At 58.4% G+C, this 451,716-nt stretch carries 473 protein-coding genes, 4 tRNA genes, 1 other RNA gene, 1 pseudogene and 1 riboswitch (2 of these 480 running past the window's edge); of the genes and pseudogenes, 199 read left to right on the top strand and 280 right to left on the bottom strand.

Translation table 11 applies throughout. The annotated features are described in order from the left end of the window. From TRL7639_RS03500 to TRL7639_RS03455, 10 genes are all read left to right on the top strand, one after another. Window positions 1–235, top strand: the 3' portion of a protein-coding gene (locus TRL7639_RS03500) for a GFA family protein (RefSeq protein ID WP_085794391.1). 176 nt of this gene lie to the left of the window's left edge; only the last 235 of its 411 coding nucleotides appear in the window; its start codon lies off the left edge, out of view; it ends in the stop codon at window positions 233–235. A gap of 175 nt (window positions 236–410) precedes the next feature. Then, window positions 411–803 carry a carboxymuconolactone decarboxylase family protein gene (locus TRL7639_RS03495; protein WP_085794390.1) on the top strand — a complete coding sequence of 131 codons (393 nt, stop codon included), beginning with the start codon at window positions 411–413 and terminating at the stop codon, window positions 801–803. 71 nt (window positions 804–874) lie between these two features. Then, the gene (locus tag TRL7639_RS03490) at window positions 875–2,314 is read left to right on the top strand and encodes an arylsulfatase (RefSeq protein WP_085794389.1); all 1,440 of its coding nucleotides are present in this window, start codon (window positions 875–877) and stop codon (window positions 2,312–2,314) included. A gap of 254 nt (window positions 2,315–2,568) precedes the next feature. After that, on the top strand, window positions 2,569–3,771 hold the full coding sequence (gene pcaF / locus TRL7639_RS03485) for a 3-oxoadipyl-CoA thiolase (RefSeq protein ID WP_085794388.1): 1,203 nt from the start codon (window positions 2,569–2,571) through the stop codon (window positions 3,769–3,771). Window positions 3,772–3,784: 13 nt separating this feature from the next. Beyond that, window positions 3,785–4,762, top strand: coding sequence for a 1,2-phenylacetyl-CoA epoxidase subunit PaaA (gene paaA / locus TRL7639_RS03480; RefSeq protein WP_085794387.1), 978 nt, complete (start codon window positions 3,785–3,787; stop codon window positions 4,760–4,762). An 86-nt stretch (window positions 4,763–4,848) separates the two neighbouring features. Beyond that, a complete protein-coding gene (paaB, locus tag TRL7639_RS03475) occupies window positions 4,849–5,133 on the top strand; it encodes a 1,2-phenylacetyl-CoA epoxidase subunit PaaB (protein ID WP_085794386.1) in 285 nt (94 codons plus the stop codon). After that, window positions 5,133–5,894 carry a 1,2-phenylacetyl-CoA epoxidase subunit PaaC gene (paaC, locus tag TRL7639_RS03470; RefSeq protein WP_085794385.1) on the top strand — a complete coding sequence of 254 codons (762 nt, stop codon included), beginning with the start codon at window positions 5,133–5,135 and terminating at the stop codon, window positions 5,892–5,894. The genes paaB and paaC overlap by 1 nt, the downstream gene beginning before the upstream one ends. Before the next feature lie 6 nt (window positions 5,895–5,900). Then, window positions 5,901–6,362: a 1,2-phenylacetyl-CoA epoxidase subunit PaaD gene (paaD, locus tag TRL7639_RS03465; protein ID WP_085794384.1), complete on the top strand. Its 462-nt coding sequence runs from the start codon at window positions 5,901–5,903 to the stop codon at window positions 6,360–6,362. A 24-nt stretch (window positions 6,363–6,386) separates the two neighbouring features. Further along, entirely contained in the window at window positions 6,387–7,460 is a 1,074-nt protein-coding gene (gene paaE, locus TRL7639_RS03460) for a 1,2-phenylacetyl-CoA epoxidase subunit PaaE (RefSeq protein ID WP_085794383.1), read from the top strand. Between the two features lie 11 nt (window positions 7,461–7,471). Further along, a complete protein-coding gene (locus tag TRL7639_RS03455) occupies window positions 7,472–8,230 on the top strand; it encodes a Phenylacetic acid catabolic protein (protein WP_085794382.1) in 759 nt (252 codons plus the stop codon). Between the two features lie 125 nt (window positions 8,231–8,355). On the opposite strand, the gene TRL7639_RS03450 is transcribed toward TRL7639_RS03455, so the two are convergent. Genes TRL7639_RS03450 through paaG form a run of 4 tightly spaced genes read right to left on the bottom strand, consistent with a single transcriptional unit; the run spans window position 8,356 to window position 11,498 of the window. Further along, window positions 8,356–8,952, bottom strand: coding sequence for a TetR/AcrR family transcriptional regulator (locus TRL7639_RS03450; protein WP_085794381.1), 597 nt, complete (start codon window positions 8,950–8,952; stop codon window positions 8,356–8,358). A 3-nt stretch (window positions 8,953–8,955) separates the two neighbouring features. Continuing rightward, a complete protein-coding gene (gene paaK / locus TRL7639_RS03445) occupies window positions 8,956–10,266 on the bottom strand; it encodes a phenylacetate--CoA ligase PaaK (RefSeq protein WP_085794380.1) in 1,311 nt (436 codons plus the stop codon). 15 nt (window positions 10,267–10,281) lie between these two features. Further along, a complete protein-coding gene (paaI, locus tag TRL7639_RS03440; RefSeq protein ID WP_085794379.1) occupies window positions 10,282–10,710 on the bottom strand; it encodes a hydroxyphenylacetyl-CoA thioesterase PaaI in 429 nt (142 codons plus the stop codon). 2 nt (window positions 10,711–10,712) lie between these two features. Further along, complete coding sequence (gene paaG / locus TRL7639_RS03435) at window positions 10,713–11,498, bottom strand: 2-(1,2-epoxy-1,2-dihydrophenyl)acetyl-CoA isomerase PaaG (protein WP_085794378.1); 786 nt, start codon at window positions 11,496–11,498, stop codon at window positions 10,713–10,715. A 106-nt stretch (window positions 11,499–11,604) separates the two neighbouring features. On the opposite strand from paaG, the gene TRL7639_RS03430 reads away from it, so the two are divergent. The 5 genes from TRL7639_RS03430 to paaZ all read left to right on the top strand — a co-directional run bounded on the left by TRL7639_RS03430 (window position 11,605) and on the right by paaZ (window position 18,914). Continuing rightward, a complete protein-coding gene (locus TRL7639_RS03430; protein WP_085794377.1) occupies window positions 11,605–13,569 on the top strand; it encodes an FAD-dependent oxidoreductase in 1,965 nt (654 codons plus the stop codon). Between the two features lie 150 nt (window positions 13,570–13,719). Further along, on the top strand, window positions 13,720–14,742 hold the full coding sequence (locus TRL7639_RS03425; RefSeq protein ID WP_085794376.1) for a TRAP transporter substrate-binding protein: 1,023 nt from the start codon (window positions 13,720–13,722) through the stop codon (window positions 14,740–14,742). 139 nt (window positions 14,743–14,881) lie between these two features. Next, a complete protein-coding gene (locus tag TRL7639_RS03420; protein ID WP_085794375.1) occupies window positions 14,882–15,388 on the top strand; it encodes a TRAP transporter small permease in 507 nt (168 codons plus the stop codon). Continuing rightward, window positions 15,385–16,737 (top strand): TRAP transporter large permease, encoded by a 1,353-nt coding sequence (locus TRL7639_RS03415; RefSeq protein ID WP_085794374.1) that lies wholly within the window; start codon window positions 15,385–15,387, stop codon window positions 16,735–16,737. Before TRL7639_RS03420 ends, TRL7639_RS03415 begins: the two co-directional genes overlap by 4 nt. Before the next feature lie 146 nt (window positions 16,738–16,883). Further along, a complete protein-coding gene (gene paaZ / locus TRL7639_RS03410; protein ID WP_085794373.1) occupies window positions 16,884–18,914 on the top strand; it encodes a phenylacetic acid degradation bifunctional protein PaaZ in 2,031 nt (676 codons plus the stop codon). A gap of 37 nt (window positions 18,915–18,951) precedes the next feature. Here the strand turns inward: paaZ and TRL7639_RS03405 are convergent, their stop codons facing one another. Continuing rightward, window positions 18,952–19,347 carry a RidA family protein gene (locus tag TRL7639_RS03405; protein WP_085794372.1) on the bottom strand — a complete coding sequence of 132 codons (396 nt, stop codon included), beginning with the start codon at window positions 19,345–19,347 and terminating at the stop codon, window positions 18,952–18,954. A gap of 88 nt (window positions 19,348–19,435) precedes the next feature. On the opposite strand from TRL7639_RS03405, the gene TRL7639_RS03400 reads away from it, so the two are divergent. The 3 genes from TRL7639_RS03400 (at window position 19,436) to TRL7639_RS03390 (ending at window position 22,096) form a co-directional block, all read left to right on the top strand. Then, the gene (locus tag TRL7639_RS03400) at window positions 19,436–20,155 is read left to right on the top strand and encodes a helix-turn-helix transcriptional regulator (RefSeq protein WP_085794371.1); all 720 of its coding nucleotides are present in this window, start codon (window positions 19,436–19,438) and stop codon (window positions 20,153–20,155) included. A 58-nt stretch (window positions 20,156–20,213) separates the two neighbouring features. After that, the gene (locus tag TRL7639_RS03395) at window positions 20,214–21,008 is read left to right on the top strand and encodes a PaaX family transcriptional regulator C-terminal domain-containing protein (protein ID WP_085794370.1); all 795 of its coding nucleotides are present in this window, start codon (window positions 20,214–20,216) and stop codon (window positions 21,006–21,008) included. Between the two features lie 110 nt (window positions 21,009–21,118). Beyond that, on the top strand, window positions 21,119–22,096 hold the full coding sequence (locus TRL7639_RS03390) for an alpha/beta fold hydrolase (protein ID WP_085794369.1): 978 nt from the start codon (window positions 21,119–21,121) through the stop codon (window positions 22,094–22,096). Here the strand turns inward: TRL7639_RS03390 and TRL7639_RS03385 are convergent, their stop codons facing one another. Next, window positions 22,097–22,678, bottom strand: coding sequence for a VOC family protein (locus TRL7639_RS03385; RefSeq protein ID WP_085794368.1), 582 nt, complete (start codon window positions 22,676–22,678; stop codon window positions 22,097–22,099). Window positions 22,679–22,744: 66 nt separating this feature from the next. After that, the gene (locus TRL7639_RS03380; protein ID WP_085794367.1) at window positions 22,745–23,452 is read right to left on the bottom strand and encodes a lysophospholipid acyltransferase family protein; all 708 of its coding nucleotides are present in this window, start codon (window positions 23,450–23,452) and stop codon (window positions 22,745–22,747) included. A gap of 145 nt (window positions 23,453–23,597) precedes the next feature. Between TRL7639_RS03380 and TRL7639_RS03375 the strand changes: the two genes are divergently transcribed. Beyond that, window positions 23,598–23,673: transfer RNA gene (locus TRL7639_RS03375), tRNA-Trp, on the top strand. 288 nt (window positions 23,674–23,961) lie between these two features. Here TRL7639_RS03375 and TRL7639_RS03370 read toward each other — a convergent pair. From TRL7639_RS03370 to dctP, 3 genes are all read right to left on the bottom strand, one after another. Then, the gene (locus tag TRL7639_RS03370) at window positions 23,962–25,233 is read right to left on the bottom strand and encodes a TRAP transporter large permease (RefSeq protein WP_085794366.1); all 1,272 of its coding nucleotides are present in this window, start codon (window positions 25,231–25,233) and stop codon (window positions 23,962–23,964) included. 3 nt (window positions 25,234–25,236) lie between these two features. Further along, window positions 25,237–25,755 carry a TRAP transporter small permease gene (locus tag TRL7639_RS03365; RefSeq protein WP_235820243.1) on the bottom strand — a complete coding sequence of 173 codons (519 nt, stop codon included), beginning with the start codon at window positions 25,753–25,755 and terminating at the stop codon, window positions 25,237–25,239. A gap of 77 nt (window positions 25,756–25,832) precedes the next feature. After that, window positions 25,833–26,822: a TRAP transporter substrate-binding protein DctP gene (gene dctP / locus TRL7639_RS03360; protein WP_085794365.1), complete on the bottom strand. Its 990-nt coding sequence runs from the start codon at window positions 26,820–26,822 to the stop codon at window positions 25,833–25,835. Window positions 26,823–27,242: 420 nt separating this feature from the next. On the opposite strand from dctP, the gene TRL7639_RS03355 reads away from it, so the two are divergent. The 3 genes from TRL7639_RS03355 to TRL7639_RS03345 all read left to right on the top strand — a co-directional run bounded on the left by TRL7639_RS03355 (window position 27,243) and on the right by TRL7639_RS03345 (window position 30,243). After that, window positions 27,243–28,154 carry an MBL fold metallo-hydrolase gene (locus TRL7639_RS03355; RefSeq protein WP_085794364.1) on the top strand — a complete coding sequence of 304 codons (912 nt, stop codon included), beginning with the start codon at window positions 27,243–27,245 and terminating at the stop codon, window positions 28,152–28,154. Between the two features lie 3 nt (window positions 28,155–28,157). Continuing rightward, on the top strand, window positions 28,158–29,105 hold the full coding sequence (locus TRL7639_RS03350) for an MBL fold metallo-hydrolase (protein WP_085794363.1): 948 nt from the start codon (window positions 28,158–28,160) through the stop codon (window positions 29,103–29,105). A 76-nt stretch (window positions 29,106–29,181) separates the two neighbouring features. Next, a complete protein-coding gene (locus TRL7639_RS03345) occupies window positions 29,182–30,243 on the top strand; it encodes a YeeE/YedE family protein (protein WP_085794362.1) in 1,062 nt (353 codons plus the stop codon). On the opposite strand, the gene hemA is transcribed toward TRL7639_RS03345, so the two are convergent. The 13 genes from hemA to TRL7639_RS03280 form a co-directional block, all read right to left on the bottom strand. Then, entirely contained in the window at window positions 30,244–31,461 is a 1,218-nt protein-coding gene (hemA, locus tag TRL7639_RS03340; RefSeq protein WP_085794361.1) for a 5-aminolevulinate synthase, read from the bottom strand. Then, on the bottom strand, window positions 31,461–31,889 hold the full coding sequence (locus TRL7639_RS03335; protein WP_085794360.1) for a DUF302 domain-containing protein: 429 nt from the start codon (window positions 31,887–31,889) through the stop codon (window positions 31,461–31,463). The genes hemA and TRL7639_RS03335 overlap by 1 nt, the downstream gene beginning before the upstream one ends. Window positions 31,890–31,980: 91 nt before the next feature. Beyond that, window positions 31,981–33,246, bottom strand: coding sequence for an NAD(P)/FAD-dependent oxidoreductase (locus tag TRL7639_RS03330; RefSeq protein WP_085794359.1), 1,266 nt, complete (start codon window positions 33,244–33,246; stop codon window positions 31,981–31,983). A 25-nt stretch (window positions 33,247–33,271) separates the two neighbouring features. Next, window positions 33,272–33,979, bottom strand: a complete 708-nt coding sequence (locus TRL7639_RS03325; RefSeq protein WP_085794358.1) for a c-type cytochrome — start codon at window positions 33,977–33,979, stop codon at window positions 33,272–33,274. Between the two features lie 3 nt (window positions 33,980–33,982). Next, the gene (locus tag TRL7639_RS03320; RefSeq protein WP_085794357.1) at window positions 33,983–35,287 is read right to left on the bottom strand and encodes a c-type cytochrome; all 1,305 of its coding nucleotides are present in this window, start codon (window positions 35,285–35,287) and stop codon (window positions 33,983–33,985) included. Then, the gene (gene soxC, locus TRL7639_RS03315; RefSeq protein ID WP_085794356.1) at window positions 35,271–36,545 is read right to left on the bottom strand and encodes a sulfite dehydrogenase; all 1,275 of its coding nucleotides are present in this window, start codon (window positions 36,543–36,545) and stop codon (window positions 35,271–35,273) included. Before soxC ends, TRL7639_RS03320 begins: the two co-directional genes overlap by 17 nt. 18 nt (window positions 36,546–36,563) lie before the next feature. Further along, window positions 36,564–38,261 (bottom strand): thiosulfohydrolase SoxB, encoded by a 1,698-nt coding sequence (gene soxB / locus TRL7639_RS03310; RefSeq protein ID WP_085794355.1) that lies wholly within the window; start codon window positions 38,259–38,261, stop codon window positions 36,564–36,566. A gap of 88 nt (window positions 38,262–38,349) precedes the next feature. Beyond that, window positions 38,350–39,180: a sulfur oxidation c-type cytochrome SoxA gene (gene soxA / locus TRL7639_RS03305; RefSeq protein WP_085794354.1), complete on the bottom strand. Its 831-nt coding sequence runs from the start codon at window positions 39,178–39,180 to the stop codon at window positions 38,350–38,352. A 37-nt stretch (window positions 39,181–39,217) separates the two neighbouring features. Then, window positions 39,218–39,547, bottom strand: a complete 330-nt coding sequence (gene soxZ, locus TRL7639_RS03300; protein WP_085794353.1) for a thiosulfate oxidation carrier complex protein SoxZ — start codon at window positions 39,545–39,547, stop codon at window positions 39,218–39,220. 23 nt (window positions 39,548–39,570) lie between these two features. After that, window positions 39,571–39,993 carry a thiosulfate oxidation carrier protein SoxY gene (gene soxY, locus TRL7639_RS03295; protein WP_085794352.1) on the bottom strand — a complete coding sequence of 141 codons (423 nt, stop codon included), beginning with the start codon at window positions 39,991–39,993 and terminating at the stop codon, window positions 39,571–39,573. Between the two features lie 24 nt (window positions 39,994–40,017). Then, complete coding sequence (gene soxX / locus TRL7639_RS03290; RefSeq protein WP_085794351.1) at window positions 40,018–40,473, bottom strand: sulfur oxidation c-type cytochrome SoxX; 456 nt, start codon at window positions 40,471–40,473, stop codon at window positions 40,018–40,020. Window positions 40,474–40,625: 152 nt separating this feature from the next. Continuing rightward, a complete protein-coding gene (locus TRL7639_RS03285) occupies window positions 40,626–41,186 on the bottom strand; it encodes a thioredoxin family protein (protein WP_085794350.1) in 561 nt (186 codons plus the stop codon). Between the two features lie 18 nt (window positions 41,187–41,204). After that, on the bottom strand, window positions 41,205–41,945 hold the full coding sequence (locus TRL7639_RS03280; RefSeq protein WP_085796239.1) for a cytochrome c biogenesis CcdA family protein: 741 nt from the start codon (window positions 41,943–41,945) through the stop codon (window positions 41,205–41,207). Window positions 41,946–42,003: 58 nt separating this feature from the next. Between TRL7639_RS03280 and TRL7639_RS03275 the strand changes: the two genes are divergently transcribed. The 4 genes from TRL7639_RS03275 to TRL7639_RS03260 are packed head-to-tail and all read left to right on the top strand — an operon-like array spanning window position 42,004 to window position 44,444. Continuing rightward, window positions 42,004–42,396, top strand: a complete 393-nt coding sequence (locus TRL7639_RS03275; RefSeq protein ID WP_085794349.1) for a thioredoxin fold domain-containing protein — start codon at window positions 42,004–42,006, stop codon at window positions 42,394–42,396. Between the two features lie 5 nt (window positions 42,397–42,401). After that, on the top strand, window positions 42,402–42,767 hold the full coding sequence (locus TRL7639_RS03270) for an ArsR/SmtB family transcription factor (RefSeq protein ID WP_085796240.1): 366 nt from the start codon (window positions 42,402–42,404) through the stop codon (window positions 42,765–42,767). 54 nt (window positions 42,768–42,821) lie between these two features. Continuing rightward, entirely contained in the window at window positions 42,822–43,877 is a 1,056-nt protein-coding gene (locus tag TRL7639_RS03265; RefSeq protein ID WP_085796238.1) for a YeeE/YedE family protein, read from the top strand. Between the two features lie 18 nt (window positions 43,878–43,895). Then, complete coding sequence (locus TRL7639_RS03260; RefSeq protein ID WP_306456274.1) at window positions 43,896–44,444, top strand: sugar O-acetyltransferase; 549 nt, start codon at window positions 43,896–43,898, stop codon at window positions 44,442–44,444. A gap of 241 nt (window positions 44,445–44,685) precedes the next feature. Here TRL7639_RS03260 and tuf (TRL7639_RS03255) read toward each other — a convergent pair whose 3' ends face one another. The 3 genes from tuf (TRL7639_RS03255) to parC form a co-directional block, all read right to left on the bottom strand. Next, on the bottom strand, window positions 44,686–45,861 hold the full coding sequence (gene tuf, locus TRL7639_RS03255; RefSeq protein ID WP_085794062.1) for an elongation factor Tu: 1,176 nt from the start codon (window positions 45,859–45,861) through the stop codon (window positions 44,686–44,688). Window positions 45,862–46,001: 140 nt separating this feature from the next. After that, window positions 46,002–46,565 carry a hypothetical protein gene (locus TRL7639_RS03250; protein ID WP_085794348.1) on the bottom strand — a complete coding sequence of 188 codons (564 nt, stop codon included), beginning with the start codon at window positions 46,563–46,565 and terminating at the stop codon, window positions 46,002–46,004. 101 nt (window positions 46,566–46,666) lie between these two features. Next, window positions 46,667–49,018 (bottom strand): DNA topoisomerase IV subunit A, encoded by a 2,352-nt coding sequence (gene parC / locus TRL7639_RS03245; RefSeq protein WP_085794347.1) that lies wholly within the window; start codon window positions 49,016–49,018, stop codon window positions 46,667–46,669. A 222-nt stretch (window positions 49,019–49,240) separates the two neighbouring features. On the opposite strand from parC, the gene TRL7639_RS03240 reads away from it, so the two are divergent. The 6 genes from TRL7639_RS03240 to TRL7639_RS03215 all read left to right on the top strand — a co-directional run bounded on the left by TRL7639_RS03240 (window position 49,241) and on the right by TRL7639_RS03215 (window position 53,558). Next, the gene (locus TRL7639_RS03240) at window positions 49,241–49,870 is read left to right on the top strand and encodes an SH3 domain-containing protein (protein ID WP_085794346.1); all 630 of its coding nucleotides are present in this window, start codon (window positions 49,241–49,243) and stop codon (window positions 49,868–49,870) included. Window positions 49,871–49,938: 68 nt separating this feature from the next. Then, window positions 49,939–50,769: an SDR family NAD(P)-dependent oxidoreductase gene (locus TRL7639_RS03235; RefSeq protein WP_085794345.1), complete on the top strand. Its 831-nt coding sequence runs from the start codon at window positions 49,939–49,941 to the stop codon at window positions 50,767–50,769. A gap of 81 nt (window positions 50,770–50,850) precedes the next feature. Beyond that, window positions 50,851–51,057 (top strand): twin transmembrane helix small protein, encoded by a 207-nt coding sequence (locus TRL7639_RS03230; RefSeq protein WP_085794344.1) that lies wholly within the window; start codon window positions 50,851–50,853, stop codon window positions 51,055–51,057. After that, entirely contained in the window at window positions 51,058–51,630 is a 573-nt protein-coding gene (locus TRL7639_RS03225; RefSeq protein ID WP_085794343.1) for a cob(I)yrinic acid a,c-diamide adenosyltransferase, read from the top strand. Window positions 51,631–51,870: 240 nt separating this feature from the next. Then, window positions 51,871–52,629: an electron transfer flavoprotein subunit beta/FixA family protein gene (locus TRL7639_RS03220; RefSeq protein WP_085794342.1), complete on the top strand. Its 759-nt coding sequence runs from the start codon at window positions 51,871–51,873 to the stop codon at window positions 52,627–52,629. After that, window positions 52,629–53,558: an electron transfer flavoprotein subunit alpha/FixB family protein gene (locus TRL7639_RS03215; protein WP_085794341.1), complete on the top strand. Its 930-nt coding sequence runs from the start codon at window positions 52,629–52,631 to the stop codon at window positions 53,556–53,558. Before TRL7639_RS03220 ends, TRL7639_RS03215 begins: the two co-directional genes overlap by 1 nt. A 57-nt stretch (window positions 53,559–53,615) precedes the next feature. Here the strand turns inward: TRL7639_RS03215 and TRL7639_RS03210 are convergent, their stop codons facing one another. After that, window positions 53,616–54,425, bottom strand: coding sequence for a DUF6473 family protein (locus TRL7639_RS03210; protein ID WP_235820336.1), 810 nt, complete (start codon window positions 54,423–54,425; stop codon window positions 53,616–53,618). A 178-nt stretch (window positions 54,426–54,603) separates the two neighbouring features. Here TRL7639_RS03210 and TRL7639_RS03205 point away from each other — a divergent pair, with 178 nt between their 5' ends. Further along, entirely contained in the window at window positions 54,604–55,479 is an 876-nt protein-coding gene (locus TRL7639_RS03205) for a 3-hydroxybutyryl-CoA dehydrogenase (protein WP_085794339.1), read from the top strand. 12 nt (window positions 55,480–55,491) lie between these two features. Here the strand turns inward: TRL7639_RS03205 and TRL7639_RS03200 are convergent, their stop codons facing one another. From TRL7639_RS03200 to TRL7639_RS03170, 7 genes are read right to left on the bottom strand one after another with little or no spacing between them, the layout of a single operon-like run. Continuing rightward, window positions 55,492–56,382, bottom strand: a complete 891-nt coding sequence (locus TRL7639_RS03200; protein WP_085796236.1) for a lysophospholipid acyltransferase family protein — start codon at window positions 56,380–56,382, stop codon at window positions 55,492–55,494. A gap of 42 nt (window positions 56,383–56,424) precedes the next feature. Continuing rightward, window positions 56,425–56,694: an HPr family phosphocarrier protein gene (locus tag TRL7639_RS03195; RefSeq protein ID WP_085794338.1), complete on the bottom strand. Its 270-nt coding sequence runs from the start codon at window positions 56,692–56,694 to the stop codon at window positions 56,425–56,427. 15 nt (window positions 56,695–56,709) lie between these two features. Beyond that, window positions 56,710–57,102: a PTS sugar transporter subunit IIA gene (locus TRL7639_RS03190; RefSeq protein ID WP_085794337.1), complete on the bottom strand. Its 393-nt coding sequence runs from the start codon at window positions 57,100–57,102 to the stop codon at window positions 56,710–56,712. Between the two features lie 9 nt (window positions 57,103–57,111). After that, window positions 57,112–57,993 (bottom strand): RNase adapter RapZ, encoded by an 882-nt coding sequence (gene rapZ, locus TRL7639_RS03185; RefSeq protein ID WP_085794336.1) that lies wholly within the window; start codon window positions 57,991–57,993, stop codon window positions 57,112–57,114. Continuing rightward, a complete protein-coding gene (locus TRL7639_RS03180; protein ID WP_306456273.1) occupies window positions 57,990–58,400 on the bottom strand; it encodes an HPr kinase/phosphorylase in 411 nt (136 codons plus the stop codon). The genes rapZ and TRL7639_RS03180 overlap by 4 nt, the downstream gene beginning before the upstream one ends. Before the next feature lie 45 nt (window positions 58,401–58,445). Next, window positions 58,446–60,155, bottom strand: a complete 1,710-nt coding sequence (locus TRL7639_RS03175; protein WP_085794334.1) for a sensor histidine kinase — start codon at window positions 60,153–60,155, stop codon at window positions 58,446–58,448. A gap of 33 nt (window positions 60,156–60,188) precedes the next feature. Continuing rightward, window positions 60,189–60,893, bottom strand: a complete 705-nt coding sequence (locus TRL7639_RS03170; protein WP_085794333.1) for a response regulator transcription factor — start codon at window positions 60,891–60,893, stop codon at window positions 60,189–60,191. A 338-nt stretch (window positions 60,894–61,231) separates the two neighbouring features. Here TRL7639_RS03170 and TRL7639_RS03165 point away from each other — a divergent pair, with 338 nt between their 5' ends. The 4 genes from TRL7639_RS03165 (at window position 61,232) to TRL7639_RS03150 (ending at window position 65,688) form a co-directional block, all read left to right on the top strand. Next, complete coding sequence (locus TRL7639_RS03165) at window positions 61,232–62,830, top strand: phosphoenolpyruvate carboxykinase (RefSeq protein ID WP_085794332.1); 1,599 nt, start codon at window positions 61,232–61,234, stop codon at window positions 62,828–62,830. 348 nt (window positions 62,831–63,178) lie between these two features. After that, a complete protein-coding gene (locus TRL7639_RS03160; protein ID WP_085794331.1) occupies window positions 63,179–63,472 on the top strand; it encodes a helix-turn-helix domain-containing protein in 294 nt (97 codons plus the stop codon). Between the two features lie 29 nt (window positions 63,473–63,501). Continuing rightward, a complete protein-coding gene (locus tag TRL7639_RS03155) occupies window positions 63,502–64,044 on the top strand; it encodes a hypothetical protein (RefSeq protein ID WP_235820240.1) in 543 nt (180 codons plus the stop codon). Between the two features lie 120 nt (window positions 64,045–64,164). After that, entirely contained in the window at window positions 64,165–65,688 is a 1,524-nt protein-coding gene (locus TRL7639_RS03150) for a trimethylamine methyltransferase family protein (protein WP_085794330.1), read from the top strand. 4 nt (window positions 65,689–65,692) lie between these two features. On the opposite strand, the gene TRL7639_RS03145 is transcribed toward TRL7639_RS03150, so the two are convergent. Further along, a complete protein-coding gene (locus tag TRL7639_RS03145; protein ID WP_085794329.1) occupies window positions 65,693–66,460 on the bottom strand; it encodes a sulfite exporter TauE/SafE family protein in 768 nt (255 codons plus the stop codon). Window positions 66,461–66,603: 143 nt separating this feature from the next. Between TRL7639_RS03145 and TRL7639_RS03140 the strand changes: the two genes are divergently transcribed. Both TRL7639_RS03140 and TRL7639_RS03135 read left to right on the top strand, forming a co-directional pair. Then, window positions 66,604–68,295, top strand: coding sequence for an acyl-CoA dehydrogenase family protein (locus TRL7639_RS03140; protein ID WP_085794328.1), 1,692 nt, complete (start codon window positions 66,604–66,606; stop codon window positions 68,293–68,295). A 289-nt stretch (window positions 68,296–68,584) separates the two neighbouring features. After that, complete coding sequence (locus TRL7639_RS03135; protein WP_085794327.1) at window positions 68,585–68,974, top strand: META domain-containing protein; 390 nt, start codon at window positions 68,585–68,587, stop codon at window positions 68,972–68,974. Here the strand turns inward: TRL7639_RS03135 and recO are convergent. Next, window positions 68,958–69,683 carry a DNA repair protein RecO gene (gene recO / locus TRL7639_RS03130; protein ID WP_085796234.1) on the bottom strand — a complete coding sequence of 242 codons (726 nt, stop codon included), beginning with the start codon at window positions 69,681–69,683 and terminating at the stop codon, window positions 68,958–68,960. The two genes, TRL7639_RS03135 and recO, sit on opposite strands and share 17 nt — an antisense overlap. A gap of 121 nt (window positions 69,684–69,804) precedes the next feature. On the opposite strand from recO, the gene TRL7639_RS03125 reads away from it, so the two are divergent. Beyond that, window positions 69,805–70,110: a hypothetical protein gene (locus TRL7639_RS03125; RefSeq protein ID WP_085794326.1), complete on the top strand. Its 306-nt coding sequence runs from the start codon at window positions 69,805–69,807 to the stop codon at window positions 70,108–70,110. A 5-nt stretch (window positions 70,111–70,115) separates the two neighbouring features. Here the strand turns inward: TRL7639_RS03125 and TRL7639_RS03120 are convergent, their stop codons facing one another. The 11 genes from TRL7639_RS03120 to folK all read right to left on the bottom strand — a co-directional run bounded on the left by TRL7639_RS03120 (window position 70,116) and on the right by folK (window position 78,673). After that, entirely contained in the window at window positions 70,116–70,445 is a 330-nt protein-coding gene (locus tag TRL7639_RS03120; RefSeq protein ID WP_085794325.1) for a DUF1491 family protein, read from the bottom strand. Continuing rightward, window positions 70,442–71,350 (bottom strand): GTPase Era, encoded by a 909-nt coding sequence (gene era, locus TRL7639_RS03115; protein ID WP_085794324.1) that lies wholly within the window; start codon window positions 71,348–71,350, stop codon window positions 70,442–70,444. The genes TRL7639_RS03120 and era overlap by 4 nt, the downstream gene beginning before the upstream one ends. A 78-nt stretch (window positions 71,351–71,428) precedes the next feature. Further along, on the bottom strand, window positions 71,429–72,112 hold the full coding sequence (gene rnc / locus TRL7639_RS03110) for a ribonuclease III (protein ID WP_085794323.1): 684 nt from the start codon (window positions 72,110–72,112) through the stop codon (window positions 71,429–71,431). Then, window positions 72,109–72,924, bottom strand: coding sequence for a signal peptidase I (lepB, locus tag TRL7639_RS03105; protein WP_085794322.1), 816 nt, complete (start codon window positions 72,922–72,924; stop codon window positions 72,109–72,111). Before lepB ends, rnc begins: the two co-directional genes overlap by 4 nt. Window positions 72,925–72,964: 40 nt before the next feature. Continuing rightward, window positions 72,965–73,411: a holo-ACP synthase gene (acpS, locus tag TRL7639_RS03100; RefSeq protein ID WP_085794321.1), complete on the bottom strand. Its 447-nt coding sequence runs from the start codon at window positions 73,409–73,411 to the stop codon at window positions 72,965–72,967. Then, window positions 73,408–74,031 carry a LysE family translocator gene (locus TRL7639_RS03095; RefSeq protein ID WP_085794320.1) on the bottom strand — a complete coding sequence of 208 codons (624 nt, stop codon included), beginning with the start codon at window positions 74,029–74,031 and terminating at the stop codon, window positions 73,408–73,410. Before TRL7639_RS03095 ends, acpS begins: the two co-directional genes overlap by 4 nt. Beyond that, window positions 74,028–74,774, bottom strand: a complete 747-nt coding sequence (locus TRL7639_RS03090) for a pyridoxine 5'-phosphate synthase (protein WP_085794319.1) — start codon at window positions 74,772–74,774, stop codon at window positions 74,028–74,030. Before TRL7639_RS03090 ends, TRL7639_RS03095 begins: the two co-directional genes overlap by 4 nt. Before the next feature lie 33 nt (window positions 74,775–74,807). Next, window positions 74,808–75,461, bottom strand: a complete 654-nt coding sequence (locus TRL7639_RS03085) for a DUF2062 domain-containing protein (RefSeq protein WP_085794318.1) — start codon at window positions 75,459–75,461, stop codon at window positions 74,808–74,810. A 30-nt stretch (window positions 75,462–75,491) separates the two neighbouring features. Next, entirely contained in the window at window positions 75,492–77,624 is a 2,133-nt protein-coding gene (locus TRL7639_RS03080) for a RelA/SpoT family protein (RefSeq protein ID WP_085794317.1), read from the bottom strand. A 28-nt stretch (window positions 77,625–77,652) separates the two neighbouring features. Next, window positions 77,653–78,006, bottom strand: a complete 354-nt coding sequence (gene rpoZ, locus TRL7639_RS03075; protein ID WP_085794316.1) for a DNA-directed RNA polymerase subunit omega — start codon at window positions 78,004–78,006, stop codon at window positions 77,653–77,655. Window positions 78,007–78,100: 94 nt separating this feature from the next. Then, entirely contained in the window at window positions 78,101–78,673 is a 573-nt protein-coding gene (folK, locus tag TRL7639_RS03070) for a 2-amino-4-hydroxy-6-hydroxymethyldihydropteridine diphosphokinase (RefSeq protein ID WP_207559630.1), read from the bottom strand. Window positions 78,674–78,804: 131 nt separating this feature from the next. Here folK and TRL7639_RS03065 point away from each other — a divergent pair, with 131 nt between their 5' ends. The 5 genes from TRL7639_RS03065 (at window position 78,805) to TRL7639_RS03045 (ending at window position 82,281) form a co-directional block, all read left to right on the top strand. Further along, window positions 78,805–79,380 carry a LabA-like NYN domain-containing protein gene (locus tag TRL7639_RS03065; protein WP_085794315.1) on the top strand — a complete coding sequence of 192 codons (576 nt, stop codon included), beginning with the start codon at window positions 78,805–78,807 and terminating at the stop codon, window positions 79,378–79,380. A gap of 268 nt (window positions 79,381–79,648) precedes the next feature. Continuing rightward, window positions 79,649–80,599, top strand: coding sequence for a 4-hydroxy-3-methylbut-2-enyl diphosphate reductase (ispH, locus tag TRL7639_RS03060; protein ID WP_085794314.1), 951 nt, complete (start codon window positions 79,649–79,651; stop codon window positions 80,597–80,599). Continuing rightward, a complete protein-coding gene (locus TRL7639_RS03055; protein WP_085794313.1) occupies window positions 80,596–81,195 on the top strand; it encodes a class I SAM-dependent methyltransferase in 600 nt (199 codons plus the stop codon). The genes ispH and TRL7639_RS03055 overlap by 4 nt, the downstream gene beginning before the upstream one ends. Beyond that, the gene (gene rnhA / locus TRL7639_RS03050) at window positions 81,188–81,655 is read left to right on the top strand and encodes a ribonuclease HI (RefSeq protein ID WP_085794312.1); all 468 of its coding nucleotides are present in this window, start codon (window positions 81,188–81,190) and stop codon (window positions 81,653–81,655) included. Before TRL7639_RS03055 ends, rnhA begins: the two co-directional genes overlap by 8 nt. Further along, window positions 81,652–82,281 carry a trimeric intracellular cation channel family protein gene (locus tag TRL7639_RS03045; protein ID WP_085794311.1) on the top strand — a complete coding sequence of 210 codons (630 nt, stop codon included), beginning with the start codon at window positions 81,652–81,654 and terminating at the stop codon, window positions 82,279–82,281. The genes rnhA and TRL7639_RS03045 overlap by 4 nt, the downstream gene beginning before the upstream one ends. Before the next feature lie 141 nt (window positions 82,282–82,422). Here TRL7639_RS03045 and speB (TRL7639_RS03040) read toward each other — a convergent pair whose 3' ends face one another. From speB (TRL7639_RS03040) to def (TRL7639_RS03010), 7 genes are all read right to left on the bottom strand, one after another. Continuing rightward, window positions 82,423–83,256: an agmatinase gene (gene speB / locus TRL7639_RS03040; RefSeq protein ID WP_085794310.1), complete on the bottom strand. Its 834-nt coding sequence runs from the start codon at window positions 83,254–83,256 to the stop codon at window positions 82,423–82,425. Between the two features lie 66 nt (window positions 83,257–83,322). Then, window positions 83,323–83,562, bottom strand: a complete 240-nt coding sequence (locus TRL7639_RS03035; protein ID WP_085794309.1) for a GlsB/YeaQ/YmgE family stress response membrane protein — start codon at window positions 83,560–83,562, stop codon at window positions 83,323–83,325. Window position 83,563: 1 nt separating this feature from the next. Continuing rightward, window positions 83,564–83,800 (bottom strand): hypothetical protein, encoded by a 237-nt coding sequence (locus TRL7639_RS03030; RefSeq protein WP_085794308.1) that lies wholly within the window; start codon window positions 83,798–83,800, stop codon window positions 83,564–83,566. Between the two features lie 13 nt (window positions 83,801–83,813). Further along, entirely contained in the window at window positions 83,814–84,719 is a 906-nt protein-coding gene (gene fmt / locus TRL7639_RS03025) for a methionyl-tRNA formyltransferase (protein WP_085794307.1), read from the bottom strand. A gap of 8 nt (window positions 84,720–84,727) precedes the next feature. Next, window positions 84,728–85,225, bottom strand: a complete 498-nt coding sequence (gene def / locus TRL7639_RS03020) for a peptide deformylase (RefSeq protein WP_085794306.1) — start codon at window positions 85,223–85,225, stop codon at window positions 84,728–84,730. Then, a complete protein-coding gene (gene def / locus TRL7639_RS03015; RefSeq protein WP_085794305.1) occupies window positions 85,222–85,716 on the bottom strand; it encodes a peptide deformylase in 495 nt (164 codons plus the stop codon). The genes def (TRL7639_RS03020) and def (TRL7639_RS03015) overlap by 4 nt, the downstream gene beginning before the upstream one ends. Beyond that, entirely contained in the window at window positions 85,717–86,235 is a 519-nt protein-coding gene (gene def / locus TRL7639_RS03010) for a peptide deformylase (RefSeq protein WP_085794304.1), read from the bottom strand. It lies immediately after the preceding gene. A 98-nt stretch (window positions 86,236–86,333) separates the two neighbouring features. Between def (TRL7639_RS03010) and TRL7639_RS03005 the strand changes: the two genes are divergently transcribed. Both TRL7639_RS03005 and TRL7639_RS03000 read left to right on the top strand, forming a co-directional pair. Beyond that, window positions 86,334–87,506, top strand: coding sequence for a MalY/PatB family protein (locus tag TRL7639_RS03005; RefSeq protein WP_085794303.1), 1,173 nt, complete (start codon window positions 86,334–86,336; stop codon window positions 87,504–87,506). A 2-nt stretch (window positions 87,507–87,508) separates the two neighbouring features. Then, window positions 87,509–88,042 carry a L,D-transpeptidase family protein gene (locus tag TRL7639_RS03000; RefSeq protein WP_165759736.1) on the top strand — a complete coding sequence of 178 codons (534 nt, stop codon included), beginning with the start codon at window positions 87,509–87,511 and terminating at the stop codon, window positions 88,040–88,042. A gap of 241 nt (window positions 88,043–88,283) precedes the next feature. Here TRL7639_RS03000 and TRL7639_RS02995 read toward each other — a convergent pair whose 3' ends face one another. Then, on the bottom strand, window positions 88,284–88,637 hold the full coding sequence (locus TRL7639_RS02995) for a hypothetical protein (protein ID WP_085794302.1): 354 nt from the start codon (window positions 88,635–88,637) through the stop codon (window positions 88,284–88,286). Between the two features lie 215 nt (window positions 88,638–88,852). Here TRL7639_RS02995 and TRL7639_RS02990 point away from each other — a divergent pair, with 215 nt between their 5' ends. After that, the gene (locus tag TRL7639_RS02990; protein WP_085794301.1) at window positions 88,853–89,842 is read left to right on the top strand and encodes a glutathione S-transferase family protein; all 990 of its coding nucleotides are present in this window, start codon (window positions 88,853–88,855) and stop codon (window positions 89,840–89,842) included. Here TRL7639_RS02990 and TRL7639_RS02985 read toward each other — a convergent pair. Further along, on the bottom strand, window positions 89,824–90,186 hold the full coding sequence (locus TRL7639_RS02985) for a response regulator transcription factor (RefSeq protein ID WP_085796231.1): 363 nt from the start codon (window positions 90,184–90,186) through the stop codon (window positions 89,824–89,826). The two genes, TRL7639_RS02990 and TRL7639_RS02985, sit on opposite strands and share 19 nt — an antisense overlap. Window positions 90,187–90,377: 191 nt before the next feature. Here TRL7639_RS02985 and cobD point away from each other — a divergent pair, with 191 nt between their 5' ends. The 3 genes from cobD to TRL7639_RS02970 are packed head-to-tail and all read left to right on the top strand — an operon-like array spanning window position 90,378 to window position 93,450. Next, window positions 90,378–91,343, top strand: coding sequence for a threonine-phosphate decarboxylase CobD (gene cobD / locus TRL7639_RS02980; RefSeq protein WP_085794300.1), 966 nt, complete (start codon window positions 90,378–90,380; stop codon window positions 91,341–91,343). Further along, on the top strand, window positions 91,340–92,257 hold the full coding sequence (cbiB, locus tag TRL7639_RS02975; RefSeq protein WP_085794299.1) for an adenosylcobinamide-phosphate synthase CbiB: 918 nt from the start codon (window positions 91,340–91,342) through the stop codon (window positions 92,255–92,257). The genes cobD and cbiB overlap by 4 nt, the downstream gene beginning before the upstream one ends. A gap of 29 nt (window positions 92,258–92,286) precedes the next feature. Then, a complete protein-coding gene (locus tag TRL7639_RS02970) occupies window positions 92,287–93,450 on the top strand; it encodes a lytic murein transglycosylase (RefSeq protein WP_085794298.1) in 1,164 nt (387 codons plus the stop codon). A 148-nt stretch (window positions 93,451–93,598) separates the two neighbouring features. Here the strand turns inward: TRL7639_RS02970 and TRL7639_RS02965 are convergent, their stop codons facing one another. From TRL7639_RS02965 to TRL7639_RS02945, 5 genes are all read right to left on the bottom strand, one after another. Next, a complete protein-coding gene (locus TRL7639_RS02965) occupies window positions 93,599–93,964 on the bottom strand; it encodes a hypothetical protein (RefSeq protein WP_085796230.1) in 366 nt (121 codons plus the stop codon). 55 nt (window positions 93,965–94,019) lie between these two features. After that, window positions 94,020–94,397, bottom strand: a complete 378-nt coding sequence (locus tag TRL7639_RS02960) for a hypothetical protein (RefSeq protein WP_133057600.1) — start codon at window positions 94,395–94,397, stop codon at window positions 94,020–94,022. A 46-nt stretch (window positions 94,398–94,443) separates the two neighbouring features. Further along, the gene (locus TRL7639_RS02955; RefSeq protein WP_085796229.1) at window positions 94,444–97,899 is read right to left on the bottom strand and encodes a chromosome segregation SMC family protein; all 3,456 of its coding nucleotides are present in this window, start codon (window positions 97,897–97,899) and stop codon (window positions 94,444–94,446) included. Between the two features lie 114 nt (window positions 97,900–98,013). Next, the gene (locus TRL7639_RS02950; RefSeq protein ID WP_085794296.1) at window positions 98,014–98,577 is read right to left on the bottom strand and encodes a hypothetical protein; all 564 of its coding nucleotides are present in this window, start codon (window positions 98,575–98,577) and stop codon (window positions 98,014–98,016) included. 34 nt (window positions 98,578–98,611) lie between these two features. Beyond that, a complete protein-coding gene (locus TRL7639_RS02945; RefSeq protein ID WP_085794295.1) occupies window positions 98,612–99,829 on the bottom strand; it encodes an aminotransferase-like domain-containing protein in 1,218 nt (405 codons plus the stop codon). A gap of 174 nt (window positions 99,830–100,003) precedes the next feature. Between TRL7639_RS02945 and TRL7639_RS02940 the strand changes: the two genes are divergently transcribed. Further along, complete coding sequence (locus TRL7639_RS02940) at window positions 100,004–100,774, top strand: FadR/GntR family transcriptional regulator (protein ID WP_085794294.1); 771 nt, start codon at window positions 100,004–100,006, stop codon at window positions 100,772–100,774. 307 nt (window positions 100,775–101,081) lie between these two features. Here TRL7639_RS02940 and TRL7639_RS02935 read toward each other — a convergent pair whose 3' ends face one another. The 6 genes from TRL7639_RS02935 to TRL7639_RS02910 form a co-directional block, all read right to left on the bottom strand. Further along, entirely contained in the window at window positions 101,082–101,642 is a 561-nt protein-coding gene (locus TRL7639_RS02935) for a F0F1 ATP synthase subunit B (protein ID WP_085794293.1), read from the bottom strand. 5 nt (window positions 101,643–101,647) lie between these two features. Beyond that, a complete protein-coding gene (locus TRL7639_RS02930; protein WP_085794292.1) occupies window positions 101,648–102,193 on the bottom strand; it encodes a F0F1 ATP synthase subunit B' in 546 nt (181 codons plus the stop codon). 86 nt (window positions 102,194–102,279) lie between these two features. Then, window positions 102,280–102,504, bottom strand: coding sequence for a F0F1 ATP synthase subunit C (locus tag TRL7639_RS02925; RefSeq protein WP_011048925.1), 225 nt, complete (start codon window positions 102,502–102,504; stop codon window positions 102,280–102,282). A gap of 48 nt (window positions 102,505–102,552) precedes the next feature. Then, complete coding sequence (locus tag TRL7639_RS02920) at window positions 102,553–103,308, bottom strand: F0F1 ATP synthase subunit A (protein WP_085794291.1); 756 nt, start codon at window positions 103,306–103,308, stop codon at window positions 102,553–102,555. A gap of 3 nt (window positions 103,309–103,311) precedes the next feature. Beyond that, complete coding sequence (locus tag TRL7639_RS02915) at window positions 103,312–103,653, bottom strand: AtpZ/AtpI family protein (protein ID WP_085794290.1); 342 nt, start codon at window positions 103,651–103,653, stop codon at window positions 103,312–103,314. A 392-nt stretch (window positions 103,654–104,045) separates the two neighbouring features. Continuing rightward, on the bottom strand, window positions 104,046–104,996 hold the full coding sequence (locus TRL7639_RS02910; protein ID WP_085794289.1) for an SDR family oxidoreductase: 951 nt from the start codon (window positions 104,994–104,996) through the stop codon (window positions 104,046–104,048). Window positions 104,997–105,166: 170 nt separating this feature from the next. On the opposite strand from TRL7639_RS02910, the gene TRL7639_RS02905 reads away from it, so the two are divergent. Beyond that, window positions 105,167–106,060 (top strand): AraC family transcriptional regulator, encoded by an 894-nt coding sequence (locus TRL7639_RS02905; protein WP_085794288.1) that lies wholly within the window; start codon window positions 105,167–105,169, stop codon window positions 106,058–106,060. A gap of 2 nt (window positions 106,061–106,062) precedes the next feature. On the opposite strand, the gene TRL7639_RS02900 is transcribed toward TRL7639_RS02905, so the two are convergent. Beyond that, the gene (locus TRL7639_RS02900) at window positions 106,063–106,968 is read right to left on the bottom strand and encodes a LysR substrate-binding domain-containing protein (RefSeq protein WP_085794287.1); all 906 of its coding nucleotides are present in this window, start codon (window positions 106,966–106,968) and stop codon (window positions 106,063–106,065) included. A gap of 353 nt (window positions 106,969–107,321) precedes the next feature. On the opposite strand from TRL7639_RS02900, the gene TRL7639_RS02895 reads away from it, so the two are divergent. Then, the gene (locus TRL7639_RS02895; RefSeq protein ID WP_085794286.1) at window positions 107,322–107,663 is read left to right on the top strand and encodes an ArsR/SmtB family transcription factor; all 342 of its coding nucleotides are present in this window, start codon (window positions 107,322–107,324) and stop codon (window positions 107,661–107,663) included. A 264-nt stretch (window positions 107,664–107,927) separates the two neighbouring features. Here TRL7639_RS02895 and TRL7639_RS22865 read toward each other — a convergent pair whose 3' ends face one another. The 4 genes from TRL7639_RS22865 to TRL7639_RS02880 are packed head-to-tail and all read right to left on the bottom strand — an operon-like array spanning window position 107,928 to window position 110,429. Beyond that, window positions 107,928–108,143, bottom strand: a complete 216-nt coding sequence (locus TRL7639_RS22865; protein ID WP_133057599.1) for a hypothetical protein — start codon at window positions 108,141–108,143, stop codon at window positions 107,928–107,930. Window positions 108,144–108,188: 45 nt separating this feature from the next. Further along, window positions 108,189–108,644 carry a GNAT family N-acetyltransferase gene (locus tag TRL7639_RS02890; RefSeq protein WP_085794285.1) on the bottom strand — a complete coding sequence of 152 codons (456 nt, stop codon included), beginning with the start codon at window positions 108,642–108,644 and terminating at the stop codon, window positions 108,189–108,191. Beyond that, window positions 108,637–109,554, bottom strand: coding sequence for a DMT family transporter (locus tag TRL7639_RS02885; RefSeq protein ID WP_110647135.1), 918 nt, complete (start codon window positions 109,552–109,554; stop codon window positions 108,637–108,639). Before TRL7639_RS02885 ends, TRL7639_RS02890 begins: the two co-directional genes overlap by 8 nt. After that, window positions 109,551–110,429 carry a LysR family transcriptional regulator gene (locus tag TRL7639_RS02880; protein WP_085796228.1) on the bottom strand — a complete coding sequence of 293 codons (879 nt, stop codon included), beginning with the start codon at window positions 110,427–110,429 and terminating at the stop codon, window positions 109,551–109,553. The genes TRL7639_RS02885 and TRL7639_RS02880 overlap by 4 nt, the downstream gene beginning before the upstream one ends. Window positions 110,430–110,563: 134 nt before the next feature. On the opposite strand from TRL7639_RS02880, the gene TRL7639_RS02875 reads away from it, so the two are divergent. Together TRL7639_RS02875 and TRL7639_RS02870 are read left to right on the top strand one after the other, a co-directional pair. Next, a complete protein-coding gene (locus TRL7639_RS02875) occupies window positions 110,564–111,145 on the top strand; it encodes an FMN-dependent NADH-azoreductase (RefSeq protein WP_085796226.1) in 582 nt (193 codons plus the stop codon). A 215-nt stretch (window positions 111,146–111,360) separates the two neighbouring features. Further along, window positions 111,361–113,103, top strand: coding sequence for an adenylate/guanylate cyclase domain-containing protein (locus TRL7639_RS02870; protein WP_085794284.1), 1,743 nt, complete (start codon window positions 111,361–111,363; stop codon window positions 113,101–113,103). Between the two features lie 103 nt (window positions 113,104–113,206). Here the strand turns inward: TRL7639_RS02870 and TRL7639_RS02865 are convergent, their stop codons facing one another. Continuing rightward, window positions 113,207–113,734: a prolyl-tRNA synthetase associated domain-containing protein gene (locus TRL7639_RS02865; protein WP_085794283.1), complete on the bottom strand. Its 528-nt coding sequence runs from the start codon at window positions 113,732–113,734 to the stop codon at window positions 113,207–113,209. A gap of 174 nt (window positions 113,735–113,908) precedes the next feature. Between TRL7639_RS02865 and TRL7639_RS02860 the strand changes: the two genes are divergently transcribed. Continuing rightward, window positions 113,909–114,793 (top strand): DMT family transporter, encoded by an 885-nt coding sequence (locus TRL7639_RS02860; protein ID WP_085794282.1) that lies wholly within the window; start codon window positions 113,909–113,911, stop codon window positions 114,791–114,793. A gap of 5 nt (window positions 114,794–114,798) precedes the next feature. Here TRL7639_RS02860 and TRL7639_RS02855 read toward each other — a convergent pair whose 3' ends face one another. Together TRL7639_RS02855 and TRL7639_RS02850 are read right to left on the bottom strand one after the other, a co-directional pair. Further along, window positions 114,799–115,398 carry a TetR/AcrR family transcriptional regulator gene (locus TRL7639_RS02855; RefSeq protein ID WP_085794281.1) on the bottom strand — a complete coding sequence of 200 codons (600 nt, stop codon included), beginning with the start codon at window positions 115,396–115,398 and terminating at the stop codon, window positions 114,799–114,801. Window positions 115,399–115,476: 78 nt separating this feature from the next. Further along, entirely contained in the window at window positions 115,477–116,208 is a 732-nt protein-coding gene (locus TRL7639_RS02850; protein WP_133057598.1) for a hypothetical protein, read from the bottom strand. 193 nt (window positions 116,209–116,401) lie between these two features. On the opposite strand from TRL7639_RS02850, the gene ffh reads away from it, so the two are divergent. The 14 genes from ffh (at window position 116,402) to TRL7639_RS02780 (ending at window position 127,404) form a co-directional block, all read left to right on the top strand. Beyond that, window positions 116,402–117,916, top strand: coding sequence for a signal recognition particle protein (gene ffh, locus TRL7639_RS02845; protein WP_085794279.1), 1,515 nt, complete (start codon window positions 116,402–116,404; stop codon window positions 117,914–117,916). A 1-nt stretch (window position 117,917) separates the two neighbouring features. Continuing rightward, on the top strand, window positions 117,918–118,460 hold the full coding sequence (locus TRL7639_RS02840; RefSeq protein ID WP_085794278.1) for a GNAT family N-acetyltransferase: 543 nt from the start codon (window positions 117,918–117,920) through the stop codon (window positions 118,458–118,460). Continuing rightward, window positions 118,457–118,984 carry a GNAT family N-acetyltransferase gene (locus tag TRL7639_RS02835; RefSeq protein WP_085794277.1) on the top strand — a complete coding sequence of 176 codons (528 nt, stop codon included), beginning with the start codon at window positions 118,457–118,459 and terminating at the stop codon, window positions 118,982–118,984. Before TRL7639_RS02840 ends, TRL7639_RS02835 begins: the two co-directional genes overlap by 4 nt. Then, window positions 118,981–119,583 carry a GNAT family N-acetyltransferase gene (locus tag TRL7639_RS02830; protein ID WP_085794276.1) on the top strand — a complete coding sequence of 201 codons (603 nt, stop codon included), beginning with the start codon at window positions 118,981–118,983 and terminating at the stop codon, window positions 119,581–119,583. The genes TRL7639_RS02835 and TRL7639_RS02830 overlap by 4 nt, the downstream gene beginning before the upstream one ends. Window positions 119,584–119,709: 126 nt before the next feature. Next, complete coding sequence (locus TRL7639_RS02825) at window positions 119,710–120,006, top strand: chorismate mutase (protein WP_085794275.1); 297 nt, start codon at window positions 119,710–119,712, stop codon at window positions 120,004–120,006. A 41-nt stretch (window positions 120,007–120,047) separates the two neighbouring features. Further along, the gene (gene rpsP, locus TRL7639_RS02820) at window positions 120,048–120,407 is read left to right on the top strand and encodes a 30S ribosomal protein S16 (protein ID WP_085794274.1); all 360 of its coding nucleotides are present in this window, start codon (window positions 120,048–120,050) and stop codon (window positions 120,405–120,407) included. 14 nt (window positions 120,408–120,421) lie between these two features. Next, window positions 120,422–121,057: a 5,6-dimethylbenzimidazole synthase gene (bluB, locus tag TRL7639_RS02815; protein ID WP_207559629.1), complete on the top strand. Its 636-nt coding sequence runs from the start codon at window positions 120,422–120,424 to the stop codon at window positions 121,055–121,057. 6 nt (window positions 121,058–121,063) lie between these two features. Next, the gene (gene rimM, locus TRL7639_RS02810) at window positions 121,064–121,582 is read left to right on the top strand and encodes a ribosome maturation factor RimM (protein ID WP_085794272.1); all 519 of its coding nucleotides are present in this window, start codon (window positions 121,064–121,066) and stop codon (window positions 121,580–121,582) included. 142 nt (window positions 121,583–121,724) lie between these two features. Next, complete coding sequence (trmD, locus tag TRL7639_RS02805) at window positions 121,725–122,525, top strand: tRNA (guanosine(37)-N1)-methyltransferase TrmD (protein ID WP_085794271.1); 801 nt, start codon at window positions 121,725–121,727, stop codon at window positions 122,523–122,525. 68 nt (window positions 122,526–122,593) lie between these two features. Then, the gene (locus TRL7639_RS02800) at window positions 122,594–123,349 is read left to right on the top strand and encodes a TylF/MycF/NovP-related O-methyltransferase (protein WP_085794270.1); all 756 of its coding nucleotides are present in this window, start codon (window positions 122,594–122,596) and stop codon (window positions 123,347–123,349) included. Between the two features lie 270 nt (window positions 123,350–123,619). After that, complete coding sequence (gene rplS / locus TRL7639_RS02795) at window positions 123,620–124,003, top strand: 50S ribosomal protein L19 (protein WP_085794269.1); 384 nt, start codon at window positions 123,620–123,622, stop codon at window positions 124,001–124,003. Between the two features lie 11 nt (window positions 124,004–124,014). Continuing rightward, entirely contained in the window at window positions 124,015–124,236 is a 222-nt protein-coding gene (gene rpmE, locus TRL7639_RS02790; RefSeq protein WP_085794268.1) for a 50S ribosomal protein L31, read from the top strand. 113 nt (window positions 124,237–124,349) lie between these two features. Next, the gene (locus tag TRL7639_RS02785; RefSeq protein WP_085794267.1) at window positions 124,350–126,458 is read left to right on the top strand and encodes a DEAD/DEAH box helicase; all 2,109 of its coding nucleotides are present in this window, start codon (window positions 124,350–124,352) and stop codon (window positions 126,456–126,458) included. Window positions 126,459–126,594: 136 nt separating this feature from the next. After that, complete coding sequence (locus TRL7639_RS02780) at window positions 126,595–127,404, top strand: division plane positioning ATPase MipZ (RefSeq protein WP_085796225.1); 810 nt, start codon at window positions 126,595–126,597, stop codon at window positions 127,402–127,404. Between the two features lie 149 nt (window positions 127,405–127,553). Here the strand turns inward: TRL7639_RS02780 and TRL7639_RS02775 are convergent, their stop codons facing one another. Beyond that, on the bottom strand, window positions 127,554–128,801 hold the full coding sequence (locus tag TRL7639_RS02775) for an adenylate/guanylate cyclase domain-containing protein (protein ID WP_085794266.1): 1,248 nt from the start codon (window positions 128,799–128,801) through the stop codon (window positions 127,554–127,556). Window positions 128,802–128,880: 79 nt separating this feature from the next. Beyond that, complete coding sequence (locus TRL7639_RS02770) at window positions 128,881–129,318, bottom strand: MarR family winged helix-turn-helix transcriptional regulator (protein WP_085794265.1); 438 nt, start codon at window positions 129,316–129,318, stop codon at window positions 128,881–128,883. 71 nt (window positions 129,319–129,389) lie between these two features. On the opposite strand from TRL7639_RS02770, the gene hmgA reads away from it, so the two are divergent. The 9 genes from hmgA to speB (TRL7639_RS02725) all read left to right on the top strand — a co-directional run bounded on the left by hmgA (window position 129,390) and on the right by speB (TRL7639_RS02725) (window position 138,509). Further along, window positions 129,390–130,745 (top strand): homogentisate 1,2-dioxygenase, encoded by a 1,356-nt coding sequence (gene hmgA / locus TRL7639_RS02765; RefSeq protein ID WP_085794264.1) that lies wholly within the window; start codon window positions 129,390–129,392, stop codon window positions 130,743–130,745. A gap of 111 nt (window positions 130,746–130,856) precedes the next feature. Continuing rightward, complete coding sequence (gene fahA, locus TRL7639_RS02760) at window positions 130,857–132,116, top strand: fumarylacetoacetase (protein WP_085796224.1); 1,260 nt, start codon at window positions 130,857–130,859, stop codon at window positions 132,114–132,116. A gap of 12 nt (window positions 132,117–132,128) precedes the next feature. Further along, window positions 132,129–133,079, top strand: a complete 951-nt coding sequence (locus tag TRL7639_RS02755; protein WP_085794263.1) for an MBL fold metallo-hydrolase — start codon at window positions 132,129–132,131, stop codon at window positions 133,077–133,079. 138 nt (window positions 133,080–133,217) lie between these two features. Continuing rightward, window positions 133,218–134,828 carry an FAD-dependent oxidoreductase gene (locus TRL7639_RS02750; RefSeq protein WP_085794262.1) on the top strand — a complete coding sequence of 537 codons (1,611 nt, stop codon included), beginning with the start codon at window positions 133,218–133,220 and terminating at the stop codon, window positions 134,826–134,828. A 5-nt stretch (window positions 134,829–134,833) separates the two neighbouring features. Then, window positions 134,834–135,034, top strand: a complete 201-nt coding sequence (locus TRL7639_RS02745) for a DUF2783 domain-containing protein (RefSeq protein ID WP_085794261.1) — start codon at window positions 134,834–134,836, stop codon at window positions 135,032–135,034. Window positions 135,035–135,037: 3 nt separating this feature from the next. Next, window positions 135,038–135,580: a VOC family protein gene (locus tag TRL7639_RS02740; protein WP_085794260.1), complete on the top strand. Its 543-nt coding sequence runs from the start codon at window positions 135,038–135,040 to the stop codon at window positions 135,578–135,580. A gap of 147 nt (window positions 135,581–135,727) precedes the next feature. Further along, on the top strand, window positions 135,728–136,372 hold the full coding sequence (gene maiA, locus TRL7639_RS02735) for a maleylacetoacetate isomerase (protein WP_085796223.1): 645 nt from the start codon (window positions 135,728–135,730) through the stop codon (window positions 136,370–136,372). A gap of 117 nt (window positions 136,373–136,489) precedes the next feature. Continuing rightward, window positions 136,490–137,434 (top strand): cyclase family protein, encoded by a 945-nt coding sequence (locus TRL7639_RS02730; protein ID WP_235820239.1) that lies wholly within the window; start codon window positions 136,490–136,492, stop codon window positions 137,432–137,434. 115 nt (window positions 137,435–137,549) lie between these two features. Next, window positions 137,550–138,509, top strand: coding sequence for an agmatinase (gene speB, locus TRL7639_RS02725; protein ID WP_085794258.1), 960 nt, complete (start codon window positions 137,550–137,552; stop codon window positions 138,507–138,509). On the opposite strand, the gene TRL7639_RS02720 is transcribed toward speB (TRL7639_RS02725), so the two are convergent. Next, the gene (locus TRL7639_RS02720) at window positions 138,494–138,853 is read right to left on the bottom strand and encodes an O-linked N-acetylglucosamine transferase family protein (protein ID WP_235820238.1); all 360 of its coding nucleotides are present in this window, start codon (window positions 138,851–138,853) and stop codon (window positions 138,494–138,496) included. The genes speB (TRL7639_RS02725) and TRL7639_RS02720 overlap by 16 nt on opposite strands. Further along, window positions 138,825–139,313 (bottom strand): tetratricopeptide repeat protein, encoded by a 489-nt coding sequence (locus TRL7639_RS23260; protein WP_165759734.1) that lies wholly within the window; start codon window positions 139,311–139,313, stop codon window positions 138,825–138,827. The genes TRL7639_RS02720 and TRL7639_RS23260 overlap by 29 nt, the downstream gene beginning before the upstream one ends. 249 nt (window positions 139,314–139,562) lie before the next feature. On the opposite strand from TRL7639_RS23260, the gene TRL7639_RS02710 reads away from it, so the two are divergent. Next, window positions 139,563–139,892 (top strand): DOPA 4,5-dioxygenase family protein, encoded by a 330-nt coding sequence (locus tag TRL7639_RS02710; RefSeq protein ID WP_085794255.1) that lies wholly within the window; start codon window positions 139,563–139,565, stop codon window positions 139,890–139,892. On the opposite strand, the gene TRL7639_RS02705 is transcribed toward TRL7639_RS02710, so the two are convergent. The 5 genes from TRL7639_RS02705 to TRL7639_RS02685 all read right to left on the bottom strand — a co-directional run bounded on the left by TRL7639_RS02705 (window position 139,889) and on the right by TRL7639_RS02685 (window position 146,570). Further along, window positions 139,889–141,517 carry an acyl-CoA synthetase gene (locus TRL7639_RS02705; protein WP_085794254.1) on the bottom strand — a complete coding sequence of 543 codons (1,629 nt, stop codon included), beginning with the start codon at window positions 141,515–141,517 and terminating at the stop codon, window positions 139,889–139,891. The genes TRL7639_RS02710 and TRL7639_RS02705 overlap by 4 nt on opposite strands. Window positions 141,518–141,639: 122 nt before the next feature. After that, window positions 141,640–143,370, bottom strand: a complete 1,731-nt coding sequence (locus TRL7639_RS02700) for a metallophosphoesterase family protein (RefSeq protein WP_165759733.1) — start codon at window positions 143,368–143,370, stop codon at window positions 141,640–141,642. Beyond that, window positions 143,367–144,857 carry a tripartite tricarboxylate transporter permease gene (locus tag TRL7639_RS02695; RefSeq protein ID WP_085794252.1) on the bottom strand — a complete coding sequence of 497 codons (1,491 nt, stop codon included), beginning with the start codon at window positions 144,855–144,857 and terminating at the stop codon, window positions 143,367–143,369. The genes TRL7639_RS02700 and TRL7639_RS02695 overlap by 4 nt, the downstream gene beginning before the upstream one ends. Window positions 144,858–144,861: 4 nt before the next feature. After that, a complete protein-coding gene (locus tag TRL7639_RS02690) occupies window positions 144,862–145,344 on the bottom strand; it encodes a tripartite tricarboxylate transporter TctB family protein (protein ID WP_085794251.1) in 483 nt (160 codons plus the stop codon). Window positions 145,345–145,364: 20 nt separating this feature from the next. Next, complete coding sequence (locus tag TRL7639_RS02685; protein ID WP_085794250.1) at window positions 145,365–146,570, bottom strand: ROK family protein; 1,206 nt, start codon at window positions 146,568–146,570, stop codon at window positions 145,365–145,367. Between the two features lie 118 nt (window positions 146,571–146,688). Between TRL7639_RS02685 and TRL7639_RS02680 the strand changes: the two genes are divergently transcribed. The 3 genes from TRL7639_RS02680 (at window position 146,689) to TRL7639_RS02670 (ending at window position 150,916) form a co-directional block, all read left to right on the top strand. Then, a complete protein-coding gene (locus TRL7639_RS02680) occupies window positions 146,689–147,669 on the top strand; it encodes a Bug family tripartite tricarboxylate transporter substrate binding protein (protein WP_085794249.1) in 981 nt (326 codons plus the stop codon). A 76-nt stretch (window positions 147,670–147,745) separates the two neighbouring features. Next, on the top strand, window positions 147,746–149,284 hold the full coding sequence (gene betC / locus TRL7639_RS02675) for a choline-sulfatase (protein ID WP_085794248.1): 1,539 nt from the start codon (window positions 147,746–147,748) through the stop codon (window positions 149,282–149,284). 3 nt (window positions 149,285–149,287) lie between these two features. Next, window positions 149,288–150,916: a GMC family oxidoreductase gene (locus tag TRL7639_RS02670; protein ID WP_085794247.1), complete on the top strand. Its 1,629-nt coding sequence runs from the start codon at window positions 149,288–149,290 to the stop codon at window positions 150,914–150,916. 241 nt (window positions 150,917–151,157) lie between these two features. Here TRL7639_RS02670 and TRL7639_RS02665 read toward each other — a convergent pair whose 3' ends face one another. The 5 genes from TRL7639_RS02665 to TRL7639_RS02645 all read right to left on the bottom strand — a co-directional run bounded on the left by TRL7639_RS02665 (window position 151,158) and on the right by TRL7639_RS02645 (window position 155,469). Next, window positions 151,158–151,697, bottom strand: a complete 540-nt coding sequence (locus tag TRL7639_RS02665) for a DUF4166 domain-containing protein (RefSeq protein WP_085794246.1) — start codon at window positions 151,695–151,697, stop codon at window positions 151,158–151,160. Further along, on the bottom strand, window positions 151,694–152,146 hold the full coding sequence (locus TRL7639_RS02660; protein ID WP_235820237.1) for a thiol-disulfide oxidoreductase DCC family protein: 453 nt from the start codon (window positions 152,144–152,146) through the stop codon (window positions 151,694–151,696). The genes TRL7639_RS02665 and TRL7639_RS02660 overlap by 4 nt, the downstream gene beginning before the upstream one ends. 122 nt (window positions 152,147–152,268) lie before the next feature. Then, on the bottom strand, window positions 152,269–153,570 hold the full coding sequence (locus TRL7639_RS02655; protein ID WP_085796221.1) for an ABC transporter permease subunit: 1,302 nt from the start codon (window positions 153,568–153,570) through the stop codon (window positions 152,269–152,271). 5 nt (window positions 153,571–153,575) lie between these two features. Then, entirely contained in the window at window positions 153,576–154,382 is an 807-nt protein-coding gene (locus tag TRL7639_RS02650; protein WP_085794245.1) for a taurine ABC transporter ATP-binding protein, read from the bottom strand. 97 nt (window positions 154,383–154,479) lie between these two features. Next, a complete protein-coding gene (locus TRL7639_RS02645) occupies window positions 154,480–155,469 on the bottom strand; it encodes a taurine ABC transporter substrate-binding protein (RefSeq protein WP_085794244.1) in 990 nt (329 codons plus the stop codon). Between the two features lie 410 nt (window positions 155,470–155,879). Here TRL7639_RS02645 and TRL7639_RS02640 point away from each other — a divergent pair, with 410 nt between their 5' ends. From TRL7639_RS02640 to TRL7639_RS02630, 3 genes are all read left to right on the top strand, one after another. Beyond that, window positions 155,880–157,277, top strand: a complete 1,398-nt coding sequence (locus tag TRL7639_RS02640; RefSeq protein ID WP_085794243.1) for an aminotransferase family protein — start codon at window positions 155,880–155,882, stop codon at window positions 157,275–157,277. 185 nt (window positions 157,278–157,462) lie between these two features. After that, window positions 157,463–158,053, top strand: coding sequence for a GNAT family N-acetyltransferase (locus TRL7639_RS02635; RefSeq protein WP_085794242.1), 591 nt, complete (start codon window positions 157,463–157,465; stop codon window positions 158,051–158,053). Window positions 158,054–158,192: 139 nt separating this feature from the next. Next, the gene (locus tag TRL7639_RS02630; protein WP_085796220.1) at window positions 158,193–159,050 is read left to right on the top strand and encodes a DUF2189 domain-containing protein; all 858 of its coding nucleotides are present in this window, start codon (window positions 158,193–158,195) and stop codon (window positions 159,048–159,050) included. A gap of 40 nt (window positions 159,051–159,090) precedes the next feature. Here the strand turns inward: TRL7639_RS02630 and TRL7639_RS02625 are convergent, their stop codons facing one another. Then, complete coding sequence (locus TRL7639_RS02625; RefSeq protein ID WP_085794241.1) at window positions 159,091–160,077, bottom strand: NAD(P)H-quinone oxidoreductase; 987 nt, start codon at window positions 160,075–160,077, stop codon at window positions 159,091–159,093. A gap of 38 nt (window positions 160,078–160,115) precedes the next feature. Then, on the bottom strand, window positions 160,116–160,805 hold the full coding sequence (locus TRL7639_RS02620; protein WP_085794240.1) for a COQ9 family protein: 690 nt from the start codon (window positions 160,803–160,805) through the stop codon (window positions 160,116–160,118). Window positions 160,806–160,915: 110 nt separating this feature from the next. Between TRL7639_RS02620 and rpsU the strand changes: the two genes are divergently transcribed. After that, complete coding sequence (gene rpsU / locus TRL7639_RS02615; RefSeq protein WP_005614280.1) at window positions 160,916–161,122, top strand: 30S ribosomal protein S21; 207 nt, start codon at window positions 160,916–160,918, stop codon at window positions 161,120–161,122. A gap of 359 nt (window positions 161,123–161,481) precedes the next feature. Next, complete coding sequence (locus TRL7639_RS02610) at window positions 161,482–162,342, top strand: CAP domain-containing protein (protein WP_268875830.1); 861 nt, start codon at window positions 161,482–161,484, stop codon at window positions 162,340–162,342. Window positions 162,343–162,388: 46 nt separating this feature from the next. Here TRL7639_RS02610 and TRL7639_RS02605 read toward each other — a convergent pair whose 3' ends face one another. Beyond that, window positions 162,389–163,201, bottom strand: coding sequence for an amidohydrolase family protein (locus tag TRL7639_RS02605; protein ID WP_207559628.1), 813 nt, complete (start codon window positions 163,199–163,201; stop codon window positions 162,389–162,391). A gap of 75 nt (window positions 163,202–163,276) precedes the next feature. Between TRL7639_RS02605 and TRL7639_RS02600 the strand changes: the two genes are divergently transcribed. Beyond that, window positions 163,277–163,858 (top strand): TetR/AcrR family transcriptional regulator, encoded by a 582-nt coding sequence (locus TRL7639_RS02600; RefSeq protein WP_085794237.1) that lies wholly within the window; start codon window positions 163,277–163,279, stop codon window positions 163,856–163,858. Here the strand turns inward: TRL7639_RS02600 and ppk2 are convergent. Then, a complete protein-coding gene (gene ppk2, locus TRL7639_RS02595) occupies window positions 163,852–164,742 on the bottom strand; it encodes a polyphosphate kinase 2 (RefSeq protein WP_370808933.1) in 891 nt (296 codons plus the stop codon). The genes TRL7639_RS02600 and ppk2 overlap by 7 nt on opposite strands. Before the next feature lie 265 nt (window positions 164,743–165,007). Between ppk2 and TRL7639_RS02590 the strand changes: the two genes are divergently transcribed. Then, the gene (locus TRL7639_RS02590; RefSeq protein WP_085794236.1) at window positions 165,008–165,847 is read left to right on the top strand and encodes a CPBP family intramembrane glutamic endopeptidase; all 840 of its coding nucleotides are present in this window, start codon (window positions 165,008–165,010) and stop codon (window positions 165,845–165,847) included. On the opposite strand, the gene TRL7639_RS02585 is transcribed toward TRL7639_RS02590, so the two are convergent. After that, window positions 165,844–166,302, bottom strand: a complete 459-nt coding sequence (locus TRL7639_RS02585) for an Lrp/AsnC family transcriptional regulator (protein WP_085794235.1) — start codon at window positions 166,300–166,302, stop codon at window positions 165,844–165,846. The genes TRL7639_RS02590 and TRL7639_RS02585 overlap by 4 nt on opposite strands. 138 nt (window positions 166,303–166,440) lie before the next feature. On the opposite strand from TRL7639_RS02585, the gene ald reads away from it, so the two are divergent. After that, the gene (ald, locus tag TRL7639_RS02580; protein ID WP_085794234.1) at window positions 166,441–167,556 is read left to right on the top strand and encodes an alanine dehydrogenase; all 1,116 of its coding nucleotides are present in this window, start codon (window positions 166,441–166,443) and stop codon (window positions 167,554–167,556) included. A gap of 137 nt (window positions 167,557–167,693) precedes the next feature. On the opposite strand, the gene TRL7639_RS02575 is transcribed toward ald, so the two are convergent. Together TRL7639_RS02575 and TRL7639_RS02570 are read right to left on the bottom strand one after the other, a co-directional pair. Next, window positions 167,694–167,770, bottom strand: a tRNA-Met gene (locus tag TRL7639_RS02575). Between the two features lie 83 nt (window positions 167,771–167,853). Then, complete coding sequence (locus TRL7639_RS02570) at window positions 167,854–168,660, bottom strand: mechanosensitive ion channel family protein (RefSeq protein WP_085796218.1); 807 nt, start codon at window positions 168,658–168,660, stop codon at window positions 167,854–167,856. Window positions 168,661–168,884: 224 nt separating this feature from the next. Between TRL7639_RS02570 and TRL7639_RS02565 the strand changes: the two genes are divergently transcribed. Next, entirely contained in the window at window positions 168,885–169,583 is a 699-nt protein-coding gene (locus TRL7639_RS02565) for a glutathione S-transferase N-terminal domain-containing protein (RefSeq protein WP_085794233.1), read from the top strand. Here the strand turns inward: TRL7639_RS02565 and TRL7639_RS02560 are convergent, their stop codons facing one another. The 3 genes from TRL7639_RS02560 to pheT all read right to left on the bottom strand — a co-directional run bounded on the left by TRL7639_RS02560 (window position 169,584) and on the right by pheT (window position 174,106). Then, complete coding sequence (locus TRL7639_RS02560) at window positions 169,584–170,990, bottom strand: tetratricopeptide repeat protein (RefSeq protein ID WP_165759732.1); 1,407 nt, start codon at window positions 170,988–170,990, stop codon at window positions 169,584–169,586. 199 nt (window positions 170,991–171,189) lie between these two features. Continuing rightward, window positions 171,190–171,636 (bottom strand): YtoQ family protein, encoded by a 447-nt coding sequence (locus TRL7639_RS02555; protein WP_085794231.1) that lies wholly within the window; start codon window positions 171,634–171,636, stop codon window positions 171,190–171,192. A 73-nt stretch (window positions 171,637–171,709) separates the two neighbouring features. After that, entirely contained in the window at window positions 171,710–174,106 is a 2,397-nt protein-coding gene (gene pheT / locus TRL7639_RS02550; RefSeq protein WP_085794230.1) for a phenylalanine--tRNA ligase subunit beta, read from the bottom strand. A 191-nt stretch (window positions 174,107–174,297) separates the two neighbouring features. Here pheT and TRL7639_RS02545 point away from each other — a divergent pair, with 191 nt between their 5' ends. Continuing rightward, entirely contained in the window at window positions 174,298–175,470 is a 1,173-nt protein-coding gene (locus TRL7639_RS02545) for a DUF2652 domain-containing protein (protein WP_165759731.1), read from the top strand. Here the strand turns inward: TRL7639_RS02545 and TRL7639_RS02540 are convergent. The 4 genes from TRL7639_RS02540 to TRL7639_RS02525 all read right to left on the bottom strand — a co-directional run bounded on the left by TRL7639_RS02540 (window position 175,461) and on the right by TRL7639_RS02525 (window position 179,004). Further along, the gene (locus TRL7639_RS02540) at window positions 175,461–176,267 is read right to left on the bottom strand and encodes a CE1 family esterase (protein WP_085794228.1); all 807 of its coding nucleotides are present in this window, start codon (window positions 176,265–176,267) and stop codon (window positions 175,461–175,463) included. The two genes, TRL7639_RS02545 and TRL7639_RS02540, sit on opposite strands and share 10 nt — an antisense overlap. A gap of 232 nt (window positions 176,268–176,499) precedes the next feature. Beyond that, a complete protein-coding gene (locus TRL7639_RS02535; RefSeq protein ID WP_165759730.1) occupies window positions 176,500–176,775 on the bottom strand; it encodes a hypothetical protein in 276 nt (91 codons plus the stop codon). Window positions 176,776–176,796: 21 nt separating this feature from the next. Beyond that, window positions 176,797–177,870 carry a phenylalanine--tRNA ligase subunit alpha gene (pheS, locus tag TRL7639_RS02530; protein ID WP_085794226.1) on the bottom strand — a complete coding sequence of 358 codons (1,074 nt, stop codon included), beginning with the start codon at window positions 177,868–177,870 and terminating at the stop codon, window positions 176,797–176,799. Between the two features lie 66 nt (window positions 177,871–177,936). Further along, window positions 177,937–179,004, bottom strand: a complete 1,068-nt coding sequence (locus TRL7639_RS02525) for a Hint domain-containing protein (protein ID WP_085794225.1) — start codon at window positions 179,002–179,004, stop codon at window positions 177,937–177,939. Between the two features lie 166 nt (window positions 179,005–179,170). Here TRL7639_RS02525 and TRL7639_RS02520 point away from each other — a divergent pair, with 166 nt between their 5' ends. Beyond that, window positions 179,171–180,367, top strand: a complete 1,197-nt coding sequence (locus TRL7639_RS02520) for a YbfB/YjiJ family MFS transporter (RefSeq protein WP_085794224.1) — start codon at window positions 179,171–179,173, stop codon at window positions 180,365–180,367. Window positions 180,368–180,712: 345 nt separating this feature from the next. Here TRL7639_RS02520 and rplT read toward each other — a convergent pair whose 3' ends face one another. From rplT to pyk, 4 genes are all read right to left on the bottom strand, one after another. Further along, window positions 180,713–181,078 carry a 50S ribosomal protein L20 gene (gene rplT / locus TRL7639_RS02515; RefSeq protein ID WP_085794223.1) on the bottom strand — a complete coding sequence of 122 codons (366 nt, stop codon included), beginning with the start codon at window positions 181,076–181,078 and terminating at the stop codon, window positions 180,713–180,715. A gap of 15 nt (window positions 181,079–181,093) precedes the next feature. Beyond that, window positions 181,094–181,294, bottom strand: coding sequence for a 50S ribosomal protein L35 (gene rpmI / locus TRL7639_RS02510; protein WP_010443552.1), 201 nt, complete (start codon window positions 181,292–181,294; stop codon window positions 181,094–181,096). Window positions 181,295–181,406: 112 nt separating this feature from the next. Then, a complete protein-coding gene (locus TRL7639_RS02505) occupies window positions 181,407–181,631 on the bottom strand; it encodes a hypothetical protein (RefSeq protein WP_085794222.1) in 225 nt (74 codons plus the stop codon). Between the two features lie 28 nt (window positions 181,632–181,659). Next, window positions 181,660–183,105: a pyruvate kinase gene (gene pyk / locus TRL7639_RS02500; protein ID WP_085794221.1), complete on the bottom strand. Its 1,446-nt coding sequence runs from the start codon at window positions 183,103–183,105 to the stop codon at window positions 181,660–181,662. Between the two features lie 114 nt (window positions 183,106–183,219). Here pyk and TRL7639_RS02495 point away from each other — a divergent pair, with 114 nt between their 5' ends. The 3 genes from TRL7639_RS02495 to TRL7639_RS02485 all read left to right on the top strand — a co-directional run bounded on the left by TRL7639_RS02495 (window position 183,220) and on the right by TRL7639_RS02485 (window position 184,756). After that, window positions 183,220–183,957: an N-formylglutamate amidohydrolase gene (locus TRL7639_RS02495; protein ID WP_085794220.1), complete on the top strand. Its 738-nt coding sequence runs from the start codon at window positions 183,220–183,222 to the stop codon at window positions 183,955–183,957. Window positions 183,958–184,079: 122 nt separating this feature from the next. After that, a complete protein-coding gene (locus tag TRL7639_RS02490) occupies window positions 184,080–184,319 on the top strand; it encodes a DUF6868 family protein (RefSeq protein ID WP_085794219.1) in 240 nt (79 codons plus the stop codon). A 122-nt stretch (window positions 184,320–184,441) separates the two neighbouring features. Next, complete coding sequence (locus tag TRL7639_RS02485) at window positions 184,442–184,756, top strand: DUF1244 domain-containing protein (RefSeq protein WP_085794218.1); 315 nt, start codon at window positions 184,442–184,444, stop codon at window positions 184,754–184,756. Here TRL7639_RS02485 and TRL7639_RS02480 read toward each other — a convergent pair. From TRL7639_RS02480 to dgcN, 4 genes are all read right to left on the bottom strand, one after another. Continuing rightward, complete coding sequence (locus TRL7639_RS02480) at window positions 184,743–185,933, bottom strand: CaiB/BaiF CoA transferase family protein (RefSeq protein ID WP_085794217.1); 1,191 nt, start codon at window positions 185,931–185,933, stop codon at window positions 184,743–184,745. The two genes, TRL7639_RS02485 and TRL7639_RS02480, sit on opposite strands and share 14 nt — an antisense overlap. 84 nt (window positions 185,934–186,017) lie before the next feature. Then, window positions 186,018–186,878: a D-amino-acid transaminase gene (locus tag TRL7639_RS02475; RefSeq protein WP_085794216.1), complete on the bottom strand. Its 861-nt coding sequence runs from the start codon at window positions 186,876–186,878 to the stop codon at window positions 186,018–186,020. A 10-nt stretch (window positions 186,879–186,888) separates the two neighbouring features. Next, a complete protein-coding gene (dgcA, locus tag TRL7639_RS02470; protein ID WP_085796217.1) occupies window positions 186,889–187,854 on the bottom strand; it encodes an N-acetyl-D-Glu racemase DgcA in 966 nt (321 codons plus the stop codon). A gap of 75 nt (window positions 187,855–187,929) precedes the next feature. Next, window positions 187,930–188,931 carry an N-acetyltransferase DgcN gene (gene dgcN / locus TRL7639_RS02465; protein WP_085794215.1) on the bottom strand — a complete coding sequence of 334 codons (1,002 nt, stop codon included), beginning with the start codon at window positions 188,929–188,931 and terminating at the stop codon, window positions 187,930–187,932. A gap of 301 nt (window positions 188,932–189,232) precedes the next feature. On the opposite strand from dgcN, the gene TRL7639_RS02460 reads away from it, so the two are divergent. Together TRL7639_RS02460 and TRL7639_RS02455 are read left to right on the top strand one after the other, a co-directional pair. Beyond that, window positions 189,233–190,192, top strand: a complete 960-nt coding sequence (locus TRL7639_RS02460; protein ID WP_085794214.1) for an L-malyl-CoA/beta-methylmalyl-CoA lyase — start codon at window positions 189,233–189,235, stop codon at window positions 190,190–190,192. A 69-nt stretch (window positions 190,193–190,261) separates the two neighbouring features. Then, window positions 190,262–190,885 carry a hypothetical protein gene (locus TRL7639_RS02455; RefSeq protein ID WP_085794213.1) on the top strand — a complete coding sequence of 208 codons (624 nt, stop codon included), beginning with the start codon at window positions 190,262–190,264 and terminating at the stop codon, window positions 190,883–190,885. Between the two features lie 4 nt (window positions 190,886–190,889). Here the strand turns inward: TRL7639_RS02455 and TRL7639_RS02450 are convergent, their stop codons facing one another. From TRL7639_RS02450 to TRL7639_RS02440, 3 genes are all read right to left on the bottom strand, one after another. Next, on the bottom strand, window positions 190,890–191,861 hold the full coding sequence (locus TRL7639_RS02450; RefSeq protein ID WP_207559627.1) for a sterol desaturase family protein: 972 nt from the start codon (window positions 191,859–191,861) through the stop codon (window positions 190,890–190,892). A 294-nt stretch (window positions 191,862–192,155) separates the two neighbouring features. After that, window positions 192,156–192,737 (bottom strand): PA14 domain-containing protein, encoded by a 582-nt coding sequence (locus tag TRL7639_RS02445; RefSeq protein WP_085794211.1) that lies wholly within the window; start codon window positions 192,735–192,737, stop codon window positions 192,156–192,158. A gap of 147 nt (window positions 192,738–192,884) precedes the next feature. Beyond that, window positions 192,885–193,337 (bottom strand): Lrp/AsnC family transcriptional regulator, encoded by a 453-nt coding sequence (locus tag TRL7639_RS02440; RefSeq protein WP_085794210.1) that lies wholly within the window; start codon window positions 193,335–193,337, stop codon window positions 192,885–192,887. 73 nt (window positions 193,338–193,410) lie between these two features. On the opposite strand from TRL7639_RS02440, the gene TRL7639_RS02435 reads away from it, so the two are divergent. Next, window positions 193,411–194,004, top strand: a complete 594-nt coding sequence (locus tag TRL7639_RS02435) for a LysE family translocator (RefSeq protein ID WP_085794209.1) — start codon at window positions 193,411–193,413, stop codon at window positions 194,002–194,004. Between the two features lie 6 nt (window positions 194,005–194,010). On the opposite strand, the gene TRL7639_RS02430 is transcribed toward TRL7639_RS02435, so the two are convergent. Beyond that, entirely contained in the window at window positions 194,011–194,844 is an 834-nt protein-coding gene (locus TRL7639_RS02430; protein WP_085794208.1) for an AraC family transcriptional regulator, read from the bottom strand. Window positions 194,845–194,969: 125 nt separating this feature from the next. On the opposite strand from TRL7639_RS02430, the gene TRL7639_RS02425 reads away from it, so the two are divergent. Then, on the top strand, window positions 194,970–195,932 hold the full coding sequence (locus TRL7639_RS02425; RefSeq protein ID WP_085794207.1) for an acetyl-CoA carboxylase carboxyltransferase subunit alpha: 963 nt from the start codon (window positions 194,970–194,972) through the stop codon (window positions 195,930–195,932). Window positions 195,933–196,172: 240 nt separating this feature from the next. On the opposite strand, the gene TRL7639_RS02420 is transcribed toward TRL7639_RS02425, so the two are convergent. Beyond that, window positions 196,173–197,435 (bottom strand): 2-methylserine hydroxymethyltransferase, encoded by a 1,263-nt coding sequence (locus TRL7639_RS02420; RefSeq protein ID WP_085794206.1) that lies wholly within the window; start codon window positions 197,433–197,435, stop codon window positions 196,173–196,175. Window positions 197,436–197,549: 114 nt separating this feature from the next. Here TRL7639_RS02420 and TRL7639_RS02415 point away from each other — a divergent pair, with 114 nt between their 5' ends. Further along, entirely contained in the window at window positions 197,550–198,434 is an 885-nt protein-coding gene (locus TRL7639_RS02415; protein ID WP_085794205.1) for a LysR substrate-binding domain-containing protein, read from the top strand. Between the two features lie 68 nt (window positions 198,435–198,502). Here the strand turns inward: TRL7639_RS02415 and TRL7639_RS02410 are convergent, their stop codons facing one another. The 6 genes from TRL7639_RS02410 to TRL7639_RS02385 all read right to left on the bottom strand — a co-directional run bounded on the left by TRL7639_RS02410 (window position 198,503) and on the right by TRL7639_RS02385 (window position 203,695). Next, window positions 198,503–199,642: a lytic murein transglycosylase gene (locus TRL7639_RS02410; RefSeq protein ID WP_085794204.1), complete on the bottom strand. Its 1,140-nt coding sequence runs from the start codon at window positions 199,640–199,642 to the stop codon at window positions 198,503–198,505. 42 nt (window positions 199,643–199,684) lie between these two features. Further along, window positions 199,685–200,473: an ABC transporter permease gene (locus TRL7639_RS02405; RefSeq protein ID WP_085794203.1), complete on the bottom strand. Its 789-nt coding sequence runs from the start codon at window positions 200,471–200,473 to the stop codon at window positions 199,685–199,687. Continuing rightward, window positions 200,466–201,233, bottom strand: coding sequence for an ABC transporter ATP-binding protein (locus tag TRL7639_RS02400; RefSeq protein ID WP_085794202.1), 768 nt, complete (start codon window positions 201,231–201,233; stop codon window positions 200,466–200,468). Before TRL7639_RS02400 ends, TRL7639_RS02405 begins: the two co-directional genes overlap by 8 nt. Window positions 201,234–201,240: 7 nt before the next feature. After that, entirely contained in the window at window positions 201,241–202,254 is a 1,014-nt protein-coding gene (locus TRL7639_RS02395) for an ABC transporter substrate-binding protein (protein ID WP_085794201.1), read from the bottom strand. Window positions 202,255–202,327: 73 nt separating this feature from the next. Continuing rightward, window positions 202,328–202,972, bottom strand: a complete 645-nt coding sequence (locus TRL7639_RS02390; protein WP_370808930.1) for a GntR family transcriptional regulator — start codon at window positions 202,970–202,972, stop codon at window positions 202,328–202,330. Window positions 202,973–203,008: 36 nt separating this feature from the next. After that, window positions 203,009–203,695, bottom strand: coding sequence for a M48 family metallopeptidase (locus TRL7639_RS02385; RefSeq protein WP_085796215.1), 687 nt, complete (start codon window positions 203,693–203,695; stop codon window positions 203,009–203,011). 97 nt (window positions 203,696–203,792) lie between these two features. Between TRL7639_RS02385 and TRL7639_RS02380 the strand changes: the two genes are divergently transcribed. Both TRL7639_RS02380 and TRL7639_RS02375 read left to right on the top strand, forming a co-directional pair. After that, window positions 203,793–204,119: a TIGR02300 family protein gene (locus TRL7639_RS02380; RefSeq protein ID WP_085794200.1), complete on the top strand. Its 327-nt coding sequence runs from the start codon at window positions 203,793–203,795 to the stop codon at window positions 204,117–204,119. Between the two features lie 161 nt (window positions 204,120–204,280). Beyond that, window positions 204,281–204,356, top strand: a tRNA-Ala gene (locus tag TRL7639_RS02375). Window positions 204,357–204,528: 172 nt separating this feature from the next. On the opposite strand, the gene TRL7639_RS02370 is transcribed toward TRL7639_RS02375, so the two are convergent. The 5 genes from TRL7639_RS02370 to TRL7639_RS02350 form a co-directional block, all read right to left on the bottom strand. Further along, a complete protein-coding gene (locus TRL7639_RS02370; RefSeq protein ID WP_085794199.1) occupies window positions 204,529–204,711 on the bottom strand; it encodes a hypothetical protein in 183 nt (60 codons plus the stop codon). 93 nt (window positions 204,712–204,804) lie between these two features. Continuing rightward, window positions 204,805–205,263: a hypothetical protein gene (locus TRL7639_RS02365; protein WP_085794198.1), complete on the bottom strand. Its 459-nt coding sequence runs from the start codon at window positions 205,261–205,263 to the stop codon at window positions 204,805–204,807. Then, window positions 205,260–205,634: a hypothetical protein gene (locus tag TRL7639_RS22990; RefSeq protein WP_085794197.1), complete on the bottom strand. Its 375-nt coding sequence runs from the start codon at window positions 205,632–205,634 to the stop codon at window positions 205,260–205,262. The genes TRL7639_RS02365 and TRL7639_RS22990 overlap by 4 nt, the downstream gene beginning before the upstream one ends. A 381-nt stretch (window positions 205,635–206,015) precedes the next feature. Then, entirely contained in the window at window positions 206,016–206,276 is a 261-nt protein-coding gene (locus TRL7639_RS02355; RefSeq protein ID WP_085794196.1) for a SemiSWEET family sugar transporter, read from the bottom strand. 95 nt (window positions 206,277–206,371) lie between these two features. Further along, entirely contained in the window at window positions 206,372–207,361 is a 990-nt protein-coding gene (locus tag TRL7639_RS02350; RefSeq protein ID WP_133057597.1) for a helix-turn-helix transcriptional regulator, read from the bottom strand. A gap of 131 nt (window positions 207,362–207,492) precedes the next feature. Here TRL7639_RS02350 and TRL7639_RS02345 point away from each other — a divergent pair, with 131 nt between their 5' ends. Together TRL7639_RS02345 and TRL7639_RS02340 are read left to right on the top strand one after the other, a co-directional pair. Next, window positions 207,493–208,728: an agmatinase family protein gene (locus TRL7639_RS02345; RefSeq protein ID WP_085796214.1), complete on the top strand. Its 1,236-nt coding sequence runs from the start codon at window positions 207,493–207,495 to the stop codon at window positions 208,726–208,728. A gap of 99 nt (window positions 208,729–208,827) precedes the next feature. After that, entirely contained in the window at window positions 208,828–210,138 is a 1,311-nt protein-coding gene (locus tag TRL7639_RS02340; RefSeq protein ID WP_085794194.1) for a serine hydrolase domain-containing protein, read from the top strand. A 37-nt stretch (window positions 210,139–210,175) separates the two neighbouring features. Here TRL7639_RS02340 and TRL7639_RS02335 read toward each other — a convergent pair whose 3' ends face one another. After that, complete coding sequence (locus TRL7639_RS02335) at window positions 210,176–210,862, bottom strand: hypothetical protein (RefSeq protein ID WP_133057596.1); 687 nt, start codon at window positions 210,860–210,862, stop codon at window positions 210,176–210,178. Window positions 210,863–211,134: 272 nt separating this feature from the next. After that, entirely contained in the window at window positions 211,135–211,815 is a 681-nt protein-coding gene (locus tag TRL7639_RS02330; RefSeq protein ID WP_085794192.1) for a DUF3299 domain-containing protein, read from the bottom strand. A 389-nt stretch (window positions 211,816–212,204) separates the two neighbouring features. Between TRL7639_RS02330 and TRL7639_RS02325 the strand changes: the two genes are divergently transcribed. The 3 genes from TRL7639_RS02325 (at window position 212,205) to TRL7639_RS02310 (ending at window position 214,459) form a co-directional block, all read left to right on the top strand. After that, entirely contained in the window at window positions 212,205–212,864 is a 660-nt protein-coding gene (locus tag TRL7639_RS02325) for an outer membrane protein (RefSeq protein WP_207559626.1), read from the top strand. A gap of 95 nt (window positions 212,865–212,959) precedes the next feature. Further along, window positions 212,960–213,610: a sulfotransferase family 2 domain-containing protein gene (locus TRL7639_RS02320; RefSeq protein WP_085794190.1), complete on the top strand. Its 651-nt coding sequence runs from the start codon at window positions 212,960–212,962 to the stop codon at window positions 213,608–213,610. A 165-nt stretch (window positions 213,611–213,775) separates the two neighbouring features. Beyond that, on the top strand, window positions 213,776–214,459 hold the full coding sequence (locus TRL7639_RS02310) for a YrbL family protein (RefSeq protein WP_165759728.1): 684 nt from the start codon (window positions 213,776–213,778) through the stop codon (window positions 214,457–214,459). A gap of 241 nt (window positions 214,460–214,700) precedes the next feature. On the opposite strand, the gene TRL7639_RS02305 is transcribed toward TRL7639_RS02310, so the two are convergent. Continuing rightward, on the bottom strand, window positions 214,701–216,476 hold the full coding sequence (locus TRL7639_RS02305; RefSeq protein WP_085794187.1) for an amidohydrolase: 1,776 nt from the start codon (window positions 216,474–216,476) through the stop codon (window positions 214,701–214,703). 102 nt (window positions 216,477–216,578) lie between these two features. Between TRL7639_RS02305 and TRL7639_RS23430 the strand changes: the two genes are divergently transcribed. Next, a complete protein-coding gene (locus TRL7639_RS23430; RefSeq protein ID WP_268875829.1) occupies window positions 216,579–216,707 on the top strand; it encodes a hypothetical protein in 129 nt (42 codons plus the stop codon). Window positions 216,708–217,299: 592 nt separating this feature from the next. Here the strand turns inward: TRL7639_RS23430 and TRL7639_RS02295 are convergent. The 7 genes and pseudogenes from TRL7639_RS02295 to TRL7639_RS02270 all read right to left on the bottom strand — a co-directional run bounded on the left by TRL7639_RS02295 (window position 217,300) and on the right by TRL7639_RS02270 (window position 220,848). Then, window positions 217,300–217,497, bottom strand: coding sequence for a helix-turn-helix transcriptional regulator (locus TRL7639_RS02295; RefSeq protein ID WP_085794185.1), 198 nt, complete (start codon window positions 217,495–217,497; stop codon window positions 217,300–217,302). A 111-nt stretch (window positions 217,498–217,608) separates the two neighbouring features. After that, on the bottom strand, window positions 217,609–218,220 hold the full coding sequence (locus TRL7639_RS02290) for a tyrosine-type recombinase/integrase (protein ID WP_268875840.1): 612 nt from the start codon (window positions 218,218–218,220) through the stop codon (window positions 217,609–217,611). Further along, the gene (locus tag TRL7639_RS23530) at window positions 218,169–218,492 is read right to left on the bottom strand and encodes a phage integrase central domain-containing protein (protein WP_370808704.1); all 324 of its coding nucleotides are present in this window, start codon (window positions 218,490–218,492) and stop codon (window positions 218,169–218,171) included. Before TRL7639_RS23530 ends, TRL7639_RS02290 begins: the two co-directional genes overlap by 52 nt. Then, the gene (locus TRL7639_RS02285) at window positions 218,459–218,887 is read right to left on the bottom strand and encodes an Arm DNA-binding domain-containing protein (protein WP_085794183.1); all 429 of its coding nucleotides are present in this window, start codon (window positions 218,885–218,887) and stop codon (window positions 218,459–218,461) included. The genes TRL7639_RS23530 and TRL7639_RS02285 overlap by 34 nt, the downstream gene beginning before the upstream one ends. 168 nt (window positions 218,888–219,055) lie before the next feature. Further along, window positions 219,056–219,487, bottom strand: a pseudogene (locus tag TRL7639_RS23525) (hypothetical protein); the annotation flags it as partial. Window positions 219,488–219,710: 223 nt separating this feature from the next. Next, window positions 219,711–220,412, bottom strand: a complete 702-nt coding sequence (locus tag TRL7639_RS02275) for a maleate cis-trans isomerase family protein (protein WP_085794182.1) — start codon at window positions 220,410–220,412, stop codon at window positions 219,711–219,713. Beyond that, a complete protein-coding gene (locus tag TRL7639_RS02270) occupies window positions 220,405–220,848 on the bottom strand; it encodes an SRPBCC family protein (protein WP_085794181.1) in 444 nt (147 codons plus the stop codon). Before TRL7639_RS02270 ends, TRL7639_RS02275 begins: the two co-directional genes overlap by 8 nt. Window positions 220,849–220,924: 76 nt before the next feature. Here TRL7639_RS02270 and TRL7639_RS02265 point away from each other — a divergent pair, with 76 nt between their 5' ends. Both TRL7639_RS02265 and TRL7639_RS02260 read left to right on the top strand, forming a co-directional pair. Then, on the top strand, window positions 220,925–222,493 hold the full coding sequence (locus TRL7639_RS02265) for a trimethylamine methyltransferase family protein (protein WP_085794180.1): 1,569 nt from the start codon (window positions 220,925–220,927) through the stop codon (window positions 222,491–222,493). Further along, complete coding sequence (locus TRL7639_RS02260) at window positions 222,490–224,910, top strand: GcvT family protein (RefSeq protein ID WP_085794179.1); 2,421 nt, start codon at window positions 222,490–222,492, stop codon at window positions 224,908–224,910. Before TRL7639_RS02265 ends, TRL7639_RS02260 begins: the two co-directional genes overlap by 4 nt. Here the strand turns inward: TRL7639_RS02260 and TRL7639_RS02255 are convergent, their stop codons facing one another. Then, entirely contained in the window at window positions 224,911–225,693 is a 783-nt protein-coding gene (locus TRL7639_RS02255; protein ID WP_085794178.1) for a pyridoxine 5'-phosphate synthase, read from the bottom strand. A 238-nt stretch (window positions 225,694–225,931) separates the two neighbouring features. Here TRL7639_RS02255 and TRL7639_RS02250 point away from each other — a divergent pair, with 238 nt between their 5' ends. Continuing rightward, a complete protein-coding gene (locus TRL7639_RS02250; protein ID WP_085794177.1) occupies window positions 225,932–226,318 on the top strand; it encodes a hypothetical protein in 387 nt (128 codons plus the stop codon). A gap of 6 nt (window positions 226,319–226,324) precedes the next feature. Here the strand turns inward: TRL7639_RS02250 and TRL7639_RS02245 are convergent, their stop codons facing one another. From TRL7639_RS02245 to TRL7639_RS02200, 10 genes are all read right to left on the bottom strand, one after another. Beyond that, a complete protein-coding gene (locus TRL7639_RS02245) occupies window positions 226,325–227,206 on the bottom strand; it encodes an amidohydrolase family protein (protein ID WP_085794176.1) in 882 nt (293 codons plus the stop codon). After that, the gene (locus tag TRL7639_RS02240) at window positions 227,203–228,660 is read right to left on the bottom strand and encodes a sulfatase family protein (RefSeq protein WP_085794175.1); all 1,458 of its coding nucleotides are present in this window, start codon (window positions 228,658–228,660) and stop codon (window positions 227,203–227,205) included. Before TRL7639_RS02240 ends, TRL7639_RS02245 begins: the two co-directional genes overlap by 4 nt. A gap of 10 nt (window positions 228,661–228,670) precedes the next feature. Then, window positions 228,671–231,550: an FAD-binding and (Fe-S)-binding domain-containing protein gene (locus TRL7639_RS02235; protein WP_085794174.1), complete on the bottom strand. Its 2,880-nt coding sequence runs from the start codon at window positions 231,548–231,550 to the stop codon at window positions 228,671–228,673. Window positions 231,551–231,602: 52 nt separating this feature from the next. Further along, window positions 231,603–233,114, bottom strand: a complete 1,512-nt coding sequence (locus tag TRL7639_RS02230; protein WP_085794173.1) for a tripartite tricarboxylate transporter permease — start codon at window positions 233,112–233,114, stop codon at window positions 231,603–231,605. A gap of 10 nt (window positions 233,115–233,124) precedes the next feature. Then, a complete protein-coding gene (locus TRL7639_RS02225) occupies window positions 233,125–233,646 on the bottom strand; it encodes a tripartite tricarboxylate transporter TctB family protein (RefSeq protein WP_085794172.1) in 522 nt (173 codons plus the stop codon). Then, the gene (locus TRL7639_RS02220) at window positions 233,643–234,599 is read right to left on the bottom strand and encodes a tripartite tricarboxylate transporter substrate binding protein (protein ID WP_085794171.1); all 957 of its coding nucleotides are present in this window, start codon (window positions 234,597–234,599) and stop codon (window positions 233,643–233,645) included. Before TRL7639_RS02220 ends, TRL7639_RS02225 begins: the two co-directional genes overlap by 4 nt. 134 nt (window positions 234,600–234,733) lie before the next feature. After that, window positions 234,734–235,939, bottom strand: a complete 1,206-nt coding sequence (gene pcaF / locus TRL7639_RS02215) for a 3-oxoadipyl-CoA thiolase (RefSeq protein WP_085794170.1) — start codon at window positions 235,937–235,939, stop codon at window positions 234,734–234,736. Continuing rightward, window positions 235,939–237,111, bottom strand: a complete 1,173-nt coding sequence (locus TRL7639_RS02210; protein ID WP_085794169.1) for a CaiB/BaiF CoA transferase family protein — start codon at window positions 237,109–237,111, stop codon at window positions 235,939–235,941. The genes pcaF (TRL7639_RS02215) and TRL7639_RS02210 overlap by 1 nt, the downstream gene beginning before the upstream one ends. Then, entirely contained in the window at window positions 237,108–238,325 is a 1,218-nt protein-coding gene (locus TRL7639_RS02205; protein ID WP_085794168.1) for an acyl-CoA dehydrogenase family protein, read from the bottom strand. The genes TRL7639_RS02210 and TRL7639_RS02205 overlap by 4 nt, the downstream gene beginning before the upstream one ends. Before the next feature lie 2 nt (window positions 238,326–238,327). Then, window positions 238,328–239,869: a class I adenylate-forming enzyme family protein gene (locus tag TRL7639_RS02200; RefSeq protein WP_085796213.1), complete on the bottom strand. Its 1,542-nt coding sequence runs from the start codon at window positions 239,867–239,869 to the stop codon at window positions 238,328–238,330. Between the two features lie 258 nt (window positions 239,870–240,127). On the opposite strand from TRL7639_RS02200, the gene TRL7639_RS02195 reads away from it, so the two are divergent. Further along, window positions 240,128–242,083, top strand: a complete 1,956-nt coding sequence (locus TRL7639_RS02195) for a 3-hydroxyacyl-CoA dehydrogenase NAD-binding domain-containing protein (protein WP_085794167.1) — start codon at window positions 240,128–240,130, stop codon at window positions 242,081–242,083. 171 nt (window positions 242,084–242,254) lie between these two features. Continuing rightward, a complete protein-coding gene (gene gap, locus TRL7639_RS02190; protein WP_085794166.1) occupies window positions 242,255–243,286 on the top strand; it encodes a type I glyceraldehyde-3-phosphate dehydrogenase in 1,032 nt (343 codons plus the stop codon). Window positions 243,287–243,292: 6 nt separating this feature from the next. On the opposite strand, the gene TRL7639_RS02185 is transcribed toward gap, so the two are convergent. After that, the gene (locus TRL7639_RS02185) at window positions 243,293–244,231 is read right to left on the bottom strand and encodes a LysR family transcriptional regulator (RefSeq protein WP_085794165.1); all 939 of its coding nucleotides are present in this window, start codon (window positions 244,229–244,231) and stop codon (window positions 243,293–243,295) included. Between the two features lie 158 nt (window positions 244,232–244,389). Between TRL7639_RS02185 and TRL7639_RS02180 the strand changes: the two genes are divergently transcribed. From TRL7639_RS02180 to TRL7639_RS02150, 7 genes are all read left to right on the top strand, one after another. Beyond that, a complete protein-coding gene (locus TRL7639_RS02180) occupies window positions 244,390–245,397 on the top strand; it encodes a TRAP transporter substrate-binding protein (RefSeq protein WP_085794164.1) in 1,008 nt (335 codons plus the stop codon). A gap of 71 nt (window positions 245,398–245,468) precedes the next feature. Beyond that, window positions 245,469–246,005 (top strand): TRAP transporter small permease, encoded by a 537-nt coding sequence (locus tag TRL7639_RS02175; RefSeq protein WP_085794163.1) that lies wholly within the window; start codon window positions 245,469–245,471, stop codon window positions 246,003–246,005. Window positions 246,006–246,021: 16 nt separating this feature from the next. Then, complete coding sequence (locus TRL7639_RS02170; protein WP_085794162.1) at window positions 246,022–247,362, top strand: TRAP transporter large permease; 1,341 nt, start codon at window positions 246,022–246,024, stop codon at window positions 247,360–247,362. Between the two features lie 17 nt (window positions 247,363–247,379). Continuing rightward, entirely contained in the window at window positions 247,380–247,874 is a 495-nt protein-coding gene (locus TRL7639_RS02165; protein ID WP_085794161.1) for a universal stress protein, read from the top strand. A 140-nt stretch (window positions 247,875–248,014) separates the two neighbouring features. After that, entirely contained in the window at window positions 248,015–248,401 is a 387-nt protein-coding gene (locus TRL7639_RS02160; RefSeq protein WP_085794160.1) for a nuclear transport factor 2 family protein, read from the top strand. A gap of 30 nt (window positions 248,402–248,431) precedes the next feature. Continuing rightward, window positions 248,432–249,835: an NAD(P)/FAD-dependent oxidoreductase gene (locus TRL7639_RS02155; RefSeq protein ID WP_085794159.1), complete on the top strand. Its 1,404-nt coding sequence runs from the start codon at window positions 248,432–248,434 to the stop codon at window positions 249,833–249,835. 58 nt (window positions 249,836–249,893) lie between these two features. Further along, entirely contained in the window at window positions 249,894–250,256 is a 363-nt protein-coding gene (locus TRL7639_RS02150; RefSeq protein ID WP_085794158.1) for a cupin domain-containing protein, read from the top strand. Window positions 250,257–250,332: 76 nt separating this feature from the next. Here the strand turns inward: TRL7639_RS02150 and TRL7639_RS02145 are convergent, their stop codons facing one another. The 3 genes from TRL7639_RS02145 to TRL7639_RS02135 form a co-directional block, all read right to left on the bottom strand. Further along, the gene (locus TRL7639_RS02145; RefSeq protein ID WP_085794157.1) at window positions 250,333–250,833 is read right to left on the bottom strand and encodes a hypothetical protein; all 501 of its coding nucleotides are present in this window, start codon (window positions 250,831–250,833) and stop codon (window positions 250,333–250,335) included. A gap of 260 nt (window positions 250,834–251,093) precedes the next feature. Then, window positions 251,094–254,087 (bottom strand): di-heme-cytochrome C peroxidase, encoded by a 2,994-nt coding sequence (locus TRL7639_RS02140; RefSeq protein WP_085794156.1) that lies wholly within the window; start codon window positions 254,085–254,087, stop codon window positions 251,094–251,096. 42 nt (window positions 254,088–254,129) lie between these two features. After that, window positions 254,130–255,209, bottom strand: coding sequence for a trypsin-like serine peptidase (locus TRL7639_RS02135; RefSeq protein ID WP_085794155.1), 1,080 nt, complete (start codon window positions 255,207–255,209; stop codon window positions 254,130–254,132). Between TRL7639_RS02135 and TRL7639_RS02130 the strand changes: the two genes are divergently transcribed. The 5 genes from TRL7639_RS02130 to TRL7639_RS02115 all read left to right on the top strand — a co-directional run bounded on the left by TRL7639_RS02130 (window position 255,210) and on the right by TRL7639_RS02115 (window position 259,639). Further along, window positions 255,210–256,316, top strand: coding sequence for a hypothetical protein (locus tag TRL7639_RS02130; protein ID WP_133057595.1), 1,107 nt, complete (start codon window positions 255,210–255,212; stop codon window positions 256,314–256,316). A gap of 179 nt (window positions 256,317–256,495) precedes the next feature. Further along, window positions 256,496–256,666 (top strand): hypothetical protein, encoded by a 171-nt coding sequence (locus tag TRL7639_RS22975; RefSeq protein WP_165759726.1) that lies wholly within the window; start codon window positions 256,496–256,498, stop codon window positions 256,664–256,666. Window positions 256,667–256,823: 157 nt separating this feature from the next. Then, complete coding sequence (locus TRL7639_RS02125) at window positions 256,824–257,696, top strand: alpha/beta fold hydrolase (RefSeq protein ID WP_085794153.1); 873 nt, start codon at window positions 256,824–256,826, stop codon at window positions 257,694–257,696. Between the two features lie 153 nt (window positions 257,697–257,849). Further along, window positions 257,850–258,800 carry an alpha/beta hydrolase gene (locus tag TRL7639_RS02120; protein WP_085794152.1) on the top strand — a complete coding sequence of 317 codons (951 nt, stop codon included), beginning with the start codon at window positions 257,850–257,852 and terminating at the stop codon, window positions 258,798–258,800. A 95-nt stretch (window positions 258,801–258,895) separates the two neighbouring features. Continuing rightward, complete coding sequence (locus TRL7639_RS02115) at window positions 258,896–259,639, top strand: dienelactone hydrolase family protein (protein ID WP_085794151.1); 744 nt, start codon at window positions 258,896–258,898, stop codon at window positions 259,637–259,639. Window positions 259,640–259,758: 119 nt separating this feature from the next. On the opposite strand, the gene TRL7639_RS02110 is transcribed toward TRL7639_RS02115, so the two are convergent. Further along, window positions 259,759–262,749, bottom strand: a complete 2,991-nt coding sequence (locus TRL7639_RS02110) for a calcium-binding protein (protein WP_165759724.1) — start codon at window positions 262,747–262,749, stop codon at window positions 259,759–259,761. 46 nt (window positions 262,750–262,795) lie between these two features. Between TRL7639_RS02110 and TRL7639_RS22970 the strand changes: the two genes are divergently transcribed. Beyond that, complete coding sequence (locus TRL7639_RS22970) at window positions 262,796–263,116, top strand: hypothetical protein (RefSeq protein WP_165759723.1); 321 nt, start codon at window positions 262,796–262,798, stop codon at window positions 263,114–263,116. A 377-nt stretch (window positions 263,117–263,493) separates the two neighbouring features. Here TRL7639_RS22970 and TRL7639_RS02100 read toward each other — a convergent pair whose 3' ends face one another. From TRL7639_RS02100 to TRL7639_RS02085, 4 genes are all read right to left on the bottom strand, one after another. After that, window positions 263,494–265,518 carry a S8 family serine peptidase gene (locus TRL7639_RS02100; protein ID WP_085794148.1) on the bottom strand — a complete coding sequence of 675 codons (2,025 nt, stop codon included), beginning with the start codon at window positions 265,516–265,518 and terminating at the stop codon, window positions 263,494–263,496. Between the two features lie 11 nt (window positions 265,519–265,529). Then, window positions 265,530–266,723 (bottom strand): phosphatase PAP2 family protein, encoded by a 1,194-nt coding sequence (locus TRL7639_RS02095; RefSeq protein WP_085794147.1) that lies wholly within the window; start codon window positions 266,721–266,723, stop codon window positions 265,530–265,532. Window positions 266,724–266,741: 18 nt separating this feature from the next. Then, on the bottom strand, window positions 266,742–268,724 hold the full coding sequence (locus TRL7639_RS02090) for a winged helix-turn-helix domain-containing tetratricopeptide repeat protein (RefSeq protein ID WP_165759722.1): 1,983 nt from the start codon (window positions 268,722–268,724) through the stop codon (window positions 266,742–266,744). Window positions 268,725–268,927: 203 nt separating this feature from the next. Then, window positions 268,928–269,554, bottom strand: coding sequence for a hypothetical protein (locus TRL7639_RS02085; RefSeq protein ID WP_085794145.1), 627 nt, complete (start codon window positions 269,552–269,554; stop codon window positions 268,928–268,930). Window positions 269,555–269,915: 361 nt separating this feature from the next. On the opposite strand from TRL7639_RS02085, the gene TRL7639_RS02080 reads away from it, so the two are divergent. Continuing rightward, entirely contained in the window at window positions 269,916–270,269 is a 354-nt protein-coding gene (locus TRL7639_RS02080) for a hypothetical protein (protein ID WP_085794144.1), read from the top strand. Window positions 270,270–270,400: 131 nt separating this feature from the next. Then, on the top strand, window positions 270,401–271,657 hold the full coding sequence (locus TRL7639_RS02075; RefSeq protein ID WP_085794143.1) for a hypothetical protein: 1,257 nt from the start codon (window positions 270,401–270,403) through the stop codon (window positions 271,655–271,657). A gap of 249 nt (window positions 271,658–271,906) precedes the next feature. Here TRL7639_RS02075 and TRL7639_RS02070 read toward each other — a convergent pair whose 3' ends face one another. The 3 genes from TRL7639_RS02070 to TRL7639_RS02060 form a co-directional block, all read right to left on the bottom strand. After that, window positions 271,907–273,976 carry an oxidoreductase gene (locus TRL7639_RS02070; protein ID WP_085794142.1) on the bottom strand — a complete coding sequence of 690 codons (2,070 nt, stop codon included), beginning with the start codon at window positions 273,974–273,976 and terminating at the stop codon, window positions 271,907–271,909. Window positions 273,977–274,053: 77 nt separating this feature from the next. Beyond that, a complete protein-coding gene (locus TRL7639_RS02065) occupies window positions 274,054–274,722 on the bottom strand; it encodes a TetR family transcriptional regulator C-terminal domain-containing protein (RefSeq protein ID WP_085794141.1) in 669 nt (222 codons plus the stop codon). Between the two features lie 175 nt (window positions 274,723–274,897). After that, window positions 274,898–275,227: a hypothetical protein gene (locus TRL7639_RS02060; RefSeq protein WP_085794140.1), complete on the bottom strand. Its 330-nt coding sequence runs from the start codon at window positions 275,225–275,227 to the stop codon at window positions 274,898–274,900. 80 nt (window positions 275,228–275,307) lie between these two features. On the opposite strand from TRL7639_RS02060, the gene TRL7639_RS02055 reads away from it, so the two are divergent. After that, entirely contained in the window at window positions 275,308–276,600 is a 1,293-nt protein-coding gene (locus TRL7639_RS02055) for an NAD(P)/FAD-dependent oxidoreductase (protein ID WP_085794139.1), read from the top strand. Between the two features lie 17 nt (window positions 276,601–276,617). On the opposite strand, the gene TRL7639_RS02050 is transcribed toward TRL7639_RS02055, so the two are convergent. Both TRL7639_RS02050 and TRL7639_RS02045 read right to left on the bottom strand, forming a co-directional pair. Beyond that, window positions 276,618–277,967 (bottom strand): MATE family efflux transporter, encoded by a 1,350-nt coding sequence (locus TRL7639_RS02050; RefSeq protein WP_085794138.1) that lies wholly within the window; start codon window positions 277,965–277,967, stop codon window positions 276,618–276,620. A gap of 27 nt (window positions 277,968–277,994) precedes the next feature. Beyond that, on the bottom strand, window positions 277,995–278,633 hold the full coding sequence (locus TRL7639_RS02045) for a TetR family transcriptional regulator C-terminal domain-containing protein (RefSeq protein ID WP_085794137.1): 639 nt from the start codon (window positions 278,631–278,633) through the stop codon (window positions 277,995–277,997). Window positions 278,634–278,770: 137 nt separating this feature from the next. On the opposite strand from TRL7639_RS02045, the gene TRL7639_RS02040 reads away from it, so the two are divergent. The 4 genes from TRL7639_RS02040 to TRL7639_RS02025 are packed head-to-tail and all read left to right on the top strand — an operon-like array spanning window position 278,771 to window position 284,505. Continuing rightward, entirely contained in the window at window positions 278,771–280,408 is a 1,638-nt protein-coding gene (locus tag TRL7639_RS02040) for a phytoene desaturase family protein (RefSeq protein ID WP_085794136.1), read from the top strand. After that, window positions 280,405–281,937, top strand: a complete 1,533-nt coding sequence (locus TRL7639_RS02035) for a phytoene desaturase family protein (RefSeq protein WP_085794135.1) — start codon at window positions 280,405–280,407, stop codon at window positions 281,935–281,937. Before TRL7639_RS02040 ends, TRL7639_RS02035 begins: the two co-directional genes overlap by 4 nt. Next, entirely contained in the window at window positions 281,934–283,109 is a 1,176-nt protein-coding gene (locus TRL7639_RS02030; protein ID WP_085794134.1) for an aminomethyl transferase family protein, read from the top strand. The genes TRL7639_RS02035 and TRL7639_RS02030 overlap by 4 nt, the downstream gene beginning before the upstream one ends. A gap of 13 nt (window positions 283,110–283,122) precedes the next feature. Continuing rightward, entirely contained in the window at window positions 283,123–284,505 is a 1,383-nt protein-coding gene (locus TRL7639_RS02025) for an aminotransferase (RefSeq protein ID WP_085794133.1), read from the top strand. A 14-nt stretch (window positions 284,506–284,519) separates the two neighbouring features. Here TRL7639_RS02025 and TRL7639_RS02020 read toward each other — a convergent pair whose 3' ends face one another. Continuing rightward, the gene (locus TRL7639_RS02020; protein ID WP_235820233.1) at window positions 284,520–285,419 is read right to left on the bottom strand and encodes a class I SAM-dependent methyltransferase; all 900 of its coding nucleotides are present in this window, start codon (window positions 285,417–285,419) and stop codon (window positions 284,520–284,522) included. Window positions 285,420–285,487: 68 nt separating this feature from the next. Between TRL7639_RS02020 and TRL7639_RS02015 the strand changes: the two genes are divergently transcribed. Further along, the gene (locus tag TRL7639_RS02015; RefSeq protein ID WP_085794131.1) at window positions 285,488–287,947 is read left to right on the top strand and encodes a GcvT family protein; all 2,460 of its coding nucleotides are present in this window, start codon (window positions 285,488–285,490) and stop codon (window positions 287,945–287,947) included. Between the two features lie 13 nt (window positions 287,948–287,960). On the opposite strand, the gene TRL7639_RS02010 is transcribed toward TRL7639_RS02015, so the two are convergent. The 5 genes from TRL7639_RS02010 to TRL7639_RS01990 all read right to left on the bottom strand — a co-directional run bounded on the left by TRL7639_RS02010 (window position 287,961) and on the right by TRL7639_RS01990 (window position 292,727). Continuing rightward, complete coding sequence (locus TRL7639_RS02010; protein WP_085794130.1) at window positions 287,961–288,593, bottom strand: TetR/AcrR family transcriptional regulator; 633 nt, start codon at window positions 288,591–288,593, stop codon at window positions 287,961–287,963. Window position 288,594: 1 nt separating this feature from the next. Beyond that, window positions 288,595–289,437: an ABC transporter permease subunit gene (locus TRL7639_RS02005; protein ID WP_085794129.1), complete on the bottom strand. Its 843-nt coding sequence runs from the start codon at window positions 289,435–289,437 to the stop codon at window positions 288,595–288,597. Then, entirely contained in the window at window positions 289,438–290,391 is a 954-nt protein-coding gene (locus TRL7639_RS02000; RefSeq protein ID WP_085794128.1) for an ABC transporter permease subunit, read from the bottom strand. It abuts the gene before it with no gap. Further along, window positions 290,388–291,530, bottom strand: coding sequence for an ABC transporter ATP-binding protein (locus TRL7639_RS01995; RefSeq protein ID WP_085794127.1), 1,143 nt, complete (start codon window positions 291,528–291,530; stop codon window positions 290,388–290,390). Before TRL7639_RS01995 ends, TRL7639_RS02000 begins: the two co-directional genes overlap by 4 nt. Before the next feature lie 87 nt (window positions 291,531–291,617). Beyond that, window positions 291,618–292,727 carry an extracellular solute-binding protein gene (locus tag TRL7639_RS01990; protein WP_085794126.1) on the bottom strand — a complete coding sequence of 370 codons (1,110 nt, stop codon included), beginning with the start codon at window positions 292,725–292,727 and terminating at the stop codon, window positions 291,618–291,620. 460 nt (window positions 292,728–293,187) lie between these two features. On the opposite strand from TRL7639_RS01990, the gene TRL7639_RS01985 reads away from it, so the two are divergent. From TRL7639_RS01985 to TRL7639_RS01975, 3 genes are all read left to right on the top strand, one after another. Then, a complete protein-coding gene (locus tag TRL7639_RS01985; RefSeq protein WP_085794125.1) occupies window positions 293,188–294,393 on the top strand; it encodes an aromatic ring-hydroxylating oxygenase subunit alpha in 1,206 nt (401 codons plus the stop codon). Between the two features lie 50 nt (window positions 294,394–294,443). Beyond that, window positions 294,444–294,638, top strand: a complete 195-nt coding sequence (locus TRL7639_RS01980) for a hypothetical protein (RefSeq protein ID WP_235820231.1) — start codon at window positions 294,444–294,446, stop codon at window positions 294,636–294,638. 65 nt (window positions 294,639–294,703) lie between these two features. Further along, entirely contained in the window at window positions 294,704–295,978 is a 1,275-nt protein-coding gene (locus TRL7639_RS01975) for a flavin monoamine oxidase family protein (RefSeq protein WP_085794124.1), read from the top strand. Between the two features lie 162 nt (window positions 295,979–296,140). On the opposite strand, the gene TRL7639_RS01970 is transcribed toward TRL7639_RS01975, so the two are convergent. The 4 genes from TRL7639_RS01970 to TRL7639_RS01955 form a co-directional block, all read right to left on the bottom strand. Continuing rightward, window positions 296,141–296,217, bottom strand: a tRNA-Arg gene (locus tag TRL7639_RS01970). Window positions 296,218–296,281: 64 nt separating this feature from the next. Then, on the bottom strand, window positions 296,282–297,667 hold the full coding sequence (locus tag TRL7639_RS01965) for a sensor histidine kinase (protein ID WP_085794123.1): 1,386 nt from the start codon (window positions 297,665–297,667) through the stop codon (window positions 296,282–296,284). 16 nt (window positions 297,668–297,683) lie between these two features. After that, entirely contained in the window at window positions 297,684–299,102 is a 1,419-nt protein-coding gene (locus TRL7639_RS01960) for a dihydrolipoyl dehydrogenase family protein (RefSeq protein WP_085794122.1), read from the bottom strand. A 3-nt stretch (window positions 299,103–299,105) separates the two neighbouring features. Beyond that, window positions 299,106–299,837, bottom strand: a complete 732-nt coding sequence (locus tag TRL7639_RS01955; RefSeq protein ID WP_085796211.1) for a TVP38/TMEM64 family protein — start codon at window positions 299,835–299,837, stop codon at window positions 299,106–299,108. 315 nt (window positions 299,838–300,152) lie between these two features. Here TRL7639_RS01955 and rpmH point away from each other — a divergent pair, with 315 nt between their 5' ends. From rpmH to TRL7639_RS23250, 3 genes are all read left to right on the top strand, one after another. Next, window positions 300,153–300,287 (top strand): 50S ribosomal protein L34, encoded by a 135-nt coding sequence (gene rpmH, locus TRL7639_RS01950; RefSeq protein WP_005980833.1) that lies wholly within the window; start codon window positions 300,153–300,155, stop codon window positions 300,285–300,287. A gap of 25 nt (window positions 300,288–300,312) precedes the next feature. Next, entirely contained in the window at window positions 300,313–300,735 is a 423-nt protein-coding gene (gene rnpA, locus TRL7639_RS01945) for a ribonuclease P protein component (protein ID WP_085794121.1), read from the top strand. Window positions 300,736–301,054: 319 nt separating this feature from the next. Continuing rightward, on the top strand, window positions 301,055–302,656 hold the full coding sequence (locus tag TRL7639_RS23250) for a YARHG domain-containing protein (RefSeq protein ID WP_085794120.1): 1,602 nt from the start codon (window positions 301,055–301,057) through the stop codon (window positions 302,654–302,656). 36 nt (window positions 302,657–302,692) lie between these two features. Here the strand turns inward: TRL7639_RS23250 and TRL7639_RS01935 are convergent, their stop codons facing one another. Both TRL7639_RS01935 and TRL7639_RS01930 read right to left on the bottom strand, forming a co-directional pair. Continuing rightward, window positions 302,693–304,096 (bottom strand): MATE family efflux transporter, encoded by a 1,404-nt coding sequence (locus TRL7639_RS01935; RefSeq protein WP_235820229.1) that lies wholly within the window; start codon window positions 304,094–304,096, stop codon window positions 302,693–302,695. 214 nt (window positions 304,097–304,310) lie between these two features. After that, entirely contained in the window at window positions 304,311–304,751 is a 441-nt protein-coding gene (locus TRL7639_RS01930) for a hypothetical protein (RefSeq protein ID WP_165759721.1), read from the bottom strand. Window positions 304,752–304,811: 60 nt separating this feature from the next. Between TRL7639_RS01930 and TRL7639_RS01925 the strand changes: the two genes are divergently transcribed. The 13 genes from TRL7639_RS01925 (at window position 304,812) to TRL7639_RS01860 (ending at window position 315,431) form a co-directional block, all read left to right on the top strand. Further along, entirely contained in the window at window positions 304,812–305,297 is a 486-nt protein-coding gene (locus TRL7639_RS01925; protein WP_207559623.1) for a MarR family winged helix-turn-helix transcriptional regulator, read from the top strand. Between the two features lie 186 nt (window positions 305,298–305,483). Then, complete coding sequence (yidD, locus tag TRL7639_RS01920) at window positions 305,484–305,753, top strand: membrane protein insertion efficiency factor YidD (RefSeq protein ID WP_085796209.1); 270 nt, start codon at window positions 305,484–305,486, stop codon at window positions 305,751–305,753. 160 nt (window positions 305,754–305,913) lie between these two features. Beyond that, the gene (gene ttcA / locus TRL7639_RS01915; protein ID WP_085794117.1) at window positions 305,914–306,783 is read left to right on the top strand and encodes a tRNA 2-thiocytidine(32) synthetase TtcA; all 870 of its coding nucleotides are present in this window, start codon (window positions 305,914–305,916) and stop codon (window positions 306,781–306,783) included. A 75-nt stretch (window positions 306,784–306,858) separates the two neighbouring features. After that, window positions 306,859–308,400: a putative bifunctional diguanylate cyclase/phosphodiesterase gene (locus tag TRL7639_RS01910; RefSeq protein ID WP_085794116.1), complete on the top strand. Its 1,542-nt coding sequence runs from the start codon at window positions 306,859–306,861 to the stop codon at window positions 308,398–308,400. 126 nt (window positions 308,401–308,526) lie between these two features. Then, window positions 308,527–310,347 (top strand): membrane protein insertase YidC, encoded by a 1,821-nt coding sequence (gene yidC, locus TRL7639_RS01905; protein ID WP_085794115.1) that lies wholly within the window; start codon window positions 308,527–308,529, stop codon window positions 310,345–310,347. Beyond that, window positions 310,344–311,084 carry an MOSC domain-containing protein gene (locus TRL7639_RS01900; RefSeq protein WP_085794114.1) on the top strand — a complete coding sequence of 247 codons (741 nt, stop codon included), beginning with the start codon at window positions 310,344–310,346 and terminating at the stop codon, window positions 311,082–311,084. The genes yidC and TRL7639_RS01900 overlap by 4 nt, the downstream gene beginning before the upstream one ends. After that, complete coding sequence (gene yihA / locus TRL7639_RS01895) at window positions 311,081–311,734, top strand: ribosome biogenesis GTP-binding protein YihA/YsxC (protein WP_085794113.1); 654 nt, start codon at window positions 311,081–311,083, stop codon at window positions 311,732–311,734. The genes TRL7639_RS01900 and yihA overlap by 4 nt, the downstream gene beginning before the upstream one ends. Before the next feature lie 234 nt (window positions 311,735–311,968). Beyond that, the gene (locus TRL7639_RS01885; RefSeq protein WP_085794112.1) at window positions 311,969–312,181 is read left to right on the top strand and encodes a hypothetical protein; all 213 of its coding nucleotides are present in this window, start codon (window positions 311,969–311,971) and stop codon (window positions 312,179–312,181) included. A 63-nt stretch (window positions 312,182–312,244) separates the two neighbouring features. Then, the gene (locus tag TRL7639_RS01880) at window positions 312,245–312,457 is read left to right on the top strand and encodes a hypothetical protein (protein ID WP_085794111.1); all 213 of its coding nucleotides are present in this window, start codon (window positions 312,245–312,247) and stop codon (window positions 312,455–312,457) included. 114 nt (window positions 312,458–312,571) lie between these two features. Beyond that, window positions 312,572–313,435, top strand: coding sequence for an acetylglutamate kinase (argB, locus tag TRL7639_RS01875; RefSeq protein ID WP_085794110.1), 864 nt, complete (start codon window positions 312,572–312,574; stop codon window positions 313,433–313,435). A 57-nt stretch (window positions 313,436–313,492) separates the two neighbouring features. Continuing rightward, window positions 313,493–314,287 (top strand): sterol desaturase family protein, encoded by a 795-nt coding sequence (locus tag TRL7639_RS01870; RefSeq protein WP_085794109.1) that lies wholly within the window; start codon window positions 313,493–313,495, stop codon window positions 314,285–314,287. Further along, the gene (locus tag TRL7639_RS01865; protein ID WP_085794108.1) at window positions 314,254–314,937 is read left to right on the top strand and encodes a ferredoxin; all 684 of its coding nucleotides are present in this window, start codon (window positions 314,254–314,256) and stop codon (window positions 314,935–314,937) included. Before TRL7639_RS01870 ends, TRL7639_RS01865 begins: the two co-directional genes overlap by 34 nt. Next, on the top strand, window positions 314,934–315,431 hold the full coding sequence (locus tag TRL7639_RS01860) for a SixA phosphatase family protein (protein ID WP_085794107.1): 498 nt from the start codon (window positions 314,934–314,936) through the stop codon (window positions 315,429–315,431). Before TRL7639_RS01865 ends, TRL7639_RS01860 begins: the two co-directional genes overlap by 4 nt. A gap of 48 nt (window positions 315,432–315,479) precedes the next feature. Here TRL7639_RS01860 and TRL7639_RS01855 read toward each other — a convergent pair whose 3' ends face one another. The 33 genes from TRL7639_RS01855 to rpmC all read right to left on the bottom strand — a co-directional run bounded on the left by TRL7639_RS01855 (window position 315,480) and on the right by rpmC (window position 337,909). Beyond that, window positions 315,480–316,271 carry an amino acid ABC transporter ATP-binding protein gene (locus TRL7639_RS01855; protein ID WP_085794106.1) on the bottom strand — a complete coding sequence of 264 codons (792 nt, stop codon included), beginning with the start codon at window positions 316,269–316,271 and terminating at the stop codon, window positions 315,480–315,482. A gap of 12 nt (window positions 316,272–316,283) precedes the next feature. Further along, the gene (locus TRL7639_RS01850) at window positions 316,284–317,582 is read right to left on the bottom strand and encodes an amino acid ABC transporter permease (protein ID WP_085794105.1); all 1,299 of its coding nucleotides are present in this window, start codon (window positions 317,580–317,582) and stop codon (window positions 316,284–316,286) included. Window positions 317,583–317,585: 3 nt separating this feature from the next. Continuing rightward, window positions 317,586–318,818 (bottom strand): amino acid ABC transporter permease, encoded by a 1,233-nt coding sequence (locus tag TRL7639_RS01845; RefSeq protein ID WP_085794104.1) that lies wholly within the window; start codon window positions 318,816–318,818, stop codon window positions 317,586–317,588. A 129-nt stretch (window positions 318,819–318,947) separates the two neighbouring features. Beyond that, window positions 318,948–319,964, bottom strand: coding sequence for an amino acid ABC transporter substrate-binding protein (locus TRL7639_RS01840; protein ID WP_085796208.1), 1,017 nt, complete (start codon window positions 319,962–319,964; stop codon window positions 318,948–318,950). A 210-nt stretch (window positions 319,965–320,174) separates the two neighbouring features. After that, on the bottom strand, window positions 320,175–320,882 hold the full coding sequence (locus tag TRL7639_RS01835; RefSeq protein ID WP_085794103.1) for an ATP12 family chaperone protein: 708 nt from the start codon (window positions 320,880–320,882) through the stop codon (window positions 320,175–320,177). 3 nt (window positions 320,883–320,885) lie between these two features. Continuing rightward, entirely contained in the window at window positions 320,886–321,557 is a 672-nt protein-coding gene (locus TRL7639_RS01830) for an HAD-IA family hydrolase (protein WP_085794102.1), read from the bottom strand. Next, a complete protein-coding gene (locus TRL7639_RS01825; protein ID WP_085796207.1) occupies window positions 321,554–322,597 on the bottom strand; it encodes an RluA family pseudouridine synthase in 1,044 nt (347 codons plus the stop codon). Before TRL7639_RS01825 ends, TRL7639_RS01830 begins: the two co-directional genes overlap by 4 nt. Further along, window positions 322,594–322,974, bottom strand: coding sequence for a fluoride efflux transporter CrcB (crcB, locus tag TRL7639_RS01820; RefSeq protein ID WP_085794101.1), 381 nt, complete (start codon window positions 322,972–322,974; stop codon window positions 322,594–322,596). The genes TRL7639_RS01825 and crcB overlap by 4 nt, the downstream gene beginning before the upstream one ends. A 47-nt stretch (window positions 322,975–323,021) precedes the next feature. Continuing rightward, complete coding sequence (locus TRL7639_RS01815; RefSeq protein ID WP_085794100.1) at window positions 323,022–324,350, bottom strand: replication-associated recombination protein A; 1,329 nt, start codon at window positions 324,348–324,350, stop codon at window positions 323,022–323,024. Between the two features lie 3 nt (window positions 324,351–324,353). After that, window positions 324,354–325,736 carry a trypsin-like peptidase domain-containing protein gene (locus TRL7639_RS01810; RefSeq protein ID WP_085794099.1) on the bottom strand — a complete coding sequence of 461 codons (1,383 nt, stop codon included), beginning with the start codon at window positions 325,734–325,736 and terminating at the stop codon, window positions 324,354–324,356. 76 nt (window positions 325,737–325,812) lie between these two features. Further along, window positions 325,813–326,193: a YybH family protein gene (locus TRL7639_RS01805; RefSeq protein WP_085794098.1), complete on the bottom strand. Its 381-nt coding sequence runs from the start codon at window positions 326,191–326,193 to the stop codon at window positions 325,813–325,815. Between the two features lie 109 nt (window positions 326,194–326,302). Next, complete coding sequence (rplQ, locus tag TRL7639_RS01800) at window positions 326,303–326,722, bottom strand: 50S ribosomal protein L17 (protein ID WP_085794097.1); 420 nt, start codon at window positions 326,720–326,722, stop codon at window positions 326,303–326,305. A 136-nt stretch (window positions 326,723–326,858) separates the two neighbouring features. Beyond that, on the bottom strand, window positions 326,859–327,875 hold the full coding sequence (locus TRL7639_RS01795; protein ID WP_085794096.1) for a DNA-directed RNA polymerase subunit alpha: 1,017 nt from the start codon (window positions 327,873–327,875) through the stop codon (window positions 326,859–326,861). Window positions 327,876–327,993: 118 nt separating this feature from the next. Further along, on the bottom strand, window positions 327,994–328,383 hold the full coding sequence (gene rpsK / locus TRL7639_RS01790; protein ID WP_085794095.1) for a 30S ribosomal protein S11: 390 nt from the start codon (window positions 328,381–328,383) through the stop codon (window positions 327,994–327,996). Window positions 328,384–328,398: 15 nt separating this feature from the next. Then, the gene (rpsM, locus tag TRL7639_RS01785; protein ID WP_085794094.1) at window positions 328,399–328,767 is read right to left on the bottom strand and encodes a 30S ribosomal protein S13; all 369 of its coding nucleotides are present in this window, start codon (window positions 328,765–328,767) and stop codon (window positions 328,399–328,401) included. Window positions 328,768–328,989: 222 nt separating this feature from the next. Then, window positions 328,990–329,256 (bottom strand): hypothetical protein, encoded by a 267-nt coding sequence (locus TRL7639_RS01780; protein WP_133057592.1) that lies wholly within the window; start codon window positions 329,254–329,256, stop codon window positions 328,990–328,992. A gap of 20 nt (window positions 329,257–329,276) precedes the next feature. Beyond that, complete coding sequence (locus TRL7639_RS01775) at window positions 329,277–329,855, bottom strand: adenylate kinase (RefSeq protein WP_085794092.1); 579 nt, start codon at window positions 329,853–329,855, stop codon at window positions 329,277–329,279. Continuing rightward, on the bottom strand, window positions 329,852–331,216 hold the full coding sequence (gene secY / locus TRL7639_RS01770) for a preprotein translocase subunit SecY (RefSeq protein WP_085794091.1): 1,365 nt from the start codon (window positions 331,214–331,216) through the stop codon (window positions 329,852–329,854). The genes TRL7639_RS01775 and secY overlap by 4 nt, the downstream gene beginning before the upstream one ends. Window positions 331,217–331,324: 108 nt before the next feature. Next, the gene (gene rplO, locus TRL7639_RS01765) at window positions 331,325–331,798 is read right to left on the bottom strand and encodes a 50S ribosomal protein L15 (protein ID WP_085794090.1); all 474 of its coding nucleotides are present in this window, start codon (window positions 331,796–331,798) and stop codon (window positions 331,325–331,327) included. A 142-nt stretch (window positions 331,799–331,940) separates the two neighbouring features. Then, window positions 331,941–332,579 carry a 2-hydroxychromene-2-carboxylate isomerase gene (locus TRL7639_RS01760; protein WP_085794089.1) on the bottom strand — a complete coding sequence of 213 codons (639 nt, stop codon included), beginning with the start codon at window positions 332,577–332,579 and terminating at the stop codon, window positions 331,941–331,943. Between the two features lie 61 nt (window positions 332,580–332,640). Next, window positions 332,641–332,871 (bottom strand): DUF1127 domain-containing protein, encoded by a 231-nt coding sequence (locus TRL7639_RS01755; protein WP_085794088.1) that lies wholly within the window; start codon window positions 332,869–332,871, stop codon window positions 332,641–332,643. A 201-nt stretch (window positions 332,872–333,072) separates the two neighbouring features. Continuing rightward, complete coding sequence (locus tag TRL7639_RS01750; protein ID WP_085794087.1) at window positions 333,073–333,453, bottom strand: ectoine synthase; 381 nt, start codon at window positions 333,451–333,453, stop codon at window positions 333,073–333,075. Window positions 333,454–333,606: 153 nt separating this feature from the next. Next, the gene (gene rpmD / locus TRL7639_RS01745; protein ID WP_008559881.1) at window positions 333,607–333,795 is read right to left on the bottom strand and encodes a 50S ribosomal protein L30; all 189 of its coding nucleotides are present in this window, start codon (window positions 333,793–333,795) and stop codon (window positions 333,607–333,609) included. Between the two features lie 12 nt (window positions 333,796–333,807). After that, complete coding sequence (gene rpsE / locus TRL7639_RS01740) at window positions 333,808–334,377, bottom strand: 30S ribosomal protein S5 (protein WP_085794086.1); 570 nt, start codon at window positions 334,375–334,377, stop codon at window positions 333,808–333,810. Window positions 334,378–334,491: 114 nt separating this feature from the next. Continuing rightward, window positions 334,492–334,851, bottom strand: coding sequence for a 50S ribosomal protein L18 (rplR, locus tag TRL7639_RS01735; RefSeq protein WP_058283506.1), 360 nt, complete (start codon window positions 334,849–334,851; stop codon window positions 334,492–334,494). Window positions 334,852–334,862: 11 nt separating this feature from the next. Then, window positions 334,863–335,396, bottom strand: a complete 534-nt coding sequence (gene rplF / locus TRL7639_RS01730) for a 50S ribosomal protein L6 (RefSeq protein ID WP_085794085.1) — start codon at window positions 335,394–335,396, stop codon at window positions 334,863–334,865. An 11-nt stretch (window positions 335,397–335,407) separates the two neighbouring features. Next, window positions 335,408–335,800 (bottom strand): 30S ribosomal protein S8, encoded by a 393-nt coding sequence (rpsH, locus tag TRL7639_RS01725; RefSeq protein WP_085794084.1) that lies wholly within the window; start codon window positions 335,798–335,800, stop codon window positions 335,408–335,410. Between the two features lie 13 nt (window positions 335,801–335,813). Beyond that, complete coding sequence (gene rpsN / locus TRL7639_RS01720; RefSeq protein ID WP_085794083.1) at window positions 335,814–336,119, bottom strand: 30S ribosomal protein S14; 306 nt, start codon at window positions 336,117–336,119, stop codon at window positions 335,814–335,816. Between the two features lie 18 nt (window positions 336,120–336,137). Continuing rightward, window positions 336,138–336,698, bottom strand: a complete 561-nt coding sequence (rplE, locus tag TRL7639_RS01715) for a 50S ribosomal protein L5 (protein ID WP_085794082.1) — start codon at window positions 336,696–336,698, stop codon at window positions 336,138–336,140. Beyond that, entirely contained in the window at window positions 336,691–337,002 is a 312-nt protein-coding gene (gene rplX / locus TRL7639_RS01710) for a 50S ribosomal protein L24 (RefSeq protein ID WP_085794081.1), read from the bottom strand. Before rplX ends, rplE begins: the two co-directional genes overlap by 8 nt. A gap of 2 nt (window positions 337,003–337,004) precedes the next feature. After that, window positions 337,005–337,373 carry a 50S ribosomal protein L14 gene (gene rplN / locus TRL7639_RS01705; RefSeq protein ID WP_005621870.1) on the bottom strand — a complete coding sequence of 123 codons (369 nt, stop codon included), beginning with the start codon at window positions 337,371–337,373 and terminating at the stop codon, window positions 337,005–337,007. An 86-nt stretch (window positions 337,374–337,459) separates the two neighbouring features. Then, on the bottom strand, window positions 337,460–337,690 hold the full coding sequence (gene rpsQ / locus TRL7639_RS01700; RefSeq protein ID WP_085794080.1) for a 30S ribosomal protein S17: 231 nt from the start codon (window positions 337,688–337,690) through the stop codon (window positions 337,460–337,462). A 12-nt stretch (window positions 337,691–337,702) separates the two neighbouring features. After that, window positions 337,703–337,909: a 50S ribosomal protein L29 gene (gene rpmC, locus TRL7639_RS01695; RefSeq protein ID WP_085794079.1), complete on the bottom strand. Its 207-nt coding sequence runs from the start codon at window positions 337,907–337,909 to the stop codon at window positions 337,703–337,705. A 328-nt stretch (window positions 337,910–338,237) separates the two neighbouring features. Between rpmC and TRL7639_RS01690 the strand changes: the two genes are divergently transcribed. Together TRL7639_RS01690 and TRL7639_RS01685 are read left to right on the top strand one after the other, a co-directional pair. Continuing rightward, complete coding sequence (locus TRL7639_RS01690; protein ID WP_133057591.1) at window positions 338,238–338,621, top strand: hypothetical protein; 384 nt, start codon at window positions 338,238–338,240, stop codon at window positions 338,619–338,621. A 27-nt stretch (window positions 338,622–338,648) separates the two neighbouring features. After that, complete coding sequence (locus TRL7639_RS01685; protein ID WP_085794077.1) at window positions 338,649–338,990, top strand: DUF6122 family protein; 342 nt, start codon at window positions 338,649–338,651, stop codon at window positions 338,988–338,990. Window positions 338,991–339,029: 39 nt separating this feature from the next. Here TRL7639_RS01685 and TRL7639_RS01680 read toward each other — a convergent pair whose 3' ends face one another. The 11 genes from TRL7639_RS01680 to TRL7639_RS22965 form a co-directional block, all read right to left on the bottom strand. Next, a complete protein-coding gene (locus TRL7639_RS01680) occupies window positions 339,030–339,293 on the bottom strand; it encodes a hypothetical protein (RefSeq protein ID WP_133057590.1) in 264 nt (87 codons plus the stop codon). After that, window positions 339,265–339,885 carry a 2OG-Fe(II) oxygenase family protein gene (locus tag TRL7639_RS01675; RefSeq protein WP_085794075.1) on the bottom strand — a complete coding sequence of 207 codons (621 nt, stop codon included), beginning with the start codon at window positions 339,883–339,885 and terminating at the stop codon, window positions 339,265–339,267. Before TRL7639_RS01675 ends, TRL7639_RS01680 begins: the two co-directional genes overlap by 29 nt. 107 nt (window positions 339,886–339,992) lie before the next feature. Beyond that, window positions 339,993–340,178 (bottom strand): hypothetical protein, encoded by a 186-nt coding sequence (locus TRL7639_RS01670; RefSeq protein ID WP_235820228.1) that lies wholly within the window; start codon window positions 340,176–340,178, stop codon window positions 339,993–339,995. A gap of 204 nt (window positions 340,179–340,382) precedes the next feature. Continuing rightward, window positions 340,383–341,426 carry a hypothetical protein gene (locus tag TRL7639_RS01665; protein ID WP_133057589.1) on the bottom strand — a complete coding sequence of 348 codons (1,044 nt, stop codon included), beginning with the start codon at window positions 341,424–341,426 and terminating at the stop codon, window positions 340,383–340,385. Window positions 341,427–341,578: 152 nt separating this feature from the next. Further along, entirely contained in the window at window positions 341,579–342,562 is a 984-nt protein-coding gene (locus TRL7639_RS01660; protein ID WP_085794072.1) for an SDR family oxidoreductase, read from the bottom strand. A gap of 192 nt (window positions 342,563–342,754) precedes the next feature. Further along, entirely contained in the window at window positions 342,755–343,168 is a 414-nt protein-coding gene (gene rplP, locus TRL7639_RS01655; RefSeq protein ID WP_085794071.1) for a 50S ribosomal protein L16, read from the bottom strand. Between the two features lie 14 nt (window positions 343,169–343,182). Next, complete coding sequence (gene rpsC / locus TRL7639_RS01650; protein ID WP_085794070.1) at window positions 343,183–343,890, bottom strand: 30S ribosomal protein S3; 708 nt, start codon at window positions 343,888–343,890, stop codon at window positions 343,183–343,185. Then, window positions 343,890–344,270 carry a 50S ribosomal protein L22 gene (rplV, locus tag TRL7639_RS01645; RefSeq protein ID WP_085794069.1) on the bottom strand — a complete coding sequence of 127 codons (381 nt, stop codon included), beginning with the start codon at window positions 344,268–344,270 and terminating at the stop codon, window positions 343,890–343,892. The genes rpsC and rplV overlap by 1 nt, the downstream gene beginning before the upstream one ends. A 3-nt stretch (window positions 344,271–344,273) precedes the next feature. Continuing rightward, window positions 344,274–344,552 (bottom strand): 30S ribosomal protein S19, encoded by a 279-nt coding sequence (gene rpsS / locus TRL7639_RS01640; RefSeq protein WP_005980699.1) that lies wholly within the window; start codon window positions 344,550–344,552, stop codon window positions 344,274–344,276. A 3-nt stretch (window positions 344,553–344,555) separates the two neighbouring features. Further along, window positions 344,556–345,398 (bottom strand): 50S ribosomal protein L2, encoded by an 843-nt coding sequence (gene rplB, locus TRL7639_RS01635; protein WP_085794068.1) that lies wholly within the window; start codon window positions 345,396–345,398, stop codon window positions 344,556–344,558. Window positions 345,399–345,680: 282 nt separating this feature from the next. After that, window positions 345,681–345,857 (bottom strand): hypothetical protein, encoded by a 177-nt coding sequence (locus TRL7639_RS22965; RefSeq protein ID WP_165759720.1) that lies wholly within the window; start codon window positions 345,855–345,857, stop codon window positions 345,681–345,683. 307 nt (window positions 345,858–346,164) lie between these two features. Here TRL7639_RS22965 and TRL7639_RS01630 point away from each other — a divergent pair, with 307 nt between their 5' ends. Beyond that, window positions 346,165–346,713, top strand: a complete 549-nt coding sequence (locus TRL7639_RS01630) for a hypothetical protein (protein ID WP_133057588.1) — start codon at window positions 346,165–346,167, stop codon at window positions 346,711–346,713. Between the two features lie 55 nt (window positions 346,714–346,768). Here the strand turns inward: TRL7639_RS01630 and TRL7639_RS01625 are convergent, their stop codons facing one another. The 9 genes from TRL7639_RS01625 to rpsL form a co-directional block, all read right to left on the bottom strand. After that, complete coding sequence (locus TRL7639_RS01625; RefSeq protein ID WP_085794066.1) at window positions 346,769–347,065, bottom strand: 50S ribosomal protein L23; 297 nt, start codon at window positions 347,063–347,065, stop codon at window positions 346,769–346,771. Beyond that, on the bottom strand, window positions 347,062–347,679 hold the full coding sequence (rplD, locus tag TRL7639_RS01620; RefSeq protein ID WP_085794065.1) for a 50S ribosomal protein L4: 618 nt from the start codon (window positions 347,677–347,679) through the stop codon (window positions 347,062–347,064). Before rplD ends, TRL7639_RS01625 begins: the two co-directional genes overlap by 4 nt. Next, a complete protein-coding gene (gene rplC / locus TRL7639_RS01615) occupies window positions 347,676–348,401 on the bottom strand; it encodes a 50S ribosomal protein L3 (RefSeq protein ID WP_085794064.1) in 726 nt (241 codons plus the stop codon). The genes rplD and rplC overlap by 4 nt, the downstream gene beginning before the upstream one ends. 18 nt (window positions 348,402–348,419) lie before the next feature. Continuing rightward, complete coding sequence (rpsJ, locus tag TRL7639_RS01610; RefSeq protein ID WP_008756422.1) at window positions 348,420–348,734, bottom strand: 30S ribosomal protein S10; 315 nt, start codon at window positions 348,732–348,734, stop codon at window positions 348,420–348,422. Between the two features lie 223 nt (window positions 348,735–348,957). Further along, window positions 348,958–349,497 (bottom strand): hypothetical protein, encoded by a 540-nt coding sequence (locus tag TRL7639_RS01605; RefSeq protein WP_085794063.1) that lies wholly within the window; start codon window positions 349,495–349,497, stop codon window positions 348,958–348,960. A 313-nt stretch (window positions 349,498–349,810) separates the two neighbouring features. Then, entirely contained in the window at window positions 349,811–350,986 is a 1,176-nt protein-coding gene (gene tuf, locus TRL7639_RS01600; protein ID WP_085794062.1) for an elongation factor Tu, read from the bottom strand. A 63-nt stretch (window positions 350,987–351,049) separates the two neighbouring features. Beyond that, window positions 351,050–353,167, bottom strand: a complete 2,118-nt coding sequence (fusA, locus tag TRL7639_RS01595) for an elongation factor G (protein ID WP_085794061.1) — start codon at window positions 353,165–353,167, stop codon at window positions 351,050–351,052. A 21-nt stretch (window positions 353,168–353,188) separates the two neighbouring features. Further along, the gene (rpsG, locus tag TRL7639_RS01590; protein ID WP_085794060.1) at window positions 353,189–353,659 is read right to left on the bottom strand and encodes a 30S ribosomal protein S7; all 471 of its coding nucleotides are present in this window, start codon (window positions 353,657–353,659) and stop codon (window positions 353,189–353,191) included. A gap of 15 nt (window positions 353,660–353,674) precedes the next feature. Then, window positions 353,675–354,046, bottom strand: coding sequence for a 30S ribosomal protein S12 (gene rpsL, locus TRL7639_RS01585; RefSeq protein ID WP_005621086.1), 372 nt, complete (start codon window positions 354,044–354,046; stop codon window positions 353,675–353,677). Window positions 354,047–354,380: 334 nt separating this feature from the next. Between rpsL and TRL7639_RS01580 the strand changes: the two genes are divergently transcribed. Beyond that, the gene (locus TRL7639_RS01580; protein WP_085794059.1) at window positions 354,381–355,190 is read left to right on the top strand and encodes a putative rhamnosyl transferase; all 810 of its coding nucleotides are present in this window, start codon (window positions 354,381–354,383) and stop codon (window positions 355,188–355,190) included. On the opposite strand, the gene TRL7639_RS01575 is transcribed toward TRL7639_RS01580, so the two are convergent. The 20 genes from TRL7639_RS01575 to TRL7639_RS01480 all read right to left on the bottom strand — a co-directional run bounded on the left by TRL7639_RS01575 (window position 355,179) and on the right by TRL7639_RS01480 (window position 379,214). Next, window positions 355,179–356,045 carry a DMT family transporter gene (locus TRL7639_RS01575; protein ID WP_085794058.1) on the bottom strand — a complete coding sequence of 289 codons (867 nt, stop codon included), beginning with the start codon at window positions 356,043–356,045 and terminating at the stop codon, window positions 355,179–355,181. The genes TRL7639_RS01580 and TRL7639_RS01575 overlap by 12 nt on opposite strands. A gap of 2 nt (window positions 356,046–356,047) precedes the next feature. Beyond that, window positions 356,048–356,851 carry a glycosyltransferase gene (locus TRL7639_RS01570; RefSeq protein ID WP_085794057.1) on the bottom strand — a complete coding sequence of 268 codons (804 nt, stop codon included), beginning with the start codon at window positions 356,849–356,851 and terminating at the stop codon, window positions 356,048–356,050. 125 nt (window positions 356,852–356,976) lie between these two features. Next, on the bottom strand, window positions 356,977–357,417 hold the full coding sequence (rpiB, locus tag TRL7639_RS01565) for a ribose 5-phosphate isomerase B (protein ID WP_085794056.1): 441 nt from the start codon (window positions 357,415–357,417) through the stop codon (window positions 356,977–356,979). Window positions 357,418–357,538: 121 nt separating this feature from the next. Next, a complete protein-coding gene (gene rpoC / locus TRL7639_RS01560) occupies window positions 357,539–361,783 on the bottom strand; it encodes a DNA-directed RNA polymerase subunit beta' (RefSeq protein ID WP_085794055.1) in 4,245 nt (1,414 codons plus the stop codon). 49 nt (window positions 361,784–361,832) lie between these two features. Next, window positions 361,833–365,966, bottom strand: coding sequence for a DNA-directed RNA polymerase subunit beta (gene rpoB, locus TRL7639_RS01555; RefSeq protein ID WP_085794054.1), 4,134 nt, complete (start codon window positions 365,964–365,966; stop codon window positions 361,833–361,835). 250 nt (window positions 365,967–366,216) lie between these two features. Next, on the bottom strand, window positions 366,217–366,591 hold the full coding sequence (gene rplL / locus TRL7639_RS01550; protein ID WP_085794053.1) for a 50S ribosomal protein L7/L12: 375 nt from the start codon (window positions 366,589–366,591) through the stop codon (window positions 366,217–366,219). Window positions 366,592–366,672: 81 nt separating this feature from the next. Further along, window positions 366,673–367,191: a 50S ribosomal protein L10 gene (gene rplJ, locus TRL7639_RS01545; protein WP_085794052.1), complete on the bottom strand. Its 519-nt coding sequence runs from the start codon at window positions 367,189–367,191 to the stop codon at window positions 366,673–366,675. A 292-nt stretch (window positions 367,192–367,483) separates the two neighbouring features. Beyond that, window positions 367,484–368,404, bottom strand: a complete 921-nt coding sequence (locus TRL7639_RS01540; protein WP_085794051.1) for a glycosyltransferase family protein — start codon at window positions 368,402–368,404, stop codon at window positions 367,484–367,486. 14 nt (window positions 368,405–368,418) lie between these two features. Further along, on the bottom strand, window positions 368,419–369,117 hold the full coding sequence (gene rplA / locus TRL7639_RS01535) for a 50S ribosomal protein L1 (protein ID WP_085794050.1): 699 nt from the start codon (window positions 369,115–369,117) through the stop codon (window positions 368,419–368,421). A gap of 1 nt (window position 369,118) precedes the next feature. Further along, window positions 369,119–369,544, bottom strand: a complete 426-nt coding sequence (rplK, locus tag TRL7639_RS01530; RefSeq protein WP_085794049.1) for a 50S ribosomal protein L11 — start codon at window positions 369,542–369,544, stop codon at window positions 369,119–369,121. Window positions 369,545–369,708: 164 nt separating this feature from the next. Further along, window positions 369,709–371,094 carry a DUF3179 domain-containing (seleno)protein gene (locus TRL7639_RS01525; RefSeq protein ID WP_085794048.1) on the bottom strand — a complete coding sequence of 462 codons (1,386 nt, stop codon included), beginning with the start codon at window positions 371,092–371,094 and terminating at the stop codon, window positions 369,709–369,711. Between the two features lie 173 nt (window positions 371,095–371,267). Then, window positions 371,268–371,801 carry a transcription termination/antitermination protein NusG gene (gene nusG, locus TRL7639_RS01520; RefSeq protein ID WP_085796206.1) on the bottom strand — a complete coding sequence of 178 codons (534 nt, stop codon included), beginning with the start codon at window positions 371,799–371,801 and terminating at the stop codon, window positions 371,268–371,270. 207 nt (window positions 371,802–372,008) lie between these two features. Then, entirely contained in the window at window positions 372,009–372,206 is a 198-nt protein-coding gene (gene secE / locus TRL7639_RS01515) for a preprotein translocase subunit SecE (protein ID WP_085794047.1), read from the bottom strand. A 92-nt stretch (window positions 372,207–372,298) separates the two neighbouring features. Continuing rightward, window positions 372,299–373,372: a hypothetical protein gene (locus TRL7639_RS01510; protein ID WP_085794046.1), complete on the bottom strand. Its 1,074-nt coding sequence runs from the start codon at window positions 373,370–373,372 to the stop codon at window positions 372,299–372,301. Between the two features lie 94 nt (window positions 373,373–373,466). After that, window positions 373,467–373,871 carry a (R)-mandelonitrile lyase gene (locus TRL7639_RS01505; protein WP_085794045.1) on the bottom strand — a complete coding sequence of 135 codons (405 nt, stop codon included), beginning with the start codon at window positions 373,869–373,871 and terminating at the stop codon, window positions 373,467–373,469. A 20-nt stretch (window positions 373,872–373,891) separates the two neighbouring features. Beyond that, window positions 373,892–374,050, bottom strand: coding sequence for a cbb3-type cytochrome oxidase assembly protein CcoS (gene ccoS / locus TRL7639_RS01500; protein WP_085794044.1), 159 nt, complete (start codon window positions 374,048–374,050; stop codon window positions 373,892–373,894). A gap of 4 nt (window positions 374,051–374,054) precedes the next feature. Further along, a complete protein-coding gene (locus TRL7639_RS01495; protein WP_085794043.1) occupies window positions 374,055–376,238 on the bottom strand; it encodes a heavy metal translocating P-type ATPase in 2,184 nt (727 codons plus the stop codon). Between the two features lie 4 nt (window positions 376,239–376,242). After that, entirely contained in the window at window positions 376,243–376,701 is a 459-nt protein-coding gene (locus TRL7639_RS01490) for a FixH family protein (RefSeq protein WP_085794042.1), read from the bottom strand. 2 nt (window positions 376,702–376,703) lie between these two features. Continuing rightward, window positions 376,704–378,131, bottom strand: coding sequence for a cytochrome c oxidase accessory protein CcoG (gene ccoG / locus TRL7639_RS01485; protein ID WP_085794041.1), 1,428 nt, complete (start codon window positions 378,129–378,131; stop codon window positions 376,704–376,706). 213 nt (window positions 378,132–378,344) lie between these two features. Beyond that, a complete protein-coding gene (locus tag TRL7639_RS01480; RefSeq protein WP_085794040.1) occupies window positions 378,345–379,214 on the bottom strand; it encodes a LysR family transcriptional regulator in 870 nt (289 codons plus the stop codon). A gap of 99 nt (window positions 379,215–379,313) precedes the next feature. Between TRL7639_RS01480 and TRL7639_RS22960 the strand changes: the two genes are divergently transcribed. Further along, on the top strand, window positions 379,314–379,469 hold the full coding sequence (locus tag TRL7639_RS22960; protein ID WP_165759719.1) for a hypothetical protein: 156 nt from the start codon (window positions 379,314–379,316) through the stop codon (window positions 379,467–379,469). A 151-nt stretch (window positions 379,470–379,620) separates the two neighbouring features. On the opposite strand, the gene ccoP is transcribed toward TRL7639_RS22960, so the two are convergent. From ccoP to ccoN, 4 genes are read right to left on the bottom strand one after another with little or no spacing between them, the layout of a single operon-like run. Beyond that, window positions 379,621–380,496, bottom strand: a complete 876-nt coding sequence (ccoP, locus tag TRL7639_RS01475; RefSeq protein WP_085794039.1) for a cytochrome-c oxidase, cbb3-type subunit III — start codon at window positions 380,494–380,496, stop codon at window positions 379,621–379,623. Further along, the gene (locus TRL7639_RS01470; RefSeq protein WP_085794038.1) at window positions 380,493–380,678 is read right to left on the bottom strand and encodes a cbb3-type cytochrome c oxidase subunit 3; all 186 of its coding nucleotides are present in this window, start codon (window positions 380,676–380,678) and stop codon (window positions 380,493–380,495) included. The genes ccoP and TRL7639_RS01470 overlap by 4 nt, the downstream gene beginning before the upstream one ends. Window positions 380,679–380,689: 11 nt before the next feature. Continuing rightward, window positions 380,690–381,418: a cytochrome-c oxidase, cbb3-type subunit II gene (gene ccoO / locus TRL7639_RS01465; protein ID WP_085794037.1), complete on the bottom strand. Its 729-nt coding sequence runs from the start codon at window positions 381,416–381,418 to the stop codon at window positions 380,690–380,692. A gap of 14 nt (window positions 381,419–381,432) precedes the next feature. Then, window positions 381,433–383,040 carry a cytochrome-c oxidase, cbb3-type subunit I gene (gene ccoN / locus TRL7639_RS01460; protein WP_085794036.1) on the bottom strand — a complete coding sequence of 536 codons (1,608 nt, stop codon included), beginning with the start codon at window positions 383,038–383,040 and terminating at the stop codon, window positions 381,433–381,435. Window positions 383,041–383,237: 197 nt separating this feature from the next. Here ccoN and TRL7639_RS01455 point away from each other — a divergent pair, with 197 nt between their 5' ends. Then, window positions 383,238–384,077 (top strand): universal stress protein, encoded by an 840-nt coding sequence (locus tag TRL7639_RS01455; RefSeq protein WP_085794035.1) that lies wholly within the window; start codon window positions 383,238–383,240, stop codon window positions 384,075–384,077. 566 nt (window positions 384,078–384,643) lie between these two features. Here the strand turns inward: TRL7639_RS01455 and TRL7639_RS01450 are convergent. Beyond that, entirely contained in the window at window positions 384,644–385,084 is a 441-nt protein-coding gene (locus TRL7639_RS01450; RefSeq protein ID WP_085794034.1) for an Lrp/AsnC family transcriptional regulator, read from the bottom strand. 193 nt (window positions 385,085–385,277) lie between these two features. Here TRL7639_RS01450 and TRL7639_RS01445 point away from each other — a divergent pair, with 193 nt between their 5' ends. The 6 genes from TRL7639_RS01445 (at window position 385,278) to TRL7639_RS01420 (ending at window position 391,960) form a co-directional block, all read left to right on the top strand. Beyond that, entirely contained in the window at window positions 385,278–385,670 is a 393-nt protein-coding gene (locus tag TRL7639_RS01445) for a RidA family protein (protein WP_085794033.1), read from the top strand. A gap of 16 nt (window positions 385,671–385,686) precedes the next feature. Then, a complete protein-coding gene (locus TRL7639_RS01440; protein WP_085794032.1) occupies window positions 385,687–386,820 on the top strand; it encodes an alanine racemase in 1,134 nt (377 codons plus the stop codon). Then, window positions 386,817–388,013: a threonine synthase gene (locus tag TRL7639_RS01435; RefSeq protein WP_207559622.1), complete on the top strand. Its 1,197-nt coding sequence runs from the start codon at window positions 386,817–386,819 to the stop codon at window positions 388,011–388,013. Before TRL7639_RS01440 ends, TRL7639_RS01435 begins: the two co-directional genes overlap by 4 nt. Before the next feature lie 200 nt (window positions 388,014–388,213). Then, entirely contained in the window at window positions 388,214–389,509 is a 1,296-nt protein-coding gene (locus TRL7639_RS01430) for a dicarboxylate/amino acid:cation symporter (protein ID WP_085794030.1), read from the top strand. Window positions 389,510–389,598: 89 nt separating this feature from the next. Further along, the gene (locus TRL7639_RS01425; RefSeq protein ID WP_085794029.1) at window positions 389,599–390,525 is read left to right on the top strand and encodes an ornithine cyclodeaminase family protein; all 927 of its coding nucleotides are present in this window, start codon (window positions 389,599–389,601) and stop codon (window positions 390,523–390,525) included. 406 nt (window positions 390,526–390,931) lie between these two features. Next, on the top strand, window positions 390,932–391,960 hold the full coding sequence (locus TRL7639_RS01420) for an amino acid ABC transporter substrate-binding protein (protein ID WP_085794028.1): 1,029 nt from the start codon (window positions 390,932–390,934) through the stop codon (window positions 391,958–391,960). 364 nt (window positions 391,961–392,324) lie between these two features. On the opposite strand, the gene TRL7639_RS01415 is transcribed toward TRL7639_RS01420, so the two are convergent. Together TRL7639_RS01415 and fnrL are read right to left on the bottom strand one after the other, a co-directional pair. Beyond that, window positions 392,325–392,579, bottom strand: a complete 255-nt coding sequence (locus TRL7639_RS01415; protein ID WP_085794027.1) for a GlsB/YeaQ/YmgE family stress response membrane protein — start codon at window positions 392,577–392,579, stop codon at window positions 392,325–392,327. A gap of 70 nt (window positions 392,580–392,649) precedes the next feature. Next, entirely contained in the window at window positions 392,650–393,393 is a 744-nt protein-coding gene (fnrL, locus tag TRL7639_RS01410; RefSeq protein ID WP_207559621.1) for a transcriptional regulator FnrL, read from the bottom strand. Between the two features lie 61 nt (window positions 393,394–393,454). On the opposite strand from fnrL, the gene hemN reads away from it, so the two are divergent. Continuing rightward, the gene (gene hemN, locus TRL7639_RS01405) at window positions 393,455–394,810 is read left to right on the top strand and encodes an oxygen-independent coproporphyrinogen III oxidase (protein ID WP_085794026.1); all 1,356 of its coding nucleotides are present in this window, start codon (window positions 393,455–393,457) and stop codon (window positions 394,808–394,810) included. 242 nt (window positions 394,811–395,052) lie between these two features. Further along, a complete protein-coding gene (locus TRL7639_RS01400) occupies window positions 395,053–396,972 on the top strand; it encodes an elongation factor G (RefSeq protein WP_085794025.1) in 1,920 nt (639 codons plus the stop codon). Between the two features lie 264 nt (window positions 396,973–397,236). Here the strand turns inward: TRL7639_RS01400 and TRL7639_RS01395 are convergent, their stop codons facing one another. The 5 genes from TRL7639_RS01395 to TRL7639_RS01375 form a co-directional block, all read right to left on the bottom strand. Further along, on the bottom strand, window positions 397,237–398,814 hold the full coding sequence (locus tag TRL7639_RS01395; protein WP_085794024.1) for an ABC transporter ATP-binding protein: 1,578 nt from the start codon (window positions 398,812–398,814) through the stop codon (window positions 397,237–397,239). Continuing rightward, window positions 398,811–399,917 carry an ABC transporter permease gene (locus TRL7639_RS01390; RefSeq protein ID WP_085794023.1) on the bottom strand — a complete coding sequence of 369 codons (1,107 nt, stop codon included), beginning with the start codon at window positions 399,915–399,917 and terminating at the stop codon, window positions 398,811–398,813. Before TRL7639_RS01390 ends, TRL7639_RS01395 begins: the two co-directional genes overlap by 4 nt. 3 nt (window positions 399,918–399,920) lie before the next feature. Beyond that, window positions 399,921–401,006 carry a microcin C ABC transporter permease YejB gene (locus TRL7639_RS01385; protein WP_085794022.1) on the bottom strand — a complete coding sequence of 362 codons (1,086 nt, stop codon included), beginning with the start codon at window positions 401,004–401,006 and terminating at the stop codon, window positions 399,921–399,923. A 9-nt stretch (window positions 401,007–401,015) separates the two neighbouring features. Continuing rightward, entirely contained in the window at window positions 401,016–402,953 is a 1,938-nt protein-coding gene (locus TRL7639_RS01380; protein WP_085794021.1) for an extracellular solute-binding protein, read from the bottom strand. Between the two features lie 221 nt (window positions 402,954–403,174). Next, window positions 403,175–403,681, bottom strand: coding sequence for a c-type cytochrome (locus TRL7639_RS01375; RefSeq protein WP_085794020.1), 507 nt, complete (start codon window positions 403,679–403,681; stop codon window positions 403,175–403,177). 120 nt (window positions 403,682–403,801) lie between these two features. Here TRL7639_RS01375 and TRL7639_RS01370 point away from each other — a divergent pair, with 120 nt between their 5' ends. Further along, window positions 403,802–404,635, top strand: coding sequence for a prephenate dehydratase (locus TRL7639_RS01370; protein ID WP_085794019.1), 834 nt, complete (start codon window positions 403,802–403,804; stop codon window positions 404,633–404,635). Between the two features lie 304 nt (window positions 404,636–404,939). On the opposite strand, the gene TRL7639_RS01365 is transcribed toward TRL7639_RS01370, so the two are convergent. Together TRL7639_RS01365 and nudC are read right to left on the bottom strand one after the other, a co-directional pair. Beyond that, complete coding sequence (locus tag TRL7639_RS01365; RefSeq protein ID WP_085794018.1) at window positions 404,940–405,407, bottom strand: SRPBCC family protein; 468 nt, start codon at window positions 405,405–405,407, stop codon at window positions 404,940–404,942. Window positions 405,408–405,442: 35 nt separating this feature from the next. Then, the gene (gene nudC / locus TRL7639_RS01360) at window positions 405,443–406,426 is read right to left on the bottom strand and encodes an NAD(+) diphosphatase (RefSeq protein ID WP_085794017.1); all 984 of its coding nucleotides are present in this window, start codon (window positions 406,424–406,426) and stop codon (window positions 405,443–405,445) included. Between the two features lie 215 nt (window positions 406,427–406,641). Between nudC and TRL7639_RS01355 the strand changes: the two genes are divergently transcribed. The 3 genes from TRL7639_RS01355 to rsgA all read left to right on the top strand — a co-directional run bounded on the left by TRL7639_RS01355 (window position 406,642) and on the right by rsgA (window position 409,899). After that, window positions 406,642–408,549 carry a bifunctional 2',3'-cyclic-nucleotide 2'-phosphodiesterase/3'-nucleotidase gene (locus TRL7639_RS01355; RefSeq protein ID WP_085794016.1) on the top strand — a complete coding sequence of 636 codons (1,908 nt, stop codon included), beginning with the start codon at window positions 406,642–406,644 and terminating at the stop codon, window positions 408,547–408,549. Between the two features lie 42 nt (window positions 408,550–408,591). Continuing rightward, window positions 408,592–408,690, top strand: an RNA gene (gene ffs / locus TRL7639_RS01350) — signal recognition particle sRNA small type. A gap of 177 nt (window positions 408,691–408,867) precedes the next feature. Beyond that, on the top strand, window positions 408,868–409,899 hold the full coding sequence (gene rsgA / locus TRL7639_RS01345) for a ribosome small subunit-dependent GTPase A (protein WP_085794015.1): 1,032 nt from the start codon (window positions 408,868–408,870) through the stop codon (window positions 409,897–409,899). Window positions 409,900–409,935: 36 nt separating this feature from the next. On the opposite strand, the gene TRL7639_RS01340 is transcribed toward rsgA, so the two are convergent. Further along, window positions 409,936–410,799, bottom strand: coding sequence for an alpha/beta hydrolase family protein (locus TRL7639_RS01340; protein WP_085794014.1), 864 nt, complete (start codon window positions 410,797–410,799; stop codon window positions 409,936–409,938). A gap of 93 nt (window positions 410,800–410,892) precedes the next feature. On the opposite strand from TRL7639_RS01340, the gene TRL7639_RS01335 reads away from it, so the two are divergent. Together TRL7639_RS01335 and TRL7639_RS01330 are read left to right on the top strand one after the other, a co-directional pair. Next, window positions 410,893–411,456 (top strand): TetR/AcrR family transcriptional regulator, encoded by a 564-nt coding sequence (locus TRL7639_RS01335; protein ID WP_085794013.1) that lies wholly within the window; start codon window positions 410,893–410,895, stop codon window positions 411,454–411,456. A 17-nt stretch (window positions 411,457–411,473) separates the two neighbouring features. After that, window positions 411,474–411,683, top strand: a riboswitch (cobalamin riboswitch). A gap of 88 nt (window positions 411,684–411,771) precedes the next feature. Further along, complete coding sequence (locus TRL7639_RS01330; RefSeq protein WP_085794012.1) at window positions 411,772–412,170, top strand: hypothetical protein; 399 nt, start codon at window positions 411,772–411,774, stop codon at window positions 412,168–412,170. A 249-nt stretch (window positions 412,171–412,419) separates the two neighbouring features. Here the strand turns inward: TRL7639_RS01330 and TRL7639_RS01325 are convergent, their stop codons facing one another. Continuing rightward, window positions 412,420–412,923: a protein-tyrosine phosphatase family protein gene (locus TRL7639_RS01325; protein ID WP_085794011.1), complete on the bottom strand. Its 504-nt coding sequence runs from the start codon at window positions 412,921–412,923 to the stop codon at window positions 412,420–412,422. 119 nt (window positions 412,924–413,042) lie between these two features. Between TRL7639_RS01325 and TRL7639_RS01320 the strand changes: the two genes are divergently transcribed. The 3 genes from TRL7639_RS01320 to recR all read left to right on the top strand — a co-directional run bounded on the left by TRL7639_RS01320 (window position 413,043) and on the right by recR (window position 416,128). Continuing rightward, on the top strand, window positions 413,043–414,845 hold the full coding sequence (locus tag TRL7639_RS01320; protein ID WP_268875828.1) for a DNA polymerase III subunit gamma/tau: 1,803 nt from the start codon (window positions 413,043–413,045) through the stop codon (window positions 414,843–414,845). 260 nt (window positions 414,846–415,105) lie between these two features. Then, window positions 415,106–415,450, top strand: coding sequence for a YbaB/EbfC family nucleoid-associated protein (locus tag TRL7639_RS01315; RefSeq protein ID WP_085794009.1), 345 nt, complete (start codon window positions 415,106–415,108; stop codon window positions 415,448–415,450). Window positions 415,451–415,537: 87 nt separating this feature from the next. Next, the gene (recR, locus tag TRL7639_RS01310) at window positions 415,538–416,128 is read left to right on the top strand and encodes a recombination mediator RecR (protein WP_085796204.1); all 591 of its coding nucleotides are present in this window, start codon (window positions 415,538–415,540) and stop codon (window positions 416,126–416,128) included. Here the strand turns inward: recR and TRL7639_RS01305 are convergent. Further along, a complete protein-coding gene (locus TRL7639_RS01305; RefSeq protein ID WP_085794008.1) occupies window positions 416,125–416,970 on the bottom strand; it encodes a DMT family transporter in 846 nt (281 codons plus the stop codon). The two genes, recR and TRL7639_RS01305, sit on opposite strands and share 4 nt — an antisense overlap. 128 nt (window positions 416,971–417,098) lie before the next feature. Here TRL7639_RS01305 and TRL7639_RS01300 point away from each other — a divergent pair, with 128 nt between their 5' ends. Further along, window positions 417,099–417,545 carry a GNAT family N-acetyltransferase gene (locus tag TRL7639_RS01300; RefSeq protein ID WP_085796203.1) on the top strand — a complete coding sequence of 149 codons (447 nt, stop codon included), beginning with the start codon at window positions 417,099–417,101 and terminating at the stop codon, window positions 417,543–417,545. Between the two features lie 88 nt (window positions 417,546–417,633). Here the strand turns inward: TRL7639_RS01300 and TRL7639_RS01295 are convergent, their stop codons facing one another. Further along, the gene (locus TRL7639_RS01295; RefSeq protein WP_085794007.1) at window positions 417,634–418,407 is read right to left on the bottom strand and encodes a DUF1013 domain-containing protein; all 774 of its coding nucleotides are present in this window, start codon (window positions 418,405–418,407) and stop codon (window positions 417,634–417,636) included. Window positions 418,408–418,535: 128 nt separating this feature from the next. Between TRL7639_RS01295 and TRL7639_RS01290 the strand changes: the two genes are divergently transcribed. Continuing rightward, window positions 418,536–419,165: a ribonuclease T2 family protein gene (locus tag TRL7639_RS01290; RefSeq protein ID WP_085794006.1), complete on the top strand. Its 630-nt coding sequence runs from the start codon at window positions 418,536–418,538 to the stop codon at window positions 419,163–419,165. 36 nt (window positions 419,166–419,201) lie between these two features. Here TRL7639_RS01290 and TRL7639_RS01285 read toward each other — a convergent pair whose 3' ends face one another. Further along, window positions 419,202–419,702 (bottom strand): hypothetical protein, encoded by a 501-nt coding sequence (locus TRL7639_RS01285; protein ID WP_085796202.1) that lies wholly within the window; start codon window positions 419,700–419,702, stop codon window positions 419,202–419,204. Between the two features lie 121 nt (window positions 419,703–419,823). Continuing rightward, entirely contained in the window at window positions 419,824–420,330 is a 507-nt protein-coding gene (locus TRL7639_RS01280; protein WP_085794005.1) for a hypothetical protein, read from the bottom strand. 128 nt (window positions 420,331–420,458) lie between these two features. Here TRL7639_RS01280 and TRL7639_RS01275 point away from each other — a divergent pair, with 128 nt between their 5' ends. Continuing rightward, window positions 420,459–420,842 carry a hypothetical protein gene (locus TRL7639_RS01275; RefSeq protein ID WP_085794004.1) on the top strand — a complete coding sequence of 128 codons (384 nt, stop codon included), beginning with the start codon at window positions 420,459–420,461 and terminating at the stop codon, window positions 420,840–420,842. Between the two features lie 49 nt (window positions 420,843–420,891). Here TRL7639_RS01275 and TRL7639_RS01270 read toward each other — a convergent pair whose 3' ends face one another. Next, on the bottom strand, window positions 420,892–421,920 hold the full coding sequence (locus tag TRL7639_RS01270; RefSeq protein WP_085794003.1) for a permease: 1,029 nt from the start codon (window positions 421,918–421,920) through the stop codon (window positions 420,892–420,894). Further along, entirely contained in the window at window positions 421,913–422,221 is a 309-nt protein-coding gene (locus TRL7639_RS01265; RefSeq protein WP_085794002.1) for an ArsR/SmtB family transcription factor, read from the bottom strand. Before TRL7639_RS01265 ends, TRL7639_RS01270 begins: the two co-directional genes overlap by 8 nt. Window positions 422,222–422,476: 255 nt before the next feature. Between TRL7639_RS01265 and pdxR the strand changes: the two genes are divergently transcribed. The 8 genes from pdxR (at window position 422,477) to TRL7639_RS01225 (ending at window position 432,871) form a co-directional block, all read left to right on the top strand. Beyond that, window positions 422,477–423,940 (top strand): MocR-like pyridoxine biosynthesis transcription factor PdxR, encoded by a 1,464-nt coding sequence (gene pdxR / locus TRL7639_RS01260; protein ID WP_085794001.1) that lies wholly within the window; start codon window positions 422,477–422,479, stop codon window positions 423,938–423,940. 128 nt (window positions 423,941–424,068) lie between these two features. Beyond that, a complete protein-coding gene (xsc, locus tag TRL7639_RS01255; protein WP_085794000.1) occupies window positions 424,069–425,841 on the top strand; it encodes a sulfoacetaldehyde acetyltransferase in 1,773 nt (590 codons plus the stop codon). A 26-nt stretch (window positions 425,842–425,867) separates the two neighbouring features. Then, entirely contained in the window at window positions 425,868–426,878 is a 1,011-nt protein-coding gene (gene pta / locus TRL7639_RS01250; RefSeq protein WP_085793999.1) for a phosphate acetyltransferase, read from the top strand. 87 nt (window positions 426,879–426,965) lie between these two features. After that, complete coding sequence (locus TRL7639_RS01245) at window positions 426,966–429,788, top strand: molybdopterin oxidoreductase family protein (RefSeq protein ID WP_085793998.1); 2,823 nt, start codon at window positions 426,966–426,968, stop codon at window positions 429,786–429,788. Further along, a complete protein-coding gene (locus TRL7639_RS01240) occupies window positions 429,788–430,552 on the top strand; it encodes a 4Fe-4S dicluster domain-containing protein (RefSeq protein ID WP_085793997.1) in 765 nt (254 codons plus the stop codon). Before TRL7639_RS01245 ends, TRL7639_RS01240 begins: the two co-directional genes overlap by 1 nt. Then, entirely contained in the window at window positions 430,552–431,424 is an 873-nt protein-coding gene (locus TRL7639_RS01235; protein WP_085793996.1) for a dimethyl sulfoxide reductase anchor subunit family protein, read from the top strand. Before TRL7639_RS01240 ends, TRL7639_RS01235 begins: the two co-directional genes overlap by 1 nt. Window positions 431,425–431,531: 107 nt before the next feature. Continuing rightward, window positions 431,532–431,993 (top strand): carboxymuconolactone decarboxylase family protein, encoded by a 462-nt coding sequence (locus TRL7639_RS01230; RefSeq protein ID WP_085793995.1) that lies wholly within the window; start codon window positions 431,532–431,534, stop codon window positions 431,991–431,993. Then, window positions 431,990–432,871 carry a sigma-70 family RNA polymerase sigma factor gene (locus TRL7639_RS01225; RefSeq protein ID WP_110647090.1) on the top strand — a complete coding sequence of 294 codons (882 nt, stop codon included), beginning with the start codon at window positions 431,990–431,992 and terminating at the stop codon, window positions 432,869–432,871. Before TRL7639_RS01230 ends, TRL7639_RS01225 begins: the two co-directional genes overlap by 4 nt. 34 nt (window positions 432,872–432,905) lie before the next feature. Here TRL7639_RS01225 and dapA read toward each other — a convergent pair whose 3' ends face one another. Beyond that, the gene (gene dapA / locus TRL7639_RS01220) at window positions 432,906–433,778 is read right to left on the bottom strand and encodes a 4-hydroxy-tetrahydrodipicolinate synthase (protein WP_085793994.1); all 873 of its coding nucleotides are present in this window, start codon (window positions 433,776–433,778) and stop codon (window positions 432,906–432,908) included. A gap of 133 nt (window positions 433,779–433,911) precedes the next feature. Here dapA and TRL7639_RS01215 point away from each other — a divergent pair, with 133 nt between their 5' ends. Next, window positions 433,912–435,894: a lytic transglycosylase domain-containing protein gene (locus TRL7639_RS01215; RefSeq protein WP_085793993.1), complete on the top strand. Its 1,983-nt coding sequence runs from the start codon at window positions 433,912–433,914 to the stop codon at window positions 435,892–435,894. Here the strand turns inward: TRL7639_RS01215 and TRL7639_RS01210 are convergent. Next, complete coding sequence (locus tag TRL7639_RS01210; RefSeq protein ID WP_085796199.1) at window positions 435,853–436,689, bottom strand: DMT family transporter; 837 nt, start codon at window positions 436,687–436,689, stop codon at window positions 435,853–435,855. The two genes, TRL7639_RS01215 and TRL7639_RS01210, sit on opposite strands and share 42 nt — an antisense overlap. Before the next feature lie 35 nt (window positions 436,690–436,724). After that, window positions 436,725–437,390 (bottom strand): tRNA (5-methylaminomethyl-2-thiouridine)(34)-methyltransferase MnmC2, encoded by a 666-nt coding sequence (gene mnmC2, locus TRL7639_RS01205; RefSeq protein ID WP_085796200.1) that lies wholly within the window; start codon window positions 437,388–437,390, stop codon window positions 436,725–436,727. A gap of 62 nt (window positions 437,391–437,452) precedes the next feature. Here mnmC2 and TRL7639_RS01200 point away from each other — a divergent pair, with 62 nt between their 5' ends. Continuing rightward, complete coding sequence (locus TRL7639_RS01200) at window positions 437,453–438,487, top strand: NAD(P)/FAD-dependent oxidoreductase (RefSeq protein WP_085793992.1); 1,035 nt, start codon at window positions 437,453–437,455, stop codon at window positions 438,485–438,487. A gap of 203 nt (window positions 438,488–438,690) precedes the next feature. Here TRL7639_RS01200 and TRL7639_RS01195 read toward each other — a convergent pair whose 3' ends face one another. Then, the gene (locus TRL7639_RS01195; RefSeq protein ID WP_085793991.1) at window positions 438,691–439,512 is read right to left on the bottom strand and encodes an HTD2 family dehydratase; all 822 of its coding nucleotides are present in this window, start codon (window positions 439,510–439,512) and stop codon (window positions 438,691–438,693) included. Window positions 439,513–439,550: 38 nt separating this feature from the next. Here TRL7639_RS01195 and TRL7639_RS01190 point away from each other — a divergent pair, with 38 nt between their 5' ends. Then, window positions 439,551–439,946, top strand: a complete 396-nt coding sequence (locus TRL7639_RS01190) for a VOC family protein (protein WP_085793990.1) — start codon at window positions 439,551–439,553, stop codon at window positions 439,944–439,946. On the opposite strand, the gene TRL7639_RS01185 is transcribed toward TRL7639_RS01190, so the two are convergent. Further along, window positions 439,943–440,485 (bottom strand): NADPH-dependent FMN reductase, encoded by a 543-nt coding sequence (locus TRL7639_RS01185; protein WP_085793989.1) that lies wholly within the window; start codon window positions 440,483–440,485, stop codon window positions 439,943–439,945. The genes TRL7639_RS01190 and TRL7639_RS01185 overlap by 4 nt on opposite strands. 461 nt (window positions 440,486–440,946) lie before the next feature. On the opposite strand from TRL7639_RS01185, the gene TRL7639_RS01180 reads away from it, so the two are divergent. Then, window positions 440,947–441,897 (top strand): hypothetical protein, encoded by a 951-nt coding sequence (locus tag TRL7639_RS01180; RefSeq protein ID WP_085793988.1) that lies wholly within the window; start codon window positions 440,947–440,949, stop codon window positions 441,895–441,897. A gap of 258 nt (window positions 441,898–442,155) precedes the next feature. Here the strand turns inward: TRL7639_RS01180 and TRL7639_RS01175 are convergent, their stop codons facing one another. From TRL7639_RS01175 to TRL7639_RS01165, 3 genes are all read right to left on the bottom strand, one after another. Beyond that, window positions 442,156–442,818 carry a YiaD family glycine zipper/OmpA-like lipoprotein gene (locus TRL7639_RS01175; RefSeq protein ID WP_085793987.1) on the bottom strand — a complete coding sequence of 221 codons (663 nt, stop codon included), beginning with the start codon at window positions 442,816–442,818 and terminating at the stop codon, window positions 442,156–442,158. An 89-nt stretch (window positions 442,819–442,907) separates the two neighbouring features. Further along, window positions 442,908–443,639: a helix-turn-helix transcriptional regulator gene (locus TRL7639_RS01170; RefSeq protein ID WP_085793986.1), complete on the bottom strand. Its 732-nt coding sequence runs from the start codon at window positions 443,637–443,639 to the stop codon at window positions 442,908–442,910. A gap of 258 nt (window positions 443,640–443,897) precedes the next feature. After that, window positions 443,898–444,749, bottom strand: coding sequence for a methylated-DNA--[protein]-cysteine S-methyltransferase (locus TRL7639_RS01165; protein ID WP_085793985.1), 852 nt, complete (start codon window positions 444,747–444,749; stop codon window positions 443,898–443,900). A 134-nt stretch (window positions 444,750–444,883) separates the two neighbouring features. Between TRL7639_RS01165 and TRL7639_RS01160 the strand changes: the two genes are divergently transcribed. From TRL7639_RS01160 to TRL7639_RS01150, 3 genes are read left to right on the top strand one after another with little or no spacing between them, the layout of a single operon-like run. Beyond that, the gene (locus TRL7639_RS01160) at window positions 444,884–445,678 is read left to right on the top strand and encodes a class I SAM-dependent methyltransferase (protein ID WP_133057587.1); all 795 of its coding nucleotides are present in this window, start codon (window positions 444,884–444,886) and stop codon (window positions 445,676–445,678) included. Window positions 445,679–445,719: 41 nt separating this feature from the next. After that, the gene (gene nth, locus TRL7639_RS01155; protein ID WP_085796198.1) at window positions 445,720–446,364 is read left to right on the top strand and encodes an endonuclease III; all 645 of its coding nucleotides are present in this window, start codon (window positions 445,720–445,722) and stop codon (window positions 446,362–446,364) included. After that, complete coding sequence (locus TRL7639_RS01150; protein WP_085793983.1) at window positions 446,361–447,350, top strand: adenosine kinase; 990 nt, start codon at window positions 446,361–446,363, stop codon at window positions 447,348–447,350. Before nth ends, TRL7639_RS01150 begins: the two co-directional genes overlap by 4 nt. Before the next feature lie 106 nt (window positions 447,351–447,456). Here TRL7639_RS01150 and TRL7639_RS01145 read toward each other — a convergent pair whose 3' ends face one another. Further along, window positions 447,457–448,305 (bottom strand): DUF547 domain-containing protein, encoded by an 849-nt coding sequence (locus TRL7639_RS01145; protein ID WP_235820227.1) that lies wholly within the window; start codon window positions 448,303–448,305, stop codon window positions 447,457–447,459. Beyond that, entirely contained in the window at window positions 448,302–449,660 is a 1,359-nt protein-coding gene (locus TRL7639_RS01140) for a radical SAM protein (RefSeq protein WP_165759717.1), read from the bottom strand. Before TRL7639_RS01140 ends, TRL7639_RS01145 begins: the two co-directional genes overlap by 4 nt. A gap of 158 nt (window positions 449,661–449,818) precedes the next feature. Here TRL7639_RS01140 and TRL7639_RS01135 point away from each other — a divergent pair, with 158 nt between their 5' ends. Then, window positions 449,819–450,604: an ATP-grasp domain-containing protein gene (locus TRL7639_RS01135; protein ID WP_085793980.1), complete on the top strand. Its 786-nt coding sequence runs from the start codon at window positions 449,819–449,821 to the stop codon at window positions 450,602–450,604. Between the two features lie 6 nt (window positions 450,605–450,610). On the opposite strand, the gene TRL7639_RS01130 is transcribed toward TRL7639_RS01135, so the two are convergent. Continuing rightward, window positions 450,611–451,096: an RNA pyrophosphohydrolase gene (locus TRL7639_RS01130; RefSeq protein WP_085793979.1), complete on the bottom strand. Its 486-nt coding sequence runs from the start codon at window positions 451,094–451,096 to the stop codon at window positions 450,611–450,613. Between the two features lie 256 nt (window positions 451,097–451,352). Here TRL7639_RS01130 and TRL7639_RS01125 point away from each other — a divergent pair, with 256 nt between their 5' ends. Next, on the top strand, window positions 451,353–451,716 hold the beginning of the coding sequence (locus TRL7639_RS01125; protein WP_085793978.1) for an NADPH-dependent 2,4-dienoyl-CoA reductase. Its footprint extends 1,664 nt past the window's final position; 364 of the gene's 2,028 nt are visible here — the first part of the coding sequence; the start codon lies at window positions 451,353–451,355; its stop codon lies beyond the right edge, outside the window.

Here is a 451,716-nt window from a genome sequence, read left to right as displayed (position 1 = left end):
TCGGCAGTCTTCGGACGGCGTCCACCGAGGGTTTTGCGCAAGCTGTGGCTCGCAGCTTTACTATCAGGCCGATGTTTGGCCGGATGAGACGCATCTGTTTGCAGCGACCCTGGACGATCACAAGCTGTTCGAACCCCAAGCGCACTACCACTGGGCCGAGCGGGTTTCATGGATGAAGCTTGCCGATGACTTGCCAAAATACGCGGGCTCGGCTGATGGCCATGATCCATTGTAGCGGCGGGACATTGGAATGACGGATTTGCCAGGAAACCACTGCCACTGGGTCATCCCGCAACCCGCTTGCGCGGCACATGCCCGACGACACACCGAAACACCAAAGCTTTCAAGCGGCAGCCAATCGCAGACCACCTGAGAGCTGACCAAACGCCAAGACCGACACGGAGATACACATGGCCGATTTGTTCAACGAAGATCTGTTCCTCAAAGGCCTGGAGCAACGCAAGGGCACTCTGGGTGCCGAATACGTCGAAAAGAACCTGGCCGCGGCCGATGACTTCACCCGCCCCTTTCAAGAGGCGATGACCGCCTGGTGCTGGGGCTTTGGCTGGGGCGATGACGTGATCGAGCCCAAGACACGTTCGATGATGAACCTGGCGATGATCGGCGCCCTCGGAAAGATGCATGAGTGGGAGATTCACTGCCGCGGTGCACTGAATAACGGTGTCAGCAAAGAGGAAATCCGCGCCATCATCCACGTGATCGGCATTTACTGCGGGGTGCCGCAGTCGTTGGAGTGCTTCCGCGTGGCCCGCAAGGTGCTGGAAGAAGCCGGACAGCTGTGACCCCCCAAAACAGTTGACTAGGGTTCGAATTCAAACGTTAGAATACCTCCAGTTGATCTGGAGGTACTTTCATGAAGATATTTCGCAGTCTACTGATCGCGGCCGGTCTGACGTGTTCTTTGTCGTCCATGGCCGCAGCCCAAGACAAACCCAACATCGTCTTCATCTTTCTGGACAATTTCGGCTGGGGTGAACCCGGGTTTAATGGCGGTGGCATTGTCCGCGGAACCGAGACACCTTCAATGGATGCGCTGGCCGCAGAAGGTCTGCGGTTGACCAATTTCAATGTCGAAAGCCAGTGCACCCCATCGCGCGCGGCCACGATGACGGGCCGATACGGCATCCGCAGCGGCAATCACACTGTGCCACTTGGTGGCGGCGTCTACGGTTTGGTGCAGTGGGAAATCACGATGGCCGAGATGCTGAAAGAGGCCGGGTATGACACCGCAATGCTCGGCAAGTGGCATCTGGGCTGGACTGAAGGGCGTTTCCCAACAAGTCAGGGTTTCGACGAGTTTTATGGCGTCGAAACAACGGATGTCACGGTGTGGCGCACACTTAGTGGATTTGCCGAGGCCGACATGGAAGCCCCCGTTGTCATGCAAGGCGTGGCCGGGCAGCCAGCCACCGTGGCCCGAGATTATGATATCGAGTACCGAGGCCTAATTGACGGGGACCTGACCCAAAAAGCCGTCGATTTCATCAACCGCAAAAGCCAAACCGAAGATCCGTTCTTTCTGTATCTGGCTTACACAAACACGCATTATCCAAACATCCCCCATCCAGAGTTTGAAGGCGCAACCGGCAATGGTGTTTGGGCGGATATATTGTTGCAGACCGATACCTATATCGGGCAGGTCGTGCAGGCGTTGGAAGACGCTGGAGTCGGCGATGAAACGGTGGTGATCTTCACTGCGGACAACGGCCCCGAAGCCTTGCCTGTCGGCAGCTCCAATGTTTCCCCCACTCCGGCAGTTCAAGGCACGTCCGGCCCGTTCCGTGGCACCTTGTTCACCAGTCTCGAGGGCAGCATGCGGGTTCCTTTTGCGATCAAGTGGCCCGGCAGGATTCCGGCTGGATCGGCGAGCAATGAAGTGGTGCATTCCATGGATCTGTTCCCCACACTTGCAGCCTTTGCTGGCGGCTCAGTCCCACAAGATCGCGCATTTGACGGGATCGATCAGTCCGCGTTTTTTCTGGGCGAACAGAAGAACTCGAACCGAGATGGCGTGATCGTCTACATGGGAGAGCAGATTTACGGCGTGAAATGGCAGGATTGGAAAGTCCTGTTCAAAGAGAACGCTACGATTTTCAGCCCCACAGAGTCCTTTGATACGCCCCGGGTCTATAATCTGTTGAACGATCCCGGTGAACGCGACAACGTGCTGTTCCCTTACACTTGGGTTGCCGCGAAGGCTTTGCCGCAGCTGGGTGAGCATTTGGCGTCTTTCGAAAAGTATCCCCGCATAGCTCCGGGAACACCTGATCCGTACTCTCCGCCTGCAAACTAACGCAGGCAGAAGATCACTGCGACACAGCGGCTCAACCAACGAGAGAGACCAGGAACTCTCCATTTCAGGTCTCTCCCCTTCACAGAGACAGAAATCTTTATTGAATATTTACAATCACATAAATGATACGTGTTACCGTATTTTGATAACACCATCATTCTTGTTACATTTTTCTTGCCTCGAATCGCTTTTCGACAATATAACCGACCAAGCGGTCACCTTATGGTGCAGCCAACAATTGGAGACTATTCTGAATGGACGCCTTCATCTGCGACGCACAACGCACCCCAATCGGACGCTACGGCGGGGCCCTGTCCGGGGTTCGCACCGACGATCTGGCTGCGCTGCCAATAGCCGCCCTGATGGAACGCAACCCCGATGTGGACTGGGCCAGTGTTGACGACGTGATCTTTGGCGACGCCAATCAGGCCGGCGAAAGCAACCGCAACGTGGCTCGGATGGCCGGGCTGCTGGCCGGTCTGCCGATCGATGTTCCGGGCACCACGGTGAACCGGCTGTGCGCCAGCGGCATGGACGCTGTTGGCATGGCCTCGCGCGGGATCAAGGCTGGTGACTATGACATGGTCATCGCCGGAGGTGTCGAAAGCATGAGCCGGGCGCCATTTGTGATGCCCAAGGCCACCAGCGCCTTTAGCCGCGCAAACAATGTCTATGACACCACCATCGGCTGGCGCTTCGTGAACAAGAAGATGCATCAGATGTATGGCACCGACACCATGCCGCAGACCGCTGACAACGTGGCGGATGACTATGGCGTCAGCCGGGCGGACCAGGATGCCTTTGCCGCGCGCAGCCAGGCGCGTTGGGCTGCGGCTGATGCGGCTGGCGTGTTCAAGGACGAAATCGCCCCTGTGACACTGCCGCAGCGCAAGGGCGATCCGATTGTGTTCGACACCGACGAACACCCCCGCCCCGGCTCGACTGCCGAAAAGCTGGCAGGGCTCAAGGGCATCAATGGCCCGGACAAGACCGTGACCGCAGGCAACGCCTCGGGCGTCAATGACGGTGCTGCGGCGATCCTGATGGCAAACGAAGCGGCCGCAGCCAAGAACAATCTCAAGCCGATGGCCCGCGTGGTGGGCATGTCGGTCGCAGGTGTGGCCCCCCGCGTCATGGGCATCGGGCCGGTTCCGGCCTGCCGCAAGGTTTTGGCCCGTGCGGGTCTGACCATCGAGCAGATGGATGTGATAGAATTGAACGAAGCTTTTGCCAGCCAGGGTCTTGCCACCCTGCGCGAACTTGGCGTGGCCGATGATGCACCCCATGTTAACCCCAACGGTGGTGCCATCTCGATCGGGCACCCGTTGGGTATGTCGGGCGCGCGTCTGGTGCTGACGGCGGCCTATCAATTGCAACGCACGGGCGGGCGCTATGCGCTGTGCACCATGTGCGTCGGAGTCGGACAGGGTGCTGCCCTGATCCTGGAACGAGTTTAAGGAGGGAACTGCCATGTATGCACAGATGGTCAAATCCGAAGCGTCACAGGAAGATCCTGAAAAGCTGGCAGCCTTTCAGGCCCGCATTGACGCAGGCGAAAAGATCGAACCCAAGGACTGGATGCCTCAGGGCTATCGCAAGACACTGATCCGTCAGATCGGTCAGCACGCCCATTCCGAGATCGTCGGCACCCTGCCCGAAGGCAATTGGGTCACCCGCGCCCCCACGTTGGAGCGCAAGGCGATCCTGCTGGCCAAGGTGCAGGACGAGGCCGGCCATGGTCTTTATCTTTACTGCGCGGCCGAGACCTTGGGCGTCAGCCGGGACGAGATGACCGAGATGCTGCTCGATGGCCGCATGAAGTACTCGTCAATCTTCAACTACCCCTCGCTGAACTGGGCCGATATCGGCGCGATCGGCTGGCTGGTGGATGGCGCGGCGATCATGAACCAGGTGCCTTTGCAGCGGACCTCTTACGGCCCGTATTCCCGCGCGATGATCCGCATCTGCAAGGAAGAGAGCTTTCACCAGCGTCAGGGCTATGACGCTATCCGCGCCTGTGCCGAGGGCACACCCGCGCAAAAGAAGATGGCTCAGGATGCGCTGAACCGCTTCTGGTATCCGTCGCTGATGATGTTCGGCCCGCCGGACGGGGACTCGGTGCATTCGGAACAGTCGATGGCGTGGAAGATCAAAATCAACACCAACGATGAACTGCGCCAGAAATTCGTGGACCAGACCGTGCCGCAGGCCGAATTCCTGGGTCTGACCGTTCCGGATGAAAACCTGAAATGGAACGAAGAGCGTGGTCATTATGACTTCAGCCAGCCCGACTGGTCCGAATTCTTTGACGTGATCAAAGGCAATGGCCCTTGCAACGTCGACCGTCTGGCCGACCGCAACAAGGCCTGGGACGATGGCGCCTGGGTGCGCGAAGGCATGTTGGCCCACGCCCGCAAGAAAGCCGCCGCCAAAGTCGCGGCAGAGTAACAAACGAAGACACATCCGCTGCGCGAGGGACCCGGTTTTAGCCACCGGTTTCTGCCCTCGTGCCCAGCCAGGAGGAGACCCAAGCTATGAACAACGAATGGCCCCTGTGGGAAGTTTTCATCCGCGGCCAGCACGGCATGAGCCACCGCCACGTTGGCAGCCTGCATGCCCCCGACGCCGAAATGGCGATCAAGAACGCCCGCGACGTCTATACCCGTCGTAACGAAGGCGTATCGATCTGGGTGGTCGAGGCCGTGAACATTTCCGCCTCGTCCCCGTCGGACAAAGGCCCGCTTTATGAACCCAGCGAAAGCAAGGTTTACCGTCACCCGACCTTCTTTGACATACCTGACGAAGTGGGGGCCATGTGATGACTCGCAACGAGGCTCTGTTTGAGTTCCTCCAGCGTATGGGGGACAACACCCTGATCCTGGGACACCGGATCAGTGAATGGTGCGGGATGGCCCCGGTTCTGGAAGAGGACATCGCGCTGTCGAACACCGCGCTGGATTTCATTGGTCAGACCCAGTTCTGGCTGGGTTATGCGGGCGAGGTTGAAGGCGAAGGCCGTGATGCGGACCGTCTGGCGTTTCACCGTGATGCCTGGGATTTCCGCAACGTGCTGCTGGTTGAAATGCCCAATGGCGATTTTGGCCAGACCATCATGCGCCAGTTCCTGTTCGATGCCTGGCACTCGATCTACATCGCGCGCCTGATCAAGAGCAGCGACGCCCGCGTGGCCGAGATTGCCGAAAAGGCCAGCAAGGAAATCGCCTATCACCTGGAACGCTCGGCCGATACAGTTGTCGCCCTGGGTGACGGGACGGAAGAAAGCCACGCGCGCATGCAAAAGGCGCTGGATTATCTCTATCCCTACGTGGGTGAGATGTTCCTTTCCGACGAAGTCGATGCCGAGATGATTGCGGCGGGTATTGCTCCGGATCCCAGCACCCTGCGCGACGAATATGACGCGCTGGTGCAAAAGGTGATGGACGAGGCCACGCTGAGCATCCCCGGCAATCGCTTTGCCCAAAAGGGCGGCAAGACCGGCACCATGCACACCGAGCATCTGGGCCACCTGCTGTGCTCGATGCAGTGGCTGCAACGGGCCTATCCGGACGGAAACTGGTAAAGCACCATGGAACAGCCAAGCGTCAAACAGGTTTGGGAATGGCTGGATGCCGTTCCCGACCCCGAGATCCCTGTGATCTCGCTCGTGGATCTTGGCATCATCCGGGACGTCGCGTGGCAAGACGACACGCTGACTGTCACGGTGACGCCGACCTACTCTGGGTGCCCCGCCACATCCGTGATCAACATGGACATCGAGACAGCCCTGCGGGACCAAGGCATCGAAAAGCTGCAACTCAAACAGCAGCTTAGCCCGGCCTGGACCACCGATTGGCTGACCGAGCGCGGCAAGGCCCGACTGGAAGATTATGGGATCGCCCCTCCGCAACCCGCGGGCGGCCCAGAGCGGTGCCCAAACTGTGGCAGCGGCAATGTGCAGAAGGTCAGCCAGTTCGGCTCGACCCCCTGCAAGGCGCATTGGCGCTGCACCGACTGCCTGGAACCGTTCGACTATTTCAAATGCATCTGAGCCCCAGATAAGAGGAGACGCCCCATGGCGCGCTTTCACGATCTGACCGTCACAGACGTTCACAAGACCATCCGCGACGCTGTCGTGGTCACGCTGCAACCGGTTAACGGCGCAGCCGAAGAATTCGATTTCACCCAAGGCCAATACCTGACCTTCCGCCGCGATTTCGACGGCGAAGAGCTGCGCCGGTCCTACTCGATCTGTGCGGGCAAGGACGACGGCATCCTGCAGGTCGGCATCAAACGCGTCGACGGCGGTGCCTTTTCGACCTGGGCCAATGAAGAGCTGAAGGTGGGCGACACCATCCAGGCCATGCCACCCATGGGGGGCTTCTTCACGGCACTCGATGCGAATGCGGATAAGCATTATCTTGGCTTTGCCGGCGGTTCGGGCGTGACCCCGGTTCTGTCGATCCTGAAAACCACCCTGGCACGCGAGCCCAAGGCGCGGTTCACGCTGGTCTACGCCAACAAGGGCGTGAACACGATCATGTTCCGCGAGGAGCTGGAAGACCTCAAGAACCTCTACATGGGTCGCCTGAACGTGATCCACATCCTGGAAAGCGACGCGCAGGACATTGACCTGTTCACCGGTCTGGTGACGCAGGAAAAATGCGCCGAGCTGTTCAAGCACTGGATCGACGTCAAGACCGTGGACACCGCATTCATCTGCGGGCCAGAGCCGATGATGCTGGGCATTGCTGCTGCTCTACGCGATCACGGGCTGGACGACGCCCAGATCAAGTTTGAGCTTTTTGCCAGCGCCCAGCCGGGTCGTGCCAAGCGCAAGACCGCTTCGGGTGATGCTGCGAGCAGTGCAAACCAGACCAAGGCGGCCATCACGATGGACGGCTCGACCCAGACGATCACCCTGCCCAAGGACATGTCGATCCTTGATGGTGCGCTCGAAAACGCGATGGACGCACCTTATGCCTGCAAGGCAGGAGTTTGTTCAACATGTCGCTGTAAGGTGCTCGAGGGCGAGGTCGAAATGGTCGCGAACCACGCGCTGGAGGACTATGAAGTCGAGAAAGGCTATGTCCTGTCCTGCCAGGCCTTCCCGCTGACGGATTCCGTCACAGTCGACTTTGATCAGTAAGGAGAGGGATCATGGCAGAAGATATGACAATCGAAAGCTACCTGGCCGCCGGCGGGGTGCTGACCAATCCCACCAATGTGCCGCCGCGCTATCGCGCCGAGCTGATGAAACTGATGGCGACCTTTGTCGACAGTGAGCTGGCTGGTGCTGCGGGCTTTGCAGATGTGATCAACGCAGGCCCCGGCATCAAGGAGCGCATTGCCGCCGCCAAGATCGTGCTGGAAAAGACCGACAATGCTGACCGCGTGTTACGTGTCATGGCCGAGTTTGGTGTGGACGCCGATCGCTATGCCTCACACCACCCCTGGACTGCGCGCCTCGAGCGTGATGCCGACATTGGCATGTCCCGCAGCGATCATGACATGCGATTGGCGGTATTCAACTACCCGCTCGATGGCTGGGTCGACTCGGTGGTGATGAACGTACTGATGAGCCGCGCCGTGGTGATTCAGCTGACCGAGTTCTCTCTGATCTCGTACCAACCGCTCGCCGAAGCCTTCCGCGCAATCTTGCCAGTGGAAACACGCCACTCGGAACTGGCGGTTGAAGGCGCGCTCAAGCTGGCGCAGGAGGGCGCGACATCGGACATGCAGAAGTCTGCCGGTTACTGGTGGCCGCGTGTCGCCGCAAGCTTTGGATCGGGTGCTTCGAACAAAGCGGCCACTCTCAAAGAGATGGGCCTGCGCCGCACCACAAACTCCGAGCTGAAGACGCGTTGGGAGGTGGAGGCCTCTACCGTTCTCGAAAGCCTCGGTCTCAAGCGTCCTTAATTCGGGGATACTCCCGCCCGTCGGTGATGCCCCTTGCGGGGCATCGCCTACCGTTGGGCCAGGCTCACGCCGTCCGCAGGCCTAGCAATTTCTTGGCCCGGTGTCCCAAAAGTGTTTTTCAAGCTTTAGATTTTGGTCAGACCACCAAGCGTCAGGTTTGACACGACTGACGCGTAATCCTCGCGCGCTTTGGTTCCCGCACCAGTGTTCCACATGTAATACCAGTTCAGCATCCCGAACACGGACATGGTGGCCGAGCGGAGCTTTTCACCGTCATTTGCAACCTGTTGCGGTGCGTTTTCGGCGATGATGCTGCTGACAAACTCGACCATATCACGCTGATATCGACGCAGCACCTTTTGCTGCTCTTCCGGCAGGGCAGACATACCGCTGGTCTGCACCCGGTGCTCATCATCTACGCCCTGATAGGCCAACAGGATCTCTGCCACCACCCTGTGCAGGCGTTCTTCGCTTGAGAGCCCTTCGAGTTCGATTCCGCAAATCAAGTCGCGCAGCTCACGCAGATAGGTTTCAAGGATGTCATACAAGATGGCATCCTTGCTGTCGTAGTAGTGATAGATATTCGCCTTTGATATCCCGCATTCCCGCGCCAATTGGGTCATTGACGCGCGGTCAAACCCCTCGCGCGCGAAGACGCGCGCGGCGGATTTCAGGATCTGAGCCCGTTTCTGATCATGGTCTTTTGCAATCGTGCGGGCCAAATTCTATTCCTTGTCTCGGTTGTCGACGACGCGCTTGGCTTTGCCTTCGGAGCGCGCCACCTCTCCGGGATCGCCCACGATGATTTCTGTTGAAACGCCCACGATGTCCTTGATCCGCTTGCTCAGCATCCGCGCAGCGGCGGTCTTGCTCAGCTCGTCAGCCGCATCGGGGTTGGCTTCGACAAAGACCCGCATAGCATCCATGCGCCCGGATTTGTAGAGTTCGATCTGGAAATGCGGGGCCAGCCCGCCGGTGGCCATCAGCTGTTCTTCGATCTGTGTCGGGAAGACATTCACACCGCGCAGGATGATCATGTCATCCGAACGGCCGGTGATCTTCTCCATCCGTCGCAGCGAACGCGCCGTACCCGGCAGCAGTCGCGTCAGGTCGCGCGTGCGATAACGGATCATCGGCAGGCCCTCTTTGGTGAGCGTGGTAAACACCAGCTCTCCCATCTCGCCATCAGGCAGCACTTCGCCGGTTTCTGGGTCGATCACCTCGGGGTAGAAGTGGTCTTCCCACACATGCAGGCCATCCTTGGTCTCGACGCACTCGTTTGCGACGCCCGGCCCCATGATCTCGGACAGGCCATATATGTCGACTGCATGCATGTCGAACGCCTGCTCGACCTCCAGCCGCATGGCGTTGGTCCAGGGTTCGGCACCAAAGACACCCACCGACAACGAGCTTTCGCGGGGGTCCAGGCCCATCTTGTGGAACTGTTCAAGAATGTTGAGCATATAGGACGGCGTCACCATGATGCCGTCGGGCTTGAAGTCGTTGATCAGGCCAACCTGTTTCTCGGTCTGGCCGCCACCCATGGGAACCACAGTCGCGCCCAGACGTTCGATGCCATAATGCGCGCCCAGACCGCCTGTGAACAGGCCATAGCCATAGGCGTTGTGCACCATATCGCCCTTGCGCAGGCCCGAAGCCCGCAGCGAGCGCGCCAGCAAATCGGCCCAATTGTTGATGTCATTGGCGGTATAGCCCACAACCGTCGCCTTGCCGGTGGTGCCGGACGAAGCATGCAGGCGGATGATCTGTTCGCGCGGGACGGCAAACAGGCCAAATGGATAGTTGTCGCGCAGGTCATTTTTGTATGTGAACGGGAACTTGGCCAGATCGGCCAATGTCTGCAGATCGTCGGGGTGCACGCCCGCCTCGTCGAACCGCTGCTTGTACATCGGCACGTTGTCATAGGCGTGGCGCAGCGACCACTTCATCCGCTCCAGCTGTTTGGCGCGGATCTCGTCGATCGAGGCAATCTCGATCGGGTCCAGGTCGGCTTTGTTCGGGGTCAGGTCCTTCATGGCGTCCTCCACACCTTAATCTTCATCAAACAGGGTGCCCTTGATCGCCCGGGAAAACCCCCGGAATTCAGCGATCTTTTGGCCATCCTGATTGGTCACAGTTACATCATAAATCCCGCTGCGCCCGGTCAGGCTCAGCTCGGTTGCGGTGGCGATCAGCCGGTCGCCCAATTGTCCGGGCGCGATGAAGCTGATCACATTGTGTTGGGCAACAGTCGACTGGTTGCGACTGTTGCAAGCAAAGGCAAAGGCGCTGTCGGCCAGCATGAAGGTCACGCCGCCGTGACAAATACCATGCCCGTTACAGTGATGCGCCTCAACGGTCATCTCAAGTGTCGCGGTCGCCTCATCAATATGGGTGATTTCCATACCGGCCCATTTCGAGGCCTGATCCCCATCCCACATGGCCTGGGCGGCGCGTTCTGCTCGGGTCTTTGGCGTCATTGTCACTTGCCTTGAAACTTGGGGCTTCGTTTTTCCAGAAACGCGGTGACACCTTCGGCGTAATCCGCGCTTTCGCCGCAGGTTTTCATGGCATCGGCTTCCATTTCAAGGTGCTCGATCAGATCGTCGGTTGCCGCAGCCTGAATACACTGTTTGGTCAGCCCCATGCCCAATGTCGGGCCATTGGCGAACTGCTCGGCCATCGCGCGGGCCTCGGCCATCAATTCGTCATCCGGAAGGGCTTTCCAGATTAGCCCCCAATCCTCGGCCTGTTTGGCGGGCAAGGGCTGCGCCGTGAACGCCAACCCTTTGGCCCGCGCCTCGCCCAGCAGGCGCGGCAGATGCCACGAACCGCCGGTGTCCGGGATCAAGCCCACCTTGGAAAAGGACTGAATGAATTTGGCGCTTTCGCCGGCCAGCACCATGTCGCAGGCCAAGGCGATGTTGGCCCCTGCCCCGGCTGCAACGCCGTTGACGGCGCAGATGACGGGGAAGTTCAGCGACCGAATGAGTGTGACCAATGGCGCATAGAATGTCCGCACCGTGTTGCCCAGATCAGGGGGGCCGTCCATCTTTGACGGGTCGCGATCGCCCAGATCCTGACCCGCACAAAACCCACGACCAGCCCCAGTCAGCAGCACCGCACGAGCACCAGAATCGCGAGCATTTTCAAGCGCTGCACGCAGCGCATAGTGCATTTCGTCGTTGAAACTGTTCAGGCGATCAGGGCGGTTCAGGGTGATTTCAACCCAATTTCCATGATCTTGCGCAAGAATCGTATCACTCATGTCAGGCCCGCTTTGCAGATGTTTCTACAAAACAGTTGCATTAACCGAACGGTTGGTCAATAAATTTTTCGAATATGTTGATTCTCCGATCTTGAGGACAAGGCACATGACGGACAGCACTGTTGTTACGGTCACGCATGAGGGTGACATCGCCTGGGTTGAGATTGACAATCCCCCGGTGAACGCAACCTCGACCGCTGTTCGTGAGGGCCTTGCTGCGGCGGTGCAACAGGTCCAAGGCGCACGCATTGCCATTCTGATCTGTGCCGGTCGCACCTTTGTGGCAGGTGGTGACATGTCCGAATTTGACCGTGCGCCTGAGGAGCCGCACCTGCCAGACGTGGTGCAGATGATCGAGGACAGCGAAACACCCTTTATCGCGGCGATGCACGGTAATGTTCTGGGTGGAGGGTTCGAGATCGCCATGGGCTGCGCCTGGCGGATCGCTGCGCCCGGCACCAGATTTGGCCTGCCTGAAGTGAATGTGGGTCTGGTCCCCGGTGCAGGCGGCACGCAACGCGCGCCGCGCCTGATCGGGATGAAGGCAGCCATCGACATGGCTTGCTCGGGTAAGATCCTGTTCGCCGAGCAGCTGCTGGACCTGGGCGGGGTGGATCAGATTGCGCAGGGCGACCTGAAAGAGGTTGCCCGGGCCTTTGCACAGAACCTGCCAGAGCGCCCAGAAAAAGTGCGTGACCGCACCGTCGCCGCATTGCCGTTGGAAGAATATGCAGCGACCGAAGCTGCATTGAAAATACGCGCCAAAGGCCAGCAATCGCCAATCCTGAACCTCGAGGCGTTGCAATGGGCTGCGTTGCCGTTTGAACAGGGTCAGCCGGTCGAGCGCACCTTGCACCTGAAACTGCGTCACTCGATCGAAAGCCGCGCCCTGCGCTATGCGTTCTTTGCCGAACGCGCCGTCAGCAAACCCAAGCTGATCGACGGGGTTGAGCCACGCCCACTGAACCAGATCGCCATCGTGGGCGGCGGCCTGATGGGCGCCGGAATTGCCATGGCCTGCCTGAGCGGTGGTCTGTCGGTTACACTGATCGAACGAGATGCAACCGCCGCTCATGCCGCGCGATCACGCGTGGATGGGCTCATCGACGGTGGTGTGAAACGCGGCAAGTTCTCGCCCGATCAACATGCCGATATGATGGAGCGCTTGGCGACAACAGACCGCTATGCAGACGCCGCCGACGCGGACCTGGCGATCGAGGCGGTGTTCGAGGATCTGGGCGTCAAACGTGACGTATTCCGCCAGCTATCCACCGTCATGGGGCCGGATGCGATCCTTGCGACCAATACTTCCTACCTGGATCCTACCTTGATCTTTGAAGGCATCCCCAACCTGACGCGCTGCCTCGGCCTGCACTTCTTCAGCCCAGCACACGTCATGAAATTGCTCGAGATCGTAAAGACGCCGGATACCGATCCGCAGGTGATCGCCACCGGATTTGCCCTGGGCAAACGGCTGCGCAAGGTCTCGGTCCTGTCGGGCATTTGCGATGGGTTCATCGGCAACCGGATGCTGGCGGCCTATCGGCGCGAGGCGGAATACCTGCTGGCCGACGGGGCCTTGCCGTATCAGGTCGACGCGGCCATGCGCGAGGCGGGTCTGCCGATGGGACCGTTCGAATTGCAGGACCTGACGGGGCTGCAGATCGCCTGGGCCAACCGCAAACGTCAGGCCACAACACGTGACCCGAACGAAAGGTACGAGCGCATCGCCGACACGCTCTGCGAAATGGACCGCCTGGGCCAGCGCAGCGGCAAGGGCTGGTATCGCTACGAAAAGGGATCGCGCACCCCGATCCGCGACGCAGAGGTCGAAAAACTGATCGTCGCCTACTCCAAAAACAACGGTTTGACCCGCCACATTTTCACAGCCGAAGAGATCTCGGACCGGCTGTTGAACGTGCTGGCCGACGAGGGTCAGCAGATCGTAAACGAGGGAATCGCCGAGCGTGCCGAAGATGTGGATGTGGTGAAACTTTTTGGCTACGGTTTTCCGCGCTGGCGCGGTGGGCCGATGTTCCTGGCCTCATCCAAGCAGGAAAAAGCTGCATGAAATCTGCATCTTAACGAAATCCAAAATACCTCAGACACACCCCAAATCGGAAAAATGAACCGATCATAAGACCACCCACAATGCGTTGATGGTTACAAAAACAACCATTATCCGCGTTCATCAACACCATTCTGCGAGGGAGGAAACCCAATGGTAAAATTCACGAAACTAGGCACTCTGCTGGCCTCGGCGGCCTTGGCCGTATCGGGCGCAGCGGCGTTTGCAGCTGATTACACGCTGACGATTTCCAGCTGGGCACCGCCAACCCATGGCATCAACGCCAAGATGTGGCCCAAGTTCGTCGAGATGGTTGAAGAAGCCACCGACGGCAAGGTCACAGCCGAGCTGAAACTGGGCATCGCCCCGCCGCCCGCGCAGATGGACCTGATCCAGGACGGCGCCGCTGATGCTTCGATCATCTTCCACGGCTATCAGCCCGGCCGCTTTGTCACCACCAAGCTGATCGAACTGCCCGGCTACGAAGGCTCGGCCGAGGCCGCTTCGGTGGCTTATTGGCGCGCTTACGAAAACTATCTGTCCAAGGCCAACGAGCACCGCGGCGTCAAGCTGATCGCGCTGCACACTCACGGCCCGGCACAGCTGCACTCGAACGCTGCTGTCACCGACATGAGCCAGATTTCGGGCCTAAAGGTGCGGATCCCCGGCGGTGTGGGCGGCGACGTGGGCGCGGCCCTGGGTGCCACCGGCATCAAGGTTCCCGCGCCGAAAGTGTACGAAACCCTGGCGTCGAACGCGGCCGACGGTGTTGTCATGCCGTTCGAATCCCGCAAGGGTTTCAAGCTGACCGAAGTTGCCAAGAACGTCTATGAGGTTCCCGGCGGCCTGTATCGTGGCTCGTTTGCCTTCATCATGAACGAAGACACCTTTGCCGACCTGCCCGCCGACATCCAGGCCGCGCTGGACGAGAAGGTCTTTGGTGAACCGCTGAGCCGTGAGATCGGCAAGATCTGGGACGAGATCGACGGTATCGGCCGCGAAGCAACCCAATCGACCGATGGCAACGCGATCAACGCGGCTTCGGACGCGGATCTGGAGAAGTTCAACGCCATCGCCGAAGAGGTGCGCGCCAAAGTTCTCGCCGAAGTCGCTGAGGCTGGCATCGATGCGCAAGCCGCATACGACCAGATCAAATCGGACATGGCTGCAAACTAAAGCGGTTCGATGTTGGCCCGGCGCCTTTGGTGCCGGGCTTGTTGCCAGTTTTCCTGTTTGACCCGAAATCGCTCAACGCCAGTCCTTGGGGCGGCGGGTTCTGCCGCCCCACCCTTCGGACCCCTGCAAAGGAGCCCACATGTCTCCCCTTCTCAAGCTCGCCCGCAGTGCAAGCATCCTACCCGTCGTAGTGGCCTGCATTGCCCTGTTCATCCTGATGATCATGACCTTTGCCGATGTCATCCTGCGGTCGATGTTCAATTCACCGATCGAGGCTGCAACCGAACTGACCCGCATACTGATGGCGGTTCTGGTCTTCTCCGTCCTGCCCATCATCTCGGTTCAGAACGGGCACATCGCCGTTGACCTAACCGACGGTCTGTTCAACCGCTTTCGCCTCAGCCGTCTGCGCGACGGACTGCTGAACGTCATTTGCGGCGCGCTGCTGTATTGGCCCGTTCAACGTGTCTGGATCCTGGCGGAACGTGCGCGCGACTATGGGGATGTGACCGAATATCTGGCGATCCCCGTCTTCTACGTAGGCTGGTTCATCACCCTCACCGTTGCCATTTCGGCCATCGCGATGATCATCAATGGCCTGATCCTTCTCTTTGCCCCCAACCTTCTTGCGGAGCCGACCCAATGACCGCCGCCCTGATCGGATTCTTCCTTGTCCTGGTGCTCGTGCTTGTGCGGATGCCAATCGTTTTTGCCATGGGCCTTGTTGGTACATTTGGCTTTGCTTACGAGCGTGGTGGCTCGATCTTTGACGAACGCGGCCTGAAGGCCGCGATGTCGATGGTGGGCCGTCAGATCACCGACACCGCGCAGGACTATGGCCTGTCGGTTGTTCCGCTGTTCATCCTGATGGGTCTGTTTGTGAACAAAGGTGGCATGGCGCGCGAGCTTTATGCCGTGTCCAACGCTTTCTTGGGTCACATGCGCGGCGGGATCGCCATGGCAACCGTGGCCGCCTGTGGCGGTTTTTCCGCCATCTGTGGCTCCTCGCTGGCGACTGCTGCCACCATGTCCAAAGTCGCGATGCCGGAAATGCGCCGCTATGGCTACTCCGATGAGTTGTCGACAGCGTCGATCGCGGCGGGCGGTACGCTTGGCATCCTGATCCCGCCGTCCGTGATCCTGGTGATCTACGGCCTGCTGACCGAGACCTCGATCGGCAAGCTGTTCATGGCCGGGATCATCCCGGGTATCCTGGGCATCCTGTTCTACCTGTTTGCTGTCCGTTGGACTGTCTGGCGGAACCCGAACTCGGGCCCGGCAGGCGAGCGCGCAAGCTGGGGTGAGCGTTTCAAGGCGCTCGGCTCGGTTTGGGCTGTGCTCTTGCTGTTCTTCCTGGTGATCGGCGGGCTTTACGGTGCGTTTGATTTCGAGCCGTTGAACCTGACCTTCTCGCCAACCGAAGCGGCCGGCATGGGCGCTGCAGGGGCGTTCCTGATCGCCCTGTTCCGGGGTGGCCTGACTATCGGATCGACCTTTGAGGTTCTGAAAGAAACCACCTTTACGGCTGCGGCGCTGTTCGCGGTTCTGATCGGGGCGCAGATCTTTTCGAACTTCATCAACCTGGCAGGCCTGCCCGAAGCCTTGATCGCCATGGTCACGGCTTATGACGTCGCGCCCTTTGTGGTCATCCTGATGATCCTGGGCATCTACATCATCCTGGGCTGCGTGTTTGAATCGCTCTCGATGCTGTTGCTAACGGTGCCGATCTTCTTCCCGCTGGTGACATCGCTTGGCTACGATCCGATCTGGTTCGGAATCGTCGTGGTTGTGGTGACTGAGATCTCGCTGATCACCCCGCCCGTGGGATTGAACGTCTTCATCCTGAAAGGGGTTGTTGGCGATGTGTCCACCGGCACGATCTTTCGCGGGGTCACGCCCTTTTGGATCGCGGACATCTTCCGCCTTGCCCTGATCGTTCTGGTTCCCATCGTGGTACTCTATCTGCCTCAACAAATGGGCGCTTTGGGCCACTGATAAAATTTGGCCGGATGCCATCGCGTCCGGCCTATTCCCGCTTCGGCGGATTTTTTTGACTCAATTAATTGACCGATCATTCGGTTAATCATAACATGAGAAAAACCGGGCGCGACTCTGCCTGATCGACACCAAGGAGACTTCCGATGAGTTTGCAGCAGATTTCCAGCTTTGCCGCCGGTGAATGGATCTCGCCGGGAACCGGTGCCCGCACCATCGCCTCGGCCATCACGGGTGAAGCGTTTGCCAGCGCGGGCAACAGCGCGCTCGACGTCCAAGGCATGCTGGACTACGCCCGCACCGTGGGCGGGCCTGCCCTGCGCAAGATGGGATTCCACGACCGTGCCAAGATGCTCAAGGCCCTGGCCGGTGCACTCGGCGCGCGCAAACAAGAGCTGTATGACCTCAGCTTCAACACAGGCGCCACCCAAAGCGACCACATGGTCGACATCGATGGCGGCATTGGCACGATGTTTGTCTTTGCCTCCAAAGGTCGCCGCGAAATGCCCGATGGGCAGGTCTATCTGGACGGTGATGTCGAACAGCTTAGCCGCAATGGCACCTTTCTGGGGCAACACATCTGCACCCCGCTGCACGGCGTCGCAGTCCACATCAACGCCTTCAACTTCCCCGTCTGGGGCATGTTGGAAAAACTGGCCCCCACCCTGCTGGCCGGTGTCCCCGCAATCGTGAAACCGGCAACCAACAGCTGCTATGTCACCGAACTGGCGGTCAAGATCATGCTCGACAGCGGCATTCTACCCGCAGGCGCCCTGCAGCTGGTGTCTGGTGGCCTGGGCGACATGCTGGACCGTCTGGGCATGCAGGATGTGGTCAGCTTTACCGGTTCTGCCGACACCGCCCTCAAACTGCGCCAGACGCCCGCCATCGTGAACAATGCGGTGCGGTTCGTGTCGGAACAGGACAGCCTGAACGCCTCGATCCTTGGGCCGGACGCCGAACCCGGCACGCCCGAATTTGATCTTTTCGTCAAAGAGGTCAGCCGCGAGATGACCGCCAAGGCGGGTCAGAAATGTACCGCCATCCGCCGCATCATTGCACCGGAAACATCAGTGCAGGCGGTGATCGAAGCCCTGTCTGCGCGCCTGTCCAAAACCCTGATCGGCGATCCGCGTCTGGAAACCACCCGCATGGGTGCGCTGGTGTCGAACGGCCAGAAACAAGACGTGCTGGAAAAGGCCGCCATCATCGGCCAAGAGGCCGAGCGCGTCTTTGGCGATCCCGAAAACTTCACCGTCGAAGGGGCCGACAAGGACAAAGGCGCGTTCCTGCCGCCGATGCTGTTCCACTGCCCCGACGCGGACAAGGCAGAACGCATTCACGACACCGAAGCCTTTGGCCCCGTGTCCACCATCATGGGCTACCGCGATCTGGACCACGCGATCAACATTGCCAACCGCGGCCAAGGCTCGCTGGTGACATCCGTGATCACCAACGACGCGGCTGTTGCACGTGGCGTGGTGTTGGGATCGGCGGCCTACAACGGCCGGATCTACATCAACAACCGAACCTCGATGAAGGAATCGACCGGCCACGGCTCTCCCCTGCCGCACATGGTCCACGGTGGCCCCGGCCGGGCTGGCGGCGGCGAAGAGATGGGCGGCGTGCGCGGCGTGAAACATTACATGCAGCGGACCGCCATCCAGGGCTCACCCGAGATGCTCAGCGCCATTGGCGGCACCTGGGTACCCGGTGCTCCGGAAGTCGAAGGGCCCGCACACCCCTTCACCCGCAAGTTCGGCGAGCTGTCGATTGGCGAGACGCTGCACACTGCGTCGCGCACCGTGACGATGGACGATATCGAGCTGTTTGCGAACTTCACCGGCGACACCTTCTATGCCCACATGGATGATGACGCTGCCAAACGGAACCCGTTCTTCCCCGGTCGCGTAGCGCATGGTTATCTGCTGCTCAGCTTTGCGGCTGGTCTGTTTGTCGAACCGAACGAAGGCCCGGTTCTGGCGAACACCGGTCTGGACAACCTGCGGTTCATGAAACCGGTCAGCGCCGGTGACAGCATCAAGGTGCGCCTGAGCGTCAAGAAAAAGACCCGCCGCACCGATGACTACGGCGAAGTACGCTGGCACGTGACACTGACCAATCAGGATGATGAAATGGTCGCGGAATATGAACTGCTGACCATGAACGCCTACTAAAACAAAAGGCGCGCGGTTTGACCCCGCGCGCCTTTTTTCAAGCCATGGCCGTGGCCTCGATCTCGAACAACAGACCGGGGATGGCCAGCCGCGTGACACCCAGCAGTGTCATTGGAGGCGCAACCTGATGCGGACCAAACCGCATCCCCATCAAATCAAAATTTTTCAGGGCCTCATCCACATCCGTGGCGTAGATACCCAATCGAGTGACGTTGCTCAGGTCCATCTCGGCGTCTGACAAAACAGCCTCCAGATTATCCAGCGCCAGGCTGATCTGAGCGCGCATGTCATACGGATGCTGGGGTGCGCCAGTCTCATCCACCGCAGTCTGGCCCGCGCAGATCAACTGGCGCATGCCACCTTGGATCATTTCGGCCTGATTGTAGCCCAGCTTGAGCGACCAATCCCACGGGTTTACGGGCGTACGTTTCATCGTTCGATGCTCCTTGTTTCGCGTTACTGAAACCCGGATAAATCCAAATAGTGCCAAAAAATGTCACCATTAATGCTATGGTTGCCAAATGAATATTCGCACCCGCCATGATGCCATCGTGCGCAGCCTGCGCCGCAACGGGACAACCACGGTTGATGACCTGGCTGGCGAGGTTGGCGTTTCACGCCGCACTGTCCTGCGCGATATCAATGCGCTGCGGAATGAAGGGTTTGTCATCCACTCCGACGTGGGGCGCGGCGGCGGCCTGCAGCTTGATCCGCAGTCCATGCAGACCACCGCACGGTTGTCCGTGCCCGAGGTCTTTGCCCTGTTGATCAGCGCCGCGGCGATGCGAGCAGCGGGAAACCTGCCCTTCTTTGACCTGGCCGACGCCGGATTGGCCAAGATCGAAAGGGCGCTGCCGTCTGACAAGGTAAAAGAGCTGCGGGCGTTTCTGGACCGTTTGTACATTGGGCAACTCTCGCCGCTGCAGGATCTGTCTGACATGGGCGTGATGGATCCGGACCTGTTGCCCGTGTTTCAAAGCGGCTTCCTGGATCGGCACCTGATCTGGTTCGACTACCGTGACGCCCAAGGCCGTAAAACCGAGCGACACGTCGAGCCGCAAGCCATGTTGATCCTGCCGCCGCTTTGGTACCTGGTGGCATGGGATCCAAATCGCTCGGACTTCCGACATTTTCGCATGGACCGGATCAGCACCCCACGAACCGTCGAGGGCACCACCTTCAGGCACCGCCATGTTCCATTCGAAAAAGACGTTTGCCCGTTCCGCGAATTGGGCCCTTAAAGACCCCGAGGACCCTTTTTACGTGGTCTTGCCGCAGCTTGCGTCGTAAACTGACGCTATGACAGCTCAAGACCAATGGTTCGACAGCGCGATCACGCGCCTGGCGGATCCCCAGAACCAGCGCGTGTGGTCGATTATCGTTTCCCTGTTCGGTGATCTTGCGCAAGGCCCCGACGACCGGATCAGTGGAGCCGCCCTGACCCGCATCATTCAGCCGATGCATGTCAAACCCGAAGCCATCCGCGTGGCGTTGCACCGACTGCGCAAGGATGGGTGGATTGACAGCGCTCGGTCTGGTCGCTCGAGCGAGCACCACTTGACCGAGTTTGGCCGGGTGCAATCGGCGGCCGTTACCCCCCGGATCTATGACCGAGCCCCAAAGGTTCCGCAGAACTGGCATCTGTTGATGTCCGAAGGCGGTGGTTCGCTTGAAGACCTTTTGCTGACAGAAAGCTACATTAGTATCGGACGCAGCGCAGCTCTTGGTTCGGGCAACGTTCCATCAAATTGCGACGACATGGTTGTTTTTGATGTCAACGCCCGCAATGTCCCGGACTGGCTGAAGTCCCGCCTGTGTCCAAGCGACCTGATCGCCGCCTGCTGCTGTTTGGCAGATGCGGTGAAAGAGGTCCGGAGCACCAAGCCGGGCGAGGTTGACTTGACCGCCGCACAAATAGCGACCCTCCGCACGCTGATAGTACACAGGTGGCGGCGCGTGGTACTGCGTAATCCCGATCTGCCACCGATGTTTTTCCCGGATGATTGGCGAGGTCCAGATTGCCGGGACGCTGTTTTTGCTCTTTTGGACATTTTGCCCAAACCGGACTTGGGCGCGCTGAACGCCCCCATTTGACCTTTGCGCGAACTGCAACGGAAATTTGAAATTCCGCTTCAAGACCGCCCCAGGGCTTGCACTGACTGAGCCCCTGCCTGAAAGATGGCGCACGCTAGGAGTTTGACCCAATGTCCCTACTTGCTGCGATCTTTCTGTTGGTTCTGATCCTTGCGGTCGGGCTGCCGGTCTTTTTGTACATCTGGACCCAAAGGCTGGCCCGCATGGGTGAAAACCTTGTGCCCCAGGCAGGCGAGGTCATCCCCGTTCGTGGCGGCGGCATTCATTATGTCGAGATGGGCAATCCCCGCAAGCAGACCCTGGTCATGATCCACGGGCTGTCAGGGCAATTGCAGCATTTCACCTATGCGCTGGCTCAAGACCTGGCGCGGGACCATCACGTGATCGCGCTAGATCGTCCTGGCTGTGGCTACTCGCCCCGCGATCACGATGCGCTGGCGGATTTGCCTGAACAAGCACGTATGATCGGAGAGTTTCTGGACAAGAAAGGCATCACGGATGCTGTCCTGGTCGGGCATTCCTTGGGGGGCGCTGTGTCGTTGGCAATTGCGCTGCAACGGCCCCGAGAGATCGCAGCGCTCGCACTCATCTGCCCGCTCACCCATCCGATGGACAGCGCCGCACCTGCGTTCAAACCGTTGGAGATCCGCTCGCCGCGTGTGCGCCGCTGGATCGGTAATACGCTTGCGGTTCCGATGGGCAAACGCAATGCGGCCGAAACATTGCAGATGGTCTTCGCCCCTGAAAGCTGTCCAGAGGATTTCCTGGAAAAGGCTGGCGGTGCATTGGGATTGCGCCCGCAGGCCTTTGTCACGGCCTCGGCTGATCTAGTCTGGGCCGAGCAATCGATCCGAGACCAAGCCAGCCAGTATGCGCACCTCAGCACCCCCGGTGGTATTCTGTTCGGGGCTCAAGACCCAATCGTTTCAGCACACGACCACGGTGCGTCGATGAAGAAGTATGGGCTGAGCCATCAGGTCCTCGAGGGACGCGGCCATATGATCCCGATCACCGACCCCGAAGCCTGCTCGGAGTTTATTCGCAGCATTTCCGTGATGGCTCGTATTCCAGCCACCTTGGTAAAGTGATCAATAGGGGTTCTTTGGCCCCCGGTCAGATGACAGGCTGTCCTGCCGCCGCTCTACCAGCATCTCAATCGCATCCGCCAGATGGATACGCCCAATGTTATGATCGCCACGCGCCACCCGCAGTCGGTGCGCTTCGATCAGAACGTCTGCGTGACTGCAGCCCATGGGCGGCTCAAACACATAACTGGCCAGTTCAATCAGCAATCCCATTGGCTCGGTGAAGTAGATCGAGTTCATGAAGCCGCGGTCTTTCACCCCAGAATGAGAAATCCCGCGCTCGTCCAGCCGTTCCACTGCCTGCTCAAATGTCGCCTGGCTGACGGCAAAGGCCAAATGATGGACGCATCCCGGATCGGTCGGCGTGCGATCATGAACCGCTCGGCGCGTTTCATTGGTAAAGATTGTGATCAGCCGACCGTCGCCGGGATCGAAATACAGATGCCCCTCGTCCGGGTTATCCAGATTGGGTTGATCAAAAATGAAGGGCATGCCAAGCACGCCCTCCCAGAAGTCGAGCGATGTCTGACGGTCCGCGCCTGTCAACGTAATGTGATGAACCCCCTGAACCTGTAACTTACGCATCGTCCCCTCCACCTGCTGCTGTCCGTCCAAGGTAACGCAAACGGGGGTAAGGCAAAACCCAAGCCCTTACTTGGCCCGTGGCTCCCACGGCGCCCGGCCAACCATTCGGTCCGCTTCTGCCGTCAGGTCGTTCATCGCGACCTCCAACGACAGGCGCAGTTCCTCAGTTTGTTCTTCCGTTGCCTTTCGTGGCACTTGATGAGGCCACTCTTTACAAAGGAACACCCCTTCGTTTCCCCAAACACGTGGCAGAAGCATCCGGTCCCAACTGCTGGCCTCGCGTCCATGCTTGACCGAATAGGTCATGCAAAACACCCGCTTTCCTGTGGTACGGGCCCAGATCAAAGGCACAGTCGACAGTACTCGTTCCGGACCACGCGGGCCGTCGGCTGCAATCCCGATCGAAACGCCCTGTTTGGTCATCGCCAATACCTCACGCGACAGGGCCACGTGGCGTTTGTGGCTGGACATGGCAATCGTATCCATCCCAAGCAGATGTTGAACACGCCCCACCATGCTGCCTGCTCGCGCCGCAGATGTGATTGTGCAAATGCGTCCCTTGTCCAGCGGATAAAGGAACGGCGACATCACTAGGCGTTGATGCCATAGGACCACGACAACCGGTTCGCCCGCATCGGCCAGCCGGTCGAGCTCTTCGAACCCGACCCGTTGCCATTTGGTGTTGCGATACACCCGACGAGCATAGCCCGCGATGCGCCGCGCCACCCAGTTCAATACGGCCTCACTGTCTGCGATTTTCTTGCGCAGGCTCACTTTGAATTCTCCGGTTAGGCTCCCATGGTGATACTGCAACCACCCATCGGTGCAACTCGTTTCTGTTGCGGACGCAGTTTCGGCGCGGAAATGAAAAAAGCCTCTTGAGTCCCGCGCCCGGCTGGCATATCTCCATCGCCACGATAGGGGTATAGCTCAGTTGGTAGAGCGACGGTCTCCAAAACCGTAGGTCCCGGGTTCGAGCCCTGGTGCCCCTGCCATCTCCCAAAATTGATTGTACGCAAGCTTGCCCGCATCGCCCCAATGGCGACGCCTATAGAAACCGCACGCGAACTGAAATCTGTTCAAAGTCGTTGGGAAATTGGATGCGCGGAACTCTTTGCATCAAGCTCGTCAGTCGTGCCCAGAAACCGGGTACTAGATCACTGCGCAAAACTTAGGTTCCAAGCTGATAAAATCGGCTTGTTTGGTGAACCCAAACCTTCTGTTGTAGCGCACGTTTTCGACTGGCCATCACATAACGAAAATGCCCGAGAACCTTGTTCAGTTTAGAACAATCTGTAGGGAACGTAGAGAGCCAAATCTTGCCAGAACCACAGCAAAATGGCGGTTGAAAGCATGATCAAGGCAAACGGGATAGCTCCTTGAACGACCTCTTCCAGCTTTGCTTTTCCAACCGCTTGAATCACAAATAGGTTCAGCCCGACCGGAGGGGTGATCAGCGCCGTTTCTATCAGCACCACAAAGAAGATACCGAACCAAATCGGGTCTATGCCCATGACCTCCAAGGCCGGATACAACACAGGTACCATGATCAGCATCATCGAGAGCGCTTCGAGGAAGAAGCCAATAATCAGCAACACCAATCCAACGGCAAAGATGAATATGGTTGGGCTGGTGATGTTCTCGGTAAGAAAACTGCTGATAGACTGTGGGATAAGGTAAAGCGTGATCGCATATGAGAACACCTTTGCACCTGCGACAATGATAAAAATCATCGCCGTCGTAATAAGGGAATCATGTACCGCTTCTCGAAGCTTAGCGAACGTCATGCGACCCATCACTATGGTCATCAACATGGCCATCACAAAACCAACGCCCGCGCTTTCCGAAGGCGTCGCAATCCCGGCATAGATCGATCCAATGATCGCTACTGCCAGCAGAACCGTTGGCAAGGCATAAAGTGTCAACCGCAACCGCGCGCGCATCGGCAGGCGATCAACTTTCAAACTGTCCTTCCCGCGTGAATAAAGGACGGCATAGATGACAAAGAGCGTAGCAAGGAACAGTCCTGGACCGATACCGGCCAGAAACAGAGTCGGGATCGAAGTTTCGGTGATAACTCCGTAAATGATCAGTGGGATCGAAGGAGGGATAAGGATACCGAGTGTTCCGCCAGCCGCGAGTTGCCCCATGATGAACGGTCGGTCGTAACCGCGTTTCTCCATTTCCGGGATCGCAACGGTTCCGATCGTAGCAGCCGTGGCCACGGACGAGCCGGAAATGGCGGAAAACAACGTGCAGCTTTTGATGGTAGTAACCCCCAGACCGCCAGGCCAATGTCCAACCCACGCCTGAACACTGGCAAAGAGGTCTCGACCAACGCCGCCCTTCAAAAGGACATTCGACATCAGCAAGAACAGGGGAACGGCCAAGAGTTCAAAACTGTCCATGGAGCCAAAGAGCCGTTGGGGAACAGCAATGAGTGAAAATCCCTTGAGCCACAGCAGCACAACACCAAGCGCCCCCATCGCGAACGCAACGGGAACCCGCAAAAGCAAAAGACCCAAGAGGGCACTGATGATCAGGATCGTCTCCATGGATCAATGCTCCCCGGAATCTGAGTGTTGCGGGTTGGTTTGCCCTGCCCAAACCTGGTAGATTTCGACAAGTGCTTGCAGGGCCAACAGGCCAAACCCAACCCAGATCGCTGACTGCGTGAACATCTTTGGCACAGCCAGATAGCTGTCGGTCGTGTGTCCCGCCAGCGTGGATTTCAACCAAATGTCCCAACCATACTTCGCAGCAACGCACCCAAAAAACACAACAACCAACAACGAGAACGTTTCCACAAGCCGTCGACCCAGCGTGTCCGGGTTGCGAAATGACAGATCGATAATGATGTGTTGGCGGTGTTTGAGGACATAGGCCGTTGCCGCAAATGTCCCCCAAACCTGAAAGATCCGTGCGATTTCATCCACCCATACCGTTGGGCTGGTCAGCGCATATCGCATGAAGACTTCGTAGGCCACAAAGAGCCCAACTGCGAAAAACATCCATCCGGCGATGATACCGAAAGTTTCGGACACCCCGTCTACGACTTTGGCAATGGTTTGTAACATCACGATTTTCCGCTCTTGACGCAAATACAAAGCCGGGCCAAGTCAGGCCCGGTTTGTCTTGGCTGCATTCCACGTCGTTACATGCCCGAAACGGCAGAGACGACCTGAGCTGCCGTTTCTCCGGCATCGTTCACAAAGCGTTGGGCAACACTCGACGTTGCATCTACCCATTGCTGACGCTCTTCTTCGGTAAGCTCAATGACTGTCATCCGACTGCGCATCTCTTCGACAATCGAGTCCTCTTCGGCATAGATTGCGTCTCGCAACTGTTGTTCAACGGTTGCTGCGGCATCCAGAACGATCTGCTGATGGTCAGAAGACAGGCTTTCAAAGAATTCATTGTTCATGACAGCCACAAATTCGATGGCGCTGTCGTAAGACAGCGTCATGTGATCCATGACTTCGTGCAATTTGCGAGATTTCACAGCAGAGGCACCGGTCATGCCCACATCGACAGCGCCCTGTTGATATGCCAGAAACTGCTTTGACCCCGACATAAGCGTTGGTGCACCGCCAAGCGCCTCAACAGTCCAGCCGAGTACCTTGCCATAAGTTCGCACCTTTTGATTGCTAAGGTCTGCAGGCGTACGGATCGCTGTGCCGTTGGACAGATAGACATTTCGTCCAAAGGCCTGCCACCAAAGAACTTTGGCCCCAGTCTCTTTGAGAACGGCGGCATCAAGGACATTGCGCATTGGCGAACCTGTCGCGACAGCGGCCCTCAAATGTGCTTCATCCCGGAAAAAGAACGGCAGGTTCACAACATCCACAGCAGGGACGGCCCCGGTGAAACGGCCCAAGAACGCTGATCCCGCCTCAACAGCGCCCGAGCCAACAGCTCCCGGGACCTCTTTGTCCTTGAAAAGCTGCGCGGAAGGGAACAATTGCACGGTCAGCTCACCGCTGGATTTCTCTTCGATGATCTCCTTGAATGCGTTCCAATTTTGTCCGAGGGAATGAGTTTCCGGCAGTTGCAATGTGACCCGGATTGTTGTCTCGGCCCGCGCCAACATTGGCGACACTGCGATGACAGCTGCCGCCAACATAGCTTTGAAATGATGTTTCATTTCCTTCTCCCACTTCATTTCTTTGAACTGACATGAAAGCTTTACCGGGCGCTCATCATCACGACAAATCAATTGGTAAACCTCAACCCCGGTCGTTGAATTCTGTCGTCCAGTGAGGGATGAGCGCATCTCAACCACTCAAAACACCCCACCACGCAGTGCTTGTGACAGGAGACGTAGCAGCATTGCCAGTGCGTGCTGCCGGCGCAAGATTTGGTCGCACGTGGTATAGCCCCCCCAAAAAAATCCAGACCGCGCCTAAACCCTATTTACCGCAATCGTTTACCATTGGCTGACGCCCAACGGCAGGAAACCCGCTGTGACCGAGCCTTCTGTCTGCCATGCCATCACCCTCACAAATGTCTTGCTGCGCGCAAACAATAAATCATATTCTAATGTGAGAATTATTGGGAATCGAAAATGCGTTTCACAAGACGACAACTCTTCCGCGCCGGTGCAGGTGCCGCCGCCTTGGGCCTGGTTTCCCCGCGTGTCTGGGCAGAGCTTGCAATCGGAGACAGCCGCGTGTCGACGGTCAGCGACGGCTCGTTGATGCTGCCGGGCGATTTCATCTTTCAGCATATGCCCCAAGAAGAACTCGCCACCCTGCTGCACCAAGCCAATGTTCCGCGCGACCGGTTGCAGCCGGAATGCAACGTGACCCTCTATCAAGGGGGCGGCAATACGGTGTTATTCGATGTCGGCTCTGGCCCTGATTTCATGCCATCCGCTGGCAGCGTCGTCGAAAACCTCGACGCCATCGGGGTTGCCCCGGACGATGTGACCCATGTGGTGTTCACCCACGCCCATCCGGATCACATCTGGGGGCTGCTGGATGATTTCGACGATCCAGTCTTTGCCAATGCAACCTATATGATCGGTCGGGATGAGTGGGATTATTGGTGGGACCCCGACACCGTAAACACCATCGGAGAGGCACGCGCGGCCTTTGCAGTGGGGGCCAAACGACGGCTCGAGGCCATCGAGGAACAGATCGAACGCTTTGACGACGGGCAGGAAATCTTGCCGGGTATCGCGGCGGTCGCCTCCTACGGGCATACTCCGGGCCACATGAGCTTTGAGGTGCGTGATGGTAGCACAGCGGCTCTGATCGCAGGCGATGCGATCGGCAATCACCACGTGGCCTTTCGCAGGCCCAACTGGCCGAGTGGCTCGGACCAAGATGCAGCGCTCGCGGCACAGACCCGCCAAGCTCTGTTCGACCGGATGCTTGCCGACGAACTCTCGCTCATCGGGTTTCATCTACCGAATGGGGGCATCGGGCGGGCCGAGAAAGCTTCGGACGGATACCGTTTCATACAGGACATTTAATAAATGAGAACACTTGCTTTTTTGCTGGCCGCCAGTATCGCCATGCCCTCGTGGGCGGACGAGGATATCGCGGATCAATACCCCGGCTCGATGCTCTATTCAAAGCCTGTCGAAGTGATCCCCAATGTCTGGTCCGCCATCGGGGCCACCGCCCCGCCGACTTATGAAAATGCAGGCCACAACAACAACCTGAGCTTTGTGGTCACGGGCGATGGTGTCGTGGTGATCAATGGCGGTGCTGCGCATGGGTTGGCCAAGGCCCTGCATGACGAGATCAAGATGATCACCGATCAGCCAGTGAAAATCGTGGTCAATGAAAACGGTCAAGGCCATGCAATGCTCGGAAATTCGTATTGGTCGGAACAGGGCGTCCCGATCGTGGCCCACACGGATGCCGCCCACGAGTTCGAGGAGTATGGCGCGCAGATCCTGCAAGGCATGCAGCGCTACAACCAGGACAAGGCCGAAGGGACGTTTCTGGCCGGACCGACCGAGACCTTTGACGATGAATACATCATCGAGATGGGCGATTACCGACTTGAGGTGCGCTATCTTGGCCCGGCACACAGCCCCGGTGACGTGTCCGTCTGGCTGCCTGAACAAAGCCTGGTGATTGCCGGTGACATGGCATTTCACGAGCGGATGCTGCCGATCTTTGGCGACACGATGACGGCCGACTGGCTGGACACCTGGGACGCCGAGTTTGAGCCCCTGAACGCCACCTATGTCATCCCCGGTCACGGCCATCCGACAAACATGGATCAGGTGCGCCGCTACACCAAGGACTACCTGGTCTATCTGCGCGCCCAGATCCGCGAGCACATCGACAACGGCGGCGAACTGGCCGACGCTTACTACGTCGATCAGACCCCCTACAAGCATCTCGATACTTACGACGAACTGGCGACCAAGAATGCGGGCCGCGTCTATGAGCAGATGGAGTTTGAATAGCGCCAATTGAGCCACATCAAAGCCCGTTGGGCTGCGCTGTGGCATCCCTGCCGGAACGGGAAGAGGTCGCGAATTCATGCTGGAAACCCTGATCGACCAATACGGAGAAGGCTGGCTTTTGCTGGCCGCAGGCGCGATCATCGGTCTGATCTTTGGGGCCGCCGCGTACCAGTCCCGCTTTTGTCTGCGCGCCGCTTGCGCCGAGGTCGCCGACGGCGTCTTGGGCCCCAAACTGGCGATCTGGCTGACCGCGTTCTTTGCCGCTCTGGCCTCGGTTCAACTGGCGATCTTGGCGGGTGTCCTGGATGTTTCCAACGCCCGGCAGATCGCAGCCACAGGCAGCCTGTCAGGTGCGATCCTGGGCGGGTTGGTGTTCGGAACGGGCATGATCCTGGCGCGAGGCTGCGCAAGTCGCCTGCTGGTTCTGTCAGCCTCGGGCAACCTGCGCGCCATTGTGACAGGCCTGGTTCTGACGCTGACAGCACAGGCATCGCTGCGAGGAATCCTGTCCCCTTTGCGAGAGGACCTGAGCACACTCTGGACCATTCCTGGCGGTCCTGACCGGGTGCTGTTTGACCCGCACGAACCAATGTTCTTTGCCGTGGTGGCCCTTGCCACGCTTGCCTTTCTGACGGCCCTTTGGTTTGGGCGCCAGCGCGGATTGACACCTTTGGAACTGGGGGCCGCAACCATTGTCGGTCTCGCCGTATGCGGCGGATGGGTAATGACCTATGCGATCGCCAGTGCCTCGTTCGAGGTCGTGGCCGTGCAATCGGTGACCTTCACCGGCCCCTCCGCCGACACGCTCATGGCGCTAATCAACGAAAGCTCGATCCCTTTGACCTTTGGGCTGGGTCTGGTGCCCGGCGTCTTTCTTGGCGCAATGACCATCGCACTCATCAAGGGCGAGGCCCGCATTCAGAGGTTCGAGGCGGACCTGCCGATGGAGCGGTATCTGATCGGTGGGGTTCTGATGGGGTTTGGCAGCATGTTGGCTGGAGGGTGCGCCGTGGGTGCAGGCATGACCGGTGGCGCGATTTTCGCGCTCACCGCATGGGTCGCGGTGTTTTCCATGTGGGTTGGCGCCGTCACCACCCATACCGCGCTGAACCTTGCGGCCAGGCGTCGAAGCGCCTGACTACTGTGCCGCCAGCGGCTGACGGGCCAGTTCGCACTGCGCCCAAAGGGCCTCCAACGCGTCGATCAACACATCGATGTCCGCGTCCGAATGCACCGGCGATGGCGTGATCCTGAGGCGTTCGGTTCCCTTTGGCACGGTTGGATAGTTGATCGGCTGGATGTAGATCCCGTAATCACGCAGCAGAATATCCGAGATGTATTTGCACTTTATCGGATCGCCCACCATCACCGGAATGATGTGACTGGGGTTCTCCAGATGCGGCAAGCCGATGGCATCAAGCCGCTGCCGCACCTGCGCCACGCGGGACTGATGTGCCTGCCGCTCGACACAGCTTTGCTTGAGGTGCCTAACCGAGGCCGCGGCACCCGCCGCAATCGCAGGTGGCAACGCAGTGGTGAAGATGAAGCCAGACGCAAAGGAGCGAACGAAATCGCAGAGCTCGGTCGAGGCCGCGATATAGCCACCCACGACGCCAAAGGCCTTGCCAAGGGTGCCCTCGATCACCGTCAAACGATGCGACAGCCCCTCACGCTCGGCAATCCCACCGCCGCGTGGCCCATACAGGCCAACGGCGTGCACCTCATCGAGATAGGTCATCGCACCATAGCGATCCGCCAGATCACATATCTGCGCGATGGGGGCGATATCGCCATCCATGGAATAGACGCTTTCAAAGGCAATCAGCTTGGGGCAATTGGCAGGCAAGGCGGCCAGTTTCGCCTCAAGGTCAGCAACATCATTGTGTTTCCAGATCACCTTTTGCGCGCGGCTATGGCGGATGCCTTCGATCATCGAGGCGTGGTTCTTTTCATCCGACAGCACGACGCATCCAGGAATACGCGCCGCCAAAGTGCCCAGCGCGGCCCAATTCGATACGTAGCCCGAGGTAAAAAGAAGCGCAGCCTCTTTCCCGTGCAGGTCGGCCAACTCGGCCTCGAGCTCGACATGGGCATGGGTGGTGCCGGAAATATTCCGCGTCCCCCCGGCCCCGGCACCGCTGCGATCAATGGCATCGTGCATGGCGGCCAGAACCTTGGGGTGCTGGCCCATGCCGAGGTAATCGTTCGAGCACCAAACCGTCACATCACGGTTCAGGTCGTGGCTTTTGGCACGGGGAAAGGCGCCTCGTTGCCGCTCGAGATCGGCAAACTGGCGATAGTTGCCTTCGTCGCGCAACTGGTCCAGCTCAGCCCGAAAGAACCCGTCGAAATCCATCACTGATCGGCCGCCTCGGCGACGATCTTGGCGAGCAGACCCTCGACCTTTTTCATCGGCCCCTCAGGGTAGGGTCGATAACCGATCATCACTTCGCCCTCACGCTCGGCCACGAAGATGCCATAGGGGCAGTGCATGATGTTCATCGGATCCGCCTCCATCATCTCGCGCGACAAGACCGCCGAGCAGAACAGGAAAACATCAGCCGCCGCAAAGATCTGTGCATCGCTGCCAACATCGGCGCCGGTGCGGTTCAGCATCTCGCCGACGTGGCTGACATAGTCGATCACCAGCCCCTCGCCCACGATGGCGCTTTCGACCGCAAATGTCGCGTCGTCAAAGGAGCCGTCAAAGGGGACGGTTACCGGCCCTTCGGCCCAGGCCGCCGAGGCCAACCCCATCAACAGTGCAAAACTCAACGCTTTCATGTTCTTTCCTCCTGTTCCGTCGCCACACTTTGGCATCCCTTGTCGCCCCAGTCCTTGAGCCATGTCAGAGACCGGGACGACAGGGGGGAGATCACCCAAGCATGTCGGCTGTGATGCCCGAATACCAACCCTCAGATTCCTGATAGGTTGCCTTGCGCACATCCGCGCTTTCGCCGGTTTGTGAGATGAACCCGTCCACCTTGGCAATCTTGTCCGGCGTGGCCTCATAGGTGGCGCCTACCTTGACCCCATCATCAGCAGCGATCAGCGACCAGCAGGTGTTCGAGAACTTGGCCGGGAACACCTTTGACCCCGTCAATGCACCGCGCACGGCATTGGCGCACACCTTGGCCTGGCTGTTGGCCGAAAAGCCCGATTTCGGCATGTCGCCCTGTTGCGATGCATCGCCCAGAACGTAGACATCTGGATCCGCCTTGGTGGACATGTCGGCAGCATTCACCGGCGCCCAGTTGCCATCGGTGACACCGGCGATATCGGCAATGCGGCCTGCCTTCATGGCTGGGATGACATTGCAGACGTCGACCTTGGTTTCTTCACCATCAATGGTCACGGTCATGGCGCTGGCGTCCACGCTGACGTTGTCACCGCCAAAGTCCTGACCAATCCAATCGACCATCCCCTCGTAGTGGTTGGCCCAGCCTTCCTGGAACAGCGCCATTTTCGAGAATTTGGGCTTGGGGTCGGCCACGATGATCTTGGCCGTCGGATTGTTGGCCTTGAGGTAATGCGCCACCATCGAGATCCGCTCATACGGACCCGGCGGGCAGCGGTAGGGGTTCGGGGGCGCCACCATGGCAAAGACCCCGCCTTCGGGCATCGCCATCAGCTGCGCCTTGAGCAGTTCGGTTTGCGATCCGGCCTTATAGGCATGCGGCATCGCGTTTTGCGTGGTAACGTCCCAACCCGGCACGGACATGTCGACAAAGTCGATACCGGGGCTGAGGATCAGCTTGTCGTATTTGATCTGCGCACCACCCGCCAGCGTCACAGTCTTGGTATCACGATCAACACCCACGGCCCAATCGTGCACAACGTTCACACCGCTGGCCGCCAAGCCACCATAACTGTGACCCAGATCGCTCATCTCTTTGAACCCGCCCAGATAGAGGTTCGAGAAAAAGCAAGTGTAATAGGTCCGCGTCGGTTCGATCAGGGTCACGTCAACCGCGCCCTTGCTGTCTTTCGCGATGTAGCGAGCTGCTGTTGCGCCGCCTGCTCCGCCACCGATCACGACGACGCGGGGTTTGCCGTGTCCATCGCCTAACACCATCGGGGCCGCCAACGTGGCCGATGCGGCAACCGTTGTTCCCAGGAACGTACGTCTGTTCAGTTTCATGTCGCGTTCTCCTCCCACTGGAACCTCAGTTATCGAGGTTCTTGAAGTATGCCGCCAAGGCGGCGATCTCTTCGTCGTTCAACCGCCCCGCGATCATCTGCATGACCGGGTGCTGGCGTTGCTTGTTCTTGTAGGCATGCATGGCCACGACAAACTCGTCCTCGGGCCAATAGACGATCGACGGGATGCCATCATCGCCGCCACTGGCCTGATGACAGGTCGTGCATTCGCTGCTCAGGTATTCGCCGTATTCCGGATCGCCCTGGATCGCCAGGATCGCCGGGTCGATGTCGTGATCCGTTGGGGTTGCCGTTGGATCAGCCTCGGGGATGTTGGCCGGATCATCCGAAAACGCCCGCAAGTAGGCGATCACATTCTTCCGGTCGGTCTCATCTTTCAGCCCACGATAGCTCATCCGAGTGCCGGATGCGTATGAGCGGGGGTTTTCCAGAAAGGCATCCAGCGTTTCGGCATGCCATTCCAGCCCGCTGGCACCGGCTCGCTGGAAGCTTTTGGAGTATTTGAAGTCCTCAAGCCCTGCGGCAGCACGGCCAAAAAGCCCGTTCAGATGCGGACCGATGCGATGGTTCGCCCCGGCACCGACCTGATGACATCCCTTGCATTGGGAATAGACCTTGGCGCCAGCCTCGGGGTCACCGAATTCATCGGCATTTGCCGGGGCCCCGATCAGAGCCGCCGCAACCGTTGAGAGCACCCAAGAGCACCGCGTCATGGGTCAGTTCCCGAACGTTGCCAGATAGGCGTTGATCGCTTGCAGGTCGCTGTCCTTTTTCAGGCCCGAGAACGACATTTTGGTGCCTTTCATGTAAGCCTTTGGCTTGGACAGGAACTCGGCGAGCGATGCCTCATCCCACACGCGGCCTTCTTCCAGCGCAGTTTTGAACGTGTTGGAGTATTTGAACCCATCGACCGAACCAAAGGTGCGCCCAAACAAGTCGTTCAGATGCGGGCCCGTCTTGTTCTTGGCCCCGTCGCCAACCTGGTGGCAGGCCTTGCACTTCTTGAAGACCTTTTTACCCGCTTCGATCAAAGCGTCGCCATCATCAGCCTTGGCAGGCTCTGGTGCGGGCTCAACCGCAGCTTTGACCGGTTTCGGCGCAGCCTCGGGGATAAACGACGGGCCATCTGCCGAGAAGCTTGGGAGCCCTTCGACCTTGGCCGGGTTCATCATGGAATTGGTGCCACCCTCGGGCGGGGTCTCTACCAAAAAGACCGAGCGCATGGTGATCTCAACGGCGTCCTTGCAGTTCTCCATGCACGGCTCGGCCCGCCAGGTCGCGTATTCAAGATCAGGCCGGTCGTCGACGACAAAACCGTCCTTGTTGTGCATGTCAAAGTCGGCCAAGTTTTCGTTGCTCAACTCGAATTCATCATCAATCAGATCGTTGGAATACAGGATGTAAGCGACGATCGCATAGGTCTCGTCCGGGGTCAGAGTACCCGCTTCACCAAAGGGCATCGACCGATAAACATAGTCATAGACTGTCGAAAGATGCGGCCAGTACGAGCCTACGGTCTTGACCGGATCTTCGTCTGCCAGCGTGTCGAAACCACCGGCCAGAACCGGCCAATTGTCGACACCTTCGGCGAAATCCCCGTGGCACGAGGCGCATTTGTCGGCAAAGACCTCTTCCCCATCAAAGGCGTTTCCACTGCCCACCGGCAGGCCCCGCCCGTCGGGCAGCACGTCCACGTCCCAGGCTGCGATCTCTTCGGCCATGGCCACGCGGCCCAAGCCATAGGTCCCGTCCATCTGGGGTGCGGGTGACGTCAGGTTGGTGCCCTTGGCGGCCTGCTCCTGCGCCTCGACCACGGCGAGTTCCAGCGCCGTGATGCGCTCGGCTTCGGCCTTGGCCTTGTCGCTGGCAGTTGACACGCGCGCCTCCGCCTTTTCGACGCGATCTTCGAGCAGCGCGATGGTGTCGGCGCCATAGTTGCGGGACGAAAACCCGTAGGCGGCCCCAAGCATCAGGGCGATCCCGCCGATTGCGGGGAGCACAAGGTTAGGAGACTTCGACATTCTCAGCGATCCCTTCTGCGTTCACGTACCAGGTTTGGATACAGTTGTTGTGATAGACAGAGTTTTCCCCGCGCTGATCGCGCAGTTGGTCCTTGGTTGGCTGGACATAGCCTGTTTCATCCATCGCACGCGATTGCAGCAGCATCGGCGCGCCGTCCCAATCGGTGTCCAGATAAAAGCGGGTCAGCGCCTTGGTGTCGCCCTGCTTGCCCAAACGCGCGGTTTCCCAAGTGATCCCACCGTCCTTGGAGACATCCACACGGGTGATCTGACCATGCCCGGACCACGCCAAGCCGGAAATCACCATCGGCCCCTTGCCGTGGGTGATCGGCATCTGCGGGCTGGGAGAGGTGATGACCGATTTGGCATCCATCACCCAAGTCCATTTGCGCGCGGTCCCGTCCTCATAAACGTCAGTGTATTTCGAGGTCTCTTCGCGGCTTTCGACGGCGGCATCGGTCACTTCGACCCGACGCAGCCATTTGACCCACATGTTGCCTTCCCAACCGGGCACAACCAGGCGCACGGGATAGCCGTGCTCCATCCGCAGCGCCTCGCCATTGGCTTTGAAGGCCACCAGCACATCGTCCAGCGCCTTTTCCATCGGGATTGAGCGACCGTTCGACGACGCATCAGCGCCTTCGACGTAGACCCATTTGTCTTTGAAATCGCCCGCAGCGCCAAGCCCGGCTTCGTTCAACAGCGCGCGCAGCGGAACGCCGGTGTATTCCATGTTGTGGATCATACCGTGGGTGAACTGCACGCCATTCAGCTGAGCGCCCGCCCATTCCATACCTGTGTTGGCTGCGCATTCGCAGAAATAGACATGGTTTTCGCGCGGGAACCGTTCCAGATCCTCATAGGTGAACACCAGGGGCCGGTCGACCAAACCGTTGATCATCAGACGATAGTCGCCTTTGGTCAGCTCGATGGCACCTGAATGGTGCCGCTCGAACGCGCAGCCCTGGGGTGTGATCGTGCCATCCAGCGCGTGAATGGGGGTAAAGTTGATCGACGAAATGGGTGAGGCGGTCAGCCATTCCACATTGCGCCGGATGACGTCAGCCTCAAACCGGATCGGCAGGCCGTAGGGGGTTTCGTCCACGCCCGCGCCTGTGATCGAAGCCCAATCCTGCAATTCGGTGATCAGCGGGTCGGGGGTACCAGCAGCCGCCGCACCAGCGACCGAGCCCACCGCGGCGGCTGCCGTGCCTTTCAGAAAGGCGCGGCGAGAGGTTGATTTCACGGGTTCATCCATCTCTCATCTTCTCCATCGTCAAACGCCGATAACTTCGACGCTGTTGTTGTCTTCGACCCGGACGGTGCCCAGCTTGCGCACGTGGTTTTCCACCACATCCCAGATCTGAGGCCCTTCGGTGCCCTCATTGACCGAGGCCCAACCGGCCACGACGTAGGACCGTGCCGGATCAATCGGCTCGCCGGTTTTCAGCAAGGTCATGTTGGAAATACGCGAGCCCTGCGGCTGCCCCACATCGACGCGGTAGCCAAGACCACCTGTGCGCACCATGTCACCGCCCTGCTGGTAGTAGGGATCGGGGTTGAAAATGTTGTCGGCCACGTCTTCGAGCACGACCTTGAGGAACTCGCCGGTCATTTCGGTCCGGTACGCCTCGCCATAACTCATGGATGTGACGTTCCAGATATCTTCACGCGTGATGTCCTGACCGGGTACCAGCGACGGCCCCCAGCGCACACCCGGGCTGAGCGCGATCTCGGCCTCACGCTCGGACAAGAGCGCGTCACAGATCAGGTCATCCCAGGTGCCGTTGAAGTTGCCACGGCGGTACAGCAGGCTGTCGGTCTGACCGATCACCTCGGTCATCTGATCCAGATAAGGCGCGCGTTGTTCGTCGATCAGGGCCGTCATTTCAGCGTCTGGCGTGATCACGTCCGAGAAGATCGGGATCAACTTGTGGCGATAACCCATCATCCGGCCATCGCGCACATCCAGATCAACCCGTGACACGAACTTGCCGTTCGAGCCTGACGGAACAATGATCGTATTCCCGACCACGGCCGGTTCGGGCAACGCATCGTGGGTATGGCCCGACAGGATCACATCAATGCCCGGCACCACGCTGGCCATCTGCTTGTCGACGTCAAAGCCATTGTGGCTTAGGACAACAACGCAATCGGCACCTGCTGCGCGCACCTCTGCAACCATCGCGGCCATGTTCTCGTCGCGGATGCCAAACGAGTATTCCGGGAACATCCAACGCGGGTTTGCGATCGGCATATAGGGGAAGGCTTGCCCGATGACGGCAATCTTGGAGCCGCCGCGTTCAAACATCTTGTAGGGCGGGAACAGATCAGTGGGTTCGTCCCATTCAGCATCAAAGATGTTCTGGCCAAGGGCAGCAAACGGCAGGCTTTCGACCAGTTCGTTCACCCGCTCCGATCCCAGCGTGAACTCCCAATGGAAGGTCATGGCATCGGGGTTCAGGGCGTTCATGACATTGACCATGTCCTGCCCTTGGGTGTGATAGCAGGTGTAAGAGCCGTGCCAGGTGTCACCACCGTCCAGCAGAATGGCGTCGGGCCGATCCGCGCGGATCGCCTTGACCACAGTTGCTACCCGATCCAATCCGCCAACGCGGCCATACATGTCCGCCAGCGCCGAAAAGTCGCCCGAGCTGAGCGCATAATGGCTGGGCGAGCCATCCGCGATACCATAAAGCTTGCGGAAGTCGGCACCGGTCACATGGGGCACCGCGCCCTTGTTGCCGCCAACGCCCAGATTGACCGAGGGTTCGCGGAAATAGATCGGCTTGAGCTGCGCGTGAATGTCGGTGATGTGGATCAGCGAGACATTCCCGAAGGTATCAAACTCCAGCAACTGATCCTGTGTCAGCTTCTGCTGCGCCGCCAACCTGGCCCAGTTGCCAAAACCCGACGCCCCGACAATGGCCGAAGCCGCCATGCCAACCTGTAGGAAATCCCGCCGCGAAATCATGTGCACCTCTTTCATTACATATGCGCATGTATGAATTTAATATGTGGAAAAGAGCCCCGCACCCAAAAGGCACGGGGCCACAGTCAGGTCAGTTACGTACCGACGGGGTTTCGACAGACAGGCCCTGCCCGCGCGATGCAAGGTAGAGCTCGAGCGCCTTGAACTCATCGCCGCCCTCCTTGAACGGGGTTGCGCGGATGTTCTTCATGCAGCCCTTGAAACGACCATGGATCGAGTTCAGCTTGGCATTTTTCAGACGATAGGTCGGGAATCCGTTGACCTGCCCCTGGCTCAGATGGTCCGCACGGATCATCATGCCATAGTTGTCTTCGTGGCAGTTCGAACAGGCCATATCCAGCTGACCAACACGGGTGTAATAGAGCTCTTTACCCTTTTCCCAGAACGGTGCCGCATCGCCGTCGATGGCCACGTTCATCGGCATGCCACGGGATTGAACCCCGATCAGTGCCGTCATTGCGGTCATATTGCCCTTGGACCACTTCCAAGGCTCGGCTTCCATACGCTCGGTCCGGCATTCGTTGATCAGATTTTCCATCGTGACCAACTCGCCATCGTCAACGCGTGGCAGTTGCGTGCGCAGGCCCGCGAAATCCGCGACATCCTCGTGGCAGGACGAACACGCCTTGCCAGCCGCTCCGTCCACCTTGTCCCACAGGTCCTCGGCCTGCTCGACAAAGACAAACGCGGGGTTGTCGAAGTCATCCATCTCCAGCGCCTGCGTTTCGGCAGAACGGAAACGCCAACCCGAATAGATCGTATCGACGTTTTCCATATGCGCCGGTGCGGCAACTTCGGTCACCATTGCCTCTCCGTCGATGGACAAAGAGTTGCTGTCCTGTGCGGCGGCAGATGTGCCTAGGCTTATGAGTGCAAATGTAGCCCACAGTTTCTTGGTCATTTCGGTCCCTCCTCCCTGGCGAGATCGTCCGTTTTTGTTACTGGACTTTGATCTTCTTGCTTGTGTCGTAGACCGAGCCGTCGTCGTCATACCAAGTGAACTTGAACTCACCGGATTCAGGCACGGTTGCCTCGAACTGGAAATAGGGGTTTGTCGAGATCGCCGGTTCCAGCGTTACGTCGATCACGCTCTCGCCGTTGAACTCGGCCGTGAAGCGGTTGATGATCGAGCGCGGGATGACGTTGCCATCATCGTCCTTGCGCTGACCGCTTTCCATCTTGTGGCTGATCAGGGTCTTGATGGTGATCGCTTCGCCAGCAGCAGCCGACTTGGGGACTTTGACGCGGGGTTTTACACCAGATGCCATGTTGTTTCTCCTCGTGTTCCGGGTCAGCCGCCGCAGCCGCCGATGGTTACCTTGACGTTGGCCGATGCCTTCTGGAACGAGCCGTCTTCCATCTTGGCGATCGCCACAACGTTCTGTGTCGACGCCAGACGAATGCGGGTCGACGCGCTGCGCGACGCGGCCAGGGGACCAAAGTTAAAGGTCGCAACGTTGGGAACCGGGTTGCCATCCGCAAAGAGCGTGATCGCGACCGCGCCGGGTGCGCTTACCTCAATCGGTACGGTGTTTCCGTTTTCCGCGATTTCAGGGGCCGTGATGGTGATTGCACCCTCACCCAATTCTGCACCGCCGGTCAGCTTGGCGATTTCATCGTCTGTCAGCGAGGCGAATGCAGGCAGCGACCCCATGGCCGTGGCCGCAACACCGGCCGAGCTCAGGATCAGCAGATTGCGCCGAGTTAGTTTCATGATGTTCTCCTAGGTTCGGGGGCGTCAGCTGTCTTTCAACGTCATCAGATAGGCGATGATGTCTTCGACCTGCTGCGCCGAAAGAATGCTTTGGCCTGCGAATTTATCCAGCGGACGTTCATAGCCGCTGTCGATGTAGAAGGCCGGCATGATCGTGCCCTCAAAAACCATCTTGGAATTGGATACGATGCCGCGCAGTTCCGCCTCGGTCCAGCGTTCACCGACGCCGTCCATCATGGGGCCAACTTCGCCGTGGAACCCCTCTTCCGGCATGTCAGAGTTTGCGTGGCATGCCAGGCAGTTCCCTTGCTTGCGATTTGCAAAGACCTTTCGACCGTTGGCCGCATCGCCCGCCTGTCCTGTCAACGAGGCGTTCACCACCCCGTCTTCATAAACAACGTCTGCAGGCTTTACCTCGCCGGCTGCAACCGCAGTCGCGCCAAAAGCGGTGCAAAGCGTCAAGATGAGTGCGCGTTTCATGTATCCTCCCTCAGACGATTCTTATCCGTCGTTCGTTGCACACTAATGCACACTGTGGCGTTATCGCAATATCAAATTCAACTACATGAATTTTTATATCTGTTCGCACATGCAGAAACTGGCGAACATTTCTTTCGCGCCCGCAGAAAGGCTCAACCTTTCTGCTCTTCCAGCTTGCGGGCGTGGTACTTTTGGAAAGGTTCGCTTTCTTCGTACCCCTTTTCAACCACCCAATTCAACATGTTGAATGTTGTCCCCTTGCCAAAGGCGCCCGGCATGTTGGCCACTGCTGCCTGCGCGGCGGTCAGGGTGTCGGGCACCTCTTGCGGCAGGAAATAGATGTTGGGTGTGAACAAGGCGCCCCAGCGTTTCACCATGTCCTTTTCCGGCAGTGCGGTGCCATCAAAATCCGTCACCTCGACATCACCGAACATGTTGATCTGCACCACAAAATAATTGGCCTCAATGTAGTCGGCGATCTTGTCGACGACAAAGACTTCTTCGTGCATCTTCTTGCAATAGATGCACCCTCGTTGCTCGATGATCAGCATCAGGCGTTTGCCTTCGGCGTTGGCCTCATCCAGGTCCTCGCGCAGATCCTTGAAGGTGTCGCGCATCCAAGGGGCTTTGTGCAGGCCGTCATCTCCAATCTCGGCGGCGGCCAATGGCATTGCAATCAGGGCCGTAAGGGCCAGAACAAAGGCTCGAAACATGGTCTTCCTCCCACTATGTCAGCCAATGGCGCTGAACCACGGAACGTGCTCCAGCATCCATTGCGCGATCAGATTGATTGAATTGGTTGCGATCAGAACACCGAACAGAACCAGCATCCCGCCCATGATTTTCTCGACCGTGCCCAGATGGCGGCGGAACCGGGACATCCAGGACATGAACGGCCCGATGAACAGCGCCGCAACCACAAACGGCAAGGTCATCCCCAACCCGTACACAAACAAAAGCGTCGCCCCCTGCGCCGCCGAATCCTGCCCCGCAGCCGTAAACAGAATCGCGGCCAACACAGGGCCGACGCAAGGCGTCCAGCCAAAGGCAAAGGCCAACCCGATCACATAGGCCCCGATATACCCAACGTTGCTCGTGTCCCCCGCATCGGCGCGAAACTGGCGATACAGAAACCCGATGCGGACGACGCCCAGAAAATGCAGACCCATCGCAATGATCAGAGCAGCAGCGGCCCACCGCAGAATGTCGAAGTACTCGCGTACCATCTGGCCAAAGGCGCTGGCCGTGGCGCCCAAGCCCATGAAAATCGTGATCACCCCAAGCGCAAAGCAGCACGCCGCCAGAAAGGCCCGTCGCCGGACGTCCGATGTGATCGCGGCATCGGCCGAGATCTGGTTCATGCCGACGCCTGCCAGATAGCTCAGATAGAATGGCACGATCGGCAGAATGCACGGCGACAGAAAGGACAGCAGCCCCGCAACCAAAGCCCCAAAATACGTGACGTCGAACATGGTGCCCCTCAAATCGCAAAGCTTGTAATATTCAAACATAGGATTATGATGTAATGCAATGACTCGTCAATTGGGGAAGCACGTGAAACTGCTGGGCACTTTTCTGATCGCAACCTTGGGTTGGCTGCCTTTGGCCGCCACCGCCGAGACCTATCTGCTAATGGCAGAAGAGGACGGCTGCTATTGGTGTGCCAAATGGAACGAAGAGATTGCCCATATCTACCCCAAGACGGTCGAAGGCAAGACAGCGCCGCTGAGGCGTTACGACCTGCACAGTGAAACGCCCGACGTCTCCTTTGTGCGCCGCGTCCACTTTACCCCGACCTTCATCCTTGTTCAGGATGGGGCCGAGGTGGGCCGCGTCGAAGGATACCCGGGCGAAGACTTCTTTTGGGGCCTACTCAATCAGATGTTTGAACAGGCAAGGATCCCCCTGGACACAACAGGATGAGTGCCATGACACCTGAACCCCGCCCCGACACTGCATCGCGCCTGCCCGTTTTTGACCCCAACATGTGCGCCGAAGATATGGAGCGCATGATGCAGAATGCACAGCAGGCGTCGAATTTCCTCAAGGCAATCAGCCACGAGGGGCGCTTGATGATTCTGTGTCACCTAGCCACCGGAGAAAAATCGGTCACCGAGCTCGAAGAGCTGTTGTCCGCCCGCCAAGCAGCCGTGTCCCAACAGCTGTCGCGCTTGCGGCTCGAAGGGCTCGTTACCCCCCGACGCGATGGCAAGACGATCTACTATTCCTTGACAGACGACCGCCCCAAACAAATCATGGAAGTGGTCTATGACCTCTTTTGCAGGCAAGACTGATCCAAGACCATCGCTGGTCTGCCTTTGGGGAGGAGGCCGCACATGCTTGAACAGCTGCTCGAAAATATGGGAGAGGCCAATACCGCGGCCCTGATCGGCTTGATCGGGGGCGTCGCTTTGGGATTGGCGGCCCGCATTGGCCGCTTTTGCACCTTGGGCGCGATCGAAGATGTTCTTTACGGCGCCGACGACCGTCGCCTGCGCATGTGGGGCATCGCCATTGGCGTCGCCATCATTGGGGTGCATCTTGCGATGTATCATGGCGCGATGGATGTGGCACAGACCACCTATCTGGATCGCGTCTGGAGCCCTATGGGCACAATCATCGGCGGGCTGATGTTCGGCTATGGCATGGCGCTCAGCGGCAATTGCGGCTATGGCGCTTTGGCTCGGCTGGGGGGCGGCGACTTGCGCGCCTTTGTGATCGTGATTGTCATGGGTCTGTCAGCCTATTTCGTCATGTCCGGCCCCCTTGCGCACACACGAGTCATGATTTTTCCGGTCGAATTCAACGCCGAAACGCCCCAAGGTATCAGCGCCTATGCCCAGAAATTCTGGGGCATCCCGCCCCTTGTCACCGGGCTGAGCATTGGCGGGGCCATCCTTGCCTTTACCCTGTCCAGCGCCGCGCTGCGCGCCTCGCCCAAACACATCTTCTGGGGCACCGTGGTGGGGTTGGCCGTGGTCTCGGGATGGGTTGGAACCTATTGGGTCGCCCACACCGGGTTTGACGCCGAACCGATCGAAACCCACAGTTTCGTCGCCCCAATTGGCGACACCATCTACTACGGTATGACTGCCTCGGGGAACACGCTGTCATTCAGCGTCGGTTCGGTTGTGGGCGTCATCCTGGGCGCCTGTCTGGGATCATTCTCCAAGGGTCATTTCCGATGGGAAGCCTGCGAAGACCCTCGCGAGCTGCGCCGTCAGATCCTGGGCGCCGTCATCATGGGACCGGGAGCGATCCTCGCCGTTGGATGCAGCCTGGGCCAAGGCGTCTCGGCCTTTTCGGTGCTGGCCTACAGCGCGCCAGTAGCGTTTGTGGCGATCTTCGCAGGCGCCGCCATTGGTCTGAAGCAACTGATCACCGGCTTTGCTCCGGCTGAGTAGAACACCCCAAGGCCGCCTGTGACCGACACATTCGACACCCGCACAGATCAAATCATGGCGCGCCACACCAAAGCGCGCCGCCTGCTCAAGGTGTACAATGCATCGGATGCCGAAGAGCGGGAAACACGCACGCAGATTCTGTCCGACCTGCTCGGCACCTGCGGCCCAGGTGCTTGGATCGAACCGCCGTTCTTTTGCGACTATGGCGACAACATTCACGTGGATGCGGGCGTGTTTATCAACTTCAACTGCACCCTGCTGGACGGCGATCAAATTCACATCGGCGAAGGCACCCTCTTGGGTCCGTCGGTGCAGATCTACGCCACCACCCACCCGATCCGGGCCGAGGACCGCATCTATACCCAAGATGGCCTGCCGAAATATCGCACATCCGCCCAGCCTGTGACGGTCGGCAAACATGTCTGGATCGGAGGGGGTGCGATTATCCTGCCCGGGGTTGAGATCGGCGACGGCACCACAGTTGGCGCGGGATCGGTTGTGACACAGTCCTTGCCTGAGCGAGTCTTTGCGGCGGGGAACCCATGTCGGATTGTGCGAGAGCTCTAAGCACTACAAAAAGGCCGCTCCGGTTGGAGCGGCCTTTCTGTTTCTTCTCACCGGTGTGGCTTTCGGGAGCTTTTCCTTGCGGCAAAAGCCCCTGTCGCCACTGGCCAGAGTTTCCTGGGGAAACTCGACCTTACTCAGTGATTTTCGACGCACTATGTTCGCGCGTCTCGGGATCACCAAATCCAAAAGAAAAGGGCGCCCCGAGGGACGCCCTTTCCGTCTGATCATTCGCTAAAGCGAATTATTCGGTGATCTTCGACACGACGCCGGCGCCGACGGTGCGGCCGCCTTCGCGGATCGCGAAGCGCAGGCCCTGCTCCATCGCGATCGGCGCGATCAGTTCAACGTCGAACTTCAGGTTGTCGCCAGGCATGACCATTTCGGTGCCTTCGGGCAGGTTCACGGTGCCGGTGACGTCAGTTGTACGGAAGTAGAACTGAGGACGGTAGTTGGCGAAGAACGGCGTGTGACGGCCACCCTCTTCCTTGGTCAGGATATAGGCTTCGGCTTCGAACTTGGTGTGCGGCTTGACCGAACCCGGCTTACACAGAACCTGGCCACGCTCAACGCCGTCACGGTCAACACCACGCAGCAGGGCGCCGATGTTGTCGCCTGCTTCACCACGGTCCAGCAGCTTGCGGAACATTTCAACGCCGGTGCAGGTGGTTTTGCTGGTGTCGCGGATGCCGACGATTTCGATTTCGTCGCCAACGTTGATCACGCCACGCTCGACACGCCCCGTAACAACGGTACCACGGCCCGAGATCGAGAACACGTCTTCGATCGGCATCAGGAACGGCTGGTCAACAGCGCGCTCAGGGGTGTCGATGTAGTCGTCAACAGCCGCCATCAGTTCCTTGATTTTCTCTTCGCCGATTTCAGGCTTGTTGCCTTCCATCGCGGCCAGAGCCGAACCTGCAACGATCGGAATGTCGTCGCCCGGGTAGTCGTACGAAGACAGCAGCTCGCGGATTTCCATTTCCACCAGTTCCAGCAGCTCTTCGTCGTCGACCTGGTCAACTTTGTTCATGAAGACGACCATCTTCGGGATGCCAACCTGGCGGCCCAGCAGGATGTGCTCGCGGGTCTGCGGCATCGGGCCGTCAGCTGCGTTCACAACCAGGATCGCGCCGTCCATCTGCGCCGCACCGGTGATCATGTTCTTCACATAGTCAGCGTGGCCGGGGCAGTCGACGTGTGCGTAGTGGCGGTTTTCGGTCTCATACTCGACGTGTGCGGTCGAGATGGTGATGCCGCGGGCTTTTTCTTCAGGTGCGCCGTCGATCTGGTCGTAGGCTTTGAAGTCGCCAAAATATTTGGTGATTGCTGCGGTCAGCGTGGTCTTGCCGTGGTCAACGTGGCCGATCGTGCCGATGTTGACGTGCGGTTTTGTACGCTCAAACTTTTCCTTTGCCATTCCTCAGGCGCCCTTTTGCGATTTGGGGGACCCTCGGTCCCGGTTTGCATCTGCGCGCGCGGGATATTTGGTTCCAGAGGGAAAATCAAGAGCATCCTGCACTCTGGATCGCCCTTGAGCAGGTTTTACCGCCTCTGATGTTATTCAGATGCCACCGCTGGCGCAGCCCGCTTGTTGAACCAGCCGTTTTCAGCGTGTTGCTTGGCCATCCACTCTTCGATCGTGTCGGCAATATTCAGCGACAAACCCGCGATCTGCTCCTCTTTGGTGCGCGTGTGCCCAGACCCCAGAATCACACTCTGACCAGTGGTGTCCTCAAAGATTTCCATCTGCTCTTTCTTGGCCAGGAATGTTTCGTTGGCGACGTCGTAAACAAAGACGTTTACGACCGCCACGCTTTTGGGATTGACCAGAACAGGAACACCGGGAGGGGCCAGCATGTACCCCTCAAGCGAGACGGCCACATCGTACTCTTGCCCACCATCATAGCGACGCAGGCGGGTCTCCATGGCGTTTTCCATCTGAGCGTTCCATTCCGAAGGCTCAGCACTACGCGACAGTGGCCATTGCTTGGCCTTGTCCGTATAGACGTGAATGACTCGAGCGCTGAAAGCTCCCATATCTTCAGGCGCTTCGTTCAGCTGCGTAGAGCCACAAGCGGCCAAGAAGGACACGCAGGCCAGGGAAATCAGAATTCGGATCATGGATCAGGTCTCGATATGCCTATGTTTGGGACGGTGTATCGCAGTGCAGTTGTCGATGCCAAGCAGCATCGGCGCTTTTCCTCGCACCTGCATTCTAACCGTCATGAAAACTTGTAACTGCGTGGGAAACCATAGGGCGGACGCTTGCCGACGCCAGCCCGTTTGGCCAGCCATTGCGACATATCGGGCTCGTGCCGGGTCTTCTCGCCGCCCATGGGCCAACTTAGCCCATCGTCCCAGTTGAACGTGGTAATGTCCGACAACCCGCCGTCCAATTCCAGCGCCCCCTGCTTGCCGCGCGCCATGTTGTATTTCTGCAGACGCACGCCCTTGCCACGTCCCATCTCGGGCAACTCGGCAGTTGGAAACACGAGCAGCTTGCCGTTCTGCGACACCACGGCCACGTGGTCTCCTTCGATCGGTTTACAGATCAACGCGTGTTCGTCTTCGCCTTTGACGTTCAGCACCTGCTTGCCGGTGCGGGTCTGGGCCACGACGTCCGGTTCCGGCACAACAAACCCATTGCCCGCATTTGACGCCACCAACAGTTTGCGTTCCGGGTTGTGGATCAGGATGTCGACGATCTCGGCCTCGTTGGGCAAATCGACCATCAAGCGCAAGGGCTCACCCATGCCCCGCCCACCAGGCAGGTTCGCGGCACTGACGGTATAGAAGCGACCATTGGTGCCAAAGACCAGCAAACGGTCGGTTGTTTCGGCGTGGAAGATAAAGCGCGGCCCGTCGCCGTCCTTGAACTTCAACTCGCGTTTCAGGTCGATGTGGCCGGTCATCGCCCGGATCCAGCCCATCTGCGAGCAGACCACGGTGATCGGCTCGCGGTCGATCATCGCCTCAAGTGGCACCTCCTCGATGGTGCCTGCTTCGGCAAAGACCGAGCGGCGCGCGCCGCCTTCATAGTCCTTGCCAAAGGTCTTCTTGGTCTCTTTGAGTTGCTCGGCAATCTTGGCCCACTGCAGGGCAGGATCAGCAATCAGATCCTCAAGGTTCGCGCGCTCCTCCATCAGGGCATCGCGTTCGCGCACCAGCTCCATCTCTTCGAGGCGACGCAGGCTGCGAAGGCGCATGTTCAGGATCGCATCAACCTGCACTTCGCTCAATTCACCCTCGCCCGGCAGCGGCGAGACATAGCTGGCCTCGTCCATGGCACGGACATGTTTGATGCCCCAATCCTCGCGCATCAGCGCGGCTTTGGGGTCGTCATCATAACGGATGATATCAATCACGCGGTCGAGGTTGAGGAAGGCGACGATAAAGCCCTCCAAGACCTCCAAACGGTGGTCGATCTTGGCCATGCGGTGGCGCGAGCGGCGCAGCAGCACATCTTGCTTGTGATCCAGGAATGCGCGCAGCACCTCTTTGAGCGAGCAGACCTTGGGCGTCACGCCGTCGATCAACACGTTCATGTTCAGGCTGAACCGCACTTCCAAATCCGAGTTGCGGTAGAGCATGTTCATCAACACGTCCGGGTCGACGTTTTTCGATCGCGGCTCTAGCACCACCCGAATGTCGTCCGCCGATTCGTCGCGCACATCGGCCAGAATCGGGATCTTCTTGGTCTGGATCAGCTCGGCGATCTTTTCGATCAGCTTGGATTTCTGCACCTGATAGGGGATCTCGGTGACAACGATCTGCCATTGCCCCCGGCCGAGATCCTCAACCTCATACTTGCAACGCAGGCGGAACCCACCGCGCCCGGTGCGATAGGCCTTGGCGATGTCTTCTTGCGGCTCGACAATCACGCCCCCGGTCGGGAAATCCGGCCCCGGAACATAATTCAGCAACGTGTCGTCGCGCACATCCGGCACTTTGATCATGTGCAGGCAGGCGTCGCACAGCTCGGCGATGTTGTGCGGCGGAATGTTGGTCGCCATGCCCACCGCGATGCCGCTGGCCCCATTGGCCAACAGATTCGGAAACTCGGCCGGCAGAACCACCGGCTCGGTCAGACGACCATCATAGTTGTCACGAAAATCAACGGCATCTTCATCAAGGCCCTGCAACAACGCCTCGGCCACGAATGTCATCCGCGCTTCGGTGTATCGGCTGGCGGCCGGGTTGTCGCCGTCGATGTTGCCGAAATTGCCCTGCCCATCGACCAGCGGATAGCGGACGTTGAAGTCCTGCGCCAAGCGCGCCATTGCGTCATAGATCGCTGCGTCACCGTGGGGGTGGAAGTCCCCCATCGTGTCGCCCGAGATCTTGGCAGACTTCAGAAACTTGCCGTTCGACGCCAGCCGCAAGCGGTTCATTGCATAAAGGATTCGCCGGTGAACCGGCTTCAACCCGTCGCGCGCGTCCGGAAGGGCACGGTGCATGATCGTGCTCAGAGCATAAGTCAGATAGCGCTCGCCAATGGCACGGCGTAGCGGCTCTGCCACCTCTCCGGCACCTTCGGGGGACTTCATGTTGGGGTCGTCGATAGTATCCGTCATAGATGATGTGATACGCCGCCGAGGGGCGCGGGTAAAGCAAGCAAGGGCCATTTTGCTGGGGACAACTTGGTAAATGCGCCACAACACCCGGTTTGGGGGGAGCGTTTCGCCCCCCTTCCCCCAGATTTCGACTCTTCGGTCACGGTATGGTAATCTGTGTCGATAAGTCTGCTATCGATTTCTGAAAGTCATTCACCATTTGCCTTCGGGGGGAGGCACGCGATGCGATTTGTATTGATCTCTTTCGCCTTTTTGGGCTTTGCGTTTTACGAGCTCAGCGGAGGCGCCGATTTTGAGCCGCGCGGCGTGCGCCCGGCCCAACCTGAAAAATTGGCCTACACTCCGGCACCAAAGCCAAAACCAGTGGCCGAGCCGGTGACGGCTGTTGCTTTGGTGGCAAAACCTGCGCTGACGCCACGCAAGGCCAAGACAGTTGAGCCCGAGCCAGTGGCAGCGCCCGAGCTTACTTCGGATGAAGCCGCGCAGAAACTCGCCCAATTGGCACCGGGGTTTCAAGCAGGCCTTAACGGATTCGGCGAAAATGTCGGCGCTGGCCTGACACTCGCATCCCTGCAACAGGGCGCAACATCTCTCCAACGAAACACCGAAGTTACAGAGCCTCAAGTCGCAGAGCCAGAACAGCCCAAGGCGGACATCCGCGAGATTCTGGGCACCCGCGTGAACATGCGCGACGGCCCCGGCACCATCTATCCAGTTGTTGGTCGCCTGAACATCGGTCACCAGGTCGAGGTACTGGGCGAATCCGGCACCGGCTGGCTGCGCCTGCGTGTCCTGCCCGAACAGCAGATGGGGTGGATTGCAGCCTCACTGGTCAGCAAAAAGACACCCTGATCCCTACCTTGCATTGATTCGCCGGTCACAATCGGCATAGCTCCCTGCAAACGCAGGCGAGGGACGATATGCAAAAAACCATTCTGATCACGGGCTGCTCATCCGGCATTGGTTATGACGCGGCCTTGGGCATGCGCGACCAAGGATGGCGCGTGTTTGCCTCTTGCCGCAAGCAAACCGATTGTGAGCGCCTGCGTGAAGAGGGTTTTGACAGCCCACTGATCGACTACACCAATGCAGCGTCCATCACCTCTGGCCTGCAAGAGGTTCTGGACGCCACTGGTGGCACGCTTGACGTTTTGTTCAACAACGGCGCGCATGGGTTTCCCGGAGCGGTTGAAGACATCCCCACAGACGGGTTGCGGCACATTTTCGAGACCAATTTCTTTGGCTGGCACGAGTTGACCCGTCAGGTCATCCCAGTGATGCGAAAACAAGGGGCCGGCAGGATCGTTCAATGCTCTTCGATACTTGGCTTGGTCGCCTTTCCTTGGCGCGGCGCCTATGTGGCAACGAAATATGCCCTCGAAGGGCTCACCGATACCCTGCGGCTGGAACTGCATGGCTCTGGCATCGAAGTGTCGCTTATCGAACCTGGTCCCGTCACATCTAAGCTTCGGGAAAAGGCAATTCCGATTTTTGAGCGCTACATCGATTGGGAAAACTCGGCCCTACGCGACAAATATGAAAGCTCACTGCTCAAGCGCCTCTATCACAGCTCGGGACACCCAGACACCTTTGAGCTCCCCCCCTCTTTCGTGACCAAGCGTCTTGTGCACGCGGCCACAGCCGCCCGACCGCGCCCACGCTATTACGTCACGACCCCCACTTACATCGGTGGTTTCCTGCGGCGCGTCCTGTCCACTCGGGCCACTGACCGCATCCTGACGCGGCTCTGAGACAAAAAAACCTGTTCGCTTTTGTCCCATCCGCCGCTAGATGACCGGCAAGTGTTCACCTTTTTTGCTGTGAGGCCGCAAATGGAAAACCTGGTTTTTGTCGTCATGCTCGGGGCCATGTTTGCCGTCGTGCTGGTCTTGGCCATCGGCATCGGAGGATTTGGTGCAGGCGGCAAGTTCAACGCCAAATACGCCAATAAGATGATGCGCCTGCGCATCCTGTTTCAGGCCATCGCTGTGATCCTGATCGTTCTTTACGTCTATCTACGCGGTCAAGGAGGTCAGTAAATGGTCGTCCTCAACAAGATCTACACCCGTACCGGCGACAAGGGCGACACCGCCCTGGGCAATGGCGACCGCGTGGCCAAATACTCGGACCGCGTGACCGCCTATGGCACCACTGACGAGCTGAACTCTTTTGTCGGCGTTGCACGGCTGGTGGCCGAAGGTGAGATGGACGCAGCCCTGTCGCGCATCCAAAACGACCTGTTTGATCTTGGCGCGGACCTGTGCCGCCCCGACATGGACAACGACGCCGAGGCCGAATACCCGCCACTGCGCGTCACGCCCGAACAGGTGGATCGGCTCGAAGGTGAGATCGACACGATGAACGGCAGCCTTGATCCGCTGCGCAGCTTCATCCTGCCCGGTGGCACTGCCTTGGCCGCACATCTGCACGTTTGCCGTACCGTGGCACGGCGCGCCGAGCGTCTGTCGGTTGAGCTGAGTGCGCATGAGGCAGTGAACCCGTCGGTGGTGAAATACCTCAACCGTCTGAGCGATTGGTTCTTTGTCGCAGCGCGTGCTTCCAACAATGGCGGCAAGGATGATGTGCTTTGGGTTCCTGGCGCGAACCGCTGAAACCTGCATTCCAGTTGCGACAAATTGGCCCTGCCCGCACCTGACCGACTCGGGCTTCAGCCGCGCATGGGCGAAATTTTCTTGCGTTTAGCGCTCGCAAAATATCGAAACGCGACGTCGATAGGCACTGACGTGACGATTTTGCCCTGTTGCGAGGTGGCCCAAGACGCTATCTAGCCCGAGAGAGCATTGGTGGAGTCGCCCTGCGGCTTGCCGTTTTTGTAAGGAGCAAACGCAAAAATGAAGGTACTTGTGCCTGTCAAGCGCGTGATTGACTACAATGTGAAGGTTCGCGTTAACGCGGATGGTAGCGGTGTCGATCTCGCCAATGTCAAAATGTCGATGAACCCCTTCGACGAGATTGCAGTGGAAGAGGCGATCCGCCTGAAAGAAGCCGGCAAGGCCGACGAGATCGTCGTCGTGTCCATCGGCGTCGCGAAAGCTCAGGAAACCCTGCGCACCGCGTTGGCCATGGGCGCGGACCGCGCCATCCTGGTCGAAGCTGCTGACGATGTTCACACCGACATCGAGCCGCTGGCTGTTGCCAAGATCCTGGCGAAAGTTGTCGAAGAAGAGCAGCCCGGTGTTGTTCTGGCCGGCAAGCAGGCCATCGACAACGACATGAACGCCACCGGTCAGATGCTGTCGGCCCTGCTGGGTTGGTCGCAAGGTACGTTCGCGTCCGAGCTGGACATCGAAGGCGACACCGCCAAGGTGACCCGCGAGGTCGACGGCGGCCTGCAGACCATCAACGTGAAGATGCCCGCCATCATCACCGTTGACCTGCGCCTGAACGAGCCGCGCTATGCCTCGTTGCCCAACATCATGAAGGCCAAGAAAAAGCCGCTGGATACCAAGACTGCCGCTGACTATGGCGTCGACGTTTCCCCGCGTCTGGAAATCGTCAAGACCGAAGAGCCACCCGCACGTGCCGCAGGCATCGTCGTTGGCTCGGTTGACGAGCTGGTCGAGAAACTCAAAGAAGCGGGGGCTGTGTAATGGCTGTTCTTCTTCTCGCCGAAGTAAACAATGGTGAACTGGCGCTGGACGCCACCGCCAAGGCTGTCACCGCCGCCAAGGCACTGGGTGACGTGACCGTACTGGCCGCCGGTGGTTCTGCCGCCGCAGCTGGCGAAGCGGCTGCCAAGATCGACGGTGTCGCCAAGGTTCTGGTCGCCGAAGACGAAACCTTGGGCCACCGCCTGGCGGAATCGACCGCAGCGCTGATCGTGTCGCTGGCTGGCGATTTCGAGCACATCGTTGCACCGGCCACCACCGACGCCAAGAACGTGATGCCCCGCGTTGCGGCTCTGCTCGACGTGATGGTGATCTCGGACGCGACCGAAGTGGTTGACGGCGCGACCTTTGTGCGCCCGATCTACGCTGGCAACGCCATGCAGACCGTCAAATCGTCGGACGCCAAGAAGGTCATCACCTTCCGCACCTCGACCTTTGACGCCGCTGGCGAAGGCGGCTCGGCCGCTGTCGAAACCGTATCGGCTGCTGCTGATCCTGGCCTGTCGTCTTGGGTCGAAGATAAGGTTGCCGAAAGCGACCGCCCCGAGCTGACCTCGGCTGGCGTTGTCGTTTCGGGTGGCCGTGGCGTTGGCTCGGAAGAGGACTTCAAACTGATCGAAGGTCTGGCAGACAAGCTGGGCGCTGCTGTTGGTGCCTCGCGCGCCGCGGTCGACTCGGGCTATGCCCCGAACGACTGGCAGGTTGGTCAGACCGGTAAGGTTGTTGCACCCGAGCTGTATGTCGCTGTCGGCATCTCGGGCGCAATCCAGCACCTGGCCGGTATGAAAGATTCCAAGATCATCGTCGCAATCAATAAAGACGAAGAAGCACCGATCTTCCAAGTTGCCGACTATGGCCTGGTTGCAGACCTGTTCGCCGCCGTTCCCGAGCTGACTGAGAAACTCGGCTAAGCCGGAAGTGCTGGCTTGAAATTTGAAAGGCCCGCCAGATTTGGCGGGCCTTTTTCGTCAATCCAGATCCCGCAAATTCCGGTATACGCGATCTGCAATGATCTGATGCGTGGCCGGGCCAATCATATGCTCGGCTGCTGGTTCCTGCATGGTGCCAAAGATCATATCGCCCAGCTCATCGGATTCTCCGGCCATCTTCACCGGCAGCTCAATGATCGATGCCACGGCCCCTCTCAGGCTGTTCACCATATCAGACGTCACCATCAACGGCTCTGGACCCAAGGGCACCTCTCCCTCTTCAGGCGGCGCATAGCGCAGCCATAGCAGCAAAACCTGCCCGTCAATCGCCTCAACCAATGACCGCATTCGAGCCATCCAGGCTTGCCGCAACTCTTCGCGTACGATTTCAAACCGGCCCTGAGACAATTCCAAAAGTCGCGTCAACAAATGCTTGTTGAAATGAAACTCGGTAAAATCCACTTCATCATAAAGCGCCGTCAAAAGCTTGGATGCCTCAAGAAACCGGTCGTTGCGCCGCGGATGAACCCGGTAGAGCCGGTTCGACAGATTCTGCGCGCCCGGTAGTTGCACGATGCAAGCTTCGGCCCCGCTTGCAAGCCGCATCAGCTCAGGGTCATTAAGGATCGAATCAAGCCCGCTGTTGATACTGCCAAAGTTCACACAGGCCCCGCCCAGACGCCGCTCCAGCAATGCGGGGAAAGGATCGGACACAAAGCGCCCATATGTTTCTGTCCCCCCGATACAGGCCACATATGGCGCCTCTAGCGACCGTTTCGGTCCGCGAAAGTACAGCCTTGATACCCCATATCGACAAGTCAAATGATCGGGCGCATGCGCGCCCTGCATTTCATAACTCATGTCACCCACCAAAGTGTTTTGTCACCCGATGTCAGTTTTCGGTCCCAAGCGTTGCGATTCCCCTAATGTGCGGATTTGAAGCAATTTGTTCACACCCCCGCCTCTTGCCGCCGCCCCCGCCCTGCGCATAAGGTCGCCTTAGCGCGGAGAAAAAGGCACAAGTCATATGAGCATCCAAAAGGTTGGCGTCGTCGGAGCAGGTCAAATGGGCAACGGCATCGCCCACGTCTTGGCCCTGTCAGGATATGATGTGTTGCTGAGCGACATCAGCCAGGACGCGCTTGATGCCGCCCTTGATACAATCGGCGGAAACCTGTCGCGCCAAGCATCGCGGGGCAAGATTGCCGATCAGGACGTCAAGGCCGCAATGGGCCGCATCCAGACCACCCTGCACCTGCCGGAACTGGGACAGACCGATCTGGTAATCGAAGCCGCAACCGAACGAGAAGACATCAAGCAAGCAATATTTGACGAGATTCAGCCGCACTTGCTCCCGCATACGATCCTGACGTCTAACACGTCTTCGATCTCGATCACGCGCCTAGCCAGCCGCACTGACCGGCCCGAACGGTTCATGGGGTTCCACTTCATGAACCCCGTACCGCTGATGCAATTGGTAGAGCTGATCCGGGGCATCGCTACCGACGAAGAAACCTATGCAGCCTGCAAAGGCGTCGTGGATCGACTGGGCAAAACCGCAGCCAGCGCCGAAGATTTCCCGGCCTTCATCGTGAACCGCATCCTGATGCCCATGATCAACGAAGCGGTCTATACCCTCTACGAAGGCGTCGGGAACGTGCGGTCTATCGACCAGTCCATGATACTGGGCGCGAACCATCCTATGGGGCCACTTGAACTGGCGGACTTTATCGGGCTGGACACGTGTCTCGCGATCATGAACGTTCTGCACGATGGACTGGCAGATACCAAATATCGCCCCTGCCCGCTGCTAACCAAATATGTCGAAGCCGGCTGGTTGGGCCGCAAGACCCAACGTGGCTTTTATGACTACCGTGGAGACGCACCAGTCCCGACCCGTTGAAGCAGACCGAGACTACTTTCTGCCCAAGTTCATCGTGTGCTCGCGCAACCAGGCCATAAACCCGCGCGGATTGGTTTCCAGCAGTTTCATATCTTCGTCCGAGATCGGTTTGCCAACAACCGGCGCCTGCGGCTTGTTGCAAGACCGCACGATCTCGTGCAGCAGCAAACCCTGACGCAGGATCGCCGAGAACCGGTTGGCCATCAGATACCAACGCGAGTTGTGGCCGGGGAAGAAGATTGGCACCACTTTGGCGCCCGAACGGCGGATCATCTTGGCGGTGAACACGTTCCACTCCCGCTCGATCGCGGGGCCGAACATCGTATCCGAAGACATCACGACACCTGACGGGAACAGCGCTACAACACCACCATCTTTCAGATGCCCCATTGCCTTGGCGCGCATCTCGACCATCTTGGCCTGGGCATCTGGATCATGAGGGAATGGAACCGGGATCATAAAAGAGGTCGCCGCCTCGTCGAGCCCGGTCAGGACCGAACGAGTCAAAATGCGATAGTCTTGGCGCACGTTGCCGATCAGATCAGCCAGGATCATCCCATCTACCATCCCGTGGGGATGGTTGGCCACCACCACCACAGGCCCGCTATCTGGAATGTTTTCCAGCTGCTCCTGTGGGGTTTGCAGATCGATTCCCATGATGTTCAGCGCGCCGCGCCAAAACTTCTGTCCGCGATAGTTCTCGTTTTGCTTTTCGAACCGATTGACCATCCGCAAAATGGTGATCTTGCCCGTCATCCATTCGATCGCTTTGATCGCGGTTGACGTCCACGCATCATCAAACGAATTGGCGTAGGTCAAAGTGCGACGATCATAGATCTCGCCAACGGCGTCATCCAGTTCGGATACCGCACCCGTTTTGTTGCTTTGGGTGGTCTCGGCCACGTGCACGTCTTTCTGTTCCGGTGTCTCCCCCGACAAAGACCCTTAGAACCCTTCGCCAAACTTATCAGCGACCAGAGTTTCCAGAGCATCTGCCAACGCCTCAGCATCCGGGCCAGACGTCTCGACGTCAATAGTTGTTCCGCGGGACGCTGCCAACATCAAAAGACCCATAATACTGTCACCCGAGGCCGACAGGCCATCTTTGGACACCTCTGCCGAAGCGTCAAAGCCTTCGACCACCTCGACCAGTTTCGCCGAGGCGCGGGCGTGCAGACCCTTTTCGTTTTCGATTTTGAGCGTTCGATTAATCATATGAAACCAAAGTTGTCATTCAGGCGCGACATTGCGCATGTTGATGTATTTCTTGCCTGCTTCCATGGCCCCACGCACCGCCTCCGCTATTGGCAGATGGCGACTCTTGGCCAGCTTGATGAGCATGGGAAGGTTGGCACCATATAGGATCCGGCGATCTGACGGCGTGCAGGCTCGCAAACTCAAGTTGGATGGCGAGCCACCAAAAAGGTCGGTGACCATGATAACCCCGTCGCCGCAATCCACAGCATCTGCTGCGGCGCAGATTTCTTGCTGCTTTTCCTCTCGATCATGATCCGCCTCGATCGAGATGGCGCGCATACCTGCTTGCTGTCCGACCACATGTTCCATGGCGGCCAGATACTCCTTGGCCAGCCCCCCATGTGCCACGATCACTATTCCGATCAATCCCGCCTCTCAATCGCCCTTGCGGCGTTCCAGTTCGCGGTGCCTAATTGACACTTGCATGCCCTGCTCTGCAAGAGCCTTTGCCGTGGTTTCCGCAAGCAATACCGAACGATGCTGCCCACCCGTGCATCCAAACGCGATCGACAGATGTGTCTTTCCCTCAGCCTGATAGGCCGGAATCAAAAACTGGATCAGATCCATGGCCCGCTTAAAAAACGGTTCAAACCGTTCGTCCTTGTTCACGTGTTCAGCGACCCCCGCGTGCCGTCCATCCATCGCGCGCAATGCGGGGTCCCAATAGGGGTTGGATAAGAACCGACAATCCAGAACCATATCAACGCCTGTGGGCAACCCACGCTTATAAGAAAATGACTGCACGGAAACGGCCAACTGCCGCCCCCCTTCAGGTGCGAACCATCTCTCGACCTCATCTCTCAGCTGATGGACATTCAGATCCGAAGTATCGATCAAGAAATCGGCGACATCCCTGACTGCGCTAAGCAAATCCATCTCTCTGCGAATGCCCACTTCGGGCCGATCCTCAGGCGCCATCGGATGCCTCCGCCGCGTCTCGGAAAACCGCTGCAACAGAACCTTTACGCGACAATCCAGATACAGCGTCGTCGCCTCGGTATCGGGGAATTCGCGTAAATGCTCTACAAGGTCCAAAAATCCAGCCGTGGTGAAATCGCGATTGCGGGTATCAATGCCAAGCGCCAAAGGGCGCTCCGCAGTCGATGCCTTGACCAGACGCGTCACCATCCCCATCGGAAGATTGTCGATGGCTTCGAACTCCAGATCCTCAAGCACACGGATCGCTGTTGTTCGGCCAGCCCCTGAGGGCCCGGTCACCAGAACGATCTGTTTCGATTTTTCCGCGATCTCAGTCATTCCGGGTCATACCAACCGTATTTCATCATCTGAGCCAGTGCGGCTGCGAAATGTGGGCCTTCGACCCTAAGAAACAAGGGGAGGTCCTGTCCAAGCAGCGACCATTTTCGCGCTGGAGGCAAGCGGTCTGTTTCAAGAGTATTCATATCAACAACTGCACAAAGTCTTGCCGGTTCACATATCACCGACCGGAGCAAACCGATACCCCGTGCCTCGATCAATTTGGGTAGACTGGGAGGAGCTTCTGCTGTCAGACCGTCTGCACCAACTGAAACAGAGACCCTATCATCCGCGACCAGATCGCAACCAAATGCCAATAGCTGCAAAGCCAAAGCAGATTTTCCGCTGCCCGAATCCCCAACGATCAACAGGGCCTGGCCGGACATCGAGACGCAGCTGGCATGCATTATTGTCGTCATTGTCGGTTGATCAGCAGGACCACCCGGCATGGATCAAACCGGAAGCCCCACAACAAAGCGAGCGCCCAATGGATCAGAGGTTACATCCGCTTCGGTGGGCCGAATGTTTTCTGCCCAGATCACACCACCATGAGCCTCGACAATCTGTTTTGAAATCGCAAGCCCAAGGCCCGAGTTGTTGCCAAAGTGCTCTTCCGGGCGTTGGGAATAAAAGCGCTTGAAGATCTTGCTCAGAGCCTGATCAGGAATTCCCGGCCCCGTATCTTCGACCACAATCAGAACCCGATTGGATCTTTTGCGTGCCCAAACCCGGATTGCGTCACCATCCTCGCAGAACGAGATTGCATTGGTAATAAGGTTAACAAAAACCTGCGCCAAACGTGCCTCGAGTCCATGAAGAACGATGGGCTCGGGCGGCAGGTCGGTAATGTAATCGATACCCTTACTGCGCGCATCCTCTCCCAGATACTGGTTCAGATTGCCAAGCATCGCCAAAAGATCGAAGGGGGTTTCGTCTTCTTTGACCAATTCAGCATCCAGCCTCGAGGCGTTGGAGATGTCACTGACCAGGCGATCAAGGCGTCGCACGTCGTGTTCGATCACCTCCATCAGCTTTTCACGCTGATCATCGCGCTTGACCATCCGAAGCGTACCAACAGCAGACTGCAGGCTCGCCAGCGGGTTCTTGATTTCATGAGCCACGTCTGCCGCAAACTGCTCATTGCCATCAATACGCGTATAGAGCGCCGAGACCATCCCACGGAGCGCTCGACTCAGCCGCCCGATCTCATCTGGGCGTGCCGAAAGGTCGGGGATACGAATGCGGCCGGGGTTCATCCTGCGCGCGTTACGATCGCGACCCAACTCGGCGGCTTCCGCAAGGTCCGCCAAGGGATTTGCGATCGTCGACGCCAAGACCAAGCTGAGCCCCACAGACACCAAAAGTGCGACAATGAACATCTGATACACTCGTTCACGCTCGCGCTTGGCAAGCATGTCAATCTCACCCGAGGGGCTTGCCATCGCAACAACACCCACCGGGTTGCCGTTTTGCACGATCGGTGTCGCGGTTGCAAAAACACGCCCGCCTGCCACATTCTGCAGGACTTCAACTTGGGTGCCGTCAGACAGGGCCAACGGCACGAGTTTCTGCAACTCGGTTTCAAGATCGGCTGCGGTTTGTTGCACTGGCGTTGAAAACGGGCTGGAAACAGCCCCCCAAAGAGCCGCCAACGTATCACTGATGAATGTCGTCCCGTCGTTCTTGTCCGCCTGGCTAGACAATGATCCGGGGCCTTCATTGCCAGTCCCGTGTGCAATCAATGTGTTGGCACTGTCATAGACGTAAACTTCGACACCAGCACGCAGGCTTAACCCGTTCAGCGTTTCGGCTGCGTCGATACCGTCTCCGGTTGCCAGATTGACCGGGCTGCCTTCGGGCATCTGTGCTTCGAAAACGTCTGCAACCAACCGGGTCTCGCCAACCAGCGCCCCGGCTCTTTGAGTGATCAGGCTATCACGTGAGTCACTGAGGTACAGAATTCCCGCAACCAGAATGATGAGAGCAATCAGGTTGAACGTGATGATCTTACGTGTCAGCGGCGAACCTTTGAGCGAAAACAAGCTGCGCCGGGCCCGCTTGACCCGCAGCTCTTTCGAAACGGTGCTTTGCGGGGCGACCCAATCGTCGCCCAACACTACGTCACCGCTGCCGTCGCCTTGAGATGTGCCGGTATCGCGCACGACATCCCTTTCGGATTGAACCGGTTCGGTCCGTTACTCTTCGTTATATCTGTAGCCGATCCCGTACAGCGTCTCAATCGCCGCGAAATCCTCATCCGCGCTGCGCATCTTCTTGCGCAGGCGTTTGATGTGGCTGTCGATGGTCCGATCGTCAACATAGACCTGATCGTCATAGGCGACATCCATCAGCTGATCGCGGCTTTTGACAAAGCCGGGACGCTGCGCCAACGCCTGCAGCAGCAGGAATTCGGTCACAGTCAGCGAGACATCCTTGCCCTTCCAGCTCACGGCGTGGCGCAGCGGATCCATCCGAAGGTGTCCGCGTTCCATAACCTTGGTCTCGCCCGTGGTGGTTCCGGCGGCATCGCCCGCCACCGTTTCCTGACGCCGCAACAACGCCCGGATGCGTTCCACCAACAGACGCTGCGAGAACGGCTTCTTGACGTAATCGTCCGCCCCCATCCGCAGTCCGAGAACTTCATCAATCTCATCGTCCTTGGACGTCAGAAAGATAACCGGCATCTGGGTTTTCTGACGCAGACGCTGCAACAGATCCATGCCATCCATGCGCGGCATCTTGATATCCAGCACAGCCATATCCGGCAGCTTCTTGTTAAATGCATCAAGCGCGGCTTGGCCGTCATTATATGTTTCGACTTCGAATCCTTCGGCTTCGAGAGTCATGGAAACCGACGTCAGGATATTCCTGTCGTCGTCCACCAAAGCAATTTTTGACATCTGAATGTGCCCCTATGCTGCTCAATTCTGCCTTATTTTTTCCCATTCATCGCTCTTTTGAGGGGGCGAATCAATCCATAACTGCGTTTCGATCGCCTCTTTCCCCGGTATTGAGACAAAAAAACCTTACTGAGGACTGAATAAGTGCCTACGGAAACAGCTGAAAAATGATGATTGCGCTAAACATTGCCTTGGTTGCGCTAACTGCGCCAAAGCGTCCTGTTCATGTCCCAAACCGTCATGTTAAGACCCGCCTCACCGGCATCAGGCCGGACCAAAAGCCCCAACGGTGATAGATCGGTTTCAAGCGCCGCACGCCGACACAGGAGAATTAAAGCATGACATCTGGACGGGTTAACCCGCAATTCCGCCTCGAAGATCAGGGCATCGAGGGTCTGGGCAATGTCTATTACAACTTCATGGAACCGGCGCTGATCGAAGCAGCCCTCAAGCGCGACGAAGGTACGCTGGGCAATGGCGGCGCGTTTCTGGTCACCACCGGCAAATTCACTGGCCGCTCGCCCAAGGACAAGCACGTCGTCAAGACCGAGAGCGTCAAGGACACCATCTGGTGGGACAACAACGCCGCCATGAGCCCCGAAGGGTTCGATGCGCTTTATGCCGACATGCTCGAGCACATGAAGGGCAAGGACTACTTTGTGCAGGATCTGGTTGGCGGATCTGACCCGGCCTATTCGATCAACGTACGCATGGTAACCGAGCTGGCGTGGCACAACCTGTTCATTCGTCACCTGCTGCGCCGTCCATCGCGTGAGGATCTGGACGAATTCGTTTCGGATTTCACCGTAATCAACTGCCCCAGCTTCAAAGCGGACCCGGCCAAGCACAACTGCAACTCGGAAACCGTGATCGCGCTGAACTTTGACAAAAAGGTCATCCTGATCGGCGGCACCGAGTATGCGGGTGAAAACAAAAAGTCGGTCTTTACCCTGCTGAATTACATGCTGCCCGAAAAAGGCGTCATGCCAATGCACTGCTCGGCCAACCACGCCATCGGCAACCCGGTCGACGCGGCCGTGTTCTTTGGCCTGTCGGGCACCGGCAAAACCACCCTGTCGGCAGACCCCTCGCGCACTCTGATCGGTGACGACGAGCACGGTTGGTCGGACCGCGGCACCTTCAATTTCGAAGGCGGCTGTTATGCCAAGACCATCAACCTGAGCGCCGAGGCCGAGCCCGAGATCTATGCGACCACGACCAAGTTTGGCACCGTGATCGAAAACATGATCTTTGACGAAGAGACCAAGGAACTGGACTTCGACGATGACAGCCTGACCGCAAACATGCGCTGCGCTTACCCGCTCGAGTACATCTCGAACGCGTCCGCCTCGGCCATGGGTGGTCACCCCAAGAACATCATCATGCTGACCTGTGATGCATTTGGCGTTCTGCCTCCGATCGCGCGCCTGACACCCGCGCAGGCGATGTATCACTTCCTGTCGGGCTTCACCTCCAAGGTGGCCGGCACCGAACGTGGCGTGACCGAGCCGCAGCCGACCTTCTCGACCTGCTTTGGCGCTCCCTTCATGCCGCGTCGGCCTGAGGTTTATGGCAACCTGCTGCGCGAAAAGATCGCCCAGCACGGTGCAACCTGCTGGTTGGTCAACACCGGCTGGACCGGCGGTGCCCACGGCGTGGGTTCGCGCATGCCAATCCGTGCGACCCGCGCGCTGCTGACTGCAGCTCTGGACGGATCGCTGGCCGAGGCTGAATTCCGCAAGGACGCAAACTTTGGCTTTGATGTACCGGTTGCCGTGCCTGGCGTGGCCGAGGTTCTGCTGGATCCCCGCCGCACCTGGGACGATCAGGAAGCATTTGACAAACAAGCCGCGAAACTGGTGCAGATGTTCGCTGACAACTTTGAGCAGTACATCCCGTACATCGACGAGGACGTCAAAGCCGTTGCAATCGGCTGACGCGAAACAGCTGCAATATCTGAATAAGACTAAGGCCCCATCACAAAATATGGGGCCTTATTTCATTGGGTTGCACAAATTGTGATCCATTATTGATTGCCGGATCAATCAAACTTCGTTACAGTTTTGTGTCAGAAAAAACCCGGCACCTGACGGCACCGGGCAACGCAATGAAAGGATCTTATTGGCTGCCACCACTCACAAAAAAGCAGCCTAACATCATGTAGCTTACGCCATTGATTTCATGTGTCAATATGATACTTAATGAAATCAGTAACTTTTGGCTGCGACACTGTCGCGACTACGTGCCATTGAGATCAACAAGTCACTGAACAGGCAACTGAAATTATGTGTGAACTTTCGAAACTGGCGGAACTTAGAAAACTCATGCTCAGCATGGAGCGTTCGCTGGGATTACAAGACCTTACACCGGTTGAACGTGACATCTACTATGCCGCCAACGAGCTGTCAGAAAATGGAAACGGGGTTCGAACCGTAGGTTTGATCGAACATACCCTACTCGAAACCGTTTCTCGCCCTACGTTTTTTCGTGCGCTGAAATCCCTGGTCAACAAAGGGTACTTGTCGCACTGCAATACGGTGAACAGAGGGCAATATACGGTTAATGGACCGGGAATCTAATACGACAGCAACGCCCGGCGGACTCGTACGTGCATTCGCTGGTTAAAGAAACACTTATTGCTTCGGGCCTCTATCTCGCAGCCTTTTTGCTTGTATTCGAGGTGATTACCCCGTTGCAAAGCATGTTCTTTCCCGAGTTTCCAAGCCGGGCAAGTTTGCTATTCTTGCCGCACGGAATCCGCGTTCTAACCGCGTGGCTGCTTGGATGGCGTGCCATTCCCGCGCTTTTACCAGGTGTTTTCCTCGTCTTTCTTTATGTCGGCGGCATGGACGTCTTCATGCCGAGCAGGCTCGCAGCAATTGCAATCGCCGTAACCGTGGCGCCTGCGGTTTTCATGCTACTTGCACTGGTTGGACAGGACATTCGCCCGCAACCCGGGAAAACGCCGTGTTGGCCTTGTGTCATGGGTGTCGGGATTGTCACCTCGATCTTGACCGCCTTGCTCACCAATATGGCATTTGGCAGTGCAACCGTCGAATACGTGGCCTACCTGATCGGTGACATATTTGGCCTGTTCTTCTTGATGCTGGGTCTGCTCTACGTCTTCCGCTACATGCGCGGCCGCTCTTGATCCAGGGACTTTCCAAGTTCTGAAAACTTGATTTACGGATACCGCAACCAAGCCGAGGAGCTTGAGCCGTGTCCCCTTGCTCGTGTCTAGTTTTGTCATGAATGAAACGAGGCTGCAGACGTGACATCGCGAGACAAACACCGTGCCCGGAGATCTGGACGCAAGGAACGCCACGCACAACGTGCAGCTCCACCCAAAGTAAATCCCTGCCCCCCGGGACAGATCGGTGGGCAATACAAGCCTTTGTCCGATGGCGATCTAGTCGCGATCTTCGAAACAGCGCTTCGCTTGTTGGCCAACCTCGGAATGGGAGAAACTCCAGACAAGCTCGCACATGCCTTGATCAAGGCCGGGGCAGTCCAAGCCGGAGATCGCTTGCTGCTGCCTGAAACCTTGGTGCGCAGCGCAGTTGCCACGGCCCCGAGCAAGTTCACGCTGCATGGTCGCGATCCCGGTCGCAGCATCGAGGTCGGCGGACAACATGTGCATTTCGGAACCGGAGGAGCCGCAGTTCAGACCTTGGACCTCAACAACGGTCAATACCGCCCGTCTACACTGCAGGATTTGTGTGATTTCACCCGCCTCCAGGATCGGTTGACCAACATCAGCTGGTTCACGCGCTGCTGCATCGCCACAGACGTCGAGGATACGTTCCAGCTGGATGTGAACACCGCATATTCCCTGATTAGACACACAACCAAACCCGTTGCCACCGCATTCACCCTTGCGGAACACGTCAGCCCCATCGTCGACATGCTCGACATCGCTGCTGGCGATCCAGGGGCCTTTGCACAACGCCCCTTTCTAAAGGCGCACATTTCACCGGTGATCTCTCCGATGCGCTATGCTGAAGACGCCGTTGACGTCACCTTTGCCTGCCTCAAACACAACATCCCTGTTTCTTGCATCACCGCTGCCCAAGCCGGAGCCACCGCCCCCGCCACCCTCGCTGGTTTCCTGGCACAGTCGCTGGCAGAAACACTCGCCAGCCTTGTCATGGTTCAGGTTATCAAGCCCGGCCATCCCATGGTGTTCTCTAACTGGCCACTGGTCATCGACCTGCGCACCGGGGCCTTTGCAGGCGGCGGCGGAGAGATCGCCGTCCTCAACGCGGCTTCGGCTCAATTGTCCAACTGGCTGGGCCTGCCCTCGGGCGTCGCGGCTTCGATGACCGACGCCAAAGCCTTGGACGCGCAATACGGGGTTGAAAAAGCCATGACCTCTCTCGCGGCGGCCTTGGCCGGAGGCAACCTGATTTACGAAAGTTCGGGTATGACCGCCTCGCTTCTGGGAGCCAGCTTCGAGGCCTTTGTGTTGGACAACGAAATGCACGCGCACACTTACCGAGCGCTACGCGGCGTCGAAGTGACGCCCGAGAACCTGGGCTTTGATGCAATATGCGAAGCCATATTGGGCGAGGGCCATTTCCTGGGCGGAGCACACACGCTTTCAGCCATGGAAAGGGATTACTTCTACCCCCAGATCGCTGATCGCGACACGCCGAAGACCTGGGAAGACAAAGGCGCCCCCGATGCCTGGTCGGTGGCTCGAAAGACGGCGCAAACCATCTTGGCGGAACACCACCCCAACTATCTGACGCCAGAGCAAGACCGCGAAATCACGGCCCGCTTGCCGATCCTCTGATCGCTTAACCCATCAGCGCGCGGCGTAGCAAGTTCAGCGCCGCTACCAGCAGCACAATCAGGGTGATGCGGCGGAATGCAGCTTGATCGATCCGATCCTGCAGCTGCCCCCCTGCCCACATCCCAAGAACCCCAGGCACGACCAAAGCAAGCGAGAAGATCACCGTCTCGCCGCGCAGGATGCCAGATGCGAGATGCGCACCAACCAGCGCCACGGCTCCCAGCCCGTAGATCACCCCCTGCACTCGCATCTGATCTGCCTTGGGCGTATTGAGTGCCGTCAGATAAGCCACCGTAGGCGGCCCCCAGACGCCCGCCATGCCGCCCACGAACCCTGCGACCGCCCCGGTCGCGGCTTCGATCCGCGGCGAAGGGGCTGACAGCGAAAAGCGCAGGCCCAAAAGCTGCATCACCGCAAAAAGCGCAACCGGAATGGCGATCATCAACAGAAAGGTGTCCGCATCCACCCGTGTCACCAGTTGCGAACTGATCAGCAAAAAAATCAATCCAACGATCAGAAACACGCGGAACCGTTTGACCGATGTCACCGCCGCGCGTGCGCCCTGCCCCAAGGCCTGCATCCCATTGGTCACAAGTGTCGGAATGATCAGCCCCGCCAAGGCCCAATCAGGGGGCAGCACCATGCTCAGCCCGGCAATTGAGATCATTGGCATGGCAAAACCCACCATGCCTTTGATCAGTCCAGCAATGAACAAGACACCAAAGGCCAAAGCCCATTCAAAGGGGCTGAGGATCGAAAACAGAGTCGTCATGCCCCACCAATATCACCCCTGGCGCACGCTGCACTGCAAAAATGATGACGCAACAAATGAACCAAACGTGGGGTTTCTGCGTATTTATGTTGCGCTGCATGTGCAAAATGATATGACCAAGCCAAGAACAGAGGAATTGATTCATGGCCCATGACGGACAGGATATGACGACGATGACGAACCCCGTGATTTTGCCCGACCTTCTGACATTGACCGGCGCGGCGATTGCCCCGGTCGACGCCGTGTTCGACGCCGCCCGTGCTTCGGTCCGCGACATGGTGAGCACCGATGGCAAGATCTCGGGCGCATTGATCGAGGCCAACCAGACTGCCGCACATGGCCTGGCGTGGCTGGCAACCTATCAGAACTCGCTGCAACAAATGCAGCGTTGGGCAGAAGCGCTGCAAGCCGACGGCAACTTTGGCGAGATGGAGCAGTTGCTGCACCAAATCGCGTTCGGTGAGTACCTCCACCAGATCGCAGGTGGCATCCCGATGAACCAGACCGAGGTCGTGCGCCTGCAGGACATGGGGCTGGGTTGGGACGCGCTGTCGGGTTTCCAATGCGCTGAAGTGCAGTCACTGATGTCCTCTGCCAACAGCCAGGCCGCCCGTTCGCGCCTGGTTGAGCTGATGGAAGAGCAAGCAGGCGCGACCATGTTCGGGGCATCCGGCCTGGACGAAGAGCTAGAGATGATCCGCGATCAGTTCCGTCGTTACGCGCAAGAAAAAGTCGAGCCCGAAGCGCACGAATGGCACCTCAAGGATGAGCTGATCCCGCTCGAGATCATCAATGAATTGGCGGAAATGGGCGTCTTTGGCCTGACCATCCCCGAAGAGTTCGGCGGCTTTGGCTTGTCCAAGGCCTCCATGTGCGTCGTATCGGAAGAGCTGTCGCGCGGCTACATCGGCGTGGGTTCTCTGGGCACGCGTTCGGAAATTGCGGCCGAGCTGATCATGGCAGGCGGCACCGACGAGCAGAAAGCCAACTGGCTACCCAAGATCGCCAGCGCGGAAATCCTGCCCACGGCTGTCTTCACCGAACCCAACACCGGCTCGGACCTGGGCTCCTTGCGCACCCGTGCAGTCAAGAATGCTGATGGCGACTACGAGGTCACCGGCAACAAGACCTGGATCACCCACGCGGCCCGTACCCACGTGATGACCCTGCTGGCACGCACCGATCCCAACACCACCGACCACCGCGGTCTGTCAATGTTCCTGGCGGAAAAGACACCCGGAACGGACGAGAACCCCTTCCCTACCCCCGGCATGACCGGCGGCGAGATCGAGGTGCTGGGTTATCGCGGCATGAAAGAATACGAACTGGGATTCGACGGCTTCAAAGTGAAGGGTGAGAACCTGCTGGGCGGCGAAGAGGGCAAAGGCTTCAAACAGCTGATGCAAACGTTCGAGTCGGCTCGCATTCAGACTGCCGCCCGCGCAATCGGCGTGGCACAATGTGCGCTGGATATCGCGATGCAATATGCACAGGATCGCAAACAGTTCGGCAAGTCGCTGATCAACTTCCCCCGTGTGTCGGGCAAACTGGCGATGATGGCGGTCGAGATCATGGTAGCGCGTCAGTTGACCTATTTCTCGGCCTGGGAAAAAGACCACGACCGTCGCTGCGACCTTGAGGCGGGGATGGCGAAGCTCTTGGGCGCGCGCGTGGCCTGGGCTGCGGCGGACAATGGCCTGCAGATTCACGGCGGCAACGGCTTTGCGCTCGAATACAAGATCTCTCGCGTTTTGTGTGACGCGCGTATCCTTAACATCTTTGAAGGCGCCGCAGAAATCCAGGCGCAGGTCATCGCCCGCCGTTTGCTGGGCTAAGCTTCAACATCAGAACATTCCCCGACTGGGCCCGGTTTCAAACACCGGGCCTTTTCTTTTCCGGCACGCCGGTTCCTCTGACAATCCCCTGCCACAATCTGCGCGGCCTTTGGCCTTGCGTCCTGCGGACGGCAGGGGGGCCAGGCTCATGCGGGCAAAGCCTGCATGAGCCTGGCCCAACGGGAGGAGATGTCCCGTCAGGGACATTGACGACGGGCGGGAGCGCTCCGCCATTGCAGAGCACCGGGCATCTCAGTTACCAACGGCGCAACCCATCCGGAGAGCCGCAATGCGAACCTTGCTCATTTTGCCCTTTCTTGCCCTGTTGCAGTGCAGCTCAGACGAGACCATCGCCGCCTATGGTGCTGCGGGGCTGAGCTGGGAATTGCAAAGCATCGACGCAGATCGCTTCTCTGTTCCCGTCACTCTGACGTTCCCCGAAACTGGCCGAATAGCGGGGCAAGCACCGTGCAACGCCTATCGCGCGGCCCTTGATGCACCCTACCCCTGGTTCGAACTCAAAGCATTCGGCGCCGATACCGCTGAATGCCCCCACCTAGTCGAAGAAGGCACCTATTTCGCCGCCCTTCTATCGATGACTCAATCCGAAGTCTCTGGGAATACCCTGATCCTGCGCAATGATGCGGGCAATGAAATGGTGTTCACAGCCGCCGAGTGAAGGCGTCAACGAACCGACCACGCGCTTCCGGCAGGGGCCGAGATCCCAAGGCAGGCGCCAATCGATGTTCCAGAAAATACCCGGTGGTGCGCAAAGCTCGAGCCACCTCGCCATCCGAGGCGCCTCCCTGGCCCAGCATCACCGGAGGCAGGTCCAGCAACCGGTCGACCCATTGCCCTGCCCCCGCACGCGAGACGGCGCGCCCCGATTTGGGCGAAACGTAAGCCAGATCCTGATCCGAGCCGGTTACCGCACAGGCAGACAGATCCATTCCAAATCCCAGCTCATCCAGCAGGGCCATTTCCCACTGCAAATACGCCAGCGGCCAGATCTCGTCCTGCCCCAACAAGTCCAAAAGCTGTTCTGACCGTCGGTATAGGTCCGAATGCGGCTCCCGTTCGGGCAAGGCAAATGCCAGCAGGCTTGTCACCGCATTCAGCCCCGACAGCGGCAACCGCCCCGACAGCGCCACAGCCGCCCGGCTGCGCAGGGGCTCGACCTGATAGCTGCCCAGGTGATCCTCAAGCCGCGCGCGCCACAGCAGGTCCAGTTGCGCACCGGGCTGCAGGATCGGGGCAACCTTGCGACTGGTGCCCCCACGAACAACACCCGCATGACGGCCGTGCCCTTCGGTGAACACGTCGATGATCGCCGCGGTTTCCCCGTGGCGCCTGACCGTCAGCAAAATTCCATGATCGCGCCAGTCCAAGAAACGGCCCCTCAAAACATCCAAGGCCAACAGAACGCAACCTGCGAGACGCTGCAAGCCCACTTGACTCCCCGCGCGTCGCCACCATTATTTAACGTAAATGTTAAAAAGGAGTGACCCCATGCGCGCAATCACCATCACCTACGCCTATAGCGGCGACGAAACAGTCTGGCGAACTGCCATCGACGCCTTTGTTTCGGCATTGGATGCGGACGAGAAGTTGGACGGTCGTTTTTCGTACCAAGTTGCAGTTGCCGATGACAAAGAAACTCGCATCCATTGGGGTCGCTGGGACACTGCTGAAACCTTGGCTCACGTGCAATCCCAGCCCTACTTCAAGGACTTTGCCGACAAAATTAGAGAGTTCGCAGGTGGAGCACCGACTGCGACTGGCCATGACATCGTCACCAAAACCGGAAATTGGTGAGGGTACTACTCCAGCCCCTCATCTCGCAGCAGATGCCGTCCCTGGCGGTCTTCGACCTCGATCACCCATAGATCCGGGTCAAACCCGCGTTGGCGCGCAATGGCGGCGTCTACATCCATCTCGGCACCTGATGCCAACTCGGACCACGCCCGTTCGCCCGTCATCAGATTGTATTCCCGCTGATACGCCACCGCCTGCCCGTCCAGCGTGTTCAGTTTGACCAGAACGGCACCGGCGGTGTCATCGCCATGGGCCACGACAAAGGCAGGAATTTCCTGAAACCTGAGCCGCGCCAGATAGGCCTGAACCCAAAACTCGGCCGTCAGCCGGGTCATGCGTTTCCGTCTTTGAAATCAAGACCCATCTCGGAATAGCGCTCGGCTTCGTCCAGCCAATTGGGCCGCACCTTGACCTGCAGGAAGAGGTGAATCTTGCGGTCCAGAAACTCTTCCAACTCGGCCCGTGCCGCCTGGCTCACCGCCTTGATGGTCTCGCCGCGCTTGCCCAGAACGATCCCCTTGTGCCCGTCGCGGACCACATAGATCACCTGATCGATCTTGGCCGAGCCGTCTTTGCGCTCTTCCCAGTTTTCGGTCTCGACCGTCAACTGATACGGCAGTTCCTGATGCAGGCGCAGGGTCAGCTTTTCGCGCGTCATCTCGGCCGCGATCATGCGCACTGGCAGATCCGCGATCTGATCTTCGGGATAGAGCCACGGGCTTTCCGGCAGCTTGCCCGCCAGCCAGCCGCGCAGGTCGTCGACACCATAGCCGCGCTCAGCCGAAATCATGAAGGTTTCCGCGAATGCGTACCGCTCGTTCAAATCCTGGGTCAGGCCCAGCAGGACCTCGGACTGCACCTTGTCGATCTTGTTGATCGCCAGTGCCACCGTGCGGCCTTGCCCGATCTCCTCCAGCCCCTCCAGGATACGCTCCACACCTTCGGTGATGCCGCGATGCGCCTCGACCATCAGAACGATGACATCGGCGTCCGCCGCCCCACCCCAGGCGGCTGCGACCATGGCACGGTCCAGCCTGCGCCGTGGTTGGAACAGGCCGGGTGTGTCGACAAACACCAACTGGCTGTCACCTTCCATCGCGACGCCGCGAATGCGGGCGCGGGTGGTCTGCACCTTGTGGGTCACGATCGACACTTTTGCGCCGACCATGCGGTTGAGCAACGTGGACTTACCCGCGTTGGGTTCACCGATCAGAGCGACAAATCCGGCACGTGTGGTCATGGACAACCTCATTTTTTCGAAGGTGCGGTATCTAACCGAGTTTCACCGAAAGGACCAGAGCCTGCAAATCTTTGTGGCTTACGCCTTGGTTAACGCCTCAAGCAGCGCCTTGGCCGCAGCCTGTTCCGCCTGCCGCTTGGCCCCTGCGGTGGCCTTGGCCTCGGTCCCGTCCTGTAGGCGTGCCACGATGGTAAAGACCGGTGCGTGATCCGGGCCTGACCGCGACACCTGCTCGTACACGGGCGGTTTCTGGCCTCGGGCCTGCGCCCATTCCTGAAGCGAGGTCTTGGCGTCGCGCGCGTCCGCCTCAACGGTCGTCACGCGGTTGCCCCACAACCGCAGGATCATCGCCTGCGCCGCGTCAAAGCCTCCGTCCTTGTAAACGGCAGCGATCACCGCCTCCATCGCATCGCCCAGCAGGGCCTGCTTGCGGCGACCACCCGACATCATCTCGGACCGACCAAGTTTCAGCACCACGCCCAGATCAATCTGACGCGCGACATCGGCGCAGGCCTCTTTGCGCACCAAGGCATTGAAGCGCGGCGCCAGTTGGCCCTCGGTCGCCTTCTTGTCGTGATCCAGCAGAGCAGTTGCCATCACCAGCCCCAGCACCCGGTCGCCCAGGAACTCCAACCGCTGGTTGTCGCCCCGCGTCGGCGACGAGATCGAGCCGTGGGTCAGCGCGCGCACCAGCAGCTCGGGCCGGGCAAACTCATGCCCGATCCGCTCTTGGAACTCTTTCAATTCGGCTGAAAGTTTCACTCGACCCCCTTGAAGAAACGATCACTCCGCCAGGTCCAGAAGAACAGCATCGACCGCCCAGCAGACGAGAACATGATGCGATCCGCGCGACCGATCAGGTTTTCATAGGGCACAAAACCAACGCCCCCAGCCGACTGCGGCAAACGGCTGTCGCTGGAGTTGTCGCGGTTGTCACCCATGAAGAAGTAATGACCCTCGGGCACCGTGTAGATGCCGGTGTGGTCCGACGCTTGATTGCCAATGTTCAAGATTGCGTGGCTGACCCCATTAGGCAGCGTTTCGATCTGGCGCGACTTTTCGCAGATGCCACCCTCGCCCACGGGGCCGTTTTCACAGCGTGGGCGCAGGCGCTGCGGGCCTTGCTCGGCATAGACCTCTTCGAACACACCATCGTCCTGGACCTTGACCGCGGTGCCATTCAGGTAAAGCTGCCCATCCTTGATCTGGACCTTGTCGCCCGGCAGGCCGATCAGGCGCTTGATGTAATCCCGACCCGACACCGGGTGGCGGAACACCACCACATCGCCACGCTCGGGCTCACCGCCCCAAATACGCGTGTTGTCGCCCTTGGCCCAGCCACAGATATCCTCGGCATCAACGATCAGGCTGGGACAGGAAGCATAGGAGTAGCCATAGGCCATTTTATTCACAAACAGGAAATCACCGATCAGCAGCGTTTCCTTCATCGAACCTGACGGAATCCAGAACGGTTGAAAAAACAGCGTGCGAAAGACACCAGCAATCAGCAGGGCATAGACGATGGTCTTGACCGTCTCCAAGATGGCGTTTCCTGATTTGGCTTTGGTGGCCATTCGGTTCTCCGATCCAATCGATCCAATAAAGTGTTTGAGGCTACATGCGGGCGGGGTCAGGGTAAGTCAAGGCATCCGCCCCGGCATCGCCCACGGGGCGCGCCTCGATCACCACAAAGGCCTGAGCCCAAGGGTGATCATCGGTCAAAGTCACGTGAATGATGGCCTCGTGCCCTTCGGGCGTCATCTCTTTCAAACGCTCAGCGGCCCAACCGGTCACATGCATCACCGGCTGCCCGGTGCGCAGATTGGTAACCGCCATGTCTTTCCACGCGATCCCCATACGCAAGCCAGTGCCAAGCGCCTTGGAGCAGGCCTCTTTCGCGGCCCAGCGTTTGGCATAGGTTCCGGCGGTGTCATGGCGCCGTTCAGCCTTGCGCTGTTCGATATCTGTGAACACACGGTTGCGAAACCGATCGCCGAACCGATCCAGTGTGCCCTGGATACGCTCGATGTTTGCCAGATCTGTGCCGATGCCCAGGATCATGACAACCGGACCGTCAGGATTTTGTAGCTCGCCACCCCGAAGAACCCGGCAAAGGCCAGATCAAACCAGCGCCGTGCGCGGCGATAGCCGTTGACCATGCGCGCGGACGAGAACAGAAATGCATAGCCAATGAAGATCAGCAGCGATCCCGCATATAGCATTCCGAAGTACCCCAGAAGCATGGCAAGGCTCGCGTCATTGGGGGCCACGATGGCATAGATTGATCCCCAGCTCAGGATCGCTTTGGGGTTGGTCAGGTGGATCGCCGCGCCTTTGGCAAAGATCGTGCCAAGCGAGCCTTTCACCGGATTGCCAAGTGCAACCTCATCTGACCGCAACGCCCGCAGTAACGCCTTGATTGCCAACCAACCCAGGTAGGCAACACCGACATAGCGGATCACCTCGAACACCCAGACATTGGCCAGCATGATCGCCGACAACCCAAGTGCTGCCGCAATGCCCCACGCCGCCGATCCCGCGCAGATGCCAAGCGCAAAAGCCAAACCAGCCCGGCGGCCTTCGGTCATCGCGGTCCCGGCAATGCCCATGGTGGCGGGACCGGGTGAACCGCCCGCCAGCAACCAGGCAATCCAGATCGCGATGAAGCCGGGCGTGATCATGCGCGCGCCTCATCCATCAGGCGGCGCATTTCTTCAATGGCCGGGGGCAGCCCCCGAAAGATGGACTCACCAATCAGGAAATGCCCGATGTTGAGTTCCATGACCTCGGGAAACGCAGCAATCGGCTTTACCGTGTCATAGGTCAGCCCGTGGCCTGCATGAACCTCCAACCCCAAGGACGCCGCAAAGGCCGACATCTCGCGCAGGCTTTCCAGCTCACGGTCACGTTCTTCAAAACGCCCCTCCGCGTGGGCATCGCAATAGGCGCCGGTGTGCAGCTCGATAACTTCGGCCCCGATCCGGTGCGCCGCTTCGATCTGGGCGCGGTCTGCGGCGATGAAGATCGACACCCGGCAGCCCGCCTCGCGCAGCGGTGCGATGTAATGGGCCAGTCGGTTTTCCTCGCGCGCGACTTCCAGCCCGCCCTCGGTGGTACGTTCCTCGCGCTTTTCGGGCACGATGCAAACCGCATGCGGTTTGTGGCGCAGCGCGATCTTTTGCATCTCTTCGGTCGCGGCCATCTCGAAATTCAAAGGCACTGACAGAACCTCCATCAGCCCGTCAATGTCAGCGTCCGAGATATGGCGACGATCTTCGCGCAGATGCGCAGTGATACCATCAGCGCCGGCCTCTTCGGCCAGCTTGGCCGCACGCAGCGGGTCAGGATAGGCCCCACCCCGTGCATTGCGCACTGTGGCGACGTGGTCGATGTTCACACCAAGGCGCAGTTTGTTGCCCGACATCGTTCGATTCCTCTTGTTCAGTTCCCGGCGAACCTAGTCCGCTTTGGCCAGCGGGTCAGCCTCGACTTCGGCTTTTTTACGGATGGCATCAAACTTGGCTTTGATCTTTTTCCGGCGACGCAGCTGATAGGCCCGGATCAAGGGCAGACTGAGCATATACATGATCGTGGCCGTGATGATCCCAGGCAGAATGCCCCCAACCAGATAAGGCAGAAACACCTCATGATAGAAAACTGACAAGCCATGCCAGTCGGCGACATCTGAGGTGAAAATCGACTTGAGATTGTGCCACAAATCCGCCCCAGCCTGTTTGAACTTGAGCCCCAGCGAAGCGTCATGCTTTTCAAACTCGGTCCCCAGCATGAAATGCCCGGTTCGCAAAGATACGGCGGCGATGATGATAAAGGTCAGCGGGTTGCCAAAAAACGTGCTCATCAAAGAGGCCAGAATGTTGCCCCGCACCACATAAGCCACAAAAGCTGCCACAAGAAAATGCAAACCAAAGAGCGGCGTAAAGCTGGTGAACACACCGGCCCAGATCCCGCGCGCAATTCGCTCTGGTGAATCTGGCAAGCGGCGGACGCGGTGCTTCACGTAATGAAAGGCCCGGGTCCAACCACCGCGTGGATACACCAATTCCGAGGCGATCTGCACTGGCGTGCGTCGGTCTCGGCGTTTGAATACCACCCGCGTGTTCCTTTCCGTGCCAAAACGGCTTTAGCTAGCCCCGGATTTCCCCGGGTTCTTCTCGCGATACCGTTCAACAGCGGCCACGTCACTTTCAGCTTCAAGCATCAACATCAAAGAATGAAGTTGTTCAATATCCCGCAGCTCTGCGTTGACCATCAATCGGTAAAAGTCCGGTTTCCTGTCCACGATTTCCAAGTTCGAGATATTGGCCTTTTTCTCGCCAATCAATGTGCAAATGCGTCCCAGGACACCCGCGTCGTTGCCAATCGTCAAATCAAGCGTCGTGCCATAAACGGCGGGGTGGGTCCCTGCATGCCAATGCAAGTCGACCCAGCGTTCGGTCTGATCCTCGAACTCGCTCAGCCGGTCGCAATCGATGGAGTGCACCACAACGCCCTTGCCACGATAGGTGATGCCCAGAATGCGCTCGCCCGGCAGCGGCTGACAACATGGCGCGCGCTCAAAGCTCTGGCCCGGTTCCAGACCAATCACCGCCCGGCGCAATGGGATCGCGTCACCCTCATCCGGTGCCAATTCCGGATAGACTGCCTGAACCACGTCATGCGCAGTCAGCTCAGCGCTACCCAAACGCGCCAGCAACTCATCGCGATTTTTCAGGCGCAGATTCTTGGCCGCGGTATCCAGCGCCTTGTCTGTCGATTTGCGCTGTACATGTTCGAAGGCCGAGCGCGCCAGCTCTTGCCCCAGCTTGATGAACCGCTCGCGATCCACCTCGCGCAACGCGCGGCGAATGGCGGTGCGGGCTTTGCCGGTCACCGCGATGTCCAACCATGTCACCTGCGGTGTCTGACCTTCGGCGGTGATGATCTCGACCGATTGCCCGTTCTTCAGCCGCGTCCACAGTGGAACACGAATACCGTCCACCTTCGCCCCAACGCAGGCGTGCCCGATCCGTGTGTGGATGGCATAGGCATAGTCCAGCGGCGTTGCCCCGCGCGGCAGCTTGACCACGTCACCCTTGGGCGAAAAGCAGAACACCTGGTCCGAATACATCTCAAGCTTGACGGCTTCGAGGAAATCCTCGTGATCCTCTTCGCTGTCAAACTGCTCTGTCAGGTTCGCGATCCACTTGGCCGGATCCACGGCAAAGGGGTTCTGGGTGCGTACGCCGTCCCGGTACGACCAGTGCGCTGCAACGCCCGTTTCGGCCACGTCGTGCATCTGGCGGGTCCGGATCTGCACCTCGACCCGTTTGCCATCGCGCCCCGAGACCGTGGTGTGGATCGACCGATAGCCGTTCGACTTGGGCTGGCTGATGTAATCCTTGAACCGTCCCGGAACAGCGCGCCATCGCTGATGGATTGCACCAAGGGTTCGGTAACAGTCCTCTTCGGACTGCGTGATGATACGAAACCCGTAGATGTCGGAAAGGCGCGAGAACCCCTGCTCTTTCTCCTGCATCTTGCGCCAGATCGAATAGGGTTTCTTGGCGCGACCAAACACCTCGGCCTCGATCCCTGCCTTTTCCAACTCATACCGCATATCGCCGGTGATGCGGTGGATCACATCGCCGGTTTCGCGCTGCAAGGTGATGAAGCGGCGGATGATCGATTGGCGACCTTCGGGGTTCAGGACGCGGAACGCCAGATCTTCAAGCTCTTCGCGCATCCATTGCATGCCCATGCGGCCGGCAAGCGGCGCATAGATGTCCATGGTTTCTCGCGCCTTGACCACCTGCTTTTCCGGGCGCATCGCCTTGATCGTGCGCATGTTGTGCAGACGGTCAGCCAGTTTGACCAAGATAACCCGCAAGTCCTTGGACATGGCCATGAACAGCTTGCGAAAGTTTTCTGCTTGCTTGGTTTCGCGGCTCGACAGCTGCAGATTGGTCAGCTTGGTGACCCCATCCACCAACATCGCCACTTCGTCGCCATAGCGCTTGGCCACTTCGCCATAGGACGCTTTGGTATCCTCGATCGTGTCGTGCAGCAGGGCTGTGATAATGGTCGCATCGTCAAGCCGTTGCTCGGTCAGTATGGCAGCAACAGCGACAGGATGTGTAAAATAGGGCTCGCCGGAATGGCGGAACTGCCCTTCGTGCATTTCCTCGCCAAAGTCATAGGCATCAGCGAGGCGTTCAGCATTTGTTTTTGGATTGTAGTTGCGGACCAGCGCAATCAGATCTTCAGCTGCAATCATGTCCGGTCCGCATTCCCATCAGGGCGGTTCAGCCCTGCCCTTGAGCTTCCATCAGCGCGCGCAGCAGTTTTTCTTCGGACATGTCGTCCTCGGCCGGCTTGTCGGAATCGGCGCCCATCAGCAGTGCCATCTGATCTTCTTCGGGCTCGTCGACCTCAATCTGGGTCTGGTTGCTCTCGATCAGACGCTCGCGCAGATCTGCGGCGCTTTGGGTCTCGTCCGCGATTTCGCGCAGCGACACGACAGGATTCTTGTCGTTGTCGCGATCAACGGTGATGGCTGCACCTGCAGAAATCTCGCGCGCACGATGGGCGGCAAGCATAACCAGTTCAAACCGGTTCGGTACTTTGTCTACGCAGTCTTCAACCGTCACGCGGGCCATTGGGCAATCTCCAAAGTGAAACCTTGTCCAGAAGGGGTGTATGTAAGCGCGAATCCCCTGCTTGACAAGCAGGAAACGACATCTTCGCAGCAGTTCAAAGCGCCACCACCTCGGCCAGCGCATCTGCAGGCAAATCCGCAGTCAACTCTCGGATGGTCTTGCCGCTCACCGGATGGCGCCAATCGGGTGCCACATCGCATGCCGGAACCAAAGCAAAGGCCCTGTCCTGCAGCCGCGGATGCGGTAAGATCAGCTGTTCCGGCGTCGCGCGCACCTGTTCGTCGAGGGGCAGGCTATGCCATTGATCGAATGTTTTCCGATCAGGTAAAATCAAATCCTCGAACAGCAGCACATCCAGATCCAGAGTTCGCATGCCCCACCGCTGTTCGCGGGCCCGTCCGAACTCGTGTTCAATGTCATGCAACACCTGCAGAAGACCTGCGGGGGGCAATTCGGTCTCGACCCGAATCGCGGCATTGACATAGTCGGGGCCCGCGCCCGCTGGGAAGCAAGGGGTTCGGTAAAATTGGCTGATTCCGCGAATCACCAACCCCATTTCCGACCCACGTTCAATGGCCTTCCGCAAGGTCAATTTGGGATCAGCCCCTTGAAAAGGTAGGTTTCCGCCCAACGCGATAACCGCATTTGACCGATATTGTGTCAACATTGACCCCTGTTCATAAAGATATCATACTTGCGATACACGCGAATTCTCCTAAGTTAATGGCACCATTTCGCCGATTTAAGCACTCACTCACGGACAACAGGGCGAATGGATTATACCGGAAGGACATATTTATGTTTTACAAGGACGAACGGCTAGCGCTGTTCATCGACGGTTCGAATCTTTACGCCGCCGCCAAAGCACTGGGCTTCGATATCGACTACAAACTGCTGCGCCAAGAGTTCATGCGCCGCGGAAAGATGCTTCGTGCTTTTTACTACACAGCGCTCCTGGAAAATGACGAATACTCGCCGATCCGACCCCTGGTCGATTGGCTGCACTACAACGGCTTCACCATGGTGACGAAACCCGCGAAAGAATACACCGACAGCATGGGCCGCCGTAAGGTCAAGGGAAACATGGACATCGAACTGACGGTCGACGCCATGGAGCTTGCGCCCCGTGTCGACCACATCGTGCTCTTCTCCGGCGACGGCGACTTCCGCCCGCTGGTGGCCAGCCTGCAGCGTCAGGGTGTGCGCGTCTCGGTTGTTTCGACCATCCGCAGCCAGCCACCGATGATATCGGACGAGCTGCGCCGCCAGGCCGACAATTTTATCGAGCTCGAAGAACTGCGCGATGTCATCGGACGCCCGCCGCGCGAGATGCCGATGGAACCGCGCAGCGTTGCTGCGGCTGCCGGACAATAACAGCGACCGCCTATGCTGCTTGGGCAAGCCGGACGGTGCCCCCAAGCGCCATCAGAATAAAGACCCCGATCCATGCGGATCGGGGTCTTTTCAAATCTATACATCACTCCCCCACTTGACCGAAATAAGCCCAGTAAGGTCGCTGATCTATGCCCAGGTCACTTAATGCCTTCTTGATACAAGGCGCCCGTGTCAGATTCGTGACAACATCCCGCACTGGACCTGACGTCGGCAAAGCCTTACCTGTCCCCCGCAAGGAGACGCCAACATGACCAAACAGCCCCTCACTTTGTACCTGGCCGCCCCCCGCGGGTTTTGTGCCGGTGTTGATCGCGCCATCAAGATCGTGGAAATGGCACTCGAGAAATGGGGCGCGCCGGTCTATGTCCGCCACGAAATCGTGCACAACAAATTTGTGGTCGACGGACTGCGTGACAAAGGCGCGGTCTTTGTCGAAGAGCTGGACGATTGCCCTGACGATCGACCGGTGATCTTTTCCGCCCATGGCGTCGCGAAATCCGTCCCGGCCGAGGCCACCCGCCGCAACATGGTCTATGTCGATGCCACCTGCCCCCTGGTCAGCAAGGTGCATGTCGAGGCGCAGCGCCACTCGGACGCAGGGCTCCAGATGATCATGATCGGTCACAAGGGCCACCCAGAAACCATCGGTACGATGGGTCAACTGCCCGAGGGTGAGGTTTTGCTGGTTGAAACCGTTGATGACGTCGCCACAGTTCCGGTCCGCAATCCCGAGAGCATCGCCTATGTCACGCAAACCACGCTGAGCGTCGATGACACCAAAGACATCGTCGCAGCACTACAGGCCCGGTTCCCAAAGATCGTCGGCCCCCACAAAGAAGACATCTGCTACGCCACCACCAATCGGCAAGAGGCCGTCAAAGCCATCGCGCCCAAAGTGGACGCAATGCTGGTGGTGGGCGCACCGAACTCCTCCAATTCGCGCCGGTTGGTCGAGGTGGGATCGAAGGCAGGTTGCAATTATGCCCAACTGGTCATGCGCGCCGAAAACATCGACTGGCGCGCGCTGGAAGGCGTTGCCTCTGTCGGCATCACTGCCGGCGCGTCTGCACCCGAGCTGCTGGTCAACGAGGTGATCGATGCCTTCCGCGCCCGTTTTGATGTGACTGTCGAAACAGTTGAAACAGCTGTCGAAAATGTCGAGTTCAAAGTCCCGCGCGTTCTACGGGTGCCCGCATGAGCGACAAGCAGACACTCGACGTCTATGCCGAAGCTGCGCAGCAATACGCGGACGGCTATGCCCGCGCCAAGGACGCCGACCAGAAATCAGACCTGCGCGGCTTTCTGGAATTGATCCCAGAAGGCGGGTATGTGCTGGACCTGGGTTGCGGCCCCGGCCATTGGGCCGCCCGGTTCAAGGCCGAAGGGCTGCAGGTCGACGCTACAGACGCCTCGCCCGCAATGGTGGCGCTGGCCAAGTCCGATTTTGGCGTCGATGCGCGGGTGGAAAGTTTTGACCAGATGGCAGCCGTTGGAATCTACGATGGCATCTGGGCCAACTTCAGCCTGCTGCACGCCCCACGAGAAGATTTCCCCACCCATCTGGCCCGCATCCACCGCGCCCTGAAACCGGGTGGTGCGTTTCACATCGGCATGAAACTGGGCAGCGACCAGGGTCGCGACAGCCTGGGCCGTTTCTATTCCTATTTCAGCGAGGATGAATTGCGCGAGCATCTAAAGACCGCAGGCTTCACCGTGACCCGCTCGAAACGCGGCAACGGTGAGGGGCTGGCTGGCGGCGTCGAAACTTTTGTTACGATGACCACCCATGCCTGAGCTTTTTGCCTATACCGATGGAGCTTGTTCGGGCAATCCCGGCCCCGGGGGTTGGGGCGCATTGCTGCGCGCGATGGACGGCGAGACAGTTGTGAAAGAACGCGAACTGAAGGGTGGCGAGGCTGAAACCACCAACAACCGCATGGAATTGCTGGCTGCGATCAACGCGCTCGAGGCGCTGGAACGGCCCACGAAGATCACCGTCGTCACCGACAGCGCTTATGTCAAAAATGGCGTCACAGGGTGGATCTTTGGCTGGAAGAAGAACGGCTGGAAGACAGCGTCGAAAAAGCCGGTAAAGAACGTCGACCTGTGGCAACGCATTGATGAGGCGCAACAACGCCATGACGTGACATGGGAATGGGTCAAAGGCCACGCGGGCCACCCCGAAAACGAACGGGCTGACGAGTTGGCACGCGCGGGTATGGCCCCATTCAAACCCAAGAAAGCCAAAGCGTGAGCGCGCTTGCGCTGCTCGATTATGCCTCCGTCCTGGTCTTTGCCCTGACCGGAGCGCTGGTCGCCAGCCGGGCGCAATTGGATCTGGTGGGGTTTGCGTTTGTGGCTTGTCTGACGGCGGTGGGTGGCGGCACGGTCCGTGACCTATTGCTGGATCGGAACCCTGTGTTTTGGATTGGGGAACCCAGCTATGTCCTCATCGCTTCGGCTGCGGCCCTGCTGGTGTTCTTTACCGCACATCTGGTCGAGAGCCGGTACAACTGGCTGATCTGGCTTGACAGTTTTGCCCTGGCCATAGCAGTGGCCGCCGGCACTGGCGTTGCGCTGACGATGCAACAACCGCCGGTCATCGTGGTGCTTATGGGCATGACGACAGGGTGCCTGGGTGGGCTGATGCGCGATGTGGTTTGTAACGAAATCCCTCTGGTTCTGAAGCAGGGCGAGCTTTATGTGACCTGCGCCCTAACAGGTGCCCTGGTGGCGCTGATCTCGGATACGCAAGGTTTACCGCAACTCACAACCTTGGGATTGGCAGCCTTGACATGCTGGGGCCTGCGAGCCGGTTCGCTGATCTTTGGCTGGCGTTTGCCCGTCTACAAAAGCCGCCCACCGCGCGATCACGGTTAAGGGGGCACTCCCGCCCGTCGTCAATGTTTCTGGCGAAACATCTCCTCCCGTTGAGCCAGGCTCACGCGGGCTTTGCCCGCGTGAGCCTGGCCCCCTGCCGTCCGCAGGACGCAAGGCCGACAGGCCGCGCAGGTGGCAACGTTAGCGCAGGAACCGTGCTCCGATCTCTTTGACGAATTTCGCAGCCACCATCGCCGTGATGCCATAGGGATCGCGGTGCGGGTTCAACTCGACAATATCGGCACCCACCAATTGTCCTTTGAACCGCGCGATCAGGTCGATCACCTCGCGAGTGCTGAGCCCACCCGGTTCATGATGCGACACCCCTGGCGCAAAAGCCGGATCAAGCCCGTCCAGATCCAGCGACAGATACACCGGCCCGTCAAACTCTGGCGTAAGATCCGCCCGCCAGCCGTGCATATCCACAACCTCGACCCCGAAGCGCTCAGCCTGCTCGCGCTGATGCGCGTTCATCGTGCGGATGCCCACCTGCATCAGCCGTTTGACCTGCCCCGTTTCCATCACCCGCGCGAAGGGACAGCCATGCCCCAAGGGGCCGATGTCCTGTTGATCATAAAGGTCCGGGTGGGCGTCGATGTGCAACACGTTCAGCCCGTCATGGCGATCCGCATGGGCCTTGATCAGCGGGAAAGACACCGAGTGATCGCCGCCCAAAGACAAGAGCCGCGCGCCGGTGTCCAACCGCGAGCCCGCGCCTGCCTCGATTGCGGCAATCGGCTCGGGTCCCCGCTGTTCAAACACATCCACATCACCGGTGTCTTTGACACGGTCCGTCATCCCCAGATCTGTGCCATCCTCGGCCGTCAGGTTGGCCGCCCCTGAATGCAACGCCTCGCGGATTCGGGTGGGGGCAAAGGCGGGGCCCTGCAGGAACGAGCTGTGCAGATCCAGCGGCACCCCCATAAGGGCCAGATCGTCTGGCCCCAAATCCTCGACCTGCGCATGCGTGATCATGAAACCCTCTCCTGGAATAGCTTTTCCAGCAGTTGGCGACCAAAGACATCAAGCGTCAAGCCTCTGTCAGGGTTTGCGAATATAGGTCTTCCAGATCCAGATCACCAACAGCGCACCAAGCACCGCGCCGACAAAGCCCGACAGAACCCCCATCACGCTGGACAGAAAGCGCAGGACAAAACCACCCACAAGCGCGCCGATGATGCCGATGAACATGGTGGTGGGAATGTCGGCCTCGATCCGCATCAGCCGCGTGGCCAGAAATCCGGCCGCGGCCCCTATCACGATAAGCGCAACAACCGTCATGTCAGCGCCTCCAATGGAACGGCACGATGATCAGTGCACCAATGCTCGACACAATGGCGTTCATGCCCGGAGAAGCAAAGCCGATCCCGAACATGATGCGAATGAAATAGAACAGAAACGCGCCACCGATGCAGATGATCATGGATTGCAGGATGCCATTGTGGGTCCAGCCCGTGCGTTCCGAGGCATAGCCAATGATTCCGGCGATCACCACGGTCCCCATCAGCGTCATGAACATCGCGTCATCCTCTTCAGAGCTGCGCGCCCTTGGCCACCGGCATACCGCGCAGGAATACATCCCTATCCTGCGCACCCTTGCCCGCCCGTTGCAAGCGCAAGAGGGACACGGCGCCATCGCCACAGGCCACCGTCAGCGCGTCGTTCAACACCTTACCCGCAGCACCCGTGCCATCGGCAAGCCGCGACGCCAGCAGTTTCACCCGCTGCCCGTCAATCTCGGTCCAGGCACCGGGAAATGGCGACAGGCCCCGGATCTGCCGATCCACCTCTAACGCTGGTTTGGTCCAATCAACCCGCGCCTCGGCCTTGTCGATCTTCTGCGCATAGGTCACGCCCTCGTCTGGCTGCACTTTGGGCGTCAAATCGGGCAGCTGTGCCAAAGCATCTACGATAGCCCGTGCACCCATGCCCGACAGGCGGTCATGCAGCTGGGCCGTGGTCTCTTCGGTCTCAATCGGCGTAGCCACCCGCAAGAGCACAGGACCCGTGTCCAACCCGGCCTCCATCTGCATGATGCAGACACCGGTTTCCGCATCGCCTGCCATGATCGCGCGATGGATGGGCGCGGCCCCGCGCCAGCGTGGCAAAAGGCTGGCGTGAATGTTCAGGCATCCCTTTGCGGGCGCGTCCAGCACCGCCTGCGGCAGGATCATACCATAAGCCACAACCACGGCCACTTCCGCGTTCAGCGCAGCGAACTCGGTCTGTTGCTCAGCCCCTTTCAAAGAAACGGGATGGCGCACTTCCAGCCCCAGCTCCACCGCCCGGGCATGCACTGGCGTGGGGCGCTCTTTCTTGCCACGGCCTGCAGGGCGCGGCGGCTGGCAATAAACAGCCGCAATCTCATGCCCTGCCCCCACCAGAGCATCCAGCACCGGCACCGAAAACTCAGGCGTTCCCATGAAGATGATGCGCATGATTTGCCTCAGCCGTTCAGTTTCTTTGCCTTGCGCAACAGCATGTCGCGTTTGACCTTGCTGAGGCGGTCGAAATACATCTTGCCGTTCAGATGGTCGATCTGGTGCTGCACGCTTGTCGCCTCGATCCCGACAAAGTCGCGCCGGTCCACCGCGCCGTCCTCATTCAGGAACCGCACCGTGACCGCACGCGGGCGTTTGATCTTGGCCGACATGCCCGGCAGGTTCGGGCTCGCCTCGTCATGCTCGCGCAGTTCGATTGACGAATGCAGGATCTCGGGATTGGCCAAGCGCACTGCACGGCCCCGTTCGGTCGACCCATCGACGACGGCCAACCGCAGCATCACGCCGATCTGATTGCCCGCAAGGCCCACACCGGGCATCGCCTCCATCGTGTCGATCATGTCGGTCCAGATTTCACGGATCTCGTCGGTGATCTCGCTGACTGGTGCGGCCTTGGTGCGCAGGCGCTTGTCGGGCCACGGCAAACATTTTCGGACGGTCATGTGTTCATTTCCTTGTAGTGCGCCTCGGCTGTACGGCGGGCGATCTCATCAAGACGGTCAAAGGTGACCATGCCGTTGAGATGATCAAACTCGTGCTGGATGCAGCGCGCCTCGAACCCGTCGAAATCGGCCATGTGGATGTCGCCCTCGGGCGCGGTCCATTGCACAGTGACAGCACGGGGGCGCGAGACCGAGACCATGATGCCGGGGATCGACAGACAGCCCTCGGGACCGATCTCTTCGGCGCGCTCGGCCGCCATGATGAAGGGGTTGATCATCGCCAAGGGGGTCGGCTCCCCCTCTTTCCAACCGCAATCCATGACAAAGACGCGCTTGAGCACACCAATCTGCGGCGCGGCCAAACCGCGCCCCTGTGCCGCATACATCGTATCGAACATATCCGCGATCAGCGCGTCCTCTGGACCTGTCACCGGCGCACATTGCGTCGCAAGCCGGTCGTCAGGCCAGGTCAGGATCGGCCGCACCGCCATTCAGGCGCGCGCCCGCTCACGCTTGAGCTTTTGCATCTTGCGCGTGATCATCTGACGCTTCAGCGGCTTGAGGTAATCGATAAAGAGCTTGCCATCCAAATGGTCGATCTCATGCTGTACGCAAGTGGCCCAAAGACCATCGAACACCTCTTGGCGGGCATTGCCGTTCTGGTCCATCCACGCGACCTCGACCTCGCGCGGGCGGGTGACTTCGGCGTATTGATCCGGGATCGACAAGCATCCCTCTTCATAAACGTTTAGGTCGTCCGAGGAGGACACCACTTCGGGGTTGAACATCATCAACGGACGTGGAGTCTCGCCCTCTTCTTTGGTGCAGTCCAAAACAATCAACCGGTTCAGCACACCGATCTGCGGCGCGGCCAAACCAATGCCCGGCGCGTCATACATCGTCTCAAGCATGTCATCGGCCAGCTTGCGCAAATCGTCCGAAAGATCGGCCACAGGATCACACAGCTTTTTCAGGCGTGGGTCGGGATGGATCAGAATGCTACGTTTCATGCCGGTGATTTAGGGCATAGACGGCCCATCCGCAACGCCCCCCTTGCGCCCACCGCATTTCCAGCTAGCCTGCCGCGCGACTAGCGAAGGAGAGCGTGATGAATTTCGACGACCTGATCGACCGCCGTGGAACCCACAGCACCAAGTGGGACATGATGGAAGATCTTTATGGTGTATCTCCGGAAACCGGTCTGTCGATGTGGGTCGCCGATACCGAGTTTCGCGCTCCAGACGCGGTACTGACCCAAATTCACGCGCTGGCTGATCAAGGCACGCTTGGGTACAGCACCATCGACGGCCCCTATCGCGAAGCCATCCAGTGGTGGATGCAGACCCGCCACAATTGGCAGATCGAGCGCGAGGCGATCTTTACCACGACCGGCCTGGTGAATGGCGTGGGCATGTGCCTGGACACGTTTACCCAACCGGGTGACGGGATCGTCCTTTTCACTCCCGTGTACCACGCCTTCGCCAAGGTCATCCGTGCGGCGGGCCGAACGGTTGTCGAATGCCCTCTGGTCAACAAAAACGGCCGTTATGAGATGGATTTTGCGGCCTATGACGAAATGATGACCGGGGCGGAAAAGATGGTGATCTTGTGCTCGCCCCATAATCCTGGTGGCCGGGTCTGGACGCAAGAGGAGCTGCAAGGCGTCGCCGATTTCGCAAAACGCCACGACCTGATACTGCTGTCGGACGAAGTGCACCACGATCTGGTTTATGCCGGGCACAAACACATCGCCATGCAAAACGCCGACCCGTCGATCACCGACCGGCTGCTGATGCTGACGGCACCGTCCAAGACCTTCAACATCGCCGGTCTGCACACAGGCCAAGTGATCATCCCCGATCCCGACCTGCGCGCGCGCTTTGCGGCCCGCATGGCAGCGCTCAGCCTTGCGCCAAACTCGGTCGGACAATTCGCAACAGCGGCGGCCTATTCGCCCGAAGGGGCCGAATGGGTCGAAGCTCAGGTGGCATACCTGGACCGGAACCGGCAGATCTTTGACGCGGCCATCGCCAATATCCCGGGGCTGTCCTCGATGAAGCTCGAATCCACCTATCTGGCCTGGATCGATTTCGCCGACACCGGCATGCCGCGCGAGGAGTTCACGAACCGCGTCGAGCAAGACGCCCAGATCGCGGCCAACCATGGCACCACTTTTGGTTTGGGCGGCGAAAGCTTCCTGCGGTTCAATCTGGGCACGCAACGCTCGCGCATCGAAGAGGCCTGCAACCGCCTGGCCCGCGCCTTCGGTGATCTGCAGTAACCATGTTGCGGCGGGTCCTCTGGACCATTCTGGCGCTGGTTTTGGTGACCGGCGTCAGTGTCATGCTGTGGGACCGCTTTGCGCCGCGTCCGCCACCACCGCCCCTGGCATTGGATGTTGATCGGATCGACCATATCCTGATTGAGAAGTCGGAGCGGCGTCTGACCGCTATGGTCGACGGCCAGGTGGTCATGCAGGTGCCGGTGGCGCTCGGGTTCGCGCCTGAAGGGGACAAGGTGCAGGAAGGCGACGGCAAGACGCCTCTGGGTGATTTCATCATCGACCGTCGAAACCCCAACAGCGCGTTTCATCTGTCCCTTGGTCTGAACTACCCGCGACCACAGGACATCACGCGGGCCAAGGCAGACGGCGTGGACCCCGGCAGCGACATCTTTATCCACGGCCAACCCAACGGCATCGTCGGCATTGCGCTGCCGGGCGACTGGACCGCAGGCTGCATCGCCATCGGTAACGCCCAGATGGCACGGCTCTGGTCCGTCACCCCCATCGGCACCTCGGTGGAAATCCGCCCCTAAATCGTAACCCTCCCGCCCGTCGATCAGGCATCAAAGATGCCCTCCTCCCGTTGGGCCGGGCCTCGCTTCGCTCGGCAGTTGGCACTCTGTGCTACCTGGTTCGCTCAAGGTCGAAACATCGACCACAAGCGATGACGCGCCGAGCCGGTAGGCGAGGCGCCCGGCCCAAGGCCGTTAGCGGGGCTGACGCAGTCAGGTCTGCTCGGGCGCGGGAGCCCCCCCCGCCCAACCAAATCACAGGTCAGCCGTCCTTGCCCAGCAAGGCAATCGGCGCATCCGGCTCGCGGTAGAAATCCAGCGGGGCCTTGTCTGCAGCCACCGTGTTGCGCTTGAACTCATAGCGCATTTCGCCCGCCTCATCCTCGGAGGCGATAATCAAACACTGATAGAGGTGATTGGCCCCGTCATACAAATCGACCAGCCCGCGCAGCCGCGGCGTGGTCTCGGCCTCGACCGCGAACCCATCTTTCCACAGACGCAGGACCTTGAAATACTCCTGCCCCATCTCAACCCGAAGACGGCTGGCCTTTTTCAAGCTGGCAATCCGGGCCGCATTCAGGCCATCGCTGATCTCTTTCGACACATAAGTGCTCATGCCGTTCCCTCCAGACGAACAACACCCAGCCTCGCCGGTATGGTGTCAAAATCAAGATAAGTTTTTATGACTTTGTGATTCCAGTTTCAGCGTTGCCGCGAATCCTCAGCCCCCTCCACTGTGCAGCGATGCAGAGATGTTGCGCGCTCAAACCCATGTGCGTCTGCGACCTCGAGCACTAACATGGAGGTAAGCAATCAATTCGGAGAACACTCATGGGCCTGCTCATTGACGGCACTTGGCATGACCAGTGGTATGACACCAAATCTCACGACGGCGCATTCAAACGCAGCGCAGCGCAGTTCCGCAACTGGATCACCGCCGATGGCGCGTCAGGCCCTTCAGGGACTGCAGGGTTTTCCGCGGAAACCGGACGCTACCACCTGTATGTCAGCTATGCCTGTCCGTGGGCCCATCGCACACTGATCTTTCGGCAGCTCAAGGGCCTTGCCAATCACATCTCGGTCTCGGCCGTGCACCCGGACATGCTGAACCAGGGCTGGAGCTTTGAGGCTGACGATCACGGCGCAACCGGTGATGACCTCTATGGTCTGACCCACGCGCATCAGATCTATACCAAGGCTGATCCCACCTATTCAGGTCGCGTCACGGTGCCGATCCTGTGGGATAAGGACCGCGAAACCATCGTGTCGAACGAAAGCTCGGAAATCATACGCATGTTCAATTCGGCCTTTGACGGGCTGACCGGCAATTCCGACGACTATTGGCCCGCCCCCATGCGCGATGCCATCGAAGAGGTCAACGCCCGCATCTATGACACGCTCAACAACGGGGTTTACAAGTCCGGCTTTGCCACAAGCCAAGCAGCCTATGACGCCGCCGTGCATCCCCTGTTCGACACGCTCGACTGGCTCGAAGAGCGCCTGTCTATTAACCGCTACCTGATGGGCGACACGCTCACCGAAGCCGATTGGCGGCTGTTCACGACGCTGATCCGGTTTGATCCGGTCTATCACCTGCATTTCAAATGCAACCGCAATCGGATCGTCGATTATCCAAACCTCTGGGCCTATACCCGCGAACTCTACCAGTGGCCGGGCGTGTCAGAAACGATAAACATGGAGCACATCGTGCGTCACTATCACTACAGCCACAACAGCGTGAACCCGCATCGCATCGTGCCGATCAACCCGGTGATCGACTACCTCGAGCCGCACGGCCGCGATCAGCGCACCGCTGCGTAGTGTTCGACCATCGCCGCCAGATCCTCTGGCGGCGTGCTGCTCTGCACATAGGCGCAGGCGTTCGGACTGTGGGCAAAGATTGACCCATCCGAGAAAAAACTGGTGTTGGTCACAAAGATGACCCGCGCGTCAGGGCGGCGGTAACTGGCAAAATCTGCAACGGCCAAGGCACTGCCGCCATCCAGCACCAGATCCAGCACGATGATTTCGAAATCTGTTCCGTATAATGCCAGAATCGCCTGTTCTTGCGAGTTCACCAGCGTGACCTCGGCCCCTTGCCGTTCAAGATGGCGTTTCCACAGCACTCCCAGATCTGGGTTGCCTTCAACAATCAGAACATTCATCGCAGACATCAGGCACGTTCTTTATGCAGATTTTGTGCCTCTCCCCTTTCCAACCGTGATCTTTCTTTTCCCTTAACAAACTCTTAACACAATGCGATGCGAGTGCAGGAATATGCTCCGCGCTTGTGTATCCGGCAAAATTCCGCTTGAACCGAATCTGACCCATCATACCGCAAAATCGGACCCGTGGCATGGCTGACCCTATCGACATCAACCCTCGCGCCAAACGCGACCACGGCGGTGGTCTGGCTGCGGCGCGCGCGCAGTTCGGCGGCAAGCCTCAGGACTGGATCGACCTGTCGACAGGTATCAATCCTGCGCCCTATCCGGTCGAAGGTCTGACCGCGCAGGACTGGGCCGCCCTGCCCGATCATGATGCATTTGAACGGCTGGTCCAGGCCGCCCGCTCGTTTTGGCAGGTGCCCGATGGGGCCGCCATCTTGCCGGCCCCTGGCGCCTCAGCCCTGATTGCCCGACTCCCCATGCTGTCACCCGCTGCCCGGATCGAGATCACGCCACCCACCTACAACGAACACGCTGCCGCATTTGCCGCTCAGGGCTGGCAGGTTTCTGATCAAGCCCCCGCCGAGGCCCGCGTTCTGGTGCACCCAAACAACCCGGACGGGCGGCTCTGGTCCCAGGAAGATGCCAAGGGCCACAAACTGACGGTCATCGACGAGAGTTTTTGCGACGTCACGCCCGAGTCGAGCTTGATCCATCTGGCCGAGGCAGAAAACACCATCATCCTGAAAAGCTTTGGCAAGTTCTGGGGGCTGGCCGGTCTACGTCTTGGTTTCGCCATCGCCCGGCCCGAAATCATCTCGCGGCTCAACGACATGACCGGACCCTGGGCGGTGTCGGGGCCCGCGCTGCGCGTCGGGACCCAAGCCCTGCAGGATTGGGCTTGGGCTGAAGAGACTCGCGTGGCCCTTGCGTGCGAAGCAGACCGGTTGGACGCCCTGGTAACAGCCAAGGGTGCAAAGGTTGCTGGCGGCACCTCGCTCTTTCGCCTCTACCACGTGGACAACGCCAAGGCCTGGCAAGACCGGCTGGCAGAAAAGCACATCTGGAGTCGCATCTTCCCCTATTCCGACACTTTCCTGCGCCTGGGCCTTCCGCCTGCTGACCGCTGGGACCAGTTGGAGAACGCCCTATGACGCCTTTTGTCCTTGCCTCGGCCATGTTGCTGGATGCCGCCTTGGGAGAGCCCGATTGGCTCTGGTCGCGGCTACGTCACCCTGCTGTGCTGATGGGGGACTGCGTCGGCTGGCTTGAACAGCGTCTGAACAAGGGCGACAATCGCCGCATCAAAGGTGCGGCGGCTGTTGTTGTCCTGACGCTTGGGGCTTGGGGGCTGGGACTGTTGCTTTCGGCCCTTGGTCCGGTGGTCGAAATCCTGTGTTGTGCGATCCTGTTGGCGCATCGCTCGCTGGTTGGTCACGTTCAGGACGTCGCTGATGCCCTGCGCCTGTCGGTCAGCGACGCCCGCCACATGGTCGCCCGTATCGTCAGCCGAGATACCCAGGACATGACCGGCCCGCAGGTGGCGCGCTCTGCCATCGAAAGCGCATCTGAAAACCTCAGCGATGGGGTAGTGGCACCCGCTTTCTGGTTCCTGATCGCGGGCCTGCCGGGGTTGTTGATGTACAAGGTGATCAACACCGCCGACAGCATGGTAGGCTACCGCAACGATCGGTTCCTGCACTACGGTTGGGCTTCGGCCCGCTTTGATGATCTGCTCAACCTGATTCCCGCCCGTCTGACCGGTCTGCTGATCGTCGTCCTGTCCAACCAATGGTCCAAAACAGCAGAGATCATCGAGGACGCGCAACGCCACATTTCGCCCAACGCCGGTTGGCCCGAGGCCGCCATGGCCCGTGCCTTGAATGTGGCGCTGGCTGGCCCACGCAGCTATCACGGCCAGATCCGCCACCTCGCCTGGGTCAACGAAGGCGCGCGTGAAGACATCGGCGCGCGCGAGGTCGAGCGCGCCGTGAACATGCTCTGGCAGGTCTGGGCGCTGTGCCTGGGTCTGGTGATTGCCTGCCTCGTGGTGATGCTGATAGTGTGATCCAAACAACCATTGGACACACTGATTTCATGAAACTTTCCCACCTTCTGGCCGCCCTGATCCTGCTGCCCGGCGCAACCTTTGCGCAATGCGGCGGCTCTTTTTCCAGCTTCATTTCCGGCCTCAAGTCCGAAGCACAGGCACAGGGATTTGACGCAGCAACCACCGACCGCTTCTTTCAGGGCGTAAGCCAGGACCAAAAGGTACTACGCGCAGACCGGGCACAGGGCGTGTTTCAGAAACCCTTCATCGAATTTTCCCGCCGCCTGATCTCGCAAAACCGGATCGACCGGGGCCGTGCAATGGGTAAGAAGTACGATGCCGTATTCGACCGCATCGAAGCGCAATACGGCATCTCTCGCGGGGTGCTGCTGGCGTTCTGGGCGTTCGAGACCGATTACGGCTCTTTCCAAGGGGATTTCAACACCCGTAACGCCCTCGTCACGCTCGCTCATGACTGCCGCAGGCCCGAGCTGTTCCGGCCCCAGATCTTTGCCGCGCTGGAACTCTACGCCAAGGGAAATTTCGATCCCGCCCGCACCACAGGCGCCTGGGCCGGTGAAATCGGAATGGTGCAGATGCTGCCCCGTGACATTCTGGAGAACGGTGTAGATGCGGACGGCGATGGCGTCGTTTCGTTGAAGACATCCGCCCCTGACGCGCTGACCTCGGGTGGTAAAATGCTGTCTCATCTGGGTTGGGCAGCTGGCCAGCCCTGGCTGCAAGAAGTCACAGTGCCCGCCAGTATGGACTGGTCGCTGAGCGGACCTAAGAAACCACGCGCCCTCTCCGAATGGCGGGCAATGGGTATTCAGGCGCGCTCAGGGTCGCTTGCGGACCTTCCCGCCTCGCTGATCCTGCCGCAGGGGCACAAAGGCCCAGCCTTCTTGGCCTATCCGAACTTTGACGTCTATTTCGAGTGGAACCAAAGCTTTGTCTACGTGCTTACAGCGGCCTATTTCGCCACCCGGTTGGAAGGCGCGCAGATCTATGAAGCAGGCAATCCCGATCAGGGGCTGGACGGCGCACAAATGAAGCAACTGCAACGCAAATTGCAAGCACGCGGCCACGACGTGGGCAAAGTCGACGGTATCCTGGGCGCGGGCACCCGTGCCGCCGTCCAGGCCGAGCAGGCCCGCCTTGGCCTGCCTGCTGACGCCTGGCCGACCCCTGCGTTGCTAGCGAAGCTCTGAAAATGACCGGCAGTCTCTGACTCCGGGGAGGCTCCCTCCCGTTGGGCCGGGCCGAAGGCGAGGCGCCCGGCCCAAGTCCGCCAGCAGAGCTGACGCAGTCAGGTTTGCTCGGACGCGGGAGCCCTACGAGTCTGCTGAAGCGCCGAGACTACTTCCCGGCTTCCGGGCGCACCGGATACCGCTCGCCTTTTTCGGTGATCAGAACCAACCGCCCCTTGCTGTGAACAAACAGATCACAGCGGTTGAACCCGTTGCGAAAGGCGGTGCAGATGCTGCCATCTTCGACCACCTCAAACGTGCCAAAAGCCGTGCCCCCGCCATTTTCGGCGGAATAGGTATAGGAGTACGCTCCACCGGCTGAATACCGTGATTGCCCATCGTCGTAGAATGTCAAAACCCGCCCTTCGAGCGCGCTCACTTCGGTTCGTGTCAAAGGCACATCCCCCTGGCGCAAACGCCATTCAGCTGCCGATGCAGCGCCAGAGAGAAGAAGAAAGATCAATAGATATCGCATGGTCCGATCTTGCCGCGCCATGCTCCACCTTTGGAATCACGTTCGGGTGAACGGCTCAGGGGCGGATGCCGAACTCGAAAATCAGGGGCAAGCGGCCTTTGTTCTGCCGCCGCACCAGCTTGACCTCATCCTTGTCGATCTGAATGTCACATTCCCCCGGCTGGCTGGGCAGGTTGACGCAGATATGCCCTTTCCAATGCAGCTTGACATTCCCGCTCACGGACACGCCATCCCCGAACCGATCAGCAAGTTCACCGCCGCTCAAGCCGCCCTCTTCCGGCTCATACTGCATCTGTTGCAAACCGGACACTGTGCCGCTTTCGGTTGCAAAATCCGTTCCGAAACGAGAGGCCCCGATGCGCCATAACGCCAATTCATCCGCAAGAGCGGGAAACGCCAAAACCATGATAACAAAGGCATAAACGATACGCATGTCGCCAGCGTAACAGACAGTTGCCGCTTTTTCTACCAAAGCGTGATCAAGCGACCAGAGATTCCGCTTTCTTCAAATCGACAGACACCAACTGGCTCACACCCTGCTCCTGCATGGTCACCCCGAACAGGCGGTCCATCCGTGCCATCGTCACCGCGTGGTGGGTGATGATCAAGAACCGTGTATCGGTCTGGCGGCACATCTCGTCCAGCAGATCACAGAACCGCGTGACATTGGCATCGTCCAACGGAGCGTCGACCTCATCGAGCACGCAGATCGGCGCCGGGTTCGCCAGGAACACCGCAAAGATCAACGCCATCGCCGTCAGTGTCTGCTCGCCGCCAGACAACAGCGACAATGTCGACAACTTCTTGCCCGGCGGCTGGCACATGATTTCCAGCCCTGCATCCAGCGGGTCCTCGCTTTCGACCATCACCAAATTGGCCTCGCCGCCACCAAAGAGGTGTTTGAACAGCATCGCAAAGTTCGAATTCACCTGCTCAAAGGCGGTCAGCAGGCGCTCACGCCCCTCGCGGTTCAGGCTGGCAATGCCGTTGCGCAGGGTCTTGATCGCTTCTTCCAGATCCGACTTTTCGGCCAGCAAAGTGTCGTGCTCTTCCTGCACCTCGCGTGCGTCCTCTTCAGCGCGCAAGTTCACCGCGCCCATGGCGTCGCGCTGCCGCTTGTGGCGGTTGACCTCGGCCTCAAGTGTTTCGGCATTGGGCATCTTGTCGGGATCCACGTCCAACTCATTGAGAAGCTGGTTCGGCGTCAGCTGCTGATCCTCGGCAATCCGCTCGGCTGCCGCCACAACGGTTTCGCGCGCTGCCTCGGCCCGAGCTTCTGCCGCAGCCCGCGCCTCGCGCGCCTCGGACGCCAGCCGCTCGGCCTCGCGTTCGGCCAACATTGCCTCGCGATGGGTCGCCTCACCCACGGCCAAGGCGTCGGCGGCCAGCTTGCGGCGTTCCTCGGCGACCTCGGATTGTTCTGCCAGCTCTTCTCGCGCTTCGGCAATCTCGCTCGGGACCGACATCGCCTCGGCCAGATCTTCCTCGGATGTTGCCTTACGCTCGACCAATTCCGCGATCCGCTTTTCCGCCGTATCCAAACGGTGCCGCCAACCGCTGATGTCCTTGGTCACCTCTTGCGAACGTTTGGTGCGCGCATCCCCCTCGCGCCGCAGCTCATCATGCGCAGACCGATGCGTCAGCATGGTAATCCGGGCTGCCTCGACCGTCTGTTTGATGTCCTCGACCTGCTGACGCGCTGTATCCAGATCCCCCAGCTCGGACAAAGCCTTTTCGGCCTCTCGCATCTGCACCCGCGCAGACATGGCATCCTCTTTGTGCCGGTCCACGGCCAATCCCAAAGTCTCAAGCCGCCCCTGCGCCAGGTTGCGATCAGCTTCGGATTTCGACAGTGCCCGCGCGGCTTCGGCCACGCGCTGATCGGCAGCGCGGCGCGCCTCGCGTGCGCGGCGGTCTGCCTCGGTCACATCCGCCAATTGCTGCGACAGCGACTCATGTGCAGCCTTTGCGCCCTCGGCCCGTGCCGTCACGCGCTCCAATTCCTGTTTGAGCGCCTCGAGCCGGTTCAGCTGTTCCAACCGCATCGCCGCGGCGCTTGGCGCATCCTCGGCCCAGGCGCGGAACCCGTCCCACCGCCACAGATCCCCCTCGCGCGAGACCAGCCGCTGCCCCGGTTTCAACGCCGCTTGCAACCGCACGCCTTCATCACCGCGCACAATCCCGATCTGTGCAATTCGACGGCTCAGGCGGTCCGGCCCCGACACATGCAGCGCGAGCGGTTCTGCGCCCTCGGGCAACGCTTGATCCCCGTCATATCCAGGCACCTGCACCCAGCCAGACGGACCCTCATCCTCGACCAAGGGCGCGCGCAAGTCATCCGACAGCGCCGCACCAAGGGCCTTTTCATATCCCGGTGCCACGCGCAGCAGGTCCATCACCTGCCCGCCTTCGGCCGTGTCCCGCGCCACCAGCTTGGCCAGCGCCGTGGTCTCGGCCCGGATCGCGCCAACCTCGCCCTCGGCCTCGGACCGCTGCGCGCGGGCCTCGGACTCGCGCGCTTGCGTCTCGGTGCGCAGCTCGTCCGCGGCTGCCAGAGCTTCCTCGGCCGCCTCCGCTGCCTCGGTTGCCTCTTCCTCGGCGTCCAGAGCCTCGCCATAGGCATCCACCGCCTGCTCCAAAGCCATCTCGGCCTCGCTCACGGCATCGCGGGCCCGGGCCTCTTCGCCTTCGGACCGCTCCAGTGTTTTCCGGCTGTCATCCACGAGACGCTGAGCCGACTGATGGCGCGCGGCCAGACGGGCGACATCCTCGGTCATCTGAGACAGGTGATCCTCGCGCTCTTGCAGTACGCTTGCCGCCTCGCGCGACACTTCGGCGGCCTCGGCCAGCTTGTCGGCCTGGCCTTCGCTGGCTTTGGCAAGCTCGCGCGCCTCCCACTCCAACCGTTCGATGGTGTCGCCGGCGTCGCGGTTCAAACCCGTCTCGCGTTCGATATCCTGGCCCAGTTGGTTGATCCGCGCTGTCAGCGTCTCAATCGTCTGGCGGGCACGGACCTCTTGGTCGCTCAGCGCATCACGCTGCACCTGCATCCGCTGCAGCACGGCTGCGGCAATCGCCTCTTCCTCGCGCAGGGGTGGCAGGGCCTCCTCGGCAACTCCGCGCGCCTTGGCTGCGGCCCGCGCCATTGCCTCGGCCTGCGCGGCTTCGGTCGTGCGCCCACGCAGCACTTCTTCGGCGCTCAGCCGCGCCTCATCCGCCTCTTTCCAGCGGCGATAGAGCAGCATCCCCTCGGCCTGCCGCAGCAATGATCCAATCTCGCGATACCGCGCCGCCTGCCGGGCCTGCCGCGCCAATTGGCCTAGCTGCGCCGCCAATTGCTCCAACACGTCATCCACACGGGTCAGGTTGGTCTCGGCGCCCTTCAGCTTCAACTCGGCCTCATGCCGCCGTTGATACAGGCCAGAGATCCCCGCCGCCTCTTCCAGGATACGCCGCCGCGCCTTGGGTTTGGCGTTGATCAGCTCCGAGATCTGCCCCTGCCTCACCAGCGCCGGCGAATGCGCCCCGGTAGAGGCATCAGCAAACAGCATCTGAACGTCGCGCGCCCGCACGTCCTTGCCGTTCGTCTTATAGGCACTCCCTACGTCACGGGTGATCCGGCGAATGATCTCCAGCTGGTCGCTGTCATTGAACCCCGAAGGCGCCAAGCGTTCGGAGTTGTCCATCAACAGCGACACTTCGGCAAAGTTGCGCGCGGGCCGAGTCGCGGCGCCTGCAAAGATCACATCTTCCATCCCGCCGCCGCGCATGGCCTTGGGACGGTTTTCCCCCATCACCCAACGCAAAGCTTCCAGCAGATTGGACTTGCCGCAGCCGTTTGGCCCGACGACTCCGGTCAGCCCGTCGGCGATCACCAGATCGGTCGGGTCGACAAAGCTTTTAAAGCCGGTCAATCGGAGTTTGGTAAAGCGCAAACGGCAGGCCTTTGGTGATTCCTTATCCCAACCAGCCTGCGCAGCCATTTGCGACCTGTCAACGCTGACGCCACCCTATCTAGACCGGCGATCCGTGTTATCCACAAGATATTGCTACTGTGGGTCGCAAGTCATATCCGTTCGACCGTCTCCTGACGCGGTGATCCACGTGACCTGCTCACACTCCAAAGAGGGGTACTTGAACTTGGGATCGCCGCCATAAGGCTCACAGGTGATGTTCGTCCAAATCTCGGACCCGTTTGAGAATGAGGTCGAGTTCCACTCGTGACATTCATACTGTGGCTTGCCCGAGTTGGAGGCATTTTTCTGCGCCTCTCCGGCCACGATCTTGTCGGCCTCGGCAATGAACGCCTGCGCCTGCGCCGGATTGCAGCCTTTGACGCCCCAAGTCACAAAGCGGCTGACGCGGTACACCTTGGCAATGGGACAACCCGACAGCTTTCCCATCATCTGCTCAAGCGCCACGTAATAGGCATCCGCGTCGTGCAGGTCCGACACCCGACGACGCGCCTTGACCACATCATCATTGATCTGCAGTTCAACAGCATAGCCACCGACATTCAGTTTTTGCACCGGCTCACCATCCGTGAACCCCGCCTCGGGCGGGGCGCAGGCGACAGCCAGACAAAGGGTGGCAAAAGCAAGGAACCGGATCATGCTGCCACCCTCGGCAGGAATGGTTAACAATTCCTTAGTCAGACAGAGCCCGACGCAGAACCGCGCCCAATCTGGACACCCCTTCGACAATCGCCGCCTCTCCTGAGTTGGAAAAGCTCAACCGGATCGTGTTGATGCCTGATCCATCGGCAAAGAACGCTCCACCGGGCACAAAGGCCACTCGTTCCTCGCGGATCGCACGGTCCAGCAGCGCGGCCCCGTCCATGCCCTTGGGCAGGGTAATCCAGACAAACATGCCACCTTCGGGCTTTGTCCATTCGACGCCTTCTGGCATATGATCGGCCAAGGCGGCCAGCATCGCATCCCGCCGCGCGCTGTAGGCTGCACGCAAGTTGCTGACATGCCGGTCAAAACAGGCTTCGGCCACACCATGGATGGCCAACTGGTTGATGGTCGGCGAATGCAGATCCGCCGCCTGTTTCATCAGCACTAGTTTCGCGATCACAGGCTTGGCCGCCACGATCCAGCCCACGCGCAACCCAGGCGAAAGGGTCTTGGAGAACGACCCGCAATAGATCGTCCGGCACGCCTCCAGATCGCCCTTCTGAGCCAGTTCCATCGCCAGGATCGGCTGGATCGCCTCGCCGTCATAACGTAATGCCTGATAAGCTCCATCCTCGATGATCGCACAATCCAGCGTCTCGGCCATGTCCAGCAGGCGCGCGCGCCCCGCCGCATCCACCGTCTCGCCCGTTGGGTTCGAGAAATCAGCCGACAGGTAGGCGAACTTGACCCGCCCGCCCGCAGCCTCGGCCCGCTCAGCATAGTCGGACACACCATGATTGACGCCCAGATCCAGCCGATCAAATCGCGGCTCGTAAGCGTTGAACGCCGCCAAGGCCCCCAGATACGTCGGCCAGTTGACCAGAGCCGTGTCCCCCGGCGACAACATCAGCTTGCCCAGGTAATCCAACGCCTGCTGCGAACCGGATGTGATGAGGATGTTGTCCACATCACAAGGCACCCCAATGCCCGCCATGTGCTCCGCCAGCCATTCCCGCAACGGCAGATATCCTTCGCTCACCGAATACTGCAACGCCTTGGCCTGATGCTCGGCATCCAGCGCCTGTGCATAGGCGGCCTGAAACGCCTGCGCCGGGAACAACGCCGGATCCGGAATGCCCCCCGCAAACGAGATGATGTCGGGCTGGTCCAGCAGTTTCAGCAACTCGCGGATTTCCGACGCCTTGAGCCGGTCGGCGCGGGTTGCGAACATCTCCTCTAGCTTCATTTGTCTCTCTCCTCCAAAACTGCGGGCCAGCCTAGGCAGACGTTGGGTTAAGTCAAACATGCTGACCTTTGTTACATCAATTGTGATCAGTCAGCCTCTCTGACCTTTCCCCGCTTGCAGCCACGCTACAGCCGTGGTCATATGTTTTGACCAATTTGAACGAAGGCCCCGGTCATGCCCTTTCAGAAAGTCCAGCCCGAGAAACTGTCGACCTCGGTGGTGCGTCAGATTGAACTGCTGATCCTGCGCGGTATCCTGCGCCCGGGCGAACGTCTGCCATCGGAACGCGAACTGGCCGACAGGTTGGGCGTCTCGCGCCCCTCGCTGCGTGATGCCATTGCCGAGCTACAGGAGCAAGGACTGCTGACCGCCAAGGCAGGCTCGGGCGTTTTTGTGGCCGAGGTTCTGGGCAACGCCTTTTCGCCCGCGCTCACGCGGCTGTTTGGCGCCCATGACGAGGCGATGTTCGACTACCTCTCGTTCCGGCGCGACATTGAAAGTCTGGCGGCCGAACGTGCGGCGCGACTGGGGTCGGACAGCGACCTCAAGGTGATTCAGGCGATCTTTGACAAGATGGTCGTGGCCCACGGCTCTCCGGGATCCGACGAGGAAGCTCGGCTGGACGCCGAGTTCCACATGGCCATCCTTGAGGCGAGCCACAACGTCGTGATGCTGCACATGATGCGGTCCATGTTCGATCTGCTGCGCGCGGGTGTCTTCTACAACCGACGCATCATGTTTCACCAACAACACACCCGCGCCTCAATCCTGGACCAGCACCGCGCCATCAACGACGCCCTGCAGGCCCGCGATCCCGTCGGCGCCAGGGCCGCGGTTGAGGCACATCTGAATTTCGTCAAACAATGCCTGTCCGACCAGCAGATCGCCGAACGCAACGAAGCCATCGCCCGGCAAAGGTTGGAACACGAAACCGGGCAAGGTTAACCCCGCACCCAATGTGGATCAAAGAATCGGGGGCGCTCCCGCACCCGAGCGATCCTGGCTGCGCCAGCCCCGCTAACGGCCTTGGGCCGAGCGCCGGGCAAAGCCCGGCGCGGTTTCGCTTGGGGCATCTGGTTCGCCACACGCGCCACACGCCGAGCGCAGCGAGGCCCGGCCCAACGGGAGGAGGTTTTTCGCCAGAAAAATTGACGACGGGCGGGAGCCCCCCCCCCTTTCTTGCCCAAACGGCAGCCACAAAAAAACCCGGCCTCAAGGCCGGGTTCTTTCAAATCATTCAGGCGCGGTCTGCTTAGTGCAGCTTTGCGTCCACTTCGGCGATGGCCGCGTCGATCAGCTTGTTGCCTTGCGCTGCGGTCATCTGCTTGGCGATCACCTCGTTTGCCGCCGAAACGGCGATGGTGATGGCCTGGTCGCGGACCTCTTTCACAGCCGAGGCCTCAGCCGATGCAATCTGGTCCTGCGCAGCGGCCAGACGGCGTGCAATCGATACTTCCAGATCGGCCTTGGCCTGCTCTGCTGCCAGAGAGGCGTCTTCTTTTGCAGCAGCCACAATAGCAGCGGCCTGGTCCTGCACCTCTTTCTGCTTGCGCTCATACGAGGCCAGCAGGGCTTGGGCTTCATCACGCAGCGCGCGGGCTTCATCAAGCTCGGACTGAATGCCCTGAGCGCGATTGTCCAGCGCACCGCCGATCATGCCGGGCACCTTGAAGTAGAACAGCACCCCGATGAACACCAGAAAGCCCAGTGTCACCACAAAGTCGGTGTTGCCCAGCGACACGAACGGACCGCTTGCGGCAAGCGCGGGGCTTGCGACGCCAGCTGTCAGGATAAGGGCGAGAGTGTTACGCATGGCTCTTATCCTTTCATCCGGGCGTCGATCGCACCTGCGATACCAGCCTCATCCGCCTGACCGCCCAGTGCGGTCACGATCTCGCCTGCGGTGTCCTTGGCAACGGCCTGAATGCTGTCCAGAGCACCGGCACGGATCTCGGCAATTGCCGCTTCCGATTCAGCTGCCTTGGCGGCAATCTCGGCATCCGCCTTGGCGATGGCCACATCCAGGTCAGCCTGGATTTCGGCGCGTGCCTCGGCTGCGATGGCCTGTGCTTGCGCACGGGCATCTGCCAGAGCCTTGTTATAGGCTTCTTCCGCTTCAACCGCTTTGGCTTTCAGGTCCTCGGCGGCAGCAATGTCGTTTGTGATGGTGCCCTGACGTTCAGCCAGGATAGCACCGATGCGCGGCAGAGCCACACGCGACAGGATCAGAAAGATCACGACCAGCGTAATGACGAGCCAGAAGATCTGGTTGCCCATCCACTCTCCGCAGAGCTGGGGCATGCCGACCGCGCTGCCGTACGAGTCGACGCAGGCGCTGACGAAATCTGTTGTCTCAGTTGCCATGTCGGTCTCCTTGGAAACTTAGCTTACATTGGGCAGCGCGAACGTGTCGAACTGCCCAACCGTAAGGATGTCGGTTCCCGAAGGTCTTAGACGGCAAACATCAGCAGCAGAGCGACCAGGAATGCGAAGATGCCCAGAGCTTCTGCGAACGCGATACCGATGAACAGGGTCGCGGTTTGCGATGCGGCGGCCGAAGGGTTGCGCAGAGCGCCGGCCAGGAAGTTGCCAGCCACGTTACCAACACCGATAGCGGCTGCGCCGGAACCGATTGCTGCCAGGCCTGCGCCGATGTGTGCGAGATCGCCTTCCATGAGAATTCTCCTTACGATTGGAAGTTTCGATTTTAGGGGTTCAGAACCTTAGTGCGACGGATGCAGCGCATCCTTCAGATACACACAGGTCAGAATTGTGAATACGTAAGCCTGGATAAAGGCCACGAGGATTTCCAGGCCGTACATGGCCGTGATCGCCAGAACGGAGACCGGAGAGATGACGGTGATTGCGGCAAAGCCAGCAAACACCTTGATCACCGCGTGACCCGCCATAACGTTACCAGCAAGACGGATCGAGTGGCTGACGGGGCGCACAAAGTACGAGATCAGCTCGATCACGGCCAGGATGGGACGCAATGCCAGCGGCGCGCTCGACACCCAGAACAGGCCCAGGAAACCGGCACCGTTGATGACGAAACCCAGAATGGTCACGGTCAGGAACACGGCCAGAGCCAGCACGGCGGTTACGGCAAAGTGCGACGTCGTGGTGAAGGACATCGGCAAAAGGCCAAGGAAGTTGGCGCTGACGATGAACATGAAAAGCGTCATGATGTAGGGGAAGAACTTCAGGCCGTCCTTGCCGCAAACGTCCTCGACCATCTTGTAGATGAAGCCATAGGTCAGTTCCGCGATCGACTGGCCGCGGCCGGGGACAATGGCACGCTTCGACGTCGGCAGAACCAGCAGGGCAATCACGGCCACAATGGCCAGGGCCAGCCACAGGGTCACGTTGGTGATGGTGAACATGCCAACTGCGCCGTCGCCAAACAAGGGTTTGACGATGAACTGATCCATCGGGTGGAAAACCAGGCTGCTGCCTTCTGCGGTCGAATCGCTTGCCACGATCTAATCCCTCTCGTTCTTCTCGGCGCCGGTGTCTTGCTCGGCGGCCAATGCCTTGTCCTGAACCTCTTTCGCGCTGCGCATCATCGTCTTGATGCCGGCGGCAAGGCCCAACAGTGTAAACAGCACCAGGAATATCGGGATGGTCCCGAACAGGTAATCCAACCCGTACCCAATGCCAAAGCCGATCCCGATGCCGGCCGTCATTTCGATGACCATCCGCCAGGCAAGCTCGCCATGGGAAAAGCCCCGATCTACACGCTCGGTCGGCTCGTTCGCCTTTTTCACCGTCGCGATCCGCGCCTCCAGCTGCGACAGGCGCTGCTTTTGGTCTTCTTCGGTCACGGGTGAACCCCTCACGTTGTCTTGGGGTAGGTGCTAAGGCCGAGGGGGTTCAGAGTCAACGACAGTTATGCCGCAGCCAATACCGCATTAAGGCGTTGTTTTTATTTTATAAAAAACACACCCTAGAGTCTTGCTGCGTGGGCCTTCAACCGCAAAACCCCCTGAATTCACCCGATTTCCATATTCAACCAAAAGGTTGATTAACGCATATCCAACCGAAGTTTGCCCCGCGTCCGCAAGTTGCAGACACAGGCTCATCACCATTTGGTCGCCCCAGACGCTCATTTACCGACAGGGGGATAACCGCCCCCGTCAAACGGGCATTCCAATTTTCTCGCCCACAAACAAGACCAGCGAGTAACTGCTTACTGCTGCGCCGCTTTAGGGGCGGCTCACAGACCCCACGTGAACCCTGTTTCCGTTTCGGTCAGGTCCCAAAGCCTGACCATGACTGCCTTTTCATAGGCTTGTGGGTGCAGAGTCCCCCTGCCAACTGGACCAACGAATTCCATTCGGCCAGTTGGACCATAGAGCGCTCGCTGCTCCAATCCTTTTTCAGTGGCGCACATGACTTCGGGCCACGACCCTCTTTCTGCCGATTGCACCATGGGCGACAGAGACATCAGGCCAAACAGGATCCGTGTCATCAGATTGCCGCTGGTGGAGATCAGGGATGTTCGCGAAGAGCCAGGATGGCAGACGTAAACCTCCACGTCAGTTTTGCCCGCAGCCGCCATCCGATCCTGCAATTCAAACGCAAACATCATCTGCGCCAGCTTACTTTGTGAATAGGTCTTGTTCTGGTGATAATTCTTGTCCCAGTTCATGTCGTCGAACTGGATTGTCTTGATGCCCATGTTGTAACCAAGACTGCTCACGACGACGATCCGGCCCTGCGACCCTTCGATCCGATCGAAAAGCAGACCGCATAGCAGGAAGTGGCCGTAGTGGTTCGTGCCGAGCATGCTTTCATGCCCGTCTTCAGTGAATTTCTGGGTTGGCACCTGCGCTATGGCGGCGTTGCAGATAAGCACATCGATCCGTGGAACGGTTTTCAGCACCTCCGATGATGCCGCGCGGACGCTCGCAAAGGACGCAAGGTTCATGTGAACAAAACTCACCTCTGTCTCCTCGCCAAACTCAGTCTTCAGCTCCGCAATGGCGGCTTGCGATTTCTCTACCGAGCGGTTCAGCATCACCACCTTCGCCCCCTTGTTCAGCAGCGTACGCGCCGCCTGAAACCCCGCGCCCGCATTGGCCCCGGTGATAAGATAAGTCTGTCCAGTGAGGTCACCAAGGCGATCTGGCGTCCAACCGTTTGGCCCGTATGTGGTGTCCGGCATTGTCGTGCTCCATCTTTGCGTCAGGGTCGGAACCGCGCGACGTGTGGCCCCAATCTGAGTATGCAGATAACTCTCGCAGGCCCTATCAAATAGGCGAGATCGTCGCGATTTCTTGCCTGATTGTATCAAGGCGGTTGTGAAGGTTCATCGCACCCCCTTACAAAGCTCATATGAGCAAGGATCGGATCAGACAGCTAATCGCTGACCAAACCGACCGGGACGGATTAACCGAAACGGGCATAGAGGGCGTGCGTCTGTTTCGAGCCACGCAAGCCATTCCTTGCGTCCCGGCCGTATATGATCCCTGCGTCGTGGCCATTGTCAGTGGTGCAAAGGAAGCGGTTCTGGATGGGCAGAGATTCCTCTATGACGAGCGTCACTATCTGTGTTGCCCAATGTCGTTACCGGTCAAGGCCGGCACGCCGTCCGCTACAACAAAAGACCCGCTTTACGGCGTTCTTGTTTCACTAAATCAGCGTGTAATGACCGAAATCACTTTGGAAATGGCGTACGCCCAAAGCGCCCTGCCTTCGGCCAAGGGTGAACTGCGCGCACAAGGAATCAAGCTGGCGAAGTGGGACGTGGCATTTTCCGAAGCGTTGCTGCGGCTGCTGCAACTTGACGCCAACGAAACCGATAAGGCCGTCCTCGGGCAGGCGCGCTTGCGAGAACTGCTCTACGCCATTTTGAAAGGCGAGGCTGGTTACTTCGCCCGCCAGGCTTTTGGCGCAGGAAATGCCATCGCGCGTTCTATCGCGCATGTGTCGTCCAATTTGGACGTACAGACCTCGATTGATGACATGGCAAGCCGAGCAGGCATGAGCCGGGCTGTTTTTCATCGGAAGTTCAAACAGGCCACGACGATGACTCCTATCCAGTTCGTGAAGTCGATGCGCTTGAGCAACGCCGCTATGAAGATCGCGGGCGGCATGACGGTCAATCAAGCAGCGATGGACGTCGGCTATGTGAGCCCGTCACAATTCAGCAGAGAGTTCAAACGCATGTACGGTCAGTCTCCAAGGCAATGGAGCGATGCTCAAATCCTACCGATGGGAGCCTCCTAGGGTCAGGCATTATAACCGGAACAGGGCCATCCTCGCAGGTCCGCCGTCTCCTCCAGAAGCCATTCTCGAAAAGCGCGCGCGGCCTTGTGTCGGCGGGCTTTCGTGCTTTGCACAAGCCGCATGGCACCATCGCGAAACCCCACGTCAAAGCAGCGGATCAACCGTCCGGCGGCGAGATGCCCAGCGACGCAGTCCCCAGCCCCCAGATAGACACCCAGACCTTGCAGCGCCGCCTCGAACGCCAGCTCGGTTTCCAGATGTTTGCGCGGATCGGGCACCTCGCCCGGCGCCAATCCCGCCAACTGCCCCCACCGATCCCAGATGCCCGCCCCGCGATCCTTGAACCGGCGATATTGCAGCACTTCGCGCGGATCGCGCCACCCCTCGGGCCGCAGATCCGGCGCGGCATAGACATGGAGCGGCGTGTCACTGATCAGGTCGGACGGCGCGTCCAGCACACCCCGAAAGGCGAACCGCAAAGCAATGTCCGCCTCATAGCGGTCCACATCCGCCAACGCATTGGTCGCCTCGACATGTACCTCGACATCCGGAAAGACAGCATAAAACCGTTTCAACCGCGGCATCAGCACCTTGAGCGCGAAGAGCGGCTCGCTGCTGACGGTGATCCGGCCTTCAGGGGCCTCGCCCAGATCCTCGGTTGCGTCCGAGATCAGATCAAGCGCGACAGTCACCCGCGACAGGTAGTTGCGCCCCTCGGCCGTCAGCTCCAACCCGCGCGGCAGATCCCGAAACAAGGCAACGCCCAATCGGTGCTCGAGCCCCCGCACATGCCGACTGATCGCCGAATGGCTGACATTCAGTTCTTCGGCGGCACGGCTAAAGTTCTCGTGGCGACCAGCAGCTTCAAAGGCGCGCAGGGCATTCAGGGGCGGTAAGGGGCGGCTCATGCCTGATTTGTGAGTTTTTTGCACATAAGATGTCAAGCAATTGAAATTGTGAAACGTCGATCAGACGCCCATATCCGTAATACAGTAAGGACAAGAGGTGCCCCATGACCGCAATAGACGCAATCCGCCCCGCAAAACCAACCATCAATTTTTGGCACACAGTATCCCTGTGGCCCTTTGCCATGCGGCAGGCACCTTCGTGCCCGATGCCGCCAAGCGACAGGTTGGCACGCGATGCCGGGCTCTCGCCGACTGAACGCGAGCTCTTGACGTTGCAATGGCCGTCGCAGACGACACGCCATCCGATGCTCTGAACCCTTTCCGGGCGGCAATTCTCAGGCTATGACCAAGGCATGAGCGACCAACTTGATGCCGTCTTTGCCGCCCTGGCCGATCCCACCCGCCGCACGATCCTGTCGATGCTGCTCGAGGATGACATGGCGGTGACGGATGTGGCCGAACCCTTCGAGATGTCGCTGGCCGCCATCTCGAAACACCTGACCATCCTGACCCGCGCCGGACTAATTGCCCAAGAAAAGCGCGGACGCGTGAAATGGTGCAAACTGGAGCCGGATGCGATGCGGGCGACCAGTGTCTGGATGCAGGGGTTCGGTCAATTCGAACCGGTCAACCTGGATGCGTTTGAGCGGTTTCTTGAAGAAGAGCTTTCCGACCAGGATGCCCCCCCAACCTGACCCGCCCGCATCCCCGCCCTGCGCTGACGCACCCTGCTCGCCCCAGGCGCCACCGCGCCGGGCGCAGCCCGGCGCCCGGCCCAACGGGAGGACGTTTTACGGCAGAAAAATTGACGACGGGCGGGAGCACCCCGCCGACACCGAACCGCAACCACAGGAATCGGAGCACTCCCGCCCCCGTTTCATGCCCTGCCGGGCCCTCACGGCGTTGGGCCGGGCGCCTCGCTGACGCGAGGCGCGTCACCGCAGAACGTCAGGCCTGCATCAGGTCGCAAACGGGTCGCAACGTCCCGCCAGCCAATCCCCCAGCACCTCTGCCTGGCATTCCACAGCATAAAACGGTGCTGGCAGGCCCGTTTCCTCCTCAAGGCAACAGGCCAGCCCTTCGGTCACCGGGTGTCCACTGCAGGTCTCGGAATGGCTGGTTCCGCGCGCGATGGCCCGCGCGCAAGGGTGCAACTCATACCCCAGGACCGTCAATGCACACTCACACAGCAATCAAATCCCGGACCACACGGCCAGAACTCAAAGAACCCGCCGCAACCGCGGCCCGACCTCTTCGAACCCTTCGCGCCGATAAAACGCCAAGGTCCGCGACCAGCCGGGCTGTGGCGGCGCGCCGACCTCCAACCGTTTCCAGCCGCGCTCTTGTCCAAAACCCTGTGCTACCTGCACCAGCAGCCGGGCCACCCCGGCAGAACGCCACTCAGGCGCGACATACAGCTCGGAAATCTCGCCGAATACGCCACCTGCGTAAATGGCCGCGCATTCGTTGAGCACCAGCACACCAACGGCCTCATCCCCAACAAACGCCAAAAATGCCGTCACCGAAGGCAGCGCCAGCACCGTTTCGGCACTCTTGCCAACAGCAACAGGATCAACCGGCGCCCCATCCAGCTCGGACAACAGCGCCGCAATCAGCCGCGCCACAACCGATCCCTCGTCCGACCGGGCCACTCGGACCAAAGGCGTTTCACACATCATCCGACCCTTTCGCAACCGTCGCCGGTGCTTTGCCCACATCCAGCAACATCCACAACGCCACAACTGTCAACGCCACCCCGCCCAGGACCAGACCGGTGGGCGCGCCATGGCCCAGCGCGATCTCCCATACGATGACCCAACTGGGCGTCAGATAGGTATAGGCCATGACCTTTGCCGCGGGCAGGTGCAGCGTCGCAAATTGCAGCAGAACAAAAGTCGCGGCACTGGCAAAAATCGCCACGTAGAAGATCGTGATCCAGACCAGAGGCCGCAATGCCGCCCAATCGGTAGCCCGAATGTCATCCCATCCGTAAATCCACAACAACACGCCGCCCGCCAGCAACATCCCAAAGGTAAAGACCACCGCAGGCTCTCCCCGGTTCAGCTTGCGCACCATCGGCGTGTAAATCGCATGTGCGGCACAGCCCCAGAAATAGATCACCTCGCCCTGGCCGATCTCAAACGCGCGCAATGCCGTCAGATCGGCGCGAAAAATCACCCACAGCGCCCCAGCGCCCCCCACGGCCAAAGCCAGCGCCATCCAGGGCGTCGTCACCTGCCTCAGCAGCACCCAACCTGCCACTGCCGCCATCACCGGTGTCAGGGTGAACACCGCCGCCGCACTCACCGGTGGTGCAGTCTTGAGCCCCTCGAACATCAGCACGAAATAGGTAGCAAAAAGCCCGCCCAGCACCAGATACCGCCAGGGCGCCTGCGCGGCGCTGCGTGGAATGCCGGTTGTGGCCAGGGCCGCCACCCCGATCACCACCGCTGCGATCACAAAGCGCACCGCGTTCAGGGCCGTTGGCGCAATCTCGTTGGCAACCAAGCCGCCCAGCGAAAAGCTCCCCGCGACCAGAGCCGAGAAACACAGCATCGCCAGATGCCCCCGCAGGGGCAGTGTCAGATTTCCCACGACTTGGATCGCTCTTTGAGGAACTTCAGGAACGCCTGCACCTTGGTGGTGCGATGCAAATCCACATGCGTCACAAGCCACAGCTTGCCCGACCACTCGGGCATCGGATCTGCCACCTGCACCAGGTCGGGGTGCTGTGCTGCAACCCAACGCGACATAAAGCCGATCCCCGCGCCCGCCCGAATGGCGGCATGACCTGAAAAGATATCTGTGCAGCGAAAGGTAATCTGATCCTCGGACACCTGGTTGCGCAGCCACCGGTAGAACGGCGCGCGGCTGCTTTCGCTGTCGTGCCCAACAAAAACATGCCCGTCAAAATCATCGACCCCGGACGGCAACCCATGGCGCTCGACATACGATCTGCTGGCATAAAGCCCCATGGTGTCAGACACAAACGGCTGCACCACATTATCGGGCTGATCCGGTGCCGCACCGGCACGGATGGCAACATGCGCCTCGCCGTATTCCAGACGGAACACCCGATCCCCGGTCAAATAGCGCACCACCAATTCCGGATGCATTTCCTGAAACGCCGCCAGCTCTGGCACCAACAAAGGCCCCACAGCGGCCAACGAGGTCACCACCAACTCGCCCGAGACATCGTCACCTTGCCCCTTGAGCCGCCCGACCAGTTGATTGAACTGATCCTCGGTCGCCTGCGCCACCCGCAGCAGGTCCGATCCGGCCTCGGTCGGCGTATAGCCACGGGCATGACGCTGAAACAGCTTGATCCCCAAACGCGCCTCGATCGAGTCGATATGACGGATCACGGTCGCATGGTGTACGCCCAACACTTCGGCCGCACCACTGACAGTCCCCATCCGGGCCACTTGAAACGCTGTGCGCACCTCATCCCAATTGTCCATGACACCTCCGCTGACACTGCCCACCAATGTGCAAAAACAAACAAAACTTGTTCAACTATGGCAATTGCGTTCGAATTTGCAACGTCTATGTCCAATGGAACAGTTCCCGCAACCGCCTTCAAGGACAAACGCTCATGACCTCCACTGTTCTGCACATCGACACATCGGCCCGCCGCCAGGGCTCGGCCACCCGCGAACTGACCGACCAGATCGTCAAACAGATCGCACCTGCCCGCATCATCCGCCGTGACCTGGCCACGCCGCTGCCCCTGATCACCGAGGACTGGGTCAACGCCAACTTCACCCCCGCCGACGCGCGCAACGCCGAGCAGCAAGAGCTGCTGTCACTGTCCGATCAATTGGTGGCCGAGATCAAGGATGCCGACACCATCGTCATCGGCCTGCCCATGTACAATTTCGGCGCCCCGGCCAGCTTCAAGGTTTGGGTCGATCTGATCGCCCGTGCCGGTCTGACGTTCCAATACACCGCCGAAGGCCCCAAAGGCCTGCTGAGCGGTAAACGCGTCATCGTGGCCGTGGCCACAGGCGGCGTGCCGCTGGGTTCGCCGGTTGATCACCTGTCGGGCTACATCCGCCAGATCATGGGCTTCATCGGCCTGACTGAAGTGGAATTCGTCGCCGCCGAGGGCATGTCCACCGACCCCGAAACCGCCCTGCAAGCCGCCCGCGATGCGGTGGCCAAGCTGGCGGCCTAATCTGAACTTCAGGCACCGATCCGTCGCCTCTTTCGCCCGAACCGGCACCAAATCAGCGCCCCAAAAAACAATGCGCCGCCGCCCTGACCTGCGGGGGCGCAACTGTTTATGCGTGCGATCCCGCTGAACCTGATTGCCAGCAACCAGATTGAGCGCTCAAAATTCTCTTGGTCGTTTCGTTCCTCGAAAGCTATTCAGGAAACAGGAGGAAAACCTTGGAGCGAAAGCTGGCCGCAATTCTCGTCGCCGATATGGTCGGCTATACCGCTCGAATGGAGCGGGACGAAGCCAGCACGTTCGAAGGTCTTTCGGTCTACATGACCGAGTTTGCCATTCCACTTGTCGAGCGAAACCACGGCAAGGTCATTAAACTGCTTGGCGATGGTCTTTTGGCCCGCTTTGAAAGCGCCACAGATGCCGTAACCTGCGCGTTTGAATGGCAAAAGAAACCATCTGACGGGTCAGATCCAATGCGCTTTCGCATCGGCGTCAATCTTGGCGACATCATTCTGCGTGACGGGGATGTCTTTGGCGCAGGCGTCAATCTGGCGTCACGTCTGGAAAAACTCGCTCCGCCGGGTGGGGTACTTGTGTCTGATGCGGTGTATCGCGCTGCCCGCAATCGGCTACCAGTTTCCTGGGAAGACGCCGGGACACTAACGGTCAAAAACGTCACCGATCCCGTACAGGCTTGGCGGTTTGGCGGGGTGACGACCAAAAACAGCCAACAGCCCAAACCAGTCGAGAAATTCAAACCCACAATCGCCGTCTTGCCATTTCACAACATGAGCGATGATCCGGAACAGCTTTTCTTCACCGACGGCATAGCAGAAGACATCATCACAGGCCTGTCGCGTTTTCGCACGCTACAGCTGGTCTCAAGAAACGCCTCGTTCCGGTTCCGGGACCAGAACGCCGACTCGGCCGAAATCGCCGCGGCTCTGGGCGCGGATTACCTGATCGAAGGGAGTGTACGCAAAGCGGGCAGCCGGGTCAGGGTTTCGGTACAACTTGTCGACGCGAATTCGGGGTCACAATTGTGGTCGGATCGGTACGACCGAGAGCTGGAGGACGTTCTCGAGGTTCAGGACGACGTGACGCGAAGCATCGTGGCCGTCCTGCCCGGACGCGTCCAGCACGATGTCGCGGACCGTTCAGCGCAAAAACCCGACGACGAGATGAGGGCGCACGAACTGATGCTGAAGGGCAAAGCCCTTCGCGACGGCCTGAATGCGCGTGATACGGCAAAGGCCCGGGCGCTTCTGGAACGCGCGATTGCGCTCGACCCGTCGATCGCTCGATCGTTCATGTACCTGTCAGACACCTATGTCATTGATCTTTGGCTGGGATTGGCGGACTCCGAAGCAACCGGCCATGTCTTGCACATTGCTCGCAAAGGCGCGGCACTGGACAACCGGGATGTCTATATCCAGGACCAGCTCGGCTTTGCTTACTTGTGCGCGGGTCTGTGGCACGAGGCCGAGGCGCAGTTTGAAAAAACGCTGTCCCTGATCGAAAACGAAGCCGAATCCATGGCCTGGTGCGGGTACGCCTTTCTCTTGCTGGGGCAGCACCAAAAGGCGCGTGACATTGTGTCAGAGGCGATGAAACTGGACCCCCTGCACCCCCCGGCCATCGCTTGGATCATGGGGCAGATAGAATTCTTCTGCGGAGACTTCGAAGCCGCACTGGGTTTGTTGATGGGAGAGGCCCGGCTCAATTCGCTGGCGACCGCTTTCGTGGCGGCGTCTTACGCAAAGCTCGGTCGTCAGACCGAAGCCGAAGCAGCCCTCGTTGAATTCATTGCCGAACGCCGCGACGAACTCTTGAGTCGAAATATCAAAGTGGACGAAGAAACCGTCTCCAACCTCGCGCGGGGATATCAGACCATGTGGCGGCAACCAGATGATTTTGAACACCTCGCGGCGGGCCTGCACAAAGCCGGTTTATCCAATTAAGGCACCCCGTTCGCGCCTGGCTTTCGACGCCTTCCAGTTCGCACCATCGCAGCCTGAACGTTGATGCATGCAGGCACCCATACCCGCGGTGCGCAATCCGCAATCAGATCCAGTTCACCTCACACTCGATCCGCTCAAAGAACGCCATGACATCCGTCCGCGCCATGACCACGGTGCGGTCGTTCACCAGCGGGTGCATGTTGATCACATCCGCCTCTTGTGCGGCGGCATCCATGAAAAACGTCACCCCGTTTTCGACCCCGTTGATCATCGCCAACGGGCTGACCGCACCCGGACGGATGCCAAGGTTCTGCAGCAACCGGTCTGCGGACCCAAACGACAGGTTGCCCACGCCCAGCTCTGCGCCCAGCGCTTTCAGATCAATCTCGCGGTTCTGTTCCAGCGTCACCAGATAGTTCCGCTTTTTGCGGTCCCGCAGGTACAGGTTCTTGACCCGCAGCACCGTCTCTCCGGCCACCGCGAACTGATCCTCAACCGACATCGCATCCTCGACCGTGCGCAGCGGCACGTGAGAGTGCAGCCGATAGCCCAGCCCCCAATCGTCCAGCTGCCGAAGAAGCGCGTCCGAGCTGAGCGGAAGGGTGTCCTGATAAGCGGATGAGGCGTCCATGGCGAAGCTCCGTGCCAGTTTTCAAACGTGCCTCCGCCTACCACGCAGCCTGTAAAACGCAATGCCTTCAAATCATACTAATAGGTATGATTTTCTTGACTCATCCGATCAAAACTGAAATCACACCGGAAAGTATGAAAATCGATTCACTGCCATCACTGAAAGACACACCCCATGACCGACACCTCTCACACCAACACCCCGCACACCCTCCGCCTCAAGGGCATTGGCATCGCCCTGATCGGCGCCGCCCTTATGAGCCTTGATCCCGTCTTCATCCGGTTTTCCGGCGTGGACGAACTTGAAACCTCGTTCCTGTTCGGTCTGTTCACCGCGATCTCGATGGCGACGGTTATTCAGCTCAGCGACAAGCGCGGCGTCATCCAGGTTCTGCGCCACAGTGGCTGGCCGCTTCTGGGTGCGGGCCTGTTGATGTTGGGCAGCGCAAGCGGGCTGGTCTTTGCCATCAAGAACACCTCGATCGCCAACACCTTCCTGATCCTCAGCGCCACACCGGCCATTGCCGCGATCTTCAGCTGGGTGTTCCTGCGCGAAGTTGCGTCAAGGCAGACCTTGCTGGCCATCGCAGGCGTCATCGCCGGTATCGCCATCGTCGTCTCAGGCTCCACCGGGTCCGGCAACTGGGTTGGGGACCTGCTGGCCGTTTTTGCGGTGTCCTGCCTTGCCCTGATGATGACGCTGTTGCGCAAATTCCCGGACGTCAGCCGCATGGGCGCAGTCGGGACCGGTGGCTTCCTGCTCGCCGCAACCATGTTCTTTGTCACCGAACCGTCGCAGTTCAGCACAGATACATGGCTGATCATGGGCGCCATGGGACTGCTCACCGCCCCCTTTGGCCGGGTCCTGTCCATGGTTGCCACGCGCTATGCCACCGCGACCGAGGTTTCGATGACCCTGATGCTGGAAACCGTTCTGGCACCGATCTGGGCCTATATCTTTTTTACCGAAGTGCCCGCAGTTGCCAGCCTTGCAGGCGGGGCAGTCATCCTGATCACCATCGCGGCATACACGTTGCACTTGGCCAAAGCTGACAGTTAGAACCCTCAACTGGTTGAGCGGACGCCCAAATCAGCCAGTACAATGCGTACCGCCATCTCGGCATGCCGGGCAATCTCATGATCGTCCGGCCGCCCCCGCCCCAACAGGGCGTCATCGCGATGCGCCAAAAGAATAGAGGTCAAAAGGCGCACGTGCGCCTCAGGCTCGGTCACGCCCAACCGTTGCGCGAAGAATGTAGCCAAAGCCGCGTTGGTCTCATCCGGCGCGACCGAGAAAAAGGTGCGAACGATCTCGGGCGACCTTGCACTTTCCGCAATCAACAGGCGGAACACGCACAAAGACTCCTCCTCCAGATGCCAGCGCACGAACCCCTGGGCAAACTGAACCAGGGCCGCCTTGGGGTCCGGCCCCTCTAGATGATGTGTGAAATCCGCGCCACTCGATTGCCCGATATAACGGATCGTGGCCTCAAACAGGTCGATCTTGGACGGGAAGTAGCGATAGACCGTCTGCTTGGTGACCTCAGCCGCCGCCGCGATACGGTCCATGTTGGCGGCCTCGAATCCGACAGACAGGAACTCATCTCGCGCCGCCGCCAAAATGGCGCGCCGCTTGGCCTCACGCTTTGCTTCCATCTTGCCCATGGATCGCCCCCAGACTTATCATCCCAACCAGTATGCTTTCCGCCAGAGCGGTTCAAGCTACCTTCCCGGCGCGGCCTGTCATCCGATAAAGCTGCAATACTCCTGCACGTAGCGGATGTAAGCCTTGGTGAACATCTCGGCTTTTTCGATCACTCCCGGTCCAACATGCATTATGATCACGTCCGTCTGCCGCTCAATAAAATGAGTGTCCCCACCATTTCTTTGCGAGGAAACGAACTCCCCCTTTGGCTTACGCAAGACGGACTTTTCATGAGCAAAATCTGTCCCCTCCTTGGCCTTCAGATTGATGACCGCAACCGGCATCTCGCCATCGGCCGCAAAAAAGTGTCGAAATCCATCCTTGGTCTTGGATTCGGCCAGATCCACCAACAGCATCGGAATTTTGAACGAGGTCCAGAGCACCCAACCCTCGCCCTCAACCTTCTTCCAGAAATAGGTTGTAAGTTGACATTCATCGACCTCAACCGCATGGCGTCGATCTTCGTGCTCATTCTGACCGCCCGCCTCGATCTGCGCGATCAACGCCGCCCTGTCCGACGCGTATGCCACCTGCCCAACCAGCGCCATTACCAAAACTGCAACCAAAACCCGCACGACATCCTCACTTCTTGCCTCACCAAGACCTAGGAAAATCAACCACAGACTGCAAGCGCCTCGCCCCATGCTCCTTCTTGTTGAAAATACGACGGCGGAGTCGCGCAGCGACTGGGGCAGCGCCCCCCAAACCCCTCCGCATCCGCCTGTGCTACTTGACTTCACGCCCCATCCGGCATAATTCCCGCGCAACATCCGGAAGCTTTACCCCTTCCGGTCCCTTGAGTCGTTCAGGGATCGCCCCCCACCAGCGTGTTACGCCCGTGGGGGTAATCTTGTATGGCTCGCCCCGATCCGCATTGCGCCACATCGGCACAATTGGAAACGACCCCGCCGCTCCCTAGATTGGGGGCACCTGCATGAACCGGCAAAGGAGCCACGACGCGTTATGTTTGAAAATCTATCCGAACGCCTCTCTGGGGTCTTTGATCGCCTCACCAAACAGGGCGCCCTGTCCGAGGAAGACGTCAAAACCGCCCTGCGCGAGGTGCGCGTTGCCCTGCTTGAGGCAGACGTTTCCCTCCCCGTCGCTCGCACCTTCATCAAGAAGGTGCAGGATCAGGCCACCGGTCAGGCGGTCACCAAATCGATCACCCCCGGTCAGCAGGTCGTCAAGATCGTGCACGACGCGCTCGTCGATACCCTGCGCGGCGAAGAAGACCCCGGCAAGCTCAAGATCGACAACCCGCCCGCGCCGATCCTGATGGTTGGCCTGCAGGGCGGTGGTAAGACCACCACCACCGGTAAGCTCGCCAAACGCCTGAAAGACAAAGAGGGCAAAAAGGTCCTCATGGCCTCGCTTGACGTCTACCGTCCTGCGGCGATGGACCAGCTCAAGGTGCTGGGCGCCCAGATCGGCGTCGACACCCTGCCCATCGTGCCCGGCCAGACCCCCGTCGACATCGCCAAACGCGCCAAACAGCAGGCCGCTCTGGGTGGCTATGACGTCTACATGCTGGACACCGCTGGTCGTTTGCAGATCGACGAAGTGCTGATGAAAGAGGTCGAGGACGTCCGCGACGTCGTCTCCCCGCGCGAAACGCTTTTGGTGGTCGACGGCCTGACCGGTCAGGTCGCGGTTGAGGTCGCAGAAGAGTTCGACGCCAAGATCGGCATCTCAGGCGTGGTCCTGACCCGAATGGACGGCGACGGCCGCGGCGGTGCGGCGCTGTCGATGCGCGCGGTCACCGGCAAGCCGATCCGTTTTGTGGGTCTTGGCGAAAAGATGGACGCGCTCGAAACGTTCGAGCCCGACCGGATCGCGGGTCGCATCCTGGGCATGGGCGACATCGTGGCGCTGGTCGAAAAGGCGCAAGAAACCATCGAGGCCGAGCAGGCCGAAAAGATGATGAAGCGCATGATGAAGGGTCATTTCAACATGAATGACCTGAAAATGCAGCTCGAACAGATGCAGCAGATGGGCGGCATGCAGGGCATGATGGGCATGATGCCCGGCATGGGCAAAATGGCCAAACAGGTCGAAGAAGCAGGCTTTGACGACAAGATCATCAAACGCCAGGTCGCCCTGATCCAGTCCATGACCAAGAAAGAGCGCGCCAACCCCGCCCTGCTGCAAGCCTCGCGCAAAAAGCGGATCGCGGCGGGTGCCGGGATGGAGGTTTCCGACCTCAACAAGCTGCTCAAAATGCACCGGCAGATGTCGGACATGATGAAGAAGATGGGCAAGATGGGCAAAGGCGGCATGCTGAAACAGGCCATGAAAGGCATGTTCGGCAAAGGCGGCCCCAGCCCTGAACAGATGGCCCAAGGCATGGACCCCAAAGCGCTCGAAGCCGCGGCCAAGGCCATGGGCGGCAAGGGTGGAATGCCCGGCGGCCTGCCCGGTCTGGGCGGCGGCATGGGCTTGCCCTCGGGCCTCAGCGGTTTCGGCAAAAAGAAATAACGTGATCCAGATCCCCACCATATCGACCCCGCGCCTGACGCTGCGCCCGATGGAAGCCCGCGATTTCGCGAGCTTTACGGCGTTCTTTGCGTCCGAGCGGTCGAAATTTGTGGGCGGCCCGATGACGGCTGAACAAAGCTGGCGCGCGCTGGCCACCGAGCTTGGCCACTGGCAACTGCGCGGCTTTGGCCGGTGGGCGGTCGAAGAAACCGAAACGGGCGAGCTTGCCGGCATCATCGGCCCCTGGTTCCCCCACGGCTGGCCCGAACCCGAATTGGGTTGGGACCTGATGAACGGGTTCGAAGGCAAAGGATACGCGACCGAGGCTGCACTGGCGTCGCGCGAATACGCCTATGACACGCTGGGTTGGACAACCGCGATCAGCCTTGTTGCCCCGGAAAACCACGGCTCGCGCAATGTCGCCAAACGCATGGGCGCGACACACGAGGGCATCTACGAGCACGAGCGTCACGGCGCATTGGAAATCTGGCGTCACCCGTCGCCGCAAGACCTCGCCGCAGGCGGGATGGAGGCCTACGCATGACCGCGCTCGACCTCGACATCCCAACCATCGAAACACAGCGTCTGATCCTGCGTGCCCCCCACGCAGACGACCTGCCGCGCATGACCGCGTTTTTCGAAACCGCGCGCAGCCACATGGTCGGCGGGCCCAAGACCGCGGCCGAAAGCTGGGAATCGCTGGTGAAACGTCTGGGCCACTGGACGCTGAACGGCTTTGGTCTGTGGCACCTGACCGACAAGGCAACAGACACTTTTGTCGGCTGGACCGGCATGATCTTTGCCCCCGGCTGGGACGAACCCGAACTGGGTTGGACCGTGATGGAAGAGGCCGAGGGCAAGGGCTACGCCTTCGAGGCTGCTCATGCCGCCCGCGACTTTGCCGCCCGCCACCAGGGCCTGGATGGCGTTATGAGCTACATCGCCCACGCCAACGACCGCTCCATGACGCTCGCAACCCGTCTTGGCGCCACATTCGAACGTGACGGCGAACTGCTGGGCAAGCAATGCCAGGTCTGGCGTCACCCCAAGGTTGGAGGCGATCAATGACCGTTTCGATCCCCACCTTGGAAACCAAACGCCTGATCCTGCGCGGCCCGGAACCGGATGATTACCCGGACTTCAAGGCGACCTTCACCAGCTACCGTGCCCGTTTCATGGGCGGGCCACTGAATGCATATGAATCGTGGATGCTCTATGCCGCCGAAATCGGCCACTGGCAGATCCGTGGTTACGGCATGTGGATGATCCACGACAAAGCCACGGATGAGACCTATGGCATGGCCGGCGGCTGGAAGCCCGCAAAATGGCCCGAGCAGGAACTGGCCTGGGTGATCTGGCCCGATGCCGCTGGTAAGGGTTATGCGCTTGAGGCCGTCGATGCCGCGCGCCGCTATTTCTACAGCCAGCTCGGATGGGACGGCGCCGTCAGCTACATCGACCCCAAGAACCTGGACTCGATCCGCCTGGCCGAGCGTTTGGGCGCGGTCAAGGACAAGAGCGCGCAGACCATCGACGGCAACGACGCGGTATATCGCCACCCCTCGCCCGCGCAGCTCGATGGCTCGCAGTTGGCACATGGCATCGAGATGGAGATCGGCCACTATGCCGATCCGCTGTTCAAACCGAAAGGATGGGCGCTTGACTAAGGCACATCTTTTCCCCCGGTTCGCCGGTTCCGATGCTGTGTCTGGGCGGTGCACGGGTAGTGCACGCTTGGTGCACGCATTGTGCATCCCGAATTTCACCCAAATTGCTGCAACTCAGAGGACCTCATGACTGATCCCGTGACACGCGCAGCCGAGCTGCTGAAAGACCACCGCGACAGCATCGACCGCCTTGATGCGATCCTTGTCTATACCCTGGGCGAGCGGTTCAAGCACACCCAGGCGGTGGGGCAACTGAAAGCAACTCACGACCTTCCCCCGTCCGATCCGGCCCGCGAAGCGACGCAGATCGAGCGGCTCGAAGACCTGGCGAAAAAGGCCGATCTGGACCCCGATTTTGCCAAGGCTTTCCTGAACTTCATCATTCAGGAAGTCATCCGACACCACAAGAAACATCAAGAATAACAGGCTCTTGCCTGCTAACGCCATCTAAAGGAGATAACCCCATGGCTATGAAAATTCGTCTCGCCCGCGGCGGCTCGAAAAAGCGTCCCTTCTACCGCATCGTGGCTGCTGACAGCCGCATGCCGCGCGATGGTCGCTTCATCGAAAAGCTGGGCACCTACAACCCGCTGCTGCCCAAAGACAGCGAAGAGCGCGTGAAAATGAACATGGAGCGCGTGCAGTACTGGCTGGACCAGGGCGCTCAGCCCACCGACCGTATCGCTCGTATGCTCGAAGCTGCTGGCGTCCGCGAAAAGGCCGAGCGCAGCAACCCCAAGAAAGGCGCCCCCGGCAAGAAAGCCCAAGAGCGCGCAGAAGAGAAAGCCGCCAAGGCAGCAGAAGCCGCTGAAGCGACTGAATAATAGGGATAATCTGCGTGCAGGATCAGCCTTTCACAGACGAATTCCGCACGCAGCTTGACCTGTTGATGCGGCTCCGGCGCGACGTGCGCCGGTTCCGCATCGACCCGGTGGACGAGGCGGCGCTGGCGCGGTGCCTCGACGCCTTTTCCATGGCCCCCTCGGTGGGGTTGTCGGAACCCTGGCGCATCCTGCGCATCAAAAGCGAGGCCGCCCGCGCCGCCGCTTTGGAGAATTTCCGCACCGCCAACACCGAGGCCCTGTCAGGCTATTCCGGCGCACAGGCCGAAAGCTACAGCAAGCTCAAACTTTCAGGCATGCAAGAGGCCCCGGTGCAGCTTGCCATCTACTGCGATGACGCCACCCCCAAAGGCCACGGCCTGGGTGCGCGCACCATGCCCGAAATGCGCCGCTATTCTGTCGTGGCCGCCACCACCCTCTTCTGGCTGCGCCTGCGCGCCGAAGGGCTGGGATTGGGCTGGGTGTCTGTGCTGGACCCCAAGCAACTGGCCATCGACCTGAATGCGGACCCGAATTGGCGCCTGATCGGTTATTTTTGTATTGGCTGGCCCGAACGAATATCTGATACACCCGAATTGCAGCGCGAGGGCTGGGAACAGCGTCACGCACAACTGCCCATCGAAACCCGCTGAGGCCATATGACCGATACCAACGACAACGACCTGGTCTGTGTCGGCGCCATTGCCGGCTCTTACGGGGTGCGCGGCGAAGTGCGGATCAAATCCTACTGCGCCATCCCCGAAGACATCGAGGCCTATTCTCCGCTGACGGATGAAGCTGGCACCAAGAGCTTCACCATCTTGCTGACCCGCACAATCAAGAATGGCTTTGCCGCCCATCTCAGCGATGTCGAAACCAAGGAACAGGGCGACGCCCTGCGCGGCACCCGACTGTTTGCGCGCCGCGACCAACTCCCATCCTTGCCGGATGACGAATACTACCACGCCGACCTGATGGGTTTGGCAGTCTTTGACACCGGCGGTACTCAACTGGGCAAGGTCAAATCCGTACAGAACCACGGCGCCTCGGACTTGCTCGAAATCGAAGGGCCGGGCATCAAGGGCACGGCCCTTCTCCCCTTTACCCTGGCCGCCGTTCCCACCGTCGATCTGGCCAGTGGCCGCATCATCGTTGACCCACCCGAAGGCTTGCTCTGACTGCTTCCCCTTGCTTCAAATATCCCGGAGCGCGAGGCAGAGCCTCGCACACCGCGCCGCAGGCGCTTATCGAGCGTGCCAAAGGCACTCATTTGAATTACGTAGGCTTTCCCGGCCCGCCTCGTTCCCGTATGACAGCCCCATGACCGATGCACCCAACAAATCCCATGGCCGCAAGGCGATCCGCCCAACGTTCAAGCCGCGCGAGTTGATGACCGCGACCCCGGACCTGCACGGGGTGTGGAAGGCCAAGATTCTGACCCTCTTCCCCACCGCCTTTCCTGGTGTCCTGGGTGAAAGCCTGACCGGGAAAGCCCTGCAGGACGGTCTGTGGCAATTGGAAACCATCGATCTGCGTCAGTTCGGCGTCGGCAAACACCGCAATGTCGACGACACCCCCGCGGGCGGCGGCGCAGGCATGGTGCTGCGCGCCGATGTTCTGGGCAACGCCATTGAACACGCGATGGAAGGCGTTCGAGGCAATTGGCCGATCCTCTACCTATCCCCACGCGGCAAGCGCATGGACCAGCCTATGATGCGCGACCTCGCACGCGCGGACGGTGTTACTCTGCTGTGTGGTCGTTTTGAGGGCGTCGATGAGCGCGTGCTGGAGCACTATGGCATCCAAGAGGTCTCGTTGGGTGACTTCGTCATGACCGGCGGAGAGATCGCGGCTCAAGCCCTTATCGACGCCACTGTGCGTCTGATCCCCAACGTCCTGGGCAACGCTGCCTCGACCGAGGAAGAAAGCTTTTCCTCGGGCCTTCTGGAACATCCCCAATACACCCGCCCCGCTGAATGGAAAGGTCGCCCGATCCCTGACGTCCTGATGTCCGGTCATCACGGCAAGGTCGCCCAGTGGCGGCAGGACCAGAGCGAAGAGTTGACCCGCATCCGCCGACCCGATCTGTGGGATGCTCACCAAAAGTCAAACAAGGACTAAGCCCTGCTTGACACCTACGGCTTGACCCTGTCGAACTGACCCCTAAGGGCTGAACAAGGGAGAGCCGCGTGTTTTACGGACGCCTCAAGGGACAAGATGGCGAGCGCTTTCGCGACGCCCTGAAAACGCTGCAAGAGCTCTGCGGGCCGATGTTTGCGTCGGACAACCTGATCGGGCTGCAACGCGCCGCCGGGTTCCGCGAAGATCAGAAGTTCGTCGAAACTCTCAAGCGTAACGCTGAAACCAAACAGGAACTGTCGCTGGCCTGGCGTCTGCACACCCTGTTGTGGGCTGCGCAGAACACTCTGCACCTGCCAGGGGACTTTGTCGAATGCGGGGTCTGGAAAGGCTTCTGCTTTGCCTTCATCACCGACTATCTGCAGTTCCAGAGCATCGACAAGACCCTCTACCTTTATGACACTTACGAGGGCATCCCTGACGAAATGAACTCCGAGCGCCGTTCGAACCAAGCCTACGAAAGGGACGTCAAAGATGATCCCGACGCCATCCTCAAAGTGGTTCAAAAGCGGTTCGCCGATGTCCCCAACACCCGCATTGTACGCGGCATGGTGCCAGACAGCTTTGCCCAGACCTGCCCCAACCAAGTCGCACTTTTGCACATCGACATGAACTCGGCTGCTTCGGAAATCGCAGCGCTTGAGGTACTGTTCGACAAGGTGGTGCCCGGCGGCATGATCGTGTTTGACGACTATGGCTGGACCGGATACGCCGCGCAGCGTCACGCGGAAAATGCGTTCATGGCAGAACGCGGTCACAACGTGCTGGAGCTGCCCACCGGTCAGGGGCTGGTGATCAAGCACTAAACGCCAATGGGGGTTGATCCCTGCCTGCAAAAGGCGTAGACGACGCCAAGTCTGGAATCGCCCCCGTGCGCTCCGGGCTTTTGGTTGTTTGCGCCACAGCGCCCTGACCGTCTTCTTCGACCGATGGGACCGGCAGCCAAATGGCCAATTTCAAGGAACAGACGACCTGATCTCTGGCGGGCTGCATTTGCGGAACCCGATGAAGACCAAGAGCTCTCTGGCGGCGCCCAATCTTCGTGGACCAACCACGAGCAGTTTAGGAGACTTGCGATGGACCTGATCGCACAACTCGAGGCGGAACAAGTTGCCGCCCTGGGGAAAGACATCCCCGATTTCAAAGCCGGTGACACCATCCGCGTCGGCTATAAAGTGACCGAAGGCTCGCGTAGCCGTGTTCAGAACTACGAAGGCGTCTGCATCAGCCGCAAAAACGGTTCGGGCATTGCCGGTTCTTTCACCGTTCGCAAAATCTCGTTCGGCGAAGGCGTGGAGCGTGTGTTCCCGCTGCACTCGACCAACATCGACAGCATCACCGTTGTCCGCCGTGGCCGCGTCCGTCGCGCCAAGCTGTACTACCTGCGTTCGCGCCGTGGTAAGTCCGCACGTATCGCAGAAGATTCCAACTACAAGCCCAAGTCAGGCGCTCAGGCGTAAGGATCGGTCTCATGAAAAAAGATACACATCCCGAGTACCACATCATCAACGTCAAGATGACCGATGGCACCGTCGTTCAGATGAAATCCACCTGGGGCGCCGAAGGCGACCAGCTGGCTCTGGACATCGACCCCTCGGTTCACCCCGCATGGACCGGCGGCAACACCCGCCTGCTGGACGCCGGTGGCCGCGTGTCGAAGTTCAAGAAGAAATACGAAGGTCTGGGCTTCTAAGCCATCTCGACCCTCACTTGACCCCAAAGGCTGCCTTTTGCCTAAGGCAGCCTTTTTTCATTCCCTCCCATCCTCCCCTCCGCGCGGGGTCTGCCCGCGAGAAAGCCGCCCCCGTGAAACAAGTTCTTGCCGATGCGCTGAAAGAGCGCGGTTACGAAACCCTGACCCAAGTGCAGGAGGCCGTGACGCAGCCTGAACTCTATGAGCGTGACCTGCTGGTGTCCGCACAGACCGGCTCGGGCAAGACAGTGGGCTTTGGCCTGGCGCTTGGCCCCACTCTGCTGGGCGACGGGGAAGCCTTTGACCAAGCCGCCGCGCCGCTGGCCCTGATCATCGCCCCCACCCGCGAGCTGGCCTTGCAGGTGAAACGCGAGCTGACGTGGCTGTACAAGGGCGCGGGCGCGTTTCTGGCCTCCTGCGTTGGCGGTATGGACATGCGCGACGAACGCCGCGCCTTGGCCCGTGGCGCGCATATCGTTGTCGCCACACCTGGCCGCCTGCGCGACCACATCATGCGCGGCTCGATCGACCTGAGCCATGTGCGCGGCGTGGTGCTGGATGAAGCAGACGAAATGCTGGATCTGGGCTTTGCCGAGGATCTGGAGTTCATTCTGGGCGAATGCCCCGAAGAGCGCCGGACCCTGATGTTTTCTGCCACCGTGCCGCGCGGTATCGCCAAACTGGCCGAGAACTATCAAAACAACGCCGAACGCGTGACAACCGTTGCCGAGACCAAGCAGCATTCCGACATCGAATATCGGATGATGTCCGTGGCCCCGCAGGACGCAGAAAATGCCATCATCAACGTGCTGCGATATTACGAAGCCCCCAACGCGATCATCTTTGCCAACACCCGTGCCATGGTTGCTCGCCTGACAGCGCGCCTGTCAAACCGGGGTTTCCCGGTGGTGGCCCTGTCCGGTGAGTTGACCCAGTCGGAACGCACCAACGCGCTGCAATCCATGCGCGATGGCCGGGCGCGTGTTTGTGTCGCCACTGACGTCGCCGCGCGCGGCATCGACCTGCCGGGGCTTGACCTGGTGATCCACGCCGAACTGCCCAACAACCACGAGACCCTGCTGCACCGCTCGGGCCGGACAGGCCGCGCCGGTCGCAAAGGCGTCAGCGCGCTGATCGTGCCCCCCAAGGCCCGCTCCAAGGCGCAGCGCATTCTGCGCTTTGCCAAGCTGACCGCCGAGATGTGCAATGCCCCCTCGGCGGACGAGGTAAAGCTACGCGATGAAGAGCGGATGCTGGCGGATTCCGCCTGGCAGGATGCCATTTCCGAAAACGAGCAGGCACCCGTTCAGAAGCTGATGGATCAGTTCAGTCCCGAGCAAATCGCGGCCGCCTATCTGCGCCTGTATCACCAACGCCATTCCGCCCCTGAAGAGCTGAACGCCGTTGACGCGGGCAAACAGCAAAAGCCACGTGCTGCCTTTGGCCCAAGTGTCTGGTTCTCGATCTCCGGTGGACATGATGCTGGTGCTGAACCCCGGACCTATCTGCCGATGATCTGCAAGGCAGGCGACCTGACCAAGGACGACATCGGTGCAATCCGCGTACAACAGAGCGAGACTTTTGTTGAATTGAAACAAGAGGCCGTTGCAGGCTTCTTGGCCAATCTGGATGGCAAGACGGAACTCGAGCCCGGAGCGGTGCTCAAACAGCTGGCCTCGGCCCCGGAGATTTCGCATTCCCCGCGCCCGAAGTTCAAAGGCAAACCGCGCCCTGAATACGGTGACCGCCCGCATCGCAAGGATCGGGACGACGTGCGCAAACCCTGGGCCAAACGCGAAGACGGCGACCGCAAGCCGCGTCATGCCAAGACTGACAAACCCGCACGTTCGACCCCGCCGGTCGACTGGAACGACGCACCGGAACCACGCCGCAAGAAGCCAAAACCCGACGCTGCCCGCAAATCAGATGGCGGGTTCAAGAAGAAACCGGCGCAGACCGAGGGTCACCGCCCTGACATTGTGGCCGAACCGGCCAAGAAACGTGGCCCCAAACCCGCCGGAAAACCCGGTGCCAAACCGGGCGCAAAACCCTATGCGGGAAAGGCGCCCGGCAAGCCGCGTGGTGACAAGCCCAAAGGCCCGCCTCCGCCCAAAGGCAAACCCAGCAGCAAGAAGAACAAAGCCCGCGCAACGGATGCCAGCAAGCGCTACAACCCCAACAAGGGCGGCGAAGCGGCGCCACGCAGACCGCGCAAGGGTTGACACCTCGAAAGCCTGCTCGATCCTCCCATAGATTGAGTAGGCAACACCCAAGAACACTTTTCATGGTGTGCGTCTCAACATATAGTGGCAACAAATCGCGCAAGACGGCTTGGGCGAAACAAAGGACTTGGGGCAGATGGCGCATATCATTGTCGTCGGAAACGAAAAGGGCGGTGCGGGGAAATCCACTGTCTCGATGCATGTGGCGACCGCGCTGGCGCGGATGGGGTTCAAGGTCAACACGCTGGACCTGGACCTGCGCCAACGTAGCCTGGGTCGGTATTCCGAGAACCGCACCAGCTTCCTGAGCAAGGCGGGCCTTGAGCTGCCGACCCCGCACACCCACGACCTCCCCGAGATCGACCCTGCCTCGCTGAAGCCGGGCGAAAACATCTATGACCACCGTCTCTCGGCGGCTGTGTCGCAACTTGAGGCGGACAGCGATTTCATCCTGATTGACTGCCCCGGTTCGCACACTCGACTGAGCCAGGTGGCGCATTCGCTCGCGGATACGCTGATCACCCCGCTCAACGACAGCTTTGTCGACTTTGACCTTCTGGCGCGGATCGACCCGCAAGGCGAAAAGATCCTGGGTCCGTCGGTCTATTCGGAAATGGTCTGGAACGCGCGGCAATTGCGCGCGCAGGCGGGTTTGAAACCCATCGACTGGGTTGTCGTGCGCAATCGCGTTGGTACGCAGCGCATGGTCAACAAGGAAAAGATGCAACGCGCGATCGAGATGCTGTCAAACCGCATCGGGTTCCGCATTGCACCGGGTTTTTCCGAACGGGTCATTTTCCGCGAGCTGTTCCCGCGCGGCTTGACCTTGCTGGACCTGAAAGACATCGGCGTCAAACAACTCAACATCTCGAACATCGCGGCGCGTCAGGAATTGCGCGACATGATGAAGGCGCTCAACCTGCCCGGCGTCGAAATCGATTTCTGATAAATCCCGGGGCGCTCCCGCCCGTCGTCAATGCCCCTTGCGGGACATCTCCTCCCGTTGGGCCAGGCTCACGCGGGCTTTGCCCGCGTGAGCCTGGCCCCCTGCCGTCCGCAGGACGCAAGACCGCAAGGTCGCGCAGATACCAGGTTTCAGCTCGGGCCAGCGTAAATAGTGTAGAGTTCCTGAGGCTCTGAAACCCCCCTCAGCATATAACGCCCGACGCTGACCAGATCGTGCCCGGTTTCTCCTGCGGCATGGACAATCGGCTCGGACAGGATAACGCTTTGCCCAACCGAACGGTGCATCCCCGACAGCCGAACTGTCAGGTTCACCGCCGGTCCAATCACCGTGAAATCCAATCGGTTTTCGGCTCCGATGTTGCCATAAAGGATCTCACCGGCGTGCATCGCCAAGGTGACACCGGTTGTGGTTTCTCCACGCGCGCTACGGTCCGCGTTTTTCTCACCCATCTTGTCTCTCAACTCGGACATCGCGTCCAAACCCGCCGTGACCGAGGCTTGCAGGCTTTGCAAGTTGAACATCGCAAGGATACCGTCGCCCATGAACTTCAGGATGTTCCCGCCGTGACCCTGGATCACCCCAACCGCCAGGCCGAAGTAATCGTTGAGCATCGCGATCAGCTCAGGCCCAGGCGTGCGTTCGGTCAGGCTGGTGAAGTCCTTTAAGTCGAAATAGCACAAAACCGCATCAATCTGCTGCAACGAGCCACGTTGGATTTCCCCCGATAACACCCGCCTCCCCGCGTCGCGCCCCAGATAGACCTGCAACAGATCTGCCGCCACGCGCCGGTTGGCCGCTGCTTTCAGCGCCAAGGCCAAATAGGGCTGCGCGGCCCGGATCACCGCCAGATCGCTGTCGTGAAAACCATCCACGCCATCGCTGGTCCATGACAGCAGCACCCCCTCGGGCGCATTCGCCGGATCCAGCGGCTGGGACTGTTCCCGCGCCTCGAGTACGACACCGGCTGCAAAGTAATCGGTGGCGCCTTGCTCGCGCAAGTCGTTCAAAATGGGAAACTGACTTGCCTCATTGCTGTCGACAAGCCGTTCTCGGAACTCTGAAAGATCGTTTTTGAGCAGATGGTAGAGCGGGCTTCGCAGCCATTCGGCGCGTGGAGTTTCCGAGTAGCTGTATTCCTCGCTACTCATCCCCTCTTCTCGTAGCCAATCGAAGCCGATTCCGCCGTATTGCGGATGAAAGGCACTTTGTGCGACGTGCAAACGATAAAGCGGAATGCCCAGATCCACCAACTGCGAGCAATAGCCATGCAGGACATCTTCCTGCGTTGCCCCCTCGAGCCCGCGCTGCAACAGCCATGACTTCAGAACCTCAGCTGATGCACCAACAGGTGCGTGTCGTTGCCCGACATCGGTCATTGGGATCTCCTGTCCGCTTCTTTTTGTCTCCTGCGATATGTGCATTCACATCGCGTTTGGACAGCCCCGCGCCGCGGGTTCAATCCAATCCGGCCAGCCGTCTGAGCATCATACGCATCAAGGCCACCTCTCCGGTGGTGAATTGTTTGCCAAGTTGCGCTTCATAGGCCTCGGCCTCTTGGCGCAACTCGCGATAGACGGCCAGACCGGCGGGCGTCAACGTCAAACGCTCAGATCTGCGGTCGTTCTCATCACGTGTACGTGTAAGGTATCGACGCTGGCTCAACTTGGCTACGGCGCGGCTGATCTTGGTCTTATGCATGACAGCACGCTCGCCTATGTCCTTGGCGGTCATCTCGCCATAGTTGCCCAGATGGAACAGGACCCGCCATTCGGTCCGCAGCATCCCATAGCGATTCTTGTAGGTGCGCTGAAACCCCAAGGAACTCTGTTCTGCGGCCAAATTCAGCAGAAACGGCATGAAATTCCGCAAATCAAAGTCGTCTTTTTCAGTCATTTTCACTCTCCTTCTTCTTGTTAGTTACAAAATCAACTATTATTCGACAAGTCAGAACGGAGGAACGCGCGATGAATCGTCCAACCGACACACATAATTTTGTTCAGGCCACATCGGCCACGGGCACGACGGAAGGCTACATGCCAGGCTTTGGAAACGACTTTGAAACCGAAGCCCTGCCCGGTGCGCTGCCCCAGGGCATGAACAGCCCGCAGAAATGTAACTATGGCTTGTATGGAGAACAGCTGAGCGGCACGGCCTTTACCGCCAACCCGCCGGAACGGACCTGGTGCTATCGCATCCGCCCGTCAGTCAAGCATTCGCACCGCTATGAAAAGATCGACCTGTCGTATTGGAAATCGGCCCCTTGCGTTGACCCCGATGTCATCAGCCTGGGCCAATACCGCTGGGATGCAGTACCGCATTCCGACGAGGGGCTGACCTGGCTGACAGGCATGCGCACCATGACCACGGCCGGCGATGTGAACACTCAGGTCGGCATGGCCACGCACATCTATCTGGTGACCCAGTCGATGGAGGATGACTATTTCTTCTCGGCCGACAGCGAGATGCTGGTTGTCCCCCAAGAGGGACGCCTGCGCTTTGCAACCGAGTTGGGCATCATCGACGTCGAGCCCAAGGAAATCGCCATCCTGCCGCGTGGCCTGGTGTACCGGGTCGAGGTGCTCGAAGGGCCCTGTCGCGGCTTTGTCTGCGAAAACTACGGTCAAAAGTTCGAGCTGCCCGGTCGTGGACCGATCGGTGCCAACTGCATGGCGAACCCGCGTGATTTTAAGGCACCGATTGCAGCGTTTGAAGACCGCGACGCGCCATCCACCGTCACCGTCAAATGGTGCGGTCAGTTTCACACCACCAAAATCGGGCATTCGCCGTTGGATGTGGTGGCCTGGCACGGCAACTATGTGCCGTACAAATACGACCTGCGCACATACTGCCCGGTTGGCGCAATCCTGTTTGACCACCCGGACCCGTCGATCTTTACCGTGCTGACCGCACCGTCAGGCCAGCCGGGAACGGCCAACATCGACTTTGTGCTGTTCCGCGAACGTTGGATGGTGGCGGAAAACACCTTTCGCCCGCCGTGGTACCACAAGAACATCATGTCCGAGCTGATGGGCAACATCTACGGTCAGTACGACGCCAAGCCGCAGGGCTTTGTTCCCGGCGGCATGAGCCTGCACAACATGATGCTGCCACATGGTCCCGACAAAAACGCGTTTGAGGGCGCGTCAAACTCGAACCTGGGCCCCGAGAAGCTGGACAACACCATGTCTTTCATGTTCGAAACCCGCTTCCCTCAGCACCTGACTGGATTTGCCGCCACCGAGGCACCATTGCAGGATGACTACATCGACTGCTGGGAAGACATCGAAAAGAAATTTGACGGTACGCCCGGGAAGAAGTGAAGGTGACAGGGGGCGCTGCCCCCCTCTTGCCCCGATGGGGCAAGTTCCCCCGCCGTATTTGGAACAAGAAGAAACATGGGGGACGCTCCCCCGCACCGAAAGGACAAGACATTGCCTTTGATGACAACCTGGGTGAGCTCGGCCAACGACGCCAACCACCCGTTTCCGCTGAACAACCTGCCATATGGCGTGTTTTCAACCGAAGGTTCCGATCCCCGCTGCGGCGTGGCAATCGGGGATATGATCCTGGACGTCACAGCAGCCGAAGCCGAGGGGTTGATCTCTCTGTCGGACGAGCCGCTGTTCGACCTGCCGTTCTGGAACGTTCTGATGGAAGAAGGCCCCGCCGTCTGGGCCGCGTTCCGTGAGCGTCTGACCTCTCTGCTGGCCGAAGGATCTGATGAGCAGGACAAAGTGGAGCCGCTGCTGATTGCCGCTGCTGAAGCCGATCTGCACATGCCGTTTGCCGTCAGCGAATACACCGATTTCTACGCCGGCAAGCAGCACGCACAAAACATGGGTGCGATCCTGCGCGGCTCGCCCGACCTGCCCGCCAACTGGCTGCACATCCCGATCGGCTATAACGGTCGCGCCTCGTCCGTTGTGGTTTCGGGCACGCCCATCCACCGCCCCAATGGTCAGACCAAGGCGCCGGATGCGGATATGCCGTCTTTTGGCCCCTCCAAGCGGTTGGACATCGAGTTGGAAATGGGTGCCATCGTCGGCACCGGTTCGGACTTTGGTCAGCCAATCACCGTCGATCAGGCCGACGCCATGATCTTTGGCTATGTCCTGCTCAACGACTGGTCGGCGCGTGACATCCAGGGCTGGGAATACCAACCACTGGGTCCGTTCCAGGGCAAGGCGTTTGGCACCTCGATCTCGCCTTGGATCGTGACAGCGGCGGCGCTGGAAAGCTTCCGCACGCCGACCCCGCCGCGTGACAAGGAACTGCTGCCCTATCTGAACGGCAGCAAGGATGGCCTGTATGACATCGAGCTTGAGGTGCTGATGCAGCCCGAAGGCGCAGAAACAGCGTCCGTCATCGCAAAAACCAATTACAGCCGCATGTATTACTCGGCCGCCGAGCAGCTGTGCCACCACGCCATCGGCGGGTGCGAGATGAACGCAGGCGACCTGCTGGGTTCCGGCACAATCTCCGGTCCTGAGCGCGAGGAATACGGCTCGCTGATGGAGCTCAGCTGGGCCGGGCGCGAACCCTTCGCGCTGGAAACCGGTGAAACCCGCGGTTTCATCGAAGACGGCGACACACTGACCCTGCGCGGCAACGCCCGTGGCGACGGGTTCACCATTGGCTTTGGCGACTGCACCGGACAAATCCTGCCCGCCGTCAACTGGCCCGCAGAATAAGGAAACTGACCCATGGCAAAAGCTTTCGCGTCCCAAGGGGACATGTCCGAAAAAAAGATAACCTTTGATGAGATCGGCGAAGGGCTGTACGCCTTTACGGCCGAGGGCGACCCGAACTCGGGCGTGATCATCGGCGACGACAGTGTAATGATCGTCGAGGCGCAGGCCACCCCGCGCCTGGCAAACAAGGTGATCGAATGCGTGCGTTCTGTGACGGACAAACCGATCACCCATGTGGTGCTGACGCACTATCACGCGGTGCGGGTACTGGGGGCGAGCGCCTTCAACGCGCAGCAGATCATCATGTCGAACACCGCCTACAACATGGTGCTGGAGCGCGGGCAAGAGGATTGGGACAGCGAATTCCAACGCTTCCCCCGCCTGTTCGAAGGTCACGAAAGCATCCCCGGCCTGACCTATCCGACCACCACATTCACCGATCAGATGACTGTTTTCCTGGGCAAGCGCCGGGTCGACATCAAACAGATCGGCCGTGCTCATACCGCCGGTGACGCGGTGATCCACGTGCCGGATCAGAACGTCATGTTCACCGGCGACATCGTCGAATACCACTCGGCCTGCTATTGCGGAGACGGGCATTTTGCCGATTGGGGCCAAACGCTCGACAACATCAAGGCGTACGACGTGGACGCCATCGCGCCGGGTCGCGGCGACGCTCTGGTGGGCAAAGAGATGGTGAACGCCGCCATCGAAAACACCCGCGATTTTGTCGAAAGCACCTATCGCCCGGTTCAGCGCATCGCCGCTCGCGGCGGCTCGCTGAAAGAGGCATGGGACGCGGTGCGCGCCGAGTGTGATCCGAAATTTGCAGACTACGCCATCTACGAACACTGTCTGCCCTTCAACGTTGCCCGTGCCTATGACGAGGCCCGTGGCATCGCACACCCGCGTATCTGGACCGACAAGCGCGATCTGGAAATGTGGGCCGAGCTGCAAGGCTGAGGCACCTGCCGGGGCGTCTTTGATCCAGATCGTGTCGCCCCGGACCGAAACGTAAGACCATGAACCATCACTCCCGGCGGGTCGCTGCCGGGACCCAGGAAACTTGTGCCTCGCGCACTGTTTGAGGGGGGAGAGCCCATGAACAAGATTTTCGAAGTTCCACTCTATGCCTACGACCGCAGCCCGGATCAGGACGCGCCCGCGCCGGTTCGGCACAAGGTCGCGGTGATCGGCGCCGGCCCTGTTGGCCTGGCCGCAGCAATTGACCTGGCTCAGCAAGGGATCGAGGTTGTCGTGTTGGACGACAACGACAAGGTCAGCTTTGGCAGCCGCGCCATCTGTTTCGCCAAACGCCCGCTGGAGATCCTCGACCGTTTGGGGTGTGGCCAGCCGATGGTCGACAAAGGGGTTCAGTGGAACCTGGGCAAGGTGTTCTTTGATGACCGCCAGGTCTATGACTTCAATCTGCTGCCCGAAGAGGGCCACGCCCGCCCGGCCTTCATCAACCTGCAACAGTATTACTTCGAAGAATACATGGTGAACCGGGTCCGCGAATTGCAGGAGCAAGGCGCGCCGATTGAGATCCGGGGCCGCAACAAGGTCGAAGCGATCGGCACCCACCCCGACCATGTAAAGCTGGAGGTCGAGACGCCCGAAGGGTCTTACACACTCGAGGCCGATTGGCTGATCGCCTGTGACGGCGCCGGATCGCCCACGCGCCGGATGCTGGGTAAGGACTTTGTTGGCCGTGTATTCGAAGACAACTTCTTGATCGCTGATGTGATCATGGACGCCGATTTCCCGACCGAGCGCTGGTTCTGGTTCGATCCGCCCTTCAACAAGGGACAGTCGGCGCTCTTGCACAAACAGCCCGATGGGGTCTGGCGCATCGACCTGCAGCTGGGTTGGGATATCGACAAGGAGCGCGAAAAGCGTCCCGAGAATGTGATCCCGCGACTGAAGGCTATGCTGGGTGAGGAAGTCCAGTTCGAGCTGGAGTGGGTCAGCATCTACACCTTCCAATGCCGCCGGATGGAACAGTTCCGCCACGGCCGCGTGATCTTTGCCGGGGATGCAGCGCATCAGGTTTCACCCTTTGGCGCGCGCGGTGCCAACTCTGGCCTGCAAGACACCGACAACCTGATCTGGAAGCTGAAACTGGTGATGGAGGGCAAAGCGCCCGAAAGCCTGCTCGACAGCTATGACATGGAGCGGGTCCATGGCGCGGACGAGAACATCCTGAATTCGTCGCGTTCGACCGACTTCATCACGCCCAAATCCGAAATGAGCCGCATACTGCGCGACGCCGTGCTGGACCTGAGCGAACACCACGAATTTGCGCGCCCGCTGGTGAACTCGGGCCGCCTGTCGGTACCCTGCACCTATGATGGCTCGCCGTTGAACTCGGCCGACGCACTCGATGGCCCGGCCCGTACACGGCCCGGATCGCCCTGCCCCGATGCGCCGCTGGGGGATGAGTTCCTGCTGCCCAAGCTGGCGGACAAGTTCACCCTGCTGACCATCGACGCGGACGCACCTGATCTGATCGAAGAAGACGGCGTCGAAGTCACCCGCCTGGCGCTGTCGATCAAGGATGACGCGACCTTGGCGCTCAAGGAACGCTACCTCGGCGACAACGACAGTGGTGTTTACCTGATCCGCCCGGATCAGCATGTGGCCGCCCGCCGACCCAGCTTTGACGAACCGCAAATCCGCGCCGCGATCCGTCGCGCCACAGGCAAGGAGTAACCCAGATGGATGACCTGATCCTGACCCCGAACATCGACGGCGCAGATGATTTCTACGCCGAGCTGCTGGCAACCCACGAGGGCCTGGACAAGGCCGACAGCGACGCGCTGAACGCGCGGCTGGTGCTGGTGCTGGCCAACCACATTGGAAACCGCGCGATCCTGACCCAAGCGCTGGCGGCTGCCGCGCTAAAAGAAGAGGTTTGATACATGAAAGTCGAAAAGATTCACCACGTCGCCTATCGCTGCAAGGACGCGAAAGAGACGGTGGAATGGTACGGCAAAATGCTGAACATGGATTTCATCCTGGCGATTGCCGAGGATCACGTGCCGTCCACCCACGAACCCGATCCCTACATGCACCTGTTCCTGGATGCGGGGGACGGCAACGTGCTGGCGTTCTTTGAATTGCCTACCAAACCGGAAATGGGCCGCGATCCGAACACACCGATCTGGGTTCAGCACATCGCGTTCAAGGTCAAGGACCGCGAGACCCTGATCGAGTTCAAGGAGCACCTTGAGGCCAACGGCGTCGATGTTCTGGGTGTCACCGATCACTCGATCTTTCACTCGATCTATTTCTTTGATCCCAATGGTCACCGTGTTGAACTGGCCTGCCCGGATCCCGAAGAAGAGGCCATGCTCAAGCGCATGGACGAGGTAAAGTGGGACATGCTCAACGAATGGTCCGTGACCAAAAAGGCGCCCAAACACGCCGACTGGCTACACGCCAAGGAGTTGGACAAAGTCTGACCACCCCATCAGCCACTTGCCCATACGCCGGTGGCCGTTTTCTATGATCTGCGGCAGGCGCATTTTCTTTGAAAGAAAATGGTACGGAATTTTTCAAAAATTCCGCCGCTTGCCGCAAATGACACGCGTCAAGGCAAGGGAAACAGCATGAGTGAAACCGTCCTTTTCGACTACTGGAGATCATCGGCCAGTTACCGGGTGCGCATTGCGCTAAACTTGGCCGGCATCGCTTATGAGGCGGTCTCGGTTGATCTGGTAAAAGGCGAGCACAGATCGGCTGAGCATCTTGCGCGTAATCCCCAAGGCTTTGTACCCGTGCTCGAGATCGACGGTTTACGCCTGACACAATCCTTGGCGATCCTGGACTACCTGGATCAGACCCGCGATCTGGGCCTGTTGCCCAAAGATCCGGGTGCCCGCGTGCAATCGCAGGCCTTGGCGCATTCCATCGCTGTCGACATCCACCCGGTGTGCAACCTGCAAGTGGCAAAACATGCTACAGCTCTCAGTGGCGGCACCGACGACATGCCCGGCGAGTGGATGACCCATTTCATTCGCCCGGGTTTGCACGCGTTCGAGACCTTGCTGCAGGCTTATGATCAGAAGCCGTTTTGCACTGGTGCCACCCCAAGCTTGGCGGACATCTGCCTGATGCCACAACTCTATAACGCCCGCCGCTGGGGGGCCGATGTCAGCGATATGCCCCGGCTTTTGGGCGTGGAGGCAGCTTGCAACGCACATCCCTCATTTGCTGCGGCCCACCCTGATCGCTGGGCACCTACCGAAACGTGACGTTAGGGCAATTCCACCTATACGATGGTTTCCCAAACCCCTTCCCTTTGTGAACCGCGAAGCCATGCTAAGGTTTTCTGGTTCGGAGTTTTCCCGAACCAATTGGGAGGAAGACCTTTGAAGACATCTATATTCGCAGGATTTGCCTGCGCCATCAGCCTTGCAACCAGCACCTGGGCCGCCGATTGCACCCCGTCGAAATGGGGTGAAGGCGACGAATTGGGTTCAGCTAATCTGGTGAGCCCGGAAAACACGCTCAAGGCCGCCGCGCTGATCAAACAGGGTAAATCAACGCCGCTTGGCATCGTGATCGATTCCAATACACCCGCTTTTCCGCCGCGCTCGCTCAGCCTGCAAGTGGTGCAACCCAACCAACAGGGCGGCCAAAAGCTGAACGCCTTTGGCTATCCTGGCAACTACAACGATGACCTTCTGCAGACCTGGGTCGGCATCGGCAGCCAGATCGATGGGCTGGGCCATCTGGGCGAGGGAGGATTCTATTACAACTGCGCCGACGAGAAAGAGATTTCAGCCATCACTGGCCTCACCAAACTGGGTGTCCACAATATCCCGCCATTGGTTGGTCGCGCCGTCATTCTGGACATGGCGAAGCATGCCGGGAAGGAATACCTGACCGCAGGCGAGCACTTTGGTGAAGAAGAGATCAAAGCCGCCGCCGAGGCACAAGGCGTCAGTATCGGCAAAGGTGACATCGTTCTTTTCCACACCGGCTGGACCGAGAACACGCTTGAAGCCGACCCAACCGCCTGGGTATCGGGCGAACCCGGCATCAATGTCAGCGGTTCGCGCTATCTGGCCTCGCTCGACGTGATGGCCGTAGGGGCCGATACATGGGGCATCGAACCCGTACCACCAGCGCCGGGTGACGGAGCATTCTACGGTCACGTAATCCTGCTCAAAGACCACGGCATCTACATCCTGGAAACCATGAACACCGGCCCGGTGCTGGCCGACGGTGTCAACGAGTTCATGTTCGTTCTGGGTCAGGCCCGCATTCGCGGTACCGTCCAGATGATTATCAACCCGGTCGCGTTGTACTGAATATCAACCGTCGGGGGCTGCATTTTACCCGGCCTCCGACGCATTTTGACGCTTTCGAACTGTTCTTGCCCCAGTTCAGCAGTCTAGGCTGCGTAAAAACAACGGGGACCAAGATATGGCCAAACACGGTTACGACAGCGGACGGTTGAACCTGCCTTTTGTGGGCATCTGCACCTTTGGGAAATACCCTTACATTGAGGACTGGGATCAAATCGACGCGGATGTCGCCGTGATGGGCGCTCCGTTCGATTTCGGCACACAATGGCGATCCGGTACGCGCATGGGGCCACGCGCGATCCGCGAGGCGTCCACCTTGTTTTCTTTTGGCCACGCCGGGGCCTACGACTTTGAGGATGACGTAACCTATCTGGATCCGGCCAAGGTCACCATCGTCGATATTGGCGATGCCGACATCGTCCACACCGACACCATTCAAAGCCATGCCAACATTGAACACGGCGTCCGCAAGATGCTGCAGGCGGGCGCTTTGCCGGTGGTCCTGGGCGGCGACCATTCGATCAACATCCCCTGCATCAATGCCTTTGACGATCAGGAGCCGATCCATGTGGTGCAGATCGACGCACACTTGGACTTTGTCGACGAGCGTCATGGCGTGCGCTATGGCCATGGCAACCCCATGCGCCGTGCCGCCGAAAAGCCTTATGTCACTGGCCTGAGCCAAATCGGCATTCGCAATGTATCGTCGACCGCCAAAGACGGGTACGAGGATGCGCGGTCGATGGGGTCGGACATTCAATCGGTCCGCCATGTCCGCAAGATGGGGATCGAGGCGATGCTAAAGCGCATCCCCGAAGGCGCACGGTACTACCTGACGGTCGACATTGACGCCTTTGATCCATCGATCGCACCCGGCACCGGCACACCCAGCCATGGTGGTTTCATGTACTATGAGGTGCTGGAACTGATCGATGGATTGGCACAGCGGGGTGAGATCGTGGGTATGGATCTGGTCGAGGTTGCACCGGATTATGACCCAACGGGCAGCACTTCGATCCTGGCGGCGCAGCTCTTGATGAATTCTATTGGACGCATCCTGCATCATCGCGACGTGTGATCCATGACGGCAAAATCCTGCGGTGGCAGACCGGCTCGCCAACGATCAGTCGCCTGACGAAAAGCCGTCTCTAAATTCCGGACATAGCGGCCGGCATCGAAGAGCGAGCAGCTTTGGCGCGCGGTGTGCAGCTTGGCCTGGAGCGCCTTTAGCTGCTCTGGCTCGGTTGCCAAGCGCAGGGCGAGCGCCTCGTAGGCGGCATCGCTGTCCGCGACCAGCTGGGGCACGCCTGCCGCTTGCACCAGGCTGGCACCGACGCGCGCAGCAAACTGCTGCCCCGGTCGGGTGATCATCGGCACCCCGGCCCACAATGCATTACTGGCCGTCGTGTGGGCATTGACCACAAATGTGTCCAGGCACAGGTCGGCCAGCCGGCGCCAGGACGCGGGCCCTTTCAAAATACCCGATGGCCGCAGCGAACCGACCGAAATCGGCAAGCAAATTCCCGCAATTTTTCAACGCGGTAAGATCGCGCGGATTCTGTTCAAGTGCTTCGTCGTACAACCCCAGCGCCGCCTCGTCGTGACCCTGCCAGCGCTGCGCGTCTCCCAATCCAGTCAACCGCGCACTTGCCGACGGATCAAGCTTGCGCGCTTGACCAAAAGCCAACTCTGCCTTGGGATAGCCTTTCAATTTCAACAGCGTATTGCCCAACAAAAGCCAAAGCGAATAGGCCTGCGGAAAACTCTCGATCAACTGCAGTAGCTGCGCATGCAAATCAGCATAACGCCCTTGGGCAAACGCGTGGATCAATTTGGCATGGTTCTGCTGCGGTATCTCTTGCTGCTGCACAAGCGCATCCAAGCGTTTACGGACCGAGGTATTCTTTGGGTATTTTTTAGGAACGCGTCGCATAGTGCAACTGCCTGATCCGGCGCCCCTTTCTTGACCAACGATCGCGTCTTTTGCAGTACCTGATTGGCCGACATCTGATCTCCAAGTTCTATCTGTGCCACACTTGCATAGAGCGGTGTTGCTAAGGCCTCCTCAATTCGTGACTTGACGTTGCAAGGTGCGGACCTGTCAGATCACACGATAAAAGCAGGAGCCGACATGCCCGAGATCAAAGGTTATCATGCCCACGTCTACTTTGACGCAGACACCGTGAGCACCGCCCGCGCAGTTTGTGAAGAAGCGGCCCGGCTTTTCGATGTTCAGATGGGGCGCATGCACGAACGCAATGTGGGCCCCCACCCGCGCTGGAGCTGCCAGTTGGGATTTGGGCCCAAGGTGCTGGACCAAGTGTTGCCGTGGCTAATGTTGAACCGGCAAGGGCTGACCATCTTTACCCATCCCGACACCGGCGAACACCTAAAGGATCACCGGGATCGGGCGGTTTGGATGGGCGAGTTGCTAGAGCTCGATCTGTCGATTTTCGACTAAAGCGCCCGTGCCTGATCGCGCAGAACGAACTTTTGGATCTTTCCGGTTGAGGTCTTGGGCAAGCTGCCAAACACAACTGTCTTTGGCGCCTTGAAATGGGCCATGTGATCGCGGCAGAAGGCGATGATTTCGTCGTCGGTCGCCTCTTTCCCGGGCTTCAGTTCGACAAAGGCGCAAGGTGTCTCACCCCATTTGTCATCTGGGCGCGCGACCACGGCTGCCTCCATCACGGCGGGATGCTTGTACAGAATATCCTCGACCTCGACAGACGAGATGTTCTCGCCCCCTGAAATGATGATGTCCTTGGAGCGATCTTTCAGCGCGACATAACCATCGGGGTGCATCACCCCCAAATCGCCACTTGCAAACCAACCACCCTTGAACGCCTTGTCAGTCGCCTCGGGGTTCTTGAGATAGCCTTTCATGACGATGTTCCCTTGCATGAAAATCTCGCCCATCGTCTCGCCATCGGCCGGAACGGGTTCCAACGTTTCGGGATCGGCCACCATCAGACCCGAGAGTGCGAGGTATTTTACCCCTTGCCGTACCTTGAGCGCTGCACGGTCCTCTGCCGGATGCTCGTTCCACTCGTCCTTCCAGGCGCAGACGACAGACGGACCATAGGTTTCGGTTAAGCCATAGACATGGGTGACCTCGACCCCCATGCCTTCCATATTCGCGATCACGGCGGCCGGCGGTGGAGCACCTGCCGTCATCACTTTGATCTGGTGGTCAAAAACCTTCATCTCATCCGGTGCGTTGGCGAGCATATTCAGTACGATGGGCGCGCCGCAGAAATGGGTGACCTTCTCTTCGCGGAAGGCCCGATAGATCGGCTCGTCCCGCACGGCGCGCAGGCAGACGGATACTCCGGCATTGGCCGCCATGGTCCAAGGAAAGCACCAGCCGTTGCAGTGGAACATCGGCAGGGTCCACAGATACACGGAATGCTGCGGCATCCCCCAAGTCAGGATGTTCGATGTCGCGTTCAACGCCGCCCCTCGATGGTGATAGACCACACCTTTGGGGTTGCCGGTTGTGCCCGAGGTATAATTCAGCGTGATCGCGTCCCATTCATCCGCGGGCAAGGACCAATCAAACGCCGGATCGCCCTCGGCCAGCAGCACGTCATAAGTCAGTGACCCCAGCTTCTCACCCCCATCGAAGCTGTCGTCTTCGATGTCGATCACCAACAGATTTGAACTGTCGAACTGCGTCAGCGCCTCTTTGACAACGCCAGAAGACTCGGGATCAACCATCAGCACCTTGGCTTCGGCGTGCTGCAAGATAAAAGCCACGATCGGTGCATCCAAACGAGTGTTGATCGCATTCAGCACAGCCCCCGTCATAGGGATACCAAAATGCGCTTCATACATCTCGGGGATATTTGCGGCGATGATCGACACGGTATCGCCCTTGCCGATCCCACGCTGGTGCAGAGCACTCGCCAGTTGTCGACAGCGATCATAGGTCTCAAGCCAATTCTGACGCCGATACCCATATACCAACGCGGGATAGTCCGGATAGATCAGCGCGGTGCGCTCAAGATAGCTGAGCGGGGACAAGGCCGTATGATTGGCCCGGGTCTGATCCAGATGTTGCTCGTAGATGTTTGGCTGCGCCATGACCTCTCCCCTTCAAGACCGCGTTTTTGCAGGTGCAAAGATAATGATCACAGGAAAGGCGCAACGCCAACCTCAAGTTGGCGTCAGACCGCAGGTCGTTTGCGACCCGAAGTCACAGGTGCTCAATCGCGAGACAAGGTCAATGACCGACCCGCAGGGGTCAGATTACCCAGGCGGTCGATCAGCCCATGGCGTGGGTTGTAACCGCGGTCGAGGGTCTCGAACGTATCCAGCATCACGGTGACGCGCGGGTGCCGCGTCCGGCCACGCACCAGCTCGGCCACGCTTTCGACAATGTAATCATCATCGAAGTTGGCGGTTGCAGGGCTGCCAGTCATCAGTTGAACTGCCACGGCCCCCTCGATCCCGCGATGTTCAAACGCGTCCTGAAGGCCACCAATCTTGCCCAGCCAATCGGCTCGCCAACCTACGGCGAAGACCGGGCGCAAGGGCAAGCCGGTGTCGGCCAGGGCGTCCAAAATTTCGGCCCGACGCGCGTAACGATACCCGGTCCAGACGTTGTGAGCATAGATCTGCCCTTCGACTGCGTTGTCGGCCGAAGTTGCGGCTCGGCTGACGTAAAGAGGCACATTCGCCACTTTCATCAGCGCCTTTGCAATCTCTTTTACCCGTACCAGATCCGGTTCGACCTGCACGATCTCAAGCCCGGCGAGTGCATCGCGATTTTCCGCGATCAGCGCCAACATGGCATCATTGGGCATCGAAGTTGTGAACATGTGGAAGCGAAGACCGGTCGCCGCAAAGTCCTGAACCCGGCGCAGGCTTTCGGGGCGCGCCAGGTCGGCCAGCGGCGTGCGGACTGTTTCGATCCCCATCTGCCACAAGCGCAACAACGGGTAGTCATTGCGTGCCCGCTTGCGTGAGAACTCCTCCATCGCGCCGGTGTAAGGCAGATCGCGGCTCTGATACCAAGCGTGGCGCATGAACGGCACAAGTCCGGATTTCGCGGGCGGTTTGCGCTGGCTCATATCCACGACGGCATCGGATTCGGCACCGCCTGTGGGAACAAATCGAAGCCGGTGCCCATCGGCTAGAACATCGACCAGCATAATCCCGAACTTGCCACGGTCATTGCGGCCAAACTCGGCCTCGGGGCCTGCGTTGTAGAGCTCGGCAAAATCCTGGCGGGTAAAACTGGTGGCAGGCAAGCAGTAGAACTTTGTCTCACCAACGCGATTGAAGAAGAACTGATGCACATGGCCAGACAACACCGCCTCGACCCCGTGCCGTTTGATCACCTCGAGCAGCCGCGCGCGACCCTCGAGCCCATAGTTGTCATAGTGCTCGTCCTCATCCACCGCATCGATGAAGAGCGGATAGTGCGAGAACAGAAAGGTGCGCTTGTCGGTGGCCAGCACTTCTTCAAGCCAATCGAACTGTTCCTGCTCGGTCTCCAGCCCGCTGCCAACGATGGACGAGTTGATCAGAACGAAACGACAATCGCCGTGATCTACGCAAGACCACTGCTCGCCGAACTGGCCGGAATACGCGGTAACTGCCTCTGGTGTCACTGCTCCAGCAGGAGAGGCATCATGCGGTTTGTCGCCAATATCATGGTTGCCCGGAACAAAGTGCAGGTTGGGTTCGAGACAGGCAAAGACCCGGCGCGCCTCCTGACACGCCGGTTCATAGGCCGACATATGCGGCAAGGGGTGCACCATGTCACCCAGGTGAATGGTCAAAGCCGGTTCCTGCGCTGCCACAAGTGCCGCCGCCACCTCGGCCCGCGCGTTGGCCTTGTTGTTCACCGCATAGGGAGACGACAGGTCGCCTTCGGGCGCGCGGATGTGTGTGTCGGTGAAGACGGCAAACGTGAACAGCGGATCGGTCAAGACAGTGGCACCTCGGTTTTGACGCCGCCCACGCGCTGCCAGATCAGCAGCCCGATGGTCAACGCGGTCAGCCCCCAGAATACCCAGCAAATCGTCGAGCTAAAGAAGATACTGTAATCCCCCCTCGAGATCGTCAGAGACTGGCGGAAGTTGTCCTCTAACAGCGGCCCAAGGATGAAGGCAATTAGGAACGGCGCCGCAGGGATCGCCATCTTGAGCATCGCATAACCCACCAGCCCCATCACCAGCATGACGCCGACATCATAGGTCGAGTTGTTGACGGCATAGGCGCCAAAGACACACAGGATCAGCACGATCGGGAACAGCACCCGCTGCGGGATGTCCGCAATCTTGGAAATGATCCGGATCGACGCCTTGCCCACGATCAGCAGGTAGAACGAGCTGAGCATGATACCGATGAAGATGGCATAGATCAGGTCGATGTTCTGCTGGAACATCAGCGGCCCCGGCCGCAGCCCGTGGATCATGAAGGCCCCCAGGATGATCGCGGTGATGATGTCACCCGGAATGCCGAGTGCCAGAAGCGGGATCATCGTCGCACCAGCCACGCCGTTGTTGCCAGCTTCTGCTGCGGCGACGCCTTCGATCTCACCCTTGCCGAAGTTTGCCTTGTTCTTGGATGTCCGGCGCGCCTCGGAATAGGACAGAAAGGCCGACGGCGCCCCGCCGATACCCGGAACCGCGCCCAGAATAACCCCGATGAACGAGCCGCGAATGATCGATTTCAGACAGCTTTTGAAATCCGTCCAGCTTGCCCCGATGCCGGCGAGTTTGGATTGTTCCAGCTCAACATCCTTCTTGACGAAGTAGTTGATGATTTCGGGCACCGCGAACAGGCCGATCAGAACGGGGATGAAGTTCAAGCCGCTCATCAGGTTGACGTCACCAAAAACGAACCGGTTGGTGCCGTAGAGCAGATCCAGACCCACAGTAGCCAAGAGCAGGCCCAGACCAGCGGCGCCCAGCCCTTTGAGCAGTTGATCCCCAGACACGCCCGCGATGATGGTCAACGAGAAGACAACCAGCGTGAAGACTTCGGGCGACTGGAACTTAAGCGCGAAGCTCGCCAGAACCCCAGCAAACAGGATCAGCGAAATGTTCGAGATGAAGTCCGCGACGCAGGATGCATATAGCGCGATATCGAGGGCGCGACGTGCCTGCCCCTTGCGCGCCAGTGGATAGCCGTCGAGCACGGTGCATGACGCGGCAGGGGTACCTGGCGCGTTGATCAGGATCGCGGTGATCGAACCGCCATAGATCCCGCCCTTGTAGACTCCCAAAAGCAGCAAGATGCCGGTGACGGGTGGCATGGAAAAGGTGAACGGCAGCGTCAGCGCCACCGCCATCGGGGTTGTCATGCCGGGGATCGCGCCCACGACCGTTCCGACGACCACGCCGATGAACAGCACGATGACATTGTCGATCGACGCAAACAGGGCAAAGGCATTGGCCAGTGTATCCAGCATCGGTTCAGATCCTTATCAGATAGGGTTCCAAGGGGCCCGACGGGATCGGGATCCCCGCGACCTTGGCAAAGAAGAGGTACAGGCCAAGCGGCAACAGGATCGAAACCAGCACCAGCACCTTGGGAGAGCGCTCCCCCGCCAGCATCATCAGCGCACAAAGCGACAGCATTGCACCCACGATAAAGCCCAGAACGGGAAGCAACAGATAGAACACCGCCATGATCCCCATTGCGACGGGCACCTTGGCATAGGGTGCAAGCCCGACAGACGGCGCATCGTCTGACGAACGCCGCACGCCCAGAACCAAAATGGCCGCACCGATAAGCGCGATCACATAGCCGATCAGCTTTGGATAATACGATGGAGAGGCTGCTGCGAAGGGCACCTTCCGTGGCTCGTCGACACCCACCGGTATCAACACAAAAATCAACAGCAACCCGAGCGTCAGAAAGACCGCCCCTGCTATGATGTCCGAAGATTTTGACATGTTTCCTCCCTTCGGTTCCTTTAGTCCGCCTGCAGGCGATCCAAATCCAATTCGCTGGAGAACAAGAACCGCTCCAGCGCATAGTTGATGACAGCAGTGTTCGAGGTGACTTGACTGACCAGCAGTTCAAAGTCAGGTTCTGTGACCCGCAACGACCGCAAATGATTGCGCGCACCTTCGACAAAATCTGGCTGACGACCAGTTTCCCCGGCCAGGATGATGCTCGAAGGCCCCAAAAGCGCAGCTACGGCATCCAGTCCAAGCGCCATGCGCTGACCTGCCTCAAAAAACGCACGCTTGACCTCTCCATCCCCGTCTTCGGCCATTTGCAGTGCGCGGGCCAAAGCTGCCGCCTTGCGGCTGCTATCGCGTGCCGGTTCCAGTTTACCGGCCGCAATCAGTTGGTCGACGACGGCAAATCCTGACGCTGTGCTTTCCAGGCACCCTTTACGACCGCAAGCACACGGACGACTGTCTCCTGCAAAGGCAAGATGCGCGATATCACAAGAAGCCCCGGCCAGTTGAACACCGCCCAACACCGCAGCGGCCCCGACACCAAGACTGTTGTTGACCAGAACCAGATCGCTCTGCCCAGCTCCTTGCCCGCGAGCCATTTCAACCTGCAGCAGCGATACGGCGCGCACTTCGACACTGACGGGCAAACACATGTTTTCTTCGATCAGCTGCCCCACGGGTACGCTGGTCCACCCCAATGGCGCGGATGTTACCACCCCGTCGACACAGTTTCGACTGGCCGCCGCAACCATCACACCGACGCCAATGATGCGATTCGACTCAAGACCCAGTTCGGCAATCATGGCATGCGCGGTTTCGCACAAAGCGCGCAAAACCTCTTCGGCGCGAGTACGGCTGATGTGCAATTGGCGCGTCTCGATCTCAGTGCCTGAAACATCCGAAACACCCACCGAAAGGCGGTTGGCCGTGACCGTGAACCCAAGAACAAATGCCGTGCTCTGAGCCATGCTCAGCGTGACCTCTTTGCGACCAGTTTTCCCTTTGGATTGAACACGCTCGCCTTCGACCAGCAGCCCGGCCTCAATCAGCTCGCGGGTGATGCGCGAGACCGCCGCCCCGGTCAACCCGGTGTGCTTGACCAGCTGCAAACGGGTTGTCCCGCCTTGCAAGAAAACCGTGCGCAAAATCTCCTCTCGATTGGCGCGCCGAATGCCTGCCGTGGAAAGTGTGTTTGGCAAAGTGTCTTGCATTTGTTTTCGGTTCCGAGTTAATTACAGACAGTAACAAACTGTCCTGAGAAAGGGCCGAAGTCAACCAAAACCTTACACGGCCAAGGAAAAACAGGCCGAATCTCTCTGGGAGGAACTCATGAAAACACTCATCAAATCACTGGCAGCGGGCGCCGCGATTGCGGTTGCATCGCTGACCTCGGCCCAAGCCGAAGGCTATCCTGATCGCCCGATCACCATGGTCATCCCATACGGTCCTGGCGGTGCCGCTGACCTGTCCGCACGTCTGATTTCGGGCACCGCGCCCAGCTATCTGGGACAGCCGATCCTGGCCGTGAACCGCACCGGCGCGGCCGGCGTTGTGGGCTCGAACTTCGTCATCAACTCCAAGGCGGACGGCTATACTCTGTTGTCCGCGCGTGTGGGCTCGCAAATGGGCGTGCCGGCGATGAACAAGACGATCCCGTATGAGTGGGACGACTTCACCATGCTGGGCCTGATTGAAACCAATCCTTTTGTTCTGGTGGTGGCCGGTGACAGCCCGATCAACAGCTTTGCCGAGTTTGAGGCAGCCATCAAAGACGGCACCGAAATGACCTACGGCTCGGCCGGGGTTGGCACGCTACTGCACATCGCAACCGCTGTTATGGCCGATACCATGGGGGCCAACGCCGACAACCTGATTCACGTCCCTTACAAAGGCGGCGGAAAGGCGCGCGCCGCGATTATTGGCGGTCAGGTCGATTTCATGTGGCAGAACCTGTCGGGTGTGATCAACGCCATTGAGGGCGGACAGCTCAAAGCGCTGGCCATCACCACGCCCGAGCGGTTCGAAGCCGTAGGTGACATCCCCACTGTAAGCGAATTGGGGTACCCCGACATGGAACAGATCATCGGTTGGAGCGCCATCTACGGCCCGCCCGATCTGCCCGAAGATGTTGTCGCCGCTTGGACCGACACCCTGCAAAAGCTGAAAGACGACAAAGCCTGGAACCGCATGACCACGCAGTTGGGCAACGTTGTCGACATTCGCAGCCCCGAAGAAACCAAGGCCTTTGTCGAAGCGCAGTACAAAGTCTTTGACTCGGCGCTGGACAAACTGGGTCTCACCATTCGCTGATCACCACTCACGAGAGACCTTTGGGTGGCGTGCCCACCACGCCGCCCACCTGAAACAATCAATCGGATTTAACACGATGACCCGTCCCAACATCCTATTCATTCAGGCCGACCAACTCGCTGCCAACGCCCTTGCGCCCTATGGCAACAAGACCGTCAAGGCGCCGAACATCGACCGGCTGGCGGACGAAGGGGTCGTTTTCGAAAACTGCTATTGCAATCTGCCCATGTGCGGGCCTTCGCGCGCCTCGATGCATGCCGGACGCCTGCCGTTCGCCATCGAGATGTACGACAACGCCAATGAATTTCACGCCGACATCCCGACCTTTGCCCATTACTTGCGCGGGTTGGATTACCGCGTCGAGATGTCGGGCAAGATGCACTTTGTCGGCCCCGACCAGATGCACGGCTATGAAAAACGCCATACGACCGAGATCTATCCCGCGAACTTTGCCTGGACGGTCGATTGGTCGAAGGGTCGCGAATACAAGCCCACCAACCTAACCATGGCCCCGATCATCGAAAGCGGCCCTGCCGTGCGCACACTGCAAATGGATTACGATGACGAGGTCGCCTATCACGGCACCCAGGCGCTCTATGACCTGGCGCGCAAGGACGATGGCCGCCCCTTCATGCTGACGGTTTCCTTTACCTCTCCGCATTCGCCATTCGTGATCGGACAGGAGTACTGGGACCTTTACGATCACGACGATATCGAAAGTCCCGCCGTTCCGCCGCTCGAAGAAAACACCATGGATCACCTGAGCCGCAATCTGCACTATTGCCAATCGCGGCATGAATTCACCGTCACGGATGAGCACCGCCGCATGGCCCGGCACGGGTATTACGGCATGATTTCCTATATCGACGAGAAGATCGGCCAGATGATGGATGTGCTGGAAAAAACCGGGCTAAGCGAAAACACCATCGTCATCATCACCGCCGATCATGGCGAGATGATGGGCGAGCGGGGGATGTGGTTCAAACAGCATTTCTTTGAATGGGCCTCAAAAGTGCCGTTCATCGTGCATGCCCCGAACCGCTATTCCGCTGCCCGCGTGAAAAAAAACTGCTCGCTCGTGGACCTGATGCCGACACTGATGGACATGGCGGCAGGTGAGGCATGGGATGGTTACGCCGCCCCCATTGATGGGCATTCGCTGGTTCCTGCTCTGAACGGCAACACTGACGCAATGAATGACCTGTGCATTGGCGAGTTTGCCGCCGACGGCTCCACCGGCCCCAGTCGTATGGTCAAGCGTGGACCATGGAAACTGATGTGGCTCGAGGGGGTGGATACCCTGCTCTACAACACCGACGACGATCCGAACGAGGTCAACAACCTGGCCGACGATCCTGCCAATGCCGACCTGCGGGCCGAGCTGGAGGCGATCCTGTTCGATGGTTGGGACCCGGACACCCTGCGGGTGCAGATCCGCGCCAGCCAGGAACGCCGTCTGGCCATCCACAAGATCACGGGGGGCGAACCCTCATACGTCAACCTCGTGCGCGAGGATGACGATCGCCGCTACATCCGCAACGCGGGTGCGGCTGACACCAAGGCCAAAGCCCGGTTGCCGTATGTGGCCCCGGCAAAACCCGACAAGGTCGCGTGAACAATGGACTATGACTACATCATCGTGGGGGCCGGTTCAGCCGGTTGCGTACTGGCCAACCGCCTGTCCAAGGACCCGTCGATCAAGGTTCTGCTGCTCGAGGCGGGCGGCAAGGACAACAACCCGTGGATCCACATCCCGGTTGGTTACTTCAAGACGCTGCACAACCCAAACACCGACTGGTGCTACAAGGCCGAGCCTGATCCGGGCCTGAATGGCCGTAGCCTGGATTGGCCGCGCGGCAAGACGCTTGGCGGCTCGTCCTCGATCAACGGGTTGCTCTATGTGCGCGGCCAAAAGGAAGACTACAACCACTGGGCACAGCTGGGAAATCGGGGCTGGTCTTACGACGATGTGCTACCGCTCTTCAAACGTTCGGAAACCCACGAAGGCGGCGATACCGACCTGCATGGTCAGGACGGAGAGCTTTCCGTATCGCTGATCCGCGCCAAGTCCGAGATTTCGGAAGCGTTCATTGACGCCGCCGTCGAGATGGGCGTCCCCCGGACTGACGATTACAACGGCGAGAACCAGGAAGGCGCAGGATACTTCCACCAGACCGCCAAGAGTGGATTCCGCTGTTCGTCGGCCAAGGCATTCCTGACCCCGATCAAGGGCAAGCGAGACAACCTGACCGTTCTGACGCATGCCCACACCACCGGCTTGGCCTTTGCCAGTGACGCGCCCAAACAGGTCGTGGGTGTGAACTTCATCCATCAGCATGCCCCCAAGACGGCGCGGCTGCGCCCGGGTGGTGAAGTCATCCTGTCTGCAGGCGCCATTGGCTCGCCGCAGATCCTGGAACTATCGGGGATTGGCCAAGGTCAGGTTTTGCAAAATGCCGGGATCGGCGTAAGGCACGAACTTCCAGGCGTAGGCGAGTGTTTGCAGGATCACTTGCAGATCCGACTGGTCTATGAGGTGAACGTTGCAACCTTGAACGACGCTATCAATTCGTTCGTTCATCGCATGGGGATTGGCCTGGAATATGCGCTCAAACGCACCGGCCCGATGAGCCTTGGCGCAAGCCAGGTCGCCATCTTTGCCAAGTCGATGGAGGGGCTGGAAACCCCCGACATTCAGTTCCATTTCCAACCCCTGTCAGCGGACAAACCGGGGATCGAGATGCATCCCTTCTCGGGCTTCACCTCTTCCGTTTGTCAACTGCGCCCCGAAAGCCGCGGACACATACACATCAACAGTCCGCGGTCCGAAGATCACCCCCTGATCGTGCCAAACTACCTTTCGGCCACCGCCGACCAGCTTTGTGCCATCCGCGCAGTCAAGTTTGCGCGCGCAATGACCAAAACCAAAGCGCTGTCGCCGTTTATCGTGCGTGAACACGTTCCCGTGGGTCCGGTCGAAACAGACGAACAACACCTTGAGGCCGCGCGCAACATCGCTCAGACTATCTATCATCCGACCTCGACCTGCCGGATGGGTCATGACGACCAAGCGGTTGTCGATGACAGGTTGCGGGTACATGGCATTGGCGGGCTTCGCATCGCCGACGCGTCAATCATGCCTGCAATTGTCAGTGGCAACACCAACGCGCCCGCCATTATGATCGGCGAAAAGGCCAGCGACATGATCTTGCAGGACCGACGATCGGGGGCTCAAAAGGCCGCCTGACCTCTCCCCGAGCAGGCGCCTTGAGGCGCGGGAATGGCATCGCGGATTCGACGACCGGACGACCGCTGCACACCACATGCTGTACCCGCGCCGCAAAGACTGTTTGTCACGGCACACCAACCAACTGATGCAAGCTTTTCTCTCCTCTCAAGCTTGCATCACACCTCCGCCATTGAGGGATTTGGCGGAAAGACCGGGTCCGGCGCTCACCGGGCCCGGTTTTCTTTTGTCCATTTGGGGTTCATTCGACTGGCAACAACCAGCCGCGGTAAGCGGCGATACGGCCCACCCATGGCATCGCGATTTCGACGTCGAACACAAAGCGATCCTCTATCTGCATCTCGAAACTCTGCCCGGCGGGCAGAAGGGATCTGGGTAAAGGCAAAGGCCCGATGGCCCATGCCATCGGCTCAAGAGCCAAACGATCCCCGTCGTTCTGCAAAGCAACGGTCACGTCAATCATACCAAACCGCTCTTGTACGATGCCCGGCTGCGCGTTTGGTGCCTGATACTGGTAGGAGGTGAACGTGTGACCGGCGAAGTCGCGCTGCCACACTTCGCCTCCGTCTCGTGGAATGAAACTGACCGAAACCGGTACCGCGTCCCCCTGCGGCGGCAAACGCATCACCCAGCCAATCAGCCGAGACAGCATGCCCGCCCCGCGCAAGACCTTGGCCTGACCTGACCAGGTTCGGGGATCGGCGCTGCCGTGCAAAACCTGCAATTGCGGCGGCATATCATCAAGGGCTGCGCCCAGAACCCGACGGTAAAGAACAGTCATTTGAACAGCCGCCGCTGCACATCCGGATCGGGCATCGAGCACATGTCGCCCTGCCCGAACCAGCGATAGCGATTGCGCGCGACCATTCGATAGAGCGCATCCCGAACGGGCCTTGGAATGATCCGAAACACAGTCAGAAGTCGCCATCTGCCGCCCAGCATTTGCCCCGCACGGATGATGGCGTCCGACGACGTATAGGCCTGCCCCTGTTCCAGAAACAGCCAAGAGGTCGGATCATCCGGGTCCAGCCCATGCTGCACCAACAAGGACCGACCAAGCTCGGTTTGCATCGGAATGATCAGGAATTCTTGAGTGTGGTCATTGCGGGCGATCCACGCCGCGCCACGCGCGCAAAGCGCACAATGCGCGTCCATGACCGTCACGGCCGGACGCGTCATGATATCTTCGACTAGATCAGAGAGGCACAAGGGGAGAGTGTCATCGGCCATAGGGGAACGCTGGTTCAATTTTCGGCCACTCACAACCGGCAAAGTGTCTCATCTCAGATGCCAAAAAGAAACCGGGGCCCGCCATCAAGCGCGCCCCGGTTCATGTTCAGATCAAGCGTGGATCAGACTTTGCCTTTCCACGGGATCAGCCAGCTTTCCAGCTTGCGCATGCCGACCTCGATGGCAAAGCCAATGACGCCGATCACGATGATGCCGACGATGATGATGTCGGTCAGCTGGAACTTGGACGCGGTCACGATCATCTTGCCGAGACCCACGTTTGCTGCAACCAGTTCGGCCGCAACAACCGTACCCCAACAAACACCCATGGCGACACGAGCACCGGTGAAAATGTCAGGCAGCGAGTTCGGAACGATGACCTTGCTGAGGATCTGCCACTTGGATGCCCCCAGCGAATAGGCCGCGTGCACCTTGGCAATCGCAACACCGGACACCCCTGATCGGGCCGCAATGATCATGATCCATAGCGCCGCCAAGAACAGCAGCACGACCTTGCCAAGCTCACCGATCCCGAACCAGATGATCACCAGCGGGATCAAGGCCAGGGGTGGGATCGGACGCATGAATTCGACGATCGGGTCGAACCAACCGCGCGCCCAGCCTGTCAGACCCATGGCATAGCCAATCGGGATCCCGATCAAAGCACCAAAGAAGAAGCCAAGCAGAACCCGCTGCAGCGAATACCGCGTGTGCTCGAACAGGGTGTAGCCCTGATAGCCTTCCTTGTTCAGCCAGAAGAAGCGCTGCAACACAACCTCGGGTGCAGGCAAATACAGACGCGCCATGCGCAGGCCCTTGGCCGGCTCAAACGTCGGCGTGCCCTTGTCGGTCAGGCGGATCGTGCCATCATCGGTCTTGATCTCTCCACCAGGTTCGATGGATTGGCCATTGATCGTGATGATCTTCGACCCTTCCTTCTTGCTGACCTCATCGTTTTTCCAGACGTTCACGACCTTGAACGCATAGCGCGCCACGGTCAGCGTGTCGTTCTTGGCGAAACCATCACCGGGCTCAACCGCGATCGGATCAGGCTCGCGGCCAGGCTCGCCATTCTCATCAATGGTCTGCTGGATATCTTCGCGGTAAACCCGGACCGAAACGGTCGCTTCGTCCGTAGTGCCGTCTTCGAGCTGCACCGTGTAGGTAAAGCTTGTGTCACCCGAGAAAGGACCGGGCATCTTGGGCAGAGGGATCACCGAGTTGGTAAAGGCCACCCAAAGCCAGAACACCGTGATGACCGAAATGACCGAGGCGACGCGGTTCGCCGTAATCGCGCTTTCATCGCCGAATGTCACGGTTTTCAGTCGGTTGAAGCCCTTTTTCTCAAACGCGCTTTTGAAAACACGCTTTGCGATGAAAAACGACCCAAAGAACGCGCCTATGTAGAGGACGAGTACGAGCAAACCGGTCATGCGCTTTCCTCCGTCCGGCCCATGATTTCTTCTTCCATGTTCCAGATCATCTCAAGGATCTCTTCGCGCGTCCCGGCGTAGTCCTTGTGTTTCTTCACTTCCCGCAGGTCGTTGCCGACGCCTAGGTCCGCAAACGGCAGGCGATATTCCTTGTGCACGCGACCCGGGCGCGGCGCCATCACCAGCAGGCGTTCGCCAAGCAGCAATGCCTCTTCGACCGAGTGGGTGATCAGGATGATGGTCTTGCCGGTGTCCTTCCACAGGTCCAGAACCAGCGACTGCATCTTTTCACGCGTCAGCGCGTCCAAGGCGCCAAGCGGTTCGTCCATCAAGATGACGTCCGGGTCATTGGCCAGACAACGTGCGAGTGCCACGCGCTGCTGCATACCGCCCGACAGCTCATAGATGGCCTTTTCCTTGAAGTCCTGCAGGCCAACAACTTCGAGAAGATGTTCAACCTTCTCTTTGCTTTCCGCCCGGCTGACACCTTTCATGTCGGGACCAAAGCTGACGTTGTCGCGCACGTTCATCCATTCGAACAGCGCGCCTTGCTGAAAGACCATTCCACGTTCCGGGCTGGGGCCAGTTTCGACATGCCCATTCAGTTCGATTGTCCCTTCGGTCGGGGCCAAGAAGCCCGCAACGATGTTCAAAAGCGTTGTCTTGCCACAGCCCGACGGGCCCAACACGCTCATCAGTTCGCCAGACTTGATGTCCAGCGACACGTTCTTCAGCGCTTGGACATGCCCGCCGTTGGGCAGGTCAAAACGCATCGAGATATCATTTATGAGAAGTCCAGACACCTGGATCCCCTTCTTTCCAAGGTGGGATCGCCTTACACGTAAAGCGAAAAAGGGGTGGGTGTTTTGTCAAACACCCACCCCGCTTCACGAATAACGCTTAGTTGCCGCCCAGAGGACCTGCGTTCACGTTGTCCTCGTAAGAAGCTTTGGCTGCGTCGATCGAACCCGAGGCCACAAACACGTCCGCCACACCCTTCATGAAGGTCGCCGCGTTGCCGCCCAGCCATGCCTGGCTCAGTTGCTCGTCGACGGTCGGGAAGACAAAAGTGTTCAGCGTCGCCGCAGCATCATCTTCGCTCATACCTGCGTCTTTTGCGATCACCGGCAGCATCTTGGCTTGGTTGGCCTCGTCCGCCCACATCGCGTTGGCTTCGGCGGTCACAGCCAGGAACTTGGCGACCATGTCGCCGTTCTGCGCCACATACGATGTCGGCGCTGTGGTGGCGTCAAACACCAGGATACCCAGCTCGGTCTTTTCGGCACCGGTCAGCAAAACGTTGCCCGATTCCAGCATGCGGCGCAGCGCACCACCCCAACCACAGGCCATGTCAACGGCGCCCTGGCTGAGTGCGGCTTCGCCTTCGGCCGGAGCCATGTCGACGATTTCCAGGCTGTCGAGCGAAACGTTGAAATGCTCCATCTGCTTGAGGAAACCATAGTGCGCGGCGGTCCCCAGCGGAACGGCAACCTTCTTGCCTGCCAGTTCGCTTGCGCTGTCCTTGTCGATCTCGTGATCGGCACGCACCACGCAGTTGTCGTTGTCAGCATAGGACACAGCAACGTCAACGACCTGAAGGTCCTGACCGGCCGAGGCCGCGACCACGAAGGGTGGGATGCCCTGGCTGACCGACAGTTGCACGTCACCCGACGCCATCGCCGCGGACATCGCGGTGCCGGTGTCAAAGCTGACCCAGTTGATCTTGGTGCCCAGTGCCTCGTCATACATGCCGGTTTCCTTGGCAAACTGGAATGGCATCGGCCACTCGAGGAAGTATGCCACGGTCAGGTCTTCGGCCATTGCAGGTGCAGCACCTGCCAACATGGCCACGCTTGCCACTGCGCCCATCAACTTGGATTTGAAAGTCATACGTCGTCTCCCTGTTGCCTGCCGAAATGGCAGGTCGGATATCTTGGGCGGTATTCCGCCTCTATGAGTGTTCAGGACGGTACCCCAGGAGGTTTTATGGGGCCCGTACATTGATCCGAGCCGAAAATCCCCGCGCAATCAATGCCTTTTATGAGGGTTCACCAAAAAGAGAGAAGATGAAATTGGGGCTTTCAATTTGTGAAACCGCAGATTTCCGTGGTTTTTCAGACAAATATTGATGTAACAGGCAAGCGAAATTTCGGCATGATTTCAATACTGGACTTACCGCACCGCAGCATCTGGCCCTATCCGCGTGCCTGTTTTTTAAAGTCTCTGGAGTCTTGAAGACGGCTCTGATTTCTTCACGAAAGATAGAGTCGATATCTGGCAGAATTTTGAAAGGACATGTCATGGACGGCACGTTCAACGAGAACGATCTTTCGCACGTGGTCGAAGCCGACCGCGCCCACATCTGGCATCACCTGATCCAGCATAAACCCTTTGAAACCAATGACCCCCGCATCATTGTCGAAGGCAAAGGCATGCGTGTCTGGGACCAAAAAGGCAAAGAGCATCTGGATGCTGTTTCTGGCGGTGTTTGGACCGTCAACGTAGGCTATGGCCGCGAATCCATCTGTAAGGCGGTTTACGACCAGCTGATGAAGCTGTGCTACTTCGCCAACACCGCGGGCTCGATTCCCGGCGCGATCTTTGCTGAAAAGCTGATCGACAAGATGCCCGGCATGAGCCGCGTCTACTACACCAACTCGGGCTCCGAGGCGAACGAGAAGGCCTTCAAGATGGTCCGTCAGATCGCGCACAAGCGCTATGGCGGCAAGAAGACCAAGATTCTGTACCGCGACCGCGACTATCACGGCTCGACCCTGGCGACGATGTCGGCCGGCGGTCAGGACGAGCGCAACGCGCAGTACGGCCCCTTTGCGCCTGACTTTGTCCGCGTTCCGCACTGTATGGAATACCGCAAGCACGAACTGGGCCATGAGGATCTGTCGGGCGAAGCATTCGGCAAGGCCGCAGCAGACGCCATCGAAGAGGTGATCCTGCGCGAAGGTCCGGAAACCGTTGGCGCGCTGTGCCTGGAGCCGGTGACCGCAGGCGGCGGTGTAATCGAAGCACCCGAAGGCTATTGGGAGCGCGTGCAGGAGATCTGCAAAAAATACGACGTGCTGCTCCATATCGACGAGGTTGTCTGCGGTGTTGGCCGCACCGGTACCTGGTTCGGCTATCAGCAGTACGGCATCAAGCCCGACTTCGTGACCATGGCGAAAGGTGTCGCCTCGGGTTACGCGGCGATTGCCTGCATGGTTACCACCGAAGAAGTCTTTGACATGTTCAAGGATGACGCGGCCGATCCGATGGGGTATTTCCGCGACATCTCGACCTTTGGTGGCTGCACCGCTGGTCCGGCTGCTGCGATCGAGAACATGCGCATCATCGAAGACGAGAACCTGTTGGGCAACTGTATCGACATGGGCGACCGCATGTTGAACAACCTGCAAGAACTGATGGAAAAGCACAAAATCATCGGCGACGTGCGCGGCAAGGGCCTGTTCCTGGGTGCCGAGCTGGTCACCGACCGTGCAACCAAGGACCCCGTCGAAGAGAAGCTGGTTCAGGCCGTTGTGGCCGACTGTATGAACCAGGGCGTGATCATCGGCGCGACCAACCGTTCGCTGCCGGGTCGTAACAACACCCTGTGTTTCTCGCCCGCGCTGATCGCAACGGCAGACGACATCGATCAGATTACCGACGCCGTTGACGGCGCCCTGGGTCGGGTCTTTGGCTAACTGACATTTGCGCTCCCCTCTCTCCCCGTTTTGGGGGTGCAAACTGAAAACCGGCGCGTCCTCCGCGCCGGTTTTTTTTGGCTCGCGTGAATTGGTCTGCTCACCTTTTCAACATTTGGAACTTCTTCACACTCCGGTTTTGCGGCACATCCTGTGAAATTCGGTTGAACTTCAGGAGCTTCAAGATGTGGGCCACCCCAGTCACTTTGCGCGGCGAACACGCCAGCCTTGTCCCATTGGACATGGTACATGCCGACGACTTGGCCGCTGCCAGTGCCGACGGTGAGCTGCATCGGTTGTGGTACACATGGATCCCTGCTCCCGATCAGGTCGGTGAAGAAATCACCCGCCGCCTGTCCCTGCAAGAAGACGGCAGCATGGTGCCCTTTGCAGTACTTGATGCGTCGGGCCGTGCTGTTGGCATGACGACCTTTATGAATATCGACCACAGCGCGAAACGGATGGAGATCGGCTCGACCTGGTATGCCCGCTCGGCCCAACGGGGGCCGCTGAATACCGAATGCAAGTTGATGCTGTTGCGTCATGCCTTTGAAACACTCGACGCGATCGCGGTCGAGTTTCGCACCCATGCGCTCAACCATCAAAGCCGCCGTGCGATCGAACGGTTGGGGGCCAAACTGGACGGCGTTTTGCGCTCGCATATGGTGATGGCCAACGGAACCCTGCGCGATACGGCCGTCTATTCCATCATCGCCGGAGAATGGCCTGCGGTGCGCGCAAACCTGATGTGGCAGATGGAGAAACCGCGCAGCTGACCCGCGGTCTCGCAGCTGTGAAAGCGCGCAAAATCAGATTGTGCTATACTGCTCCCATGCGTTGCAGATCGGCCGGGCCGGGCGCAACGATGTGTCAGGCCCTTTTCATGGCGATCCGCGCTTTTGGAAGGGGAAAGATATGGCAAAAACAATTGGAAATCCGATCAGCTGGGCAGCCCAAAACCTGGGCGCAACTGGTGATCATGTGGGTGAGACAGTCACCCAACTTGGCAGTGAAGACACCGGAAACCTGCCTGAAATCCGCACACTCAGCACCGACGACATCCGACATGCTCTGCGTGCAGGCTATGATGATTTCCTGGCCAGCCGGGCCGACGCGATCTTTATTGCAGTGGTCTATCCTTTGGCCGGGCTTGTGTTGTTTGGGTTGGGCATGCGCATGGACATGGTGCCGCTTTTGGCGCCGCTGGTGATGGGCTTTGCACTGTTGGGGCCCGTGGCCGCCGTTGGCCTTTATGAAATCAGCCGTCGTCGTGAACAGGGGCAAAAGGTGCATTGGTTGGACGCGTTCGGCGTCTTCCGATCCCCTGCATTTGGGGCAATCCTGGCCTTGGGGCTGTACCTGACCGCCCTTTTCGTAACCTGGATCCTGACCGCGCAAAGCATCTATTCCCAGACCTTGGGTCCCGAAGCGCCCGCATCCTTGATGGCGTTCCTGACGGAGGTGACCACCACCGCCGCAGGATGGACCATGATGATCGTAGGCGTTGCGGTTGGGTTCCTGTTTGCGCTGATCGCCCTGGCCATCAGCATCGTGAGCTTTCCTTTGCTGCTGGATCGTCAGGTCGGCGTCCCGGTCGCGGTTGTCACGTCCGTTCGCGTCATGCGGCAGAACCCGCGCGTTGTTCTGACATGGGGCGCCATCGTCGCTGCGATGCTGGTGATCGGCTCGATCCCGATGCTTCTGGGGCTGATCTTTGTCATGCCCATTTTGGGACACGCGACGTGGCACCTGTACCGCCGGGCCATCGTTTGAGAAATTGCGCAGGCCTGAGATTGGCCTGCGCCTAAGTGGCTTAACCGCCAACCTTCATGACGATCTTGCCAATGTGGCCAGAGCTTTCCATGCGTGCGTGCGCCTCGGCCGCTTGGGCAAAGTCGAACTCGCTGTCCATGACCGGGGCAACGGTGCCCGCATCCAACAGCGGCCAGACCGCCTCGCGCAGATCTTGCGCAATCCGGGCCTTGGCCAGATCGCTTTGCGGACGCAGGGTACTGCCGGTCAGGGTCAACCGCTTGACCATCATCATGGCAAAGTTCAGCTCGACCACTGGCCCCTGCAGAAACGCGATCTGCACCAGGCGACCATCCTCGGCCAAACATTTGACGTTACGGGGAATGTAGTCACCGCCCACCATGTCCAGGATCAGGTTAGCGCCGCCTTCGGCTTTCATCACCTTGACGAAATCCTCGTCCCGGTAATTGATCGCCTTCTCAGCTCCGAGGTCCAGACAGGCCTGGCATTTATCGTCCGACCCAGCCGTGGCAAAGACACGCGCGCCAAAAGCTTTGGCCAATTGGATCGCAGTCGTTCCGATCCCGCTGGAACCACCATGCACCAGGAACCGCTCGCCCGCTTTCAACCCGCCGCGGGTGAACACGTTGGACCAGACGGTAAAAAAGGTCTCGGGTAGACAAGCGGCTTCTTTCATACCCAAGCCTGCCGGGACCGGCAGACAATGCGCGGCAGGTGTGGCCACATATTCGGCATAGCCACCACCCGGCAGCAGCGCACAGACCTGATCGCCCATGCTCAGAGAATCTACGCCATCGCCCAAAGCCACAACCTCACCCGAGCATTCCAGCCCCGGCAGATCGCTGGCACCGGGGGGCGGATCATAGGCTCCGGCCCGCTGCAAGGCATCGGGGCGGTTGACGCCGGCATAAGCGACCTTAAGCACCACCTGACCGTGGCCCGGCGTTGGCACAGGGCGGTCGGTGAGTTGCAGAACCTCGGGGCCGCCGGGTTTGGTGATTTCGACGGCACGCATTGTTTGGGTCATCCACGATCTCCTTAGATGTTGACGGGCATGTCAGGCGATCAGCCGCGCGGTGTCAACGACCCCGGCAGATCCTTCATCCGAACCGGCGCCTTGATCTGGCTCATCAGCCAGTTCGGCCCAGCCAGCAAAGGCTTGAACAGGGGATTCTTGTTGACCTGCGCTTTGAACTTTTCGAACTGCATCACATTGTCGATCCGGCGATCCAAGAATTCCCAGGTCGCGTGATGGTCAGACGAATCATCGCCCAACCAGAACAACACGGTCGAGGAATAGACCGCCGACAGCGTTGCACGCTTGGTGTACCAATTGGCGTCTTGCGAGGTATCACCAAGCGTGTCCCAGATCAGGTCACATGTTCCCCAAATCGCCTTGGCCCCATCGGCAGCGTAGGCAGGCAGAGCAAAAAGCGTCGTACCCCGGCGCACCGCCTCTTTGTCGTCCGAAGCTTCTAGGCGGAACCGGACCGCGGCGGCCACTTTTTCGCTGAACCGCAGCTCGCTCATGTCCTCGGACTGCATCCGTGCAACCATCTGCGCATCGCCGCGCGCATGATAAGCCAACGCCAGATCCACGGCGCCACGTGGGCAAACCGCACGGGCCAGCGTCCTGTCCATATCCGCATCTGATACAGCAGCAGCAAAGGTCGCCTCGGTCCAGCCATCAAATGGCACATGGATAAGGGCGGCGTCCAAAAGGGTCTCGCGCAGATCTTCGTAAGGCATGGTCATGGTCAATCTCCGAACCGTTACACACGTACTAGACATATTAGTGTCGCTTTGCTATACGGCCACTTCCTGCAAATCCTTGCAACTCTATCTAGAAAGGTGGTGAAAACCACATGCAGGTTAGTGTTCGTGACAACAATGTCGATCAGGCGCTTCGTGCCCTGAAGAAAAAGCTGCAGCGTGAAGGCGTCTTCCGCGAAATGAAGCTCAAGCAACATTTCGAAAAGCCGTCCGAGAAAAAAGCGCGCGAGAAGGCTGAAGCGATCCGCCGTGCCCGCAAACTGGCACGCAAGAAAGCACAGCGCGAAGGTTTGCTCTAAGTAGATCAGCGGCTATTTCAGACGCTATTTGACGACCCCCGAGGCCCTGCCGCGGGGGTTTGTCTTTTTGGGGCTCCTGATTCTGTCCTTGCCCCCTTTTTGTCCCTTTGGACAATGTTTGCCGGTTTCCTGTCTCACTCTCAGCTTGAAGTTGCCGTTGGCGATTTCAGGCGTTTGGAGCCGCAGCTTCTTGCCCATTCCATTGGGACGAAAAGGCGGCGCCTTGCGTGAATTCGCTCTGCCCGCGACTGACTGTTTCTGACACCCCCCTCGTCTCTTAGTGCGAAGGGCGCGGCTTAGCCCGCCCACTCAACACAAGGGAACACACCATGTCACAAGCAAATGAATTAGAGCAGCAAATGCTTGATTTGATTAATGAAGAACGCACATCGCGGGGATTGGACCCCGTTCAACTCGAGCTGAGATTGAACGATGCATCCGAGGATCACAGTTCCTGGATGCTGCAACAGGACGTGTTCTCGCACACCGGCGAAAACGGATCGAGCGCCGGTGACCGGATGGAAGACGCCGGGTTCGAATTCTCGGGCGATTGGACCTGGTCTGAAAATATCGCCTGGCAGAGCGAACGCGGCGCGCCGGGCTTGGCTGATGATGTCGAGGATTTGCACGATGGCCTGATGAACAGTGCTGGACATCGCGCAAACATCTTGGATCCCGACGTCACCGTTGTCGGCATTGGCATCGAAACCGGCGATTACCAAGGTTACGACGCAGTGATGGTCACACAAAACTTTGCCCGAACCCAGGCCGAGGTTCAGTTGGATCAGGACACCACCACCCCCACAACCCCGATTGATCCCCCAGAGATGGTTGAGGTTGAGGTTCCTGAAACGCCAACTACAGAACCAGAGCAGCCTGTGACGGAACAGCCTGAAACAGAGCAACCTGTGGTCGCGCAACCCGAAGACGTTGCACCAGCGGACGTAGAGATGCCCGAGCAGCCCACAAACCCGCCAAGCACCATTGCCGACATTCTGCTTGAATGCTGGAGCGGCGAGGAAATTGTCTTTGAATGGCCGCCGATGGATCTAGACGCCCAGATCGACGGCACAATGACGCAACCTCTGGACTTTGTTCGCCTGGATCTGGAATCTGACCGTCCTGCAGCGGATGACCAAGAAACGTGGTGTTTCAACCCTGACGACATTGGCGCGTTCATCTCACAACCTGTGTGGGACTACGACACCTTCTGTTTCTGATCCGATCCTGGCCAGGCGCATCCCTGCGTCTGGCTGACGTCACCCGCTAAAGGCCAAACACCTTTTTGGCGTTGCCAGACAAAAAATGCTCGGCTTGCCTGTCATCCAGGCCGAGTGTGTCGAACCCTTTCAGCGCCTGTTCCGGCGGCATCATGGGGTAATTGGAACCAAACAACACCTTGTCCGTGCCGTGCCCCTTGAGGAATCGCACCAGTTCAGGCGGGTAGCGCCCCACCGTGTAGGCGGACGTGTCGATATAGACATTCTCGTGCTTGGTCGCGACGGCCACCGCCTCTTCGGTCCAAGGATAGCCGATGTGCCCGCCGACAATGGTCAGCTCGGGGAAGTCCAACGCCACCTGATCCAGGTACAGCGGCCGCCCAACCTCGGACGGCATCAGCGGGCCGGTGTGGCCGATCTGAGTGCAAAATGGCACGCCCAGATCAACACACGCGGCATAAACCGGATAGAACCGACGGTCTGTTGGCGGCACCTCCCACAGCCAGGGCAGAACGCGGATCGCCTTGAAACCCAGCTCGGTCACACAGCGGCGGATTTCCCGTACCGCCTCCATCGGGCGGGCGATGTTGACCGAGCCGACGCCGACCAAGCGATCAGGTGCTTCGGCGACAAACCCAGCCACCTCGTCGTTCGAAATCATCGTGTTGCGCGGGGCTTCCCAGGCGCTGATCAGCATGCGGTCGACCCCGGCCCGATCCATCAGACCAACTGTGGTCGCCACTGGAAGATCTTCAGTCGGAGTCGGGGATTTGGTCCAGCGCCGCAGCGAATCGAACATTGGGTCTTGGGAATGCCTCAGCGTGGGGTGCTGACCCCAGGCATCGATAATTTCGGTCACGGGCGATCTCCTGATGACAAAGCGGAATCAGAGTAGTACTCTAGAGTGTAACTCTAATCGGTGATAGCACAACCCATGTCCCCCACGACCAAGAAGCTGATCCAGGCCGCTGCCCTGCGCTTGTTCGATGAGCAGGGCGTCGCGGCGACTTCAATTGCGCAGATCAGGGCAGAAGTGGGCATATCCAACGGCAGCTTCTTTCACGCCTACAAAACCCGCGACGATCTATGTGCGGACATCTATCTGCTGGCGCTTAAGGATTACCACGCGGCGCTGGTGGCCGATCTGCCCGAGACTGCACAGGACGGGATCGCAGCGCTGATCACTGCGCATCTGGAGTGGGTGGTCACATCCGGCCCGTTGGCACGGTTCCTGTTTGAACATGCCCGACCCGAATGGCTGAACAGCATCCGCGCGGAACAAGCCAGTGAAAACGCCAAACTCGCCGAAAGGCTGGCAACTTGGCGCGCACCATTGACCAAGGCCGGGGCCTTGCACCCGATGTCCGAGATGATGTTCTTTGCGCAGCTGATCGGCCCGGCCCAAGTCTTTTGCCGGGCATGGCTATCGGGTCGAAACGCAGAAGATCCGCGCACGCATGCGCGGGTCTTGATCGACAGTGCCTGCCGGGTTCTGATCCTGACGCCGGATCAATAAACCTTGGGCACGTAAAGCTCGTCAGGCAAAAACTGCCGCTCGTACTCCGGGTTGTACTTGCGATCCGGCAGATCGACCTTTTCGCTTGGTACATCCTCATACGGGATTTGCGTCAGCAGGTGCTCGATGCAGTTCAAACGTTCGCGTTTCTTGTCGTTGCCCTCGACAATGTACCACGGCGCCTCGGGGATGTTGGTGCGCTCGAACATCTCTTCCTTGGCTTTGGTGTACTGCTCCCACCGAATACGACTCTCCAGATCCATCGGGGACAGCTTCCACTGCTTCATCGGGTCGTGGATGCGCATCAGGAATCGCAATTGCTGTTCTTCGTCGGTGATCGAGAACCAGTACTTCAGCAGAATGATCCCCGACCGCACCAGCATCCTTTCAAATTCAGGTACGTCGCGGAAAAACGCCTCGACCTCGTCCTCGGTCGCAAAGCCCATGACGCGTTCAACCCCAGCGCGGTTGTACCAGGACCGGTCAAACAGCACGATTTCACCACCCGCCGGCAGATGCGGCACATATCGCTGGAAATACCATTGGCTTTGTTCGCGACGTGAGGGCGCAGGCAGCGCAACGACACGGGCAATACGCGGGTTCAGGCGTTGGGTGATCCGTTTAATCACTCCGCCCTTGCCGGCTGAATCGCGGCCCTCCATCAGGATCACCACCTTTTGGCCGGTGTGCTGCACCCAGTCCTGTAGCTTGATCAGTTCGGCCTGCAGACGCAGCAGGTTGCGGAAATACACTTTGCGGTCGAGCATCTCGGGGTGCTGCGCGCGATAGATCTTGCGGATTTCCATCGACAGCATCGGTTCGCTGAACTCGATTTCAAAATCCTCGTCCAGCGTGTCCTCAAGCTCGGCTTCCAACCAGTCCATTGCAGATGTGTTAGATTCCTCGGTCACTGGAACGGTTCCTTCCTTCAATTCAACAAACACCCGATACACAGATCAGGTAACGCTTTGGTGTCAGCCTTCAATACGGCGACCCCGCCCCCGACGATGATCGGTGGGTATGAGACAAGACATGATGATATGGCTGGCAGATCAACACAACCGCAATTTGTTTGCAGTCAAATGCTTGCCAATGCATTGATTTTGATCAACGTGAAGCGACGAAAACTAAAAGTTCACAGGAAACGGCATGATTTATCTGCTGTCCCACCTGACCGAGCTGTGGCCGTGGCTGATCCTGATGGCAGCCCTTGGTGCCGGCTGGTCGGGGTACAAACGCGCAGCGCTTGTTCTGCTGGGTCTTTGGGCCTGTGCAGCAGTTTATCTGGGTGTCCTGTCGATTGTGGCCCTTGCCATCGGCGCGCCCGGCTTGGCTTTGGCGACCTGGTTGCGCAGCGCGACTGGCACGGCTGCAGCGATTGGCTGGACAATCTTGATTCTGTGGTCCGTCGCCCTGGGCGCGCACTTGCTGCCTGGCTTCAACAATCCCATCGCATTGGACGGTGTGCTATCCGGCCCTGAAAGCCGGCCCTTCACGATGCATCTCAACGCGGACAAACCGCTGGTGTTCTTTGCACTTTTGTTGGCCTGGAACCCACTGTTGCACCAGGACCGCCCCACCCGCGTTTTCCCGCTGATCATGGCCGCAGCGCTTGCCCTTGCGCTGTTTCCGATGGCCATTGTAGCCGGCGCCCTATCGCCAGAGGTAAGCTGGCCCGACTGGATTGGACTGTTTGTTCTGGTCAACCTTCTGATGACTTGCCTGACCGAAGAGGCTTTCTTTCGTGGATTTCTGCAAAAGGCACTGACAGGCCGCATCGGCGCAGCGGGTGGCATTGCCTCGGCAAGCCTGCTGTTTGGATTGGTCCATTTACCCGCCGGTGCCGCGGTGATGGCTTTTGCAACGCTATTGGGCGCGGCGTGCGGCTTGGGTCACTGGTACGGCGGGCGCTTGCGCTACGCGGTCTGGATCCACTTTGGCTTTAACCTGATCCATCTGCTGTTCTTTACCTACCCTGGGCCCGCCTAGACCGGCAACGCGGTGGTTTTGAACACGGTGCGCAGGGCAAACGAGCTTTGCATCTGCGCCACCCCAGGCAGCCGCGCCAGATGCTGACGATGAATGCGCGCGAAATCTTCGGTGTTTTCGGCCACAACCTTCAGGATGTAATCCGCCGTGCCCGCCATCAGGTGGCATTCCAGAACGTCCGGTATCCGCCCAACCGCCTTTTCAAACGCATCCAGAACCTCGTCCGCCTGCCCCTGCAAGGTGATCTCGACAAACACCGTCGTAGGCACACCCAGCTTGCGGGAATCCAGCAAGGCAACGTAGTCACGGATGTATCCGTCTGCTTCCAACCGCTGTACGCGCCGATGGCAGGCGGATGGAGACAGATTGGCCTGTTCCGACAACTCTGCATTGGACATCCGCCCCTTGCGTTGCAACGCCCTGAGGATCCGCCGATCCGTTGCATCCAAGCTCATTGACGCACATCCTTTGCATACTTTATCCCATCTACGCGATATTATCCCAAAAATACCGCGGTATACGAGGGGGGTTTCAGAAAAATTGCGGCCCAGGTCTGCACATAATTTAGGCAGATTGTGAACGGAGGAATCGCAATGAAAATCGGGTGCCCTACAGAAATCAAACCCCAGGAATTCCGCGTCGGCATGACGCCGGACGCCGCGCGCGAAGCGGTCAACCACGGTCACGAGGTGATCATCCAGAAAGGCGCGGGCGCTGGCGCCGGCTTCACGGATGAGGACTATGTCGCTGCAGGTGCTGCGATCATCGACACGGCGGAAGAGATCTTTGCCACCGCCGACATGATCGTAAAGGTGAAAGAACCCCAAGCGGGCGAGCGCAAGATGCTCCGCGAAGGGCAGCTGCTGTTTACCTATCTGCATCTGGCACCCGATCCGGATCAGACGCACGACCTGCTGGAGTCCGGCTGTACTGCAATCGCCTATGAAACCGTGACCGACGACCGTGGCGGCCTGCCCCTGTTGGCGCCAATGTCCGAGGTCGCCGGTCGTCTGGCACCCCAGGTCGGTGCGTGGACCCTGCAAAAGGCCAACGGCGGTCGTGGCGTGCTGATGGGTGGTGTGCCCGGCGTGGCCCCGGCCAAGGTTGTTGTCATCGGCGGCGGTGTCGTGGGCACACACGCAGCCAAGATCGCCGAGGGCATGGGCGCGGACGTCACCGTTCTGGACCGGTCGTTGAACCGCCTGAAGTACCTCGACGACGTCTTTGGCCGCGACTTCAAGAACCAGTACTCGACCGCCGGTGCGACCGCCGAGTTAGTGCGTGAGGCCGACATGGTCATCGGCGCGGTTCTGATCCCCGGTGCCGAAGCTCCGAAACTGGTGTCGCGCGCGCAGTTGAGTGAGATGAAGCCGGGCGCGGCCCTCGTTGACGTGGCCATCGACCAGGGCGGCTGTTTCGAAACGTCCAAGGCGACTACTCATGCCGACCCGATTTATGAAGTTGATGGCATCATGCATTATTGCGTGGCGAACATGCCCGGTGCAGTGGCCCGCACCTCGACCCAGGCGCTTGGAAACGCCACCCTGCCCTTCATGCTGAACCTGGCCAACAAAGGTTGGAAACAGGCCTGTGCTGACGATCCACACTTGCTGAACGGCCTGAACGTTCACGCGGGCCAACTGACCTATTATGCAGTCGGCAAAGCTTTGGGCATCGACGTTGTGTCACCCCAACTGGTGATCAAATAAAGCCAGACCAGAAAAGAAACAAAAGCCCCGGCCAATGCGCCGGGGCTTTTGGGTTTTAACCAAGCATTCCGATCTCACCGGCAAACGTGTGCTTTGCTGCTGCAAACATCTGTTTATGCCAAAACATTGGGAAGGTCTGGTAGCGTGAGGCGGACTTGAACCGCCGACCCCAGCATTATGAGTGCTGTGCTCTAACCAACTGAGCTATCACGCCGTATCCAGTGCGTGGTGCAGTACCCAAGGCTTGGGCCGGTGTCAAACGGTTTCCTGATGATCCGGCCCAATTTTTTGCAGGCCTCAGCCCTTTTTCTGAATCTCGACCGAATGCGGATACGGGATCGAAATACCCTTGGCGTCAAACGCCTCTTTCACGGCCTTGGTGAGCTGGAATTTCAGCTCCCAATAGTCGGCCGCATTGCACCAGATTCGTGCCGTCAGATCGACCGAGCTGTCGCCCAGATTGGTTACACGCACCCATGGGGCCGGATCGGAAAGAACCCGCTCGTCGGCTGTGGCGACCTCTTCAATGATCTGCATGGCCGTGTCAGCGTTGTCGCCATAATCGATGCCAAACACCAGATCGACCCGGCGGGTGTCATGCGCCGAATAGTTGGTGATGATCGACCCCCAGGACTGACCATTGGGCACGATGATTTGTACGTTGTCAGGGGTCACGAGCTCGGTGGTGAATAGATTGAGATCCTTCACGGTACCCGAAGTACCGCCAATGTCGACATACTGCCCCAATTTGTACGGACGGAACACAACCAGCATGACGCCGGCCGCCAGATCACTGAGCGTCCCTTGCAGAGCAAGACCAATCGCCAATGATGCCGCACCCAAGATGGCAACGATACTGGTCGCCTGAATGCCAAAAATGCCCAATACAGCGACCAGAACAATCGCCAGAATCACCCATTTCACCATGCTGGCAACGAAATTGCCAAGCGTCGGATCAATCTGCGGCGTCTTATTGATGCGACGGCGGACCATCCCGCTGATTGCTCCGGCGGCGATCCACCCCACGATCAGAACGATCAGGGCCTTTACGGCATTGATAACAACCGGGCCATAGGCTTCGGTTTGTGAGAGAACCTCTTCCACGTGCGTCTCCTTTGCATGACACATTATCCCGCGCTGAGAGCCCTCCCGCGCAGGTTGGCAGCCATCATTCGGAAAAATGCATGTTCCGTCTAGGTTTTTGATCCTACCCAGTTCCCCATGATGTTCACAATCGAACAGCGACACTGAACACGGCGCACAGATTGCCCCCTGTTATCATCGACAGCAGTCCTTAAGTTGGAGCGCATCAAAACCCGGAGATCCACATGACCGACCTGTCCGCTTTCCCTATCACCCGGAAATGGCCCGCCCAAAACCCCAAGGTTCTGCAGCTCTACTCATTTCCGACACCCAACGGTGTGAAGGCTTCGATCATGCTCGAAGAAACCGGGCTGGAGTATGAGGCGCACAAAGTGACGCTAGCCGATGCTGACGTCAAAAGCCCCGAGTTCCTGTCCCTGAACCCCAACAACAAGATCCCTGCGATCATCGATCCAAACGGACCGGACGGTGAACCGATTGGATTGTTCGAAAGTGGTGCGATCCTGCTCTACCTGGCTGAGAAAACGGGCAAACTCATAGGCCAGACCGCCAGTGACAAACACCACATCACCCAATGGCTGATGTTCCAGATGGGTGGCGTGGGTCCAATGCTGGGGCAACTGGGCTTCTTTTATAAATTCGCGGGTGCCGAGATCGAAGATCCCCGCCCCCGCGAACGCTACATCAACGAGGCCAAGCGCCTGCTTGGTGTGATCGACGGCCAACTTGAAGGCCGCGATTGGATTGCCGGCGATTATTCCATCGCCGACATCGCAATCGCTCCCTGGCTCAACGGGTTGAACTTCTATGGCGCGACCGAAATCGTCGAGCTGGACAGCCGCAAGAACGTATTGGCCTATCTTGACCGCTTCATGGCCCGTCCCGCTGTGCAGCGAGGCATGAACATTCCAGCGCGGGACTGATTACAAGAACCCCTGCGCAATGCAAAAGGCTTCGACCTCTCTGTGCCATTCCGGCGCTTGTCCTGCTACGGTATCTGAAAATCGGGTATCGTAGCGGATGACTTCGCGGCGCAGCAGTACACAAGTGGTCTTTGGATCCTGCGGCAAATTACGCGATGCCATTTGCAGGGCCACCATAACATCTGCATTCGTCCACGTGTGCCCTTCACCCGACGTTCGATGCAGGGTTTCAAATGCCTGCTGAGATTCACCAAGACTGATCAGAAGCCAGACCCGCATTTTCCGGGATGGGGTAAACTCGGGCGACAGCTCAATCGCCTTTTCGTAGTTCCTTAGTGCCTCGCGCAGATTCTGCTCGGATGCCGTCGACGTCATCGCGTAATAGTTGCCCCAATGGTGGTAAACCAAGGCATCATTGGGCGCTAATTCGGTCGCAGTGTTGAGATAAGTCAACGCCTCGTCCCGCTGCCCCATTTGGTTGAGGCTGTGAGAAACATTGAGCATCGTGCCAAAATCGCGCGGATTCATGCGCAGTTGCCGCTTGTAAAAGGAAATGGCCATTCCGTGCTCTTGCTTCATTGCAAGCGCCCGCCCCTGCCCCGCATAAGCCGTTTCATGATAGGGGTTCCGCAACGTCGCCACATAAAATGCCTGCTGCGCCTCGCCAGGTTTAGACAGGTGCAAAAGACTGTTGCCACGGTTGGAGTGCGGCAACGCAAAACTGCTCGGCCCCATTTCATAAGACAATCTCGCGGAACGCTCGAACCACGTCACAGCCTCGGCGAACCGCTGTTGTTTGTGCCGGACCAGGCCGATCAAATTTGCAGCCCACGCGCTGTCGGGATGCCCTTCGCGCAGAATGTTCATGGCTGCGGCCTCGGCAACCTCCAGTTTCTCTTGATCCGCATCCGCTTGAAAATAGGCGTAAGCAGCCGCCAAGTAAGGCTCGACCAAACCCGTCAACGCAACTGACTGCGTTAGCATGGCCGCCTCAATGCCCTGATCCCCGACTTTAGCGGCGTCCAGACTTTGCACACGCGCGCCGTCTCGGACCCTTAGCGTCAATAGGCTGTTCTCCAATGTACAGCTTGTATCGCCGCACACCAACTCTCCTGTGATCCGATAGCTGGCGAGCCCCAGCATCTGACGCAGCGCATCAACCACGGAATTCAACGAAAACTCGGCACCCGGCACCTGGATTTCAGCGGTACTTTCCGCTGGAAGAAAAGACAGAGCGTCTTTTGAACTGTTGGCGTCCCGCCGGATTTCTTCTAGCGCGTCGGCAAGCTTGCGACCCAACGCATTACCATCAAGCCCACGTTCGCGCAGAACTTTTGGCGTTGTGATCTCGCCGATGACGACCGAAGGGCGCAGTAATTCGCGCACCAAACCAAAGGCAAACGCCACAATTACGATCAACGTAACCAGCTGCACCAGGATCGCCCGAACGTTGTCCAATGACGCTTTCAAGCCTGCGCCAAAGCCGTCCGGAGCGTCAGGAATGTTGGCCATAGTCTCGGAACCTAAATGCAATAAACCCAATCAACCTAAAGGATAGCACAGATACCGCCGCACCCAAAGCCCGTGTTGATTGGGTTGTTTGCATTCACCCCGGCAGCTTGCCTGTCAGCACGTAGCGCAGGATCTCAACAACCTGCTGCGGTTCTTCTGCGACAGCCAGAGCCGCGGCATGCACCTCTTTCAGGGCGTGCTGATGCTCCGGTGGGTTTAGCACGATGATCGACTTGCCAAGAGCAGCGGCATAGCCCGCATCAAAAGCGGCGTTCCACTGCTTGTACTTGTCGCCAAAACGCACCACGACAACGTCAGCATCCTCGATCCCCTTGCGGGTGCGGATCGCGTTGACCATCGCGCCTTTGTGGTCATGCCAATACTTGTTTGGTTCGGCCCCCAGGATGGCGACACCACAGTCGTCACTGGCGCCGTGATCGGTGACCGGGCTGCTGAATGTCACATCCAGACCTTCCGCGCCCTGGGTGATCTGCTCACGCCAGTCGGTGTGGATTTCACCGGACAGATATACTTTCATCATCTTTCTCTCCCTCCATCAAAAAAGGGGCGCAACCGGCCCCTTCTTCTCGTTTCAAATACGGGCCTGCGCGACATCAGCCGCGCAGCGCGCCGCCTGTGGCCTTGGTCACCTTGGCAACGATCTTCTCACTGATCGCCTCGATGTCTTTTTCCTTCAGCGTCTTTTCAGTCGGTTGCAGACGCACGGTGATGGCGAGGGACTTCTTGCCCTCTCCCACCGAGCCGCCAATGAACTCGTCAAAGACACGAACCTCTTCGATCATCGCCTTGTCGGCACCGCTTGCGGCATTCACCAGCGTCAGCGCCTCGACGCCCTCATCGACAACAAAGGCAAAGTCGCGCTCGACCGCTTGCAGGTCGCGCAATTCCAAAGCACCACGGCTTGCCCCCGACTTGCGCGGCATAGGCACCTCGTCGGGCCAGATGGTAAACGCCACGGCAGCCCCCTTGATATCCATCGCCTGCAGGACGCGTGGGTGCAGCTCGCCAAAGATGCCCAGCACCTTTTTCGGACCCAGACAGATCTTGCCATGGCGGCCCGGGTGCCACCAATCCTGCGCACCACGCAGGATCTGAACCTTTGCAGGCGCACCGATGGCCGCCAGCACAGCTTCGGCATCAGCTTTGGCGTCATAGACATCAACCGCACGCGAAGCACCGTGCACATCCTTTGGCCCCGTGCGGCCAACCAACAGGCCCGAGATCAAGTTGTGTTGCTCACCCGGTTCCCCGCCGTGGAAGGCTGGGCCAACCTCGAACAGGGCCAGATCCATGTACCCGCGCGCCTGGTTGCGGGCCGCAGCCTGCAGCAGACCGGGCAACAGAGCGGGCCGCATGTGCGACATGTCCGAGCTGATCGGGTTGGCCAGCATCGTCGTGTCATCCCCGCCACCAAACAGCGCCGCCGAAGCCTGGTCGATGAACGAGTACGTCACGCATTCGTTATAGCCCAATGCAGCACAAGTTCGGCGTGCCATCTGCTGACGGCGCTGCTGCGGGGTCATCACCGCTTTGGGGACACCATCGGTCAAACGCGGCAGCGGCTTGCCTTCGAGCTTGGTAAGCGACGCGATCCGCGCCACTTCTTCGACCAGATCGGCTTCTCCCTGCACGTCCGGACGCCAGGACGGCACCTGCGCCATATTCCCTTCCAGCTTGAAGCCAAGACGCGTCAAGGTCTGGCGCTGCTCGCTCTCGGGGATGTCCATACCGACCAGCGATTTCACGCGTTCTGGGTCCAGCTTGTAGGCGCGGCTATGGTCGGGCTGCGCGCCGGCCATGATCACATTCGAGGGCTCACCGCCGCACAGATCAAGGATCATCTGCGTCGCCGCTTCCATCCCGTCCTTGCACCATTCGGGGTCAATCCCACGTTCGTTGCGATAGCGCGCGTCCGAGTTGATCTTGAGCGCACGCCCCGTCAACGCGGTGCGCACAGTGTCAAAGAACGCCGCCTCGACATAAACATTCGTTGTCTCATGGGTACAACCGGTGTGCAGACCGCCCATGACACCGGCAATGCTCTCAATCCCGCTCTCGTCCGAGATCACGGTCATGTCGTCGCCGAATGTGTATTCCTTCTCGTCCAGCCCCACGAGTGTCTCACCCGCTTTCGACCGGTGCACGCGCAGATTGCCTTGCACCTTGTCCGCATCGAACACGTGCAAAGGACGGTTGCGGTCAAACGTGAAGAAGTTGGTGATATCCACCAGCGCCGAAATCGGGCGCAAGCCAATCGCGGTCAGCCGATCTTGTAGCCATTGTGGTGAGGGGCCGTTTTTGACGTTGCGGATCAGGCGGCCATAGAACACCGGACACGCCTCGCGGGTGTCATCGTCAATGGTCACGTTGATCGGGTTCGGGTAATCCCCCTCGACCGACGGGATATCACGGGTCTTGAGCGTACCCAGGCCACGCGCAGCCAGATCGCGGGCAATACCATAAACGCCAAGCGCATCGGGGCGGTTCGGGGTGATCGCGATCTCGATCATCGGGTCAACCTTGGCGGGCGCATTTTCAGCCAGCCAATCGACAAAGCTGTCGCCAACCTCGCCCGAAGGCAGCTCAATGATGCCATCATGCTCGTCCGACAGCTCCAGCTCGCGCTCGGATGCCATCATGCCAAAGCTTTCGACGCCGCGGATCTTGCCGACGCCAATGGTGATGTCGAGGCCGGGGATGTACATGCCCGGCTTACAGACCACCACGGTGATACCTTCGCGGGCATTGGGCGCACCACAGATGATCTGCATCTCGCCCTCGTCGGTGTCGACCTTGCACACCCGCAGCTTGTCAGCGTCGGGGTGCTTTTCAGCGTGCTTCACATAACCCAGGGTAAACCCCTTGAGCCGGTCAGCCGGGTTAACGATCTCTTCGACCTCAAGACCCAGATCGGTCAGGGCCTCGGCGATCTCGTTCACCGATGCGTCGGTGTCGAGGTGGTCCTTCAACCAGGAAAGGGTGAATTTCATTGCGTCTCTTCCGCGATTGATCAGAAAGTTACTGCAGGCTTTATCGGATCAGCAAGGATGGGGAAAGGGGACAAGGGCCTACAATGGCAATTTGCCTGAATCCGTTGGCCGAATGCCTAAATCAGGATTCTTTGACCTATTCACGAAATTGTATGTATGCTGTCGATGTTGATCTTTGGGAGAGTATCAATATGGCACCTAAAAACACCGGACCGCAGTCGGCCTTCTTTGTGATTGCAGACATCTCCGGCTACACGAAATTCATGTCAGAAACAGAGATCACACACGCCAAGGGAATCCTTGAACAATTGTTCGGCGCGCTGGTGCCCGCGATCCGGTCTCCACTGACGATTTCAGGTCTGCAGGGCGACGCCGTCTTTGCCTTTGCCTTCGAAAGCGACGTGATGACCAAACAGTTCATCATCGACTTTGCCGAACAGATCTACTGCGCCTTTGCCCGCAGCAAGGAAAAGATGCAGATCAACACCTCGTGCGGATGCGGGGCCTGCGCCAATGTGGATGGGCTGGAGCTAAAAATCGTGGTGCATCACGGCGAGTGTGTCGTGCAGGAAACCGGCGGGCGGCAAGAGCTGGCCGGGACGGATGTCATCACCGCCTTCCGCCTGCTCAAGAACACGGTCAAGGAACGCACGGGCATGGACGCCTACATGCTCATCTCCTGCGACGCGTTGGGCAAGATGGACATGAAAGACCTGTTCTCGGAGGACGAGTTTTATACCGAAGACATCGAGCACATCGGAGAGATCGAGTATGTCGTCCGCGATCTCAAACAGGCGTGGGAACGCAGGCGCGGGTCAGAACAGGTTTTTGTCAAACCCGACGAAGAGCTGTTGATGGAGGAGTGGGCCATACCGGTCACCGTCTCGCCAGCGGCGGCGTTTACAGCCTGCACCCGGCCCGATATGCGCGCCAAATGGCTGGGGGCCGATGCCGTTGATTTGCTGGGTGCAAACAAAGGCAAGATCGAGCCGGGAACCATGTATCACTGCCACCACGGCGACGACATCTTTCCGTTTGAAATCATCGACTGGCGCCCCGGTGAATACGTCACCGGCCGCTACAACCTGCCGATGGGCCTGACGATGTATGAAACCAACGAGCTGGTGTCCGTTGGCGATGGCACGATGGTCAAGGTCCGCTTTGCCACCCCCAAGGGTGGCACATTGATGGGGCGGCTGATGACCGGGATGGTCAAGAAAAAGCTCAAATCAATCATCGTCCCGGATAAGGAAAACCGGATCAATCGCCTGAAAGAGATTTGCGCCAACTGGCTGGCCGAGGATGCGTCTCTTGCCCCCGACAGGCCAAAGGACGTGGGTGAATTGATCGGCGCTCAGGGGTAAGTCGGCGCACGCCCCAGCAACTCGTCCAGCTGGCGCCCAACCCAACCGTGCGGGATGAAATGCCCGCCCGGATGGGTGTCCAGAGTGACCTTGCCCTGCTGGCAGCTGGTCCACTCCACGCGGCTCAGCGTCAGGAACGGCTCGACGCTCCAATCCCCCTTGGGCGTGGCATCGCCGCAGTCGTATTGCGCCCGCCACAGGGCAACGGGGTGGGTTGTGTCCCCATCCGGGCCAAAGGGAAAACCCATCACCGTATCGCGCAGCCCATGCACATGGCGCACCTCCGCGGGGGCGGTGGGGCAATGTTCGGTCTGCCGGATGGTGCCTGCAATGCCCATGAGCGCCGCGATCGGCGTTTTTGACTGACAGGCATAGCGCCAGGCCATCGCTCCGCCATAAGAATAGCCTGAAACATAGATGCGCTCGGGGTCGATCGGATAGTGTTTTGCCACATCCGCCAGCACATCATCACCAAAGCCCACGTCATCGGTGTCCGAGGTCCAGAAATCCCAGCTTTTGTGCCGCCCGTTCGGAGCCACCAACAAGACACCGCGCAGTTTCGTGTGCCCTGCGATCCGTTGATGCCGAACCACCAGATCACCCTGTCGCGACCAGCCATGGAAATGCATCAACACCGGCAAGGGCGTCTCACCGTCCCAACCATCAGGTTCCAGCACATGATATGAACGCTCGCCCAGATCACAGGCGGTCTGCCCATGGCAGTCGGATTTCCACGGCCCCATGGCCAGGGCTGAGGTTGCAGAGAGAAGAAGGCAGGCAAGCGCGTGTTTGATCATGGCCCGACCGTACCCGCCCTGCAGGCCATGTCACTTAACATCTCTGTGGGGCGAAAGCCGCGCCATCGCCAGACCGCGGGATGACGACGCGACAGAGGTGTGAGCCACTTTATCCCCGCCAAATCCGTCTGTGTTCTGATGGAAAGTGTGACGCATCCAAATCGCCAGCCCTTGCGGGCGGTCTAGCGATGGCGCGGCGGCCTACGGCCTTGATTCCGCGCCGCGAAACGTTCTACTTTCTGAAGTTTTTCAATAGTTTTTTGGTGCGGTAGACGCCTTCGCTTCGATGCCGCGCAATTTGATCTCGTTTTTTCCAAACCGAATTGAACGCATGCGCGAAAACGGAAACAGGACCCCATACAAAAACGGAATAGGCCAAGAACACCCAAACCGGCGCGAACAACAAAACGACTACAGAAAGAACAAAAGTCACGCCGATAACGGCGTGACCTTTCCAACGCGGCATCGCTTCTGCGTGCCGCAACATCCAATTGTACACGACAGCCATGTAGTGGCTGACGCTATACATCTAGCGGCTCAAACCACCATGCAGGTTCGGCATGTCCAGCGCGGCGAACCCATAGTGCCGCAGCCAGCGCAGGTCGCTTTCAAAGAAGGCACGCAGGTCGGGGATGCCGTATTTCAGCATCGCGATCCGGTCGATCCCCATGCCAAAGGCAAAGCCCTGATACTCGTCAGGATCAATACCACCGGCGGCGATCACCTTGGGGTGAACCATGCCCGAGCCCAGAATCTCCAGCCAGTCATCGCCTTCACCAATTTTCAGCGTGCCGCCCTCCCACGAACAGCGGATGTCGACCTCGGCCGACGGCTCGGTGAAGGGGAAGTGCGAGGCGCGGAAGCGTAGGTCGACGCCATCAACCTCGAAGAACGCCTTCACGAACTCTTCGAGCACCCACTTCAGGTTCGCCATCGAAATGTCCTTGTCGATGGCCAGACCTTCGACCTGATGGAACATCGGCGTGTGCGTCTGGTCATAATCGGCGCGGTAGACACCACCGGGGCAGATCACGCGGATCGGCGCGCCGGTTTTCTCCATCGAACGGATCTGCACCGGAGACGTATGCGTGCGCAGCACATGCGGCGGGCGGTTGTCCCCCTCATCGCGGTGCATGTAGAACGTGTCCATCTCGGCCCGCGCGGGGTGGTGGCCGGGGATGTTCAGCGCGTCAAAGTTGTACCAATCGGTCTCGATCCGCGGCCCTTCGGCGACAGCAAAGCCCATTTCGGCAAAAATCGCGGTCAGCTCTTCGCTGGCTTGGCTGATTGGATGCAGGGTTCCCTGGCGACGTGGGCGCACGGGCAGGGTCACATCCAGCCATTCAGTGCGCAAACGCTCGTCCAGCGCCGCATCGGCCAGACCAGCCTTTTTGGCGGCCAATGCCGAGTTGATTTCATCCTTAAGCGCGTTGAGCGCGGGGCCTGCCACCTGGCGTTCCTCGGGCGTCATCTTACCCAATTCGCGCATCTTCAGGGCCACTTCGCCCTTTTTGCCAACGGCGGCGACGCGGATTGCCTCGAGCGCCGCTTCGTCGCCCGCATCGGCGATCTGACCTAGATATTTTGCCTTAAGATCGTCCATGACGGTCCCCTGATCACATGTTGCTGCCCTGCTATCACAGCAGCCGCTGAAAGCAAGGGCGGGACGTCAAGCGCGACGCAACAATGTGGCCTGCGGGCCGCTGTGGATTGCACGCGCAGGCGCGCCGTAACATTCGGGCGTGTCACGCAGTTCCGGGAAAAGCGCAAACAGCTCGTGCGCCGTCTCGTCTTCCAATCCGCTCAGGGCCAACTGACCGGGATAAAAGCTTTCACTGGCCAGACCACCTGTCGACACGATCTGATGCGCATCAAATAAGATGTGCACGAAACGTACAATATCTTGCGGCGCCCAACTGACACTCTGCCCGTCGATCAAGCTTTTGGCGGGCACCAGAACCTCGGGTTCACCAAACAAAAGCTCCACCTCCCAACCTGAAACCAGGATGCGATGCTGAGGCGAAACCAGGATATCTCGGTTTGTTCCATATGCCCCTGCCGCGATCCGCACCGGAGCCAATCGTCCATGGCCGCGCACTGTCTTAGATCCGATCCAGCGCACGGGTTGCAAGCCGTCGTCACGCGTCATGACCAAATCACCGGGCTTGATCATCTCGACCGGGCGTTCCCCGCTGGCCGTGTCGATCATTGTTCCCGCCACAAAACACGCCAATCCCGAGTCGCCGGGATTCACAGTACCATAGGTCAAGACATCTGGGTTGGGCTGGTTGAACTGCAGTGTAGTCGTGGTGGCATTCGGTCCAACAAGGACAGGCAAGTTGTCCGAAGTCGCCCCAGCCGCCGCGCCGTTATTGGCCGTAATGTTCTGCGTCCCGCCACCAATGTCGTAAAAGTCGACCACCTCGTTGGTCGAGGTATTGGTCAACGCATAGGCCTCGTAATTGTTCGATCCACCCCCATCGGGGTCGGTCAGCCTGATGTTGAAGAAGTCAGCCGAGATTACATAGACGATTTCGCCATTATCCGGATCAACGGAAACCTGGACCCAAGGATCATCCAATCGAACCTCGATCCCGACGTTGCCGTTGGCCTGATAAAAAGACACGGTGAAATCAGCGGGGTTCTCACTGGGGCTGAGCGAGACCTCGAGAAATTCAGATACACCCGATGAGCGGGCGTAAGCGTTGGAGTAGTGAAGTTCACTGATACGGGCCACGGCGTCACACCAAAATTGCGTCTGTATCCTACTATCGTTCGGCAAACTGGCAAAAATAGGGTTTATTTTTGAACCCCGCATCAAATTTGCAATGTTGCGCAGCGTTCCGCTTGCCTCAAATCAACGCCTGTTTCAGCGTGAACCGCGTAAGGAGAGGCCGTGTGACATGCAGATCGTAACCCCGCCAAGGCCTTGGCTGGTCCTTTTGGGTCTTGCCCTGGGCGTGTGCGTCACCAATGGATTTGCCCGATTTGCCTATGGCTTGATCCTGCCCGCCATGAAATCGTCACAGGGGTGGAGCTATGCCGAAGCCGGTTGGCTCAACACCGCAAACGCTTTGGGATATGTCTTTGGGTCGCTGTTCACAGCCTTGCTGATCCGTCGCGTCGGTGCTTCGCGGCTTTTCAGTTCGGGCGTTGTACTGACCGCCATCTGTCTCTTTGCCACCGGGCTTGATCCGTCGTTTTGGGCGCAAAGCCTGTGGCGTATTCTGGCCGGCGTCTTTGGCGCAGGATCCTTTGTGGCTGGGGGTGCGCTGGCGGCCGCACTGTTTCAGGACGACCCAAAGCGCAACGCGTTGTCGATAGCCTTCTACTTTGGCGGTGGCGGCGGTCTTGGCATCATTTTGTGCGGCGCAACGCTCCCCCTGATGCTTGAATGGATGGGCCCCACCTCCTGGCCCTGGAGCTGGATCGGAATCGGCCTGATCAGTTTTGCGATCTGTCCGCTCAGCATCTGGGCAGGCGAGGTGCTCCGAGTCCCCACGCCCGGCCCTGAAACCCGCCACCCTGTGCCTGCACGCCGCATGCTGGGGGAGTTCTGCGGCTACGCCGGGTTTGGTCTGGGCTACATCGTGTATCTGACGTTTCTGGCGCTTTGGATGAAAGAACGCGATTACAGCGTCATGCTGATATCAGGCGTTTGGGTGCTGCTTGGAGCCTGCATAACCCTGTCACCTTTTGTCTGGCGGTCCATTTTCGCGCGGTATGCCAATGGTGTCCCATTGGCCATGATCCTGACGGGGATCGCGATCGGCTCTGCTCTGCCAATCTTTTTTCCGACTGCGGTAGGGGTGCTGATTTCTGCTGTGGTCTTTGGATTGTCGGTCTTTATGGCGCCGGGCGCGATCACGAATTTCACCCGCAAGAACATGCCGCAAGACAGCTGGGGCGCTACAATCAGCCTGTTCACCGTGGTGTTCGCAGTGTCGCAAACCGTAGGGCCAATCGGCGCGGGACTGATCGGGGACAGCACCGGAGACATCGGCGACAGCCTGCTGACGGCATCCGCCCTTCTGATGTTGGGCGCGGCCTTGGCGGTGACGCAAAAACCGCTCGCGCCATCCAAAGGACGGCCTCACTAGTCTTTGTGTCTCACCCAACTAGGTAGAGCTCCCGCCCGTCGTCAATTTTTCTGACGAAAAATCTCCTCCCGTTGGGCCGGGCCGCCGCGCTGCGCGCGGCGGATGGCACTGCGCCGCACCCGATGCGGTTAGGCCCGTAGCCTTTGCCACGGGCTGGACCGCGCCGAGCCGGTAGGCGAGGCGCTCGGCCCAAGGCCGTTCGCGGGGCTGACAAAGTCAGGTCTGCTCGGGCGCGGGAGCACCCCGTGCCACTGGATGCCTCGCCCATACTCTCACGCCAAGAACCAAAAAAGGGCCGATCCGCGTTGGATCGACCCTATTTTTCACTGTCGCTCGTTTACCGTCTTACGCGGCCAGAGCAGCCTGTGCCTTGGCAACGATGGCACCGAACGCGTCGGGCTCGTGCACGGCCAGGTCGGCCAGGACCTTACGGTCCACTTCGATACCGGCCAGGTTCAGACCGTTGATGAAGCGCGAATATGTCAGCGCCTCGTCGTGCGAACGGACGGCGGCGTTGATGCGCTGGATCCACAGCGCGCGGAAGTTCCGCTTGCGCTGCTTACGGTCGCGAGTTGCATACTGGTTCGCCTTGTCGACGGCCTGAGTTGCGACCTTGAAGGTGTTCTTGCGGCGGCCATAGTAACCTTTGGCGGCCTTGATGACCTTCTTGTGACGGGCGTGAGTCGTGGTTCCACCTTTAACGCGGGACATATCTCAGATCTCCTCTTAGCGATCGTAGGGCATGTAGCCCTTGACGATCTTGGCGTCGGGGGCAGAAAGTGTGGTGTTGCCGCGGGCATCACGGATAAATTTCTTGGTCCGCTTGATCATGCCGTGGCGCTTGCCGGCCTGGCCCGCCAGGACCTTACCGGTTGCTGTCACCTTGAAGCGCTTCTTGGCGCTCGACTTGGTCTTCATCTTGGGCATTTCCGTCTCCTTGAGTTCGGGTTCGGTTCAAACGCGACTCGGCATGCCACAAATAGCCGGTCGCGCGGTCAGAGGCGCCGTTTACGCAAGTCGGATCACTTAGGCAAGAGGGTCAGGGCAGGAATCGGGCCACAACGCCGAAAAAAACCTCAGGTATCTGCTCAAAGGTGTAACCGCCCGGATGGCTGAAGATGGCATAGACCACCGCGCCCAGGGACATCAACAGAACAATCGCCGAGGCACGAATGGGCCTGTCATCACTGTAGGCCGATATCATCGACGGTATCGACAGGACGGCTACGACCATCCCCAAAACAAGCATCAGATCGGTATCCATGGCACGCTCCCCGTCTGGAGAGAGCGTATTAGCCCGGATCAGTGTTGTAAATCAGCCGTTCATCACAGGGCGCAACCCGCAAGATGTTCGTGGACCCTGGCACATTGAACGGCACCCCTGCCGTCACAACGATCTGATCAGTTTCAGTCGCGAACCCATCCGCCCGCGCGGCGCGCGCGGCGTTGACCACGGCGCTTTTGAACCGCTCCAACTCGGGCGTCATCACGCAATGGCAGCCCCAGCTCAGACACAGGCGCCGCGCCGTTCCCCGCAACGATGTCAGCGCCAGAATCGGCACGCCGGGCCGCTCGCGCGCGGTCTTGAGCGCGGTTGTCCCGCTTTGGGTGAAGCAGCAGATCGCCTTGATGTCCGTTTTCTCGGCGATCTCGCGTGCCGCCGCAACGATGCCGTCTGCCACCGTCGTCCCCTTGGCGGTACGAGAGGCGGCGATGATCTGAACATAGGTCGGGTCGGCCTCGACCTCGGTCGCGACACGGTCCATGGTTTGAACGGCCTCGACCGGATAACCACCTGCCGCGGATTCCGCGCTCAGCATGATGGCATCCGTGCCCTCGTAGATGGCCGTGGCCACATCTGAAACCTCGGCCCGGGTGGGCATCGGGCTCTCGATCATGCTTTCCAGCATCTGGGTCGCCACGATCACCGGTTTGGCCGCTGCCCGGCATTTGCGCACCAGACGTTTTTGGATCGGCGGCACAGCGGCCACAGGCAGTTCGACCCCCAGATCGCCACGCGCGACCATGATCCCGTCCGATGCATCAAGGATATCGTCGAACGCCTCGACCGCCGCAGGCTTTTCGATCTTGGACAAAATGGCGGCGCGGCCATCAGCCAATGCACGCGCTTCGAACACGTCCTTGGGGCGCTGTACAAAGCTGAGCGCCAGCCAATCGACGCCCAATTGGCAGACGAATTCCAGATCGGCGCGGTCCTTTTCGGACAGCGCCGCCAGTGGCAGCACCACGTCCGGGACGTTCACGCCCTTGCGATTTGAAATCGTCCCACCAATCTCGACCGTGCAATTGGCGTGATCGACGCCGCAACTCTCGACCTTCAGCCGGATCTTGCCGTCATTCACCAGCAGATGCGCGCCCGGTTCCAACGCCTGGAAAATCTCGGGGTGCGGCAGGCAAACACGGCTTGCATCGCCGGGCGCCTCATCTAGGTCCAGACGGAAGGACGCGCCCGGCACCAGCTCTTCAGCATCGCCCGCAAAGACGCCCACCCGCAGTTTCGGCCCCTGAAGGTCGGCCAGAATGGCAATCGGGCTATCCAGGTCCTTTTCCACCTGACGGATGATGCGATGCTTTTCCCTGATCTCGTCATGCGAGCCGTGGCTCATGTTCAGACGAAACACGTCCGCGCCCGCCTCATGCAGTGACCGGATCATGTCATAGTCTTCTGACGCCGGTCCCAGCGTCGCCACAATTTTTACATTCCTGAGGCGTCGCATGGCTGCTCCCTTGGTTCTGCTCATTGTTACCGCAAACGGGTTTGCACCGCTTATCGCGCAATTCCCTTTCTGCGGCAACTGTCCTACACCTGCGACAAAAGAGATGACAGGCGCATGACATACACCCCCTTTTACACCCATGGCGAAAACAAACCCTCCCGCTGGCTGATCACCTGCGATCACGCCACCAACACCGTCCCGCCCGAGATCGATGGCGGCGATCTGGGGTTGCCGCGCGAGGATATGGAACGTCACATCGCCTATGACGTCGGCGCCTATGAGGTGTCGAAACATCTTGGCGAGATCCTGAATGCGCCCGTTGTGGCCTCGAACTTCTCACGTCTCGTGATCGACCCGAACCGGGGCGAAGATGACCCGACACTGTTGATGAAGCTCTACGATGGCTCGATCATCCCCGGAAATCGCCACGCGGACGCGGCCGAGCGGGAGCGGCGGCTGGACATGTGCTATCGCCCCTACCACCGAGAATTGGCCCGCATGGCCGCCCTGCCGCATGCGGTGATTGTGTCGATCCATTCCTTTACCCGCCAGCTGCGCGGTCGCGATCCCCGCCCGTGGGAAATCGGCATCCTCTACACCCCGGATGAGCGGTTCTCGCGCCCGCTGATCAACCGGCTCAAGGCCGAGGGCGATCTGACTGTGGGTGAAAACGAGCCCTACACCGGCGTTCTGCCCGGCGATGCAATCGACACGCACTGTACCGCCCATGGCCGCCCGAACGTGTTGATCGAGCTGCGTAATGACCTGATCGCGGATCACACTGGTCAGAGAGCATGGGCCGAGCGTCTGGCCCCGATTCTGACTGCTGCGCTGGAGGACAGCGGGCTCTGACCTGACAACATGACGCTGGGTCAAGAGGTGCGGATTTCGACGCTCACGTTCTTGTGAGGTCATGCCCCACCCCCCATATTATGGGTAAGGAGGACACCAGATATCCCTGAAAGGAGGGTATCATGACCGTAGAATTCCTGACCACCGTCTTTGGATGGATGACCGTTCTGAACATAGGCTTTCTGGCCTTCACCACGGTGATGCTGTTGGCAATGCAGAATTGGGTGACCGGGGTTCACGCCCGCATGTTCAAGATGGAAGAGGCCGACGTCCGCAAGGCGTACTTCGCCTATCTGGCAAAATACAAGACACTGACCTTGATCTTTGCCGTGGCGCCTTATCTTGCTCTCAAATTGGCTTGAGCCCTGCATTGCTTCGGCAATGAGACCTAGTTGAACGTTCCGGGGGCTGTTGTGGCCCCCGTTGTAACCCGTTCCCTTGGTTGTTACCTCTACGTCAAACCCAAGTCATTCGGAGCCACGCCATGGACCAGCAGACAGAAATCGAACTCCAGGCCGCTGCTTTTCGCCGCCTGCAAAAGCACCTGATGGAAGACCGCACTGATGTGCAGAACATCGACATGATGAACCTGGCCGGGTTCTGCCGCAACTGCCTGTCCCGCTGGTATCAAGAGGCAGCGAACGAAAAAGGCATCGAAATGAACAAGGGGCAGTCGCGCGAGATCTTTTACGGCATGACCATGGACGAATGGAAAGCCAACTATCAGACCGAAGCGAGCCCCGAAAAACAGGCCGCGTTCGAGGTCGCGTTTGAAGAGAACGTGACTAAAAAGGGCTGAACACCACGCCCTGATCCTGCAACGTATCAAATTCACTCTGGCCGACCCCCAACTCGGCCAGCACCGACCGACTGTCGGCCCCGTGCGCACGCGGTGCATGATCCAGTGACGGCCCGCCGTGATCAAAACCGAACCCGGCCACGGCCAGCGCCGTGCCGTCCACGGACTGGATCACCGGGCGGGACGCCAGCTGATCTTCCGTCAAGGTCTCGGCCAAACCGCGCACCCGAGCTGCGGGAACATGGGCTGCATTCAGCTTTTCCTCCCACTCTGCTGCTGTGCCTGTTGCAAGAACCTCAGCCAAAACCGCCGCATCCTCTTCTCGACGCGCACTGATCTGCGCGCGGGGCGTCGTTTGGATGGCATCCGCCCGCGCGCCCTGCCCGACGACGCGCATCAAGTTGGCCATCTGCGTGTTGGAGAATGCGCCGATCATCAGCTGACCGTCTGCGGTGTCATAGGTCGCATAGCCCGCAAGGCTGGGATCCTGATTGCCGTGCGGTTTGGGCGCCTGTCCCGTCGCCAGCGTCGTCGCGGTGTGCGAATTCATCAGCATCAGCGCGCAATCCGCCATCGACACGTCGATCCGCCGCCCCAGACCCGTACGCGACCGTCCGAACAAAGCCGCCGAGACCGCCATCGCCGCCTGCGCCCCGGTGCCATAGTCGACCATCGCGGGCCCCACCCGGACCGGGTCACTGTCCGCCTCGCCATTGGCGGCCATGATCCCGGTGTAGGCCTGGATCACCACATCATAAGCCGCATGCGCTGCCTTGGGCCCTGTGGCCCCAAACCCGCTGATCGCACAATAGATCAGATCGGGTTTCAACGCGGACAGGCGGTCGTACCCCAATCCCAACTCCTCAACCGCGTGGGCGGTGTAGTTTTGCACCAGAACATCCGCCGTCGCGACAAGCCGGTCGAACAAAGCCCGGCCTTGCTCGGACTTCAGATCCAACGCCAATGTCTGCTTGCCGCCGCCCTGCGCTTGAAAAGACAGGCCCATACCTTGGGCGTTCAGCGCAGTATCTGCGCCTTCTGCTCGGGTCATATCGGGCTGACTGACGGGCTCGATCTTTATGACCTCGGCCCCCAGAACGCCCAACTGATAGGCGCAAAATGGACCTGCAAACACATGGGTCAAGTCCAGCACCCGCAAGCCATCAAACGGTCGCATAAAAAACCCTCCCTCAGGTCAGGCTGACCCAAGAGAGGACTGCAAACTGTTCCGTTCTCGTCAGAGAGGCGTCGCGTTCTGGCCTCAGATCGCGGCCTTGCGGCTTTCGTCCAGATAGATTTCGCGCAGGCGCTTGGCGATCGGACCCGGGGTGCCATCGCCCAATTGAACACCGTCGATTTCTACAACCGGCATCACAAAGGCCGACGCAGACGTGGTGAAGGCCTCGTCAGCCTCTTTCGCCTCGTCGATGGTGAACAGACGCTCTTCGACTTCCATCTGAGCCTCAGCCGCCATGCGCAGAACCGCCTTGCGGGTGATGCCATGCAGGATGTCGGTCGACAGCGGGCGGGTCACGATCTTGCCGTCCTTGACGAAATAGGCGTTATTCGAGGTGCCTTCGGTCACGTGACCATCTTCGATCAGCCATGCGTCGTCACAACCCGCGGCCTTGGCCATCATCTTGCCCATCGACGGGTACAGCAGCTGTACGGTCTTGATGTCACGGCGGCCCCAACGGATATCCTCGATCGAGATGATCTTGGCACCCTTCTTAGCGGCCGGGCTGTCGGCCAGACCCGGCTTGTTTTGGGTGAACAGCACGATGGTCGGTTTGGTATCTGCCGAAGGGAACACAAAATCGCGGTCGCCATCGCTGCCGCGTGTGACCTGCAGATAGACCAGACCTTCGTTGATGTCGTTCAGCTCCACCAGCTTGCGGTGGATCTCCAACAACTCGTCTTTGGTGCAGGGTTCGGCCATCTGCAGCTCGTCCAGCGAGCGCTTCAGACGCACGGCGTGACCTTCGAAATCAATCAGCTTGCCGTCCAGAACGCTGGTCACCTCGTAAACAGCATCCGCCATCAGGAACCCACGGTCAAAGATCGACACCTTGGCCTCGGTCTCGGGCAGGTATTCGCCATTCACATAAACAGTACGGGTCATGTTTGTCTCCTCAGCCCCAGAGGCCCGCTTCAGGCGGGTGCACTCCGGCGTCGTCAAAATTCAGCGGTGTGTCGCGGTCTTCGGCCAACAAAAGCGGGCCGTCAAGGTCGGTCACAACCGCACCCTGTGCCACCAGTGTCGCAGGCGCCATGGCAAGCGAGCTGCCAACCATGCAACCCACCATCACCTCGTACCCTTCGGCCAGGGCCGCGTCGCGCAGTTTCAGCGCCTCGGTCAGGCCGCCGGTCTTGTCGAGCTTGATGTTGACCACATCATATTTGCCCTTGAGCTTGGGCAGGCTGGTGCGGTCATGGCAGCTTTCATCGGCGCAGACCGGCACCGGACGGTCCATGCCAATCAGCGCGTCATCTTCACCTGCGGGCAAAGGTTGCTCGACCAGCGCCACACCAAGGCGCACCAGATGTGGCGCAAGATCGGCATACACTTCGGCAGACCAACCTTCGTTTGCATCCACGATGATCTTTGAATTCGGCGCGCCCGCGCGCACCGCTTCTAATCGCGGCATGTCATCGGCGGTGCCCAGCTTGATCTTGAGCAGCGGACGGTGTGCGTTTTCTTCGGCCTGCTTGCGCATCTCTTCGGGCGAGGCCAGCGACAGCGTGTAGGCGGTGATCTCAGCCCCCGGCGCTTCAAGCCCGGCCAGTTCCCACGCACGCTTACCGGCACGTTTGGCCTCTATATCCCACAGGGCGCAATCAACCGCGTTGCGCGCAGCCCCTGCAGGCAGCAGGTCCATCAGGCTTTCGCGGTCAAAGTTTTCAGGTAACCCCAGGATTTCGGCCTCAACCGACTCCAGCGTTTCGTTGTAGCGGGCATAGGGCACACATTCGCCGACGCCCTGGTGTTCGCCATCGGTAATCCGCACCGTCAGCACATGGGCCTCGGTCCGTGATCCGCGCGAGATGGTGAACACCTGCGCCAGTTTGAACACATCACGGGTGACTTCTATCTGCACGCGCCCCATCCTTCTTCTCGTTCAAAATACGGCCGCCGGAGGCGGTTCAACTCCTCCTCCGGCGGCACGCTTAGATCAGATTGCCGCCAGCGCATCCACCAGCTTTTCTGCGCCAAAGCGGAACGGGTCGGTGGCGGGCAGGCCCATGTCGGCCTCCAGCTCGGCCAGATAGGCCTTGGCCTCATCCTCGGGCATGTGCTGTGTGTTCACCGAAATACCTACGACCTGGCAGGCCGGGTTGGCAACTTTGCCAAGCGCCAGTGCCATGTCACGCAATTCAGGCAACGACGGCTGTTGATAATCGGGCAGACCGCGCATGTGCTCGCGGGTCGGCTCGTGCGCCAGAACCAGGGCATCCGGCTGACCACCGTGGATCAGAGCCATGGTCACGCCCGAATAGGACACGTGGAACAGGCTGCCCTGACCTTCGATGTGGTCCCAGTGGTCTTCGTCGTTGTCCGGTGTCAGCCATTCGACCGAACCCGCCATGAAGTCGGCGATCACGGCGTCGAGTGGCACACCGTCGCCGGTGATCAGGATGCCGGTCTGACCCGTGGCGCGGAAGGTCGATTTCATGCCGCGCTTGCGCATTTCGGCGTCCATGCACAGAGCAGTGTACATCTTGCCGACCGAGCAATCGGTGCCCACAGCCAGGACGCGCTTGCCCTTACGCTTGACGCCATTGGCGATCGGATACTCGACCTCAGGCACACGCACATCGTGCAGTTTGCGACCGGTGGCTTCGGCCACGGCAACCAGATCCGGTTCGTCGCGCAGCAGGTTGTGCAGGCCGGATGCCAGGTCGAACCCTTCTTCCAGCGCCATCACCAGCACTTTTTTCCAGGCCTGGCTGATCACGCCGCCGCGGTTGGCCACACCGATGACCAGCGTCTTGGCACCAGCTGCCTTGGCTTCGGCCAGATCCATGTCCTTCAGGCCCAGATCGGCCTTGCAGCCATCCATCCGGAACTGGCCCACAGCGTTCTCAGGACGCCAGTCTTTGATACCGATGGCAACCTTGGCCGCGAGTTGGTCGGGCGCATCGCCCAAAAACAGCAAATACGGTGTCTCGATCATTGCGGTGCACTCCTATTCTTGATTCTGGCGTATGCTAATGAGGCGATCTCACGAGCACTTCGCGTTGTGATGAATTTGAAAACCATCAAAGGGAAATATTTGCGCATCGAGGCAAATTCACGCAAAATTCTTCCAAGTTTTCACTTCGATTAAACTTTGTGCAGCTTCATAGGCCCTCACATCGAAGATGCTGCGACGCCAATGCTGCGACTGCACAAACAGCCTTGCGCTATGACGCGCAATTTAATACCTCATTTCTCAAGAAAATCGAAATATCCTTACCTTCGCGACAGGAGATCACATGAGCTTCCGCATTCAGCCCGCCGCCCCCGCGCGCCCCAACCGCTGCCAATTGTTCGGCCCGGGCTCCAACACCAAACTGTTCCCGAAAATGGCGGCCTCAGCTGCGGATGTGATCAACCTCGACCTTGAGGATTCGGTGGCCCCCTCGGACAAGGACGCGGCCCGCGCCAATGTGATCGAGGCGCTCAACACCGTGGATTGGGGCAACAAATACATGTCCGTGCGCATCAACGGCCTGGACACGCCCTATTGGTACCGCGACGTGGTCGACCTGCTGGAGCAGGCCGGTGACCGCATCGACCAGATCATGATCCCCAAGGTGGGCTGCGCCGAAGATGTCTATGCCGTGGACGCCCTGGTCACCGCGATCGAACGCGCCAAGGGCCGCACCAAGCCGGTGAGCTTTGAGGTGATCATCGAATCCGCCGCTGGCATCGCCCATGTCGAAGCGATCGCCGCTTCGTCGCCCCGCATGCAGGCCATGAGCCTGGGGGCAGCCGACTTTGCCGCCTCGATGGGTATGCAGACGACCGGCATCGGCGGGACGCAGGAAAACTACTATATGCTGCGCGAAGGCGTAAAGCACTGGTCGGATCCGTGGCACTGGGCCCAAGCCGCCATCGTCGCGGCCTGTCGCACGCATGGCATCCTGCCGGTCGACGGCCCGTTCGGCGACTTCTCGGACGACGAGGGTTACATCGCACAGGCCAAACGTTCGGCCACCCTGGGCATGGTCGGCAAATGGGCTATCCACCCCAAGCAAATCGCGCTCGCAAACGAGGTTTTCACCCCCTCGGACGAGGCCGTAACCGAAGCGCGCGAAATCCTGGCCGCCATGGAACAGGCCAAGGCCAACGGCGAAGGCGCAACTGTCTACAAAGGTCGTCTGGTCGACATCGCCTCGATCAAACAGGCCGAAGTGATCGTCGCGCAAGCGGAACTGATCGCCGCTGGGTAACGCTTTTGCATCCATTCATGCATACTTGGGGCGTCCACTCGGGCGCCCCATTGCATTTTGAGAAACCTCATGACCGATCTGACCCTGTTTCACACTGCTCATGTACACCGCGATACCTTTGATACGCTGGCCGAGCGTCTGGCACCAAATGCCAAACTGGCGCATGTTATACGGCCTGATTGGCTGGAACGCGCGCAGGGCGGAATTGATGTCGCCCTTTCAGACGAGATCCAGGCCGAGATTGCGCTTGCTCCCAATGCGCTGTGCACCTGCACCAGCATTGCGCAGGTTGCAGTGGATGCTGGCGCTTTGCGTATTGATCGCCCGATGATGGATGCAGCAGCGGCCACGAGGGGGCCGGTGCTTATGGCATATTGCTTGGACAGTACACTGGAGCCATCGTCAGCGTTGTTGACGCAGGCGTTTTTGGATGCGGGTTTGGCACCAAACATCCACCCCTTTCCATTGCGCGACCTATGGAACCTGTTCGAAACGGGCCAGGCCGAAGAATTTGCAGAGCAAATTGCCAATCGCATAGACAGCAACCTATGCCTTCACCCCGAAATTACCTGTGTCGTTCTGGCTCAGGCGTCCATGGCACAGGCATCTCACTATGTGACGACGCCGGTGCCTGTTTTGTCCTCGCCAGAACTGGCATTGCGACAGGCACTTGGCCTGCCTTCAACCGGGTAAGATCCTACTGGCTGTGCATCCGCCGCTTACGGTCGCGCGTGGTTCGCGTCGCGGCCTCAGAGCCGTCATGATAGGTGCCGAACCACTTGTCCCACGGCATCTCTGAATTGCCGTAGTTGCATTCGTAATACCGGTGATGGAGCTGATGGAAAAAGGCGCCGATAAGCAGACGCTGCCGGTCTTTGACCCAGATCGCTTCGTAACCGGAATGAGACGACGCAGCCCCGAGAAGCAGCCAATAGCCCAGAAACAGCATGTGAACCGGGTGGCTAGGCAGCACCACCAGGATCAGCATTGCGCTGAAAAAGAACATGTGCTCGACAGGGTGCATCGACGTGCCAGACCACGGGCCCGTGTTGACGTTGCGGTGGTGCACCGAATGGACGTACTTATAGATTTTGGGGTGATGCAGGGCGATGTGAACGCCGTAAAAATGCAGGCTTTGCCAAAGCGCCAAAAGCGGAAAGAGTAAGACAAACCAAATGGGGTGCGCCGAAAACTCCAACGTCCCCAAAGTCCCATTGGCATACATCCAGCGTAGGCCAATTTCGTACATGGAGTAAATCGGCACCCCGGATACGAGCGAGTAGAACATGTTGTCCCAGGTCTGATAGCCGAATTTGTAGAGCGCATTCTTGCGCTTCATGTAGGGTCGCGGGTCGTATTTCAGCAGCTTGCCTTGCCCGTCTATCCCGTAGAACCACAGGTGTAACCCGCCCGCCACGACCAACAGCGCGATCCAGTTTCGGATCAACACGGTCGCAATCCAGCCTGGAGCAAATTGTGCCTGATCAGGCCCAACCGGTTGCAACCAGAAAGCAACCACAAAAGCAAAGGCCAGAAAGATCGAGCGGTCAGAAACCTGGAGATAGTTCTGCCACAGCCATTTCAGCAATATTGCCGGTTTCGGCGGCCAGTTCCAATAGGGTGCAAATCCAACGGGGAGTTGCGGGTGCCAATGCCATTCACGGCTCATCTGGGCCGGTTCGGTCCGGCCGTTTTGGGGGGAATTGCCCATAGTATCGAAATCCTTCGTTCATCACATTTCCTGTTCCGGCGCGAAGGCCCGTCGGAGGCGCGAAGGGAAACCAGCGTGTGAAGTGATACATGGGACACCTGTCTTGAACTGCGCTTACTCAACTTCAGCTGACGATTGCTTGCAGTCCCGGCAGCGACATCTCGAAATGTCGCGATTGACTAATCCCCAAAAAGAAACGGTCCGCCAAGAATTTGGCAGACCGTAAGAAATTCGTCTTTGAGATTGAGTTGATCAGTGTCCAAACACGCCGTTCTTGACCCACTGCATCTTCTTACCCTTGGCCCCCATGCGCATCATCAGACATGAGGTGTTGAGACGGTTGAAGTAGAGGATATCCAACTTGTACCAGCCTGCCTGCGGCACCTCGACCTCGGACACGATGGTGCTGTCGCAGGTCTGACGCCCGTCGAAATGACCCACGCGCTGACCACCGATGCGGGCGTCGATGCCGTCGTTGGTGAAAAAGTCGATCTCGTAAACTCCAGGCGCGTCAAAGCGGATGTAACCTTTGATCGAGGCCGCGACATTTTCTGCCCGCCCCGAGGTCAGGGTCGGCTCGCCCTTGTTGTTGTCGCGATAGTCCAGCCCACGCAGCGACGCGCCGCGCTTTGCCCCTGACTTCAGGACCGAACGGGCCTCGGACAGGTATTTGATGTGCTGGCCTTCCCTGGCGAACCCATAAGTTACCGACAACCCGGGTTTGACCCCACCAGGCTGTGGGCTGGCGGGTTTCAGTTTCAAAGGCGCGGCTCCGGCTGCTGTCGCGATCACAAACGACAATGCGGCGGCGGCTCCGATCAGAATGGATCTCATTTTGGTCTCCCTGTTGAGAACGTTGCCGTCGGCTTGTGCCGATCTTTTGCAACGGAAATGCTACAAGCTGGACCGAGCCTAGGCGGCAAATTTCATCGCGGCAAGGGTTGGCACGTTCACAATTTCCCCTCGAACAAAACCCAGGGTTCAGGCCCGCAGATCCTTGGGCGAGCCCAAAACCATATAAGATGTGATCGACGTCACATGCGGCAGCATGCCCAGAACCTCTGTGTGAAACAGTTTGTAGGCAGGTAGATCGGCGCATTCGACCCTCAGCAGGTACTCGATCGTGCCGGTCGTGTTGTGGCATTCCACAACTTCGGGCACCTGTTGCAACGCGTTTTCGAATCCTTCTTGCGCCGCCTTGCTGTGCTCACCAAGGCCGACCCCGATGTAGGCCACAATACCAACACCAAGAGCCGTCGTGTTCAATACCGCACGGTAGCCCGAAATCACGCCAGAGCGCTCCAGCTCTTGCACCCGACGCAGGCAGGCCGAGGGCGACAAGCCCACTCGATCCGCAAGCTCCAGGTTGGACATTCGTCCGTCCCGCGACAGCTCACGCAATATATGCTGATTGATCTTGTCTAGTTTCGCCATTTATTGTGCAAATTGCACAAATCTGGCACAAAACGCAATTTCATTTGGCAAGAAATCCGCAAGTCTGCGCGCCATGACACACGACTTGCTCCTTGCTCTTGTTGCCTTCGCCTTTGTATCCTCGATCACGCCGGGCCCCAACAACCTGATGCTGATGGCCTCTGGTGCGAACTTTGGGTTCCGTCGCACGATCCCGCATATGCTGGGTATTGGGCTGGGGTTCACATTCATGGTACTTCTTGTGGGTGCGGGGCTGGTGCAGGTGTTCGACGCATTCCCCGTCAGCTATCAGATCCTCAAAGTCGCTTCGGTCGCCTATCTTCTCTATCTGGCCTGGAAAATCGCAAACGCCGCCCCGGTCGAAGGACAGGAAGGCGCCGGAACACCTATGACATTTCTGCAGGCCGCCGCGTTCCAATGGGTCAACCCAAAAGCCTGGACCATGGCGCTGACCGCGATCACCGCCTACACGCCCAGCCAAGACTTGGGTGCCGTGGTGATCGTTGCTCTGGTTTTTGGCGCGGTGAACCTTCCCTCGGTCAGCACGTGGACCGTGTTGGGGCAACAAATGGCGCGAATTCTGACAAACCCGCGCCGTTTGACGCTGTTCAACTGGACCATGGCCCTGCTGCTGGTGGCCTCTCTCTATCCGGTTTTGTTTCCGTGAACCGAACTATTTGAGCGGCAGGCAGATCTCGGTCAGCAGATCCTCGGGGGCAGTCGTGCGTGGGTTGTTCAGGCTGATCTCATAACACGGCACATCGGCTGGCTCTTCCCCGCTTTCAGGCAGCCATTGGCCAAACAGGGTCTGATAGGCAGCCGCCAGCCCAGAGTACGGACCCTTGTACGTCATGACAGCGGTCCTGCCACCGTCGATCACCCATTCTTCCATCCCGTCGGGGATTCCCTCGCCACGCCATTCGGCCCCTGCCAGACTGGTCAGTTCGGCCTCGGGAACAGCTTCGGGATTGTCCAAATAGACACCGATAACCGGTCCGACCTGCGGCCAGAGCCCGCGCGCCTCGCAGATCGCGCCAAATTTCTCAAAGCTCTGACCAATGGTGTAATAGGCCCCTTTGTGTCTCAGCATGGCCAGTCGGCGTTTGGGTTCGGTTCGAATTTCAGTGGGGTGCATGGGAAAATCCTCTGGATCTGGTTTCGACAATGGGGGGCGCAAACGCCCTGCTTGGCGAAACGGACCAGGGCGCTGACCGAAATCCTCGGCAAAGGCGCGGGCAAAGCTGGCGCTGTTGGGGTAACCGCAGCGGGCCGCCACCTGATCGACAGGCCAATCTTTCTGTATCAACCAGGTTGCCGCCCGGTTCATTCGCATCCGGCGCACGGCTTGGGCGCAGGTTTCACCGGTCATCGCCCGGAATACCCGATGCCAGTGAAACCGCGACATCGCGGCCTCATCCGCCAACCGGTCCAGCGACAAATCACCCGCTGGGTTGTCGTGAATGTAGCTCAGAACCCGCAGCAGGCGGTCTTCGTATCGGCCTGTCATGAGGGCCCTCACTGGTCTGTTTCGCACCTCAATCGATGCCACAATCGCAGATCACAAATCTTGCTGAGTTGCATCTGCGGCAACCTGACGTCATATATCCAGCAAATTCCGCGTTGAGAGGCGTCATGACCCAGTATCTGGATTTCGAAAAACCCCTGGCCGAAATCGAAGGCAAAGCCGAAGAGCTGCGCGCTCTGGCTCGTGCCAATGAAGAGATGGACGTAGCCGAAGAGGCCACCGCCCTGGACGCCAAGGCAGCCTCGCTGCTCGAAGAGCTGTACAAGGATCTGACCCCCTGGCGGAAGTGCCAGGTGGCGCGCCACCCCGAGCGTCCACATTGCAAGGATTACATCGACGCGCTGTTCACCGAATACACACCCTTGGCTGGCGACCGGAACTTTGCCGATGATCATGCGGTGATGGGGGGGTTGGCGCGGTTCAACGATCAGCCTGTTGTGGTGATCGGCCACGAAAAAGGCACGGACACCAAATCCCGGATCGAGCGCAACTTTGGCATGGCTCGGCCAGAAGGCTACCGTAAAGCAATCCGTCTGATGGAGATGGCGGGACGCTTTGGCCTGCCCGTGATCACGCTGGTGGACACACCTGGCGCCTATCCCGGCAAAGGCGCCGAAGAGCGCGGCCAATCCGAGGCGATCGCTCGCTCGACCGAAATGTGCCTGAAGATCGGCGTGCCGCTGGTATCGGTCATCATCGGAGAAGGCGGCTCGGGCGGCGCTGTGGCCTTTGCCACCGCCAACCGCGTGGCCATGCTAGAACATTCAGTCTATTCGGTCATTTCGCCCGAAGGCTGCGCCTCGATCCTGTGGAAAGACGCCGAAAAGATGCGCGAAGCCGCCGAGGCGCTGCGGTTGACGGCGCAGGATCTGCACAAGTTGGGCGTGGCAGACCGTGTGATTGTCGAGCCCAAAGGTGGTGCGCACCGTGACCGCGAGGCAGCCGTTGCATCTGTTGGGCACATGATCGAAGCCATGCTGGGTGAACTTAAGGACATGGACGGCGACGCCCTGGTGGCGGATCGCCGCAAGAAGTTCCTGGACATGGGCTCCAAGGGGCTGGCGGCTTAACCCCTACCCAAAGGCGTTCTGAGACCTCACGCTGTGTCAGTGTGAGAGATACGAAGTGGTGGCAATCCCTGAGGTGACATTGCCGCTGAATTGTCGTTGTCCAGGCATACTGAAACGGGCCCTGACAGGGCGTCTGTCCCCTTATGCCAAAGTATGACGACCCCCAAAGCCCTTTGCGTCGTTCGGGGGCTGCTGCCTTTGCACGATCCTGACCTCGTCGACACAGCGGGTCATTTTTCGTCAGGTTGAGACGGGATACTTCTCGCAGAGCTGCGCAACTTTCGCTTTGCACTGTCCGACAACCTCGTTGCCCAAGTCAGCCGCCGCTGACTCGATCAGATCGGCAATGATCCCACCGAGCACTCTAAAGTCGGGGGCCCCCAACCCGCGGGTTGTCGCTGCTCCCGTCCCGAGCCGCAGGCCGACCCATTCGGGCGGACGAGGGCTATCGTTGGGGATGGCGTTTTTGTTGGCCGTGATGTTGGCCAGTTCCAATATTCTTTCGGCTTGTTTTCCAGTAATCCGCTTTGAACTCACATCCAGCAAGACAATGTGCGTGTCCGTACCACCCGAAACGATCCGGAAGCCGCGCGCCTGCAGCGTTTCGGCCAGCGTTTTTGCATTGATCGAGACCTGTTTCGCGTAGACCTTGAACTCATCAGTCAACGCTTCGCCCAAGCACACGGCCTTGGCCGCCAGCACCTGGGTATGAATCGACCCCTGGACACCTGGGAAAACCGCCGACTGCAGCTTTTTGAACCATTCGGCGTTGTTGGTAAGGATCAGACCGCCACGCGGGCCACGCAGTGTTTTGGTTGTGGTACAAGTCACGATGTCTGCATGGGGGAATGGGCTATCATGCACCCCGCCAGCCACCAGCCCTGCGATATGCGCCATATCAACATGAAGCCACGCCCCAACCAGCCTGGCGATCTGCCCCATGCGTTCGAAATCAATGGCGCGTGGATACGCGGACCCGCCCGCGATGATCAGCTTGGGCCTCACCTCGCGCGCCTGCCGTTCCAACGCATCGTAGTCGATCACCTCGGTTTCCGGATCGACACCATAGTGATGGGGCTCGAACCACCGCCCCGACAAATTGGCCTTGAGCCCGTGGCTCAGGTGGCCACCTGCTGCCAAATCCAGAGACAGCACCCGATCCCCCGGCTTGAGCAACAGAAAAAAGACCGCAAGGTTGGCCTGGCTTCCCGAATGAGGCTGCACATTTGCATAGTCACATCCAAACAGAGCCTTGGCCCGATCAATCGCAGCCTGTTCGACAATATCCACATAGCCTCCGCCACCATGAAAGCGGTTGCCAGGGTACCCTTCGAGCGTTTTGTTTGTCATCTCATGACCGAGTGCATCCAGAACGGCGCGGCTGACGATATTCTCAGAAGCAATAAGCTCGATCTGATCCTGTTGACGCCTTTTTTCTCCGCTCAAAGCGGCAGAGATCAACGGGTCCACCTGCGAGACGGGCGTTCTGAAGTGCGCTGTCATGATTTCAGTCCTTGGTTGGGAAATTCGAATTGGCATCACAATCCGCCATTTCTCGTGGACCAGACAAATCAGTATTGCTAAAAAATTAGCGTAGAAAAACTATGCCAATATGCCATGCCCGTCGCCCCTCCTCGCCCCAAGGGCCCACATCTGAACGCTCTTCGCGCCTTTGAAAGCGCTGCCAGGCTGGGAAGTTTTACCGCTGCAGCCGATGAATTGGGCGTCACTCCCGGGGCTGTGGCACAGCACATCAAGTCTCTTGAAGCCTGGACCAACAGCGATCTTTTCGAACGACGCAGTCGAGGGGTCGAGCTGACCCCGCTTGGAGCAACCCTGCTGCCACAGTTCACCGCAGCCTTCGATGCGTTGGGACAAGCGGTTCAATCATTGCGCGCACAGAGCGCCCCCAACAGCATCCGCATTGCGACCCTGCCTTCCCTGGCCCAACTCTGGCTGTCGGAAAGGTTGGGACGATTGCGCGAACTGGCACCTGACATTTCGGTTTCCGTCGTTGCTCTGGAAACACCTCCTAACCTGACACGCGAGCCGTTTGACGTCGCACTCTTCTTCAAAAGCGGGCCGTTTGAGCATTTTGAAAAACCGCTGTTCCAAGATCGGATTTTTCCGGTTTGCGCGCCTTCTCTGGCCAGACGATTGAACTCGGTTTCCGATCTGGATGGGGAAACTCTGATCCACGACTCAACCTGGACAGGGGATTGGTCAGAGTGGCTGAAACAGGTTCCAGAAGTAGATCGGTCAGGACAGCGCGGCCCAACCCACTCATTGTTCAGCGTGGCGCTGGAGGAAGCCAAGCATGGGGCGGGCATCTTGATGGCACACGAGGCACTGGTTCAGGCGGCACTGATTTCAGGCGAGCTTGTTGCCCCCTTTCCTCAAAGGGTGCAACTTGATCAACATTTGGTCTTGTCGATAGCGCACGGGTTCGAGCGGACCCGGTCTTGCAGTTTGCTGCTGCAAGCATTGCTACCCGCATCCTGAAACCGGGCTCCCCAACGCGGGCTGCCCTGTACGGTCATAGCGCGCAGCGGTCCTGATGTGAGCCGTATTTATCCACGCAATCGCTGCAACAGTGCCGAAGAAGGTTCGCCTGTCACAGTCAAGCCATTGTCTTGCTGATAGTTGCTGATCGCGGCTTTGCTCTTGGATCCAATCACCCCATCTGCTCCGCCGGTGTCATATCCGGCCCTGGTCAGACGCGTTTGCAATTCTTTTCGATCGTTCAACGTCAGCCCGTTTGCATCCGGCCCAAACGGTGTCTTGAGCGGTCCGCCGCCCGCGATCCGGTCAGCCAGGTGGCCGACACCAAGTGCATAACTGTCCGAGTTGTTATAGCGCTTGATCACCGAAAAGTTCTTGAACACCGCAAACTGAGGCCCCGGCTTTTGTGGCTGGATGATCGACACAGGCGTCGCTGACCGCGCGGCGGCCGAACCGACCTCTCCACCCCAGGTCTGCCCGCGCACCCAGCCTGAGCGCTGCAAATAGGCCGCTGCCGACGCCAGTGCATCTGTGGGATCGTCCGACCAGATGTCGCGCCGACCATCGCCGGTAAAATCCACCGCATAAGCCAGGTAAGACGTCGGAATGAACTGTGTGTGCCCCATTGCGCCGGCCCAGCTTCCGGTCATGTTGGCAGGCGTGGTGTCCCCGTTCTGCAGAATCTTGAGCGCCGCCACGAGCTGCTTTTCAAAGAACTCACCCCGCCGCCCGTCATAAGCCAGCGTCGACAATGCCGAGATTACCGGGATGTCACCACGCCGCGCACCATAGCGGCTTTCCAGCCCCCAAATCGCCACAACGATCTGTGGCGGCACGCCATAGCGTCCCTCAAGTTGCGTCAGCAGAGTGCGATACCGCCTCAGCATGTCTTTCCCGGTCGCGATCCGCTCGTCCGAGGCAGCAATCGCAAGATAGTCCTCAAGCGTGCGTTTGAATTCTGTCTGGTTGCGATCGCGTTCGATCACAACCGGCAGATAGCCCGCCCCGCGAAAGGCGGTGTTGATCGTGGATTGGGAAATCCCCTGCGCTGTCGCGCGCGCCTTGAACCCATCCACCCAGGCATCCCAGCCCGCATTGGGCACCGGTTGCACACGCGGATTGGTCCCGGGAGTCGCGACATTGTTCGACCCACAGGCCGACAGCATCAGGGCACCAACACCAAGAGAGAAAAACCTGCGATCCATCATGACAAATACCTGCTCATTTGTTTTGCAGGCAGGATACCGCGATCAGCTACGCCAAGCCAGCAGGCGTTTTTCCAAATTGCCGATGATCCAGCTGGTTAGGACCCCCAACGCCGACAGAATGACCACACCGGCAAAAAGCCGCTCAAGATCATAGAGCGATCCGGCTTGCAGGATGTAAGCACCCACCCCGTATTCCGCTCCCAGCATCTCAGCAGCGACCAACAGGATGATTCCGATGGCCAGGCTGACGCGTAGCCCCGACAGGATGCCGGGTAGCGCGCCGGGCAGAACGATCTTGCGCACAATGGAGAACCAACCAAGGCCAAAGCTCTGGCCCATGCGGATCAGCCCTCGGTCTACATTGTCGACCGCGCCGTAGGTGGCAACAATTGTTGGGGTGAAGGTCCCAAGAGCAATGAGGGCGTATTTTGACCCCTCATCGATGCCGAACCAGATCACAAAAAGCGGCAACAGCGCGATCTTGGGGATCGGAAAGATGGCAGCCACAACCGGAACCAGCCCGGCCCGGACATAAGAGAACAGGCCAATCAGCACCCCAATGCCAATGCCTGCCGAAACGCCAAGCAAAGACCCCACGATCAACCGGGTCAGCGACGGCCCCAAATGGGTCCAAAGGACCCCCGACCGGGCCAAATCCAAAAGTGTGGTGCCCACGTCCGACGGGCGCGGCAGGGTCAGGTTCGAAATCCACCCCTCCCGCGTTCCCCATTCGATAAAGAGCAGCAGAACTACGAAGACCACCACGCCCACGCCGCGCTTGGACTGGGGTCGAAAACCACCGCCACGAAAGGGGACGCTCTGCTCAGCCATGCACCAACTCCTGATCCGCAGCCAAAGCCTCATCCCGCATAAGATGCCACAAGCGCGTTTGTAACGCGTCCAACTCGGGCAGGCCGGGGGTGCGCTCGGACAGTGGCACGTCAATCCGGATTACCTCGCGAATGCGGCCCGGGCGGCGGGACAGGACCGCAATCTGATGCCCAAGGCGCACCGCCTCGGCCAGATTGTGGGTCACGTAGACGGCCGTGAACGGTTGGCGGGCCCAAAGGCTCACCAGATCCTCCATCAGCAATTCGCGCGTCTGCGCATCAAGCGCCGACAGTGGTTCGTCCAACAGCATGACCGCCGGGTTCACCGCCAATGCGCGCGCAATCGCAACCCGCTGTTTCATGCCGCCCGACAGTTGCCGAGGCAGAGCATCGTGAAAATCGCTCAGCTTGGTGCGGGCCAAAACGCTATCGATGATCTGCTCGACTTGAGGGCGGGCCAGCCCATGATCTTCAAGCACCAGCGAGATATTCCCCGCCACCGTCCGCCACGGTAGCAAAGCAAAGTCCTGAAACACGAAGGTCAGCGGGTTGAGGCACCCTTCGGGCGCCTCTCCCCCTTGCAAAACCTGCCCCTGGTCTGGCTGCTCCAACCCGCCCAGCATCCGCAGCAAGGTGGACTTGCCACAGCCAGACGGGCCGATCACACACAGGATCTCGCCCGCAGGAATGCGCAGCGACACGTCATCCAGCACCAGCATGTCGCCATAGCGGTGCGTCAGGTGATCCAGCGTCAGGTCCATTTTGGCGTCAGATCGTCGGCGCGTAGGACGGATCGACCAGCGTTTCCGAGGTGATACCCTCTTTGATCAACCCTTCGGCCTTGAACCAATCCAGCTGATCCTGAACCGAACTCATATTCAGCCCAGCGTTCTTGTTGATCCGCATTGCGCCGTTGCGAATGGACTTTTCAGCCTTTTCAAACGGCCGATCCGCATAGACGTATTTGTGGATCAACTGGACCATCTCGGTCGCGGCATCATCGCCCGCGCTCTTGTCGACCAGAGCGGCGTTGAAATCATCCGCACCGCGCGAAAAGGCCCGCAAAAAGGCTTCGGTCTGACTGCGTTCATTTTCGGCGTTGTTGGCCGAGGTAAAGACGGTGGTGACCTGGTAGTTCGGAATGTAGTCGGCCACGTTGCCGATGATCTTGACGGCTCCGGCCCCAGCCAGCCCCTTGGCGATATGCGGCACGATCGACCAGGCGTCTACCTGCCCCGACTTCATCGCGCCGATAATGGCGCCAACTTTCTGCAGCGGCTTGAATTTGACCGATACCCCCTCGGCGGCGGCGATCTTGGACCCCATGTAGTGGAACGACGATCCCGCCTGCGTCACGGCATAATTCTTGCCCGCCAGAGCGGCTGGGCTGGTCAGGCCAGCCTCATAGGCCGCATTTGACGCCAGGATCTTTTGCCCGTCGATGCCTTTTTCCTCGCTCAGCGCGCCACCGATCACTTTGGCCGCACCCTTTTCAGCAAGGCTCACCAGTCCGCCCGAAATTGCGGTTACAGCATAATCAGCATCGCCCGAAGCAATTGCGACGGCCATTGGCTGGGCCGCCTGAAAGAACTTGAACTCGACGTCCAGCCCCTCGTCCGCGAAGTACCCGCGCTCGAACGCCACAAATGACGCCGCATGGCTGGTGAATCGCAAGGCACCAACTGTCATCTTGGTATTTGCCAGAGCCGGCGCCCCCAGCATCGGCAAGGTGGCTGCACCACCCAAAAGGCCCATAGCACCACGGCGTGAAAAATTGGTCATGATCACTCTCCCCTGAAAATTCCGTCTCACTTTAAGACTTTGTGGAATCTCTGCGCAATCCCACAAACGCGCCTCACGTCACTAGCAACCGCAGGCCCTGCGTCACGTCCGAGCGGACGGCCAGGCGCAGCCCCGGTTCATCTCCTGCCTTGAGTGCGGCAATGATCAGCTTGTGACCCTGTGGCGGATCGGTCCGGCGCAATCGACCATAAAGCGCCCGCATCGTTGGCCCCAGTTGCAGCCAGACGGTTTCAGCCATGGCCAGCATCGCCGGCGCCTGCGCCCGCAGATAAAGCGTGCGGTGAAATTCCAGGTTGGCGCGAATGTATCCCACCGCGTCGCGTTTCGTGACCATCTCGGCCACGTTCATGTTGATGGTCTGCAACCGGTCGATCAGCGCGATATGGGCCCGTGGCAAGGCGCGGCTGGCCAGTTCGACCTCAAGCAGGGCGCGCAATGCAGCCAATTCCTCGATCCGGTCGTTGGTCAACTCTGGTGTCGACACCCGGCCCGAGGCGGACAAGAACAGCGCGCCCTCGGCTACCAGACGCCGCACAGCCTCGCGTGCAGGCGTCATGGACACCTCGAATTCGGACCCGATCCCGCGCAGGGTCATGGCCTGCCCTGGCGCGATCTCTCCGTGCATGATCCGGGTGCGCAGCACGCGGTACACGCGATCATGGGCGGAAGCGGTCTGTTCTGTCGTGCGGGCGTTCATCATGGTGACCATATGTGATCACAAATCCCGAATGGGTCAACCGTCGAACCGATAGCGATGCAAGGACGCACCTTCGTCCCGCAACCATTGTCTCTGCTCTCGGTAAGGCCCGTGAATCTCTTCGACCAAATTCCAAAAAGCCTGTGAATGGTTCATCTCGACCAGATGTGCCACTTCATGCGCGGCCACATATTGCAGGATCGGCGGCGGTGCCAAGATCAGCCGCCAAGAATACATCAACCCGCCCTGCGCGCTGCACGATCCCCAACGAGAGCGCGTATCCCGGATCGAAAGCCGCGCATAGGACTGACCCAATCGCGCACTATAGAGATCCGAAGCCGCCGCCAACCGGTCACGCGCCAGCTCCTTGAGGAACCGTTCCAACCGACGTGGTGCGGAGTTTCCGGGCACCGCAAGGGTCTGCTCGCTTAGAACCACGTTGCGCCCTGTTCCCACCTCAACATGGCGCGCAACACCTTCCACCGGCAGGGTTGAACCAATGTCCACCATCTCGTTCGATTGCCGCGCATCCAGATGGGATCTGATCCAATCCTCTTTCTCGGCAGCAAACTCCAGCGCGTGGCGTTCCGGCACCCCGTTGGGCATGGTCAACGTCACCCGACCATCAAGTTGAGAGATCCGCAAACTGATCCGTCGCGCGCGGGCAGACCGACGCACCGTCAGCGGTACAGGCGGATGTCCAGGCAGGTGATGATCGGCCATGCGGGCTCCCATTTGCTCAAAGGCTTTGACAGTGCCCACGTCATGTGGCACGTGACCTGAATCATCGACGACTCACCTGATATCAAGGGGATTTCACATGCCCAAGGAAGAATGGGGCGTAAAGCGCGTTTGCCCGACCACCGGCAAACGGTTTTATGACCTGAACAAAGATCCGATTGTCAGCCCCTACACGGGCGAAATCGTAGAACTGGACACCGGCAAAAGCCGGATGATCGCAGCGGATGCCGAAGATGCGGCAAACCTGAAGAACAAACAGTCGATGGACGCAGAAGACGTCGTTCTGGATGATGACGACGATGTCGATGTCGATCTGGGCGATGATGTTCTGGACGACGATGACGACGAGGACAACGTATCCTTGGACGAAATCGCCGACGTCTCGTCTGAAGATGAAGACTCGTGAATGACTGATGGGCCGGGAAATTTCCCGGCCTTTTCATTTGCAGCATCGCCTGTTCACAAGGCCGAGCCGAGCCCCAAAAATTTTTGGATCAACTGTGTTTTTGGACTTGCGCTCGGGCCTGTCCTTTCATAAACGTCCGTCCACCGCAGCAGCGGTGGCAAGGGGCCTTAGCTCAGTTGGGAGAGCGCTTGCATGGCATGCAAGAGGTCAGGGGTTCGACTCCCCTAGGCTCCACCAAAATCCCACTATATCTATATGATATTTCTAGATAAATCCAAATTGGATTTTTGCAAGGGCACCAAATCGGGTACCATCTGAAGACAAAGCGGGCCGGTGTGCCGGGGTTCGGGCGAGGTGCCACGGATAACGGCTGAAAGCGCACGCTCCACCCGAATCGTCAGCCACCTGATCACCCAGCCAGCATATCCGCATATCTCTGACGTTCAGCCTGCACGCGCGCCACATCCTTACGTATATCCGCAAGTTCGTCATCGCAGGACTGGATCAGGCCCCGTAGTTGATCCGGGGAAAGCTGGCACTGGTCCGCTGTCTTCAAGTTGATGTCTGCGTCGTGTGTGCTGGGCATGTCCATGTTAGTTCTCCGCTGTTTGCTGCAAGTAACAATATACCGCCCAGCGCGAAAAGAGAGACCGGGGTTGGCGCAGCCCGGTCTCTTATTGCTCTGTCATACCGTTGTTGCAGCTATTACCTCAGTTGCCCTTTCCGCAATCTCCGGGATTACATGAGGCAAGTAATCATCGTTTTGGTCGTGTTGATGCTGATCCGCCAGATCGCCCATCATGTTGCGGGCGACCCACGTGCCGACCAATGTCAAAGCAGAATCAATGTCACCTACCTGAACTGCATTCGACAACTCAATTTGATGGTAGCTACGGGCACGCTCCCATGCGATCCCGTCAGGGAAGCCATTGAAGGGTGGAGGCGTCAGTTCTGTCGGCTCAATCCCACGCAGCAAATCGAAGCTCTGGCGCGCGACGGCGATGATCTTCGCCACATCTCTGCCCCACCCATCATGAACGCCAAGGGGGTGCCAGCCGCCCAGCGCGTTGAGTATCATCGCCTCCGCCGCGTCAACCCGCTCACCCGCGTTCAAATTGCCTGCTGCCCTTGCTGTGTCAGTCATAAAGGTCGGGGAGGTATCTCTGTCGTCGGGGTAAGCAATGCTCCCCTCGGCCACCCAATCAGGCACCGGAACATAGAGTTGGCCGCCTTGTATGATGGCACGTGCTTTCCCCCACTGATCACGAGGCACTCATCATCGGCAACCGCAGCAGCGTTGGAGTTGGCTCCGATGGTATAGCCTTTCCCGTTGTTCAGGTTGCCCGCCAAGCGGTTGCTAGGATTCATCCCAGCGAAGACTTGTTTCACTTCGTCGACATCGTATTTCCCGTGCGCGTCACGTGAAAACCAGCCCTCAGATTCCAAGGTCCGTATTCTGCGGGGCGTGACGCCCACCAGTGCGGCCACCTCCGTTTGATTCACTGTTACTGTCATGCGTTACCTCAATGTTGCCGTTTGTGATCCTTTCAATATGGAGGCGGGAGCAATTAATTTTATCTCAATTTCGATAGCTTAACCAAATTTTACGCCACATTAAGAGATTGAGAACACTGGGGCGACGGCTCGTCACATCATGCTGTCCGCGACCGGCCGCGAAACCGCCAATTGACCCGAGGCATAGTTTACACCTCACGCCCGCCCCCTGTTCAAGGTGGGCATGGGGAAACTGCGCGAGCGGCGGGAAGTGTGAATTCGCCGCACCTGCTCGGACATTGAGACAATTTTGGAAAAGCCGCCATTCGCGGTATGGAAAGCCCAGGCATCCACACCGTACACGTCATCAGGGTCGGCAATACGTAGAAAGCTGCCACATGATTATGCCATTGACCGGTCGAATTGATACTTCATCACCATCGCACAAATAATGCTGGCGACAAACACGCCGTTCATTATCAAGACTGGAGTAAGCCCGAGAAAAAACGCATAAGCTTCATAGAATGCTCCGCTCAGACCTGAAGCCGCGAGAGTCCCCCAAGACAGATCAGTCATCGAACGAGTTCGCATGGATTTGAAGATCTGCGGGAGAAAGCTGATCATCAGGAAAACGCCGCCTAAATAGCCAAGCAGATCAACCATACAACACCTCACAAGTTTTTTTGTGGAACCAAGCAATCAACTTGCTCTTTTGCCAACGACGAATGGATAGGTGTGAACACGTCGGCCCCCTTGGATCAGTTGCTTTCCAATGTTTGACTGGGGAGTTCGCCATACATCCGACGATAGTACTGGGCAAATCTGCCCAGGTCGTTGAACCCATTTCGAATTGCAATTTGCTTGATCAGAATTCCGTCAAGGTCTGGTTGAAGGATCTCCGAGCGGACGCACTGCAAACGTTGTTGCAACATGTAACGACCAGGGCTGATCCCAAGTTCCTGTCGAAATGCAAGGTCTAGAACCCGCAAGCTGACCCCAAGAGTTGATGCCAGAGCACTTGCTCCGATCCGATCAGACGAGTGATTTGCCAGCCGAACAGCCCGTTGAACCAGGTCAAAACTAGCCACTGGTCGAGTTTTTGGTTGTTGCATTGCGCTGGCTTCATCCAGTGCTGTGCCAAGAAGACACAATATCTCGCCCTGAAGCGCTAGATCGTCAAACAACAATTCAATTCGGTCAGACAACATCAGCTCAAACAGGAGCATGCGCAATTGTCGACCGGCTTGCATCAACGGGACGACGGCGTTGCTACTGGAACTTACCAGTCCCCTAGTTTTGCACGGTAAGGCGTTATACCGGTCAAAAAGGTCTGTTTGTGCCGTCAGCATCACCATGCTCAAGTTGTGTGGAGTGCGTGCGAAATGATCGCGATCCGAAGTTGTAACCAGCATGTCGTCAGGTCCAACTTCGTGCCCGCACCAGGCTCCGGGCATCATGCTTGGATGATAGAATGCTACAGTCGTTTTGCCCTTTTCAATTAGCCAATCCGAGACGCCTCCATGGGTTTCCTGGTTGAACAGAAGTTCCACGTCCGGCAGGCAGCGCGTCTTCACAATCGAAGTTGTCGGACCCGTATCAACTTGGACTGTTTCCAAATCCCATCCTCCAAAAGCGGACGCTGTTTGGCCAAAGTCTGCAAATTCTTGATATGTTACGCTCATGCCAACTGGCGGCGAACAACCGCGAAGTGCGCTATTTTTGGAAGTTGGATCGGCAGCGTCATCCACATCCTCATCGACGTCAAATTTTCCGAAACTGCATACTCATTTTTCGAGACCGGTGAACCAAGTCAGATAACATTGTCGTGCAACGTGACAAGTTTGCGGCAAGCCGCAATCCCGGTCAACAGGAGTTATTGATGTTTGAAAACACGTACAAATTCTACGCTGCTGCCATCGGGCTGGTCGGGATCGTGGCGGCATCTTCAGGTTTTGCTGAAGGCAAAAAAACCATCGAGCCAACAATCCCGATGGATACGTCTGACCCCAGTTACGAGCTGTGGAAAACGCCGCGAGACGACCTGGGCAATGGCCGTGAAGCGGGCCCCATAAATGTTCAGCGTTATCCGGGTGGATTGGGGTTCGCTGGTATTCCTACGTTTTTCAAACAGCCGCTTGCGTTCACAACAGAGGATTTGGTTGCCGGTGATGTAGATGTCGCCGTCATTGCTGCTTACAACGATATGGGAGGTGGCGTACGCGGCGCAGCCCTTGGGCCGATGGCGATACGTGCCCTGCCAGGACCAATGGCATGGGGCGTCATGCGCGCCGAACACATGCATACAATGGTCAACCCATTTGAGGTGCTGAACGTTGTAGACTATGGCGACGCCCCCAATGACCCGTGGAGCACCCACCGGACGATGGACGCAGTGCGAGAGTTCTTGGCACCTGTGGTCGCAACCAAGAACCAGCGAGGTGAAAACATCATTCCCGTTATCGTGGGTGGTGACCATTCGCTGATGTATTCCAACGTTGCAGCGCTGTCTGATGTTTACGGCAAGGGTAACGTCGGTGTGGTCCATTTCGATGCGCACTATGATGCGGGCAAGAACGTTTTTGGCCATTTGATCAGTCACTCACAGCCGATTTACCGCCTGATCGATGAAGGTCATGTTCCGGGCAAAAATTACATTCAGGTTGGCCTGCGTGGATACTACCCCTCAAAAAGCTCATTCGAGTGGATGCGCGAACAAGGGTTTCGCTATCACACAATGGGCGAGGTCGAATTGCGCGGCTGGGAACCCGTTATGGAAGACGTGCTCAAGGAAGCCAATGATGGCCCCGAATACATGTACATCTCGTTTGATGTTGACGTGCTGGACCCCGCCTACATACCCGGAACGGGAACCCCCGAACCCAATGGCCTGACACCTCGGGAAGTGTTTCCATTGATCCGCCGTCTGTGCGCAGAATCCAATGTGGTCGGGTTTGAATTGGTAGAATTGGCACCAGAACGGGGGCACGGGTACGAATCTGTGTTGACGTCTGAACGGATCATTCGCGAATGCCTTGTTGGGATCGCTCTGCGCAAATCGGGCATTGACGAGAAAGACTATCGTTCGCCTTTGACTGTAGATGACGGACGAGACTGAACGGTAACTGATCGCGCAGACCAACCGCCACACAGTGGTTGGCCTGAAGTGCGCAATTTCTGTGAAACCCAGTTTCGCCCAATACCAGGAGCAAGCTTCATGCCTGTCAAACGCATGTCATTTTGGCTAACAGCGGTCATTGTCAGCACTGTTGCGGCGCTTGGTAGTGTGGCGATTGCGCAAGACAATATGGTTGACGGTCGCCCGATGACCGCAGCGGAAATGGAGATCATGACGGGCACCGCGTCGTCCAAAACGATTGATATTGCGGCTTGGGACAAAGGCCCCGATAATCGCTGGGCCTTTCAGCACATCAGCGAGTTCCTGCATGTTGCCAATATCAGTCGAGGCTCAGGAGCGGTGGCGCCGCTTGGCCGGGATCTTGTGGATTTGTCGGGTGTTCAGTTTGAGGGATTGGACGGAAACCCGATGTCCGTCTCGGACATGCTTGTACAAACTTACACTGATGGGTTTATCGTCCTGAACGATGGGCAGATTGTCTATGAAAAATACTTCAACGGCATGAAACCTGACACGCGACACCTTTTGATGTCCGTGTCAAAATCGGTGACTGGCACGCTTGCTGGCATTCTGGTGCAGGATGGCCGATTGAATCCGATTTCTCCCATTACCGATTATCTACCAGAGCTAGAAGGCGCGCCCGGATTTGGCGATGTGACGGTTCGTCAAATTCTGGATATGACAACGGCGATCAAATTCAGCGAAGACTATGCCGACCCCAACTCTGAAGTTGTGGCACATGAGGCGGCAACTGCTTGGCGGGGGGAAAACGCTCCGGGCGCATTGGATGGTATTCTGTCTTTTGCCGGAACAATCAAAAAGGATGACACACGCCCTCATGGCGAAGTCTTTCACTATGCGTCCATAAACACGGATGTTCTGGGGCTGCTGATCGAACGTGCCTCGGGGCGACGTTTTGCCGATTTCATGAGCGATGCGATCTGGTCGAAGTTGGGGGTGGAACATGATGGCCATATCACTGTCGACTATCACGGGGCCGTGGCCGCAAACGGGGGCTTTGTTCTGACACTGCGTGATCTGGCTCGGTTTGGGCAGATGGTCCTGGACGATGGATTTGCAAATGGACGCCAGATCGTTCCATCTGGTTGGGTGGACGATATCCGGTTCAACGGGAATAATTCAGCTTGGCAACCAACATCTTATGTCAAATTCTGGCCAGATGGATATTATCGCAACCAATGGTACGTCACCAAAGACGACAACGGGTCGTTTTTCGCGGTTGGCGTGAACGGCCAACATATCTGGATCAACCCGACAACCCGCACCGTTGTCGTCAAATTTTCGTCTCTGCCAGTCAGCGCAGACAAAGAAAACATTGTGCTGGGGTGGTCGGCAATGGATGCGATTTCCCGCTCTCTCGCTGACTAGTTTACAAGACCAGGCTTTCCCGCAACCGCCCACCCTCCTAGAAGAAGAAAGACAGGCCAAATTTGAACTGCCTGTCAGGGCCTCCTGTAGGGGATCTGTTGACCGTGTAATATCCAACATTCACGTCGACGGCAGTGCCGGACTCTTCGTTCGTGACAATTGTACGCCCTACCATCAGGCCCAAGGGAACCTGCCAGGCCTCATCGTTGTTGGGCGCTTTCCAATTGTAGGACACCACATTGTTGTACCCAATGTACCACCCGCTACCGAGACCGTAGTTCACAATCGGCTGCAAGATCGTGGTGCTGTAATTGTTCTCTCCCCACATATGGGCCAAAACCGCACCCCAAGAGAGATCACCTGATTGCCCGAACACCACGGCCGCTGGACCAGCACCCCAGCCGGGACCTTCTAAAGAGGCTTTCGTGTGTGTCGGCAAAGAAACCTGTGCCCCAAAACCATACGCAATGTTGCCGGTTGCAGTGGGCGCATAAAATGCTTGAACCGTTGAATCGCCGATGCCCCATTCAAGATCGGTGTTAGGCGTAGGGCCCGAAATACCCGGTGGAAGGGCCGCACCGGGCTGAACCCCTTGAATCGGAATGATTCCGCGAAGGACCAAATTCGCCCCCTCCAATGGAACTGCGTAAACCGGCTGTAGCTGGAAATTGTAGCTGTCTTCGTTGTTCGTGCCGGTTTTGAAGGAGACTGTGTTGTCGGTCATTATCGCGCGGACATCTGCAAGCGGGTTCGCCGCCTTTCGCGCAGCCTGACAAGACGCATCACAATTTGCGTCAGCATATGCCGCCATCGAGCTGACAGACAGAAAAGCGCTGGCAACCGTGGGTTTGAAAATATGTCTCATCTTGCTCTCCAGGGTATCAGGTAAGAAGGCGGTTCTTTTTCTTTCGGACGCTAAGTTCTTGACGTTTGCTTGACGATGACGACCGTGATGCGGAAATCTTGGATGCTATGAAAGCAATTTTCTGGGACACCTTATTGCTTGTATTCTACGACCTCGGTGGCGTGCAGTGCATAGCCAACCTCAAACCCCGTTACACCGTCCGACAATCCCACGCTTTGTTGCGATTTTTCGATTGTCATTTTTCCTGTGACCCAAACCGGGATGAACAGGCCGTTCGCCTGAAAACTCACGTTGGACCGTACATGAACGATTTGATTGGCAGGTGGCGGTGGCGTGTGAATGCAGGCGCCGACATATGGCACAAGCAGAAACTCAACCACTTGATTGCCGTTGAATTCCAGTGGCAGCACATAACCTGGAATTTTGATCTCTAAACCGTCCCATTCCGCTCGCACCATCGAGCGCTGCGCCACGATCTTCGCCTGGAAATTTCGGTCTTTGTCAATCAACGCCTGCGCACCCAAACCCGCTGAAGCGAGTTCTTCATGGAGTTCCGCCACACGCTGACTAGCCTTGGCAGACAAATCGTTATCGTCTTCGCGATAACTCTCAAGAACCAACAACTCCTCCAGTGCTTTGCGTGATTCAAAGCCAAGGGCAAAATACGGATCGTCCTGCGGTTCGACTGGAATCGTGAGATCCCGCCACCCAATTTGTTGCTGGGCCAAGCTCAATTCAGGCAACAACATCAGAATGCCGATTGACACAAAGGCTATCATCTGGCGTTTAAACATCGCGCTTTGCAGTTTCATGGTTTTTCCAGGCAGCGGTCGGCAATCTGACAGCCAAAATTAAATAGAAAATTCTGCAACAAAGCAAGCGACCTTACGCGATTATCGCCGGTATTTTTTCATATTATCTTTTGGAAACAACCACACACGCACATAGGCTCCTCCGGGTCAAAAAATACCTTTTGTCCGGTGGTAGAGAAGCAGTCGCTGGTGGAGCACGGGTTCATGACGGCCGTTGAGTTGCGGCGCATAGAACATCAATGGGGTTTGACCTGGAATTACCAAACGAAGGCCGGGTGGTCGTTGGTTTCAGGTTCGACAATTTTCTTTCAATTCTCTACTTCCACCCTACAATTATGAGGGATTAGTCCGCAATCCAAACCGGGCAAAACACAGTGGAGTTCAACCTCTTGATAAACGCACTTCTTCGATCAGCATTGTTGATTGCTTTCGGTATCAGCGCTCAGGCTGCGAATGCACAATTTTTTGGCAATCACGGCTCAGGAACTGAGGCCAGTCTTTTTTCTGGCGCATATGCTGGTCTGGAGCTGGGATATGCATCCGCTAGCGGGACTACAGAATACCCTGTGCTTGCAGGTGGGACAGTAAGATCGCGATTTGAACCTGGCAATGGCCGGGGTTTTGGCGGCTTTGTTGGATACAATATCCGCAAGAACGACCTCGTCTATGGGGCTGAAATCCGGTATGTTAATCTAGTTCGACTGGCGGACCGAGATCCTGCAACTCCGGAAGACAGAGAGGTAATGGAATATGCCGATCTGCGGTTTAGGCTGGGTTATGTTAGAGGCAAAGTGTTGTTCTATGGCGCCGCGGGTTGGTCCTGGGCAAAGTTCCGAGTGCACCCTGGTAGCGTATTCACGCCTCGACCGAACCAAACTAATCTTTTCGGTCCAAGTGTTGGTCTGGGAATGGAATACAATCTTTCGGAACGTTGGTTGTTTGGAGCGGATTACACGATCCGGAAGCTCAACGGGAAGTTCGGCGAAGCGGCGTCGGAAACTGACCTTGATGTTGGGAGTCTGACCTTTCGTGTGGCTTACAGGTTCTAGCCTCTTGGTTCACAGCCACAACAGCTCTGTTCCTTTCTCGAATTAACTAAAAATCACCGTAAAGCGAAGTTGTATAATAGTCTTAAGGCGAAATTATGCCAATCTACAATGACATAAAAACCATATTTGTACACATACCCAAGAACGGCGGTTCAACTGCGACAACCCTGCTGAAGCGTGACCGCTTTTGGGGCCGCAAGTCACGTCAGATTGACCCTCGCGGAGAAGGGCGTGAAACTTTATCAGAGTTTCTCGAAGTGCTCGGAGGTGATGCTGTCGACTACTTCAGTTTCAGCTTTGTGCGAAATCCTTGGGACCGTTTCGTTTCGGCATATCATTATATCTGTCAGCGTAGACCACAGATTGAATCTGTGACATCTCACAAATCCTTTGAAGATTTTGTAGACGTGTTTGGAAAACACCCGGAAAGGTTCCTGAAGATACGGTACTTTCAACCTCAATGGGAATTCCTGGAAGTTGAAAAAAGTGACAAGCCCATTAGCTTCCTCGGTCGGTTTGAAAATTATGACGAAGACTTTTCTGCTGTCCTTAAGGAAATCGGCTTGGATCGAAAATTCTTTCGCCACAGAAAGAAAACACGAAGATCTGATTATAGGGAGTATTTCAACACAAATTCTAAATCCATGATAGCTGAAGTATACTCTCGAGATATCGAGCAGTTCTCCTACAACTTTGATTCTGGACAAAAACGGAAAAGAGCTTCATTTTTGAAGGCGACTTTATGAAATTGAAGTATCTCAGTGCTCCCAATTTTCTGAAGGAGCTGTCATCTGACTTGTCCCTGGACACCAAGGGAGCAGAGATCACTTCCATTTTACTAATGTGGGCCGAAATTTGGAATTCCACTGTAAGTCAAACGTCACGCCATTGCAATAAAATGAACATTTTCCTTGTTACCAACGGTTTCCGAGATGCTTGATTTAACAAACATGCAGGTTTTGAAAATTAGCCGAAACCACAAAATATTCGACCACCCAGATCGGTTGGGTATGTTACTGAAGGTTCGACGAGACACACCAAAAAAGAAGTTTTTCAGAAGACCTGCGGAAATACGTTTCGGAAATCTACGACAATGGAACCGGGAGGCCGCAGAGTACCTTTCCGCCATGAACCGCGGCTGCGTAGAGATCAAACGCCTCGCAGGTTTTTTTGGGTTTGCGATGACGACGGAAGGACCTGCACTTGTCGTTGAGAAACTGACCGGACCAGATGGGCGGCTTGCGCCAACTGCTCACAGTATTTTGAAAGGGTTGAAGCCAGACGCCCCCCAGAGACGTGAACTTCAGAGGGAGTTGCATGAGCTTCTGAGCGACCTGGAGAAAGCAAAGATTATCTTTGGAGATTTCAGTCTGGAGAACATCGTCCGTGCTGATGAGCGCGGCGGTAGATTGGTTGTTGTTGACGGTATCGGAGAGCGAACTCTTTTTCCTATAACTAGGTTCAATTTCACCGCTTTTAGGGCGTCGTTTTCGAGACGAAGAAAATTGATCGATAGAAATTTTGAACTCCTCAATACGGAAGACGGAAAAATTACACGCTATCGTTCAAAGCTGAGAGCATCGGATGCTAAGTAGCAACAAATGGTCAGGTCCACCCTGCCGTAGACTAAGTGGAGCATGCCAAGCACGCGCAGCAAGTAAGGCACAAATTGTGAAAACCTCGTCGTGCTGGTCTACTGAACCGCTTTACTCGTTATGACTGATAACGAATGGAAGTGGGTTCTGGACCACGCTGCCACGCTTCGTGCTGACAACTTGGGGGCCGACTAAATTGCCACCCCCTTTTGCCACAAGTCAACTTTTCCGCGTTCCCTGCCTACAGCCCATCACGATGGGTAAACGTACCATTCATGATTGTGCCAACAACTTTGATGTCAGCAATATCACGTGGCGCAGTTTTTGTTATGTCCTGCTCCAATACGACCAGATCGGCATATTTACCAACCTCAAGGCTTCCAATCTTGTCCTGCATATTCTGCTGCATGGCTGGAAAAAGTGTTACCGCCTTCAAAGCCTGGTCTAGAGCCGCCGGTTTGCGCGATAGTGGAAACGGTTGCGAATTCTCGTTATGCGGATCTTGCAACGTCATGACTATTTCGACGTTGTAAAGCGGGGCCAGCATATTGATGGGTGACGACGGCAAGTCAGACGCAATCGAAACATTGTGCCCAATAGCCATGAGCGATGAGTAACGCGCATACTGGGCTTCGACCCGAGCGCGCCCCAGAACTTTGAGGGCCGTATCGGCTTCACCATCCCAGTCAGATTGGAAAGCAGGCGTCGTATTGACCATGATACCGTTCTCGATCACCCGCTTGTGCTCGCGGTCGCCGACGGTGAAGTAGTGATGCAACAGATTGTTTGGCACATCAAAACCCGCCTCCTTTGAAGCCAAGATCGCATCGACGGCATTGCGCACGGTTTGGGAACCGTCCACATGAGTTCCCACCGGCAATCCCGCAGCGTTGGCCAAAAGGTAAACGGCCATGATGCTTCCGCCCTCAATAGCCGCCGCGCCTCTGGTGTTCGTTCCCTCATAGTTTTCAAGCTGCCAAGATGTCATCGACCCCCAATTGCCTTCTGGGTGAATCTTGATGCCCCAAATTCTCAACATGTCACTGTTGTATTTCTCTTTCAGCGCCAACGTATGTGCGACGACATCGTCTGCCTTGCCATTTGGATCTTTGAAGCCCGTTGCGACAAAGGTTCTGACGGAAAGGTCGCCTGTTTCCTCGAGGCCGTGTAAGTAATCCAAGACAAGTTGCTCGTCCCCTTTTAGCAACTCCGCGTCGGTCACCGTCGGCATAGCCATCATGGGAATGTGAACTGATGTCATACCGAGTTTGACGGCTTCCCCATAGTTGACCTGCTGGAACTGGGCAATATCTTCTGCCGGATTCCAAGCACCAGCCTTCTGGTAAGCGCTGGCCCATTGGAATTCGATCCCCACTCCGGAAAGATCACCGGCATCGGTCCTTTGCCAGTACATCACGCCGGGAACCTGATCGGCGTCATCCTCGGGAACCTCACCAACTTCAAACGCTTTGGAGTTCATCCAGATGTCGTGAATTGTATAATCGAGGATAAATGCCGGACGGTCAGAAACAGCCTCGTCAAGTTCCTCTTTGGTCGGCCATCGGCCAAAATTGTTACGGTTGAAACCATATCCCAGTATCACCTGTTCATCTGGATTGGCCTCGGAGTATTCCCTGACGGCCGCCACCGCTTCTTCTATGGTCTCAATCCCGAACAGGCTGACGCCACGAGAGTTCCAACCGGATGCGATTAAATGATCGTGCCCGCTGACGAATCCGGGCAGCAAAGTATCACCGTCAAGATCGAAAACTTCAGTGTTATCGCCGATCACCGCCTGCACATCAGCAGCGGACCCTACAAAAGTGATTTTGTTTCCCGTGACGGCGACAGCTTCGGCTGTAGGTTGGGCATCGTTCATCGTCAGAACCGATGCGTTGGTAAAAACCATGTCGGCCGTTTGCGATAGGACAGGCGACGCTAAGAAGATAACGCTCAAAAATGTGGCCGTTGAATTTGCGGAGCTTTTCATTGTTAACCCTGTATCAATTTTTGACATTCGAACCGTGATCTTCAAGAATTATGATAGAATGATTTGAACCAATAACAAGTTCGAAAAATTGCACTCGACCATGACTACATAGCCTCGGCAGAGCTGCCATTGCCGCAAAGTACAGCGAAGGTCCGCAATCCGCCCGAGGTGCTGGAATGGCACGTCTGCATTGGGCTGGAAACGGTCACCAATCGCATCTCGCACGGACGGCGGCTCTGGTTCGAAAGCGCCAGTTGAATGTTAAAAGTCGAGCGGCAGTTTTGTCCGCAGAATGTGAGGTCGAGCGACCTCTGGTTTCGCGCTCGCAACGAATGTCGGCAATGCGGGGTGCGACCGCAGCATCCAAGCTCCTTGCGGACGGCAGGTTTGGGCCGAACTTTCGATTGAAGTTTTTAATTTCTACTGTTGTTCTTATCACTGGACCAACCTCATCTTTCTGGAGCGCTGAATGACTGTTCAAAAGAGTGCCGACTGGATCGCCTTCGCTGCGGCGGTCAGCCGCCAACATGACGCCCGAAGGCCGTGAGCTTCTGGACCGTCCCGGCGGTGTTCTCTGGACTTGGCAGTTCGGTGAAAAGAGACTCGCATGGGCGGATCGAAAAGCAATCGGGGTTCCCGTTGATTTGCTGATCGGCCAAACCTTGACCGAGCTGGAGGCAGCCCAATGACCGATGCAACACCCCCAAAACCCACCCGTGTCCACGCCTGACCAGCCCAGCGCCTACGCCGTGGCAGACGCCCGCGCCGGGCCTGTGAGCACCCCGCCATACGAGGAAACCGAGTCGAATGTGATCCGCGTGGACTTCAAAAACCGACGTCGCCTTTCAGGTCAGGCGGCGACATCCAAGGGTGGGATTTCAGGTTCGCCCATGGCTGGCAGACTCGCCAGCGACCAGCGGACAATTCGGCCAAGGCGGATAGGTTCGGGCAGATCGCCACGTTCAACCACCCGCCAGACAGTTCGGCGGCTGACATTCAAATGATCCGCAACATCGGCGGCACTTAGACTGGGCGCAGTCTGACTCATTTAGCATTCCCTCACGATCCCTTTCAGTATGTGGGCGTGCTGCCCTTGCCCGCAGGATTGCGGGGTTTCATCATCAAAACTGGCGTGAAGGGCGAAGGAGGGAAACCTTTTTTATCCGCTGCGCCTAAAGGTATCCAGCGACACGATGTCGGGATCATCCGTCTCGCCGGTGTCACCTCCGCAATTGCTGTCGGTCAAATGCTGCCCCCAGCGTTGCATGACCGGGCGGCGCAATTCCAAGATGTCGCTGCGCATGTAGCGTGCCTCGACCGACGTGCTGTTGATCTCGTGCTGTAGGCAGGTCTCAGCTACGTCGCTACTCACAACCTGATCTTGCATCCACGTCCTGAACGTGGCCCGCAGGCCGTGGACAGTGGCTTCGGGGTCGCCGGTCGCCTTCTTAAACTGCGTCAGCAGCGCCATGTCGGTTAGTGGTCTATCCCGGCCATCCTTGCCGCGCTGCGGGAAGGGAAACACCAGTTCCACCCCCACATCCTCAATCGAATCCAACAGCGACACGGCGGCGTCGGACAGCGGGAAACGGAACTCCACGGCCCTATCCAATGTGGCCTTCATATTCTCCGCTGCGACAATCGCCATCGGCCCGTCATCGTGATCCAGATACAGGTCGAACCACCGCAGGGTACGGACAGATTCAGATCGCAGGCCGCTCAACATGGCAAGCTGACAAGCTCGCGCGGACATAGCCTCGCGCTCCGCCAGAGCCGCATAGACCGCCGGGGCGTCCTGCCACGGCCCGCCTTATGACTCTTCACCTTGTCCACCTGTTTGCCCAGCGCAGGCGCGGCCAGTTCGACGGGGTTTGCCATGGCGTAGAGATCGCGGGCGGTCGCATATTTGAACAAGCGACTCATTTGCTGTTTTGTCCGGCGCGCGGTCTCGGGTTTCACGTGCCAGATGGGCAACAAGCACTTCAGAACATCGGTCTTGTTCAGATCACCTATAGGCTTGTCAAAGATCGGCGCGCAATCCACTTCGATATTCCGCCACCACCTGTTCCGGTGCTTGTCGGATTTCCAAATCGCCTGATTTTCCCAAAGGACATCCGCGCCACCTGACCGAACGTGGTGGCCTCGTGCGCTTCCTCCGCTTTGTCCTCACGGCGCTGGGCGGCGGGGTCAACATCCTCGGCCAACATCGCCTTGGCCACCAGCGCAGCAGCACGAGCGGCAGCCAGTGTGACCCCCGGCATTGAGCCGAGCCTCATTTTCTTGCGCTTGCCGCCGTGTGAATACCGCAGCGTCCAATTCTTCGCTCCGCCGGGGCTAACCCGCAGGTAAAGTGACTCCCCGAACCGCAGGTCCTCGGTCTTCGCGACCGTGACCAATTCCGCGCCCCGCTGTGTCTTTCGGTAACTCACTTCCGCCATGTCGGTTCTCCGTTAGGGTACCATTTAGGGTACCATTTTGGTACCCTGCCTGAATATCGCCGCACCATGGCGATGCAAAGGGTTTCCGATTTTTTATTATATTTTTCAGAATCTTAGAGGCGAGATTTGTCACCGAATGACACCTTCTGACGCCCTAGATTTGCGGACCTAGGCTCCACCAAAATACCTTCTATACAAGCAGACAGATGACCACCCAGAGCGCGTGCAGTGATCTATGTCGTTGCGACCTGCGCCCTGGGAATGACTACACAGGCGCAGCAAACGGTCCCTCGGACCGATGTGATCGGTGCTCCTATCTTCCTTTTCCAGTTGTTCCGTCCCGGCATCTGGTGGACCGGATTTGGGAGGCTTCAATCTGGCTCTGACGTCCAGATTTTGCAGATGTGTGCGAAGCTGGTCGTGGTTATCATAGTGATCTCGTTTAACGGTCGCGTCCTTGATGGTGCGGTTCATGTGTCCACCCCGGCAGCCCCTCGGGAAAACAGCCCCCGGGACTGTTTTCTGATCCTCAGAACTCCACGGATGGTTTGGCTTGCTCAGCCGATGCTCGATGCCGTTGGCCTCGCAGATCATGTCGAAACGCATGGGCCGGAAATAGATTGTGTTGCAATTGGTCTTTTCCTCCAGTTGCGCAACGGCAAAAGGAGCTACGACTTGCGTCCCACTAAAGCGTTTGTCGAAACATTATCAAACCAGACGCATAGTGAATTTATTGCTTGTCGAACCTCTCGCTGCTCGAATGCCGATTACCCAAGGAGTCAACTGGTCATGACTGACTTCTTTGCAGTACTGACAATCGCTGTCACATGGACAATAGCATACCATATCCGCTGACCGCGACGTTCACATCGATTGCCCGCAGAGTCTGCCAATAGACAGCCGCATTGCATGCCACCACTGGCTTGCCATGTGTATCTTCAAGCTCGTCGATCAGAGCAACAACAGGCAAGGCTGTTCCAACTTGCAAAATCGCGTCGCAGTCAGACCCAGCAACACGCGCGAACACCGCGCGTATGTCGTCAAGCGGCGTTTCACATATCTCTGGTAACGAGGGCGCGCAGGTGCCTTCGATCGAGACGACCTCGAACCCGGCCTCTTCGGTATTTGCCTTCACATGTTGGTCGATCTCGGCATTGAATGGAGTCACCACTGCAACCCGCTTTGCCCCCAACGCACGCAGTGCAGCATGGTCTGCGGCAGAAGCGTTCAACACGGGCACGCCGACGACGTCCTCAAGCTCGGCACAGCGGCGCGCCAATCGCTCGACCCCGCCAGGGCCCGCGTCGGTTGTCAGCCCGATGCACAAGGCCGCCGGATTGCAATCCATCAGCTTTTTCGCTTCGTCGATCAGATCATCGGATACGGCATCACCGCCCAGGCGAAAGCGTTGCATCTGGTTGGTCACACCCGCGGGGCGCAACAGCTCCAACTCGGGCTGCACAACGGTGTTCATCGCAGGTGTCATCACGCCGACGATGGCGCGAGGGGCAAGAGTATCAACCATTATCGCCTCCGGTCAGATAGTCATTCAGGCCGGTCATCCCGTTGACATAGATCTGATCGCCCACAATCGTCTCCATGTCCTGCTCAAGATCCTGAGCGCAGGAAAACCGGCTCTCCCAGATACCCAACGTCTGGTTGGTATGTGTGATCGGCACGAACCGGTGCGTCGAGACATAGTTCTGAACCGGCAACGGGCAGTCGACGATGTCATAGGTATAGAACCGCTGCGCGTCCGACAGTTCCAACAGGGTTTCACGGAAAACAGCTCCATCCACGATGTCCAGATGCCGGATGCTGCCCACCGACGTCGCTGTCCCGGTTTCCATCCGGGCCGCGACCACGCCTGGGTTCCATGCGGCCACGCTATCAAACGCGCGAACGGCGGACCAGACCGCCTCAATCGGCGCATTCAGGATCATGCTTCGGTAAACGTGCATCGTCGACTGCTCCCTGTGTTTGACCCGATGTTAGGTCCTGGCCTCTTGTCTCGGGCCTGCAAAAACCGACTTCATCATGTCGTTTTCTCGAAAGCAATCGTCTTATTCAGCGCGTTGCCTGAGACGAAGCGCAGAGACGGAGAAGGCAGTGGCACGGCGGGCAAGAGAAAAACAAGCGCCTCAGGGCATTCGCGTGACACTTCCCCCGCAAGGCGGGACCTTTCGCCCGTTGGGCCCGCGGCGCCTGGAGCAAATCACCCAGGCAGCCTTTGATATACTTGAAAAAATCGGCATGGCGGATTGCCCCGATGACGTCGCAGCGCTGGCCATCGAACAGGGGGCACGGCGTCGGGGAGACGGACGGCTGTGCTTTCCCAAGGGAATGATCGAAGGCGCGCTGGATCGCGCCATGAAGCAGGTCAACTTGCCGGGGTACGTCGAGGATTTTGGTCTGAACATCGGCGGAGGCCATGTCCATATCGGCACTGGCGGCGCCGCCGTCGAAGTCCCTGATGATGCGGGTGGCTTTCGCCCCGCGCTACTGGCCGATCTCTATCAGTTGATGCAGATCGTGGGCCGCGCCGAGAACATCCATTACGGCGTGCGACCCATCGTGGCACGCGACATGGAGACGCCCTGGGATCTGGACGCAAACACCGCCTTTGCCTGCCTCAAGGGCTGCCCGAAACCCATCGGGATAAGCTTTGATACCGCGCAACACGTACCGCGTATCACCCAGATGTTCGACCTCGCCTTGGGCGGCGAAGGCCGGTTCCGCCAGCAACCCTTTTGCATGGGGATCATCGTGCATGCGGTCTCGCCCTTACGGTTTGCCCCCGAAGGCGTCGAGATCATGAAGGCCGCGATCCAGGCCGGAATGCCGCTGCAGATCTGCACCGCTGCACAGGCCGGCGCGACCAGCCCAGTGACACTGGCAGGTGCTTTGGCGCAAGGGCTGGCGGAGTCGCTCGCCGGATTGATCATCGCCAACGTCCTGAGCCCCGGCTTCCCAACAATCCTGGCCTTCATGCCCTTCATCAGCGATTTGCGCACGGGTGCCATGACCGGCGGCAGTGGCGAGGCCGCCGTGGCCAACGCCGCCGCAGCGCAACTGTTGCTGAACCTCGACATTCCGTCGACCGTTTCAGCCGGCATGACGGACGCCAAAGAGCCAGACGCGCAGGCAGGCTATGAAAAGGGCTATACCGTCGCCTTGGCCGCACAGGCCGGAGCGGACATGATCAACCTGAGCGTCGGCATGCTGGGTTCGCTCATGGTTGCCTCGCCCGAGGCGCTGGTCATCGACGATGACATGTGCGCTGCCATTCTGCGGTCCGTGCGCGGGGTCGAACTGACCGACGACGCACTAGACCTTGAGATGATCGAGGCCGTTGCCAGTGGTCCGGGTCACTATCTGGGCGAGGCACAGACCCTGGCCCGGATGCGAACCGAATACGTTTATCCAACTCTTGCCGATCGCCAAAGCGTGCAAGAGTGGCAGGATGCCGGACGCCCGTCGCTCATCGACCGGGCACAAGAGCGCGTGCGTGCGCTGACCGCGCAGCCGCCGACACACTTGCCCAAGGATCGCGAAGCCGCAATTCGCGCGGCTTTTGACATCAAACTACCCAAGGATCTGTCATGAACACTCACAAGCGCGTTGTTGTCATCGGTGGGGGCGCCGTCGGGTGTTCGATCCTGTATCACCTGGCCTTGGCCGGGGTGACGGACACCCTGCTGCTGGAGCGGGACGAGTTGACCAGTGGCTCGACCTGGCACGCGGCGGGCAACATCCCCACCTATGCTACCTCGTGGCTGGGGATGCGGGCCGGGAACTATGGCTGGCAGTTGTACAAAGACCTGGGCGACACCGTCGACAGCCCGATCACCTATCGCCACACTGGCGCCTTTTGGCCCGCCCACACCAAGGAACGGATGGAACTGTTCGGCCATCTCGAAGGGATCGCCAGCAGCGCAGGCTTTGACCTGCATCGGCTGAGCCCTGCGGAAATGGACGCGATGCATCCGTTCTGGTCGCCCGATGGCACCGTCCTGGGCGGGATCATGGATCCCTATGAGGGCGACATAGATCCCAGCCAGCTGACTCAGGCGCTGGCCAAGGGGGCACGGGATCAGGGTGCGCAAATCAAGCGGTTCTCGCCTGTCACCGGCATCGCCCGCACAGCCAGCGGAGAGTGGGAGGTCTCGACCGCCAATGAGACGATCACCGCCGAGATCGTCATCAACGCAGGCGGGTTCTACGGCGCCAAAATCGCAGCAATGGCCGGGCTTTACGCGCCAGTCATTACGCTGGAACACCAATATCTGGTGACCGAGCCTCTGGCGGAACTCGATGCGCATCCCGACCTTTTTCCTTTGGTGCGTGATCCCGACATTCGGTTCTATCTCAGACGCGAGCGCAATGCCTTTCTGCTTGGCTCCTACGCCCATGCCGGGCGCCCTGCTTGGCCCAAAGATGGCCCCCCGGATGATTTTGCCCACCAGCTGTTCCCAGACAGCGTTGAGGACATCCTGGAGGTGCTCGAGGATACCATCGTGCACGTCCCCCTACTGGCCGAGGCCGGAGCGCAGCGGTTCGTCAACGGCCCCATCGCCTATGCCCCGGATGCCCTACCCTTGGTTGGACCAGCAGCGGGTGCGCCGAATTTCTACCATGCCACAGGCGTGCAGGTGGGCATCACCCATTCGGCCGCCATCGGCAAGGCAATGGCCGAATGGATCACCCAAGGGGAAACCGAATGGGATCTGTCTGCATGGGATCCGCGCCGCTTTGGCGATTGGGCAACGCCCGACTATGCACATGCCCGCGCGTCCGAGCATTACGACTTGCAATACGCCATCCCCTATCCGCACCGGAACATGCAATCGGGCCGCCCGCTGCAACGCACGCCGCTATACGACCGGCTCAAGGCATCCGGCGCGGTGATGGGCCAGATCGGCGGTTGGGAACGGGCCTTTTGGTTTGAAACCCCCAAGAACCCAGACACACGCGAACTGAGCTTTCATGAAGAGCCCTGGCATGCCGCCGTGCGCGGCGAGATCGAAACCGTGGCCCGGTCCGTTGGGGTCATGGATCACGGTGGCTTTACCAAATTCACCGTCGAAGGCCCCGGGGCTGCGGATTATCTCGACCGCGTCTTCTGCGGCACCCTGCCCAAACCGGGGCGCATCAAGCTGAGCTACATGCTGACCCCAAACGGGCGCATCTATTCCGAGGCCACGATCGCCCGCTTGTCCGAGGATCGCTTTGTCCTGTGTGGCCCGACCCTGGCAAGCTTGCGAGATTTCGACTGGCTGTCTGCGCAGCTGCCCGATACAGGCGTCACGCTGTCGATGGGTCACGAAAAAGACGGCGCCTTGATGGTGATGGGCCCAAAATCGCGCGAGCTGCTGGCGGGGTTGACCTCTGCAGATCTGTCCGCAAGCGCGGCGCCTTGGATGTCAGTTGCCGAATGCAAGATTGCCGGTGTCGACGTGATTGCCATGCGCGTGTCTTATGTTGGGGAACTGGGTTGGGAACTGCACGCGAGCAGCGCCGACCTGCCCACGCTGTACAATGCGATCATGGAGCGTGGAACGAACTACGATATCGGTCAATTCGGATCTTACGCGCTGAACTCGATGCGCATCGAAAAGGGCTATCACGGCTGGGGTGCGGACTTCGGAACCGAATACACCCTCTTTGATGCCGGATTGCAGGGGTTTGCAAAGGCTGACAAGGGAACGTTTCAGGGGCAGGCAGCCTTCGCCCAGCAAAGCAAAGCCCCGGCAGATTGGGAGTGGGTCGGGATCGAGGTGACCGAGGCATCCCCCGAGCCGCTGGCCTCGGAATCCATCATCAAAGACGGCAAGGTCATTGGCTATGTCACCTCGGGCACCCACGGTATCCGCACCGGCAAGACCCTAGTATTGGGCTATGTCGAACGTGGAACCCTGGCGATGAACGAAGGCTGCCAAGTACGCATCTTGGGCCAAGATCACGCAGCCGCCCGACACAATCCAGCGCAATTTGACCCACAGAACCTGCGTTTGAAGCAGTAACTAGGACAGGACTTGCAGATATCGGCGCACCGCCTCGGGGAAACCCATGATCAAGGCATCAGCCGTGATACCATGCCCGATCGAAACCTCGGCCAGGTCGGGCAAAACGGCTTTGAGTGCAGGAAAGTTCGCAAGCGTCAGGTCATGGCCTGCATTCATCGTCAGACCCGGCGTGTCGGGTCGGGCGTTGTGGCACGCGTGGCGGGCGGCTTGAGCAGCATCTGAAAAACGCTCCAACTCAGCCCGGTGTTGCCCCCCTTCGAATAGGGCCGCGTAGGGCCCTGTGTAAAACTCGACCCGGTCCGCGCCGACCTCGGCCGCTGCAAGAACGGATGATGCGTCCACATCAACAAACAACGACACCCGTTGGCCATTTCTGCGCAAAGCGTCGATAGATCCTTGCAACAGATCCAGGTTCTGCGCCACGTTCCAGCCGTGGTCAGATGTGGACTGCCCTGGCGCGTCCGGTACCAAAGTGACCTGATGGGCCTTACTGGCCATCGCCAAATCCAGAAACTCGGGCGTGGGGTAGCCTTCGACGTTGAACTCGGCCCCGGGATAGTCTGCCGCAATCAGCGCCGACAAGTCGTGCACATCGCTAAAGCGAATGTGGCGTTGATCCGGGCGCGGATGAACAGTTATCCCATGCGCTCCCGCATCCAGTACAAGGCGCGCCATCTCAATCACACTGGGCCAGGGCATGTCGCGACGGTTTCGCAGAAATGCGACGGCGTTCAGGTTGACCGAAAGTTTGGTGGCGGTCGCAGCACTCTGGTTTGACATCGGATGGCCCCTCGCATGATCCGTTCAACCCCGCCATAGCAACCAGATTGACCACCCTGAACATCCAATTTCGGGGAAATGTACCGGACCAATTTCATCAAGTTTCAGCATCATATTTTCTTATCGAACGCATATTTAGATAATATTCACCCAATCCCCCGCACCTCGCTAAAATACCCCAACACCTTGGGACAGCCCGTCCGAAGCCCACCCACCGGTTCGACTTTGGGAAGATAAAATGAGCAATTCAGCCATCCAGGCCGCCCTGAACACGATGCAAGCGCATGTTGAAGCATTGAACGCTCGCGACCCGCAGGCGATCGCGAAGACACTGCATTTCCCGCATTACCGGCTTTCCGGAACCGAAGTGAAGGTCTGGGAAACGCCGGACAGCTACATGGATGACTTCCACCGCCGCGCAGGCGACGATTGGGGCCACACCGAATGGGGGCATTTGCGGCCCGTTCAGGTCAGCGCCGACAAGGTGCATCTGGATGTCGAGGTAAAGCGTTTCAACACGGCCGGAGATCCGCTGGTCAGCTTTATCTCTCTATGGGCGATCACCCAAGTCGACGGCATTTGGGCCGCAAAACTGCGTTCTTCTTTTGCCAAGGATCTGAGCTAAACCGAGTCAAAACCCGTATAGCCGCGCCGGATTGTCCACCAAAATGGCGTCGCGCGTGGCCTGATCCGGGGCCCACTCAAGCAACTCGGACAAAAGGGCCCCATCGTCGGGCATTGCCACAGGAATATGTGGATGCGGCCAATCGGTGCCGAACACCACGTGATTGGGGTTGGCCGCGACCAAGGCCTGCGCAATCGGCACAACATCTTGATAGGGCGTCTGGTACATCCCTGTGAACCGGTAAGCACCTGACAGTTTTGCCCAGGCCTTGCCCTCGCCCATCAATCTCAGCAGATCCCGGAACCCCGGATCATTGATGCCCTTATCGGCGGGGAAATGCCCCATGTGGTCAAACACCGTCTGCACGGGCAAGTTGGAAAAGACATGATGCACATTGGTGAAGGTCGAGACATCCAGCAGCACTTGCAAATGCCAGTCCAGAGGCGCGATTTTGTCGGCGATCCGCCGAACATCCTGCATTGCCTTGTCTCCGCTGAAGAGCAGGTTGCAACGCACCCCACGCGCCCCTTGTTGATGATAGCTTTGCAGCTGATCCAGGGCGATCGAACCATCGACGACAACCACCGCCCGGAACTTGTCCGGATCGCTGGCCGTGGCCTCGAGCGTGGCCCGGTTGTCGGTACCATAGACACTGGGTTGCACGATCACGCCGCGTTGAAAACCAAGCGTATCCAGCAAATGCGTGTAGTCCGCCAATGACGCCTCGGGCGGGGTATAGAGCCGGTCCGGGACCATCGGAAATTGATCCAACGGCCCAAACACATGCGCATGACAGTCACAGGCCAGGAGAGGCGGCGTGAAGGTGGCCGGACGAGATGCGAAAACAGGGCCCGCACAATTCGGGATCTGCCGCTCAGCGGAGGTCATTGGTTCACGCCCGAAGCCGCAAAATCGGCCTTCGCCCCAGGGGCCGGAGTCGCACCAAATCCACCACGTTCCAGCACGGCCTCGACCCCGCCGTTTGCGTCGACAATCGAGGCCTGATCGGCTTTGGCCTGACGATCCACTGCTTCGGGGTCACACACCTTGAGCAGTTCGGCATGTAGGTCTTCGAGCACTGCCTGGTGCTCGGGCGAAGTGCCCAGATCGTTCACTTCGGCCAGATCAGCCTCCAGATCAAAGAGCTGCGGTGTCATCCCGACGTAGTAGATGTATTTCCACTTGCCTTTTCGGATCATGAATGCGCCCGAGGCTGCGCCCGCCGCATGATATTCCGAGAAGACAGCACGCTGATTGCAATCGGATTCTGCCGCGATCTGCAACAGCGATCGCCCCGGCAACTCGGGATCTTCCGCTTGCAAGCCCGCCGCCTCAAGCACGGTGGGAAACACATCGGCCAAAGACGTCGGCGTCTTGCACACGTGGTCTTGTGGCACATCCGGTCCAGCCATGATCATCGGCACGGCGGCGGCCTCTTCATACATGTTGGATTTGCCCCACATACCGCGTTCGCCCATGTTGTCGCCATGGTCGCTGACATAGATGATCCGGGTATTTTCGGTCAGGCCGGCGGCCTCTACCGCGTCCAGAATCTTGCCCACATTGGCGTCCATGAAGCTGACCAAACCGAAATAGCCGGTCAATGCGGCCTGCGTGCGTTCATCAGTGAAGTTGTCATAAACAAAGCAGTGACGCAGCGCCTTGAGCCAAGGGTGATCATCCTCGCGCGCGGGTTTCGACGGCCAGAGGTCCATGTCCTTGTACATGTCATAGAACGCTTGCGGTGCGGTCAGCGGGAAATGCGGCGCCACCATCGAGATGAAGACGGTCCAAGGCTTGTCCGGGGTCTCTTCGAGACCACGCTTGGTAAGCCATTCGATGGCAGCTTCGGTGATGTTGCGGTCATAGGCGGTATAAGCTGTCTCACCGGGGCCCGCGCTGTCGGCCAGATCGCGCGCCTTCCAGCGGCGTGGCATCGGCTCGCGCACGCAGCCCAGAACATCCCCCACCCCGTTCACCAGATGCATCGGAATCTGTTGGAAATCCAGGCCCACCGGGTCGGTTTCGTTGCGATAATGCAGCTTGCCAATCGAACCCACCGGATTGCCGTTGTCCTGCAGGTAGTGCCCCCAGGACTTAGGCGCACCCGTATAGGGCGTGGCGTTATCCCAATGGCCGGTTTGGTGGCCGTATTTTCCGGTGGCAAAGCTGGCGCGTGCGGGCACACAAATGGGTGAATTGGTATAGGCTGCATCAAAGCGGGTGCCACGCGCGGCCAGGCGATCGAGGTTCGGGGTTCGCACAAAAGGGTGTCCGGCACAGCCCATGATCCGGGATGCGTGTTCATCCGACATCAAAACAATTGTATTTGCAGGCTTCATGCCGTCCCTTTCAGGTTGGATTTTGGGTCAGCCGAGCCAAAAGGGCCGCGGCAGGGTGAAAGATTGGTTGCTCGCCAAATCGCTTGACTTGTGAGCGGCAGGAAAAGCCCGTCGCCAACGGTGTTCGACCGGGCTTCGTCAAAGGGCCCCGCCACGACAAATCAAACAGATCGCGAGACATGTCTTGATGCTCGGCCTCGTGGCCAAAAAGCCCCGCCATGCCGCAACACCCGGTCGAAACCTGCTCCAGCTTCAGGCCAAGGCGGGCGAAAATCGCAACCCACCGCCGTCCCGTGGCGGGATCAGCCGTCTTTTCGGTACAATGCGAAAACAGAGCGTAAGAGCCGTCCTGCGCAGGCATGCGCGGCAGATCTTCAAGGTTGTCGTGCAGAAAGCTATCAAGTGACAGAACCCGGAACGCGGCGCCGACGCCGACGCCGGTCTGGTATTCCTTGCTGAACAGGTCTGTCACGGCGGGTTCCAAACTGATCATCGGCGCGCCCGCCGCCGCCATCCGCTTCAACGCCGCACTGGTCTTGCTGCGTTGCACATCAAAGTCCCGCGCAAACCCGCGCACCTGCTGTGCTTTGCCGTTCAGAAGCGGCGGACAAGCCCAAACCGAATAACCGAGCCGAACCAATAGACCGGTCACGGTGCCAACCACTTGCGTTTCAAACGCTCCGGTAAAGCTGTCGAGGACCAGAACAACGGGCTTGTCACCCAAATTGTCCGACTTCGACAGGATGCGCCCACCGTTGTCGACCACCATCTGCTCGGCAGATGTGATGGAAAAGCCGGGCACGTCGGACAGGCCGAAGGCCTTGTTCAGAACCATCCGACTGATCGGGTTGCCCATGGCCATGTTCGCCAGCCTCGGACGCCTGCGAAGGTGCATCGACAATCGCTCCATATAGCGCAGCAGATGATCGCGCAGGGGGCGGTTGTGGCGTTCGTAGTACCGCGACAGAAACTCGGATTTCATCGTCGGGATGTCGACGCGCACCGGACATTGCCCCGAACACGACTTGCACGACAGGCAGGTATCCAGGCTCTCTTTCAGTGCCGCCTCAACCTCTTCCACTGGTTCGCCAAGAGACGTTGACCGGCTCCATTCGCGGAACAGGGTCGCGCGCCCCTTTGGCGCTTGGGTCTTGTCACGCGTGGCCTTGTAGGACGGGCACATCGGATCATCGGGCGCCCAGTTGTGGCAGGCCCCGTTGCCGTTGCAGGCAATTGCGCGTTCAAACGCGCCAAAGGCCTGCTCATTGACCTCGGCATCACGCGTGCCGCGCATGGGTACAGCGTCGATCTTCATCACTTTCAGATCGCTGTCAGCAGCAGTCACCAGCTTGCCAGGGTTCAGGCGATTGTCCGGGTCGAACCAGGCCTTGATCCGGCGCATCACCGCATAAAGTTCTGGTCCAACGTAGCGCTCAACATATTCGCCACGCACACCTTTGCCATGCTCGCCCCAAATCAGGCCACCGTGGCGCTGGCACAGATCCGACACCGCGTCCGACACCTTACGGATCATCGCGCGATCCTGCGCCTCGCGCATGTTCAACATCGGCCGCACGTGGACACAGCCCACGTCAGCGTGGCCAAACATGCCATAAGACAGGTTGAACCCATCCAGCAGCGCACCGAACTCGGCCACAAATTCCGACAGTTTCTCGGGGGGGACGGCGGCATCCTCGACGAAGGGCAGGCCGATCCGCTTTGTCTCGACCGCCGCCAACAGGCCCACGGACCGTTTGCGCATTTCCCACAGAGCCGACATGTCGGTCGGCTCTGCCGTAGTCACCTGCGCCGCGACGGGAACGTGACCTTGCTCCAGAATGCGCGCCAGCCGTTTTTGCCCTGCAGCGACCTCTTTGATCGTTTCACCGATGAACTCGACGAAAAGGAACCCGCCGGCATCACCAATTTGTCCTAGAACACCTTCCAACTGACTCCACATCGGTGAGGCAGCGGCGAGGGCCAGGATCTTGTCGTCTAGAAACTCGATGGCGCTTGGGTCTGCCTCAACCAGGCGGGGGACGTGGCTCAGCGCCAAAGCGCAATCATCATAGGCCAAAACCGTCAGCGCCCGCTGCTTTGGGAATGGCGTCACGCGCAAGGTCAATTGCGTGGTCAACGCCAGTGTCCCCTCGGAGCCCGCCAACAACTTGATAAAATCGAGATCGCCCGACGCTCCGCGCGCCTGATCCAGGTTGTAGCCGGTCAGGCCCCGGTTCAGGTCTGGAAAGCGTCGGGCGATCTCTGCGGCCTTGCCCTCTAGTTCCTGACACAGAGCCCGGCCCATCTGGCCAAGTTCGGCATCAGAGGTGCCGTGAGTGGTGACAGAGACAGGCCGCCCATTGGCCAGAACCACGTTCGCAGCCGCGACGTGATCCGACATGCGCCCATAGATCCGGCTGCCCTTGCCGCTGGCATCGGTGGCGAACATGCCGCCCACTGTCGCCCGCGACGAGGTAGACACCGTCGGCGCAAAGAAAAACCCATGAGGTTTGAGGTATGTGTTGAGCTGGTCCAGAACGACACCGGGTTGTACTGTAACTGACCCAGCTTCCAGGTTCAGCGCCAGGATATCTCGCATGTGACGCGACATGTCCACGACAACGCCCGCGTTCAGAGATTGACCGTTGGTTCCGGTGCCGCCCCCACGTGCCGTCAGGGCGATGTCGTGATCCTGCGCAAGGCGCGCGAGCCGTTCGACATCTTCGGCAGATTTCGGAAACAGGATCGCATCCGGGGCCACGTGGTAGATGCTGTTGTCTGTGGCCGCGACAAGGCATGCACCCAGGTCGCTTTCAATGTCGCCGGTAAATCCGTTTGCGCGCAGCGCATCTATAAATCGGGTCAGTGATGAATTGGGGTGATCCAGCATAAGGACGATCCGGCTAATGGGTCCGGGCGCCTCAGCACCCGGACCATTGTCGTCAGGTTTGCGGCTCGGGCGCCTGTTTTGGCGCACGCATCCGCGCAACGATCCGGATGCCGATGGCAACCAACGGAATGGCAAAGAACACCAGTGCCACCGGGCGGGTCAGGAAGATGCCAAAGCCATCATCGGTCAGCAGAACCGACTGGCGCAGCGCCTGTTCAGCACCAGGGGCCAGAACAAAGGCAATGATCGTCGCCGCAGGGCTGAAGTTCAGCGTTCGCATGAAGTAGCCGATCAAACCAAAGAGGCAGGCCACCATCACGTCGAACATCGACGACCGCGCCGTGTAGGCCGAGATCAGAGCAACCGCCAGAATGGTCGGATAGATCAGGCGCTGTGGGACCTTGTCGATCACGCGACCGATCAGCGGACCACCAAACCAACCGATAAGGCCATAGAGCACGATGCCAGTCAGACCAGCCGCAAAGAGGCCGTAGACCACATCGCCCGAGGTCTCAAAGATCTTGGGGCCGACCTGGATGCCGTGGATCAGGAACACGCCCATCAGCATCGCCGCGATAGTCGAGCCTGGCACACCAAGTGCCAGAAGCGGGATCATCGACGGTCCGGAAACGGCGTTGTTTGCCGCCTCGGGGGCCGCGACACCTTCGATCGCGCCTTTGCCCCATTCATCCTTGTTCGGTGCTTTGGCCTTGGAAGACCCATAAGCCACAAAACACGCCACAGCCGAGCCCACGCCCGGGATCAGGCCAACCATCGAACCGATAGCCGAGCCGCGCCCGATGAACGGCAGGCAGCGCTTCAGTTCTGCCCAGCTCAAGCGGTCGTCGTCAGGGTTCTTGGCGCGGATCTCGTCATGATGTTCCTGCCCTTTGCGGGCCGGGAAAACCTGCGAGAAAACCTCGGAGATCACAAAGAGACCGATGAGCAGCGGCACCAGTGAGAAGCCATTGTAGAGCTCGACCATGCCAAAATCGAAGCGCGGCTCGGATGTGATCGGATCCAGACCGATCATCGCCAAAGTCGCACCAAAGAGAGTCGATGCAATGCCCTTGAGAACCGAGTCGGAGATGACCGAACCGATGATCAGGAAGGCACAGACATAGATCGCAAAGTAATCCGGCGGACCCAATTCGCGGGTCAACTGGGCGATGGTCAACGCGCCAAAGATCAGGATGAACTCGCCAACCAGGTCCCCGATGACCGAGGCCACGGTGGCCGTTTTCAACGCCTTGCCCGCCTTGCCCTTTTTGGTCAGGGCGTGCCCGTCGATCACCGTCGCAGCCGCGGCCGTCGTCCCTGGCGTATTAAACAGGATCGCTGATATCGATCCCCCAAATCGCCCCGCCTTGCCGATCACGTAAAGGAACGCCAGCGCCGACAGAGGGTCGATGTAATAGGTGATCGGAACCAGCATCGCGATCGCGGCCGAGGCCGTCAGCCCCGGCACCGCACCTACGATAACGCCCAGAACCGCACCCAGAACGACGAACATCAACGTCTCGGGCGTGGTGAAGATGGTGTAGAAACCGTTCAAAAGTTCCATGTCATGCGCCTCACTTCAGCCCGATTAGGGTCAGGGGATTCAGGATGGTTGCCGCAGGTTCGAACACGGTCATCAGTTTGAAGAACAGCAGATAGAGCGTGACGGTTGCACAAGTCGGCAACAAGATAAGCGCCGGACCCCGCACCGCAAAAATCATGGAAGCGACCAGCAGCAACATAAAACAGGCCACGACATAGCCAAACGCGCCGAACATCCAGACGAAAGCAATCCCGAGGGCAAAAAGCGGCACAGCGTCAACGAAAAAGCGTTTCGCGTCAAAGCTCGACTTGTCAGCGGGCGCGACTTGCTCACGCAGACCAAAGACGATCATGACGGCACCGATCAGGCCCAGTACAACACAGATGGCTTGCGGAAAGAACCGTGGCCCGATGCCTTCTTCATCAACGAAATCCAGCGAGATGTTGAAGGATTTCCAGAAAAAGAAAGCGGCGAGCGCGATCAGAGCCAATCCGGCAAAGATGTTGTGGCGCGCTGTTTTGCGCGCCACTTCGATTTGTACACCCTCGGTCATTCCAGGGTTTCCAGCAGTTTGCCCCACTCGGTCTTGGAGGTCTCAAGGGCAGCGGCCGTGTCTGCACCGCTCACGCTCGATGTGGGCAGGCCCGCCTTGGACAGGGTGTCGACATAAGACGCTTCCTGAGTGATCGCGACAACGGCATCGGACAGCTTGGCGACAACCTCATCCGAGGTGCGCGCAGGCGCCATGACGATCATCGGGGTCGAAACCGGGATGAAGTCTACACCCAGTTCTTTGGCCGATGGTGCATCGGGTGCAGCCGGGTGACGGTCATTCGACAAAACCGCCAGCAGACGCACGTCATCTTCGAAACCACGGGCCAGGTGGGCACCCATGACACCGAAATCAACGTCGGCGCTGGTCAGGGCCGCACGCACGCCCGAACCACCTTTGAACGGCACGTCCTTGGCTTTGACGTCGTTGGGGTTCAGAACGCCCAGACCCGCCATGTGCCACACGTTGCCGCGACCGGTGTGCCCCCAACGCAGCTTGGTGTCAGAGGATTTGGCAGCTGCGATCAGCTCGTCCAGGGTCTGAATGGGCGACGACGCAGGCACAAAGATACCTGCGGTCAGTTCACCGATGGTCCCAACCATTTTGAAGTCTTTGTCGGCAACAACCTGCGGCTTGATCAGGTTCTTCAGAACCAGGGAACCGGCCGAGGCCAGATACAGCGTGTAACCGGTGGGCGGCTGGTCGGCCACGAAACGGCCACCAACCAGGCCACCACCGCCGGGTTTGTTAACAACAACAACCGGTTGTCCACCCAAATGCGCATCTGCCGCTGCGGCCAGCGCGCGCGCATATGTATCGGTGCCACCGCCTGCCTTGAAGCCAACGACCAGGTCGATGGGACGCTCGGGGAAATCCGCAGCTTGTGCCATGGATGCCGCCACTGCGAGCACGGTGCCGGTGAGGGCTGTTTTGAATTTAGCGAGTGTGAACACGTTTGTTTCCTCCCAAACATGAGTTTTGACCGAATGCGGCCATTGGATATTGGATCGACAATCACGTTAGCGAGGGCTGAGAAATCATAGAAATACTATATGCATATCTCAACCATCACCTTTTCCGATCCCTGCTAGACACGCTCTAACAGAACCGAAATGCCCTGCCCGACGCCGATGCACATGGTGCACAGCGCCAGCGAGGCCCCGGTTCGTGGGAGCTGATTTGTGGCCGTCAGAGCAAGCCTTGCGCCCGACATGCCAAGCGGATGACCTAAGGCAATTGCCCCGCCATTGGGATTCACATGCGCGGCGTCGTCCGGCAAACCAAGAGCCCGCGTGACGGCCAACGCTTGCGCGGCAAAGGCTTCGTTCAACTCGATCACGTCGATCTGGTCGATGGTCATGCCCACCCGGCTGAGCAGCTTTTGTGTAGACGGTGCAGGGCCATACCCCATGATGCGCGGTGCAACGCCCGCCGCAGCGCCCGCCACAATCCGCGCCCGGGGTGTCAGCCCATGACGCTTGACGGCCTCTTCGCTGGCGATGATCAACGCGGCTGCCCCATCGTTGACGCCAGATGCATTGCCCGCCGTCACAGAGCCCCCCTCGCGGAAAGGCGCGCGCAGCTTGGCCAGCCCTTCGGCGGTGGTTTCCGCGCGCGGGTGTTCGTCCATATCAACGAGCTTGGGATCACCCTTTCGCTGCGGGATACTCACCGGCGTGATCTCTTCGGCAAAGACGCCCGCGGTCTGCGCCGCCGCTGTCCGCTGCTGTGAGCGCAGGGCAAAGGCGTCCTGATCCTCGCGGCTGATGTCGAAATCTGCGGCCACGTTTTCCGCCGTCTCGGGCATCGAATCGACACCGTATTGCGCCTTCATCAATTTGTTGACGAAGCGCCAGCCGATGGTGGTGTCATGCACCTCATTGGCGCGGCTGAACGCACCGGTGGCTTTGGGCATCACAAAGGGCGCCCGGCTCATGCTTTCGACACCGCCTGCGATGATCAGGTCGGCGTCGCCGGATTTGATCGCGCGCGCGCCATAGGCCACGGCGTCCAACCCCGACCCACAGAGCCGGTTCAGGGTCGTACCAGAGACACTTTCAGGCAACCCGGCCAATAGCGACGACATCCGCGCCACATTGCGGTTGTCTTCGCCCGCCTGGTTGGCACAGCCATAGAGCACATCGTCCACAGCCTCCCAATCCACATTCGGGTTCCGATCCATCAACGCCTTCAACGGGACGGCACCCAGATCGTCAGCCCGCATCCCGGACAAACCACCGCCATAGCGCCCGATGGGCGTGCGGATGGCATCGCAGATAAACGCTTGTGTCATCAGATCACCCCCGCATCGCGCATCGCCTGAATGGCGGCCTCGTCATGGCCCAATCCACGCAGGATCTCATCTGTGTCCTGCCCTTTCTTGGGCGGCGCGGATTGAAACTCATTCAGACCGGCCGAAAATTTGGTCGGGTAACCGGCCTGGAATGTCTTGTCCTCGCCCTCGCCCAATTCACCAAACATGCCGCGCTCATTTAGATGCGGGTCGTCAAACAGGCGCATGTCTTCGTACACCACGGCCCAGGGCAGATCGGTGGGGCCAAAGAGCGCCTCCCATTCACCCAGGGATTTCGACGCAAACATCTCGGACATCAGCGTGTGCACCGCCTGCTTTTGCTGGTTGCGCAGCTTGTTGTTCTTGTAATCCTCGCGCAGCAAGTCAGGGAATTCGCCGCCCATCATCTCGGCCAGAACAAGCCAGAACTTGTTTTCGAACAGGCCGATTGCAATGTGTTTGCCATCCTTGGTTTCAAAGATGTCGTTGTCGGGCATCACGAATGACATCCGATCCGGGTCGCCGTCGCACAGTTCATGCGCGATCCGCACCAGCGGAGAGGACCAGTTGACCATCGCATCGGTGATCGAGACATCCAGATACTGCCCCTGCCCGCTCATTTTGGCCGAGCCCATGGCAACGGCCAGCGACAGCGCGCCGTACATAGCCCCGGCATAATCCGACAGCCGCACCTTGGGACGCGCGAGTTTGTCATTGACCTGAGACGGCACCGCGAAATAGCCCGACAGAGCCAGAAAATCGATGTCGTGGCCCGCGCGTTGGCGGTAAGGCCCGGTCTGACCAAAGCCTGAGAGTGAGCAATAGACGATGGCCGGGTTCAGCGCCTTCACGGCCTCATACCCGAACCCCAGTCGCTCCATCACACCGGGGCGAAAGCTCTCGATGACGGCATCAGCCCCTTCGAGCAGCTTGGTCAGTACAGCCTTGCCTTCGTCGGATTTGAGATCCAGCGTCAGCGACCGCTTGTTGCGGTTCAGGCGAGCGAACATGTCCTTGCCCAGGAACCGTCCCGGATCGCCGTGCTTGGGTTCCTCGATCTTGATGACCTCGGCCCCCAGATCGGCCAGCGTCTGGGTCGCAAAGGGACCGGGCAGCAGGCGCGACAGGTCAATGATGCGCATGCCGTTCAAAAAAGACCAATCGTTTGTCATTGAGCTGCCTCCGGGTTCGCCTTTTGCCAGGCTTTCTGAATACCCTTGCCGATGGTGTTGCGTTGAATTTCCGAGCTGCCGGTGAGCACACGGAACATGCGCAATCGGCGGAACACCCATTCGACAGGATGGTTTTTGGTCATGCCGGTGGCGCCATGGATCTGGATCGCCTTATCCGCCACCTGAAACGCGTTTTCGGCCACAAACACCTTGCACATCGACGCCTCGGTCCGGATGTTTTCACCCCGGTCGGCCTTGGCGGCAGCAGCGTGGATCATTGAATGCGCCGCAAAGTTCGCGGTCTTCATGTCCGCCAGCATGTGCTGGATCGCCTGGAAATTAGCAATCGGCTGTTTGAACTGTACCCGGCGGTTGGAATAATCCACCGCCTGTTCCAACGCAAACTGCGCATGACCCAGCATGGTGGGGCATTGCAGCAGACGATTGATGTTGATCCGCTCCATCCCCAGCTTGAAGCCACGCCCCAAGCCACCCAGGATGTTGCACGCAGGCACGCGGACATTTTCCAGGATAATGTCGTTGTCGATGTGCTGGCCGGACATGGGCAGGTAGTGCCCTTCGATCCGGTACCCGGGCGATTTTGCATCCACCAGGAACGCTGTCACGCCGTCATAGCCCGCATCCGGGTCGGTCACACACATGACGATCGCGAAATCCGCCGTGCGCGAGGCGGTGATGAACCGCTTATGACCGTTGATGATGTAGTCGTCGCCATCCTTGATCGCGCGCGTTTCAATACGCGCCGCGTCAGAGCCGGCATTGGGCTCGGACAGGGCAAAGCAGCCAGCCCGCTCACCGCGCGCTGCGGGGTAAAAGAACTCTTCGTTCTGCTCGTCAGAGGCCTGCGTGATGATGTATCCGATCCGCATCGGGCCGCCGTTTTCGCCCAGAACGCAGCCATAGAGCGCGGCGTTGGAGCGGGTGGCGTCCTCTTTCAGCGTACACAGCTGATCAATCGACAGGCCCAGACCGCCGAACTCTTCGGGCAGGTTGCAGCCATAGATGCCCAACTCCCGCGACCGCTTCCACCATTCTTCGAGCTGTTCCCGCTCGAACCGGGTTTCGTGGCTCAGCCCATTCTCTTTCTCAAACGGCAGCATTTCGTTGTAGAGCAGGTCATTGACCTTGCTGCGAAGCTCGGCAAATTTTCCGGCCTCCAGGCCGGATGTCGCGCGGTTCAATCCCGTGTTCATGATTACACCTTCCGATCTGAACCGGCCCAGTATCCATCGCGCACCTGGCGGCGCAGGATCTTGCCGGCGTCATTTTTGGGGAGCTCGGCGACCACGTCGACCGAATGCGGTTTCTTGAACTTGCCCAGCTTGTCGATGCAATGGATGATCAGGGCATCGGTATCGATCTCGGCCCCGTCGCGGGCCACAACCACGGCCTTGACTGCCTCGCCCAGATCCGCGTCCGGCACACCCACCACACAGGCCTCGAAAATTTCGGGGCGTTCGAACAGCGCGTGTTCCACCTCGTTGGGATACACATTGAACCCGCCGGTGACGATCATGTCCTTCTTGCGGTCGATGATGAAAATGTATCCGGTCTCGTCAATGTAGGCGATGTCGCCGGTGTGGTAGCTGCCGTTTTTCAGCACAGGTGCGGTCAGTTCGGGCGCGTTGTAATAGCCCTGCATGACATCCTCGCCCTTGACCACCAGTTCACCGGCCTCGCCCACAGGCAGCTCGTTGCCCTCGTCATCGACCACCTTAACGTCAGTATCAAAAAGCGCACGGCCACAAGAACTGAACAGCTCGGGCCGCCCGTTCATCGCCAGCGCATGGTCGGCTTCGGTCAGCAACGTGACCGAAGAACAGACCTCGCCCGCGCCATAGCCCTGGTTCAGGATCGGGCCAAAGAACTCGACCGCCTCGCGCAGGCGCGCCGGGGAAATGGGGGCCGCACCGTACCGAAGCAACTTCAGTGAGGAGAGGTCGTAGTCACCTCGGTTCGGTGCGGCCAGGATGCGGTTGATCATGGTCGGGACCAAATAGGTCTGCGTAACTTTCTCGGCCGCTAGGGTCGAAAGATACGTGTCCACGTCGAACCGCGACAGGATGACGTTGGTGTGGCCTTGCGAAAGCAAAGGCATGATTGCCATCCCGGACACGTGGGTAATCGGGCCCACGTGCAAGAACGTCTCGTGCTGATCGGGATACAGCCGCGAGCGGAAAGTGATTTTGCGCAGGATCGCCCGACGATTGCGTAGCGAATGCATGGCGGCCTTGAGTACGCCCGAGCTGCCAGAAGTATAGTGGTGAACCATAATGTCGTCTGGCGTTACATCGGCACAGACGGTGTCGGTTTCGGCCTGATCCAGCGCGTCTTCGTAGCTGCCACCTTCTCCCATAACCAAAAGCGTTTGCAGGCTGTCACTTTCGTTGAACGCCTGCTGAGCAGCTGCCAGGTGCCCCTCATCCACCAGCAACACCTTGACCTCACTGTCTTTGCAGACATGGGCCACCTCATCTGCAGACAGACGTGCATTGATCGGCACCCGGACAATCCCGCCCTTGAGCAAGGCGACTTCGGCTTCGGCAATCTCGACCCGGTTCCACGCCAGCACCGCAACGCGATCGCCCTTGACCACGCCCAGGCCTGCCAAAGCGTTCGCCAGACGGTTGGTCCGCTCTTCCAGCTGGGCATAGGTCAGTTCGATACGTTCGTCTTTGAGTGCGATGCGATCGGCCCAGAATAGGGCAGAACGTGTCACCAGATTACCGAGGTTCATGGCAGTGTCCTTGCGTTGGGCCACAGGCTCTCTCATCGGGGCCACGTGGCAAAAGATCATGGCAGCAAGGATAGAAACGGCACCAGCGTTAGGAAAATATTATTTACATCTGCAATCCATCGCTCTTTCTTATATCGAAAAACTTCACCCCATAAGAAAATCACATCTCAATTATCCGAACATCGTATTTTCCATTCGCCCACCGGGCGGCTAGACCTTGGCTCCACCAATCAGCCTCTGGTCGAAAGGACACATCACATGGCCGTCGTCACCGTTTCCCGCAATGGTCCCATCGCTCTGATCCGGATCGACCACCCGCCCGTGAACGCCATCTCGCAGGCCGTTCGCAAAGGCATAGGAGAGGCGGTCACGATGGTGGACGCCGACGCAGAGATCAAAGCTGCCGTCCTGATCTGCGAAGGCCGCACCTTCATGGCCGGGGCGGACGCTTCGGAACTGGGCAAGCCGCCGGTGCCACCGCATCTGAACGATCTGACCGATCATATCGAAGCGTGTTCGAAGCCGCTGGTGGCCGCCATTCACGGTCAGGCGTTGGGGGGCGGTCTTGAAATCGCTCTGGCCTGCTCGCACCGCCTTGCCATGGAAACCACCCGCTTTGGCCTGCCCGAAGTGAACCTGGGCTTTGTCCCCGGTGCTGGGGGAACACAACGCCTGCCGCGCCTGATCGGTGTGAAGCATGCCCTGACAATGGCGGTCGAAGGCAAACCTGTGAACGCCGCTAAAGCTTTGGAGTATGGGTTGATCGACCAGGTGGTCGCAGACTTGGAACTGGATGCCGTTGCTTTCGCACTATCGCTGATCGGCAGCGACGTGTCTGACCGCAAATTGAATCAGCCTATCGCAGCGGACAGCTTTAACGCCGGCATCTTTGACGAATGGCGCGCCCTCTGTGCCAAACGCAAGCGCGGCCTTGTTGCGCCGCTGGCCGTGATCAATGCGGTGCAGGCCGCCACAGGGCCGGACGCCGATGCGGGCAAACGCCGTGAACGCGAACTGTCGCTGGAACTGCGCAAAAGCCCGCAGTCGACCGCCCTGCGCCATATCTTCTTTGCCGAGCGCAGCAGCGCCAAGGTCGACGGCATCGATCCCAAATCCGCTCGTCCCATTGAAACCGTTGCCGTTATCGGCGCGGGCACAATGGGCGCTGGCATCGCACAGTTCTTTGCCAGTAACGCGCGCCCTGTCCTTCTGGTTGAAATCAGCAATGAGGCCGCGCAGGCCGGGCTGGAACGCATCCGTGTAAACCTGGCGCAAAGCGTAGCCCGCAACAAACTGACCCAAGCCAAGGCTGACACTCTCATAAGCCTCATCACCACCACAACAGATTATGCCGATCTGGCGCAGGTTGATCTGGTGATCGAGGCCGCCGTCGAAAACATGGAGATCAAAAAACAAATCTTTGCAAAGCTCGATCACAGCTGCAAAGCCGATGCGATTTTGGCCACCAACACCTCTTACCTCGACATCAACGCGCTCGCCCAAACCACCCAGAGGCCCGAACGCATCGCGGGTTTGCATTTCTTTAGCCCTGCCCATGTGATGAAACTGGTCGAGGTGATCCGCCCCGACACAGTAGCCCCTTGGGTCATTGCGACGTTGGCGCAGGGGATGAAACAACTAGGCAAAATCCCCGTTGTGTCCGGTGTCTGCCATGGATTTATCGGCAATCGCATCTATCAAAGCTATCAGCGCGAAGCAGGGCTATTGATGCTGGAAACCGGCTCTCCCGAAGTGGTGGATGAAGCCATGCGAGCTTATGGAATGGCGATGGGTCCCTATCAGGTGTTGGATTTGTCGGGCATCGACATCGGATATCTGATGCGCAAGTCCTTGACTGAAGGTGCTGTTCACCCCCACGCGTTTCAGGTCCACGACCGCCTGGTGGAAATGGATCGCAAGGGGCGCAAAACCGAAAGAGGCTTCTATGGATACGACCGCGAGGCCCCATACATCGACCCTGTTGTCCTTGATCTGATCCAGACGGTAGCCAAAGAGGCGGGCATTGCCCCCCGGGACCTAACCGAGACGGAAATCTCGGACCGTTGCGTGCGCGCAATGGCGACCGAGGCCGAGGCGATCCTGGCCGAAGGGATTGCTGCGAAGGCTGGGGATGTGGATGTGGTCCTTGTCAACGGTTACGGCTTTCCGCGCCACAAGGGCGGTCCCGTCTTTGCCAGCCGCGCCAACTCGTAAACTGGACCACACATCCATCGCGCCCATCACATTCGCCGACACCTCAATCGAGGTGTCGGTTTTTTCCGCCCCATGCGCACGTTCGACAACGTCCTTGCATTTCACATATGTTAGCGCTAACTATCGTCGAAAATACCAAGTAGAGCCGTATTTTCGCAGGGGAGAGGCGAGATGACAGTGAAAATCGCAATTAATGGGTTTGGTCGTATCGGCCGGGGCGTCCTGCGCGCATTGCTGGAAAATGAAACCGGTGACATGCAAGTGGTGGCAATCAACGACTTGGCACCAGCCGAGACACTTGCTCATCTGCTGAAGTATGACAGCGTGCACGGGCGGCTTGGGAAAACGGTCATGCTGGACGGCGCGACCCTGCATGTCGGCAACCACAACATCCGCCTGACCCAAGAGCCCGCTCCCGAAGCCCTGCCCTGGCAAGACGTCGACGTCGCTTTTGAATGTACGGGTCGTTTCACAACGCGTGGCCAGTTGCAAAAGCACCTGCGAAACGGATCAAGGCGTGTGCTCCTTTCGGCACCTGGAACCGACGTGGATCGCACGGTTGTCTTCGGCGTCAACGACGACCAACTCACGGCGCAGGATCTGATCGTCTCAAACGCGTCTTGCACGACGAACTGTCTAGCCCCGGTCGCAATGGTGCTGGATCAGACGTTCGGCATTCAAACCGGATACATGACGACAATACACGCCTTTACCGGCGATCAACCGACCCACGATACCCCGCACCGCGACCTTTACCGGGCCCGCGCCGCTTCGGTGTCGATGATCCCCACATCCACGGGTGCCGCACGGGCAATTTCACAAGTCCTGCCCCAACTTGCAGGGCGACTTGAGGGCTCTGCCATCCGAGTTCCCACGGCCAATGTCTCCCTTGTCGATCTCAGTTTTGTACCACGACGCCCAGCCACGGTAGAGGCCATCAATGCTGCTATCCGCACCGCAGCCGAAGGCTCGCTCAAAGGCATACTGACTTATGAAGATGACCCGCTGGTTTCCGCCGATTTCAACCACGACCCGCATTCATCGTGCTTTGCCGCAGCGCAAACCACCGTAACCCGCGATGGGATGGTGCGCGTTGTCAGCTGGTATGACAACGAATGGGGCTTTTCCAACCGCATGCTGGACACTGGCCGAACCATCGGACGGCTGATGCAGCAAGAGATGACAACCCGGTTGGCCAGCTGACCCGCGTCACGTTTGCAAAGACCCGTCTTGCTGGTGGTCGGCGATCAACGTTTCACGCAACACCTGAGTGATCCGAGTAGGTTCTGGCCGTTTACGAGTGATGATCGCGAACTGAGTTCGATAATGCAGCTCGTCCGGCATCACCGCGCGCATCAAGCCTCGGGCCTGAAACGGCTCGGCAAGGTGATCTGGCAGGAATCCGATGTAACTGCCTGACATGATCAGAATCGTCAAAGCGTGCTCAGACTGCACCTTCGCCGAACGCCTCAGCTTAAGTTGTTGACCAATCCGCAAGTTCGGAGAATTCACACTGATGCCTACATAATTACTGGCACGCACGTCTTCCAACGTGATGCTGCCCTGATCGGACTCAAAGAACGGATGGCCGACGCCACAGTACATAAACATGTGCTCGCCATAGATCGGGCTGTAGTCCAGACTTTCGGACGGGCGGTTCAACGGCACAATCCCCAAGTCCAACTGCCCCTCGATCACCTGACTTTCGATAACGGTCGGCGGTTCCAACGACAGTTCGACCTGCACCGCCGGGGCGATATCGTTGAATTTACTGATCGAGCGGGCGACATGGGCCTCTGGGTTGGAGGCGCACAGGTCAAACAGGGCCACCCGCACGGTGCCCGCCAGATTTTCCTTGATCTCGTTAACCTCGACCCGGAATCGGGTCACCGCGCCCAGCAAATCGTCTGCGGCCTCCAGCACCCGCGCGCCTTCTTCGGTCAGCGAAAACCCTGCTGGGCCCCGATGACACAACACCAATTCCAGCCGAGTTTCCAAGTCTGAAATATGTTTGGAAATCGTAGACCGACCGATATTGAGTTCGGTTTCCGCAGCGGAAAGCCCGCCGCTGTCGACCACCGCTTTGAAAATTCTCAACAATCTCAGATCCGCGTCGCCGATCCTGGTGACCAAAGATTTTTTTGCCATCTAACGTTCGCCATTTAGGAAACTTTGCGCGAACAAGTTTACATTCACGAAACATATGAAACAACCTAAGACCACCTCCACCGGGGCAGAATCGGACTGGCTCATCTCTCCCCGCGCCAGCGCGCTCCCCGGCCAAATCGACAAATGGGAGGACCTCCATGTCATTTTTCAAAAAGCTCAGCACCCTGACCGCCGCCGTTTCCGTGGCCGCGATCATGGCAGCGGGCGCAGCCGACGCCAAAAACTTCAAGATCGCTGTTGGTGACGGCGCAGGTGGTACACAAGAAGCTCTGGGCAAAGCGTTCATCGCTGCTCTGGAAGAGAGCACAGATCATACTGCAACTCTGTTCCTGAACGGCCAGTTGGGCTCTGAGCAGGACACCGTGAACGAGGCAGCAATCGGCACCCTGGATTTCTCGATCCTGGCGATCAACAACGTCACACCGTTCTCGCCGACCGTCGGCACACTGACCCTGCCCTACATGATCCTGTCCCTGGAAGATGCTGAAAAGCTGACCCAAGGCCCCGTCGGTCAAGAACTGGTGGAAAACACCATCCGCGACTCGGGTGTTCGCATCATCGGTTGGGCCTACTCGGGCTTCCGCGTTCTGACCAACTCCAAGCACCCGGTCAAATCGGTTGCAGACCTGTCGGACCTGGTCATTCGTACTCCGAAAAACGAAATCATGATCGCGACCTACCAGTCGTGGGGTGTAAACCCGACGCCGATGGCATGGTCGGAAACCTTTGCCGGTCTGCAGACCAAAGTTGTGGATGGCCAGGACAACCCCTACATCACCAACTTTGCGATGAAATTCGACGAAGTTCAGACGTATATCACCAACCTGCGCTACCTGTTCTCGATCGAGCCTCTGATCGTTTCCGAGTCGGTTTTCCAGGGCATGTCGGCTGACGATCAGGCCGCCGTTCTGGCCGCTGGCGAAGCTGCAACTCAGTTCTCGGCTCAGTACCTGCGCGATCAGGAATCGACCATCAAAGCCGAGCTGCAGTCGCGCGGCATGGAAATCGTTGACCCTGAGAACAACGAAGAAGAGTTCATCACACTGGCGACCGAAGCCGTTTGGCCGAAATTCTACGACTCGGTTGGTGGCATCGACAAAGTGAATGCTGCTCTGGCCGAAATCGGCCGCGATCCGGTCAAGTAAGACCCCGCAGAAAAGACCGGTAAGAGCGCGATCCTCGCGCTCTTTCCTTTCTCAGGGAGGAGTAACAAGAAATGTTCTGGAAATTCCTGGACAACATAGAAAGCGTCATCTGCCGGATCCTTCTGTCCGGATTCGTCGTTCTGTTGTTCACACAAATCATCGCCCGCGAGGTATTCGGCTTTTCATTCAGTTGGATCGAAGAACTGTCCGTCTACATGTTCGTCTGGTTCGTCTACTTCGGCGCAAGCTACGCCGCGCTGAAAGGGGCCCACAACCGGGTGACCTTCCAGTTCCGCTTCCTGCCTGATGGCGCGATCAAATACATCGAAGCATTTGCCGACATCTTCTGGCTCTTCTTCAACGTCTATTTCATCTACCTGGCTTCTGATTTCGTCTTCAACAAGATGAACAAATTCTGGAAATCCCAGACCTTGGGCATCGAGATGAAGTACATCTACATGGTGCTGCCCTTTGCGTTCACGCTGATGACCATCCGCGTCATTCAGGTGAACTATCGCAAACTGATCAAAGGCGAAGAAATCGCTGATCCCGATCAGATCGACCTCGACGAAATCAAAGCTGCCACAGACGCAGCGAAATCCAACTGATTAGGGGGGAGTAGTCATGGAATCTGAAATCGTAAGCATCCTGTTTGGAACCTTCCTGTTCTTGTTGCTCATCGGTGCGCCCATCACGGTCGCGCTTGGGTGTGCATCGCTGATCTCGTTCCTCTATCTGGATGAGAACCCAATCAAATTCGTGCAGATCGCCTTTACCTCGGTCGGGTCCTTCCCACTGATGGCGTTGCCTGCCTTTATCCTTGCTGGTGCCTTGATGGAGGCGGCCGGCATCTCGAAACGCCTGATCAACGTGGCCGAAAGCCTTGCCGGTCCGTTCACCGGTGGTATTTCAGCTGCGACCGTTATGGCGTGCTTGTTCTTCGGCGCGATCTCGGGTTCTGGCCCGGCGACCACCGCTGCTGTCGGCATGCTGATGATCCCGGCAATGATCGACCGCGGGTACGAGCGCGGCTATGCATCTGCCATCACCGCCTCGTCTGGTGGTTTGGGCATCATCATCCCGCCTTCGATCCCGATGGTTATCTTCGGCATCGCGGCCCTGGGCTTCACAGCTCCGCCTGAAGCCGTCGAAAAATTCGGCACGTTCCAGTCGGTTTCGATCTCGAAGCTGTTCATCGCGGGTTTTGTCCCCGCCTTCCTGATCGCTGCTTCGATCATGACGCTGAACTACTTCATGTCAAAAAAGCGGGGCTACTCTGGCTCGGCTGAAGGCTGGTCCATGCGCAACATAGGGTGCGAAATGTACCGTGGTTTCTGGTCTCTGATGGCGCCGATGGTAATCCTGGGTGGTATCTATACCGGCTTCTTCACCCCGACCGAGGCTGCGATTGTTGCGATCTTCTACACCCTGTTTGTGGGCGTGGTCATCTATCGTGAAATCACCTGGGAAAAGCTGTTCCAAGCGCTTGAAGCCACCACTTGGTTGACAGGTCGTGTTCTGCTGATCCTGTTCACGGCAACCGTGTTCGGCCGTCTGCTGGTTGAAAACCAGATCCCGGCGATCATCGCGGACAGCATGCTCAGCTTCACCGACAACCTCTATGTCATCTGGGCGCTGATCATCTTCTTCCTGCTCTTCGTGGGCATGTTCATGGAGACACTGGCAACCATCCTGATCCTGGTTCCGGTGATGTTGCCCGTGGCCTATTCGGTGGGCATCGACCCGATCCACTTTGGCGTGGTGATGGTCTGTACCCTGGGTATTGGTTTCCAGACGCCACCCTTGGGTGAAAACCTGTTCATCGCATCGGGCATCTCGAACATTTCGATCGAACAGATCTCGCTCCGTGCGCTGCCGTTTGCAGCCGTGAACACGATCGCGATCTTCATCATCGCCTTCTTCCCTGAACTGTCGCTGTGGCTCCCACGCGTCTTTGGCTATTGACCTGAAAGGATACACTGATGGAACCAATGGTTACGCATATCCTGTTTGCCACCGACCTGTCGCACAACTCGACATATGCTTTGCGTCACGCTGCTGCGTTGGCGCAAAGCACAGGGGCCAAAATCCACGTACTGCACGTGAACGAGCCTCTGTCGGATGATGCCAAGGTCACGATGGAAATGTTCATCATGAGTGAGGAAAGCCGCAAGAACGCGATCGAGCGACGCCACGAGATGGTGCGCAAGGTTCTGGCCGAGCGGCAAGCCAACTTCTGGTCCAAGCTCGAAGGGGATGACGCCAAGATCAAGGATCAGGTTGCCTCGATCGAGGTCACCGATGGCCACCCGGCCGAAGTGATCCTGCGTCGTTCGCAAGAGCTGGGTTGCGACCTGATTGTACTGGGGGCCCACGACCACGGCTTCTCGCACACCTTCCTGGGCACCGTGGCCAAGCGCGTTCTGCGCCGCTCGGCCATCCCGACACTGATCGTGCCTCACCCGACCGAAGGGTAAACCTGTAAGACCCGGCCGCCCGCGTGTTCCCCAAGGGAGATGCGCGGGCGGCCCCTGCCCCCAACGGGGCAGAAAGCCTTTCGACATCATGTTGCGCGCCAACCTGATCTCGAAACGCTTAACTCAAGAGGAAAAAAGCAATGACCAAAACCCTGACCGCGCAGGACCTGGCGGACACGTTCGACGCGTTCAACCGTCACGACATCGACGGCGTGATGACCCACTTTGCCGATGACTGCGTGTTCTACACCGTCGGCGGTGACGAGAAATACGGCAACAAGGTCGAAGGCAAAGAAGCCATCGCCGCCGCATTCTCGGCCGTCTGGGCCGGTATGAAAGATGCGCATTGGGATCACCACAGCCACTTTGTCCACGGTGACCGCGCTGTGTCCGAGTGGACATTCTCGGGCACCGATGCAGACGGCATGCGGGTTGAAGCCGAAGGCGCCGATCTGTTCACCGTGCGTGACGGTCTGCTCACCGTGAAGCAGGCGCTGCGCAAGTCGCGCCCGATGTTCAAAGCCTAAGGCGGCACGCCGCAACCGGAGGAGTTAAGAATGGTGGACAACAGCATCCCTCGTCACTGGCCCAAAACCAGCTATGATCCGAAGTACGATCCGATCATTGACGCTGGCCCGGGACACAACCGTGATCATGCGCCGACCTATTGGATCGGCACTGCGGGCACACCCCCGGCTGATGATGGCCCCGTGTCTGGCGACATGGAGGCCGATGTTGTGATCGTCGGGTCGGGGTATACCGGCCTGTCGACCGCCATTCACCTCGCCAAGGAGCACGGCATTCAGGCCGTGGTCCTTGAGGCCAACACCGTGGCCTGGGGCTGCTCGACCCGCAACGGCGGGCAGGCCCAGATTTCCTCTGGTCGCCTCAAACGGTCGCAATGGATCAAACGCTGGGGCGTCGATGTGGCCAAAGGCATGCATCGCGAAGTGTCCGAGGCGTTTGAGCTGTTCAATGACCTGATTGCCAGCGACGACATCGACTGCGATCCGCAGACCGGCGGCCACTATTACATCGCGCACCGTGAAAAGGTGATGGCAGGGCTGCAAAACGAAAGCGACCTGCTTAACAGCACCTTTGGCTATGGCTCGCGCATCATCGGTAAGGACGAACTCCATGCCGAGCACGTTAATGACCAGGAATCCCATGGTGCGATGTGGGAGCCTGATGGCACCTGTATCCACGCCGGAAAACTGGCGTTCGGATATGTGAACATGGCCCGACGCCTGGGCGTCAAAATCCACACCGGTAGCCCGGTGATGGGATGGGAGACGAAGAACGGCATTCACCACGTCCGCACACCGGGCGGCATTGTAAAGACCAAGAACGTTGCCCTGGCGACAGCGGGTTACACGCCGCCGGGCCTGAACTCCAAGACCAAGCACCGCCTGATGCCGATCCTGTCGAACTCGATGGTAACGCGTCCGCTGACCCAATCGGAACTGGACGAGTGCGGCATCAAGACCATGTCGCCGCTGACCGACACCCGCACGCTGCGCCACTATTACCGCCTGCTGCCCGACAACCGGGTGCAGATCGGCTCGCGCTCAGCTGTAACGGGTCGCGATGCGGAGAACGACAAGCACTTGCAACTGCTGCGCGCCAACCTGGCTCGCAAGTTCCCGGCGCTTGAAGACATCAACCTGGATTACTCCTGGTGGGGTTGGGTCGACGTCAGCCACGATATGATGCCTCGCATCTTCCAGCCTGATCCCGACAAGCGCATTTTCTATGCCATGGGCTACGGCGGAAACGGCGTGATGTATTCGGCCCAGGCGGGCCGCCGTATGGCGCAGCTGGTCGCAGGCAAGAAGGATGAGGCATTCAACCTGCCCATTTTCACCTCGCCCCTGCCCAGCCACGGCCTGCTAACCCCGTTCCGACGGATGGGTCAGCGCATGGCCTATGTCTGGTACTATCTCAAAGACGAAGTGATCTGATTACCTCCCCAAACTCAGGCCCCTTCGGGGGCCTTTTTCCTTATAGGAGACGACATCTATGACTCACGTCATTTCCCTGTTTGACGAACCCGCCTCGCGCAGCGAACGCCGTCTGGCCGATCTGCCCGACCGCGTGACCGAAGGCGACCCGCACCACAAGGTCGGCATGCATTTCACCAGTCCCGATGGCAAGCTGTCCGCGGGCACCTGGACCTCGACCCCCGGCAAGTGGCACGCGTTCACCGACAAGGATGAATACTGCTACATCGTATCCGGCCACTGTGCCTTGATCCACGAAGACGGCACCCGTCGGGATTTCAAGACCGGCGACAGCTTCATGATTCCCGACGGCTTCCGCGGCTTCTGGGAAGTGGTTGAGACCACCACCAAGCATTTCGTCATCCGAGACACCGCACCCTAAAATCCAGAGCACTTATGCGCCCCTTGGCCCACGCAAAGCCCCGACACATCTTGTCGGGGCTTTTTGAATTGACACCTTACGGACACCCCACCCGCCAACTGAACGCTGCGCTCCGATGTCGGCCCATACAGGAACCGCCTGCAAAAATCGGGAAGCTAAGCGACATGCGCGCAGCCAGAACAAACGGGAACTTGTCCCCTACTGGTACCGGATACATCGCGCCATTTGGACCAAACTGCTTGTCAGCTTCCGTCTCGCGGATCATGTAGGCCACGACCCGGTCAGGCAAAAGCGCCCTCATCTCCTTTGGATCAAAGAAATACTGGTTCGGCATCTTCAATGGCAGACTGTGGGGGCGCTGCGACGTCAGATCCGCCGTCATTGTGGCAAGCTCGATATCCGCCTCTCGCCCACTTTGAACCTCCTTCAGATCCTCGATGGTCAATGGCACATTGGGACCGTTCGCGCCGACATCGCCCGAAAGGATGTCGATCTTGTCGGCCAACCAACCCTTTCGCGACAGCACCTGGGGCAAGTCCTGTCGTTCTTTCTGAAACGCGATCAACGCTTCAAACAATGGTATGACATCTTCTTAGGGTCGCGAAATTTGCCAATTCCTTGGAAAGTTCCGATACCTGATCGAACCCCGAATTGTCGGCTTGTCCATATGATGTTTGCCCCCGGTATTTTACCAATGTAGCGATGGCTTCTGCCGATGTGGCACCTCGGTACATGACCAGATCACATTCTTTCATGCCGTCCTCCTCCGAACTTCGATGGGCGCAAACGAATGAGCTGATCAGGCGCGTGGAAGAGACTTTCACCACGCGCCTTGGATCATTGCCGATCAATCGGAAAACGGTCAGGGTCCTTCAGGTATTCGATGATGGCCATCTTTTCGTCGTGGGTGAACGGCGTGTCCCAGAACACGTGCCCACCATTGCCATTGCCAGGGATCGAAGTATCGAACCGATAGGCGTCATCCGTCTTGGTGCTGGCAAACCCCATCCGCTTGGCGTCAAGCCTGCGGTCTCCGACAAAAAACACCGGCTCGCGTGTGTCGGGGGGTGAAATCACCTGGTACACGGTCCGGACAGATCCGTTGTGAAGATAAGGCCCTGTCGCCCAAATCCCGACCAAGGGTCCGGCTTTCAGGGCCGCCCCGAGCATTGGCGGTTTGTATGCACAAGGCCGTGGTGTTCCTTCGGTCACGGCGCAATCGGAATGATCAGCAGGACGTAGCCGCATCTTGGCACCTGCCTCTGCCCCAAGCGCCTTGCGCACAACAGATCCCACGACAGTTTGCAACAGCCGGACCGAAGGCACCACCGACGGCAAATCCGCTTCAGTAGAAAGCGTTCTGGTTTTCGCCCAACGGCCGGTAAAAGCGCGCGTGTATTCCCCATCAGTTCCAACCACGGCAGCAGGCACTGGTTTGACGCGGATGAATTGATCCCCTCTGAGGTTCTCATCGGGGTCGGTTGTTCGATACGGCGGCGCATTGTGACAGCCCTCACAAGACGCTGCAAACAGATCGCGCCCCTGCTCGGCCAAAGTTACATCAATTGGCCCCAACAGGTCTTCTGGCCACGCTGGCGGGGTCAAATCGGTGATCCATCTTTCATAATCCTCCAAAGCCTCCGTATCAGCAGAGGATTTGAAAAGATCAGGACCAGAAAGCTTGACGCTGCCAAAGACGCCCAAAGCCTGCCCCAAATTGCGCGAAAACGGGTCAGCGACGGCCAAGTTCCATTGAACAAACTCCAAGTCCTCGGCCATCCAAAGGGACGGATAACTGGTCGGAGCTCGGGGCGTCGCCAGATTGCCCGCCTCGCCAAGATCCTTGACAGCGACGGCGTTCACGATCTGTGTCAGGGCATCGACGCGCCCCGGACCTGACGGATGCAACGGGCTGCGCTGCGCCATCTGCCCCGAAAACTCGGACGCGAAACTCAGATATTTGGCGGTAAAGGCTGCAGGGTCGCTCATCTCGGCTGGATCGATCAGAGCCAAACGCCCCATGAAGGCCAGAAACCCGTCAGTGGGTACGAAATCGCCATCAGGCCCTGGACGCATCTGCCCGGTATCGCGCACCACCCGCGCCAAATCCTGGCCAAAACTGTCGAAATCAAAGCTGCTTGGCGCCCCGTCTACGCGAAAGAACTCGCCATTGATTCCAACATCCGCCGAATGGCACACGGCACAGTTCAGGCTGACCTGAAGCCCCCGGTCGGTCTGCGTGGTGGCAAACCCCACCGGAAGGCCGTGCGGATTGTGACCATCAGTCGGCGAAGGCAACAATCCATAGCGGCCCAGATTGCTTGGTGCCGAAAATGGCACGTCCGCATCATGTGCCCGCAACGCCAGAAACCAGGTGAGAGGCATGATCTCACCGCCCTGGCTGGTATGATAATAAAGCCTGCGAATGTCATGCGACCAGCCTTGGTCCATGTACTGCGTGTGGTCTTCGGACAGACAGGGCTGATCCAATTTGGTCCAGTCCCCTTCGTTCAAACAAGCCACCACTTCGGCCGTTTCACGTGCGGTGCGGCGCACCACCGTGGCATGCGCCCGCCCATTTGTCTGAGGAAAGCCCGGGAACCACCCAAAGGCACGCACATTCCAATGGTCAAGCGTACTGTCCATTCCATCCGGGCTGCGCGGCAAGTCGTCGACGGCGATCTGTTCATCGGCCGCAATCCGCGCCGCAACGGCAACCTCGTCAGGACCGGCATCAATTTCTCTGCGAGTTTCGGTATGACAGCTGACACAGTCAGTGTTGAAGAAATGCGAAACAGCCGGGTCAGCGATCACATTGCCGATGACCGAGGCCCGTTCAGGAGTGTTGGCTCCTGGGCCGAACAAGACACTTGTGCTGACCCCTTGCCCGGCATCCGGTTGCGGCAAGCCGACAGGTGGAAACATGAAGTTGGCAAGACAATCAACTGGTAAGTTGTTTCGCGTCACTCCCGGCGGAACCACTTCTCCGTCGCGTTTGAAAGCGAAACTAAGCATCTGTTGAAAGTTTCCCTGTTTCGGATCTGTCGCGGACTGCGCGATGGCAGGTCCGGGCACTGGCAGCAATTTGTCTCCTTGTTTCTGCAACGCCAAAAACACCCAAGGCTCCGGAGCGCCGGGAGGTATCCCTGCAATGGAAACCGCAGACAGCCGTTCGGGTTTCAAATGCGTGGTCAAAAAGGTGCTCAACCGAGTTGCCATCAACTGTGCCGCGTCTGGTTGACCAAACGCGGGGTGCACGCCCAAGGGTTTGCCCGCTGTGTCCACACCCACACCGGCAAGTTCGTCGCGAATGTCAGCCAAGGCATCCAGCGCCGCTTTGAAGGCGTCAATATCAGACTGTTCCGGCAGAACGCGGAAACGGCAAACCGGGGTTTCGGCAGCAGGGTTTTCCCCGAAGGTATAGACCAGATGGATCGCTTCATCTGCGATCCGCGCCTTGTCCCCCTGAAAGGTCACGGGCTGCGCCACCAGTCGGATCTGCAAATTTCGCCCCAACGGGCCAAAGTTCGAATGCAGACCGGGCGCACCCGGATCGATCCGTATCGACGACACGTGCAATTGGTCTCGGCGCTCTGTGAACAACGACGCATCAATCTGCTCGACAGCGGTCGGCATCCCATTGACGGCAGCGACAACTGCACCTGCTCCAGCGGATAGCGCGCTTGGGAAAATCACCTCGGGCAAAGCCACCCGCGCGTCGCTGCTGAGCAGCGGAGCTTCTAGCAAAATGGACACGTCGTTGGCTGCAAAATCCTCAGCCGTTGCCATGCCCGCCGCAAAAATAAAAACGGCACTTAGTAGGCGCTTCATAACACCCTCCTAATAAACAAAAATATTCAATCTTAACGAGTATCAAATCTGTCCATTCATCCCTTCAAAAGAAGCCATCCGGGCACGGTCCGTAACCAAAGGATCAGACCACAATTCCAACAACCCATCACGTACTGCTGTGTATTGCTCGTTATCAAAGCTGGCTGCCTCAAACTTTTTCACAATTCGCGATACACGCACGCCTTCATTGGCTAGCCAGTGAACCTCGGCCGCATTTTCAGCAAATCTGTCTTCGGCGATTTTCTTTCCGTTGACGTCAAGAACATTGCCATTCACATCCGTATCGGGGATCGACTTGTGGTGAACTGCCAAAACCTCCCATCGGCTGTTCAGCACTGGCGATCCCGAACTGCCCTGGTTGGTGTCCCCCGTATACCAACAGAACGCATCGGCGTCGGTTCCGTTGTCGACAAGCGCAAAAATACTGTCATGCACGACCAACCGTTTCTTTTCGCCTTCGGGATGCTGAATGATGTTGGTGGGATCCCCCATCAACGCCTTTCCCTCTTCTCGCAACAGCGGCAGCCAGCCAAAGGATTTGATATCCGCCAAACCTTGCAGGCCCAAAAAACAGATATCCAGGTCTTCATCGCTCCAAAAGAAGTGATCCACATCCGCGACAAAACTCACGGTGCTGCGGGGTGTCCCTATACTGTTGTCATCAAACAGAAATTCGAAAACACTGTTCCGAGCTTGTTCCGGACCCCCGATGACGTGGTGATTGGTCACGACAACGCTGTTTCCTACCAAAAAACCCGTACCTGTTTTCAGCCCTTGTGCAATCCGGCAGACCGATCGCGCTGTCAGAATTCCGATCTCCAGAAACTCTCCGGACAGAATGTTGTTGCGGGGTCCGATATGCCCTTCCTGCCCCAGGCCGGGGGTCAATTGCAGGAACTTCTGCGGTTCAGGTGATTCGATTTCATCCATCGCCCTTTGGCGCAATTCTGCCTTCAGTCGACGGTCGGCACTCTCTGCCGAGTGGCCGTTCCCTCTTGCAATTTTCTGCAAGGCTTTCCGCCACTTATCCTTGCGCACTGAAAGGCGGTCCAGGCTTTCCTGAATATTCTCCAATCCCAAGTCACGCGGTGAAATTGCCATGTGATTTCTCAATTCAATTTTGTGTATAATGCGCTTAGCCTAAAATACGGCCATCAATTTGCAAGGTTATTTCAAATGGACAAAATTTCATACGACACCTATGTGTCCCTTTCAGCCAATCGAAATAGACGAAAAGAGTTTCGGGCTTACTCCAACGTGATCCCAGGCGAAAACGGATTCGATTTTCGCATTGTTCCCAACCCCGAGCTTGTCGTGGACATTCCCGACGACATTCAGCTTGAAAATGCCATGCAGGCCGGGAATGGCATCGAGCGCACGGCTCGGCGGCTGTCATTCAATCTTGATCGCATCTTCAGCCGCCACAAACCCGTCCTGGTTGCCGAAGGTGACAGTTGGTTCCAGTTCCCCATTCTGATTGACGAGATTGTCGATCATCTTTCAAGCAAGTACGCCATTCTCTCCCTTGCGGCGGCAGGGGATACGGCCGAAAACATGGTGGACGGACCCGAGCAATCGGGAGGGCGAGAATACATGACCAACCTGCGCCAGCAAAAAGACGTGGTGCGTGCCTTTTTGTTCTCAGCTGCCGGCAACGACGTCATCGGAGAGGACCCTGTCACTGGCAAGTCCGCGCTTTTTGACATTATCAACGAATTCAACGGCGACGAAACAAACATCGATGTGCACATCAACGCCGCAGTCCTGTCTTCGCGACTGGATGCGCTGCGCCTGGCTTACACGCGGGTGATCAACGACGTGCACAACGAGCCAGGCTTACAGACGTTGCCCATCATTGTGCATGGTTACGATTATACGTTCCCCTATCCGCATGTATCCAACGATCCGCGCAATCCCATCCATGCCGCCAATAACGAATGGCTTGGGCAACCACTGGATCGGCGCCAGTTCCCAACAGCAACGCAGGCTCAGCGTGATCTACGTCGCAAAATCGTGATCCGTCTGATCGACCACCTTTACGACATGCTCCATTCGCTTGCTGACACGCATGACAACGTATGGGTCGTGGATTGCCGCGGTGCCATGAACGATATCACTGATTGGGTTGATGAAATTCATGGAACAGACGAGGGGTTTGGCAAAGTCGCGCAACGGTTCCACGCCACGTTGAACGCCGCATTGGTTTGACGAAAACATAGGCTGCGACTCCATCATGTGCAGCATCTTTTGCCCCATGAGCACCTGATGGGCGAGCCCCTCAAGCTGACCATGAGCGTTCATCGTGTCCCACATCGGACTGGTGCCCTTTGCTTGATCACGTGGCTAAAACCCATCGATTGCGGTTCTTTCATGGGCAGGACAATCAGATGTTTCGTGTCGATCCGATCGAGGCGTGGCTGCTCTCCCGCCCCCTGTGCGATCTTGTTGCTGTCCCACGCGCAGGACAGCTGGCCGCCTTTGAGCACCCCGCCCTTCTTGTCGATGCACTATCGACACTGGGCACGCCAAAACAACGTCACTTGGTTTATAATCCGTGAATTCTGAACTTTGGATTGCCGCCAGCCTTGCAACAGATCACTTTGATAAACAAACTCGAATGATTGCGAGCTTATCGACGTAATCATTTATTGGAGTATTATTTTGGCAATTATCAGCAAGCATTTTTCGCACGCAAAGGAAAACAACCGTAAAGTCATGTCAGGCGCTGCACGTGCCCGCGCACCTGGGGCATTCCTGCGGCTCAATCACGGTCTGACCCACTATGAACTCGACGATGACGCAACGCGCCCCCTGCTCATTTGTATCCACGGGTGGTCAACGGCAAGCTATGTTTGGGATCCTCTGAAACCCCTGCTAAGAGCACAAGGCTATCGTGTTCTATCTTACGACCTATACGGTCGCGGGTTCTCGGACCGACCGAAGGTCGCTCAGACGGCCAAGCTGTTCACCCACCAATTGACCGAATTGCTGGACAGGCTGTCGCTGAACACCCAGCCTCTGAACGTTGTCGGCTATTCGATGGGCGGCGCGATTGCGGCCCGCTTTGTGAGTGAACGAATGCACCAGGTAGAGCGCCTTTTGTTGATCGCTCCCGCGGGCATGGCCGTTCGCGCACCGGGACTTAGGGCCTTTGCCCAGCGCTATCCCAGATTAACCGACCCGCATATCTTGGCGCTTTTGCCGCCCGTACTGCGGCGACAATTTCAAAATGCCTCAAAGGGTTTCAAGGATGATCCAACGGTGCAGCTTATTGCCAATAAGCAGATGCGCGAATTGAGCTATCGCGGATACTTACCGTCTCTTCTGTCCTCATTGAAAGGTGTGTTGGCCACTAGGATGCAGGCAGAACACGAAGCGATTACACGGTCACCCGTCGCTGTTCGGGCCATTTTTGCGTCCGAAGACACAACCATTCCACATCCACAGGCCAAAGCGTTGTTCGATCAATGGACCGCAGGAGCGGATCAGGTGAGTCACATCATGACCGGCGCGGGTCACGCCCTGGCCTATACGCACGCACAGCAAATATTGCAGAGTGTTCGTGACTTTCTGTCCGAAGCGCCATGATCAGCCCCATGGTTTGCTGAACATGAATTTGCAGACACAACAGAGACCTACCTTGGAATTTTCAATTGTGTTAAAACCGAAAATCAGAGTTAATTCGCTTACACTCTTTTAAGTATTTTTACGCTTACCCTTTGCATCAAGAAAGGAATTATTATGGATTATGTCTTTTCCGTTCGTAGCACCTCGAAAGGTGAGTTTGGAAATGAACCCGGAGCATCGCGTTTTCTGGAAGTTCCTGATGCTGCGACTGACTTGAATCCGTCTCAAAAAATTTCCAAGACGGCATGGATCAACAAAATCCTGGAACTTGCCAAATCCGGAACCCACGACGGCCTTTCCGACGGCGAGATCGTCATGTACGTCCACGGCTTCAACCACGACACCTCGACTGTGTTGCGGCGATTGCGGGCTGTGAAGGCCGGGCTCAAAGAAAACGGGTTTGATGGCGTCGTCATCGCGTTCGACTGGCCAAGCGCCGACTCGCCGCTCAATTACCTCGAAGACCGCCAAGACGCCAAACAGACAGCATTTCGTTTGGTCAGCGAAGGGATACGTTCGTTTGCCGCGCTACAGACCCCTGATTGTCGGATCAACACGCATGTCGTGGCGCATTCGATGGGCTGCTACGTGGTGCGCGAGGCCTTCGATGACGCCGATGATCGCCCAGCGATTGCGGCCCAATCATGGTCTGTTTCTCAGATTGTGTTTTGGGGGGCGGACGTATCGGCCAAGTCGATGGAAGAAGGGCGATCCAAAACCTCTTCGCTGTACCGTCACTGTGCCCGGCTGACCAACTACTTTAACCCGTTCGACAACGTACTGACGGTTTCGAACGCAAAGCGTATTGGTGTATCCCGACGGGCTGGCCGGGTCGGGGTAAGGGCGCCCGAGCCGAACAAGCTTGTCGACTTGAATTGCGGGAACTACTGGGACCGGCATGGCTCAGCAATCCCAGAGCCTGATAACAGCCCGCACAATTGGTACTTCTCGGACGCTCAGGTGATGCGGGATTTGGCCTACACCTTAAAAGGTGACATCGACCGAGACAAAATCCCCACGCGGGTTCCGGGTGATCGAGGGAACCTGGTTTTGAAAGTCGACTAAATGGGTACGGCGATTTGGCAGCGGACGTTCCCCCGGGATCAGTCCGCTATCTCTTATTTTTAGTACGATTAATACACCCATTTTGGAGCACCAACATGACAGAGCAAGTGGACATGTCTGAATTTCGACCCCCACAGTTCATGGGAACAGCCATCCAGCGGCCAGTTTATGTGAGCGAGACCGGAGACAGGCCGCTGATCGTTCTGCACGAATTGCCGGGCATGTCGCCTAGTTTCATTCAGTATTGCCGCGATATGGTTGGCGAAGGGTTCAAGGTTTACATGCCGCTGATCTTCAAGTCGCCAGGGACAGACATGGGTAAAATGGCGACGGTGGCCTTTTGCCTAAGCCGCGAATTTCGTGACTTGTTCTCGGCCGAAGGCGGATCAAACGCGCGCCCCTTCACCGCCTGGCTTCTGGAATTGGTTCAAGAGGTTTCCGACAATCACCCGGACGAAAATGTTGGTGTGATCGGCATGTGTTTGACCGGCGGTTTCGCGATTGCCGCCATCGCAGAGCCACAAGTGCAAGCTGTCGCCGCGTGCCAACCCTCTGCACCGTTCATCTTCAACATCGAAACCTTGGGATTGTCCGAAACCGAACGTCAAAACGTGAAGGCCAGCAAGGCTGAAAAGGCGATTCCGTGTGTGAAAGCGTACCGCTACCAGAAAGACAGCATTTGCAGAGAGTCGCACATGACCGCTGCAAAAACGCTACTGGGACCGTCGATGGAGCGGTTCCCTGATCTTCCTGGCAAAGGGCACTCGACACTTACCTCGGATACGCGTGACGAAGGTGTGTATCAGGATGTTCTGGCTTTCTTGAACCAGCGTCTCTAGGGCCAGGATATTCCTCATCTAGGCACAGCCCAAGACTGGAGACGTGTCGCGTCTGCGCTGCCCCCGATCTGATGTGAAGTGGACATTGAACGGGTTAAACACCGACGCGCACATTTTTCTCAAAGGAAGAAGAATTCGATGTCGTCTGCTTGATCGAACGTCAAACCGCCCAACACTACGGACGCATCGTTCCCGTAATCAATTGAAATTCCGCGATCAACTTCGGCCCAGGTGATGGCGTCTGGTTCAACACCCAGAAACCGAAGGGTGTCTTCTGCTGTGTCGAAGGCTTTGATCAGGTCACGACCGTCATCGACCGAGAACTCGAAGACATCCGAGCCTGCGTCACCATACAGAAAATCATCTCCGAGGCCGCCATTGATTACGTCTGCCCCTTCTCCGCCGCTAAGCGTATCGGCACCGCCTCCTCCGGCTATGTGATCGTTTCCTGCGCCCCCTAAGAGCTTGTCCGCCCCAAGGCCCCCTTCGAGAATGTCGTCACCGATCATTCCGTTTATGTAGTCGTCGCCGCCATTCCCCGACAGCGCGTTGTTTCCGACGTTCCCGATCAGACGATTATCAAGCGCGTTTCCGTCGCCATCAAAGTCGCCGTCTTTGAAGAACAGCAAATCTTCAACATGGTCGGAGAGAGAGAAATCTGCTGTGGCGTGCACCACGTCATGTCCCTCCCCTGCGTACTCGACAATCGTGTCGAATACGTCCGAAACCTTGTAGGTATCGTCACCCAAACCGCCATAGGCCGTATCTGCGCCCGCGTTGCCTGAAAGCAAGTCCCGCCCTGCGCCACCGAACATGATGTCGTCGCCTTCGCCCGGACACAAAATATCGTCTCCGTCGCCACCGTAGGCGACATCGTTTCCAGATCCGCCATGAAGCTTGTCGTTCCCGGATCCCCCCCAGAGTTCATCGGCGCCGTCGTTTCCGTGCAACTTGTCATGCCCGTCGCCGCCATGAATTTCGTCGTCTCCGGCCCCGCCGATCAAGTTGTCGTTGCCATCCTTTCCATCGATGACGTCGTCGTTTTGAGCCCCAACGATCATGTTGCGAAGAGAATTTCCGACGCCGACATCCGCTGCCGAGCTCTTCGCAAGCCACAGGTTTTCAAACCCGTCGCCCAAAGTGAAATCGACTTTTGACTTTACGGTGTCGGTCCCATCTCCGCCGTCCTCAGAGACGACGTCTCCACTTGCATCGACAAAGTATGTGTCGTTGCCAGTACCGCCAAACATCGTGTCGTTACCTGCTCCCCCGTCGAGGACATCGTTATCTGCCTCGCCATAGATAAGGTCATCGCCGCTTTGCGCCCGGATGAAGTCATTGCCAGCTCCGCCATAGATGTCGTCATCCCCATGGCCTGCAAAGATCTTGTCCTTGCCGCCATAGCCAAGGATCACGTCGTTCAGACCGTCTGGTCCGTCTATGTGTGTGCCATCGGCATCCGTGAACCCGACCATGTGATCGCTCTGGGCCGTGCCCTGCACCGGAGAGGTGGCGAATGTAACCGTTGCTGTGTCCGTGATGCCGCTTTCATTGCGGATGGAATACGTCAACTCGGCGACGACATCCCGCGGGGTGCTCCCTGGCGATACCGAAATCACGCCGTTCCCCAGATATGTCACCAACTCTCCGTTGACGAGCGTGAGAGTGTCACCTTCGGCGACTTCCGCACCATTCAAATGGGTCAGCGTCAGGCTCTCTCCATCGCTGACGTCATCGTTGGCCAAAAGATCGACTGTTACCGCATCACCCTTTGCGGCCAGCTTCACATAGTCGTCTTCTGCGACAGCAACCGACAGAACGGGCGAGCGCAACAGAACGGTTGATGACGAGTCGATCCCAAGGAACGGATCTACCCCGCGTGTGTCGAGGGCGCCGTCATTGCTCGATACCTTGGGGGCATCGGCAAGAAGTTCCATGTAGAGCGCACCGTCATCCCCGGTTGTGATCTTGTAGAATCCGCCTTGGGTCGGTGTCGAAGGGTCAAGATCGTGATCGGCGTTGTTGGCGCCAATGTACACGTTGCCATCTCCATCCACCATGGTTGCCCCAAACGCGCTTGACGGGATTCCGGACTTTTGTACGCCATCCACGATGGTCCCCACGATTTCTTGGGTCGTCACCATGGGCTCACCACCAAAGCTGACTTCGGAAATGTCGATCAACACCAAAGTGCCGGGCTGACCCGCTGAACCGCCATGGGCTACGCCGAAAAACGTCTGTGACGACGGTAAATACGCCAAATCGGCGAGGCCCCTGGTGGACATCCCCAAAGAAGGCAGGTCCAATGTCTGCGTGACCAGCGAGCCGTCCGGGTTGGTTTCGGACAGGTCATACACAACAGCCCTGTTCAAGTTTCCACTGAACGTCCAAAGGTTTCCCTGATCGTCAACGTCCCCGATGTAGGACCCCATGATGCCAGGTGACGCCGCATAGGTTTTGCCTGTTGCATCCATCGCGATGACATCGTTGCGGGAAATGGATTTCCCGACAGCATCAACGCCGTCCGAGCGGGCAAGGCCGTAGATCAGATCCTGTTCAGTCGCATAGCCAATGGCATTGACGTTGACCGCTGCGGGCGTCTCGGCTTCGGTGTAGCTGTTGGTTTCAAGATCAAATTTCACCAACTGCCCGTTGAGGACTTGGTAGATAAAGTTCTGTCCTGGCGCGAAGGCTTGGACAGTCACGTCAGAGCCCAGAAAGCTCATCGTCTTTTCGTAGGACGGAACAACCCCAGATGTATCGATTGCTTCGTCTGATCCCGAATTCACACCTGTAATCTTGAAGTCCAAATCCGATGTGCCGCCCGTTCCAGTAAGCTCAAAGGTATATGTTTCGAAAACCCCGCCTTCATGAAGAAAGCGCCCAATGCTTTCGCCCCCAAAGAAGACCTCAACCGTGACGTTCTGAACATCAGCGGCAAGGTTGGCCGCCAAATTGAACTCCAGCTCGTATGGAACATCCAAAACAGTCTCAACGGATGTTGATAGTATCGGTCGACCATCTTCATCGATCTCGCCCAGCCAATGGTCTGACACAGCGTACTGGTCAAAAGTGAGTTTTTCGTCTGCATCCTGAAGCAGATTGGTCATTTTTTCGTCCTCGATGCTGTGTTTGATCGGATTGCCAAGCCAGCAAGTGACGCTGGTGATTGCCATGCATCGTGATCGAAAAACCCTGCGTATTCAGGGAACCTTATGCACATCTGAAGTCGCAAACGGCGCAAGGGCATATACCTTTGAAACCACTCAACCAACTTTCGTATCGTGCGAAAGCCAACGGCATGAGCCCGAAGCTGCATCAAGATCCGCTCGCGTGATCAAATTCGGCAGCCCGCGCGGAATCTCGGGCACGAAGGTCACCGGCAATGGGACAATGGCTGGACCTTTGCGGCCCAGTTCCTCCAGTTTCGAAAGCGGCGCAGGCGATTTGCACTCGGCGCTGGTCTTCACCCACTGAAGTGGTCCTCGGCTATGTTTAGGAAAACGGAGGAAGACCATGGCAAACAAGCGCCCGAAGCCCGAAGAGATTGTCACGAAGTTACGGCAGGTTGCCCACCGATCAGCCTTGGAACGGGTGCCAGGCGCAGAATAATGCCCTGCCCGAAAGGCAAGCCATGTTGGATTTCAATCCAACGAAAGGATCACACCCTCAATCCCTGGGATCAAATACCTTAACGCAGTCAAAATCCCCCAGTGTATGGCCTTACTTTTCAGCTTTTTTGGCGGCCTGAGCGCAGGGTAGACAGAAGTGGCACCGTGTGACCTTGATCCACTTCCTGTACAGGTATTCTATCGACTGACACCCAGTCTGAACCAGCTATCAGTTCCGCCATGTCATGTCGGCCCAGGCGCCACCTTCCAGTTGACCGGGATTGATATACCACCCTGCCCCGTCCGTGTACGTGCGGGATTGTTGGCTAACTCGAATGGCGCCTCTTGAACCGCATGCGCGAGCCATTCGCGGGCAGTGTGTTCGCACGTACCAATATGCTCGGATGCTAGTCGCGCAACGCGGGGTGCCGCGACACTCGTCCCGTTGAGACGAACGTAAGATCCGCATCGAGAACCGGCGCTGAGAACGCCCCAAGTGACAATCGACTGGTCCCCTTCAGCTGCGGCATCCGGACCTTCACGAAACGGCGTAGGTGACATGGGCGTTTCTGTAAGGGGGCCTGCCGCAGAGTAATCCGAGAGCTGATGCGATTGGTGCGTGTAGGCCGCAATGACCATGGGGGAACTGCCATCGGCAAACCCGCTCAACGTTCCGGATCGTTTCACTGGGCAACTGTCACCGGGCGGGTCGACCGGCAACGGCCTGCCATAGGGGCCGAAGCGCTGGTAGTCCTCGTTGTCAAAATACGACTGCCGTCCCCCGGGTCGATATCCTGGCAAGGTTTGGTCCCGTCGTATCCAAACCTCGATGCGTTGATCGGGTGATAACTCCCTGCGTTTGGTCGTGATTTTCCAACGGCCTGACGGCGCAAGCGCGCGATCTTCGGACAAGCTGGCCGTTGGTTCGATCGCCAGTGTAATCACTCCACGGGCAGTAGGATCCGGTTCATAGGTATAAAGCAGAGTTGCAACCACACGGCCCTTGCTATCGCGCAGGGTTTGCTTTTGCCCCTCCCGAGCATTCACAGTGGCGCTCTCGGTCCCGAAAGGGGGCGTCACGGTGATTGCGACAAAGTCCCGAGGCGCCCTGGCATCTGTGTATGGCATCCAGAACTCGACATGGCTTGCCGTCTTGTCGTCAGGCAACACACGCAAAAACAAATTCGTTTCGCCGGGGCCATCGTCGCTAAATGCTACAACCCCATGAGATCGGGCCAGGTTTCCATTGCCAGCAGGCAAGGTCATCCAACGCTTTTGTCGAGGATCGGCAGCCAAAAATTGCTCGAACAGCCGCGATACCTCGTCTGTCCCGTCGTGAGGCCCGGAAAAGTTCCCGTAAGAAAAATTGAGGACAAAAGGCACAGGATGCCCGTCTGTTTGAAAGCGCGAGGCGCGTTTGCTCAACATCTGAAGCGCAAGGCACAGGGACGGCAGCAGGCTGATACCCGAGGTATCTTCGACAACGCGTGGCGGCAGCACAGCGCAGATAATCGGCCGCGAGGTGACGTTTGCAACCGGCGCGTATCCGGTGCTCAAGCCCATCACATGGGTTCCATGCGACCGCTGCAGGGAAACCGGTGAAAACATGGCAGCGCCAAGGTCGATTTGCCCGGTTTGCGTGTAGAACAACTCCTCGTCCAGCAGATCCGACCATGTCAAATCCTGCAACAACCTGTCGATCAGACAGGCATCCAATGCCCTGCCTTGCGAGGTATGGGCGTCTGTCACGTCAGGTGGCGTTGGCAGGACGGCGCAATAATCCACTCGCGTCGACCCATCGGACTTGCGAAACAGCTCATGGGCGATGCCCAATCCATCATCGATCATTCCAGTGACAATGGTATCCGGTGCAACTTCGATCGAAGAAACGACGTTGGGTTGCGCGTCAAAGTTCAACCAGTCGGCAGACGTCACCATACCCAAGTGAACGTTGACAACGCCATAACCGTTTCCGTGGCGGTTCAGATCCTCCAAGAGCGCTCGACGCGCAAATATTGCCACATACTGACGGCCGGGTCGCGCGGATCGATCGTTCACATCATATGCCGCAGGGACCAACAAATCCTGCGCGAAGTGCTGCTGGACCGCATGCTCGAACTCGTCGATGCTGGTCTCGTTCAGCTCGATCATGGCAGACCACCATGCGCCATCGGGTACCCACGGCGCCCCAAAGGCAAGGCGCGTGAATGTTACAGCGTCAATGGGGGCATCACCGACTACCGTCTCTGGTTTCCATTCATAAGCCATCGGAACACTCCTTAGCTGTGTGGATCGAAATCGACCCACTCCTCTTGGGCCTTGTCCCACAACCAGCCGAGTGCCGGTGCTTTACCTCCGTCGGACCTGCGCTGTTTGGCCTTGGCCCAAACGCCATCGGGGCCTTCGGTCTCGGTTCTTTGGTGATCGTCGGCCGCCACATAAAGTCCGTGCCAGTCAAAATCGCTGGAGGGGCTGTAGCGCAGCCCATTGAACCTGGTGGCGGTCCAGCCACCGCCCGTGCATTGTCCGTGAACGAACTCTGCCAGCGTCAATCCCAGCACCGCCCCTGCGGCGCTGTCCACCGGGAAATGAACCCCTGCGACGGTGCGGTTGACTGCGATGCGTGACGCCAGGCGCATCAACATCTCGCCCCAATGCCCGCCAGATTGATACTGCGGAGTTCCTGAATGCAGCATCAACTTCCAGATCAATCGCGCGGTGACAAACGCCTCGGTCGCATGACCACTTGGCAACGAACCATGGGTCGGGGTCTGGATCATCGGTTGCACTTGGGGTGACAACTCGATGGGACGCTTCACCGCCAAGGCATACTTCATCTGCTGTTCGCAATAGTTGGTGAACCGCAAAGCCGTCGCCAGCAATTCGAGCGTGTACGGAGTGCGCGCCGGATCGATAAAGGAAATGGTTTGATAGAACGGGATCGGTGCCGAGATTTGGGACAGGATTTCGGCCCCGCGATCCTGGCGAATATCGGCATAGCCTGCCAGAAACCCCAGCTGCTTTTCGAACACCTCCTGGCGCGGGGCGGTCATCTCGACCATTTCTCGATATTTGACACTTGGACGGGAGGCACCGTGATCTTGATCAACACGACGCCACAGAGTTGCCGTAGCGGTCTCATCCACAGCCACCGACATCTCGACTGTCGAGTTCAGCTCAAACGCAAAAATCGCCGCCCTGACTTCGCGCGAAAGACGTTTGAGGTTTTGCACGTCGTTTGGCACGCCCGGGCGTGCTGACGGAAGATGCTCCAGAGGGCTCCCGACAATGCCATCGCGGGTTGTCACCAGTGCTTCGGCGGCAACAGGGCTTTCGGGCAAGCCGTAGGCACCATACGCTCCATAGGCACCGTACGCGCCGTAGGCTCCGCTGGCCCCGTAGGCCCCGTAGGCACCGTATGCGCCATAGGCTCCATATGCCCCCTGAGGGGTTCCGAAAAATTCCGCGGTCATGTCAGACCTCCCTTGTTGTCAATCGGGGACGCCAGCCTCTCGCAGGGCTTGCGCAAATAGGCGTCCAGTTCTGAAATCGGCACTGGGTGATGATTTGAGCCATGAGTTGACCCGCAATCCGGGTTGTAGACGCATGAGCTCCGCGACGGTGCCACGGGCAGCCTGATGTTTTCCTGACTTTTGTTGAGCGACTGCAAGCATGCGCAGCGTGGACAAATGCGTTCGGTTCAACCGCAACGAGGCTTTGGCATATTGTTCAGCCTTCTCAAAATCTCCGGGTGTGAACCAGGCCCCAGCAGCCATAGCGAGGTAAAAGAACCGATGCGGGTCCAGGGGTGACAGGCGCAGCGCCAATTCGGTGTCGCGCACCCCCTCCTCTCCCCTGTCCTGAAACGCGAGCAGCATGCCCCGCAGCGCGCGCGCATTGGGATCACTTGGGTTGTTCTCCAGCGCCAGGTTATAGCGATCTTCGGCCTCATCAAACCGGTGGGTCAAATTGGTCAACACATGACCTTCGCAAGCCAGCGCAAGCACGTTTTCGGGATCCGCGTCCAGCGCGCGCCCAGTGCAACCCAAAGCCGCCTGCGCGTCTTTGGCGGGGTCATCCGACCATCCCTGGACAACCCTCAAAAGGTGCCACCTTGCGGTCCATGCCAAAGGCGCGGGGTGATTGGGGGCGCGGTCGGCCAAGACATCCAGCAACTTGCGGGCCTTGGAGAATTCGTGCGGGGACAGGCGATGCATCAGCCCCACGGCTGCAAGCATCAAGGAGTAGTTTTGCAAATCCCCCAGCGGCTTGATGCTCGCCCGTCGGATCTCGTTGATCAGAATGGCGCGCCGGATTTTGGCAACAATCTCATATGCTGCCTCAAACTCTCCCAACAAGTCCGAGATCGACACGTCAAGGCGATAGGACCACAACATTCGGCGGCTCAACACCTCGGCAAACTCTAGATTCAGTTGCATCCTGTCATCACGGCGAATGAAAAACCCAGACAGCACGAATTCGGCCTTAAGGAAGCGCCCAACATCGGCCATGTTCGGCTTTCCCCGAGAGAAGGCCGCAGTGGAAAGCCGCGAAATGACATTTATTTCCTCGGCCGCGCTGAGCGTGCCGGAAACCAGATCGGCAAAAACCGTCCCAAGAACATCCGGCTCATTTCCCTGAATGTTCTGAAGGGGTAACACGGCCACAGCGGGAAGAAGTGGCTGACCTTTGAAATCTGGCTCAATAACCAGATCCGAACCGTCCGGCGCCAATCGAAAGGCGCGAGACAACGATTGTTCGTTGAAATGCCCCAGGTCTTCGAAAGACAAAACTGGGTGGTGCTGCGCCAGCTCGCGAACTTCGACACTGACCAGGATCTCACCAGACTGAGTTGCCGACAACAATTCATCAAATGGCTCGCCTGGCAAGGTCAACGCGATGATCGCACCATGTTTGCTGGCCCATTGCCTGCACGTAGCGACTGCTTGGGGCACGCTGGGGAAGCGGATCTGTTTGACAGACATCTGAGAGGATCCGGAGGAGACAAGTGCAGCCTGTGACTGGAATTCGGGAGATTGAACGCCTTTCCAGTTCACAATGCTGGCGATCACCTCTGGGCTGCGTTGTTGAACCAGGTCATCCAATTGAACAACAGGCACACTGGCTTCGACGGTCATTTGATCGGCCGGAATAACCTCGCCATTCAGTACAAAACCACGCTTGGGAAGCGTTCTGAGAACCTTGCGCTCCTTGTCCCCCAAGGCGCGCCTTAGATCTGAAATACACTGGGTCAAACTGTCATCAGTAACCGCAAGGCCGCGCCAAACGTGGCTGATCAGCTCTTCGCGCGTGACCAAAAGGCCCAATCGCTGCGCCAAATACTGCAGAACCTTGGATGACTGGGCGCGCAAATAGACCGGTGCACCTCCGATTTGGTACAGCTGATCGTGCTCGGGAACATAGATCGTTTCCCCGAGTGAAATCCGTTCAACTCGTACATCGTCAGCACTCACACAGAGCAACTCCCCGGGATCGGCCTTCTCACTCTTATACCTAAGATTGAACAATGCATCACCTTGTTCAACATTTAAGTTAGCGACACCCGGAAAGCGGACGTTCCATGGGGACCCTTGAGCCGGTGTGATTGTGTGATTTCCGGTGCTGATGGATCGAGACCCACAGCGACTCTGAGATGGAGGAGGTGCGGCTTCGACGATCATGACGATTCTTCTTGAACGAAGATCGCAGGGGCCGAAGCACGCAAGCAGGTTAAATGTTGCATCACCATTACCTGCCCCGTGCGTTCCGATTCCGCAGCGATGACCAAGTCACGTGCCCCAGTTAAGAAATGTGGAGGCAGAAAAGGCGAATGAACTTGAACCCCCATAATGTTGGGAGTTCCGAAAGCCGAGGAAATCAGCTCGCCCTCTTCACCAAGCCGAAACTCGGAAATGCTGTGATGGGTCACCGGCGTCACGTTCAACCCAACGATGTTTCGTAGCGGTTCCAGATGTACAAACAGGGATGTTTCAAGAAATGGGGCCGGCCCCGATACATTTGGTATGCGGTGATTTTTCGATATTCCAAAGACCGGATGGGGCGAAACTTGAGTGCAATACATCCAATGGGTTTGCCGCTGCTCGCTCGCCTCGTTTCGGCCAACGCCTATGTAGGTTGCTCCAACGCTTAGCTCGCCGGTGACGCGAAAGTCGTGCACTTCCAAGGCTTCGTAGGCCATTCCTTGGAAACCTCCGAACGCATGTCTGCCCTCGGAGGCCTCCAAGCAAGGAAACACCTCAAGCGACACCGAGTTAAAATATGGAAAGATCTGAATATCCGTCATTCTGACTATGCTCAGCTCCATACCATCAAACACTTCGCTTGTTCTTGTTACTCGTTAAATGACTGATGCGATCGGCGGGCAACTCTGAGGGGGCTTGCCGACCGCAGTTTCTGGGATGAGTTGCCCCCTCGAATGTGGCCGTGATCCAAAGTGAAGTCCTGAGTTCTTCCTGAAATCTTTCTGAAATTCCCAAAGAAACACGATCCGTTACCACCCGAAAAACATCGTCAGGATTTCGGGAGTCTTTCGGGACTCCTCAGCTGTCTCGAGCAACTCTTTGAGGTGCGGCGAGACACTCCTGCTGTCTCAGTCAAGCAGGCTCGCAGCCGACCAAAACTGATTTCTGACAAGGAGAAATACCATGGCCAACGAATTTCACAGCTTCGACGACAAATCTGTTCAAGCCGCATTGGACGCCGCCCGCGCGCATTTTGATGGCGCCTTGGATGCAACTGCAGTCAACCCCGCAGATGATGGCCATTTGGCGGTTGCGGGTGGCTGTATCGCGGTCACCGTGGAAAACGGCAAGGTTTGTCTGAACCTGCCCCTGGGCATCGGAAAATATTGCCTTCCGATCCCCAGCATCATTCCCAACGGCACCGCAGCCGAAGCCTGCCTGCACATCTGCACGACATTTGGCATCCCCACGGGTGTCCGGGTGACGATCAGCGTCGCTGGCAAGGTCATAGTGACCAAAACCTTCGGCAAGTGCTGAGCCACCGGAATTCAAACTGCCCCGGAATGTGAGCACCGGGTCAGATACATTTCCAAAAAATAGAAATAACTGAACCCATCTACCCCGACGCTGGCATCCATCCAGTGTCGGGGGAATTCAGGAGATTTCCAATGAACATGTACGCAGTGCCCGAAATTACAGCAGGCCCGAACCAGAAATATTGGGACTTGGGGCTGAAATGTTTCAACCAGGGCGACAACGCGCAGACTGCCCTAAAGACGGTTTGGCGCAGACTTCCACCACCTGGCGACCTGAACCTGCTGGCCGCCATCGTCGGCAATCTTTATGGCGACACCTTCTGGAGCGACCAAAAGCTGCAGATGGATGCGGATCTGTTGGCCCAATACATGAACGCAGCAACCGGCATCAACCCGCCCGACTGTCAAAGAGCCGCCAACAATGCCTATCGCCTCTGGTATGGCATGCTGGTGCGATGCAACACGTCCAATGACGGGCTGATCCCCAAAACCGGTTCATTCACGGCCAGCCCGGATGTGCTGATCAATGGCCTCACCACCTTGGACCCCTATGACATGATCACCAAGTGGGACCAGACAACGTGGGGTCCCCAACCCGGTTTGAAGAACAACACCTACGGCCGAGGTCAGAACAAGAACCTTCAGGTGCCGATCAAACAGGGCAAGATCAAGATTTACTTCACCTCGAACGGGTTCAACCAGCCGCCTGCCTCGTGGACCCAACTGTTCACTTATGATGGCAGCAAACAGACGGCAGACCTGGTGAACATCAACGATCAAAAGGCGATCCGCCCGGGCGAACGTTCCGCCTGCGACACCTCGTTTGGTTTCGAACCGCCTGGTGCCGGACACTACTGTCTGATTGTCTGCGCGCAGACCGAGTATTTTTCGAATGATCCAGCGTCGATCAGTGGGGCGAATTGGAACAACGGCAGTTCCGCCCATTGGATCACCTACAATGGTGCGGCCGGCTGGCATAATGTGAACGTGTCTCAGACCGGAAACGAACCGCTGGCCTTTTACAACAACGACGATGTTCCGGCGCAGTTCCGGTTTGTCGCCCGCTGCCGGAATGTGCCCGAAGGGGCGATGATCGCGATGAAGATCAACGATTTGGAATTCGAGCATTCAGCCGAGGTGACGGCCCAGGATCAGGAGATTTCCGCCGACATCGAGATCCCGGCAAATTACGAGGGGACACTGAACGTTGAGTTTCCGATCCTCCCCGAGCAGGCGGCGGTTTCGTTTTCGCTGGTCTGGCGTGTCGCTGCAAACAGTCCATCGGCGGAACGTGTGTCGAAATTGGTGCGGGACGGATACGCCGCAGACGTCGGAGACGAAATTCTGGTTGTCCTTGGAGATACACATTTCGTTGGCGCGCAGAATTAATCCCAAGTCCCTCGACTGTTATCAGACCAATCATATCACCGCCCGGATTCGGGTGGTGATATGCATTTTGAATTTATTAGCGCCCGAACAGAACACCAAATTATACATCTTCAATTGCTTAACACCTGACCCATGTAGGCAAATTCCGTGATTTTCGGACCACCCCCGTCGGTTTGTCACCTGTCGCCTTGTGTGCTTGGGCGTCGGAAAACCGGAACCCAATCGGTTGGCGTAGTCAGCTGTGCGCGGTCAATTCCTTAACTCGGATCCGACGTCGATGCGGTCGTGTACAAGCGGAACATCCAAATCCAGGTCACACTCCAGTTCTTGGGCGTACCGATGGCCCGAATAGATGGCCGCCGCAATAATTCCAGGCGCCTCACAGTCCCCTATCCGTGTAAAGCCAAAGGGAAGTGCGCCGTCCGCTGCGCGGAGGCTGAGAGTTTGGTACAAATCGTCATTTGGTTTGCGGGCTGTAACCATCACCACGTTCTGGACTGGAAGCTTTGTTTCACGCCCGCTGTAGACGCAGTACAGAGTGGCCGCATCGCCCGAAAATTTCGTCAGACCACTCGATGGTAGAATGTTGATACCAAGCCGGTGCAATTGCGTTCGAATGCGCCACCTCTCGGATGTCTTTCCCGCCCAATCGGACACGCTATCAGATGGCGTTGCCAAGGTGACGGCTTGCCCGGCCGCACGTATCCGTTCAGCAATGACGCTGGCCATGTAATACCCATCGCCGTCGAACACCAACGTTGGCCCGTTCGGCAAGTTTCCGTCCATGATGTCGTCAGGCGTAAACACACGGGTCAAAGCCTCGCCGCTCGCAATCGGTTGATAGCATTCGTCGTCGTAGTATTCCTTTCGCCAGCTTGCACCTGTGGCGATCGCAACGTGATCAGCCTCGACTGAGATCACGTCATCAACGGTCAGCCGACTTTCGCGAAAGACGTCAACGTTGGGCATTTCGAGCAGTTGCTGCTCGCGGTAGTCCTTGACCCGGATGTATTCACTCATCCCTGGTAAGGCTGCTTCGCGCACGATACGCCCGCCAATCTCGCGAGAGGCCTCTGCCAGCATGACATCATATCCCCGTATACCCAGGGCGCGTGCGGCCTCCAAGCCGGCAGCACCTGCGCCAACAATCAAGACACGGGCGTCCGACGTTCGTTTCTTGATGATCTCGGGATGCCAATCCTTGCGCCATTCCTCTCCCATCGTTGGGTTTTGCGTGCAGCGCAGCGGAACACCAATGGTGTCACTGGCGTAGCACACGTTGCAGCCAATGCACTCGCGTATGGCAGACAATCGACCCTGTTCGATTTTCTTAGGCAGGTAAGGATCCGCAATCGAAGGCCGCGCCGCGCCGATAAAGTCGGTGATGCCCCGGCGAATCTGGCTGACCATTGTGTCGGGTGATGTGAAGCGGCCCACAGTGACCACAGGCTTGTCTGTCACCGATTTGACCCACTGCATATAGGGCTCCAGCGCGCCTTCTTTGACGAAGCGCGATACCCCCATTTCAAGCGAATAGTCTGCAATGTTGATGTCCCAGAGATCGGGCAGATCCGCGAGCCTTTCGAACATCTCGCGGCGTTCACCGAAAATCGGCTGGCCATCTTCACCGATCTCTTCATCCGCCGAGAACCGCACCGCAACCGCACAGCGATCACCCACCGCATCCTTGGTGTCTTCGATCAATTCGCGCGTCAGGCGCACGCGGTTTTCCAGGCTGCCGCCATATTCGTCGCCACGAGTGTTCACGCGCGGGTTCAGAAAATTCGAGATCAGGTAGCCATGTGTTGCATAGACATAGACCACATCAAAACCCGCCTCTCGTGCCCTGAGCGCCGCTTTGCGATGCCACCGGCGCAGGTCCCGGATGTCTTGCTTGTCCATTGCACGGGTCTGATACGGGTGCCCCTTGGCGTTTGGAAAACTGTCGACGTCCATGCCCGGCAATCGCGAAAACAGATTGTTCGCGTTGGCACCGCCATACCAAAGCTCAGCTCCTGCCAGGCTTCCGTATTCGTGCACGGCGTCTGTCATGAGAGTATGGGCGCGGATGTCGCTGTCATCCCAAAGCGACGCATAAGGGTGTGGCAGGTCATCCGAAGAGGGGTGGATCGAGTTGTACTCGGTACAGACCACTCCCCAGCCGCCTTGCGCCTTGACCTTGCGCATTGCCGCGAGCGTCCGCGGATATTGCCACCCCATGCCGGTACAATGTGGGACTTGGAAAAAGCGGTTCGGGGCTGTCACCGGACCAATCTGGACCGGTTCAAATAGAATGTCGTAGCGGGGATCTCGACCCATTGTGTCTGGTCCTTGCTTGTCTTCGTGCGGGGTGGGGTGGCCGGCCCGGAAGGTTGAACAGGTTCGGCCTGCCAAGACTATGCGCCCTGATTGAACTCCGGCATTTGGAAATGGTTGGGATAGACTTTGGACAAGAAGGCCGTGATATGATCGCGGGCTTCAGCGCGTCCGTAGTTTTCAGGATACGCCAGCAGTTCAAGCCAGATCCCGTCGTAAAGTGCCTCAAGAATGTTGGCGACCTGTCGTGGTGGAAGCCCATTGTATGTGCCCTCCCCCTCGATCTCCTGACATAGATCCAGGGCAATGAAGTAGCGTTCCCGGTCGATATCCTCGATCAGCTTGCGATAGACCTTGCGCCGTCCTGCTTCACCGAAGAATGCAAACCAAACAGCAAGCTTTTTGGGTGTGCAAATCCGGGGGTGAAAATGCGCATCCACGATGGCCAACAGTTTGTCAGATGCCGACATGCCCGCGCTTTCAAACGCAGCCAGCCACTGTTCGTGATGTTCCTTGGCCAGATACAAAAGGGTTTCTTCCAGCAGGTTTTGCTTGGACTTGAAGTGGAAATTGACGATCCCCATCGACAAGCCCGCACTCTCAGTCACAGTCGACATGGTGGTGCCACCAATTCCATTGCTGGCAATTGAATCGATGGTTGCGTTGATCAACTGCTGGCGGCGCACCTCTTTGGACGCGGTGCGGCGGCGCGTGTCGGTCTTTTGACTGGCTTCAACAGATTGGCTCATTCTGACCCCTCAAAATTTCCCCGCGCGCAGGTCATTCAGCCTTGAGACAAATCGCTTTCCGATCCGGCACCACTCAAATCAACGCGCCCCAAGTATATTGCATTGATTGAATGCCCATTCAATAATGAGCGGGGAAACTTTTCATCACAACACCAAGGCCAACGTGACTTGGTTCTTAGAGTTCCGCCCAGAAAGTGAAAACGGGATCATGCACCAGCGATATGACTTTGCGATGCGACTGACCCAGAGGTTCAATTCGGTCCTCGATGGCCGCCCAGGCTCGATCTGCCTGGGCCTGATCGCGAAACTCGATCAATGCCATCAGAGAATGCAGGCGTTCTTCGTCCGTATCATAACCACTGCTCGGCACGCGTTGGCACAAAGGTGTACCATTCTCGGCCAATCCACCGCTGATCAAGACATCAACAAAGCTGCTCCAGGCTTGCTCAAACACGTCCAGTTCCACGGATGGTTTCAGATCAAACTGGTTCAAAAGCCTGGGCATTGTGTGGTGTCCGCCTTGGTGGTTTCCCGAAACCCAAGCTATGCCTATCCTGCGTCAAAGCAAGCGCCAGAGGTTCGCAGATGATCCGAAACGAGAACCCCGTCATTGCCAACAGCCTATGGTCCGCAACGACCAAGTACGCGGACAGCTACCCCGAATTGAACGGCGAACAACAGGCTGATGTCGCCGTCATCGGCGCCGGGTTTACCGGGTTGTCTGCAGCCTTGCACTTGGCCGAAGCGGGCGCCAGCGTCACCCTGATTGACGCCCAACATCCCGGCTGGGGTGCGTCTGGTCGCAATGGCGGACAGATCAATGTCGGCCTCAAGGATGGTCCAACGGGAATAAGATCGAAATTCGGTGACCATTGGGGAGAGCGGATGATCCGCATGGCCGGGGATGCGGGCGATCTGGTGTTTGATCTGATCGAGCGCCATCAGATCAACTGCGACGCCAAGCGCCCCGGCTGGTTGCGGGCCGCGCATACCCCCAAGACGCTGCAGCAATTGCACGGGTTGGCCGAGGATTGGGACAATCATGGCGGTGGCATGAACAAGCTTGACCAAGCCGAAATGCAGCGCCTGACGGGAACAGAAGCTTACATCGGAGGTGTATTGGACCGGCGTGGAGGCGTGTTGCATCCGCTGAACTATGCCCTTGGACTGGCAGATGCTGCGCATTGCAAGGGTGTGGCAATTTATGGCGACACTCCGGCCGAGCACATACAGGCGGAAGGCGGCAGACATCGGGTGAAAACGCCAAACGGAGCCATCATGACGGACAAGGTCTTGATCTGCACCAACGCCTACTCTGGCGATCTGGATCCCAAAGTCGCCAAATCTGTTCTGCCTGTCCGATCGGTGCAGGTCGCGACGCAGCCGCTTTCGGACAACATTCGCCGGTCGATCCTGCCCGAAGGCAACGCCCTATCCGACGCCCGCCGTCTGTTGCTGTATTTCCGACAAGACGCCGAGGGCCGGTTTCTGATGGGAGGGCGCGGAACCTACAACGACGGATCAACACGCCGACAGATTGAGCGGCTCAAGCGCATCTCGGCCGAGCTGTTTCCGCAACTTGCCGACGTTGAATGGGACTACGCATGGGGCGGTTTCGTTGCGCTGACCCGGGACCACTATCCACACCTGCACGAGTTGGCCCCAGGGATCTACGCGGGGCTTGGGTACAACGGGCGCGGCGTTGCCATCGCCACGGCAATGGGGCGGGTGTTGGCGCGTTGGGCTGCCGGAGAACCCGCCGAAAAGCTGGATTTCCCTGTTACCCCCCTCAAGCCACTGCCGTTATCCTTCGCACGGGAAACATTGGTTGAGGCCGAGATCCTGCGCCTTAAGCTGTTGGACAAACTGGGTCTCTAGCGACGCAAGCGCACCACCTACACCCGAGAGAAAAAGCGATAGGTCAGAGCGGCAGCCGCCAAACCCAGTCCAGAACCATATCCGATCCAAACCCCATTCGGGCCCCAATCCATTACAAACCCCAGGACGTAGCCAACCGGCAATGCGATGACCCAGTAAGAAAACAGGGTGATGACAACCGGGATGCGATTGTCTGTCATCCCGCGGAACACACCCAACATCGTTCCCTGCACCCCATCTGCGATCTGCATCGCCGCGATCACCAAAAACATCGAAACCGCAAGCGCGACCACGTCGGCATCATCCGACAACCCCTGTGCCAACGGCGCACGCCCTAAAAGAATGCCGGTGATGACCAGGCTCATCCAACTGACGACCACAAACAAGGATGCCAGCACAATTGGCCTAAGCCGCTCTCTCTCATTCGCGCCAATCGCCTGTGCCACCCGGATCGAGATCGCAATCGAAATGCCCAAAGGAACCATGTAGATGACATCGCTCACGGCCGATACGATCTGATGCGCCGCCAGCGCTGCGGCACCGAACCATCCGAGCATCAGTCCGGCGACCGCATATGCCGCGCCCTCACCCAGATAACCAAGCGAGATTACAGACCCCTCTTTGAGCTGGAGGCGCAATTCATTCCAGTCAAAGCCAAAGTGCGATGCCACGTCCCACCGCGCATTCCACCGGCCCAAGATCACAAACGCCAGGACAAGTGAGGCGATCTGGGAGACGAGGCTCGCGATGCCCGCCCCGACCAACCCCAGGCCTGGCCACCCCCAAACCCCATGTATCAGCACATAGTTTGCCGGGATGTTGCAGCCGACAGCAAAGAACGCCAAGCCAACCCCGATCCAGGGACGATCAATCGCGTCAAACAGGGCTTTCAGAGCATAGAAGACAGTGAAGGGAATCAGCAGAAAGCTCATCGAAACCCAGTAGCCGCCGAGCAATTCAAGAACCTCGGGCGGCTGTCCGATCCAAGCCAAAGCAGGTCGTACAACGAGCATCGTCAGAGTGCCCAGTGTTCCGACCCCCAATGCCACGAAAAGCGCGACCCGAGTGGTTGCGAGTAACTCTTGATCATTGGACTTGCCAAATGCCTCGGCCATGCGAACTCCGGTGGCAGACACAAACCCAAACAAAGCAGAATAGAAGATGATCAGCGCGGATGTGGTGATCGACACGGCCGCCAAGGGAAGCGTACCCAAAGGCGCCACCATCACGGTGTCCACAACCCCGATCAAGGCCGCCGCGGCAAGAGAGACAACGATCGGAAAAGCAAGCCGCGTGATATGCTGCGCCTCTCGCAGCAGATGTCCAGGGGGCGACCGCGTTGGCCGGGGTGTCCGCTCTGCGGTCATGACATTTTACTTTCCAGCCAGACGGCCTTAGGTATCGCGACCCAGAAGATCCGGCGCCAACCGCACCAGGCAGGCCCACGCCGCCTGCTCTGCTTCCTCAGCGCTCACACTGGCCGGTGCCAGATGCAGGCGCTGCCAGTACCCGTCTGTGAGAGTTTCCATCCATTCAGCCATCTGAACAGCGGCCAATGCGTCTTGTCCTGCCAGCAAGTCCTGCCAGATCGCATACAGCGTCTCGCGCCGCCGCGTTTCGAAATGGCCGGCCACCTCATCGTATTCCTGCTGGGACCGAAGCTCGCCCCAGAACGCATACCAAAGCGGAAGCACCATCGGACCACAGGCGTCGGGATGAAAATCAGCCCGTATCAGGGCACGCAACTGTTCCGCGGGTTCATCCCCGGCTTGGTCCAGCGCCTTGGTCCAGTGATCTTCGTAGCGCTGGTACAAATCACGCAGGGCCTCTGTCAGCAGCCCCGCTTTTGATTTGAAATAAAACGCGGCGACCCCCTGCGAAAGATCCGCCTCGGACGCAACCGTCGCCAGTGTGGTTTTCGCCAATCCATGCGCCAGGATCGAGCGGCACGCCGCATCCAACAGCTGCCGCCGCCGACGGTCTGCGTTTTCCTTCCGCTCTTTGCGGGGACGCTTCTGTTCTGCTTGGGCCAACTGCCAATCCTCCTGCACGTGCGGACATCTACAGCGCCTTAAAAACGGGCGTCAATGATCTAAAGTTTATTTGAGCGCTCAAATAAACTTTACGAAATCGAACTGCCTCTGTAAACAAGGTGCAAGGGGAGAGAATTTTGGCACTTGAAAGCAGATATGACGCGATCGTGGCCGGTGCAGGCCACAACGGCCTGACAGCGGCGGCCTATATGGCGCGCGCCGGAATGAATGTTCTGGTGGTCGAGAAAAACGATTGGATTGGCGGGGCCGCCGTAAGTAGGTCACTGCACGAAGGCTGGACCTATTCGAACTGCTCTTATGTCTGCTCGTTGCTACGGCGCGAGATCGCGCGGGATCTTGATCTGCCAAAATACGGCCTGCAAGTCATCCCATATGAAGGCGGGGCAAGCTTTACCCGCGATGGCGATTACTTTGCCTATTATTCGGACCACAACGCGTTGAGGCGCGAAATGGCGCGGCACTCTGCACGCGATGCAGATGCGTATCGCGCCTATTCCCAAGCGATCATGCGGCAGTGCCGGTTCATTCGCCCGTTCCTGTTGCGTGACGCGCCAGACCCGGCCTCTCTGCGTCCGCGAGACCTTGGTGAACTGGCGTATCTGGTCAAAAAGGCGCACGGGTTGGGCAGCCGTGAACTTGCCGAAACGCTCAAATTCTGGACCATGTCGATTGGCGACTTTCTGGATGAGCACTTTGAAAACGACCTGATCAAGGCCCATTTGGCGGGATCCGGGATTATCGGCACCGGCCTTGGGGTTTATTCGCCCGGAACCGCCTATGTCCTGTTGCATCACTATATGGGCGACATCGACGGCGGAATCGGCGCCTGGGGGTTCGCACGCGGTGGAATGGGGGCCATTTCCAACGCGATTGCGGCCAGCTTCAAAGATCACGGCGGGACAATCCATACCGGTGCCGGGGTCGAGAAAATCCTGAGCAAAGACGGCCGGGTGCAAGGCGTGGCATTGGAAGACGGCAAGGTTTTCTACGCCCCTGTGGTTGCGTCCAATATGGACATCAAACGTACCATCCAGCACCACGTGGATACGGACGACCTCCCCCAGGATTTCACAAAGGCCGTGAACAACTTCAAAATTCGCGGATCGTCAGCCAAGCTGAACATCTCGCTTGATCAGTTCCCCGATTTTCCCGCCGCGCCGGAACACACCAGCTTTTTGCGCGGCGACATGCATGTTTCTGAAAGCCTGTTCGAACTGGAAAGGGCTTATGACGATTGGAAAGACGGTCGCTGGTCCGAGAAGCCTTACATCGACATGCTGATCCCCAGCCAAATCGACCCGACCATGGCCCCGACAGGCGCTCACATGATGACGGTCTTTGTGCAATATGCCCCTTATGACCTGAACGTTGACGGCACCAGGTCAGCTGACAATTGGACCGACGCGCAGCGCAACGCGATGGCCGACACCGTGCTGAACCAGATTTCAGTTGCCTGCCCGGATATTCGCGATCGCGTGGTTCATATGGAGGTCCGCTCGCCGCTGGAAATCGAGCGCGAAGTTGGCCTGACCGAAGGCAACATCTTTCAGGGCGAGCTGACCTTTGATCAACTCTTCTTCAATCGGCCTGTCCCCGGTTGGTCACAATACAACCTGCCGATCAAAGGTCTCTACCTATGCGGATCGTCCGCCCACCCCGGCGGCGGGGTCATGGGTGCGCCCGGTGCCAATGCAGCCCGCGCCATCCTGAGACACGAAACCCGGCACGGACGCATGAAGGGGTACGCGGCATGAGCAATTACGATGCGATTGTCGTGGGCGGCGGCATAAACGGGCTCGTCGCGGGTGCTGTGCTCGGGCGAAAGGGCAAGAAGGTCTGCATCATTGAGAAGTTGGACAGTTTCGGCGGCATGGCTTCGTATGCCGTTGATGGGGGGCCGACACTGGCACATGCGCTCTACAATCTCAGCCCACGCGCCCTGAAGGACGCGGGCATCGATGTCGATCGCGCGACATTTAGTGGACAGCAGATCGACACCGTTTCGCTTGCCGATGACGGAAACCACATCGTCTTCAAGGCAAACGGTGTGTATTGGAATGATGGTTCACAGCACCCTCAGTCAAAGGCTTGGTGTGAACTGATCCATAGATTCAAGACCTATGGCGGGCTGTTGCGTCAACTCGCGGAAGCCCCGCCGCCAGGGGGTCACAGCGCGTCCCTGTCACGGGCCAGATTGGCCGAGATACTGCGCTTGGCAAAGTTGGGAATCGGGCTGAAAAAGCTTGGCAAATCAGAAATGCGGCGTTTCTTGCAGGTTGTCCTGTCTAATGTCTACGACATCGTACTTGATGATCTGCCGGACGGACCGGTGGCTGGCATGCTTGCGGCAGATGCGATCAGGGGGGCGGCCACCGGTCCAAGATCACCGGGTACAGTGTTCAACCTGATCTATCGGTTGGGGCATGGCGGCACCATCACCCGGCCCACAGGCGGCATGACAGCGGTGGTGGACACATTGGTCGAAGGGGCGAAGTCAGCAGGTTGCACGCTGCTACCAGGAACCGAGGTGTCGCGCATTCTTGTCAATCAGGATGCGGTAACCGGCGTGCAAACCGCAGATGGCCAAACCCTGCGCGCGCCCTTGGTGCTAAGCAACCTGGCGTCGCATCTGACATGCCAGCTGACCGGGCCAAGCCTGTTCGATATCGAGGCCACGCGCCGAATACGAAACATCCGCGCACGGGGCACCGCGGCCAAGGTGAACTTGCGGCTAAAGGATGCCTCCCCCCTCTCCGGATTGCAGAGCAATCAGAAAGACGCGCGTCTGCTATATGCGCCCTCTGCCGATTATGTCGAAGCCGCTTTCAATCCCGCCAAGTATCGCGAGATGTCCAAGGCTCCGGTTATCGAGGCGATCAGGACGGATCTGCCGGACGGCTCACATTGGTTGTCCGCCATTGTCCAATACGCCCCGTCCGACCTTGACGGCGGGTGGGTGCAAGACGCGCAAGATCAGTTGGCCCGACTTACCATCGAAACCTTGGACCGCGCCCTTCCTGGACTGCGCGATCAGATCACAGACACTCAAGTCATAACGCCGGATCAGATCGAGGCCGCGACCGGAGCACCCGGCGGGCATTGGCACCACGCGGAAATGTCACTCGATCAACTGCTGACCCTTCGCCCTGCAAACGGGATAAGCCGCTATGCTTTTGGTCCCAAAGGACTGTTCCTGTGTGGAGCCGCCACGCACCCTGGCGGTGATGTCATGGGCCTTGCCGGACGCAACGCAGCGCTTATGGCATTGGAGGTGCAAAAATGAGCATCTTTGTTGATCCCAAACTGGGCCTGATCCCCGGACCATTCCACACCAAGCTTGCAGAACAGAACCGCGCGCGCAGTTGGTACGACTGGGCCGGTTACGCAGCCCCGAGCGTTTTGGACAGCATGGAGTTCGAGTATTTCGCCCTGCGCAACCAGTCCTCTCTGTTCGACATCTCGCCGATGCACAAATACCGGCTGACCGGCCCGGACACCGCGCAAATGCTCAATCGTTTGGTCACCCGTGACATCAGTAAGATCAAAACTGGCCGCGTTGGATATGCGGCGTGGTGTGACGAAGAAGGTATGGTTATCGACGACGGGACCCTGTTCCATCTTGGCGAAGGCGATTGGCGGCTGTGCTGCCAGGAACCCATGCTGATCTGGCTTCTTGATGCCGCCTGGGGCTTTGACGTCGCCGTCAAAGACGAGTCGCACGAGATCGCGGGGCTGTCCCTGCAAGGACCAACATCATTTGCGGTGCTAGAAGCCGCCGGGCTGGACGTTGCGCACCTGAAACCGTTCGACCTAATCGAAATCGAGCCTGACCTCATGATCTCTCGTACCGGGTTCACGGGCGATCTGGGCTATGAGCTCTGGTGCAATTGGGACAAGGCCCCAGCGCTTTGGGACCGAATTTGGCAGGCCGGCACACATCAAGGGTTGCGCGCCATCGGCTATGACGCCGTGAACATCGCCCGGATCGAGGCAGGGTTTCTGACCGCCGGCGTCGACTTTCAACCGGCTCATGCCACCGAACGCCTGCATCGCGGCCAAACGCCATTCGAGCTTGGTCTTGGTTGGTTGGTCAACTTTGAAAAAGGTCACTTCAATGGGCGCCGCGCGCTGTTGAGAAAACAGCACACCCCAAGAAGCCTTCTGATGCGCTGTGATGTCGAAGGGTTCAAACCCGCTCAAGGCGCACTGATTTACAACGGGCGCAAACGCGAAGTTGGCCACATCACCTCGGGCATCTGGTCGCCAACGGCGAAAAAGAACGTTGCCCTGGCACATGTTCGCATGCCCGATGCGCAGCGCGCGTCCAAGCTGATGGCAGAGATCTACACATTGGAAGAAGGCAAGTGGGACACCAGAATGGCACGTCTTACACCCGTTCAGGGGGCCTTTTTCGCACCACCGCGCGCCCGCGCAACACCCCCGGCCCGCACCTGATGGAGGAGCAGACGTGAATACTCTTGGCAACACTCCAACCGATGGCGATCTTGTTGATTGGGATCGCGATCACAACCTGCACCCCTGGGCGGACACCGCTGGTTTCGGGGCCACGGAATACATGCGTGTGAACACTGCGGATGGCATTTATCTTTGGGACGCATCCGGAAAGCGCTTCATCGACGGGCCCGGCGGGATGTGGTGCACCCAAATCGGCTATGGCCGTCAGGATATGGCCGATGCAATCTCCGCTCAGGTCATGCAGATGCCCTATGCATCCCCATGGTCTTTCACAACCGAACCTGCGGCCGTTCTGGCCCGCATGATTGCCGAGCGCACGCCCGGCGACCTGAATACGGTGCATTTCACCACCGGGGGATCGACGGCGGTTGATACGGCTCTGCGCACCGCCCTATTCATGAACAAGCGGCTGGGACGCCCAGACAAGAAGATCATCATCGGCCGGGAAAAAGGGTACCATGGCTCAACCTTTCTGGCCGCAACTGTCACAGGCAAGGAACGGTTTGAAACCAGCTTTGACAAGGCACGGGATCTTGTCCATTTTCTGCCTGACGTGAACCCCTATCATCGGCCCGACGGCATGAGCCTGGAGGCGTGGTGCGACGCGAAAGTCGCTGATCTGGAAAACCTGATTGCCGAGGTCGGCGCCGACAAGATCGCCGCCTTCATCGCCGAGCCGATCCTGTGCTCGGGTGGCGTCATCGTCCCCCCACCCGGCTACCACAAACGCACGCTCGAGATCTGCCGCGCCCATGACATCCTCTACATTTCTGACGAGGTGGTCACCGGCTTTGGGCGATTAGGACACTGGTTTGCATCCGAAGACGTCTTTGGCATCGTTCCTGACATCATCACATGTGCAAAGGGTTTGACCTCGGGCTACCTGCCGCTTGGGGCCTGCATCATATCGGATGCCGTGATCAAACGAATTGCTGACGCGCCAGGCGATGACGTTTTCTACAACGGCTATACCTACACAGGGCACCCCGTCAGCTGCGCGGCGGCGATCAAGAACATCGAGATCATGGACAACGAAGACATCCTTGGACATGTACAGCGCGTCACGCCGCATTTCCGGGCCAGACTACAGCAGATCAAGGATCGGTTTCCGATCGTCGGGGACGTGCGCGGCGATGGTTTGCTGGGCTGTATCGAATGCCGTCCCAACCTGAACGACCAAAGCTATGAAGCCCATGTGAAGTTTGGACAAAAGCTGGATGATGCCTGCGAAGAATTGGGGCTATTGCTCCGCCCCTTCGGGAATATGGCGGTTTTCTCGCCGCCATTGATCATAACGCCGGATCAGATTGATGACATGTTTGATATCATGGAGGCCGGAATGGCGCAGGTCAGTGAAGGCTACGAGATATCGTAGCCCTCGCCGATTGGTTACCCAGGTTTTCGTCCACGAATATGATGGGGGCAGTGTTCCCCCGACTTCAGCACCGGCTGCATCGCGTCCCAGATTTCAATCTGATGTTGGATGAAATCTGCACCGTGCCGCGCTTCCCATCTGGCGCGGCTCGGCCCTGTCAACTCGGCAAGCTCCGCCGCCGATACTTCGGTGTACCAAGGGTTGCGGTTAACCAGCTCGACGGCCTCAAATCCTGCCTCTTCCATCGCCAAGCGATACTTTGTCGGCGAGGCCATCTGAAATTCCAGGTCTTCCATCTTCACATAGTGAGCCATCTCGGGCGACATATCGTCATCGTGATTGGTCAGCCAGTCAGAAGCAGCAAACGCTCCGCCCGGCTTCAACACCCGAAGCACCTCTGCGGCCAGGGCTGCCTTGTCCGGGATATGGATAATGGAATCCTTCGAGAACACGACATCAAACGTTTCGCCGTCAAATGGCATCGGTCCAGGGGAGACTTCGATGATCTCGGCTTTCGCCTCCAGGCCCGCGTCCCTGACCCTTTGCCGCGCCGCTTCGCAAACCGGCGCCTCGACGTCTATGCCGGTGACCTTTCCGGCCCCCATCTCTCCGGCCAAGAGCACGGTGATGGCGCCCGAACCACACCCGATATCAAGGATATGCTTGCCCTTCAGGTCCACCCCTTCGAGCACGCGCGCAACTTCGCCCGCACCACCGGGAGACAAGAACCCCTCCCCCCAAAGCTCTTCCAAAAAGTCGATGACCTGGCGGTCATAAAGGATTTCGTCCGACATGCTCTCTCCCCTATCGAGCCAACGCTCCGCAAACTTCACGCACCACGCCAAAGATAGACGCCCAACAAGCAACAAGGCATCCACTGCACGCTTATTGATTATCTTATTTTGAATGGTCATTCAATCAGTAGACTCTCGCACGCCTGATTGCTATCGAGAAACAACCGTTACAGCGGAGCCCGATCAAAATGACCAACATGCTTCCAACTCATGCTCAAACCGTCATCATCGGAGGTGGATCAATTGGTACAAACACGGCCTACCACCTGACCAAACTCGGCCATACGGATGTGATCGTCCTGGAGCAGGGGCAGTTGACTTCTGGAACGACATGGCACGCAGCCGGGCTGATTGTGGCAGGCCTTCTGACATCAGAGGCGGAATGCGCGATCTATACACATGGCCGCGACCTTTACGCGAACCTGGAGCAAGAAACCGGTATTCCAACTGGATTTCGCGATGTCGGCTACCTGCAAATCGCCACCAACCAGGAACGCCTTCACGAAATGCGCCGCGTCGCGGCCTTTATGCGCAGGTTCGGGATCAACAACCACGAAATCTCGGTCACCGAAGCACAGGAGATGTTCCCCATCGGCGACCTGTCTGACGTCGTTGGAGCCTTCCTGATCCCCGAAGACGGGCGCGCCAACCCGGTCGATGTCACCATGTCGCTGGCCAAAGGCGCCCGAAACCGGGGTGCGCGGATTTTTGAAGGGGTACGGGTCGACGAGATCCTGACAAAGAATGGAACCGCAACGGGTGTACGCACCGCCGATGGGCAATCCATTGCCGCCGAGAACGTCGTGATCTGTGGCGGAATGTGGTCGCGTCAGCTGGGCGCCAAACACGGCGTGAACCTGCCCCTTCAAGCGGCAGAACACTACTATCTCATCACCGAGAGCATTCCGGGCCTGCCCCGCGATCTGCCCGTGCTGGAAGACCCTTCAACCTACACCTATTACCGCGAAGAGGTAGGCGGGATGATGTTAGGCCTGTTCGAACCCGGCGCCGCCGCCTGGAAACTGGATGGCATCCCGGACGAATGGCAATTTGGCGAGATCGAACCGGATTGGGAACGCGTCGGCCCTGATCTGGAGAAAGCCTATTCTCGGGTGCCCGACACCATGAACTATGGGGTCAAGAAGCTGTTCTGCGGCCCCGAGAGCTTTACACCCGATTTGGCCCCCTTGGTCGGCCCTACGGCTGAGATGCGCAACTTGTGGGTCGCTTGCGGAATGAATTCACTGGGCATCCTGAATGGCGCGGGCACAGGCATGGTGCTGGCTCATTGGATGGTGGATGGTGTACCCCCGATCGATGTCACGGGGATCAACGTCAACCGTTTCTCGCGCGAGATGGCGACGCCTGCGTTCAGACGTGATCGAACACCCGAACTGTTGGGAAAACTCTTCGGGCAGCATTTCCACAACGAAAGCTTCAAAACCGCCCGCAACGTGAAACGCTCCGTTCTATATGACCGTCTCAAGGACGCTGGCGCCTATTTCACCGAAGGCAACGCCTGGGAACAGCCGGATTGGTTCGCGCCAACACCCGATCGGGCCAGGATCGAGGCATATAGCTGGCATCGTCAGAACTGGTTTGACTGGCACGCAGAAGAGCATCGCGCTGCCCGTGAGGATGTGATCGTCATGGACATGACCTCCATGGCCTGTTTCAGCGTCGAGGGACCAGATGCTTGCGCCTTGCTCTCTCGTCTGTCCTGCAACGAGGTCGACGTCGATCCGGGCCGTGTGGTCTATACGGCCTGGGTCAATGAACACGGCGGGTTCGAGGCCGATTTGACAGTAACCCGACTGGCAGACCAAAAATTCTGGGTCGTTGTCGGGGAAAACTCGGCCGGTCACACCGAAATGCGCATGCGACGCCACATCCAGGACAACGAAACCGTGATTATCACGGATGTCACTGCAGGGCGCTGCCAGATCAACGTGCACGGCCCAAAGTCCCGCGAGTTGCTGAGCCGGATCTCGGGCGCGGATCTGTCGGATGACGGGTTCCCGTTCATGACCGCGCGCGAGATCGATGTCGGTTACGCCGTCGTCATGGCCTATCGCGTGACCTTCATTGGCGAATTGGGGTGGGAACTTCATGTCCCGACCACTCAAGCGGTTCAAACCTACGATCTGATCATGGACGCTGGCCGCGACCTGGGTGTCCGAAATGCCGGAATGCAAACCCTGAACTCGCTACGCCTTGAAAAGGCTTACCGTGACTTTGGGATCGACGTGGACAACACCGACAACCCGATCGAAGCCGGTTTGGGATTTGCCGTCAAACTGGACAAGCCCGGCGGCTTCATCGGTCGCGATGCATTGGCCCAGATCAAGGCCAAGGGCGTGCCGCACACCCGGATGCTGCAATTCCTGCTGAAAGACCCCGAGCCGCTGCTTTATGGCAACGAGATGATCCATCTCAACGGTCAAGAAGTCGGCTATGTGCAGGTTGGTGGATACGGGCACACGTTGGGCGGTGCTGTTGGCATCGGGTTTGCGGAAACCAATGCGCCCCTTACAGCGGACGTCGTCGCCTCTGGACACTGGCAGATCGAGATCGCGGACGAGAAGTTCGAAGCAATTGCTTCGCTCAAGCCGCTGTATGATCCCGAAATGAAAAAGATCAAATGCTGATCTGGTGCCGCCTTTACAGCGGGAAGTGCTTGGGGAAGAACCGCGACAGTGAAAGCTGGCAGACATCTCTGAATTCCCGCCGATCCGCCACCTTGGGATACAGCACCAAACTCAGCCAGGCCCCGTCCGACATCGCCTCGACCGCGCGGGCCGTTTTGTCTGCATCCAGGTCATCATAGCCGCCCTCGACAATCAGCTCACCGCACAATCGCAGGATACGATCATACCGCTCGTTGTCGAATTTATTATGAATTTTCAGATAGTTTGGGCGATACTTAGCCTGCCCCCAGAACGCGAACCACACGGCCAGCCGCTTGTGTGTGCAGATGCTTTTGTCAAAATCCGCGTTGACGATGGCCACCAACCGATGCGCCGGTGTCGGCTCTGCCTCATCATAATACTTCAGCCAGTTTTCATAATGCTCCTGCGCAAGGAACCCCAAAGCCGCGTCATAAAGCGCCTCTTTGCTGGCAAAGTGATAGTTGACCACGCCATGCGATAGGTTCGCCGCTTCGGTGACATGTTTGAGCGTCGTGTCCGAAAAACCGCGCTTCGCGATTGAATCAATCGCCGCCATGATAAGTTGCAACCGGCGGACTTCGGGGGGCTCAGTACGACGTTTCTTCTGAAGCTCTTTGGCCTCCACTTTACCCCTCCTCTCGTTCGGCCATCTGCCGATCCAACATATCTGCGCGTTGCTGCCGGAACATCACGATGGCGGCAATTGCGACACAGATGGCGATCACGAGAATCATGATGGTCGCAAGCGCGTTGATGTCCGGCCTGAGGCCTAGTCGAATGCGCGAAAAGATCAGAATTGGCAAGGTGTTTGCGCCTGGGCCCGTCACGAAACTGGCAATCACCAGGTCATCCAACGACAACGTGAAGGCCAGAAGCCAGCCCGAGATCAACGCGGGCGTCAATTGCGGGATGGTGATCGCGGTCAGTACCTTGAACGGCTTCGCGCCCAGATCAGCGGCCGCCTCTTCCAGCGTTTGCCCCATGCCGGTCAAACGCGCCTGAATGGTCACCGCCACATAAGCCATGGAAAACGTGATATGCGCGATTGTGATCGTGGCAAACCCGCGCTCCGCAGGCCAGCCGATCAGTTGATTGAGTGAAATGAAGAATACCAGCAATGAAAGCCCGGTGATCACCTCAGGCATCACCAGGGGCGCAACCAACATTCCGCCAAACAACGTTCGCCCCCTGAACCTGCCAAATCGGACCATCGCCAACCCGGCCAAGGTTCCAAGGGCCGTTGCAAAGGTCGCGTTGACCACAGCGATCTGCAGGCTCAGGGACACGGCCTGCCAGACCTCAGGCGACTGAAACAGCTCGTAATACCACCGCAGGGACCAACCGCCCCACACCGGCACCAGCTTTGAGTGGTTGAACGAATAGATCACCAACAGGACCATCGGGATATAGAAGAACGCCAATCCCAGGGTCAGCATAATCGTCAAAAAGCGTGAGCGTTTACCAAACATCTACTGCTCCTCCGCCGCTTTGCCCTGGAAGTGCTGGAACACCATGATGGGCAAGACCAGAATGAACAGCAGCACGATGGCAACGGCCGCAGCCACAGGCCAATCGCTGTTTCTGGAAAATTCGTTGAACAGCACGCGCCCGATCATCTGCACATTGCCGCCGCCCAACAGATCGGGGATGACGTATTCCCCCGTCGCCGGAATGAAGACCAGCAAGGACCCCGCAATGATCCCCGGCATCGTCAGCGGCAGCGTAATCTTGAAGAAGGTGTTTGTGGGCCGTGATCCAAGGTCTGCCGCAGCTTCGTTCAAGCTGTTGTCCAGTTTTTCCATGGTCGCATAAAGCGGCAGGATCATGAACGGCATGTAGGTATAGACAATCCCGATGTAGACCGCGAATTCGGTATAAAGCATCCGGATCGGTTCATCGATTATTCCAAGCGCGATCAACAGATTATTGATTGTTCCCTGGTCGGCAAGCAATCCCATCCACGAATAGACGCGCAACAGGAATGAGGTCCAGAACGGCAAGATGATCGCAAACAGCAATAGCGGCTTCGCCACCGGCCCCGAACGTACAATCGCATACGCAATAGGGTAGCCGAACAAGAGGCACAGCAGGGTCGATGTCACCGAGATCTTGAGGGAATTTACGTAGGTGTCGAAGTATAGGCTGTCTTCCCAGATGTAGACGAAGTTATCAAAAACCAGCCGGATCGTGACGATCCCGCTGTCCGTCCATTCGACCAGCTTTGTGAACGGAGGGCTGGCAATGGCAAGCTCCGCCAAGCTGATCTTGGCCACGATAAAGAACGGAGCCAGAAAAAAGAACAGCAGCCAGAAAAATGGGATGACCGTGATGATTTGGCGCCAGCGGCTCTGGATTCCCCGCATCACTTGGGACGCAAATGACCCCTGACTGGCCGACGAGGGTTTGTTAGAAACATCCGTCATTTGTTCAGCAACATGGCGCTGGACGAATCCCAACTGATGGTCACCTTGTCCTCCCAGGTGATCTGCTGCATGGCATGCGTGGGACGCGTCTGATTGGGCCGCGTCACATCGAAGATGTCCCCGTTGGGCAGCGCGACCTTGTAGATCGACGTCTCTCCCAGATACCCGATGTCATCAATCACGGCCGAGACTTGATTGGGACCGGTCGCCGCCTCTTCTGTTTTGGTGATACGGATTTTCTCGGGCCGCAAAGCAACCCAGATCTTGCTGCCGACCTTCACCGAATGACCGTGATCAATGTAGACCTCGCAAAACTCGGTCTGCACCCGCACGTGGTCGGCGCCGTCTTCGGTGACCCGCCCCTCGAATATGTTGGCGGACCCGATGAAATCCGCAACAAAGCGGGATTCGGGGAATTCATAAATCTCGGTCGGAGTTCCGATCTGCTGAAACCGCCCGGCATCCATGACCGCCATGCGCGACGACAGGGTCATCGCCTCTTCCTGATCATGGGTCACGACGATAAAGGTGACGCCCACTTTCTCTTGAATATTGGCCAGCTCGAACTGCGTTTGTTTGCGCAGCTTCTTGTCCAAGGCGGCCAAAGGCTCGTCCAGCAGCAACAGCTTTGGGCGTTTGACCAGGGCCCGCGCCAAGGCAACGCGCTGCCGCTGCCCACCCGACAATTGCTTGGGCTTTCGTTTTTTGAAGTCTTCCAGCTCCACAAGCTTCAGGATGTCATGCACCCGGTCCGCGATGTCGAACTTGGGCACATGGTCCTGCTCCAGACCAAAAGCCACATTCTTTTCCACGGTCATATGTGGGAACAACGCATAGCTTTGAAACATCATGTTGGTCGGTCGCTCATAGGCGGGAACATTCGCCATATCGACGCCATCAATCGTGATCGAGCCTGCGTTCAAATCCTCGAACCCCGCAAGCATTCGTAACAAGGTGGATTTGCCGCAGCCCGATCCCCCCAAAAGGCAGAACAGCTCGCCCGGATAGATGTCCAGATCGACATTATCCACGGCGGTCACCTCGCCGTACTTCTTGGTGACGCCTTTGATTTGAACCAGCGGCTGTTGTTCATTCTGGTCAAGCCAGGGCGCTGCACCGGAAGGTGAAGAAACGGTCAATGTGGGCCTCGCAGTCTGCCTGAAAATGGTCGGGCCGGCAGCAGCACCCTGAATTTGGGCGCTGCTGCCAGCGTTGCCGTGAGTGAGTTAGTTTCCGGCTTTGAAGTCCGTCCAGGTCCGGGTCTGCAAACGCTCGACCTTTGGTGGCAGTACGGCGGTGGTGTACATCTTGGCCACTTGATCCGACGTTGGGAAGGCCGCAGGGCTGGACGTGACCGCCTCATCAACCATCGGCTTGGCCGTCAGATTGGCCGTCGCATACCAAGTAAAGTTGCTGTCGTTGGCCGCCACTTCGGGGCGCATCATGTAGTTCAGGAACAGATGCGCATCTTCCTTGTTGCCCGCATCTGCCGGAATCAACCAACCATCGATCCAAAGCTGCGCGCGGCGCTCACCTTCTGGCAGAAAGAAATCCAGAACCACGCCTGTATCAGCTTCCTCTGCACCGGACATGGCCAACAGACCATCAGGGCCCCAAGTGGTGGATACGCAGAACTCTTTCTGCGGCATCCGCTGATAGGCGTAGTTGTCAAAGGTTTTGATGTACGGACGTACCTCGGCCAGCATCGCGCCGACCTTCTCGTAATCTTCCTTGTTGGTGGAGTTCGGATCCAGCCCCATATGCGCCAAAGCCATGGGAATGATATCACCGGGCGAATCCAGGAAAGACACGCCGCATTTTGCCAGCTCTTTCATATGCGCAGGATCGAACACCATGTCCATCGTTCCGATCGGCGCATCCGGGTAAGTCGCCTTCACCAGTTCTTCATTATAGGTGACACCGTGCGTCCCCCACATATACGGGATGAAATGCTTGTTGCCGGGATCCCACTCGCTGGCCAGCTGCTCCATGATGGCGGGGTCAATGTTCGCAAGGTTGTCCAGCTTGGACACATCCAGCGGCGCAATAATACCCGCCTTGATGAGACGGGCCGTGTCACTGCCGGCATGGCTTACAACATCATAGCCACTGTTGCCCGCAAGCAGCTTTGCATCAATCGCTTCGGCCGAGTCATAGGGGTCATAAATGACCTTGATGCCGTATTCCTTTTCAAAGTTCGCGATTGTGTCCTCGGCGATGTATTCCCCCCAATTCGTAACCTTCAACACGCGCTCTTGTGCAATGGCTGCACCCGAGATCGCCGTGGACGATGCGACCAGAACGGATATCCCGATGGCTTTTCTGACTGAATTCATGGCTTCGCTTCCTCTCCCTGAGCGATGACTGCGGTTAGTTCACATGTTTTGATGACTGAATGACCCGACAGCTCTCTTTCGAGTGGTTCTTGTGTTGAGCGTCGCGCCTTTCAAAACTATCTGACTGACCATTCAGAACGGTAGTCGCATGAAATCGCGTGTGTCAATGACAGGCACGGTCAAATCGATTCTTCAGGCAAAATATGAGTGTTTCTTTGGCATTATTATTCAATAGCGGCCATTACCGCACCGTTTTCATCGCGATGACAGCACTCAATGGAATCGCATTTCTGAATAGCCATTCAATCAGTGACGGTTGACTGAGCAGAAAAATTGAGAGACACCTAGACCCATCTGAGGGGCGGCGAGTCTCGCCATGAAACTCTTGATAGGTCAGGCCAGCCTCACCCACCCCTTCAAGCCAAATCGACCGAAAACCAAACCATAACGGACTCTGCAAATGCGTGATCATGCACGAAACACCGAAATCCCTGCGGATTGGGACCGCCGCGGTTTGCCGGGGTGGTGTTATCACAGCCCGGCCCTATTAGATCTGGAGCAAAGCGAGTTGTTCAAAACCCATTGGCAAATCGCATGCCACGTCTCCGACGTCCCCGAGGTTGGCAGCTTCCAGTGCTTCGACATGTGCGGCGAACGCGCGATCATTCTTCGAGACGACACATCCGAAGTGCGCGCATACCTTAACATTTGCCGCCATCGCGGCTCGCGCCTTGTTGCCAAGGAACAGGGAAAATGCACAAACGCGTTGGTCTGTCCGTTTCATGGCTGGGTCTACAACCTTGATGGCACCCTTCGAGGCGCTGCACGCCCCGAGTCTTTCCCTCAACTGGACAAGCACGAATTTGGCCTGAAACCCCTTGAGATGGAGGTCTGGCACGGCTTCGTCTTTGTGCGCTTCAAACCAGGCCCTCAACCCTCTGTCGCAGAGCTTTTGGCGCCAATGGAGCAGGAACTTTCCGCCTACCGGATGGCCGAACACGTCCCAACGGACGGCATTTGGACCGAAGAAACGCCCGTGAACTGGAAATCGATCCGAGACGTGGACAACGAAGGATACCATGTTCCACTTGCGCACCCCGCGCTCCAGGACCTCTATGGCTCGACTTACGCCGATGAACCCTATGTTGACGGCGTCTCCCGCTCAGATGGGCGCTTCACCCCGACCAAGGGCCGCAGATGGGCGGTTCGCAACTACAAGAAATTCACAAAACCCCAACCGCATTTGCCCGAACATCTGCACAAAACCTGGATGTACTATGGGATTTTCCCAAACGCGGTGATTGCCGTGACGCCAGAGACGTCCTTGTTTTATCAAGAGTTTCCGGTTTCAACGAACAAGTCGATCCTACGCAGCGCGACGTATCGCAATCCCGTGGAAGACCGCCAACAAAGGGCCGCGCGATACCTTGCGGCGCGCATTGACCGGGAAACCGTGGAAGAGGACATTCAACTGACAATCTGGTCGAATGAATCCATGCAATCCGAGGCGTTCGAGGGGTTCTACCTATCGGATCTGGAATACGGGGTGCGCTCTCACCACGATCACCTGCGGCGAATCCTGCCGATATACAATGTTGAAACCGCACCGGACGAAGATGGGTTGGCCGCGCTGAACGCCTCCATGACAGGTACACCTGATCAGTGACCAAGGCCTCGATGCAAAACTCGGAACACGAACACCAAAGAAAGCTCCTGTTGGCAAAAGTCGGCGAGCCCGGATCCGGGTCGACTCGCTATGCCGCTGCAATGTTCTTCTATCAGGCCAACATGATGTCGCCCGAACTGCTCGAGATCTATCGCCGGTGCAGCAAATTCGACGCCGAGGATCCAATTGACCTTGCCAAATATGAAGGCATCGATGTTTCAGCGTTTGCATTTGGCTTTACCTGACGTGCCAACAATCACCCCGCACCATACCACCGCCACCGCAATCAAGAACACCGGAGAGCCATCGGATGACCACGGACTATGACGTTATCGTCGTCGGCGCAGGCGCAGCAGGTCTGGCAGCCACGCAAACGCTTGTGTCCGCCGGACTTTCGGTCATCTGCATCGAGGCCTCGGACCGCGTTGGCGGCCGCACACATACAGACACCAGCATCTTTGGCGTCCCCTTTGACATGGGCGCCCACTGGCTGCACGCCGAACACGCCAATGCCCTCAAGGCACCCGGACTGGCCCTCGGCCTTGACCTGTACCCTGCCCCCGACAATGGCATGACATACGGGTTGGACGATGACGCCGTTCTCTGGGACGAGGTGGATGAAATCCAGGCTGCGATCACAAAAGCGGCTCAAGTGGATCACGAAACCGAAGAACGAACCGGCAAGCCCACGGACCAGTCTCTGGCAGACATCCTTGTCGACAAAAGCCCATGGTCCTTCACCGCCGCAATGACCTTTGCGCTGTCGCTGGCTCGAGACCTGCCCAACACGTCTTTGCGCGATATGGCTGCGTGGGAAGGCGGGGATGACTGGTTCTGCCGCGAGGGGTTCGGCCACTTGATCGCACGTACGGCCACAGGATTGCCCATAGAGCTTTCCACCCCCGTGACAGACATCGAAGCCAAAGCAGACGGTATTCGGGTCACGACCGCTACAGGAAAAACATCTGCTCAGGCCGTGATCGTCACAGCCTCTGTTGGCGTCCTGGCCGAAGATGTGATCCGCTTTGATCCCCCGCTTGACGCTGAACGCCGCGCTGCGTTCGAATTGATCACGATGGGCGACTACAACCATGCGGGCCTGCTGTTCCAACCCGGCACTCTGCCCGTATCCTCAGACACTTGGCTGACTTACCAGCTCGAACCCGACGACCGTGGCATCGCATGCGGAGGCGGTTTTCTGTGCAACGTCTCGGGAACTGGCCTGACCAGCTTTGAAAGCTCGGGCAGTTTTTCACGAGATCTGCAAGACATGGGCCCAGAAAGCGCAATAGAACACGCGCTTGAAACACTGACCGGCTTCTTCGGCACATCCATCAGACAAAACTTCATCAAAGGACACGCAACCGCGTGGCGCAAAGAGCCTTACGTGCGCGGCTCATATGCGGGTGCCAATCCGGGGGGCTACACGGCGCGAACGGTGCTGCGCCGCCCCCATACCAAGCGGATACATTTCGCGGGCGAGGCGACACACAAAAGCCAGCAATGCTCGGTGAGCGGCGCCCATCTTGAAGGCATTCGTGCTGCAAAAGATGTATTGCTGCTGCACTTCCGCTTTCAGGGGTGAAGGCGGCATATGTATCCCCCGATGGCGCAAAGCATCCCTCGACGCATATCGGCACGAAAGGCACGTTAACCGCAGCCACGACGCGACATAATTGATCAAACAGTCAGATTCCGATCAAGACGTCAGCTGGTACATCGTTGATTTTTCAGGAGGTTTACCAAGTGGCGGACCGAGGAGGATTCGAACCCCCGACCCCTTGATTCGTAGTCAAGTACTCTATCCAGCTGAGCTATCGGTCCGCGTTGGTGAGGCGGTATTTAGTCCTAGCGTTCGGGGGGCGCAAGCGGATTCGTCAAAAAAATTTCAAAAAGTTCCATCGCCCCGCGGAAGGCATATTTCAAACGCCGTTCCCTCGGGTCCGGTGTGCTTGAGCATCAGGGTTCCGCCATGCCCACGCACCAATTCCTCGGAAATTGCCAGGCCAAGACCCGTGCCGCCCTTGCGCACGCCGCCCTGGAACGGGGTAAACAGATTCTCTTGCGCCTTAGGCGGCAGGCCGGGGCCGGTGTCGCGCACCTCGATCCACCAGCTGTCATCCCGCTCGCCCGCTGTCACCGTGATCTGGCCCGGTTTGTTCGACGCCACCAGTGCCTGACGCGCGTTGCGCACCAGGTTCATCACCACCCGGAACATTTGCTCGGGATCGGCGCGCACCACCAGATCCTCGGGGATTTCATTGGTGATCTGCACGCAGGCATCCGCGACCGCCAGCCGCTCGCTGGCGACAACATCGTCGATGACCCCGGCCAGCGGCACCATCGTCAGCGTGGGCGCCGGCTCTTCCGCCCGCCCAAAGGCCAGCGTGCCCTCACACAGGCTTACCGCCCGCGTGATCGAATTCACCAGCTTGGGCGCCATCCGCCGCACCAGCGGGTCTTCGCTGCCCTCGATCCGGTCTGTGAACAGTTGTGCCGAGGTCAGGATATTGCGCAGATCATGGCTCACCTTGGCCACCGCGCCACCCAGTTGCGCCAAACGCTCGCGTTGTTTCAACGCCTGCGTCAGCTCGGTCTGCAGCATCAGCAACGCCTCTTCCGCCTCGCGCAGCTCGGTCACGCCTGCGTTGGGCTGAATCACGCCCCGCGCGTCCTCGGGCGCCAGTGCGTAACGCTGCATCGTGTCCACCACACCCTTGATCGGGCGCACCAGAACCACACGCACCGCCAGAAACAGCAAGAACGCTGTGATGATCGAAATCACGGCGGACAGCGCCAGAACCCGCAGGCCATAGTCGATCATCGCCGACCGCAATGGCCCGGTTTCCATCGTCACCTCGATCAGCAACCCGGCCTCTCGCACGGGCGCGCCAATCACCCGGATGATCTGATCGTCCGGGTTGAACAGGCGCGCAGTCGCATCCTTGATCAACACCATCGGCCCCGCCATGCGCAAATCATAGGTCTCGCTGATGGCACTTGGAATCGGCGATGACAACATCAACTGCCGCACCTCGTCGCGCCGCAGCACCACGTTGAACACGCCCGCGTTTTCCAGCAACTCGGCCTCAAGCTTGGCCTCAAGCATGTCATCAGCCAACAGCGCAAGCGAGGCGATCTGCGCCCGCTCCAGCCGGTTCAGCAGATAATCCTCGCGAAAGCGCGCAATCGACGGCACAAAGATTAAGACTTCGGCCAACATCACGAAGACCGTCGTCAGGATCAGAAACCGGCCCGAAAGCGAGTTCAGCATCAAGGTCCTTTCCCGGTCAGGGGATCCACCGCTGGACGAACCTGACCACTCGTTTAACTGTTTGATTCTCAAACAGCCTGGGCGTGAAATAGGCCCCCGCCGCGCGTTTGTTAACCTCGCCAATCGTTGGATAGGGCGAAACCATGGCGGCAACCTGCCCCATCTTCAGGTTATTGGCCAGAACCAGCGACCACAAGTTGATCAATTCGCCTGCCTGATGGCCGACGATGGTGACCCCCACGGGCCGCCCCTTGACCACCATCACCTTGATGAAGCCAGCGGTTTTGCGTTCGGCAATGGCCCGGTCGTTGTGGTGATAATCAAACCGCGCCACCTCGACCTTGCCCCCGTGCTGTTCGCGCGCTTGCGCCTCGGTCCACCCGACCTGAGACAGCTCAGGGTCGGTATAGGTCGCCCAGGGGATGTGACTGGTCTTGGCCTTGGCGGGCAACCCAAACAGGGCCGAACGGATGATGACCCCCGCCTGATAACCCGCCACATGGGTAAACTGCAGCCCGCCTGCGACGTCACCAATGGCATAAACCTTGCGGTTGGTGGTGCGCAGGCTGTCATCGACCTTGATACCCGTGCGCGTCGTCTCGATCCCTGCGGCCTCTAGGTTCAGCTTGTCGATATTGGCCTTGCGCCCCACCGCCATCAGCAAATGCGAGCCCTTGAAGATACGGCCATCCTGCGTTGCGATCTCAATCGCGCCCGCCTCACCCCGGATCTGCGCGGCCAGCGCATCCTCGGCAATTTCGATGCCCTCGGCCCGCAGCGCATCCAGCACCACGGCGGCTGCTTCGGGATCATCCTTGCCCAAGGCTTTTGCGCCTTCGATCACCGTGACCTTGCAGCCAAGGCGAACATGCGCCTGCGCCATCTCCATCCCGATGGGGCCACCGCCCACGATCAACAGATGTTCGGGTTTCTCACGCAGATCAAAGATCGTCTCGTTGGTCTCGAACGGCACGCCGTCCAGCCCCGGGATCGGCGGCACCAAAGGGGACGAGCCGGTGGCGATCACCACCCGTCGCGCGGTGATCAGATGATCGCCCGCCTTCACCTGCGTGGCAGAGACAAATTCGCCATACTCCCGAATGACGCGCACGCCAAAGCCCTCGAACCGCTCTTGGCTGTCCACCGGAGCGATCTGCGCAATCACATCATGAACGTGATCCTTGGCGGCCGCATAGTCGACACCGGGCACCACATCGGCCACGCCATATTTGGCCGCATGCGCCTGAGTATGGGCCGCCTTGCCGCTCGCGATCAGCGCTTTGGACGGCACGCAGCCAAAGTTCAGGCAATCGCCGCCCATCTTGTGCCCCTCCAGCAGGGTCACATCTGCACCCATCTGGCTAGCCCCGGCAGACACCGACAGCCCACCCGATCCGGCCCCGATGACCAGAATATCTGTCTTGATCTCTTTCACGGCTTACATCTCTTTCTTGCCACGCAGGGCTTTGATCACAATCGGCAGGGCCGCCAGGACGCACAGCCCCACAATCGGCCCGATCACAAACGGCTCCCAAAGCAACGACAGATCCGGCGTTTCGCCACGATCAAACACACCGCCCAGGCCCACACCGATCCAGGTGAACACGATGGCTCCCGGGATGATCCCCAAAGCGGTGGTGAACAGATAGTTTGAAAACTTCACCCCCACCAGCGCGGGCACCAGATTGGCCACAAAAAACGGCACCGCAGGCACCAACCGCAGCAGGAACAGAACCGAAATCTCATTCTCGCGCAGCCCGTCCTTCAGCTTGCGGATGGTCCCCTCGGATGTTTCCAGCTTGGCCGTCAACGCATTGCCCAGCCCCAAACGTGCCGCCCAGAAGATGGCCGAGGCCCCGACGGTGGCCGACACAACGTTCAACCCCGTGCCTACAGCCAGCCCAAACAGGAACCCGCCCGTCATCGACGCCACCGCCGCACCGGGCAGGGAAAAGGCCACGATCACCACGTAAGCCGCCACAAAGATCGCCGCCAAGGTCCCATAATAGGCATCTCGATACGCCAACAACGCCTCGCGGTTGTCCCGCAGCGTCTCGAAACTCAGGTAATCGCGCAGGGTGAAGAACCCCACCACCGCCACGGCGAGAATCACCAGCAGCGGTATGTGGCGGCTCAATCCGCCCTTGGCGGCACGGGTCGTGTCAGTCATCTTCTGGTCCGGCGGTTGTGGCATGTGTGTCAGTTCGCTTGTCTGCCCCCAACATGCGACCCTTGGCGCCCGGACAACAGTCACCTCACGCGCCGTTGATCACAACGCCCCGTTTCGTGAGAGAATGTCGCGGAAAACGGCAAAACTGAAACCAAACCTCTGGCGCCCACCCAAATTTTGTTGCAAAAGGCGCGGAATTCCCCGGACAGGGGTTTGACTTGCCTGCCTTTCACCCGTAAAGGACGGGCTTCGAATACACCGGGCGGGCGAATCTGCACCGCACCCGACCGATATTAATAGATTGGAGACGGAGCGATGAAACGCACCTATCAGCCTTCGAACCTGGTTCGCAAACGCCGCCACGGTTTCCGCGCGCGCATGGCCACCAAAGCCGGCCGCAAGATCCTGAACGCACGCCGCGCACGCGGTCGCAAGTCGCTGAGCGCATAAGCTCACCGACACTGTTCAGCTGAACATGACACCGCCGGAGGCCCCCGTGAATGGCTCAAGCAGCCAAGGGATGAGGCCCCCGGCGGTTTCCGTTTGTCCAAAGACCAGCGGACAGATGCAGGTTCTGGCCAAACGCGCCGACTTCCTCAAAGCTGCCCGCGCCCGCAAGCAGGGTACGTCCTCGATGCTGGTTCAGGCCCGCAAACGACCCGAGGGCGAGGCAGAGGGCATCCGCATCGGCTTCACCTGCTCTAAAAAGGTCGGCAACGCCGTGGCGCGCAACCGGGCCAAACGCCGCCTGCGCGAAGCCGCCCGCGCCGTCCTGCTCGACAAAGGCAAACCCGGCTGGGATTATGTGCTGATCGGCAAAAAGACCGACACCATCGCCCGCCCCTTCCCGCTTTTGATCAGCGATCTGGAATACGCCCTGCGCAAACTGCACAAGTGACACTCATTTACCCACCACCCCATCAACATTGGTGTGCGGGATGTTGGGACAACACGTGTTGGCATAGGCCAGACAGATCTTGAACCGCGCGTCCTCCCGGACGTTTCCCGACGCCTTTGCCAAGAATGCGCATTCACGCTCTGTTGCGTGTCTCCACACCGTCGTCAAAACGCGCAATTGTTCGCACTCGACCTGTGAGCGCCGAGTGTTTCAGAACTGCAACGCCCGTTTTTCGACGTACCTACAGTGGCTTGCCCCACGCGCGCCACTGTGGCGATCTCGGCGACGTGGCAGACATCAAGACAGGACGGACCCCATCGTGATCAACCGGCACGGCATCTTTGGCCAGCTTTTCGCCCCTCTCATCTGTGTAATGACCCTGGGCGGAGCAGCCCCCGCACTGGCCGCTGACCTCTACGTCCTGCCCACCGATGGCCGCCCCTTGCCGGACCACGTTGCGCCGTTGACGCTCGACACCCACCCCGAACCGAAACACAAGGCCTGCGATCTACTCTTCGACGGTCAGATCGAAGATGGCGATCTGGATCAGTTCAAAACGCTCTTCGGGTATCAAGATCACCCCGAATACGGCACCATCTACGACGGGTTCAACGACGACGCGGTCCTCTGCCTTTCCAGCCCTGGTGGCGACCTGAACGAGGCGCTCGCCATCGTCGATTTCCTCGAAACCATGGACTCGGGCCTGGAAACCCGCGTGCTGAGCGGCGACACCTGCGCATCGGCCTGCACCATGCTGTTTCTGGCCGGAAACTACTATTTCGAAGGCGAAAGCATCGACCGTATCGTCAGCCGCAGCATCGAACCCACCGCGCGCTTGGGCTTTCACGCCCCCCGCATCGTCATGGGCAACGACGGCCCCTTCCCAAAGGAACAGGTCGAAAACGCCTACGCCCGCGCAGTCCGCATCGCGGCCAAGGTCTTTGACTTTTCCCACCGCCGCGACACCGACGGGCAGGCCTTTATGACGCCCTATCTCTTCACCCGAATGCTCGAGACCCCGCCGCAGGACATGTATTACATCGACACCGTCGGCGACGCCCTGCTCGGGGATGTCGCCGTCACCGGGGTTGAGGTCCGCGCCACCCTCGACCGCCAACTCATCCACACGATCTGCAGCAACGCCTTCATTCTCGATGACGGGCTCTTCGATTGGGCCTTCGGCTCCGGCTGGAAACGCCACCCCCTGGCCCCCCTACCCGAGATCCTGCGGGAATTCATCGACCTGATGGAGGCCCCCCGCGACTATGAGCAGATCCGCTATTCCCAGGATGTTCTGATCGAGACCCAAGACAACCTAATCTACGGCGTTGCCAAAGGCTTCCCCGGCGGCGGGCCTTATTACGCCCAAGACTGCCTCGTCCGCTTCGACAGCTACGACGAGGTCGGCAAAACCGTCACGCTCGCCAACCTGCGCAACGCCTGGGACGCAGGCCGCAACACCTTGCCGGTCGAAATCATGGTTGCCCCGCAATACCCGCAGTCCGACCATTCCGAACCTGCACCCAAGCACACCAACAGCCCCCACGCCTATTGGCAACACCACGCCTCCACCGAAGAGGCCCGCCTCCACAGCTATCCCTGGCTGATCACCTACTCCATGGCCGTTTGGCTCAAGGACCTGCCCCGCCTCGCGCCGCGCGACGCCGAAACACGCCCCCGCACAGCCTCGATCCCGATCCAGACCACGACCCCCGCCGCAGTCCCGGAAACAACCTGCGACTCGCTGTGGTTTCAACGGAACCTGATCTTTCACCGCAACGGCTATTGCTTTGGCGGCAAACGCGGGCAAGAGGTTTTTGGCAACGAAGGCTGCCACACCAAATCCCCCCAACTGTCCGCCGGCGAAACCGCACAGATGAACCAGATCAAATCCGCCGAAAAAGAGCTGGGCTGCCGCTAGGGTCCTGCCCCTGAACCCTTGGCGTGGCGCAGGGCCTCACCACCCGCGCCGCCCAAACAGGGAATGCAGGCGTTTTTGTTCCGAAAACGGCTCGGCCTTGGCTGGTTTGGACAGGTTCGCAACAACCCGCCCAACCAGCAGCCAGGCAATCGCGGCGAAGATGACCCCACCGAAAGCCTGCCCCAAAAGCACGCCCTGTGCTCCGGCCAGTGACGAACCGATCATCACAAAGACCCAGGTTCCAACCGTGTGACGCCCCCAATTGATCCAGGTCGAATACACCGGATGGCCCAGGTTGTTGAAACTCGCATTGGTCACGAAAATGACCCCATTGAAAAACGACATGAGCGCCAAAGGCCCGCAAAACAGATAAATCAGCGCCCGCGTCTCGCCCTGCGCATCAAACACATCCGCAATCGGTGCTCGCAGCAGGAACAGCACCCCTGCCATCAACAGCACATAGACACCGACAAACTGAACCCCGGCGATGAACGCAGCCCGCACCCGGTCAAACCGCTCGGCGCCAAAGTTCTGGCCGATGATCGGACCAATCGCCCCCGACAGCGCAAAGATCACCGAAAACGCCACCGGCATCAGCCGCCCTATGACGGCCATCCCCGCCACCGCATCCGTGCCGTACTGCCCCATCTCTCGCACCACAATCGCATTGCCCAGAGGCGTCGCAACATTGGTCAGGATCGCAGGCACCGCAATTCCCCGCACCGCTCCGAAATCCTGCACCACCTGCCCCACCGACGGCCGCGCAAACCCCCGATGCACCCGCAACGCAGGCAGAAAGGCCACCACCAGCATCGTGATCCGCGCCAGGACCGAGGCCACAGCAGCCCCCTCCAGCCCCAAACCAACCGCAAAAATCAGCACCGGGTCCAGCACCGCATTCACCAGCCCGCCATAGATCGTCGCCATCATCGACCGACGCGCATCCCCATGAGCCCGCAACACCGCCATGCTGGTCATCGCCGCCGCCATTACCCACATCGTCGGCAAGATGATCGAGACATAGCGCACCGCCAGATCCTGAACCTCGCCCTCGGCCCCCAAAAGCGCCAGCAACACCCGCACGTTCCACAGCACCAGACCCGAGACGACGATGCCACCCAGCACACCCCAGACCGCGACACTGGCCGCATAGTTGCGCGCCTGCTCGGCCCGCCCCGCGCCCAACTCACGCGCGACCAGCGCACCGGCGGCAATCGACAACCCGATGTTGAGCGCATTGGTGAAAAACAACAGCGTCCCGGCATAGCCAACGGCCGCCGCCAACGCATTGTTGCCCAGCATCGAGATAAAGATCATGTCGACGAAATCGACCGCGAAGATCGCCATCAGGCCGACGCTCGTGGTGAGCGACATCCGCACCACATGCCGCATCAACCCGCCCGTCAGGAACACCGCCTGCTTGTCCGTCTGCTCTGCCATGATCCTGCGATCCCCAAACCCTTGTTCTCCGGCACTATGCCCAGAACAGTGAGGCTTGAACAATGACGGCTACCAAACCGACCCTGCCCCCCTTCGAGCGCACGTCCACTTTGAGGACTTTGCTTTAGTCAACTGCGGCTGCGCAACTCGCTGCTGTTTGACGGCAGGATCCATCGGGACCAGTCAGAGATACCTGTCTCACAGAGACTTACGGTTATGAGTTGGTGCGCGCAGATTCCCGCCATGCCAGGACAATGACGACGACAGACAAAACACCAAGTATGAGACCAGCAATCGCACCAGGGCCGAAGTTTCCGAAAACCGTAAGGAACACCGCATCGTGCAGGTTGAGAAACGCAATTCCGAATGCGCCAATAAGCACGGGTTGCGTCGTACCCTTCACGGCGCCGTAAAGAGCGATCAGAACAAGGCCGAGCTGTCGCGCCAGAAAAGCGCCTGCGACAGAGCCCAAGGACGCAACCTCTCCCGTAAGGTTGGCCAGTCCTGGATTGTTTGCCGTGTCCATGTAGGCGGGCAATGTGAAAAGCAGCATCACGACGGAAAGCAGCCCCAGAAGCCCTCGAACGATCAAACCGTGTTTACGCTGTGTCATGTTATCCAACTCCCTTATCTCTCTAGAGAGATAAATTTTCAACCTGTTGTTGGCAAGTCGAATTTGGCATTTTGTCTAACAACCGCTTGAAGGACAGGGATGTTGGGGAAGAACAAAACACGGGCTTGGTCTATCACACCAAACACGACAACCCGCATTGTCGCTGGTCTTTTTCGAAGCCGAAACTTCGTCTGGGACAGCGATAGCAGGGTGGCCGCAAGTTATGGGGTGTCATGGACCCAATTTCTGGTTCTGCGCGCGCTGCGTTTCACGAAAGAAGATTTCGTAATGAGCCCAACAGAACTTTACTCAGCAACACAAGCCAGCTCTAGCGGTATGGCTAAAATGCTCAGAGGTTTGACTGAAAAAGGGCTAGTAGAACGCTTACCCAACCCAGAAGATGCCCGCAGCACTCTCGTCCGGCTCACGGTCAAAGGGGCTGACCTGGTTGAAGAGATCATCGATCAATTGGTCGCAACAAACACCGAGCTTTTTGCAGACGTTTTGCCAGAGCATGATCGTGTCAAACTTGCGGAACTATTGGAACGGCTTAGCAATTCACTTGAGAATCGCAAGAAAGGAAGCTGACCTTGGTCTAGATCGCATTATCCTTCACTCTGGGCTCGAACTGGTCTTTTGCAGTTTTGTGCACAGAAGTCGGATGAGGAACGGTCGTAGGATTTCGCAAAGTGAATCTTTTACCGACAATTTTCGGCGTACGACAACAATCACCCCACCTTCCCCCGCCCCACATTCCTCCCTATGTTCCCACCCATGACCCCGTTTGCCCATATCGTTGCCCTGCCCGTGCGGGCCTATCGGCTGATCTTCAGCCCCTGGGTGGGTTTCAACTGTCGCTATCAGCCGACCTGCTCGGCCTATGCGATGGAGGCGTTGGAGAAGCACGGCGCGATCAAGGGCAGCCTTTTGGCCGCGCGGCGCATCGGGCGGTGTCATCCCTGGGGCAGCAGCGGCTATGATCCCGTGCCGGGTTCCACATCTGAGACGGACGCCCGCTCCTGCGGGTGTTGCGGCAAAGATTAACGGCCCAAGAGCTGCATCGTCGGTGCACGCCCTGTGCACGCATGGTGCACGCATGTCACAGGGTAGAATCAGGGGGGGGTAACGGATCACACGTTGCCCAAGTGTGTTACCGCAACGCACGGGCCTTGCCCGGTTCACGCGACTCGGGTAAGCCCCGGCCATGCTGGACAATGACACCGATATTCATGCGCTCTTTGCCGGGGCGCCCTCGACCACCGAGTTCAAGAAGCTTCGCAAGCGGATCGTCCGCTATACGCGCGAGGCCATTGAACAATACGGCATGATCGAACGCGGCGCGCGCTGGCTGGTCTGTCTGTCGGGCGGCAAGGACAGTTACACGCTGCTGGCTGTGCTGCATGAGTTGCAGTGGCGCGGGTTGCTGCCGGTCGAGATTCTGGCCTGCAATCTGGATCAGGGACAGCCCGGATTTCCCGCGACTGTTCTGCCCGAATTCCTTGAGAAAATGGGTGTTCCGCATCGGATCGAGTATCAGGACACCTATTCCGTCGTCATGGACAAGGTGCCTCAGGGCCGGACCTTCTGTGCGCTCTGCTCGCGACTAAGGCGCGGAAATCTCTACAGAATTGCGCGGGAAGAGGGGTGTTCGGCCGTGGTGCTGGGGCATCACCGCGACGATATCCTCGAGACGTTTTTCATGAACCTCTTCCACGGCGGGCGTCTGGCGACAATGCCGCCCAAGCTGGTGAATGAAGAGGGGGATCTGTTTGTCTATCGTCCGCTCGCGCATGTGGCCGAGGCCGATTGCGAGAAGTTCGCCACCGCGATGAGTTATCCCATCATACCCTGTGACCTCTGTGGCAGTCAGGACGGTTTGCAGCGCCAGCAGGTAAAGCAGATCCTTGATGGATGGGAGGCAAACTCTCCCGGTCGTCGCCAGGTCATGTTCCGCGCTCTGATGAACGCGCGCCCCTCGCATCTGCTCGACCCCAAGCTGTTTGATTTTGCGGGTCTGATGCGGACAGAAGAAAAAATTTCCGAAAATTCCAACGAAATTCCCGCCCTCCGTTAACGTCTGGGTCAGTTTGGTTTCCTAGGGTTCCACTTGCGTGCAAATGGTCCCTCAGCGAAAGGCCCAACCAGTAAAATGCGGATTTTTCAGTATATTATCCAGCTCCGATCTCGGGTGCTGCCAATATTGATGGGCCCTCCGATTCTGGCATTTCTGCCTGCGTTAACACTTGGAGCGTTTTGGCTCGGCGGCGAGGCTGCATTGATGTTCGCATCCCTCGCTTTACCTCTCATGTTCGCATTTGCAGGTGCTTTAGGTAAATGGCCCGCCGAAACCTTCCGCCGCCGCGACCACCTAACGGGCCTGGTCCTTCGCGACGAATTTGTTCGAACCGTTGAAGAAACCTACACTGACACCCATTCCACAGGGCTCAAGTCTGCGAACTTCCTTATCGAAATTGATGAGTTCAAAGATCTTTCGAACAGATTCGGGCAATCCACTTACGATCTTGTCATGCAGCGCAGCGGTGAAAGGGTCCTGTCTGCGGTGAGGGATCAAGACACCATTGCACGCCTTGACGACGGCACCTTTGCGGTTTGCCTCTCGCCAGTTCCACAGCTTGATCTGGAACTTTGCATACAGCTTGCTGGTCGCATACAAAGTGCGATCGAAGATCCGATATCCGTAGAAGGGACATCTATTTATGTATCCTGCTCAATCGGGTTCTGTCAGCAATCTCGCGCACCTGGCTCGAACGCCAAAGAATGGCTGGATGCCGCCAAAGTCGCCCTACTCGAAGCAAAAGCTTGTGGCCCGTCGACGATCCGCGCTTTTTCGCCCGACATGCAGAAACGAACTGCGCTGGACAACGACCTACGCTCGGAACTGATCAACGCGCTGGAGAACGGTCAAATTCAACCCTGGTATCAGCCGCAAATCTCGACAGACACCGGGCTTGTAACAGGTTTTGAGGCACTGGCACGCTGGACACATCCAGTCCGCGGCGTCCTGACGCCGGACAAGTTTCTTCCCATGATCGAAGATGTCGGTCTTCTCGAACGTTTGGGTCAAGTAATGCTTTATCATGCGTTGACCGCCCTCAAGGCGTGGGATGGCGCTGGTGTTGATGTTCCCAGGGTTGGCGTCAACTTTGCTTCGGACGAGTTGCGGAACCCGGAACTCGTGGAAAAAATCCGGTGGGAGTTGGATCGGTTCGATCTGACCCCGGACCGTTTGTCGGTTGAAATCCTCGAAACTGTGTTCAGCAACACACCCGATGACATCATAACTCGAAATGTTGCTGGATTGGGGGCCTTGGGGTGCCGCATCGACTTGGATGACTTTGGCACGGGTCATGCGTCCATTGCATCCATCCGTCGCTTTGCCATCACACGGATCAAGATCGATCGGTCCTTTGTCATGAAGGCCGACCGCGACCCCGAACAACAGCGCCTCATTGGTGCGATCCTGACAATGGCAGAACGGTTGGAGTTGGAAACTCTGGCGGAAGGGGTCGAGACAGTCGGTGAACATGCGCTTCTAGCGCAGCTTGGATGTGATCATGTTCAGGGCTTCGGCATCGGCAAACCCATGCCCTTCGATCAGACGCTGGACTGGATTGCCGCTCATCAGGCGAAACTGCAGGACGCTCCACGCATTGGACGCGAAACAGGCTGAATCAGGCTCACATTGCCGCGTTTCAACCTGTTTTCGACCCAGATGCGACGTGATTCCGCTTGACCTTTGGACCTGCACTCTGTTGAACCCTCCCTTGTCTCATAACGCACAAGGTGGCTGTCCCCGATGGACGATCAGAACAAGAATCTCATCCTCGCAACCGCGCTTAGTTTTCTCGTGATCCTGGTTTGGTTCGTGCTGTTCCCGCCACCAGAGCCCAGCACCCCGACCGAGGACGCGACTATCACAGCAACCGAGAGTTCTGTTGCCACAGCGCCGTCTGCCGCAGACGCGACAACCACGGGCCCAGTTGAAGCTGCCGCCGAAGACGCCGCCGAAGCGCCTCGGATCGATATCGACACCCCGCGCCTGACCGGTAGCGTTTCACTCAAAGGCGGTCGTATCGACGACCTCTCGCTGAAGGATTATCGCGTTTCGATCGAGCCCGATGCGCCGATCGAAAAGGTTCTTTACCCGCTGGGTTCGGAATCGGCGTACTATGCTCTTTATGGTTGGGCGCCCGGCTCGGGTGTTTCGGGTGATGATGTTCCCGGTGCCAACACCAACTGGACCCTCGAAAAAGGGACCACCTTGACGGTCGACACCCCGATCACGCTGGCATGGCAGAGCCCCAATGGCCTGACTTTCCGCCGCGAAATCTCGGTCGACGACAACTACATGTTCTCGGTCACCCAATCAGTCAGCAACAATTCTGGCGCTGCCGCAAGCATGGCACCCTATGGCATTCTGGCACGTCACGGCGCGGGTGAGGATGCCGATCTGCCGGGGCTCAAAGGCTTTTTCATCCTGCATGAAGGCGTTGTCGGCATGACCGATGGCACCCTGGCCGAGATTTCGTACAAAAACGTGCGTGACTTTGACGTCGACCCGAACGAAGGCGCGCAGGCCGAGGTATTCCAGGTTCAGGAAAACGGCTGGATCGGCTTTACCGACCACTATTGGATGACGACGTTGATCCCGGAGCCCGGCAGTAAGTTCAAGGCAGCGGCCAAATATGATGACCGCCGCAAGATCTATCAGGCTGAAACAGTCCTACCGACGATGACCATTGCAGATGGTGAAACCGCCGCCGTTTCGACCCGTCTGTTTGCGGGCGCCAAGGAATGGGAAACCATTCGCAACTACGAGCGCACCGGCATCGAAGGTTACATCGACAGCATCGACTGGGGCTGGTTCTTCTTCCTGACCAAGCCGATCTTCTGGCTGCTGCACGAGATCAACAAGTTGATCGGAAACATGGGTTGGTCAATCGTTGGCCTCACTCTGATCATCAAGGCCATCCTCTTCCCACTGGCCTATAAGTCCTATGTCTCGATGGCGAAGATGAAAGAGCTGCAGCCGCAGATGGAGGCCTTGAAAGAGGCCGCTGGCGACGACCGCCAGAAGATGCAGCAAGGCATGATGGAGCTTTACAAGAAGGAGAAGGTGAACCCGGCCGCGGGCTGTCTGCCGATCCTGTTGCAGATCCCGATCTTCTTCTCGCTCTACAAGGTGATCTTTGTCACCATCGAACTGCGTCAAGCGCCCTGGTTTGGCCCGTTCCAAGACCTCAGCGCGCCTGACCCAACCTCAATCCTGAACGGTTTTGGTTGGTTGCCTTGGGGCGGTCCTGCACCGGAATCGATCATGGCGCTGGTCTTCATCGGTATCCTGCCACTGCTGTTGGGTATCTCGATGTGGCTGCAACAGAAACTGAACCCCGCGCCCACCGACCCAACCCAGCAGATGATCTTTGCCTGGATGCCTTGGGTGTTCATGTTCATGCTGGGCAGCTTTGCCAGCGGTCTTGTGGTCTACTGGATTGCGAACAACACGATCACGTTCACGCAGCAGTATCTGATCATGCGCAGCCAGGGCTATAAGCCCGATGTCTTCGGCAACATCAAATCTTCGTTCAAGAAGTCACCGAAACCGGATCAAAAATGACCGGTTTCGTCACCAGCCTCTGGCGGCATCCAATAAAGAGCCACGGCCGAGAGGCAGTGCAGCAGGCAACATTTACCCCCGGGCAGACCATGCCCGGGGATCGCATTTGGGCGGTTGCCCATGAACAGTCCAAGGCCGATGGCTCTGAATGGGTGCCTTGCGCCAACTTCAGTCGCGGAGCAAAGGCACCGCAACTTATGGCTGTGACCTGCAAGCTGATGGACAGCGGGCGGATCATCCTGTCGCATCCCGATTGCCCCGACCTGGAGTTCGATCCAGCGAGTGACACGCAAACATTCCTGGACTGGGTGAAACCCCTGATGCCTGCCGATCGCGCGGCTTCTGCCCGGCTTGTGCGGGTGTCCGGACGCGGCATGACAGATGCCGATTTCCCATCCGTGACCCTGTGCAACATGGCCTCGCACCGCGCGGTCGAGCGTCAAATAGGGCAGGACCTGTCCATTCATCGTTGGCGCGGCAATGTCTGGTTCGATCAGGTGCCCGAATGGCAAGAACTCGACTGGGTCGGACGTGAGGTTCAAATCGGCGAGGCCGTGTTCCGCGTTATTGAACCCACGACCCGCTGCCTGGCCACCACAGCGAACCCTGACACTGGCATTCGCGACGCTGATACTTTGGGCGCATTGTCGCATTGGGGCCATCAGGATTTCAGCGTCCAGGCCGAAGTGATCCAAGGCGGCCAACTGTCCGTCGGAGACAAGGTAACTCTGCTATGACCCAACTTCCGTTCCCCGAGGTTGAAACCCCGGACACCGCCACCATCGAGCGCGGCCGCAAGCTCTTTGCTGGGCAATCCGAGTTCGTCAAAGGCGTCGTCGCCATGTCCGGCCTGCCCCCTGCAGACCGGATAGAGGTGTGTTTTGCCGGTCGTTCGAACGTGGGCAAATCCAGCCTGATCAATGCGCTGACCGGAACCAAGGGTCTGGCGCGCGCATCCAACACCCCCGGCCGCACGCAAGAGATCAACTATTTCACTCAAGGACCCGAGCTCTATTTGGTCGACTTACCGGGCTATGGCTATGCCAACGCCCCCCTGCCGGTTGTCGAGAAATGGCAACGGCTGCTGAAGCAATACCTCAGCGGGCGTCAGACCCTGCGCCGTGCCTTTGTGCTGATCGATGCACGTCACGGCGTCAAACCGGTGGATGATGAGATCATGAAGCTGCTGGACACCAGCGCCGTGACCTTTCAATGCGTCCTGACCAAGACCGACAAGGTCAAGGCCAAGGACCGCGAGCGCATTCTGGCGCAGGTACGCGGTGCGTTGTCCAAACACCCCGCCGCCTTCCCCGAGATCATCCTGACCTCGTCTGAAAAAGGCGATGGCATCTCGACCTTACGATCGGTGATAGCGACCCTGGAATGATCTTTGCCAAGGTTGCAGATACCGCGATTTAACTTGCCTCTACCGGACCATTTCCCCTGATCTTCCCGGCTCAGGCCCGTTGGGGCCGTGCCGAATTCACGCATCGTTCGGCCGGGTTCCACTGGCGCTGTGATGCGCGCGGACCGCCTGCACTCTCCTAACCTCTCGAGAACAACCAAAACACACATCAGCCTGTGCCCCCGGCGCACAGCCCGTTCCGATATGAAGACTTCAATGGCGTTGAACACCAACACCACATCCATGGGTGATACCCACCCCCCTGATGGCTGTGCGCCAGAGTTCTACCTGTCCGCTTGTCGATGGCACTTTTACGCGGGCCTCTTTGTCATCCCGTTCCTGATCATTCTGGCCATCACCGACCGGGTGATGATGTTCATCACGCAATACGACGGTCGCGACGGCGAAAAAATCGCTGCCGACCGTTGAGAGGTTGCCCTGCCTGCATCCGAACCGGCCAAAATCGCGACCAATCATATCCCCGGCGCCGTTGTGGAATGGATCGGACCAAAATCCGACACCTTGACCGCTGTGTTCCGCATCAAGGCCGAGATTGGTAAACAGATGGTTGCTGTGCCCCCCTACACCGGCGCTGTGCTAGACGCATGGGAACGGCGCGAAGGTTGGTATGATCTGGTCGAAAATATCCATTTGCCCCTGCTAATCCTGGACAACATGCCAGCTATGAAACCCGCACTTAGCTGACCTCAAACCCTGTCGCGGCGGTGTGTCACCTCCGTGGCGGGCTCACTTAGGGCAATCGTATCTTGGCTTATGTTGTCAAACGCCCTAACACGGGTGCCCAAAGGGACCTGGACGATGAAGAAGCAGAACATGAACCGCGATTGGATTGCGACCGCCGCCACTCTCAGCAGTGCCTTACCATACCTGCAACGCTATGACGGAGCGATTGTCGTCATCAAGCTGGGCGGGCATGCCATGGGCAGCGACGAGGCGATGGAGAGTTTTGCCCGCGATATCGTGCTGATGCAGCAAGTCGGTGTGAACCCGGTGATCGTCCACGGCGGTGGTCCTATGATCAACGCAATGTTGAAGAAACTGGACATCCAGTCCGAGTTCGTGAACGGCAAGCGCGTTACCGATGCCGCCACCGTCGAAGTAGTCGAAATGGTGTTGTCCGGTGTTGTGAACAAGCGCATTGTTCAGGCAATCAATGCGCAGGGTGGCACAGCCGTTGGCCTGTCAGGCAAGGATGCCAACCTGATCACCTGTGATCAAACCGACGCCTCGCTTGGGTTTGTCGGCACGCCATCGCAGATGAACCCCAAAATCCTGCATGATCTGTTTGAAAAGGACGTGATCCCGGTCATCGCCCCCCTGGGTGCCGGTCGGGGTGGTGAGACCTTCAACATCAACGGTGACACAGCTGCCGGTGCCATCGCCTCGGCCCTGCAGGCCGACCGGTTGCTCCTGCTGACCGATGTGGCCGGCGTGAAGAATGCTGCAGGCGATGTAGTCACCGAGCTTAAGGCAGCAGATGTCGAAGCCATGACCACAAGCGGCGTCATCGCCGGTGGCATGATCCCCAAGACCGAAACCGCACTGGACGCCGTGCGCAACGGGGTCAGAGCCTGCACCATCGTTGATGGTCGGGTGCAGAACTGTGTCTTGCTGGAACTCTTCACCGATCACGGTGCAGGCTCGATGATACGCCCCAACTGACGCAAACGTGTCGCGTTCTGGGTTGCACAACACATAACGTCAGATGAATATGAACGGATGGAGAATGATATCCCCATCCGCTTTGCCATCTTTGTAGGCTTGTTCGCTGGTTTCGCCCTGGCCGAAGCCCTGCTGCCGCGCAGGTCGCGCGCCTTGTCGCGCCTAGATCGCTGGCAGACCAATCTGGGCATCACGATCCTGAACACCCTGACCCTTCGCCTGATGACCGCTCTGTTGCCTCTCTTGGCGATTGGCGCAGCGCTGGATGCTCAGGCACAGGGCTGGGGGCTGTTCAACGCCTTGAACTGGCCCATTTGGTTGGAACTGGTCATCTGTGTACTGCTCCTGGACCTGGCGATTTGGGCGCAGCATCTGATCACCCATAAGGTACCTCTGCTCTGGCGCCTGCACCGGGTTCATCATGCCGACCGGGACATGGATGTGACCACCGCGGTGCGTTTTCATCCCATCGAGATCGCCCTGTCGATGCTGTTGAAGATTGGGGTGGTCTATCTGCTCGGGCCAAGTGCCTTGGCCGTGCTGATCTTTGAAATTCTGCTCAATGGCACGGCGCTGTTCAATCATTCAAACCTGAAAGTTCCTCTTGCTCTGGATGCTGTCCTGCGTAGGGTTCTGGTAACGCCGGATATGCACCGGGTTCATCATTCGGTGCACCGGCATGAACATGACAGCAACTATGGGTTCGCCCTGTCGATCTGGGACCGTATGTTTGGCACCTATGTCGCGCAGCCAGAGCAAGGGCATGACCAGATGACGGTGGGATTGGAATGGCAGGACGACCGCCCCGCGCACCTGAAATGGAGCCTGGTGCTCCCCTTTCAGCGCAAGTAACCTATGCCCAAGTTGAAGCGGCTGTGCAGGATGTCGGTCTGATTGTCATGGGCGCGCAACACCCGCGCGTGAGCGGGGCTAAGCAACTCAATGGGGGCACGCTGATCCTGCTTGGCACAGGGTCGGAGTTCTGGGGCACGTTCGAAACCTCACCCGAGTGGCTGGACAAGCAACCCCACCCCATCGACAGATGGTCGACACGCATCGTTCAGGGGCTGGCGCAGGATCTGACAGGGACGGCCTATTTTCCCTTTGGCGGCCCGCCCTACACGCCCTTCATCGATTGGGCGTTGAAATCTGGACGCACCTTTTCCAGCCCTGTGGGCGCCCTGATTCATGACACGGTGGGCATGTTGATCTCATTCCGGGGGGCTTTGCATTTCGAGCAGGAGTTTGACATTCCAGCGCCAACTGACCTGTCCCCTTGCATCGACTGCCCCGCACCCTGCACAACGGCCTGTCCGGTCGGCGCCTTGAACGCTCAGTCGTTTTATGACGTCGACAGTTGCCACGCCTACCTGAACACAGCGGACGGAAAAAGCTGTCTAACCCAAGGTTGCGCCACCCGCCTGGCCTGCCCGGTCAGCGTCGGGGCCGGACGCAGCCAAGCCCAAACCGCTCACCATATGAAAGCCTTTCACCCATCATGACCTTGACCTTGATCCTGACGCGACACGCAAAATCAAGCTGGGGCGATCCGGGTCTGCCGGACCATGCTCGCCCTCTGAACAAAAGGGGTCGCGCCTCGGCCGAGGCCATGGGGATCTGGCTCAAGAAACAGGGGTTGCTGCCGGATCAGGTGCTCAGTTCGTCGTCGCAACGCACGCGCGAGACGTATCAACGTATGGCGCTGACCGCGCGCTCGACCACCTTTACCGATGACTTGTATCATGCCTCTGCTCAGCAGATCCTGAACGAGTTGAACCATGCAACCGGGCAAACCGTGCTATTGCTTGGGCACAACCCTGGCATGGCCGAGTTTGCGAGCCAGATTGTACAGGCACCGCCGCATGCCGAGCGGTTCCATGACTATCCGACCTGCGCCACCACAGTGATCACCTTTAGTGCCCCCAAATGGGACGAGGTCGATTGGCACAGTGGGCTGGTGCAGGACTTCATCCTGCCACGTCAGTTGCTGGAATAAAAAAGGGCGGGGAAATCCCCGCCCTTTCGCGTTCTGATTGACCCGACCTCAGTGACCCAAAATCTGGCTGAGGAACAGCTTGGTCCGGTCCGATTGTGGGTTGTTGAAGAACTCTTCGGGCTCGTTTTGTTCCACGATCTGGCCGGCATCCATAAAGATCACGCGGTTCGCCACCTGACGGGCAAAACCCATCTCGTGTGTCACGCAGAGCATGGTCATGCCTTCTTCGGCCAGCTCGATCATGGTGTCGAGCACCTCTTTGATCATCTCAGGGTCCAACGCAGACGTCGGCTCATCAAACAGCATGATCCGCGGCATCATGCAAAGCGAGCGGGCAATCGCCACACGCTGCTGCTGACCACCCGAAAGCATGCCTGGATACTTGTCCGCCTGCTCGGGGATCTTGACCTTTTCCAGGAAATGCATCGCGCGCTCTTCGGCCTCTTTCTTGGGCGTTTTGCGCACCCAGATCGGGGCCAGCGTGCAGTTTTCCAGGATCGTCAGATGCGGAAACAGGTTGAAGTGCTGGAACACCATCCCAACTTCGGACCGGATCTTGTCGATGTTTTTGAGGTCATTCGACAGTTCGGTACCATCCACCACGATCTTGCCCTGCTGGTGTTCCTCCAGCGCATTGAGGCAGCGGATCAGGGTGGACTTGCCCGAACCCGACGGGCCCGCGATAACAATCCGCTCGCCCTGATTGACGGTTAGGTTGATGTCGCGCAGCACGTGAAAGGACCCGTACCACTTGTTCATGTTGTTGATCTCGATGGCGACCTCGTCGCTCACCTGCATTTTCGAGCGATCGATTTCGCGGTCAGACATAAGTTCAGACATAGTTTGAACTCCTTAATGGTGGTCGGTGGCGAGACGACGCTCGAGCCACTGTGAGTATTGAGAGATGCCGTAGCAGACGACAAAGAAGACAAGTGCGGCAAAGCCCAAAAGCTCCCAGTAGACGCCGTTCCATTCGGTAGACGCCAGGATGGGACCACGGATCATGCCGACCAGATCGAACATCGAGATGACCGAAACCAGTGTGGTGTCCTTGAACAGCCCCACAGCCACGTTCACGATGCCCGGGATCGAGATCTTCATTGCCTGCGGCAGGATGATCAGTCGCATGGCCTGCGGGTAGTCCAGACCAAGGCTGTCTGCGGCCTCATACTGCCCACGGGGCAAGGCTGCGAGACCACCACGGATCACCTCGGCGATATAGGCTGCCGAGAACATGGTGATCATGATCACCACACGCAGGAACAGGTCGACCGTGCTTTCCGGCGGGAAGAAGTACGCCAGCATCACCGAAGCCACGAACAGCAGCGTGATCAGAGGCACGCCGCGCACGAACTCGATGAAGATGACACAGATCCACTTGATCAGCGGCATGCTCGACTGACGACCCAGGGCCAGCACGATGCCCAGAGGCAGGGACAGCGACACACATGTCACGCCCAGCATCATGTTCAGCATGTAACCGCCAAGGTCCCGGCTTGGAACGGCCGAAAGCATCGCGTTTTCCGATGCGCCCTCGGGGATCAGAGCCCCGCCGATCAGCCAGACAGCAAAAGCTGCGGCAACTGCGCCAAAGAACCCCACGGCAAAACTGCTGCGGCCGAAGGTTTGGAACACATAAGCAGCTGCTACGAAACCAACCAGAGCCACCAACGGTGCCAGGATGGTTCCCCCCCAGATCAACCAGAAGGCCAGGAAGGGGTATACAGCGGTGAACAGCAAAAGCTTGCGCGGCAGGTCAAAGAACAGAACCGGTGCAATGGCCACAAGCAGCAGCACAAAGGCTACGTTCGGTCGCCAATAGGCGTCAGCGGGGTACTTGAACCCATAAAGGAGCTGATGCCAGCGTTCCGTCAGAACTGCAAAACAGGCGCCCGATTTTCCGGCCAGGATCTCACGACATTCCGCCAGGGAGGACGCATTCCAGACACCGTTCAACATCCACGGCATCGTGCTGGCGAGCAGCAGGTAGATCACGTAGAGCGAAACGATGGTCAGGACCGAGTTTGTGACGTTCGAGAACAGGTTATCGCGCAGCCATTTGACCACACCTGTTTCGTTCGCCGGTGGTGGCGATTCAGGGATGTTCCCGTCAGCCACAAAAGCGATGGAGTTGGTTGTTTGATCAGCCATGGCTCAGCGCTCCTTCAGCTTGACGGAGGAGTTGTAGATGTTCATCACCGTCGAGATCGTCAGCGATGCCGTCAGATAGAACAGCATCAACAGCAGGACGCATTCGATCGCGCGACCCGTCTGGTTCAGCGTGATGCCGCCCAAGGTCGCCGTGATGTCCGCATACCCCACCGCAATCGCCAGTGATGAGTTTTTGGTGATGTTCAGATACTGCGAAATCAACGGCGGGATGATCACCCGCAGGGCCTGAGGCAGTACGACCAGGTTCATAATCCGACCCTGGCGCAAGCCAAGGGCGGCCGCAGCTTCGGTCTGACCTTTCGAGATCGCCTGAATACCTGCGCGGACATTCTCCGCGATGAAGGCACCGGTGTAGATCGACAAAGCGAACCACAAAGCAATCAGCGGACCGCCGATCTTGATTCCACCTTTAAAGTTGAACCCCTTGAGCGCAGGCACTTCCCAGCTCAACCCCATGATGAGCATCAGCAGAGCAAAGGGAACAAACCAGATCGCCAGCTTAATCAGCAAGGTTTTTGGGCGTTCGCCCGTTTCTTCCTGCTTGAGGTTGGCCCAGTTGGTGACACGGCCCGACACGAACCACGATGCAACCAGTCCCGCAAGAACCGCCATCCAGTTCATGAATGCAGAGGCAAAGAGCCCGCTTTCAAACCAGGGCATCGGGACATAGACGCCGCGGTTGGTGAATGCAAATAGGTCCAGAACCATGCTGGAGGTCGCATTGTCGCCACGGAATGCGCGCGGCCCAGGCATCACCGCCGTCATGATCGTGAAGATGATGATGATCCAGATCAGCACGGGAATATTCCGGAAGATCTCAACGTAAACAGCCATCAACTTGGACACCAGCCAGTTGTTGGACAGGCGCAGAACACCAGCGATCACGCCAAAGACGGTCGCAGTTATACAGGCCAAAAAGGCAACCAGCAGCGTGTTGAGAACACCAACAAGTGCGGCGCGGGCGTGCGAAGATTGGCTATCGTACTCAACCAGACGCTGGTTGATGTCATATCCGGCGGGATCGCCGAGGAAACTGTAGGAAATGTTCAGACCTGCGGCGCGCAGGTTCTGGATAAGATTGTTGCCCAGATACCAGATGCACAGCGCCAATACGATGGCTGCAATCACCTGGAATGTCAGTGAACGATACCGGGTATCGTTGAATAGCATGGACAACCGAAAACCAGCATTAGGTGGGTCGGTCAAAGTTGACATGTTGTGGGGTCCCCGTGGCTTGCGGTTACCGTTGGTCCCGTCGGGGTTGACCCCGCTCCGCAACAGTCCGCAGCGTTATAGTGGATACGAAGAGGGCGCGAGAATTCTCGCGCCCTTTCGTTTGGCGTATTAGCGGAACGGCGGCGAGTACAGCAGGCCGCCTTCGGTCCACTGAGCGTTCAGGCCGCGTGCCAGACCGATCGGGGTTTCTTCGCCGATGTTCTGAGCAAAGATCTCACCATAGTTGCCACCGGCTGCGATGGCGCGCTTGGACCATTCAGCGTCCAGACCCAGCATCTCGCCCAGGGTACCTTCGGTGCCCAGGATACGGTTGATTTCCGGGTTGTTGGTGCCTGCCGACATCTCGCCGATGTTGGCCGAGGTGATGCCCAGCTCTTCGGCCGAGATCAGCGCGTTCAGAGTCCAGCGAACAACGTCGCCCCACTCGTGGTCGCCGTGACGAACCAGCGGACCCAGAGGCTCTTTCGAGATGATCTCGGGCAGCAGAACGTGGTCACCGGGGTTCTCGAAGGTCGCACGTGTCGCGGCCAGACCCGAGGCGTCGGTGGTGTAGACGTCACAGGCGCCAGCCAGGTACTGCTGCTGCGCTTCGGCGTTTGTTTCGATCGGAACCGGCTCGTAGCTGATGTTGTTCGAGCGGAAGAAATCCGCCAGGTTCAGCTCGGTGGTGGTGCCGGTCTGGATGCAGACGGTCGCGCCGTCCAGTTCCTTGGCCGACGAAACGCCCAGTTCCTTGGGAACCATGAAGCCCTGACCGTCGTAATAGTTCACGCCGGTGAATTCGAACTTCAGGTCAACGTCGCGCGAGAAGGTCCATGTGGTGTTACGAGCCAGCATGTCGATCTCACCCGAAGCCAACGCAGTAAAGCGTGTCTTACCGGTGGTCGGCACGAACTCGACTGCGCTGGCATCACCCAGAACAGCGGCCGCAACGGCGCGGCACACAGCCACGTCAAAACCTTTCCATTCCCCATTTGCATCCGGCGCCGCAAAGCCAACCAGACCTGTGGTCACACCACAGTTCAGCTTGCCGCGTGCCTTGACGTCATCCATCGTGCCCGCTGCTGCAGCTGCTGCTGCCAGACCGGCGACGGTGAACGCGCCCAAAAATACGGTTTTTTTCATTTTTACCTCTTCCTGATTTTCCACCCCTTTGTGGAGCGGTTCGACCGGCATGAGTTTTTGCCGGAACGTTTACCAAAAAGGGATCTCCCCTTTAGTGGGGCCAAGTTTGGGCGCAATCATCACAAAACGTCAAGGGTAGGATCATAGAAATCAATGATCTGACAGGTCCGGTTTACCCTGGGTCACCTGATTCAGCTGTGATGCAAAGGATCAACCCGATACGTCAAAGAACCGTTTTGCGTGTAAAAAGGACTGCCGCTTTATCTCTGCGTGTTCGCTGGCTTCGTCGTCGGCGCCCCATTGCTCCTCTTGCCACAGCTCGTCTACACGCGAAATGCGCCAAATCTCGTCCGCTTCACGCCAATTTCTGGCAGCCGCGAATCCCAAGATCAAAGACCCAGACAGGCTGACAAGGTCATGAAAGGCCGCCAAGTGGAACGCCCCCAAAGCGTGAACCTGGGGCGACAAAACATCCAGAACCTCACGCGATTGTGGTTCATGCACCACCCCAAAGACCGGTTTCAGACGCGCGCCCAGATTTTCTGCTGCCCAATCCAACGCCGGAGACCATTGTTCGTCCTGCCGGTTCACCAATTCCTGCGGGTGGGAGGCGCGATAACACAGCAAATCCGAATCGCCATAAGCGGCCAACATGTCGGCCACTTCGGCGTGTTGAATACGAACCTTGTCGATGGCGGCATTGGCCGATCGGGTGAATGGCATGGTGGCTGGATCCACCTCGCCCTCTTGCGCGTCCCATTCTTCAGCGATGGCTTGGGCCATGGCTTGGGTTGGAACGATCAGCCCGGCCTTGGCCGGTGTCTTCACCCTGCGGCCGTCCAATTCGACAGTGAATCCACCGTCTGCCTCGACTACGGTGCTGTTGGTCCAAAACCGTTTGGGTTTCCACTCGCTCATGTCTCAGGTCCAGATTTGCGCCAACGCGTCAGGCAATTGGTCGAATGTATCAATGATGGTGTGTGCCGAGGCCAGCGCCGATGGCTTGTGATAGCCCCAGCTGACCCCAATCCCGGCTACGCCAGCGGCAGCAGCCATATCCATGTCAAAACTGGTGTCGCCGATCATCACGCAATTTGCGGGCTCAACCCCCGCCTCATCCATCGCGGCATGGATCATCGAAGGATGTGGTTTCGACGGATGAAAATCAGCGACCTGCCGCGTCACGAACAAGCGTTCCATCCCGTGCGCCTCGATCAACCCATCAAGACCGCGTTTGGACTTTCCGGTCGCAACACCCAACAGGTTCTCGGGCACCGCATGCAGTACCTCAAGCATCTCCATCGCGCCCGGGTAAAGCGGCGAATGCGCCGCCCCTTGCGCCAGTCGCTGGTCGCGGTAGCTGTCTTTGTAGCCTTGCACCAATTGGGCCCGAACGCCCCCATCCTGCTCGGGTGCCAGCCGTTCCATCGCCTGAGGCAGAGACAAACCAACGATGGACAAGATCGTCTGCCGTGCGGGCACCGTCAGGCCAGCCTTGTCAAAGGCAGCCGTCATCGACCCGACAATCGCCGCCTGGCTGTCGACCAAAGTGCCATCCACATCAAAGAGGATCAGCCGCAGATCCGCGGTCATCGCAGTTCCTCGAACGGGTCGTCCGCCGCCAGATCCTCGGTCCAGCCGAGCGTATCCCAGCTTTCTTTCATGTGCTGAGGCAGTTTGGCCGTGACAGTGATCGGCTTGCGCGTGATCGGATGCTCAAAGCTCAAGGTACGTGCATGCAAATGCAGCTTCTTGCTGATGATCCCACCCAATTGCGCGCCCCAGCCGTCGCCCAGATTTTCCTGACCCGAACCGCCGTATTTGCCGTCGCCAATGATCGGGTGGCCCATGCCAGCCATATGCGCCCGCAGCTGATGGGTACGGCCCGTTACAGGTTCCATCGCCACCCAAGACGCGCGGCTGGCCACGCGGTAGAGCGTGGCATAAAGCGTATGCGCACGCTTGGCGCCCGGCGTGTCATCCACGTCGTGCGAATGGATCGGGATCATCTTTTCACCCTCACCCTGCTTGCCATGGCCTGGTGCCTTGACCAGGCCCGTCTTGATCTCACCCAAGTAGGGGGTCGGAACACCGGCCACCAAAGCCCAATAGATCTTGTGCGTGTTGCGGTGGCGAAAGGCTGCGGTCAGCCCCTTGGCGGCCTCGCGGGTGCGGGCCATGACCAGAACGCCAGATGTGTCCTTGTCCAACCGGTGCACCAGACGCGGGTTTTCATCCAGACCAAAGCGCAACGCCTCGGCCAAGCCATCCACGTGCTTTGTCTGTCCACTACCACCCTGCACCGGCAGCCCCGCGGGTTTGTTCAAGGCAATCACATGGTCATCGCGGTAGATCACGCAATCCTGGATCATGCGCGCGTCTGCCTCTTTGATCCGGGGGCGATGTTCGGCCGGTTTCTGGTCCGTCGCAGGCAACGGAGGAATGCGTACCACTTGCCCAACCTCAACCCGGCTCGATGCCTTGACCCGGCCACCGTCAATCCGCAACTCGCCTTTGCGGCACATCTTTTCGATACGGCCCTGGCTCACATGCGGAAACAGGCGGCGCAGCCAGCGGTCAATGCGCTGATCGCCGTCACCTTCGGCCACTGTGATCATCTGTACTCCGCTCATGCCCATACTCCTCTGGCCAACACCAGGCCCAACATCAGTGCCGCAATCGACAGGCCCACCGACAACGCCACATACAGCGCCGCCTGGCCCAAATCTCCGCGTTCGTAGAGGTTCACGGCTTCCAGCGAAAACGCCGAGAACGTCGTGAACCCGCCCATGATCCCAGTTGCCACCAACGGGTTGAGATGCGTCAGCCCCTTGTGCGCGGCAGTCACCACAAACACGCCCATAAGGAACGATCCGATGACGTTCACCGTCAGAATGGCGATTGGAAACTCCTGATGGCCAAACGTCCGCAGAACGCCCACGCCCGTCAGATACCGGAGCGACGCCCCGATCGCGCCGCCAAGCGCCACATGTAGAACCGAAGAAAACATGGGGCTCCCTTGGCCCGCCCTGCAGGGGATGTCAAGTTTTGCTGGCGTCAATCCGCATTGCGCTGTGCGCGCAGCTTGGCAAAGTAATCCAGCCGCTTCTTCAACTCGCGCTCGAACCCGCGCTCGACCGGTTGATAAAGCTCGGGCCGTTCCATCCCATCGGGGAAATAGTTCTGCCCCGAAAACCCATCCTCGGCATCGTGGTCATAATCATAACCCGCGCCATAACCTTGCTCCTTCATCAGCGACGTAGGCGCGTTCAGGATGTGTTTCGGCGGCGGTTCCGACCCCGATTTCTTGGCCAGCCGCATGGCGGCCTTGTAGCCCACGTAAGCCCCGTTCGATTTCGGCGCGAGCGCCAGGTAAACCACGGCCTGTGCCAGGGCCAGCTCGCCTTCGGGGCTGCCCAGGCGCTCGTACACTTCCCAGGCATGCAGGCAATGGGTCTGTGCCTGCGGGTCGGCTAGCCCGATGTCTTCGACCGCCATCCGCGTGATCCGTCGCGCCAGATAGCGCGGATCCTCGCCCCCGGTCAGCATCCGGGCGAACCAATAAAGCGCAGCATCCGGGTCCGAGCCACGTACCGATTTGTGTAAGGCGGAAATCAGGTTGTAGTGCTCTTCGCCCGACTTGTCGTATTTGGTGGCGCGACGCATCAGACGTGTGGACAGGGCGTCCGTGTCCAGATCGGCGTCCACCTTCCACGCGGCCACCTGTTCAATCAGGTTGAGCAAAGCGCGCCCATCCCCGTCCGCCATGTCTTGCAACGCTGATCGCGCCGGGGGGAGCAACGGCAAGTCTTGTCCCAACTCGGCCTCGGCGCGCTTAGTCAGCGCCTCCAGATCCGCCTTGCCCAGACGTTCCAGCACCATGACCTGCGCGCGGCTTAGAACAGCGGCGTTCAATTCGAACGAGGGGTTTTCCGTGGTCGCCCCCACCAGCAGGATGGTGCCATCCTCCATATGCGGCAGAAACCCGTCCTGCTGCGCTTTGTTGAAGCGGTGGATCTCATCGACGAACAGCAACGTCCCCTGCCCGTTCTGACGTCGTATCTTGGCCGCCTCAAACACTTTTTTCAGGTCGGGTACACCGGTGAAAATGGCACTGATCTGTACGAAGTGCAGGTCGCTTTCATCCGCCAGCAATCGCGCAATGGTGGTCTTGCCCACTCCCGGCGGCCCCCAGAAGATCAAGCTCGACAAACTGCCCGAGGCCAGCATGACGCCAAGCGGTGCATCAGGCCCCAAAACCTGCTGCTGCCCGATCACCTCGGCCAAGGACTGCGGGCGCAACCGATCTGCCAAGGGCCGGTGCCGGTCGGCTTCGGCCTCAGGCTTGGCGTCCGTTTCTGTGCCTGTATCGAACAGATCACCCATGGGTCACAACCGGAACCTTAGGGACAGTTTCTGACCGCGCCGCTGCAAATCCAACCGCACCCACCGCCCGGTGTCGGTCAGGGCTTTGCGCACGTCAGTCGTCGTAAGCATATCCTCGCCATTGATTCCGGCCACGATATCACCATGCTGGAGACCCGCACGCGCGCCATAGGGGCCCGGATCGATCACAACCACACCCTCGGCTGACAGCGGCAAACCAAGATACGAGATGACGGCCGGGTTGGCCCGCGCAACCACAAGCCCCGGCAAAGCTGTCTGGTCATCCAGCTTGATGTCTTCAGCGGGCGGCTCATCCGGTGCCTCGATCATAGCGACACCCAACTCTTCGCGCTCGCCGTCGCGCAATCGAGTCATTGTGGACACCCCACCGATACCCGTCACTGACATGCGAAACATCATCTCGGAAGGCGAGTTCACCGGCTCGCCATCCACATGGGTCACGACGTCCCCCACCTTGAATCCGGCCTGGGTCAGGGGGCTGACCGCGTGAATATCTGAAATCACAACACCTTCGGGCAACGCCAGTCCAAGCGAGTCTGCAATGTCTGCGTTCATGGGCTGGCCGGCAATGCCCGCCCAGGGACGGACAAAGTATTCATTCCCTTGGCGCGCCTGACGCAGGAACTCGCGCACAAGGTTGGCGGGAATGGCAAAACCGATCCCGTTCGAGCCCCCCGACCGGCTGAGGATCGAGGTGTTGATCCCGATCAGATCGCCATTCACGTCAATTAGCGCCCCGCCCGAATTTCCTGGGTTGATCGGCGCATCTGTCTGCAGGAAATAGCCACGCGCTTTGCCGGTTGCCGCCCCCGATCGAGCCAGCCCTGACACGATCCCGCTGCTGACCGTCTGACCCACGCCAAACGGGTTGCCAATTGCCAGGACCAGCTCACCGACCTCCACTTGATCAGAGTCGCGTAAGGCAAGCGACGGCAGATCAGAAGCTTGATCCAACCGCAGAATAGCGATGTCGCTTTCCTCGTCCCCAAGCACAACGGTGGCCGAGTATTCACGTCGGTCCGTGGTCACGACCTGAATCTCAGACGCCATACCAACCACGTGATAGTTCGACACGACATAGCCATCATCGCTCAAGATCACACCCGAGCCCAATGAGTTTTGAACCCGTTGTTGCGGCGCACCGAAGCCACCGAAAAAATCCTGAAAGAACGGGTCGGAAAAGAACGGATTGGGCTGACCGCTGGTGATTATCTTGGCGTAGATGTTAACCACGGCTGGCGCCGCGCGCTTGACCACCGGGGCAAAACCCAACGAGATCTCGGCTTGCGACGCTGGAACACGAGTTTCGGCGATTGCGGCTGCAGGTGTCAAAAGCAACAACAGGGGCAGGATAACGCGGATCATTTTTCCTCCGGGAACGCTCAGCTACGCATGCGATATGCGGGGGTGTCCGTCGGATTGCAACCCGCCACCGGCTTGCTCAGGTTTCATCCGGAAAAATGCTGGTGCTAAGAAATACCCATCGTCCTTCGGCTTCTTCTATCATAATGCTGGCCGAAGAGCCCGTTTCCATACGCTCATCTCCGTCGCCCTCAGGATGGATCAAAGAATAGCTTGCAAAGCAATATGCCGCCCCTTCCCGAGACGTGAAATGTTGAACCGTCGCGGCCTTGTAAGTGATGTCTTGCTCGAACCATTTTGCGTGCAATGCACGTAGTTCTCGGTGTCCTATCGAGGGTCTAGAATAGGGCGTATAGACATCACCGCGTCCCTGAAACAAATCTATGATCTTCATATCGCGCGCGTTAAACGCTTGAATGTAGCTGTTCAGCAAATGCTCAATCTGGCTTTGGACAGACATGGTAATCCTCACGCTGTTTCACCAGTCTTAACACGTTAACGCTTTCGCCCAAAGAAAAACCCCCGCTCGGTGGAGCGGGGGTTCGCAATCGGCCAGCTGCCGGATGCGTTTAGTCTTCGGCGGCCTCTTCGGCGGCGACGCGGGCCTTGTCGGCGGCGCCTTTGGCATCGACGTCGCGGTCAACGAATTCGATGATTGCCATCGGGGCCATGTCACCATAGCGGAAGCCTGCTTTCAGGACACGGACGTAGCCGCCCTGACGGTCCTTGTAGCGGGGGCCCAGGACGTCGAACAGTTTGGCGACGTACTGGTCTTCTTTCAGGCGTGCTGCGGCCTGACGACGTGCGTGCAGGTCACCGCGTTTGCCCAGGGTGATCAGTTTTTCGATGATCGGGCGCAGTTCCTTTGCCTTGGGCAAAGTGGTTTTGATCTGCTCGTGCTCGATCAGCGAGCCGGCCATGTTCGCAAAGAGCGCCTTGCGGTGCTCATGAGTACGGTTCAGGCGGCGATATCCACGTGCGTGACGCATTTTGTAGTTCCTTCGTCTAGCTTTTGCTTTGTCCGATGGCCGATGCGTGTCAGCCATTCACCTTGGGGCGGGTTTGCCCATGTTGTCCCCGGCAGTCCGGGCATTGATGGAGGGGACCTGAGCCCCCTCCGAAACCTTAGAAGTTGTCTTCGAACTTCTTGGCCAGATCTTCGATGTTGTCCGGCGGCCAGTCCTCGACGTCCATGCCAAGGTGCAGACCCATGCCCGACAGCACTTCTTTGATCTCGTTCAGCGACTTGCGGCCAAAGTTCGGCGTGCGCAGCATCTCTGCTTCGGTCTTCTGGATCAGATCGCCGATGTAGACGATGTTGTCGTTCTTCAGGCAGTTTGCCGAACGGACCGACAGCTCCAGCTCGTCGACTTTCTTGAGCAGCAGCGGGTTGAACTCCAGACCGTCATCTTCGTCCTGGCGACCAGCCGCTTCGGGCTCGTCGAAGTTGACAAAGATCGACAGCTGATCCTGCAGGATGCGTGCAGCAAAAGCCACGGCGTCATCCGGCGTGATCGAACCGTCGGTTTCGACCTTCATGGTCAGCTTGTCATAATCCAGAACCTGACCTTCACGGGTCGGCTGCACGTCGTACGACACTTTCTTGACAGGCGAATAGATCGCGTCGATCGGGATCAGGCCGATGGGGGCATCTTCGGGCTTGTTCTTGTCAGCCGAGACATAACCCTTGCCGGTGTTAACCGTCAGTTCCATGAACAGATCCGCACCATCGTCCAGGTGGCAGATCACGTGATCCCGGTTCAGGATCTCGATACCGGCGCTTTCGCTGATGTCACCAGCGGTAACAACGGCGGGACCTTTGGCATTGATCGACAGGCGCTTGGGGCCTTCGACTTCCATGCGCAAAGACACCTGCTTGAGGTTCAGAATGATGTCGGTGACGTCTTCACGCACACCGGCCACGCTGGAAAACTCGTGCAGAACGTTGTCGATCTGAACGCTGGTGATTGCTGCGCCTTGCAGCGAGCTCATCAGGATGCGACGCAGGGCGTTGCCCAGTGTCAGACCAAAGCCACGCTCCAGCGGCTCGGCCACAACCGTTGCTTGACGTGCTGGGTCATTGCCCGGCTTCACGTCTAGCTGGGTTGGCTTGATCAGTTCAGCCCAGTTCTTGTGGATCATGTTGTCCCTCCATTCCTGTCTGCGCCCCATGTCCAGAAAAGGTGCAGACGCCCGAGGTTTAAAATGACGGACTGGGGCCGCGTCAAATGACACAGCCCCAGCGTAATTTTGGTGTCGCTTAGACGCGGCGGCGCTTCGGCGGGCGGCAACCGTTGTGAGCAATCGGCGTCACGTCGCGGATCGACGTGATGTTGAAGCCCACTGCAGCCAGAGCGCGCAGAGCCGATTCACGACCCGAACCGGGGCCCTGAACTTCGACTTCCAGCGTCTTGACGCCGTGATCTTGTGCTTTTTTGCCTGCATCTTCTGCAGCCATCTGAGCAGCGTAGGGGGTCGATTTCCGCGATCCTTTGAAGCCCATAGTACCAGCCGACGACCACGAGATGGCGTTGCCCTGTACGTCCGAGATCAGGATCTTGGTGTTGTTGAACGACGAATTCACGTGGGCTACGCCCGAAGCGATATTCTTACGCTCTTTTTTCTTGGTACGAGTCTTATCGCGTGCCATTGATCAAACCCTCCCTTATTTCTTCTTACCAGCAATGGCCTTTGCAGGGCCTTTGCGAGTACGAGCGTTGGTGTGGGTACGCTGACCGCGAACGGGCAGGTTACGACGATGGCGCAGACCGCGGTAGCAGCCCAGGTCCATCAGACGCTTGATGTTCATCTGAGTCTCACGACGCAGGTCACCTTCGACGGTATAGTTTTCATCGATGTGCTCGCGGATTTTCAGAACTTCGGCATCCGACAGTTCGTTGACGCGACGGGTCGCTTCAATGCCCACGGCTTCGCAGATGGCTTCTGCCGAGGTGTTACCGATACCGGTGATATATGTGAGGGCGATAGGTACCCGCTTTGCAGTCGGGATATTTACGCCGGCAATACGTGCCACGTGTCACTTTCCTTTTCGTTGCGGTTCCGTAACTCCAGAACCTTTTTTCACAACGCTTTACCTTGGCAGTGTGGCCAGAGGGTCCAGCATTATTTGAGGTAGTCCTTGCACACGAAACGAATCCCGCGCGCGCGGTTGATTCCCATAGGGATAGGGGTCGATATGGGCTTTTCCCGATAGGGTCAAGCCCCAACACTAAAGTACTTCAAGAACCGCTCAACTCTACCTGCCAAACAACACATCCTTTGCAATAAAACGAGCAACAATGGCTGCAACCAAGGACACAACCAATATGCAGGCGGTTAGAACTTGAAACTCAGAAGACCAGCTCGGGCAATCCACCCGGTCACCACACAAGAATTCAAACTTGTTCTGCAAATTGGCCACAACCGATCTCAGGAACCAAACCGAAACAAAGAAAACAGACCCGAAGACAAAACTGTCTTGGATCTGTTCTTTTCGTCGTTGCTTAAAGAAGTTGAGCTTCACAGCCTCCAACTCCTGACAGATCAGGTGTCCAGAATGGCGCCAATCTCACCTTGCACGGCTTCGATCGAACCCAGGCCATCAACGTCCGAAAGCAAACCTTTGGCGTGGTAGTAGCCGATCAGCGGTGCGGTCTTCTTGTAGTATTCCATCAGGCGGATGCGCACGCTTGCTTCGTTGTCGTCAGCGCGGGCTTCTTTGCCTGCTGCAACTGCTTCGGCTGCGCGGCCCACGATACGCTGTACCAGCGTTTCATCGTCGACCTGCATCTCGATCACGGTGTCCAGCTTTTCGCCTTTTTCGGCCAGCAGCTCACCCAGGGCATCGGCTTGGGCCAGTGTCCGGGGGAAGCCGTCAAAGATGAAACCACCCTCGGCACCCTGTTCCAGCTTTTCGCGGATCAGGCCAATGACGATCTCGTCGGTGACCAACTCGCCCTTGTCCATGACCTCGGCAACGCGCTTGCCCATTTCGGTGCCGCTGCTTTTTGCTTCGCGCAGCATATCGCCCGTGCTCAGCTGTACCATGCCGCGGGACGCAACCAAGTGTCCCGCCTGAGTGCCTTTGCCCGCACCCGGCGGGCCCAAAAGAATGATGTTCATCGACGAGCGGGTCCCTTCCTGCCGCGTTTCTTACCTTTGCCACGCAGTTGGGACTTTTCAATGAGCCCTTCGTATTGGTGCGCAAGCAAGTGACTTTGTACCTGCTGAATCGTGTCCATCGTGACAGAGACGATAATCAGCACCGAGGTACCACCGAAATAAAACGGAATTGCGAACTGGCCCCGCAGGATTTCCGGCAGAACACAGACCAGCGCCAGATAGGCGGAGCCCAGAACCAGCACGCGGTTGACCACATACTCCAGGTATTTGGCGGTATTCTTGCCGGGACGGATACCCGGAACAAAGCCGTTCTGGTTCTTCAGGTTGTCGGCCACGTCGTCAGGTTTGAACGAGACGTTGAACGTATAGAAATACGCAAAAAACACGATCATCGACACGAAGAACAGCAGATAGAGCGGCTGACCCGGACCAAAGTTAGCCAGCAGCCAGGACATGATCGGACCATTTGCGGCGCCGGCCGAGAAGGTCGAGATCGTCACCGGCAGCAGAAGCAGCGAGCTGGCAAAGATGGCCGGGATCACGCCTGCGGGGTTCACCTTGACCGGCAGGTGGCTCGAACCACCGTCATAGACCTTCATACCGACCTGACGGCGCGGGTATTGAATGTGGATCTTGCGCAAGGCGCGCTCCATGAACACCACAAATGTGATGGTCACGATCACCATCAGGATCACGGCGATGATCACGGCAGGGCTCAAGGCGCCCGAACGACCCGAGGCCAGGAACTGCGCCAGTGCAGCGGGAACTTCGGCGATGATGCCAACAAAGATGATCAGCGAGATACCGTTGCCGATGCCGCGTGCGGTGATCTGCTCACCCAGCCACATCAGGAACATGGTGCCGCCAACCAGCGTGATCATGGTCGAGAAGCGGAAATAGAGGCCGGGATCGGTCGCCAAATCACCCGATTCGAGCGACACGGCCAGGCCATAAGCCTGCACGGTGGCCAGGGCCACGGTGCCGAAACGAGTGTATTGGTTGATCTTTTTGCGGCCCTGTTCACCCTCTTTCTTGAGTTGCTCAAGTTGGGGAACCATGGCCGTCAGCAGCTGCACGATGATCGATGCCGAGATATAGGGCATAATGCCAAGGGCAAAGATGCCCATGCGCCCTAGCGCGCCCCCGGTGAACATCGAAACCATACCGCCGATGCCTTGCCCCGCTTGCTCCATGAACTCTCGCAGGGCAACGCCGTCGATACCTGGCACCGGAATAAAGGTGCCCAGGCGGTAGACGATCAACAAACCCAGGGTGAACAGGATGCGGTTGCGCAGATCGGTGGCTTTGCCAAGGGCGGACCAGCTTGTGTTGGCCGCCATTTGTTCTGCTGCTGATACCATTATCGGTCTCTCTTATGAAAACGCCGCCCGGAACCGTTCTCCGGCTCGGGCGGCGTCATGGAAAACTCATGCGACTATGTAAGCGGCTTAAGCGCCGCTCACAAGCGCTTACTCTGCCGCAGCAGCTTTTGTGACCTTAAGTGAACCGCCCGCTTTTTCGACTGCTTCAACAGCAGCCTTCGATGCACCGGTTACTTCGATGTTCAGAGCGGCGGTCACTTCGCCTTTGGCCAGGACGCGGATGCCGTCCAGCTTGCGGCGAACCAGACCGGACGCGATCAGCGCGTCTTCGGTGATGGCTGCTGCGCCGTCCAGTTTCTTGGCGTCGACGAATTTCTGGATCAGGCCCAGGTTCACAACAGCGAATTCCTTGCGGTTCGGCTTGTTGAAGCCACGCTTGGGCAGACGCTGGTACAAAGGCATCTGGCCGCCTTCGTAGCCATTGATAGCCACACCCGAACGGGATTTCTGACCTTTGATACCACGGCCACCGGTCTTACCTTTGCCGGAGCCTACACCGCGGCCTACGCGGGTGCGTTTTTTGGTTGCGCCGTCGTTGTCGCGCAGTTCGTTCAGTTTCATTTCGCTTCTCCTAAGCCGGATGTGACCCTCGAAGCGAGTGGGCCAACCACGGCATTTCTTGATTTTGATTCTCGTGACGCATTGCGCCACCGGGCGCGTATAGCGGGCCTGTCAGCCTAGATCAAGCCTTTCGCCCGGTTGATCAATTGACAGGCGGGTTGACCCAACAGGTGGGTGCGAATGGACGCTGTACCGCCCGCTCGATCAACTCCAAACGATCCTGCCCATAGAACGGGTCACCGTCCACAACGTAGGTCGGCGACCCAAAAACACTGAGCTCACGCGCGTCTTCGGAAATTGCCGCAACTTTGGCCTGCGCTTCTGGTCCAGCGCCCTGCTCAATCAATGCTGGCCCGTCCAGGCCGCAGTGCTGTGCGATTGTTATCAATGTCGCCTGATCCGACAGATCCGCATCATCTCGCCAATGCGCCTCGAGAATCGCATGGGCAAAAGCATCTACCGCTGGACCCGAAGAACCAAGCGCCACAATCATGCCCGACGCCAAGCTATAGTCCGCATCGTGATACGTCGGGCGGTATTTTATCACCGGGACATCCCGGTATTCGGACCAACGTTCAATCTCGCGCCCAAAGAAGTAGTCGACATGGGCCTGCGTCCGATCACGAAACGGCAACGAGCCTTGAACTTCAACCACCGGTGAAAGATTGATCGGCTTGTGGACCAAGGTGACAGAATGCTCATTACAGATCTCGTACAACCGCCGCGATCCTAAATAGGCAAAGGCTGAATGGGCCGAGTAGTAATAGTCGATCGTGCTCATGCCAGCGAGGTTAGAGACAACTTACCCTAACGGCAAAGCAAAACCGGCCTGCGCGCGATGATCAAAGGTGGCGGAACTGGTCACCATAGACGTGGCGATTCGCGATGTCGTGGATTTCGTAGCGGCTGAAGCCGAAATCGTGCAGTTCGCGATCGGTCAGGCCGGAAAGCTCGTTCACGGTGCGGCTGTATTCGCCGCGCAGAACACGGGCTTGTTTCATGCTTTCGAATGCCGCGCGGATGCGGGTTGCCAGCGAGTGACCGAAACCTTCGTGGGTTGCAACATGTGCCATTTTTCAATTCCTCATACGGGCCGGGCCTGATTGCCCGGTTGGTTTGTTTCTGTTCTTTCTGAGACAAACCGCAGGTATGACCTGCTTGCCCTTGGGACAACGCACACTCGGGTCTTCCCGCTATGCAGCCAAAGCAACCCTAGACGAAAAAAGCCCCCGAAGGTCGGAGGCGATTGTCAGCTTTCCTAAAGAGGTCGAACCTCAGGACGGATCATAGCTGCCGTCTTCATCGTGTCGCTCTTCACCACTCAGCGCAGGGGTGAAGACGCAGACAAAGCGCATCTTGGTTTTGGTTCGCAGAATATGCGCGTCGTTCTTGTCCAGAACATAGATCGACCCGACACTCAGCTCGTGAACCTCTCCGGTGGCGACATTTTCGACTGTTCCCTCGCCTTCGATCACATAGTTGGATTCGATGTGGTTCTTGTAGTGCAGGTGTAGCTCGTTCCCCGCCTCGACCACGGTGTCATGCAGCGAGTACCCCAGCCCGTCCCGCGCGAGCAGAATACGACGACTTTCCAGGTTGTACCCCACCATGTGATCATCTGTTCCAATCACAGATGCCAAATCTTTGACGATCATCTCTCTCTCCCAACTGCCCAAACGACTGCCCAAACGTCAGCCTGCGCACTGTTTCGCAGCCGACATCCCCCGGCAACCGATTTTCGCACCTGCCAAAAGAAAAACGCCCCCGGTTTCCCGAGGGCGTTTTCCTAATTCTGACGATCAAAAAGCTTAGTCGCGCTCTTCGATGATCTCAACCAGATGCGGGATCTTGTTGACCATACCGCGGACCGAAGGAGTATCCTCCAGCTCGCGGGTCTTGTGCATCTTGTTCAGGCCCAGGCCAACCAGAGTGGCGCGCTGGTCGGCGGGGCGGCGGATCGGGGAACCGATCTGCTTGACGACGATGGTTTTTGCCATGGATCGCTCTCCTTACGCTTCAGCTTCGGCGGCAGCCGGTGCTTCGTCCCGCTTGGGCAGGATGTCAGCAACTTTCTTGCCACGACGCTGTGCAACCGAACGGGGGCTGGCTTCTTTTTTCAGCCCGTCGATGGTGGCGCGGATCATGTTGTACGGGTTCTGCGAGCCGATCGACTTGGAAACCACGTCTTTCACGCCCAGCATTTCGAATACAGCACGCATCGGACCACCGGCGATGATACCAGTACCTTCCGGAGCGGTCCGCATCACAACCTTGCCTGCGCCGTGACGACCTTCGACGTCGTGGTGCAGGGTACGGCCTTCGCGCAGGGGCACGCGAACCATCTGGCGCTTGGCTTGCTCGGTGGCTTTACGAATGGCCTCAGGGACCTCTTTCGCTTTACCTTTGCCAAAGCCAACACGGCCTTTCTGATCGCCGACAACCACCAGAGCGGCGAAGCCAAAACGCTTACCACCTTTTACGGTTTTCGATACACGGTTGATCGCAACCAGGCGATCTGCGAATTCCGGTGCTTCCTCGCGGTCGCGACGGTTGCCCCGGCGGTTTTCACGTTCTGCCATGAGTGGCATTCCTTTCATAAAGGCGTCTGGCGCCTATCTGTCCAATCCTGGTGGGTCCCAATCAGGACCGGAACCCCCGGATCATCGGGGCGGTGCGTGCACCGCCCACACTGTTTAGATCTTGAGACCACCTTCACGGGCAGCGTCGGCCAGAGCCTTCACCTTGCCGTGGAACAGGAAGCCGCCGCGATCAAAGTAAGCTTCTTCAACGCCAGCTTTCTTGGCACGCTCGGCAATAGCCGCGCCCACCTTGGTAGCTGCTTCGACGTTGTTCTTGCCAACGACGCCCAGATCTTTTTCCAGGGTCGAGGCCGAAGCCAGAGTCACGCCACGAACATCGTCGATCAGCTGGACGCTGATGTTCTTGTTCGAACGGTGAACGGACAGACGCGGACGTCCGGCGTTCACTTTGCGAAGTTTGTTCCGGACGCGCAGGCGGCGCTTGAGGAACAGGGTCCGTTTGCTGTTTGCCATCTGTCTGGTCCTTACTTCTTCTTGCCTTCCTTACGGAAGATGAACTCGCCCTTGTAGCGGATGCCTTTGCCTTTGTAGGGCTCGGGCTTACGCCATGCGCGGATTTCAGCAGCAACCTGGCCAACCGCCTGTTCGTCGATACCTTCGACAACAATCTCGGTTTGCTTAGGCGCCGTGATGGTCACGCCTTCGGGGGCCACATAGTCAACGTCGTGCGACAAACCCAGGTTCAGCTTCAGGGTGTTGCCCTGCATCTGAGCCCGGTAACCCACACCCTGGATCTCCAGCTCTTTTTTGAAGCCGGTGGTCACGCCTGCAACGAGGTTCGCAACCATGGTGCGGGACATGCCCCACTGCTGACGAGCACGCTTGGACGAGCCGCGCGGGTCGATTTTGACAACGTTGTCTTCGACGCTCAGAGTCACGTCGTCAGTTGCCGAGAAGCTGCGGGTCCCCTTCGGGCCTTTGACTTCGATGGTCTGGCCGGACACCGACGCGGTTACACCGCTGGGCAGTTCGACCGGTTTCTTACCAATACGAGACATTGCAGACCTCCTTAGAAGACGGTGCAGAGCACTTCGCCACCAACATTGTTGGAGCGAGCGTTTGCATCCGACATCACGCCTTTCGGAGTGCTGACAATCGACACGCCCAGGCCCTGACGGACCGACGGGATGTCATTGACGCCCATGTACACGCGACGACCGGGCTTCGAGACCCGCTTCAGTTCGCGAATGACAGGAGTGCCTTCGTAGTACTTCAGGCTGATTTCGATGGCCGGGTGGCCGTCGGCACCAGTGGTTGCTTCATAACCGCGGATGTAACCTTCGTCCGCCAGCACATCCAAAACCCATGCCCGCAGCTTCGAAGCCGGGGTCATGACGGTGGATTTGCCGCGCATCTGAGAGTTACGGATACGGGTGAGCATATCGCCGATAGGATCGTTCATATCTATGTCTCCCTTACCAGCTCGATTTCACCATGCCGGGGATCTGACCAGCAGAGCCCAGCTCGCGCAGCGCAATACGGCTGATCTTCAGCTTACGATAGTAAGCGTGAGGACGGCCGGTCAGCTGGCAGCGGTTGTGCAGACGAGTTGCCGAGCTGTTGCGCGGCAGTTTCGCCAGTTTCAGACGCGCTTTGAAACGCTCTTCCATCGGCTTGCTTTCGTCATTCGCGATCTCTTTGAGCTCGGCACGTTTGGCAGCGTATTTTGCCACCAGGCGCTCGCGCTTCTTCTCGCGTTCGATCATTGCTTTTTTAGCCATGTCTTTTCCCTCCGGCGCTTACGCGTTGAACGGCATGTTGAAAGCTTTCAACAGTGCCTTGCCTTCAGCGTCGGTGTTCGCTGTGGTGGTGATTACGATGTCCATGCCCCAGGTCTCATCGACTTTATCAAAGTCGATTTCGGGGAACACGATGTGCTCTTTCATGCCCATGGCAAAGTTGCCACGACCGTCGAAAGAAGGTTTCACACCGCGGAAGTCACGGATACGCGGCATCGCGATGGTGATCAGACGGTCCAGGAATTCGTACATCCGGTCACCGCGCAGGGTCACCTTGGCACCCAGAGGCATGTCTTCACGAACACGGAAGCCCGCGATCGATTTCTTTGCCTTGGTGGACACAGCTTTTTGACCAGCGATTGCAGTCAGATCTTCGACAGCCGATTTGGCTTTCTTCGAATCTTTGACAGCTTCAGCACCACAACCGATGTTCAGAACGATTTTTTCCAGCTTGGGCAGCTGCATGTCGTTCTTGTAGCCGAACTCTTCTTTCAGAGCGGCACGGATGGTTTCAACGTACTGAGTTTTCAGACGCGGGGTGTAGGTTGCGTTATCAAGCATCGATCACGTCCCCTGTGGTCTTGGCGAAGCGGACCTTCTTGTCGCCTTCCATGCGGAAGCCAACGCGAGTTGCTTTGCCGTTTGCGTCCAGCAGTGCCAGGTTCGACAGTTCGATCGGCATCGCTTTGGGGATGCGACCGCCCTGGCTGTTCTGGGTCTGACGGGTGGCGCGGATTGCGACGTTCACGCCGTCAACCACTGCTTTGCCTGCGGACGGGTCAACCGAGGTGATTGTACCCTCTTTGCCCTTGTCCTTACCGGCCAGCACGACGACTTTGTCGCCTTTGCGGAGTTTAGCAGCCATTGTTACAGCACCTCCGGAGCAAGCGAGATGATTTTCATGAAGTTTTTCGCGCGCAACTCACGAACAACCGGGCCAAAGATACGGGTACCTACGGGCTCGTTGTTGTTGTTCAGGATGACAGCGGCGTTGCGATCAAAACGGATCGCGGTGCCGTCTTCGCGACGTACTTCTTTGGCGGTGCGAACGACGACGGCCTTACGGACATCACCTTTCTTCACGCGACCGCGCGGGATGGCTTCCTTAACCGAAACGACAATGATGTCGCCTACGGATGCGTACTTACGCTTGGAGCCACCCAGAACCTTGATGCACTGAACTCGGCGAGCGCCGGAGTTGTCAGCAACATCCAGGTTTGTTTGCATCTGGATCATGTGGTTTCTCCCGACCTATGGGGGGCCGATGCGTGGCCTGGTCCCCAGGGTTTCGACTCTGTCGAGTCGTCCGGGAAGCTTAAGAGTTAAGCTTCCAGAACTTCCCAACGTTTCGTTTTCGATTTCGGCGCGCATTCGATGATGCGTACAGAGTCGCCGACCTTGAAAGCGTTCTTTTCATCGTGAGCCCGGTACTTCTTGGACTTACGGATGGTTTTCTTCAGAACGGGGTGCGTGAAACGACGCTCAACCGAGACGGTTACGGTCTGGGCGTTGGCGTCCGATGTCACGGTGCCTTGCAGGATACGTTTGGGCATACTTCAGGCTCCTTATTCTGCAGAAGCTGCGGCAGCAGCTTTTTCGTTCAGGATGGTCTTCACGCGGGCAGCATTGCGGCGAGCCGCCTTGATGCCTGCAGTGCTTTCCAGCTGACCGGTTGCCTGTTGAAAGCGCAGGTTAAAGCTCTCTTTCTTCAGGTTTGCGAGTTCCTCGCGGAGCTGGTCCGGAGTCTTGTCACGAAGTTCTTGGGCGTTCATCGCCTTTTTCCTTTTCTCAAAACACCAGAAGGCCCCGTAAACGGGTCACCTTGGACCTGGTGGATGAATACAACAAATGCGAATCCCCCGACTCAGCCGGGGGGACGTGCAAGATGCCGCTACATAGGGGAGGTTCGAGGTGGGGGCAAGGGAAAGTTTGAGACCAACAGAACTTGCAGTTTTTGTCTCTATCTTTCGATCCTACCATACAGACTCAAAATCCGTCCACGCATACTACACCTTCGAAGAAGTTCACGTATTGACTCTCTTTTTAGAATACCTGTTACAACTACGCTACCTTTCATCATGGATCATTTATGGACGCTCATTGAATACTGATGAATTTCAATACTGGCTTGAGCTGGCGGCAATAGCATTTGGGGTAATGGTTGCTTGCGTTACCATTTTCGCGCAGGTCAGCAAAGGCGTCGAAAAGCTATTGGTGTACCGCAAGTCCGTCAAAGACCGCCGCAGCACACGCAATCTGTTGATCCGCCCTGAACCCGAAGAAATCGCAAAATACAGCATCAAAAATCACCAAGATCTTCGTGCAGAGCAACAGCAACACGAACAAGAGCTTGAAAGAAGAAACCTCGTAAGGTCCATTGAAATATCGGTTAGGACAAAAGCGAGGCTTGTCACACTAATGATATTCTTTACCTTCGGTTTTGGCGTCATTGCTGCTACCTTTGCATATCACACTTTCCGTTAAGTCTATCCCAAAACGAATCCTAAACTGATGAGCGGCGCCCCTACACTGGTGGTCCACTACGGCTTTCACTTTGTGATACCCTTTGCCATTGCAAGGGTCCTGTTCGGACGTGAGAGATGGCTGACCGCTGCTCTGCTGATGATCGCCGCAAACATCATTGACGCCGATCACCTGCTGGCCACGCCGATCTTTGATCCGGACCGGTGCAGTATCGGGTTTCATCCGCTGCATTCAGGGTTGGCGGCTGCGGGCTATGGCCTGGTCCTGCTGGTCCCATCGTGGAAGGTGCGGGCCTTTGCGCTTGGGTGTTTGTGGCATCTGGCCACCGACAGCTTGGATTGCACCCTGCAGGGCACATGGGCGTTCTGACGTCACACGGCATTCAGGTGCGGGATCGACTGCATGCGGTCAGGTCCCACACCCCTCCATCGCCTTGATCAACAGATAGAACGTCATGGCCAACGTCGCGGCCAAGACCCCCTTTTCAAGCTTTGTCTGGTTGCCACGTTGGCGAAAGCTCACCAGCTCTGAGAATGCCTCGCGAAAATTCCAGTTCGTCCGGTAGAGCACCAACAGGAACAGCACCACCATCCCAATCCAAAAGGCCGGGGCCGCTGCGTCCATCGCATTCAGCAGGCAGGGATCAATCCCATCTATAATTGAAGCTAACACTGATCCGCTCATCCTCTGCCATGTTCATCGGCACCTCATGGCGCAACCAACTCTCCCACAGCAGCACATCGCCAACCTTGGGCTTCATATAAATGAAGGGCTGCAACTCACGACGCCCATCCTTGACCCGAGTTGGGGCGGCCATCATGCGACCAGACCGAGGGTCCTCGAGTTTCAACGCGCTCGCCCCTTTGGGCATCGAGACATAGGTGGTGCCTGAAATGACCGAATGCGGGTGGATGTGGCTGGCGTGCATCCCGCCTTCGGGCAGGATGTTGATCCAGAGGTCTTCGAGCTTCAATTGCCGGTCGTCCAGGTCGAACTCAAGATCCTTGGCAAATTCCGCGACATGTTGGCCCAACGACTTGATCACATCGGCAAAAATCGGGAAGCGCCACCCCAGGTCGGTCAGCGACGCATAAGATGTGTAACCAGGATAGCCGTTGGCTTCGCACCATTCCTGCCCTGCCTCGTCATCCTCGGCAATGGAATAACAAGACGCCTCCAACTCTTCGGCATCGACCTTGGGGCCGAATTCCGACAGCGCGGCGTGGTACAGACGGGTGACAAAAAGTGATTCAATCTTGGGCATGGGCTCTCTTACCCCAGCCAATGCTCAAGCGCGAGAGGTGACGAAGCAAAGAGCCTGCCATGGAATCAAATAGGGCGGCCCACTGGACCGCCCCGTTAACGTTATGCTCAGGACAGCGGCGAGCAGACCGTGGCACCCGCGGTGGTGGTGGCCAGAGTGTAACCTTCGGGGCAGCTGGCGTTACCCAGCTTGTCATAGGTCGGTGCAAATGTGACCGGCACGATCTCTTCCTGCTGAGCGCAGGCGACCAGCGTCGCGGCAACCAGACCAAGGGCAGCAAACTTCAGTTTCATCTTCAATTGTCCTCTCGTTCAAATATTGGTTCCCAGCACGTGGGACTTAGTGCGAGGAAACGCTCCTCATCTCAAGATTTGCAGAAATTCACACAGAAGTCGAATCCGATATTCATTCTTATGAATTCCAATCGGCAGAATCAGGCTGGCTATTCAGCACGTTGGCTTAGTTTTGCTGATCCCCACACGTCAACGTCCCTGCAGTCAAGCAGTCGTGCCATCGATCAGTTCCACGTCAGCCATAGTAACACCTGGCGCACCGATCAGGATATGCACCTCACGCGTTACCAATTCGTCGCTTTCATACGTCAGGATAATCCGACTGCCATCGTCGCCATCCGCCTCGCTGCGTGCACCGGCGAACGTGTATTCATCGTTCAGTGTATTCGCTTCGATCGACAGAACATCTACGCCCGCTTCGAAATCGGGAAGGCTAAATGCAACGGCACCGAGCGTTTCGTCATCGACAAAAAACATGTCGTACCCAGGTTCATAGGGATTTTCGTTTTGCTCTCGAACGTCTTCAGCGGTCAGTGAATCATCCGAGATCTCTCCCTCATCAATCAGCAGTTCAAACCGGTCAGCGCCAGCACCACCAAAAGCCTCTTGAGTCGCGACATGCGAGAAAGTCTGAAAAGGCGAAACCGGGTCGAGGCGAAGCGTATCGTCCCCTTCACCCCCATAGACCCTCGTGGTGTAACCGTCGCCCGAGTACCCTTCATACAACGCTTGAATGTAATCATCACCCGCACCGCCGTAAATATCGACATCATCTGCGTCCGAGGCATCAATCGTATCATTGCCATTGCCCCCCTCAATCACCGTGTTCGGTGATGAATATCGGTCTGAATAGCGAATGGAATCGTCGCCATCCCCGCCCGCAATCGTGTTGTCGTAATCATCAAAATCTTCCATTACGATGGTATCGTTGCCAGCCCCCCCGGACACTTCAGTGCTAGTCAAACCCAGAGAGTGAAGCCCTCCAGACGTGTCCTCCTCATCTAGCACGGCGTTGAAATCAATAAGGTCGTCGCCTTCACCGCCACGCACCTCGGCACTTTGATTGTCTTCCAACTGGTCCAGGTTGCCCGCACTCAGCGTGTCGTTGCCCATCGTTCCGACAAGATCGTTGTTTTCGTCGAGGTCAAATCCTGTGACCTCGGCAACCTCATCATCATCGTCGTCATTGGACACAATAACCCCGGCACCAACGGCCACCCCAAGACCCAAAAGCAATAAAAGTTCCAAAATCAACCCTCACAAATCATAAGTATTCCACCTAATCTTCCCCAGATTGTATATAAACTCGCTTATTTGCCAACCAAAATATGCCCGACGACCCTGATGTTTGACGTCAGGGCCGCCGTATCAAAGGTGTTTTCGCGACACCGCATTACCGGTTATTCGGCAGATGCGGATACCGCGTCTTTCATTGCATCCTCGCCCTTTTTCCAAAGATTGCCCTGCCACAATTCTTCTAGGCCGGTCTCGCCGCTGGCCCCTTTGGTGGTGAGATAGTCGTAGTAAGAGGTCGGCTTCTCACCAGTCAGGTTATAAAAATCCGGACTGCAGCGTGTGTAGAACCCATTGGTCAGATATTCGAAGAACTCGGCGCGGGTGCTGCCAAAATCGGCCTCGAAACTCTCCATCGACTGCGGGCGGTATTCGATCGCTTTATCCATAGCACGCCCCAGATCGGTTGCGATCTCGGCCATCGACTGCGGCGCCGGTCCGGTGATGTCATAGAACTTGTTGCCGTGACGTTCAGGGCCCTCGCTCAGGACCACTTCGGCAGCCGTTGCAATGTCCCGTGTCGCCACAAACGAGTTGCGGATGTCACCCAACGGGTTGCTGAACCAGCCCTCATCCCGGATCTGATCACAGTCAGTCTTGAGCAGGTGGTTCATGAAAAAGTTGTTGCGCAGCGCAGTGACCGTCAGCCCCGCGTCAATCAGCGCCTTCTCTCCCCACCAATAGTGCTGCAGCATCAGCGGAATGCCCGCCCCCGGACGCGACGCATGTGTATCGGCGTCATAAGAGGCCGTATTGGTGTCCGCGCCCATGCAGCTGACACGCACAACGTGCCTGATTGCATCCTTACGTCGACCCAGCTCCTTGCAGAATGCAAGGTGCCCTTCGAGCATGGGATCAAGCGAAGCTGAGTAAATCGCCGAAACACCATCCAATGCCGCTGCCCAGGTGCTGTTGTCCGACAGGTCGAACTTGACGACTTCATCGGCTCCCAAGGCCATCAACTGCTCGGCCTTGGCCTCGCTGAAATAACAGGCACGCACGGTGAACTGATCATTTATGGCCAGTCGCGCGACCAATTCGCGACCGATGCGCCCGGTGGCCGAGGTCACAAGGACAGTTTGCTTGGACATGGAGAAACCCTTTCATTGCCCGAACACCGAAAACAGCATCCAGGGTATTGCGTAATTGATGGCGAAACTACTGAGCTTTGACTGCAAGAATTGACCACAAGCGACAAATGATGCCGACGAAACAGCAGATCGCAAAGAAGAACCCCGCCGAGCATCTCGACGGGGTTCCAAAGTTTTTCGATTTCGACCGGATTACCAGTCTTCGCGAACCACGATACGGGTCTTGATCGGCAGTTTCATCGCGGCCAGGCGCAGGGCCTCGCGGGCGATATCGTCGTTGACGCCGTCGATTTCGAACATCACGCGGCCAGGCTTGACCTTGGCTGCCCAATAATCAACGGAACCCTTACCTTTACCCATACGAACTTCGGTCGGCTTCGAGGTGACCGGGGTGTCGGGGAAGATACGGATCCAAACGCGACCTTGACGTTTCATGTGACGCGTCATGGCACGACGTGCAGCTTCGATCTGGCGCGCGGTGACGCGCTCAGGCTGCAGAGCCTTCAGGCCATAGGTGCCGAAGTTCAGATCAGAACCGCCTTTTGCGAGGCCTTTGATCCGGCCTTTGTGCATTTTGCGGAATTTAGTACGCTTTGGTTGAAGCATTTCTCAAGCCTCCCTTAGCGACGACCGCCAGCACCGCGAGGTGCAGGGCCATCCTGGAGTTCCTGTGCTTTACGATCACGCGCTTGCGGGTCATGCTCCATGATCTCGCCTTTGAAGATCCAGGTTTTGATCCCGATGATCCCGTAGGGAGTGGTAGCTTCCACATGTGCGTAATCGATGTCGGCACGCAGAGTGTGCAGAGGCACACGACCTTCGCGGTACCATTCGGTCCGTGCGATTTCGGCGCCGCCCAGACGACCAGCCACGTTCACCCGGATACCCAGGGCGCCCATGCGCATGGCGTTCTGAACCGCACGCTTCATGGCGCGGCGGAAGGATACACGACGTTCCAGCTGCTGAGCGATCGACTCGCCAACCAACTGTGCGTCCAGCTCGGGCTTACGAACCTCAACGATGTTGAGGTGCAGCTCGCTGTCGGTCATCGTGGCAATCTTTTTGCGCAGAGTTTCGATGTCTGCACCTTTCTTGCCGATGATGACGCCGGGGCGCGCGGTGTGGATCGTGACGCGGCACTTTTTGTGCGGACGTTCGATGATCACACGAGCAATACCGGCTTGCTTGCACTCATCCTTGATGAACTCGCGGATTTTCAGGTCCTCGAGCAGCAGGTCACCATAGTCTTTGGTGTCTGCGTACCAGCGGCTGTCCCAGGTACGGTTGACCTGGAGGCGCATGCCGATCGGATTTACTTTGTTACCCATTAGGCTTGCTCCTCAACTTGACGCACCTTGATGGTGAGTTCCGAGAACGGCTTGATGATCTTGCCGAACCGGCCACGTGCCCGCGGGCGACCGCGCTTCATGGTCAGGTTTTTACCCACATAGGCCTCGGCGACGATCAGTTCATCGACGTCCAGGTTGTGGTTGTTCTCGGCGTTGGCGATTGCGGACTGAAGGCATTTCTTCACGTCTGCTGCGATACGCTTGTTCGAGAAGGTCAGATCGGTCAGAGCGCGATCAACCTTCTTGCCGCGGATCATCGCTGCAACCAGGTTCAGTTTCTGCGGGCTGGTGCGAAGCATGCGGGTTTTCGCCATTGCTTCGTTGTCTGCCACGCGGCGGGGGTTCTTTGCCTTGCCCATGACTTACTTCCGCTTCGCTTTTTTGTCAGCGGCGTGGCCATAATAGGTGCGAGTTGGCGAGTATTCACCGAACTTCTGACCAATCATGTCTTCCGAGACGTTGACGGGAATGTGCTTCTGACCGTTGTACACACCAAATGTCAGGCCCACGAACTGGGGCAGGATGGTGGAACGACGCGACCAGATCTTGATCACTTCGTTACGGCCCGATTCACGAGCAGCTTCTGCCTTTTTGAGAACGTAAGCGTCAACAAAAGGGCCTTTCCAAACAGAGCGAGACATGAATTAACGCCCCTTCTTCTTGGCGTGCCGCGAGCGGATGATCAGCTTGCTGGACGCTTTGTTCTTGTTGCGGGTGCGTGCACCCTTGGTCGGCTTACCCCAAGGCGTCACCGGGTGACGACCACCCGAGGTCCGGCCTTCACCACCACCGTGGGGGTGGTCGATCGGGTTCATAACCACACCACGAACCGACGGGCGGATGCCTTTGTGGCGCATACGACCGGCTTTACCGTAGTTCTGGTTGGAGTTGTCGGGGTTCGACACGGCACCAACGGTGGCCATGCATTCCTGACGCACCAGGCGCAGTTCGCCCGAGCTCAGGCGGATCTGAGCGTAACCGCCGTCACGACCAACGAACTGAGCATAGGTACCAGCAGCGCGGGCAATCTGACCGCCTTTGCCGGGCTTCATTTCGATGTTGTGAACGATGGTACCGATCGGCATGCCCGAGAACGGCATTGCGTTGCCCGGCTTGATGTCGGCCTTTGCCGAGGCAACAACGGTGTCACCAACAGCCAGACGCTGCGGAGCAAGGATGTATGCCTGCTCGCCGTCTTCGTATTTGACCAGTGCGATGAATGCAGTCCGGTTCGGGTCGTATTCGATCCGTTCAACGGTTGCTGCCACATCAAATTTGTTGCGTTTGAAGTCAACGATCCGGTAGAGGCGCTTTGCCCCACCACCGCGGCGTCGCGATGTAATCCGTCCGGTGTTGTTCCGGCCGCCCGATTTCGTCAGACCCTCGGTGAGGGCTTTGACGGGGCGTCCTTTCCAGAGCTCCGAACGGTCGATCAGCACCAGCCCGCGCTGGCCCGGCGTCGTCGGCTTATACGACTTGAGTGCCATGCTTTCTGTCTTCCGTTTAGCGTGCGTGTCCTTAGGTTCTTGTCTTTGGACCCGCTATGTTAAAGGCCCCCTTTCGCGCGGATAAACCCGCTACTGAGGTGCCCAGGATGTAGGGCCCCGAAGGTCCCCGATTCAAATATCAGAAGCCCCGGAACGAATCCGAGGCTGCACGATTGGTGCGGCGTATCAGAGAACATAGTAGGTGTCTATAGACAGAACAGAGATTCCGGATACCCGCATCCAAGACGGGCAAGAATCCAGATCAGCCAGCAAGTCGCGCACTCACTTCTTGTCGCGCGCGGCCTTCTCTTCTTTGGTCAGCTTGTTGTTCCAAACATTCTTGCTCAGCCCCAATTCGGGTTTCGCAGGCTTGGTCTTGCCAACACTCACCTTACCGCCCTTGTCCAGGTACTCCTGAATAAGAGCGTCATCTGTCGTTTCTTTGGGGACATGTTTCATACAAGGGAGCCTAGCCACCCAAAGCCTCTGACACAACGACAGTTCAGTGAAATTATCCCGGATAACTTGCAGAGGTGCGAACTCAAAGCGTCATGCCGTGCCGGCGTCGTCTCGCGGGGTGGCGCTCAAATGGGTGAGCGGGCCACTTTGTGGCGCAAAGAGCATCCGACCTGACTGTTATGCGAGACCTCACCAAAGCGCCTCCCCATGGGGCGGGACGGCGCTGGCACGGCGGCCTGTGGCCTTGATTCCGCGCCCATTAGGCAACAAGTTGTCAGCATAGCCCGCCCTAACGCTAAGTGTAAGAATGAGAAAAGAAAACGAACGGCGACAACTGACTCGAATGCTCAGCGCTATGGGTGATTTTAGGCTCGCGCTCAGCGCTGCGGACTTCCTTTGCGAAGCTGACGCGAACGAAAGGTATGATATAGAAACCCTTCGCCGTTTCAGATGCTATGAGCAAACTGCCATTATCTCCTACGCGCGACCATTTACACAATCCAAAGGCGGCTTTCCAAGCTTAAGTCTGAAGATGTGTGATGTGACACTTTCTACCAATGAAAAAGAACTTCACGAACGCGTTCTTAAGTTAAGAAACAAGATGGTCGCGCACAGTGACCCAGAGATGATGAATTTTGCCTCCAGTACATTTGACATGTCTGAAGTTGTTGGAAAAAAGCATTTTGCCTTGTTTTCCAAGCACGACGAAGGCCTTCAGTTTCATCAATCAACGGACCAGTTTCGATTCATAGACTTGATTACAAAAGTGCAAGCGGGACTCTACCAAAGACTTCACCAAAGTGCCCAAGATCTCCCTAACGCTCTAGAAATGAAAGTCCATTTTCAACCCGACTAACAAAAAACCCCCCGCCTTTCAGCGAGGGGCTTTCAAATTTTCAGAGAGGCTAATCTCAGAGTCCGGTGGACACGTCGATTGTGTTGCCTTCTTCCAGCATCACATAGGCCTTCTTCACGTCTTTACGCTTGCCCAGCTGGCCGCGGAAACGCTTGACTTTACCTTTGGTGATGGTGGTGTTGACCGCTTTGACCTTCACACCAAACAGGGCCTCAACGGCCTCTTTGATCTGAGGTTTGTTGGCGTCGATCGACACTTCGAACACAACCGCGCCGTTCTCGGACGCCATGGTTGCCTTCTCGGTGATGACCGGCTTGCGGATCACGTCGTAGTGTTCTGCCTTCGCGCTCATTTCAGTCGAGCCTCCAGTGCTTCGACACCCGCTTTGGTGATCACCAGCGTGTCACGCTTGAGGATGTCATAGACGTTTGCGCCCATCGTCGGCAGGATATCCAGGCCTTCGATGTTCTTCGACGCTTTCAGGAACCCTTCGTTGACCGCAGCACCGTCGATGACCAGAGCGCGTTTCCAGCCCAGGTTTGCAACCTGTTTGGCCAGAGCGGCGGTCTTGCCCTCGGATGCTGCATCTTCGATCACGACCAGTTCGCCGGCTTTCGCCTTGGCGGACAGAGCGTGACGCAGACCCAGCTTGCGGAACTTCTTGGGAAGGTCGTGGCCGTGCGAACGCGGGGTCGGACCCTTGTAGATACCACCCTTGCGGAAGATCGGCGCGTTGCGGTCGCCGTGGCGTGCGCCACCGGTGCCCTTCTGGCGATAGATCTTCTTGGTCGAGTAGGAGGTTTCCGAACGGGTCTTTACCTTGTGGGTACCGGCCTGCGCGTTGTTGCGCTGCCAGCGGACCACACGGTGCAGGATGTCCGCGCGGGGCTCGAGGCCGAACAGGTCTTCCGACAGTTCGATGTCGCCTGCTTTGCCGCCATCCAGTTTGATCACGTCAAGTTTCATGCTTCACCACCTTCCGCGGGTGCTTCTTCAGCAGGTGCTTCAGTTGCGGCCGCTTTAACAGCTGCCGGGAACGGCAGACCTTCGGGGGCTTTCTTCTTCACGGCGTCCTTGACGGTGACCCAGCCACCTTTGGAACCGGGAACGGCACCCTTGATGAAGACCAGACCACGGTCGGCGTCGGTTTTGACAACCTCCAGGTTCTGGGTGGTGACACGGGCAGCACCCATGTGACCGGCCATCTTCTTGCCTTTGAAGACTTTGCCCGGATCCTGACACTGACCGGTCGAACCGTGCGAACGGTGGCTGATCGACACACCGTGCGAGGCGCGCAGACCACCAAAGTTCCAACGCTTCATCGCACCGGCGAAACCTTTACCGATCGAGGTGCCCGAAACGTCAACCTTCTGACCTTCCAGGAAGTGCTCGGCCGAGATTTCAGCGCCAACTTCGATCAGCGCGTCCTCGGACACGCGGAATTCGACCAGCTTGCGCTTGGGCTCAACCTTCGCACCTGCGAAGTGGCCGCGCATAGCTTTGGAAACGCGCTTAACTTTTGGGGTGCCCGCGCCCAGCTGAACGGCAGTGTAGCCGTCTTTGTCAGCCGTACGCTGAGCCACAACCTGCAGGGCGTCCAACTGAAGAACGGTCACAGGGATCTGCTTGCCGTCTTCTTTGAACACGCGGGTCATGCCCACTTTCTTTGCGATAATACCAGAGCGCATAATCAATACCCTCCGATCTTACGACTGCAGTTTGATCTCGACGTCCACACCAGCGGCGAGGTCGAGCTTCATCAGCGCGTCAACGGTCTGGGGGGTCGGATCAACGATGTCGAGCAGACGCTTGTGCGTCCGGATCTCGAACTGGTCACGGGATTTCTTGTCAACGTGGGGGCCACGCAGAACAGTGAATTTCTCGATCTTGTTCGGCAGGGGGATCGGGCCACGAACGTTGGCTCCGGTCCGCTTGGCAGTGTTGACGATCTCTTGTGTGGACGCATCCAACACGCGATAGTCAAATGCCTTCAGCCGAATACGGATGTTTTGGCTTTGCATAAGCATGTGCCTTTTCTTAGGCGTTGAGGTTGAGAGGAAGGGACAGCGCTCACCGCAACCCCTCATCGAACCCAAAAGGCGGGAATCACCCCGCCTTGATGTTCTTCATGAGAACTCGCGCGATCTACAGGGGTATGAGGGGTTTGGCAAGGCCAATCGTGCAAAGGTTTACCAGCCACAGTATGTAATGTGTTACAAGCTTCCTAGAAAGACGCTCTCAAAGCTATACACCTACATTTAACTCTTTGGCTTGCCGTGGGCCACCTCGGCTTTCTTCGTTGTCCATGAGGACACTGCTCAGCCGTTCGTTCCAGTTCAGCACCAATTCTTCGGTTACCAGAGGCGTACTGTCCCCCTTTGAACGGCGGTCAAGCTCCCTCAAAAGCGTGAACTTCATTTCACTATCCAAATCAGTCAATGCAATGTACACTTTCCTCCGGCGAAGATGGTCCTCTCTTAACGTAAGAACGGCAGAAATGGTTGTCACAAAGGAAATTGTTGCCCCCGCAATGATTGCAAGCACCTGCCATTCCAAGTGAATAAAGATAATCGAAAGGGCCCCAAAAAGCGCCACGGCAATTTGGAAGTAAACAAACTGCCTCTCGGATTTACGGCTATTCTCAAGGAAGAAGCCTCTTTGACCAGATACACCTTGCCCCACGTGTGCAAGTATCGTCGCGTGCTCCGAAAAATTTTCTAGCAAAAAACTTGAATCATAAAAGTAGTTGTCGCGGCCAACACCATCAATGATCTGTTCACGCATACTATCCCTCTAATACTGTCTCCAAAAATACGGAATTAGGGTAGTCAATTTTCAAAACCCAAACAACTATAGTGAAGCAAGAAAGGCCGCTCCGGTTGGAGCGGCCTTTCTGTTTCTTCTCACCGGTGTGGCTTTCGGGAGCTTTTCCTTGCGGCAAAAGCCCCTGTCGCCACTGGCCAGAGTTTCCTGGGGAAACTCGACCTTACTCAGTGATTTTCGACGCACTATGTTCGAGCGTCTCGGGATCACCAAATCCAAAAGAAAAGGGCGCCCCGAGGGACGCCCTTTCCGTCTGATCATTCGCTAAAGCGAATTATTCGGTGATCTTCGACACGACGCCGGCGCCGACGGTGCGGCCGCCTTCGCGGATCGCGAAGCGCAGGCCCTGCTCCATCGCGATCGGCGCGATCAGTTCAACGTCGAACTTCAGGTTGTCGCCAGGCATGACCATTTCGGTGCCTTCGGGCAGGTTCACGGTGCCGGTGACGTCAGTTGTACGGAAGTAGAACTGAGGACGGTAGTTGGCGAAGAACGGCGTGTGACGGCCACCCTCTTCCTTGGTCAGGATATAGGCTTCGGCTTCGAACTTGGTGTGCGGCTTGACCGAACCCGGCTTACACAGAACCTGGCCACGCTCAACGCCGTCACGGTCAACACCACGCAGCAGGGCGCCGATGTTGTCGCCTGCTTCACCACGGTCCAGCAGCTTGCGGAACATTTCAACGCCGGTGCAGGTGGTTTTGCTGGTGTCGCGGATGCCGACGATTTCGATTTCGTCGCCAACGTTGATCACGCCACGCTCGACACGCCCCGTAACAACGGTACCACGGCCCGAGATCGAGAACACGTCTTCGATCGGCATCAGGAACGGCTGGTCAACAGCGCGCTCAGGGGTGTCGATGTAGTCGTCAACAGCCGCCATCAGTTCCTTGATTTTCTCTTCGCCGATTTCAGGCTTGTTGCCTTCCATCGCGGCCAGAGCCGAACCTGCAACGATCGGAATGTCGTCGCCCGGGTAGTCGTACGAAGACAGCAGCTCGCGGATTTCCATTTCCACCAGTTCCAGCAGCTCTTCGTCGTCGACCTGGTCAACTTTGTTCATGAAGACGACCATCTTCGGGATGCCAACCTGGCGGCCCAGCAGGATGTGCTCGCGGGTCTGCGGCATCGGGCCGTCAGCTGCGTTCACAACCAGGATCGCGCCGTCCATCTGCGCCGCACCGGTGATCATGTTCTTCACATAGTCAGCGTGGCCGGGGCAGTCGACGTGTGCGTAGTGGCGGTTTTCGGTCTCATACTCGACGTGTGCGGTCGAGATGGTGATGCCGCGGGCTTTTTCTTCAGGTGCGCCGTCGATCTGGTCGTAGGCTTTGAAGTCGCCAAAATATTTGGTGATTGCTGCGGTCAGCGTGGTCTTGCCGTGGTCAACGTGGCCGATCGTGCCGATGTTGACGTGCGGTTTTGTACGCTCAAACTTTTCCTTTGCCATGGTGATGGCCTCCTTTTTCGGTAATGTAGGGAGCCCGTCAACCGAGCTCCCTCAAATTTTCGCTTATGCGTATTTGGCCTGGATCTCTTCCGAGATGTTGCCAGGGACCGGATCGTAGTGATCGAACTGCATGGTGAACTGGGCACGGCCCGACGACATCGAACGCAGGGTGTTGATGTAGCCGAACATGTTCGCCAGCGGAACAAACGCATCAATTGCGATGGCGTTGCCGCGCGGCTCTTGGCCCGACACCTGACCGCGACGCGAGGTCAGGTCACCAATGATACCGCCGGTGTACTCTTCCGGGGTGATCACTTCGACCTTCATCACCGGTTCCAGCAGCTTGGCGCCCGCTTTCTTCATGCCTTCGCGCATGCCCATACGAGCAGCGATTTCAAAGGCCAGAACGCTGGAGTCAACGTCGTGGAACTTACCGTCGATCAGGGCAACCTTGAAGTCGATCACAGGAAAGCCGGCCAGCGGGCCGCTATCCATGACGGACTGGATGCCTTTTTCAACACCGGGGATGTATTCCTTGGGAACAGCGCCACCAACGATGCGGCTCTCGAACGAATAACCTTCGCCAGCTTCTGTCGGCGAGATGATCATCTTGACCTCGGCGAACTGCCCCGAACCACCCGACTGTTTCTTGTGGGTGTAGGTGTGCTCGACCTCTTTCGAGATGGTCTCACGATAGGCAACCTGCGGCGCACCGATGTTCGCCTCGACCTTGAATTCACGCTTCAGACGGTCAACCAGGATGTCCAGGTGAAGTTCGCCCATGCCTTTCATGATGGTCTGGCCCGATTCCAGGTCAGTTTCCACACGGAAGGAGGGGTCTTCTGCAGCCAGACGACCCAGACCCTGAGACATTTTCTCTTGGTCTGCTTTGGTTTTCGGCTCAACCGCGATCTCGATCACCGGATCGGGGAAGGTCATGGTTTCCAGAACCACCGGATCGTTCTGTGCACACAGGGTGTCACCGGTTGTGGTGTCTTTCAGACCTGCCAGCGCGATGATGTCGCCCGCGAACGCTTCGGTGATTTCCTCACGATCGTTCGAGTGCATCATCATCATACGGCCAACGCGCTCTTTCTTACCCTTGGTCGAGTTCAAAAGAGTGTCGCCCTTGTTCAGGGTGCCCGAGTAGATGCGGGTAAAGGTCAGCGAACCAACGAAGGGGTCGTTCATGATTTTGAACGCCAAGCCCGAGAACGCCATGTCGTCGTCCGCGCGGCGGGCGATGTCACGGGTTTCAGTTTCGTCGCCGGGTTTGAAGCCCATGTAATCAACAACGTCCAGCGGGCTGGGCAGATAGTCGATCACAGCGTTGAGCAGCGGCTGAACGCCTTTGTTCTTGAACGCCGAACCACCCAGAACCGGAACAAACGCCATTTCCAAGGTGCCCTTGCGAAGCAGTTTGCGCAGGGTCGGAACGTCGGGCTCGTTGCCTTCCAGGTATTCCATCATCGCGTCGTCGTCCATTTCGACGGCCGCTTCGATCATCTTACCGCGCCATTCGTCGGCCATGTCCTGCAGGCTTTCGCGGATCGGTGCTTTGATCCACGACGCGCCAAGGTCTTCGCCCTGCCACAGCCATTCTTCCATGGTGACCAGGTCAACCAGGCCTTCCAACTCGGTTTCTGCGCCGATCGGAACACCAACCGGAACAGCGCGTGCGCCGGTGCGGTCTTCGATCATCTCAACGCAGTTGAAGAAGTCGGCGCCGATCTTGTCCATCTTGTTGACGAACACCATACGCGGAACCTTGTAGCGGTCAGCTTGACGCCACACAGTTTCGGTCTGGGGCTCAACACCAGCGTTGGCGTCCAGAACACAGACTGCACCGTCGAGAACCGCCAGCGAACGCTCGACTTCGATGGTGAAGTCTACGTGGCCGGGGGTGTCGATGATGTTCAGGCGGTGCTTTTCGGAATCAGCAGTCTGGCCGTCTTCGGTGCGTTCCCAGAAGGTGGTGGTCGCAGCCGAGGTGATGGTGATGCCGCGTTCCTGCTCCTGCTCCATCCAGTCCATGGTGGCTGCACCGTCGTGCACCTCACCGATGTTGTGGGATTTGCCGGTGTAATACAGGATCCGCTCGGAACAGGTGGTTTTACCTGCATCGATGTGCGCCATGATACCGAAGTTACGGTAATGGTTGAGTGTATACTCGCGTGCCATTGGTCTAATGTCCTCTGGGAATTACCAACGATAGTGGCTGAACGCTTTGTTCGCTTCGGCCATCTTGTGAGTGTCTTCGCGCTTCTTAACGGCGGTACCGCGGGACTGTACGGCGTCCAGCAGTTCACCGGCCAGGCGCTCTTCCATGGTGTTTTCGTTGCGACCGCGCGATGCGGTGATCAACCAACGAATGGCCAGGGCTTCGCGGCGCTCGGGGCGGACTTCGACGGGAACCTGATAGGTTGCACCACCAACACGACGCGAGCGAACCTCGACCGACGGTTTGATGTTGTCGAGAGCTTCGTGGAAGACTTCGACGGGTGCGCGCTTGATCTTGTTCTCAACGCGGTCCAGCGCGTTGTAGACGATCTTTTCTGCGACCGACTTTTTACCGTCGATCATCAGGTTGTTCATGAACTTGGTCAGAACCTTGTCGCCAAATTTGGCGTCAGGCAGGACTTCGCGTTTTTCGGCGGCGTGACGACGTGACATATCAGCCTCTCCTTCTTACTTAGGACGCTTCGCGCCGTACTTCGAACGACGTTGCTTACGGTCTTTGACGCCCTGGGTATCCAGAACACCGCGAAGGATGTGGTAACGCACACCGGGAAGGTCTTTTACACGACCACCACGGATCAGAACCACCGAGTGCTCCTGAAGGTTGTGGCTTTCACCCGGGATGTACGAGATGACCTCGAAACCGTTGGTCAGGCGCACTTTGGCGACCTTACGCATAGCCGAGTTCGGCTTTTTCGGTGTAGTGGTGTACACGCGGGTGCAGACGCCGCGTTTCTGCGGGCACTGCTCCAGGTGCATGGACTTCGAGCGTTTTACTTTAGGCTGACGCGGCTTGCGGATCAGCTGTTGAATAGTTGGCATTCCGGTTTCTTCCCCGTTTTGCAACACACATGACATGCACGCGCGCTGCGTGCGGCTAACTTTGCTGCACTTACGCGTCCGCAAGCGCAAAATCCGCGAACGTTCCCATTCCGAGGTGAACGTCGCGGTTGGTTCTCAGAGGGCGCGAACGAAAAAAGAGTTCGGGCCTTGACCACTCCATCTCTGAAGTCGGCGGCGGGGCGACCCCCTATGCCGAGATAGCGCGCGTATATGGGGAGTCGGCCCCGGTGTCAACAGCCAGCCCAGTGCTTGCCATGGGACCGGTGCGCTGCGACAGTGTCCGGGGCATTCACGGCAGGGCAGGAGCCACAAATTGCAGGTCATTGGTATTTGCCGCTTTTCCTATCCGGGTCAAGGCGGCTTTCAGGTCGAACATGAAACCCTAGAAGACAGAATCGCCTATCTGTATTCACCTGAACGGATGGACGAGCGGTTCAAAACCTTTGAAGCTTTTACCTTGCCACCGCTTCGGGCCCAGACTGACGATGATTTTACCTTTCTGGTGGTCATTGGCGAAAGCATGCCCGACGTCTACCGACAAAGACTTGAGGCATTGCTCGAAGAAATACCGCAGGCGGTTGTACAAGCTCATCCCCCTGGTCGGCATCGCAAAGTCATGCAAAACGCCATCAATTCGGTTCGCCGCTTCGACAACGAGCCGTCGTTGCAGTTTCGAATGGATGACGACGATGCCGTAGCTCGCCGCTATGTCGAATGCTTGCGTGATGCAGCACAGGACATTCGCAAACTTTCCAGAAAACATCGCGAGATAGCAATTGATTTCAATCAGGGATTCATTGCGACGGCTGGCTCTGCTGGAATTTCTGCCAAGGCCACCAACGGCCCCTACACCACAGCAGCACTTGCCTTGATGTTCAAGCCAAGCAACCGGCTGAGCGTGATGAATTTTTCGCACGTCAAAGTGGCTCAAAAGATGCCAACCGTCACCTTTACCGGAGAGGACATGCTGGTGCGGGGGCACAATGAATATAACGACTCCCGCCAGAAACCCGGGGTCAAGAAGATACAGCTCGACCCGCTGGATGATCTGGGCGAGGAACATTTTCGCGAAGTGTTCAATATCGACGCTGATCTGGTCCGAGACCTTTATTCACCGGCGTAACAACGCGCGTTCACGGAACAAGGTAAACAGACCAGTTGCAACAACGATGCTTGCGCCCAGCAAGGTCACAGGGTCTGGCCAATCCCCGAACAGAACAAAGCCAAGCAAGAGCGCCCAGATCAGGCTGGTATAGCGAAACGGGGCAACAAAGGACACATCCCCAACCCGCATGACCATGACGCTGCACATGTAGCCCAACAACACAAAGACAGCGGCTGTTGCGACCAGGGCCATAAGTGACGGCGATACCGAAACCCAAGTTTCCGTGGTCGACACCAAGGCCGCAACACCCGTGACCGACACGGCGGTTGCCAGGGTTACAGTCATGGAGGGAACATTGGCCGACATCTTGCGCGTCACAAGATCACGAAGCGTCACCAGCAACATCGCAGCCAGTGCGTAGAGAGAATAGATATTGAAGCCATCCGGCCCGGGACGCACGATCAACAGCATCCCGCCGAACCCGATCCCGATGGCCAGAAAACGCCGCCACCCTACACGCTCGCCAAAAAACACCGCCGCTCCCAGCGTCACCGTAAGAGGTAGCGCCTGCAACACGGCGGTGACGTTCGCCAGTGGGATGTTCATCAGGGCATTCAAAAAGAAATAGGTTGTCGCCACTTCGGCCGCGCAACGGATCACAACCAACAAACGATCGCCCTTTGGAATTCTGAGGTCGATCTTTCCAAGGTACCGGGCCAGGAAATATAGCAAAACGCACGTCAAAACGCCCCGCATGGTGATCAGTTGAAAGAGCGGCACCGAACCACCAAGCTGTTTCATGAGGGCGTCGTTGAACGTAAAGGCCGCCATGCTGCCCATCATGATCAGCGCACCACGAATGTTGGGCGACATGGTCAGAGCTTTCTCAGATCATCCAGAGACACCTGGAAATGTGTCAACAGGTCGTTGGCGATGTCTTCGGCATTCATCTTGTGGGTCAATCCCATCTGCGCCGGGCTGGATTTGTTGTCCCCATGGATCGTGCGGATGAAGGATGGCACCGAAATGTCAGTGTATGTGTTGAAGTATTGCGGAAAATGCCGGTGATTGAACCGGTACGGATTGGCCCCATGATGAACCGGCGCCACCAAGGTGGTTCCGGTCGACAGGGGCGCGCGTTCACATGCGTCAAAGATCTCGGGCTCTCCGTCTGTCGTGCGCACATAAAACCCCCTGTTGTAGGCAATCACAAACGGATCCCGAGTGGTTTGGAGTTTCAACATCCCATGCGCCAATCGCTTGGTCCGTTTGACGAAGTTGATATCTACGGCATCGTCATCATCCAGCCGAAACAGGATGCGGTGCGTAAAATCCTCTTTCGGAACAGAATTATAGCCCGTTTGCAAAAGCTTATAGTGGTTTTCGGTTCCCACCGGCTGACAATGGATATTGGGTAACGGCTCCAGCAGATCCAGAAGCCGCTCAAGATACTGATCCGGCATAGCTTCCGCCGTTAGAACGATCATCGTGAAATCAGGGTCCGTTTGGCGAACCAGCGACGGCAGACATAGGCTTTCAAAAAGATGAAACCGAAGCTCCATCCGCTCGCGTGAAAAGATGTGAGCTGCAGTTTCTTCCAACGTCTTGAAGCGTTCCGAGTAATACGTCGGTGTCAGCACCGAAAATCGCAGCAATCCTATTGTATTGAGTTTCCGCATACCCCGGTCCTACAGCGCATTTCACCCACCTGACACCGGACGCACCCAAAAGGGAAGCCTTGAAAATGCAAAAACGGGCAGATCCCTGGACCTGCCCGTTTCCCTGCAATTGCTGGCGTGGGCGTTCAGCCTTCGATGGCTTTGATCATGTCAACGCGCGTCGCGTGGCGGCCACCTTCGAATTCAGCGTCCAGGAACGCGTCCACAATCTCGACGGCCAGCGATTCACCTACAACGCGGGCACCAATCGACAGCATGTTGGCGTTATTATGTTCGCGGGTCATCCGCGCTGAAAACGGATCAGCGCAGACACCACAACGAATGCCTTGCACCTTGTTGGCCGCCATCATGATCCCCTGCCCCGTTCCGCACAGGATGATCCCCAGATCAGCTTCGCCGGACGCCACCTGACGCGCGGCGGCTTCGCCGTGTTTTGGGTAATGGGTGCTCTCGGTTGTGGTCGGGCCGATGTCGGCGACCACGTATCCTTTGGCCTCGATGTGTTTGGCAAGGGCCTGGCGCAGGTCGATGGCTGCGTGGTCGCTGGATAGAACGATGCGTGTCATGGGGTGTCGTCCGTGTTGGGGTGAGTGGTGGGCAAATCTGCCGCCCCTGTATCAGAGGGCCGGAAAAAAGAAAAACCCCCGCACCAGAAGTGCGGGGGTTTTTTGTCAGCTACCGGATCGATCAATCGCGGCTTTCGGGCGTATCGACCAGAGTATCGAAATCATCGTCACCGATGATGTCGCCATCCATAACCGGAGCAGCCAGTGCAGCCGCGGCTTCGGCCTCTTCGCGGCGCGCTTCGATCACGACGTTGTCGCGCTCGGTCGCGATGCCGCGGACGCTTTGGGTTGCACCACCGGTACCAGCCGGGATCAAGCGACCCACGATGACGTTCTCTTTCAGGCCGACCAGTTTGTCTTTCTTACCTTGGACAGAAGCCTCGGTCAGAACACGTGTGGTTTCCTGGAACGACGCCGCCGAGATGAACGACCGGGTCTGCAGCGAGGCCTTGGTGATACCCAGCAGGATCGGCTCACCCTGAGCCGCACGTCCACCGCGGGCCAACGTCTTCTCGTTGGCTGCGTCGAACTCTTGCTTGTCCACGTGTTCGCCTTTGAGCAGCGTGGTGTCACCCGAATCCAGGATCTCCCACTTCTGCAGCATCTGGCGCACGATGACCTCGATGTGCTTGTCGTTGATCTTCACGCCCTGCAGACGATAGACGTCCTGAACCTCGTCGATCATGTAATCCGCCAGCGCTTCGACACCCATGATGGACAGGATGTCATGCGGCGCAGGGTTGCCGTCCATGATGTAGTCGCCCTTCTGGATGAAGTCACCTTCCTGGACAGGAATGTGCTTGCCCTTGGGCACCATGTATTCGACCGGATCCTGTGACTCGTCCGACGGCTCGATGGTGATGCGACGCTTGTTCTTGTAGTCGCGGCCAAAGCGCACGTAACCATCTTCTTCGGCGATGATCGCGTGGTCCTTGGGACGACGTGCTTCAAACAGTTCGGCCACACGCGGCAGACCACCGGTGATGTCCTTGGTCTTGGCACCTTCACGCGGGATACGCGCGACAACGTCACCGGCTTTGACTTTCTCACCGTCTTCAATCGACAAGATCGCGTCCACCGACATCGGATAATGAACCGGGTTGCCCGCGTCATTGCGGACCGGCTCGCCATCTTCACCCATCAGGATGATCTCGGGCTTCAGCTCGTTGCCTTTGGGTGCCGCACGCCAGTCGATCACGATCTTCTGGGTCATGCCTGTGGCATCGTCGGTCTCGTCGCGCACGGCGAGGCCAGACACCAGGTCGACATATTTTGCAGTACCGTCCTTCTCGGCGATGATCGGCAGGGTATAGGGATCCCATTCGAACAGCTTGTCGCCACGGGCGATCTTGTCACCGTCCTTGACGAACAGCTTGGAGCCATAGCCCAACTTAAAGTTGGCACGCTCTTCGCCATGCTCGTCATTGATGATCAGCTTCATGTTCCGGCCCATCACCAGGTTTTCACCTGCCGAGTTCGCCAGAATCTGAGCATTTTCAAAGACGATGACACCGTCCTGACCAGCCTCTTGGAACGACTGCTGACCACCCTGAGCAACCCCGCCGATGTGGAAGGTCCGCATCGTCAGCTGAGTACCAGGTTCACCAATCGACTGTGCCGCGATGATGCCGACGGCCTCGCCGGTGTTCACCATGGTGCCGCGCGCCAGGTCACGGCCATAGCACATGGCGCAGACGCCCTCTTCGGCCTCACAGGTCAGCGGACTGCGGATGCGTGCCGATGCAACACCGGCCTCGTCAACAGCGTCCGACATACGTTCGTCGATCAACTGACCAGCTGCGATCAGAACCTCATCCGTACCCGGCTTAAGGATATCCTCGGCCGCGACACGGCCCAGAATACGCTCGGCCAGAGACGCCACAACCTCACCGTCGTTTACGGCGGCCTCGGCAGTGATCGCAGTGTCAGTGCCACAGTCGTGCATACGAACAATGCAGTCCTGCGCCACGTCCACCAGACGACGGGTCAAGTAACCCGAGTTCGCAGTTTTCAGAGCGGTATCCGACAGACCCTTACGGGCACCGTGGGTCGAGTTGAAGTACTCGAGAACGGTCAAACCTTCTTTAAAGTTCGAGATGATCGGTGTCTCGATGATGTCGCCGTTCGGCTTGGCCATCAGGCCGCGCATGCCGCCCAGCTGTTTCATCTGAGTAACCGAGCCACGCGCACCCGAGTGGGCCATCATGTAGACCGAGTTTGGCTCCTTGTCCGAGCCATCTTCGGCCTTCTGAACGTCCGAGATCGAGCCCATCATGGCGTCGGTGACGCGGTCGTTACACTTCGACCAGGCATCAACAACCTTGTTGTACTTTTCGCCCTGAGTGATCAGGCCGTCCATGTACTGCTGTTCAAAGTCTTTCACCTGATCGCGGGTTTCGTCCACGATTGACCACTTGTCGTCCGGGATCAGCATGTCGTCCTTACCGAACGAGATACCAGCCTTGAACGCCTCGCGGAAGCCCATGGTCATGATCTGGTCACAGAAGATGACGGATTCTTTCTGACCGCAGTAGCGATAGACGGTGTCGATGACCTGCTGCACTTCTTTCTTACGCAGCAGACGGTTCACCAACTCGAACGGCGCCTTTGCATTGGCAGGCAGCAAAGCACCCAGACGGACACGACCAGGCGTGGTTTCAAAGCGTGTCAGCACTTCGTTGCCTTCGTCGTCGTACTGCGGAACACGCGCGGTGATTTTGGTGTGCAGGTGCACAACACCGGCGTCCAGCGCGTGCTGAACTTCTTCGATCGAGCCGAACACCATGCCTTCGCCCGGCATGCCTTCGCGTTCCAGGGTCAGATAGTAGAGACCCAGGATCATATCCTGCGACGGAACGATGATCGGCGCGCCGTTTGCAGGCGACAGAACGTTGTTCGTGGACATCATCAGAACACGCGCTTCCAACTGGGCCTCAAGGCTCAGCGGGACGTGCACGGCCATCTGGTCACCGTCGAAGTCGGCGTTAAAGGCCGAACAGACCAGCGGGTGCAGCTGGATCGCTTTACCTTCGATCAGAACCGGCTCAAACGCCTGAATACCAAGACGGTGCAGTGTAGGTGCACGGTTCAGCATGACAGGGTGTTCGCGGATGACTTCGTCCAAGATATCCCAAACTTCAGGACGCTCTTTCTCGACCAGTTTCTTCGCCTGTTTCACGGTCGAAGACAGACCCTTGGCTTCAAGGCGCGAATAGATGAACGGCTTGAACAGCTCGAGCGCCATCTTCTTGGGCAGACCACATTGGTGCAGCTTAAGCTCCGGACCGGTCACGATGACCGAACGGCCCGAGAAGTCGACGCGCTTACCCAAAAGGTTCTGACGGAAGCGACCCTGCTTACCTTTCAGCATGTCCGACAGTGATTTCAGCGGACGCTTGTTGGCGCCGGTGATCACGCGGCCACGACGGCCGTTGTCGAACAGAGCGTCCACAGATTCCTGCAGCATCCGCTTTTCGTTGCGGACGATGATGTCAGGTGCGCGCAGCTCGATCAGACGCTTCAGACGGTTGTTCCGGTTGATCACGCGGCGATACAGATCGTTCAGATCCGAAGTCGCAAAGCGACCACCATCCAGCGGCACCAGCGGGCGCAGTTCCGGCGGGATGACCGGGATCACGGTCAGAACCATCCACTCAGGACGGTTGCCCGACTCGAGGAAGCTCTCAACGACTTTCAGACGCTTGATGATCTTCTTGGGCTTCAGTTCGCCGGTGGCTTCGGCCAGATCAGCGCGCAGCTGCTCAGCTTCGGCTTCCAGGTCGATCGCGGCCAGCATTTCGCGGATCGCTTCGGCACCGATGTTGGCGGTGAAGGCGTCCATGCCATACGCGTCCTGCGCATCCATGTACTCTTCTTCGGTCAGCATCTGGCCATAGCTCAGGTCGGTCAGACCGGGCTCGATGACGACATAGTTTTCAAAGTACAGAACACGTTCCAGATCGCGCAGCGTCATGTCCAGCATCAGACCGATGCGGGACGGCAGCGATTTCAGGAACCAGATGTGTGCAACGGGCGCGGCCAGTTCGATGTGGCCCATACGCTCGCGGCGCACCTTCTGGAGGGTAACTTCGACACCGCATTTTTCGCAGACAACGCCGCGATACTTCATGCGCTTATATTTGCCGCACAGGCATTCGTAATCTTTGATCGGGCCAAAGATACGCGCGCAGAACAGACCGTCACGCTCGGGCTTGAACGTACGATAGTTGATGGTTTCCGGCTTTTTGATTTCGCCATACGACCACGACAGAATCCGCTCCGGCGAGGCCAGCGAGACCTTGATCTCGTCAAATACCTTCGGCGGCGTCAGCGGGTTGAACGGGTTATTCGTCAGTTCCTGGTTCATTTTGCGTCCTTACAAATTGGGATGGGATGAGTGTGGGGCGTGACCGCCCCTACTCTTCCTCCGCATCCAGGAGTTCCATGTTCAGGCCGAGGCCACGGACTTCTTTCACCAGAACGTTGAACGATTCCGGTACGCCCGCTTCAAAGTTGTCCTCGCCCTTGACGATCGATTCATAGACCTTGGTCCGGCCAGCGACGTCATCCGATTTCACGGTGAGCATCTCTTGCAGGGTGTAGGCGGCGCCGTAAGCTTCCAGAGCCCAGACCTCCATCTCACCAAAGCGCTGACCACCGAACTGCGCCTTACCACCCAGCGGCTGCTGAGTAACAAGCGAGTACGGGCCGGTCGAACGCGCGTGGATCTTGTCGTCGACCAGGTGGTGCAGTTTCAGCAGGTACTTGATACCCACGGTCACCGGACGCGCAAACTGCTCACCCGTACGCCCGTCGAACAGAACCGATTGACCGCTTTCCGAGAAGCCCGCACGCACCAGCGCGTCGTTGACGTCAGCCTCTTTGGCACCGTCAAAGACCGGCGTTGCGATCGGCACACCACGGGTCACGTTGCCAGCTGCTTCGACCAGTTCAGCCTCGGTCAGATCGGCCAGCCCCTCTTCGTAAACGTTGTCACCATAGGCATGGTGCATCGCTTCACGTACCGGCGTCAGATCGCCCGAACGACGGTATTCCTGCAGCGCATCATCGACGTTCAGACCCAGACCGCGCGCGGCCCACCCCATATGGGTTTCAAGAATCTGACCAACGTTCATACGCGAGGGAACACCCAGCGGGTTCAGACAGAAGTCAACCGGCGTACCATCGGCCAGGAACGGCATGTCTTCCATCGGTACAACCTTGGAAATAACACCTTTGTTCCCGTGACGACCGGCCATCTTGTCACCCGGCTGCAGCTTGCGCTTCACCGCGATGAAGACTTTGACCATCTTCATCACACCCGGCGGCAGGTCGTCGCCACGGCGGACTTTCTCGACCTTGTCTTCAAAACGGGCATCCAAAGCGCGCTTTTGCACTTCGTACTGCTCGTTCAGAGCCTCAACCACCTGCGCGTCCTGCTCGTCTTCCAGGGCCAGTTGCCACCACTGACCACGGATCAGCGTGTCCAGCAGCTCTTCGGTGATTTCCGAACCGGCGCGGACCCCTTTGGGGCCTTTGACGGCGGTTTTACCCAGCAGCATGCCTTTGAGACGAGCATAGATGTTGCGGTCCAAGATCGCCATTTCGTCGTCCCGGTCACGGGCCAGACGCTCGACTTCCTCACGCTCGATTTGCAGCGCACGCTCGTCTTTTTCGACGCCGTGACGGTTGAAGACGCGCACTTCGACCACAGTACCGAAATCGCCCGGCTTCACGCGGAGCGAGGTGTCCCGCACGTCGGATGCCTTTTCACCAAAAATGGCGCGCAGCAGCTTCTCTTCCGGGGTCATCGGGCTTTCGCCCTTGGGTGTGATCTTGCCAACCAGAATATCGCCCGGCTCAACATCCGCGCCGATGTAAACGATGCCTGCCTCGTCGAGGTTGCGCAGCGCTTCTTCACCGACGTTCGGGATATCGCGAGTGATCTCTTCCGGGCCCAGCTTGGTGTCACGAGCGGCGACTTCGAATTCCTCGATGTGGACCGAGGTAAAGACGTCATCACGCGCGATACGTTCGCTGATCAGGATCGAGTCTTCGTAGTTGTAACCGTTCCAGGGCATGAACGCGACGACCACGTTCTTACCCAGAGCCAGTTCACCCATATCCGTGGACGGACCATCGGCAATCACTTCGCCTTTGCGAACAGTGTCACCTACTTTCACCAGCGGGCGCTGGTTGATGCAGGTGTTCTGGTTCGAACGCTGGAACTTGCGCATCCGGTAGATGTCAACGCCAGCGTCGCCCAGTTCCAGATCCTCGGTGGCGCGGATAACGATACGCTGAGCATCAACTTGGTCGATGATACCTGCGCGTTTCGCCATATAGGCCGCGCCTGAGTCACGGGCCACAACTTCTTCGATACCGGTGCCGACCAGCGGTGCCTCGGCCCGCAGCAGCGGAACCGCCTGACGTTGCATGTTCGAACCCATCAGAGCACGGTTGGCGTCGTCGTTTTCCAGAAACGGAATGAGCGAGGCCGCAACAGAGACCAGCTGCTTGGGCGATACGTCGATCAGGTCCACATTTTCACGCGGGGCCAGGGTGTAGTCACCCGATTGACGGGTCGACACCAAGTCGTTGATGAATTTGCCGTTCTCGTCCAGCGTCGCGTTGGCCTGAGCCACGGTGTGACGCATTTCTTCGGTCGCGGACATGTAGTGAACCTCATCGGTCACCTCGGCGTCTTTGACAACGCGGTAAGGTGTTTCGATGAAGCCGTACTTGTTCACGCGGGCAAAGGTGGCCAGCGAGTTGATCAGACCGATGTTCGGACCTTCAGGCGTTTCAATCGGGCACATACGACCATAGTGGGTCGGGTGAACGTCGCGCACCTCAAAGCCAGCACGCTCGCGTGTCAGACCACCCGGGCCAAGCGCCGAAAGACGGCGTTTGTGGGTAACCTCGGACAGCGGGTTGGTCTGGTCCATGAACTGCGACAGCTGCGACGAGCCAAAGAATTCACGAACAGCAGCAGCAGCCGGTTTTGCGTTGATCAAATCCTGCGGCATGACGGTGTCGATCTCGACCGACGACATACGCTCTTTGATCGCGCGCTCCATGCGCAGCAGGCCGACGCGATACTGGTTTTCCATCAATTCACCGACCGAGCGCACACGACGGTTGCCCAGGTGGTCGATGTCATCGATGTCGCCACGGCCGTCACGCAGGTCAACAAGCGCCTTGATACAGGCGACGATGTCTTCCTTGCGCAGGGTGCGCTGCGTGTCTTCGGCATCCAGTGCCAGACGCATGTTCATCTTCACACGGCCAACAGCCGACAGATCATAACGCTCGCTGTCGAAGAACAGCGTGTCGAAAAGGGCCGACGCCGCTTCGACGGTGGGCGGCTCGCCCGGACGCATGACACGGTAGATGTCCATCAGCGCGGTGTCGCGGCCCATGTTCTTGTCCAGCGCCATGGTGTTGCGCATGTAGGGGCCGACGTTGACGTTGTCGATGTCCAGAACCGGGATGTCGGTGACACCGTTGTCCAGCAGTTCCTTGACGGTGCCGCCAATAATGTCGCCGTCCTTGTCATACTCCAGGGTCAGCTCATCACCGGCTTCGACATAGATCGCGCCGTTTTCTTCGTTGATGATGTCTTTGGCGACAAATTTGCCCACGATGTGATCGAACGGCACCAACAGGTCAGTGACGCTGCCCTCGTCGATCAACTTCTTGACCGCGCGCGGGGTGACCTTCTTGCCTGCTTCGGCGATGATTTCACCGCTGCCCGCGTCAACCAGATCATAGGTCGGACGGGTGCCGCGTACACGCTCGGGGAAGAACGGGGTGACCCAACCTTTGTTCTTGTCCAGCTTGTAGGAAACCGTGTTGTAGTAAGCGTCCATGATCGCTTCTTGATCCAGACCCAAAGCGTACAGCAATGTGGTGACTGGCAATTTACGGCGACGGTCGATACGCGCAAAGACGATGTCTTTGGCGTCGAATTCAAAGTCCAGCCAGCTGCCGCGATACGGGATAATGCGGCAGGCAAACAGCAATTTACCGGACGAGTGGGTTTTGCCCTTGTCGTGATCGAAGAACACGCCAGGCGAACGGTGCATCTGGGACACGATCACACGCTCGGTGCCGTTCACGATGAACGTCCCGTTCGGTGTCATCAGGGGCATATCGCCCATGAACACGTCCTGTTCTTTGATGTCCTTGACCGACTTTGCGCCGGTGTCTTCGTCGACATCAAACACGATCAGGCGCAGTGTAACCTTCAGCGGGGCGCTGTAGGTCATGTCGCGCTGCATGCACTCTTCGACGTCGTACTTGGGCTTCTCCAGATCGTACTTCACAAACTCCAGAACAGAGGTTTCGTTGAAGTCCTTGATCGGGAAGACCGATTGGAACACACCCTTGATGCCTTCGCCGTCCAGCGGCAATTCCGCATCGCCGGAGCGCAGGAACAGGTCATAAGAGGATTTTTGAACCTCGATGAGGTTCGGCATATCCAGCACTTCGCGGATCTTGCCATAGTATTTACGAAGACGTTTCTGGCCAAGGAACGTTTGAGCCATGTCAGATGTCACCTTTTCAAGTTCTCACCGGTCAAGTCTGCCGCCGGGCCCCGGCAGCTTGGCCATTCGAGACAACGCGATCGGATCAATTCATGGCCACCGTCCCGAGTGGCAGCCTCCCGATCCATGAACCGCGTCTTAGAAAAGGCTTTGGACAACAAAGCCCTTTCTAAGACAGGTTCGGCTGGACCCGGATTTCTCCGGGCCCAGCCAAATTTGCGATGCATCAACGACGCATCTGTCGTGCGGCTTAGGCCAGCTCGACTTCGGCGCCAGCTGCTTCCAGCTTGCCTTTGACGTCTTCGGCTTCTGCCTTGTCGACACCTTCTTTGATCTTGCCGCCAGCTTCGACCAGTTCTTTGGCTTCTTTCAGGCCCAGGCCTGTCAGAGCGCGAACTTCTTTGATCACGTTGATCTTCGAAGCGCCGGCGTTCTTCAGAACGACGTCGAATTCGGTTTTTTCTTCCTCAGCTGCGCCACCGGCGTCGCCACCGGCTGCCATGACAACTGCGCCGCCTGCTGCGGGCTCGATGCCATATTCGTCTTTGAGGATGGTTTTCAGTTCTTGTGCTTCCAGCAGGGTCAGACCCACGATGCTTTCTGCGAGTGCTTTCAGATCAGCCATTGTATCAGCTCTTTCCGTTTACAGTGTGTGTGTTCCAACGTCTTTGGGATATCCCGACGCCAGTCATTCAGTGCTAACCGCTTACGCAGCTTCCGCCTTCTCTTCGATGGTCGAAAGGATGCTTGCGATGTTGCTTGCAGGTGCGCCAATTGCGCCAGCGATGTTCGAAGCGGGTGCGCCGATGCAGCTTGCGATCTGAGCAATAAGCTCTTCGCGCGAAGGCATTTTCGACACGGCTTCGACGCCGGCACGGTCCAGAGCGTTCTCGCCCATTGCACCGCCAAGGATTTCGAACTTTTTGTTCTCCTTGGCGAAGTCCTCGGCAACCTTGGCCGCAGCCACAGGATCCTCGGAATAGGTCAGAACGGTCATACCCGTCAGCAGGTCGGCGATGCTTTCACACGGCTTTCCGTCGAGGGCGATTTTGGCGAGCCTGTTCTTGGCAACACGAACAGCACCACCCGCGTCACGAGCACGTGCGCGAAGGTCCTGCATCTCAGCAACTGTCAGACCGACGTAGTGGGCAACCACAACGACGCCAGAGCTTTCGAAGATTTGGCCGAGTTCCTCGACCACTTTCTCTTTCTGGGCTCTATCCACAGTTCTCTCCAAGTTTGGGGCGTCAGACACCCCGGCTCATATTTGCCGGAACCGAAATCCCGGCGTTTAGGTCCGCAATACGGGGTTGAGCCAAAATTCGCCCGAAGGTCCAGCCCTCGATCTCATTGGTCTTTCCCGTCTCAGGCAGGAGATTAAGACCTTTCGCAAGGTCACCCACCGTCTTGGACGAAACAAAATAAAGCGCACGACGAATCGCACGCTTTATTCCGCACTCCTACTTAAGGCAGAGAGATGAGGTTTCCAAGAGGTAAAACAAACGATCGGGCGGAATTCAGCCCGAAAATGCATCGCCAAAAACGCGACGCGCAACTGCATCCAGATCCAGATGCAAATCCAGGCGCGCACCTTCGGCCTGCAGCCGATCCATCACCTCGGGAGAAGCCTTGTGCAGGCGCGCATGCAATCTCTGCAGTTCCAACTCGGCATTGCCCGAGTCCATTGCCGCCTCGATCCGCTGCGTAAGCGGCACGGTAAAGCCGCGCGAGCCCGCCCGCCAAGCCAGTTTGCCGTGCCATGCATCATAGTCCAGGCCGATGAAATGCAACAGATAGGCGCCGTTCTGGCGCCCGATCATGCGCTCGACCATCGGCTCGCCATTGCGGCGTTGCGGCCAATGCTGGCGCAGCGAGACACCATCAAGACCAGTCCGGGTAGCAGATTTGCCTTGCGGGTGCCCCACCAGCCCCCTGCGGCGCGGGCCAAACAGTTCAGCATTATCCGCATAGACACGACGCGCCACATCCCGCTCCATCGGCAGGCGAAAGGTCAACGCAACCTGCGCGACCAACGGCTCAACGATCTCGGCTGTTTCGATGCGAATGCACTCGGTCTCGGGCGCTTGGGTGGTCAGCAGACCTGCAATGTTGCCCTCGGCCACATAAACAAACTCATCCGCATCCACGTTCAGCAGCCAGTCCTCAGACGTGGTGCGATAGATGTGACTCAGGGCAAAGTTCTGGCGCTTGGGGAAACGGGTATCCTGCGTCAGACCCAGCCCTTCCCAGAATTCAGAAGTACAGGGGATGCAGGTAATTTTGGGGTGGTCGCCCAAGACCCCGATGGCGGGGTCTTGGGGATTGTCAAACATCAGGGTCAGACCATCAGCGCCGGCCTCCAGATACCAAGCCGCAAACCGAAGCGTATCGGCCAGCGTCTCGTTCAGGATGGCTCCGACGCGCCAGGTTGCGGTCATGCCCTACCTCCGGCTTATTCGCCAGCGGCCTGTGCGACGTCGATCGTCACGCCCGGACCCATGGTCGAGGACAGCGCGATCTTTTTCATGTAGGTGCCTTTGGCGCCCGACGGGCGTGCTTTGGCAACAGCCGAAACAAAGGCGCGAACGTTTTCAACCAGCTTGGCTTCGTCGAAGGACGCTTTGCCAACACCGGCGTGCACAACGCCACCTTTTTCCGCTTTGAACTGAACTTCGCCACCTTTAGCTGCTTCCACGGCCGCTTTGACGTCCATGGTCACGGTGCCAACCTTGGGGTTCGGCATCAGGTTGCGCGGGCCCAGAATCTTACCCAGACGACCAACGACGGGCATCATGTCCGGGGTCGCAATGCAGCGATCAAATTCGATGGTGCCGCCCTGGATGGTTTCCATCAGGTCTTCTGCGCCAACGATGTCTGCGCCAGCGGCCTGAGCTTCTTCAGCTTTGGGGCCACGTGCGAACACAGCAACGCGCATCGCTTTGCCGGTGCCATTCGGCAGACCGATCACGCCGCGAACCATCTGGTCTGCGTGACGGGTGTCAACGCCCAGGTTCATTGCGATTTCGATGGTCTCGTCGAACTTCGAGGTTGCGTTGGATTTGACCAGTGCAACAGCTTCTTCCACCGACAGGTTTTCCTTGCCAGCGACAGCTTCGCGCGCAGCGCGGGTGCGTTTACCAAGCTTTGCCATCTTACTTCACCTCGATGCCCATGGAGCGGGCAGAGCCCAGGATGATCTGCATTGCGCCTTCGATGTCGTTGGCGTTGAGATCTTTCATCTTGGCTTCGGCGATTTCTTTCACCTGAGCCACTGTCACGGTGCCAACGGTTTCACGCGACGGGTTGTTTGCACCCGACTTAACCTTGGCGGCCTTCTTCAGGTAGTAAGACGCGGGCGGCGTCTTGATGTCCATGGTAAAGGACTTATCCTGATAGTAGGTGATCACGGTCGGGCACGGCGCACCGGGCTCCATTTCCTGCGTCTTGGCGTTGAACGCCTTGCAGAATTCCATGATGTTGATGCCGCGCTGACCCAGAGCCGGACCAACCGGCGGGGACGGGTTTGCTTGACCTGCAGGGACCTGCAGTTTCATTGTACCAGCAAGCTTCTTGGCCATTATGCCAATCTCCTTGATAACTCCGCACCGAACGCGTCCGGGCGGACATGTTAACGTGGTCAGGGTCGGTGATCGCGATCACGCCGCCTCCCACAGGGGAATCTGCCGCAAAAGCAGCAGATGTGGGCTTTAGAGCATCGCTGGAGCTATTGCAAGCACCCCTCTCAGGGTGTCCATAGCACCGTGCCAGGATAGAACTGTGACCAGGCGAACCAGAACGCCTGATGACTGCCCAGATCGGACCCATCCGCGCCAATCGCCTTGATCCCGCCCGCATCCAATTTCAGCCGAACGTTTTCATAAGCGATCTCTTCTCCTGCGCGCAGGGCAAGGAAAGCCTTGTTACGGGGAAAAGCCACCGGCGTACCCGAGGCCGTGACCACGCCGATCACATCCTCCTGAACCCCCAGTCTTGGATCGACATCTCCAACCGGAAAGATCGGCCCATTCGCATCGCGACCGTTGCGAAAGTCAAAGTCACGCCCCAAAGCCAACTCTTCGACCAGAACCGTCGTTTCCGGATGGGCACGACGCCAGGAACCCCAATCTGACGTAACAACAGTTGCCTGTTCCAACTCAATGCCCCGACGCGCCAACGGCCCAGTTACAGCCTTGCCCAGAAACGTGTCGAACACCGAAAAGGTCTCGAGATCGTACATCACCTTGTTGGAACGGATCAGCAGGCCCGAAGTGCGCAGGACAGGGCGCTTGACCCCCGCGGGTAATCCGTCCGTGAAATAAGCCTGTGCCGCGCCACACAGCGTGCAATAGGGAATTCCCAGATCGCGACCGCCAAGCGTGTCATTAACCATCTCGCGCACTTCCATGATGCGACGTGGATAGGCGCGGTATTCACCGTTCACCTCGATCCCGAAGACAATGTCGCTGTCTTTGAGCCATGTCGCGTCCTTGGCTGAGCTGACCTCGGGGTTGTCAGCCGCCGGGATGCAATTGCAGGCGATGTCGGTTTGATCAAAGGGGCGATCATCAATCGGCACTCCGCCCCAGGACACCAGCCGCCAGTCGACATCCCCTTTGACAAAGATCCGGCTCCAACCTGGTACAAGCTGGGTGAAGATGGCGCGCTTGGTCTTAAGGTATCCGGGATAGGCCGGGATGTCCCAGGCAATGAGATGGTCGGTCACCTGATCCCAACGCTGGTCCGAAGTATAGGTGATCCCCAACAAAGTCGCGGCTGCCTCGGCCAGAGAATCGTCAAAACTCTGCCGCCAGGAAAAGCGCATCATGTCGCTGATGGCCCAGGCAATGCGCGGATCTTTGGACTGCGCGATCGTGGCAAGGGCGTCTTGCTGATCCGGTCCCCAAACAGATTGCTTCAGACTGTCGACCAAAGCCGTACGCACCGCCCGCTTGAGCTCACGAGAGAGCGATCGTTTGGGAACTGCGGGCGGCTGCCCGAATTCTTCGATCACGTAAGCAGGCAGTTGGCTCGCTTGCTGCGCGTCTGCCGACGTTGGCACAGCAAAGAAACTGCCAGCCCGAAACAGCAAACACAGCACCCGGATGCAGGAATTGAAAACGGAAAACATGAACGCCTCGCTCAGCTAGCCCTGTGAACCCACCCATCCCGGGCGCCAGTTCTTCTAAGCGTACTGTCGAAGCAATTGCGCCGCCGATCCAATCACGTTCACTCAGAGATAGGTGAACAGGATTGGATCGGCGGCGCTAAAGAGATCAGGCACACATCGCGCCCGAAGCGTCATCAGATCTGTTTGGTGACCTGAGTGAATTCCAGCTCGACCGGGGTTTCGCGGCCAAAGATCGACACCGACACCTTCAGGCGCTGGTTGTCGTCGTCGACCTCTTCGATCATGCCATCGAAGTCTTCGAAGGGGCCATCGTTGACCTTGACCTTTTCGCCCACTTCGAAGGTGATCAGCAGCTTGGGTGCCTCTTCACCTTCCTGAACGCGGCCCAAGATGCCCTGCACCTCGGCATCACGCATCGGCATCGGGCGGCCTTGCGGACCCAGGAAACCAGTGACGCGGTTGATCGAGTTGATCAGGTGATAACCCTGATCCGACATTTCCATGTGAACCAGAACATAACCGGGCATGAAACGACGCTCGGTCGTGACCTTTTTGCCGCGACGAACTTCGATCACCTCTTCGGTGGGAACCAGAACTTCATCGATGTCATCTTCCAGACCCTGTTCGGCCACGGAGGTGCGAATCTGTTCCGCGATCTTCTTTTCGAAGTTCGAAAGTACGCTGACCGAGTACCACCGTTTCGCCATGAACCTGCCGTCCTTGTCCTGTTCAGCCTGCCCATGTGGGACCGGCCCAAAAACCTGTGTTTGCCTGCGACCTATCCTGCCGCAGCTTCCGGAATAAAAAGCGGCGTGCAACTCGAATCGCCGCACGCCCATCCCGAAGGTAACGCGTCACCTACTCTGACAACGCAAAATGCGCAAGAGGTAACGCGGTATTTTGCCAGTTCAGGCTTAGCTGAACATACCCAAAACCAGCTTGAGCCCCTCGCGGATCGACAGATCGACCAACGCAAAGAACACAGCAGTCAGGGCCGCCATGATGAACACCATGACCGTGGTCAGCAGAACTTCGCGGCGCGTCGGCCAGACGACCTTGGAAACCTCGGCGCGGACCTGCTGAATAAACTGGATCGGATTGGTGGTGGCCATTTGGCTGTCATTCCTTCTCTACCGAATGAAGGGGACATAACGGGGCTGGCGGGCAAATTCAAGGCCGCTTTGCCGCTCTGCCCCCATGCTGGTCACACCTGGCCGTGATCCACCTGTCGCAATCGGGCAAACGGGTCGCTTGCCATCTTGCGCGCTACAGCTTTGCTGCGACCACCAGGCCAATGAGAGGTCATTCCGCCCAAGGGGTTTTGAACCGCCCCAAGCCAGGACGTCTCATGCCCATTTTGCGGCAAGATTCTCCACACCAGAACCCCCACAGCAACCAAGGTTCCATACGGCGAGGGCAGAATGACAAGACCAGCAATCGCAGCCACAGCCAGCAGCCCGCCGATCCACACCCGGGTCGCGCGTTTGGGCAAGGGTGCCGCTTCAAGACATACGTGCGGTCCGGAGTGAGGCCGCGCAACCGCCAACGCCCGCTCTGCCCCATCAGATGAGACGACCGGACCGCGTGTAAAATCGCCCTTTGGCGCCAAGACGGCCCGGCGCCGCGTCACAAACTTACCCAGTGCAAGCAGGACCAACAGACCCGCAATACCATACCCGATGGTTCGTGCTCTTTTCTCTGCGCTTGGGTCTAGCGCCAGGGCAACGTCGCGCCCATGAAGAAACGGATTGAGGAAAAAGAAGTTTTTGGCCGGGGCCACACCCTGCTCTTTCATCGCCTTGAGCGCCACATCCGAAAAGGACATTGAGCTCATCGCTTGGCCATTCAGCGTCAATTCGAACCCCTGAGGCAGCAACCCGCTCAGGAATTGACCCGAGGCATCCAAAAACGCCTCACGCTCAGCCTCGGTCAGGATGATCCCCGCCCGTGCGATCCTGGACCCTTCCGGGTCGTCCCGCCCTGCCATCACGTACATGTATCGCATGCCAGTTGTGATCCCGCTCTTGGATTTGGTCAGAACCGTGTTGTGCTCACGGTTGATCCACCCCGACACCACCACCTCATCGGCGAGCGCGCGGTTGTTGGCGGGATCATACGCGCTCAGATCAACCACGTCTGGTGGAGCTTGCCTTAGTGCCTGCGCCCTGTCGGCCTCACGCTCTTTCCCTTGGACAACGGCCTGTTCGGTCAAATACCCGACACCCACCGCTAACAGCAAATACACCCAAAACGGCAACTTGAAGAACAAACGCAACATTTAAGAATCTCCAAAACAAATTCCTGGAGTCCTCACTGACGCCGAAATGCGTCAACACTTGGTCACGGACATGTCGTTAGTGGTTTTTCCGGGATTATTCCGGTGGCATCAAATACTCGGCGTCACTTACCAGCTCGAGCCAATCTGCAACGCGACCCTCATGCGCCTCTTGCATCGCCAGATGAACCATCCCCGTATCCGGGCCAGCACCGTGCCAGTGCTCTTCGCCCGGTGGGATCCAAACCGTGTCACCGGCCTGGATCACCTGTGGAGGCTTCCCGCGCAACCCGACCAAGCCCACCCCACTGAGCACATGCAACGTCTGCCCCATCGGGTGTGAATGCCACGCCGTGCGCGCGCCCGGCTCAAACCCTACGCGCAAAGCGCGCAGACGGGCAGGTTCCGGGGCTTCGATGATCGGATCCTGCCAAACAGTGCCTGTGAACCACTCTGCCTTGGCCTTGCGGGTGGGCCGGGTGCCTGCACGGTAGATGTCCATCTGGTTTGGATCCTTTCGGGTTACGGCTTGGGCTTGTCGTCCCATTCATCGCTGAGGATGCGCCGCGCATCCCCTTCGGGATCGTCATATTGGTTGCTGCGCACAGTATAAAGAAAGGCGATCAGGCCAACGGCCCCCAAAAACAGGGAAATCGGGATCAGGAATGAGATCACTTCCATAGGTTTACCTTAGCCTCAGCGCGTTGAGCGAAACCGTAATCGAAGAGGTCGACATCGCCAAGGCGGCAATCAGCGGCGTTGCCAACCCGGCGACAGCCAAAGGCACGGCAATCACGTTGTAGACGGTCGCGATGCGGAAGTTTTCGCGAATCCGCCGCGTCGCTTTTTTGGCGACGTCGCAAGCCTCGGAAATCGGGGACAGGTCCGTCCCAAGCAGCACGATGTCCGACGCCACACGCGCCGCATCCAGCGCCGTTGCAGGAGAGATCGACACATGCGCCGCGGTCAGCGCCGCGGTGTCGTTCAAGCCGTCGCCCACCATCAGAACGCGCTGTCCCCGTTCGGTCATCTCGGCGATCCGGGCGGCCTTGTCCTGCGGCAAGGCCTCGGCCAGCCAATCCGCGATGCCAAGGCGTTCGGCCAAGGCCTGAACCGCACCGGTGGTGTCGCCAGACATCAATATCACCTGCTTGCCCGATGCGATCAGCGATGAAACCGCCTCTTCGGCCCCGGGGCGCAGCGCGTCGTTGAACCGGAACTCAACCGGATCCGCCCCATCCACCGACATCCACGCAGCGGTATGCACACCCTGCTCGGCACCAACCCAGGCAGCGCGACCAAAACGAACGGTTTTGCCGTTCAGCATGCCTTGGGTGCCAAAGCCCGGAACTTCGGTCACTTCGGTGATGTCGGCAGGCGTGATTCCTGCCGACTTGACCGCCTGGGTCACCGCCTGAGACAGCGGGTGTGATGAGGCCTGCGCCAAAGCGGCGGCAAGCTCGGTCGTCTCCAGCGGAATTTCACCCAGGTTCGTCAGTTCAGGCGTCCCTTGGGTCAAGGTTCCGGTCTTGTCGAAGACCACCGTGTCGATCTCGGCCAGCCGCTCTAATGCGGTGGAGTGTTTGATCAACATCCCCTTCCGGAACAACCGACCAGAAGCCGCAGTCGTCACCGCAGGCACGGCCAGACCAAGGGCGCAGGGGCAAGTGATGATCAGAACCGCAGCAGCGATATTCAGCGCCGTACGCAGATCCCCGGAATAAAGATACCAACCGACAAAGCTGAGCGCAGACAGAATATGCACGCCCGGCGCATAAAGCTTTGCCGCGCTATCCGCCAACGACGTGTACCGCGAGCGTCCGGATTCGGCGACAGCCACCAGATCGGCCATTTGGTGCAAGGACGTGTCCGATCCAACGGCCGAAGCGCGGATTGTCAGCGGCCCAGTCAAATTGACCTCGCCCGCGCTCACGCTCGTGCCGGGTTCCGCGTAAACGGGAACGGTTTCCCCGGTGAGCAGCGACCGGTCGAGTTCTGACTGCCCTTCGACAATCTCGCCATCCACTGGCATCCGCCCACCGGGACGCACCCGGATCAGATCACCCACCCGCAGGTCGGCCACGGCAACCTCATGCTCGACGCCATCCTCGATCCGCAACGCGCGAGGTACCTCAAGCGCCGATAGCTCCTGCGCCGCCGATCGCGCAATGGCGCGGGTGCGGTGATCCAGATAACGGCCCGCCAACAGGAAAAACACCAGTGTCAGAGCCGCATCGAAATAGGCATGCTCGCCACTGAGCGCCGTTTCCCAAAGCGAGGTGACCAGCGCCAGCACAATGGCCAACACAATCGGCACGTCCATGTTCAGGCGGCGCACGCGAAGCGCGCTCCAAGCGCTTTCAAAAAACGGCTTGCCCGCAAAGGCAATCGCCGGCAACGCAATCGCCGCCGAGATCCAGTGGAACATATCCCGTGTCGCATCCGTGGCACCCGACCAGACGGACACCGACAAAAGCATGACGTTCATCGAGGCAAAGCCCGCCACCGCCAATCGCATCAACAGCTCGCGCCCGGCCTTGTCACTGCCAGTGACGGACAAGGCGCCCGCGTCCAACTCGTGCGCCTCGAACCCTTCGGCCTCGAGCACCGGGATCAAAGCATCGGCACGCATCTCTGGCTCGGCCTGTATCATCGCCCGTTTGAGCGTCAGATTGACCCGCGCCGATTGCACCCCCGGCACCGCGTTCAAGGCCCGCTCAACCTTGGAGATGCAGGCCTGACAGTGGATGGTCGGCAAGGACAGAGCCAGTTGCACATCCTCGGGGATCGGGCGCGCGGGCTCGGTCGGCGTTGCAACACAGCCGGGACAAGCCGCTGCGGGCTGTGGTCGTGCAGTGGCCGTCGCCATCAGCTCAGCCCCTCACATCCAGCACGACGCGCTGGACGAACTCGGTGCCGTCCTGCGCTTTGGCCTTCAAACGGATGTTCCAGTTGCCACCACCCAACGTCGCCTTGGCTACATATGCGGTACCATCGAACTGGAAATCCGGTTCAAAATCCTCTTTCACATGGGTTGCGCGGCCCAAAACGGCCTCAAGCTCGGCCACCTGAACCGGCTGACCCGCCTCATCCAATATCGACAGGATCACCAAACCGCCCTTGGCCTTGGCATCAACGGTCCAACCCAACCCCTCTTGCGCGTCACGGCGTTCGTTGAACTGCTGCGAAGCGACGTAGGAATTCTTGGCCTCAAGCCCCGGAAAGGTCGCCACAGCGTTATAGGCCAGGATCAGATTGACCGTGATGATGATCCCGAAGGCACCAACAAAAATGGCCAACATATGTTTGCCGGTAAACTCACGCTCGGCCATGATCAGTTGCCCTTCCCGTTAAAGTTCGTGTCCTTGAACGCGCGATCGCCGTTCGACGTATCCTCGATCCAGATGCGGACTTCGGTGCTTCCGGTGTTGGATGGGCCCGCATCTTTGGGCGCCACGATGTACACCCGCTGCAAGAACGAAGTGTCGGCAGGCACGTCCACTGTATCACCAGAAAGCCCCTCGAGCTCAATCTGCATGGAAGGGTCGCCTACGATGGACAGCTGGAAGGGTCGCTCTTCCCCGTGCTTGTTGCGCAAACGTACGTCATAGGTGTTGCGGATCGAGCCGTCCGACAGGGTCACAAAGGTCGGATTCCGCACCGGGGCCACGGTCAGTTCGATGTCCGACCGGATGAACAGCGCAAACAGCAGGCCAACACCCACGAGCGACCAAAGCGAGGTGTATAGCATCGTGCGCGGACGGAAGATGTGCTTCCAGATGTTCTTAGGCGGCTGCCCTGCTCGCTCGTTTGGCTCGTCACTCAGCGCCATATAGTCGATCAGACCACGCGGCTTGCCGATCTTGTCCATCATGTCGTCACAGGCATCGATGCACAGGGCGCAGGTGATGCATTCCATCTGCTGACCATCGCGAATGTCGATACCCATAGGGCAAACGTTGACGCAGGCCATACAGTCGATGCAGTCGCCAAGTTCGGAATCGGCGGTGCGCTTGCCCTTGCCGCGCGGCTCGCCCCGCCATTCGCGGTAACCGACCGTCAGCGTATCCTCGTCCATCATCGCCGCCTGAATGCGCGGCCATGGACAAGCGTAGATACAGATCTGTTCGCGCGCGAAACCGCCAAAAAAGAAGGTTGTTGCGGTCAGAATGGCCATGGTGGTGTAAGCGATCGGATGCGCATTGCCGGTCACCAGATCCACGGCGAGCGTCGGCGCATCCGCGAAATAGAACACCCAAGCCCCACCGGTTGCCAGACCGATCAGCAACCAGGTGATCCACTTGGTCACCCGCAAGCGGACCTTACGGAAATCGAGTTTCTTCTGACGATGCAAGCGCAGGCGTGCGTTGCGGTCGCCTTCGATCCAGCGTTCCACAAGGATGAACAGATCGGTCCATACGGTCTGAGGGCAAGCGTATCCGCACCAGACCCGGCCAAGCGCCGAAGTGAACAGGAACAACCCAAGCCCCGCCATTATGAGCAAGCCGGCGACAAAATAGAACTCATGCGGCCAGATCTCGATCCAGAAGAAATAGAACCGCCGGTTCGCCATATCCAAAAGCACCGCCTGATCCGGCAGACTCGGACCGCGGTCCCAGCGGATCCAGGGCGTGAGGTAGTAGATCCCGAGGGTCACCGCCATGATGATCCATTTGAGGTTACGGAACGGCCCTGACACGCGTCGCGGAAAAATCGGTTCCCTGGCGGCGTACAGGCTGGGGGCGGGCTCGGAATCGCTCACGGCGTCACTCCAGATAATGGGGTTAATCGAGGCGTGTTTTCACAGGTTATACATGAGGCAACTTTGACATGGGTCAAAAAGCGCATCCAAGGTTCACGTTTTAGAACCTCTGTTTGGCGCAGTCGTGAACAGGTGAACTTGGGGAGACCGCGATATCCAGACGCGCCAAATCAGCCCCAAACCTATCAAATCGGCCTCATTTCAACGCATCGGTCATGTTTTCTGACGTCTCAGCCATTGAAGGAACGCCTTGACCGGAGGTCGTTGCACGCCCGGTCGGGTCACGATGAAGTACCCCCGTGCAACTTCGTCGCAGAAGAGTTCGACCAATCGCCCCGAGGCGAGATCATCCTCGACAAACTTGCGCACCGTGGCCGCGACCCCCTGTCCTGCGCGCACACCTTCGATCAGCAGGTTTCCGGGTAATTGAATGCGCGCACCCCGCGACAACAGCTCGACCCCATGCGATTCAAACCATGTATTGGCCTCGTTTGCGCCGATCTCTTCCAGCCAGGGCAGTTCCCCCAGCTCCTCGGGCGTCACGCTTTTCCGACCCTGTAACAGAGCGGGAGACGCCACAACCGAGATTGCAGAAGGCACCAGCATTTCGACATCCAGACCCGGCCAATTGCCGTCACCATGGCGGATCGCCATGTCCACACCGCCGGGACGCAGTTCCACGATCCGAGGGTTGGGATCCAGCATCAGGTCGACCTCAGGGTGTTTTGCGCGAAAATCCGGCAAGCGCGGCATCAGCCAGACGGTCGCAAAGGACGAGGTGCACGAGATATGCAAAGGCCGTGCGGCATCAATCTGCATCAGCTCCTCAACCGCGGAAGTGATCGCGCCGAACCCAAGGCGCAAGGCACGCGCCAATAGCTCGCCCTCGTCCGTCAAAATCAGGCTGCGGCCGCTACGATCAACAAGGGACACACCCAGATGCTCTTCGAGCTGCTTGAGGTGCTGACTTATGGCAGCATGGCTAACATTCAAAACCTGACCAGCTTTGACCACGTTACCCTCTACTGCAAAGGCATCCAGAGCACGCAACGCGATCAAGGACGGCATGTTTCGCCAACTCATATGTAACCCTGACTTACATAAGTGAATTCTGATTGAGTCGCATTATTTGGCGCAACGATCAATATGAATGTCAGACACCAACAACAAAGGACATTCGCAATGCTTGGAGTTTACGCAGACAGTTTCCTCACCGCCGCGCGTGTTGCCCCCCGCCGGAGACCCTCTTTTCCCGAGCCGCCGGAAGGCGCCGTTGTGAAAAAGAAATCAGCCGTGGCCCGCGCGTTGTCGCACTTCTCGCGCAAGGCCCGCGCATAAGAAAACCCGTCCACCTGCAAAGGTGGACGGGCTGCGAACCAGACCTTAGTCTGGGGGTTATCAGCGTCGGCTATTCAGGAAACGCGCGAACAGATCGAATAGCCGACGCCTGCCTTCGGGCCATCAAGCCCGAAGGTGTCTCAAACAGCGATCACTCGCCGCCGCCCAACTGATGGACATAAGCCGTCACAGCGCGGATCTGCGCTTCGGTCAGACGGGTATTCCACGCGGGCATCACGCCAAAACGGCTGTAGGTCACCGTGTGCTTGATGTCCTCGTATTCACCACCAAAGAGCCAGATCGCATCCGCCAGGTTGGGGGCACCCTGCTCGCGGTCGCCAGTGCCGTCTTCCATGTGGCAAGAGGCGCAGTTGTCGGCATAAAGCACCGAACCTGCTTCGACCTGCGCGGCATCGTTGGCCTCACCCGACAGCGACATAACGTAATTGGTGACCTGATCGACCTCTTCCTCGGTCAGCAGCTCATCCCGGCCAAAGGCGGGCATCTCGGAATAACGCGCATCATCGCTGTCTTCGTTGCGAATGCCGTGCGCCACCGTGTGATGGATGGCCTCCATATCACCGCCCCAGAGCCAGTCATCGTCCAACAGGTTGGGATAGCCTTTGGCACCCGCTGCACCCGAACCGTGACACTGAGCACACCAAGTGCGGAACACGGCGCCACCGGCGGAAACCGCATAAGTGTTCAATTCGGCGTCGCCAACGATCGCATTCAGGTCGACCGATTCCAACTTGGCGTTGATCGGCGCATTGGCCTCTTCGACGGCCTGGATCTCGGCTGCGACATCGGCTCGCGTGGACCAGCCCAGAACCCCTGCAGTGGCCCCGTTGATCAACGGCCACGCAGGATATGCGATGACGTAACCGATGCCCCAGATAATGGTCAGGTAAAACGTCCAGACCCACCAGCGTGGCATGGGGTTGTCCCATTCTTCGATCCCGTCCCAGCTGTGACCGGTCGTGCCATGCCCGTGCTCGTTCTTCTTTTCAGACGTATTGTCGCTCATTGCCTCGCCTCCTTGGATGTGGCGGGTTTGTCTTCATGTCGGAACGGGATGTTCGCCGTGTCCTGATAAGTTTTGGTACTGCCGGGCCGAAACACCCAGAACACCACCCCAACAAAAAAGGCGAACAGTCCGACCAGAAACCAGCTGTCTGCGAGTTGCCGTAGAAAGGTATACTCTTCCATGATCCCCTCCCTCAGCGGCTCGCGTCAGGGGTGAAGGTCGAGAAATCAACCAACGTGCCCAACATCTGCAGATAAGCGATGATCGCATCGGCCTCGGATATTCCCGGCTGACCGTCGAAGTTGCGAACATTCACCTTGTCGCCATAGCGTTCCAGCAAACCGTCATAGTCGCTGTCCGGATCGGCTTGGGCACGGAAATCGGCCTGTGCCTGCGCCAGCATCTCGTCCGAGTAGGGCACGCCCACCATCGAGTGGCTGGTCATGACATCCTGAATGTACTTCCCGTCGATCCGGGTCTCTTCCAGAAAGCCATATTTCGGCATGATCGATTCCGGCACCACCGACTGCGGGTTGCGCATGTGGTCTGCGTGCCATTCATCCGAATAGCGACCGCCCACGCGGGCCAAATCCGGCCCGGTCCGCTTGGAGCCCCACTGGAACGGGTGATCGTACATCGATTCCGCCGCCAGCGAGTAGTGGCCATAGCGCTCGACCTCGTCCCGCATGGGGCGGATCATCTGGCTGTGGCAGGTGTAGCACCCTTCGCGAATATAGATCTCGCGCCCGGCCAGTTCGAGAGGGGTGTAAGGGCGCATGCCCTCCACCTTCTCGATGGTGTTTTCCAACCAGAACAGCGGTGCGATCTGCACGATGCCACCAATGGTCACGACCAAGAAGCTGAAGATCAGCAGGAGGCTCGCGTTGGTCTCGAGGATTTTATGTTTGTCGAGAATTGCCATTGCTCCGACCCTCCTTATTCAGCCGGGACTGCGACGGTCAGGCTGGCCTCTTTGGCCGGCGCTTTCCGTACAGTCATCCACAGGTTGTAGCACATGATCACTGCACCCGCGAGGAACATGAGACCGCCAACTCCGCGTGCCACATAGGGCAGGAACTTGGCTGCAACGGTGTCGGCGAACGAGTTCACGAGGAAACCGTTGGCGTCCACTTCGCGCCACATCAGGCCTTCCATGATGCCGGTCACCCACATCGACGCGGCGTAGAGCACGATACCGATGGTGGCGAGCCAGAAGTGCCAGGAGACGAGGCTCAGCGAGTAGAGACGCTCGCGCTTCCACAGGACAGGCACCAGGAAGTACAGCGCACCAAAGGTGATCATGCCGTTCCAGCCAAGCGCGCCCGAGTGCACGTGACCAATGGTCCAGTCGGTGTAGTGGCTCAGCGAGTTCACCGCACGGATCGACATCATCGGGCCTTCAAAGGTCGACATGCCGTAGAAACCGAGCGAGATCACCATCATCCGGATCACCGGGTCGGTGCGCAGCTTGTCCCATGCGCCAGACAGCGTCATCAGACCGTTGATCATGCCACCCCAGCTGGGCATCCACAGCACGACCGAGAACACCATACCAAGGGTCGAGGCCCAGTCAGGCAACGCGGTGTAATGCAAGTGGTGCGGACCGGCCCAGATGTACAGGAAGATCAGCGCCCAGAAGTGGATGATCGACAGCTTGTAAGAGAACACCGGGCGTTCGGCCTGTTTCGGGATGAAGTAATACATCATGCCCAGGAAGCCCGCCGTCAGGAAGAAGCCCACAGCGTTGTGGCCGTACCACCACTGCGTCATCGCATCCTGCACACCGGACATCACCATGACCGAACGCGAACCCCAGATCGACACCGGCAGGGCCAGGTTGTTGACCACATGAAGCATCGCAACGGTAACGATGAACGACAGGAAGAACCAGTTTGCCACGTAGATGTGCGGCTCTTTCCGTTTGATGATCGTGCCCAGGAACACGGCCAGATAGGCGACCCAGACGATGGTCAGCCACAGGTCAACGTGCCATTCGGGCTCGGCGTATTCCTTGGACTGGGTCGAACCCAGCAGGTAGCCGGTTGCCGCCAGCACGATGAACAGCTGATACCCCCAGAACACGAACCACGCCAGATTGCCGCCCCAAAGCCGCGCCGCGCAAGTACGCTGTACCACGTAGAACGAGGTTGCGATCAGCGCGTTGCCGCCAAAGGCGAAGATCACCGCCGATGTGTGCAGCGGGCGCAGGCGACCAAAGTTGGCGTACCCCTCGGCCCATTCAAAGTTCAGCGACGGAAACGCCAGCTGAAAGGCGATGACCACACCAACAAGAAAGCCAACAACGCCCCACAGGGCCGTCGCGATCACGCCATAGCGGATCACGCCGTCCATATACTCACCCGAGTAGTCGACGTAGGTTTCTGGCTCGTCCGTATGGCGCAGTGTCCAAAGAAATAGCCCACCGGTGACGATCAGAATGATGATCGCATGCACCATGTAAGCCGGATCGCGCGCATAGTTGGCCGCCATCATCGCGAAGATGGCCACCACACCAAGCGCGATAAGCTTGATATAATTCGACATTTTGCGTCCCTTTGCCTTGTCCCACGCGATTCTTGCGTCACGCCAGACGAATTCAGACTAGGCGCTTCATGAAGAACGGTGGTCCAACTTGCTTTGATCTGTATCAAGACTCTAACGCGAAATCTGTGACAGGCATAACTCAATGAATACGAGAATGCGTAATCCGTAACGGTGCGCATTGTAGTCAAGAGGTTCAAATGGCTTACAAATCTCTACTAACCGTGCTGACGGATCCCAAATTGCCCAAGGCAGCCCTTGGACAGATGGTCGCTTTGGCCGAGGCTCAGAACGCCCATGTCGAGGCCCTGTGCCTGGGCGTCGATCGTTCGCAAACCGGATATTACTATGCCGGGGCCAACGCGATGATCCTGCAGGAATCACTCAAACGCGCCAACACTGACGCTGAAGAGATCAACGCAGCCGCGAAGGCTTATCTAGAGGCCACAAATGTGCGCTGGTCGACCGAGGACGGCGTGGCGCAAATCGCCGACATCGGGCGGCACGTGGCACATCGCGCGCGCTTTTCGGATCTGGTGGTGTTGCAGCGCCCCTATGGCGACGACAAGGGCGCCGAGGCCGAGCCGATTGTCGAGGCGGCGATGTTCGAAGGGCACGCGCCGGTTCTGATCGTACCCGACAACGCGCAACCCGTGGCACAGCCCAAGACCGTTCTGGTGGCCTGGAACGAAAGCGTTGAGGCGATGCGCGCAATTCGTCGCGCCCTGCCCTTCCTTGTTGCTGCCGAAACTGTGCGCATCGTTGTGATCGACCCGCCAAAACACGGGCCCGACCGGTCTGATCCGGGTGGCTTGCTGTCGCAGATGCTGGCCCGTCATGGGGTACGCTGCGAGATCGACGTACTCAGCAAAACCATGCCGCGCGTGTCCGATGTGCTGAACCGGCACGCAGCCGATACCGAGGCCGACATGATCGTGATGGGGGCTTATGGCCACTCGCGCTTCCGCGAAGCGATCTTGGGAGGCGCCACGCGCAACATGCTGGAAAACGGAACTGTTCCGGTGTTCCTCGCGCACTAGGGCGAAATCAAAACGGGTAACTGATTTGGCTTAGCTCGTGCCGCAAATGTCGAAACAACAAGAGCCCGCTGCCAAAGCAGCGGGCTCTTTTTTCTTGGCCTCTTGAAGAGTGTCGAAAGAGGGTCTTCGGACTTCGAGATGACGCTTTGACTTTTGTAACTTCAACTTCTGCTATGCGGGACTTTGCGGCCGTTTGCCGCTCACGCAGCAATGACGGCTAAGAGCGGTAGTCTTGCGTATGATTCGCCCATTGCCAAATCTTGAGGAAGGAGTTGGGCCAACTAGTACAGTCGGATGACAACTGTTACTCGCTAGAAGACCTACGGCAGACGTGTAGTTTCCTCAGAGCAGTCACTCTTGGCGGCGGCGGTACATTCGTAAAGGCTCGCTCCGCGTCGGGGCCATTGAACTCTTCAAGCAGCGCCTATTGCGTGAGGCCGTATCAGTGAACGCTTCAATAGTGCTTCAAACCGATCATCTTACAGGATCAGATGAATTTTGCACTCAACAAGAGTAGCGGGTTGCTTGTGCAGAAAGCCATTGCAGCTTTTGAGAGAGATGCGCGGTCACATCAACTTAGACATGACCATAAAAGTCGTGAATGCCGAAACATTTGGGTCTTCGTTGAACAGGCGATCTGTAAATTCAGTGTACTCTTCCATATCGGCTACGTTCAATATGATGATGCTGCCGACTTCTCCAGTGACCATGTAGCACTGAACTACTGCTTTCTCACGTTTCAACTGATTGAAGAAGTCTTGCCTAGCCTGGATGCCATGACGTTCAAATTTGACAGACACGACGACAGAAAGTTTGCGTTCGTAACAATTCGGGTCAACCACAGCGACGATCTTCTTGATCGCGCCCATTTCCTTTAAACGCGAGACTCTGCGCAGACAAGCAGATGGTGACAGGCCAATTTGATCGGCAAGCACTTTGTTTGCGAGATCCGCATTAGATTCTAGTGCGCGAAGAATCTTCCTGTCGAGTTCATCCACTTCCTTCATGCACAATATGATTTCACAAATCCTCTATATTTGCAAGAAGCGAGCGTATTTTGTGAAATTTTGCCCCCCGATTTCCCAATGAAAGCGTGATTATACCGCAAGCAATAAATCGGCCGTCAATAACCCGGAACGAAAGACAGCGTGCTTGGAAGAGCTAAGCAGGCAATGCGTTGAAATAAAAATAGTCCGAAGGATGAAGAAGGTGCAGAAAATCCAAACCTCAGAAGCGGCTCAGCCCCTCGGGCATTATTCGCAGGCGGTTGTGAGCGGAGATCTCGTGTTTGTTTCGGGAATCCTGCCGGTTGAACTTGATGGCACCCTGAATGCGGAGCGTGGCTTCAGCGAGCAAGCCGAGATAGTTCTACGTAACGCAGAGGCCATTCTACGGGCGGCGGGTTCGGATTTTTCCAAAGCTGTGAAGGCCACGATTTACGTCACGGATATCGCCAACTGGAAAGCCTTTGATGAGGCGTATTCCACCGCTTTAGGCGAGCATAAGCCGGCCCGTGCCGTCGCCCCGGTTCCAAGCCTGCACCATGGTTTCCAAGTCGAAATGGACCTGATCGCGTCCGTTTCCGGCGTTTGATTGACGGGAGAAGAAAATGACCAACAAACTGGCGGACCTCGAAACACCCTGCTTGCTGATCGACAAGCAACGCTTGGTGAAGAATATCGACCGCATGACTGCAGCGACGGAAAAGCGTGGCATTTCCCAACGCCCGCACTTGAAGTCGGCAAAATCCGTCGATGTTGCCAAGATGGTTGTCGGCCGAAACGGCACTGGTGCTACCGTCTCCACGCTGGTCGAAGCAGAATCTTTTAGCGAGGCAGGCATTACTGACCTGCTCTATTCCAACGCCATTGTGCCGCAAAAATTAGATCGCGCCGCAAGGCTGTTGGCAGAGGGTGTCGACTTGAAAGTCGTGGTGGACAACGTGGAAATGGCAGAGCGGATCGCGGCGTATTCGAAGACTTCCGGTGTGGCGTTTCCGGTCCTGATTGAGCTTGATATGGATGGACACCGGTCCGGCATACGCCCGGAAGACACCGAACGGCTGCTGGCGGTGGCGGAAATCCTAGCTAGCGAAGACCTGTTATGCGGAGTGATGGCCCATGCTGGCAAAAGCTATGCACTGACCGACAAAACAGCGATCGAAAACCTTGCCCGCGAAGAAGAGGCCGCGGCCCTTCAGGCGGCGTCCAGTCTGAAGAATGCAGGCTACCGTTGCGACATCGTCAGCGTCGGCTCAACGCCTACCGCCCTTGCGGACATTGATTGTTTGGGTGCCACCGAGATGCGCGCAGGGACCTGCATATTCTTTGATCTGGTCCAACGTGGCGTTGGTGTTTGCGATTTTGAAGACATCGTAATGAGCGTGCTGACAACTGTGACTGGGATAAACCGCGAAACAAACCGGATCATCACGGATTCCGGCTGGATGTCGCTGTCTCGCGACCGCGGAACTTCCAAACAGAAAGAAGATTTCTTCTATGGGCAGGTGTGCCTGGAAGACGGAACAGTTCTGCCGGACTTTCTGGTGCTCGATACTCAGCAGGATCATGGCATTCTTGGCTTCCGTTCGGGCGTCGAAAAAACAGTGCCCGAGTTTGAGATAGGTACGTTGCTGCGGATTCTACCGAACCATGTTTGCGCAACGGCAGCACAGCACAGCAGGTACTTCGTCACAAATGAAGACAACGAAGTTGAGGCAACCTGGTCGCGAATAATCGGTTGAAAAGCTGCGATTATTCTTCGGCTGCATGTCGCCCAAATCAAAAGGTAAATAAAATGAAAGCTCCAACGTTCGTCGACCCGCGAAACGGCACCGAATATGCACTAGATGCAAAAATCTGGCGGTCTGCCGATGGCAATCCGATGATGATTTCGCCGCTGCCGGGCATCTGCCGCGAAGACATTGACACCGGCAACGGGTCACTGTGGCGTTATCAAGCAGCCTTTCCAATCAAGGTAGAAAACCCGGTTTCTATGGGCGAAGGCTGTACCCCAATGCACAAGACCTCCTTTGATGGCATACCGTGCAACTTTAAACTGGAGTGGTTTTCACCCACCGGTTCATTCAAGGACCGCGGAACGTCAGTGATGCTGTCGATGCTCAAGGAAATGGGTATCACCGAAGTGCTGGAAGACAGCTCCGGCAACGGTGGCGCGTCGGTCGCAGGCTACGGAGCGGCGGCTGGCATGAAGGTTCATGTTTTTGTGCCTGCCACCACCTCGGCTGCTAAAGTCGCGCAAATCCAAGCCTACGGTGCAGAAATCGTCCGGGTTCCCGGTCCGCGCGAAGCGACGGAAGAAGCCGCCATCGAGAAGGCTTCGGAAATCTTCTATGCCAGCCACAACTGGCACCCGTTCTTCCTACAGGGCACAAAGACTATTGGCTACGAAATTTGGGAAGATCTGGGCTTCAAGCTGCCCGACAACATTGTCATTCCGGGGTCTGCGGGCAGCAATGTGCTGGGCGTTTACCTGGCGTTCAAAGAGTTGATGGCTTCGGGCGAAACCGACCGTCTGCCGAAGATCTTTGTGTCTCAACCAGCCAATTGTGCACCGCTACACGCAGCCTTCCAAGCCGAAGCAGACGAACATGTATTGCAAGAGTTCGGAAAAACTGTAGCCGAAGGTACTGCCATCAAGCGTCCGATCCGCATCAAGGAGATGTTGCAGGCTGTGCGTGAAAGCGGCGGCGGTACTGTAGCGGTCGAAGAGGACGACATCATTGCAGCCTGCCGAAAGCTCGCCAATCAGGGCCTGTATGTCGAGCCCACATGCGCGCATGCCGCTGCGGGCTTGGCCAAGCTGACACAGGAGGGTCTGATCAAGGAGACTGATGAAACAGTCGTCATTCTGACAGGAAGCGGTCTGAAAACAACGTCCTTCTACGCCGACCTTTTTAGCGGCGGCGACGCATAGAGGGGAATTGCAGACACACTGGCTTGGATAAGCATTCCAAGCCGGTGCTGCTGCTTTTATTCGCCGACAGCCAATAGAGTAAGGCCCTGTTTGCCCTGCCCCGCACTTCGGGACCGCAGACAGAGTTTGGAGGCGGCGCTGCGGGAAAGCACTTTCAAGTGCCTCCCTCAAGTCAAACGGGTTACCGAAGGGAGAGCGAAATGACTCAGCAACCCAAATCTGGCATTTTAGCGGGCTGGCGCTCGATGATGCTATGGAAGCAGATCGTGATTGCACTGGTACTGGGTGTACTGGTGGGTGTTGTCTTGAACATGACAGGCAACGAAAACACCGCCACCATGATCAAATACATCGGCACCATGTTCATTTCGGCAATCAAGATGCTGATTGTGCCCCTTATCTTTGTGTCGCTGGTTTGCGGGATGACGTCCGTTACCGACCTGGCCCGCATGGGGCGCATCGGTGTGAAATCGGTTGCCTTCTATCTGGGCACAACCGCATTTGCGATTTCCATCGGCCTGGGATTGGCAACCCTGATCCAGCCGGGGGCCGGAGTGGACTTGGCCACCGCCTCAGCGATGGAGCCGAAAGCGGCGCCGCCGTTCATTGAAACCCTGATTGCGATCATCCCCAAGAACCCGATTGCAGCCGCCGCAGACGGCAACGTTTTGCAAGTGATCTTCTTCGCTATCGTGTTTGGCCTGGCCATCAACTTGGCAGGCAAGCCAGCGGAACCGATCCGCAACTTCTTTGAAGCACTAAATACAGTGATCCTGAAGCTGACCGAGATCGTAATTTCCTTTGCGCCGTACGGTGTGTTCGCATTGATGGCATGGGTAGCTGGTACTTACGGCCTGTCGCTGCTACTGCCGCTGGGCAAGATCATCTTTGCCCTTTACCTTGGCTGCCTCCTCCACGCGTTGATCGTCTATGGCGGTCTGGTCACCTTTGTCGCACGTTTAAACCCGGTTCGGTTCTTCCAAGGCGTGGTTGAGCCGCAGATCGTGGCTTTCACCAGTACCTCCAGCTCGGGCACTCTGCCAGTCACCATGTCGGCTGCTCAGAAAAACTTGGGGGTAAACAAGTCAGTGGCTAGCTTCACTCTGCCTCTGGGTGCGACTATCAACATGGACGGCACCGCGATGTATCAGGGTGTGTCGGCACTGTTTGTTGCTCAGGCCTTTGGTATCGAGTTGGGCATGTCGGAATACGTCACTATCGTCCTGACCACGACCTTGGCCTCTATCGGGACCGCCGGTGTGCCTGGAGCTGGTCTTGTGATGCTGTCACTGGTGCTAACCTCGGTTGGCCTGCCACTGGAGGGTGTTGCAATCATTGCGGGTATCGACCGTATCTTGGATATGGCGCGGACTTCTCTGAATGTTACCGGAGATTGCACTTGTGCCGTCTTGGTTGCCAAGTCCGAAGATCAGATCGATCTGGACGCATATAACACTCCGCATGCGCTTAAGTCGCCGGAATTGGTAGAAAGTTAACACTTTATAAAATAGAAGAAAAACCGGGGCGGTTACACTGCCCCGGTATCATCGTTGAAGCACTGCGAATATCTGCAAAGGAGCGCATCATGATACGAATATCCGAAGAACAATCCAGCGCGGTCGCCTCCCATGAGCTCGCCTATGAAGCGGCGCGCGAAGCCTTCATTGCAGCTGTTGCACCGACCGCAAAGAGCTTTCCGGTTGTGATTGGGCATGCCAGCGATCCGCAAAATCGATTTACGGTAAAATCGGCGACCGACGGGCTCCATGCGGGAGTAAAGGTAGGGTCCTACTTCCCGACAAACGACAAGGCTGGATCGCCCCGGCACAATTCACTGATCCTCTTGTTTGATCAGAACACCGGGCGCATTGGTTCTGTCATCGAAGCTGGAAAGCTGAATGCCTACCGCACTGCGGCGGCTGACGCTGTCGCAACAGATGCCCTCGCACGACCCGACGCTGATACTCTGGCTGTTTTTGGTACGGGGCATCAAGCCGATTTTGAAGCTCATGCGATTGCCCGTATTCGCAAACTACGGCGTGTTCTTGTCGTAGGCCGCACTGAAGAGCGCGCGGCGTCCTTGGTTGAACGCCTCAAGGGCGAAGGCCTGCCCGCTGAAACTTGCGGTCCAGAAGCCGCCTGCCAACACGCCGACATCATTATTACGGCCACAGCCTCGAAAGCACCTTTATTCCAAGCGGAATGGGTACAGCCGGGGACGCATGTTTCTTCGATGGGTTCTGATGGAAAGGGCAAACAAGAGTTGCCGCCCGAGTTATTGACCAAAGCTTCTCTCTTCTGCGACTTGCCTGCTCAGTCGCTGGACATAGGCGAGCTACAGCATGCCGACGCTGGGGTAAAACCAGTGGCGATTGGTCAGGTGCTGTGCGGTGAAGCAAGCGGTAGAACGTCAGACGAAGACATTACCGTGTTCGACAGCTCGGGCATCTCATTGCAGGACCTATATGTTGCGAAGAAGGTCATTGCTGCTCATCTTGAGAAGCCGCTGTAAAAACAAGTGAACGGGGCAGGTTTCCGGCTGGAAAAAGGTGGAACTGCCCCCAACACTAGCTTTTGAAATTGAGCTTTGCTCTGCGAGTTGAGCCCTACCGTGCGGCGAGAGAGTGAATTGTGGTTCTGTTTTAGGCTCTCGTCTTGTTTGCACAGCTGATCGGACCGACTGGCATACGCGTGGAGATGACGCGGAATGCGCGTTGAATATGTGCGCAACAATTGCGCGAAAAAATTTCAACTTTGCCCAACAGGCGCTCATAAAGTGCAACTTCTCCAATAATTTTGCGGCCTTGTTCTGCCGTTTATTGTCATTCTCAACATGTGTCGGACTCGCGAATTCTCATGGATTTTTCAGGAGTTTGAGATCCGGGGTAAGACTGGAGTTAATTCTGGGAGGACAGAAAATGAATCAGCGCAGAGTAACTTGGGCAACAATTGCAGTTCTTGTGGCGGCGGTTTCAAGTTCCAATGCATTTGCCGGAACGCTTGACGACGTTCGAGAGCGTGGAAAGTTGAAATGTGGAGTGAATACAGGCCTCGCAGGTTTCGCTTCAATCGGCTCATCCGGCGATTGGGAAGGGTTTGACATAGCAATTTGCCGGGCTGTCGCGGCAGCAGTGCTGGAGGACGCCAAGGCCGTTGAATTTGTACCGACGACCGGCAAAACCCGTTTCACAGCGTTAGCCTCCGGCGAGGTCGATTTGCTGGCGCGGAACTCGACACACACATTTAGCAGGGACACTGACCTGAAGCTCGACTTTGCTGGGGTGAACTACTACGACGGCCAGGGGTTCCTTGTGCCAAAAGCTCTGGGCGTTACATCTGCGCTCGAACTTGATGGCGCGACTGTGTGCATCCAGACCGGATCGACATCTGAACTGAACCTCGCGGATTTTTTCAGAGCAAACAGTCTCACCTATGAGCCTGTTCCAATTGAATCCGCAGGTGAGGGGCAGCAGCAGTATTTGGCCGGTTCCTGCGACGTTATGATGACCGACGCATCAAGCCTTGCCGCTTCGCGTTCGACCTTCGAAGATCCTGCCAATCATATCATTCTGCCGGAAATCATCTCGAAGGAACCGTTGGGACCGGTCGTACGCCATGGTGATAATGACTGGGCAGATATTGTCGGTTGGACATTGAATGCAATGATTTCCGCAGAAGAGCTGGGTATTTCTTCCGAAAATGTCGCCGAACTGGCAGCACAAGAGGGGGAAAACCCTGAAATCAACCGCATGCTCGGCACCGAAGGCAACCTCGGAGAAATGATAAATTTAGATCCCAAATGGGTTGTTAATGTCATCTCGTCTGTGGGCAACTACGAAGAAGTGTTCGAGGCCAATATTGGCAAAGACACTCCGCTGGGTTTGGAGAGAGGCCAAAACGCCCTCTACACCGACGGCGGCCTGATATATTCGCCCCCGTTCCGGTAAGCCAAAGTCATGAGCCACGTGAAACCCTGCCAAGAGGTGCATTCCAGTATTGACTTGGCACTATCAGCGGCGTGGCTCATGATTGCTCAGCAGATACGTGCCCGCTGGCGTGCCGCCATGGATCAAGAACGGGCGAGCTACGTTAGTCAATCACGTAAAGGTGGCTGACGGTCTTCACGACACGCAGCTTCACGGAAGCGGTCACTGGTGCAAATTGCAGCATCGTTGGAAGGGGCTCAACGCGGATACCCAAAAACAAACGTCGGATGTCCGCTCCCTGAACTGAGGAGCTTGTTCACCTGGATCCGATTGGTTCCTAATTTCCACTTTTCGGCACGGACCGGATCTCGCGCATCTGTTGTCGTCAAGCCTTGCGGATCAATCCGATCAGGAACAGCAGAATGACCGCCCCGATGGTGGCGTGAAACACCGAGGCGATGAATCCGCCGCCAACCGAAAAGCCAAGCGCCGGAAAAATCAGCCCCGCGGCAAAGGCGCCTACGACGCCCACGATGATGTTGCCCAGGATGCCGAATCCCCGACCCTCCATCAGTTTGCCCGCAAACCATCCGGCCAAGGCCCCGATGAAAAGCATCGCAAAGACGCTGCTGAATTCCATGACGTCGTCCTTTCACTGTCTTGTTCATCCAAGACAAGCAGCCTTGCGCGTGTCAGGCAAGCCTTGACCGTCAGTTCAGGTACCCACCGTCGCTGTCGTCGCCCGCCTCGTCCATCAGGCGGCGCATGTCCGGGATGGTTACGTGGCGTTTGCCTTCAAGCTGAATGACCCCGTCCTTTTTCAGGGCCGAAATCTGGCGGCTGACAGTTTCCAGCGTCAGGCCCAGATAATCCGCCATCGCCTCGCGCGTGAGCGGCAGGTCAAACGTCGTCAGGCCAGCGTTCCCTTTGGCGGCAACCGAGGCATCGCGGCGTGCGATGATCGACAACAGGCTGGCGATCTTTTCCCGTGCGGTCTTGCGCCCCAAAACCAGCATCCATTCGCGCGCGGCGTCCAGCTCGTCCAGCGTCATCTGCAACAGGCGATGCGCGATGTGTGGAGTACGCGCCATCAACTCTTCGAATGGTTTCTTGCGGAAACAGCACATGACAACATCCGTGGTAGCTACCACGTTATAAGCCGCGCCATCGCGACCTGGGCGGCCAACAAAATCGGACGGCAGCAAGAGGCCAACCATCTGGGTCCGGCCGTCCTCCATCGTCTGCGTCAGCGTTGCGATACCAGAGACGACAGAGCCCACAAAGCTCATCATATCGCCAGACCAGATGATGGTCTGACCCGCTTCAAAGGTGCGGTAGTACTTGATCTCCTCCAGCTCGAGCAATTCGTCGTGGTCGCAATGCGAACACACGGCACGATGCCGGATCGGACAATCCCCGCAGGCGGAGGGAACATGTAGTGTTTGGGTAGTCATGATCTGCCCCAATTGATCTGGGTCAAGGTTATTCGTTGAAGGCTCATATTACAGTATCGGAATGATAGCGAAATCCCAATTGGCTCAGCTCGGACTATTTGACGCGAAAGTCCCCCGCTATACGAGCTACCCGACCGCGCCCCATTTCAGCAATGATGTGGGGTCTGATCTATTTGGTCAATGGATGTCCGAAATCGAGCCCAAAAGCGCGATTTCCTTGTATATCCACGTGCCGTTCTGTCGCCGCCTGTGCTGGTTCTGCGCCTGCCGCACCCAAGGTACCCAATCGGACGACCCGGTAAAAGCGTATCTTGAGACGCTGAAAGCCGAGTTGCGCCTTATCGCAGACCGCCTGCCACAGGGAATCACCCTGTCGCGCCTGCATTGGGGCGGCGGCACGCCGACCTTGTTGCAACCCGCGATGATGACGGAACTGGCGCAAGAGATCTTTGACGTGGCCCCCTTGGGTGACAACGCTGAATTCTCGGTCGAGATCGATCCGAACGAGATCGACGCCGATCGTCTGGATGCCCTTGCCGCGGCGGGCATGAATCGCGCTTCGATCGGGGTGCAGGATTTCGATCCGATGATTCAAAAGACCATCGGGCGCATTCAGGGCTATGATGTGACGCGGGACGCCGTGGATATGATCCGGGCGCGTGGCATTGCCAGCCTGAACGCCGATATCCTATTTGGTTTGCCGCATCAGACCAAGGCACGCATGACAGAAAGTGTGCAGAAACTGCTGTCGCTGAACCCTGACCGAGTCGCCCTTTATGGCTATGCCCATGTACCGTGGATGGCCAAACGTCAGCAGATGATTCCGTCCGACAAGCTGCCGACACCTGAACAGCGGCTGGACCTTTTTGAGACCGCCCGCCGCCTGTTCAAATGGGACAATTACGCCGAAATCGGGATCGATCACTTCGCAACGCAGGACGACGGCTTGACCCATGCGCTCAGGGCCGGGCGTCTCAAGCGGAACTTCCAGGGCTACACCGACGATCAGGCCGATGTGTTGATCGGGGTTGGCGCCTCTTCGATCTCGAAGTTTCCGCGCGGCTATGCCCAGAACGCACCGGCCACGTCGGCGCACACGGCAGCCATTCGCGATGGACGATTCTCTACAGCGCGCGGGCACCAGTTCAAGGGTGACGATGTTTTGCGTGCCCGTCTGATTGAGGCGTTGATGTGTGATTTTCACATCAACCGGGCCGAGATCCTGCGAGAATTCGACATCTCTGCAGATACGCTTGATGGTCTGTTTTCGCAGGTCAACCGATCCTTTGACGGGTTGCTGGCCATCTCGGATGAGGGGCTGTTCGTCCCACCCGAAGCGCGCCCACTGACGAGGATGATCGCGCGCGGGTTTGATGAATACGACCTCAGCAAAGCCGGGCACAGCTCGGCCATCTGATCCGGAGGGGAGAGCCGGATCAGTGCGGCGGGCGCCCTGAGGCCCGCCGCGTCCCTTGCAAAAGACTTGACGGAACAGCCTGCGATTTCCGACACTCATAGGGTGAAACGCCGCCGACCATAGGGTCCGCGCGTTGCGAGGCAGGCAGGTTACAAGACCTCTGAACGAACACGTTGCAGTTCGTCTGACCCATTCGTGCAGCTTCGAAACCCGTGCTGTGCACCAGTCAGAGGGACATTCAAATGCGCGTCTTCACAGTTCTAGGCCCAACCCAGTCAGGCAAATCCACGCTCGTCGAGGCGATCAGCCGCCTGGACGGGCGATCCACCAAATTCAGCGTGTCCGATGTGGTTCACCTCCACAGTTTTTCTTACCTCGACGAACCCTGGTGCGCCGTTGACGTCAACGGCGGCGGCGATACGCTGGCTTATGTCGGCCCTGCCATGGCGATCAGCGATGCTGCCGTAATCGTCGTGCCGCCCGACCCCGACGCAGCTGTATTGGCCGCGCCCTATCTGCGCTTGGTCGAAGAAGCCGGCATCCCGAGCTTTCTGTTCATCAATAAGATGGACAACCCCAACGGCCGTATCCGCGACATCGCCGCAGCCCTTCAGGCTTATTGCACGCACCACATCACCCTGCGCCAGATCCCCATTCGCGACGGTGAACAAATTGTGGGGGCGGTCGATTTGATTTCGGAACGCGCCTGGAAGTATCAGGAAGGCGAACCGTCAGCCCTGATCGAACTGCCATCCTCTGCCGAGGGTCGCGAGCAAGAGGCACGCACCGAGTTACTGGAAACGCTATCGGATTTCGACGACAACCTGCTGGAACAGTTGATTGAAGACAAGCAGCCTCCCAGCGAGGAGGTCTTTGATCTGGCCGCCAAGGTGCTGCAAAACCACCAATTGATCCCGGCCTATTTGGGCGCTGCAAGCCATGCCAACGGGTTGACCCGGATGATGAAGGCGCTTCGCCACGAAGCGCCCGAGTTCGACATCGCTCGTGACCGCGACGAGGCAGGTGAAAAGGCGCGTGCCATTGCAGGGTTTGCCGACGTCAAGAAACACATTGGCAAGATCACCGTCCTTCGCGGGCTTGGCGATGGCGTCACCTCGCACGAAGGTCTGGGCGGCGACACCGTTGGATCGCTTGTGGGACTGGACACGAAAACCCAAATCAACCAAATCAAAGCAGGGGAGATCGGTCTGGCGGTGAAGTCCGATCACCTGAGCCCTGGCGCCATCTACGACAGCATTGGGGCGTCTGCCTTGCCCGAATGGGCCACCAGCCACGCACCCAGCCATCGGCAAAAGGTGACACCCATCCATGAACGCGATGATGTGCGCCTGTCAAACGCCCTCTCACGCTTGAATGAAATCGACCCCGGCCTGCATCAATCCCAAGACGAGCTGAGCGGCCATGCCATTCTGGGCACGCAGGGACCACAGCATCTGCGCAGGCTGTCTGAAAAACTGGCCGAGGATTTTGGCATCGAGGTCACAACCGAGCCGGTCGATACAGCCTATCGCGAGACGATCTCGAAATCCGTGGATCACCGCCACAGGCATCGCAAACAATCCGGCGGCGCGGGGCAATTTGCCGATGTGGTGCTGACAGTCGCCCCCTTGCCGCGCGGGTCGGGGTTTCAATTTGACGACACTGTCAAGGGCGGCGCCGTGCCTAAGAACTACATCCCTTCCGTCGAGGCCGGAGCGCAAGAGGCCTTGGTCGAAGGCCCCGAAGGGCACCAGGTTGTTGACGTCAAAGTAACTTTGACAGACGGCAAGCACCACAACGTCGACAGCTCGGACTATGCATTCAAGATGGCCGGTAAGGTGGCCGTGCGAGAGGCGATTGGAATGGCGAAGCCTGTGGTCCTGCAGCCAATCCTACATGCAGAAATCCACCTGCCTTCTGGGTTTGTCGGCGACATGGTTCCAACGATCAGCTCACTGCAAGGACAGGTTCTGGGCTTCGAAGCCAATCCCAATGCCGCCGGGTGGGAAATCTTCAACGCCCTATTGCCGGCCGTGGCCCAGGATGAACTCCATCGCACGATCGCCAGTTCAACGCGTGGCACAGGCTGGGCCAACTTGAGCTTTGATCACTACGAGGAAATGCGTGGACAAGCATCCAAGGCCAAGGTGGTCACCGCTTGAGATCATCGCAGAAGACCGGAAGCGCTCCCGCCCGTCGTCGATGTTTCTGACGAAACACTTCCTCCCGTTGGGCCCGGCCGCCTCGCTTCGCTCGGCGGTCGGCACCTGGGGCCAGCCACAGCTCAATGATTCGCGCACGCCCGGTTTGTGGCCAAACACGCTCCACAGACGCCCGCGCCGGGCCTTGCCCGGCGCTCGGCCCAAGGCCGCTGGCGGGGCTGACGCAGTCAGGGCTGCTCGGGCGCGGGAGCCTCCCCTGCTTGCCTATCCTGCGGCTGCAATCAATTCGCGCGTGTAGTCGGTTTGTGGCGTTTCAAAGAGCGCTTCCGATGGCCCCATCTCAACCACATCGCCTTGCTTCATCACCAACACCTGATGCGACATCGCGCGCACCACTTTCAGGTCGTGCGAGATAAAGAGGTAGGCCAGCCCATATTTTTGCTGCAGGTTTCGCAACAGTTCGACAATCTGCACCTGCACGGTCATATCCAGCGCGCTCGTCGGTTCATCCAGCACCAGCAGCTTGGGCCTGAGCACCATCGCACGCGCAATTGCAATCCGCTGGCGCTGACCTCCCGAAAACTCATGCGGGTAGCGGTCCATCGCGGCTGGGTCGAGTCCGGTTTCCTGCATCACCTCGACCACCAGATCGCGTGGTGCACGGTGGGGATCGACGTTGTGAATCGCCAATCCCTCGGCGATGATCTGGGCGCAGGTCATCCGCGGGCTGAGCGAGCCGAACGGATCCTGAAACACAATCTGCATATCTTTGCGCAGCCGCCGCAACTCACGCGTGGACCATTTGCGCACGTCCTGGTCGCGATACGTGATGCCGCCATCGGACGAGATCAACCGCATCAAGGCTAGCGCAAGCGTGGTTTTGCCCGAGCCGGATTCGCCAACGATGCCGAGGGTCTCACCCGCCCGAACACTGATCGTGGCGTCATTGACCGCTTTTACGTGCCCAACCGTTCGCTTCAGAAACCCGCGCTGGATGGGAAACCAGACGCGCAGACCATCGGTATGGGCAATCACCTCGGCATCAGATGCGATGGGTTCAGGAACGCCTGACGGCTCAGCCGCCAACAGTTTTTGCGTGTAAGGATGCTGGGGATTGTCAAAAATCTCAGACGTCGGGCCGGTTTCAACGATCTCGCCGTCCTTCATCACGCACACCCGGTCCGCGATCCGACGCACGATGCCCAGATCGTGGGTGATGAACAGCATTCCCATATTTTCGGACTTCTGCAACTCGGCCAACAGCTCCAGGATCTGCGCCTGAATGGTCACGTCCAGCGCCGTCGTCGGCTCATCCGCGATCAGAACATCGGGCTTGTTGGCCAAAGCCATGGCGATCATCACACGCTGGCGCTGCCCGCCCGAAAGCTGATGTGGATAGCTGTCCAGCCGATCCTGCGGGTCGCGGATGCCGACCTTGTTCAAAAGCTCGATAATTCGGATCCGCGCTTCGGATCCTACTACGCCCTGATGCAGCGCCAGCGATTCCGCCATCTGCTTTTCGATCGTGTGCAGCGGGTTGAGCGAGGTCATCGGTTCCTGGAAGATAAAGCTGATGTCGTTGCCGCGCACCTGTTGCAGGCGCTGCTCATCAGCGCCGATCATCTGTTGCCCATCATAGGTAACAGAGCCTTCTACCTCGGCGCTGCCAGCCAAAAGAGAGACGGTCGACAAGGCCGTCACCGATTTACCCGACCCGGACTCACCCACCAGGGCTACCGTCTCCCCCCGATCGACTGTGAATGACACGCCCTTAACGGCTTGGGTCAACTGGCCGTCCTGGCGGAAGGACACGCGAAGATCGTTGACTTCCAACAAGCTCATGAGAAGGTCTTTCTTGGATCAAACGCATCGCGCACACCTTCGAAAATGAAGACCAGAAGCGAAAGCATGATGGCAAAGGTGAAAAACGCAGTGAAAGCGAGCCAGGGCGCATTCAGGTTGTTCTTGGCTTGCAGCGTCAACTCGCCAAGCGAGGGGGCCGACGATGGCAGACCAAAGCCCAGAAAGTCGAGCGAGGCCAGGCCACCGATGGTGCCGGTCACAATGAACGGCATGAACGTGAGCGTCGCAACCATGGCGTTGGGCAGCATGTGACGGCGCATGATGGTGATGTTGCCCACCCCAAGCGCTTTGGCAGCTCGCACGTATTCCAGGTTCCGCGCGCGCAGGAATTCTGCACGGACCACGCCCACAAGGCCGGTCCAACCAAATAGGATCATCAGGGCGACCAGCAGCCAGAAACTGCGCCCCAGAATAGCGAACATGATAATGATCACATACAGTGACGGAGTAGCGGACCAGATCTCGATCACGCGTTGGAAAATCAGGTCGGTCCAGCCGCCGAAATATCCCTGCACAGCACCGGCAACGACGCCCAGAATGCTGGCCACCCCTGTCACGAGTAGCGTGAAGAGAATCGACAGGCGGAAGCCATAGATCACCCGCGCCAGTACGTCGCGCTTGGCGCTGTCCGTGCCAAGCAGGTTCTGGCCGTTGGGTGGCAACGGGGCCGCGCCCGGGCGGTCAACCGTAGTGTTGAACGAATAGGGGATCGGCGGCCAAACGGCCCAACCTTTTTCGAACCCCTCGGCTTGAAACGTGCCCGCGCTGATCTGTTCCAGCATCTCTTCGGGCTCATCAAAGCACTCTTCCAACCCGCCGCTTGCGATCAGGCATTTGACCTCGGGATCACCATAGATCGCTTCGGTTTGAAAATCGCCGCCAAAGGCGGTTTCGGGGTAGAAGTTGAAGACAGGCGTGAAGTACTCACCCCGGTAATTCACCAGGATCGGTTTGTCGTTGGCGATGAACTCGGCGAACAGCGACAGCGTGAACAGCACAGAAAAGATGATCAGCGACCAATAGGCCCGGCCGTTCTTGCGGAAATTGCGCCAGCGGCGTTGATTGAGGGGGGAAAGTGCCATGAATTACCCCTCGCGGCTTTCAAAGTCGATGCGCGGATCGACCAGGACATACATCAGGTCCGACAGGATGCCGACCACAAGGCTCATGAGGCCAAAGATGAAGAGCGTGCCGAAGATCACCGGATAATCACGCGCCACCGCGGCCTCGAACCCCAGTCGCCCCAAACCGTCGAGCGAAAAGATCGTCTCAATGATAATCGAGCCTGAGAAGAAGACGCCGATGAACACTGCCGGAAAACCCGCGATCACGATCAGCATGGCGTTGCGAAAGACGTGGCCATACAGAACCTTGCTTTCGCTCAGCCCCTTGGCGCGGGCGGTCATGACATAGTGTTTCTTGATCTCATCCAGGAACGAGTTCTTGGTCAGCAGTGTCAGCGTCGCAAAGGCCGAGATGGTCGAGGCGATGACCGGCAGCGCGATGTGCCAGAAATAGTCGCCAATTTTGCCCAACAGGCTCAGCTCATCAAAGTTGTCGCTGGTCAGCCCCCGCAGCGGGAAGATCTGCCAGTACGAGCCACCGGCGAAAAGCACCAGCAGCAGGATCGCAAACAGGAATCCCGGGATCGCGTAGGCCACGATGATCGCGCCACTGGTCCAGGTGTCAAAGGTTGACCCATCGCGCACCGCCTTGCGAATGCCCAACGGGATCGACACCAGATAGGCGATCAGCGTGGACCACAGACCCAAAGAGATCGACACTGGCATCTTTTCCAGCACCAGGTCGATGACACTGATCGAGCGGAAATAACTCTCGCCAAAGTCCAGCGTCATGTAGTTGCCCAGCATGGTCAGGAACCGTTCGAGCGGCGGCTTGTCAAAGCCGAATTCCTTTTCCAGCTCGGCAATGAATTCGGGCGGCAGGCCGCGTGCGCCGACGTATTCCTCGTTCGGGGCGCCGGATTGTGTTTGAACGTCATCACCCCCGCCAGCGAAGCCTTCGAACACATCGCCGCCGCCTTGCAGTTCGGCGATGATCTGTTCGACCGGGCCCCCGGGGACAAATTGCACCAGCGTGAAGTTGACGATCATGATGCCCAAAAGGGTCGGGATCACCAGCAACAGGCGTCTTAGGATATAGGCTCCCATGGGTTTGGCTTACCTCAACGCGCCATCAGATTTCAGCTTGGCGGCCTTTTCAGCGTCGTACCACCAGAAGTCCAGCACGCCGACCGCATATTCCGGCAGGTTCTCGGGGTGGTCGTATTGGTCCCAATAGGCGACCCAGCTTTTGTCGTTGTACCAGACCGGCACCATGATGCGTTCGTACCGCAGCGCACGGTCCAAGGCTTGCAGGGCAGCGGCCTCATCCTCTTTCGTGGTGGTCACGAGCGAGCGTTCGATGATCGCATCCACCAGCGGGCTGGCCAGACCGGCAGGGTTGAACAGGCTGAAATCCGCCTCGCCCGAGCCGTACATCTGCATCAGACCGGTGCCAGCAGACAAAAACGCGCGGTAGTTGTCGAACACGATGTCATAATCGCGATCACGGTTGCGCAGCGTATACTGCGCCGAGTCGACCTTGTCCGGGCGCGCATCGACCCCCATCGCCACCAGGTTCTTTGCAAAACCATCAATCACAGCGGTCAGGGTTGGCGACGACGACGAGGGATAGGGAATTTCAAGCACCAGCTTTTCGCCTGCCGCGTTGCGCCGCATGCCATCATCGCCAACGGCCCACCCGGCCTCGTCCAACAGTTTCATCGCAGTCCGCAGGTTGCGGCGGTCGTTCAGGCGTTTGGCGCGCGATTCATGCGCACGCACAGATGGTTCGGTCAGCATATCGGCAGGCACCAGATCGCCGAGCGACTTGAGCAGCTCCAACTCGGCGCCTTCAGGCGCGCCTTGGGCCATATGCGGAGCATTTTCCACAAACGAATGACGCTGTTTGAACAGCCCGAACTGCAAGGACTCGTTGGTCCATTCAAAGTTGAACGCCAGCGAAAGCGCCTCGCGCACACGTTTGTCTTGGAGTGCGGGGCGGCCCAGGTTGAACACAAAGCCGGTGGGTGTTGGAGGCGTCAGATCGGGAATCTCTTCCAATTTCACCCAACCTTTGTTCACGGCAGGGAAATCATACTCGGTCGCCCACCGTTTCGAGTTTCCCTCACTCCGAAAGGTGTATTCGCCTGCCTTGAACGCCTCGAATCCTGCCGTGTCGTCCGCAAAATACTCCACCCGGATTGTGTCGAAGTTGTAGCGCCCCTTGTTGATCGGCAGGTCCTTGCCCCAATAATCTGGATTGCGCTTGTAGACGATACGGCGGTTCACATCATAGCTGTCGAGCTGATACGGACCTGATCCCGGCGCGGCGTCCAAGCGGGGTTCATCCAGCCGCGCACCGTTTTCTTCATACCAGGCCTTTGGGAACACCGGCACCGATCCGGCCTGATCAATCAGCGACCGACGTGAAATACCAGTGGCAAAAGTAAACTTGACCGTGTGATCATCCAATGCCTCAGCAGACAGGATGCGTTTCTTGACCGCTTGCGCGTAAGATGGCAGCCCCTGCTCCAGAAACAGGTTGTGACTGAACACCACGTCATGCGCGGTCACGGGCGAGCCGTCGGCGAACCGCGCTTCGGGACGCATGTAGAAGATCACCCAGGTTTTGCCTTCGTCGTATTCCAACCGTTCGGCAAGCAAACCATAGCTTTCGCCAATCTGATCTGCTGGCAGTCCACCTCCGGTCGCGGGCATCTCACCCAACAGGCTTTCGTAGACCATCCAGGAATAGCGCCCTGCTCGCCCCTTGCGGCTGTAGGGATTCATCGAATCGAAGGTGCCCGGTGCGGAAACCGCGATTTCACCACCCTTGGGCGCATCCGGGTTCACATAGTCGAAATGCTCGAAATCAGCCGGATAGCTCAGGTCGCCAAAGAACGAGTAGCCATGGCTTTCGATGATCTTCTCATCTTCGGCCCGCGCAAGACCTGTTGCGGCAAGCAGCAAGCCGATCGACAATCCGATCGCCCCCAGCACCTTTGGCCGAATGTCCATCTGGCGGGTTCGGGTCGCGACGCGGGGCGATGTCATCAGGCTCTACCTCCGTATGGGTCTGATTGTCTCTGACGAAACATAGACCAATTTTTGTTGTTGCCAGCTAAAGGTCCAGCGGGGCGAGATTCAAGTTTAGAATGCGTGAACGCATTGTGAAGACATGTTCATGTGGCAGGAAATTGCGGATTTCGCCCGCCGAAACGAAAAAACCGCCACCCAAGGGGCAGCGGCTTTCGAAGTCTCAAGATGCGTGGCGCTTAGTTGTCCAGGCTGTCCAGATAGGCGATCAGGTTGACCCGGTCGCCTTGCTTTTTCAGGCCCGAGAAGCTCATCGAAGTGCCCGAAACGTCAGAGCTCGGCTTCAGCAGGAAGGCATCAAGCGCCTCAGGCGTCCAATCGCCGCCTTTGGCTTGCATCGCGCTGGAATAGCCAAACCCGGCTTCGGACGCGACGGCGCGGCCAACAACGCCATAAAGGCTCGGGCCGGTGCCGTTTGCGCCAGCTTCCAACTTGTGGCAGGCCGAGCATTTCTTGAACACACGGGCGCCTTTGTCCACGTCGGCGGCCATCATCAACTCGTCAAAGCTGACTTCCTCGCCAGTGCTGATCTCTTCGGCCGCCTGTTCGGTATCAATCACGTACGAGGCTTCGCCGTGCCCCCCCACGTTGTAAATCATCATGGCGGCCCATTTGCCAAGAAGAAGCACCAGAAAGGCGCCAAGCAGGCCTGCTGCGGCCTTGGTAACTGTCATCGTGTCGAACATTGATCGCGAGTCCATTTCAGCTGTCTGGGCGGGTGTCTAAGGCTTCCCCTTGCAAGAGGCAAGGTATAGACACCGCGACTAAACGCCCAATTCAAGAACTTGTTGCACGGAAACCGACAAATGACCAACCGCATTGCCTTTCAGGGAGAGCCCGGCGCTTACAGCCACGAGGCTTGCCGCGACGCCCGCCCCGATATGGAGGCGCTGCCGTGCCGCACATTCGAAGACGTGATCGAAGCGGTTCGGTCGGGCGAGGCTGACCTTGCCATGTTGCCGGTCGAAAACACTACATACGGGCGTGTGGCCGACATTCACCGCCTGCTGCCGCACAGCGGCTTGCATATCATTGATGAAGCATTTGTCCGCGTGCACATCAACTTGCTGGCGGTTCCGGGCGCGAGCCTGTCCGACGTGACCGAGGCGCATTCGCATCTGGTGCTGTTGCCGCAGTGCGAAAAGTTTTTGCGCGAAAACAACATCCGGGGCCGCGTGAGCCCAGACAACGCCCGCGCTGCGCGCGAGGTTGCCGAAGCGGGCGACATCCAATCTGCTGCTCTGGCCAGTGAACTTGCCGGAGAAATTTACGGATTGGACGTTCTGGCCCGCCACATTGAAGACCAGGGAGACAACACCACACGGTTCCTTGTGATGTCACCAAAAGCCGACGAATCACGTCGCGGCGATCTGGGCATGATCACCAGCTTTGTCTTTCAGGTCCGCAACATCCCGGCGGCGCTGTACAAGGCGATGGGGGGATTTGCCACCAATGGCGTCAACATGATCAAGCTGGAAAGCTATATGGTCGGCGGTCGCTTTACCGCGACACAGTTCTACGCCGACATCGAAGGGCACCCCGACGATGCCAATGTCCGCCTTGCAATGGACGAACTGGGATATTTCACCACCAACGTCGAGATTCTGGGCGTCTATCCGGCTGCACGCAAACGTCACTGATCCCCCGACACCCGGATCAGCAATACGCCCCCAAAATGATCGGCCCCGTGCCGCCCCCCGGCCCGGGGTCCCCGGCAAGGCGGCAAAGGCCCAAGCGCACGACACAGCATGAATTGATCCAGCTGATCGGTGCCAATGGCGGTGCAAGGCGCAAACAAACTAAATCTGAATGAATCTCAAACTTTGGCCATGCGAAGGCTGGTGCCACGCCGTGAACAACTCAAGGCGCGTCACCCCAGAGCATGCATTCGCGCCGAAACGCGTTCCGGCAATTGGCTGTGCGGGCAAGGGAGCGGTTTTGGGATCAAGACAAACGCGATTGTCGCCGCTCGATCTCTTTCGCCATATCTGCTAGTCGCAACTTGAATTTCTTGTTCAAACTACTGCGAGCAAGTTTGAGCGATTGCAGAAACAAGCGCGCAGCCAGAGTATTTGCCGACAGCTTGATGTCGACGCTCAACCGGGTTCGGCGCGGCGACAAAGCCAGCAACTCGATCACGCAATCCCCGTTAATGCCCTTGCTGCGAGAATCAAATCGCATAAGTGAGGGTTCCGCGAACTCTGCCAAGGTGATCTGCATGTCGCGCGGCTTGCCGCGAAGGTTGAACGATGTGTCCCATGCCAACCCAGAAGCGACGGGATGGCTGGTGTCAACGCGCTGCACCTCGATCCCCCGGCGAATTGCCGAGCGTTCGAAACTTTCGAATTCCGAAACCGCGGCAAAGACATTCTGGATCGGTGCCTCGATATCTTCTTTACCCGAAAACTGCATGTCGCCCCATTGTTCCTGTTTGGCAAATTGTCGTCTTAATCCAGCGTATCCGCAAGCCAGTTCTCCAAAAGGAAATGTGCAATTGCCCCTTTTCGGGCAGGCAGGATTGTGGGGTGTTCCCCGGCAAAGGCCTGCATCATGTCCTGTCGCGTAACCCAGATCGCATCCTCGATCTCTACCGGATCAATCTTAATCTCTCGTGACAGAGCCTCCCCCGCACATCCAAACATCAGTGACGCCGGGAACGGCCAAGGTTGGCTGGACAGGTAATTAACCTGGCCGACTTTGACACCTGCCTCTTCCATCACTTCGCGGCGTACAGCGGCCTCAAGTGTTTCACCCGGTTCGACAAAACCTGCCAAAAGCGAATACATGCCCTCTGGCCACCCTGGCGAACGGCCCATCAGCACCGAATCCCCGTAGGTGATCAGCATGATCACAACCGGGTCGGTCCGCGGGAAATGTTGCCCTCCGCAGGCATCACAGGACCGTTGCCATCCCGCCTGCACAATTTCACTGGGCGCACCGCAACGCGCGCAGAACTGATGGGTTTCGTGCCAACCGATCACCGCCTTGGCCGTCGCCGCCAGCTCGGCGTCGCGCGCGGACAGACGGGTCATGATCCGACGAAGCTCGGCAAAGACATGGCCCGGCGGGCAATCGGGGTGATGCTGCTCGGTTCGATCTACGAACCCGCCAACGGTGCTGACATCCTGCCCCACAGGCTCCCACCCCGAGATATCGAGCGCGAAGCAAGGTGCGCCGTCATCTTCGAAACCAAGAAAGATCATCTCTTCGGCGGCGGTCTGATATCCCGCCTGCAGGATAGGATGCGCCATCGTCACCCAAGACAGCTTGTCCAGACGCTCGCCATGAACCATGACCTTGCCACGCCACAACAGGATACACGCCGCATCGGGATGCTGACGGGCCTGGGTCAATGCAACAGCGTCGTTCCGGATATGTGCGGCCCGGTTCAAACCCGATCCGCCAAAGGTGACCTGCTCTGCGCGCTTCATTTCACGTCTCCTGCTCCCTCGACCAGAACTTCATATACCCTTGAGCGCCTACCACAACCCGCTTGACCAGATATGACCCTGAAGACGACTGTTGACGCAAAATAGGATCACAACTGACACAAATTGAAAGTGCCTAAGTCCTTGTAAGTGATCTGGATTTCTGTGTTTTGCTACCTATAACAACTTTAACGAGAATATATTATACACTGAACAGAATGACAGCAGACCAACGCACCTCAACAACTTTGGCCGACGCCTGTCCTGCAGGACAGGCGGCCCGTTTGCGCATTCTTGCAACCAGTGATCTGCACATGAACCTGGGCAGTTTCGACTACTACTCTGATCGCCCGGACCCGACAGTTGGACTAACCCGCGTGGCCAGCCTGATCAAAGCAGCACGCCGCGATGCCCAGGATGCGCTGGTCGTCTTGTTCGACAACGGCGACAGCATTCAGGGCACGCCAATTGGCGATCTTGCCGTTCGAGAATCCCAGGTCCGGCATCCCCTAATGACCGCGTTTGAAGCCCTGGCATATGACGCCATTGGCCTGGGGAACCATGACTTCAACTTTGGACTGGAAACATTGAACCGGGTTTTGGACGACGCCGCCTGCCCGGTGGTATGCTCGAATGTACGCCCGATCGACAATACGTCGGTCGGATGGCGACCCAGTCTGATTCTTGAACGCTCGGTATCAGCTGGCGGACAGGACTGGCCGATCAGAATCGGGGTTCTCTCTGTCCTTCCTCCGCAAACGCTGGATTGGGACACGCACTTTTTGCGCGACCGGGTTCGTATCGAGGATATTGTCGAGACGGGGCGCAAGACAGCACAGGACTTGCGGCGCCAGGGATGCCACGTGGTGGTCGCATTGGCGCATACGGGCCTGACATCGAACGGTGCGGGTGAACTGGTCGAAAACGCTGCCATTCCGCTTGCAAAATCAGCCGAAGTGGACGCCCTGATCACTGGTCATACCCATCTCCACCTGCCTGGGGCCGCCCACAAGGGTCTTGCAGGGGTCGATGCTGAACGCGGGCGCATCCATGGCAAACCATCCGTGATGCCCGGTTCAGCAGGTTCCCACCTGGGGATCATTGACCTGGACATCATGGCAGACGGAGAGGGCGGGTGGCGCGTCACATCGAGCCAAAGCGCCTTGGCCCCAATTTCTCAACCCGCCGAGACCGGCAAGATCACCTCACTTGCCAGCGAAGACGCGATGTTGGAACAGCTGTTTCAGCCGCAGCACTTTCGCACCCGCCACGAGATGCAAGAACCTGTCGGCGAAATTTCGGAGCCGCTGCACAGCTATTTCACATTCTTTGCCCAGGATCGGGGCCTGGCCTTGGTCGCAGCCGCACAAGCCGCAGCTTTGCGAGCGTATCAATCCTCGACCTCCGCGCGCGACCTGCCGCTGCTGTCCGCTGCGGCCCCGTCCAAGTTCGGCGGGCGCGCAGGACCTCTCCGATACACCGACGTTCCTGCTGGAACGATCTCGATGCGTCATGTTGCAGACCTGCACGTCTTTCCCAACGAGTTGAGCGCGGTGATTGCGACAGGTGCACAAATTCGCGACTGGCTGGAAATGTCGGCGGGCGTGTTCAACCGGATTGTACCGGGTACAAATCACATGCCCCTGCGCGACCACGAACACCCCGGACACAACTTTGATGTCATTCACGGGCTGACCTATGAGGTCGACATCACAACGCCGGCGCGTTTCAACCCAGCCGGCGAGGTCTTGAATCCCGCCCACGGGCGCATCCACAATCTGCGTCACGCCGGAAGAAAGGTAGAAGACAATCAAAGGTTTGCGGTGGCTTTGCCGAACTATCGCGCCAATGGGGGTGGCAATTTCGCCGCCTTGCGCACCGCGCAACCGATCCCTGTGCCGTCACATCGGATCCAACAACTGATCCGGGACTATGTGGCAGGCAACCTGCCGCCAGAGCCGCAACTGACACAGCCAAGCTGGCGGCTTGCCCCTGTTGAAAACACTCATGTCCTTGAAACCACCGGACCTGCCGCCCGTGCACATCTGAGCGAGTTGCCCAAGGGATTAATCCAGGACCGGGGGCTCGACGCCGAAAGTTTCCTGCACCTGTCCATTGCCTTGTGACACGCCGCTTGTCTTTTCCAGCACCAGAGCCTATATCGGCCTCGAGAGGTTGGCGCGGGCGAGCGCCTCGCCAACCTGGTCAGGTCCGGAAGGAAGCAGCCACAACGAGCCCCGCTTGGGTCGATGTCCAACCTCTCACTTGATCCAACCCGGATCGGGTTCACGATACTTAGCCAATGGAGGGATTTCATGATTGTAGTTGCATCCCCTCGGGCAGAGACCGTCTGAACCAAAACTTTCGTCCCTGCCTGACCCACTGACGCAGTCGCGCGCTTTGCCGCCACTGCGGTTTGTTTGCATTCTGCAACAGGTAGACCAATGTCTTTTGACTATATGGACCTGGGATGGTCCAACCATTTTGCGGCGCAGATCCCTGCGCCAACATCCGATCACATCTATCGCATCTCTGCCGTGCATCGCGACCGGCTAAAGGGCTTGTCCCCTGCCGGAGAACGGGTTCTTTTGCCTCGTGCTAACCAGTCAACTGGCACCTTTGCCGTCGGCGATTGGGTCGCGGCAAGCTCCGATGGCTTGATCGACCAAACCCTGGACCGCAAAACACTGATGTCACGTCGGGCAGCAGGCAGCGGCGTGCATGCGCAGTTGATCGCGGCCAACGTCGATGTCTTGTTCATCACCAGTTCCTGCAATGCCGATTTCAACGTCGCGCGATTGGAGCGATTTCTGGCGCTGGCACATCAGGCCGGGTGTTACCCGGTTGTCGTACTGACCAAAGCCGACACCTGCGACAATCCGCAAAGCTATGTCCGCAAAGCCGAGCGGCTTGAGGCATTTCTGACAGTCCTTGCCGTGAACGCTCATGACAGCAGGGACATAAGTCAGCTGATGGCCTGGTGTCCGCACGGTCAGACCGGGGCCCTCGTCGGATCTTCCGGTGTGGGAAAAACCACGCTGACCAACGGGTTGACGCAAGCTCGGGACGCCACGGCTGGCATACGCGAAGACGACGCCAAGGGGCGGCACACAACCACATCCCGCGCCCTGCGTCACATGACCAACGGCGGGTGGCTGATCGACACACCGGGCATGCGGGCCTTGCGAATGCTTGATTCCCCGGACGGCATTGATGAGGTCTTTGCCGATCTTGTCGAGCTATCCCGTGACTGCCGCTTTTCGGATTGCGCGCATAGTTCCGAGCCCGGTTGCGCCATACGGGGCGCGATAGAGGCCGGAACTCTTGATCCAGATCGCCTGCGTCGCTGGCAAAAGCTGCTGCGTGAGGATCGGATGAACTCGGAAACCGTGGCCGAGGCGCGGGCGCGCGACAAAGCCTTTGGCAAGATGGTCCGTTCAGTGATGAAGGACAAGAAAGGCCGCAAGGGCCTGTAACCCATGCCGGGCGCCCCTAACTTGGGGTGCCCGGCGTTACAGGGCTGGCACCAGGTCGGGCCACAACGTCCGACTTCGACGCGCAAACGCCCCAAGATGGCCGACCTCTTTCAACCCATAATCCGAAGGCGTCAGGGTCTTTTTTTCGACCCCTGCCCCATAAAGCTCGGACAGTTTCCACACGCATTTGGGCGGAATGGTGTCGTCGTCGTTGAGGGCAATCATCGTCACCGGTGCCCTGCTGCGACCCCAATCAGGCGCTGGAATGGTTAGCCCGGCCTCGGGCAGATAGCTGCGGGGCGACGTGCACCATTTCCGCCATTGCCAATACACCTGCGGCGGCAAATCGGCTCCGAACCCCGTAATCTTGCCCGGCAGATAGCCGAGCACTTTCACCAGAAACGGCACATGCCCAAACCAAAAGAGCCGCGCCAGCCCCTGATACGGCCAATCGTGATCCGTGTGATGCACAAGCCCCGAGCACACGCCAATCATGCGATCCACATCCTCGATCCCGTCCTGTGACGGCATCAGCATCCCGCCCACGGAATGACCGATGACCCACAGCGGAACATCGGGAAACCGCCGCTTCATCTCGAACCGCGCTGCGGGCATGTCGATCAGGGCCCAATCGGACATGGTCACGGGCGAATCTTTCAATCGCCCCTTCAACGACGTGCCAAAATCTCGGTAGTCATAGGTCAGACACGCCATGCCGCGCGCTTCGACAAGCCACCGCGCAAAGTGTCGGTAATAGTCGCGCGGAACACCAGTGGCACCATTTAGAACCACTGCTGCCAGCGGCTTGCCAGCAGGCCGATACAGAACCGCCGACAATTCGGCCGGACCTGCGGGAAAGTGAAACTCCTCGACTTCGACAACAGTTTGATTGTCCAGCATCGTGCATCCTCTGACATAGCTCCGGCCACTAGACCGATCAGTCTAAACACATCACTGGACCATTCGGTCTAGTGGTGTCAATATCACGCGAACATGACCGAACGTCCGCTTCCAACCAAAGACCGCCTGATCCGCGCCGCTGCCGACCTGTTCCGGCGTAGGGGCTATCATGGGGTTGGATTGTCAGAGCTTTTGAGTGCAGCAGACGCACCCAAAGGCTCGCTCTATCATCACTTTCCCAACGGCAAATCCGATCTCGCCGTGGCCGCGGCCACCTGGGCCTCGGACGAGATGTTGCGCCTTATCGCAGCCTCTTTCGAACCGGCAGAGGATTTTCCCTCTGGTACACAAACCTTGTGCCATAAGGCAGCAAAGCTCTTTGACAATTCAGGCCAGTGGGACGGTTGCCCGATCTCAGCGACACTGTTTGAAGGGCCAGACAACACAGGTTTTCGCCAGCACGCGCACCACCTTTACGAGGGCTGGATTACCGAAGTAACCCACCACGCTGCACGCCTGGGTGAGGCGCATCCCCGCGACACCGCCGACACGCTGTTCATTCTTTTACAAGGCGGCTGGCAATTGGCGCGTGCCCGACAAAGCTCGGATGAGTTGCGCAAACTACCCGATCGGCTGTTTGCGACCAAAACCGATTGACGCCAACCCCATCCAACCGCTAGCCATCTCATGATGGTTCCCGCGCCGCGAATCCGCGACCGGGATGAAAAGGGAACACGGTGCGGCCCAATCTGAGGCCAAGTCCGCGACTGCCCCCGCAACTGTAAGCGGAGAGCGACGCCGAAACACCACTGACCGCAAGGTCGGGAAGGTCGGCCAAGCGATGACCCGCAAGTCAGGAGACCTGCCATCGAAACTGAAACTCGAACCTGGGCGGGGCGTCCGGGCCGAATCGATGGCACCCAAGCCACCTTTTCCGGTCACATTCCCCTTTCCCTGCGCGGAGGGCGCAACATGATCTGGAAGACCAACACTCACCTGTTTTCAGCGACCGTGTGTCAGCACACCGGCAAAACCTGCCCTGCGGTGCAACGCATGGCCGAGAAGCTGTCGCAAGCCATGGTAGCGTCAAAGCCCATGACATCCGACGATTTCGAGATCGAAGGAAACAGCGTCCTAAAGCATTGCCCGATGGAATGTCCGGCCCGGTTCACTGCCAGCCATGATCGCATACGCATCTTCTGCGGTGTGACCCCCGAGGCAGAAACAGAGGATTTGAACCGATTTGCAGACGCGTTGTTTGATCCACAACCGCGGCCTATGCCTGCCGGGACATTCGAGCGTCCCTGCGCCCTTGCCGAGGCGGTGCCCACCAACATCGAGACCCAAACTGTGCACCACGCCGTTCTCTGACGGAGGGACATTGGCGGCCTCGGGGTGCTCCCGCCCGTCATTGGCGTTCCTGACGGAACGCCGCCTCCCGTTGGGCCGAGCCTCGCTTCGCTCGGCGGGTTGCGCTTGGTTCGACCCGCCTACCTAGATTACCGTATACAGCGCGTTTTGGCCGGTTGGGCGCAAGTGCCATCTGCGAAGCTGAAAACGCCACAGGCGCGAGTGTACCCTGGCCCTATGACGGCCACAACAAAGCTTAGGGTCAGGACCCTAGTCAAGCACACGCAAAATGCGACCGGTCGAGGCCCATTGCATCTGCTCATCCGTCTCGACGGCACAGGGGCGTACGGCCCGCAAACGTTTCTGCGCCTCACGCGGGTTCTCCCCGCATTCGACCATAAGGCGCAGAGCAATCATGCCGGAGCGCCCACACCCTCCTTTGCAGTGCACCAGAACACGCCCGCCCCCGGACAAGGCTTGCCGCGCCGAGGCGCTCACATCTGACCATTGTTCCAGAAACACCTCACCCGGAACGCCGAAGTCCTCGATCGGCAAGTGCACCCAGCGACAAGCCCGCCCCTGGATGTCCGCACCAAACATGCTGGCGCCATGCTGTAACATCTCGACCTCGGTGGTCATGGACAGCACCAGCCCCGGCGCCCAGGACGCAATCAGGTCCAGATCTGTTTCGTAGTCGCCATACCGTCCTGGCAACGGGGAAATCGCCAGGGTGCCGCCGCCGACCTGCAACGCATAAATCACCATTTCCGACATGACTTCCCCCAAGGAATTCAAAAGGCTCAAACATTCAGCCAACTGATGTAATTCCAAAAGTTGTACAGCGCCCCCGGCCAAATCCAAACGAAATTCGCGCGTCGCAACTGTGGACGCCGGTGGCTGCGGCAACTACGCTACGGCTTCATGACGAATCCGGCAGAGCAGAAATGACCGACACAGCCCCGACCCCCTATCAGGTTCTGGCCCGCAAATACCGACCCGAGACCTTTGCCGATCTTGTCGGACAAGACGCCATGGTGCGGACCCTGAAAAACGCGTTCGAGGCGGACAGGATCGCGCAGGCGTTTGTCATGACCGGCATTCGCGGCACCGGCAAAACCACCACCGCGCGGATCATCGCCAAGGGCATGAACTGCATTGGGCCGGATGGTCAAGGGCAACCCACAACCGAGCCTTGCGGCCAGTGCGAACACTGCGTGGCCATCATGGAAGGCCGCCATGTCGACGTCATGGAGATGGACGCTGCCAGCCGCACTGGCGTGGGCGACATTCGTGAAATCATCGACTCGGTCCGCTATCGCGCCGCCTCGGCCCGCTACAAGATCTACATCATCGACGAAGTTCACATGCTGTCGACAAGCGCCTTCAACGCGCTGCTGAAAACGCTCGAAGAGCCGCCCGCGCATGTGAAGTTCATCTTTGCCACCACCGAGATCCGCAAGGTGCCGGTGACGGTACTGTCGCGCTGCCAACGTTTTGACCTGCGCCGGATCGAGCCCGAGGACATGATCGCGCTCATGCGCAAGATCGCTGTGTCTGAGAGTGCAGAGATCACCGATGACGCGCTTGCCCTGATCACCCGCGCGGCTGAGGGTTCGGCACGGGATGCAACTTCGCTGCTGGATCAGGCCATCAGCCACGGTGCGGGCGAAACCACCGCCGATCAGGTCCGCGCCATGCTGGGCCTCGCCGATCGGGGCCGGGTTCTGGACCTTATGGACATGATCCTGCGGGGTGATGCCGCCGGAGCTCTGACTGAGCTCAGCGCGCAATATGCCGAAGGCGCCGACCCGCTGGCGGTCCTGCGCGATCTGGCCGAAATCACGCATTGGGTTTCGGTGGTGAAAATCACACCAGACGCCGCCGAAGACCCCACCATCTCTCCCGACGAGCGCACTCGCGGCGCACAGATGGCCGAGGCGTTGCCGATGCGCGTGCTGACCCGAATGTGGCAGATGCTGCTCAAAGCGCTGGAAGAGGTCGCCGCCGCGCCAAATGCCATGATGGCTGCCGAAATGGCTGTGATCCGCCTGACCCATGTTTCCGACTTGCCCAGCCCCGAAGAGTTGATCCGCAAACTGCAGGATACCCCGCCTACACCCCCACCGAACCCAAGTGGTGGAATGCCCGCGCCGGGCAACGGCGCACCTGTCGGAGGCACAACGGCCTATGCCCAAGCGGCCCCGCGGAGCGGCGGCGGCGCGCCGGTGACCGCCTTAGCACAGGACACGGCCACGGCCCTGGCCCGCTATCCCACATTCGAACATGTGGTCGAACTGATCCGCACCCGACGCGACGTGAAACTGCTGGTCGATGTCGAAGGCGGAGTACGCCTGGTCGCCTATCAACCGGGACGGATCGAATTCACGCCCTCGGACTCCGCTCCTCGTGATCTGGCCGCGCGCCTGGGCAGCCGACTGCAATCCTGGACCGGCAACCGTTGGGCCGTTTCCGTCGTCTCGGACGGCGATGCGCCGACGATTGCAGAATTGAAAGACGCGGCTGCAAACGCCCTGCGATCCGAAGCCGAGGCCCATCCGCTGGTCCAAGCTGTTCTGGCTGAATTCCCAAAGGCCAAGATCACGCATATCCAAACACCCGAAGAACGCGCCGCACAGGTTGAGACAGAAGCGCTCCCCGAGGTCGAAGATGAATGGGACCCATTCGACGACGAGTAACCTTGGTTCTGTTCAAGCCGCCCTTACTCGAAGTGCTCCCGTGAGTGACCCCACTTCTGGCTTTGCCAGAAGTGGGGTCACCCTTTGGGCCGGGCCGCGCGTGGGCAAAGCCCACGCGCGGCCCGGCCCAACAGGAGGAGATGTCTTGCAAAAGACATAGACGACTGACGGGAGCCTCTCCTTTTCCCCTCTCCGCAACACTTGCACACAAAGGGGACCGCCCGTATCTACGCCTCAACGCATTTGCTAGGAGACACGAGATGCTCAAAGGACTTGGTGGCCTGGGCGACATGGCCAAGATGATGAAGTCTGCCCAAGAGTTGCAGACCAAGATGACCGACATGCAGGAAGAGCTGCACAACGTCATGGTTGTGGGTGAATCCGGCGCCGGCCTGGTCAAGGCGACCGCTTCGGCCAAGGGTGAGCTCAAAGGGCTGGACATCGACCCGTCGATCTTTAATGGCGACGACAAAGAAGTTGTCGAAGACCTGATCCTGGCCGCCATCAAGGACGCGCAGACCAAAGCTGCCGACAAGGCGCAGGAAGAGATGACCAAGCTGACCGAAAGCATGGGCCTGCCCAAGGACATCAAGCTGCCGTTCTAAAGCTGGCTTCGCGGGGGCCCTGTGCCCTCGACCTGATGCGCTCAGAGCCCTAGTATGACCCGAAACAATCGTCTCGAGGCGGGGCATATGAGCAATTCCGACATCGACAATCTGATCGAACTGATGGCCAAGCTCCCCGGGCTTGGCCCCCGTTCCGCCCGGCGCGCGGTGCTGCACCTGATCCGCAAGCGCGCCCTGTTACTGACGCCTCTTGCCGACACCATCCAGACCGTTGCAGCCACGGCACGCGAATGCCTGAACTGCGGCAATGTGGGTACCACTGACATCTGCGAGATCTGCGCATCCGAGAAACGCGCCACCGGAGAGCTTTGCGTCGTCGAGGATGTGGCCGATCTGTGGGCCATGGAACGTTCGGGGGTTTTTCGCGGACGGTATCACGTGCTTGGCGGCACTCTTTCTGCCCTCGACGCCATTGGCCCAGAAGAGCTTCGCATTCCCCGCCTTGTGGACCGGGTCACCGGTGAAAACATCACCGAGGTGATCCTGGCGCTGAACGCCACGATCGACGGCCAGACAACGGCTCATTACATCGCTGATCAGCTTGAAGGGCGCGTGCGCCTGACCTCGCTGGCGCAGGGCGTGCCCATTGGCGGCGAGTTGGATTACCTCGACGATGGGACAATCACCGCGGCGATGCAGGCCCGCAAAGAACTCTAACTTTCGCGTTGCGACCAGAGCACAGCCAGGCACACAACGACCCCACCGATTGCTGTCTGGCCTGCGGGAACCTCGGCCAGGATCACCCAGGCCAACAAAGGAGCCAATGGCATCTCGAGCGTCGACAACAAAGCCGTTTGGGCGGGCGGCAGCCGCCGCGCCCCTTCGGCCAGGGTGACCGAGGCAACGGCAAAGAACAGACCAAAGAGCAGGATGACCGCGATCTCGTGCATCGAGACTGATAGAGGATTCCCAAAAGTCGCACCTAAGGGCACCAAAAACAGCGACGACATCGCCGCCGGGAACCCCGCTGGCGTCTCGGGCCAAATTCGATAAATCACCATCATCCCTGCCATCATCAGCGTCATCCACAAGGCCAAGAGATCGCCTGTCAGGTATCCACTCACACCCGAGCCCCAAAAGATCACCGCCACGCCACCACAGGCCATCGCACTGGCCATCAAAGTGCGCAGGCCGGGGCGTTCGCGTATGAAAACCCATGCCAAGGCGGCTGCCAAAAACGGCGACGCCGCATAGATCATCGATACATTGGCGACCGAGCTTAGCTTGAAGGCCGGAATGAACGCTGCCGTTCCAGCCGCACCCAAAACGGCAACCGCAACCGATGGGCCGCGGAACACTCGAGCCTCGGCCGCCAAACTTCCCCGCATGGCCAGATATGTCAGGGTGAACCCCGCCGCCGCCAGCCCGCGCCAGAACACGATCTCCCACGCACCGGCGGACACACCCTTGGTAAAGATCCCCGCCGCACTGAACACGACTGCCGACACCACCACCAACATCACCCCGGTGCTGCGCTGCATTGCCAGTTCTTGCGCCATTCCAACCTCCGCCACGTGGAAGGTCTGGCTTAAACCAAGGCCCCTGACAGCTGTGTGTCAGGACAGATCTCTGTCACAGATCCGCGGTGTGGTTGCCCGAGCACTCTGGATTGGCATATCCCTTGGTCATGAGCAGCGCATTGACCATTCGCGAAGCGATTTCAACAGACTTGGATCACTTGATGCAGCTATATTTGCACCTGAGTCAGAACAATCATCCGTTGGATCAGTCCACCGCCCAACACATCTTTCGCAAGTTGCTGCAATTTGACGGCAGCACCATCTTGCTGGGTGAGGTCGGGCAGATGCTGGTTTCATCTTGCACCTTGGTGATCATTCCCAATCTGACGCGACGCGGAGCACCATATGCCTTGGTCGAAAACGTGGTGACACACGCAGATCACCAAGGACGCGGATACGGTACCTTGATGTTGAATGCGGCAACCGAGCACGCGTGGTCCTGCGGCTGCTACAAAGTCATGCTGATGACCGGCTCAAGGGAACCAGCCACGCTGGCGTTCTACGAAAACGCCGGCTTCGCACGAACCAAAACGGGCTTTCAAAAGCGGCGTTGAGCACGGCATCTGCGGCCTACGGTTTGACGGGCAACAAAAAACCCCAGCCACAAGGCCGGGGTTGATTGAATTTCCACTGTTGCGCAGATCAGTAGCGCGGATCGTGCGAGGTGTCTTCATCCTCGTCGTCGTCGCCACCTGCAGGCAGGTTGAAGAAGCTGTCGGCGTCCACGATTGCGTCGCTGTCGGTCTTCTCTTCGTCGTCGCTGCTTCCAAGGGTAAAGGTTTCCAGACCTTCGATCGCGGTCGGGATCTTGGGTTCAGCTTCCATTTCCAGTGACTGCTCAGTCGACACCAGCTTGCGGCGTTCGTCGTCGCTCATTACGCCACCTTCGGCAGCTTTCTTGGCGGCGGCTTTCTGCACGGCCTGGTCCAGCTCGGACTGTTTGCACAGGCCCAGCGCAACCGGATCGATGGGTTGGATGTTGGCGATGTTCCAATGGGTGCGCTCGCGGATCGCCTGGATCGTCGGCTTGGTGGTGCCCACCAGTTTCGAGATCTGGCCGTCGCTCAGCTCGGGGTGGAATTTGACCAGCCACAGGATCGAGGCCGGGCGGTCCTGACGCTTGGACAGCGGGGTGTAACGCGGGCCACGGCGCTTTTCTTCGCCCGAAGCGGCCGGGTTGAACTTGAGCCGCAGCTTGTGCAGCGGGCTGTCTTGCGCCGCGTCGATCTCTTCCTGGGTCAGCTGGTTGTTGGCGATCGGATCGAACCCTTTCACGCCGGCGGCCACATCGCCGTCTGCGATGCCCTGAACCTCAAGTTCGTGCATACCAACGAAATCCGCAATCTGCTTGAAGCTGATCGTGGTATTGTCGACCAGCCACACGGCGGTCGCCTTGGCCATCAACGGTTTTGCCATGTGAACGTCTCCTTTAAACACATCTTCCCCGCCGCCTGAAACAGGCGCCTTGGCGATCCAAGGCAGGTTACCGTTGTCGGGGAACTTGGGGCGTATATAGTCCCGCAAAGGCAATAAGGGAAGAGTGAATGCGTTGGTTGATGTTTTGGGTGCTGTCGACCTTGCCGGTTCTGGCAGATGGGGAAAAGGCAGGAGAGTTCGACTACTATGTTCTGTCGCTCAGCTGGTCGCCCAATTGGTGCGCCACCACGGGCGATGCCCGGGACTCGGAACAATGTGACACCCGCCATGACTATGGCTGGATCCTGCACGGGCTGTGGCCGCAGTTTCATCAGGGCTGGCCCGCCTATTGCCGCACGCCACATTCTGCCCCGTCACGCCGCATGACCCGCGAGATGGAGGATATCCAAGGCAGTGCCGGTCTGGCCTGGCATCAATGGAAGAAACACGGCACCTGTTCGGGTTTGAGTGCGGCAGATTATTTTGCCCTGTCCCGAAAGGCTTATGGCCAGATCAACCGCCCCGCCGTGTTCCGCAAACTGGACCGCAGCGTGAAACTGCCTGCGTCCGTCGTGGAAGAGGCGTTTCTGAAAGCCAACCCCTATCTGAAGGCGGACATGCTGACGATCACCTGTCGCGATGGCTATATCGAAGAGGCACGGGTGTGTTTATCCAAGGATCTGAGCCCTGTTCCCTGCGGTCGCGATGTGATCCGGGATTGCAGGCTTGAGGGCGCGGTGTTCGATCCCATCCGCTAGGGGATCAGCCGCGCCGGTGCGCGGCTGACCAAGCTCTTACTTCTTCTCAATCAGGCTTAATACAGCGACCATTACGATCCCATAGAGGACGTGCCCAACCAATGCGACCCATGTGATCCCGGTGAAGTTCAGGAAGAACGGCAGCCCTGCCACGACGGTGATTCCTCCGATGGCGAAAACCCACAGGCCAAAGCCGTAGATGGCAGACGGCAGAAACCAGTGAGTCCCACCCACCACGCGTTGCCAGACCGGGGCAAAGATAAACATCCAACCGATCGGATAACCCACGAGACCCACGAGATAGAAGTGAACGAAATAGCCTGCGAACTCTCCGCTTGGCAGACCCAGGGTCTGCAGCAGGCTACGCGCCAGCCCGTGTGGTGACAGATTGGCAAAGCCCAAGGCCGGGCTGATCAGCTGCCCCCACAGATCAAAGGCGTTGGACGCAAAAAAGCCCGAGATAAACATCAGGCCCAGGGTCTGCACGCTCAAACCGGGCATCGCGCCCACAAGACGTGTGGTGTTTTGGTCGGTCATGGTGATCAGTCCTTTGTTCGACAACTCGTGTTACCTATGGCTGACCACAGCGACCGTCCAAGCACAACGACATGTCATTGAACTCAAGCCCCTGTGAGACTTTGAAACGAACGATCCGGAGTCAGCCGCCGCCGGTCATCTCGTTTTGGCACTGTCGTGCATAGTCCAGCGCCTTGGCCGTGCCTTTCAGATCAATCGCCATCACCTCTTGCCCATTTTGGCCATAGACGGTCATGACCTTGCGCTTGGCAATCGCATTCACAAAATTGCGGTCTTCGAAAAACAGGATCGCAGCCGAAACCTTGCCGTCCTTGATGCCAGTGGCAAGAGCGTCGAATTTCTCGCCATCCATGTCAAAAGTGACGGGGTATTCTTTGCCGTTCTCGATATCGCCCCAAGCCTGATTGAAGATTGTCAGATACCCGCGACCTCCGATCATGTCATAGCCCATCCGAACCACCGACAAATCCTGATACACGGTCTGAATCAGGCAACCGTCACCAAATTGCGGATCGACCATCAGGTTCCATCCATGAACCATCCCCTTGTCGATCAGCTCTTGCGCGGATGCCAGTCCGCCGCCAAAGGTCATTGCGGCCGCAAGGCCGAGGGCGGTCAGTGTCCTCATGATCTCTCTCCAAAATCCTGTTGGGTCAATGTGTTGTTCTGACCTTACTGTGTACAGAAAACACCCCCAAGGCCAAGCCTTATCCCCTGCCCTCTTGCGATGGCCTTCGGCTCTGCGTACCAAGCGGCATGTTGAATATTCTATCCAAGATCCTGGGCCCGCACCGGGCCGTTTCGGTTTACGCTTTCCTTCAGACCAAAGGGATTGCCATTCTGGGTGTGCTTGCCCTTGTCGGTATTCTGGCTGGCCTGCTTCTGACGGCCGACGATGACACGCATGAACACGAGGCATTCATGACCGTGCCCGTACTGTCTGCAACCGCGATCAACGGCGACCTGCGCAGCGGCGTGATTGCCTCGGTGCGCCTACCGGACGGAACAGCAACATCGGTCACGTCAACCGAAGGGCCAGTTGCCAGTACAGTTGGAGATACCGCCTGCATCGAAAAACGGGTCTATGTCCAAAGCGGCGAAGCCCGGTATCGGATCAAGCTGCCACGCCATTGCCAATGAAAAAGGCCGGGCATGAGCGCCCGGCCATGATTTTGTTTACTCGGCCGCTTCAGATCATCTGAAACAGGATCCCGGCCATGATCGCGCCGCTGATCCCCAGACCCAGGTACATCGCAAAGACCCGTGGCTTCACCAGCGACCAGACCGCTGCCATCGCGGGGATCGAGCTGACGGCACCTGCCACCATAAAGGCCATCGCAGCACCAGCGCTCATCCCTTGCTCCATCAATCCGGCCAATAGCGGCGGCGCGACGTAGGAGTTGAGGTAGGCAGGCATTCCCACCAAAGCAGCCGTTGCGATCGGCACGACCCCTTCGCCGCCCACAAGCTGTGCGATCAGATCAGCAGGCACGTAAAAGACCAGTAGCGCTTCGAGCACATAAGCCATCGCCAACCACTTGAAGAGGAAGACCGCGTTCGAGGCAAACTCGGATTTGAACACGGTACGACGTGCAGGCTCTGTCCAGAATTTCCAGACAGGTTTTTCTTCCTCCTTCGGTCCACTGCCGCAGCAACCCGAGGGTTTGTACTGACGCAAAGGCTGTGCAAAGGCACCGCGCGACATCAGCCCCTTGATGACAAAGCCACCAAACAACCCCAAGGCAACCGCAGCCACAGCCTTGCCGATGGCAAAAGGCCAACCTAGTGCCCCCGCAGTGATCAGCAGGGTCGGTGGGTCGATAAGCGGAGAGCTGAGCCAGAAGGCCATGACAGCCGACAACGGTGCGCCCAAGGCCAGAAGGCCAGCGATGAATGGAATCACTTCGCATGAGCAGAAGGGCGCAAGACCGCCGAACATCGCCGCCAGAAAGATCATCCGCGTCTCACGCCCAACAAAGGCCCGCGCCACCATGACTTCGGCCCCGGTGGCCTTGAGGTAAGCAAGCAGCAAAACGGCAAACAGGATGTACTGTCCGGTGTGCGCCAAGGCTTTGACAGCAAATTCCACCACGCCCCGCAGGTTGTCGGGGTCAAGTACGGCGACGCCCAACAACGCGACAACAATCACCGCCCAAGGGGTTTTCAACATCTTGAGCAAGGACGCGCTGCGCCCAGGGTTTTGAGTAAGTTCAGCCATCGTTCGCTGCCTTTTGGGGCGCGTCGGCGCAGCATTCACCAAGAATGAAGTCTGCAAGAACGCGCAATTGATCGAAATCCGCCCGGTTAATGGTGGTGCGGCCCGCCTTTTCCTGGACCACCACGCCACCCCCGGCGAGGAATTTGAGATGATGCGCCAGAGTCGACGGCGCAATTCCCGTCCGTTCCTGGATTTCACCAACGGTCAGCCCTGATTCGCCTGCACGCACCAGAACCTTGAGAACCTTCAGTCGAGATTCAGATCCCATCGCCGAGAATCCTGCGGCAACTGATTCCCACATTTTTTGAACTCCACCATTAAACTAGATTTCTAGTTATTTGGTTCATTAGGAATGCGCAACCCGTAAATTCAACAGCTTCGCGATGAGTTTGCTTCAAGCCAAGCTGATGTAATGCTTGACGTTTGCCCACTGCCCTGTAAAAAATTGAGCCAATTCGTATCGATAGTCGGGACCATCGACTTAGCGCAAATTGAAAATTGGCCTTGGGCGTAAGTCCAGATTGCGCACCACTTAAGGCCACACTATGGTGCCGCCATGGGCATCTCGGTCGACACCTTCTTTCTCAAACCCGACGCACAGGGCACGCTGCAGGCGCAGATCCAACAAATGATTGCCGAAGGCATCTTGTCGGGTCGCTTCCACGTCGGTGAAAAACTCCCCTCGTCGCGCAAGCTGGCCTCTCATCTTGGGATCAGCAGAATTACTGTAACGCTGGCCTATACCGAGCTTTTGGCAAATGACTATCTGACCTCTCGGGGGCGGTCAGGATACTATGTCTCGGACAACGCCCCGGTGCCCCCAAGTTACACACCGCTACAGCGCACCGAAGAGACCGTGGATTGGAATCGGGCAATTGCCCGCCGGTTCACCGGTGGGGACACTTTGCACAAGCCTAGCAATTGGCGCGACTATCGCTTTCCATTCATCTACGGACAGGCTGACCCAACCCTTTTTGATCACGCAAACTGGCGCCTTTGCGCGGTTCGAGCGTTGGGGCAAAAAGACTTTGCATCCCTTACGGCTGATTACGTCGATCAGGACGACCCGCTGCTGATCGAGTTCATCGCGCGCCACACCCTGCCCCGACGCGGCATCACCGCCAAACCCGAAGAGATCCTGATCACGCTTGGCGCGCAAAACGCCCTGTGGCTGGCTGCTCGGGTTCTTCTAAACCGTCGCCGCAAAGCCGCCATCGAAGACCCCTGTTATTATGCTCTGCGCGAATTGCTTTTGCAGGCACGCTGTCAGGTTGCACCTCTGCGCGTAGATGTGGACGGTCTGCCACCCGATGCGATTCCGCATGATACAGACGTGATCTTTACCACCCCAAGCCACCAGAGCCCGACCACGGCCACCATGCCGCTGAACCGTCGTCATGACCTGCTACAGCGCGCCCGAGAGATCGACGCCATGATCGTCGAGGACGACTATGAATTCGAGATGGCCTTTCTGGCCGCGCCCTCACCTGCACTGAAGTCTCTGGATCGGGATGGGCGGGTGATCTATGTCGGCAGCTTCTCCAAATCCCTGTTTCCGGGTCTAAGGCTAGGCTACATGGTGGGGTCCGAGGCCTTCATTCGAGAGGCGCGCGCACTCAGGTCTCTGGTCCTACGGCACCCGCCTGGACATATCCAGCGCACGGCAGCCTATTTCCTGTCTCTGGGCCACTACGACGCTCAGATCCGCAGAGTATCGGCTGCTCTGTTAGACCGACGCAAAGCCATAGAATCGGCCATTTCTGACCATGGCCTGACCATCGCCGGGCGGGGTGCATATGGCGGCTCTTCCTTGTGGATGCGAGCACCAAAAACCGTGGATACAACGATTCTGGCAGAAAAACTGCGCGCTCAAAGCGTGCATATCGAACCGGGCGAACCGTTCTTTTCAGGCCCAGAAAAACCCAAGAACTATTTCCGGCTGGGTTATTCCTCTATTCCGGTCAATCGGATCGAACCCGGAATCGAGATTCTGGCACGGTCCATTAACCGCGCCGAGTGACCCATCTGGACCTAAGCGGTTCAGATTTTTGGCCCTAACCCGTAACGTCCGCTTACGCCTAAACCAGTCTCAAACCGCCGGTACAGTCGTGCCGGTCAACAATAATCTATTTCTTGGAGTGCACTCTCATGAAAATGACCACAGAAGAAGCATTCGTCAAAACGCTGCAGATGCACGGCATCCAGCACGCGTTTGGCATCATCGGTTCGGCAATGATGCCGATCTCGGACATCTTCCCCGCGGCGGGCATCACCTTCTGGGACTGCGCCCACGAGGGTTCGGGCGGCATGATGGCAGACGGTTACACCCGCGCCACCGGCAAAATGTCGATGATGATCGCGCAAAACGGCCCCGGCATCACCAACTTCGTGACTGCTGTCAAAACCGCTTACTGGAACCACACCCCGGTACTGCTGATCACCCCGCAGGCGGCAAACAAGACCATCGGTCAGGGCGGCTTCCAGGAAATGGAACAGATGCGCATGTTCGCGGACTGCGTTGCCTACCAGGAAGAACTGCGTGACCCGAGCCGCGTTGCCGAAGTTCTGAACCGCGTCATCCTGCAAGCCAAGCGCGCCTCGGCTCCGGCCCAGATGAACATCCCGCGCGACATGTGGACCCAGGTTGTCGACATCGAACTGCCCAAGATCGTCGAATTCGCAGCCAACGCCGGCGGCGACTCGGCTCTGGACGAAGCGGCAGCCATCCTGTCGGACGCCAAATTCCCGGTCATCCTGAACGGCGCTGGCGTTGTTCTGGCAGACGCGATCCCCGCATCGGCCGAACTGGCTGAGCGTCTGACCGCACCGGTCTGCGTTGGCTACCAGCACAACGACGCCTTCCCCGGCTCGCACCCGCTGTTTGCCGGTCCTCTGGGCTACAACGGCTCCAAAGCAGGTATGGAACTGATCTCGAAAGCAGACGTTGTCCTGGCTCTGGGCACCCGCCTGAACCCGTTCTCGACCCTGCCCGGCTACGGCATCGACTACTGGCCGACCGACGCGAAGATCATCCAGGTTGACCTGAACCCTGACCGTATCGGCCTGACCAAAGACGTCACCGTCGGCATCGTGGGCGACGCCAAGAAGGTGGCCGAAGGTCTGCTGGCCCGTCTGGGTGACAGCGCAGGTGACGAAGGTCGCGAAGACCGTAAGAACCTGATCGCCACCACCAAATCGGCATGGGCACAGGAACTGAGCTCGCTGACCCACGAGAACGACGATCCGGGCACCACCTGGAACGAGCGTGCACGTGCGGCCAAGCCGGACTGGATGTCGCCTCGCATGGCATGGCGCGCAATCCAGCAGGCTCTGCCGACCGAAGCGATCATCTCGTCGGACATCGGCAACAACTGCGCCATCGGCAACGCCTACCCGTCGTTTGAAGAAGGCCGCAAGTACCTGGCACCTGGCCTGTTTGGCCCTTGTGGTTACGGTCTGCCCGCTGTCATCGGCGCGAAAATCGGCTGCCCGGACGTTCCGGTTGTTGGTTTCTCGGGCGACGGCGCATTTGGTATCGCCGTGAACGAACTGACCGCGATTGGCCGCGAAGAATGGCCCGCCGTGACCCAGATCGTTTTCCGCAACTACCAGTGGGGCGCTGAAAAGCGTAACTCGACCCTGTGGTTCGACGACAACTTCGTCGGCACCGAGCTGGATCAGCAGGTCTCCTACGCTGGCATCGCTCAGGCCTGTGGTCTGAAAGGTGTTCAGGCGCGCACTCAGGACGAGCTGACCGCCGCCCTGAACCAGGCGATCGAAGATCAGAAGAACGGCATCACTACCCTGATCGAAGCCATGATCAACCAGGAACTGGGTGACCCGTTCCGTCGTGACGCGATGAAGAAGCCGGTCCGCGTGGCAGGCATCGACGCCGCAGACATGGCCGACCAGCAGGTCTAAGAAAAGAAGAACAGGAGCCGGGACGTATGACCCTAACACCGATTGAGCTGTTGACGGCAAACGCCCCGGCAACCCGCCCTGTTGTTTCTCTAAGCGAAGGCAGTGATCCCCGCATCGTCGCGGGGGCGCTGGCCGCCCACAAGGCCGGATTGGCCGATGTAATTCTTGTTGGACCGCAAGCCGAGGTTGAAGCTGCGTTGCAGGCCGAAGGGGCCTCCGCATCTGACGGCGTTGCCATCCACGATCCCGCAACCTCGGACCTGACCGAGGAATTCGCAAATGTTTATTTCGAACTCCGCAAGCACAAAGGCGTCGACGAGGCTAAGGCCCGCGCCGCCGCTGAAACACCGCTGGTGTATGCTGCAATGCTGGTGCGCACCGGCCGCGCCACTGGCACGGTTGGCGGTGCCGTTCACACCACAGGCGACGTTGTCCGCACCGCGATCCAGGTGATCGGCATGGCCCCTGACGCGGGCATGGTGTCATCCTTCTTTCTGATGTACCCGCCCGAAAACGCCCAACCCGGCGCGCGGGCGATGCTGTATTCCGACTGCGGCTTGGTTATCGACCCCAGCGCTGCGGAACTGGCCAAGATCGCCACCGCCTCGGCCACTTCGGCCCGCGCTCTACTGCAGACCGAACCCAAGATCGCGATGTTGTCGTTCTCGACCAAAGGCAGCGCAAAACACCCGGCCGTCGATAAGGTGATCGAGGCGACCGAAACTCTGCGCGCCAACGCCCCTGACCTTCAGGTTGACGGCGAGCTGCAGTTTGACGCCGCTTTTGTCCCTTCGGTTGGGGCGCGCAAGTCACCAGGTTCAGATGTGGCCGGTCAGGCCAATGTCATGATTTTCCCCAACCTCGACGCGGGGAACATCAGCTACAAGATCACCCAGCGGATTGGCGGCTATTCCGCCATCGGCCCGGTGATGCAGGGCCTCGCCAAGCCCGCAAACGACCTGTCCCGTGGCTGCAGCGCCGAAGATGTGACCCAGATCATCGCTGTAACCATCCTGCAAGCTGCAGGGACAAAATAACGAATACACCGCTGTTTTCAGGAACAGTGTTTTCAATTTGGGAAGAAACGGGCACGTTTCTCCCGATGCAAAGGACAGGACCCGCCAATGACTCATCAGCAGCCGATCCTCAACACTTCGCCCAAGGTCTCGGACGAGATCAGGCAGACCACTTGCTACATGTGCGCATGCCGCTGCGGCATCAACGTGCACATGAAGGACGGCAAGGTCGCCTATATCGAAGGCAACCGTGATCACCCGGTGAACAAGGGCGTTTTGTGCGCCAAAGGGTCCGCTGGGATCATGCAGGTCAACGCGCCGTCGCGCCTGAAGGCGCCGATGAAACGTGTCGGCCCCCGCGGGTCGGGCGAGTTCGAAGAAATCAGCTGGGACGAGGCGCTGGACATCGCGGCGGGCTGGCTAGAGCCGATCCGTCACGAGAACCCCGAGAAACTGGCGTTCTTCACCGGTCGTGACCAGTCGCAGTCCTTCACCAGCTTCTGGGCACAGAACTTTGGCACGCCCAACTATGCAGCCCACGGTGGCTTCTGCTCGGTTAACATGGCCGCGGGCGGCATCTACACCATGGGCGGCGCGTTTTGGGAGTTCGGTCAACCCGACTGGGACCACACCAAACTGTTCATGTTGTTTGGCGTTGCCGAAGACCACGATTCCAACCCCATCAAGATCGGCCTGGGTAAAATCAAAGCACGCGGCGCGCGCGTCATCGGCGTGAACCCGATCCGCTCGGGTTATAACGCCGTTGCTGACGACTGGGTTGGCATCACCCCCGGCACCGACGGCCTGTTCATCCTGTCGATGATCCACGTGTTGATGAAAGCGGGCAAGATCGACCTGGATTACCTCAGCCGCTACACCAATGCGCCGGTCCTGATCGACGCCACCGAAGGTGCGACCAAAGGTTTGTTCCTGCGCGACGAAGACGGCAAACCGCTGGTCATCGACCGCAACACTGGCGAACTGACTGCATTCGACAAGCCGGGCGTCCGTCCCGACCTGTCGGCGACGTATGAAAAAGACGGTGTAACTCACCGCCCGGTGTTCCACGGCATGGTCGAGCGCTACTTGTCTGACGAATACGCACCCGAGGCTGTCGCCGAGCGCTGCGGCATCCCCGCCGAGCGTATCCGCGCCATCGCAGGCGAACTGGCCCGCGTTGCCTTTGACGAGGCGTTTGAGCTGGACCAAGAATGGACCGACTTCCGCGGTGAAAAACACACCAAGATGATCGGTCGCCCGGTTTCGATGCACTCGATGCGCGGTGTTTCGGCCCACGCCAACGGTTTCCAGACCTGCCGCGCACTGCATGTGCTGCAGATCATCCTGGGCACGGTCGAGGTTCCCGGCGGCTTCCGCTTCAAACCACCGTACCCCAAACCGGTCGAGGCGCACCCTGCCCCGCACTGCAAAGTCACCCCGGACGCGCCGCTCGATGGCCCGCACCTGGGCTTTGTCCGTGGCCCGGAAAACCTGGCCCTGAAAGAAGACGGCAGCCCGGCGCGGATCGACAAGGCGTTCACCTGGGAAAACCCGATGTCCAGCCACGGACTGATGCATATGGTGATCTCGAACGCGCATGCGGGTGACCCCTACAAGATCGACACGCTGTTCATGTACATGGCGAACATGTCGTGGAACTCGTCCATGAACACCAAAGGTGTCATGGAGATGCTCACCGACAAGGATGAGAGCGGCGAATACGTAATCCCGCGCATCATCTATTCCGACGCCTACAGCTCGGAAATGGTGGCCTATGCCGACCTGATCCTGCCCGACACCACCTATCTGGAGCGCCACGACTGTATCTCGCTGCTGGATCGCCCGATTTGTGAGGCGGACGCAGCCGCAGACGCCATTCGCTGGCCGGTGATTGAACCGGACCGCGATGTGCGCGGCTTCCAGACCGCTCTGGTGCAGCTTGCCAACAAGATGAAACTGCCCGGTTTCACACATGAAGACGGCTCTGCCAAATGGCAGGACTATGCCGACTACATCGTGAACCACGAACGCAAGCCGGGCATCGGCCCGCTCGCCGGTTTCCGCGGTGAAAACGGCGACAAGGAAGGTCGGGGCGAAGTGAACCCCGAGCAGCTGGATCGTTACATCGAAAACGGCGGCTTTTACGTGGCCCACATCCCTGAGGGTGCGGATTACTACAAACCCTGGAACACCTCCTATCAGGAATGGGCCGTTGGCATGGGCATCTATGACAAGCCCGAGCCATATCTGTTCCAGCTCTATTCCGAGCCGATGCGCAAATTCCAGCTGGCCGCCGAAGGTCACGGCGAGCGCCAGCCCCCGGATCACCTGCGCGAGCGGATCAAGGAAAAGCTGGACCCGATGCCAATCTGGTACGAGACCGACCAGCACGGCAACGAGGGCTTCACCGTCAACGCGCTGACACAGCGTCCGATGGCGATGTACCACTCGTGGGGCACCCAGAACGCCTGGCTGCGTCAGTTGCATGGCCGCAACCCGCTCTATGTGCCGACCAAGCTGATGCGCGAGAATGGCCTGCAAGACGGCGATTGGGCCAAAGTCACCTCGCCCCACGGTGAGATCACCGTGCCGGTGATGGAGATGGCGGCGCTGAACGACAACACCGTCTGGACCTGGAACGCGATCGGCAAGCGTAAAGGCGCCTGGGCTTTGGAAGAGGACGCGCCCGAAGCGACCAAAGGCTTCCTGCTCAACCACCTGATCCACGAACTGCTGCCCGCCAAGGGTGACGGTCTGCGGTGGGCCAACTCGGATCCGATCACCGGTCAGGCCGCCTGGTTCGACCTGAAGGTCAAAATCGAGAAAGCAGGCGCACCCGAGGATCTGGCAGAAAGCCAGCCGGTCTTTGAACCGATCAAATCACCGGTGGGAACCGGTCCCAAGAACCTGGCGTGGAAGGTAGGCAAATAATGACCCAACTCCCCCAATCCACTGACCGCAAAATGGGTCTGGTGATCGACCTGGATACCTGTGTCGGTTGCCACGCCTGCGTGATCTCGTGCAAAGGCTGGAACACCGAAAACTACGGTGCACCGCTGTCGGATCAGGATGCTTATGGCGGTAACCCGTCAGGCACATTCCTGAACCGCGTGCACAGCTTTGAGGTGCAGCCCGAACAGGGCCATGCGCAGCTGATCCACTTTCCCAAGTCCTGCCTGCACTGCGAAGACGCGCCTTGCGTCACCGTTTGCCCCACCGGGGCCAGCTACAAGCGGGTCGAGGACGGCATCGTGCTGGTCAACGAAAGCGATTGCATCGGCTGTGGCCTCTGTGCCTGGTCGTGCCCCTACGGCGCGCGCGAGTTGGACGCGACCGAGGGCGTGATGAAGAAATGCACCCTGTGCGTTGACCGGATCTACAACGAAAACCTCGAAGAGGTTGATCGCGTTCCGTCCTGCGTGCGGACCTGCCCCGCCGGTGCCCGTCACTTTGGTGATCTGGGTGATCCCAACAGCGACGTATCCAAGCTGGTCGAAGAGCGTGGCGGTATGGACCTGATGCCCGAAATGGGCACCAAGCCCGTCAACAAATACCTGCCGCCCCGCCCCAAGGACACAGTGGAAGAACAAATCGACATCCTCGCGCCGCTGCTGGCCCCCATCGCAGAAGAGCCCAAGGGCTTCATGGGGTGGCTGGACAACGCCCTCGACAAACTCCCCGGAGGTAACGCCTGATGCATCCCGCACCTTCAGTTATCGTATTCACCACCCTGTCGGGTCTGGGCTTTGGCCTGCTGCTGTTTTTAGGTCTCGGCTATCCTGACGTGACTGGCTGGGTCGCCTTTGTCTTCTTCGCCATCGCCTATGCGCTGGCGGTTGGCGGGCTGATGGCGTCGACCTTTCACCTGGGCCACCCGGAACGCGCGATGAAGGCGTTCACACAGTGGCGCTCCAGCTGGCTCAGCCGCGAAGGCTGGTGCGCGGTCATCGCCCTGCTTGTCATGGCGCCTTATGGGGCCGGTCTGGTGTTTCTAGGCGAGACATATACTGCCTTGGGTTTGATCGGCGCGCTGTTCAGCCTGCTGACGGTCTTCACTACCTCGATGATCTACACTCAGCTGAAAACCATCCCGCGCTGGAACATGAAGTTGACCCCGGCGATGTTCCTGTCGTTCAGCCTTGCAGGCGGTGCGCTGCTGGCCGGTCAGGTCAACGCGGCCTTGGTTCTGCTTGCCATCGCGGCATTGGTGCAACTGGCCTATTGGAAACAAGGCGACGTGGCCTTTGCCAACTCGGGCACCAACATGGGCACCGCCACCGGTCTGGGCTCGCGCGGCACCGTGCGCGCCTTTGAACCACCGCACACCGGTACCAACTATCTGCTGCGCGAATTTGTGCACGTGGTGGGCCGCAAGCACGCCGCCAAGCTGCGAATGATCTCGTTTGTGTTGGCCTTCGTTCTGCCGATCTTGATCCTGTTGGTCTCGCCCCACCACTTTGGCGCGCTGATCGCGGTGCTGTCGCATCTGGCCGGGATCGCCACATCGCGTTGGCTGTTCTTTGCTCAGGCCGAACATGTGGTTGGCCTCTACTACGGCAAACGCTGATTGATCTGAAAAGAGCCTCGATTTCGAGGCTCTTTTTTTGTGGCCATGTCACAAACACCCGCGCTGCCCCGTCCTGTTGGTATTCACCCCCAACCACGGAGCAAAACATGCACCCCCGTTTGAACCCTTTTGCTACCGCGCCCACCCTCATGCAGCCGATGCTGGATATGGAGGAAGCGCTCAAGACCTCACCCCTTGATCACTTGCTGATCGAATTGGTCAAACTGCGCGTCTCGCAAATCAACGGCTGCGCCTATTGCATCCACATGCACACCCATGATGCCCGCGCGCATGGCGAGAGCGAAGATCGGATGCATCTGCTGAACGCCTGGCGTGAATCTCCGCTCTATTCCGACAAGGAACGCGCTGCACTGGCCTGGGCCGAGGATTTGACGCGGATTGACCGGACCGGCGCACCTGATGCGACCTATGCCTCCTTGGCCGCGCATTTTGACGAGATCGAGCAAGTCGCTCTGACCCTGCTGATCACAACCATCAACGCCTGGAACCGGATTGCCATCGGCTTTGCCACCCCACATCCTGTCGGACAGGAGGCCTCTGCCGCGTGACCCAACCTTTGCCAGATACTCCGGATCAGGCATTCGTCGATCTGCAGCCGCGCTTGTTCGCGGTTGCGTATCGCATGCTGGGCACGGTCAGCGATGCCGAAGACGTCGTCCAAGAGGCCTACCTGCGCTGGCAGCGCGTTGATCAGCGCCATGTGCAGGACAGCACCGGCTACTTGATACGCATAACCACACGGCTGTGTCTGGACCACCTTCGCACTGCCAAGACCCGGCGCGAGGCCTACACCGGGGAATGGCTGCCCGAGCCGCTGGTCACTGATGACGCCACCGAGCGGCTGGACCGGGATGTGTCGATCGCGCTGCTCTTGTCACTGGAGCGTCTGACCCCGCTAGAGCGCGCGGCCTTCCTGCTGCATGATGTTTTCGAACATAGCTATGATGAGCTGGCACAGGCTTTGGAGCGCAGCACCACGTCGTGCCGACAGTTGGTCAGCCGTGCGCGCAAACATGTGCAGCAGAACAAGCCCCGTACAAGAGTCGACGACGCCACAGGACGCAATCTAATCAGCGCTTTCTTTTCGGCTGCCAAGAGCGGGGACACCAACGCGCTGACCCAACTGCTGGCTAAGGATGTACGCCTGCATTCCGATGGGGGCGGCAAGGTTCTGGCAACCCTCAACCCCATCTTGGGGCGGGACAAGGTGATCCGATTTTTTGCTGGCCTCGCACGCAAAACAGCAGGCTATCCGGGCTTGCGCTGGACGTTGTGTGAGCTGAACGGCCAGCCCGCAATCGTCAGCCGGGAGCCGGGCGGCATTCTGCAAGCGGCGTCTTTTGAAATTGAAGAGGGGCGGATTGCCAAGATTTACATGACCCGCAATCCTGACAAGACCCGTCATCTTGCGCGGGTCTTAGAGTAACCCCCGCCGCGACGCGCAGCGGGGGTATTAGAGTTTAGAGCAGACCTGCGTGTGCCATGGCCGCGTCGATGGCGACTTTGGTGCTGTCTTCCAGACCGGTCAGCGGCGAGCGGACCTCTTCGCTGCACAGGCCCAGTTTCGACAGCCCGTATTTTGCACCCACCAGACCCGGCTCGATAAAGATCGCCTCGTGCAGCGGCATCAGCTTGTCCTGATACTCCAGCGCCTTGGCATAGTCGCCCACCAGCGTTGCCTGCTGGAACTCGGCGCAGAGTTTCGGCGCCACGTTGGCCGTGACCGAGATACAGCCCACGCCGCCATGCGCGTTAAAGCCTAGCGCAGTCGCGTCTTCACCCGACAGCTGGCAGAAGTCTGCACCACAGCTTGCGCGTTGCTGGCTAACGCGAGCAATGTCGCCGGTCGCGTCCTTGACGCCGACGATGCGCGGCAGTTTAGCCAGTTCGCCCATGGTATCCGGGGTCATGTCGACGATCGAGCGACCGGGGATGTTGTAGATGATGATCGGAATTTCGGCGCAGTCATGTGCTGCGGTGAAATGCGCCGCCATGCCGCGCTGCGTCGGCTTGTTGTAGTAGGGCGTGACGACCAGCGCCGCATCGGCACCAACACGGGCTGCAAACTCGACAAAGCGAATCGTCTCGACCGTATTGTTCGACCCGGCTCCGGCGATGACCGGCACGCGGCCCGCGGCGGCCTTGACCACCTCGGCAATAACGGCTTCGTGTTCGTCATGGCTCAGCGTTGGGCTTTCGCCGGTGGTGCCAACAGGAACCAGGCCGGTCGAACCTTCGCTGATCTGCCATTCCACCAGGTGTTTGAGCTTGTCCAGGTCCAACTCACCATTGAGGAACGGGGTGACGAGGGCTGGCATAGAGCCTGTGAACATTGGGATGCTCCCTGGTTGGCAATGCGGGCAATGGCCCGCCGAACTTGCATTCTTTCGGGATTGTGTGTTGATCCCGGCCGAACACGGCTTAACGTAACAGGCTCTAGCCTTGGTTGATCGGGAAATGCAAGTGATGACACGCGTTCTGGCCGCTGTTATGGCCCTAATCCTGTTTAGCACTGCGGTGTTGGGCCCTGCACTGGCAGGTCCGGCCGATGATCTGAAGCTGGGCCTCAAGGAAATGCGGGCCGGGAACTGGAACGAAGCGCTGCGCGTGTCGGGTGGGCGCGGGTCTGTCCCGCGCGACATCATCGTTTGGCATTGGCTGCGCAAGGGGTTTGGAACCTCGGGCGATGTTCTGGTGTTTCTGGAACGGCGACCAGATTGGCCGGGCTTGGATTTTTTGCGCCGCAAGAGCGAGCCCTCTTTCACCAATGCCGACCCGGATCGGGTCCTGAAATTCTATGCCGAAGTGCCCCCGCAAACGGCCGAAGGCGCGTTGAACTATGCCGCTGCCTTGATGGCCAAAGGACAGCGCGGCGATGCCGAGGCGGAATTGGTCAAGGCCTGGCGCACCATGCCGATGGGCAGCGGGTTGCAAAAGGACTATCTGGAAAACTTCGGCAAGCTGCTGAAACCGCATCACGCAGCACGGCTGGATCGACTGATCTGGGACGAACACATGATCAGCTCGAAACGCATGTTGCCGCTGGTCAGCGAAGGGCAGCGCAAGCTGGCCGAGGCGCGGATCGCCTTGTTCGAAATGGCCCCAGGGGTGGATGCCAAAATCACCGCGATCCCAAAAGAGTTGATGGATTCTCCGGGACTGGCTTATCAACGCTTTGTCTGGCGCGATCGCAAAGAGTTGGACGCAAGCGCCGTGGACCTGATGCTGGAACGTTCCACCAGCCCAAAAGCTTTGGGTGAGCCCGACAAATGGGCCCCGCGACGGCGCAGGCTTGCCCGGTTGGAAATGCGCCAAGGCAATCATCAGCGGGCTTACCGCGTGGCCGCGCGCCACCACATGACACCGGAAATGGGCTATGCTTATGCCGATCTTGAATGGCTGGCGGGTTTCATTGCTTTGCGCAAGTTGGGGGATCCCGCGACGGCGGCCAAGCACTTTGAAAACTTCGATGCTGCCATCGCTTCGCCCATTTCAAAGGGACGCGGCGGATATTGGAGGGGTCGCGCCTATGCCGAGATGGGCGACATCGACAAGGCCCAAGCCGCCTTCGCAGATGGAGCAAAGTATCAAACGTCATTCTATGGGTTGTTGGCGGCTGAACAGATCGGGCGCGAGTTTGACACAGACCTGGCCAATCCACCCAAGAACCCACCCTGGCGGGAAGCACCGTTCATGAAATCCAGTGTGCTCGAAGCCTCGCTTCTGCTGCTGAGTGCAGGCGAGAAGAACCTGGCAGAGCGGTTCCTGACTCATCTGGTCGAAGACCTGCCGCCCGAACAGGCCGCCCAACTGGGCGATATGGTGATCGACATGGGCCAGCCCCATTTGGCGGTCATGATCGCCAAACGCGCGGCGCGCACGGGCCTCGTGATACCGGCGGCCTACTACCCGCTGCACCCGGTGGCCAGCAAAGAGCTGCCCATGGCCGAAGAGATGACACTGGCGATCGCACGTCGTGAAAGCGAATTTGATCCGGTGGTCATCAGCGGCGCAGGCGCACGCGGGCTGATGCAGGTGATGCCTGCAACGGCCAAGCTGGTTGCAACCGACCTGGGCTTGCTCGGTGGGCACAAGACCGACCGGCTGACGCGAGATTGGGAATACAATGCCGTGCTTGGGGCCAACTATCTGGCCGGCCTTGCAGGTGATTTCGTCGGCAATGTGGTGATGATGTCGGCCGGCTACAACGCGGGTCCGCGCCGACCTATTTCTTGGATGGAACGTTTTGGCGATCCGCGCACCGGCACCCCGGACATGATCGACTGGATCGAGCACATCCCGTTCAACGAAACCCGCAACTATGTCATGCGGGTGACCGAAAGCCTGCCGGTCTACCGCGCCCGCCTTGGCAAGGATCCCCTGCCGATCCCGTTCTCGAAAGAGTTGTCAGGGTCGACTTTGCGCGCGTTCGCGCCAGAGAGTGAATAGGCCAGCGCCCACGATCAACGCGGTGCCGATGACAACGGCATCGCGCAATGTCTCGCCAAAGATCGCAATGCCCAGCATCGCCGCCCACAACAGGTGGAAATAGGCAAAGGGCTGCACCGCGCTCGCTTCGGCCATCTCATAGCATTTGATCAGCAACCAATGCCCTGACACCCCTGAGACGCACAGCAATGCCATCCAACCCCAATCGGCAGGTTCCATGGGTTCCCAGAACCACATACCAATTGCAGTCATGACCACGGCACCTGCGATGCCGGTCCAGAAAAACGACGTCGCGGTGCTGTCTTTGCGCGCGGCATAGCGCGTGAGCAGGCCATAAAGCGCAAACATCAAGGCCGAGATCAGCGGGATGATTGCCGCCGGATTGAACACGCCCATGCCCGGTTGCAGAATGATCAGCACACCCACGCAGCCAACCCCGATCGCGGCCCACCGGCGCCAACCAACCTTTTCACCCAGCACAGGCCCGCTGAGCGCTGCAACCAGAAGCGGGTAGCAGATGAAAACGGCCTGGCTTTCGATTAAGCCGAGTATGGTGAAGCCGTAAACAGCAACGCAGATTTCACCCGCCAAGAGAATTCCGCGAAAGATCTGCAACACCAGTTGATCGGTTCGCGCAGCCGCGCGCACGCCACCTTGCGTACGCGCCGCCAAAGCCACAACAAAAGCCGCAAAGAACCAATAGCGTATCATCACCACCATGTACGTGTTGTAGGTACCCGCCAGATGGCGCGAGATGCCATCCTGCAAGGCAAAGACCACGGTCGCGCCCAGCATCAGGGCAATGCCCGCAGGGATGTTGTTCTTTTGCGTCAATCCAAAACTGCCCGTGTCATATGCCGTTTGCGTCCGTATCCGGGGGTGCGTGTGACGGTGAACCCCGCCGCCTCTAGCCCCCGGCGCACAAAGCCCGCTGCGGTATATGTGGCAGCTGTGCCGCCGGGTGCTGTGTGGTTTGCGACATGGGCCATCAAATCCGACTCCCACAGTTCGGGATTTTTGGCGGGCGAGAAGCCGTCCAGAAACCAAGCATCCGCGGCACCGTCCCAAGTTGCAAGCGTCTGTCGGGCGTCGCCCTGGATCACTTCCACTTGGACCGTCCCCAGATCACAGGCCTCGCCGTTCCAGACAGCCAGAAACCGCGCGGACCATTCCGACAGATTAGGAAAGGCCTGCAGCGCGCGCGCCATGTCGGCTGGATCCATCGGGAAAGCCTCGAAGCTGGTGAAGCGTAACGGTGTGGTCTGCCCCGACCGTTCCCATTCGGCCCAGACGGTCAACATGTTCAGTCCGGTGCCAAATCCCAGCTCTGCAATATGAAAACCAGGGGCAAAGCGCGCGGGCAGGTCGCTGCCTGCCAGAAAAACATGGCGTGTTTCCTCTAGCCCGTTCTGAAGCGAGAAATAGGGGTCATCGAACCGGTCCGAGACGGGAATGGAGTCGTCCGTCCAACTCAGTTCCGCGCGCTGGTCAGTCATGGCATTATCCCCTAAAGGCTGGTGAAACAGCGCGACACTGACGAAGGCGGCAAAGATTGGCAATGGCAGATGTGACGATACGCGGGGCCGGTATCTTTGGCCTGTCCATTGCGTGGATCTGCGCCCGGCGCGGCGCAAAGGTGCAGGTGCTCGACCCGTTTGGCCCTGGTTCTGGGTCCAGCGGCGGTCTGGTCGGGGCCTTGGCGCCGCATGTGCCTGAAAACTGGAACGCCAAGAAAGCCTTTCAGTTCGACAGCCTGATCATGGCTGAAGGATTTTGGAAAGACGTCGAGGCTGTTGGCGGTGTCTCCCCCGGTTACGGTCGCTTGGGGCGACTGCAGCCGATTGCAGACGAACGGATCTTGGAATTGACGCATCGGCGGTCCGAGACAGCCAAGGACTTGTGGCAAGGCAAGGCCGAGTGGCGCGTCCGGCCTGTGTCCGAGATGGGTGGCTGGTGCCCCCCCAGCCCCACGGGCTACGTGATCCATGACACACTAAGCGCTCGCATGCACCCGCGTCAGGCCTGCACGGCTTTGGTCGCGGCCCTGCAAACGATGGGCGTGAGCGTGACAGCATCGGGTGGGGACAGCGGTCAGGTCATCCATGCCACTGGAGTTGCTGGATTGTTGGAGCTGTCCGAGGGTAAGGGCAAAACAGTCGGCAATGGCGTCAAGGGACAGGCCGCGCTGCTCCGGTTCGACGCTGGAGAGGTACCGCAGCTCTTTGCCGATGCGCTGCATTTCATCCCACACTCCAACGGAACACTGGCGATCGGATCGACCTCGGAACGCGACTATGATGCACCCGATACCACGGACGAACAACTAGACGACGTGCTGGACCGCGCCGTGCGCGCCTTGCCTCTGCTGCACGGGGCCGAGGTCATCGAACGTTGGGCGGGCGTCCGCCCCCGCGCCAAAAGCCGCGCACCGATGCTGGGTCCGCATCCTCTGTTTCCAGGTCATTTCATTGCCAACGGTGGTTTCAAGATCGGCTTCGGCATGGCGCCCAAAGTGGCACAGGTGATGGCCAATTTAGTGCTCGAGGGTCGTGACGAGATTCCGGACGATTTTCGACCAGAGAAGAGCTTGTAACTCGGAAAGGCTCCCGCCGGTCGGTCGTGCATCAAAGATGCCCGCCTTCCGTTGGGCCGGGCCGCCGCGCTGTGCGCGGCGGCGGGCAATGCGCCGAGCCGGTAGGCGAGGCGCCCGGCCCAAGGCCGCTAGCCGGGCTGACGCAGTCAAGATGGCTCGGGCGCGGGAGCACCCCCGCGCTTTTTTCAGGCCCTGTCAAAGTATCACGCCGCAACCACGGCGACCGCTTGCATGCACTGCCGTCCGTCTGGCCCCCGGACCCAAAGGTCATTGCCGTTTCGACAGAACTCCGCCTGTTCGAAGTGCATCAAGGGCGAAGATGCGCGGAACGAAAATTCGGCCAGCGGCCCCATAACCTCGGTCGCCAACAACATCAGCTTTTGCGCCAATAGAGGGCCATGCACCACCAATCCGGCGTACCCCTCTACGTCGCGCGCATAATCCAGGTCATAATGGATACGATGTCCGTTGAACGTCAAAGCCGAGTAGCGAAACAAAAAAGTCGAATCAAACCTGGCGACCTGCACGTCCGTTTCATCCGTCCTGGCCAGTGGCGGCACGGGGCTTGGCGCACCCGGGCTGGGGTCTTCTCGATAGACCAGGTCCTGCCACTCACTCAGGCACAACACATCGCCCTGAAAGATCTCATGTCTCAGAGTGACAAAGGCCAATGGCCCTGTGCGCCCTTTTTTTGACGCAGCGCTTTCCAGCACCGACCGACGCTCGGCTGCAACCCCTGCCATCAGCGGAGCGGCGAACGACAACCTTCCCCCGGCCCACATCCGTCGTGGCAGCCCCATGTCGGGGATCAGTCCCCCCCCAACCAGAGGATGGCCGTCACGGCCCAACCCATCGGGCGGGCGTGGTGTCCAGAAATAGAGCTGATGGAAAAACGGCGGCAAGGGCAACCCAGCCTCGATCGTGGGCGCCTGCCCCAAAGCCACTTGGAACGCGGCAGCACGCGCCGGGTCCATCACGTCGCCCTGGATTTCGGTCTTGTTTTCGGTCTGGTCAGCAGATGTCATAACAGGCACCTTAAGCAGAACACCGCAAAGGACAATCCATGCCTTCTGTTGCATCCCTCGATCACCTGGTTCTGACCGTTGTCGACATTCCCGCAACCGTTGCCTTTTACGTCGATGTCCTGGGCATGCGCGTCGAAGAGTTTCAGCCGGCAGATGGCTCGCCCCGCACAGCGCTGAAATTCGGGCGACAAAAGATCAACCTGCATCCCGCGGAACGCCCATTTGACCCCAAGGCCATGCACCCTTTGCCGGGTTCGGCCGATCTGTGCTTTTTGACCGATCATACAGCCGAGGACTGGTTGGATCACCTGTCCCAGCTGAGCATCCCCATAGAGGAAGGGCCGGTCACCCGCACAGGCGCAACCGACCCAATTCTTTCGATCTATGTGCGCGATCCCGACAACAACCTGATCGAGATCGGAACAAGAGTTTAACGTGCAGCCTCGGCCCGCAGCTTGTCCATCAGGACCTGCAGCGTCTTGGTGTAATGCGCACTGGTCAGCTGACCGTCGTCGTCGAACTCGTTCGAGCTGTTGGCCAAATGCACCTCGGGACCTTGCAGGATTCGGGGCTGGAACGGCACCATGAATCCGCGCAACACCATCTGCGCGCGCTCGCCGCCTGCGCGACCAGCAGCCGCCGACATTACTGCAACAGGTTTGTCAGCCCAGGGGTTCGCGCCTGTGCGGCTGACCCAATCCAACGCGTTCTTGAGAACTCCTGAGGGGCCCTTGTTGTATTCTGGCGTCGAGATCACCACCGCATCCGCCGCCGCGATCTGATCAGCCAGTGCCTGCACCGCAGCCGGAACGCCCTCGGCGTCTTCGAGATCACCATCATAGAGCGGCAGGTTCAGATCCGCCTCCACATAGGTTTCGGCACCAAACAGACGCGCTGCCTCGCGCAGAAGTTTGCGGTTGGTTGCGTCTTTACGCAGCGAGCCGGACAGGCCCAAAAGAACGGGTGCGGACATCTTGAATACCTCCGAATTGGAAACTTGCCCCTATGTAGCAACCATGGGCAACAGACCAACCCCAACCCGCGCGCAGACCCTGTTCGAAAATCCGCAAGCGGCAGGGAACGCAGCGTCATGACAGTTTTGTCGGCAAGAACAAGGCCACCCCAAGGTCCGGCCCAAGCCGAGGATTGTGAAACGACACTGGCTCACAGCACTTTTGCAAGCTTCTGACGAACGTTTTCTCTCTCTGCTTCCACTCGCGGCACGGAACCTTCTGCGGACGTCCAATTCCGGATTCTTCGATCGCCCCTTGCAACATTACCAGAGTGTTCATGGCAATCCCAGCGAACCGCGCCACTGTGTTTCATAGTTGCAATACCCTGATTTAATGGTTCAATTTCTAGGATTTTGCCGCTTCCCTTCAGTTGCGCGAGAAAATAACCACCCAGCATTCACTATGAGAAAACGGAGTGCGAATGCTGACTGCGAAAATGGGAGCGAGCTTTACAAAAGTTTCTGCAATCGGCGGGGCGCTTACCCTGCTCATGGATCTGGCTCAGCCGCTTTGGCCGATGGCTTTGACAGCTACGTTCGCCTTCTTTTGCCTGACGTTGGTGGCGCTGACAGGCACAGCTTTCAAGGCGACGCGCGGTGTGTCTTCGCCGCTTTCAATCTTCTTTTTTGTGATGTTCTTGCTGTCGCTGGGTACATGGATGCTGCAAAGTGTAGTGCCCGGTGGAACTGACAAAGGTCTACTAGCATCCGAGATCCCTGTATTTTCTCAAATGCAGGATCAAATGCTTGATATCGTGGAAACCAATCGAGAAATCGCGCGCAACACCGCCGTAACTGCCGAACAAACCACGAGAATTGCGGAAAGCAACGAAGAGATTGTCGCGGTAACCAAACGCGAAACCAGCGACAATCCAAAGAAGGAACTGTCGAACCGAGGATTTGGGTGGAACGAACAGGCGTTCTGGGACGCGGTTACAAGTGACGGTTTCGAAGAGGTGCGCTTGTTTCAAGCTGGTGGAATGGACTTTGCCGATAACAGCCGAATGTACAAAATGGCCGATACATCACCAGAAATGGCTGCTCTGCTCACGGAAATATATCGGCCGCTGCCACCCAAGTTCTGCCATCTGTTTCATAAGGTCCGCCCTGGGATGTGGGAGTTTGTCTACGACTATCTCAACCGGCACCGATCACCGCAAGAGTACCTGTATCCGCTGACAAAATCCTGTTCAGATGGTCTTTTTCTAACGCATCTCGACGAGGTCATAGACGGTAACGTATTCGCCGAAATGAGCGAGCATGACTTGGACTGGGTTCGCATCCAGGCGAAAAGGAGCCGTGAACTCTATGGAGAAGAATGGTTGGATGCCGATTATGTACATGAAATCAGGAATGTACTGAGGGGTATGTAGGTCAAGACCTGACGTTGCACCATTGTGTCAAAGAGCTGTTTGCGTCAGGTGGCCAATTGTCGAAAGTTACTATTCTGTCAAGAAATGCGCGCGTCCGCCGTGCCCTTGAACATGCGCTTACGGCGAATATCGGCAAAATGGGCTGCGAACGCAGCATGGCAACAATAGGGTGCTCGGACGTCTTCAAGCCCCTGCTGCGAGATATGCGGCATGGGCCGGACCCCAAGGACGGCCTTGGGGTCGCTCGCGCGTTCTGAGTCAGGTGTTGGTGGGAATCACCACGATCTCGACCCTGCGGTTCTGGGCCTTACCCGCATCATTCAGGTTCGATGCAATCGGGTCATCTTCACCCCGACCGATAGTCGAAATGCGGTTGTAGGGCACGCCACCGGCCTGAACGACGTCAGCAACCGCGTTGGCGCGGCGCTCTGACAGGCCTTGGTTGTATTCCGCAGCCCCATCGCTGTCGGTGTGGCCGATGATCTGAACGCTGCTTTCCGGATACTTCAGCAAGTTTTGCGCAACTTTGTCCAAGTCAGATTGCAATGCTGGGCGAACCGAATAGCTGTCGGTATCAAATGTAATGTCGTTGGGAACAGACACGATCAGGCGGTCGCCAGTGTTGGTGATGGTGATTCCATCATTGGACAGCTCTTGCCGCAGGTCAGCGGCCTGTTTGTCCAGATATGCACCGACCGCACCACCTGCAAAGGCACCAGCGGCGGCCCCGAAGACGGCCGACTTGGCAGACGATCCGGTGATGGCACCGATGCCTGCGCCCAGAATACCGCCGACGATTGCGCCTTGCTTGGTGTTCTGCTTGGGATCGGTTTGCGTGCCCAACTGAGCGGGATCGGTACAGGCGCTCAGGGTCACTGCCGCGCCCAACAGCACGGCCAACGAGGTTTTTGAGATCGACATAGGGTCACCTTCTGCTCAACGGCCCTTTTTGCAGGGCTTTTCGTTTCCCCCACTATATCATGCTTTGGCAGGGAACGCTCAACCGACAATCAAGTGATTTCGGCGGTTCCTTGCGCATTTGAGGCGGAATTGAAGGTTCTGTCGCGATCTTCCCAACGATTTTGCTGATGCCAGACCTCGCGCAAGGCCGCGCCTTGACCGACAAACCGGTCTTCCAGCCAATCACACGTCCAGATCCGATCTGTTCGAAAGTGACGAAACCCACCGCGCAATTCACACCAGGCGGCCAGCATCGTGCATTCCAGGTGATAGATCAGCGCTACGGGGCGGACGACTCGTTCCGTTTCGCGCCCAGCCTCGTCGCGGTAAGTCAGGCGCAGCTTCTGCTCTTGCCGGATGGTAGCGCGCAGGCCCGATTTGGACACACATCCGCGCTCGGCATCATCCAAGGGGGCACCCCAGGGGGCCACTTGCAGCCATTCAGCCGGATCATGCAGATCCTCGATCTTTTGGCAGATCCGCTTGGCCGCCTGCTGCAACGCGCTGTCGCCGGTGCGTTCCAACATCGAAAGGCCCACGCGAAGCGCCTCCAATTCTTCGAGATCGAAATTCAACGGCGGCAGGTCATAGCCACGCCGCATCAGATAGCCCAGGCCCGCCTCGCCCTCGATCGGGGTGCGCATGGCCTGCAACGCCGAGATATCGCGATAGATCGTGCGCACCGACACCTCAAGCTGTTCGGCCAGCACATCAGCCGTCACCGGGCCAGGGGCCGCGCGCAGGATCTGGATGATTTCGAACAGGCGATTGGATCGGTGCATCTGAGTCTCTCCAAGGGTCGTCCTGACACTCTAGCACATCCCCCTGACAACAGGGTGTCAGGATGGTTCTGCTTTGTTCTTGGTACACAGTTAACTGGAGAATGCCGATGTATTCCTATGACCATAAAACCCTGATGACGTTGGGGCTGGAGCGCTGGCAGCGCGAGCCTGCGCCCAAGACATGGCAAATCGAACGCGATGAGATCGCCCGGCGCAGAACCGCCCGGCATCCCGACGTTCCAGCACCAAAGCCTCGGCTCAGGCTTCGGCTCTGGCAGCCTCAAAAGCCAGCATCGCTCGTTTGACGGGCAGACCCCAATGATAACCACCCAGTCCTCCGGATTTGCGCAGGGCACGGTGGCACGGGATGATCCAGCTGATCGGGTTCCGCCCCACAGCCGTGCCCACAGCGCGAACCGCGCGTGGGTTTCCGATGGCCTCGGCGATTTCGGAATAGGTGGTGACCTGCCCTGAGGGGATGCGCAACAGCGCCTCCCACACCTTGATCTGCAGGGGTGCGCCGATCAAATAGAGCGGCGTTGGCTCCAACCGGTCGCTGGCGGCGTTGAAGATGTTCAGAACCCAGGGGCGCAGACGCATGGGGTCTTCGATGTATTCGGCCTTTGGCCAACGTGACAGCAGATCCTCCATCGTGGCCTCGGCAGTGGTTTCTGCGGCAAATCCCACACCGCACACGCCCTTGTCGGTGCCCATGACAAGCGCCGGGCCAAAGGGGCTTTCGAACCACCCCCAATAGACAATCAACCCCTGCCCCTGACGGGCGTATTCGCCGGGGCTCATCGCCTCCCACCGTACAAAGAGGTCATGCAGTCGACCGGTGCCAGAGAGACCCACGCTGTGCGCAGCCTCAAGCGTGGTGAAATGTTCCTGCAATAGCGCCTTGGCGTGGCCGAGGGTCAGGTATTGCTGGTACTTCTTGGGGGACACGCCCACCCACCGCGAAAACAAGCGCTGGAAATGCGCGGGGCTCATGTTCATCTGACCCGCCAGCTGTTCGAGCGACAGGTTCCCCTCGCCCTGATCAATCAGTTCGATGGCCCGACGCATGACGCCGTAGTGATAGCCTTCTTCCCCGGTGCGCATGTTCATCACGAAACCCTTTCATATACTGATTACACTTTAGCGAAGTCGATCCAAACAGCGCGACCCGGAACTTGCGCAACCGCCTGTATTTGGGGTCACTGCAGGATTATGTTAATATTGCGCTCTTTGGACAATTGGCCATGATCGATTCCTTTCGTTTGACCGAGGCAGCCGCCCGCAAATACCAGCGCCACTCTGTGCCAGCGATGTTTGGCCCTCTGGCCGAGAAAACCGTCGACCTTTTGCGCCTGAAGCCTGACATGCATGTTCTTGACGTGGCCTGTGGCACCGGCGCTTTGACCCGTGCCATCCTCAAAGCGTTGAAAGGCCGTTGTCGGATCTTGGGGACGGACCTGAACCAGACCATGATCGACGTCGCCCGTGAAATGACACCGGATAGCCCGCACAACGTCGATTGGCTGGCAGCCGATGTGACAGACCTCCCCCTGAAGGATTCCGGTTTTGATCTGGCCTGTATCCAGCAGGGATTGCAGTTCTTTCCCGACAAACCCGCTGCCTTGCATGAAATTCATCGCGTTCTGAGGTCCGACGGGCGGCTGTGTCTGACGTGCTGGAAAGAGATCTCACCCTTCAATGACTCTTTGGCCACGGCACTTGAGCATCACATCAATCCGCAAGCGGCCGAAAAAGCGCGCGCACCCTTTTCATACCGGGACGGTCATGTGATCCAAGCGCTGCTTGGCGAGAACGGATTTGCGGTAAAACGCCACGCAGCCATTGTCCTGCATCGCAGGTTCGCAGACCTGGGCGAACAGATCCTGGCCTTGCCCATCGAAAAGGACCTCCGCGATGCCGGAGAGGAAAAAACCCGCCTGGTGATTGACACCACGTCCAAACTTTTGGCGCCGTATGACACGGATGGCGTGTTCATCGTGCCGCAGGAGGCACATTTCTTTGAGGCCCGGTGCCGCTGAGTGGCTTTACCCAAGGCGCAGCCCACGGCATTAAGGCCATCATGGCAAAGCAACTTGATTATCATACGATCCGCGAAATCTTCTCCCGGTTCCAGGCAGCAGAGCCAGAGCCCAAGGGGGAACTGGAGCATGTGAACGTCTACACCCTGGTGGTCGCCGTCGCACTTAGTGCGCAGGCGACCGATGCCGGTGTGAACAAAGCCACGCGGGAGCTGTTCAAAATTGCGGACACGCCGCAAAAGATGCTCGACCTGGGTGAAGAGGGGCTGACCGAACATATCAAGACCATTGGTCTGTTCCGTCAAAAAGCCAAGAACGTCATCAAGCTCAGCCGCATCCTGGTCGACGAATACGGCGGCGAAGTGCCCAATTCCCGCGCCGCTCTGCAATCATTGCCGGGCGTCGGGCGCAAGACCGCAAATGTGGTTCTAAACATGTGGTGGCAACAGCCCGCACAGGCCGTAGATACTCATATCTTTCGCGTCGGCAACCGATCTGGTATCGCGCCGGGCAAAGACGTGGACGCTGTAGAACGCGCCATCGAAGACCATATTCCAGCCGACTTTCAGCTTCATGCCCATCACTGGCTGATCCTGCATGGCCGGTATCATTGCAAAGCGCGCAAGCCGATGTGTGGCACCTGCCTTATTCGGGACTTGTGCAAGTTCGAGGACAAGAACCTATGAAGACCTACCAACTCGTCGGGATCGGCAACGCCGTAGTGGACGTAATCAGCCAATCTGACGACAGCTTTCTCGAGCTCATGGGGATCGAGAAAGGCATCATGCAGCTGATCGAACGCGAGCGGGGCGAGGTGCTCTATGCTGCGATGGAGAGCCGGGTGCAGACACCGGGCGGCTCGGTCGCCAACACCATCGCGGGTGCCGGTACGCTTGGGCTGGATGCGGCGTTCATCGGCCGGGTGCATGACGATGCACTGGGGCGGTTCTATGCCGATGCGATGAACGAAGGTGGCGTCGATTTCGTCAACCCTCCGGTGCCAAGTGGCGAGCTGCCCACGTCGCGGTCGATGATCTTTGTTTCACCCGATGGTGAGCGGTCGATGAACACCTATCTGGGCATCTCGTCCGAGCTGAGCTCGGAAGACGTCTCGAAGGACGTGGCGGGCAACAGCCAGATCATGTTCCTGGAAGGGTATCTGTTCGACAAGGACAAGGGCAAAAGCGCCTTTTTGGAAGCCGCACGCGATTGCCGCGACGGCGGTGGCAAGACCGGGATCGCCATTTCCGACCCGTTCTGCGTTGAGCGTCACCGCGCCGATTTCCTGTCGCTGATCGAAAACGAGCTGGATTTCGTGATCGGCAACGAAGACGAGATCAAGTCGCTGTTCGAAACCGACGATCTAGAGGCCGCGCTGGCCAAGACCGCCGAGATTTGCCCGCTGGTGGTCTGCACCCGCTCGGGCGATGGCGTGTCGGTGCTGAGCAACGGTCAGCGGATCGACGTGCCCGTTGAAAAGATCGTGCCGGTTGATGCAACAGGCGCCGGTGATCAGTTTGCCGCCGGGTTCCTGTATGGCATGGCCACAGGCCGTGATCTGGAAACCTGCGCCAAGATCGGCTGCGTCTGCGCCCGCGAAGTGATCAGCCACATCGGTCCGCGTCCCGAGGCCAACATGCAAGAGTTGCTGCGCGACGCAGGCCTGCTGTAAATCCGGGAGCACTCCCGCCCATCGTTCGATGCCCCTTTGCGGGGCATCTCCTCTGGTTGGGCCGGGCGCTGCGCGGGGCTAAAGCCCCCCGCAGCGCGGTCGCGCCCTATTGCACCCGCTGTGCTTGATCGTTGAGGGACCAGTCGTAATCGTATCCGGATATGCGGCGGGTTGCCGCCAACTGCTTTTCAAGCTCGGGCCCCGCCACCGAACGCAGATAGTCCAACACCCCCTCGGGCGTGTCGGCAAAATCCTCGCGGAACCAGGCGTAGATTTTTGACACAACCAAGCGCCCTTGCTCATCGAATCGAAGCCCGCGCGGATCGTGGACATAGGCGTATTCCGCCGCTGCCAGATCCGCCTCGAGCTTTTGCGCAGTCCAGGCGCGCGCCATCAGGTTCGGGCATCCTGCTGCCGCGCAGTTGAGCGCATAGTGGATGCGGGGTTCATCAAAGATCGGGCGTATGATCCGATGTTCGATGTCATTGAGCGTCAAGGTTTGCCCTGATACGCGCGCCACGGGTTGGTTCCATGGACCAACCGGCAAAGGGCTGTCGGTGATGTCACGGATCGAGACCACGGGATAGGCGTCCAGTACCACGTCGATCGTCAACGCATTGTAGAGGTTGATCCAGTACGCCAGCTGTTGGTCGCGCGTCAGCCGATCGGTCTGCACCCGCTGCAGAGCCGCAAGATAGCGATCCAGCCCCTCGCGATCCCGGGAACTCACCTTGGCGTAGGCCACACGGTTCACCCCTTCGGCATCCGGCCGCACATGGCGTGCCAGAAAGGCAGTCCATGGTCGATGGTCCACCACTTGCCCAGGCGGCTTGGCGCTTTGGGACCACGTGTTGCCTGCCAGAACCTCTGGCTTTGGCAAGGCTGCACGTTCGACAGATGTACAGGCCGCCATCACCACCAGCCCAAACAGGGTGAGCAGGGACTTCATTCTCATGGTCGCTCCACTGACCGTCGTGCCTGTTGCGCCTGAGCCCGCAATCGCCCCTTGAGACGTTTGAACGCCAATGCGCCGGGATGAGCCACAACATTTGGCAAGTCATCGGTGTTCGACAGGCTGGGTACGGCGCCATTCCACCATCGAGGCCCCTGGTCCGTTTCGACCCGGTCCACTGACGCCAGATGTGCGTCACGCTGTGCATTGTGGACACACATCGACAAAGGGCCATGGGCCGTTGCCACCATGAACACGCATGAGGCGCAGCGGTCGGCATCCAACTCATCAGCAGCCATGAAATTATGGACAAACACCGTCTGACGGCTTGGCCGCCGCCACTCATTTGCAAACGCAGCCCGCAAATAGGCGCGCGTCAGACCAAGCGCTGCACGAACGGCCAGTACCGGATGACGCAATGCAAGACGTTGCAAACTGTCTGCGATGTCCAGATGACCGTCAGATGACCGGTTCTGTGCTTCCAGCACGGCCATGATATATCGCACCAGAGGGCGATCTCTCAGCAGGGACATCGCAAAGCCCGGGCGCCGCAACACACTGGCATATCGGTTACACTGAGAATGCCCGACTTGTGCGGCATCAAAGTCCATGTCGCAGCCATATCCGGCCTCGATGGCCTGCATGACGCTCGATTGGGTGATCGCATCGGGGCGCGCACGCAGGACACCGCGCCCGGTGTCGGCCTGCATCTGAAACGAAACAAAAGCCACATGATCCTGATCGCGAAAGAACCGTGCGAGCATAGGCAATTCGGTAAAATTCCCACCAAACACCGTGGTGTTGAACAGAATCCGCAAACCCAGCCCCTGTGCCCGGGCGATGTAATCAAGGCGGATGGCATTCAACGCTGCTTCGTCCGGATACCCGCTGCGCTCTTGCGTCATGTCCACGTGAAACGCCACATCGTTCAACCCGGCTTGTGCCAACCGTCGCAACACATCCCGCGTCGCGCGAATGCCATTGGTCATCAGACACGACCGCATCCCCAGACGTCGGATTTCGCGACACAGCGCCTCGAGGTCTTCCATGCGACGCAGGGTTGGGTCGCCCCCCGTCAGTTGCACCGAAACACCGGGGCCGTAGTGGCTGTGGATCGTGGCAAGGCGGGCAAACAACACGCGCAGAGGCGGGTCGAATGTCACCTCGGCCTGATCCGACAGGTAACACAAGGTGCAATCCAGATTGCAGCGTTGAGTGACTTCCAAGGCCACACAGGCCACGGGGTAGAACCGTCCTGCGGTCTGGGTTGGGCCATATTCGCCGCATGCGATCAGGCCCTCTCGCAGCGGCGCGCGACGGTCAGCGCCGGCAAAGATACGTCCGGCGGGTTGGGGCAAGGATGGGGGTTGAGCAATGTCTTTCATATCCACGAACCTAAGGAGCCATCCCTGCGCAGCCTACGCCCCTTCACAGCAAGTTGTCGGCAGGTGATCTAGCCGCTTGCCGATCTGAGAGAGACCTGGTCAGTATTGGCTCAAGACAAGAGGGCGTTCCGATGCAATGGGTGCTGCAAGAATTCGAAGATACTCATAAATTGGCCGCGGCGCTGGAGCGGCAAGGCATTCCCCTGACCTGGCACAAGGTGGTGCCGTTTGTTGGCACGTTGATGCCCAAACCAATCATCGCAAACCCAAGCGCCGTGGTTCTGTTTGGCTCCTATACGCTGTGGCGATATGCGGCAGACAATGACCTGACCCCAGGCGTCTTCAAACTGCACCCCTTTGTACATGAGGTCCCGTGGCATCCGTTTCTTCTGAACGGCGCGGACGCCTGGTTCCTTCGCTTGTGTGACGTGCCCACCCAGCTTTCCAATGACGGGCGCACCTGGTTCCTGCGACCCGTGGACGACAGCAAAGAGGTGCCCGGCACCGTCAAAACCAGCGCCGAAATCCTTCTCTTGGCCCAGCAAGTGCTGAAGCTACCCCCCGAGGATATCCCACGCGGGTCATTGCGGCACGACACGCTTTTGATGCTCAGCACCCCGGTCCGCATCCAGAAGGAATGGCGCCTTTGGGTGGTCGACGAGCAGATTGTGACCTACTCGCTTTACAAAGAGGGAACGCGGGTCGTTTACCGACCCGAAATCGACGACGACGCCCTGGCCTTTGCGCAGCGCTTGGTGGCGCTCAATCCCGGTTACTCAAGGGCCTATGTCATGGACATCTGCCGCACCGAAGATGGGCTGAGAATGCTGGAAACCAACTGCCTCAACGCCGCCGGTTTTTACGCTGCGGATTTGTCAAAGCTGGTGGAGGCGATCGAAAACCTGACAGAAAGCTAGCGGCGCTCACCCAAGATGATCAGCGAACGCCGTGATCACCTGGGCATAAACCTCGCGTTTGAAGGGTACGATCTCGTCGATCAGACGGTCGGGAGCTTGCCATTTCCATTCCGTGAACTCGGGGTGTTCGGTCTGGATGTTGACCTGATCGTCGGTGCCGGTGAACCGCAACAGGAACCACTTCTGCTCCTGCCCCCGGTACTTGCCCTTCCAGATCTTTGGCACGATGTCATGCGGCAGATCATAAGGCAGCCAGCCGTCGGTTTCGGCGACAACATCGACCAGATCGGCTGTCACTCCGGTCTCTTCCCACAATTCTCGCAGGGCTGCGTCTCGTGGATCCTCCCCCTTATCGACGCCGCCTTGGGGCATCTGCCAGGCATCTTTGTGGCGATCATTGCGCTGCCCGACAAAGATCTTACCCTCAGTGTTCATCAACATCAGCCCGACGCAGGGACGATAGGGAAGTTTGGCGATCTCTTCGGGGGTCATGGGCGGCCTCATATTTCGGATATCCCCTCCCTAGCAAAGGACCACCCCCACGCCCAGAGGCAATACACCTGCATTCTGCGGTGCCGCGCCGAGCCGCCAGGCGAGGCGCCCGGCCCAACGGAGCAAGGGCCCGTCAGGGCATGCAGCGAGGGCGGGAGCACCCCCGGTTTACGTCACGGTCAGGTGACGTTGGGTTTCGCGTGACTCCCTGCGGCGGTGCAGCGATCCTGCGCGTCAACATAGGGAGAGTTTGCCGATGACTGCGTACCCAAACATGCTGGCGCCATTGGACCTGGGGTTCACCACGTTGAAAAACCGTGTGCTCATGGGCTCGATGCACACCGGCTTGGAAGAAACCCGTGACTGGAACCGGGTTGCCGAATTCTATGCTGACCGCGCACGGGGCGGCGTGGCTTTGATGGTGACCGGCGGCATTGGTCCGAATCTGGAAGGGTCCGTGCTGCCCGGTGCAGCAATGATGACCACGGACGAGGATGTGGCCAACCACTCCATCGTCACTGATCGCGTGCATCAGGCAGGCGGCAAGATTGCGATGCAGATCCTGCATGCGGGTCGCTATGCCTATGGCCCCAAATGCGTGGCCCCCAGCCCGGTCAAGT

The organism is Falsiruegeria litorea R37, assembly GCF_900172225.1.
Taxonomy (GTDB): domain Bacteria; phylum Pseudomonadota; class Alphaproteobacteria; order Rhodobacterales; family Rhodobacteraceae; genus Falsiruegeria; species Falsiruegeria litorea.
The sequence above is the reverse complement of the archived record's forward strand: the minus strand, read 5'-3'. Positions and strand labels throughout refer to the sequence as shown.

Coding starts and splice junctions, on each gene's coding strand:
- TRL7639_RS03495 (WP_085794390.1), top strand. CDS start 411: ATGGCCGATTTGTTCAACGAAGATCTGTTCCTCAAAGGCCTGGAGCAA.
- TRL7639_RS03490 (WP_085794389.1), top strand. CDS start 875: ATGAAGATATTTCGCAGTCTACTGATCGCGGCCGGTCTGACGTGTTCT.
- pcaF (WP_085794388.1), top strand. CDS start 2,569: ATGGACGCCTTCATCTGCGACGCACAACGCACCCCAATCGGACGCTAC.
- paaA (WP_085794387.1), top strand. CDS start 3,785: ATGTATGCACAGATGGTCAAATCCGAAGCGTCACAGGAAGATCCTGAA.
- paaB (WP_085794386.1), top strand. CDS start 4,849: ATGAACAACGAATGGCCCCTGTGGGAAGTTTTCATCCGCGGCCAGCAC.
- paaC (WP_085794385.1), top strand. CDS start 5,133: ATGACTCGCAACGAGGCTCTGTTTGAGTTCCTCCAGCGTATGGGGGAC.
- paaD (WP_085794384.1), top strand. CDS start 5,901: ATGGAACAGCCAAGCGTCAAACAGGTTTGGGAATGGCTGGATGCCGTT.
- paaE (WP_085794383.1), top strand. CDS start 6,387: ATGGCGCGCTTTCACGATCTGACCGTCACAGACGTTCACAAGACCATC.
- TRL7639_RS03455 (WP_085794382.1), top strand. CDS start 7,472: ATGGCAGAAGATATGACAATCGAAAGCTACCTGGCCGCCGGCGGGGTG.
- paaK (WP_085794380.1), bottom strand. CDS start 10,266: ATGAAGGACCTGACCCCGAACAAAGCCGACCTGGACCCGATCGAGATT.
- paaI (WP_085794379.1), bottom strand. CDS start 10,710: ATGACGCCAAAGACCCGAGCAGAACGCGCCGCCCAGGCCATGTGGGAT.
- paaG (WP_085794378.1), bottom strand. CDS start 11,498: ATGAGTGATACGATTCTTGCGCAAGATCATGGAAATTGGGTTGAAATC.
- TRL7639_RS03430 (WP_085794377.1), top strand. CDS start 11,605: ATGACGGACAGCACTGTTGTTACGGTCACGCATGAGGGTGACATCGCC.
- TRL7639_RS03425 (WP_085794376.1), top strand. CDS start 13,720: ATGGTAAAATTCACGAAACTAGGCACTCTGCTGGCCTCGGCGGCCTTG.
- TRL7639_RS03420 (WP_085794375.1), top strand. CDS start 14,882: ATGTCTCCCCTTCTCAAGCTCGCCCGCAGTGCAAGCATCCTACCCGTC.
- TRL7639_RS03415 (WP_085794374.1), top strand. CDS start 15,385: ATGACCGCCGCCCTGATCGGATTCTTCCTTGTCCTGGTGCTCGTGCTT.
- paaZ (WP_085794373.1), top strand. CDS start 16,884: ATGAGTTTGCAGCAGATTTCCAGCTTTGCCGCCGGTGAATGGATCTCG.
- TRL7639_RS03405 (WP_085794372.1), bottom strand. CDS start 19,347: ATGAAACGTACGCCCGTAAACCCGTGGGATTGGTCGCTCAAGCTGGGC.
- TRL7639_RS03400 (WP_085794371.1), top strand. CDS start 19,436: ATGAATATTCGCACCCGCCATGATGCCATCGTGCGCAGCCTGCGCCGC.
- TRL7639_RS03395 (WP_085794370.1), top strand. CDS start 20,214: ATGACAGCTCAAGACCAATGGTTCGACAGCGCGATCACGCGCCTGGCG.
- TRL7639_RS03390 (WP_085794369.1), top strand. CDS start 21,119: ATGTCCCTACTTGCTGCGATCTTTCTGTTGGTTCTGATCCTTGCGGTC.
- TRL7639_RS03385 (WP_085794368.1), bottom strand. CDS start 22,678: ATGCGTAAGTTACAGGTTCAGGGGGTTCATCACATTACGTTGACAGGC.
- TRL7639_RS03370 (WP_085794366.1), bottom strand. CDS start 25,233: ATGGAGACGATCCTGATCATCAGTGCCCTCTTGGGTCTTTTGCTTTTG.
- TRL7639_RS03365 (WP_235820243.1), bottom strand. CDS start 25,755: ATGTTACAAACCATTGCCAAAGTCGTAGACGGGGTGTCCGAAACTTTC.
- dctP (WP_085794365.1), bottom strand. CDS start 26,822: ATGAAACATCATTTCAAAGCTATGTTGGCGGCAGCTGTCATCGCAGTG.
- TRL7639_RS03355 (WP_085794364.1), top strand. CDS start 27,243: ATGCGTTTCACAAGACGACAACTCTTCCGCGCCGGTGCAGGTGCCGCC.
- TRL7639_RS03350 (WP_085794363.1), top strand. CDS start 28,158: ATGAGAACACTTGCTTTTTTGCTGGCCGCCAGTATCGCCATGCCCTCG.
- TRL7639_RS03345 (WP_085794362.1), top strand. CDS start 29,182: ATGCTGGAAACCCTGATCGACCAATACGGAGAAGGCTGGCTTTTGCTG.
- hemA (WP_085794361.1), bottom strand. CDS start 31,461: ATGGATTTCGACGGGTTCTTTCGGGCTGAGCTGGACCAGTTGCGCGAC.
- TRL7639_RS03335 (WP_085794360.1), bottom strand. CDS start 31,889: ATGAAAGCGTTGAGTTTTGCACTGTTGATGGGGTTGGCCTCGGCGGCC.
- TRL7639_RS03330 (WP_085794359.1), bottom strand. CDS start 33,246: ATGAAACTGAACAGACGTACGTTCCTGGGAACAACGGTTGCCGCATCG.
- TRL7639_RS03325 (WP_085794358.1), bottom strand. CDS start 33,979: ATGACGCGGTGCTCTTGGGTGCTCTCAACGGTTGCGGCGGCTCTGATC.
- TRL7639_RS03320 (WP_085794357.1), bottom strand. CDS start 35,287: ATGTCGAAGTCTCCTAACCTTGTGCTCCCCGCAATCGGCGGGATCGCC.
- soxC (WP_085794356.1), bottom strand. CDS start 36,545: ATGGATGAACCCGTGAAATCAACCTCTCGCCGCGCCTTTCTGAAAGGC.
- soxB (WP_085794355.1), bottom strand. CDS start 38,261: ATGATTTCGCGGCGGGATTTCCTACAGGTTGGCATGGCGGCTTCGGCC.
- soxA (WP_085794354.1), bottom strand. CDS start 39,180: ATGACCAAGAAACTGTGGGCTACATTTGCACTCATAAGCCTAGGCACA.
- soxZ (WP_085794353.1), bottom strand. CDS start 39,547: ATGGCATCTGGTGTAAAACCCCGCGTCAAAGTCCCCAAGTCGGCTGCT.
- soxY (WP_085794352.1), bottom strand. CDS start 39,993: ATGAAACTAACTCGGCGCAATCTGCTGATCCTGAGCTCGGCCGGTGTT.
- soxX (WP_085794351.1), bottom strand. CDS start 40,473: ATGAAACGCGCACTCATCTTGACGCTTTGCACCGCTTTTGGCGCGACT.
- TRL7639_RS03285 (WP_085794350.1), bottom strand. CDS start 41,186: ATGTTTCGAGCCTTTGTTCTGGCCCTTACGGCCCTGATTGCAATGCCA.
- TRL7639_RS03280 (WP_085796239.1), bottom strand. CDS start 41,945: ATGTTCGACGTCACGTATTTTGGGGCTTTGGTTGCGGGGCTGCTGTCC.
- TRL7639_RS03275 (WP_085794349.1), top strand. CDS start 42,004: ATGACTCGTCAATTGGGGAAGCACGTGAAACTGCTGGGCACTTTTCTG.
- TRL7639_RS03270 (WP_085796240.1), top strand. CDS start 42,402: ATGACACCTGAACCCCGCCCCGACACTGCATCGCGCCTGCCCGTTTTT.
- tuf (WP_085794062.1), bottom strand. CDS start 45,861: ATGGCAAAGGAAAAGTTTGAGCGTACAAAACCGCACGTCAACATCGGC.
- TRL7639_RS03250 (WP_085794348.1), bottom strand. CDS start 46,565: ATGATCCGAATTCTGATTTCCCTGGCCTGCGTGTCCTTCTTGGCCGCT.
- parC (WP_085794347.1), bottom strand. CDS start 49,018: ATGACGGATACTATCGACGACCCCAACATGAAGTCCCCCGAAGGTGCC.
- TRL7639_RS03240 (WP_085794346.1), top strand. CDS start 49,241: ATGCGATTTGTATTGATCTCTTTCGCCTTTTTGGGCTTTGCGTTTTAC.
- TRL7639_RS03235 (WP_085794345.1), top strand. CDS start 49,939: ATGCAAAAAACCATTCTGATCACGGGCTGCTCATCCGGCATTGGTTAT.
- TRL7639_RS03230 (WP_085794344.1), top strand. CDS start 50,851: ATGGAAAACCTGGTTTTTGTCGTCATGCTCGGGGCCATGTTTGCCGTC.
- TRL7639_RS03225 (WP_085794343.1), top strand. CDS start 51,058: ATGGTCGTCCTCAACAAGATCTACACCCGTACCGGCGACAAGGGCGAC.
- TRL7639_RS03220 (WP_085794342.1), top strand. CDS start 51,871: ATGAAGGTACTTGTGCCTGTCAAGCGCGTGATTGACTACAATGTGAAG.
- TRL7639_RS03215 (WP_085794341.1), top strand. CDS start 52,629: ATGGCTGTTCTTCTTCTCGCCGAAGTAAACAATGGTGAACTGGCGCTG.
- TRL7639_RS03210 (WP_235820336.1), bottom strand. CDS start 54,425: ATGCAGGGCGCGCATGCGCCCGATCATTTGACTTGTCGATATGGGGTA.
- TRL7639_RS03205 (WP_085794339.1), top strand. CDS start 54,604: ATGAGCATCCAAAAGGTTGGCGTCGTCGGAGCAGGTCAAATGGGCAAC.
- TRL7639_RS03195 (WP_085794338.1), bottom strand. CDS start 56,694: ATGATTAATCGAACGCTCAAAATCGAAAACGAAAAGGGTCTGCACGCC.
- rapZ (WP_085794336.1), bottom strand. CDS start 57,993: ATGACTGAGATCGCGGAAAAATCGAAACAGATCGTTCTGGTGACCGGG.
- TRL7639_RS03180 (WP_306456273.1), bottom strand. CDS start 58,400: ATGCATGCCAGCTGCGTCTCGATGTCCGGCCAGGCCCTGTTGATCGTT.
- TRL7639_RS03170 (WP_085794333.1), bottom strand. CDS start 60,893: ATGTCAAAAATTGCTTTGGTGGACGACGACAGGAATATCCTGACGTCG.
- TRL7639_RS03165 (WP_085794332.1), top strand. CDS start 61,232: ATGACATCTGGACGGGTTAACCCGCAATTCCGCCTCGAAGATCAGGGC.
- TRL7639_RS03160 (WP_085794331.1), top strand. CDS start 63,179: ATGTGTGAACTTTCGAAACTGGCGGAACTTAGAAAACTCATGCTCAGC.
- TRL7639_RS03145 (WP_085794329.1), bottom strand. CDS start 66,460: ATGACGACTCTGTTTTCGATCCTCAGCCCCTTTGAATGGGCTTTGGCC.
- TRL7639_RS03140 (WP_085794328.1), top strand. CDS start 66,604: ATGGCCCATGACGGACAGGATATGACGACGATGACGAACCCCGTGATT.
- TRL7639_RS03135 (WP_085794327.1), top strand. CDS start 68,585: ATGCGAACCTTGCTCATTTTGCCCTTTCTTGCCCTGTTGCAGTGCAGC.
- TRL7639_RS03125 (WP_085794326.1), top strand. CDS start 69,805: ATGCGCGCAATCACCATCACCTACGCCTATAGCGGCGACGAAACAGTC.
- TRL7639_RS03120 (WP_085794325.1), bottom strand. CDS start 70,445: ATGACCCGGCTGACGGCCGAGTTTTGGGTTCAGGCCTATCTGGCGCGG.
- era (WP_085794324.1), bottom strand. CDS start 71,350: ATGACCACACGTGCCGGATTTGTCGCTCTGATCGGTGAACCCAACGCG.
- lepB (WP_085794322.1), bottom strand. CDS start 72,924: ATGGCCACCAAAGCCAAATCAGGAAACGCCATCTTGGAGACGGTCAAG.
- acpS (WP_085794321.1), bottom strand. CDS start 73,411: ATGATCCTGGGCATCGGCACAGATCTGGCAAACATCGAGCGTATCCAG.
- TRL7639_RS03095 (WP_085794320.1), bottom strand. CDS start 74,031: ATGATCACGCCCGGCTTCATCGCGATCTGGATTGCCTGGTTGCTGGCG.
- TRL7639_RS03090 (WP_085794319.1), bottom strand. CDS start 74,774: ATGTCGGGCAACAAACTGCGCCTTGGTGTGAACATCGACCACGTCGCC.
- TRL7639_RS03080 (WP_085794317.1), bottom strand. CDS start 77,624: ATGATTGCAGCTGAAGATCTGATTGCGCTGGTCCGCAACTACAATCCA.
- rpoZ (WP_085794316.1), bottom strand. CDS start 78,006: ATGGCCCGCGTGACGGTTGAAGACTGCGTAGACAAAGTACCGAACCGG.
- folK (WP_207559630.1), bottom strand. CDS start 78,673: ATGTTGACACAATATCGGTCAAATGCGGTTATCGCGTTGGGCGGAAAC.
- TRL7639_RS03065 (WP_085794315.1), top strand. CDS start 78,805: ATGTTTTACAAGGACGAACGGCTAGCGCTGTTCATCGACGGTTCGAAT.
- ispH (WP_085794314.1), top strand. CDS start 79,649: ATGACCAAACAGCCCCTCACTTTGTACCTGGCCGCCCCCCGCGGGTTT.
- TRL7639_RS03055 (WP_085794313.1), top strand. CDS start 80,596: ATGAGCGACAAGCAGACACTCGACGTCTATGCCGAAGCTGCGCAGCAA.
- rnhA (WP_085794312.1), top strand. CDS start 81,188: ATGCCTGAGCTTTTTGCCTATACCGATGGAGCTTGTTCGGGCAATCCC.
- speB (WP_085794310.1), bottom strand. CDS start 83,256: ATGATCACGCATGCGCAGGTCGAGGATTTGGGGCCAGACGATCTGGCC.
- TRL7639_RS03035 (WP_085794309.1), bottom strand. CDS start 83,562: ATGACGGTTGTTGCGCTTATCGTGATAGGGGCCGCGGCCGGATTTCTG.
- TRL7639_RS03030 (WP_085794308.1), bottom strand. CDS start 83,800: ATGTTCATGACGCTGATGGGGACCGTGGTGATCGCCGGAATCATTGGC.
- fmt (WP_085794307.1), bottom strand. CDS start 84,719: ATGCGCATCATCTTCATGGGAACGCCTGAGTTTTCGGTGCCGGTGCTG.
- def (WP_085794306.1), bottom strand. CDS start 85,225: ATGACCGTCCGAAAATGTTTGCCGTGGCCCGACAAGCGCCTGCGCACC.
- def (WP_085794305.1), bottom strand. CDS start 85,716: ATGGCGGTGCGGCCGATCCTGACCTGGCCTGACGACCGGCTTGCGACG.
- def (WP_085794304.1), bottom strand. CDS start 86,235: ATGAAACGTAGCATTCTGATCCATCCCGACCCACGCCTGAAAAAGCTG.
- TRL7639_RS03005 (WP_085794303.1), top strand. CDS start 86,334: ATGAATTTCGACGACCTGATCGACCGCCGTGGAACCCACAGCACCAAG.
- TRL7639_RS03000 (WP_165759736.1), top strand. CDS start 87,509: ATGTTGCGGCGGGTCCTCTGGACCATTCTGGCGCTGGTTTTGGTGACC.
- TRL7639_RS02995 (WP_085794302.1), bottom strand. CDS start 88,637: ATGAGCACTTATGTGTCGAAAGAGATCAGCGATGGCCTGAATGCGGCC.
- TRL7639_RS02990 (WP_085794301.1), top strand. CDS start 88,853: ATGGGCCTGCTCATTGACGGCACTTGGCATGACCAGTGGTATGACACC.
- TRL7639_RS02985 (WP_085796231.1), bottom strand. CDS start 90,186: ATGAATGTTCTGATTGTTGAAGGCAACCCAGATCTGGGAGTGCTGTGG.
- cobD (WP_085794300.1), top strand. CDS start 90,378: ATGGCTGACCCTATCGACATCAACCCTCGCGCCAAACGCGACCACGGC.
- cbiB (WP_085794299.1), top strand. CDS start 91,340: ATGACGCCTTTTGTCCTTGCCTCGGCCATGTTGCTGGATGCCGCCTTG.
- TRL7639_RS02970 (WP_085794298.1), top strand. CDS start 92,287: ATGAAACTTTCCCACCTTCTGGCCGCCCTGATCCTGCTGCCCGGCGCA.
- TRL7639_RS02965 (WP_085796230.1), bottom strand. CDS start 93,964: ATGCGATATCTATTGATCTTTCTTCTTCTCTCTGGCGCTGCATCGGCA.
- TRL7639_RS02960 (WP_133057600.1), bottom strand. CDS start 94,397: ATGCGTATCGTTTATGCCTTTGTTATCATGGTTTTGGCGTTTCCCGCT.
- TRL7639_RS02950 (WP_085794296.1), bottom strand. CDS start 98,577: ATGATCCGGTTCCTTGCTTTTGCCACCCTTTGTCTGGCTGTCGCCTGC.
- TRL7639_RS02945 (WP_085794295.1), bottom strand. CDS start 99,829: ATGAAGCTAGAGGAGATGTTCGCAACCCGCGCCGACCGGCTCAAGGCG.
- TRL7639_RS02940 (WP_085794294.1), top strand. CDS start 100,004: ATGCCCTTTCAGAAAGTCCAGCCCGAGAAACTGTCGACCTCGGTGGTG.
- TRL7639_RS02935 (WP_085794293.1), bottom strand. CDS start 101,642: ATGCGTAACACTCTCGCCCTTATCCTGACAGCTGGCGTCGCAAGCCCC.
- TRL7639_RS02930 (WP_085794292.1), bottom strand. CDS start 102,193: ATGGCAACTGAGACAACAGATTTCGTCAGCGCCTGCGTCGACTCGTAC.
- TRL7639_RS02925 (WP_011048925.1), bottom strand. CDS start 102,504: ATGGAAGGCGATCTCGCACACATCGGCGCAGGCCTGGCAGCAATCGGT.
- TRL7639_RS02910 (WP_085794289.1), bottom strand. CDS start 104,996: ATGCCGGACACCACATACGGGCCAAACGGTTGGACGCCAGATCGCCTT.
- TRL7639_RS02905 (WP_085794288.1), top strand. CDS start 105,167: ATGAGCAAGGATCGGATCAGACAGCTAATCGCTGACCAAACCGACCGG.
- TRL7639_RS02900 (WP_085794287.1), bottom strand. CDS start 106,968: ATGAGCCGCCCCTTACCGCCCCTGAATGCCCTGCGCGCCTTTGAAGCT.
- TRL7639_RS02895 (WP_085794286.1), top strand. CDS start 107,322: ATGAGCGACCAACTTGATGCCGTCTTTGCCGCCCTGGCCGATCCCACC.
- TRL7639_RS02890 (WP_085794285.1), bottom strand. CDS start 108,644: ATGTGTGAAACGCCTTTGGTCCGAGTGGCCCGGTCGGACGAGGGATCG.
- TRL7639_RS02880 (WP_085796228.1), bottom strand. CDS start 110,429: ATGGACAATTGGGATGAGGTGCGCACAGCGTTTCAAGTGGCCCGGATG.
- TRL7639_RS02875 (WP_085796226.1), top strand. CDS start 110,564: ATGACCTCCACTGTTCTGCACATCGACACATCGGCCCGCCGCCAGGGC.
- TRL7639_RS02865 (WP_085794283.1), bottom strand. CDS start 113,734: ATGGACGCCTCATCCGCTTATCAGGACACCCTTCCGCTCAGCTCGGAC.
- TRL7639_RS02860 (WP_085794282.1), top strand. CDS start 113,909: ATGACCGACACCTCTCACACCAACACCCCGCACACCCTCCGCCTCAAG.
- TRL7639_RS02855 (WP_085794281.1), bottom strand. CDS start 115,398: ATGGGCAAGATGGAAGCAAAGCGTGAGGCCAAGCGGCGCGCCATTTTG.
- TRL7639_RS02850 (WP_133057598.1), bottom strand. CDS start 116,208: ATGTTGCGCGGGAATTATGCCGGATGGGGCGTGAAGTCAAGTAGCACA.
- ffh (WP_085794279.1), top strand. CDS start 116,402: ATGTTTGAAAATCTATCCGAACGCCTCTCTGGGGTCTTTGATCGCCTC.
- TRL7639_RS02835 (WP_085794277.1), top strand. CDS start 118,457: ATGACCGCGCTCGACCTCGACATCCCAACCATCGAAACACAGCGTCTG.
- TRL7639_RS02830 (WP_085794276.1), top strand. CDS start 118,981: ATGACCGTTTCGATCCCCACCTTGGAAACCAAACGCCTGATCCTGCGC.
- TRL7639_RS02825 (WP_085794275.1), top strand. CDS start 119,710: ATGACTGATCCCGTGACACGCGCAGCCGAGCTGCTGAAAGACCACCGC.
- rpsP (WP_085794274.1), top strand. CDS start 120,048: ATGGCTATGAAAATTCGTCTCGCCCGCGGCGGCTCGAAAAAGCGTCCC.
- rimM (WP_085794272.1), top strand. CDS start 121,064: ATGACCGATACCAACGACAACGACCTGGTCTGTGTCGGCGCCATTGCC.
- trmD (WP_085794271.1), top strand. CDS start 121,725: ATGACCGATGCACCCAACAAATCCCATGGCCGCAAGGCGATCCGCCCA.
- rplS (WP_085794269.1), top strand. CDS start 123,620: ATGGACCTGATCGCACAACTCGAGGCGGAACAAGTTGCCGCCCTGGGG.
- rpmE (WP_085794268.1), top strand. CDS start 124,015: ATGAAAAAAGATACACATCCCGAGTACCACATCATCAACGTCAAGATG.
- TRL7639_RS02780 (WP_085796225.1), top strand. CDS start 126,595: ATGGCGCATATCATTGTCGTCGGAAACGAAAAGGGCGGTGCGGGGAAA.
- TRL7639_RS02775 (WP_085794266.1), bottom strand. CDS start 128,801: ATGACCGATGTCGGGCAACGACACGCACCTGTTGGTGCATCAGCTGAG.
- TRL7639_RS02770 (WP_085794265.1), bottom strand. CDS start 129,318: ATGACTGAAAAAGACGACTTTGATTTGCGGAATTTCATGCCGTTTCTG.
- hmgA (WP_085794264.1), top strand. CDS start 129,390: ATGAATCGTCCAACCGACACACATAATTTTGTTCAGGCCACATCGGCC.
- TRL7639_RS02755 (WP_085794263.1), top strand. CDS start 132,129: ATGGCAAAAGCTTTCGCGTCCCAAGGGGACATGTCCGAAAAAAAGATA.
- TRL7639_RS02750 (WP_085794262.1), top strand. CDS start 133,218: ATGAACAAGATTTTCGAAGTTCCACTCTATGCCTACGACCGCAGCCCG.
- TRL7639_RS02745 (WP_085794261.1), top strand. CDS start 134,834: ATGGATGACCTGATCCTGACCCCGAACATCGACGGCGCAGATGATTTC.
- TRL7639_RS02740 (WP_085794260.1), top strand. CDS start 135,038: ATGAAAGTCGAAAAGATTCACCACGTCGCCTATCGCTGCAAGGACGCG.
- maiA (WP_085796223.1), top strand. CDS start 135,728: ATGAGTGAAACCGTCCTTTTCGACTACTGGAGATCATCGGCCAGTTAC.
- speB (WP_085794258.1), top strand. CDS start 137,550: ATGGCCAAACACGGTTACGACAGCGGACGGTTGAACCTGCCTTTTGTG.
- TRL7639_RS02710 (WP_085794255.1), top strand. CDS start 139,563: ATGCCCGAGATCAAAGGTTATCATGCCCACGTCTACTTTGACGCAGAC.
- TRL7639_RS02705 (WP_085794254.1), bottom strand. CDS start 141,517: ATGGCGCAGCCAAACATCTACGAGCAACATCTGGATCAGACCCGGGCC.
- TRL7639_RS02695 (WP_085794252.1), bottom strand. CDS start 144,857: ATGCTGGATACACTGGCCAATGCCTTTGCCCTGTTTGCGTCGATCGAC.
- TRL7639_RS02690 (WP_085794251.1), bottom strand. CDS start 145,344: ATGTCAAAATCTTCGGACATCATAGCAGGGGCGGTCTTTCTGACGCTC.
- TRL7639_RS02685 (WP_085794250.1), bottom strand. CDS start 146,570: ATGCAAGACACTTTGCCAAACACACTTTCCACGGCAGGCATTCGGCGC.
- TRL7639_RS02680 (WP_085794249.1), top strand. CDS start 146,689: ATGAAAACACTCATCAAATCACTGGCAGCGGGCGCCGCGATTGCGGTT.
- betC (WP_085794248.1), top strand. CDS start 147,746: ATGACCCGTCCCAACATCCTATTCATTCAGGCCGACCAACTCGCTGCC.
- TRL7639_RS02670 (WP_085794247.1), top strand. CDS start 149,288: ATGGACTATGACTACATCATCGTGGGGGCCGGTTCAGCCGGTTGCGTA.
- TRL7639_RS02665 (WP_085794246.1), bottom strand. CDS start 151,697: ATGACTGTTCTTTACCGTCGGGTTCTGGGCGCAGCCCTTGATGATATG.
- TRL7639_RS02660 (WP_235820237.1), bottom strand. CDS start 152,146: ATGGCCGATGACACTCTCCCCTTGTGCCTCTCTGATCTAGTCGAAGAT.
- TRL7639_RS02645 (WP_085794244.1), bottom strand. CDS start 155,469: ATGACTTTCAAATCCAAGTTGATGGGCGCAGTGGCAAGCGTGGCCATG.
- TRL7639_RS02640 (WP_085794243.1), top strand. CDS start 155,880: ATGGACGGCACGTTCAACGAGAACGATCTTTCGCACGTGGTCGAAGCC.
- TRL7639_RS02635 (WP_085794242.1), top strand. CDS start 157,463: ATGTGGGCCACCCCAGTCACTTTGCGCGGCGAACACGCCAGCCTTGTC.
- TRL7639_RS02630 (WP_085796220.1), top strand. CDS start 158,193: ATGGCAAAAACAATTGGAAATCCGATCAGCTGGGCAGCCCAAAACCTG.
- TRL7639_RS02625 (WP_085794241.1), bottom strand. CDS start 160,077: ATGACCCAAACAATGCGTGCCGTCGAAATCACCAAACCCGGCGGCCCC.
- TRL7639_RS02620 (WP_085794240.1), bottom strand. CDS start 160,805: ATGACCATGCCTTACGAAGATCTGCGCGAGACCCTTTTGGACGCCGCC.
- rpsU (WP_005614280.1), top strand. CDS start 160,916: ATGCAGGTTAGTGTTCGTGACAACAATGTCGATCAGGCGCTTCGTGCC.
- TRL7639_RS02610 (WP_268875830.1), top strand. CDS start 161,482: ATGCTTGATTTGATTAATGAAGAACGCACATCGCGGGGATTGGACCCC.
- TRL7639_RS02600 (WP_085794237.1), top strand. CDS start 163,277: ATGTCCCCCACGACCAAGAAGCTGATCCAGGCCGCTGCCCTGCGCTTG.
- ppk2 (WP_370808933.1), bottom strand. CDS start 164,742: ATGGACTGGTTGGAAGCCGAGCTTGAGGACACGCTGGACGAGGATTTT.
- TRL7639_RS02590 (WP_085794236.1), top strand. CDS start 165,008: ATGATTTATCTGCTGTCCCACCTGACCGAGCTGTGGCCGTGGCTGATC.
- TRL7639_RS02585 (WP_085794235.1), bottom strand. CDS start 166,302: ATGAGCTTGGATGCAACGGATCGGCGGATCCTCAGGGCGTTGCAACGC.
- ald (WP_085794234.1), top strand. CDS start 166,441: ATGAAAATCGGGTGCCCTACAGAAATCAAACCCCAGGAATTCCGCGTC.
- TRL7639_RS02565 (WP_085794233.1), top strand. CDS start 168,885: ATGACCGACCTGTCCGCTTTCCCTATCACCCGGAAATGGCCCGCCCAA.
- TRL7639_RS02555 (WP_085794231.1), bottom strand. CDS start 171,636: ATGATGAAAGTATATCTGTCCGGTGAAATCCACACCGACTGGCGTGAG.
- pheT (WP_085794230.1), bottom strand. CDS start 174,106: ATGAAATTCACCCTTTCCTGGTTGAAGGACCACCTCGACACCGACGCA.
- TRL7639_RS02545 (WP_165759731.1), top strand. CDS start 174,298: ATGGCACCTAAAAACACCGGACCGCAGTCGGCCTTCTTTGTGATTGCA.
- TRL7639_RS02540 (WP_085794228.1), bottom strand. CDS start 176,267: ATGATCAAACACGCGCTTGCCTGCCTTCTTCTCTCTGCAACCTCAGCC.
- TRL7639_RS02535 (WP_165759730.1), bottom strand. CDS start 176,775: ATGGCTGTCGTGTACAATTGGATGTTGCGGCACGCAGAAGCGATGCCG.
- pheS (WP_085794226.1), bottom strand. CDS start 177,870: ATGGACGATCTTAAGGCAAAATATCTAGGTCAGATCGCCGATGCGGGC.
- TRL7639_RS02520 (WP_085794224.1), top strand. CDS start 179,171: ATGCAGATCGTAACCCCGCCAAGGCCTTGGCTGGTCCTTTTGGGTCTT.
- rplT (WP_085794223.1), bottom strand. CDS start 181,078: ATGTCCCGCGTTAAAGGTGGAACCACGACTCACGCCCGTCACAAGAAG.
- rpmI (WP_010443552.1), bottom strand. CDS start 181,294: ATGCCCAAGATGAAGACCAAGTCGAGCGCCAAGAAGCGCTTCAAGGTG.
- TRL7639_RS02505 (WP_085794222.1), bottom strand. CDS start 181,631: ATGGATACCGATCTGATGCTTGTTTTGGGGATGGTCGTAGCCGTCCTG.
- pyk (WP_085794221.1), bottom strand. CDS start 183,105: ATGCGACGCCTCAGGAATGTAAAAATTGTGGCGACGCTGGGACCGGCG.
- TRL7639_RS02495 (WP_085794220.1), top strand. CDS start 183,220: ATGACATACACCCCCTTTTACACCCATGGCGAAAACAAACCCTCCCGC.
- TRL7639_RS02490 (WP_085794219.1), top strand. CDS start 184,080: ATGACCGTAGAATTCCTGACCACCGTCTTTGGATGGATGACCGTTCTG.
- TRL7639_RS02485 (WP_085794218.1), top strand. CDS start 184,442: ATGGACCAGCAGACAGAAATCGAACTCCAGGCCGCTGCTTTTCGCCGC.
- TRL7639_RS02480 (WP_085794217.1), bottom strand. CDS start 185,933: ATGCGACCGTTTGATGGCTTGCGGGTGCTGGACTTGACCCATGTGTTT.
- TRL7639_RS02475 (WP_085794216.1), bottom strand. CDS start 186,878: ATGACCCGTACTGTTTATGTGAATGGCGAATACCTGCCCGAGACCGAG.
- dgcN (WP_085794215.1), bottom strand. CDS start 188,931: ATGATCGAGACACCGTATTTGCTGTTTTTGGGCGATGCGCCCGACCAA.
- TRL7639_RS02460 (WP_085794214.1), top strand. CDS start 189,233: ATGAGCTTCCGCATTCAGCCCGCCGCCCCCGCGCGCCCCAACCGCTGC.
- TRL7639_RS02455 (WP_085794213.1), top strand. CDS start 190,262: ATGACCGATCTGACCCTGTTTCACACTGCTCATGTACACCGCGATACC.
- TRL7639_RS02450 (WP_207559627.1), bottom strand. CDS start 191,861: ATGAGCCGTGAATGGCATTGGCACCCGCAACTCCCCGTTGGATTTGCA.
- TRL7639_RS02445 (WP_085794211.1), bottom strand. CDS start 192,737: ATGAGATCCATTCTGATCGGAGCCGCCGCCGCATTGTCGTTTGTGATC.
- TRL7639_RS02440 (WP_085794210.1), bottom strand. CDS start 193,337: ATGGCGAAACTAGACAAGATCAATCAGCATATATTGCGTGAGCTGTCG.
- TRL7639_RS02435 (WP_085794209.1), top strand. CDS start 193,411: ATGACACACGACTTGCTCCTTGCTCTTGTTGCCTTCGCCTTTGTATCC.
- TRL7639_RS02430 (WP_085794208.1), bottom strand. CDS start 194,844: ATGACAGGCCGATACGAAGACCGCCTGCTGCGGGTTCTGAGCTACATT.
- TRL7639_RS02425 (WP_085794207.1), top strand. CDS start 194,970: ATGACCCAGTATCTGGATTTCGAAAAACCCCTGGCCGAAATCGAAGGC.
- TRL7639_RS02420 (WP_085794206.1), bottom strand. CDS start 197,435: ATGACAGCGCACTTCAGAACGCCCGTCTCGCAGGTGGACCCGTTGATC.
- TRL7639_RS02415 (WP_085794205.1), top strand. CDS start 197,550: ATGCCCGTCGCCCCTCCTCGCCCCAAGGGCCCACATCTGAACGCTCTT.
- TRL7639_RS02410 (WP_085794204.1), bottom strand. CDS start 199,642: ATGATGGATCGCAGGTTTTTCTCTCTTGGTGTTGGTGCCCTGATGCTG.
- TRL7639_RS02405 (WP_085794203.1), bottom strand. CDS start 200,473: ATGGCTGAGCAGAGCGTCCCCTTTCGTGGCGGTGGTTTTCGACCCCAG.
- TRL7639_RS02400 (WP_085794202.1), bottom strand. CDS start 201,233: ATGGACCTGACGCTGGATCACCTGACGCACCGCTATGGCGACATGCTG.
- TRL7639_RS02395 (WP_085794201.1), bottom strand. CDS start 202,254: ATGACCAATTTTTCACGCCGTGGTGCTATGGGCCTTTTGGGTGGTGCA.
- TRL7639_RS02390 (WP_370808930.1), bottom strand. CDS start 202,972: ATGAACGCCCGCACGACAGAACAGACCGCTTCCGCCCATGATCGCGTG.
- TRL7639_RS02385 (WP_085796215.1), bottom strand. CDS start 203,695: ATGGCCGATCATCACCTGCCTGGACATCCGCCTGTACCGCTGACGGTG.
- TRL7639_RS02380 (WP_085794200.1), top strand. CDS start 203,793: ATGCCCAAGGAAGAATGGGGCGTAAAGCGCGTTTGCCCGACCACCGGC.
- TRL7639_RS02370 (WP_085794199.1), bottom strand. CDS start 204,711: ATGGACATGCCCAGCACACACGACGCAGACATCAACTTGAAGACAGCG.
- TRL7639_RS02365 (WP_085794198.1), bottom strand. CDS start 205,263: ATGACTGACACAGCAAGGGCAGCAGGCAATTTGAACGCGGGTGAGCGG.
- TRL7639_RS22990 (WP_085794197.1), bottom strand. CDS start 205,634: ATGACAGTAACAGTGAATCAAACGGAGGTGGCCGCACTGGTGGGCGTC.
- TRL7639_RS02355 (WP_085794196.1), bottom strand. CDS start 206,276: ATGGTTGATCTGCTTGGCTATTTAGGCGGCGTTTTCCTGATGATCAGC.
- TRL7639_RS02345 (WP_085796214.1), top strand. CDS start 207,493: ATGTTTGAAAACACGTACAAATTCTACGCTGCTGCCATCGGGCTGGTC.
- TRL7639_RS02340 (WP_085794194.1), top strand. CDS start 208,828: ATGCCTGTCAAACGCATGTCATTTTGGCTAACAGCGGTCATTGTCAGC.
- TRL7639_RS02335 (WP_133057596.1), bottom strand. CDS start 210,862: ATGACCGACAACACAGTCTCCTTCAAAACCGGCACGAACAACGAAGAC.
- TRL7639_RS02330 (WP_085794192.1), bottom strand. CDS start 211,815: ATGAAACTGCAAAGCGCGATGTTTAAACGCCAGATGATAGCCTTTGTG.
- TRL7639_RS02320 (WP_085794190.1), top strand. CDS start 212,960: ATGCCAATCTACAATGACATAAAAACCATATTTGTACACATACCCAAG.
- TRL7639_RS02305 (WP_085794187.1), bottom strand. CDS start 216,476: ATGTCAAAAATTGATACAGGGTTAACAATGAAAAGCTCCGCAAATTCA.
- TRL7639_RS02295 (WP_085794185.1), bottom strand. CDS start 217,497: ATGAGTCAGACTGCGCCCAGTCTAAGTGCCGCCGATGTTGCGGATCAT.
- TRL7639_RS02285 (WP_085794183.1), bottom strand. CDS start 218,887: ATGGCGGAAGTGAGTTACCGAAAGACACAGCGGGGCGCGGAATTGGTC.
- TRL7639_RS02275 (WP_085794182.1), bottom strand. CDS start 220,412: ATGGTTGATACTCTTGCCCCTCGCGCCATCGTCGGCGTGATGACACCT.
- TRL7639_RS02270 (WP_085794181.1), bottom strand. CDS start 220,848: ATGCACGTTTACCGAAGCATGATCCTGAATGCGCCGATTGAGGCGGTC.
- TRL7639_RS02265 (WP_085794180.1), top strand. CDS start 220,925: ATGTCGTTTTCTCGAAAGCAATCGTCTTATTCAGCGCGTTGCCTGAGA.
- TRL7639_RS02260 (WP_085794179.1), top strand. CDS start 222,490: ATGAACACTCACAAGCGCGTTGTTGTCATCGGTGGGGGCGCCGTCGGG.
- TRL7639_RS02255 (WP_085794178.1), bottom strand. CDS start 225,693: ATGTCAAACCAGAGTGCTGCGACCGCCACCAAACTTTCGGTCAACCTG.
- TRL7639_RS02250 (WP_085794177.1), top strand. CDS start 225,932: ATGAGCAATTCAGCCATCCAGGCCGCCCTGAACACGATGCAAGCGCAT.
- TRL7639_RS02245 (WP_085794176.1), bottom strand. CDS start 227,206: ATGACCTCCGCTGAGCGGCAGATCCCGAATTGTGCGGGCCCTGTTTTC.
- TRL7639_RS02240 (WP_085794175.1), bottom strand. CDS start 228,660: ATGAAGCCTGCAAATACAATTGTTTTGATGTCGGATGAACACGCATCC.
- TRL7639_RS02235 (WP_085794174.1), bottom strand. CDS start 231,550: ATGCTGGATCACCCCAATTCATCACTGACCCGATTTATAGATGCGCTG.
- TRL7639_RS02230 (WP_085794173.1), bottom strand. CDS start 233,114: ATGGAACTTTTGAACGGTTTCTACACCATCTTCACCACGCCCGAGACG.
- TRL7639_RS02225 (WP_085794172.1), bottom strand. CDS start 233,646: ATGACCGAGGGTGTACAAATCGAAGTGGCGCGCAAAACAGCGCGCCAC.
- pcaF (WP_085794170.1), bottom strand. CDS start 235,939: ATGACACAAGCGTTTATCTGCGATGCCATCCGCACGCCCATCGGGCGC.
- TRL7639_RS02210 (WP_085794169.1), bottom strand. CDS start 237,111: ATGACAAACGATTGGTCTTTTTTGAACGGCATGCGCATCATTGACCTG.
- TRL7639_RS02205 (WP_085794168.1), bottom strand. CDS start 238,325: ATGAACACGGGATTGAACCGCGCGACATCCGGCCTGGAGGCCGGAAAA.
- TRL7639_RS02200 (WP_085796213.1), bottom strand. CDS start 239,869: ATGAACCTCGGTAATCTGGTGACACGTTCTGCCCTATTCTGGGCCGAT.
- TRL7639_RS02195 (WP_085794167.1), top strand. CDS start 240,128: ATGGCCGTCGTCACCGTTTCCCGCAATGGTCCCATCGCTCTGATCCGG.
- gap (WP_085794166.1), top strand. CDS start 242,255: ATGACAGTGAAAATCGCAATTAATGGGTTTGGTCGTATCGGCCGGGGC.
- TRL7639_RS02185 (WP_085794165.1), bottom strand. CDS start 244,231: ATGGCAAAAAAATCTTTGGTCACCAGGATCGGCGACGCGGATCTGAGA.
- TRL7639_RS02180 (WP_085794164.1), top strand. CDS start 244,390: ATGTCATTTTTCAAAAAGCTCAGCACCCTGACCGCCGCCGTTTCCGTG.
- TRL7639_RS02175 (WP_085794163.1), top strand. CDS start 245,469: ATGTTCTGGAAATTCCTGGACAACATAGAAAGCGTCATCTGCCGGATC.
- TRL7639_RS02170 (WP_085794162.1), top strand. CDS start 246,022: ATGGAATCTGAAATCGTAAGCATCCTGTTTGGAACCTTCCTGTTCTTG.
- TRL7639_RS02165 (WP_085794161.1), top strand. CDS start 247,380: ATGGAACCAATGGTTACGCATATCCTGTTTGCCACCGACCTGTCGCAC.
- TRL7639_RS02160 (WP_085794160.1), top strand. CDS start 248,015: ATGACCAAAACCCTGACCGCGCAGGACCTGGCGGACACGTTCGACGCG.
- TRL7639_RS02155 (WP_085794159.1), top strand. CDS start 248,432: ATGGTGGACAACAGCATCCCTCGTCACTGGCCCAAAACCAGCTATGAT.
- TRL7639_RS02150 (WP_085794158.1), top strand. CDS start 249,894: ATGACTCACGTCATTTCCCTGTTTGACGAACCCGCCTCGCGCAGCGAA.
- TRL7639_RS02140 (WP_085794156.1), bottom strand. CDS start 254,087: ATGAAGCGCCTACTAAGTGCCGTTTTTATTTTTGCGGCGGGCATGGCA.
- TRL7639_RS02135 (WP_085794155.1), bottom strand. CDS start 255,209: ATGGCAATTTCACCGCGTGACTTGGGATTGGAGAATATTCAGGAAAGC.
- TRL7639_RS22975 (WP_165759726.1), top strand. CDS start 256,496: ATGTTTCGTGTCGATCCGATCGAGGCGTGGCTGCTCTCCCGCCCCCTG.
- TRL7639_RS02125 (WP_085794153.1), top strand. CDS start 256,824: ATGTCAGGCGCTGCACGTGCCCGCGCACCTGGGGCATTCCTGCGGCTC.
- TRL7639_RS02120 (WP_085794152.1), top strand. CDS start 257,850: ATGGATTATGTCTTTTCCGTTCGTAGCACCTCGAAAGGTGAGTTTGGA.
- TRL7639_RS02115 (WP_085794151.1), top strand. CDS start 258,896: ATGACAGAGCAAGTGGACATGTCTGAATTTCGACCCCCACAGTTCATG.
- TRL7639_RS02110 (WP_165759724.1), bottom strand. CDS start 262,749: ATGACCAATCTGCTTCAGGATGCAGACGAAAAACTCACTTTTGACCAG.
- TRL7639_RS02100 (WP_085794148.1), bottom strand. CDS start 265,518: ATGGCTTATGAATGGAAACCAGAGACGGTAGTCGGTGATGCCCCCATT.
- TRL7639_RS02095 (WP_085794147.1), bottom strand. CDS start 266,723: ATGACCGCGGAATTTTTCGGAACCCCTCAGGGGGCATATGGAGCCTAT.
- TRL7639_RS02085 (WP_085794145.1), bottom strand. CDS start 269,554: ATGACGGATATTCAGATCTTTCCATATTTTAACTCGGTGTCGCTTGAG.
- TRL7639_RS02080 (WP_085794144.1), top strand. CDS start 269,916: ATGGCCAACGAATTTCACAGCTTCGACGACAAATCTGTTCAAGCCGCA.
- TRL7639_RS02075 (WP_085794143.1), top strand. CDS start 270,401: ATGAACATGTACGCAGTGCCCGAAATTACAGCAGGCCCGAACCAGAAA.
- TRL7639_RS02070 (WP_085794142.1), bottom strand. CDS start 273,976: ATGGGTCGAGATCCCCGCTACGACATTCTATTTGAACCGGTCCAGATT.
- TRL7639_RS02065 (WP_085794141.1), bottom strand. CDS start 274,722: ATGAGCCAATCTGTTGAAGCCAGTCAAAAGACCGACACGCGCCGCCGC.
- TRL7639_RS02060 (WP_085794140.1), bottom strand. CDS start 275,227: ATGCCCAGGCTTTTGAACCAGTTTGATCTGAAACCATCCGTGGAACTG.
- TRL7639_RS02055 (WP_085794139.1), top strand. CDS start 275,308: ATGATCCGAAACGAGAACCCCGTCATTGCCAACAGCCTATGGTCCGCA.
- TRL7639_RS02050 (WP_085794138.1), bottom strand. CDS start 277,967: ATGACCGCAGAGCGGACACCCCGGCCAACGCGGTCGCCCCCTGGACAT.
- TRL7639_RS02035 (WP_085794135.1), top strand. CDS start 280,405: ATGAGCAATTACGATGCGATTGTCGTGGGCGGCGGCATAAACGGGCTC.
- TRL7639_RS02030 (WP_085794134.1), top strand. CDS start 281,934: ATGAGCATCTTTGTTGATCCCAAACTGGGCCTGATCCCCGGACCATTC.
- TRL7639_RS02020 (WP_235820233.1), bottom strand. CDS start 285,419: ATGACCATTCAAAATAAGATAATCAATAAGCGTGCAGTGGATGCCTTG.
- TRL7639_RS02015 (WP_085794131.1), top strand. CDS start 285,488: ATGACCAACATGCTTCCAACTCATGCTCAAACCGTCATCATCGGAGGT.
- TRL7639_RS02005 (WP_085794129.1), bottom strand. CDS start 289,437: ATGTTTGGTAAACGCTCACGCTTTTTGACGATTATGCTGACCCTGGGA.
- TRL7639_RS02000 (WP_085794128.1), bottom strand. CDS start 290,391: ATGACGGATGTTTCTAACAAACCCTCGTCGGCCAGTCAGGGGTCATTT.
- TRL7639_RS01990 (WP_085794126.1), bottom strand. CDS start 292,727: ATGAATTCAGTCAGAAAAGCCATCGGGATATCCGTTCTGGTCGCATCG.
- TRL7639_RS01985 (WP_085794125.1), top strand. CDS start 293,188: ATGCGTGATCATGCACGAAACACCGAAATCCCTGCGGATTGGGACCGC.
- TRL7639_RS01975 (WP_085794124.1), top strand. CDS start 294,704: ATGACCACGGACTATGACGTTATCGTCGTCGGCGCAGGCGCAGCAGGT.
- TRL7639_RS01965 (WP_085794123.1), bottom strand. CDS start 297,667: ATGCTGAACTCGCTTTCGGGCCGGTTTCTGATCCTGACGACGGTCTTC.
- TRL7639_RS01955 (WP_085796211.1), bottom strand. CDS start 299,837: ATGACTGACACGACCCGTGCCGCCAAGGGCGGATTGAGCCGCCACATA.
- rpmH (WP_005980833.1), top strand. CDS start 300,153: ATGAAACGCACCTATCAGCCTTCGAACCTGGTTCGCAAACGCCGCCAC.
- rnpA (WP_085794121.1), top strand. CDS start 300,313: ATGACACCGCCGGAGGCCCCCGTGAATGGCTCAAGCAGCCAAGGGATG.
- TRL7639_RS01935 (WP_235820229.1), bottom strand. CDS start 304,096: ATGGCAGAGCAGACGGACAAGCAGGCGGTGTTCCTGACGGGCGGGTTG.
- yidD (WP_085796209.1), top strand. CDS start 305,484: ATGACCCCGTTTGCCCATATCGTTGCCCTGCCCGTGCGGGCCTATCGG.
- ttcA (WP_085794117.1), top strand. CDS start 305,914: ATGCTGGACAATGACACCGATATTCATGCGCTCTTTGCCGGGGCGCCC.
- TRL7639_RS01910 (WP_085794116.1), top strand. CDS start 306,859: ATGCGGATTTTTCAGTATATTATCCAGCTCCGATCTCGGGTGCTGCCA.
- yidC (WP_085794115.1), top strand. CDS start 308,527: ATGGACGATCAGAACAAGAATCTCATCCTCGCAACCGCGCTTAGTTTT.
- TRL7639_RS01900 (WP_085794114.1), top strand. CDS start 310,344: ATGACCGGTTTCGTCACCAGCCTCTGGCGGCATCCAATAAAGAGCCAC.
- yihA (WP_085794113.1), top strand. CDS start 311,081: ATGACCCAACTTCCGTTCCCCGAGGTTGAAACCCCGGACACCGCCACC.
- TRL7639_RS01885 (WP_085794112.1), top strand. CDS start 311,969: ATGGCGTTGAACACCAACACCACATCCATGGGTGATACCCACCCCCCT.
- argB (WP_085794110.1), top strand. CDS start 312,572: ATGAAGAAGCAGAACATGAACCGCGATTGGATTGCGACCGCCGCCACT.
- TRL7639_RS01870 (WP_085794109.1), top strand. CDS start 313,493: ATGGAGAATGATATCCCCATCCGCTTTGCCATCTTTGTAGGCTTGTTC.
- TRL7639_RS01865 (WP_085794108.1), top strand. CDS start 314,254: ATGGAGCCTGGTGCTCCCCTTTCAGCGCAAGTAACCTATGCCCAAGTT.
- TRL7639_RS01860 (WP_085794107.1), top strand. CDS start 314,934: ATGACCTTGACCTTGATCCTGACGCGACACGCAAAATCAAGCTGGGGC.
- TRL7639_RS01855 (WP_085794106.1), bottom strand. CDS start 316,271: ATGTCTGAACTTATGTCTGACCGCGAAATCGATCGCTCGAAAATGCAG.
- TRL7639_RS01850 (WP_085794105.1), bottom strand. CDS start 317,582: ATGGCTGATCAAACAACCAACTCCATCGCTTTTGTGGCTGACGGGAAC.
- TRL7639_RS01845 (WP_085794104.1), bottom strand. CDS start 318,818: ATGTCAACTTTGACCGACCCACCTAATGCTGGTTTTCGGTTGTCCATG.
- TRL7639_RS01840 (WP_085796208.1), bottom strand. CDS start 319,964: ATGAAAAAAACCGTATTTTTGGGCGCGTTCACCGTCGCCGGTCTGGCA.
- TRL7639_RS01835 (WP_085794103.1), bottom strand. CDS start 320,882: ATGAGCGAGTGGAAACCCAAACGGTTTTGGACCAACAGCACCGTAGTC.
- TRL7639_RS01830 (WP_085794102.1), bottom strand. CDS start 321,557: ATGACCGCGGATCTGCGGCTGATCCTCTTTGATGTGGATGGCACTTTG.
- TRL7639_RS01825 (WP_085796207.1), bottom strand. CDS start 322,597: ATGAGCGGAGTACAGATGATCACAGTGGCCGAAGGTGACGGCGATCAG.
- crcB (WP_085794101.1), bottom strand. CDS start 322,974: ATGTTTTCTTCGGTTCTACATGTGGCGCTTGGCGGCGCGATCGGGGCG.
- TRL7639_RS01815 (WP_085794100.1), bottom strand. CDS start 324,350: ATGGGTGATCTGTTCGATACAGGCACAGAAACGGACGCCAAGCCTGAG.
- TRL7639_RS01810 (WP_085794099.1), bottom strand. CDS start 325,736: ATGATCCGCGTTATCCTGCCCCTGTTGTTGCTTTTGACACCTGCAGCC.
- TRL7639_RS01805 (WP_085794098.1), bottom strand. CDS start 326,193: ATGTCTGTCCAAAGCCAGATTGAGCATTTGCTGAACAGCTACATTCAA.
- rplQ (WP_085794097.1), bottom strand. CDS start 326,722: ATGCGTCACGCACGTGGATATCGCCGCCTGAACCGTACTCATGAGCAC.
- TRL7639_RS01795 (WP_085794096.1), bottom strand. CDS start 327,875: ATGATCCACAAGAACTGGGCTGAACTGATCAAGCCAACCCAGCTAGAC.
- rpsK (WP_085794095.1), bottom strand. CDS start 328,383: ATGGCACGCGATAAGACTCGTACCAAGAAAAAAGAGCGTAAGAATATC.
- TRL7639_RS01775 (WP_085794092.1), bottom strand. CDS start 329,855: ATGAACATCATTCTTTTGGGCCCGCCGGGTGCGGGCAAAGGCACTCAG.
- secY (WP_085794091.1), bottom strand. CDS start 331,216: ATGGTATCAGCAGCAGAACAAATGGCGGCCAACACAAGCTGGTCCGCC.
- rplO (WP_085794090.1), bottom strand. CDS start 331,798: ATGAAACTGAACGAACTGCGCGACAACGACGGCGCAACCAAAAAACGC.
- TRL7639_RS01760 (WP_085794089.1), bottom strand. CDS start 332,579: ATGAGCACGATCGACTATTACTACTCGGCCCATTCAGCCTTTGCCTAT.
- TRL7639_RS01755 (WP_085794088.1), bottom strand. CDS start 332,871: ATGGCACATGTTGCAACCCACGAAGGTTTCGGTCACTCGCTGGCAACC.
- TRL7639_RS01750 (WP_085794087.1), bottom strand. CDS start 333,453: ATGATCGTCAAAGATTTGGCATCTGTGATTGGAACAGATGATCACATG.
- rpmD (WP_008559881.1), bottom strand. CDS start 333,795: ATGGCAAAAACCATCGTCGTCAAGCAGATCGGTTCCCCGATCCGCCGC.
- rpsE (WP_085794086.1), bottom strand. CDS start 334,377: ATGGCAGAACGTGAAAACCGCCGGGGCAACCGTCGCGACCGCGAGGAA.
- rplR (WP_058283506.1), bottom strand. CDS start 334,851: ATGGCAAACAGCAAACGGACCCTGTTCCTCAAGCGCCGCCTGCGCGTC.
- rplF (WP_085794085.1), bottom strand. CDS start 335,396: ATGTCTCGTATTGGTAAGAAACCGGTCGAACTGCCCAGCGGTGTAACC.
- rpsH (WP_085794084.1), bottom strand. CDS start 335,800: ATGAACGATCCTATCGGCGATATGCTCACCCGTATCCGTAACTCTCAG.
- rpsN (WP_085794083.1), bottom strand. CDS start 336,119: ATGGCTAAAAAAGCAATGATCGAACGCGAGAAGAAGCGCGAGCGCCTG.
- rplE (WP_085794082.1), bottom strand. CDS start 336,698: ATGCTTGATAACGCAACCTACACCCCGCGTCTGAAAACTCAGTACGTT.
- rplX (WP_085794081.1), bottom strand. CDS start 337,002: ATGGCTGCTAAACTCCGCAAAGGCGACAAAGTCGTCGTGCTGGCCGGT.
- rplN (WP_005621870.1), bottom strand. CDS start 337,373: ATGATCCAGATGCAAACAAACCTGGATGTTGCTGACAACTCCGGCGCT.
- rpsQ (WP_085794080.1), bottom strand. CDS start 337,690: ATGCCCAAACGTATCCTGCAAGGCACCGTGACATCGGACGCCAACGCC.
- rpmC (WP_085794079.1), bottom strand. CDS start 337,909: ATGAACGCCCAAGAACTTCGTGACAAGACTCCGGACCAGCTCCGCGAG.
- TRL7639_RS01685 (WP_085794077.1), top strand. CDS start 338,649: ATGAGCGGCGCCCCTACACTGGTGGTCCACTACGGCTTTCACTTTGTG.
- TRL7639_RS01675 (WP_085794075.1), bottom strand. CDS start 339,885: ATGCCCAAGATTGAATCACTTTTTGTCACCCGTCTGTACCACGCCGCG.
- TRL7639_RS01670 (WP_235820228.1), bottom strand. CDS start 340,178: ATGAAACTGAAGTTTGCTGCCCTTGGTCTGGTTGCCGCGACGCTGGTC.
- TRL7639_RS01660 (WP_085794072.1), bottom strand. CDS start 342,562: ATGTCCAAGCAAACTGTCCTTGTGACCTCGGCCACCGGGCGCATCGGT.
- rplP (WP_085794071.1), bottom strand. CDS start 343,168: ATGCTTCAACCAAAGCGTACTAAATTCCGCAAAATGCACAAAGGCCGG.
- rpsC (WP_085794070.1), bottom strand. CDS start 343,890: ATGGGTAACAAAGTAAATCCGATCGGCATGCGCCTCCAGGTCAACCGT.
- rplV (WP_085794069.1), bottom strand. CDS start 344,270: ATGGGCAAGGCAAAGAACCCCCGCCGCGTGGCAGACAACGAAGCAATG.
- rpsS (WP_005980699.1), bottom strand. CDS start 344,552: ATGTCTCGCTCTGTTTGGAAAGGCCCTTTTGTTGACGCTTACGTTCTC.
- rplB (WP_085794068.1), bottom strand. CDS start 345,398: ATGGCACTCAAGTCGTATAAGCCGACGACGCCGGGCCAGCGCGGGCTG.
- TRL7639_RS22965 (WP_165759720.1), bottom strand. CDS start 345,857: ATGAAACATGTCCCCAAAGAAACGACAGATGACGCTCTTATTCAGGAG.
- TRL7639_RS01630 (WP_133057588.1), top strand. CDS start 346,165: ATGAGAAAAGAAAACGAACGGCGACAACTGACTCGAATGCTCAGCGCT.
- TRL7639_RS01625 (WP_085794066.1), bottom strand. CDS start 347,065: ATGAGCGCGAAGGCAGAACACTACGACGTGATCCGCAAGCCGGTCATC.
- rplD (WP_085794065.1), bottom strand. CDS start 347,679: ATGAAACTTGACGTGATCAAACTGGATGGCGGCAAAGCAGGCGACATC.
- rplC (WP_085794064.1), bottom strand. CDS start 348,401: ATGCGCTCTGGTATTATCGCAAAGAAAGTGGGCATGACCCGCGTGTTC.
- rpsJ (WP_008756422.1), bottom strand. CDS start 348,734: ATGCAAAGCCAAAACATCCGTATTCGGCTGAAGGCATTTGACTATCGC.
- TRL7639_RS01605 (WP_085794063.1), bottom strand. CDS start 349,497: ATGCGTGAACAGATCATTGATGGTGTTGGCCGCGACAACTACTTTTAT.
- tuf (WP_085794062.1), bottom strand. CDS start 350,986: ATGGCAAAGGAAAAGTTTGAGCGTACAAAACCGCACGTCAACATCGGC.
- fusA (WP_085794061.1), bottom strand. CDS start 353,167: ATGGCACGCGAGTATACACTCAACCATTACCGTAACTTCGGTATCATG.
- rpsG (WP_085794060.1), bottom strand. CDS start 353,659: ATGTCACGTCGTCACGCCGCCGAAAAACGCGAAGTCCTGCCTGACGCC.
- rpsL (WP_005621086.1), bottom strand. CDS start 354,046: ATGCCAACTATTCAACAGCTGATCCGCAAGCCGCGTCAGCCTAAAGTA.
- TRL7639_RS01575 (WP_085794058.1), bottom strand. CDS start 356,045: ATGTCGCCCAACATTCGTGGTGCGCTGATCATGATGGGCAGCATGGCG.
- TRL7639_RS01570 (WP_085794057.1), bottom strand. CDS start 356,851: ATGCGGAAACTCAATACAATAGGATTGCTGCGATTTTCGGTGCTGACA.
- rpiB (WP_085794056.1), bottom strand. CDS start 357,417: ATGACACGCATCGTTCTATCCAGCGACCACGCAGCCATCGACCTGCGC.
- rpoC (WP_085794055.1), bottom strand. CDS start 361,783: ATGAACCAGGAACTGACGAATAACCCGTTCAACCCGCTGACGCCGCCG.
- rpoB (WP_085794054.1), bottom strand. CDS start 365,966: ATGGCTCAAACGTTCCTTGGCCAGAAACGTCTTCGTAAATACTATGGC.
- rplL (WP_085794053.1), bottom strand. CDS start 366,591: ATGGCTGATCTGAAAGCACTCGCAGAAAGCATCGTGGGTCTGACCCTG.
- TRL7639_RS01540 (WP_085794051.1), bottom strand. CDS start 368,404: ATGACCGCAACCTGGCGCGTCGGAGCCATCCTGAACGAGACGCTGGCC.
- rplA (WP_085794050.1), bottom strand. CDS start 369,117: ATGGCAAAGCTTGGTAAACGCACCCGCGCTGCGCGCGAAGCTGTCGCT.
- rplK (WP_085794049.1), bottom strand. CDS start 369,544: ATGGCCAAGAAGCTTGCTGGTACAATGAAACTGCAGGTCCCTGCAGGT.
- TRL7639_RS01525 (WP_085794048.1), bottom strand. CDS start 371,094: ATGTTTTCCGTTTTCAATTCCTGCATCCGGGTGCTGTGTTTGCTGTTT.
- nusG (WP_085796206.1), bottom strand. CDS start 371,801: ATGGCGAAACGGTGGTACTCGGTCAGCGTACTTTCGAACTTCGAAAAG.
- secE (WP_085794047.1), bottom strand. CDS start 372,206: ATGGCCACCACCAATCCGATCCAGTTTATTCAGCAGGTCCGCGCCGAG.
- TRL7639_RS01510 (WP_085794046.1), bottom strand. CDS start 373,372: ATGTTGCGTTTGTTCTTCAAGTTGCCGTTTTGGGTGTATTTGCTGTTA.
- TRL7639_RS01505 (WP_085794045.1), bottom strand. CDS start 373,871: ATGGACATCTACCGTGCAGGCACCCGGCCCACCCGCAAGGCCAAGGCA.
- ccoS (WP_085794044.1), bottom strand. CDS start 374,050: ATGGAAGTGATCTCATTCCTGATCCCGATTTCCCTGTTTTTGGGGGCC.
- TRL7639_RS01495 (WP_085794043.1), bottom strand. CDS start 376,238: ATGGCGACGGCCACTGCACGACCACAGCCCGCAGCGGCTTGTCCCGGC.
- TRL7639_RS01490 (WP_085794042.1), bottom strand. CDS start 376,701: ATGGCCGAGCGTGAGTTTACCGGCAAACATATGTTGGCCATTTTTGTT.
- TRL7639_RS01480 (WP_085794040.1), bottom strand. CDS start 379,214: ATGAGTTGGCGAAACATGCCGTCCTTGATCGCGTTGCGTGCTCTGGAT.
- TRL7639_RS22960 (WP_165759719.1), top strand. CDS start 379,314: ATGCTTGGAGTTTACGCAGACAGTTTCCTCACCGCCGCGCGTGTTGCC.
- ccoP (WP_085794039.1), bottom strand. CDS start 380,496: ATGAGCGACAATACGTCTGAAAAGAAGAACGAGCACGGGCATGGCACG.
- TRL7639_RS01470 (WP_085794038.1), bottom strand. CDS start 380,678: ATGGAAGAGTATACCTTTCTACGGCAACTCGCAGACAGCTGGTTTCTG.
- ccoO (WP_085794037.1), bottom strand. CDS start 381,418: ATGGCAATTCTCGACAAACATAAAATCCTCGAGACCAACGCGAGCCTC.
- ccoN (WP_085794036.1), bottom strand. CDS start 383,040: ATGTCGAATTATATCAAGCTTATCGCGCTTGGTGTGGTGGCCATCTTC.
- TRL7639_RS01455 (WP_085794035.1), top strand. CDS start 383,238: ATGGCTTACAAATCTCTACTAACCGTGCTGACGGATCCCAAATTGCCC.
- TRL7639_RS01450 (WP_085794034.1), bottom strand. CDS start 385,084: ATGAAGGAAGTGGATGAACTCGACAGGAAGATTCTTCGCGCACTAGAA.
- TRL7639_RS01445 (WP_085794033.1), top strand. CDS start 385,278: ATGAAGAAGGTGCAGAAAATCCAAACCTCAGAAGCGGCTCAGCCCCTC.
- TRL7639_RS01440 (WP_085794032.1), top strand. CDS start 385,687: ATGACCAACAAACTGGCGGACCTCGAAACACCCTGCTTGCTGATCGAC.
- TRL7639_RS01430 (WP_085794030.1), top strand. CDS start 388,214: ATGACTCAGCAACCCAAATCTGGCATTTTAGCGGGCTGGCGCTCGATG.
- TRL7639_RS01425 (WP_085794029.1), top strand. CDS start 389,599: ATGATACGAATATCCGAAGAACAATCCAGCGCGGTCGCCTCCCATGAG.
- TRL7639_RS01420 (WP_085794028.1), top strand. CDS start 390,932: ATGAATCAGCGCAGAGTAACTTGGGCAACAATTGCAGTTCTTGTGGCG.
- TRL7639_RS01415 (WP_085794027.1), bottom strand. CDS start 392,579: ATGGAATTCAGCAGCGTCTTTGCGATGCTTTTCATCGGGGCCTTGGCC.
- fnrL (WP_207559621.1), bottom strand. CDS start 393,393: ATGACTACCCAAACACTACATGTTCCCTCCGCCTGCGGGGATTGTCCG.
- hemN (WP_085794026.1), top strand. CDS start 393,455: ATGATAGCGAAATCCCAATTGGCTCAGCTCGGACTATTTGACGCGAAA.
- TRL7639_RS01400 (WP_085794025.1), top strand. CDS start 395,053: ATGCGCGTCTTCACAGTTCTAGGCCCAACCCAGTCAGGCAAATCCACG.
- TRL7639_RS01395 (WP_085794024.1), bottom strand. CDS start 398,814: ATGAGCTTGTTGGAAGTCAACGATCTTCGCGTGTCCTTCCGCCAGGAC.
- TRL7639_RS01390 (WP_085794023.1), bottom strand. CDS start 399,917: ATGGCACTTTCCCCCCTCAATCAACGCCGCTGGCGCAATTTCCGCAAG.
- TRL7639_RS01385 (WP_085794022.1), bottom strand. CDS start 401,006: ATGGGAGCCTATATCCTAAGACGCCTGTTGCTGGTGATCCCGACCCTT.
- TRL7639_RS01380 (WP_085794021.1), bottom strand. CDS start 402,953: ATGACATCGCCCCGCGTCGCGACCCGAACCCGCCAGATGGACATTCGG.
- TRL7639_RS01375 (WP_085794020.1), bottom strand. CDS start 403,681: ATGTTCGACACGATGACAGTTACCAAGGCCGCAGCAGGCCTGCTTGGC.
- TRL7639_RS01370 (WP_085794019.1), top strand. CDS start 403,802: ATGACCAACCGCATTGCCTTTCAGGGAGAGCCCGGCGCTTACAGCCAC.
- TRL7639_RS01365 (WP_085794018.1), bottom strand. CDS start 405,407: ATGCAGTTTTCGGGTAAAGAAGATATCGAGGCACCGATCCAGAATGTC.
- nudC (WP_085794017.1), bottom strand. CDS start 406,426: ATGAAGCGCGCAGAGCAGGTCACCTTTGGCGGATCGGGTTTGAACCGG.
- TRL7639_RS01355 (WP_085794016.1), top strand. CDS start 406,642: ATGACAGCAGACCAACGCACCTCAACAACTTTGGCCGACGCCTGTCCT.
- rsgA (WP_085794015.1), top strand. CDS start 408,868: ATGTCTTTTGACTATATGGACCTGGGATGGTCCAACCATTTTGCGGCG.
- TRL7639_RS01340 (WP_085794014.1), bottom strand. CDS start 410,799: ATGCTGGACAATCAAACTGTTGTCGAAGTCGAGGAGTTTCACTTTCCC.
- TRL7639_RS01335 (WP_085794013.1), top strand. CDS start 410,893: ATGACCGAACGTCCGCTTCCAACCAAAGACCGCCTGATCCGCGCCGCT.
- TRL7639_RS01330 (WP_085794012.1), top strand. CDS start 411,772: ATGATCTGGAAGACCAACACTCACCTGTTTTCAGCGACCGTGTGTCAG.
- TRL7639_RS01325 (WP_085794011.1), bottom strand. CDS start 412,923: ATGTCGGAAATGGTGATTTATGCGTTGCAGGTCGGCGGCGGCACCCTG.
- TRL7639_RS01315 (WP_085794009.1), top strand. CDS start 415,106: ATGCTCAAAGGACTTGGTGGCCTGGGCGACATGGCCAAGATGATGAAG.
- recR (WP_085796204.1), top strand. CDS start 415,538: ATGAGCAATTCCGACATCGACAATCTGATCGAACTGATGGCCAAGCTC.
- TRL7639_RS01305 (WP_085794008.1), bottom strand. CDS start 416,970: ATGGCGCAAGAACTGGCAATGCAGCGCAGCACCGGGGTGATGTTGGTG.
- TRL7639_RS01300 (WP_085796203.1), top strand. CDS start 417,099: ATGAGCAGCGCATTGACCATTCGCGAAGCGATTTCAACAGACTTGGAT.
- TRL7639_RS01295 (WP_085794007.1), bottom strand. CDS start 418,407: ATGGCAAAACCGTTGATGGCCAAGGCGACCGCCGTGTGGCTGGTCGAC.
- TRL7639_RS01290 (WP_085794006.1), top strand. CDS start 418,536: ATGCGTTGGTTGATGTTTTGGGTGCTGTCGACCTTGCCGGTTCTGGCA.
- TRL7639_RS01285 (WP_085796202.1), bottom strand. CDS start 419,702: ATGACCGACCAAAACACCACACGTCTTGTGGGCGCGATGCCCGGTTTG.
- TRL7639_RS01280 (WP_085794005.1), bottom strand. CDS start 420,330: ATGAGGACACTGACCGCCCTCGGCCTTGCGGCCGCAATGACCTTTGGC.
- TRL7639_RS01275 (WP_085794004.1), top strand. CDS start 420,459: ATGTTGAATATTCTATCCAAGATCCTGGGCCCGCACCGGGCCGTTTCG.
- TRL7639_RS01270 (WP_085794003.1), bottom strand. CDS start 421,920: ATGGCTGAACTTACTCAAAACCCTGGGCGCAGCGCGTCCTTGCTCAAG.
- TRL7639_RS01265 (WP_085794002.1), bottom strand. CDS start 422,221: ATGTGGGAATCAGTTGCCGCAGGATTCTCGGCGATGGGATCTGAATCT.
- pdxR (WP_085794001.1), top strand. CDS start 422,477: ATGGGCATCTCGGTCGACACCTTCTTTCTCAAACCCGACGCACAGGGC.
- xsc (WP_085794000.1), top strand. CDS start 424,069: ATGAAAATGACCACAGAAGAAGCATTCGTCAAAACGCTGCAGATGCAC.
- pta (WP_085793999.1), top strand. CDS start 425,868: ATGACCCTAACACCGATTGAGCTGTTGACGGCAAACGCCCCGGCAACC.
- TRL7639_RS01245 (WP_085793998.1), top strand. CDS start 426,966: ATGACTCATCAGCAGCCGATCCTCAACACTTCGCCCAAGGTCTCGGAC.
- TRL7639_RS01240 (WP_085793997.1), top strand. CDS start 429,788: ATGACCCAACTCCCCCAATCCACTGACCGCAAAATGGGTCTGGTGATC.
- TRL7639_RS01235 (WP_085793996.1), top strand. CDS start 430,552: ATGCATCCCGCACCTTCAGTTATCGTATTCACCACCCTGTCGGGTCTG.
- TRL7639_RS01230 (WP_085793995.1), top strand. CDS start 431,532: ATGCACCCCCGTTTGAACCCTTTTGCTACCGCGCCCACCCTCATGCAG.
- dapA (WP_085793994.1), bottom strand. CDS start 433,778: ATGTTCACAGGCTCTATGCCAGCCCTCGTCACCCCGTTCCTCAATGGT.
- TRL7639_RS01215 (WP_085793993.1), top strand. CDS start 433,912: ATGACACGCGTTCTGGCCGCTGTTATGGCCCTAATCCTGTTTAGCACT.
- TRL7639_RS01210 (WP_085796199.1), bottom strand. CDS start 436,689: ATGCTGGGCGCGACCGTGGTCTTTGCCTTGCAGGATGGCATCTCGCGC.
- mnmC2 (WP_085796200.1), bottom strand. CDS start 437,390: ATGACTGACCAGCGCGCGGAACTGAGTTGGACGGACGACTCCATTCCC.
- TRL7639_RS01200 (WP_085793992.1), top strand. CDS start 437,453: ATGGCAGATGTGACGATACGCGGGGCCGGTATCTTTGGCCTGTCCATT.
- TRL7639_RS01195 (WP_085793991.1), bottom strand. CDS start 439,512: ATGACATCTGCTGACCAGACCGAAAACAAGACCGAAATCCAGGGCGAC.
- TRL7639_RS01190 (WP_085793990.1), top strand. CDS start 439,551: ATGCCTTCTGTTGCATCCCTCGATCACCTGGTTCTGACCGTTGTCGAC.
- TRL7639_RS01185 (WP_085793989.1), bottom strand. CDS start 440,485: ATGTCCGCACCCGTTCTTTTGGGCCTGTCCGGCTCGCTGCGTAAAGAC.
- TRL7639_RS01180 (WP_085793988.1), top strand. CDS start 440,947: ATGCTGACTGCGAAAATGGGAGCGAGCTTTACAAAAGTTTCTGCAATC.
- TRL7639_RS01175 (WP_085793987.1), bottom strand. CDS start 442,818: ATGTCGATCTCAAAAACCTCGTTGGCCGTGCTGTTGGGCGCGGCAGTG.
- TRL7639_RS01170 (WP_085793986.1), bottom strand. CDS start 443,639: ATGCACCGATCCAATCGCCTGTTCGAAATCATCCAGATCCTGCGCGCG.
- TRL7639_RS01165 (WP_085793985.1), bottom strand. CDS start 444,749: ATGAACATGCGCACCGGGGAAGAAGGCTATCACTACGGCGTCATGCGT.
- TRL7639_RS01160 (WP_133057587.1), top strand. CDS start 444,884: ATGATCGATTCCTTTCGTTTGACCGAGGCAGCCGCCCGCAAATACCAG.
- nth (WP_085796198.1), top strand. CDS start 445,720: ATGGCAAAGCAACTTGATTATCATACGATCCGCGAAATCTTCTCCCGG.
- TRL7639_RS01150 (WP_085793983.1), top strand. CDS start 446,361: ATGAAGACCTACCAACTCGTCGGGATCGGCAACGCCGTAGTGGACGTA.
- TRL7639_RS01145 (WP_235820227.1), bottom strand. CDS start 448,305: ATGAGAATGAAGTCCCTGCTCACCCTGTTTGGGCTGGTGGTGATGGCG.
- TRL7639_RS01135 (WP_085793980.1), top strand. CDS start 449,819: ATGCAATGGGTGCTGCAAGAATTCGAAGATACTCATAAATTGGCCGCG.
- TRL7639_RS01130 (WP_085793979.1), bottom strand. CDS start 451,096: ATGACCCCCGAAGAGATCGCCAAACTTCCCTATCGTCCCTGCGTCGGG.